This is a genomic window from Brachybacterium sacelli (assembly GCF_017876545.1).
Taxonomy (GTDB): domain Bacteria; phylum Actinomycetota; class Actinomycetes; order Actinomycetales; family Dermabacteraceae; genus Brachybacterium; species Brachybacterium sacelli.
Map to the genome: position 1 here is coordinate 621,775 of NZ_JAGIOD010000002.1, position 457,064 is coordinate 1,078,838.

Below are 457,064 nucleotides of genomic sequence, written 5' to 3' on the forward strand. Positions count from 1 at the left end.
CCGCTGACCTCTCGGTGCACGTCAACGGTGTGCAGGTGTGCCGTGAGGGCGGCGCCCACCGCGACCGCTCCGAGGTCGACATGACCCCCCGCGAGACCGTCATCGAGGTCGACCTCGGGGCCGGCTCGGCGACCGGGGACATCTGGACCAACGACCTCACCCACGACTACGTCGAAGAGAACAGCGCCTACTCCTCATGACCCCGCAGCCCGAGACCCCCGAGATTCCTGAGCCCCCCGTGATCTCCGAGCCGAGCCCGGCCGCCGGCGGCGCCGCGCAGTCGGCGACCGACGACGGCCCGCTGGTCGGCAAGAACCCCCTCGCCCAGCTCGACGCCGCCCGCACCGAGGCACGCGAGAAGTCCGAGGTGCTCATCGAGGCGATGCCCTGGATGCAGCGCTTCCGCGACAGGATCGTGGTGGTCAAGTACGGCGGCAACGCCATGGTGGACGAGGGGCTGCGGCGCCGCTTCGCGGCCGACATGGTCTTCATGCGCCTGGCCGGGATCCACGTCGTCGTCGTCCATGGCGGCGGACCGCAGATCAGCTCGATGCTCGATCGTGTCGGCATCGACTCCACCTTTCAGGGCGGTCTGCGCGTCACCGACGCCGACACCATGGACGTGGTGCGCATGGTCCTGGTCGGGCAGGTGGGCCGCCAGCTCGTCGGCCTCATCAATCATCACGGCCCCTTCGCCGTCGGGATGTCGGGGGAGGACGCGCGACTGTTCACCGCGACCCGGCGCGGCACCGTCGTCGACGGCGAGGACGTCGACCTCGGGCACGTCGGCGCGGTCAGCGGGGTGCGCATCGATGCGATCAGCGACCTGCTCGACAGCGGCCGCATCCCGGTGATCTCCTCGATCGCCCCCGAGGTCGACGCCGCCGGCGACCCCACCGGCGAGGTGCTCAACATCAACGCCGACCTCGCCGCCGCCGCGCTCGCGGAGGGGCTGGACGCCGAGAAGCTCGTGATGCTCACCGATGTCGAGGGCCTGTACCGCGACTGGCCCGACCGCGGCTCGCTGATCCCCGAGATCTCCGCCTCCGATCTGCGCTCCATGCTGCCCACCCTCACGAGCGGGATGATCCCGAAGGCGGAGGCCCTGCTCGGCGCTGTCGACGCCGGCGTGCGCACCGCCGCGATGATCGACGGGCGCATCGAGCACGCGGTGCTGCTGGAGGTCTTCACCACCAAGGGTGTCGGCACGATGGTCAGGAGGGACGACTATGTCTGAGCAGGATCAGAAGAAGCTCCCGGGCGCCGCCCCCGACGCCCCGGTTCACTCCGCAGGTGCCGGCGAGGGCACCGGCGGCCTTGCCGAGCGGTACCGCGAGGCGCTGCTGCCCGTGTTCGGCAGCCCGCAGAGGATCCTCGCCCGCGGCGCCGGAGTGCGGGTCTGGGACACCGACGGCACCGAGTACCTGGACCTGCTGGGCGGCATCGCCGTGAATGCTCTCGGCCACGCACATCCGGCGATCCTCTCGGCGCTGACCAAGCAGGCCGAGACCCTCGGGCACGTCTCCAACTTCTTCGCCACCGCCCCGCAGATCGAGCTCGCCGAGAAGCTGCTGACCCTCGCCGGCGCACCGGCCGGCTCCGGCGTGTTCTTCGCGAACTCCGGGAGCGAGGCGAACGAGGCGGCCTTCAAGATCGCCCGCCGCACCGGACGTCCGCGCATCCTCGCCCTGTCGAACTCCTTCCACGGCCGCACGATGGGCGCCCTGGCGCTGACGTCGAAGGAGGCCTACCGCGCCCCCTTCGAACCCCTGCCCGGCGGGGTCGAGTTCCTCGAGGCGGGCGACGAGCGGGCCCTGGCCGAGGCCCTCGCTCCCGGGGACGTGGCCGCGGTGTTCGCCGAGCCCATCCAGGGCGAGGCGGGGGTACGCCCGCTCGGGGGCGAGTACCTCCGGGCGCTGCGGCGCCTCACCCGCGACCACGGCACGCTGCTGGTGCTCGACGAGGTGCAGACCGGCATGGGCCGCACCGGGCACTGGTTCGCCCACCAGGCGATCGAGGGACTGCAGCCCGACGTCATGACTCTGGCCAAGGGCCTCGGAGGCGGATTCCCGGTCGGTGCCGTCCTCAGCTTCGGCGCCGACGTCCACGACCTCCTGCAGCCCGGTCAGCACGGCACCACCTTCGGCGGCAACCCGCTCGCCGCCGCCGCCGGCCTCGCCGTGATCGGCACCCTGCTCGAGGAAGGCCTGCTCGAGCACGTGCGCACCGTCGGCGCGCAGGTGAGCGCCGACGTGCTCGCGCTCGAGCACCCGCTGATCACCGAGGTGCGCGGGGACGGGCTGCTGCTCGGGATCGGACTGGCCCAGCCGATCGCCAAGCAGGTCGCCGCGGAGGCCCTGGAGGCCGGATTCATCCTCAACGCGCCCGACGAGTCCACCCTGCGACTCGCCCCGCCCCTGATCATCACCTCGGCGGATCTCGACACCTTCGTCGCCGCCCTGCCCGACCTGCTCACGGCCGCCACGGCCGATGGAGAGAACTGACATGCCCCGCCACTTCCTGCGCGACGACGACCTCGCCCCTGCCGAGCAGAAGGAGGTCCTGGCGCTCGCCCTCGAGCTCGCCGGGGACCGCTTCGCCCAGCGCCCCCTCGAGGGCCCGCGCACGGTTGCGATCATGTTCGACAAGTCCTCGACCCGCACCCGCGTCTCCTTCGCGACCGGTGTCGCGGAGCTCGGCGGCAGCCCGCTGGTGATGGAGGCCGGGTCGAGCCAGCTGGGCCGCGGAGAGTCGATCGCCGACACCACCCGGGTGCTCACCCGCATGGTCTCGGCGATCGTGTGGCGCACCTTCGGCCAGGAGCGGATCGAGGAGATGGCGGCGCACGCCACCGTCCCCGTCGTCAACGCCCTGACCGACGAGTTCCACCCCTGCCAGATCCTGGCGGATCTGCAGACCATCGCCCAGCACACCGGGGGACTGGCCGAAGGGGAGGCGGCGCTGGCGGGCCGCTCGATGGCCTATCTCGGGGACGGCGCCAACAACATGGCGCACTCCTATCTGCTCGGCGGCGCGACCGCCGGGATGGACGTGCGCCTCGCCACCCCCGCCACGCACCGGCCCGACCCGGGGATCCTCGCGCGCGCCACGGAGATCGCGGCGTCCACCGGCGGATCCGTCCTGGTCACCGAGGACCCGCGGGAGGCCGTCACGGGTGCCACCGCGGTCCTCACCGACACCTGGGTGTCGATGGGTCAGGAGGGGGAGGACGGCCGCGGGGGAACGACGTTCTCCCCCTACCAGGTCACCGAGGAACTGATGGCGCTCTCCGGGGGGATCTTCCTGCACTGCCTGCCCGCCTACCGGGGCAAGGAGGTAGCCGCCTCCGTGATCGACGGTCCGCGCTCGGTGGTCTGGGACGAGGCCGAGAACCGCCTGCACGCACAGAAGGCGCTGCTCACCTGGCTGCTGACCCGTTCCGGCACCGCAACCGATGCCGGCGACGCCCGCTCCCGCCGGGCCGGGGAGCGACGATGAGCGAGCAGCGCCGGGCCCTCGCGCAGACCAAGACCTCCCGGCAGCAGCGCATCGTCCAGCTGCTCACCCACCAGGAGGTCTCCTCCCAGTCCCAGCTCGCGCAGCTGCTGACCGCCGAGGGGACCGAGGTCACGCAGGCCACCCTCTCTCGCGACCTCGTCGAGCTGCAGGCGGAGAAGGTCCGCGGTTCGGCCGGCAGCCTCGTCTACCGGCTCCCTCCCGAGGGCGGCACGCCGCGACCCGCAGGTCCGCCCGCCGAGAGCGAGCTGCTGGAGGCGCGCCTGCCACGCTTGGCGGAAGGGCTCCTCGTCTCCGCCGAGGCCAGCGGCAACCTCGTCGTCGTGCGGACCCCGCCGGGTGGTGCGCAGTATCTCGCCTCCGCCCTGGACCGATCGGTGATGCCCGACGTGCTGGGTACGATCGCGGGCGACGACACCGTGCTGCTGGTCTCCCGCGATCCCGACGGCGGCGAGCGGCTCGCCGGACGGCTGCTCGAACTGGCCGACGGGCGCCGCGAGACGCCCGAGTGCTCCGAGTCGCCGGATGCCCTGGATGCCCCGGAGGCCCCGGAGCGTCCTGCGGAGCCAGGCCTCGGCGGGACCTCACCCGGCACCTGATCCCACCGACCCGGGCGCAGCCCGCGCCGCGCCCGCCCCGACCTCGCAACGACGTCAGAACCGACCTCTTCTAGGAGCATTACCGTGACCGAACGCATCGTCCTCGCCTACTCCGGCGGCCTCGACACCTCCGTGGCCATCGGCTGGATCCACGACGCCACCGGCGCCGACGTCATCGCCTGCGCGGTGGACGTCGGCCAGGGCGGCGAGGACCTCGAGGTGATCCGCCAGCGCGCCCTGGACTGCGGCGCCGTCGAGGCCTACGTCGCCGACGCCCGCGACGAGTTCGCGCGGGAGTACTGCATGGCCGCCCTGAAGGCCAACTCCCTGTACATGGACGCCTACCCGAACGTCTCGGCGATCTCCCGGCCGGTGATCACCAAGCACCTGGTCAAGGCCGCCAAGAAGTTCGGCGCCACCACCGTCGCCCACGGCTGCACCGGCAAGGGCAACGACCAGGTGCGCTTCGAGGTCTCGATCACCTCGCTCGCCCCGGAGCTGAAGTGCATCGCCCCGGTGCGCGACCTCGCGCTGACCCGCGACAAGGCGATCCAGTACGCCGAGCGCAAGGGCCTGCCGATCGAGACCACGAAGCACAACCCGTTCTCGATCGACCAGAACGTGTGGGGCCGCGCCATCGAGACCGGCTTCCTCGAGGACATCTGGAACGAGCCCACCAAGGACATCTTCAGCTACACCGACGACCCGGCCTTCCCGCCGGTCGCCGACGAGGTCGTCGTCTCCTTCGAGCGCGGCGTCCCGGTCGCGATCGACGGCCGGGCGGTCACCCCGCTGGAGGCCATCCAGGAGATGAACCGCCGCGCCGGCGCCCAGGGCATCGGCCGCATCGACATCGTCGAGGACCGCCTGGTGGGCATCAAGTCCCGCGAGGTCTACGAGGCCCCCGGCGCGATGGCCCTGATCACCGCCCATCAGGAGCTCGAGCGGGTGACCCTCGAGCGCGAGCAGGCGCGCTTCAAGCGCACCGTCGGCGATCGCTGGACCGAGATGGTCTACGACGGCCAGTGGTTCTCCCCGCTGAAGAAGTCCCTGGATGCCTTCATCGAGGACACCCAGCACTACGTCAACGGCGACATCCGGATGACGCTGCACGGCGGCCGCGCGACCGTGACCGGCCGGCGCACGGAGACCGGGCTGTACGACTTCAACCTCGCCACCTACGACGAGGGCGACGCCTTCGACCAGTCCAGCGCCCGCGGCTTCATCGACATCTACGGGCTCGCCGCCAAGCAGGCCGCGGCCCGCGACGTCGCCTTCGGCAACGGCGAGGACCTCACCGCCGGGGACCCCGAGTGAGCACCGCGACCCCGGGCCCCGAGGGCACCTCGGCTCCGTCGGGGGGCAGCGCTGCGCTGTGGGGCGGACGCTTCGGCTCCGGCCCCGCGGCCGCGCTGGCCTCGCTCTCGGTCTCCACCCACTTCGACTGGCGCCTGACCCAGTACGATCTGCGCGGCTCGAAGGCCCACGCGAACGTGCTGCACACCGCCGGACTGCTGAGCGACGACGAGCTGGGCCGCATGCAGGAGGCGCTCGACGTGCTCGTGGCCGACGTCGCCTCGGGCGCCTTCGTCGCGGCCGAGGACGACGAGGACGTGCACACGGCTCTCGAGCGCGGTCTCATCGAGCGCGCCGGCGGCGAGCTCGGCGGCAAGCTCCGTGCCGGACGCTCGCGCAATGACCAGATCGCCACGTTGATCCGGCTGTTCATCCGTGACCAGGCCCGTGCCGTCGGCGACCGGGTCCTCGACCTCGTCGAGGTGCTGCTCGAGCGCGCCCGCGAGGTGCACGGCGTCCCCATGCCGGGCCGCACGCATCTCCAGCACGCCCAGCCGCTGCTGCTGAGCCACCACCTGCTCGCCCACGCCTGGCCGCTGCTGCGGGACGTGGAGCGGCTGCGCGATCTCGACCGCCGCGCGGCGGTCTCCCCGTACGGGTCGGGCGCGCTGGCCGGCTCGAGCCTGGGTCTGGATCCTCAGGCCGTGGCCGCCGAGCTCGGCTTCGACGACTCGGTGTGGAACTCGATCGACGGCACCGCCTCGCGGGACCTGACCGCCGAGTTCTCCTTCGTGCTGGCGATGATCGGCATCGATCTCTCGCGGCTGGCGGAGGAGGTCATCCTGTGGAACACGAAGGAGTTCTCCTTCATCACCCTGGACGACTCCTTCTCCACCGGCTCCTCGATCATGCCGCAGAAGAAGAACCCGGACATCGCCGAGCTCGCCCGCGGCAAGGCGGGCCGGGTGGTCGGGGACCTGGTCGGCCTGCTGACCACCCTCAAGGCCCTGCCGTTGGCGTACAACCGCGATCTGCAGGAGGACAAGGAGCCGGTCTTCGACCAGGTCGACTCGCTCGACCTGGTGCTGCCGGCCTTCACGGGGATGATGGCCACGCTCGTCTTCCACACCGAGCGGATGGCGCAGCTGGCCCCGCAGGGCTTCTCGCTCGCGACCGACATCGCCGACCACCTGGTGCGCCACGGCGTGCCCTTCCGCAGCGCGCACGAGATCTCCGGCGCCTGTGTGAAGGTCGCCGAGGAGCAGGACAAGGAGCTGTGGGACCTCACGGACGACGAGCTCGCCGCGATCTCCGAGCACCTCGATCCCTCGGTGCGCGAGGTGCTCTCGGTCGAGGGCTCCATCGCTTCCCGTGACGCCAAGGGCGGGACCGCCCCGGTACGGGTGGCCGAGCAGGAGCGGGCCGTCGGCGATTCCGTCGCGCAGCTGCGGGCCTTCACCCGGGACCGCTGAGACGCCCGGCACGGGGCGTGACCGCTCCGGCATCGCTGTGCGGTCCGTGAGCCCCGAGGGCGGACCGGGTATCCCGGCGGCGGCCGGCGACCACCAGGAGTCCGCCGGCCGCCGCCGCGGGTCATGGCGCCGTCAGAACCTGCGGGCGAGGATCTGTGACAATGGCGCACGACGCCGCATCTCCGCGTCCACGGTGCCGTGTCCGGACCGGCCGTCGGCCGCCGGCCACCCGCACCCTTCCATCCGGCACGCCGTGCCCCACCGAGAGGAACCGATCGATGCATTCCGTCCTGGACGAGCTCGCCTGGCGAGGACTCGTCGTGCAGACCACCGGGCGCGAGGCGCTCGGCAGCGCTCTGGCGGACGGACCGGTCAGCCTGTATTGCGGCTTCGACCCGACGGCCGCCTCCCTGCACGTCGGCCACCTGACCCAGGTGCTGACGATGCGACGGCTCCAGCTCGCCGGCCACCATCCCTATGCCCTGGTGGGCGGTGCGACCGGGCTGATCGGTGATCCGCGCATGTCCGGGGAGCGCGTCCTGAACGACGTCGAGATCGTCAACGGGTGGGTGGACAGCCTGCGCTCGCAGATCTCCCGCTTCCTCGATCTCGAGGGCGATCACGCAGTGACCATGGTCAACAACCTCGACTGGATCGGGGAGATGAGCGCCCTCGATTTCCTGCGTGACATGGGCAAGCACTTCCGCATGGGCACCATGCTCGGCAAGGAGACCGTGGCCCGGCGGCTCCAGAGCGACGAGGGGATCAGCTACACCGAGTTCAGCTACCAGGTGCTCCAGGGCATCGACTACCTCGAGCTGCATCGGCGGTACGGGGTGAGCCTGCAGTACGGCGGGAACGACCAGTGGGGCAACCTCCTCGCGGGCGTCGACCTGATCCACAAGGTCGAGGGGCACGACGCCCACGCCCTGACCACCCCACTGGTGACCAAGGCCGACGGCAGCAAGTTCGGCAAGAGCGAGGGCGGCGCGATCTGGCTCGACGCCGAGCTCACCAGCCCCTACGCCTTCCACCAGTTCTGGCTCAACGCGGCCGATGCGGACGTCGTGAAGTACCTGCGGTACTTCACCTTCCGCACGCAGGAGGAGATCGCCGAGCTCGAGCAGGCCACGGAGGAGTCCTCGCACCTCCGCACGGCACAGCGCGCCCTGGCCGACGATCTCACCACGCTGGTCCATGGCGAGCAGGCGACGGCCCAGGCCACGGCCGCGGCAGCGGTCCTGTTCGGCCGAGGGGACGTGCGGGCGCTCGATGAGCAGACGGTCCGCTCCCTGGTCCGGGAGCTGCCCGGTGCCGAGCTGACGGCGACCACTGCGCTGGTGGATGCCTTCGTCGCCTCCGGAATCGCGCAGTCCAAAGGCGCTGCGCGCCGAGGTGCCGACGAGGGTGGGCTCTCCGTCAACGGCGAGAAGATCACCGCGGAGGACCTCACTCGGGAGCTGGGGGAGCTCGATGCGCTCCCCGGAGCGCATCTCCTCCTGCGCCGTGGCCGCAAGAACGCCGCGATGGTGCGCCTCGTCGGTTGAGGCACCGTCCCGCAGATCGCCCCGGACTCTCCACGACGGAGGTTCCGGGGCGTTCTGCTTCCGGAGCCGGGCAAGCAAGCCAGGCAAGCACACCGGGCAAGCGGACCAGGGCCGATGGCCGGGCCCGACGACCGGGACCGCCGGCCGGGCGCGAAGACTTCGACCGCGGGCCGGGACCGCCGGCCGGGCCCGACGACCGGGATCACCGACCGCCGAAAGCGACCCGGCACGCGAACCGTGGTCGCCGACCGGGCCCACGCAGCCGGCCGGGACCGCCGGGGAAGCCGCGGACTCGAACTCCCGGCGGCGCAGACCTCCTCGACCGTGACGCCCCTCTCAGACGTGGATCACATCTGCATGAACGAGCGCTTTCCGAGACCCGGAAAAGGCACCATGACCTGCAGACACAGCCCTCACTGAGGGTGAACACCGGGCGAATTCGCCGGTTTGCTCGTGGGCCGGGCGCCGCGTAATGTCCTCTCTTGTCAGCAGCGAGGACGCAGACGCGAGAGGCCGAGAGGCTCCCCTGAGGAGCCGGCGGCCAGCAGCGGATGGGAACGAGATGCTGACCCGGACTCCCGAGCAATGGGGAGGACGGCCGTGGACGGCCCACCGGGATGATCGCCCAGCGATCTGAACGAGATGCGGGACACGGACGGCGGAGTTGGACTTGGCCGCGAAGAACTGCTAGAGTGGTGACTCGCGCCGGGACGACGAAGCACATGAAGTCGTCACCGGGTCACACCGGGCGGCGCATCCGAGCCTCTGACGCAGACCGCGATCGCGGGATGAGAACGATGTGCGCGTGTTGCTTGATATCTCAATAGCGTGTCTGTTTGTTGATGCCATTATTTTGAATGGCAAATTTTAACGGATGATACAGCAGTTTATGCTGGTTGTTTGTTGTTTGCCGGGATTTTTTCTATGTTTTCATGGAGAGTTTGATCCTGGCTCAGGACGAACGCTGGCGGCGTGCTTAACACATGCAAGTCGAACGATGACGACCGGGCTTGCCTGGTCTGATTAGTGGCGAACGGGTGAGTAACACGTGAGTAACCTGCCCCTCACTTCGGGATAACCTCGGGAAATCGAGGCTAATACCGGATACGAGTTTCCGCCGCATGGTGGTTTCTGGAAAGTTTTTCGGTGAGGGATGGACTCGCGGCCTATCAGTTTGTTGGTGAGGTAATGGCTCACCAAGGCGATGACGGGTAGCCGGCCTGAGAGGGCGACCGGCCACACTGGGACTGAGACACGGCCCAGACTCCTACGGGAGGCAGCAGTGGGGAATATTGCACAATGGGCGAAAGCCTGATGCAGCGACGCCGCGTGAGGGATGACGGCCTTCGGGTTGTAAACCTCTTTCAGTAGGGAAGAAGCGAAAGTGACGGTACCTGCAGAAGAAGCGCCGGCTAACTACGTGCCAGCAGCCGCGGTAATACGTAGGGCGCAAGCGTTGTCCGGAATTATTGGGCGTAAAGAGCTTGTAGGTGGCTTGTCGCGTCTGCCGTGAAAACCCGAGGCTCAACCTCGGGCGTGCGGTGGGTACGGGCAGGCTAGAGTGTGGTAGGGGAGACTGGAACTCCTGGTGTAGCGGTGAAATGCGCAGATATCAGGAAGAACACCGATGGCGAAGGCAGGTCTCTGGGCCATTACTGACACTGAGAAGCGAAAGCATGGGTAGCGAACAGGATTAGATACCCTGGTAGTCCATGCCGTAAACGTTGGGCACTAGGTGTGGGGGACATTCCACGTTCTCCGCGCCGTAGCTAACGCATTAAGTGCCCCGCCTGGGGAGTACGGCCGCAAGGCTAAAACTCAAAGGAATTGACGGGGGCCCGCACAAGCGGCGGAGCATGCTGATTAATTCGATGCAACGCGAAGAACCTTACCAAGGCTTGACATGCACTGGACGGCTGCAGAGATGTGGCTTTCTTTGGACTGGTGCACAGGTGGTGCATGGTTGTCGTCAGCTCGTGTCGTGAGATGTTGGGTTAAGTCCCGCAACGAGCGCAACCCTCGTTCCATGTTGCCAGCGCGTTATGGCGGGGACTCATGGGAGACTGCCGGGGTCAACTCGGAGGAAGGTGGGGACGACGTCAAATCATCATGCCCCTTATGTCTTGGGCTTCAAGCATGCTACAATGGTCGGTACAATGGGTTGCGAAGCTGTGAGGTGGAGCGAATCCCAAAAAGCCGGCCTCAGTTCGGATTGGGGTCTGCAACTCGACCCCATGAAGTCGGAGTCGCTAGTAATCGCAGATCAGCAACGCTGCGGTGAATACGTTCCCGGGCCTTGTACACACCGCCCGTCAAGTCACGAAAGTCGGTAACACCCGAAGCCAGTGGCCCATCCTCGTGAGGGAGCTGTCGAAGGTGGGATCGGTGATTGGGACTAAGTCGTAACAAGGTAGCCGTACCGGAAGGTGCGGCTGGATCACCTCCTTTCTAAGGAGCATCACCAGTATTGGTGGCCATCTTCCTGCCCGAGTGTGGTGGGGGTGGTTGCTCACGGGTGGAACATCAACGGATGGGCACTTCACCGGTCATGGCCGGCTCTAGTACGACTCCTTCGGGGTCTGGAACGGGCTGGGGTGGCGGGTTCGAGGTGGAGACACGCTATTGGGTTGTGAGGCTGCACGCGTCTCCTGGGCTTTCGGGTCTGGGGGTGTGTGGCTGGTCCTCCCTCACCATGGATCGCTGGTTGGCGGTGGTGGTGGGTGTGGGGTTGTTTCTTGAGAACTACATAGTGGACGCGAGCATCTTGTAAGCAATTTTTAGATTTTGTGTCTTTGTGTTGTCTAAGTTTTAAAGGGCGCACGGTGGATGCCTTGGCAAGAAGAGCCGACGAAGGACGTGGGAGTCTGCGAAAAGCCTCGGGGAGTTGACAACCGAACTGTGATCCGAGGATGTCCGAATGGGGAAACCCACCGCGAGTCATGTCGCGGTACCCGCCACTGAATGTATAGGTGGTGTGGAGGGAACGCGGGGAAGTGAAACATCTCAGTACCCGCAGGAAGAGAAAACAAAGAGTGATTCCGTGAGTAGTGGCGAGCGAAAGCGGAGGTGGCTAAACCTGGTCTGTGTGATACCCGGCAGGGGTTGCAGGTTGGGGGTTGTGGGACGTGTCTGGTCCGTCTGCCGGCGGATCGGCGTGGACGTGCAGTGGTAGTCGAAGTCGTGGTGAGTGCGATGGCGTAGAGGGTGTGACCCCCGTAGACGAAACTGCTGTACGGCGTGATGCTGTTCCCGAGTAGCACCGGGCCCGTGAAATCCGGTGTGAATCTGCCAGGACCACCTGGTAAGCCTGAATACTACTTCTTGACCGATAGCGGACAAGTACCGTGAGGGAAAGGTGAAAAGCACCCCGGGAGGGGAGTGAAATAGTACCTGAAACCGTGTGCTTACAATCCGTCGGAGCCTTGAGGGGTGACGGCGTGCCTTTTGAAGAATGAGCCTGCGAGTTAGTGGTCGGTGGCGAGGTTAACCCGTGTGGGGTAGCCGTAGCGAAAGCGAGTCTGAACGGGGCGTTCAGTCGCCGGCTCTAGACCCGAAGCGAAGTGATCTATCCATGGGCAGTGTGAAGCGCGGGTAAGACCGCGTGGAGGCGCGAACCCACTTCAGTTGAAAATGGAGGGGATGACCTGTGGATAGGGGTGAAAGGCCAATCAAACTTCGTGATAGCTGGTTCTCCCCGAAATGCATTTAGGTGCAGCGTTGCGTGTTTCGTGTCGGAGGTAGAGCACTGGATAGGCGATGGGCCCCACCGGGTTACTGACCTTAGCCAAACTCCGAATGCCGATACGTGAGAGCGCAGCAGTGAGACTGTGGGGGATAAGCTTCATGGTCGAGAGGGAAACAGCCCAGAACATCAGCTAAGGCCCCTAAGCGTGTGCTAAGTGGAAAAGGATGTGGAGTTGCTGAGACAACCAGGAGGTTGGCTTAGAAGCAGCCACCCTTGAAAGAGTGCGTAATAGCTCACTGGTCAAGTGATTCTGCGCCGACAATTTAGCGGGGCTCAAGCACACCGCCGAAGCTGTGTCACTCCGGACGTATGTGCCGGGGTGGGTAGGGGAGCGTCGTGCAGCCGGTGAAGCCGCGGGGGAACCCAGTGGTGGAGGCTGTACGAGTGAGAATGCAGGCATGAGTAGCGATAGACGGGTGAGAAACCCGTCCGCCGATTGATCAAGGGTTCCAGGGCCAGGTTAATCCGCCCTGGGTTAGTCGGGACCTAAGGCGAGGCCGACAGGCGTAGTCGATGGACATCGGGTTGATATTCCCGAACCGATCGTAGGAGGACCCATACCGAGGCAGCTGATGCTAACCACCCGAGTCGCCTCCTGTCCCTTCGGGGATGGGTCGGTGGTGAGGCTGGGAACCAAGGTTGTAGTAGGTCAGCGCGAGGGATGACGCAGTGAGGTAGCTTCCGCGGACTTAATGGAATAGTCCGTCTAAGCGTGCAGCCCGGCCCCGGGTAATGCTGGGGCCTTGAGGGTCAGACGTGATGGGGATCCCGTAGGGGCGAAGGTGAGTGATCCTGTACTGCCTAGAAAAGTTCCGGCGTGACGAATGCGGTCGCCCGTACCCTAAACCGACTCAGGTGATCAGGTAGAGAATACCGAGGCGTTCGAGAGAATCGTGGTTAAGGAACTCGGCAAAATGCCCCCGTAACTTCGGGAGAAGGGGGGCCCGAGGAGTGAGAGCTCTGAGGGCCGCAGAGACCAGGGAGAAGCGACTGTTTACTAAAAACACAGGTCCGTGCGAAGTCGTAAGACGCTGTATACGGACTGACGCCTGCCCGGTGCTGGAAGGTTAAGAGGACCGGTTAGACCCTTTCGGGGGTCGACGCTGAGAATTTAAGCCCCAGTAAACGGCGGTGGTAACTATAACCATCCTAAGGTAGCGAAATTCCTTGTCGGGTAAGTTCCGACCTGCACGAATGGCGTAACGACTTCTCCACTGTCTCAACCGCGAACTCGGCGAAATTGCATTACGAGTAAAGATGCTCGTTACGCGCAGCAGGACGGAAAGACCCCGGGACCTTTACTATAGTTTGATATTGGTGTTCGGGACGGCTTGTGTAGGATAGGTGGGAGACTGGGAAGCATTCACGCCAGTGAGTGTGGAGTCATTGTTGAAATACCACTCTGGTCGTTCTGGATTCCTAACCTCGGTCCGTGATCCGGATCAGGGACAGTGTCTGATGGGTAGTTTAACTGGGGCGGTTGCCTCCTAAAGAGTAACGGAGGCGCTCAAAGGTTCCCTCAGCCTGGTTGGCAATCAGGTGTTGAGTGTAAGTGCACAAGGGAGCTTGACTGCGAGACAGACATGTCGGGCAGGTGCGAAAGCAGGAACTAGTGATCCGGCACTCCATTGTGGAATGGGTGTCGCTCAACGGATAAAAGGTACCCCGGGGATAACAGGCTGATCTTGCCCAAGAGCTCATATCGACGGCATGGTTTGGCACCTCGATGTCGGCTCGTCGCATCCTGGGGCTGGAGTTGGTCCCAAGGGTTAGGCTGTTCGCCTATTAAAGCGGTACGCGAGCTGGGTTTAGAACGTCGTGAGACAGTTCGGTCCCTATCCGCTGCGCGCGTTGGATATTTGAGAAGTCCTGTCCCTAGTACGAGAGGACCGGGATGGACTGACCTCTGGTGTGCCAGTTGTTCTGCCAAGAGCATGGCTGGTTGGCTACGTCGGGAAGGGATAACCGCTGAAAGCATCTAAGCGGGAAGCCTGCTTCAAGATGAGATATCCATGCACCCTTGTGGTGTGAGAGGCCCCCAGTAGATGACTGGGTTGATAGGCCAGATGTGGAAGCACAGCAATGTGTGGAGCTGACTGGTACTAATGGCCGATGACTTAACAACACTTGTATTGTGTGCTGTGTTCGCGTCCACTGTGTGGTTCTGGAGAAACAACCCCGGGACGCCATCTCGTTTGGGGGTGGTGTTGGTGGGCTGGTTGTGTCTCGTCGTGTTACGGCGGTCATAGCGTCGAGGAAACGCCCGGTTCCATTCCGAACCCGGAAGCTAAGCTCGATTGCGCCGATGGTACTGCACTCGGGAGGGTGTGGGAGAGTAGGACGCCGCCGGACATCTTCCACGGGAGTGGGAGGCAGCTGGAGACCCTGGAGACAGGGTTTCGCGCCTCCCACTCCCCTTTTTCATGCCCTGATGCGGTCGCGTACGGCCGTGAAGTCCCATCGGGAACTAGAGGCTAGTTTGTGGGGCGCTGGCCCTCGTGCGGGAGACTGCTCCTCCCTGCCCCTCGAACCGGCTTGACGTACTGCCCGTCACCCCGGGACCTTCTCGGCGGGCCCTTCAGGTGGCCCGAGGGTAGACTGAGCGGTCGTGTGCGAGGCGGTATCGCCTGTTGCCCCGTACAACGGCGGTGACGCCCTGTCGCCGCCGTCCACGCCAATGTCAGCGCCGGGAGCGGCTCCAAGAGCGCTCCCGTCGAGTCCCAGGAGAGCCATGACGTCCTCGCTGCCGGCCGTCCCCGTCATCGACGAGGATCTGGCGACGCGCATCGCGGCCCGCCTCGAGTTCATCGAGGAGCGCCTGCGCGACTCCGTCGCGACCTCCGACGACATGGCCCGTTGGACCGCTCGTCACCTCATGGACGCCGGCGGCAAGCGCGTCCGACCGATGCTCGTCCTGCTCGCAGCTGCCTTCGGTGACCTCGAGGAGGACACGGTCCTCGATGCCTCGGTCCTCGTGGAACTGACCCACCTGGCGAGTCTCTATCACGATGACGTCATGGACTCCGCCCCGACCCGACGGGGAACCGACAGCGCCCACGCGCTCTGGGGCAACAACGTCGCGATCCTCACCGGGGACTTCCTCTTCGCCCGGGCCAGCGCGCTGAGCGCGCGCATCGGTCCGGAGGCGGTCAGGCTGCACTCGGAGACCTTCGAGCGCCTCTGCCTCGGGCAGTTGCACGAGACCGTCGGCCCTGCCCCGCAGGACGACCCGTTCGAGCACTACATCTCCGTGCTCTCGGACAAGACCGCGTCCTTGCTCGCTCTCGCCGGAGAGCTCGGAGCGGTCCTGGCCAAGGCGCCCGCCGGAACGGGGGACATCATGCGCCGGTACGGCGAGAAGGTGGGCGTGGCCTTCCAGCTCGCCGACGACGTGCTCGACCTCGGCAGTGATGAGGAAACCAGCGGGAAGACTCCCGGTATCGACCTGCGCGAAGGTGTGCCGACGATGCCCACCCTCCTCGTGCGCCGTCGGGCGGCCCAGGAGGGTGACGCCCGCAGTCTCGAGATCGTCGCCCGGCTGGACGGGGATCTCAGCAGTGACGCCGCCCTGGCGGAGCTGGTGGCGCTGTTGCAGGAGGATCCAGCGCTCGAGGACACCCGGGCACTCGCCCAGAGGACCGCGGACGAATCAGTGCAGATCCTCGAGGAACTCCCGGCCGGAGCGGTCCGTGATGCCCTGATCGAGTTCACCCGCACTCTCGTCGAACGCCGGCGGTAGGCGTTCCCCGAGGTCAGCACGGTTTATCCGAGTTGACGGGGTCGGAGCCCGGACGGAGGGCGGAGTCCCGTGGCATAGACGGGTGTCTGCGAGTACCCTGGGACGGTCGTGCGCACGGCAGGGCCGACCCCGGGGGCGCACCCCGACGGGGATTCAGCGGGGTCATGGGGCGCGTGCGCACTGAGAAGAGAGTTCTTTGCGAGGGGTCACCAGCATGTCTGTCACCAGCGGTGTGAAGCGGCGCCGACGACGGCCAACCGTCGTCTCGAGCGCCGTTCTTGCTGTGGTGGCCCTGGTCGTGACCGGCTTCGCGATCCACTACCCGGGCCTGTCGTCCTCGGACGTCGAGGTCTCCGACGGGGGCGTGTGGGTCTCCAGCGCTGACGACCGCCTCATGGGCCGCCTGAACGTCGACGCAGGTGAGCTCGATGCGCGGCTGTCGATGACCGGCGACGACCTGGACATCGTGCAGTCCGGCTACCACGTGATCGAGACGGGGCCGCGGGGGATGACCCCGATCAACACGGCGTCCGTCCAGCGGGGAGGCCTGGTCGAGCTCCCCGAGAACACGGAGGTGAAGCTCGGCGGCGACCGCGTGGCCATTGCGAGCCCCGATGGCAAGGTCTGGATCCTCACGCCGGACGAAGCCGCCGCCTTCAGCGCCAGTGACACCGAGCCCACTTACGAAGCGGGCGGCAAGGCCCCGAAGATCGCCGTGTCCACCGAGGGCACGGTCTTCGTCCTGGACGGTGAGGAGCTGCTGCGCTTCCCCCGCACGGAGGACACCCTCGAGACCGAGCCGGACAAGCCGATCGAGGTCGGCAATGTCAGCACCAAGCCCGAGCAGCTGCAGCTGACGACGGTGGGGGAGAAGCCGGTGATCCTCGACAAGGAGAACCGTCTGCTGCGGGTCGGCACCGACGTCAAGGAGTACAGCCTCGACGAGCACGGCGCCACCGACCTCGATGAGGCCCAGCTGCAGAAGCCCAGCCCCTCCTCGGAGGACTTCGTCGTCGCCACCGAGGACACGCTCTTCGTCGTGCCCTTCTCCGGCGGCGCACCGCAGAAGATCGCGGCCGGCGGCACGGGGAAGCCGGTCGCGCCCGCCCAGGCCAAGGGCTGCGCCTACGGGGCATGGAACCAGTCCGTGAAATACGTGCGCGCCTGCGAGGACAGCGAACCTGTCCAGGAGTCGATCCCGGAGGCGGACAGCGACGCCGACCTCACCTTCCGCGTCAACCATGATCTGGTCGTGCTCAACGACCAGGAGTTCGGTCTGTCCTGGAAGATCGCCGAGAACATGGAAGTCGTCAACGACTGGAACATCACCCAGGACATCCAGACGGACAAGACCAAGGAGAAGGAGAAGGAGACCCTCACCACCACGATCTCCAACACCGCCGCCAAGCGCGAGGAGGAGAATCGGGAACCGACCGCCAACGACGACGAGTTCGGCGTCAGACCCGGCGCGAGCGTGGTGCTCCCGGTGACCCGCAACGACACCGATCCCGACGGGGACGTTCTGTCCGTCGCCCGGGAGGGGAGTCAGCCTGGCATCGGCACGGTGACACCGATCCAAGGTGGCACACAGATGCAGGTGGAGGTGGACGAGGACGCCTCCGGCAGTGCGAGCTTCACCTACAAGGCCGACGACGGGCGCGGCGGCACGGACACGGCCACCGTCTCCCTCGACGTGCGCGACGAAGGCGCGAACAAACCGCCGCAGGCCGTGGAGGACGCGACCACCAAGGTGCAGGTCCGGTCCGGCGAGGACATCAGCTTCAACATCAAGCCGTACTGGGAGGATCCTGACGGCGACGCGTTCTACCTCACCAACGCGAAGGCGGAGCCGGAGGACGTCGTCTCCTTCCAGCCCGACGGCCTGATCACGTTCAACGATGCCGGCATCGAGACCGGCACCAAGCAGATCCAGGTGGAGTTCCGCGACGAGAACGGCGACACCGGTGAGGGCACCGTCGAGGTCGAGGCGGTGACCGACAGCGACCTCGCCCCGATCACCACGGCGGATCACGCCAGCATCGTCACCGGACGGACGACGACGGTCAAACCGCTGGCCAACGATCTGAACCCCAACGGGGGCGAGCTCGAACTGACCAACGTCTCCGAGCCCGAAGGCCTCGAGGTCGACGCGGTCCTGGATGCCGGCACCATCAGGGTGTCCGGCCAGAGCCCCGGCACCTACTACCTGGAGTACACGGTCGCCGCCAGCGGGGCCAGCTCCGCCTCGCTCGGGATCATCCGCGTCGACATCGTCGAGCCCGCCTCGGACGACCTCGCCCCGGTCGCGGTCGACGATCTGGGCACGGTCACCACCGGGACCGACACCCTGATCGACCCGTTGGAGAACGACGTCGACCCCACCGGTGGTGTCCTGGTGGCGAACTCTGTCCAAGTGCCGGAGGACAGCGGCTTGAAGGCGACGGTCGTCGCCCACCACCTGGTGCGGGTGGAGGCCGAGCCCGGGGCCACGGTGTCCGAGGAGCCGGTCCCGTTGACCTACGAGGTCGCGAACTCCTCCGGGAGCACCAAGGGCACGATCCGGGTGATGCTGGCGAACACGGACACCCAGTTCGCCAACCCGATCGCCGTGCCCGATCGCGCCGTGGTGCGCGCCGGGGACATGGTCAGCATCGACGTCACCGAGAACGATGTCTCGCCGACGGACTCCGAGATGCACCTCGGGAAGATACTCGACCAGAGCGAGGCCGACACCGCGGGTCACGTCGAGTCGCACCAGGACCAGGTGCGCTTCCGGGCCGACGACGACGCCAGCGGCGAGGTGACCGTGACGTACCAGGTCGTCGACGAGACAGGGCGCGACGGAGCCGCGAGGGCGACCATCGAGATCGTCCCGCAGGACGCGGCGAACTCGCCGCCCAAACCCGAGAATCTCGAGGCCCGCACGGTCGCGGGCTCCACCGTGCGGATCCCTGTGCCGACCTCCGGCATCGACCCTGACGGGGACTCGGCGATGCTCACCGGCATCACCAGTCCCACGCCGCAGCTGGGTGAGGTCGTCAGCGCCAACGGGGAGTGGATCGAGTACAAGCCGTACGAGGATTCTTCCGGCACGGACAGGTTCCGCTACCAGGTCATGGACCGGTTCGGGGAGGTGGGAACCGCCGAGGTGCTGGTCGGGGTGGCGCAGCCCAATGAGATGAACCAGCCGCCCTATGCGGTCGACGACACCGTGGAGGTGCGGCCCGACCGCGAGATCCAGATCCCGGTGCTGGAGAACGACACCGATCCCGAGGGGTCACCCCTGAGCGTGGTGCGCGGCGACGTCGAGGCGATGACGGACATCGAGATCCCCGATCCCGAGGACGAGCAGATCGAGGGCGTGGTCACCGCGACCACGCCCGCGGAGCCAGGGACCCACTCCCTGCTCTACAGCGCGAGCGACGGCCAGTTGAAGAGCTCTGCCTCGGTGACCATCAAGGTCGATCCCGAGGCGCCGCTGCGCAGCCCGATCGCCCGTGACGACTTCGTCCCCGCGCAGCAGGTGATGGATCCCCAGCGCGAGTACATCGACGTCGACGTGCTCGCCAACGACTCCGATCCCGACGGCAGCACCTCCGACCTCGAGGTCACGCTGGAGGGCGACCCCGAAGGGGCCACCCTGCGCGGTGACGACACCGTGCGCGTGACACCGCAGGAAGAGCAGCAGCGCCTGCGATACGTCGTCGAGGACGTGGACGGTCAGAAGTCCGCCGGGTACATCTGGGTGCCGGGCACCGCCGAGCAGGCCCCGAAGTGGGTGGGCGATCCCATCGAGGTCAAGGCCGGCTCCGAAGCGGAGATCGACCTGTCCGACTCGGACAACGTGCGGCTGCGCCCCGGGGCCGAGGGCGCCCAGATCACCGATCCATCGCTGGTGACGGCTGCGCACACCGACGGCTCCGAGCTGGTCGTGGACGAGACGACGCTGCGGTACCATGCCGCTGACGACTTCACGGGTCGCGACAGCATCTCTGTCGAGGTCACAGACGGCGAGGTCGGTGACCCCGCCGCAGCGACCTCGACCCTGGCCATCCCGGTGGTCGTCACACCGGACGAGAACAATCAGCCGCCGACGCTGCAGGGCGCCGTGCTCGAGGCCGAGCAGGGCGAAGCCCAGGCGAGCGTGGACCTGGCCGCCACGGCCGAGGACCCCGAGGACGACGAACTGAGCTTCGAACTCGGGGACGTCCCCGAGGTCGAAGGGGTCGACGTGCGTCTCGAGGGCTCCCAGGTGATCGCCGAAGCGACTCCGCAAGCACCCAAGGGGACCGTCATGGACGTCCCGGTCTCGGTCAGCGACGGGACCAATCCACCGGTCACCTCGACCGTGGAGGTGACCGTCGTCGCCTCGTCCAAACCCTTGCTGGCCGCCGTGCTCGACACGGCGACGATCGACGCCGGGGACACGCAGCAGGTCGACGTGCTCGCCAACGACTCGAATCCCTTCCCAGGTGGGAAGCGGACCGTCGAGGACGCCAGCGTCATCAACGGCGACGGCGAGGTCGACGTCGAAGGGGACCAGGTCAGGGTGACGCCGGACGAGGACTTCCACGGGATCCTCTCCGTCCAGTACTCCGTCCTGGACGACACCCGTGACCCGGACAGGATGGCGACGGGCGAGATCCACGTGACCGTCCGCGGAACACCCGAGAAGCCGTCTGCGCCCCGCGTCGGTGACGTCGGGGACGGTGTCGTCGAGCTCAACTTCACGGCGGGCGCCGACAACGGCGCCCCGATCTCCGAGTACGAGGTGACCTCGGCCAGCGGTCCCAGCGTTTCCCAGACCTGCCAATCGACCTCGTGCACCATCGAGGGCCTGACGAACGACACCGAGTACACCTTCCAGGTCAAGGCGATCAACGCGGTCGGACCCTCCGACAATTCGGCGCCCTCGGCCGAGGCCCGCCCGGACGTGCGACCGGAGAAGCCGGATCCGCCGTCGGCTGAGCGCGGGGACTCCCAGCTGAACGTGTCCTGGAACGCTCCGGTCAACCGGGGCTCTGCGATCCAGCGCTACGACCTGCAGATGCAGGACACCTCGACCGGGGAGATCCAGACGCAGGAACTCGAGGCGGCCTCCACGAGCACGGTCTGGACGGAGCTCACCAACGGCACCGATTATCGCTTCCGGGTGCGGGCGCACAATCTCGCCGAGAAGCCTTCGGAGTGGTCCGCATGGTCTCGGGCGGAGCATCCTGCCGGCAAGCCGGCAGCTCCCGCCGGTACGGCGACGGCCGAACGGATCAACGATCCGGTGGGCGGCGGCGTCACCGTCTCCTGGCCCGAGATGACCTCGGCGGAGGCCAACGGAGAGCCGATCACGCAGTACATCGTCAAGTCCTCGTCCGGACACACGCAAACGGTCTCCGCCGGCAAGACCTCGGCGACCTTCCGCGGCCTCGATAAGAACTCGAAGCACACCTTCTCCTACCTGGGCGTGAACTCCGTCGGCAAGGGCGGTTCCTCCGGGGCCTCGAACGAGGTGGTGCCATGGGCCGTGCCCTCCGCTCCGACGGGCGTGGAGGCGTCGCTGCCCGGCAAGGACCCGAACGGTCGCGCCAAGGTCTCGTGGGCCAAGGCCGACGGCAACGGCACCTCGATCAAGGACTACGTCATCACCTGGAGCGGCGGAGGGCGCGCGGTCGTCGACGCGTCGAAGACCTCCTACACCGCGACCGGACTGAAGAACGGGAAGTCCTACACCTTCAAGGTGCAGGCGAGGAACCGCTTCAAGGGCGGTGAGAGCGGCCTGTCGAACCCCTCGAACTCGGTGACCCCGTACACGAAACCGGCCAAGCCGACGGTGAACACCTCCTCGGGCAACTGCAAGGGAGCATCGGCGTGCCCGGTGACGCTCAAGGCCGACGCCTCCGGGTCGGACGGCGGCGGCGGGGGCAAGACCCTGCAGGTCAGAGTCGACGGCGGATCCTGGAAGAATGCCGGAGGCACGTCCTACTCGACGACGATCGACGCGAAGTCCGGATCGTCGCACAAGATCGAGGCCCGGGTGAAGAACGGCAAGGGCCTGTACAGCGGTTCGGTGTCGAAGAGCAAGAAGGCCCAGACCTACACGCCGCCGAAGCCGAAGGTCGCCGGCGGGGGCCCGAAGTGGGGTACCAAGGGAGGCGCGAACAATGAATCGGGGTGCACATCGAACCGGTGCACCTTCTTCGATATCTCGTTCGAGAATCTCGAACCCGGCAAGTCGTACCACGTCGTCTACGGCAACGATGGGGATGCCGACTGGGCGAACTACGACATCGTCGCCGAGGCCGACGGCCGGGCGAGCTCCCCGTCGAAGCACTTCTACGGGTATTGGGAAGAGACCGGCAACCCCATGGTGGTCAAGGTCGACGGCAAGGACATCGGACACTATTACGCACCTTGATCGCGACCTCCTTCAGCCGCCGAACGACCACATTTCCTCCTCCTCCGACTGAAAGCAGAGCAGCACCGTGAGCATGACCCCTGAACAGGCCCGCTGGTTCGCCGACACCTTCGACAAACTCGTCCAGAGCGTGGGACAGGCCGTCCTGGGCAAGAACGAGGTGGTCCGCCTGGTGCTGACCGCCATGATGGCTCCCGGCCACGTCCTGCTCGAGGACGCGCCCGGCACCGGGAAGACGTCGCTGGCCCGCTCCATCGCCGCGACCGTGCAGGGCACCAGCACCCGCATCCAGTTCACCCCCGACCTGCTGCCCTCGGACGTCACGGGCGTGACGATCTACGACCAGAACACCAAGGCCTTCGAGTTCCACAAGGGCCCCGTGTTCGCGAACATCGTGCTGGCCGACGAGATCAACCGCGCCTCGCCGAAGACCCAGTCCGCCATGCTCGAGGTCATGGAGGAGGGGCGGGTCACTGTCGACGGCGTGACCCACGAGGTCGGCAACCCCTTCCTGGTGGTCGCCACCCAGAACCCCATCGAGCAGGCCGGCACCTACCGGCTCCCGGAAGCGCAGCTGGACCGCTTCCTCATGAAGACCTCGCTGGGCTACCCGGATCACGCCTCGAGCGTGCAGATCCTCCAGGGGTCCGCGCTGCGCGACCGTTCCAGCCAGCTCAGCCCGCGCATCTCCCTGCAGGCCGTCAACGACATGACCGAGCTGGCCTCGACCGTGCACGTGGACCCGGCCGTCCTCGAGTACGTCTCCCGCCTCATGGAGGAGACCCGCCTGGCCCCCGAGGTGCGCGTCGGCGTGTCCATCCGCGGCGCGCTCGCGCTCATGCGCGCGGTCAAGGTGTGGGCAGCGGTCAACGGTCGCCACTATGTCGTCCCCGACGACGTCAAGCATCTCGTCGAGCCCGTGTGGCTGCACCGCTTCGTGCTCGACCCCGAGGCCGAGTTCGCGGGCACCACCGCCCAGAGCGTCATGGCCAAGATCCTCAGTGAGGTGGCGCCTCCCCAGGCGCGTCAGCAGTCCGCATGAATCCCGAGACGTCCCTCCCCACCGACACCGCCGACGCCAAGGCCGAGGCGAAGAAGCGGCGCGCCGCCGCCAAGGCCGAGAAACGGGCGGAGGCGCGAGGTCGGCGCGGCCGGAGCCAGGACGGCGCGGATGGCTCGCCCGCGGACGGCGAGTCCTCGGCCGACGGGTCGGGTGGGGCCGCCCCGTCGCGCAGGACCGGTCTGGCCGGCTGGAGAGATCGCCTGGTCGGGCTGTGGATGCGGTACGTCCACCCGGTCCTGGACGTGGTCTCGCCGATCGGCTGGTCGGTCCTCGCCGTCGCTGTGACCTGCTGGGTCCTCGGGCTCCTACTGCACCTGACGGAGCTGAACGTCGTCGCCCTGGTGCTCACCGTGCCCCTCGTGGTCGCCGGCCTGTTCGTGCTTGGCAGGTCCAACTACAAGGTCACCCTCGACCTGCAGACGCATCGCGTCGTGGTCGGCACGCGTGCCGTGGGGCGGGTCGAGATCGCCAATCCCACCCAGCGGCCGATCCTGCCCTCTCGTATCGAACTCGCCGTCGGCTCCGCCACTGCCCAGTTCATGGTGCCCCGCCTGGACGCCGACGCCGAGCACGAGGAGCTGTTCGCGGTCCCCACCAAGCGCCGCGCGGTCCTGGTCGTCGGCCCGGTGCGCTCGGTCCGCGACGATCCTCTCTCGCTCATGCGCCGCCAGGTGACGTGGGCGAAGGCGCAGGAGCTCTACGTGCACCCGCGCACCGTGCGCCTCGACGAGGCGGCCAGCGGCTTCCTCCGCGACCTCGAGGGGACCCCCTCCTCGGACCTCTCCAGCTCCGACATCGCCTTCCACGCCCTGCGCGACTATGCGCCCGGCGACGACCGGCGCCATGTCCACTGGCGCACCACCGCCCGCACCGGCAAGCTGATGGTCCGCCAGTTCGAGGAGACCCGCCGCTCCCACGTGGTGGTGGCGCTGGACAACCTGGCTGAGCACTACGCCAGCGACGAGGAGTTCGAGCTCGCCGTGTCCACCGCTGCCTCGATCTCCGCCCAGACCATGCGGGAGGAGAAGGAGCTGACCCCGTTCTCCTTCGACGAGCGCCAACGCACCGGCACGTTCCGCCAGCTGATGGACGACTACACCGTCGCGGAACCTCTCAAGGAGAAGATCTCCTTGCATGAACTGGGCCAGAAGGCCACTGACCTGGCCGCCAACGCCTCCGCGGTGATGATGGTGGTCGGTTCCCACACCACGGCGCGGGAACTGAATTCCGCCGCCAACCAGCTTCCGATCGGGGTGATGGCCGTGGCGATCCGTTGCGTGGACGATGCAGAGGTGAAGCGCTCGGCGATCGGCAGCCTCGACGTGGTCACTCTCGGCTCGCTCGAGACCCTGGCCCGCGCACTGAGGGCGGTGGGACGATGACGTCGCCGAGCACCCGGGCCCAGCGCCCCACCTACTTCTCGAGCGTGCCCAACGGCCGCCGCGCGGTCGACATCGCCGTCCTGGCCGTCCTGTTCCTCCTGGCCCTGCTCGGCTTCCAGACCGTCTACGGCGGGATCCAATATCTCCTGACCGGGATCATGGCGATGGTCTTCGGGATCCTCATCGCCCTGGTCGCGGCCCGCTTCCGTTGGGGGCCGCTGCGGATGACGCCGGCAGTGCTCCTGGTGTACTTCCTGTTCGGCTCGATGTTCGCAGCGCCGACGCGGGCGATCTGGGGCGTCGTGCCGAGCCTCGGCTCTCTGAAGGAGCTGCTGTTCGCACCGGTCACCAGCTGGAAAGCCGCGCTGACCGTCGCCCCGCCGGTCGGCTCCGCCCAGGGCGTGCTGGGGGTCGTCTGGATCGGCGTGCTGGTGCTGACCCTGCTGGGCACGACGGTGGTGCTGCGCACCCGTTTCTACGTACTCGCCTGGCTGTTCCCGATCGCGCTGGTGCTGCTCTCGGTCGTATTCGGCACTACCGACGTGTTCTGGCCGGTGCTGCGCGGCGTGCTGTTCGCGGTCGTCTCCGTGGGGTGGCTGACCTGGCGCTTCGAGGGTGCGCGCCTGGACAGCGCCCAGTCCACGATCATCTCCGACACCGTGCGACCGGGCTCCTGGAAGAACCCGGTGCTGCGGCGGCGCGTGATCGGAGGAGCGGTGATCATGGCGCTGGCCGTCGGCCTCGCCGCCGGCGCCCAGTCGCTGCTCGACCCGCCCGAAGGCACAGTGCGCTACGCCCAGCGCAATCACGTCACCCCGCCTTTCGACCCCCACGACTACGTCTCCCCGCTGACGGAGTTTCGCGGCTATCTCAAGCATCAGCGTGAGGAGGAGCTGTTCACCATCACCGGCGTGGAGGGCGGGTCGAAGGTGCGTCTGGCCACGATGGACCAGTACAACCTGCAGGTCTACGACGTCGCCGGGAGCCGTGACGAGGACAGCGCCTCCGGTGCCTTCCTGCCCACCGCCACCGGGGTGAACTTCCACGAGGCCGGGCCTGACCAGCGCACCTCGACGATCACGGTCGGTGCCTACTCGGGCGTCTGGATGCCCACGCTCGGTGAGCGCACAGATCGGATCGACATCGACGGGATGCCGATAGATCGGGAGGGCGCGACCGCGGAGAACCTCTACCTCAACGAGAAGTCCCAGACCGCGGTGAACTCCTCCGGCGTCCAGCAGGGCGACACCTACGATCTGCGCTATGAGCCGTACACGCCGCTGACGACCGAGGAGATGAAGACGGCGCACTTCGCCGACATCGAGCTGCCACCGAACTCACGGATGGATCAGATGGCCGTGGCCGCGGAGGAATGGGCGGGAACCTCGGACTCCGACTACGAGCGGTTCGGCAACCTGGTGCGGGGCATCAAGGCGGAGGCGTATTACTCGAACGGGCTCGGGGAGGACGCCGCCTCCCTGCCGGGCCACGGGGCGAGCCGTCTGCTGGCGATGCTCGAGCCCATCGGGTTCGACGAGGAGAGGGACGACGCCCAGCCCTTCGGCAAGATCGGTGACGAGGAGCAGTTCGCCGCGCTGACGGCCGTGATGGCCCGGTCGATCGGCATCCCCGCACGGGTGGCGATGGGGTTCCAGGTCCCTGAAGGCCAGGACGGCACCGTCTCCGTCACCGGCGAGGATGTCACCGCCTGGGTCGAGGTGCCCTTCGAGGGACACGGCTGGGTGCGCTTCGACCCGGCGCCCGAGGAGGACGAGGAGCCCACGCAGCCCGAGCCCAAGGAGGTCGAGGAGCCGCTACCGCAGGTAGCGCAGCCGCCGCCCCCGCCCGCCGAGCCGCCGAGCCCGCCGCCGGGCGCGATGAGCGATGACTCCGACGACGACGAGGACGAGAACGACGAGTCGACCTCCTGGGTCGTCTACGCCGCCTACGGGATGCTCCCGATCGTGCTGGTGGTCCTCGCCGCCGTGGCGGTCGTCGTGGCCAAATCGGTCCGGCGTGACCGCCGCCGCACCCGAGGCGGGCTGCCGGACCGCGTCGACGGCGGCTGGCAGGAGATCCTGGACCTGATGACAGACCTCGGGCGCAAGCCCGACCCGATCATGACCAGGGCCGAGACCGCCGCCCGATTGCACGCGGACCTGCCCGAGCTGGGAGCTCTCACCCTTGCCGGTCGCGCCGATCGAGCCGTCTTCGGCCCGGACGACCTGTCCGAACCGGCGGTCGAGGAGTACTGGTCCCACGTCATGACGGCCCGTGATGACATGACGGCCGCGGTGCCGTGGCACCGGAATCTGCGGGCCGCGATCTCCCTGCGCTCCTTCCGCAGCCGGTCCCAGGACCGCCGGGCGGATCAGAAGCGGGTGCGGGCGACCACTCGCGCCCGGGAGAAGGCCCAGCGCCGTGCCGAGGCGATGCGCCGTCGGCGGTCGTCGCTGCGCAGCATGCGGAAGAACAGAGCGAAGAAGTCGTCGAGGAAGGGCCCGTCCTGATGAGCCAGACGCGATACTGCAGCACCTGCGGGACTCTGCTGACCGAAGGGGCCGCGATCTGCGGCGAGTGCGGTGCGCGCTACCAGGCCTCGCCCTACGAGCGCCGCGCCACCGATGCGCCCGGGGCCTGGTCCACGCAGCCGAAGGCCCGCCCCCGTGACCTCGGGAAGCAAGAGGAGGCGCCGGAGGAGGACGAGGGGATCGAACTGATCTCCCGCGAATCGCTGACACCGAAGGAGCCCGGGGCGACGACTTTGCGGTCCCGGGAACAGTACGATCAGGTGATGGTCACTCAGCCACCGATGAACCAGAACGGTCCCGGAGCCTCCTCTGGCCAGCCCAGCGGTCCCGGGTCCCCGGTCTCGGCGCCCGCACCGGCACCGGCCCCCGGCGCCGCGGGACCCGTGACCGGGCCGGGCCGGGACATGGAGCCCCCGCTCGACGGCTGCACGCCGGCTTCGCCGCTCAAGCGCCTGGTGGCGGCGCTGATCGACGGGGTGATCGCGAGCCTGGTCACGATCCCGCTGATGATCGGCATCATCCTGCTGGTGACGCAGGATCCCAGTGCCGTGCTGCCGTACATCCTGATCGGCGTGGGAGTGGCCCTGCCGCTCGCGTACTCGATCCTGATGATCTGGTTGTCCGGCTCCAAGGGATTCACCCTCGGCAAGCTGATCATGGGGCTGCGGATCACGCGGTTCAGCGAGGGCGGGGGCATCGGATTCCTGCGCGCGCTGGGTCGCTGGGTGCTCTACGGGATCATCTCGTGGCTGATGGCGCTGTCGATCTTCATCGACCCGAAGAAGCTGCTGCGCGGCTTCCACGACCGGGCCATCGACTCCGTGGTGGTCGACATCAAGGCCGGCCGAAACCCGTTCTTGCCGCGCCGCGACGACTTCGAGCGTGCGAGCGACGAGCACTACCTGGGTTCCTCCTCGGTGGCCGTGAGCACCCACGAGAACCTCCTGGCCGAGCCGGGCTCGGCGTGGCGCGACGGTTCCGCAGGCTCTTCGACCGGGCAGCCGGCCGAAAGCGGTGCCTGGGGCTCTGACGCACCAGCCGGCGCGAGCCCGTACGCCCCCTCGGCCTCGAGCGGCTCCTCGGCCGCCGACGCGCCGATCAGCGCCTCGCCGTGGTCCTCGGCCCCGCCGGCCCCGGGCCAGGAATCCTCCGCGCCGGCGCCCCACGGTGCCGGCAGCGCCTGGGCACCTCCGCCGGTCGATCCCGCCGCCCAGCCCTCGTGGGACGCGCAGGCACCTGCGCAGGGTCAGCCCGAACAGCAGTGGGGCGAGGGTGCTCCGTCGGCCCAGCCGGAGCAGCAGTGGGGTCAGCAGGCCCCGGCGCCGGCGACGTCATGGGATCAGGGCCAGCAGGCTCCGCCTCCCGCCCCGTCCGCGGGGCAGGGCGACTGGGGCCCGTCATCGGCTTCCCCTCAGCCGCCCGCGCCCTCCTACGGCGAACCTTCCCAGCAGCCCTACCAGGGCCAGGCTCCGCAGCAGCCTGCGCCGTCCTACGGCGATCCGGCCCAGCAGTCGTACCAGGCTCCCGTTCCCGGAGCGGAGTCTGTCGCGGGTACCCCTGCCCCCGCCGTCGGCCCGAGCAGCGCTCCGAACGAGCTCACCGGCGATGCCTGGGGCGAGGTCGACGATTCCGTGGACGAGCAGACGCGTCTGACGGTGCCCGAGGAATCGATCGAGGACCTCGAGCAGACGCGCGTCTCGGCGGTGACGCTGCCGTCCGTCAAGAAGCTGCGTCTGACCGCGGACGACGGTGCCGATCGGATGGTGGACAAGGCCGTGGTGATCGGTCGCAACCCCGCCTCCGACGGCCCGGAGGTGCTGTTCGTGCTCCAGGACGGGACCCGCTCGGTCTCCAAGACTCACCTGCGCATCGACGGCACCGGCGATGACGTCGTCGTCACCGATCTCGGCTCGACGAACGGCTCGACCATCCTGCGCGCCGACGGGTCGCGCGAGAACCTGGTCCCGAACTCGCCGACGGTCCTGCCCACCGGAGCGCAGGTCACGTTGGGTGACCGGACTCTGTCCGTGGAGAGGGAGCAGTGATCGACCGGTCCCTGTCGGATCCTGATGCCCACGGAACGATCCGCGTCGTCTCTGCCTCCGCGACGCACGTCGGGCACGTGCGGGCGACGAATGAGGACAGCATCCTCGAGGCCGCACCGATCTATCTGGTCGCCGACGGCATGGGAGGGCACAACGCCGGCGAGGTGGCCAGTGCCATCGCGGTCGAGGAGTTCGAGAAGCTCACGATCCAGGAGAACGTCACCGTCGAGCAGCTCGGTGAGGCGCTGAGCAGCGCCGCGGACCGGATCGGTGAACTCGGGGGAGAATCCACCCTCGGTGCCGGCACCACCGTCGCCGTGGCCGCCACGATGGTCCTGGACGGCATCGGCTACTGGGTCGTGCTCAATCTCGGCGATTCACGCGTGTACCGCCTCTCGGACGAGATCTTCGAGCAGGTCAGCGTCGATCATTCGGTGGTCCAGGAACTCATGGATCGCGGCGAGCTCACCGTCGAGGAAGCGCGCGTGCACCCGTATCGGCACATGGTGACCCGGGCGCTCGGCGCCGGCCCGGAGTCCGATCCCGACTACTGGCTGATCCCCGCCGAAGTCGGCGACAGGATGCTGATCTGCTCCGACGGGCTCACCGGAGAGGTCGACGACGCCACCATCGAACGCAAGCTCCGCGGCCCCGCCGACGTGCGCACCATCAGCGAGGACCTGGTGCGTCTGGCCCTGGACGGCGGCGGTCGCGACAACGTCAGCGTGGTCGTCGTCGAGGCGGTCGAGGTGATCGGTCTGTCCCTGGCCTCCGAGGACACCGCCGGCAGCAGCGCCGACTCCGCGGACGAGGAGTTCGAGGTCGACGAGGACACCCTGCCTCGGGCGATCACCGAGGGCGGGAGCGGCGGTCGATGAGTGAGGAGACCGAGGCGGTCGGCCCCGCGCCCCTGCTCGGATTCGGCACCTGGACCCAGCAGGGCCCGGCGACGCTGGTCGTGCGCGAGGCGGGCTGGGCGGTCCTGGTCCCCGGGACGCGCAAGGAAGTGATCGAGGCCGCCTGGACGGTGCTCGGGAAGGTCCCTGCCGCCGAGGACCTCCTCGACACGATGGTCGAGGAAGCCGGGCTCGAGAGCGCCGACAAGCTGACCGCGTTCCTGTTCGCCGTCGTCGACGGCACCACCGCCACCGTCGGGGTGAAGGGCAAGACGCCCCTCGCCGTCTACACCGCGGAGGGCGCCCAGCTCGTCGCCGGAACCGATGAGGAGCCTTTCGTCCTTCGGCCCGTCGAGGGCCTGCGCCGCATCGCGTTCGGCGATCTCCCCGCCGAGGAGCCCGTCGGCGCGCCACGGGTCTCCTCGGGTATCGCCCGGGTGCGGGGTTTCGTACAGATGGCCGTCGATCCCGCTGACCTGGACGAGACGGCACGCGCCGCGCTCGCCGAACAGGTCGCGAAGGACGGGAGATCGATCGAGGACCCGGAGGCCAAGAAGCGCCGCGCCGAGAAGCCGGCTCCCGCTCCCCGCCCGTCGACCGGGCCGTCATCGTCGAGCCCATCGTCCTCGAGCTCCGCGGCGTCCAAGCTGGCGACGGCGGGCAGGAAGTCGGGGGAGATGCCCCCTTCGGTCTCCCGCGGCGGGTCCTCCCGTGCCGCGACCCCGGAGCCGGCGTCCGACGGACCCAACATGTTCGACGGCCTGTTCGCGGAGGCGAAGCCCGCGGCCCCGGCCGCCCCCTCCGGCCCCGCGACGGGTGGGGCCGCGTCCCCGACCGCGAGCGAGGGGACCGCCCCCCAGCAAGCTGGGTCGACGGGAGAAGCGGCCGCGGACGGCGGCCAGGACCAGGCGACTGCCGAACCGCCGGCCGCCGCGTCGACGACGACGGCTGCGCCCTCCGCCGTGCCCGCTGCGCCGGCACCGCAGCCTGCCACGGAGGCCGTTCGCACAGAGAGACCCTCCGAGGCACCGTCCGCACCGAAGACGGAGACGCCGCGACGCCGCCTCGTGAGCACCTCGCTGTTCGATCGCAAGCGACGCGGGGAGAAACCGGAGGGCGCGCCATCGGCTGAATCCGCGGCGTCCACTGTCGACGGGCCCGCGCCCGCGGCACGCCCCGAATCGACCACGTCCGACGGACCGACCTCCGCGACCGAACCCACGGCGACGGCTGCCCCGGAGCCGACGAGCACGCCTGCCCCGGACGTCTCCGGCGCAGCAGCCCCGCAGCAGCCGGACTCCACCGCGCCCGCGGAGCCCGGTTCCACCGGTCAGGACGACACCAGCAGCCCGGCCGCCGAGGAGCCCAGCGCTCCGGCCGACGACGCCGGCGACAGCGGCCCTGGTGCGGGAGCGCCCGACTCGGCAGCCGGCGCGGAGACGCCCGTCCCGGAGACCTCGCAGGCATCGGGGCCCGCCGCTGCTGAGCAGCCTGCGGTCCCGGCTACGCCGGCACTCCCCGCAGCAGGATCACCCGCGTCCGCGGCGAGCCCTGTCCCGTCGGCCTCGGTCCCCACCCCTGAACCGCCCGAGGAGGAGGAGTTCGTCTCCTCGGACACGCAGGTCGCCCCGCTCGAGACGGAGTCGGATCCCGATACGGAGGCGGACGACGGAGCACCCGTCACCCAGATCGCCCCTATCGATGACGGCGAGAGCGAGCAGGACGAGCCCGAGGAGCCGATGCGCACCCCGGGCCCGCGTCCCGTCGCCGCTGCCGACCCCTCACCCACCGAGCTCGACAACACCGGTGCCTACGACGACCTGTTCGGCAAGACCGTCTTCCGACGGATCGAGGACGCCGCCGTGCGGCGCGCCGAGGAGGAGGACGAGGGCGGCGAGGCGAGCACCTCCGACGAAGGCTCCGAGGCGCAGCCGGACCCCGAACCAATGCAGGAGGAGCCCGACACGGAGGACTCCGAGGCACCCGCGCCCCCCGAACCGGCATCGTCGTCCGCCGGCGGTGACTTCATCGATTGGGTTCCCGGCGTCGGCCGCCAGGCCCCGGAGATCGCCCAGACCGCGGCGCGCCGGGCCGCGGAGCCGCCACGTCCCGCACCCGCCTACCCGCAGGTCCACATGGCCGACCGGCCACCGGCGCCGCAGCCCGGGTCGCCGGGCGCCCCCGCATCGGCCGGGAGCGCGGACTACGGACAGGTGTCTCCGGGCAGGCCCGACGGCCAGCTGTCCCCGAATCAGCAGTTCTATGGCCAGCAGCCCCATGGCCAGCACCAGCCGAGCGAGCAGCACCCGGGTCAACAGCCCTACGGACAGCAACAGGCTCAGCAGCCCCCTGGTCAGCAACAGGGTCGGCGGTCGCCGGGGGGACAGCCCCACGGTCAGCCGATGACCAGTGGGTACGCCGGTCAGCAGGTCGGTGACCCGGGTCAGGCCGGGCCCACGCCGCAGCACGGCAACGCGCAGCTCGATCCCGCATCGGCGGGGAACCGCCTCGGATACCCGCATGCGCAGCAGCCCGCGGCGCCAGGGAGCCCCTCCCCGCGACCGGGCCAGCAGGTCGGCGGTCAGTTCCCGGGCGCGCAGTCCCCCGGCGCAGGGGCTCCGCCACCCCAGGGCGCCGCCCCGCACCCCGTGGCACCCTTCGGCCCCCCGAGCCACTCGCGGCAGCCGGCCGGTGGCGACCCGCGCGGCAGCGGGCCTCCGGCCACCTCCGCCTCGCCGGCCACCTCCGCCCCGTCGGCCTCCAGCACCGGACAGCCCACCGGCGGCGCGGTGACCCTCTCCGGCCTGGTCTGCCCGAACGGCCACGCGAACTCCCCGGAACGCTCGGCGTGCCGAGCCTGCGGTGCTCCCTTGCAGGGAACGCCGCGCACCGTCGCCCGACCGCCCCTGGGGGCCATCGAGCTCTCCACCGGCGAACGGGTCGTGCTGGACCGCTCCGCGATCATCGGACGTCGGCCCCGTGCCTCCCGCGTCAGCGTGAACGACGTCCCGCAGCTGATCACCGTGCCGAGCCCGCAGCAGGACATCTCCCGCTCCCATCTCGAACTGCGACTGGAGGGATGGCACGTCGTCGCTCTCGACCTGGGCACCACCAACGGCACCACGCTGTACCGCGAGGGCGCCGACCCGCTGCGCCTGCGCTCTCGTGAGGGCGTCGTCCTGCACGACGGGGACCTCCTCGATCTCGGGGACGACGTCCGTCTGCGGATGAGGGAGCGTGCATGAGCAACCGGCCTCCCTCTCCGCCACCGCGCCTGCCCGGTTACGAGTACGAGCAGATGCTGGGCTCGGGCGGCTTCGCGGACGTCTTCCTCTACCGGCAGGCGCGCCCGCAGCGTCGGGTCGCGATCAAGGTCCTGCTCTCGAACGTGCTGGACGAGTCGGTGCGCCGGCAGTTCGACGCCGAGGCGAACGTGATGGCGCAGATGTCGACCCACCCGTCGATCGTCACCATCCATCAGGCGGAGGTCTCCGACGACCACCGGCCGTACATCGTCATGGAGTACTGCCCGCGCCCGAACTACGGGATGCGCTTCCGCAAGGAACGGATCACCGTGGCCGAGGCCCTGCGGGTCGGAGTCCAGATCGCCGGGTCGGTGGAGACCGCCCATCGCGCCGGCATCCTCCACCGTGACATCAAGCCCGCGAACATCCTGGTCACCGATTACAGCAGACCCGCGCTGACCGATTTCGGCATCTCCATCGCCACCGCCAAGGGGCATGACGTCGAGGACTCCCAGGGCATGTCCATCCCCTGGTCGCCCCCGGAGTTCTTCGCCGACCCACCGCGCGCCGACGTGCGCAGCGACGTGTTCTCCCTGGCCGCGACCGTCTATTCGCTGCTCGCCGGGAAGACCCCGTTCGAGCGGCGCGGACAGCGCAACACCGCCTCCGATCTCATCCACCGCATCGCCGCGGAGCCGCTGGAGCCCCTGGACCGTCCCGACGTGCCCCCCGAGCTGAACCGGGTGCTGTCGATCGCGATGGCGAAGGACCCCTCGGGCCGCTACGACACCGCGCTCGCCTTCGGCCGTGGCCTGCAGCAGGTGGAGCTGGCGCTGTCTCTGCCGGTGACCCAGATGGACGTCCTCGACGACCGGGGCACGCCGGCTGCGCACAGCACCGATGACGACGAGATGGACATGCACACCCGGATCCGGAAGGTCGCCACGGTCGACCCGGATTCGGGAACCACCGCGCACGGCGGGCGTCGCCGGCTCGATCCGTTCGACGGTGTGGCCCCGGCGCTCGGTCCCGCCTCGTCCGCCGGATCCGCTCCGGCGAGCTCGGCGTCCTCGTCCCCCGGCGAGTCGACCCAGCTGCGTCCCGCCGGAGCGCCGGTGTCCTCGGGTCCCTCGCCGTTGGCACCGCCGGGTGCCCGGCAGGAGGTGGAGGAGAAGCCGCGGACCCCGGCCTGGCCGTTCGTCGCCCTCGCCGGGGTGGTGATCGTCGTGATCGGTGTGGGCGCGACCCTCGGGGTGCGGTACTTCGTGGCCCCCGAGGACCAGGAGCGGGAGTCGATCTCGATCAACACCCCGGACGACCCGGTCGAGCCGCCGGGGAAGCCGACCGACATCGCGGTCGAGACCGTCGCCCCCGCGAAGGGCGGGGGCGTGACGGCGCGTGCGCGCGTGGAATGGGCGTACCCGCCGGATTTCGAGGACGGAGACCACTTCCGGGTGCACTGGAAGGACATGCCGGAGAACTACGAGAAGTTCGATGCGTGGCACGACGTGTTCGGCCGGAACTCGAAGGTGCTCGAGGTGCCCCCGGGCATCTCGACACCCTGCGTCGAGGTGGTCACCGTCGACGACAACGGCGGCGCGAGCGCTGCAGGGGAGGCCTGCCTGGAGAGCGGCTGACCGGTAGCGTGCACGGAGAGAGGGTCGGGCAGCTCGCCGCGACCTGGTGAGCTGGGACGACAGAGGGGAAGGCAGACGATGGCGTCGACGATTTCGGTCGAGTTCTGCGGTGAGTGGTTTCGTGTCGACGAGGGGGAGGAGCTGACGATCGGGCGCGAGGCCGATCTCAACGTCGACGAGGACAATCCCTTCCTGCACCGTCGTTTCCTCACGATCGTCCAGGTCGAGTCGATGTGGTGGCTGGCCAACATCGGCTCGAGGCTGTCGGCGACGATCACCGACGGCTCCGGATCCATGCAGGCCTGGCTGGCCCCGGGGGCCCGGATCCCGCTGGTCTTCGACGAGACCAAGGTCGTCTTCACCGCGGGGCCGACCACCTACGATCTCGCCGTCCATGCCGACTCCCCGGAGTTCGCCCGCACGGCCGGCCCCGACGACCCGGCGGGGGAGACCACGGTCGGCTCGGTCCAGCTCACCCCGAGCCAGAAGCTGCTGATCCTCGCCCTCGCCGAGCCGATGCTGACCCGAGAGGGTTCGGGGATGAGCTCGGTGCCGACGTCGGCCCAGGCCACCAAGCGGCTCGGCTGGCCGATGACGACGTTCAACCGCAAGCTGGACAACGTCTGCGACAAGCTCGACCGACTCGGGGTGCGGGGGCTGCGCGGCGGCCCCGGCAAGCTGGCCAGCAACCGCCGTGCCCGTCTGGTCGAGCACGCGGTCTTCTCGCGGCTGGTCAGCTCGGAGGACCTGCCGCTGCTGGACCAGTCCCAGGAGGAGGACGACGACTGATCTCGGAGGACGGAGATCGCTCAGGATGGATCAGGACAGATGGAGATCGGCTGAGGAACCGTGAGTCCGGTGTCGAGGACCGACGACTGGACGGACAATGAGGCAACGGGCCGCCCGGACGGGGTGGCACGCGACGGCGGGCGAGGAGCCCGCCAGGGGGAGGACGACGGATGCGCATCAAGCTCACGCTGCGCAGGCCCGAGGACCGGCTGACGGATCTCGAGGTCACGGCAGACGCCACGGCATCAGTGGCCGATGTGGCCAATGCGCTGTACCTGGCCGATCCGCTGCGCGATGACGTCGAGCCCCCCACGGGCCTGACCCTGCAGGTCCAGGACCCGGGTGCAGGCCCGGGCGCCAACGGCGTCCGGTCGGTGGACCGCGAGATCGACCTGATCCAGGCCGGTCTCCGGTCCGGCAGCGTGGTCTCGATCGCGCGCTCCTCGCAGGAGTTCGCCACGCGCTCCGAGTCCCGCGGGGCGGCCGTCGCGCTCATGAGGGTGCTCTCCGGTCCCGAGGCGGGGCGCGAGTTCCCGCTGCCCAGCGGCTCGAGCGTCGTCGGCCGCGAGGGCGATCTCGACATCCGCATCGCCGATCCGATGCTCTCGAAGCGCCACGCCCGCATCAACGTCGGTGACTCGATCGAGATCGTCGACCTCGAATCCTCCAACGGTGTCGTCATCGGCGGGGAGCAGGTCCAGCGTGCCGTGATCGGTCCGGCCGACACCGTCCTGATCGGCCAGACCACCTTCTCCGTGATCGCCCTGCACCGCTTGGGCGGCACGGCGCCGAGCTCCCCGGTGGTCGAGTTCAACCGGTCCCCGCGCGTGGTGCCCCGCTTCCCCTACCGGCCGCTGAAGTCCCCGACGCCGCCGAAGGAGCCGTCCCCGCAGTTCTTCCCGATCTTCATGCTGTTCGCCCCGATCCTCATGGGCGGCCTCATGTTCTCGATCACCCGCAGCCCCTTCTCGCTCATGTTCGTGTTCATGATGCCGATGATGGCCACGGCCGGGTACCTCAACCGCAAGTTCCAGGCGAAGAAGCAGCTCGAGCAGCAGATCCGGAACTTCGAGGACGGCCTGGCCTCCCTCAAGCGGCGGGTCACCGCCGCGCAGGATCTCGAGCGTGCGGTACGCCTGGTCGAGACGCCGTCGGCGGCAGACACGGTCGATGCGGCCTTCCGGCTGGGGCGCCTGCTGTGGACGCACCGGCCCGAGCACAATGCCTTCGCCACCGTGCGTCTCGGCCTCGGGGTGGCGGAGTCCCGGGTGGGCATCGAGATGCCTGCGGAGAACGATGCGATCCCCAAGTATTACGACATGCTCGATGACATGCATGAGGAGTACAAGATGATCGCGGGGGTGCCGATCGCCGCGGAGCTGCGCTCCGCGGGTAACATCGGTGTCGCCGGCGGCGGGGAGGAGGCCGACGGGGTGGCCCGCGGCATCGTCACCCAGATGTTCTCCCTGCACTCGCCGGCGGAGCTGGCGATCGCCGGGATCACCTCGCGCTCCAGCCGCAGCATGTGGGAGTGGCTGAAGTGGCTGCCCCACACCTCCAGCCCGCACTCCCCGCTGCCCGGCGACCACCTCGCCGACACCCCGGGCCGCTGCACCTCGCTGCTCGCGCGGATCGAGGAGCTCATCGAGCAGCGAGCCGGCGATGCCCCGCCCGCTCTGCGCACGCCGATCACACCCGACGTCACCCAGGAGCCGGAGATCCCGCCGGAGCCGGTCACGCCGAACCTCGTGGTGGTGATCGAGGACGACGCCCCCGTCGACCGCGCGCGTCTGGTGCGCATCGCCGAGCGCGGGCCCGACGTCGGCGTGCACGTGATCTGGTGCGCCTCCAACGTCGCCGCCCTTCCCGCCGCGTGCCGCACCTACGTCGCCGTGGAGGAGGCCGTCGAGGGGGCGAGCGCCGGGCACGTGCGCCTGGGGGAGCGGTTCTACCCGGTCGCCGTCGAGACGGTCTCGGTCGAGGTGGCCGCCGGCGTCGCCCGGCACCTGTCCCCTGTGGTCGACGCGGGCGTGCCGATCGACGACGACTCGGACCTGCCCCGCGCGATCTCCTATCTCAAGCTCGGCGGTCTGCAGATCGCCGAGGACCCCAACTACATCATCGAGCGGTGGAAGGAGAACAATTCCCTGACCCCGCGGGACGGCTCGGAGCCGCAGCGCCGCAAGCACGATGCGAACCTGCGCGGCCTGATCGGCCACAACGGCCAGGACTCCTTCCATCTCGACCTGCGCACCAACGGCCCGCACGCGCTGGTGGGCGGCACCACTGGTGCCGGCAAATCGGAGTTCCTCCAGGCCTGGGTGATGGGCATGGCCACGGCCCACAGCCCCGACCGGGTGACCTTCCTGTTCGTCGACTACAAGGGCGGCGCGGCCTTCGCCGACGCGATCGAACTCCCCCACGCGGTCGGTCTGGTCACCGATCTCTCCCAGCACCTGGTGCGCCGCGCCCTGACCTCGCTGCGCGCCGAGCTGCACTACCGCGAGCACCTGCTGAACCGGAAGAAGGCCAAGGACCTGGTCTCGCTGGAGCGCACCGGCGACCCCGAGGCCCCGCCCAGCCTGATCATCATCGTCGACGAGTTCGCGGCGCTGGCCAAGGAGATCCCCGAGTTCGTCGACGGCGTCGTGGACGTCGCCGCCCGTGGTCGGTCCCTGGGGCTGCACCTGATCCTGGCGACCCAGCGGCCCGCCGGCGTCATCAAGGACAACCTGCGCGCGAACACCAATCTGCGCATCGCGCTGCGGATGGCCGACGAGGCGGATTCCAAGGACATCCTCGGCGACAAGATGGCCGCCCATTTCGACCCGGGCATCCCGGGGCGCGCGGCCGCGAAGACCGGGCCGGGACGCATCGCGACGTTCCAGACCGGATACGCGGGCGGCTGGACCACGGACGAGCCCGAGCGGGCCCGCATCGACATCGTCGAGAAGGACTTCGGCACCGGGGAGCAGTGGGACATCCCCGCCCCGCCCACCAAGGAGGTCAAGGACCCCGGGCCCAACGACATCAGCCGCGTGGTCCACACCGTCATCGGTGCGGCGGAGCAGGCCGGGGTCCCCGCCCCGCGCAAGCCGTGGCTGTCCGAGCTCGCCGACGCCTACGACCTCTCGCGCCTGCCCACCCGGCGCACCGACGAGGAGCTGCTGCTCGGCGTCATGGACGTCCCCGAGGACCAGGCTCAGCCCACCATCTCCTACTACCCGGACCGCGACGGGAACATGGCCGTCTACGGCACCGGCGGCTCGGGCAAGTCGACCACGCTGCGCACCATCGCGATCTCCGCGGCCTCGACCGTGCGCGGCGGCCCCGTCCACGTCTACGGCCTGGACTTCGGCGCCTCGGGCCTGACGATGCTCGAGGACCTCCCGCACGTCGGCTCGATCGTCCCCGGCGACGACGAGGAGCGGGTGATCCGCCTGCTGCGCACCCTGCGCGAGCTGATCGACGACCGCGCCCGGGAGTTCGCCAAGGTCCGTGCCGGATCGGTGGCGGAGTACCGCGAGCTCTCCGGCGCGCCGGAGACCCCGCGCATCCTGCTGCTGGTCGACGGCATGGCAGCCTTCCGCGAGGCCTACGACTATTCGAACCTCACCAAGTGGTTCACGGCCTTCGTGCAGATCGCGACCGACGGACGCCAGGTCGGTGTGCACGTGATCGTCACCGGCGACCGTCCCAGCGCGATCCCCACCTCGCTGGGCTCCTCGATCCAGCGACGCCTCATCCACCGCATGTCCAACGTCGACGACTACGCCGGTTTCGGTGAGCCCAAGGACGTGCTGGACGGCAACTCGCCGGCGGGGCGCGCGATCCTGGCCGGGCACGAGATGCAGGTGGCCGTGCACGGCGGCGACGCGAACGTCGCCATCCAGTCGCGGGAGGTGGCCAAGCTCGCCAAGGCCATGCGCCGTGCCGGGGTGCCCGAGGCCCCGGAGATCAGGCGTCTGCCGGAGCGGGTGGAGTTCTCGGAGCTGCGCCCCGTGGTCGAGGGACGGCCCACCCTGGGGCTGGCCGACGAGACACTCGCCGAGATCACCTACGAGCCCCGCGGCGCGTTCATGGTCTCCGGCCCGATGGGGTCGGGCCGCACCACGGCGCTGCTGACCATCGCCTCCGGTCTCAAGAAGATGGAGACCCCGATGCGCCTGGTGCGATTCTCCTCGCGCCGCACCCCGCTGACCGGGCTGCCGGTGTGGGACGTGGAGGGCTCGGATCCCGAGACCGTCCGCGAGCTCGCCGCGCAACTGCGCCAGACCATCGAGTCCGGCGCGGTCGGCGAAGGGCGACTGGCCCTGTTCATCGACGGCGTCGCCGACTTCACCGGCAGCGGCGTGGAGAACGACCTCGACAAGCTGATCCGGGCGAGCACCCGGGAAGGACAGTTCGTGGTCGGCGAGAACGAGTCGGCGTCGTGGTCGCAGGCCTACGTGCTCGCGCAGCCGTTCAAGGCCGGCCGGCGCGGTCTGCTGCTCCAGCCCAGCGACATGGACGGCGATTCGCTGCTGGGGACGAGCTTGGGGAGGATCCGTCGGGCGGACTTCCCGGCCGGTCGCGGATTCCTCATCCACAGCGGGCGCGCAATGAAACTGCAGGTCGCACAGATCACGGGCTGAGGTCTCCGCACCCGCGCCGAGGCGTGCGGGCCCCGGGGATGCCATGCACGGGCGCCACCGTCAGGCCCCGGAGGGAGCGTCGTCCCCATGGGGACTCCTCCCCATGGTCCGTCCCGGCGGTTCGCTCTACAGTGTGGATGTCGAACACGACGGATGGGCCGGTGCACCGGAACAGGGCGCGGGCGCGAGACACCAGGAAGGGGAACCCAGCCGTGAACGCCACGAAGGGTATGAATGTCGAGGAGGTCCGGCGCATGTCGGGCCAGCTGCGCGAGGCCGCCGAGGAGATCACCCGGATCGAGCAGGAGCTCACCTCGGGCCTGGAAGGGGTCGACTGGACCGGGCCCGACGCGGACCGCTTCCGCGGCCAGTGGTCCGGAGAGATGGTTCCCGCCCTGCAGCAGATCATGAACTCCGTCAACGAGCTGGGGGAGTCGGCGGATCGCAACGCCGCCGAGCAGGACGCGGCCTCCACCAACTGAGAATACCCCGCGCAGGTCTCGCGACGGCTCACGGAAGCCCGGACGGATGAACCGTTCGGGCTTCCACCGTCCCTGATATCTTTGTCGCCGTCACCGGTGGGAGGAACGGAGAGTTTTCATGGCCAAGAGCATCTCGTATCCGAGTGCGGACTTCCCCGGTCCGCCTCGGATCTCTGTCGAGGTCCCGGACGACTGGGAGACGTTGACGGTGCCCGGGGTGCAGCTGGCCGTCGCCCAGCCTCGCATCGAGGGGCAGTTCCGTGCGAACGTCGTCGTGACCGTGCAGCGCTTCGGCCCCGACTTCACCCTCGAGGCGGCCAAAGAGGGCCTCGAGCAGCGCAAGGCGGCGCTGCCCGAGCTCGAGGAGCTCGGGACGGGGGACATCGACGTGGAGGGGACCACGTGGATCGCCAGCGAGTACGGCTACACGCAGCCGGGCCGGCCCACCGTCGTGCAGGCCGCCCGGTACACGGTCCTCGACCGCGGTGGCGTGGCCATGGACGTGCTGGAGATCGTCGGCAGCTGCGGCGCGGAATCGGCCGAGGACGAGATCGAGGTGGTCCGCACCATCCAGGACTCGGTGAGCGTCGACCCGACCTGACGACGCCCCCTCGCGCGGCACCTGCCTTCCTCCTCCGGCCCCGGACCTGTCTCAGCAGATCCGGGGCCGTCCGTGTCGGGGCGGGCTGGTCCGCAGGCGGTCGGGACGGGCAGAGGGCGGCGGTACGGGGAGTTCGGTACGGGGAGTTCAGCACGGGGAGTTCTCCCCATCGACCCCCGTGAGGTCCGCGTCTAGGGTTGGGTCATCACCTGGAGGATGGGTGGGGATGATGACAACCACGACATGGAGGACACCATGAAGAAGGGTATGACGCCGGAGGCCGTCGAGCAGATGGGTACTCAGATCACCGAGGCTGGTGAGCAGGCTCGTCAGATCTACACGCAGGTGCAGTCGCGTGTGTCCGAGCTGGATTGGACTGGTGAGGATCGCGATCAGTACGTGAATGAGTTCGAGAGTGAGCTGGGTCAGCTGGTTGATCAGCTGGTGCAGCGGACGACGGAGTTCTCGGATCGTGCGTCGCAGAACGCGAACGCTCAGCGTGAGGCTTCTTCCTGAGTTCTCTCGGGAACTTTCTTCTCTTTCTCTGATTTCAGTTCTGTTTTTTCTTTAAGGGGTATGTGATGGCTTTCAAGGGTATGAATCCGGATGAGGGTCGTGAGGTCGCGACTGCGATCAATGATGCCGGCTCGCAGATTCTCGACGCGATCAACAATGTCACCAGTGCGGTGAACTCGGTCGAGTGGGTCGGTCCGGACTACGACTCGTACCAGGATGACTGGAACTCGTTCGTCTCCGGTCCGGTGTCGAACCTGGTCGATGGGTTCCAGCGTCGTTCGGAGCTGATGAACCAGCACGCTGAGGAGCAGGACACCACCTCGAATCAGCAGTGATCGCCTGACGTGGCGCGTTGAAGGCCCCGTTCCCCCGTTCGGTGGGGGACGGGGCCTTCGCCGTGCCCGGGTCGGTCGCGGTCCGGCCGGTCGTGTCCGAGGTGTTCGGGGTCCGGTCGGCGGGGCCGGGTGCGGTCGCCGCGCCTGCCGGCAGGTGCGGTCGCCGCGCCTGCCGGCGGTCGCCGGAGCGTGCGGGCAAGCCCCGGGCGCTACCGACGATGCTCACGCCCGTGTCGCCGCTGGTGCCTGTCCTCGTCGACCGGGCCTGCCGACCCGGTCCGATCGGTGCGTACGGAGGTGGATGGCAGGGGAGTCCTGCGCCGTCCACAGCCGCTCCCCGCGCCAGAAAAGGCAGCGACCTGCGTGAACACCTGAAAATCGAGGTGGGGAGGACCATGGGGAGTTGTCCCCATGGTCACCGCGAGAAGGCCGGTCTAAGGTTGAGTCATCACCTGGAGGATGGGTGGGGATGATGACAACCACGACATGGAGGACACCATGAAGAAGGGTATGACGCCGGAGGCCGTCGAGCAGATGGGTACTCAGATCACCGAGGCTGGTGAGCAGGCTCGTCAGATCTACACGCAGGTGCAGTCGCGTGTGTCCGAGCTGGATTGGACTGGTGAGGATCGCGATCAGTACGTGAATGAGTTCGAGAGTGAGCTGGGTCAGCTGGTTGATCAGCTGGTGCAGCGGACGACGGAGTTCTCGGATCGTGCGTCGCAGAACGCGAACGCTCAGCGTGAGGCTTCTTCCTGAGTTCTCTCGGGAACTTTCTTCTCTTTCTCTGATTTCAGTTCTGTTTTTTCTTTAAGGGGTATGTGATGGCTTTCAAGGGTATGAATCCGGATGAGGGTCGTGAGGTCGCGACTGCGATCAATGATGCCGGCTCGCAGATTCTCGACGCGATCAACAATGTCACCAGTGCGGTGAACTCGGTCGAGTGGGTCGGTCCGGACTACGACTCGTACCAGGATGACTGGAACTCGTTCGTCTCCGGTCCGGTGTCGAACCTGGTCGATGGGTTCCAGCGTCGTTCGGAGCTGATGAACCAGCACGCTGAGGAGCAGGACACCACCTCGAATCAGCAGTGATCGCTTGACGTGGCGCGTTGAAGGCCCCGTTCCCCCGTTCGGTGGGGGACGGGGCCTTCGCCGTGCCCGGGTCGGTCGCGGTCCGGCCGGTCGTGTCCGAGGTGTTCGGGGTCCGGTCGGCGGGGCCGGGTGCGGTCGCCGCGCCTGCCGGCAGGTGCGGTCGCCGCGCCTGCCGGCGGTCGCCGGAGCGTGCGGGTAGATGCCGGGTGCGGCCCCGGACCCACCGTCGGCCGGGGCGATGTCAGCGGAAGTTGATGTACTGGAGCGCGACGTCGAGGTCCTTCGCCTTCAGCAGTGCGATCACGGACTGCAGATCGTCACGGCTCTTCGAGGAGACCCGCAGCTCGTCGCCCTGGATGCGCGCCTTGACCGACTTCGGGCCCTCATCGCGGATGATCTTGGAGATCTTCTTGGCGTCCTCGGTCGAGATCCCCTCCTTGAGGCCGGCCACCAGGCGCACCTCCTTCCCGGACTGCTTCGGGTCGCCGACCTCCAGCGCCTTCAGCGAGATCCCGCGACGGACGAGCTTGGACTGCAGCACGTCCAGCACCGCGAGCACCCTCTCCTCCGCATTGGCGGTCATCACGATCTCGTCGCCGCCGAGGTTGAGCGACGCTCCGGTGCCGCGGAAGTCGTAGCGCTGGCCCACCTCCTTGACGGCCTGGTTGACGGCGTTGTCGATCTCCTGGCGGTCGAGCTCGCTGACGATGTCGAACGATGAATCTGCCACGGTGCGTCCTTCCCTCCTGCGGTCGCCCTCGCGGGCGACCCGTCCTCGTGGTCCGGCCCGACGGGTCCGGACCCTGTGTCACCGAGCCTGCCGGGCGGGCCCTGAGGACCGCCTCAACAGGCCCTGTGAGCTTCTTCATGCGCCACAGGGGGCCTCTGGGTTAGCGCCGTCGGCGGCACCCCGGTATGCTGTTCCGAGTCCGCTTCCGGCGGCATGCCGACCTCGGTCGGATGCCTGCAGGAGCGAACGACGGCAGGTTACCCGAGCGGCCAAAGGGAGCTGACTGTAAATCAGCTGGCATTGCCTTCGTGGGTTCGAATCCCTCACCTGCCACGGCGGAGAGTCCTTGTGACTCGAAGCACCGGGGCTCACCCCCGAATTGCCTCGCGGCAAGGAGGCGGGTAAGGTTCACCGGGTTGCCCTGATAGCTCAGTCGGTAGAGCATCTCCATGGTAAGGAGAAGGTCAAGGGTTCGATTCCCTTTCAGGGCTCTGATGGATGCGGCGGCCCGGTTTCCTTCGAGATCGGGCCGCTCTCATCGGTCAAGCCGGGGTAGCTCAGACGGTTAGAGCGCACGACTCATAATCGTGAGGTCGCGGGTTCGATCCCCGCCCTCGGTACCACGCCGGTCCTACCGGAGTGCATGTTCCACATCCCCCGAGTACGGGGACCCACGAGGTGCGCCGCCGGGCGCGCCACCCGGACGAAAGAGGCGAACCGTGGCGAGCAAGAGCTCAGACGTGCGTCCCAAGATCACCATGGCTTGTGTCGACTGCAAGGCGCGCAACTACATCACCAAGAAGAACCGTCGCAACACCCCGGATCGGCTCGAGCTGTCCAAGTTCTGCCCGACCTGCGGCAAGCAGACGGCACACCGCGAGACCCGCTGACCGGGTCGCGCACATTCCACCAAAGGCCACGCGGGTACGTCCCGGGTGGCCTTTCGTGCATCCGGAACCCGTCATCGCCCCTCTCCGCCGGTCCCGCGCAGGACGACCCGGGTTCCGCGTCCCTGGTCCCGCGACCGACGATGAGATCATCGCCAGGACAGCAACCGTCGGCCCAGCGGCCCAGTCCCCTCGGGAGAGTTCATGACGACCACCCCTGACCCCGCCTTCGCAGGCCGCACCTACCCGGCCGGCCCCGTGCACACCGTCTCGGCCGCGAAGATCGCCGAGTTCGCCCGTGCCACCGGCGCCGGCTCGCCGCTGCACTCCGACGCGGACGCCGCGCGCGCCGCCGGTCACGCCGACGTGATCGCCCCGCCCACCTTCCTGGTCTCCCTCGCCCAGGCCACCGAAGCCCAGTACATCGAGGACCCCGAGGCCGGGATCGACTTCACCCGCGTCGTCCACGGCCAGGAGTCCTTCACCCTGCACCGGCCCGTCGCCGCCGGTGACCGCCTGGTCCCCAGGCTGAACGTCGAGTCCGTCCGCGCCGCCGGCGGCCACACGATGGTCACCACCCGCGTCGACATGACCGACGAGGCCGGTGCCGAGGTCGCGAGCGTGACGAGCCTGATCGTCGTCCGCGGCGACTGACCCGCGCCCCCGTCCGACCCGTGCCCGCGACCGCACCCCCGTCGACGAGACCCGCCCGCGCCCGCCGCGGCCGCTGACCGGCCCGGCGACCCGACCCCCAGGAGCAGAGATGACTGCCACGCCCGCCACCCCGCCCGGCCCGCTCGACCTCAGCGATCTCAGCGTCGGCCAGGAGCTCGCCCGCACCCGCCACGAGATCAGCCGCGACTCGCTGGTGCGCTATGCCGGGGCCTCCGGCGACTTCAATCCGATCCACTACAACGACATCCTCGCGACCGAGGCCGGGCTGCCCGGCGTCATCGCTCACGGGATGCTCACCATGGGCACAGCGATCACCGGTCTGCTGGAGCGCCTCGGCGACCCGACGCTCGTGCGGGAGTACTCGGTGCGGTTCACCAACCCGATTCCCGTGCCCGCGACCGGCTCCGTGACTCTCGAGGTCATCGCCGTCGTGGGGGCGGTCGACAGCTCGGCCGGGACCGCGCGCGCGGACATCACCGCCGAGGTCGACGGCACCAAGGTCCTCGGCCGTGCCCGTGCCACGATCTCCACGCCCGCCGCCAACTCCGCCGGCACGCCGGCATGAAACTCTCCGACCTCACCACGCTCCGCATCGGCGGCCCCGTCTCCCGTCTCGTCGAGGCCCGCACCGCCGACGAGGTGATCGAGGCGGTCCGCACCGCCGACGAGGCCGGCGAGCCGCTGCTCGTCCTCGGCGGGGGCTCGAACCTGATCGCCTCCGACGAGCCGTTCGAGGGCACCGTCGTGCTGCTGCGGGACCCGGAGGATCCGCCCCTGCTGGACGCCACCTGCGAGGTCGGTGCTTCCGGTGAGCCCGACGGCATCCCCGTCGACCCCGCCGAGCTCACGCCGCTGGACCCCACCTGCGGCGGAGCGATCCTCGAGTACTTCGCCGGCGTGAGCTGGGACCGCGCGGTGCGCTACGCGATCGCCCGCGAGATGGTCGGCATCGAGGCGCTCTCGGGCATCCCCGGCACGGTCGGGGCGACCCCGATCCAGAACGTCGGCGCCTACGGACAGGAGGTCTCCGCGACCATCACCCGCGTGCGGACCTGGGACCGCGAGCGCAGCGCCGTGCGGACCTTCTTCGCCGCCGACTGCGACTTCTCCTACCGCGACAGCGTCTTCAAGCGGACGCGGTACTCCGGGTCGGTGCCCTCGGCCACGGGTCGCTACGTGGTCCTCTCCGTGACCTTCCAGCACACCCTCGGCAGCCTCTCCGCCCCGATCCGCTACGCGCAGCTCGCCGGCCACCTCGGCGTCGAGGTGGGTGAGCGTGCGCCCCTGCAGCAGGTGCGAGAGGCGGTGCTCGCCCTCCGCGCCTCCAAGGGCATGGTGCTCGATGCGGCCGACCACGACACCTGGAGCGCGGGCTCGTTCTTCACCAATCCGATCCTGGAGGCCGAGCGGGCCGCCGCCCTGCCCGAGGGCGCGCCGCGATTCGACGCCGGGGACGGCCGCGTGAAGACCAGCGCGGCGTGGCTGATCAGTCATTCCGGCATCGAGCGCGGTCACGCGGTGGGGGAGCGGGCCGCGGTCTCGAGCAAGCATTCCCTGGCCCTGACCAACAGGGGCGGCGCCACCAGCGACGACCTCGTCTCCCTCGCGCGCGACGTGCAGAGCCGCGTCGAGCAGTCCTTCGGGGTCCATCTGGTCCCGGAACCCGTACGCCTCGGCCTGGAGCTGTGAGCCCGGCCTAGGATGTGGGGGCGGCGCCCGCCGTCGCCCCGCCCGTCACCGCAGGAGGCCCCGTGAACGACCTCGACCGATCCCTCGCCGACATCGACCCGGACATCGCCGGTGTCCTCGATCGTGAGCTCGCCCGCCAGCAGCGCACGCTCGAGATGATCGCGAGCGAGAACTTCGTCCCCCGCGCCGTGCTCCAGGCCCAGGGCTCCGTCCTGACCAACAAGTACGCCGAGGGTTATCCGGGTCGCCGCTACTACGGCGGCTGCGAAGAGGTCGACGTCGCCGAGGAGATCGCGATCCAGCGTGCGAAGGAGCTCTTCGGCGCCGAGCACGCCAACGTCCAGCCCCATTCGGGGGCCACGGCGAACGCCGCGGTCATGCACGCCCTCGCCCGTCCCGGCGACAAGCTGATGGGGCTCTCGCTCGCCCACGGCGGCCACCTCACCCACGGCATGAAGATCAACTTCTCCGGCCGCCTCTACGACATCGTCGCCTACGAGATCGACCCGGCCACCGGGTACATCGACATGGACCGCGTGCGGGAGCAGGCCGTGGCCGAGCAGCCCAAGGTGATCGTCGCCGGCTGGTCCGCCTACTCCCGCCAGCTCGACTTCCCGGCCTTCCGCGCGATCGCCGACGAGGTCGGCGCTGCCCTCTGGGTCGACATGGCGCACTTCGCGGGTCTGGTCGCGGCCGGTCTGCACCCCAGCCCCGTCCCCTACGCGGACGTCGTCTCCACCACCATCCACAAGACCATCGGCGGCCCCCGCTCCGGCATGATCCTGTGCACGCAGGAGTGGGCCAAGAAGATCGATTCCGCCGTGTTCCCGGGCCAGCAGGGCGGCCCGCTCATGCACGTCATCGCCGCCAAGGCCGTGGCCCTGAAGGTCGCCGCCTCCGAGGAGTTCACGGATCGTCAGGTCCGCACCCTCGAGGGTGCGAAGATCATCGCCGACCGGCTCCAGGCGGAGGACACCACGGCGGCAGGCGTCAAGGTCCTCTCCGGCGGCACCGATGTGCACCTCGTGCTCGTGGATCTGACGGGCAGCGAGCTCGACGGTCAGCAGGCCGAGGACCGCCTCCATGAGGTCGGCATCACCGTCAACCGCAACGCGGTCCCCAACGACCCGCGTCCGCCGCGCGTCACCTCCGGTCTGCGCATCGGCACCCCGGCGCTGGCCACCCGTGGCTTCGGCGTGGCCGAGTTCACCGAGGTCGCCGACGTCATCGCCCTGGCCCTGACCGGCGGCGCCGACGTGGAGAGCCTGCGCGCCCGCACGGCGGCCCTCGCCGAGACGAAGCCGTTGTACGCCGACCTCCAGCAGTACTGACGTCCCGGGAGGGCCCGCACCTCTCCGCCGGGCCCTTCCGTCGGTCGTCGCCCACCACCCCACGGACCCACGGACCAAGGAGCGCCATGACGGCACAGATCCTCGACGGCAAGGCCACCGCGAAGGCGATCAAGGAGGAGCTGGCCGGTCGCGTCACGCGGCTCCTCGAGACCGGGCACGAGCGGCCGGGATTGGCCACCGTCCTGGTGGGCGAGGACCCCGGCAGCGCCGCCTATGTGCGCGGCAAGCACCGCGACAGCGAGCAGATCGGCCTGCACTCGATCCAGAAGCACCTCCCGGCCGACGCCTCGCAGGCCGAGGTCGAGGCCCTCGTGGACGAGCTGAACGAGGACCCCGCCTGCACCGGGTACATCGTCCAGCTGCCCCTGCCGGACCAGATCGACACCGATGCGATCCTGGAGCGGATCGACCCGGCCAAGGACGCCGACGGCCTGCATCCGATGAACCTGGGCCGCCTGGTGCTCAACGCCTACACCCCGATCCACACCCCGCTGCCGTGCACCCCACGGGCGGTCATCGAGCTGGTCGAGCGTCACGGCCTGGACTTCCGGGGCAAGGACGTCGTGGTGGTCGGGCGCGGCATCACCGTCGGCCGCTCGATCGGCGCCCTGCTGACCCGTCGGGAGTACAACGCGACCGTCACCCTGTGCCACACCGGCACTGCCGACCTGCCCGCGCAGCTGCGTCGCGCCGACGTGATCGTCGCCGCCGCCGGCAGTGCTCACCTGGTGCGCCCCGAGGACGTCCGGCACGGTGCCGTCGTGCTCGATGTCGGCGTCTCGCGCCGCGAGGACCCCTCCGGCGGCAGGGCGAAGCTCATCGGCGACGTCGACCCGGACGTCGCCGAGGTCGCTTCCTGGCTCAGCCCCAACCCCGGTGGCGTCGGTCCCATGACCCGTGCACTGCTGATGAAGAACGTCGTCGAGGCGGCCGAACGCGCCGCCGGGCAGGTCTGAGGTCGACGCTGACGTCCCGCTCTGGCACGGCTCGGCAGGACCTGGCCATGGGGAGTGCTCCCCATGGCCAGGTCGGTGACCTCCTCCTAGCCTGATCCCGGCACCGTGAACGCACCGGGTCAGCCGGTGGGGGAGAAGGGACGAGGAGTTCATGAGCGGGTTCCTGGGGATGGACACCGAGCAGGTCGACGGGCACGCGGACCTGCTGACCTCGCGAGCTCGTCGCCTGGAGTCCCTGCGCGCAGAGCTGACGGGAGCCGCGACCGCGGTGGTCTGGGTCGGTCCGGATGCCGACGCGTTCCGCGAGCAGGCGTCCTCCGTGATGCGGCAGCTCGCCGAGTGGACAGGCCGCTGCGACAGCTCGTCGTCCGATCTGCTCGGTCACCGTGCTCAGCAGGACCAGGCGTCGGCGGCCGACGGCGGTGCGGGAGGTCTCATCGCCGGTGGTGGCGGGGCGGTGTTCGGCGGGGGTGCGATCAGCGGGGCGATCGCCTTCGGGGGCACCTCCTCGACCGCCGGTGGAGGCCTGCTCAACAGCGTCGGGCCCCGCCTCGGCGCGGCTCTGGGATCGCACGACGACCCGCATGATGACATCGGGCCGATCACGACCGATGACATCAGCCGTCCCGAGAATGCCACGGACCCGACGTCGATCGCCGAGATGATGGACAACCTCGACGCGGTGGGGGAGGCGCAGAAGGAGGATGCGACGACCATCCGCGTCCAGCAGGTCCTCGGCGACGACGGGCAGACCCGCTACATCGTCTACGTCCCGGGCTCCCACGGGGCGATGGAGAACATCATCGGATCGGACGCCACCGGTAATCCGATGGACTGGAACCAGAACCCTGGTGCCCTCGGCGGACAGGAGACGGACTCCTCCCAGGCCGTCATCGCCGCGATGGAGTCAGCGGGGATCCCCCACGGCGCGGATGTCTCCCTCGTCGCTCATTCCCAGGGCGGGATCGTCGCCAACAACCTGGCTGCGGATCCCTCCGTGAACGGTGCTGCGGACGGGTGGAACGTCTCCAACGTCGTGAGTGTGGGCAGCCCGGTCGAGCTCGCCGATGTGCCCTCATCGACCAGCACGATCAACGTCGCGCACGAACCCGTGCACGAGCCGCCCTTGTCGCCGCTGCTCGCGGACGTCGGCGCACCGCTGCGCGGCGGACACCCGATCGGCGACGTCGTACCCACCCTCGACGGCGATCCCCATGATGAGGAGGGCACGCCCCCGAACCGGCATGAGGTCGGTCTCCCCGCGCCGTCGAGCAACCCCGCCGAGAACCACGACGTGCAGAACTACCGCGACAGCATCACCAGCGCCACGGGCGAGAGCCGAGCGGCGATCGAGGCGATGGAGAACAATCCCTCGATGAGCGAGAACCTCCGAGAGGACAACGTCGTCGACACCGTCGACGTCTCCGTGAGCCGGGCGGACGGCACCTTCGAGGAGCAGAAGTCCCTCCCGGAGATCTTCTTGGACAAGGGATTCCACAACCCGACTCCTCTGATCCGGTGAAGCCGGGATTGGCGCCCGACGGCGCGGCGACCAGGGGAATCCGCATGTCCGAGGGACCTGGGATACTCGAGGCATGACTTTCACCCTCGCCACCATCAACGTCAACGGCATCCGTGCCGCCGCTCGCAAGGGCATGGGCGACTGGCTCGCCTCCACCCCTGCGGACGTCGTCACGCTGCAGGAAGTCCGCGCGCCCGAGGAGCTCGTCCCCGGTCTGATCGGCGAGGACTGGTCCACGGCCAGCGAGGTCTCCCGGCTCAAAGGTCGCGCCGGTGTCTCGATCGCCGTGCGCTCGGCCCGCCAGGACGCCGACGTCGAGGGCGTCCGTCACGGCCTGCCCGGGCTCGAGGACGACGCGCACACCGGGCGCTGGATCGAGGTGGACCTCGCCGATCCCTTCGGCGACGGCCACGACCTCACCGTGATCTCCTGCTACATGCACTCGGGCAACACCGAGAAGCCGCAGACCATGGTCGACAAGTACGCCTTCCTCGACACCATGATGGTCCACCTCGAACAGCTGCGGTCCGACGGCCGCCACGTGGTCCTGACCGGCGACATCAACATCGCCCACACCGAGTGGGACATCAAGAACTGGAAGGGCAACCGGAAGACCGCCGGGTTCCTGCCCGAGGAGCGCGCCTACCTGGACCGCCTCACCACCGACGCCGGTTTCATCGACGTCCACCGCGCCGTGCACGGCGACGGCCCCGGTCCGTACACCTGGTGGTCCCAGCGCGGCAAGGCCTTCGACAACGACTCGGGCTGGAGGATCGACTACCAGCTGGCCACGGAGGACCTCGCCGCCCGTGCGACCTCCGCCCAGGTCGATCGCGCCCCCAGCTACGACACCCGCTGGTCCGATCACGCACCGCTGGTGATCACCTACTCCTGACCGGTGCCCGCCCGGGGCGGTGCTACTGTCGTCCTCGTCAGGCGGGTTCCTCGAAGAGCCCTCGCCGGTGCTCTCACAAGGGGCACGAAGCCGCGGGTCGACCTGGGGCGAGACATATACGGACTGCACATCCGCGTTCCGCATACGTCTCGGAAGGACCCCATGTCCATCGTCTCCACCCATGTCGCCCGCACCCTCGCCCAGCACGTCCAGCACGTGTTCGGACTCATGGGCAACGGCAACGCCTACTTCCTCGATGCCCTGCTGCGCGGGACAGATGCCTCCTACACGGCCATCCGCCACGAGGCCGGGGCCGTGGTCGCGGCCGATGCGCATTTCCGCACCTCGGGACGCCTGGCCGCTGCGACGACCACCTACGGCGCCGGTTTCACGAACACGCTGACCGCTCTCGCGGAGGCCGCTCAGGCCCGCGTCCCGCTGGTCCTGGTCGTCGGCGACGAGCCGACCTCGGGCCCACGCCCCTGGGACGTCGATCAGATCGCGTTGAGCTCCGCGGTCGGCGTGCGCACCTACACCGTGGGACGGATCGACGCCGCAGCGGCGACGGTGACCGCGATCGAGCACGCCCTCTCGTACCGGGTGCCCGTGGTCCTCGCGATCCCCTACGACGTCGCCCGGCTGGACATCGGCCCCGTCCCCGAGGTCCCCGGCCCCGGGCGACCCGAGCCGATGGCACCGAGCGCCGACTTCACGCGCGCCGCGATCTCCCACCTTGCCGCGGATCTCTCCGCCGCCGAGCGCCCGCTGCTCCTGGCCGGACGCGGTGCCTGGCTGGCCGATGCCGGCCGGGCCCTCGGCGAGCTCGCCGCCGCGACGGGCGCCGTCACAGCCACCACGGCGCTGGGTCGCGGCATCTTCCCCGAGGACCGCTACGACCTCGGCGTCGCCGGCGGCTTCGGCGCACCCGGAGCCATGGAGCTCGTGCGCGAGGCCGACGTGGCGCTGGTCGTCGGCGCCGATCTCAACCAGTTCACCCTGCGCTTCGGCGAGCTGTTCCACCCCGTCACCACCGTGTGGCAGGTGGACACCGCGCCCGCGGCGACCCACGCCCGGGTGGGCGGATTCGTGCGGGCCGACGCCCGGCTGAGCGTCGAGGCGATCACCCGCGCTCTGTCGCAGAACCGGGATCAGAGCGTGAACCAGGGGGCCACGGTCCCGTGGCGGGAGACCATCGACGCCCCCGGGCTGCGAACCCACGCGGTCGGCCCCGAGCTCGCCGCGGACGGCCGTCTGGACCCGCGGGCCGCCGCCGCCCGCCTCGCCGAGCTGCTGCCCGAGGACCGCGTCGTCGTCTCCGACGGCGGTCACTTCATCGCGTGGGCCAACAAGTACTGGCCGATCACCGACCCTCACCGGATGGCGATGGTCGGGACCGCGTTCCAGTCGATCGGCCTGGGCTGGCCCAGCGTTCCGGGCGCCGCTCGCGCCAATCCCACCTCCACGATCGTGCTGACCACCGGCGACGGGGGAGGGGTCATGGCTTTGGCAGACCTCGAGTCGGCCGTCCGCTCAGCCGCCGGACGCGGTGTCGCGGTGATCTGGAACGACGCCGCCTACGGCGCCGAGGTGAACCTGTACGGGCGGAAGGGCCTGGTGCAAGACCCCATGCTGATCCCCGAGATGGACTTCGCCGCTCTCGGGACGGCGGCCGGGGCCGAGGGGGTCGTGGTGCGTTCCCTCGCGGACCTCGACAGGGTGGCGTCCTGGGCGCGCGAAGCTCCTGAGGATCGTCGCTACCTGGTGCTCGATCTGCGCATCTCCGGCACCGTCATCGCCCCGTACCAGGAAGAGGTCATCCGGGTGAACTCCTGACCCGGCCCCGGCCGAGTAATGCCGCCGGAGGACCGATGATCGAGCGATCATCGGTCCTCCGGCGGCATTACTGCGGAGGCGACGTGGAGCGGGCGCTCAGACGCGGCCGCGGATCACGGCCTGCTTCACCTCGGCGATCGCCTTGGTCACCTGGATGCCTCGCGGGCACGCCTCGGTGCAGTTGAAGGTGGTGCGGCAGCGCCACACCCCCTCCTTGGAGTTCAGGATCTCCAGCCGCTGCTCGCCGGCGTCGTCGCGGGAATCGAAGATGAAGCGGTGGGCGTTGACGATCGCGGCCGGGCCGAAGTACTGGCCGTCGGTCCAGAACACCGGGCAGGACGAGGTGCACGCCGCGCACAGGATGCACTTGGTGGTGTCGTCGAAGCGCTCGCGCTCCTCGGCGGACTGCAGACGCTCCCGGCTCGGCTCCTGTCCCTGGGCGACCAGGAACGGCATGACCTCCTTGTAGGAGTCGAAGAACGGCTCCATGTCGACGATCAGGTCCTTCTCGACCGGCAGGCCCTTGATGGGCTCGACGGTGACGGGCTTGTCGATGTCGAGGTCCTTGAGCAGCGTCTTGCAGGCCAGACGGTTGCGGCCGTTGATCCGCATGGCGTCGGAGCCGCACACGCCGTGGGCGCAGGAGCGGCGGAAGGTCAGCGACCCGTCCAGATGCCACTTGATCTCGTGCATGGCGTCGAGCACACGGTCGGTGCCGTGCATGGTGACGGTGAAGTCCTCCCAGTGGGAGCCCTTGTCGTCCTCCGGGTTGAAGCGCGCGATGCGCAACGTCACCTGGAACGAGGGGATCTCCTCCGCGCTGGACTGCGGGGACTCGGCCTGGGGCTTCTCGGCGACGGCAGTCATCAGAACGTACGCTCCTTCGGCTCGTAGCGGGTGATCACGACGGGTTTGGTGCCCAGACGGACCGTGGTGCCCTCGGAACCCTCCTCACCCTCCAGGGTGCGGTAGGCCATGGTGTGCTCGAGGTAGTTGACGTCATCGCGCTTGTCGTGGTCCTCGCGGAAGTGGCCGCCGCGGGACTCCTTGCGGTGCAGCGCTCCCAGCGTCACGATCTCGGCGAGATCGAGCAGGAACCCGAGCTCGACGGCCTCCATGAGGTCGAGGTTGTACCGCATGCCCTTGTCCTGGATGGCGACGGTCTCGTAGCGCTTCTTGAGCGCCTCGATCTCGGCCAGGGCGATACGGCAGGTCTCGTCGGTGCGGAACACCTGGACATTGGCGTCCATGGTCTCCTGCAGCTCGCGGCGGATGTCGGCGATGCGGTCCTCGGTGGCGGGACGATCGCGAAGGCGCTGCAGCAGCTCGACCGTCGGGGACTCGACTCCCGCCGGAAGGTCGGCCAGTTCCACCCTGGAGGCATGCTCCGCGGCGGCGATGCCCGCGCGTCGGCCGAACACGTTGATGTCCAGCAGCGAGTTGGTGCCCAGGCGGTTGCCGCCGTGCACGGACACGCAGGCGGTCTCGCCGGCGGCGTACAGGCCGGGCACGACGTCGGTCGCGTTGCGCAGCACCTCACCGCGGATGTTGGTGGGGATGCCGCCCATGCCGTAGTGCGCGGTGGGGAACACCGGCACCGGCTCGGTGTACGGCTCCACCCCGAGATAGGTGCGGGCGAACTCGGTGATGTCCGGGAGCTTCGCATCGATGTGCGCCGGCTCCAGGTGGGTGAGGTCCAGCAGGACGTAGTCCTTCTTCGGGCCGCAGCCGCGCCCCTCGCGCACCTCGTTGGCCATCGCGCGGGCGACGACGTCTCGCGGCGCGAGATCCTTGAGCGTGGGGGCGTAGCGCTCCATGAAGCGCTCCATGTCGCTGTTGCGCAGGATCCCGCCCTCGCCGCGGGCGGCCTCCGACAGCAGGATGCCCAGGCCCGCCAGGCCCGTCGGGTGGAACTGGAAGAACTCCATGTCCTCGAGCGGGATCCCCCGGCGGAAGGCCATCGCGGGGCCGTCGCCGGTGAGGGTGTGGGCGTTCGAGGTGGTCTTGAACATCTTGCCGAAACCACCGGAGGCGAACACCACGGACTTCGCACGGAAGACGTGGATCTCGCCGGTGGCCAGCTCGTAGGTGACCACACCGGAGGCGCGCACGCCCTCGTCGGAGCGCGGGTCGCCGGTCATCAGCACGTCGAGCACGTAATACTCGTTGAAGAACTCCACGTTCTGCTTGACGCAGTTCTGGTAGAGGGTCTGCAGGATCATGTGACCGGTGCGGTCGGCCGCGTAGCAGGAGCGGCGCACGGGCGCCTCGCCGTGCTCACGGGTGTGACCGCCGAAGCGGCGCTGGTCGATGCGCCCCTCGGGCGTGCGGTTGAAGGGCAGGCCCATCTTCTCCAGGTCGAGCACCGCGTCGATGGCCTCCTTGGCCATGACCTCCGCGGCGTCCTGGTCGACCAGGTAGTCACCACCCTTGACGGTGTCGTACGTGTGCCACTCCCAGTTGTCGTCCTCGACGTTGGCCAGGGCGGCGCACATCCCGCCCTGGGCCGCGCCCGTGTGGGAGCGCGTGGGGTAGAGCTTGGTGACGACCGCGGTGCGGGCGCGGCCGGAGGATTCCAGCGCCGCGCGCATGCCGGCGCCGCCGGCACCGATGATGACCACGTCGTAGGTATGGGTCTGCATGTCTGGTGACTGCTCCGTTTCGGGGTCGACCGGGAAGGACGTTTCGAGTGGGGCCGAGGCTCCGGTGCTCGCGAGGGACCTCAGCCCTCGCAGAAGGAGGGCAGCAGGCTCGGCTCGGCGCCGACGGGGCACGGATCGAAGGTGAAGATCACGAGCGTGCCCAGGACGATGGTGACGACCACCGCGAAGTACAGCAGACCCTTGAGGGTCAGGCGCAGCTTCGGATTGCGTGCGTAGTCGTTGACGATCGTGCGGACGCCGTTGCCGCCGTGGATCAGACCGAGCCAGAGCATGAGCAGGTCCCAGACCTGCCAGAACGGGGAGGCCCACTTGCCGCCGACGAAGGCGAAGTCGATGCCCTTGACGCCTTCGCCGAGCCACAGGTTCACGAACAGGTGGCCGAAGACGAGGATCACGAGCAGGACGCCGGAGATGCGCATGAAGAGCCACGACAGCATCTCGGAGTTGATGCCCCGCTGGCCGGTGCGGCGGTAGCGGGTGCTGGGGTCAGGGATCGAGGGGGCGGACTGTGCGCTCATGATCACGCTCCGAACATGTGCATGAGGTGGCGGGGGACGAAGCCGAGCATCAGGACCACCCAGAGGACCACGACGCCCCAGAACAGGCCACGCTGCCGGGCGGTGCCCTGGGACCAGAAGTCCACCAGGATGATGCGCAGGCCGTTGAGGGCGTGGAAGAGGATCGCGCCGACCAGGCCGACCTCACCGAGGCCGAACACGATGGTCTTGTAGTGCCCGATCACCTCGTTGTACGCCTCGGGCGAGACCCGCACCAGTGCGGTGTCCAGGACATGCACGAGGAGGAACAGGAAGATGAGCATTCCCGAGATGCGGTGGGCGACCCAGGACCACATGCCCTCGCGACCGCGATAGAGCGTCCCGGATTGGGCTGATGCCACGGAGTTCCTCCAGAAGCGACGGGGTGGCGCCGGAAGCGGGATGCGCCGCCGCAGAGGTGGGGCGCGCGGGCCGCGGGGTGGGCCCGGACGGCCTTCGCGGCGCTCGAGGCGCCTGGCGGGCACCCATTTCACGACACGGCGACATCATCATCGCCCCCGACAGGGGCGGATCCAGCGTAGCACCATGACGTGCACGTTCTGTGCATCTCGCGGCGCCGGCGACCCGCTCGGACGTCTCTGCCGCGGTGCTGTGCGAGGCCCGGATACGCTGGCCATATGCCCCAGGCTCCCTTCGTCCCCGTGATCCCGGCAGGCGGCGCCGGCGCCCGACTGTGGCCGCTCTCACGCCGTGCGCATCCGAAGTTCCTGCTCGACCTCACCGGCTCCGGGGCGTCCCTGCTCCAGCAGACCCTGGCCCGCCTCGGCCCCCTCGCCGACCGGGCCCCGATCGTGGTCACCGGTGTCGAGCACGTCGAGGCGGTCACCGCCCAGGTCCAGTCCCCGGTCGCTGACGCCGTCCCCGCTCCCGGCACCGCCACCTCCGCCGCCACCACCGATCCTCGAGCGAGGATCCTCGCCGAGCCCTCACCGCGCAGCTCCATGCCGGCGATCGCCCTGGCCGCCGCACTCGTGGAGCGGGAGGAGCCCGACGCCGTGATCGGCTCCTTCGCCGCCGACCACCTGATCGGCGACCAGGACGCCTTCGCCGGCGCCGTCACCGCCGCCCGCCGTGCCGCCGAGCTCGGCTATCTGGTCACCCTCGGCATCGAGCCCACGCGCCCGGCGACCGGATTCGGCTACATCGAGCAGGGGGCGGCGAAGACGCTCGCGGGTTCGACCGCCGCCGACAGACGCGGCGCCGAGGCCGCGCTGCGGGCCGTCGGCGCCCGCCCGGTGGCCCGCTTCGTCGAGAAGCCCGACCGTGCGCGGGCCGAGCGGTTCCTGGCCGCGGGGACCTTCTCCTGGAACGCAGGCATCTTCGTGGTCCGGGCCCGCGTGCTGCTCGACGAGCTCGCCGCCCAGATCCCCGGCCTGGCCCGCGGGGTCCGGGACATCGCCGCCGCCCATGGCACGGCCGAATACGACGACGTGCTGGAGAGGACCTGGCCCCGCCTGACCAGCATCGCCATCGACCACGCCCTCGCTGAACCGCTCGCGGCAGCCGGAAAGGTCGCGCTGGTGCCCGCCGACTTCGCCTGGGACGACGTCGGCGACTTCGCCGCGCTCGCCCGCCAGCTGCGGGAGGCACCTGCTGCCGGGACCGGTGCGGGCGGCGGCCCCGCTGCGGGCGACGGCCGCGGCGATGTCCAGGTGCTGGGCGCGGCGGACGTCGGCGCTCTCTCCTCCACGGCGACGGTGTACGGTGCGACCGATCGCCACATCGCCCTGGTCGGGGTGGAGGGCCTCAGCATCGTCGATACCGAGGACGTCCTGCTGGTCCTCGCCGACGAGCGGGCCCAGGAGCTCTCCCGCCTCGTCGCCGGACTCGACGAGCAGGGGCTCGGTCACCTGCGCTGACGCCGGTGTCCCGACCTGCCGCGTGTGACGCTCGCGCGGCGGATCCGACGGGACCGCGAGGAGACGGTCGAGGGGAGCGGACAGGTGGAGCAGACGCAACAGGTGCTGTTGGGGAGCGCGCAGCAGCGGTCGATGCTGGGGCCCGACGGCCTGATCGCACGCACGATCACGGAGACGACGGACCGGATGCGCGAGGTGCGCCGTCATCTCCACCGCCATCCCGAGCTCTCGCATCAGGAGCACTCCACGACGGACTTCGTCCTCGCCCAGCTCGAGGACCTCGGCCTCGCCCCACGACGGCTCGCGCACACCGGCGCGATCTGCGACATCCCCGGATCCGATCCGACGCTCGCCCCGATCGCGCTGCGCGCCGACATGGACGCGCTGGGGATCCCCGAGCTGTCCACCGTCGCCTTCCGCTCCACCGTCGAGGGCGTCTCCCACGCCTGCGGCCACGACGTCCACATGAGCGCGGTGCTCGGCGCCGCCACCGCGCTGGTCCGGGTGGCCGGGGCCGGCGCGCTGCAGCGCGGGGTGCGACTCGTGTTCCAGCCCTCCGAGGAGATGCACCCCTGCGGCGCCCTCGAGCTGATCGGCCAGGGGGTGCTGGACGGGGTGGACTCGATCCTCGCCCTGCACTGCGACCCCGGTGTCGACGTCGGCCACGTCGGGCTGAAGGTCGGCCCGATCACCTCGGCCACCGACCCGGTGCGGATCCAGGTGCGCGGCAACGGCGGGCACACCTCCCGGCCCCACCTCACCCAGGACCTGGTGTACGCGCTGGGCTCCATCGTGACCCAGCTGCCTGCGGCGCTGACCCGACGCATGGACCCGCGCTCCGGGGTGAACCTCACCTGGGGCAGCATCCACGCCGGCTCGGCCTTCAACGCGATCCCCAGCAGCGGCACCCTCGAGGGGACGCTGCGCTGCCTGGACCACGACGCCTGGGACCGCGCCGAAGAGCTGCTGGAGACCGTGCTGGCGGACCTGGTGCGCCCGTGGGACGTCGAGGCGCGGGTGACCCACGACCGCGGCGTGCCCCCGGTCTCCAACGCCGCCTCCAGCGTGGACGTGCTCACCGCCGCGGTGACCAGCGTGCTGGGCCGCGAGTACCTCGATCCGACCGCTCAGTCCCTGGGCGGGGAGGACTTCGCCTGGTACCTCGAGAAGGTGCCCGGCGCCCTGGCGCGGCTCGGCACCCGCACCCCGGGCGGCCGCACCTACGACCTCCACATGGGGGATCTGATGATCGACGAGCGGGCCATCGGCATCGGGGCGTCGGTCCTCGCGAGCGCCTGCGTCCAGCGGGACCTCGTCGCCACCTGAGACCGGCCCCGATCGCCGCGGCGACCCGCCGGTCTCGTATCCGCGTCGATTTCATAACGGTTCATACACAGTGCGTAGGACGGGCTCGTACGGCGTCACCGCGGGGCTATGTTCCTTCCGGAACACGACAGAGCTGTCGCCCGAGACGACGCGGGGCCCGATCGGTCCCGACACTGCTGCGGAGGAACCCGATGAAGAGCATGACGCGCGCGCTCGCCCTGGCCGGGGCCGGCGTCCTCACCCTCGCCGCCTGCGGCACCGCCCCCGAGGAGAGCGCCGGGGGCCGCGGAGCCAGTGACGGCGGCAGCGACTACAAGGCCTGCATGGTCTCCGACGCCGGCGGCTGGGACGACAAGTCCTTCAACGAGTCCAGCCACAACGGTCTGCTGGCCGCCGAGGAGAACCTCGGCATCGAGACGGCCGAGGCCGAGTCGACCAGCTCCTCGGACTTCGCCCCGAACATCAACAACATGGTCACCGAGGGCTGCGACCTCGTCATCACGGTCGGGTTCCTGCTGGCCCCGGCCACCGGCGCCGCCGCCCGGGCCAACGAGGACACCGACTTCGCGATCGTCGACTCCACCGCGCAGGACACCGACGGCAACCCGATCGAGGTCGAGAACGTCAAGCCGATCGAGTTCAACACGGCCGAGGCCGCCTTCCTGGCCGGCTACCTCGCCGCGGGCATGACCGAGACCGGCAAGGTGGCCACCTACGGCGGCGTCAACATCCCGACCGTCACCATCTTCATGGACGGCTACGTCGACGGCGTCGCCTACTACAACGAGACCAAGGACGCCGACGTGCAGGTGCTCGGTTGGAACAAGGAGACCCAGGAGGGCTCCATCGTGGGCACTTTCGAGGACCAGTCCAAGGGCAAGGCGGTCTCCGACGAGTTCTACACCGCCGGCGCGGACATCATCATGCCGGTCGCCGGCCCCGTGGGCGCCGGCACCCTCGCCTCCGCCAAAGAGGGCGAGGACCGCACGGTGATCTGGGTCGACGCCGACGGCTACGAGACCAACTCCAGCGACGAGGCGGCCCAGTCGGTCATCCTCACCTCCGTCATGAAGGAGATGACCACCGCGGTCGAGGACGTCATCACCGGGGCCTCCGAGGACGAGTTCGACGCGACCCCGTACGTCGGCACCCTCGAGAACGGTGGCGTGGGCCTGGCCCCGTTCCACGACTTCGAGAACGACGTCCCCGCCGAGCTGGTCACCGAGCTCGACACGCTCAAGGAGGACATCGTCGCCGGCGAGGTGGTCGTCGAGTCCTCGGCGTCCCCCGAGGGCTCCTGATCCGCTGAGACCCCGAGGCGGTCCCGGCCCCCACCCGGGCGGGGCCGCCTCGTCTGACAGGCCGGCCGACGATCTCGGCCGACGCCGACGGACCACGGAAGCGAGAGACGTGAAGCTCGAACTGCGCGGGATCACGAAGACCTTCGGGACCTTCGTGGCCAACGACGCCATCGACCTCGTCGTCGAACCCGGGGAGATCCACTCCCTGCTGGGGGAGAACGGGGCGGGGAAGTCGACCCTCATGAACGTCCTGTACGGGCTGTACCGCCCCGACGGCGGCGAGATCGTGATCGACGGCTCACCGGTGGTGTTCTCCGACCCCGGCGAGGCGATGGCCGCCGGCATCGGCATGGTCCATCAGCACTTCATGCTGGTGCCCGTGTTCACCGTCGCCGAGAACATGGTGCTCGGCCACGAGCCGACCCGCGGCGGCTTGCTCGACCTCGCGGCGGCGCGCACGCTGGTGCGGGAGATCTCGGCCCGCTTCGGCTTCGACCTCGATCCCGACGCGCTGGTCGAGGACCTCCCGGTGGGGGCGCAGCAGCGGGTGGAGATCATCAAGGCCCTCAGCCGCAGCGCCGAGGTGCTGGTGCTCGACGAGCCCACCGCGGTGCTCACGCCGCAGGAGACCGACGAGCTGATGACGATCATGCGCCAGCTGCGCGACGAGGGCACCTCGATCGTGTTCATCACCCACAAGCTCCGCGAGGTCAAAGCCGTCTCCGACCGCATCACCGTGATCCGCCGCGGCCAGGTCGTGGGCGAGGCGGACCCCTCCACCGACCAGGCCGAGCTGGCCTCCCTCATGGTCGGCCGGCAGGTCTCCCTCGCCCAGGACAAGGCCGAGGCCGCCCCCGGGGAGATCGCCCTGCAGGTCGAGAACCTGCGGGTGACCGACGAGACCGGGGCGCGCACCCTCGACGGGGTCTCCTTCGAGGTGCGACACGGCGAGGTGCTCGCCATCGCCGGTGTGCAGGGCAACGGCCAGACCGAGCTCGCCGAGGCGCTGGTGGGCCTGGAGACCACCGTCCACGGCTCCGCACGGCTCGAGGGGCGCGAGCTCGTCGGCCGCAGCACCAAGCAGGTGCTCGATGCCGGGGTCGGCTTCGTCCCCGAGGACCGCACCCACGACGCCCTGGTGCCCGACTTCTCCGTCGCGGAGAACCTCGTGCTGGACCAGCACGACCGCCCGCCCTTCGGCGCCGGGCTCGCGATGGACCTCGCGGCGATCCGCGAGAACGCCGGGCAGCTCATCGCGGAGTTCGACGTGCGCACGCGGTCGGCGGTGTCCGCTGTCTCCTCGCTCTCCGGCGGCAATCAGCAGAAGGTCGTGATGGCCCGCGCCCTGAACCGGAAGCTCTCCCTGCTGATCGCCTCCCAGCCCACCCGCGGCGTCGACGTCGGCTCCATCGAGTTCCTGCACCGCCGGATCCTCGACGAACGAGATCAGGGAACCCCGGTGATCATCGTGTCCACCGAGCTCGACGAGGTCACCCAGCTCGCCGACCGCATCGCCGTGATGTACGGCGGCAGCATCCTCGGCATCGTCCCCGGCGACGAGGACCGCGACGTGCTGGGGCTGATGATGGCCGGCTACGCGGTCGACGCCGCGCGCCAGGCCGTCGCGGAGGGCGCGCGCACCACCGACTCGCAGCTCGCCGACGAAGGGGAGATCGTATGAGTTCCGTCGTCGCCGACCCCGAGAACAGCGGCTCCGCGCCGGGCGTCGGCTCCAAGGGCACCGACACCCCACCTCCGCCCGAGGAGCACGCCGAGACCCGTCTGAACGCGATGCTGCAGCGGATCGCCCGCGGAGATCCCCTGGTCGTGGTGATGAGCTTCGTGTTCGCCTTCCTGGTGGGCTCCGTGCTCATCATGATCGCCGACGAGGAGGTCCGCACCACCGCCGGCTACTTCGTCGACCGTCCCTCCGATGCGCTCCTGGCGATCTGGCAGTCGGTGACCCAGGCCTACGGGGCCATGTTCCGCGGCGCCGTGTTCGACGGGCCCGGCTTCTCCCAAGTGGCCGAGGACCTGCGGGCCGCGGGAGGCACGGGCACCTACGTGCTCCTGCCGGCACTGGCGACGGGGCTGCGCCCGCTCACCGAGACCCTGACCGTCGCCACCCCGCTGATCGTCGCGGCCGCCGGCATGGCGGTCAGCTTCCGTGCCGGTCTGTTCAACATCGGCGGCACCGGCCAGCTCATCGTCGGGGCCATGGCCGCCGGGTACATCGGCTTCTCCTGGAACCTGCCGATCGTCGTGCACCTGCTGGTGTGCCTGGTCGGCGGCGTGCTCGCCGGCGCCGTGTGGGGCGGCATCGCCGGCTTCCTCAAGGCGCGCTTCGGCGCCAACGAGGTCATCAGCACCATCATGCTGAACTGGATCGCGACCTATCTGCTGTTCTTCGCCCTGAAGACCGCGGCCTTCACCGGGGCCAACCAGTCGCAGCCGACCTCCCCGTCGGTCTCGGACACCGCCGTGCTCCCGCACCTGCTCGGCTCCGGCTTCCGCCTCCACGCCGGGCTCTTCCTCGCGGCGGGCTCCGCCGTGCTGCTGTGGTGGCTGATGAGCCGCTCCACCCTCGGCTTCCAGTTCCGCGCCGTCGGCTCGAACCCGCGCGCAGCCCGGGTCGCCGGGATCTCCCCGGCCCGCACCTCCTTCCTGGTCCTCACCGTCGCCGGCGCCCTGGTGGGCCTGGCCGGGGCGGTCCACGTGCTGGGCACGGAGAAGCGACTGACCGAGGGAGTCGCCGGCAGCATCGGCTTCGACGCCATCACGGTGGCACTGCTGGGCCGCTCCGGGCCGGTCGGGATCGTGCTGGCGGGCCTGCTCTTCGCCGGTCTGTCCACCGGTGGCCGCTTCATGGAGACCAATCAGGGCGTCCCGCTGGATCTCGTCCAGGTCATCCAGGTGCTCGTGGTGCTGTTCATCGCCGCGCCCCCGCTCGTGCGCACGCTGATCGGACTGCGTCGTATCGACCACCCCGGCGCCGGCGCGCGACTGCGAGGAGCGCGTAGGGCGTCCGCCTCGGCCGCGGCGCTCGCCCCGGCTGCGGTGCCCGGCGCCGCCGAGAGCCCGTCGGGTGACGAGGAACCACCGGCAGATGACGGTCCTCGACCGGGACCCGCCGCCGTGTCCCCGACTTCTGAACCCTCGGCCACCGGCCCGGCGCCCGACCCCGCACCGCCCGCCGCCGACCGCGACGATCCGACCGACGCGAAGGGAGACGAGCGATGAGCACCTCGCCCGCCGTCGTCCAGAAGGCCCCAGGGGGCCGCGCGGACAGCGCCGACGTCCGCCCCGACAGCTGGTGGCACCTGCCCGCGACCACCTCGGTGCTCGGTGCCGTGGCGCTCGTGCTCTTCGGCCTGCGCGGGATCCCCGGGGCGGAGTCCGTCTACGCCCTCGCCCGCTCGCGGGACATCAACCCCGGGGGCATCGTCCCGCAGAGCATCACGGTCCCCTCGATGGGTGCCGCGATCGTGCTGTCGATCCTCGCGCTGGCGATCTCGGCCGCGCTGTGGGTGCTGCAGGCCCGCATCGCCCGGCCGCGACCCGCCGTGCGCAACGCACTCCTGGCCGTGTTCGCCCTCACCTGGATCCTCGCCTTCCTGACCTGGGTGATCTCCGAACGGACCCTCGGCGTCGCGACTCTGCTGCAGGGAACCCTCACCCTCGCCGTGCCGCTGGCCTTCGGCGCGCTGTCCGGGGTCCTCTCCGAACGCGCCGGCGTCATCAACATCGCCATCGAGGGCCAGCTGCTGTTCGGCGCCTTCGGCGCGGCGCTGGTCGGCTCGCTGGTCGGCAACGCCTGGATCGGACTGCTCGCCGCTCCCGTCATGGCCCTGGTGATGGGCGCACTGCTGGCGATGTTCGCCGTCGGCTACCGGGTCCAGCAGATCATCGTCGGTGTGGTGCTGAACGTCCTCGCCATCGGCGTGACCTCCTTCTTCTTCGGCACGGTGATGCGGCAGAACCCGGGCATGTTCAACTCGCCGCTGCGCCTGCCCACGCTGCGCATCCCGGTGCTCGCGGACATCCCCGTCGTCGGCCAGGTCCTGTTCGAGCAGAACGTGCTGGTGTACCTGATGTGGATCATCGTCGCCGCGCTGACGGTGGCGCTGTTCCGCACCCGCTGGGGCCTGCGCGTGCGTGCCGTCGGCGAGCACCCGCGCGCGGCCGACACCGTCGGCATCGCCGTGAACCGCACCCGCTGGATCAACGTGATGATGGGCTCCGCGGTCGCGGGACTCGGCGGCGCGACGTTGACCATCGGCACCGGCGTCGCCTTCGGCGAGGAGATGTCCGCTGGCAAGGGATACATCGCGCTCGCCGCGATGATCCTGGGCCGCTATCACCCGATCGGTGCGCTGCTGGCAGCGCTGACCTTCGCTTTCGCGGACTCCCTCCAGCTGCGCCTGGGCACGATGTCCGCCGCCGAGGGCGGCGTCGACATCCCCGGTGACTTCCTGCTGATGCTTCCGTACGTCGTCGCCCTGTTCGCCGTGGCCGGCGTCGTCGGCCGGGTGCGGGTGCCCGCCGCCAACGGCACCCCGTACATCAAGCAATGAGACCATCGGGAGCATGAGCACTACGGACTCAGCAGCCTCCGCCGGCCACGACACCGCCGTCATCGGCCCCGACTTCGAGCAGCTTCTGGCCGCAGCGCGCGAGGTCGCCGAGCGCGCCTACGCGCCCTACTCCCGCTTCCGAGTGGGCGCGGCAGCGCTCACCGCCGACGGCCGCCTGGTGCGCGGCTGCAACGTCGAGAACGCCGGCTACGGCGTCACCCTCTGCGCGGAATGCGGACTCATCAGCGAGCTCGTCGCCGGCGGCGGGGGAGAACTGGCCCGTTTCGTGTGCGTCGGCGGGGACGAGCACCTCGGACGCGACGAACGCGAGGTGGTCATGCCCTGCGGACGCTGCCGCCAGCTGCTCTCCGAGCACGCCGCCGACGACCTCGTCGTCCTCACCCCCGAAGGACCCCTGGCCATGGACGCCGTACTGCCCCAGGCCTTCGGACCCGCCGACCTCCGCCCTTGACCACCCGCGCCCCCGACCGACCACGCCCTCGCGGCCCCGTCCGCGCCGCGGACACCAGGACCGCAGCCACCCCATCGAGACCCCTGAGGAGCCCTCCCATGACCGCAGCACCCTCCGACCCCGTCGAGCCCACCCCCGGCGTCGAACCCTTCGACGCCGTCGACGTCATCCGTGCCAAGCGTGACCACGGCCGCCTCAGCGTCGAGCAGATCGACTGGGTGATCGACGCCTACACCCGCGGCGTGGTCGTCGAGGAGCAGATGTCGGCACTGGCCATGGCGATCTTCCTCAACGGTATGGAGCGGGCGGAGATCGCCCGATGGACGGCCGCCATGATCGCCAGCGGTGAGCGGATGGACTTCCAGGCCTTGTCCAAGCCCACCACCGACAAGCACTCCACCGGCGGTGTGGGCGACAAGATCACCCTCCCGCTGGCCCCGCTCGTGGCCAGCTACGGCGTCGCGGTCCCGCAGCTCTCCGGACGCGGGCTCGGCCACACCGGCGGGACCCTCGACAAGCTCGAGGCGATTCCCGGCTGGCGCGCCGCGCTCACCAACGAGGAGATGATGCGGCAGCTCGACGAGGTCGGCGCCGTGATCTGCGCCGCCGGCTCCGGACTCGCCCCGGCGGACAAGAAGCTCTACGCCCTGCGTGACGTCACCGGCACCGTCGAGGCGATCCCGCTGATCGCCAGCTCGATCATGTCCAAGAAGATCGCCGAGGGCACCGCAGCGCTGACCCTGGATGTCAAGACGGGCGCGGGAGCGTTCATGACCGAGGAGGCCGACGCCCGCGAGCTCGCCCGCACCATGGTCGAGCTCGGCACCGACGCCGGCGTGCGCACCGTCGCGCTGCTGACCGACATGTCGGCGCCGCTGGGGCGCACGGCCGGCAATGCGCTCGAGGTGCGCGAGTCGCTCGAGGTGCTGGCCGGTGGCGGCCCGGCCGACGTCGTCGAGCTCACCTGCGCCCTGGCCCGCGAGATGCTCGAGGCGGCCGGGGTGCGCGAGCCCGACGTGGAGGCCGCGCTCGCCGATGGCCGTGCGATGGACTCCTGGCGCGCGATGATCGCCGCCCAGGGCGGCGAGGTCGATGCCCCGCTGCCGACCGCCGAGCACGTCGAGGAGTTCCGGGCGCAGGAGAGCGGCGTGGTGACCGGCCTGGACGCCATGGGCGTGGGAGTGGCCGCGTGGCGGCTCGGGGCCGGACGCTCCCGGCCCGGCGAGGCCGTGCAGGCCGCCGCCGGCGTGGAGATCACGGCGCACATCGGGGACGAGGTGCGCGCCGGGGACGTCCTGGCGCGCCTGCACACCGACACCCCGGAGCGGGTGGCCAGAGCCCTCGAGGCGATCGACGGATCCTGGAGCCTCGCCGCGCCAGGGACCGCGGTTCCGGAGCGCAGGATCGTGCTGGACCGCCTGGCCTGAGTGCGCGCCGCCGCACGGCAGGCGGCAGGACAGGCGGCTGGGCAGGAAGGGCCGGCGGCCGAGGGGTGTTCCCGCGGGAACGTCCCTCGGCCGCCGGCGTCAGAGCGCGCGCAGCGCCGGGAGGATGTGCTCGACCATCAACGGGGCCAGGCGCGCGCCGGTGCCCGGCTCGTCTACCCGGATCCAGCGGTGGTCGGCCAGCTCGGCCCGCACCGCCAGCGGTTCGGGCAGCTCCGTGCGGCAGGAGAACACCGTCGAGCGCACCAACGTGTCCGGCTCGTTGGCGGCGACGGCCTCGAACTCACCCAGCGGCTCGAGATCCCGGGGGTCGAGGTGTACGCCGATCTCCTCGGCGACCTCGCGCACGGCGGCCTCGAGGGCCGTCTCCCCGGGTTCGAGCTTGCCGCCCACCTGCATGTAGGAGCCCGTCCCGCGCTTGCGCACCGCGAGCACCTCCTCGCCGTGGGGGCCGTGTCGCAGGAAGCTGACGGCCGTGATCCGCAGGACGTCGGGCTCCTGCGCACACGGTCGATGGGTGGTCTCCGCCTCGGTGAGAGCGGCCAGGGAGCGCAGTCGGCGGACCCCGGATCGCAGACCTTCCGGGCGCATCCCCGCGCGGATCCAGGCTGCGACGTCCCCGCGCTGGTCCCGGGCGAGCCCCCAGCCGCGGCGCAGCAGTGTCAGCGGCGGCTTGCGGTGTTCGCGCAGGTCCCGCGCCAGGCGCAGGGTGAACACCACCGGGGTGGGGCGGTGCAGCACGATCGCGTCGGCCAGCAGACCGGCCGCGGCCAGCGGGGCGATCAGCTCGGCGGCGAAGATGCCCTCGGCGATGATGACGGGGGCGTCGCCGGCCTCCAAGCGGGTGGTGCCCGTACGGCGGGAGGCGGAGATCGAGTACTCGGGAACGTCGGCGGCACCGTCGTGGGCGATCGCCGTGAGCGCCTCGAGCGCGGCCCCGACGTTCCAGGAGGCCGGGTCGTCCCAGTCCACGATGCCGAAGCGTCGCGGCAGTCCCGGATCGTCGTGGTCGCGGTAGAACTCGTCCAGACCCAGCACGGGAAGGCCCGAGCGCTGGGACATGAGGCCCTTGCCGCTGCCCGAGGGACCGGCGAGCAGAACGATGCGCCGCGGTGGGCGGGGGCGGGATCCGGGGGCAGTCACGAGCGTCGAGTCTAAGCGGTCCCGGGCACGTCACGCCGCTCAGTAGGGGGTGGCCCGGCCCCTCGTGTCATGCGGCGAGGCCGACGACGCTACGGCAGAGCAGCTCGACGCAGTCCGCCAGACGGAAGCCTGCGCCGCCCGTGGTGGCGGCGATCCGGGCCCCGTCACCGGCGGGCTCGGACGGCGATGAGGGAGCGGGACGGGTTCGCACGTGCTCGAACATCGCGGGCCACCGGGCCTGGACCGGGGTCCCGCTCTCGTCCACGACCCGGAACCTTGGTCCGCCGCGAGCCCGGGGTCGCCGGAGGGGCACGAGACGGAGTCCGCCCTCGTGCACGATCACGTGGTGACGCCGACACACCAGGGCAAGGCCCTCGATGTCCGTGAGCCCGCCCTGCGACCAGGGCGTCACGTGATGGGCATCCAGATTCCTGCTCTGGTGGCAGCCGGGGAAGCAGCAGGTGCCGTCGCGCAGCCTCAGCGCGCGACGCTGGGCACGGGAGGCGAGCCGGCGGGCACGACCGAGATGGAGAATCTCGCCGCCCGCGTCGGTGAGGACGATCGCGACGCGGCCCGTGCAGGCGAGGCGTTCCGCGGTACGGGTCTCGAGCGATCCGCCGCCGACGACGCCGCATCGCTGGGGCGTTCCCGAGGGAACGCGCCCGGCGTCTGCATCGGTGAGATGTTCGGGGTTCGCCGCGGGACCGTCGTGGACCAGGGCCGAGGCGTCGACCTGCACCACGACCAGGTGGCGGTCCTCTCCGGAGCGATCCCCGGGCGCAGCGGCGAGGAACCCCCGGGCGACTTCGTGGACGGCATCGGCGCGGCGCTGGGCGAGGGTGGGGGCAGTGGTCGCGCGGGCGTCCTCGGCGGCAGCGACGTCGGCTTCGGCTTCGGCGAGAGTGTCCTCGCTTGCGGGATGCCCCGCGTGCTCGTCCGCGAGCTCGACCGAGGGCTCGTCAGTTCGCTCGACCGAGGGAACGGCGGTCCCGTCCCGTTGCAGCGCGGTCTCGAGGGCGGTGATCATCTCGGCGCCGGCTTCCGCGGGGAGCACGGCACGGATCTCGACCATTCCGTCCTCCCGGGTGCGCCAGCGGGCCTCGCGCACGGCGTCCTGGCCCAGGCGGCTGCCGTCGATCGCCCGGAACGAGGAGACTGCGCGAGCCAGCTGGGAGGCCGTCGTGCAGCGCGCCAGCTCGACCAGCTGCTCCTCCTCGACGCGGTCGGCGACCCGGGTCATCTCCCGCACCTTCGAGTAGGAGAGCCGACCGGCGCGGAACTCCGCGACCGTGCGCGGCATCGACGGCAGGGCGCGCGCCACCCTCACGTGCTCGCGTGCAGTGCCCGGCGACATCGAGCAGGACCAGGCCAGCCAGTGTGCCGTGGACTTGAGCCCGACGAACCAGCCCACCCCTTCGCGGGCATCGAAGTCGGCGAGCATCAGCAGCAGCTCGCAGGTTGCCTCGGCGAGGTGCGCCGCCTGCCGCTGGATCCGTTCCCCGAGGCTCTCGGCGTCGGCCCGCGCGAGACGCCCGGGACCAGCGGGGGAGGGCATATCGGCGGCGGGGTCGTGGTCGTGGTCGTGGGCGGAGGACGGCGGGACGCGGGACATGACGGCGGCTCCATCTGCAGGGCGATGACGTGCCCACGAGCACAGCAGCCGACTCGAGAGCCGGGAAGGACCGAGTCACGGGATGGGGACGAGCACCCCTTGTGGAGGAAGGACCCTCTGAGCTTCGTGACCCGATCGTCGCCGCGGCGGATGCGGAGTGTCGGGGCACTCTGCCAGGATCGCCCCATGACGACTTCCGACCGCGCTCAGTTCGCCGCCCTCATCGATCACACCCTCCTCAAGCCCGAGGCCACCCGGGACGACGTCACCGCACAGCTGCGCGAGGCCGAGGAGCTGGGCACCTACTCGGTGTGCATCTCCCCCTCGATGCTCCCGGTCCGGACCTCGGTCAAGGTGGCGACGGTCTGCGGCTTCCCCTCCGGCCAGCACGCCCCGGCGATCAAGGCCGCCGAGGCCGCCGATTCCGTGGCCAAGGGGGCCGACGAGGTCGATATGGTCCTCAATGTCGGGCTCGCCCGGGCCGGCGAGTACGCCGCCGTCGAGGACGAGATCCGTGCGGTGCGGGAGACCGCACCGTCGCCGGTCGTCCTGAAGGTGATCATCGAGTCCGCAGCCCTGACCGACGAGCAGATCGTCGCCGTCTGCGAGGCCGCCGAACGCGCCGGGGCCGACTTCGTGAAGACGTCCACCGGTTTCCATCCCGACGGTGGTGCCACCGAGCACGCCGTGCAGCTCATGCGACGCACCGTCGGCGACCGGCTCGGGGTCAAGGCCTCCGGCGGGATCCGCACCCGCGAGGCGGCCGAGGCGATGGTCGCCGCCGGCGCGAGTCGCCTGGGGCTGTCCTCCTCGCGGGCGATCCTCGAGGGCGGCACCGGCACCGGGTACTGACCGGGAGCACGGAGGCCTGAGCCGGGCGCCGCGCTGTTCGGGCCTGGCCGAGCACCTCGCGCAGCTCAGGCCTGGCCGAGCACCTCGCGCAGCTCACCGTTCAGCTGCTCCAGGCGCTCGCCGGATCGGGCCCGGATGCTCGTCATCTCCGCCCGGGACGTTCCCGCGGGAACGTCCTGGACCACCTCGAGATAGCACTTGAGCTTGGGCTCGGTGCCCGAGGGACGGACCACCACCCGGGTGTCGTCGGCGCTGCGCAGGAGCAGGCCCTCGGTCGGCGGCAGTCCGGTGGTCCCGACCGAGCCCTGCGAGAGGTCCTCGGTGGTGGTGACCGCCGAGCCGAGCAGATGGGTCGGCGGGGCGGTGCGCAGCTGTTTCATCATCGCGGGGATCCGTGCGAGGTCCTCGACCCGGATCGACAGCTGGGAGGTCGCGAACAGCCCGTGCACCGCGGCGAGCTCGTCCAGGCGGTCGATCAGCGTCGTGCCCTCCGCTCTCGCGAGGGCGGCCATCTCGGCGACCATGAGCGCGGCGGAGAGCCCGTCCTTGTCACGCACCACCTCGGGCAGCACGCAGTATCCGATCGCCTCCTCGTAACCGTAGACGATGCCCTCGGCCCGGGCGATCCACTTGAAGCCGGTCAGCGTCGTCGCGGGCTCGCGGCCCGCCTGCTGCGCCACCCGGTCCAGCCAGCGACTGGAGACGAGGGAGCGGGCGAGGACCCCGTCGTACCCGTGGTGACGGATCAGGTGATCACCGAGCAAGACGCCCAGCTCGTCGCCCGTCAGCATCCGCCAGTCACCCCGGTGCGCATCGTGCACGGCGGCGGCGCACCGATCGGCATCGGGATCGTTGGCGATCACCACATCGGCCTCGACCGTGCGCGCCAACTCGAGAGCGAGGTCGATCGCGCCCGGCTCCTCCGGATTCGGGAAGGAGACGGTCGGGAAGTCCGGGTCGGGGTCGGCCTGCTTGGCGACCGGGTGCACCTCGGGGAAGCCGGTGCGGTGCAGCGCCGCCAGCGCCGTCTCGGTGCCGACGCCGTGCATCGCGGTGTGCACGATCCGCACGTCCCGCGGCCCCTCCGGATCCGGCAGCGCGCAGATCGCCGCGAGGTAGTCCTCGCGCAGACCCTCGCCCAGCTGATCCCAGCCGCCGGCGGCGACGGGGATCGCGAGAACGGGGCCGACGGCGGCGATGCGGGCGGCGATCTGTCCGTCCGAGGGCGGCACGATCTGCACGCCGCGGCCGTCCTCCTCCGCGGCGCGTCCGCCGAGGTAGACCTTGTAGCCGTTGTCGGCCGGCGGGTTGTGGCTGGCGGTGACGACGATGCCCGCGTCGGCCTCGAGGTGCCGCACCGCGAAGGCCACCAGCGGGGTGGGGCCGAACCGCTCGAGCAGGTGGACGCGGCAGCCCGCCGCGGTGAGGATCGCCGCCGAGGTCTCGGCGAAGTCCTGGGAGCGGTAGCGGGCGTCGTAGCCGATCACGACGGCAGGCGACTCGATCCCGAGGTCGCCGAGCAGGTGGTCGGCGAGTCCCCGTGCGGCGCGGGAGACCACGGCGAGGTTCATCCGGTGCGGACCGGGCCCCATCCGCCCCCGCAGACCGGCCGTGCCGAACTGGAGATCGGCGGAGAAGGCGTCGGTGAGCTCGTCGATCGCCGGGCCGTCCCCGGCGCGGGCCTGCTCGAGCAGGGAGGTCAGCGCCGAGCGGGTCGCCGGATTGGGGTCGTCCGCGATCCAGGCCTCCGCGCGCTCGTGCAGCGTCGGTCCCGGATCCGCGGGGGCGGGGGAGCCTGCGTCCTGGGGAGGCATCACGCGCTCGCCCCACCGGTGATGCGGCGGACGGTCTCGGCGAGCAGGGACGAGATCCGCGGGCCCGCGTCCCGGCCGGCCTCGAGGACCTCCTGGTGGCTGAGGGCCTGTGCGCTGATGCCCGCGGCCCGGTTCGTCACCAGGGAGATGCCCAGCAGGTCCATCCCGGCCTCGCGGGCGGCGATCGCCTCGAGCGCGGTGGACATGCCGACCAGGTGCGCGCCGATCGTCCTGGCCATCTGCACCTCGGCCGGGGTTTCGTACGTCGGCCCCTGGAACTGCATGTACACCCCTTCGTCGAGGCTCGGGTCGACCTCCCGGGCGATGTCCCGCAGCGCCGGGGTGTACAGATCGGTGAGGTCGACGAAGTTCGCGCCCGCCAGCGGGGTGGCGCCGGTGAAGTTGATCTGGTCGGAGATGAGCACCGGCGTGCCGGGCGCCCAGGAGGGGTCGATCCCTCCGCAGCCGTTGGTCAGCACCATGGTCCGGGCGCCGGTCGCGGCGGCGGTGCGCACCCCGTGCACCACGGCGTCGACGCCGGCCCCTTCGTAGAAGTGGGTACGGGCGCCGAGGACCAGGGCGCGGGCCCCGCTGCCCTCGAGGCGGACCGAGCGGAGGGTGCCGACGTGCCCGGCGACCGCCGGGGGCCGGAACCCGGGGACGGTGGTGGCATCGGCCTGCCAGACGGTCTCGCCGAGCAGATCCGCGGCACCGGACCAGCCCGACCCCAGCACCAGGGCGAGGTCGTGGGAGGCGACGCCGCTGGCCTCGGCGATCGCGGCGGCGGCGTCGCGGGCGAGCAGGTACGGGTCGGAGGGGGTCTCAGTCATGGATCGAAGGTAACGCAGGCCGCTGCTTCCACGCCGCAGAAACGGTCCCCGACCTCGGCGCGGTGGGCCACAATGGAGGGCGTGAGCGATCCCAGCACCGCCCTCCCCTCGGACCCCCATCGAGTCACCAGCGCCGGTGGCAGCACGAGGGTCGTGATCGTCGGCGGCGGACCCGGGGGCTACGAGGCCGCGCTGGCCGCCGCCCGTCTCGGCGCGGACACGGTGCTGATCGAGGAGCGGGGCGTCGGGGGCGCTGCCGTGCTCACCGACGTCGTCCCCTCCAAGACCCTCATCGCCACGGCCGACGTGCTCGACGTCGTCGGCACCTCCCAGGAGCTCGGGATCCGTGACGCCGACAGCGGTTCCGCACCCGGTGCCGGGACCCTGGACGTCGACCTCGGTGCCGTCAACGAGCGCGTCCAGCGCCTCGCCGCCGCGCAGTCCGAGGACATCCGCTCCAGCGTCCGCGACGCCGGGGTGCGCATCCTCGAGGGTCGGGGCCGCCTGACCGGACCCTCCGAGGTCGAGGTCCTGGACGCCGACGGCGCGAGGACGGAGAAGCTCGGGGCCGACGTGATCCTGCTGGCCGTGGGGGCCCGGCCCCGGGAGCTGGAGTCCGCTCCCTCCGATGGGGAGCGGATCCTGAGCTGGACCCAGCTCTACGCGCTGGACCGCCTGCCGGAGCACCTGATCGTCGTCGGCTCCGGCGTGACCGGTGCCGAGTTCGCCAGCGCCTACCGGGCGCTGGGCAGCGAGGTCACCCTGGTCTCCTCCCGCGAGAAGGTCCTGCCCGGCACCGACGTCGACGCGGCCGACGTGCTCGAGGACGCCTTCGCCCGTCGCGGCGTGCACGTGCGCTCCCGCTCCCGGGCGGCCTCCGCACGCCGCGAGGGCGACGGGGTCGTGGTGGGCCTCACCTCGGGCGAGGAGATCGCCGGCAGCCACGTGCTGATGGCACTGGGCGGGATCCCGTGGACCGCCGACCTCGGTTTGGAGGAGGTGGGCGTGCGGGTGAAGGACTCGGGCCACATCGACACCGACCGGGTCTCGCGCACCTCCGTGCGCGGCATCTACGCCGCCGGCGACTGCACGGGCGTGTACCCGCTGGCCTCGGTCGCCGCCATGCAAGGGCGCATCGCCATGCACCATGCCCTGGGCGAGGCGGTCTCCCCGCTGATCTCCGCGCAGGTCTCCTCGGCGATCTTCACCAGTCCGGAGATCGCCGTGGTCGGGGTGAGCGAGCAGGACGTGAAGGACGGTGTCGTCGCCGGTGAGGTGCTCACCCTCGCGCTGGACACCAATCCCCGCGCGAAGATGCAGGGGCTGACCGAGGGGTTCGTGAAGCTCGTCGTGCGCCCCGGTTCCCACACCGTGCTCGGCGCGGTGGTGGTCTCCCCGAGGGCGAGCGAGCTGATCCTGCCCTACACCCTCGCCGTCGCCCACCGCCTCACCGCGGACCAGGTCGCCGGGACCTCGACCGTCTACCCCTCGCTGACCGGCTCGCTCGCGGAGGTGGCGCGACGGGCGACGATCACCGTCGCCCGCTGATCCGGCACCAGGGGCCGAGGCCCGTCAGTCCGCGAGCTGGCAGAGCACCGCGCCCGCGGAGACGGTCGCGCCGATCTCGGCGGTCAGGCCCTGGACGACCCCGGAGCGGTGCGCGGTGATCGGCTGCTCCATCTTCATCGCCTCGAGCACCACGAGCAGGTCGCCGTCGGCGACGGTCTGGCCCTCCTCGGCGACGATCTTGACGATGGTGCCCTGCATGGGCGCGGTGACCGCGTTGCCGCCAGCGGCCTTGTCGCCGACCGCGCGATGGCTGCGCTTGCGGCGCTGGCGCACCGACTGCTGCGGTGCGCGCAGCGAAGCGGGAAGGCTGATCTCGACCCGGCGGCCGTCGACCTCGACCACGACCGCCTCGCGGTCCTCGGCCTCCTCGGGCTGAGCCGGCAGCGGGGCGGCCGGGAGATCGCCCGCGAACTCGGTCTCGATCCACCGGGTGTGGACCGCGAAGGGTTCCTCGGGCGAGGCCGGGGCGAACGCAGGATCCTCGACCACGGCGCGGTGGAAGGGCAGCACGGTCGGGACCCCGTCGATGCGGAACTCGGCCAGGGCGCGGCGGGAGCGCTCGAGGGCCTCCTGCCGGGTGGCACCGGTGATCACGAGCTTGGCCAGCATGGAGTCGAAGGCGCCGGAGACCTCGTCACCGGCGCGCACGCCCGACTCGATGCGCACGCCCGGGCCGGAGGGCACGTCGTAGCGCTGGATGCGCCCGGGGGCGGGCATGAAGCCGCGGCCCGGGTCCTCGCCGTTGATGCGGAACTCGAAGGAGTGCCCGCGCACCAGCGGGTCCTCGCTGGAGATGGACTCCCCGGCGGCGATGCGCAGCTGCTCGCGGACCAGGTCCACACCGGCGACCTCCTCGGTCACCGGGTGCTCGACCTGGAGTCGCGTGTTGACCTCGAGGAAGGAGATGGTGCCGTCGGCGCCGACCAGGAACTCGCAGGTGCCGGCGCCGACGTAGCCGGCCTCGCGCAGGATCGCCTTGGAGGAGGAGACCAGCTGCGCGTTCTGCTGGGAGGTGAGGAACGGCGCCGGCGCCTCCTCGACCAGCTTCTGGTGACGACGCTGCAGGGAGCAGTCCCGGGTGGAGACCACCTGGACATTGCCGTGGATGTCCGCGATGCACTGGGTCTCGACGTGCCGGGGCGCATCGAGGTAGCGCTCCACGAAGCACTCGCCGCGCCCGAAGGAGGACACGGCCTCCCGCACGGCCGAGTCGAACAGCTCGCGCACCTCGGACTCCTCGCGGGCGACCTTCAGGCCGCGACCACCGCCGCCGAAGGCGGCCTTGATGGCGATCGGCAGACCGTTGGCGCGGGCGAAGTCGACCACCTCGTCGGAGCTGGCGACCGGGTCCTTGGTGCCCGCGACCAGGGGTGCCCCGGCTTTCTGGGCGATGTGGCGGGCCGAGACCTTGTCCCCGAGCTTCTCGATGGCCGACGGGGGCGGCCCGATCCACGTCAGCCCGGCGTCGATGACGGCCTGCGCGAAGTCGGCGCGCTCGGAGAGGAACCCGTAGCCGGGGTGGATCGCATCCGCCCCGGAGCGGTGGGCGATGTCGAGGATCTTGTCGACGACCAGGTACGAGCTGGCGGCGGTGCTGCCCCCGAGGGCGTAGGCCTCGTCGGCGATCTGCGTGTGCAGCGCGTCGCGGTCGGGGTCGGCGTACACGGCGACCGAGCGGAGCCCGGCGTCCCGGCAGGCTCGTGCGACCCGCACCGCGATCTCTCCACGGTTGGCGATCAGCACCGTGGACAGGGGGCGGGGCTTGGAGGAGCGTGCGGGCATCGGCGAGGGTTCCTTCCGGGAGTCAGCAGAGGCCGAGTCTAGTACCGCGCGGGCTCACGCGGACGCAGGCGGCGGGGTGGTGGCCGCGGAGTCCTCCCCGGTGGCGGAGGACAGTGCGGCATCCCACAGCTCGTGGACGCCCAGACCGACCTCGCCCAGCATCCGGCGCAGCAGCGGCAGCGACAGCCCGACGACGGCGTGCGGGTCACCCTCGACCCCCTCGATGAACGGGCCGGCGAGCCCGTCGAGGGTGAAGGCGCCCGCCACGCCAAGCGGATCACCGGTGGCCACGTAGGCCTCGATCTCCTCGTCGGTCACGTCCGCGAAGGTGACGCGGCAGCTCGCGGTAGCCCCGAAGGTCGCCGCGGTGCCGCCGTCGGCCTCGTCGCGGTCGTCGACCAGCCAGTGCCCGGAGTGCAGGGTGGCGGAGCGCCCTCGCATCGCCCGCCAGCGCTGTGCGGCGCGTGCGGGCGTGTGCGGCTTGCCGATGGATTCGCCGTCGAGCTCGAGCATCGAGTCGCAGCCGAGCACCAGGTAGCCGCCGTCGCTGCGGGCGGTCGCGGCCAGCGCCTTTTCACGGGCCAGCAGCAGCACCTCCTCAGCGGGGGTGAGGGCGTCGTCGAGATCCCCGGAGGCGGTGGCGCGCTCGCGGGCCGCGGCGAGGATCGCCTCCTCGTCGAGATCGACGGGGAGGGTGCCGTGCTCGATGCGAGCCGCGCGCAGGGTGGCGCGGCGACCGGCCGAGGCGGAGGCGAGCAGCAGGAGCGGATCGTGGTCCGGCGGCTCGCCGGGGGCCCCGGTGTCGGCGGTCGCGGCGGGGGAGGTGGCAGTCGGGTGCGTCATGACGGTGCTCCTTCGAGGACGGACAGCGGCAGGCTCCCCGGTTCGAGGGGTCAGCGGTCGGAGAACTGCCAGGCGGTGGACGAGGCGTGGTGGCGCAGCGGGTGGGAGCGCGGATGACTGTGCACGGGATCGCTCCAGGCGCCCGGGCCGTCGACACGCCCCTCGGCGAGGGAGCGCTCCTCGGCCTCCAGCCGGCTGGTGACGCTCATCGCGGAGACCACGACGGCGATCGCCGCCAGCTCGTCGGCGGCGAGACGACCCTGGACCAGGCGGACGTCCGCGCGGGGCACGGTGACCTGGTCGGAGGAGGGGACCGGCCCGGTCACAGCGGGATGTTCCCGTGCTTCTTGGTGGGCAGGGAGTCGCGCTTGGTGCGCAGGGCGCGCAGTGCCCGGGCGATCTCGAGCCGGGTGTCGGCGGGGCGGATCACGCCGTCGATCCAGCCGCGCTCTGCCGCGGTGTACGGGGTCGCGAACTGCTCCTCGTACTCGGTCTCGAGCTTGGCGCGCTCGGCGGCGACGTCCCCGCCGTCCTCCTGCACGGTGCGCAGCTGCTGGCGATGCAGGATGTTGACCGCACCCTGCGAACCCATCACGGCGATCTGCGCGGTCGGCCAGGCGAGGTTGAGGTCGGCGCCGAGCTCCTTGGAGCCCATCACGATGTACGCCCCGCCGTAGGCCTTGCGGGTGATGACCGTGACCAGCGGGACGGTCGCCTCCGCATAGGCGTACAGCAGCTTGGCGCCGCGCCGGATGATGCCGCCGAACTCCTGGTCGGTGCCGGGCAGGAAGCCCGGCACGTCCACGAAGGTCAGCACCGGGATGTTGAAGGCGTCGCACAGGCGCACGAAGCGCGCGGCCTTCTCGGAGGCGTCGATGTCCAGGGTGCCGGCCAGATGCGAGGGCTGGTTGGCGATGATGCCGACGCTGTAGCCCTCGACGCGCCCGAAACCGACCAGGATGCTCTGGGCGAACAATGGCTGGACCTCGAGGAACTCCTCGTCGTCCAGGACGGTGCGCAGCACCGTGAGCATGTCGTAGGGCTGGTTCGGGGAATCCGGGATGAGCGAGTCCAGTGCCGTGTCCTGCGCGGTGGGCGACTCCTCGAAGCGCACCGGGAAGGAGGGCGCCGGGCTCAGGGTGTTGGCCGGCAGGTAGCTCAGGAGGTCCTTGACGTACTCGATGGCCTCGTCCTCGTCCGGGGCCATGTAGTGCGCCACGCCGGAGCGGGAGGAGTGCGTGCGGGCGCCGCCCAGCTCCTCGAAGCCGACGTCCTCGCCGGTCACGGTCCGGATCACGTCGGGTCCCGTGATGAACATGTGCGAGGTCTTCTCGACCATCACGATGAAGTCCGACAGGGCGGGGAGTACACCGCGCCGCCCGCAGCAGGGCCCATGATCATGGAGATCTGCGGGACCACGCCCGAGGAGCGGGTGTTGCGGCGCATGATGCCCGCGAAGGCGGCCAGCGAGGCCACGCCCTCCTGGATGCGGGCGCCGCCGCCGTCGAGCATGCCGATGACCGGCACGCCCGTCGTCAGGGCGAGGTCCTGGATCTTCTGGATCTTGCGGCCGTGGGCCTCCCCGAGGGAGCCGCCGAAGACGGTGAAGTCCTGGGCGTAGACGCACACCTGACGGCCGTCGATGGTGCCGTGCCCGGTGACGATGCCGTCGCCGTCGGGTCGCTTGCGATCGATGCCGTAGGCATGGGCCTGATGGCGGACGAACCGGTCGGTCTCGACGAAGGAGCCGTCGTCCAGCAGGTCGGCGATGCGTTCGCGGGCCGTCTTCTTCCCCCGGGCGTGCTGCTTCTGGACGGCGACCTCGTCGGCCGCGGAGACGACGGCGGCGTCGCGCTCGCGGAGGTCCTCGAGTCGCTGGGCGGTGGTGAGCGGCCGCGGGGCGTCGGTCACGGGACCTCCTGCTGCGGCCCGAGGGGCCGCCATGAATCCGGGGAGATGAACACCGGGATACTACGCTACGACCAGTCGGCGACGCCCGCTGCGGATGCGCTCCGTCGGACATGTCTCCGACCCGGTCGGCACCGCGGGGCCGCCGTCATCAGCACCACAGGAAGGGCGAGGACAGTGGATCGCTCAGAGGCCGTCCCCGATCGCGGGCCGATCCCTGCCCCGGTGATCCATCGGCTCGCGCGCGTGCCCTCGACCCAGGACGAGGCGGCGCGCCGCCTGGCCGCCGGCCAGGAGACGCCCTTCGCGGTGGCCACCGGGGAGCAGACCGCCGGGCGTGGACGACTGGGCCGGAGCTTCGCGAGCCCCGACGGCGGCAACGTCTACCTGACCTATGTCCACCGCACCCGCCTGGCTCCGCAGCGGCGCAGCTGGATCCCGCTGGTCGCCGGGCTCGCCGCACTCGAGGCAGTGACCTCGGCGGTCGGGGACCGGGGCCCGGTGCTGGGACTGAAATGGCCCAACGACCTCCACCTCGAGGACGGCCGCAAGCTCGGCGGGATCCTCGTCGAGGGGCGCGGGAGCGACGCCGTGCTGATCGGTATCGGGCTGAACGTGCGCGGGCCGGTCCGCGGCGCCGACGGGGCCCCGGTGCCGGGAGCGGCCTGGCTGCTCGGGGACGAGGGGATCCGCGCGACCGGCGAGCAGCGCGAGGGAGCGGGGGACCCCGAGGCGATGCGCGCCCGGATCGAGCGGGCCCTGGCCGGCGCGCTCGCCGCCGAGCTGGCGGCGCTGGAATCCACGGAGGGGGACGCGGACGCAGCACGGTCCGCGGACCGTTACACTATGACGTGCCTCACACTCGGGCAGGCGGTGCGGGTCGATCCCCTGGGATCGGCCGGCACGGGCGGAGCACGGTCCTCCTCCCTGCGCGGCATCGCCCGAGCCGTCGATGCGCATGGCCGCCTGGTGGTCGACCTCGACGAGGGCGGCCGCCGGGCCGTGGACGTCGGCGACGTGAGACATGTGAGGCCGGGCGGACCCGCTCGGCCCGCGACGGGTGCCGCTCGCGGCGCCGAACAGGAGGTACACGGCACGTGACGGGCGGCAGCGAAGACCTGGAGCGCAGCATCACCTCGGACGGGTCACCACCGTCGGAGCCCTCGAGCGTCCCCCCGGAGCAGTCACCCGACCTCGTGCAGACCTCGCTCGACGACCAGGAGATCCTCGATCTCAATCGACGCTTCGCCGAGGTGCGGCGCAGTGTCGGGGCGCTGGAGAAGGTGCTGCTGCAGGGCCCGCGGAAGTACTCGCGTCGCGACCTGGCCCAGCGCCAGGACATCCCGGAGCGGCTGGCCTCCGTGTACTGGCGCTCGCTCGGCTTCACCCCGGTGGACGAGGACACCGTGGTGTTCACCGAGGAGGACGCCTACTCGATCGGGGACCTCTCCGCGATCGTCGAGGACGGCGTGCTCTCCGAGCGCGCCTTCGCGAGCATCACCCGTGGCCTGGGCTTCCACATGGGCCGGCTCGCCATGTGGATCACCGAGGCCCTGGTCGACGAGGCCAAGCACGCCGACGGGGCCGACGACGCCGAGGCCCGCCAGCAGATGCTCGACTCGATCCCCGAGCTGCTCGAGACCCTCGAGTCCCAGGTCATGTTCACCTTCCGCCGGCAGCTCGCGGCGTACGCGGCGCGAGCCGGCTCCGAGGTGCTCCACCGCGACACCGACGAGCTGTTCCCGCTGCAGCGGGCCGTGGGCTTCGCCGACCTGGTGCAGTTCACCCGCCTGGCCCAGGACCTCTCCGGTGCCGAGCTCGCCGACGTCGTCGGCCGTTTTGAGGCGGTGGGACGCGATGTGATCTCCGTCGGCGGCGGCCGCGTGGTCAAGACCGTCGGCGACGAGATCATGTTCCTGGCCGACACGCCCGAGGACGGCGCGCAGATCGCCGTCAGCCTCGCCGAGGCCATCACCTCCGACCCCGCCCTGCCCCCGATCCGGGTGGGACTGTCCTGGGGATCGATGTTCTCCCGGTACGGTGACGTCTTCGGGCCCAAGGTCAACCTCGCCGCCCGGATGGAGTCCGTGGCCCGCCCCGGGTCCGTGATGGTCGACGCCGAGACCGCCGCAGCCGTCACCCAGGCGTTGCCGGGGGGCTTCAGCATCACCGAGGGCGAGGACGTGGAGCTCCACGGCATCGGCACGGTGCGGGTGCAGGAGATGCGCCGGGACCGCTCGGCGCCGCTCGACATGGGCCTGTGAGGACGGGGCCCCGCGCCCCGTCGCCCGCTGCGACATAGGATGGAACGCGTGACACGACTGCTACTCGTCGAGGACGACTCGGCCATCGCTGAACCTCTCTCCCGCGCACTGGACCGCGAGGGGTACGACGTCACGCGCGCCTCGCGCGGCATGGACGCGCTCGCGATCGCCGCCGGCGGGGACCCGATCGACGTCGTGATCCTCGATCTCGGCCTGCCTGACCTGGACGGTCTCGAGGTCGCCCGCCGGCTGCGCAAGGGCGGTCTCGAATCGCCGATCCTGATCCTCACCGCCCGGGCCGATGAGGTCGACGCCGTGGTGGGCCTCGATGCCGGCGCCGACGACTACGTGACCAAACCCTTCCGGCTCGGCGAGCTCCAGGCCCGCATCCGCGCCCTGATGCGCCGCACCCAGGTCGTGGAGGAGTCGGGCGACGCCTTCGACGTCAACGGCGTGACCCTCGACGTCTCCGCGCGCCGCGCCTACGTCGACGGCGAGGAGCTGAGCCTGTCGGCCAAGGAGTACGACCTGCTGACCGTGCTGGTGCGCGAGTCGGGCAGCGTCGTCACCCGCGACGACCTCATGCGAGAGGTCTGGGGCGCCGAGTGGTGGGGCTCGACCAAGACCCTCGACATGCACATCTCGTGGCTGCGCCGCAAGCTCGGGGACGACGCCACCAACCCGCGCCGGATCACGACGGTCAGGGGTGTCGGCTTCCGCTTCGAGACCGGCGCGGAGAGCTGACGGGTGCGGCAACGGGTACTGCAGGCCACGATCATCACCGTGGTCCTCGCGGTGCTGCTGCTGGGCATCCCGCTGGGCTGGTCCTGGATGCAGCTGGCGAAGCAGAGGCTCTCCGACGAGGCCAGCGACATCCTCGACGACGTCCGGGTCGCCACCGACGCGCGGCTGAGTGAGGGCAGGCCGTTGGAGGAGGCGCTGCTGCAGCGCATCGTCGACGAGCAGACGGATCTGAACATCGCCATCTCGGTCACCACGCGCGACGGCGACACGATCACGGCGGGCGATCCCCCCGGCGACGACCCGCTCGAGGTCCGCGTCGGCGGCTCCGAGCAGCAGGACATCGTGGTGTCCGTCCCGCAGTCCGATGTGCGCGCGCACACCGCGAGCGACTGGGTGATCATCGTCGTCGCCGGGCTCTCGGCCCTCTCGGTGGGCGCCTCCGTCGCCCTGTGGCAGGCGCAGCGGATCTCGATGCCTTTGGCCCGGCTGAACCGGCGGGCGGAGGAGATGGGCTCCGGCCGTGCCCGCGGACCGTGGAACCCCTCGGGGATCGCCGAGATCGACGACGTCGCCGAGGAGCTGATCCGTTCCGGCGCGATGCTCACCGATCGCCTGGAAGCGGAGAGCCAGCTCGCCTCCAACGCGTCCCACCAGCTGCGCACCCCGCTGACCGCGCTGTCCATGCGGCTGGACGAGATCCTCGCGACCAGCTCCGAAGAGTGGGTGCGCGAGGAGGCGCGGATCTCCCTGGAGCAGATCGACCGCCTCACCGAGGTGGTCCACGACCTCATCAACGCCCCGCGCTCCTCGCAGAACCGCACCCCCGGCGTGGTCGAGCTGCGTTCGGTGCTCACCCAGCAGAGCGAGGAATGGTCACCCGCCTACCGCCGCGCCCATCGTGAGCTGCGCATCCAGGTGCCGAGCAGCGCGGCCGTCTGGGGATCGACCGGCCCGCTCACGCAGGTCGTCGCCACCCTCATCGAGAACGCGCTCATGCACGGCGAGGGTCGCACCACCGTGAAGGTGCGGCGCAACGAGCACTCCACGGTGGTCGAGGTGACCGACGAGGGCGGTGGCATCGACCCCGAGCTCGGCGCGCGGATCTTCGAGCGCTCCATCTCCGGACGCAGCTCCTCGGGCACCGGAGTCGGCCTGGCCCTGGCCCGCACCCTGGTCGAGGACGACGGCGGACGCCTCGAGCTGCTCACCGAGACGCCGGCGACCTTCGGCGTGTTCCTCATCTCCGCCCCCGGCGAGGACGACGCCGATCCGGAGACCGTCGAGGACCCGTCCGGCGAGCAGGACGACGACCTCGAGAACCTCCCGCAGGGGTCCGTGGTCCGGCGCCGCCCGCGCTCGCGGACCTGATCCTCGTACACTGACCGGCGTGTCGAAGCCCCCGCAGCCTCCCGGTCCCTCCGCTCCTCCCGCCGCCGACGCGCCCCACGGGGCTCGCCGGGTCGGCATCATCGGCGCCGGTCAGCTGGCCCGCATGATGCTGGGCCCCGCCATCGAGCTGGGCCTGACCGCTCCCGTGCTCGCCACCTCCCGCGAGGAGAGCGCCGCGGCCGTCGCCGGCCAGGTGCACCTGGGACGTCACGACGACGAGCAGGCAGTGCGCACGCTCGCCGGCGAGGTGGACGTGCTCACCTTCGACCACGAGCACGTGCCCGCCGCGATCCTCGAACCGATCGGCGCCGAGAGCCTGGCCGCCGTGCGACCGGGGCCCGCCGCCCTCGCCCACGCCCAGGACAAGCTGGTCATGCGCGAACGCCTGACCGCGCTGGGCCATCCCTGCCCGCGCTGGTGGCGGGTCGGCAGCCGCGCGGACCTCGCCGAGGCGCTCGAGCGGACCGGGGGCCGCCTGGTGGTCAAGACCCCGCGGGGTGGCTACGACGCCCACGGCGTGCGGGTCCTCGACGCCGCCGACCAGGCCGACGACTGGCTGTCGGAGCACGGCCAGCTGCTCGCCGAGGAGCTGGTCCCCTTCACCCGGGAGCTGTCCGCCCAGGTGGCGCGCCGTCCCGGCGGCGAGGCGGTCGCGTACCCCGTCGTGCAGTCGCTCCAGAAGGACGGCGTCTGCTACGAGGTCGTCGCCCCGGCCCCCGGCCTCGACGAGTCCGCCCAGCAGCGCATCCAGGCCCTGGCCCTCGCGATCGCCGAGGATCTCGAGGTGGTCGGGATGCTCGCCGTCGAGCTGTTCGAGACCGCCGACGGCGAGGTCAGCGTCAACGAGCTCGCGATGCGCCCGCACAACACCGGCCACTGGTCCATGGACGGCGCCGTGACCGGGCAGTTCGAGCAGCATCTGCGCGCCGTGGCCGATCTGCCGTTGGGTGCCACCACCCCCCGGGGCCCGGTCGCGGTGATGGTGAACCTGCTCGGCGGCGCCGCCGAGGACCTCGCCCCGGGCGCCCACGCCGCCCTCGCCGCCGACCCGGAGCTGAAGGTCCACCTGTACGGCAAGTCCGTGCGTCCGGGCCGCAAGATCGGCCATGTCACCCTGGTGGGCGAGGACGCGGGGGACCTGCTCGCGCGCGCCCACCGCGCCGAGCGCCTCATCGTCGACGGCCCCGCCACCGCAGCGCCCGCAGACGGCACGACGAAGGAGACCCGATGACCGAGACCGCGTCCAGCCCCCTGGTGGGCATCGTCATGGGCTCCGACTCCGACCACCCGGTGATGAAGGCGGCGGAGGAGGCACTCGCCGAGTTCGGCATCGAGGCCGAGGTCGACGTCGTCTCCGCCCACCGGATGCCCGAGGACATGATCACCTGGGGCCGCTCCGCCGCCGAGCGCGGCCTGCGCGTCGTCATCGCCGGTGCCGGGGGAGCGGCGCACCTGCCCGGGATGCTCGCCTCCCTCACCCCGCTGCCCGTGATCGGCGTGCCCGTGCCCCTGAAGCACCTCGACGGCATGGACTCCCTGCTCTCGATCGTGCAGATGCCCGCCGGGGTGCCGGTGGCGACCGTCTCGATCGGCGGGGCCCGCAACGCCGGCCTGCTGGCCGCCCGGATCCTGTCCGCCGGAGGCGACGAACAGGCCGAGCGTCTCCGGGAGCGCATGGTCGCCTTCCAGTCCGAGCTGCGGGAGATCGCCGTGCGCAAGGGGGAGACCCTCCGCGCCCAGCGCTGAGATCCCGCCCATGGACCGATCGCCCGCCCGCCCACCGGTCCGGATCGCCTGGCTGGACCTCGCGCGGGCGATCTCGATCCTGCTGGTGGTGCTCTACCACGTGGCGGTCTCGGCGGGCCCCGAGCTGCTCGGCGGCAGCGGGTCGCCGGCGGCCAGGTGGTGGACCGGCGTGAACGTCGCGCTCATCCCGCTGCGGATGCCGCTGTTCTTCCTCGTCGCCGGGGCCCTGGCCACCCGGGCCGTCCAGCGTCCCTGGCGGGCCGTGCTGCGGCCCCGAGTGCTCGATCTGCTGTGGCCGTATCTGCTGTGGTGCCTGCTGTTCGCCGTCACCGGCTGGCCGCGCTACGCCCCCGCCGATCCCCTCGGCTTCCTCGCGGGAGAGGTCACCGGCATGCTGGTGATCGGCTCCCCGTACTGGTTCATCGCCGTGCTGCCGCTGTTCTTCGTCCTCGCTCGGCCAGGACGGCGCCGGCCGGCGGTGACCGTGGCCCTCGCCCTCGCGGCCTATCTCCTGGCCCCCGTCCTGCAGGCGTGGATGGTCACCGCCGGCACGGATCCGGACCTCGCCTACGGGGTCTTCCAGGTCACCGACAACGCCCTGTGGTATCTCCTCGGAGTCGTGCTGCACGGGGCTCTGCTGCGCGCCGGCGATCGGGTGCGTGCCCTCCCGGGCCTCCTCACGGGCACGGCGCTGCTACTCGTCTTCGGCATGCTGGCCGCCGCCGTCCTGCGCAGCGAGGCACCGCTCGCCGTGGTGCGGCTGCTCGAGCTCGCCGCCTCGCTGACGGGGCTGGCCGCTGCCGTCCGCCTGATCCCGCTGCTGGCCCGCCGGGGCGCTCTCGCCCGCCTCGGCGCCCATCTCGGCAGCCGCACCCTGGTGATCTACCTCGTCCACCCCGTCCTGCTCAACGTCGGTGTCGTGCTGTGGATGCGCGTGGGCGCCGACGACCTCATCACGACCGTCGCCCGGGAGCTGCTCCTGATCCCCGTCCTCGCGGCGCTCGCCGTGCTCGGCTCCCTCGCCCTCGACCGGGCCCTCGCGCGGTGGGGGCCCGGCTGGTTGCTCGCGGCGCCGGGAGCCGGACGCTCCCGCCGGGAGATGCCACCCCGTGGGGCGGCGTCCGGCCCGCCGGTGGGGGCCGGCCCGTCGGCAGGGCGGTCCGATCGACCCGGTCCCTCGCGGTATCGTCGCAGTCATGAGTGAGACACCCGCTTACCGGGTCGCCCCCGGTGCCGACATCTCGGAGGACGCGACCATCGGGGACGGGAGCTCGATCTGGCATCTCGCCCAGGTGAGGGAGGGGGCCCACCTCGGCACGAACTGCATCGTCGGCCGTGGAGCGTACATCGGCAGCGGTGTGCGCATGGGCGACGGCTGCAAGATCCAGAACCACGCGCTGGTCTACGAGCCCGCCGAGCTCGCCGACGGCGTCTTCGTCGGCCCCGCGGCGGTCTTCACCAACGACCACTTCCCGCGTGCGGTCAATCCCGACCTCACCCCCAAGTCGCCCTCCGACTGGGACGCCGTCGGCGTGACCTGCGAGACCGGCGCCTCGATCGGTGCCCGCGCGGTCTGCGTGGCACCGCTGAGGATCGGCGCCTGGGCGATGGTCGCCGCCGGGGCCACGGTGGTCAAGGACGTACCCCCGCACGCCCTCGTGGCAGGGGTCCCCGCCCGTCGCCTGGCCTGGGTGGGCCGCTCCGGCGAGAAGCTGGTCCCCGCGTCCGACGGCACCGACGCCTGGGTGTGTCCCGCCACCGGCGAGTGGTACATCCCCGACGACTCCACCGGCGGGCTCCTGCTCGCCTCCTCCCCGCTGGCCGGCGCCCCGCGCCCGGCCGAGCTCACCGACCCCGACGAACAGGATGGAACGTCCGCATGAACAGTGAACGAACGATGATCCCTCCGGCGAAGCCGATCATCGGGCAGGACGAGCGGGACGCGGTCGATCGCGTGCTGGCCTCGGGGATGGTGGCGCAGGGCCCGGAGGTCGCGGCCTTCGAGCAGGAGTTCTCGGCGGCCCTGGCGGGCGGCCGGGAGGTGGTCGCCGTCAACTCGGGCACCTCCGGGCAGCACCTGGGGATGCTGGGGCTGGGCCTGGGGGCCGGCGGCGAGGTGATCGTGCCCTCGTTCACCTTCGCGGCGACGGCGAACTCGGTGGCGGTGTGCGGAGGCACGCCGGTGTTCGTGGACGTGGACCCGGAGACCTTCACGGTCGATCCCGCGGCGATCGAGGCCGCGATCACCGAGCGTACGGTCGGGATCCAGCCGGTGCATCTGTACGGGCATCCGGCAGAGATGGACCGGATCTGTGCGATCGCCGAGGCGCATGGGCTGTGGGTGTTCGAGGACGCGGCGCAGGCGCACGGGGCGTCCTGGCAGGGCTCGCCGGTGGGCACCTTCGGCGACGGGGCGATGTACTCGCTGTACCCGACGAAGAACATGACCTCCGGCGAGGGCGGCATGGTCGCCTGCGGCACGGCGGAGCTGGCGCGGCAGGTGCGGTTGCTGCGGAACCAGGGGATGGAGACGCAGTACGCGAACGAGGTCGCGGGCTACAACAACCGCATGACCGACATCCACGCGGCGATCGGCCGGGTCCAGCTCGGCAAGCTGCCGGCCTGGACCACGACCCGGCAGCAGAACGCGGCCTACTTCGACGCGCACCTGCGCGGCGTGGTGGCGCCCGTGGTGCGGGAGGCCGCGAGCCACGTGTACCACCAGTACACGGTGCGGATCGAAGGCGCCTCGGCGGCGGAGCGGGACGCCTTCGCGACCGCACTGCGCGAGGAGCACCAGGTGGGATGCGGCGTGTACTACCCGACGCCGGTGCACCGCCTGGCGACGTTCCGGGTGGAGCGGGACCTGCCGGTCACCGAGATGCTGGCCCGCGAGGTGCTGTCGCTGCCGGTGCATCCGAGCATCTCCGCGGAGGACAGGGAGCGGATCGTGGAGGCTGTGAACACCGTGGCGAGAGCGGGGGCGTGAGCGTGACGAGGACTCTGCGGGCCGGACTGATCGGTCTGGGCATGATGGGCCGCCATCACGCCCGCAATCTGCAGGCGCTCGAGGGCGTCGAGCTGGTGGCGGTGGCCGATGCCCACGGCGACCCCCACGGGGCGGCGCCCGGCTTTGACGTGCTGCCGGACGTCGAGGCGCTGATCGCTGCGGGAATCGACTACGCGGTGGTGGCGGTGCCCACCCAGTTCCACCGGAACGTGGCGCTGACCCTGGCCGGCGCCGGGGTGCACTGCATCGTCGAGAAGCCGCTGGCCTTCGACATCAGCGAGGCCGAGGAGATCACCGCCGCCTTCGAGCGGGCCGGCCTGGTCGGCGCGGTGGGCTACATCGAGCGCTACAACCCGGCGCTGCAGGAGATGCGGCGGCGCATCGCCGACGGTCAGCTCGGTGAGATCTACCAGATCGTCACCCGTCGGCAGGGCGGCTTCCCGGCGCGGATCGCCGACGTCGGCGTGGTCAAGGACCTCGCCACCCACGATCTCGACCTCACCGCCTGGGTCGCGCAGTCGCAGTTCGCCGACGTGGCCGCGACCTCGACCCGACGCAGCGGCCGCAGCGACGAGGACATGGTCTCGATCACCGGTCGACTCGAGGACGGGACCATCACCAACCACCTGGTGAACTGGCTGTCCCCCTTCAAGGAGCGCGTCACCGTGGTGACCGGGGAGAAGGGCGCCCTGGTCGGGGACACCGTCAACGCTGATCTCACCTTCCACGCCAACGCCCAGGCAACCACCAACCTGTGGGAGTCCATGGCCTCGTTCCGCGGCGTCAGTGAGGGCGACTCCATCACCTACTCGCTCCAGCGCAAGGAGCCATTGGCCACCGAGCACGAGGCGTTCCGCGACGCGATCCTCGGCGACAGCTCGAACATCGTCACCATGCGCGAGGGCCTGCACACCGTCCGCACCGTGGAGGGAGTCCTCCAGTCCGCCCGGGACCGCAGCGTCGTCCACCTCGACGGACCCGCCACCGGTGGCTGACCTCTGGCCGCTGCTCGATCGCGCGGTCCGCGCGGGATCGCGGTTCGCGCGTCGCCTGCCCGGCACGGTCGGAGGAATGGGGATCTACTTCTCGGCGCGGCACCGCCTGGCCGCCGACCCCGAGCGCACCGACTGGCGCGAGGACGTCGACGCGCTGCTCGCGCGCGCCGACCGCAGTCTGGCCCGCGGCCGGATCGCGGCCGGGCTGCGCTGGTACGACAAGGCCCTGCGCATCAGCTACGACCCCTCCCTGCACCAGGCCGGCAGCTCGCCGCTGGCGGCCGACCCGGTCACCTTCCTGCGGGCGCTGCGGGACTGCGCGACCGGGACGATCATGCTGCGTTCCGCCGTGCCCGCGGCCAGCGTCCCCGAGCGACCCGCGCCCCGGCCCGACGGCGACCGCACCCACCTGCTCGTCATCGCCCAGGAGAACTGGACCTTCATCCGGCCGCTGCTGGACGCCCTGCGTGCGACGGGGCGGTTCGAGATCCGCGAGATCGAGGTCGACGCGCTGCCGGACGCCGGCTTCCCGGACCGTGACCGGATCCTGCGCGGCCGCTACGACCTCGTGACGACCGGGGTGCGGATGCCGACCCCGCCCGGGGTGGCCGACGGGTACGACTGGGCCGACGTGGTGCTGGTCGAGTGGAGCCACCACGTGCTGACCTGGGTGACGCTGCTGGACCGGGCGCCGCGGGCCCTGATGGCCCGATTCCACCGCTTCGAGGCGTTCACCCCCTTCGCGCTGTTGCACGACCACGCCCGCCTCGACCGGTTGCTGTACGTCGCGCCGCCGGTGTGGAACCTGGCCCGGGCCGCCGCCCCCGGGTTCGCCGACGTGCAGGCCGTGCAGGTGGGGAACCTGCTCGCGCGCGGTCTCGGCCCGGCTCCCGGCGAGGAGCGGGACCGGCACCTGCTGGTGCAGGTCGGCTGGCGGCGCGAGGTCAAGGACGTGCTGTTCACCCTCGAGGTCCTCACCCGGCTGCGCACCCACGATCCGCGCTACCGCCTGCGCCTCATCGGGCCCGGCCTGGCCGCCCCCACGGCCGCCGAGAGCTCCTACCATCGCCGGGTGCGCGCCCGCCTGGCCGCGCTCGGCCCCGAGGTGGTCGAGCAGCTCGGCCGGCGCGAGGACGTTCCCGCCCTGCTCGCCGAGTCCGGGCTGATCATCTCCTCCTCCCGCCACGAGGGGACCCATGAATCGATCATGGAGGGGCTGGCCGCCGGGTGCCCGGCCGTCATCCGCGACTGGCCCGACGCCGCGGACTACGGGGGACCGGGGACGTTGTACGGCAGCGACTGGGTGGTGACGGACGTCGAGGCCGCTGTGCAGAGGGTGCTCGAGGTCACCGCCGCCGAGCGCTACCCGGCGGCCGCCCGGGAGGCCCGGGAGTTCGCGCTCGCGCACCGGGACCCGGAGACCGTGGTCGCCGCGTACGAGCGGGCGCTGAGCGCGGACCCCGCCGCCGCATGAGGGAACCCGTCCCTGCCGCCGGAGGGGGAGAGCGCCGATGAACTGGCTCCTGCCCGTGCTCGGCGCCTGGGCCCTGCTCGCCGTTCCCGGCCTGGTGCTGCTGTGGGCCGTCGGGGCACGGGTGAGCCTGCGGTGGGGAGTCGCGCCCGTCCTCACCGTCCTGCTCGTCGTGCTGCTGGGTGCCGTGTTCCACCTGCTGCGCATCCCCTGGGGCCTGGGGGCCGTGCTGCTCGGGGTCGCGGTCATCTGCTCGCTCGCCCTGCTGCTTCGACGCCGCCTCGACCGGAGCACCGGGCCGGGCCGACGCGGCACGACCGCGGCCGCCGCGGAGGACGCCGAGGTGGGCGGGGGCGAGGTCGCACCTCGTCTCCGGGTCCTCGACCTCGGTCCGGACGGCCCGCCCTGGGCCGGCGCGGCGGTCACCGCCGTCGCGGTGCTCGGCGGGATGCTGGTCGTCGCCGCCGCGTCCCGGCGGATGGGCGGGATCTCGACGCTGAACGGCAGCTACGACTCCTTCTTCCACCTCTCGGCGATCGCGACCATCCGCGACGGCGGCGACGCCTTCCTCACCACCGCCCTGGAGGAGATCTACGGCAGCGCGACCTACTATCCCGTGGTCTTCGACTCCCTTGCCGCGCTGCTGCCGCTGGACGCCGTGAGCGCGGCGAACGCCCTGATGCTCGCGCTGCTGGCCGCCCTGCCCTCGGCCGTCGCGGCGCTGGTCGCGACTCTCGCCCCCCGCGGACGCACCGCGGGGGTGCTGGCGGCGCTGGCGGCCCTCGCCTCCACCCTGTTCCTGAGCGCCCCCGCCATGGCGCTGGTCATGGGGCTGTGGCCGGTCGTGCTCGGGGTTCTCTGCCTGCCCCTCGCGATCGCCTCCGCGATCCGCCTGGTCGACCGTCGCCACGGATCGCTCACTGTCCCGAGCGCCGCCGGTCACGGCGCCGTCTTGCTCGGCACCGCTCTCGCCCACCCCTCGATGCTGTTCTCTGTCGCGGTCGTGGCAGGGCTCCTGATCCTGGTCAGCGGCCTGCACCGGATCCGCGACGGCCAGCGCCGGCGAGGGCTGGTCCAGGTGGCCCTCGCCCTGACCGCGGCGGCGGCGTTCGTCATCGTCTCCGGGACGCTCCTCGGCGGCATGCATCTGACGCGGCCCAGCGCGCAGGGACCGGGAGAGGTGCTGGGGGAGATCCTCGTCGACTCCCCGCGCATCCCGGCGATCGCCGCACCGTTCTGGCCTCTCGCGATGATCTGGCTGCTGGCGGTGCTCGGGACGATCGCCGCTCTGCGGGGACGCGAGGTGGTCGGGACCACGGCCGCCCTCGGCGTGCTCGCCGCGATCGTGCTGGGTGTGTCCACCCAGATCGACCATCCGCTCACGATCGCCCTGGTCAATCCCTGGTACGGGGCCCGAGAGCGGATAGCGCCGCTGATGATGTGCCTGCTGCTGGTGCTGATGGCCCGTGGCATGGCGGCCCTGATCGGGGCCGGCGGGGGACGGGCGCGCTCCCTGCTCGCTCCGGCGGCGGTGGCGCTCGTGCTGGTCACCGTCCTCGCCGGGACGCTCGTCCCCGGGAGGTGGCCGCTGATGGGCTCGCTCGCCTACACCGCCTACGGTCTGCAGCTGTCCCCCTACGTCACGCCCGCGGAGCGCGCGTTCATCGAGCGCACCGCCGCCGAGCTGCCCGCGGACGCGGTGGTCCTCGCCGATCCCCTGGACGGGGCTCCGCTGTACTGGTCCGTGGGCGGAGCGGAGACCGTGTTCCCCACCCTGTCGCGGCCGCTGACCCCGGACACCGCCCTGATCGCGCGCTACGCCCCGCGGGTCGATGATCCGTCGGCGGATTCTCACGACCGGATCTGCGCGGCGGTGGAGCGGGTGGGGCCGACGCACCTGTACCGCGACACCTCGGAGCACTCGGGGGAGCGGATGAACCCGGAGGTCTCGGCCCGGTGGAGTGGCGTCCACGACATCCCCCCGCACCGGCTGACCCTCCTCGCGCAGGATGGACCGTACGCTCTGTACGAGCTGGATCTCGCATGCTGAGCCGAGCCCTCGCCGCGCATCCGCCGGGGGACCGCCTCGGCGGACGAGGACCGACGACCGAGGAGAACACCACGTGAAGCAGACCATCCGGATCGTCCGACGCACCCTGTCGGTGCTGCCCCGGGACTCCCGGCGCTTCCTGGTGACCTTCGGCGCCGTCATGAGCGTGCTGGCGCTGCTGGACGTCGTCGCCCTCGGCGCGATCGCGCTGGTGATCCCGGCCCTCATGAGCCCGGGCACCGCCGTGACCATCCCGGTGCTCGGCTGGCGGCTGCAGAGCTTCGAGGAGATGATGGTCCTGGTCGCGGCCTTCGTCGGACTGATCATCGTCAAGAGCTTCCTGAACCTGCTCACGATCCGCATCGCCACCCAGCGCTTCGCGCAGCACGAGGTCGCGATCGGCCAGAGGCTCCTGCGCTCCTACCTGTCCGCCTCGTGGGTGGACCGCACCTCGAAGTCGACCCAGGAGATCATCCGGATGGTCGACTCCGGGGTCGCCGCCGTGGTGGCGAACGTGCTCATGCCCTCCATGACGGTGGTCGCGGAGTTCGCCACCATCTCCGTGATGAGCATCGGCCTGCTGATCCTGGACTGGAAGATCGCCCTGGCCACCTTCGCCTACCTGGGCCTCATCGCCCTGATCCTCTCGCGCGTGATCACCCCCCGGGCGGTGACCAACGGCGCCAGCAACCGTGACAACTCGATCCAGGTGGTGCGGCTGCTCGGCGAGGTCCTCGCCTCCCTCAAGGAACTGACGCTCAAGGGCAACGAGGGCGAGGTCACCGACATCGTCGCCGAGCGCCGCGCGAAGGCCTCCCGCACCCGGGCCTTCGCCCAGTACTACAACCAGATGCCCCGCTTCGTCCTGGACGCCGGGATGGTCGGCGGCTTCGTGGTGGTCGGTGGCGTCGGCTACCTCTCCGGCCTGCCGGACGACGGCGCCACCTCCGCGATGACCTCGGTCGCGCTCTTCGCCGTGGCCGGCTTCCGCCTGGTGCCCTCCCTGACCCGGTTCCAGTCCACGCAGAACCGCATCCTCACCAACGCCGCCTTCGCCGACTACATCATCGACGACATCGAGTTCGCCCGCGAGGCCGTCGAGCGCAAGGACCGGCCGGACACCGGCACCCTCGAGCGAGGGCTGCACGACATCGTCCTCGAGGACGTCACCTTCACCTATCCCGGCCGGGACGAGGCCGCGGTCGACGCCGTCTCGCTGCGCATCCCGGCCGGTTCCTCCGTCGCCGTCGTCGGCACCTCCGGGGCCGGCAAGTCGACCCTGGTGGACCTGCTGCTGGGCCTGCTCACCCCGAGCAGCGGCCGCATCCTGATCGGCGGGACCGACATGACCACCGTGCTGCGCCAGTGGCGCTCCTCGGTCGGGTACGTGCCCCAGGAGGTCGCGCTGTTCGACGTCTCCGTCGGCGAGAACGTCGCCCTGACCTGGGACCCGGAGCAGGTCGACGAGGAACGGGTGCGCACCGCCCTGGCCCGCGCGCAGATGCTCGAGGTGATCGAGGCCCGCCCCGACGGCATCCACGGCCGTCTCGGGGAGCGCGGCATGACGCTCTCGGGCGGGCAGCGCCAGCGCATGGGCATCGCCCGCGGGATGTACGCCGAGCCCACCGTGCTGGTGCTCGACGAGGCCACCAGCGCCCTGGACACCAAGACCGAGGCCGCGGTGACCGGATCGATCCAGGATCTCGGCGTCGACGTCACCACCATCACCATCGCGCACCGCCTGGCCACCATCCAGCACTGCGACGTGGTGTTCTACATGTCCGAGGGGCAGGTCGCCGCCTCCGGGACCTTCGACGAGGTGGTCGCCGCCGTGCCGGCCTTCGCCGAGCAGGCCGCCCTCGCCGGGCTCTCCCGCGGCGGCGTGCTGGAGGGGGAGGAGAAATGACCTCCCTGCTCATCGTGTCCTTCTCCACGCTGACCCGGGACCCGCGGGTCCAGCGCCAGATCGATCTGCTGGCCCCGGGGTACGAGGTGACCACGGTCGGCTTCGGCCCGCGACCGCACCCCGAGGTCACCCACGTCGAGCTCCCCTCCGGGACCCGGGCCTGGCCGAGCAGCAGGCAGTACCTGCTGACCGGTCGCTACCGTCGCGCGTACTGGGACATGAGCGCCGTGCGCGCCGCCCGCGAGGCCCTCGCCGACCGGGTCGGGGCCGTGGACATCGTGCTGGCCAACGACGTGAACACCGTGCCGCTCGCGCTCTGGCTCGCCCCCCGTCTCGGCGTGCACGCCGACTTGCACGAGTACGCGCCGCGGGAGAAGGAGCACGTGCTCACCTGGCGCTGGTTCATCGCGCCCTATCAGCGGTGGATCTGCCGCATCTGCCTGCCTGAGGTCGCCTCGGTCACCACCGTGTCCCCGGGGCTCGCCGCCGAGTACACGGCCCGTTTCGGTCTCGACGTGGAGGTCGTGACCAACGCGTCGGCCTACGAGGAGCGCACCCCCCGTCCCACCGGGGAGAGGATCCACCTGCTGCACACCGGCGTGGCCCGGGCGAACCGCCGTCTGGAGTCGATGATCGACGCCCTGCGGGAGGCCCCGGCGTCCTTCACGCTCGATCTCCTCCTGGTGCCCAGCGAGCCCGGGTACATCGAGGCCCTGCGCGAGCGGGCGGCGGACCTGCCCGCGGTGACGTTCCGCGACCCGGTGCCGTACACGGAGCTGGTCTCGACGGTCGCCGAGTACGACCTGTCGATCGTGGTCTTCCCCGCCACCACCTTCAACCTGGAGCACAGCCTGCCCAACAAGCTCTTCGAGGCCGTGCAGGCCCGCACCGCCGTGCTGGTGGGGCCGTCGCCGGACATGGCCGACCTGGTGCGCGAGCACGGCCTCGGGCAGGTGCTCACCGGCGCCGATGCGGGATCGCTGCGCGCGGCGCTGCAGTCGTTGACCCCCGCGGACGTCGATCGGTACAAGCAGGCCGCCGACGCCGCCGCGCGGGAGCTCTCGGCCGAGCACCAGGTCGACACCTGGCAGCGGGCGATCAGGGCGATCGCCGCGCGAGGCTGAGCGGGGCTCAGCGGACCGGGGGCGGGCCGGGGCCCGGCGCCGTCAGGACGCCAGGGCAGCCCGCAGCCGGGGGAGGTGGCGCACCGCCAGGGAGGCCACCATGAAACGCAGCGGCGCCTCCCGGTCCAGCAGGGACGCGGCGCCACGGGTCAGGATCGTGGCCGGGCGGCCGTGCCGCCTGCGGCCCTGGGCCCTGCGCACCAGGATCCGGGCCTCGAGCGCGGGGTCGAGGCAGGCGTCGACCAGGTCGCGGTCCGCCCGCGACAGCGGCGCCAGGCAGCCCGGGGCGCGCAGGATCACCTCTGCGGTGATCTCGGCCAGGTCGGCCCGCTCCTGCGGCGTCCAGATCGCGACGTCCTCGCGGTAGAAGACGGCACCGAAGACGTGGATGCGCAGCAGCTTCACCCCGACAGCGCGCCGGGCGGCGGCGGGAAGCCGCGCGAACCAGTCCGCCTCCAGCAGATCGGGGAAGAAGCCCAGCTGCTCGCGCATAGGACGGACCACATAGGTCACGCGGTCCCCGGCGTCCTCCCCGATCACGTACGGCGGGCCGAAGCGGTCGTAGGCGGTGGCCTGGGTGGCCATCAGAGCGGTGACCATCCCGACGTCGCCGCCGATCCGTGCCCCCTCGACGAGATACCTCCCGGTGGATTCCAGCATCTCGCGCCGCATCAGTCCCAGCGGCGCGGACCGGTAGCTGAGCCGGTCCGCGACCAGGTCGACGAGCCCTCCGCGGCGCATGCGGACCGCCGGTGTGGGCACGCCGGCGGAGTCCTCGCCGAGCGCGAGACGGGTGATGACGAAGTCCGCGCCGGTGCGCTCCTGGACGGCGAGCCACGAGGCCACGGCCCCCGGGGCCAGGGTGTCGTCCGAGCCCATGATCGCCACGAAGCCGGCCTGGCTGGCGCGCATCCCCGCGTTGAACGGTCCCGAGGCGGAGCGGTGCTCGTCGTGGTGCTCGAGGAACCGCACCTGCCCACGATGCTCCGGCCGGACCGCCTCGGCGATCTCCGCCGCAGGCCGGTTGTGGCAGACGACGGTGACCTCGGCGCTCTCCCCGTTGCCCTCGAGCACCGAGGCGACCGCGCGGCCGACGGGGCGAGTGGGCGTGTGGCAGGCGATGATGACGTCGACGGGCCTCATCCGTGGCTCCCGGCGCGCGCGGGGAGCTGCGCGTACTGGGTGCTGTAGCCGCGGCCGACCGTCGCTGCGGAGAAGCGGTCCCCGATGGTGTCGGCGATGGACCGGGCGGACAGCTCACGGGTGCGGGCGTCGACGGCCAGGATCGCCTCGACGTAGGCCGCGGCGTCCTGGACGTCCACCAGCGCGCCGACCTCTGGCCGGACGTACTCGCCCTGGCCCCCGGTGGCCCCGAGGACCACGGGGCGCCCGGCGACGAGGGCCTCGGCCGCCGCGACGAAGAAGTTGTCGGCCCGGGTGGGGCCGAAGAAGAGATCGGCGCGCGCGAGAGCTTCCCGCACCCCGTCGCCGTCGACCGTGCCGGGCAGGGACAGGCGCTCGGCGACCCCCAGTTCGGCGGCGCGGTGGAGGGTCTCCTCCCGCAGGGGACCGTCGCCGAGCCACTCGAGACGGGCGTCGATCCCGCGTTCGGCGAGCTGGGCGAGCACGTCCACGGCCAGCAGCGGGTCTTTGCGGGGGACGAGACCGCCGGTGGAGACCAGGCGCAGGGCGCCGTCGCTGCGCGCGCGACGTGGTGCCACCGGCCCCGGCTCGACGATGCAGGGGACGATGTCGGTGGGGCGGCGCCCGCGCACCGCACGGATCGGCCGGGCGAGGAACTCGCACACCGCCGTCACCCGGTCCGGCCGCGCCAGAACGCGCGCGAGCACCGGCAGGGCGGCGCGCGCCGGAGCAGGCAGCGTCGCGGGAGTGGTCAGCGCCGACCAGTGCTCGGTGTGCAGCCACGGGGCGGCAGGACGACGCAGCATCAGCGGCAGCAGCGCGGAGAACGCCATCGAGTGCACGACGTCGGCGCCCTCCAGCGCCCCGCGCAGCTGCCGGGCCGCGGCGGCGATCCGGTCGGGTCGGCGCGGATCCATCGGGATCCGCAGCACGTCCAGGCCCTCGTGGACCAGGCGCCGGGTGCCGTCGTCGTCGGCCGGCGGCACGAGATGGACCAGCCGCACCTCGTGATCAGCGGCGATGGACAGCGCGTCCCGCACCACGAAGGACCCGCGCGACGGAGCGACGGCGGTCGGGAACCACGTCGTCACGAGTGTGACCCTCATCGGGCGGACCCCCTCGTGCGCAGCACCCGGTGGTAGAGCTCGAGCATCTGCTCCGTCTCGTGCTCCCAGGTGAGCTGCGGGGCCACGGCCCGGGCGCGCTCGCGATAGCTCTCGGGGTCCTCCAGGACGGCCGCCAGCGCCTCCGCGAGATCCTGGGGACTGGAGCCCTGGAACACCTCACCGACCCCGAGCTCCTCGACGACCTGGCGCATGTCGGGCAGGTCGGCCGCGGCGATCGGCAGCCCGGCGCGGATCGACTCGAAGAGCTTGTTGGGCAGCGCGTAGCGGTACGAGAGGCAGATCGGCCGCACGTGGACCACAGCGACGTCGCCGTCGGCCAGCGAGCGGGAGACGTCATCGGGTGCGACGGCCCCCACCAGGTGGACCCGGGAGGCGACCCCCTGGGCCTCGGCCTCGGCCCGCACCAGCTCCAGCGCGGCCTGCTCCCCGTAGCCGAGCAGCACGAAGTGCACGTCCTCGCTCAGGTGGGGGAGCGCGGCGATCGTCTCCTCGATGCCGCGGGCCGTGGTGATCCGACCTCCGTAGGCGATGACGCGGTCCGCGTCGGTCAGCCCCGCGCGATGGCGCAGCACCCCGGTGGAGCGGGACGGCGGGGCGTCGGCGACGGGGACATTGCGCACGAGGGTCGGCTCCTCGGCGAGACGATAGGTGTCGCGCAGCCACGCGGCGATCGACGGCGAGACGGTGATCACGCCGTCCGCCCGGCGGATGCCGATCGACTCGGTCACGATCTCGAGCAGCGGGGCGAGCCAGCGGTCCGAGCGCACGTTGCGGTGGCGCCACAGCTCGTGGGAGTCGTAGACGATGCCGACGTCGCCGCGTGAGAGCGCCCGGATGAGCAGGGCCGGGACCAGGGTGTTGCCGTCGTTGGCGTGGACCACGTCGGGGGCGGAGCGCAGGCCCGCCGCCGTGGCGTTCTTCCAGTAGGTGCCGAGCGCGACGGTGCGGTAGGCGCGCTCGCCGACCCCGCGCAGCGAGCGCAGCAGGCGCGACTTCACACCCGCCAGCGGCGTGGACGGATGCCGGAGCGCCTGCGCCGGCGAAGGGGCGGGGGGCCGGTCGCCGGCGGTGCCCGCCCCGCTGATCAGCCGGCGCCAATGCGGGGCGAGGCCCGGCAGGATCCGCTCGATCGCGAACTCCGGAACGCGCTCGAGGTGCAGCCGCTCGCCCAGGGCGGTGACGCCGGCGTCCCGCCCAAGCTCACGGCGCTCGACAGCGATGATCCGTACTTCGAAGCCCTCCTCGCGCAGCGAGGCGGACTCCTTGAGCACTCGTGAGTCGTTGGCGGCGTCGTTGTACACCAGCACAGCGATCCGTGGGGCCGCCGCACGCCGTCCTGACGTCATCCAAAGTCCATTCCCGAGCGTGTCGCGGGAGATCCCGCGCGCCCGTTCTCGACGGTGTCGTGATGTGCCGTCCGGTGCCGGCGGGTGACTATTGTGGTCACCGCTCACCATACCGTCGACCCGGTCGGCCCCGCCGCGGACCGACCGGTGCCGAGAGGAAGAGATCCGTCCATGAAGATCCTGTCCGTCGTGGGCGCCCGCCCGCAGTTCGTCAAGCTCGCCGCGATCGCCGATGCGGCCGCGCAGCGCGACGACGTCGAGCACGTGATCGTCCACACCGGACAGCACTACGACGCCGCGATGAGCGACGTCTTCTTCGCCGATCTGCGCATCCCCGCCCCGGACGTGAACCTCGCCGTCGGCTCCGGCACCCACGGCCGCCAGACCGGGGCGATGCTCACCGGGATGGACGAGGTGCTCGCGGAGCACCGGCCGGACTGGACCCTGGTCTACGGCGACACCAACTCCACCCTCGCCGGCACCCTCTCCGCGGTGAAGATGCACCTGCGGGTCGCCCATCTCGAGGCGGGGCTGCGCTCCTTCAACCGCCGCATGCCCGAGGAGCACAACCGAGTGCTCACCGATCACGCCGCCGACCTCCTGCTGGCTCCCACCGAGGTGGCACGAGGCCACCTCGCCGCCGAGGGCCTGGCGGAACGGACCCTGGTCACCGGTGACGTCATGACCGACGTCTGCCTGCGCGTGGCCGAGTCCGTGCGGGGCACCGAGCCGGCGCTGCCGGAGGGCATCGACCACTCGGCGCCCTTCGCGGTCGCGACCATCCACCGCGCCGACAACACCGACGACCCCGACCGTCTGCGGGCGATCGTCACGGCTCTGCAGGGCCTGGACGTGCCGCTGGCGCTGTTCGCCCACCCCCGCCTGGTCGCCGCCGCGGAGGCGGCGGGCATCGAGCTGGCCGGCGGCGCCGTCCACGTCGGCGAGCCCGTCGCCTATCCCGACCTGGTCGGCGCCGTGCAGCGCGCGAGCGCCGTGGTTACCGACTCCGGGGGACTGCAGAAGGAGGCCTACCTGCTGGGCACGCCCTGCTCCACGATCCGCACCGAGACCGAATGGGTCGAGACCCTCGAGGACGACTGGAACCGCCTGGTGAGCGACCCGCAGGAGCTGGGCGTCGCCGTGAGCAGGCCGCAGCCGACGGCCGAGCGAGCACCGCACTACGGTGACGGCCGCGCAGCCGCCCGCAGCGTCGACGCCCTGCGCGAGCGCGCCTGATGCCCCGCTCGCGCACCGCCCGTCGCCGTCCCGGACGGCCGCCGCACGTCGTCGTCGCCACCCGCCTGTACACCCCGGAGCCGGTCGCGGCCGCGTTCCGCCAGGAGGCCCTGGTCATCGCACTCGAACGGGCGGGGGCCGAGGTCACTGTCCTGACCACCGCCGCCCCCGGCGCCGGAACGGTCCGCTCTCGATCGCGGAAGGTCTCCCGCTGGCCGGTCAAGCGCGACCACCAGGGGCAGGTGCGCGGGTACCTCTCCTACCTGAGCTTCGACCTCCCGCTCGCGCTGCGGCTGCTGCTCCAGCGCCCCATGGACGCCCTCGTGCTCGAGCCGCCGCCGACCACGGGACTGGTCGGCATGGTCGCCGCCGCCATCCGGCGGGTGCCGTACACCTTCTACGCCGCCGACGTCTGGTCCGACGCGACCGACAGCGTCGACGGCGTGCCCACTCTGGTGCGCTCGGCGGTGCGCCGGGCGGAGACCATCGTGTGGAAGCGCGCCGCCCACGTGCTGACCATCTCGCCGGGGGTCCAGCACCGTCTCGAGGAACTCGTGGGACCACGACCGACCCTGACCATGGTCGGCAACGGCATCGACACCGGGACCTTCACCCCCGCGGGCGAGGACGGCGGGGAGGCGGGACCCTACTTCGTCTACGCCGGCACCGTCTCCGAGTGGCAGGGCGCCGAGGTCTTCGTCGACGCCTTCGCCCGGGTCCGGGCCGCCCACCCCGAGGCGCGCCTGCTGTTTTTCTCCGAGGGGTCGGGCCGCGACGAGCTCGAGGCGCGCGTGCGCGAGCACGGTCTCGAGGGCATCGAGTTCCGGGACAAGATCCCGCCGGCGCAGGTCGCCGCGCACCTGCGCGGCGCCGTGGCGGGCCTGTCCTCGATCACCCCCGGGCAGGGCTACGAGTTCGCCCTGCCCACGAAGATCTACGCCGCCACCGCGACCGGCACCCCCGTGATCCATGCGGGGGCGGGCGCCGCCCATGACCGCATCCGCGACAACCACCTGGGGTGGGCATGCGACCACGAGGTCGGGGAGGTGGCCGGGGCCATGGACTGTGCCCTGCGCGGCGAGGACCGGCCCTCGCGGGAGCACCTGCGCTCCTGGACGCTGGAGAACGCCTCCTTGGCCGGCTGTGCGGCGCAGGCGGCCGCGCAGGTGATGGGGGACCTGCACCGCTGAGGTCGACGCGCTGGGCCGCTCACAGGATCGCGCGCAGCCCGGGGAGCTTCTTGCCGAGGAGGGTGACGGCGAAGGCCGCGAGCGCGACCAGCGCGATCAACCCGCACACGGAGAGGACGGAATCCTCGCGCCACCCCAGCTCGCGCAGGGCCACGAGGATCGCGAAGTGCACCAGGAACACGCCGAAGGTGGCGTCGCCGGCGGTGCGCAGCAGCCGCTCCGCTCGCGGGCGGGCGGTCCAGTCGCGCCCCAGTCCCATCAGCGCGATCACCAGTGCCAGGGACAGCAGCATCACCGTCGGCGCCACGTAGGTGGGCAGCAGGACCTGGCCGGGCGGGGTGTCCGTGGTCCGGGACAGGTACGCCCACACGGTCGCCACCGCCGCCGCCGGCGCCGTCACCAGCAGCAGCGCCAGCGCCCCTCGCCGGCCCACCGGAGCCGTCCACGCCGCGCGTCCCAGCACGTAGTAGCCGATGAACGGCAGGAAATAGGTCAGGATCCCCATCTCCAGCGGCACCAGCGGCTCCCGGAGGAGCCCCGCCGACAGCGTCGGGACCGCCATGACGACGAGGGCCCAGCCGGCCGCCACGCCGCCGCAGATCCACGCCCGGCGCCCGGAGTCGCCGATGTAGGCGGCGATCACCGGGGTGATCACGGTCAGCCCGAGGATCAGCGGCAGGAAGTACAGGTGGGGGTAGGAGGAAGCGGTCAGCAGGTCCGCGGCCTCCTGGCGCCACTCCAACGGCTCGCCGGCCAGTCCGAGCCCCATCACCACGACGTAGAAGGCGGTCCACACGATGGTGGCCGGCACCAGTCGGCGCAGCCGTCGGCCCAGGAACCGGGCCGAGCCGTGGCGCATCGCCGCGGGGGCGAGGTTCAGCGCCCCCGAGATCATGATGAAGGCGGGCACTGTCGTGGCCAGCAGCGAGCGCAGAGCGTACATCGCGACGCCGGAGCCGGGGTCGAGGTGGTCGGCGATCACGTGCACGCAGACCACCCCGAGCACCGCGACGATCCGGATCACGTCCAGCAGCGGGGAGTACCGACGCGGCCGTGGTGCGGGGTCAGGCGGGGTCATAGCTCCCGTCTCCCGGGTCACAGTCGATCTCGATCATGCGGGAATGGCCCGTCTCGAACAGCACCGTGCCCAGGTCCGCGCCGGCGAAGTTGACCGAGTCGGAGGTCTTGTGCCGGTTGTACGGCATCAGCTCCTGATAGACGTAGGCGATCCCGTTCTCCTCCAGCAGACGGCAGTCCGCGGGATTCGTCGCGGCGTTCTCGGTGGCGTAGATCAGGTCGCGGTCGAGGTCCGTGTAGGCCATCCCGGCCACCGGCAGCCGCACGTCCTGCCCGAACAGCGCGTACAGATGCGCCGCTCCGGAGAACGGGCTGGCCAGCACGGTGCCGTCGGGATCCATCTGCGGCACGTGCTGCTCGAACAGGGCGCGCTCGTCGGCCTGCAGGAAGCGGCCGCGCCCCGGATAGTCCGCGGCGAGATTCTTGGCGGCATTGTCCGTGCGGGCGGGGATCGAGGCCAGGGTCGCGAGGACGGCGGCGACCACCAGCACGGCCGTCACCGCCGAGGGGCCCCGCCGGCTCGGTCGGTCCTCGCGGCGCCGGCCCAACAGGCGGGCCCAGACCTGCAGGCCCGGCACCACCAGCACGGCTGACAGCATTGCCAGCGGCATCGAGACCCGGTCCTGGCCGCGGTAGTACAGGGCAGACAGGTTCAGCGGCGAGTCCAGCGCCGCATCGAGGTAGATCACCGCGATCACCAGCCAGGCGACCGCCGCCCAGCGCTGCGGAGCCGAGCGGAAGGAGGCGACCAGCCCTGGCCACCACAGCACGGCGATCACCACGCCCAGGGCCATCGGCCACACCGTGTGCAGCCCCAGCAGCACCTCCCCGAGGGCGAGCCACCACGACACCTCGAGGCCCCCGTTGAACCCGGTCACGTCCGAGCCCAGCGGCGTGTACGACAGCAGCGCGACCGGCAGCAGGGCGAGCACGGGCACCGCGATCAGGGCGGGGCGGCGCCGCCACCACGGCAGCGCGGTCACGGCGGTCAGCACCGCCAGCAGGATCAGGGCCGTGACCGCGACGTTCGGGTGCGTGAGCCCCAGCCCCGCGCCCGCGGAGCCGATGACGAGCACGGCCGCGATCGCCGGGCGCGCGGTCGTGCCCGGCAGCAGCGCGGTCCATAGGGCGGACGCGGCGGCCAGCGCCCCCGGCAGCGCGGCGAAGGCGCTGAGGTTCGGGACGGGGGAGAGGTGGATCCAGAGGTCCAGCGGCGTCGCCGGGATCACGGCCGCGGTGACGGCGGCGGCGAAGGGCGCCCACGGCACCTCGGCGAACAGGGTGCGGGCCAGCAGCGCGATGCCGAGGATCCAGGGGGTCACGGCCAGGGCCAGCACGGTCGCGTTCAGCAAGGTGGCGGTGGGGACGCCGGGGACCAGGGCCGCCAGAGCATGGAACGCCGCCGGGTAGAACGTCGGATCGCCCTCGGTGTTCGAGACCGCCCCGACCTGGAGGCTCGAGGCGATACCGGTCTCCCGGATCCGCTGCAGCGCCGAGAGGTGGTATAGCGTGTCCCAGCGCTCGAGCACGGCGTCGGGGCGGCCGGCCTGCACGGCGATGGGGGCGATGGCGATGGCGACGGCTCCGCCGATCCAGGCGGCCCCGCCGGGCACGGCGCGCCGCGGCGACAGAGGACCGTCGAGCACGGTCGAGGGCAGTGACACACCCAGACGGCGCAGCCCGTAGGCGACGGCGACGAGCAGCGCGGCACCGAGCAGGAAGGGCAGCAGGGACCAGGGGATCCCGACCAGCGCGGCGAGGATCGCGCTGATGCCGGCGATCGCGGCGGCCAGCGCCGGGCCCAGCGCGAGGGACAGCAGGTGCGAACCGCCGAGCATCCGGACGGCGGCGTACCCGGGCAGGTACGCCGCCGCCAGGACGACGAGGATCGCCAGGACGAGGGCGGCCAGCGCGGTCATCCGTCCCGACGGCCCAGAGCCGCGGCGCGGTACTCGGCGGGAGGCGGCGCCTCGTCGAGCGCGAGCCGCCGCGCGAGGTAGGTGGTGCGCTTCTCGGCCGCTTTGGTGCGGGCCTCCTGCAGGGCGAGGAAGCCCAGCAGCACCAGCACCGTCGCGTACAGCAGCAGATCGGCCCCACGGCCGACGCCCACGAGATTCGCCACTCGGGTCAGCACGCTCGGGAACAGCACGGTCACCACCGCGAACATCGCGAAGGCGATGATCAGCAGACGGCGCACGGCGAGCTGCTTGGCCCCCCGCTTGGCGAACAGCCACCCGATGATCGCCACGATGCCCAGCACCAGCAGCAGCTGGATGATGAAGGTGCGGCTGCCGACCCCGAGGTCGGGCCCGAGGGCGTGGATCAGCTCGTGCTCACCCATCGGCTCAGGCCTCCTCGGCCTGCTGATGGGTGGAGGCGGAGCCGTCGCCGAGGACGAGGCGGGGGGTGCCGGCCCAGTTGCCGGCGGTGGTGATGTTGCGGCCGTCGATGAGGAGCTTGAGACCGGGCACGTCGCCGGCGGCGAGCTCGGCGTACTCGGGATGGTTGGTCTGGACGATCACCAGGTCGGCGGCCTCGCCCAGGTGGTACGGGGCCCAGCCGTAGCCGGCCAGTTCCTCGTCGTCGTAGTAGGTGTCGTGGACCGCGACCTCGGCGCCGTGCTCACGCAGCGCCTCGACCACGGGGAACACCCCCGAGAACGCGGTCTCCTTCACCCCGGTGCGGTAGGAGGCGCCGAGGACCACGGCCTTCAGACCGGTCAGGTCGCCGAGCAGGTTCGCGGCCCGCTCCACCAGGCGCGCGGGCACCGAGGCGTTCAGGGTGCGGGCGGTGCGGACCGTCTCCGCGCGGGGATCGGTCGAGAGATACAGGCGCGGGTAGACCGGGATGCAGTGCCCGCCGACGGCGATGCCGGGCTGGTGGATGTGGGAGTAGGGCTGGGAGTTGGAGGCCTCGATCACCTTGTACACGTCGATCCCGTTGTCCTGTGCGAACAGCGCGAATTCGTTGGCCAGGCCGATGTTGACGTCCCGGTAGGTGGTCTCGGCCAGCTTGGCCAGCTCGGAGGCCTCCGGAGAGCCCAGGTCCCACACCCCGTTGGGGCGCTTCAGATCCGGGCGCTCGTCGAAGGTCAGCGCCGACTCGTAGAAGGCGCGGGCCCGGGCCGTGCCCTCTTCGGACAGTGCCCCGATCAGCTTGGGGTACTTGCGCAGGTCCTCGAACACGCGCCCGGTCAGCACCCGTTCGGGGGAGAACACCGCGAAGAAGTCCTCCGACTCCTTCAGGGAGGAGATCTCCTCGATCATCGGGGTGAAACGCCCCCGCAGCGTGCCCACCGGCAGGGTCGTCTCGTAGGAGACCAGGGTGCCGGGGGTGATGTGCTCGGCGAGCGATCTGGTGGCCGCATCCATCCACGCGAAGTCCGGTTCCCAGGTGGCGTCGTCCACGAACAGGGGCACCACGATCACGATCGCGTCCGCGCCCGGGATCGCCTCGGCGTACTCCGTGGTGGCGCGCAGCCTCCCGCTCGGCACCAGCTCGGTGAGCTTGTCCTGGAGATGGGCCTCGCCGGGGAACGGCTCGGTGGCCTGATTGATCAGCTCCACCTGGCGCGGATTCACGTCGACCCCGATCACCTCATGGCCCGCGTCCGCGAACTGCACTGCCAGTGGCAGACCGATCTTCCCCAGGGCGACGACAGCAGTCTTCACAGCGAACTTCCTCCTCGTCAGACGCCGCATCCGGCGTCGTGTGCGCGATGATGACCACCAGTGGCGGCCCACCGTGACAGGGTATCCTCATCGGCGGCTGACGAGCGTCGCCCCGCGCCGCTCGGAGGCCGCCCCGGCACCCCGCGGCGGACACCCCAGAAGGAGAGCCCATGAGCACCCCCGAGCCCGTGAGCGACCCGGACGCGGAGGCGGCGTCCCCCGGAGCCGAGAACACCTGGTTCGTGGTCCCCCTGTTCAACGAGGGGCCGGTCGTCGGGGAGGTCATCCGCGCGCTGCGCCGGCGTTATCCGCTGGTGGTCTGCGTGGACGACGGCAGCATGGACGACTCGGCGATGATCGCCGAGGAGGCCGGTGCCGCGGTCGTGCGCCACCCCTACAACATGGGCCAGGGCGCCGCGCTGAAGACCGGCATCGACTACGCGCTGCGCGACCCGGACATGCGCCAGGTCGTGACCTTCGACTCCGATGGCCAGCACCAGGTCGACGACGCCGCCTCGATGATCGCGCTGCGCGACGACGAGGGGGTGGACATCGTCCTGGGCTCGCGCTTCCTCGACGCGCGCACCAAGCCCGGGCTGCTCAAGCGGGCCGTGCTGCGCGGCGCGGTCTGGTACTCGAACCTCACCAGCGGGGTGAAGCTCTCCGACGCCCACAACGGACTGCGGGTCCTCGGCCGCGAGGCCTGCCGGAAGATCGCCATCGAGCAGAACCGGATGGCGCACGCCTCGGAGATCGTCGAGGAGATCGGCCGTCACCGCCTCACCGTGCGGGAGCACCCGGTGCACATCCTGTACACCGACTACTCCCGCTCCAAGGGTCAGTCGATGCTGAACTCGGTGAACATCGTCATCGACATGCTGTTCCGCTGACCGATCCGCCGCCCTGGACGTTCCCGCGGGAACGTCCGCAGATGTCATCGACAGTTCTCACGCTCGTCACCCGGCGCTCTCCCCGGTGACGTCCTCGAGGTGCTCCGCGAGCTGCGGATGACCGCCGTGGTGCGCCCATCCTGCCGCGGTGGCGTGGTGGGTCGTATCGAGGAGGGACGGATCCGCGCCCAGCTCCAGAAGCAGATCGACCACTGTCGTCTCACCACGCACCGCCGCCTCGTGCAGCGCCGTCGTGCCCCGGAGCGCGTCGACGTCGAAGCCGAGGTCGACGCTCAGGAGCACCGCCTCGGGGCGGCTCCGGGCCGCCGCGCGCGCCACCAGGTCGCCGTGGTGACGCCGGCACTCCCGCAGGAGTGCGGCGTCGCCCGCCGCGAGCATCGCCGCCGGACGATCCGCGGACAGGACCGCGCCGACGAGGCGCTCCTGCGGCCCGACGGGGGAGATGTCGGCGCCGGCGCTCTCCCGCATCGCCGCCACCTCGTCGTTGCCGTGCAGCACGGCGCCCTCATAGGGGGAGCGCCCGCGGTACAGGGGGTGGGCGCTCGCCCGGTCCGGGTCGGTGCCCCGCCGCAGCAGCAGGTCCGCGCGGCGGGGCAGGCCCTGCTCCGCCGCGTGCTGCAGCGCGTCGGCGGCGATCTGCTCGGGGGCGGGATGACGACTGCCCAGACGGCGTCGCCACGGTCCGCCGTCCCCGCGACCGAGCCCGTGATCCAGCAGCAGCTCGAGGAAGTCGGTGTCGTCCCGGGCCGTCGCGTCACCGGCACCCCGGTTGTAGATCGTCTGGTTGTCGTTCGCCTCCGCGCCGGCGGCGAGCAGGACCTCGGCGAGGGCCAGGCCCGCGGGGTGCGAGGCGGATCGCTGCTCTCCACCCCCGAACACCCCGGTGAGGGCGGTGAAGGGGGAGGGGAGCCCGTCCCAGAGGAATCCTGCGTCGGGATCGGCGCCGTGGTGCAGCAGCAGCTTCGCCACGGCGAGATGATCCCCGCTGCCCGGGGGAAGGTGCCTCGGATCCACGCGGGCATAGGTGAGATACAGCAGGGGCGGCCAGGAAAAGGGTCCTCCCTCCCGGGAGGCGGCCGATGGATCCACCGCCAGGAACTCGCGCGCGGCTGACGGGTCCCCGAACGCCGCCGCGGCGAACAGGGAGTGACGAGGGGCCCGGGGATGCTCCTCGAGGGCACGGGCGGCCCGCTCGTGATCGACGCAGCGGTCGGTCGCATCGTGGAAGGCGACGAGTCGCAGCAGTTCGTCCGGCCCGGTGCCGGCGGCGACACCCTGCGGGCTGCGGCTGAGGCGACGGGCCTCGTCGAGGTGACGGCGCAGGGCGGGCCAGCTGGGCAGACCGTGGAGGCGGGCCACGCTCAGCTGCGCGTCCGCGAGCGGGAATCCGTGCGCTTCCGGGGTGTCGGCGCGGATCCCGTGAGCGCGTGGGTGATGCTCGCGCACGAGGGAGATCGCCTCGTCGTCCCCGGCGCGGACGAGGTCCCGCAGGGTCTTCGCGCGGCGCTTGAGCCGCTCGAGGTCAGGATGGTCCGGCAGGGGTTCGATCGGCACGGTGGCCTCCACTCCGAGCCCGCGGTCCGCAGCGTCGGGCGGGAGAGGAGACGGGTGTCCTCCTGCTCGTCCCCGGACGGGGCTGGGCCCCTTCCCGCGAACGGGCGGCGCGTCCGGAGCGCCGTGACCCACCCTACATCCGCTCCCGGGGTCGTTGCCGAGCCGCTCCGGATCGTCCGGTCAGCCTTCGTCGCCGCTCGCAGGGTCGGCCGAGCCGTCCTCGATGGAGCCGAAGAAGTCGGCGATGTCCTGGTCGTCCGTGAGGATCGCGACCCCGGAGTTCTCGGTCTGGAACTCCGGATCCTCGACCGGCATGGTCATGGTGCCATTGCCCATCGCGCTGCGCGCCGTCAGGGCCATGCGGGTGACGTCGATGATCCCGGTGCCCTCGCTGGTGACCAGTGAATCGGAGCCGGCGCCGGCCAGCTTCACGTGCCGCACCGGGTTCAGCAGGACCGACGGTGAGGTCACCCGCTCCATGAGGGACTCGATGAACTGCTGCTGACGCTGCTGGCGTCCGATGTCCGCGGTCGGGTCGAAGTATCGGGCGCGCACGAAGGCCAGCGCCTGCTCGCCGCCGACGTCGTGACAGCCCTCGGTCATCGACAGCCCGGACTTCTCGTCGTCGACGTCCTGGTCGATGCACAGGTTCACATGGCCGACCGCGTCGACCATGCCGGAGACGCCGTCGAAGCCGATCTCCACGTAGTGGTCCACCGCCAGCCCGGTGAAGTCCTCGACGGTCTCGACCAGCAGCGGGGCACCGCCGAAGGAGTAGGCGGCGTTGAGCTTGTACCCGCCGTAGCCGGGGATGTCGACGAGGGTGTCGCGGGGGAGGGAGACCATGTAGCTGTTCCCGCCCGGCGCCTTGTGCAGGAGCATGATCGTGTCGGTGCGCGCACCCTCGGTGCCGTCGTCGCCGACCGAGTCCCCGCCGCGGCGGTCGGATCCGGCGATGAGATAGGTGGTGCCGGGCGTGTTCTCCGCCTCCGACAGGGCATCGACGTGCTCGATGCGGCTGTCGGCCCACAGCACCAGACCCGCACCCCAGCCCACCACGATCACCAGGACCAGGACCAGGAGCGTCGCCCCCAACCGCACGGGCCGGGGGATCCGGGAGCGGCGGCGTGGCCGGCGACCGGGATCAGGGGGCGGGCCGGCCGGACCGCCGGGGCCCCACCCTCCGCCGTATCCTCCGTAGCCGTCGTCGGCGCCGTATCCGGCGTTCTGCCCGCGGGCGACGGGACGCTGCTCGGAGACGGGCAGCGGACGGGTGGGAGCGGGGCCCGCAGCCCCGGTGGGTCGTCCTGGGGACGCGCCCGGCACGGGGCGGGCGCTGCCTCCGGCGCGCGCTCGATGACCGGCAGGACGACGGGGCCCTCCCGGCCGCGGGGAGCGCGGCGGCAGGTGATCGCTCACAGCTGTCTCCTTCCCGGCCACAGGGTCCGGAGGTGGGTACGGCGAACGACAGAGTAGTCCCCCGAGAGGTCCGCGCGTGGTGCGGCGCGGCACACTCCCTCCCTCCTGCGTAGAACCTCCCGCGAACCTTCACACCTCGTCCAGCGCCGGTCAGCGTCCTGCCATCGGGCCCTCCGTACACTGGGAGGCGAGCCGCCGAGGCGGCCACGACCATCCGCAGGAGACGCCGTGACCCATTCCGCACCCGCAGGCGGTTCGACGCCGCAGCCCGGGACCGCTCACCCCGATGCCGACTCGGCGCGAGTCGTCGCCGTGGTCGTGACCTACAACCGCGAGGACCTGCTGCGCGAGTGCCTCGACGCCCTCGAGGCCCAGGAGCGCCGGCCCGACGCCGTGGTCGTGATCGACAACGCCTCCAGCGATGCCAGCGGCGAGATCGCCGACGTGCATCAGATCGGGGCCGATGTCGTCCACCTGCACCGCAACGTCGGGGGAGCGGGAGGTTTCGCGACCGGCGTGGCGCGCGCCCTGGTCCGGCACGACGCCGACTGGGTGTGGCTGATGGACGACGACACCATCCCGCGGCCCGGGGCGCTCGCCGCGCTGGTGCGCACCCTCGAGAACTCGCCGGTGCGCCTGAGCGTGCTCAGCTCGCGGGCGGTGTGGACCGACGGCCGCGACCACCCCATGAACACCCAGCGCATCCGGCTCGGCGCGAGCGCCGCGGAGAAGCGGGACGCCGCCCAGGCCGGCGGCCGGCCCATCCGTACCGCCAGCTACGTCTCCGCCCTGCTGAACGGTCAGGACGTGCGGCGGCTCGGACTGCCCTACGCGGACTACTTCATCTGGTCCGACGACTTCGAGCACACCGGTCGTCTGCTGCGCCACGGTCGCGGACTGCAGGTGCCCGCCTCCGTGGTCGAGCACCGCACGGTCGCCTTCAGCAATGCGCAGACCAGCCCCGGATCCCGCTTCTACTTCGACGTGCGCAACCGCCTGTGGGCGCTGCTGCGGACGACGTCCTTCAGCCCGCTGGAGCGGCTCCTGTACGGCGGTCGGACCGTGCTCGGCTGGGCCGGGCAGCTGGCGCGCCATCGCGGCAGCCTGCTGGGCATCGGGGTGCGGGGGCTGCTCGCGGCGCTGCGCCGGGGGCCGCGTCCCTCACCCACCGTGCTCGCGTCCGAGGGAGAGGCCGCGGCAGACGTGCGCGCGATCGAGCGGGCGGCCGGACGGTGAACGCCCCGCGGTCCGCGCCTGGGACGGAGAGCCCTGCCGCGCCGTTCGTCGTGCTCATGCCCCTGTGGAAGCGTGACCTCCCCGAGCGGGTCGAGGCGGCGATCGCCTCCGCCACCCTCGAGCAGCAGCTGCCTCCCGACCTGCTGATCCTCACCGTCGACGGCCCGGTCACCGCCGAGCTGGACGCCCTGATCGCTCGCGTGGAGGACGGCGACTTCGGCCCGGCCCGGGTGCTGCGTCACCGCAGTCATCGGGGTGTGGCCTCCGCGTTGCAGGACGGTCTGGAGGCCTCGCCCCACGAGCTGGTCGCCCGGGCCGATGCCGACGACCTCTGCCGGCCCGAGCGCTTCGCCCTGCAGATCCCGGCCATGAGCGGTCCTCCCGCCCTGGACCTGATGGGCGGCGCGATGCGAGAGTTCAGCGATCACGTCGCGCCCGGGGACGGACCGCGACGCACCCGTCCGCTCGTGCACGACGAGATCGTCGCGTACCTCCCTCACCACAGTCCCTTCCACCACCCCACCATCGTGCTGCGCCGCTCCGTGGCCCTCGCCGTGGGCGGCTACCGCGACCTCCCGCTGCTGGAGGACTACTGGCTCTGGGAGCGGATGATGCTCGGCGGAGCCCGGATGGGGAACCTCGCCGAGGTGGTCGTCGACTACCGCGTGGACGACGAGCTGTTCGCCCGACGCGGCGGCTGGCGACTTTTCGCGAGCGACGTGCGGCTGCAGCGCCACATGGTGCTGGACCGGGTCACCAGTCCGGGTCTGTTCCTGCGCAATCTCGCCCTGCGGGGCATCTACCGTCTCGCACCGGGGTGGCTGCGACGGTTCGGATACCGCACGTTCATCGAGAAGACGGCGTGAGCACCGCCACACCTGCAGGTCCACCACCATCCTGTAACCAGGAGTTTCCTTTGCTCCGCTACGGTGATCGAGTCCCCGGCGGACTCTCCGCACGCATCGAAAGGACCCTCTGTGTCGACTCCTGACCTCCTGATCGTGGGCTCCGGCCTGTTCGGCCTGACCATCGCCGAGCGCGCGGTCGCCGAGCACGGCGCGAAGGTGACCCTCATCGATCGGCGTCCCCACCTCGGCGGCAATGCGTACTCGGAGGCGGATCCGGTCACCGGGATCGAGGTCCACAAGTACGGTGCGCACCTGTTCCACACCTCGAACCCGCGGGTCTGGGAGTACGTGAACGGATTCACCGACTTCACCGGCTACCGGCACACGGTGTACACGACCCACCAGGGCGTGGTGTACCCGATGCCGATCAATCTCGGCACCGTCAACCAGTTCTTCCGCGCTGCCTACACCCCCGACGAGGCCCGGGCGCTGATCACCGAGCAGGCCGGGGAGCTGGCCGGCACCGATCCGGAGAACCTCGACGAGAAGGGCATCTCCCTGATCGGGCGTCCGCTGTACGAGGCGTTCATCAAGAACTACACGGGCAAGCAGTGGCAGACCGACCCCAAGGAGCTGCCCGCCTCGATCATCTCCCGGCTCCCGGTGCGCTACACGTACAACAACCGGTACTTCAACGACACCCACGAGGGCCTGCCGACGCAGGGGTACACCGCGTGGCTGGAGCGGATGGCGGACAATCCGAACATCGAGGTCCAGCTCGAGACCGACTACTTCGACGCCTCGCAGCCGCTGAACAAGGACGCCGTGCGCGGGAACATCCCCGTGGTCTACACCGGTCCCATCGACCGGTACTTCGACTACCAGCAGGGTGAGCTGGGGTGGCGCACCATCGACCTGGAGACCGAGCACCTCGAGGTGGGCGACTTCCAGGGCACCTCGGTGATGAACTACGCCGACGCCGAGGTCCCCTACACCCGGATCATCGAGCCCCGCCACTTCCATCCCGAGCGGGACTATCCCACCGACCGCACGGTGATCCAGCGCGAGTACTCCCGTTTCGCGGAGTCCGGTGACGAGCCGTACTACCCCATCAACTCCGGTTCCGACCGCGAGACCCTGCTGGCCTACCGCGAGCTCGCCGACGCCGAGCCGAGGACCCTCTTCGGCGGCCGCCTGGGCACCTACCAGTACCTCGACATGCACATGGCGATCGGCTCCGCCCTGTCCATGGCGGACAACAAGCTGCCCGACCTGCTGCGGGCGTGAGCCGACCGCCCCGGTCGCGCATCGGCCGGGACATCCGAGAAGGGCCGACGAGGAGCATCATGAACGCCATCCCTGCCGCATCCGGCGGCACCGACGAGACCCCCGAGGTCCCGCCGCAGCGTCTGCTGCAGCGCCTGATCATGCCCCTGGAGGCCTCCCCGGACATCATCCCTCTGTACATCGAGGCGGAGGACGCCCGCTCCGGCGTCTCCGGCGGCGCCTTCGGGCTGGGCGGCCCGGACCGCACGGCCGAGGGGGGCGCCGCGGACACCCCGCGCCCCGCCTCCCATGTCCATGTGGACGCCACCGAGCTCGACGACCGCTACGCGGTGCGGATCCCGGCACGCTCCATGCGGTCCTTCGGCACCTACTTCAACGCCTTCCCGGCCAGCTACTGGCGACGCTGGACCCCGGTGCGCTCGATCCGTCTGAGCATCCGCACGGCAGGCAGCGGTCAGCTGGTCGTCATGCGCTCCACGGCGCGCGGGACGCTGCAGCGCCAGATGTCGCGCACCGTCGCGGGCGGTGCGACCGAGCACGTCTTCGACCTCCCCCTGAACGCCTTCGGCGACGGCGGCTGGTACTGGTTCGACGCCTACGCGGGGGACGAGGAGCTCACGATCCTGGGGGCCCGGTGGACGGCGGACGCCGACCTCGCCCGCACCGAGGGCAGCTTCTCGATCTCGATGACGACCATGAACAAGGTCCCCTACTGCCTCGACAACATCCGTGCCGTCGCGACGGACCCGGATCTTCGCGCGCTGCTGGACGTCATGTACGTGATCGACCAGGGCTCGGACCGGCTGCGGGACCACACGAACGAGCTCGCCGCGCTGCAGGAGGAGCTGGCCGGTCAGCTGCGGATCATCGAGCAGGGCAACATCGGCGGCAGCGGCGGCTTCTCCCGCGGCATGTACGAGGCCGCCACCGCCGGGGCCTCGACCTACGTGATGAACTGCGACGACGACATCGTCATCGAACCGGAGTCGCTGATCCGGATGACGACCTTCGCGGACTTCGCCACCCGGCCCACGATCGTCGGCGCCCACATGTTCGACCTCAACAACCGCTCCGTGCTGCACACCTTCGGCGAGGTCGTGGACCCGTGGCGGATCCAGCCCTCGCTGCCGGATCCCGCGGCGGTGCTGGGCCACGACTTCTCCCTCTCGCCGCTGCGCTCGACCCCGTGGCTGCACCGCCGCGCGGACGTGGACTACAACGGCTGGTGGAGCTGCCTGATCCCGACCGAGACGGTGCGCGCGATCGGCCTGAGCCTGCCGGTGTTCATCAAATGGGACGACGCCGAGTACGGCCTGCGCGCGAAGAAGGCCGGATATCCGACCGTGTCGCTCCCGGGCGCGGGCGTGTGGCACATGAGCTGGGTCGACAAGGACGACCTGGTGGGATGGCAGGCGTACTTCCATGAGCGCAACCGGATCATCACCGCGCTGCTGCACTCCCCGTACGAGCGCGGCGGCCGGGTGGTCAAGGAGTCCCAGTTCATGGACGTCAAGCACCTGATCTCCATGCAGTACTACACCGAGGCCGGGCGACTGATGGCCCAGCGGGACGTGCTCGACGGGCCGGAGGCGCTGCACCCGTCGATCGGTACCAAGCTGCCGCAGATCCGGTCGATGGCCGGCGACTTCGACGACGCCTCCGCGAAGAAGGATCCAGACCACTACCCGCCCGTCCACATCGACAAGCCGCCCCGCAAGGGCCGGCCATTCACCGAGCCGGCCCGGACGATGCTCCCGGCCTGGACCGTGAAGGTCCTGGCCAAGCAGCTGGTGAAGCCGCCGAAGGCCCGCTCCGAGGAGAATCCGCAGGCCGCGATCCCGCACATCGACGCGAAGTGGTGGCGGCTGTCGGCCTACGACAGTGCGCTGGTCTCCAATGCGGAGGGCACACAGGTCTCCTGGTACAAGCGGGACCCGCGTCAGGTCCGTTCGATGCTGGCCGGCGCGATCGGCGCGCACGTGGAGCTCCACCGCCGGTGGCCGGAGCTCCAGCGCGCCTACCGGCAGGCCGCCCAGCACATCACCTCCTTCGAGGCGTGGGAGCGGACCTTCGCCGAGAACCCCGCCCCGGTGCGCGACCGCGACCGGGAGGAGTCCGCTCCCGCCACGGGCGGCACAGGGACCGGGGACGCGACGGCGTGACCGCGGCAGGCCAGCACCCCACGGCGTCCTCGCCCTCCCGCGCCGAGCAGGCGCAGGGGTGGCGGGCACCGGGACAGGACGCCGGGTGGCTGAACCCGCTCCACGAGCGCTTCCTGCTCAAGCTCCTGGTGCGCAAGGAGCTCCGGGTGCGATATCGCGGCAGCGTGCTCGGCATGCTGTGGAGCTACGTGAAGCCCGCGGTGCAGTTCATCGTCTTCTACATCGCCCTCGGCGTCTTCCTGGAGCTGAACAAGGGCACCCCGGCCTACGCGGTGTACCTGTTCAGCGGCATCGTCGTGATCAACCTATTCGGAGAGGTGTTCGGCAATGCCACCCGGTCGATCACCGGGAACGCCCCGCTGGTCTCGAAGATCTATCTGCCCAGCCAGCTGTTCCCCTGGTCCAGCATGATCGTGGCACTGGTGCACTTCGTGCCCCAGCTGCTGGTGCTCGTGGTGGGGGCGCTCCTGTTCGGCTGGCTGCCCTCGCCCACCGCGCTGGTCGCCTTCGGGCTCGGCATGGTCATCCTGCTGGTGTTCACCATGGGACTGGGGATGCTCACGGCGGCGTTGAACGCCGCCTTCCGGGACGTCGAGAACTTCGTGGACCTGATCGTCATGGTCGCCACCTGGCTGTCCCCGGTGCTGTACCGGATCACGATGGTGCAGGAGTCGATCGGCGGGACGTTCTGGTGGTGGGCGTACCAGCTGAACCCGCTGACGATCGTCGTGGAGCTGTTCCATGTCGCCTTCTGGCGGTACACGCCGGAGGTGGTGGAAGGGGTGGGGCTCGACCCGACTCTGACGGCTCCCGGTGAGCCCTTCGGCCTGTGGTGGGCCGGACTGCTGATCGCGGGGGCGACCTTCGTGCTCGGCACGATCGTGTTCGAGCACTCCAAGCGGCGCTTCGCGCAGGAACTGTGAGGTCAGCGCCATGATGAGTCCGAATCCGCAGGATGTTCCCGTCTCCGCCGCGGTCCCCACCGAGGTGGAGATGGTGCGCGTCCAGCACGTGACCAAGCAGTTCTCCCGGCGGCATGACCACTCCCTGAAGGAGCTGGTGTTCTCGGCGCTGCAGCGCAAGAAGCTCGCCGACACCTTCCTGGCGTTGGACGACGTGGACCTCACGGTGCACGCGGGGGAGACGGTGGGGCTGATCGGCTTCAACGGCTCGGGGAAGTCCACCCTGCTCAAGACGATCTCCGGGGTGCTGTTCCCGGATCGCGGTCGGGTGATGCTGCGCGGACGGGTGGCGGGGCTGATCGAGGTCGGTGCCGGGTTCCACCCCGATCTGTCGGGGCGCGAGAACGTCTTCCTCAACGGGGCGATCCTCGGCATGGGCCGGGAGCAGATCCAGGAGAGGTTCGAGGAGATCGTCGCCTTCAGCGAGATCGAGGAGTTCATCGACACCGAGGTGAAGTACTACAGCTCGGGGATGTTCCTGCGGCTCGCCTTCTCGGTGGCGGTGCACACCGACCCGGACATCTTCCTGGTCGACGAGATCCTCTCGGTGGGCGACGAGCCCTTCCAGCGCAAGTGCCTGGAGCGGATCCGTGAGCTCCAGGAGGCCGGGCGCACCATGGTCGTGGTCTCCCACGAGCTGGAGATGCTCGAGAAGCTGTGCACGCGCATCGTCGTGCTGCGGCGGGGCGGCATCGTCTTCGACGGGGACCCGAGCCAGGCCGTCGCCACCCTGCGCGCGGACTGAGCCGCACGGCGTGGCGGGCGCTGCCTGAGCGCCACGCCCTGATCGCTCCGGGTCCCTCGTCCCGCTCAGGCGTCCTCGGCGGGCGTGGTCACGCCCTCCTCCCGTGCCCGCTGGGCGCTCACCTCAGCGGCGGGGCCGACGAACCCTCCGCCGGCCAGCAGCGCTGCGAGCACCGCGGGTGCGGCGGCCAGCCCGTCGTCCGCGACCAGGAGCCGCGGCGGCGTCCCGGTGGCGGCAGGTGCTTCCGGCGCGGGGCCGCTCCAGGCGGGCAGATCGAGGCCCAGCCGGTCCGGGCTCGAGCGCACCTCCGCCACCCAGTCATGGGCCAGGGCGGGCAGCGGGCCGTCGAAACGGGGCGCGAGCGAGACCGCGCCGAGGGCCAGCACCTCGTCGGCGTCGGCGGCGAGCGGGGTATCCGGGCGGTCGGTCGCCACCACCCGGGGGTCCGGGTCATCGGCGTCGCGCTCGGGCTCCGCGTCCCGGTCCAGGAGCGTCACCTCCGCGCCGAGCGACCACGCGGCCAGCGCCAGCACCAGACGCTTCCAGTGCGCGGGGAGGTCGAGGACCACCGTGTCCTCGGGGTCGAGGGCGATCTCGTCGTGCAGATGGCCGATGGACTTGATCACCCAGTTCGCCAGCACGTGCCCGGACAGCTCGATGCGCGCGGCCTCCCCGTACCAGGCCAGGGCGGGGCGGGGCCCGCTGCGTTCGAGCGCCGTGAGCAGCTGGGTGGACGTCTCGGGGCTCATCGGGGGTCCTCCGGGGTCTCGGGGCGGGTGATCTCGACGTGCACGGGTGGCAGCTCCTCGGCCAGGGCCTCCGCGCAGAGCGCGGTGCGGATCCGTTCCGCGAGCTCGCCGGCCGCGATCCAGTCGGTGGGGGCGCTCCCGGCGGGAGTGACCTCGAGGCGGGTGGCGCCTGGGACCTCCGGCAGGCGGCGGCCGCCCGCCGGTGGAGCGGTCCCGTCCGATCGGTCGGTGCCCGGTGCGTCCGTCCCGGTGTCGGTCGGGACCAGGCGCGCCGTGGCGCCCCGGGGAGGATCCCCGTCCCGCGGGAGCGCGGCCACTGCGAGCGCGCGGGCGATCCGTTCCTGCGCGGGTTCGGGGGACATCCGCGCGATCGGCTCCTGGGCGGGGGAGAGGCCCAGGGCGACCCACACCGATTCCAGACTGGGCCGGCGGAACCAGTCGTCGCCGCCGGTGCGTGAGAGTTCCCGGGCAGGGACGTCGGCCGAAGTTGCCTCCGCCACTCCGCGCACGAGCGCCGCGGGCACCCCGTTCGCCTTGCCCTTGACGAGGTCGGCGGCGGCGGCGAGCTCGTCGGCCAGCGCCCGGACCGTGACCGTCAGCGGGCGGCCGTCGGCGTCGACGCCCCCGCGGAGATCCTGCAGGGAGGCGACGCCGGCGGCGCCGAGGGCGATGTCGCCCACCCCCACGCGCCAGATCCGGGAGGAGGTGTCCGTGAGCAGCACGCCGAGGTGCAGGCCCAGCAGCTCGGCCAGGGCGTCCCGCAGGTGCCGGGCGCTGGCGTCGGGGTCCTCGGGCAGCAGCAGGGGGCCGTCGGGGGCGTTCGAGGAGTCCACGCCGGCGGCCGCCATCACCGGTCCGGAGGCGATCTGCACCACCGAGGTGACCACGCGGGTGTGGCGTCGGCGGGCGACCGTGCGCACCGCCGCGGCCTCGACCGCGGCCTCCCGCTCCTCGGGCGCGACCCGCAGTCCGGCCGCCTTCGAGACGACCTTCGTCGAGAGGCACAGCACGTCGCCGTCGCGCGCCCCGAGGTCGCGCAGGGCGGGGGCGAGCACGGCCGCCAGGTCGTCCCCCTCGCGGATCTCCGGGATCCCGCGGACGGGGAGGATCTCGACCGCTCCGGAGGGCGGAGGGGAGGACGGCGCCGGCCTCGCGGACGGTGCGACCTGCGGACGCTGCGTCGGGGTCACGGGGGCCTCCCAGGTCTGTGATTCGGGCGGTCGGAGGGGCCCGGCGCGCCGAGCGCGCTTGACGCCCCATAACTACACGGGTGTATTTTAGGGCCGCAACAGGCCTTCGGTGGTCACTCAGCAGTGGAAGGAGAGGTGGCGATGGACGACGAACTTGTCAAGGATGACGCACGCGCGGAACTGTCCCTGATCGACCTCGCCGGGCAGGACGCCGACGATACCGGCATGTCGTGGCAGGACGTCGAGGAGATCGACGACGTCGAGATGTCGTGGCAGGAGCGCGCCCTCTGCGCGCAGACCGACCCGGAGGCATTCTTCCCGGAGAAGGGCGGCTCCACGCGCGAGGCGAAGAAGGTGTGCGTCTCCTGCGAGGTGCGCGCCGAATGCCTCGAGTACGCCCTCGAGAACGATGAGCGCTTCGGGATCTGGGGCGGACTGTCGGAGCGTGAGCGTCGCAAGCTCAAGCGCCGGGCGGTCTGACGACGTCACTCGGTGAGCGACCGTCACATCACAGCTGTCGTCCTGCTGAGCGGGTCGACCACCGAGCGCTCCCATCGCGCGACCTTCGAGGCCCTGGCCGGGCAGACCCGGCCCGCTGATCACCTGCTGGTCATCGCGCCCACCGACCTCCCTGACGCCGTCCTGGTCGCCCTCGACGAGCAGCTCGGCGACGGCACCGTCGACGACGTGCTGATGACCGCGGGGACCGTCGGTCGCACCGGTGTCGTGCGCGAGGCCCTCGACCACCTCTCCCGCGCCCACGCCCCGGCCCCCGAGAACGGCGACGACCTCGAGGACGAGGACGACGAGACCGGCCGCGGGGACGCTCGCAGTGGACGCCGCGCCCGGGCGGTCGACAGCGCCGCCGTCGAGCGGCACCGCACGCAGCAGGCCGAGGACCTCGCCCGCATCCCGCAGCGTCTGCGCGAGGACCGCTCCCGACCCGGGCGTCGCGCCGGTCTGCTCGCGGGAGCGGACGACGAGAGCTGGCTGTGGTTCGTCGTCGACGGCTCCACCCCGGCGCGGGACGCCCTGGAGCAGCAGCTCGCGATGCTCGTGGAATCGCCCACCACCGGAGTGGTCGGCGCCAAGCGGGTCCGCCGCAGCGATCCCGGCCCGCCCCGGGAGGATCCCGGGGCGGAGGAGCAGGAGGAGGACCTCACCGCCGAGGGAGCCGACGTGCTCGTCGACGTCGGCCTCACCCTCACCCACGCCGGACGCATCATCACCGGCGTCGATCCCGGCGAGATCGATCAGGGGCAGGCCGACTGGCGCCAGGACGTCCTCGCCGTCGCCCTGCCCGGGATGCTGATCCGGGAGCAGACGCTGCGCGAGGTGGGAGGCCTCGACCCCGACCTTCCCGCCCCCTGGGCGGAGATCGACCTGTGCCGGCGGGTCTGGCGCTCGGGTGAACGGGTCGCGGTCCAGTCCGCCGCCCGCATGCTGTTCCCGCAGCCCACCCGGCCCCGCCTCGAGCGCCTGCGCGAGCAGGGCACCGGCCGGATGCTGGTGCAGCTCAAGCACCGGTCACTGCTGATGGCGCTGGGTCTTCTCCTGCTGCTGCCCCTGATCACGCTCGCCCGCATGGCCGGGGCCGTCGCCGCCTCGCAGCCGCGCCGGGCCGGGATGGAGCTGCGGGCGTGGGCCGCGGCGATGACCCGGGTGGGCAGGGTGCTCGGCCGCGGCCGTCGGGACCGGCGCCGGGCACGGGTGCCCGGAGGGCGGCTGGCCCCGCTGTACCTGCCCCGCGGCGAGGGGGCGCGCCGCCGTCTCGACGACGTCTGGACCCGCGTGTTCGCCGATGACGACCGCCGCCGGCGAATCCGCCGCACCACCTGGGGGATCGCAGGAACCCACCACGGCGTCGACGATGCCGACTACGGCCGCCATGTGGTGTGGAGCGTCGTGGTCGCGCTGGCCGCGACCGTCCTGGGCATGACCGCACTGCGCGGCGTCTTCGGCCGGGGCGAGCTGAGCGGGCCCGGCCTGCGCGCGCTGCCGGAGAACTCGGCCGCCGCCTGGGAGGCCGCATGGTCGACGTGGATCCCGGGCGGGCTGGGCGAGCGCGGCCCGGGCGACCCGCTGCTGCGCCTGCTGGGCCATCTGCCGATCACCGGCTCCGCCCTCGTCGAGGCCGTCGTCCTCGCCGTCGTCCCGGTGAGCGCGCTCGCGGCCTGGTGGGCCGCCGGGGCGATCACCCGCGCCGTCGGCGCCCGCCTGGTGCTCGCGACCGTCTGGGCGCTGGCGCCGCCCCTGCTCGCCGCCCTTACCGTCGGCGCCTGGCCGCTGCTGCTCGTCCACGCGCTGCTGCCGCTGCTCGCCCTCGCCGTCGGACGCGCCGTCGGCCTTCCGCACAAGGCATCCCAGGCCAGCATCTCCGCGGCCGCCGCCGGGGGGCTCCTGCTGCTGGTCGTCGGCGCGGTCCAGCCCGCACTCGTGTTGCTGGCCGTGCTCGCCCTGGCCCTGATCGCGCTGTCGGCGCCGGGCCGCCGTCTGCGTCTGCTGTGGGTCCTGCTGCCCTCGCTCGCCCTGCACGCCCCCTACCTCCCCGTCTACCTGGGCCACCCCGAGACGCTGCTGGCTGTCAGCGGTGTCCCGGCCCGGGCCGGCACGGCCACCACGACCGATCTGCTCTCGCTGTGGCCCGTCGCGCCCGGCCTCCAGGATCAGCTCACGCCGCTGCTGGGGTCGACCGGTGCACTGCTGCTGCCCATGCTCCCGGTGGCCCCCGTCGTGCTCGGCGCGATCCTCGCCCCGCTGCTGGCGGGCGACGCCGGTCGCGCCGGACGTTTCAGCGTGCTGGTGGCGGCCGCGGGATTGATGACCGTGCTGCTGACCCGCGGGATCCCGGTCGCCGTGGCCGGCGACCAGCTGGCCCCCGCCCCGCTGAACGCCCTGCTCAGCGCGACGCTGCTGGCCCTGTCCGTCGGCGCCGCCGCGAGCTTCGACGCCCTCGCCCGGCGCGAGCGGGGCGACGGTCGCGGTCGGCGCCTGCTCACCGGCGTGATCGGCACCCTGGTGGCCGCCGTCTGCGTCGTGACCGTCGTCGGCTGGACCCTGCTGCTGCCCGGCCAGCTCCGCATCGACCGCGTCGAGGGCAGTGAGGTCCCTGCGGCCGCCGCCGACCAGGGCCGCACCGACGCCCGCTCCCGCGTGCTCGTGCTGGAGCAGCGCGAGGACGGCTCCGTCGATGCCCATCTCGTGGTCCACGGCGGGGACTCCGCGAGCCAGCACGCGTCCATCGCCGACGCCCGCGCCGTGGACAGCGCGAGCAGCGGGACGGCGATCGACGAGGACCCCGCCGACGCCGCCCTGCGTCAGGCCGTGGCCCGGATGCTGTCCTCCGGCGCGGATCCGACCGAGGAGGGCGATCAGGCCACGGCGGGCCTCGCCATCGCCTACGTCGTCGTCGAGGGCGAACCGAGCGAGCACTCGGAACTCGTGTCCACCCTCGACACCTCCACGCTTCTCGAGAAGGTCACCGAGGGCAGCCGCGGCGGCATGTGGCGCGTGATCGACTCGGCGCCGCGCGCCGTCGTCCTCGGCGGCGACGAGCCCGTGGCCCTGTCCAGCGGGATCATCGGCGCCACGGGGGAGATCCCCGCCGCCGACGCGGAGCGCACCGTGCTGCTGTCCGAGCGACAGGACAGCCAGTGGCGGGCGACCTTGGAGGGCACCGAGCTCGAACCGGTCACCGTCGACGACTGGGCTCAGGGCTTCACCGTCCCGGCCGGGGAGAGCGGGCAGATCGACATCCATCGCGAGCAGCCCGCCCGGCTCCTGTGGCAGATCCTGCTGTACGCGACCATCGCCCTGACCGTGCTGATCTCGATCCCCTGGCGCGTGCGCAGCCGGGTCGCGGAGGAGATGTATGGCTGAGAACGACCCCGGCCCCCTGGAGGACCCCGCCGATCTGCGCGCCCCGCGCCGCGGACGGGCGCGTCCGGTGCTGGCCGTCGCCGCCCTGATCCCGCTGGCCGCCGCCGTCGGTGCCGTGACCGTGTCACCCGCTCCCGAGACCGTCCCGGTCACCCGCGCCGAGACGCAGTCGCAGCCCGGGGCGAGCACCCTGCGCTGCCCCGGACCGATGCAGGTCCCCGAGGACCTGTTCACCGAGGGCGCCGATGACGAGCTCGCACTGAGCCCGCCCAGCGAGACGATCGGCCTCAGCTCCATGGCGCTGGAGACGGACTCCTCGCTGCTGTTCGGGACCGTGAGCGGTTCCGAGACGCTGCAGGAAGCGGACGGCAGCGCACGCGCTCCCTCGCTGACCACCCTGGGGGCCGACGGGAGCACCCTCGAGGACGCCGCCGCGACCTCGAAGCTGGGTGCGGGCGTCCAGGTGCTCCCGGGGGTCGAGGAGGCCGCCTCGGTGCGAGCGGCCACCGCCGAGGGCTCGCGCCCCGTCGCCGACGCCGTCCAGTCCAGCACTACCACCAGCGGCGACTTCCGCTCGCTGGCCCTGACCCGCTGCGAGGAGCCCACCACCGACGCCTCCTTCCTCGGCGTCTCGACCGACACCGGCGACAGCTCCGCCCTCGTCCTGCGCAACCCCACACAGCGCCCGGCGACCGCCTCGGTCCAGATCTGGACCGAGGACGGCCCGGCCCCGATGGAGGGCCGCAGCCAGGTGGTCGTCGCGCCGGGCACGGAGGAGCGGGTTCTGCTGGAATCGGTGGCCGGGGGCCAGGACGCCGTCGGGGTGCGCGCCTCGGTGCTCGGTGCGCCCCTGGCGATGCACGTCCAGACCACCGAGCGCAACGGGCTCACCCCCGGCGGCGCCGAGGTCCTCCAGCCGCTGCCGCCCGCCTCCCTCGAGCAGGTGCTGCCGGGGGTCGAGGCCACGGGCACGTCGCCGACCGTGGTGCTGGCCAACCCCCAGGGGGCCGACACCACGGCGAGCATCGAGGTCACCGGAGCGGACGGACCCGTCGACGACGCCTCCCTCGAAGACGTCGAGATACCCGCCGGGGCCGTGGTCCCGGTGCCGTTGGAGTCAGTGACCGAGGGGACCTACTCGGTCGCGGTCCGCTCCCAGGACCCGGTGCTCGCGGTCGCCCGCTCCACGGCGGCCGGCGAGGACCTGCCGGGCGACACGGTCGGCACCCCCGTCGACTTCGCCCTGACCTCCCCGGCGCCCGCCCTGAGCACGAGCGGCCTGCTGGCGCTGCCGCAGGAGGGCGGGGTCGGTGCGCTGACCCTGGCCGCCACCGACGATGCGAGCGTGACCGTGGTGCCGATCGGGTCGGACGGCACCGCCGGCTCCCCGGTCGAGGCCGATCTCGCAGCGGGCACCTCGAGCGTCATCCCCTGGCAGGAGCTGGCGATCGACGGCACGCGCACCCGGGCCGTCACGGTGGTGCCGAGCGTTCCCGGCGCCGTGCACGCCGGATGGATGCAGCGTGAGAGCGACGGGAGCGGGGGAGACCTCATCTCCTCCCTGCCGGTGCCGTCCGCGCAGCTGAGCACCGACGCCCTGACGGTGCGGCTGCAGGACTGATCGACGAACTGCGGGGCGGGAGCCGTGGGCGAGGGACGAGCCGGCTGCGGACGGCGCGCGGGAGGAGACCAGTCGATGAAGACCGGGACTGATCGACGAGCTGCGGGGCGGGAGCCGTGGGCGAGGGACGAGCCGGCTGCGGACGGCGCGCGGGAGGAGATCAGTCGATGAAGACCAGGACTGATCGACGAACTGCGGGGCGTACGGTCACTCGCCCCAGGCGTCGGGGTCTACGTCCTCCGGCGGAACGTTCAGCAGCGAGCCGATCTGCTCCGCCAGCACCTGGCGCACCAGCGTCTCCAGCTCCTGCTCGCCGAGGCAGCGGGTCTGGACCGGGCGACGGTAGATGATCACCCGCGCGGGATGCTCCCGCGACGGGGGCAGTCCGCGTCCCAGCAGCACGGTCGCGTCCTCCCACGGGGCGGGATCCGTCGGCGGGACCTCCTCGACCAGCACCTGCAGATGCGCCAGCCGGCGGGGGAACCGCTCGGTGAGCGCGGCCCCCGCCTCGGCGACCGTGTCGTCGAACTGCTCCCGGCGCGTGCGGTACCCGGGAAGATGGGGCGGGATGAGATCCCAGCGCCGGCCGCGTCCGCGCCGATCACGGCGCCGCGGCCCCGGGTGCGGACCCGGGGTCCCCGGGCGGAGCGGCTCGACATCCATGGGGCAACCCTAGCGCTCGTGACGGTGTCCTGCCCGGTCAGGGCGCGTCGTCGACGTCGCACCGTGCGCCCTGCGTACACTGCTGGACGTGCCAGCTCGTGAATGCTCCAGAACCGCCTGCTCGCGACCGGCCGTGAGCTCCTTGACCTTCGTGTACGAGGACTCGACGGCCGTGCTGGGGCCCTTGTCGCGCAGCAGCGAGCCACATGCCTACGATCTGTGCGGGGAGCACGCGACCCGGATGACGGCGCCCCGCGGGTGGGAGCTGCTGCGCGTGCCCGGCGGCGGCGAGGTCAGTGACGATCTGGTCGCCCTCGCCGATGCCGTGCGCCCTCGGCCGGAGCCCACGACGGAGACGACGATGGATCCTTCCGCGGGGCCCGCGCCCACAGCAGGCGCGCCGCGTCGGCCCTCCGACCGGGACGAGAATCCCGGCCGTCACCTCCACGTCATCAGGAGCGCGAATGACTGATGCGTCGGGCCCTCCTCCGGCCGCGCCCGTGGACCTCACGGCGATCGTCACCACCAACGACGTGCGCGGCGTCGCCGGCGAGCAGTTGACCGTCGAGGTCGCCCGCGCCCTCGGCGCCGCCTTCGCGGATCAGCTGGAAGCCCCCGCGCTGATCGTCGCTCATGACATGCGCCTCAGCTCCCCGGAGCTGGCCCGCGCCGTGATCGAGGGGGCGGTGCGTCGCGGGGCGATCGTCGCCGACGCCGGGCTGTCCTCGACCGACCAGCTCTACTGCGCCTCAGGCCTCCACCAGGCGGCCGGGGCGATGGTCACCGCCTCCCACAACCCTGCCGAGGACAACGGTCTCAAGCTGTGCCTTCCGGGCGCCCGGCCGATCGGCCGCGACACCGGACTCGAGGAGATCCGCCGCGGCGCCGAGGCGTATCTGGCGGCCGGGGAGATCCCCGCGCACGACGAGGGGGAGGGCCGTGCGGAGCCCCTGGAGACCCTGCCGGACTACGTCCGGACCCTCCGCGAGCTGGTGGCCGTGCCCGCGCGGCGCCGGCTGCGGGTGGTGGTCGATGCTGCCAACGCGATGGCCGGGCACACTGCGCCCGCGGTCCTGGGAACCCTCGAGCACCTCGACCTCATCCCGCTCCACTTCGAGCTCGACGGGACCTTCCCTCATCACCGGGCCGATCCGCTGGATCGTGCGACCCTCCGCGAACTGCAGGGCACGGTGGTGGCCGAGCACGCCGACCTCGGGCTGGCCTTCGACGGGGACGCCGACCGCTGCGTGGTGCTCGACGAGACCGGCGCCCCGGTCCCGCCCTCGGCCGTCACCGCCCTCATCGCCCGGGGCGAGGTGACCCGCGCCCGCGCCGCCGGCCAGGAACGTCCCGCCGTGGTCGCGAACCTGGTCTCCTCCCGCCACGTCGCCGAGACGGTGCGCGAGGCCGGCGGGGAGCCGGTGCGCTCCCCGGTCGGCCACTCCCTGATCAAGACGCTGATGGCCGAGCACGACGCCGTCTTCGGAGGCGAGCACTCGGCGCACTACTACTTCCGGGACTTCTTCTACGCCGACTCCGGCATGCTCGCCGCTCTGCACGTGCTGGCGGCACTCGCGGGGACCGACGGGCCGGCCTCCGCGCTGATCGCCGAGCACGACCCCTATTCCTCCAGCGGTGAGATCAACTCGCGGGTCCGTGAGGCGGATGCCGCGCGGGAGCGGGTGCGGGAGCACGTGGCCCAGCTGCCCGGAGCGCGCACGGACGATCTCGACGGGCTGACCGTCGAGCACTGGGACGAGGAGATCCGACCCGAGGAGCGCTGGTGGTTCTCGCTGCGCTCGTCGAACACCGAGCCGCTGCTGCGGCTGAACGTCGAGGCGGAGCGGGAGACCACGATGATCCGGATCCGGGACGAGATCCTCGCCATCGTGCAGGACGAGGACCTCGCGGGGGCCGCTGCCGAGGCGCCCGGGTCGGGTTCCGCGGGCGACGAGGCGACCGACGAGGTCACCGAGCCGCTCGAGGAGGCCGTGCCGACCGCGGCCTCCAGCGGTGCCGAGGTGCCCAGCTGGGTGCGCTCACGGCTGCGCTGCCCCGACTGCGGCGGTGAACTGCGCGACGTGGATGCGGCACTGCAGTGCGCCGAATGCCGCCGTCGGTACCCGATCGAGGGCGGCATCCCGGTGCTCATCGCCGGGCGGCAGTACCCGCCCGGGACCTGAGACAGCTCGAGCGCCTCAGGCGCTGAAGGGTACGGCGCGGACCTCTGCCGAGAGCTCCTGCTGGCGGTCCTGGGCCCGCCGCAGCCGTGTCTCGTCCCGCTGGGAACGCTCGGCCACCACCGCGGCCAGGAACTCCTCGGGGTCCGTGCCGGGCGGCGGAGCAGGGGCGACGTGGCCCAGGGTGCGATGCAGCAGGTCCCGGGAGATCTGCCGCCGGGAGGCGGGATGGATCGCCCCCGCGCGGGGCAGGAACGAGCGGATGTCCTGCCTCAGCGCCAGCGGGAGCCTCCCGACGTCCGCGGTGGCGGCCCAGGCGCTGAGCGCCTCCGGCACCGTGACCCGCTCGGGCTCCGGGTCGCGCATGCGCTCCTGGATCACCACGGTGCCCGCCAGCAGATCCCCGACACGGCGAGAGCGACGGTCGATGACGGAGCAGGCCAGCGCGAGCGACCCCGCCGTCGACCAGATCTCCAGCATCGCCATCACCGCGCGGATCAGGCTCTGGCGCACGTGCACGGGGCCGCCGTCGTCCCGCACCACCCGGGTGCCCATCGCCAGGCGGCCCACCGATCGACCGCCCAGCAGCAGCTCGCACAGCACCGGATAGCCGACGTAGGCAGCCACCGACATGGTCAGCACCCCGGCGGCCACCAGACCGTCGTCGAGGTCCGCGCGGGCCGCGGCGAAGGCGACCCCGACGGTGCCCAGCACGAGGATCCCCATCTGCAGCGCCCCGTCGATCACCGCGGCGAGCATGCGGGCGGCGAAGGAGGCCGTGCGCAGATCCAGCAGCACGGCGTCCCCCGTGATCACGGCCTCGCGATCGATACCGGCCGGGGTGGCCGTCGAGGTGCCCGTCGTCGTCATGGCCCCATCCTGACACCACCGCGCGGCGGAGGTCAGCATCGAGCGTCGGCTTCCGACCGGGCCGGCTCCGACTTTCGTCGGCGGTCCCGGCGAGGGCGGCGTCCTACGCTGACGGTGTGGACACCGACGCCTTCATCGCCGTGCACCGACCGCAGTGGGAGCGGCTCGGGACCCTGACCCGCACCCGGAACCTCGACGCGGGCGGGATCGACGAGCTGATCTCCCTGTACCAGGAGACCTCCACCCACCTGTCCACGGTGCGGTCGACGAACCCGGATCCGGCGCTGACGGCGCACCTGTCGCTGCTGGTCCATCGCGCACGGCTGCGGATCACCGGTGCCCGCACCCCGCTGTGGAAGCACGCCCGGACCTTCCTGTGGGAGGACTTGCCCGCAGCCCTGTACGCCGCCCGCTGGACGGTGGCGCTCGCCGGGGGGATCTTCCTGCTCGCGACCGTCGTGTCCGGCCTGTACTTCGGACTCGACCCTGTGGCGCGGGGGCTGGTGCTGCCCGAGGCAGCACAGCGATCCCTCGCCCAGCGCGACTTCGTCTCCTACTACTTCGAGGGCGAGGCCTCGGGCTTCGCCGCGCAGGTGTGGACGAACAACGCCTGGATCACCGTCCAGGCCGTTGTGTTCGGGGCGACCGGGATCTGGCCGGTGATCATGCTGCTGCAGAACGGGCTGAACATCGGCCTGTCCGCCGGCGTGATGGGCGCCTATGGCGGCCTGGACACCCTCTTCGTCTACCTGCTGCCCCACGGGCTGCTCGAGATCACCGCCGTGCTGGTCGGCGCCGGGGCTGGGCTGCGCACTTTCTGGGCCTGGGTGCGCCCGGGACCGTTGCCGCGGCTGTGGGCGCTGTCCCGAGCTGCCCGGGCCCTGGTCACCGTCGCGATCGGTCTGGTGCCGGTGCTGCTGATCTCCGGATTCATCGAGGCCTTCGTGACTCCGAGCTCGCTTCCCCCCGCCGTGCGCATCGCGATCGGTGCGATCGCCTGGATCGCATTCCTGGTGTTCATGCTCGGACGCGGTCGCCAGGTGCACCGTCAGGGCGTCACCGGCGACCTCTCCGAGGAGATGGTCGGCGACAGCGTCGCGACCGCCGGCTGATACGCAGGGAGCCTCGGCACGCGGCCTCACAGCGCGGACCGGGGCGTCGCCGGATCCGGCGCTGTGCAGGGATGTCCTGTCGACCATGCCGCGGTCGACCGCGTCGCACGACGCCTCGTCGACGCACAGGCGCGGCTCAGAGGCGGCCGGCGGCCTTGAGAGCCAGGTAGGCGTCCGCGAGGGCCTGCGGCGCCCGCTCCGGCGGGGCGTCGACGACGTGCGCCCCGACCCGCTCCAGCGCACGGGAGACCCCGCCGCGCTCGGTGCGGGCCTGCTCGGCGGCGGCCGCCCTGTACACCGTCTCCAGATCCCCTCGGCCCGCGGCGAGCTGCTCGAGCGCGGGATCGGCGACGGAGGCCACCACCAGCGGATGGTCCTTCGCGACGCGGGCCGCGACCGGCAGCAGCCCGGTGTGGATCGCCGAGGGCTCGACCGGGGTCAGCAGCACCACCAGGGAGCCGCGGCGGGAACGTTCGGAGATCGAGGCGGCAGCCCGCTCCCAGTCGGTCTCCACCAGCGCGGGGTGCACGGCCGCTGTGGCGGTCACCATGTCGTGGAGCACCGTGGTGCGCGTGCGGCCGAGCACCGAGACGTGCGGGATGCGGTCGATGCACAGCAGGTCCACGCGGTCGCCGGCCTGTCCGGCCAGCGCGGTCAGCAGCAGCGCCGCATCGAAGGCGGCATCCAGCCGGGTCGAGTCACCGAGCCGGCCGGCGGACGTGCGTGAGGTGTCCACGACGATCAGCACGTGCCGGTCCCGCTCCGGTCTCCAGGTGCGCACTACGACGCTGCGGCGACGAGCGGTCGCACGCCAGTCGATCGAGCGCACGTCGTCACCGTCGACGAAGTCCCGCAGCGAGTCGAACTCGGTGCCCTGGCCCCGCTGATGGATGGCGGCGAGCCCTTCGATCTCCCGCAGCCGCTGCACTCGCGAGGGCAGGTGGCGCCGTGAACCGAAGGGGTGGAGGGCGAGCAGGCGGCCGGGGGCCCCGGCCCGGGCGGTGCGGCGGGCGAGTCCGAGCGGACCGCGCGAGGCGATCAGCAGGACCCTTGAGCGATGCTCCCCGCGTCGGGTCGGGGTGAAGGACTGCGGGACCGCGCGCCGCTCCAGCGCAGGGATGCGCAGTGCGGACCGCTGCTGCGCCAGTCCGGCGGTGGGGTTCCAGGCGTCGCGCACCTCGAGGGCGGCGGCCCGGCCCGTGGGGTTGGTCAGCAGCAGCCGCCCGGTGACCTCGTTGCCCAGCCGCACCTGGATCGGTGCCTCGCGGCGCACCCGGATCGCGCGTGGGCTCGGGGCGGCGAAGGCGTCGGCGAGGACCACCAGCGCCCACACCACGAACAGGGCCAGCAGCACCCACCAGGACGGCCACAGCACGATCACCGGCAGGGCGAGCAGCGCGACCAGGGCCGCGCGGGGGGTCAGCGAGATTCTCATCCGGTCATGCCTCAGCGGGGCACCGGCACGGAGGCGAGGGTCGCGGCCAGCACGGACTCGACCTGCGTGCCCTCGAGCTCCGACTCGGTGGTCAGGCGCACCCGGTGCGAGAGGGTGGCCGGGGCCATCATCTTGACGTCGTCGGGGGTGATGAAGTCCCGCCCGGACAGGTACGCCCAGGCGCGAGAGGTGCGCAGCAGGGCGATCGCGCCGCGGGGCGAGACGCCCAGGGACAGGCTGGGGGAGCGGCGCGTGGACCGGCACACGTCGACGATGTACTGCACCACCGGGTCCTCGGCGACGACCCGCGAGACGTCCTGCTGGGCTCGGTGCAGGGAGGGGACGTCCACCACGGGCCCCAGGCCCATGGCGGAGAGGTCCGTGGTGTCGAAGCCGTCGGCGTGGCGGCGCAGCACGTCGACCTCGACCTCCCGGTCGGGCAGCGGCATGACCGCCTTGAGCAGGAAGCGGTCCAGCTGCGCCTCCGGCAGGGTGTAGGTGCCGTCGAACTCGATGGGGTTCTGGGTGGCGATCACCAGGAACGGGTCGGGCAGGGGCCGGCTCGCACCGTCGACCGTGACCTGGCGTTCCTCCATCGCCTCCAACAGCGCGGACTGGGTCTTGGGCGGGGTCCGGTTGATCTCGTCGGCCAGCAGCAGGTTCGTGAACACCGGGCCCTCGCGGAAGACCAGGTCGCTGGTGGTGTTGTCGTAGATCAGGGAGCCGGTGATGTCGCCGGGCATCATGTCGGGCGTGAACTGCACGCGGCGCATCCGGACGTCCAGCGCGGCGGCGAGCGAGCGCACCAGCAACGTCTTGGCCACTCCCGGCACACCTTCGAGCAGCACGTGACCGCGGCACAGGAGGGCCACGACGTGGCTGGTCACAGCAGCATCCTGACCGACGACGCCCTTGTGGATCTCCGTCGAGAGGCTCTGCAGGTCGGTCCGGGTGTCCTGGTCGACCTCGGGGGCGGTGCCGGTCGCCGGTGCGCTCGTCGGGACCGGGCCCGGCAACGGGTCGGGACCGGCCCCGGCGGGGCCGAAGGGCTCCGGGGTGGGGGCACCGGGGGTGGTGTCGGTCATCGGTCGATCTCCTTCTCGAGACGGTCTAGGTCCTGGGCGAGTCGCACGAGGTCCTGGTCGCTGGTGACAGGGGTGGGGCCGAGCAGCTCGCGCAGCTGCTCCGGGGAGCGGTCCACGTGCGGCGCGAGTGCGGCCAGCAGTCCGTCGAGGGCGGATTCGCGGCGCAGGCCGAGGCGGTCCGCGAGTCGGGTCGCAGCGGCGGAGCGCAGCGAGGAGGCGGCCGCGTCGCGAGAGTCGGACTGCTGCATCAGCCGCGAACGGCCGAGCACCAGCTCCTGTGGACGCACGGTGACCGGGAGCGGTTCGACGACGACGGGGCCGAAGCGACGACCGACGGCGAGCAGGGTGATCACGGCGACGGTGAGCAGCCACAGCGCGAGCGGCCCGGCCCAGTCCGGAAGGTAGCCCAGGAGCGTCTGCCCGGCGGTTCCCATCGGGTCGCCGGGGGAGGGCACGTACCAGGTCAGTTCACCGGTGCTGCCGAGGGCGTTGAGCGCGAGGGCCGAGTTGTCGGCCTCCCCGATGCCGTCATTGGTCAGCAGGTCCGCGCTGCCCAGCACGAGGAGGCCGTCGGCCGCGGCGACCAGGGAGCCCTCGCCGGAGCGGAAGCAGCCGTGCGCCTCCGGCGAGGTGCGGTAGAGGGTGGAGGGCCCGTTCAGCCCGTCCTCCTGGTCCGGCACGTGCAGGGCGCGGGCCCCGTGGGCGAGGTCCCCGCAGGCGGGACCGGCGGGCAGGTCGCTCGGGGAGCTGATCGACCCGGCGGGACTGATCTGCTCGGTGACGTACGACAGGGTGACGAAGTCGGGCTGGACCAGCACCAGGTGGCCGTCACCGGCCTCCCGGGCGTCGGCCAGGGTCGTGAGCTGTTCGGCCGACAGCGAGCTCGGCGCGGTCACCAGCACCGTGCCGCCTCCCTGCAGCGCCTCGGCGGCATCGTCGGTGTGGCGGTCCTCCTGGACCTCGACGTCGAGGTCCTCGAGCACCTGCACGACGGCCTTGGATCCCTGGCCGGTGGGGGCGTCGGGCTCGAGCGGACCGTCGCGGTAGAAGCCGCGGGCGATCGAGGCCAGCACGGCGGCGAGCACCGCGAGGGTGACCAGCACGACCAGCCAGGGGCGCCGGCGGTCCTCCGTGGGGGTGCCGGACGCGGTCGCGCGGCCGTCCCGGGCACCCGTCGCGGCGAGGTCCGGGGCGGCCGTCGCGGTGGTGCGGGCGGAGACGGAGGGGCTCGACAGGCTCATGGACGGCCTCCGGTGTGGGCGTCGTCGCTCCCGTCGGCGGTCGGGGAGGCCCCCTCGACGTCCCGGGAGGCTCCTGCGGAGTCGGCCGCGGTGAGATCAGGTGCCGCATCGGCGACGTACTCGGCCAGCCGTAGCAGGTCGTCGGCCTGCTTCTCGGTGGCCGGGCGGTGGGAGTAGGCGGCGGTGTCGAAGGCATCGGCCCCGCGCAGCAGCCTGCCTCGCAGGTCCGGATAGGCGCGCGCGGCACGGTCGGCGGCCTCGTGCGCCGTCATCCCGACGGAGACGTCGAGCAGGGTGCGCACCTCGAGGTCCCGGACCAGGGCGCGCAGGGCCAGCACGGTGCCGTCGTCGGGCCGTCCGCCCACGATCGCCTCGCGGGAGGCGGTCCGCAGCTCGGAGGCGGTCAGGACGGGATCGGCGTCGAGCTCGGCCGCGACCGCGAGGGACGGGTTGCGGCGGATCAGGCCGGTGCGTCGCAGCACCAGGAAGGCCGCCGCGAGCAGGACCAGGACCAGCGCCACCGCGACCACCGCCTGGGTGGTCGAGGAGCCATCGATCCCGTCGACCAGGTCGACGAGCCATTGCTCGATGGTCCCGAGCAGCCATTCCACGAACCCGGGGGAGTCGTCGTACTCGGACTTCGACAGCTCCTCCAGCAGGCGCGAGCGCGCCTCGTCGGGGTCCACGGGCGGAGGACCGGCGGTGATCATCGTCCGCCGTTCCCCTCGGCGTCCCAGTTCTCCCGCGCCTGCCGCGTCAGCTCGACGTCCCAGGCTTCGTGGCGCATCCGGTTGTCGGCGTAGACGGCCGCGAACCCGGCGGAGAGGAACGGTGCCAGCAGCACCGTCGCCAGGTAGGTGCCGAGCATCGTGATCACGGTGAGCACCATGATGCCCAGCACCATGGCCTGCATCGAGCTGGCCAGCAGGATCACGAAGTACGCGACGCCGGCGACGAAGACGAACACGCCGGAGACCACCTGGGTGGCGAAGCTGTAGATGACGTAGAGCAGCACGCTGATGCCAAGGACCCGCCACAGCCTGCGGCCGGCCGTCATGCGGAAGGAGCGGGCGATCGAGCCGAGCACTCCGGAATCCTCGATGACCAGGGCGGGAATCGCCAGGATCGTGCGGGCCCAGATCCAGACGTAGGCGAGCACCCCGATCCCGATGCCGACGAGGAGCGCGCCGATGGTGAGCACCGTCGGCTCCTGGAGCAGGATCAGCGGCAGGGCGCCGAGTGCGGCGGGGATCCCGAGCGCCACCAGGCTGAGCAGGCCGATCAGGACGCTGATCGCGATCGCGGGCAGCGCGAGCTGCCGGGTGCGCGTCCGCATCTGCGCGCCGGTCACCGGCCGGCCGGTGGCCTCTCCGATGGCGACGGCGGTCAGGGCCACGGTGACCAGCGAGGCCGCCAGCATCGTGATCACCCCGGTGATCATCGAGGAGCCGACGGTGATCAGCACATCGGAGGCCGAGAACGTTCCGCCCATGGCGGGGGCATCGGGATTCTCCATCAGGGCCTGCATGTCGCCCATCATCGGGATCATCCCGGCACCGTTCGTGAGGGTGAGGAACACGAAGGCGACCCCGTAGACCGCGGCGGCGAGGGAGAGCACCGTCCTCGCCCGCACCCGGTAGATGCGCAGGGCGGCGCCGAGCACCTCTCCCAGGCCGAGGGGGCGCAGGGGGAACAGCGGCAGGGACTGCACCAGTTCACGTCGGGGCCCGCCGGACGGGCCGGGGGCGCCGGGTCCGGGATGCGGCGCCGCGCCGTCCGCCGGCAGCTCGGAGGGGGGCAGATCGGTGCTCTCGTGCGATCCCGGTGCGGTCCAGCCCGTGCTCATCCGTCCTCCTGCTGCAGTGCGTTCCCGTCCTGAGCGCGACCGTGGCCGACCAGGAGCGGAGCGATGTCCTGCAGCACAACCTACGGACCCCGGGGCCGTGGACCGATCCGACGAACGTCGATGACCGCGCGTCTTCCGGACACCCCCGCCCGGGGCGGATGCCCAGGGACCTTCCGTCGCGGTGGCACAATGACCTCCATGACGACGCCTTCACGGATCCTCGTGGTTGATGACGACCAGGCGATCGCCGAGATGGTCGGCATCGTGCTGCGTGGCAAGGGCTACGAGGTCGCGACCTCCTCCGACGGTGCCTCCGCGCTGGAGACCTTCCCGCGCCTGCGCCCCGATCTGGTCCTGCTCGACCTCATGCTCCCCGGCATGGACGGCATCGAGGTGTGCCGTCGGCTGCGCCGGGAGTCCGGGGTCCCGATCCTCATGCTCACCGCCCGCACCGACACCGCCGATGTCGTCGAAGGTCTCGAGGCGGGGGCCGACGACTACCTGACCAAGCCCTTCGAGCCGGAGGAGCTGGTGGCCCGGATCAAGGCGCGGGTGCGGCGGGTCGACCCGCCCACGACGGAGCAGCTGACCATCGGCGACCTGGTCATCGACGTCGACGGCCACGAGGTGCGCCGCGGCGACGAGCTGATCTCCCTGACCCCGCTCGAGTTCGACCTGCTCACGCAGCTGGCGCGCAAGCCCTGGCAGGTGTTCACCCGCGACGTGCTGCTGCGCGACGTGTGGGGCTACCGCCACAGCGCGGACACCCGACTGGTCAACGTGCATGTCCAGCGGCTGCGCTCGAAGATCGAGCACGATCCGGAGAATCCCGGCATCGTCGTGACCGTCCGCGGCGTCGGCTATCGCGCCGGAGGCGCATCCTGAGCACGTCGGAACGCCCGTGAGCACCTCAGGACCCGGCCCGGAACCGGAGTCCCGCGTCGCGCTGGTCACCCAGGCCGTCGACCCGCGCGGCTGGCCGCTCGCCCTGCGCGTCGTGCTGGTGACCACGCTGCTGTCGATCGTCTCCATGCTCGCCGTCGGCGCGTATCTGTCCTCCGTCATCGCCGACGGTCTGTACGAGCAGCGGCGGGACCGGGTGCTCGAGGAGACGGTCGAGGTGCGCCGGGAGCTCACCGACTCCCTGACCCAGCTCTCCGGCGCCACCAGCACCCAGCAGCAGGACGCGGTCAACGCCTTCGTCCAGTCCGCGGGCGGACGCGGTGGCGGGGACCGGCGGGAGGTCGCCCTGGTGCCGGTCGAGACCACCGGGACGGTGTTCCCGGTCGCCTCCTCCGACCGCACCCTCTTCGAGGAGGTCGACGGCGGGTTCTCCGACGCGGTGGCCGACGATCCCGATGCCGTCTCCTGGCGCTCCATCGGCCGGGAGGACGCCCAGGGGGAGACGCAGCCCGCATTGCTGATCGGCACCCGCGTGATGGTGCCGGGCGTCGGCTCCTACGACCTCTACCTCGTCTACTCCCTGCAGGAGGAGCAGGACACCCTGGCCTTCGTCCAGCGGGTGATCCTCGGGGGCGGTGGTGTCCTCCTGGCTCTGATCGTGGGCATCGCGATCGTGGTCGCCCGTCTGGTGACCACGCCGCTCAAGCGCGCCGCCCATGCCGCGGAGCGCATGGCCGGCGGCGACCTCGACAGCCGCGTCGAGGTGGCCGGGGCGGACGAGCTGGCCCGGGTGGGCGATTCCTTCAACGACATGGCGCGCAGCCTCGCCCAGAAGGTCGACGACCTCACCGAGCTCTCCCGCCTCCAACAGCGGTTCGTCTCCGACGTCTCCCACGAGCTGCGCACCCCGCTGACCACGATCCGCATGGCCTCCTCCGTGCTCGAAGCTCGACGCCCCCAGCTCCCTGACGATCTGCAGCGCACCACCGAGCTGCTCGCCGCGCAGGTCGAGCGCTTCGAGGTGCTGCTCGGCGACCTGCTGGAGATCTCGCGCTTCGACGCCGGGGCCGCCGAGCTCGAGGCGCACCGCGAGGACCTCGACGCGCTCGTGGTCCGGTCCGTCGACGACGTGCGGCCCCTGGCCGGGGCGCGGGGCTGCCTACTGGACGTCCACCTCGCCGGTCACGGGATGGACGCCGTGGTCGACGCCCGGCGCGTCGACCGGATCCTGCGGAACCTGCTGACCAACGCCATCGAGCACGGGGCCGGCAGCCCGGTGCTGGTCCAGACCGCCGCCAGCGACGACGCGGTGGCAGTCGTCGTGCAGGACCACGGGCACGGCATCTCCCCGGAGGCCGCCGGGCGGGTCTTCGACCGCTTCTGGCGCGCCGACCCGTCCCGCGCCCGCACCCTCGGCGGCACCGGACTGGGGCTGTCGATCTCCGCCGAGGACGCCCGGCTGCACACCGGGTGGCTGCAGGCCTGGGGCCAGGAGGGCCGGGGAGCGGTGTTCCGCCTGACCCTGCCGCGCCGGCCCGGCAGCCCTTTCTCCCGCTCGCCCCTGCGCCTCGAGCGCAGCTTCGACCGGGATGCGAACGGCAGCTACTCGGTGACCACGACCGGGGAGATCCCGATCGGGCCCGGGCTGCTGCCCGATCTCTCCGATCCCTCCGATCCCTCCGGGGGTCCGGATCAGGATCCGCCGATCCCGGGAGGACGCCGATGATCCCCGCCCGTCGTACCGTCCTGCGCGCGGCCGGGGCCGCCACCGTGCTCGGCCTGGGCTCCGCCTGCGCGCGCATCCCCACCACGTCCCCGATCGACAGCCGCCCGCTGAGCGGACGCGCCCAGCCCGGCGCCCCCTATGTGCAGGCGCTGCCGCCCCCGGACGACGCCACCGCGCAGGACGTCGTCGCCGGCTTCGTCCAGGCCGGCGTCGGCTCCGAGGAGAACTTCGCCGTCGCCCGCTCCTACCTCACGCCCGAGAAACGGGACGACTGGGACCCGACGGCGGCCATCACCATCTACTCCAGCAGCCAGGAGCTCCAGGTCCAGGAGGTCAGCGACACGGAGATGGTGCTGGTCCTCCAGGTGATCGCCCTCGTGGACCCGGACGGCGTCCGCGACCTGCTGGCCGGGCCCGTGAACCGGGAGCTGGACGTGAGGATGGAACTGGTCGAGGACCAGTGGAGGATCAGCGAGGTGGACGACGGGATCTTCCTGTCCGAGGCGGCCTTCGAGACCCTCTACGCCCCTGCCCGGCTCTACTTCCTCGATGCCCGCGGGATCCACCTGGTGCCCGATCACCGCTGGTTCTCGCTGCAGCGCGGCGACTCGGAGGTGCTCGAGGCCCTCACGGCCGGCCCCGCAGCCTTCCTCCAGGGCGCCGTCCACAGCGAGGTGCCCGACACCTCGGGGGTCACCGATGCCCAGGTCTCCACGGGCGCCGACGGCACTCCCGAGATCACCGTGCCCACCGCGGTCGCGGGACTGTCCGGCGGGTCCCGCACCGCGGCGCTCGCCCAGCTCGAGTCCTCGCTGCGCTCGCTGCGCACCCTGTCGGGGATCCGCCTGGTGCGTGACGGTCAGGAGTACACCCCCGACGAGGAGTCCGGGGTCGACCGGGCGCTGCCGGGGCACCGTCCGATCGCAGCGGGCCCCACCGGCATCATCTCGCTGGCCGATCCCAGCACCGACGCCCCGGCCCGCCAGCTGGTCCCGGCGCTCGCGGATCGGCCGCTCACCTCTCCCGTGATCGCCCAGGACGGCGTCCTCGCCGCGGCGCTCGCCGACGGCGCCTCGACCGTGCTGGTGGCCTCCTCCGACGATTCGGTGCCCCTGCGCGAGGCGGCGACCGGTGGTGTGTTCGTCGCGCCCCGGATCGATGACGCCGGATTCGTGTGGACCTCCACCCGACGCAGTGCCGGGGTGCTGCTCGCGCTCTCCGGCACCCGGCCGCAGGACGACGCGAAGGTCGATGCGGCCTGGCTGAAGGAGCGGGAGGTGCTGGCATTGGACGTGGCGGCCGATGCCACCCGGATGGTCGTGCTCTCCGCGGACTCCGCCGGGTCCCGACTCGACCTGTGCGCGGTGGTCCGGGACGGGGACGGCGTGCCGGTGTCCTTGACCGAGCCCGTGCAGGTGCGCACCTTCCTCGCGGAGGTCACCCAGGTCAGCTGGTACGACGAGGTGGCCGTCATCGTGCTCGGGGCGGACCCCGGCACCGGTGAGCTGCGGGCCCAGGTGGTCGACTTCGCCACCGGGCGGGAGCCGCTGCCCGCACTGCGCGAGGACGCCGACCGCCTCGCGGGCACCGTGGTGGGCGAGTCGATCTGGGCGGGGACCACCGACGGGGCGCTGCTGCGCAGCGACGGCAGCGGGTGGACCACGGTGGATCTCGACGCGCACGACCCCTGGTTCTACTGAGCCGGCCGGCGGGAGGAACGCTCCTCCCCACTCCCGGTCCGTCCACATCCCGCGCCCGCGCCGTGCTCGGCGCGCCGGAAGGCGATGGGATCGCCTCATGGACGAGACACGGACGGGCCTGCTGCCCCTGGCCCGTGAGATCGTCGCGCAGACCTGCTCCCTGGTGGCGCCGCGACGGTGCCCGTGCGGGCAGGAGGGAGCCTGGCTGTGCCCACGCTGCACGGCGATGCTCGCTGCCCGCCCGGTGCGCGTCGAGACCTGCTGCGACGCCCTGCAGGAGCTGACCGCCGCCCGGATCAGGCAGGAGAGCGCAGGCGGGGTGGTCCTGCCTGCCGGGGTGGATCACACCCCGGTGCTGCCGGTGCTGGCCCTGGGCGAGTACACCGGTCCGCTGCAGCATCTCGTGCTCGCCTGGAAGAACGGCGGGATGCTGCACCTCGGCGCTCGCCTCGCCCCCGCCCTCGCCCCCGGGGTGAGGACGCTGGCCGTCGCCGGCGGGGTGCGCCGCCCGCTGCTGGTGCCGGTCCCGTCCCGCCGCAGCGCCCGGCTGCGCCGCGGGGAGGACCACACCGCCGAGCTGGCGCGAGCCCTGGCCCGCACCGGTGCCGGTCGCGCGCTGCCGCTGCGGGCGGTGCCCACCACCGCACAGGAGGGTCGGGGATCGCGCCAGCGACGTACCCGGAGGATCCACCTGGCCGGCAGCGCCGCCCGCAGGGCCGGACGCGAGAGGGCGCAGGTGGTGATCCTCGACGATGTCGTCACCACCGGAGCGACCCTGCGCGGCATGCACGACGCGCTCACCCAGGCCGGGATGCAGGTGCTCGGCGCGGTCGTGGTCGCCTCGGCCCGGGTTCCCGCCCCGGATACCGCGGGAAATCTGGATTCACAGTGACCGTCGGCCAGGACTCGTGGAGCAAAACGTGGCATGCTGGTGCGACTCGTCACACCCGACGGGTCCCCCTCTCATCAGGAGGTGCCAGCCCCAGCCGACGAGCCACTGCGGCCGGGCTCAGAGCGGCCGCATCCGGATAGGAGGAGAACACCTCATGGAGATCAATGTCGTCGGACGCCACATGGACGTCCCGGACCGATTCCGTCGCCACCTGACCGACAAGCTCGACAAGGTCACCCAGTTCGCGCCCGCCGCGCTGCGCGTGGACGTGGAGGTCTCTCAGGAGAAGAACCCCAGGCAGGCCGAGCTCAGCGACCGCGTCGAGCTCACCGTGCACGACAACGGTTCCGTGATCCGCTCGGAAGCCAGGGCCGACGATCTCTTCGGTGCCCTGGACATCGCCTACGGGAAACTGCTCGAACGCCTCCGTCGCGCCCGGGACCGCCGCAAGGACCGCCATCGCGGCCGCGACCGCTCCCACCAGGGGCCCGGAGCCAGCGTGCGCACCATGCCCGCCGACCAGGACCTGCCCGCAGCCCTCCAGGAGACCCCGCCGGAGACCGCTGTCCCGTCGCAGGCCGCCGAGACCTCAGAGACGTCAGAGACGGATCTCGCCGAGGCCGGCAGCCCGGTCGTGATCCGCCAGAAGAAGCATCGGGCCACCCCGATGGGCATCGACGACGCCCTCTACCAGATGGAGCTCGTCGGCCACGACTTCTTCCTCTTCGTCGACGCGGAGTCCGGCAATCCCAAGGTCGTCTACCGGCGCAAGGGCTGGAACTACGGCGTGATCGAACTCGACGCGGAGCTCCAGTCGTCCTGATCCCTTCCGACACCACCCGGGCGGGAGGTGCGCGACGGCGCCCTCCCGCCCGACGCTGTCCGGCCACCCCGCCCCGCACCCGAGGAGAGAAGCTCCGGTGACCGACACCCTCAGCTGGACCCAGGCCCGGCGGATCGCGCTGCGCGCCCAGGGGATGGGGCGCGCCCGCCGCACGGACGTCCCCGGGCCCGCCGCCAGCCGTCGCGCCCTGCGTCGCACCCTCGAGCACACGCACCTGCTGCAGATCGACTCGGTCAGTGTGTTCGAACGTGCCCACCACCTGCCGGTGTTCACTCGGACCGGAAGCTGGGACCCGGCGGTGCTGGACCGGCTCTCCCGCCCGGGGCCCGGTCGCCTGGTGCGCGAGGCGCTCGCGCACGAGGCCACCTACGCCACCCACGAGGTCCATGCGCTGCTGGACTTCCGTCGCCGCGCCGCGGCCCGCCGCGACTGGGGCCAGGTACGCGTCGCCGCCACCTCCTCCCCGCAGCTGTTCACCCGGATCTTCGAGACGCTCGAGGAGCTCGGCCCGTCCAGTGCCGCCGCCATCTCCCGCCATCTCGGGGACACGGAACGCGGGGAGGGATGGGGATGGCGTCGCACCCGCAGCCAGTGGGCCGTGGAATACCTCTTCCGCTCCGGCGCCCTCGACTGCGTCGGCCGCAGCCCCCAGTTCGAACGGCTCTACGTCGCCACCGAGGACGCCCCGCCGCAGCTCGAGGTTCCCGCGGGCCCCGGTGCGCAGGACGACTCCGAGGGAGCCGAGGACGACCCCGCCCGGGCCGGGTCCATCCGGGCACTGATGGCGCTCGCGGCCCGATCCCTGGGCATCGCCGAGGTCACCTCACTGGCCGATTACTTCCGGGTGCCGGTGCGCGATGCCCGCGAGGCCGCCGGGCATCTCGAGGCCACCGGTGAGGTGCGTCGGGTCCGGGTCGGCCACCCGTCCGGAGCCCGAGAGATGCTGCTGCACCGCGACGCCCCGAAGCCGACCCCGCTGCGCGCCTCCGCCCTGGTCAGTCCCTTCGATCCGCTCGTGTTCCACCGCCCGCGCCTGTCGCGCCTGTTCGACGTCGAGTACCGCATCGGCATCTACACGCCGGAGGACCGACGCAGCACCGGCTACTACTCACTGCTGTTCCTGCACGGAGACGTCTTCCCCGCCCTGGTCGACCTGAAGGCCGACCGGGCACGCGGGGTGCTCGAGGTGCGCGGCACCTTCCGGGAGGAACTCCCGCACCTGCCCGCTCGGCAGCGTCCCGCCGACGTGGCCGTGCTCGAGGCGCTCGTGACCGAGCTGCGACGGGCCGCGAGCTGGCAGGGCCTCGATCGCGTGGAGGTGCGCACGGGGCCGCGCACCGGCGATCTCGCGGAGCCTCTCGCCGCCCTGCTCGCGGCCCCGCCGAGCGGCGCCTGGGTCGAGAACGCACGGTCCGGAACACCCCGCGCGGCGGAGCGAACAGGGTGACGATGCGCGCACGTCGTCACCACTGCGTGATGTGACGATTACGATGGGTCAGGCATCAACCGTCCGTGAGGACGCACCCACGAGATTACGGGAGCACGAGTGGTCAACCTCTTCGACAAGATCCTGCGCGCCGGCGAAGGCCGTGAGGTCCGACGGCTCGAGGTCATCGCCCGCAAGGTGGGGGAGACCGAGGACGTCTTCACCGAACTCAGCGACGAGGAGCTGCGGGAGGAGACGACCCACTTCAAGGAGCGCTTGGAGGAGGGGGAGTCCCTCGACGACATCATGGTGGAGGCGTTCGCCGCGGTCCGCGAGGCCGCGCACCGCACGCTGGGCCAGCGTCCCTACGACGTGCAGGTCATGGGCGGGGCGGCGCTGCACCGCGGACGCATCGCCGAGATGAAGACCGGTGAGGGCAAGACCCTGGTCGCGACGCTGCCGGCGTACCTCAACGCTCTCTCGGGCAAGGGCGTCCACATCGTCACCGTCAACGACTACCTCGCCGGCTACCAGAGCGACCTGATGGGCCGCGTCTTCCGCGCCCTCGGCTTGACCACCGGTGTCATCAAGTCCGGGATGACGCCGGCCGAGCGCCGCGAGCAGTACGGTGCGGACATCACCTACGGCACGAACAACGAGTTCGGCTTCGACTACCTGCGCGACAACATGAGCCTCGCGCCGGAAGAGCGCGTCCAGCGCGGACACAGCTTCGCGATCGTCGACGAGGTCGACTCGATCCTCATCGACGAGGCCCGCACCCCGCTGATCATCTCCGGCCCCGGCTCGGGTGACGCCAACAAGTGGTTCAGCGAGTTCGCGAAGGTGGTCAAGCTCCTGCGCCGTGACCGCGACTACGAGGTCGAGGAGAAGAAGCGCACCGTCGGCGTGCTCGAGACAGGCATCGACAAGGTCGAGGACCACCTGGGCATCGACAACCTCTACGAGTCGCTGAACACCCCGCTGATCGGGTTCCTCAACAACGCCATCAAGGCCAAGGAGCTGTTCAAGCGGGACAAGGACTACGTGGTCCTCAACGGCGAGGTCATGATCGTCGACGAGCACACCGGTCGCATCCTGGCCGGTCGCCGCTACAACGAGGGCATGCACCAGGCCATCGAGGCCAAGGAGGGGGTGAAGATCAAGGCGGAGAACCAGACCCTCGCCACGATCACCCTCCAGAACTACTTCAAGCTCTACGACAAGCTCTCGGGCATGACCGGCACGGCCGAGACCGAGGCCGCCGAGTTCATGAACACGTACTCGCTGGGCGTGGTCCAGATCCCCACCCACAAATCGATGATCCGCACCGACGAGGCCGACCGCATCTACCGCACCGAGAAGGCGAAGTTCGATGCGGTCGTCGAGGACATCGTCGAGCGTCACGACCGCGGCCAGCCGGTGCTCGTGGGCACCACCAGCGTCGAGAAGTCCGAGTACCTCGCCAAGCTGCTGACCGCGCAGGGCGTCGACCACGAGGTCCTCAACGCCAAGAACCACGCCGGTGAGGCCGCGATCATCGCGATGGCCGGGGCGAAGGGCGCCGTCACCGTGGCCACCAACATGGCCGGCCGCGGTACCGACATCATGCTCGGGGGCAACGTCGAGTTCATGGCCCATGCCGCGCTCGAGGCCCGTGGACTGGACCCCGAGGAGGACCCGGAGGCCTATGAGACCGCGTGGGACGAGGAGCTGAAGAAGGCCAAGGAGTCCGTCGGCGAGCAGCACGACGAGGTCGTCGAGCTCGGCGGCCTGTACGTGCTGGGCACCGAGCGCCATGAGTCCCGGCGCATCGACAACCAGCTGCGCGGCCGCTCCGGCCGTCAGGGCGACCCCGGTGAGTCGCGCTTCTACCTTTCCCTGCAGGACGACCTGATGCGCCTGTTCAACTCGGGCGCCGCAGAGTCGCTGCTGGCCCGCGGCGGCGTCGACGAGTCGATTCCGCTGACCGGTCGCATGGTCTCCGGCGCCATCGAGCGCGCCCAGAACTCGATCGAGTCCCGCAACGCCGAGATCCGCAAGAACGTCCTGAAGTACGACGACGTCCTGACCAAGCAGCGCAAGAAGCTGTACCAGGAGCGGTCTCAGATCCTCGAGGGCGAGGATCTCGATTCCCACGTCGACCGTTTCATCGACGAGGTGATCGGCGGGACCGTCGATGCGCACACCAAGGGCAAGAACCCCGAGGACTTCGACCTCGAGGAGCTGTGGGGTGCGCTGCGCCCGGCCTACCCGGTCTCGGTCACCGCCGATGAGCTCATCGAGGACGTCGGCGGCAAGGAGAACCTCGGCTCGGACGTGCTGCGCCGGGAGATCCTCGGCGATGCGCAGGTGGCGTACGAGAAGCGTGAGGAGGAGCTCGGTGACGAAGGCCTCCACCAGCTGCAGCGCCGGGTGCTGCTGTCGGTGATGGACCGTCGCTGGCGTGAGCACCTCTACGAAATGGACTACCTCAAGGAGGGCATCGGTCTGCGCGCGATGGCCCAGCGCGACCCGCTCATCGAGTACGAGCGCGAGGGCCACCTGATGTTCAACGACATGATCGCGGGCATCAAGGAGGACGTCGTCGGCTACCTCTACAACCTCGAGGTGCAGGTCGAGAAGACCGAGCCTGTGGTGCCCCAGGCCGTCAGCGACCTGCTGCGCAGCACCACGGCCATGGGCAAGGCCGCCGCCGCGGCCGCGAAGAACACCGCCGGGTCCGAAGAGCAGGGGGAGGACACCTCTGCGCCGGAGGAGACCGAGGACGACGAGCAGTCCCCGCTCGTCTCCGCGGCGACGCGGGATGAGCGGAACTCGGCCGAGGTCGCCGCGGCCGATGGGTCGACGGACTCCGAGACCTCGGACGCCTCGCAGGAGCCGGAGAGCACCGAGGGATCGGCCGTCGACACTGCCGCGCGTTCAGAGGCCCTGGCAGGGGAGAACCGGGTCGTGCTCACGGCCCGGGGGCTCGACGACGGGCCGAACACTCGACAGCTGCGGTACACCTCCGCCGAGGGCGACGGCGTCCAGGACGAGTCGACGCTCTCGCGGGCACAGCGCCGTCGTCGTGCCCGTCAGGGTGACTCCGCCGGATCGTCAGCGTCCGACACCCCGCAGGACAAGCCCGAAGGGGCGCCGACGGGGTCGAACCGGGCCGCGCGTCGTGCCCGCAGCCGCCGTCGGGGCTGAGTCAGCCGATCTCCAGGACCGTCACCCGCCAGCCGGAGTGGCGCAGCTCCCACCGCATCGCCAGGAAGCGGGCGCGGTCGGGTTCGCGCAGCACGCAGCTCGCCTCGACCGTGTGCTCGTTGACCACACAGGTGCGCACACCGGTGACCAGCAGACGCTGGGGCGGGGCATAACCGGTGGTCGCCCGCAGACGACGGGTCAGCGCCGCGCGCCGGGACAGCAGCTGGCCGACCTCGGGCGTCACGATCCGTGACAGGGCGTTCTCCGGTCGCATGTCGCGCACGATCTCCACGGCGCGACGAGCCACCGGGGCGACCATCCGCTCGACCCCGCGCGGGTCGTCGAGGGACAGGTTCTCGGGGACGTCGCCGGCCGGTGCCGGACGCTGGTCGGTAGTGGTCATCACTGCTCCTGAGGGGAAAGGGATGCGGGCACGGTCAGCTCCTGCCCGGGCTCGAGATGGTCGGGATCCGGTCCGACGAGGTCGTGATTGGCCTCGTGGAGCTCTGGCCAGGCCAGCGCTAGCTCGGACGGGTCGTCCGGGGCAGGACCGAGCAGCTCGTCGGTGATGCTCCAGAGGGTGTCCCCGTCGTGCACCACGACGGTGCGCGGGGGCGTCGGGGTCGCGGAGTCGCCGGCGGAGGACGACGGTGGATCCGCCGGAGACGGCTGCGCATCGTGCGTTCCAGGGGGCGTGGATCCCTCGACCGCGGGCTGTTCGCCCCAGCCCAGGGGAGGCAGCTGCGGCGAGGCCCCGCCCTCGTCCGAACTCGAGGCGGGGGCCTCGGCGACGGGCCGGGGGTCAGGATCCGAGGGTCCTGCGGGGACGAGCTGTGAGGACACCGGGGTCTCCGGCGGCGTGGCTGCGCCGCCCGGGTCGGTGCCGGAGCTGGCCGCGGTGGCCGGGACCAGCACGAGCCCGGTCGCTGTGGTGGCGACGGCCGCGCCGAGGGCCACGCGCCGCGCCACCTGGGGTGCGAGCACCCGCAGAGTGAGCAGCACGGCGGTGCCGGTGCGACTCGCGGGCCCGACCAGAAGGGCCAGGGCGGCCAGCGACCAGATCAGAGCCAGGTATCCGCAGAGCACGACCCCCAGACCGGCGATCCCCACCAGCACCGCAGCGATCAGGGCGTCCTCGCCCTCGCCGCGGGACGCCGCCGGCCACAGGGCGGCCAGGACGCTCGCCATGACCAGCATCCCGCCTCCTGCGAACACCGCGCTCAGTGCGGCGGGCACCGGGCGTGCCGCCGCTGTGGTCTTGTCGTCGACCCCCATGGGTTCCCCTGTCGTCGCGTGACACTGTCTGCTCATATCGTGGCGTTTGATGCAGTTTGATGTCGTTCGATCGGCTGTAGAGAAAAGTAGTGTGCGGTGGCCCACAACGCAAGTGCGCGGACCACGGGTGTGGATGAGCAGCGGCGGGGGAGGAATAATGCGAGCGCCGCGGCGAGCACGAGGGGAAGTGCGCGGCCGCCGCCCGATGTGCCGGACCAGGCGCGGCGGAGGGACCGCCGGCCTAGAGTGACGCCATGCGATTCGACCGGATCTTCGAGGACCTGGAGGGGCGCTTCGCGCACCACGAGCGCGAGGAGATGCGCGCCGTCTCCGAGGATCTCGCCCGCGCCGAGCGTGCACAGCTCTCCCTGGCTGACCGACTGCGCGGTGCGGGCGGCAGCTCGCTCACGCTCCACCTCGGCCCGTCACTGCGCCTCGAGGGAGTCGTCGACGACGTCGGCGAGGAGTGGGTCGCGCTCCAGGAGGAGGGTGGCGGTCGCCGGACCGTGGTCCCGCTCGCGGCGATCGCCCTCGTCGACGGGCTTTCCTCGCGGGCACGACCGGCGGAGGAGTCACTGCGCTCACCGCTGGGTCTGGGATCGGTGCTGCGAGCGATCGCGCGTGATCGCGGCGTCGTACGCCTGGAGACGACTGCGGGCGGCATCATGGGCCGGCTCGCCGCCGTCGGGGTCGATGCCGTGGACGTGCACTCCCTGCCCACGGGCGAGAGCGGCACGGTCCCGGGCTCCGCACGGATCACCGTGGCGACGGCCTCGTTGCTCGCAGTGCGTCCCCGTTAGGACGGTGCCGCGCACCCCGTCCCGTCGATCACGGCGGAGACCGCGGGGGAGAGCGGCACGCGAAGCCGGATGCGCGAGAACGGCCTGATCAGCGCTTGCCGTCCGTCTTCTGGCGATCCTGCTCGCGCTCCTCCTCGAGGATGTGCGCCGTCGCCGCGTAGCTGCGCTCGATGTAGGACTCGATCTCGGAGACCTCGACCCTCCACTGGCCGCGCCCTCCGACCTTGATGGCGCGCAGCTCACCGGACCGGACCAGGGCATATGCCTGCGACGCCGAGATCGACAGCATCTCGGCGACATCGGACAAGGGGACGAAGCGAGGCGTCATCGACAATCCTTTCCGGCCGGACCTCTCCGACTGCATCGTGGACAGTCTCCCATTGTCGTGACCACAGCCGAAGCAAGGATGTGGACGACGCATCCCGGGACGGGGACGGGCACGGTTGTCCACAATCGAGCCGATACGCCCACGCGGGATGCTCGGCGTCCCGTAATCTCCCGGGAGGGACCGGCCGTGGGGGTCGGGCACGAGGGCAGGAGGGTGACGTGGCGGGGACCGCACCGGTGATGAGGCTGCGCCGACCACGATGGAAGGACCCCCGGCTGATCGTCGGCATCGTCCTGGTGGTGGCCAGCGTGCTGATGGGGGCTCTTCTGATCTCCCGCCTGGCTGCGACCACTCCGGTCCTCATCGCGAAGAGTCCCATCGTCCCGGGCGACGAGATCGATCCCGGTGACCTGGCGACCGTGGAGATGCGTCTGGGAGAGCAGGAGGGTCTCTACGTCGGTGCCCTCGGGATGATCCCGGAGGGGGCCGTCGCCACTCGTGCGATCCAGGTGGGCGAGCTGCTGCCGCTGTCCGCCGTCGGCCAGGCCGCCGACGTCCCGCTGCGACCGATCGTGATCCCCGTGGCCACCACCGTCGCAGAGTCCGTGCAGCCCGGGGCGAAAGTGGAGCTCTGGCACACCGGTCCGGCCCCCGAGGAGGGCGGAGGCGGGGAGGCGGAGCTGCTGGTCTCCGACGGCATCGTCCGCCACATCGACGAAGGCAGCTCGCTGGGGATGCGCTCCATGTCCGTCGAGGTGCTGGTGCCCCGGAACGATCTCTCCGCGGTCCTCCAGGTGCTCGCCCAGGAGGAGCGGCTCGACGTGATCGGCGTGCCCGGAGCGTACGGGGTCACCCCGTGATCGACATCGTCCTGTGCGCCTCCGGCGCCGACGAGGTGCGCATCGTCCACGACCTCGCCCAGGACCGGAGCCGGACCGCCCGCGTGGTGCGTCGCTGCGCCGACCTCGCCGAGACCCTGGCCGTGACCGCGGCAGGCATCGGGGACGTCGTCCTGATCGACGTCTCCGTACGCGGGCTGGGACGCGAGCCGCTCGCCCAGATGATGCGCGAGGCCGCGGTGGTGGGGCTGCGCACCGAGGACGGTCCCGAGCAGACCTCCCTGGGACTGCGGCGCGTCCTGCCCGCCGGCTCGTCGATCGAGGAGATCCTCGGGGCGATCTCCACCGCGGTCGCCTCCGACGACGAGGATGCCGCGGCTTGGGTGCAGGAGCCCGCCGCCGTCGCGGAGGATCCGGGGCGTCTCGTCGCGGTGTGGGGCCCGGGCGGCGCCCCCGGCCGCTCGACGATCGCGATGAACCTCGCTGCCGAGGCGGCCCTCGCGGGGCAGGAGACCGTCCTGGTGGACGCCGACACCTACGGGCCCTCGCAGAGCCAGATGCTCGGAGTGCTCGACGAGACCCCGGGCCTGGTCGCCGCCTGCCGGGCGCACGACCGTGACACCCTTGACGAGGACACCCTCGAATCGCTCCTCCCCCTCGCTCAGCCCCGGCTGCGGCTGCTCAGCGGGATCGGCGTTCCGGCGCGGTGGGCGGAGGTGCGGCGCACCTCGATGGACGGTGTCTGGCAGGCGCTCTCGCGACGGGGCGGGCTCACCGTCGCCGACGTCGGACCAGTGCTCGAGGAGGACGAGGAGCTCAGCTACGACACGGCTGCACCCCAGCGCAACGCGGCTGCGATCAGCGCCCTCGAGAACGCCGACGCCGTTCTCGCCGTGGTCGGAGCGGACCCGGTGAGCATCACGCGCCTGCTGCGCGACCACTCCCGGCTCGAGGAGCTCGGCGTCGGTCCGCTGCACGTCGTGATCAACCGGGTCGGGGCTCCCGTGCCCGGGGACAAGGTGCGCGATCTGATCGCTTCCCGGATCCCGGTGTCCTCGCTCCACGTGCTGCCTGATGACCCGGTCGCCTGCCGGACCGCGACTTGGGACGGTGCGCTCCTGGCGGAGTCCGCGCCACGCTCGGTGCTGCGCAAGGGGCTGCGGGAGATTGCCCGGTCTCCGATGCTGTTCGGGCAGTCCGAACCTGCTCCCGCGCCGGGGGAGGCGGGGCACCCGGCTGAGGTCCCCGGGTGAGAAGATGGCGGTCATGAGGATCTACCTGCCCCTGACCACCGAGGACCGAGCCGCCCTGGAGTCCTCCGCACCGGGCCTGGAGCTCGCTGCGGGACGTGCGGTCTGGGGCGTGCACGCCGAGGCACGGGCCGACCGTTCCGAGGAGGACGAGGAGGACCTCGAGTACGACGCGCTGCAGGACGCCGCGCACATCTCCCTCCTCGCCGGCCCCGCCGACCGCCGAGCACTCGTCATCGCGGCCGACGTCCTGGACGCCGCCCTCGAGATCGCAGGGGACAACGGAGGTGCTTTCGGGCTGGTCACCGGTGGGGCAACGCGGGCCCGGGTCGCCAGCTTCCACGTGACCGAGCTCGATGCGGCAGCGGCCGCGGCCGACGACACCGATCCCGCACTGCTGTGGTTCGACGCCTCCGAGGGCCCCGACGCCCTGACCTACGTCGACGGAGTCACCGAGACCTGATCACGGATCGGTGACCGGCTCCACCCGGCGATCAGTCGTCGGAGCGGTCCGCGTAGGTCGCGGCCGACTTCTCCTCAGCGCGCAGCACCTTGGAGACGTAGGGGACCGCGGCCTTCTCGAGGCGAGGGCCCAGCAGCGGGACCTTCGCCAGCAGATCGCCCTCGATGTCGACGGTGCTGGTCAGCTCCCCGGTGGGAGCGAGACGCAGAGATCCCTTCATCCCCGCCGGGGTTCCGGCGACCTCGAGCTCCATGGTGCCGTTGCGGCTGCCGTCGGGCTCGGGCGCGGACCACGACTGCTCCTCCTTGATCGTCACGGAGGAGCCCACGAAGCGACGGGCGATGTCCGGGACCTTGTCCGTGGGCATCATGAGTTCGGTCCGCACGGTGAAGGCACCGGTCGGGTCGCCGTCGACCTGGGAGGACGCGTTGGTCGCTCCCAGCGTCTCCCGGCGGATCGCTGTGTACTCCTCGGTGGCGTACATCGTGGCGGCGGTGCGCGCCGACAACGGCAGGGTCAACGTCTCGCGGAGCTTCATCCTCGTCCTTCCCGGGGGATCGGTCGGTCACAGCCTACGGCAGGGGCCGCGGCGGTCAGGTCGCGACCACCCCGGGACCTCGCACTATCCTGGGCGCATGCCGAGCCTGTCCAAGTTCCTCGCCGAGAACCGCGCCCTGACCGAGAAGGAGGCCGACTGGCTCCAGCACCTCGTCGGGGACTGGAACCTCGTCTCCGATCTGCTCCGATCGGACCTGGTGCTGTGGATCCAGAGCGCGGAGGGCCCGCGGGCCGTGGCCCACTGCCGGCCCGCCACCGGTTCCACCGTTTACTACGAGGACCCCGTGGGCACTCTCCTCGAGGCCGACACGGATTCCGAGATCCCCGCCCTGCTCGAGGGGGCCGAGCCCCTGTGCGAGCCGGCGACCATCGAGCGTGAGGGCCGGGAGGCGACCGGACTGCTGGTCCCGGTGCGCAAGGACGGGCGCACGCTGGGAGTCCTGGCGGCCGAGAGACCGGTCAGCGAAGGGGGCCGCTCGACCAACGAGATCCGCCAGCACGAGCTCGGCCTGCGCGTGCTGCGCATGCTCCAGTCCGGTGCCTTCCCGATAGAGGGCGCTCCCATCCCGCCCCGGCGCGGTGCCCCGCGGGTCGGCGACGGCGTGGTCGAGCTCGACGGCAGCGGGGTGGTCCAGTGGGCCTCGCCGAACGCGCTGTCCGCCTTCCACCGCTTCGGCATCGAGGGGGACATGGAGGGGATCACGCTGGCCGAGCTGTCCACGGACGTGCTGCAGTCGCGCAGCCCTGTGGACGAGTCCCTGCCACTGGTGCTCATGGGCCGCGCCGCCTGGCGCTCCGACATGCAGGCCCGCGGGGGGACCCTGTCGCTGCGGGCGGTTCCGCTGACCGAGAAGGGCCAGCGCACCGGGGCCATCATCCTGGTGCGCGACGTGACGGAGCTGCGTCGTCGGGAGCGGGAGCTGATCACCAAGGATGCGACCATCCGCGAGGTCCATCACCGGGTCAAGAACAATCTGCAGACCGTGGCGGCGCTGCTGCGCATGCAGTCACGGCGCATGAAGTCCGACGAAGCGCGCGACGCGCTCAGCGAAGCGATGCGCCGGGTCTCGACCATCGCGCTGGTGCACGAGTCTCTGCTGCAGGGCTCCGAGGAAGCCGTCCATTTCGATGAGGTGATCGACCGCTGCCTGCGTCTGGCCGTCGATGCGGCCAGTGCCACCGTGCATCGGGCCGGAGCGCCTCGGCTCACCGAGTCGCAGGTGGAGGTGCGGACCGAGAAGCACGGGCGGGTCGGGTCGATCCGGGCGGAGGAGGCGACGCCGCTGGCGCTGGTGGTCACGGAGCTGGCCACGAACGCGGTCGAGCACGGGCTCTCGGAGACCGGTGGCACGCTGATGGTCCGCAGCGAGCGGATCGGCTCGCACCTGGTCATCAACATCGAGGATGACGGCGAGGGGATGGGGGCGGCGAAGCCCACCGGTCTCGGCACGAACATCGCGCTCACCCTCGTCCAGGGTCAGCTGGGTGGAACCCTGACCTGGCAGGATCGCCCCGAAGGGGGGACCCGGGCGGTGGTCGACGTGTACCTGGATCCGCTCACGCTCTGAGCGGGACCGCTCGCGGCGGGACGACCGTGAGGTCATCGGTGACGCGTGTCCTCCCCGCCCGGGCGGGGTCCTGCGGCGCGGTGGAGAGAGCCGCAGGACGAGGGGTCAGCTGGCGCGGCGAGCGCGCGCGTTGCGGCGCTTGAGAGAGCGGCGCTCGTCCTCGGAGAGTCCACCCCAGACGCCGGAGTCCTGTCCGGACTCGAGGGCGAACTTCAGGCAGGCCGTCATGACGTCGCATTTCTGGCACACCGCCTTCGCCTCCTGGATCTGGGTGATCGCCGGTCCGGTGTTCCCGATGGGGAAGAACAGCTCGGGATCATGGTTGAGGCACTCGGCACGGTGGCGCCAGTCCATCGTCACTCTCTCTTTCCAGGACGCCACACCCCACCCCGTGGGGCGTGGCGCGGCGAGGGTCGCTCCAGATGGGGCGTTCTCGGGTCTCCGGCTCGTCGACTCGGATCCGGGGGGCGGCGAAGCTGCCGCGGATCTCGGCGTCGGGGGCGAGCCGACCTCCATTCTCTGGGCCGGTCGCGGCCTCGACAAGAGGCTGTGTAGGCGACCTGGGTGGCACTTCCCACATGCTCGGACATCGGCGTGATGCCCGGCACGAAGGCGTTGAAAAAGGCCGTCAGGAGTGCTGCGACCCCGAGGAGGACCGGGTGGGAAGGGCCCCGCCGGCGGGGAAGGAGGGGTCGCGTCGGCGAAGAATCGTAGGGAATCGACGGGAATCGACGGGAAAGGCAGGACCCGGTCGGCCGATACAGTCGTCCCATGCCCACCGATCCCCATGCCGCCGGATCCGGCGCCTCCCGCGGTGCCGCCTCCGGCCCCACCGGCGGCCCCGGTGCCGGCCCGCGGACCCGCCCGACCGTCGCCGCCCTGCTCGGGGTGGAGACCCTCATGCTGGCGGCCGCCGCCACCTACTGCTTCCTGATGGTCGCTGCGGGGGACCTGCACGCCAAGCTCGGCACGGGGCTGGGGATCTTCCTGCTCGTCTTCGCGCTCGGCACCGCGCTGGCAGCCCGCTCGATCCTCGTCTCCGGACGGTTCGGCCTCGGCTACGGCATCACCTGGCAGCTCTTCCAGGCGCTGGTCGGCGCGAGCATGCTGCGCGGAGCCCTGTACTGGCAAGGGGCTCTCGCCCTCGTCCTCGCGATCGTCCTGTTCGTGCTGCTGCTGGGACTGGTGCGCTCCACCCCGCTGCCGGGCGAGAAGGAGTAAGCCCCTCCGGCCCGATCCGACGGACGAAGGGCCCTGCCCCGGAGCGTTCCGGGACAGGGCCCTCGCCGTCGGTTCCGCCGAGCGGTCCCGGTCAGGCCGTCATGGCCTCACTCCCCACCGGCCAGCGCGGCCGCCGGCGCGGTACGGGCGGCGGCCCGTCCCGGCAGCACCGAGGCGATGCCGCCGGCGAGGACCGCCAGCAGCAGCACCAGACCGACCTGGCCCCAGGGGATGGTGATCGAGACCGGGAAGCTCGAGCCCAGCAGGGCATTGATCCCGAGCATCCCGTAGACGCTGCCGATCACGATCCCGAGCACCGCGCCGACCAGGGCCAGCAGGATGCCCTCCCAGCCCAGCATGGCGCGCATCTGGCGACGCGTGGTGCCCAGAGCCCGCAGCAGGGCGTTCTCCGAGGTGCGCTCGATGACTCCCAGGCTGAGGGTGTTCGCCACCCCCACCAGCGCCACCACCACGGCCACCGCGAGCAGGCCGATGACGATGCCCAGCAGGATGTTCAGGATCTGCCCGTACATCTCGCGCTCGGCGCCGCCGGCGTCGGTGCTGACATCGGACCAGCCCTCGGTGGTGGTCTGCTCGTTCACGGCATCGACGAGCGAGTACGCCTCGACCTCCGCCCGTTCGGTCGTGCCCTGATCGGCGAAGTCGCCGAGGAGCACCGGGGTGCTGGCCCCACCGACCAGCTGCTCGAGGGTGGCGGGGCTGACCAGCGACATCGCCAGATTGGCGTCGACCTGGACGCGCAGTTCGTGCGTGGCGCCGTCGGCTCCTTCGACCTGCAGCGTCTCCCCGTCGGCGACGCCGAACTGCTCGGCCCTCTCGTACCCCACCAGCACCACGCCGTCCTCCAGGTCATCGGCCATCGCGGGTCGGTGCGAGGTGTCGCGCACCGCCTCGGGGGAGGCACCGTACAGCGTCATCGGTTCGTCGGCACCGACCTCGATGTCCCCGCGGGCCGCGGGGTGGACCGTGTCCATGCCGTCGATCGCGGTGATCTGCTCGGCGGCGTCCTTCGGCATCTCCTCGGCGCTGACGACCAGGTCGATCGGTCGTCGGGAGTCGAGCTCGGAGGTGAGAGTGGACTCCGCCGTGCGTGCTCCGACAGCCATCATCGTCATCAGCGTGGTGCCGATGAGCAGGGCCGCGATGGTGGCCGCGCTGCGGCGGGGATTGCGGGCGACGTTGGCGCTGGCGACCTTCGCCGGCAGCCCGCCGACGCGGTTCATGAGGCTGCCGATCAGAGAGGACAGCGGACGGGTGAGCACGATCAGCACCAGCAGCACCCCGGTGAAGCTGAGCACGCCGCCGGCCATCGCCAGCACGACGCCCAGAGACGCCACGCCCTGCATCGACAGCAGCGTGCCACCGACCAGGGCGAGGACGCCGAGGACGATCGCGGCGATGCCGAGCACGCCCCGGGCGCCGAGCCCGTGCCGCTGCGACGGCGGTTCGGGACGCAGCGCCTGCAGCGGGGCGACCCGGGTGGCGGAGCGCATGGGGGCGAGGCTCGCGACCAGGGTGATCACCACGCCGGCGATCACCGGCAGCAGCACCGACCACAGGCTCACGGGCACGAGCATGAGACCGTCGAGCCAGCCCAGGCCGTCGGCCCCGGCGAGGGCGGCCTGGACCACCAGGTGCCCGCCCACCAGGCCGACGACGGCGCCGAGCACCCCGACCAGGAGGGATTCGCGCAGGACCACGCGGCGCACCTGGCTGCGGGTGGCTCCGAGCGTGCGCAGCAGCGCGAGGGAGCGGGTGCGCTGGGCGATGGTGACCGCGAAGGTGTTGGCGATGACCACAGCACTGGTGAACAGGGCGATCACCACGAACACGGCGAGCATCAGCCCCAGGGCTGCGGAGCCCTCCATGAGATCGGAGGTCGCCTCCTGCACGGCATCATCGACGGTGCGCACCGTGAGGTCATCGGTGCTCGCGCTCTCGGCGACCGCGGCGGGGTCGGTGCCCTCGGGAACCGATGCCAACCACGTGTCGGTGAGCGTGCCCTCGTCCGGGCCCAGCAGCGCGGCGGCGTTGACCTCCGAGATCAACACCCGCGGGGTGCCGCCGAAGACGGATCCCTCCGCGGTGGGGGCGAGACCGGTGACGGTGAAGCTGTGCTCCTTCCCGTCGGGGGAGAAGTCCGCGGGCAGGGTGACGGTGTCCCCGACGGACACGTCCAGCGACTCGGCGGCCCCGGTGTCGAGCACCACCTCGTCGGATGCAGCGGGCAGCTCGCCCTCGGTGAGGGACTCCTCCGCGCCGGCGTCGGGCGGGAGCATGGCCGCGGACAGGAACGATCCGCTCTCCGAGCCCCCGGAGGTCAGCTGTACGAAGTTGGACAGCAGCGGCCAGGTCTCCTCGGTGCCCTCGACCTCGGGGGCCGCCACGGGCTGCTCGGAGGACCACTGCTCGTCGCTCAGGGGCCGACTGATCTCGAGATCGGCCCCGTCGTAGCTCTGGGACGCCTGGGAGGCCAGCGAGGCCTGCATGAGATTGCCGGCCAGCACCATGATGGCGACGAAGGCGCAGGACAGCGCGATGGTGAGAACGGCCGCGAAGTGGCGGCGCACGGGAGTGAGCTTCAGGGGGGTGCGGCGCGCCATCAGTACTGCCCCCGCAGGTCCTCGTCGGCCGCGATGTGGCCGTCGGCCAGGGAGACGATCCGGTCCGCGCGCTCGGCGGCATCCCGCTCGTGAGTGACCATGACGACGGTCTGGCCGAACTCGTCGACCGACAGTCGCAGGAAGTCCAGCACCTCCTCGGTGGTGTGGGAGTCGAGGTTGCCGGTGGGTTCGTCGGCGAAGACGACCGCGGGGGAGGTGACCAGGGCGCGGGCGATGGCGACGCGCTGGACCTGTCCGCCCGAGAGCTGCGAGGGCAGGTGGGCGAGCCGGTCGGTCAGACCGAAGGCGGAGGTGATGGTGTCCAGCCAGGCGCGGTCCACCCGCTTGCCGGCGAGCTCGAGCGGGAGCAGGATGTTCTGCTCGGCGCTGAGCATCGGAAGCAGGTTGAAGGATTGGAACACGAAGCCGACGCGCTCACGACGCAGCCGGGTCAGGGCGTCGTCGTTCAGAGCGGTGATCTCGGTGCCGTCGATGCGGATCGAGCCGCGAGAGACGACGTCGAGCCCGGCCAGCGTATGCAGGAGGGTGGACTTGCCGGAGCCGGAGGGGCCCATGATCGCGGTGAACGCACCGCGGGCGATGTCGAGGTCCACCGCATCCAGTGCGGTGACGGTCCCGGCTCCGGTGCCGTAGGTGCGGGTGACGCCGCGGGCGACGATGGCGGGGGAGGTGCCCTCCGGGGAGGTGGAGGGAGCGGGAAGTGGCTGGGCAGTCATCGTGATCCTTCTGCGCGAGGTCTTCGGTCATCCACGATGGTGCCGCGCCACGAACCACCGGGGCGTCCGTCCTCGGTCGTGACCGGCGAGGATCCGCGCGACCGGAGGATGGGGAGGGGTCATACCAGGGTCTGACGACGCGGCGGGCTCAGCCGGTGCTCGTGGGACTGGTCTCCTGCCGACTCGTTCCTCGTCAGCACGTCGATCAGTCGGTGCCAGGGGCGACCAGGCCGGTCTCGAAGGCGATGATGACCGCCTGCACACGGTCGCGCGCGCCGAGCTTGGCGAGCACCCGCCCCACGTGCGTCTTGACGGTGGCCTCGGCGACGAACAGCTCGGCCCCGATCTCCTGGTTCGAGCAGCCGCGGCCCATCAGCGTGAGCACCTCCCGTTCACGCTCGGTGAGGGACGCGAGGGAGGAGGCGTCCTTCTCCTGCGGCTCGGGGGTCGCGACGACGCGTGCGAGCAGACGGCGGGTGGCCGACGGGGCGATCACGGCGTCACCGCGGTGCACGGTGCGGATCGCGCCGAGCAGATCCTCCGGCTGGGCGTCCTTGAGCAGGAAGCCGCTGGCTCCGGCACGGATCGCGGAGACGACGTACTCGTCGATGTCGAAGGTGGTCAGCACGACGATCTTCGGGGCACGGCCTTCGGGCGACTGCTCGAGGATCCGCAGCGTCGCCTCGATGCCGTCCATCCGCGGCATTCGCACATCCATGAGCACCACGTCGACGGTGCGGGCGCGCAGGTCCTCGACCGCGGCGGCACCGTCGGCCGCTTGCACGACGACCTCCATGTCGTCCTGCGAGTCGATCACCATCGCGAATCCTGCGCGCACCAGCGGCTGGTCGTCGACGAGGGCGATGCGCAGGGGGCGGTCGAGCGGATCGGTCATCGGGGGTCTCCTCCGGGTCGGGGCGGGTGGGGCGTGGGAGCAAGTGGGGCCGCCACGGCATCGGGCAGGCCGGGTGCCAGCTGGCCGGGTGCCGGCTGCCCGCCGCGGCCGGTGCCGTCCAGCGGGACGACGGCCCGCACCCGGTAGCCACGGCTGGGCAGCGGTCCGGCCTGCAGGGTCCCGCCGAACACGGACATCCTCTCGTGCATCCCGGTCAGGCCGTGGCCCTGCCCGTCGGAGGCGGGGTCGGTGCCCTGCCCGTCGTCGAGGATCTCTATCTCGAGCTGCTGGGCGGTGCGCCGGATGCGGACCGCCGCGGAGGCCCCGGGGCCGGCGTGCTTGAGGACGTTGGTCAGCGATTCCTGGACCAGGCGGAACAGGGACATGCCGAGGGCCTGGGGCAGGTCCTCCAGAGCGCCGTCGACCTCGAGGTCCACCTCGAGGCCGGCAGCGCGCACGCGCTCGGTCAGATCGTGCAGCATCGCCGGTCCGGGCTGGGGCCCGAAGCTGGTCTCGTCCTCCTGGCGCAGCACACCCAGCAGCGAGCGCATGTCGGCCAGCGCAGCGCGTCCGGTCTCGCCGATGGTGCCCAGCACGTCGGTCGCCTTCTCGGGGTGCTGGGAGGCGATGAAGCGACCGCCGTCGGCCTGGGCGATGATCACGGAGAGGGAATGGGCGACGACGTCGTGCATCTCCCGTGCGATGCGGGCGCGCTCGTCCGCCACCGCGAGGGCGGTGCGCTGCTCGCGCTCGCGGACGGCCTGCTCGGCGCGGTCCTGGGTCAGGGCGAGCTGGCGCACCCGGGCGCGCTGCAGGTTGGCCAGCGCCCAGACCGCCACGATCGTGATCGTGCCGATGGTGACCAGCCCGGCGAAGGCCAGCGCGGCCTGCAGCGGACCGCCGTACTCCGTGACGTAGGAGACGAACGCCCAGTAGCCGGCCTGGCAGAGGACTCCCAGGAAGCCGGCGCCCATGCCGACCCAGGCCACGGCGCGCCCCCCGTAGGCGACGGCGCAGAACATCGCGTAGAACGTCATGGCGTCGCCGAGCACGACGGGCTGGTTCACCAGCAGGTGGGCCACGGCGAGGGCGCCGATGACGATCACCCCGAGCAGTGGGCGCACCCGGCAGATCGCCGCGGCCGCGATCATCGGGACGGAGAAGAGGGTCCACCAGTTGAAGGACGCGGTCCCCACGGAGAACAGCAGCACCACGAACGCGCCGGAGCCGAAGGCGATCAGGTCGACGGTGCCGGGGTTCTCGATGATCCAGCGGAACGGGTCGATGCGGCGGCCGCGCCTCGAGGGCGCGTCCGTGCTCTCGGGGGAACCGTCCGTCATGGTCACGAGGGTACGGGGGCGGGGCAGTCCGGGGCGTCAGACCGCGGTCGGATCCCGGGCCGACGCCGGGCGGACGGGCGTGGCACGGGCCGGACCGGGCAGGAGCCGTTCAGAGCAGCCTCTGCGGCGTATCGAGCAGCTCGGGTCCGTCGTTGCCGACCTTCCCCACCGCCGGGTCCACCTCGCGCAGCGCGAGGGTCGAGTCCTCGAGCAGGTGGGTGTCCTCGAGGATCCAGGCCTGGGCGGCGTGGCGGTCGTCCATCGTGGTGTCCAGCCAGGCGTCGACCTGGCCGCGGCGCAGCATCACCGGGGTGCGGTCGTGGATCTCGGCGAGCTCGCCGGTGGCCGCGCGGGTGATGATCGTGGCGCTGAGCAGGTAGCGGCCGTCCGCTCCGGCGGCCGGGCCTTCGTGACCGCCGGGCCCCTTCCACCAGGAGACCAGGGCCGCCATGTACAGCGGGGAACCGTCGGCCGGGGCGATGTAGTAGGGCTGCTTGCGCTTGCCGGCGCCGTCGCGCACCCACTCGTAGTACCCGTCCATGGGGACGATCGCACGGTATCGGCCGAGGCTCCCGCGGAAGCTGTTGCGCTCGGCGAGCGTCTCCCGGCGGGCGTTGAAGGTGCGCGAGGAGAAGGTCTCGTCCTGCGCGAACGGCGGCAGCAGCCCCCAACGGGCCACCCGCAGGGCTCGCAGCACCTCTCCGGTGGCCGGATCGACCGATTCGGTGACGACGTGGATCGGTGCGGTGGGCGGGATGTTCCAGCGACTGCGCAGATGCGGATCGCTGAGATCGACCGCATCGAGGTCGTCGACCAGCGGCTCGATCTCCTGGAAGAAGGCGAATCGGCCGCACATGTCAGTTCCCGTCCGTGCGGTCGCGGTCCGTCGGCGAGCGCTCGTCGTCCGCAGTGCCCTCGGCGTGCCCGGCGTTCTCGGTGTCGTCGGCGTCCTCGGCGGCGCCGACCGTGGGAACCCCGCGGCGCGGGGTGAGACGGGCGTCCTCGCCGGTGTAGGCCTCGGCGTCGCGGTGGAGGTTCCGCAGGCGGATGTCCCGGCCCTCGTCGACGATGCTCTCGTGCTTGGCCTCCGCCTTCTCGGCGCCCTTGGACTCGCGCATCGGCAGGTCATGGCTGTCCTCCGCGGGCTTGCCGGACTCCAGCTCGCGGGCGCGCTCGAACTCGGCGTCGACCTCCGCACCGAGGATGATCACGATGTTCATCACCCACAGGGCGAACAGCACCGCCATGATGCCGCCGATGGCCCCGTAGCTGGAGTAGCCGGCGACGGTGCCCATGTAGATCGACAGCGCCACCGCGGCGACGGCGATGCCGATGATCGCGAAGACGCCACCGGGGGAGATGATCCGGAAGGGCTTGTCGACGTTCGGGGCGCCCCAGTACAACAGCGAGATCAGCGCGAAGGCGAGCACCAGGATCACCGGCCATTTCGCCCAGGTCCAGATCGGCAGGAACGACTCGGTGAGGAACATCAGCGTGCCCTCGGCGCCGATCCGTGAGGCGATCGGGCCCAGCAGACCGTCCACGAGCGATTGGTTCAGCAGCACCGAGACCAGCACCAGCAGGATGCCGAGGATCATCGCTACCGTCAGGCCCAGCATCGACAGGGTCAGGCGGATCGGACCGCGGCCCTCGGGGACTTCGTAGATCTGGTTCGCGACCCGCCCGTAGGCCTTGATGTAGGCGGAGGCGGACCACAGGGCCGTCGCGATACCGATGATCAGGGCGATGGTGCCGCCGGTCGCCGAGCCCATGAGCGAGTCGAGAGTCGACTTCACCGCGTCCCCGGCCGCGAGGTCTGACCCGCTCGAGGCGGACTCGATGCCCTTCGTGATCAGCTCGGAGATCTCATCCTTGATCGGAGCCAGCAGCAGCGTGGCCAGCGAGAACAGTGCCAGCAGCGTCGGCGCGACCGACAGCACCATGTAGTAGGTCAGCTTCGCCGCCTGATCGGTGCCGCCGTCGCGCGTGAACTCCGCGAGCACGCGCTTGGCCGTGTACAACACCGTGCCGCCGCTCAGGCGGGGAGACCGGGATGCGGGGGAATCGGCCATGAGGAGGACTCCTGGGGTGAGGCTGGCTCGCGGACTGAGTCGCGGACTGATGTGTGGTCATCCTGCCATGGGAGAACCCGGGGAGAGTTGTCCACAATTACTGACATCTGCCCACGGCAGGGGCCCGGTTCGCCATACAGTGACCGGCGAGAGTGCTCCGCATCGGAGCGCACGACCGGAAAGGACCGGTCGGTCGGGGGTCGGGAGGGGACCGGATGGACACCGCCACCATCATCGAGGCCGAGTCGCGGGAGCTGATCCGTCGGCGCGGGCTCGACGTGCATGCCGATCAGCTCGAGCCGCTGATCCGTGAAGTCGTCTCCGACTACGACCGGCGCTCCTCCTCCGGCGAGGTCCCGGTCCTCCATGACGGCGAGACGGCCGTGGCCGAGGTGGCGGCCCGCATCGGCGGCTTCGGGCCGCTCCAGGAGATGCTGGATGATCCCATGGTCGAGGAGATATGGCTGAACTCGCCGTCGCAGGTGTTCTGCGCACGCAACGGGCGCAGCGAACTGACCACGATCGTCCTCAATGACGCCGAGGTCCGCGGGATCGTCGAGCGGATGCTGGTGAGCTCGGGACGTCGCCTGGACATGAGCACACCCTTCGTCGACGCACTGCTGCCCGACGGATCGCGACTGCACGTGGTGATCCCGAGCGTGACGCGTACGCACTGGGCGATCAACATCCGCAAGTTCGTGGCCAAGGCCTACGACCTGTACGGTCTGGTCGCCTTGGGCTCCCTCACACCGCAGGCCGCCGACTTCCTCGATGCGGCGATCGCCTCGGGCCTCAATGTCGTCACCAGCGGCGCGACCGGTGCCGGGAAGACGACCTTCTTGCGTTGTCTCGCGCAGTCGATCGGAGCCCGAGAACGGGTGGTCACCATCGAGGAGGTGTTCGAGCTCGGCCTCGGTCTGCGCGACGTGGTCGCCATGCAGACCCGACAGGCGAACCTCGAAGGTGCCGGCGAGATCTCCATGCGCCGCCTGGTGAAAGAGGCGCTGCGGATGCGACCCAGCCGGATCATCGTCGGCGAGGTCCGCGAGGCCGAGTCGCTGGACATGCTCATCGCACTCAACAGCGGCCTGCCCGGCCTCGCCTCGATCCACGCCAACTCGGCCCGCGACGCCGTCACCAAGCTGTGCACCCTGCCCCTGCTGGCCGGGGAGAACGTCTCCAGCCGGTTCGTCGTCCCCACGGTCGCCAGCTCCATCGACCTCGTCGTCCATCTCGACATGCTGGCCGACGGCCGGCGGCGGGTGCGGGAGATCGTCGGGCTCAGCGGGCGGGTGGAGGACGAAGTCATCGAGATCTCGGACCTGTACTCCCTCCGAGGTGAGCGACTCGTGCGAGGAGACGGGCATCCGCCGCACCCGGAGCGTTTCGCCCGTTCCGGCCATGACCTGACCGCGCTGCTGGGCGGTGTGGACGCGGCATGAGCGACGGCGCGTTCCTGGGCCTCCTCGCCGGGCTGGGTCTGCTGTCGATCTGGTGGTCGCTGTGGGAGCAGGAGGGTCAGGCGCCCCGCCGCGGACGGGTCGGTCGTGCCATGGACCGGCTGCGCGACGACCTGGTCACCGTGGGCCTCACCTCGGTCCCGCCGGAGGCGGTGCCAGCTCTCAGTGCAGGGCTCGGCCTGGTCGTCGCGGCAGTGCTCTGGGCGACCTCCAGCGCTGTCGTACCGTCCCTGGCGATCGGGGCGGTCTCCACGGCACTGCCCGTGGTGTTCCTGCGCTCCGCCGCCCGCCGCCGGACTACCGCGCTGCGGGAGGTCTGGCCGGAGGCCGTCGACCACATCAACTCCGCGATCCGTGCCGGCCTCTCACTTCCGGAGGCACTGGTCCAGCTCGGCCGAAAGGGCCCCGAGGAGCTACGACCGGCCTTCCACGAGTTCTCCCTCGATTACCAGGCCAGCGGAGATTTCGCAGCCTGTCTGGATCGACTGAAGGTGCGCCTGGCGGATCCGGTGGGCGATCGGATCGTCGAGGCGCTGCGGATCACTCGCGATGTCGGCGGCACCGATCTCGGGGGCCTGCTGCGAACTCTCGCCTCCTTCCTGAGAGAGGACGCCCGGACCCGTGCGGAGCTCGAGGCGCGCCAGTCCTGGACGGTCAACGCGGCACGGCTCGCCCTGGCCGCACCGTGGCTGGTGCTGGCGCTGATGTCGACCAGGCCCCAGGCCGCCCAGGCCTACGACTCCTCGCTCGGAATGGCGATGATCCTCATCGGCGCCGTGGTCTCCCTGATCGCCTACCGGGTCATGCTGCTGATCGCGCGCCTGCCGCAGGACGAGCGGGTGTTGCGATGATCGACTCCAGAACGCTCGTGGTCGGCGCCTTCCTGGGGCTGCTGCTCGGCATCGGGCTCGCGCTCCTGGCGGGGCTGCTTCCCTGGTTGCGCCGCCGCGACCTGGACGCTCGCATCGACCCCTATCTGCGGCGCTCACGGTCCGCCTCCCTCTTCAGTGCCCCGGCGGCGACGAGTCGTGCTCGGGTGGTCGCCGAGAATCTCCTGGGCCCGGTGGCCCAGCGCGCCCTGGGCGTCCTCGAGCGTCTCACCGGGGGCGCCGACCAGCTCGAACGCCGTCTCCGGCTGTCCGGTCGACGCTCCTCCACGGACTCCTTCCGCATCGAGCAGGTCATCTTCGGTGGGGTGGGACTGGTCGCCGGCGTCGCCATCGCGCTGCTCGCCGTCGGCACTCGCGGCGCGAGTCCGCTGCTGGGGCTGCTCATCGTCCTCCTCGGCGTGCTCTCGGGCGTGTTGCTGAGGGACTATCTGCTGGGCGTGGAGATCGCTCGCCGCGCCTCGCGCATGGCCCGCGAGTTCCCTACCGTCGCCGATCTGCTCGCGCTGGCCGTCGCGGCGGGGGAGAGCCCGATCGCTGCGATGGAGCGGGTGGCCCGCACCTCCTCGGGTGCGCTGCCCGACGAGTTCGCCGCCACCGTCGCCGACATCCGGTCCGGCACCAGCGTCGCCCAGGCGCTGGCCTCCCTCGGGTCGCGCACCCCACTGCAGTCGCTGGGACGGTTCGGCGAAGGCGTCTCCGTCGCGATCGAACGAGGCACGCCCCTGGCCGATGTGCTGCGGGCACAAGCCCAGGACGCCCGCGAATCCTCCAAGCGCGACCTCATGGAGACGGCCGGACGTCGCGAGATCTACATGCTCATGCCCGTGGTCTTCTTCGTGATGCCGCTGGTGATCGTCTTCGCGATCTTCCCCGGCCTCGCCGTCCTGGAGATCTCCGTCTGACCGCCGCACGACCGCTCCAGCGTCCGCCCGACCACCCGACCATCCACCGACCAGCCATCCCACCGCGCAGGTCCGACCACATGTCCCGCACCATCCGCAGTTCCCCATGCCGGGTATCCAGCCCGGTCCAACCGCCGAGGAGGCCGACATGACTGTTCACCGCACCCGACTGCACCGCTCGTCCCGCCGCGTCGTCGCCGCAGTGCCCACCACCGACGTCGCCATGCGATCCGGGCTCGCCACACGCCTGATCGAGCGCCTGAGCTCCGAGCGCGGGGACGTGCCCGGCTGGGTCCTGATCACGTTGATGACCGCAGGAATCGTGGTCGCCCTCTGGGCCGTCGCCTCGGACCAGATCGTCCAGATCTTCGAGAACGCCATGGCGCCGTTCCTCGGCGGCAGCCTCTGAGCGAGCCCTGTGCCGACGCCCCCGCCGCCGTGAGAATCGCGCGCCCTCCCCAGCCGGACCTGTCCCCGCCCCGAGCACCGGAAGCCACCGCGGGACGCGGACCGTCCCTGCGGGCACGACTGCGTCGCGACGAAGGCTCCGCCGTGGTCGAGTTCCCGATGGTCGCCGCACTGATCGTGCTGATCGCCCTCGGGGTGATGCAGGCGGCACTCATCGTCCACACCCGCAACACCCTGATCGACGCGGCGGTGCAGGGAGCTCACCATGCCTCGCTGATCGGTGCGACACCCGAGGACGGGGCGGAGCGTGCCGAGCGACTGATCGGCGACCGCTTCGGCGACTCGTTCCAGGTCGAGGCGAGTGCCGCCGAAAGTTCCGAGGGCACCATCCGGGTGGAGGTGCGTGCCACGCTCCCGCTCGTCGGCCTGTTCGGCCCGTCCGGATCCCTCGCCGTCGAAGGCCGTGCCATCGACGAGGAGACCTGGTGAAGCGGGGGACGGGCGCGGTGCAGGCCGGACCGGCCGCCTGCGCCCAGGTCGCCTCCGCCGATACCCGCGGGACTCGCGTGGGGCCTCGCCATCGGCGCAGCCCGATCCCGGCATCGGGCGGGCCGGCCGCCGAGGATGGCAACACCATCGTCGAGTTCGTCGTGCTCGCCGCCGCCCTGCTCATTCCCGCTCTGTACCTGGTCCTGACCCTGGGGTCGGTCCAGGCTGCGGTGTTCGCGGCGGACACCATCGCCCGCGACGCCGCCCGGATCCACGCCGTCGAGCCCGATCCGGATCACGCGACGATGCGCGCCCGGCAGCACACCGCGATGATCCTCGAGGACTACCGTCTGGAGGCCTCGGAGGTGGTGCGGATCAGCTGCAGCGAGGACCCGTGCTCGAGCCCGGGCGGCACCGTCAGCGCCCGCGTCCGGATCCCCGTGCCGGTGCCCGGCCTCGGGCCGATCCTGGGGGAGACCGGGCCCGTCGCCGTCGGCGCCTCCCACGCCGTGCAGGTCGACCAGTACCGCGCCGTCCCAGGAGGGGCGCGATGAGCGTGCGCGGACCGGCACGCCCGCGGCATCACCGTGCCCTCCACACCCTGCGTGCCCGTCTGCGCGAGTCTCGCGGATCGATCACCATCCTCACCACCGGCGTGCTGGTGGTGATCCTCATGGTGATCGGCGTCGGCACCGCCATCACCGGGGTCCACCTCGAACGCACCGCGCTGCAGCACGCCGCCGACAGCGCCGCGCTGGCCGCCTCGCAGGCCGTCGACCCCGCCCGCATCTACGTCGACGACGGCGGCGCCGCGATCCACCCCGGCTCCGCCCGCCGCTCCGCCGAGGACCATCTGCGCAGCTACCCGCTGGAGAGCCCCCGCACCGAGGGCCTCCGCGTCGCCGACGTCACCGTGGACGCCGAGGGCACCGTCAGCGTGGTCCTGACCGCGCGGACCCACCCACCCCTGGCAGGATGGTTCACACGGAGGACGAGCACGTCCATTCCCCTGACCGTCGAAGGAGAGGCCAGAGCCCGATGACCGTGACCCTCACCGCGCTGCTCGCACCCGACAAGTTCAAGGGCACGCTCAGCGCCGCCGAGGTCGCCCGGGCGCTGCGGACCGGCATCTCGCGGACCGCCCCACAGGTCCAGGTGCTCTCGTGCCCCATCGCCGACGGCGGGGACGGCACGGTCGACGCCGCGCTCGCCGCCGGCTCGCAGCCCCGCACCAGCACCGTCACCGGTCCCACCGGTCGGCCCCGCACGGTGCAGTGGGCGCTGGCGGGGGAGGTGGCGGTCGTGGAACTCGCCGAGGTCGTCGGCCTGAGGGCCCTGCCCGGAGGCGACCTCGCGCCCCGCACCGCCTCCACCCGCGGGCTCGGCGAGCTGATCCTCGCCGCGACCCGGGCAGGGGCTCGCACCGTCGTCGTCGGGCTCGGCGGCAGCGCCTCCACGGACGCCGGCGCCGGACTGCTCCAAGGGCTCGGGGCCCGCCTGCTCACCGCCGACGGCACCGACATCGGCCCCGGCATCGATGGGCTCACCACCCTCGCCGCCGTCGACCTCGCTCCCGCCCGGGCCGCTCTCGCGGGCGTGGACCTGGTGGCCGCGAACGACGTCACCAACCCTCTGCTCGGCGACGACGGAGCAGCCGCCGTGTACGGGCCCCAGAAGGGCCTGGCCGCCGCGGAGATCGAGCAGGCCGACACCGCGCTCGCCGCGGCCGCCGCCCTGCTGGACCCCACCGGGAGCCATCGCGACCTCCCGGGGGCCGGCGCGGCCGGCGGCACCGGATTCGGCCTGTTCCTGCTCGGCGCCGCGCAGCGCTCCGGCGCCGATGCCGTGTTCGAGCTGATCGGCATCGAGGTCCAGCTCGAGCGGGCCGACGTGGTGATCACGGGGGAGGGAAAGCTCGACGAGCAGACCCTGCAGGGCAAGGGCCCGGCCGAGATCGCCCGCCGCGCCCGCGAGCGCGGGCTGACGGTGGCCGCCGTGGCCGGTGCCATCACGCTCGATCAAGAGACGCTGCGGGGAGCGGGCATCGACCGCAGCTGGGACCTCGTCTCCCGCGCCGGCTCCGCCGAGGAGGCGATCGCGCTCTCCGCGACGTGGCTGCTCGAGGTGGGCGAGGACCTCGGCCGCTGGCTCGCGGCCGGCGTCGGCCCGCACGGCGGCCCCGGGTCCGCCGCGGGAGATCCCGGGGTCGCCGAGGAGGATCCCGCCACCGCCTGAGGCGCCATGTGGCGCCCGGGAACCAGGGTGGCCCGTCGGAACGGTCAGGACACCTGCCGTAGACTCTCTCCTCGTGGCTTCCATCGACTTCTCCGCAGAGATCCCCCGTCTTCGTTCGACCCTGTCGTCGATCGAGCAGGTGACGGACATCGAGGCGCTCGACGCCAAGATCGCCGACCTCGAGAAGCAGGCCTCGGCCCAGGACCTCTGGGACGACGTCGAGAACGCCCAGAAGGTCTCCGCCGCCCTCTCGCACGCGCAGTCCGAGCGTCGACGCATCAGCGAGCTCGAGCGGCGCATCGAGGACCTCGAGGTGATGGTCGAGCTCGCCGCCGAGGAGGACGACCCCGACACCCTCGCCGAGGCCGAGCGCGAACTGGTCTCGATCCACAAGACCCTCGACGAGCTCGAGGTGAGGACCCTGCTGGCGGGCGAGTACGACGAGCGCAGTGCCGTGGTCACCATCCGCGCCGGAGCCGGCGGCATCGATGCCGCGGACTTCGCCGAGATGCTGATGCGCATGTACCTGCGCTGGGCCGAGCGGCACGGCTACGCGACGAAGGTCATGGACACCTCCTACGCCGAGGAGGCCGGGCTGAAGTCGGTGACCTTCGAGGTCTCCACCCCCTTCGCCTACGGGACGCTGTCCGTCGAGGGCGGCACCCACCGTCTGGTGCGCATCAGCCCCTTCGACAACCAGGGCCGGCGCCAGACTTCCTTCGCCGCCGTCGAGGTGATCCCGCTGATCGAGTCCACCGACTCCATCGAGATCCCCGAGAACGACCTCAAGGTCGATGTCTTCCGCTCCTCCGGCCCCGGCGGCCAGTCCGTGAACACCACGGACTCGGCGGTGCGCATGACCCACCTCCCCACCGGCACCGTCGTCTCCATGCAGGATGAGAAGTCCCAGATCCAGAACCGCGCCGCGGCGCTGCGCGTCATGCAGTCGCGGCTGCTGCTGTTGAAGAAGGCCGAGGAGGCCGCCGAGCGCAAGGAGCTGGCCGGCGACGTCAAGGCCAGCTGGGGAGACCAGATGCGCTCCTACGTCCTGAACCCGTACCAGATGGTCAAGGACCTGCGCACCGAGTACCAGGAGGGCAACCCCTCCTCGGTCTTCGACGGCGAGATCGACGCCTTCATCGACGCCGGGATCCGCTGGCGCGCCGCGGAGAGCAAGTCCGAGAGCTGATCGGCATGCCGCCGGCGTGACCAGCGGCACCTGATCTTGACCAGGCCTTGACCTGAACGGTGCGCCCGTCTGCGGCGATTCGTGCCTCAGCGCCCCTACGCTGGAACGGCACGACTTCCCCGACGTGAACAGGCTCCCGTGATCCGTTTCGACAACGTCACCAAGACGTACATGCGAGGCCAGCACCCCGCGGTGGAGAATCTCGACATCGAGTTCACCCGCGGGGAATTCGTGTTCCTCGTCGGCGCCTCGGGCTCGGGGAAGTCGACCATGATGCGCATGGTGCTCAAGGAGACCGGCCCCACCCGCGGCACCGTGTACGTGGCAGGCAAGGACCTCTCGCGCATCCCGTCGTGGAAGGTGCCTGCGCTGCGCCGCGACATCGGCATGGTGTTCCAGGACTTCCGCCTGCTGCCCTCGAAGACCGCGTACCAGAACATCGAGTTCGCCCTGGCCGTGATCGGCACCCCCCGCAAGGTGGTGCGCCGACTCGTGCCCGAGATGCTCGAGATGGTGGGCCTGGAGGACAAGGGCAAGCGACTCCCGCACGAGCTCTCCGGTGGTGAGCAGCAGCGCGTGGCCATCGCCCGCGCCTACGTCAACCGCCCCTCGATCCTGCTGGCCGACGAACCCACCGGCAACCTCGACCCCTCCACCGCCGAGGGGATCCTCGACCTGCTGGGGGAGATCAACGAGCGCGGCACCACCGTCGTGATGGCCACCCACGACCATTCCGCGGTGGACCGCATGCGCCGCCGGGTCGTCGAGATGGTCGGCGGCCAGGTGGTCCGTGACCAGGAGGGTGGCCGCTACGAGTCCGAGACCCCCGTCAGCGTGATCTCCGGGAACCTGCCCGACGACTCCGCCCACCGCGAGGAGCACCCGCTCGACGCCGCCGAGTACCGCGAGCCCGCCGAGCGCACCGAGCGCACCGAGCCGGAGGACGACTCCGCCGCCGACGTCCTCGAGGAGGAGCTGATCGACGAGCGCGACGCCCGGCTCGAGCGGGATGAGGCCGCCTTCGACGAAGAGGACGAGGACGAGGAGGACCGGCGATGAGGGCGCGCTACATCCTCGGCGAGATCCTCACCGGCCTGTGGCGCAACATCGCCATGGTCATCTCCGTGGTCATCGTCACCGCGGTCTCGCTGACCTTCGTGGGCACCGGGCTGCTGATGCAGAAGCAGATCATGGACATGAAGGACACCCTGGTCGAGCAGTCCCAGGTGACGATCTACCTGTGCTCCCCGCACTCCACCTCCGCCTCCTGCGCGGGCGGGGCGGCCACCGACGCCCAGATCGAGTCCGTGGAGCAGGCACTCGAGGGCGACGTGCTCTCGCCCTACATCGCCTCCTACGAGCAGCGCTCCCAGGAGGAGGCGCTCGGGATCTACCAGGAGCAGTTCGCGGGGGAGGGGTTCGTCTCGAACTTCACCGCCGAGGACATGCCCGTCTCCTTCCACATCACGCTGAAGAACGCCGACGACTCCGCGGCGGTGGTCGAGTTCTTCCAGGGACGGGACGGCGTCGATGAGGTCACCGACCTGCTCAGCGCCTTCGCCCCGTTCATCGACGTCCTGAACCAGTCCACCCTGTTCGCCCTCGGACTGGCCGTGCTGATGCTGATCGCGGCGCTGCTGCTCGTCGCCACCACGATCCGCATGTCGGTCGCGAACCGGCGCCGTGAGATAGCGATCATGCGCCTGGTCGGCGCCTCGAACCTCTTCATCCGGCTCCCGTTCCTGCTGGAGGGGGCGGTCGCCGCGATCATCGGCGGGATCATCTCCTCCGGAATGCTGTGGGTGGGGTTGCACTACATCGTCCAGGGCTGGCTCGCCCCGACCCTCGGTGAGCAGCTCATCACCGTCGGCGTCGCCGACCTGGTCTGGGCCGCCCCGGTGCTCATCGCCCTGGGCGCGGTGCTGTCGATCGCCTCCTCCGTGGTCTCCCTCAACCGTTATCTGAAGGTGTGAGCATGTCCCAGAACGTCCTCGTCCTGCGCCGTCCGCTGACCTTCCTCGCCACCGCCATGCTCGTGCTCACGCCCGCCCTGGCGGGCCCGACGTCCCCGGCCTCCGCGGAAGGGAACAAGGACGACAAGGTCGCCGAGAAGGCGGCGGTCGACCAGAAGCTCGAGGACGTCCGTATCTCGTTGGGCGGGGTCAACGACGATCTCGCGGACACCTACATGGCGCTGGCCGAGACCGAGCTGCTGATCCCGCAGGCGCAGCAGGACCTCGAGGACGCCCAGGCCGAGCTGGCGGCCGCCCAGGCGGAGAACGACCGGATCGGGGACCGGCTCACGGCCGCGGAGGCCGAGGAGGACGACCTCACCGGTGAGGTCGAGACCGGTCAGGTGGAGGTCGACCGCAGTGACGAGGAGCTCGCCGAGGTCGCGTTGGACGCCTACAAGGGTGGAGGGATGCCGAACCCCTCCTCCGTCTACGTCGGCGGCCAGGGCCCGCAGGAGACCGTCGACCGGTCGATGAACTACCGCCTCACGATGGCCTCCCAGGGCAGCAGGCTGGACTCCTTGCGCGCTGACCAGGCGGTCACCGAGAACTCCGCGGACCGGCTCACGGCGGTGCGCGAGGAGATCGACGATCTCAAGGTGGAAGCGGAAGAGGCCGTCGCCCGCACCACCGCGGCCGAGGACGCCGCGACCGAGGCGAAGTCCGAGCTCGACTCCCTGTACGCCACCCAGCAGAGCCAGCGCGAGGACCTCGAGGCCAAGAAGACCCAGTACGAGGACGACCAGTCCTCCCTGGAGAACCGCAGCTCCACCCTCGATGAGGAGATCGCCGAGCTCGCCCGCCAGGAGCGCGAGCGCGAGGAGCGCGCCCGCCAGCAGCAGGCCGAGGCCGACGACGGTGGCAGCGGCGGATCGGCGAACACCGGCGGCGGCTGGACCTACCCGGTCGACTCCCGCATGAACTCGAACTACGGCTGGCGGTACCACCCGATCTACAACACCCGGAAGCTGCACGCAGGCGTCGATTTCCCGGTGGGCTGCGGGACTCCGGTGGGTGCCACCCATTCCGGCCGCGTCATCGCGCACGCCTACAACAGCGGTGCCGGCAAGAAGATGATCCTCAGCCACGGCATCCACGACGGGAAGCTGGTCACCAGCTCGTACCACCACCTCCAGAGCTATGGACCGCCGGTGGGCACGCAGGTCTCCGCCGGGGACACCGTCGGCCAGGTCGGCACCTCGGGCTCCTCGACGGGCTGCCACCTGCACTTCGAGATCCAGGAGGACGGCAACTCCGTCAACCCGACGAACTATCTGTGAGAGCTGTGCTCGCGACGGGCAGGAGGTCGAGGCCGCCGGCCACCGCGAGGCACGACCCGGCAGGGTCGGACGGACCATATTCGCTCGCCTCCCGCGGTGACCACCGCGTAAACTGGATCATCCGGTCGCGGCAGCAGCCCGACCGCGGAGCGCACAGCAGATCGGCTGCGGAACGGAGGGACCCCATGTCGGCGAAGAAGGGCTCGGCCAAGAAGGCCGCCACGGACAGCGGTCCCGAGAAGCGGCTCATCGCCTCGAACAAGCGCGCGTACCACGACTTCTTCATCGACGCGACGTGGGAGGCGGGCATCGTGCTCACCGGTACCGAGGTCAAGTCGTTGCGCGATCGTGGTGCCTCGCTGGTCGACGGCTACTGCTACGTCGAAGGCGGCGAGGTGTGGATGGACGCCGTCCACATCGCGCCGTACGTGAAGGGCACCTGGACCAACCACACCACGCGGCGCAAGCGCAAGCTGCTGCTGCACAAGCTGGAGATCGCGAAGCTCGCCAGCAAATCCCGGGAGAAGGGCTTCACGATCGTGCCGCTGGAGCTGTACTTCCTGGGCTCGCACGCGAAGGTCGTCATCGGCCTGGCCCGTGGCAAGAAGGAGTGGGACAAGCGCCAGACCCTGCGCGAGAAGCAGGACCTGCGCGAGGCGCAGCGCGCCATCCGTCAGCGCGAGCTGGTCTGAGCCCCGTCCCCGTCTCGCCGCTCCGCGGCCCCGTCGGCGGCCTCCCTGTCCGGCCGCTCCAGGCGGGAGACCGTCTGTCGGCTCGAGGCCAGCATCTCCTCCTCGACCGTCCCGAGCATCTCCCGCATGGTCAGCGCGCGGCGCGCGTCCTCGAGGGCGCGCCGGCGCAGCCGGCCCGCGGAGCGCGGCCGGCAGGCACGTCCTTCGGCGAGCGAGTGCTCGAAGCGGCTCTTCGCCCGGTGCTGGAACACGGCGGCGAGCACGGACAGGGACGACGGGGACGTCGGATCCTCCAGCCCCGTCTCCTCCGCGGCGAGGTCGAACTGCTCCTCGGCCGGGAGGAACGCTCCCTGCCACTGCAGCACGTGCGCGTAGCGGGTGCGACGCACCGCACGCACGAGGGCCGGCAGCATCGGGTCCTCGAGGGAGCGTCGCCCGGCGACCGCGGCCTCGTCCAGGCGGCCCAGCATCCTCAGGTGGGCGACAGTGCGCGGATCCTGTGGGTTCTCGGCGCACCAGGCTGTCAGGGCGTCGGGATCCTGCACGGATTCGCGCAGCGTCTCGTCGTCGACGGTGACCTGCACTCCCGCGGCGGTGAATCCGACTGTTCCTGCCATGGAGCCATCATGGCGCGCCGCCGTGGCGCGGTCCAGCATCGCCGGCTTCGCCGTGAGCTGAGGGATACTCGCTTCAGATCCTCGGCGGGGCGCGCTAGACTGGGGGTACGCCGAACGGGCTCGCCCGTTCCTCGTGGATGTTTGACAACACAACAGTGAGTGCACGGACGGCCCTGAGAGGTCGTCGAGTTCTGTGCTGCAGACCCACGCCAGGGGCCGATCGGTTTCGACGGTAGTTGTCCAGCGAGGGGAAGCGGGCCGAGAACCCAGAGTCATCTCGTTAATGTCCTCTGGAAACCAATAAGTGCCGAACCCAAGCGCACTGACTTCGCTCTCGCTGCCTGATCAGCGTTAGCAGTCTGGAACCCCGGGGGTGCTCCTGACCCGGATCGTTCCATCATCTAAGGAGCCACTGCTGCCGACCCTCGTCATCGGGGTCGGATGAACACCTCAGAGTGACTGAGTCCGTCGGCGACGTGTTCGTACGAGCGTCGGGACTGAGAAAACGTCATTACGGACTGCGCCCGGAGAAGCCCTCGCTCCGCACTATCGGACGCGGGTTCGATTCCCGCCGGCTCCACCGGTGCACTCACGATGAAAGGCCCCCTCACCTGCGCTGATGCGCCGGGGAGGGGGCTTTTCTCATGTCTCGTGCCGTTCCCGGTCGACGACCGGGCCGCGACACTCTCGGCTCGCGCTGCCGGGACGAGTGTGCCCCTGCCCTCATCCGGACTTCCGCTGTCCACCATGGCGAGCGTGGCACACTCGGTCGGATGCGCGAGACGTCCCCTCCTGCCGCTCCGCGCCGCCGTGTCGAGGTGGTCGACTACCTCCGGTTCGTGGCGGCACTGTCGGTCGTGGCTTTCCACTACCTGTACAACGGGATCAAGAACGGCAAGGTCCAGGGCATCACCCACGAGCCCGTGATCGCGCTCGCCCAGTACGGCTACCTGGGCGTGAACCTGTTCTTCATGATCAGCGGCTTCGTCATCACGCAGTCCGTGCGGGGGAAGACCGCCCGCCAGTTCGCGGTCGGGCGGGCACTGCGTCTGTACCCCGCATTCTGGATCGCAGTGCTGATCACCAGCGGATTCGCACTGGTCCTCGGTGGGGAGAGGATGGGGGTCGATCCGTACCAGGTGCTGGTCAACCTCACGATGATCCCCACGCTGCTGGGGCAGCCTTTCGTGGATGGTGTCTACTGGACGCTGCTGTACGAGCTCTCGTTCTACGCGGCCGTGTTCCTCCTCGTGCTGCTGCGCCAGAACGATCGGGTGGCCGCGCTGATGCCGGGATGGGCGATCGTCATGGGTGTCGTCTCCCAGCTCGACCCGCACCTCGCCGCGAACACTCCGTTCCTCGGCGGGTACTTCGGGTACTTCGCCGCGGGTGCGGTCATCGCGGCGATCGCGGATTCCGGGTGGAGCCTCTACCGGGCCGCCGGACTCGTCGCCGCGTACGTGACGGTCCTCCCGTACCACGACCCGGTGCTCTCCGCGCTCACGACCGTCCTGTTCGCGGTGATGCTCGTGACGCTGGTCCCGGCGGTCCGCGGCTGGCGCCTGCCCGGCTCGGCGACCGCCGGCGCCCTGACGTATCCGCTGTACCTGGTCCACGCCCACATCGGCTACATGCTGCTGACACGGTTCGCGACGGAGGAGAACAAGTGGATCGTGTACCCGGTGACCGTCGCCTTCGTGCTCTCCCTGGCCTACCTGCTGCACGTCACCGTCGAGAAGAACCCACGGACGCGACGCTTCTGGAAGCGTCTCCTGGACGGCACCGTCGGAGCGCTCACCGGTCTCGTGCAGTCGGCGATCGATCTCGTGCTCTCGCGCATTCCGGGCGGCCGGGTCGATGACTCGCGGCCCGCCGACGGCGCGACGGTGACTCGCTGACGCGGAGAACGTCGCTGGCGCGTGGAACAGACAGCGCGCCCGGGACTCATCCCCCGGGGTTCACTCCTCGGAGGTGCTCGCCCCGAGCAGTTCGCGGACCCGGTGGGAGACCTTGTGGAACGCGGGAGCCTCCAGGGAGGCGGCGTAGTCGCGCTCGGCCGGCAGCGACACGTCCTGGATCTCGACGATCCTGCCCGGGCGGGGGCTCATCACGACCACGCGTTGTGCGAGGTAGACCGCCTCGGCGACGGAGTGGGTGACCAGCATGATGGTCGTGCCCGTCTCGCGCCAGATCTGGTGGAGCTCGACGTTCATCCGTTCCCGCGTCAGAGCGTCGAGGGCTCCGAAGGGCTCGTCCATGAGCAGGATCTCGGGCTCGTGGAGCAGGGCGCGGCACAGAGCCACCCGCTGCTGCATGCCGCCGGAGAGCTCGTGGGGCCACGAGCGTTCGAATCCCGTCAGTCCCGTCATCTCGATGAGGTGATCGCAGCGTTCGCGGGCGGCGCCCAGCGGCAGTCCGCGCATCTCGGCCTGCAGCATGATGTTCTGGCGCACGTTGCGCCACTCCAGCAGGGCGGGGCGCTGGAACACGAAGCCGATGTCCTGACGGGGCCCCGAGATCGGGTCCCCGTTGATCTCGACCGTGCCCGAGGAGTAGTCGCCGAGCCCGGAGACCACCTTCAGCAAGGTGGACTTCCCGCAGCCGGACGGGCCGACGATGGTGATGAACTCGCCGTGCTCGACCTCGAGGTTCGCCCCGGACAGGGCGGTCACGGTGCCACGCTGCGAGCTGAAGGTGACGGAGGTGTCCCGGACGGATACGGCGGGGTTCGCCCGGGGTGCGGGCTCGGGGCGTTCTCGGGCGATGGTTCCTGTGCTCATGGGAGGGTCCTTGTCTACGTGTGATCCTGGGGCGGGAGCCGTGGGGTGTCCGAGTCCCTCAGCTCGCGGGGGTGAAGCCCGTATCGGCATAGGTGTCGATGTCGCCGTCGCTGCCGATCATCTCGGCCTGCGCCAGTACCTCGATGGTGGTGGCCCAGTCCTCGGCGGCGTTGCGACCAGGCACCTCTCCCGAGCTGTGGGCGGCGTCGAGGAGCTCGACCGTCCCCTGCCACTGCTGCAGGAGGACGTTCTCCTCGGCGATCTGCGGATCCTTGCCGGCCATCGAGGCGACGGCGGCCTCGGGGGCTTCCCTGGCGGCGGCGAAGGCCTCCGAGGTGGCATCGAGCATGGCCTGCACGATCTCGCGGTCCGCCGCGATCTGCGCCCCGGAGGTGATCAGGCCGTTGCTGAAGAAGTTCAGGCCGACGTCGGCATAGCTGATCGCGGCCATCTCCTTCCCGCTCTGCTGGGCGATGATCGGGCTCTGGTCGTGGGCGAAACCGATCAGGGCGTCGACCTGTCCGGTGATCAGGGCCGAGTTCTTCCCGGCGGGATCGATGTTCTGCACGGTGAGCTGCTCGGGGTCGAGCCCGGCTGCCTCGAGGAAGAGGGGGAACGTCGTGGTGGGGGCGTCGCCGGCGGAGGTGGCGATCGTCAGCCCCACCAGGTCCTCCGCGCTCGTGATGCCCGCGTCGGCGAAGTACTGCACGGCCGACGGCGTGGTCTGCAGGAACACCCCGATGGACCTCACGTCCACGCCGTTGTCGATGTTGCCCAGCACGACGGGGGTGTCGGCCCAGCCGAAGTTCACCTCCTGGGCGCCGACGGCCTGGGTGGTCTTGGCCGCGCCCTGCCCCGGTTCGATGCTGAGATCGATCCCGTGCTGCTCGAAGATCCCTTCCTGGACCCCGTAGTAGAAGGGGGCGTGCTCACCGTAGGGGTACCAGTTCAGCATGAACCGGACGGTGACGGTCCCGCTGCCCGCCATCGTGACCGTGCGGTTCCCGCAGGAGGCCAGGGCCAGCGGGCCCAGGAGGGCTGCGCCCAGCGCGGAGCGTCGGGTGACGCCGTATCCGATCTTCATCGGTCTCGATCTCCGTTCAGGACCGGGGGACCACGGGCGAGTCGCCGTCGACTCTTCGCGAGGCGTGCCAGGGGATTAGGAGGTGCTCCGCGATCTGGATGACCGCGAACAGCAGGATGCCGATCGCGGACATCACGATCAGTGCACCGAAGAGCGTGGCGGTGTCCATGTTCCCGTTGGCGCGGAGGATCACGTAGCCGAGCCCCTCGTTCCCACCGACGAACTCTCCGACGACCGCTCCGGTCACGGCCAGGGTCGCGGCCACCTTCATGCCGGAGAGCAGCTGCGGCAGCGAGGCGGGGAACTGGATCTTGCGGAAGGTCTTGAAGGGGCCGGCCCCCATCGTCTTGGCCAGGTCGAGGATCTCAGGATCCACCGACTTCAGACCGGCCAGCCCGGAGATCACGATGGGGAAGAACGCCATCAGGACCGCGACCGTGACCTTGGGTGACATGCCGAAGCCGAGCCAGACGACGAACAGCGGGGCGATGGCGATCTTCGGGATCACCTGTGCGACGAGGATGATCGGGTAGACGGTCATCTGCAGGTTCCTCGAGCGCACCATGAGGACCGCTATCAGCTCGCCCAGGACCACGGCGATGACGAATCCGAGGATCGTCTCGTAGGTGGTGATCCACGTGTGCTGGAGGAAGTACGGGGAGAACTCGACCAGATTCCCGAAGGTGTCGCCCGGGCTGGGAAGGATGTACGGCTGGACCCAGCCTCGCGCGGTGACCAGCCACCATGCGACGACCGTCACGGCGACGACGACGAGAGCCCGCCAGCTGCTCCGCCAGATCTGCCGGACCCTCGAACGGGAGGCCGGGGCACGGCGCGCCGGGGAGGGCGGCGATGTGCGCGATGACTTCGTCGCCGGGACCACATGCGTCATGGGAATCCTCCACGCCTTTGGGGAAACGCTTTCCATTCAACGTAGGTCATGCTCGTCCGCTTCGTCAAATCGGTCCGGGGCGTCACAGAAGGACTGTCGTTCCTGGCTGGAGCCACGGATCGTCACCTCTCCGGGACCTCGGGTGGACGTCGACGAAGAGCGTCCATCCCTCGAGTCCGCGCCGCGTCGCCGAGGGCGGGGCAGCCCGCAGCCCGGATGTCCTCCCCGTCCCCCATGTCATCTAGAGTCGGACATCGATGTCCGACCCGAGAAAGGACCTCTGGTGATGCAGCGTCTCTTCGTCTACGGCACCCTCGTTCCCGGGCGCCCCAATGAGCACGTGCCCAGCGAGGTCGACGGACGAGGGGAACGCGGCTCGGTCCGCGGGTACTTGCGGGAGCACGGCTGGGGCGCGACGCTGGGGTACCCGGCCATCGTGTTGGCCGAGGACGGCCAGGAGGTCTCCGGCATGGTGCTGAGCTCCGAGGATCTCGCCGAGCACTGGGGCCGCCTCGACGACTTCGAGGGGGAGGGCTATGCACGGGTCGATGCCACTGTGCGCCTGGCCGATGGTACCGACGTGCAGGCTCAGATCTACCAGGCCGTCGACACGACCATGCCCGCGCAGAGCTGAGCACGTCCGGGACGAGGCGTGGACGCTGAGCCCGTGGCCGAGCTCGCCGCGGTTCCCGTGCGTTTCGACGTAGACGTGTCGGGTGGCCGACGGGAGGTGGTCAGCCGGTGATGAGGGATTCGTAGCCGAGGGAGACGAGGTGCTCCCGGGACATCGCGAGGGCGTCGAAGATGTCCCGGCCATAGGTCTGGTCCTGCTCGATCAGCAGGTGGCGGGCACCGGAGGCGAGACCCTGGTCGATGACGGGCTTCCAGTCCAGCGTCCCCTCCCCGACCTCGGCGAACTGCACGATGTCGCGCGCCCAGAAATCCGCGAAGGCCGTGCGGTCTCCGGCGGCGGAGGCCTCGAGCACCTCGGTGGGCGGCAGGATGATCCGGAAGTCCTTGAGGTGGACCAGGTCCAGCACGCCCGCGAAGTCGGCCAGGGTCCGTTCGGGATCGCGGCCGCCGCGCTGGACCCAGTGGCAGTCGATCTCGTAGCGCAGGTGCGGGGCCTTCTCGCGCAGCTGGTCCAGCAGCGTGACTCCGCCGAGCTTGGCGAACTCCACGTGGTGGTTGTGATAGCTCAGGGAGATCCCCTCCTGCGCGAGCCGGCGGGCGTACTCGTCGGCCTCCCGGGCGAAGGCGTCGAAGGACTCCTGCGAAGCCATGGCGCTCAGCGGCATCATGCCGATGCGGATCAGATCGGTGCCCAGGCGCCGAGCGTGCTCGACGTGCAGGTCGAAGTGCTGCTGAAGGGTCAGGTCGTCGCTGTCGGGCGCGGCCGAGGTCTTGGCGGAGATCGCGGCGAACTCGATGCCGAGGCTCTCGCGGGCCGACTCCATCGCGGCCACGTTCTGCTCCGTCATCGGGATCTGCGAGACCTCCACGACCTGGAACCCCGTGTCCCTCACTCGCTGGAGGACCGGGATGACGCCCTCCTGGGCGACGTGCTCCTTGAGCATCATGAGCTGGATGCCGATACGTGCCACGCGAACCTCCTGTGTCGGTCCGGGCCTCCTCGCCCGGGGCCGGCGAGCTCCGCCGCCCGCTCGTCACGCTATCGAGGTCCCCCAGGGCGCCGGCCGGTTTGCCGGGGGTTGCCGTCCACGCGGAGCCCGGCCGAGACGTTCCCGCGGGAACGTCCTCGCGCGGGACGAGGGACCGGGTCCGCCTCGTCCCCTGGAGTCATCGGGCGCGTCGGGACCGGAGCCGAGGTCTCAGAGCGCGGCGACCCAGGCCTCCATTCCGGCCCCGTCCGGGATCGCGGTGAGTCCGTACCAGAGGGTGAGGATCTCCAGCCAGTGCACCTCGTCCGCGCTCAGGGGCTGCACCGACTCGTACCCCTCCCGCAGCGCTGCACGGGCCGGCCGCGGCGTCGGGCCCCAGCCGGTGAACCGGGTGGCGAGGTAGACCGAGGCTCGGGCGAGGTCGTCGACCCGGTGGGCCGGCTCGATCCCGTCGAAGTCGAGCACCCCGACCACCGCGGAATCCCGCACCAGGATGTTCGCGGCTCGGTAGTCGTGGTGGACGAGCTGCTGCTCCCGCTCGAGCGGGGGAGCGCCGGCCAGCATTCGCGCCAGGCGGCGTGAGTCCTCCGGGGCCAGTCCGCGGTCGACGACGGCGAGCCAGTGTCCGGGGCCCTGCGCCGGGTCCCCGGACTGTGCGGGGCGGGAGGGTGCCCCGGCGTCGGGGAGGTGCCCGACGCTGCGCAGCGCGGTATGCAACGCCGCCAGCGTGCTCCCGGCGGAGCGGACCGCGTCGAGGTCGGCGACGTCCAGCCAGTGGCCGGTCACCTCGGGGAGGACAGCGGCCGACAGCGGTCCCAGCGGCCCGTCGAGCGTGACCCGGACGCGTCCGTCCTGGGCCGGCAGGGGCGCGGCCACCGGCACTCCGTGCTCGGCCACGTGATGCAGCACCCGGGTGGAGGATTCGAGGGCGGGGAACCGCTCCTGCGCCCGCGACCATTTCAGCACGAGATCACCGCGATCAGTGCTCACCCAGATGATCGCGTTCTGGTCGCTGATGACCAGACGCGGGCAGGAGAAGACGGAGAGGGCCCAGGTTCGCTCGAGGGCGTCGCCCACCCACGCGGTGGCGGCGCCGAGACCGTCGAATCCGAAGCGTTCCCGCAGGGCGTCGCCAGGATCCGCCGACTCCCACAGCATCGACAGATCCAGGGGCAGCATCGGCCCACCCCCGCGGTGCCCCAGCTCACCGCACCGCTCGGGCCGTGCGGCCGTCACGGGTGGGCCCGCCGCTCCGCCGTACCGAGCCTGCGGATCGCGGCCGCTGTGGTCGTCGGTGTGCGCTCGGCGTTCGTGACCTGCTGCTCGCCCGCGCGCAGCGGGCACTTGCGCTGCTTCGCGGCGAGGTCGGCCACGGCATCGATCTGCGAGGCCGGGGCGCCGCGGAGGTCATCACTGGCCAGCAGCGGTGGGGCGCCGCGGGCACGGGCCCCGACGCGCTCGCGCAGCGTCGCGTCGTCGGCATCGAGCCGGACCATGGTCATTACTCCGGTCTCCGGTGCCCCGAGGAGCTCGGTGACATCGACCTCGAGCGGGGCCACGACCAGGAGCTCCCGGGCCCCGGCCGCCCGGAGCACGGTCCGGAGCGCGACCAGGATGCGCAGCGCGAGGGCGTGATGCCGCAGGGGACGGCCGGGAGCGGTGTCCTGCCCGGTTGCGCCGGTGGCGAAGGCGAGCTGAGCGAGGTCGAGGAAGGCCGTGCGGGTCCGCTGGGACCAGGCGTCCGCGGCGAGGGCCCAGCCGACGCTCGACGCCCCCGCGCAGCGCGGCCCCGTCAGCCACAGGATCGGTGGCATGTGGCCCGGCGGGGTGGTGGGTCGAAGAGGCGAGTGGTTCTCGGCGCGGGGATCGGCGGTCGAGCGCGCCGCCTCCTCGGGCTGGTCGATCCGCTCGAGAACCCTCTCGACGGCCTGCGTGATCGTGAGCTCGCCGATCCCGAGCCGCTCCCAGTCCGGATGCAGCCGGGCCGACTCCGCGGTCCCGGCCGCGACGACCTCGGCCACCTGCTCCTCGTCCCATCCCCGCACGGCCAGCCGCTCCCGCAGGACGGCCGGGGCGGCATCACACCACAGGGACCGGACCGTGATGCCGGCGATCGCCGGGGGAGCGTCGTCCGGGGAGGCGACGCCCGAGACGACGAGCTGCTCGACCCCGGCAGCGCGGTGCTCGCGAGCCACGGCCCGCAGAGCACGCTCCTTGAGCGCCACCCGGTCCGCATCGTCTGCAGGTGGTGGGTAGAGCATGCCCAGCTGGTCGATGTCCACGTACCCGGTCGGACGGCCCGCGGCGGCGGATCGGGAGGCGAGGGCCCAGGCGATCGTCGACTTCCCGACCCCGGGCGGCCCGGCGAGGCGCAGCAGCTGCATGAGCTGACCGTAAGGCGTGATGACCCGTCACGGCCAGGTCTTCTCTCCTCGTCGGAGCGCGGCCTTCGGGATCAGCCCTGCACGGCGTCGCGGGAGGAGACGAACGCCGCGACCGCGGCCTCGACGTCGGCCTCCGTGTGCGCGGCGGAGAGCTGCACCCGGATGCGGGCCTTACCCTGCGGGACCACGGGGTAGGAGAACGCGGTGACGAACACGCCGCGGTCGAGCATCGCATCGGCGATCCGCGCGGCCAGAGCGGCGTCCCCGAACATCACCGGCACGATCGCGTGCTCGCCGTCCAGCAGGTCGAAGCCCTCCTCGCTCATCCGGCGGCGGAACAGCTCCGCGTTGCGGAGCAGGGTGGCGCGCAGCTCGGCGCTGCCGCCGACCAGCTCGAGCGCGGCCAGGGTGGCGGCCACGATCGAGGGCGCGAGGGAGTTGGAGAACAGGTAGGGGCGGCCCTTCTGGCGCAGCATCGCGACGATCTCGGAGCGTCCGGAGACGTAGCCGCCGCTGGCGCCGCCGAGGGCCTTGCCGAAGGTCCCGGTGTAGATGTCCACCCGCTCGGAGACCCCGAAGTGCTCCGGGGTGCCCGCGCCGCTACCGCCCATGAAGCCGACCGCGTGGGAATCGTCGACCATCACCAGCGCGCCGTACTCGTCGGCCAGATCGCAGATCCCCGGCAGCGGGGCGAGGTAGCCGTCCATGGAGAACACGCCGTCGGTGACGATGATCGTGCGGCGCGCCCCGGCGCCGTCGGCCTGCGCTCGGGTGGCCTCGAGCTGGGCCCGCAGATCGGTCAGGTCGGCGTTGCGGTACCGGTAGCGGACCGCCTTGGACAGACGGATGCCGTCGATCAGGGAGGCGTGGTTCAGCTCGTCGGAGATGATCGCGTCGTCCTTGCCGAACAGCGGCTCGAACACCGCACCGTTGGCGTCGAAGCACGAGGAGAACAGGATCGTCTCCTCGGTGCCGAGGAAGGCCGAGACCGCCTCTTCCAGCTGCAGGTGCAGATCCTGGGTGCCGCAGATGAACCGCACGGAGGCCATCCCGAACCCGCGGGTCTCCAGGGCCTTCGTCGCCGCGGCCACGAGGTCGGGATGGTCGGCCAGGCCGAGGTAGTTGTTGGCGCAGAAGTTCAGGACCTCGGCGCCCTCGCGGCCCAGCTGACCGGCGATGATGCGATTGCTCTGCGGGGTCGAGATCATCCGCTCGTGTTTGAAGGTGCCGGCCTGCTCGATCGCGGCGAGCTCGGCGGTCAGCTGGTCCTTGAGGTCCGTGTACACGGGAGTCCTTCCGTCTGGGTCCGGGTGGGGAGAGAACTGGGGTGGTCCGGGTGGGGAGAGAGCCGGCCGGTCCGGGGTGGGCGGGGCGCGTCGGGCCGACGGCCTCAGCCGATGCTCTCCCAGTCCAGCAGTACCTTGCCGCCGTCGCCGGTCCGGGCGATCTCGTAGCCGCGCGCGAAGTCCGCCGCGGGGATCACGTCGGTGACCGTGCGGGTGACCTTCGCGCGCAGGTCGGGTGAGCTGGTGAGCATCGCCGACATCGCGTTCCAGGTCTCGTACATCTCGCGGCCGTAGATGCCCTGCAGGGTGAGCATCCGGGTGACGACCATCGTCCAGTCGATCTCGAACTGCTGCGAGGGCAGGCCCAGCAGCGAGATCTTGCCACCATGGTTCATGTTCTCGATCAGCTCCTGCAGCGCCCGGGGCTGGCCGGAGATCTCCAGGCCCACGTCGAAGCCCTCGCGCATCCCGAGCTCGGCCTGCGCGGTGCGCACCCGGGTGGAGGAGACGTCGATGGTGGCGTCCGCCCCGCTCTCGGCCGCCATCTCCAGCCGGTGCGGGGCGACGTCGGTGATGGCGATGTACCGGGCCCCGGCATGACGGGCCACCGCCACGGCCATCTGCCCGATCGGACCGGCCCCCGTGATCAGCACGTCCTCGCCGACGATCGAGAACTTCAGCGTGGTGTGGACGGCATTGCCGAAGGGATCGAACAGGGCGCCGAGCTCGGGAGTGATCAGGTCCGTGTCGCCGTCGTGCTCGTGGACCCACACGTTGAAGTGAGGGATCACGACGTACTCGGCGAACGCCCCGTCGCGCTGGACGCCGACCGACCGGGTGCGGATGCACATCTGCTTGCGCCCCGCTCGGCAGTTGCGGCAGGTCCCGCACACCACATGGCCCTCACCGGAGACACGATCGCCGACCTGCACGTCGGTGACGTCGACCCCGACCTCCACGACCTCTCCGTAGAACTCGTGACCGGGGGTGAACGGCACCGTGTCGCACATCGCCCGGGCCGAGTCGTCCCAGGCCAGGATGTGCAGGTCGGTGCCGCAGATCCCGGCGCGCAGCACCCGGATCTTCACGTCCAGCGGGCCGGTCCCCGGCTCCGGCAGGTCCACCAGGCTCAGCCCGGGCCCGGGCTCCGTCTTACGCAGCGCACGCATCATCGCGGCAGCGATCCTCCTCGGTGTCGTCGGCCCGCCGGTGCGGACCCGCCCCCGATGGTAGACGGATCCGGGGCGCGGCTCCGCCGTCCTCGGTCGTGGCCGACGGAATTGCACGGGACCCGATGCGGTCCGGCCCCGTAGAGTGGGCGCGTCATGACCACGCCCTCCACGACCCCCGACCTGCGCCTGTCCTATCCCGCCGAGCTGCCCGTCTCCGGGCGCCGCGAGGACATCATGGAGGCGATCGACAAGAACCAGGTGGTCGTGATCGCCGGCGCCACCGGCTCCGGCAAGACCACCCAGATCCCCAAGATGCTGCTCGAGCTCGGGTACGGGGCCGGCGGTCGACTGATCGGCCACACGCAGCCCCGCCGGATCGCGGCCCGCTCGGTCGCCCAGCGGATCGCCGGCGAGCTCGGTCAGAAGCTGGGGGAGGGGGCCGTCGGCTTCCAGGTCCGCTTCACCAAGCAGACCGCCCGCGGCACTCGGCTGAAACTCATGACCGACGGCATCCTGCTCGCCGAGATCGCCCGCGACCGGCTGCTGAAGCGCTATGACGCGATCATCATCGACGAGGCCCACGAGCGCTCGCTGAACATCGACGTGATCCTCGGCTACCTGCGCCAGATCCTCCCGCAGCGCCCCGACCTGAAGATCATCATCACCTCGGCCACCATCGACCCCGAGCGCTTCGCCGAGCACTTCTCCTCCAGCTCACCCGCGGGAGAGCGTGAGCCCGCCCCGATCATCGAGGTCACCGGACGCACCTACCCGGTGGACATCCGCTACCGGCCGCTCGTGCTGGAGGCCGAGGTCGACGAGGACGACGATCTCGAGGACATCCACTCCGTCGAGCGCGACCTCACCCAGGCCATCATCGACTCCGTCGACGAGCTGGCCGCCGAGGGCCCCGGGGACATGCTGGTCTTCCTGCCCGGGGAGCGCGAGATCCGAGAGATCTCCGAGGCCCTCACCGCCCACCTGGACCGCGGCACGAAGGGCCGGGCAGCGCTGCCGGTCGAGGTGCTGCCACTGTTCGGCCGGCTCTCCGCCCAGGACCAGCAGAAGATCTTCTCCCCGCCGCCCGCGGGCACCTACCGGCGGATCATCCTGTCCACCAACGTCGCCGAGACCTCGCTGACGGTCCCGGGGATCACCTTCATCATCGACTCCGGGCTCGCCCGCATCTCCCGCTACTCCCAGCGCACCAAGGTCCAGCGCCTCCCCATCGAGCCGATCTCGCAGGCCAGCGCGAACCAGCGCTCCGGCCGCAGCGGCCGCACCGCGCCGGGCATCGCGATCCGCCTGTACTCCGAGGAGGACTTCGAGGCCCGCCCGGAGTTCACCGAGCCCGAGATCCTGCGCACCTCGCTGGCCTCCGTCGTGCTGCTGATGACGAGCCTGGGCCTGGGTGACGTGGAGTCCTTCCCGTTCGTGGAACCGCCGGCCTCCCGCGCCATCACCGACGGCGTACGTCTGCTCGACGAGCTCGGCGCCCTCGAGGACGCGCCGCGCGCACCGGGAGGCCGGCGCCTCACCCGCGTCGGCCGCACCCTGGCCCGCTTCCCCTTGGACCCGCGGATGGCGCGGATGCTCATCGAGGCCCACCGGCTCGGTGCCCTGCGCGAGGTGCTGATCATCGTCGCCGCCCTGTCCATCCAGGACCCGCGCGAGAGGCCGCTGGGCCAGGAGCAGCAGGCCAAGGAGAAGCACAAGCGCTTCGAGGACCCGACCAGTGATTTCCTCGCCTTCCTGAACCTGTGGAACCACCTCCAGGAGCGGCGCAAGGCGCTGTCGTCCTCCGCGTTCCGCCGCGAGGTGCGCGCCGAGCACCTGCACTACCTGCGCATCCGTGAGTGGTGGGACCTGCACGCCCAGCTGCGGGACATGGCCAAGGACGCGGACCTCTCCCGCAACGACAACGATGCCTCCCCGCAGGCTATCCATCAGGCGCTGCTGGCCGGTCTGCTCTCGCACGTCGGTCTGGTCGACGATCGCACCCGCGAGTACTCCGGCGCGCGCGGGGCCCGCTTCGCCCTGTGGCCCGGCTCGGCGCTGGCCAAGAAACGCCCCGACTACGCGATGGTCGCCGAGCTGGTCGAGACCTCCCGGCTCTGGGGCCGCACCGCCGCCCGCATCGATCCGGCGTGGGCGGAGGAGACCGGCGCCCACGTCGTCAAGCGCTCCTACTCCGCCCCGCACTGGTCCTCGAAGCGGGCGAGCGCCATGGCCCACGAGAAGGTCACCCTCTACGGCGTACCGCTCGTCGCCGACCGAGTCGTCGGTTACGGACGCATCGACCCCGTCGCCGCCCGGGACATCTTCCTCCAGAACGCGCTCATCGAAGGGGACTGGCGCACCCGCCACCACTTCTTCCGCGACAACCGTGCGCTGATCGCCCAGCTCGAGGAGCTCGAGGCGAAGACGCGGCGCCGGGACCTGCTGATCTCCGACGAGCAGCTGTTCGCCTACTACGACGAGCGGATCCCGAAGGACGTCGTCTCCGGCGCGCATTTCGACTCCTGGTGGAAGAAGCAGCGCCACGAGACCCCGGACCTGCTCACCCTCACCGAGCAGGACCTGCTGGCCGCCGACGAGGACGCCCGCGAGGCGATCCTGGCCGATTTCCCCGACACCTGGGTCCAGGGCGACATCACCCTGCCGCTGAGCTACGCCTTCGGCGAGGTCGGGGCGCAGGGAGCCGACGGCGTGACCGCCACCATCCCGCTGGCGGTGCTGAACCGTGTGCAGCCCCGCGGCTTCGACTGGTTGGTGCCCGGGATGCGGGAGGAGCTGGTGACCGAGCTGATCCGCTCGCTGCCCAAATCCGTCCGGCGCCATCTCGTCCCTGCCCCCGAGCGGGCGAAGACCGTCGCTGCCACCCTGCATGATGACGACCCCGACGCGGGCGAGTCGTTCCTCGAGGCCGCCGCCGACGAACTGGTCGCGCTGCCGGGAGTGCCCGACGACCTGCCTCTGTACGGCCCCGAGTTCGACCTGTCCAAGCTGCCCGCGCACCTGCGGATGCACTTCCGGGTGGTGGACGACACGGGCCGGCAGATCGGCACCGGGGACGACCTCGAGGAGCTCGCGGGGCGGCTCAAGGCGCGCGTGGACGCCTCGGTCTCCACCGGGGCCGATGAACTGGCCGGTCGCGACCTGCAGTCCTTCCCCGACCAGGGCGTGCCGGGCGTCCACGAGTCCACCGTCGGCGGACTGAAGGTCACCGGCTACCCCGCACTGGTCGCGCGCCGCGGGCAGGACGGACAGCTCCAGCGGGTCGACCTCGCCGTCCTCGCCACCGCCGATGAACAGACCCTCGCCCACCGCGACGGCGTGATCGCCCTCCTGGACCGGGAGCTCGACGCCGACCTCGCGGCGGTGCTGAACGCGCTGCCCAACCCCACCAAGCTCGCCGTCGCGGGCTCGGACTACGCCTCGACCGCCGCCCTGCTGGCCGACGCCTCCCGTGCCGCCACGATCCACCTGGCCGGTGAGGCGCAGGTGCGCAGCCGCGCCGAGTACGATGCGTTGCTCTCGACGGTGCGCAGCCGGCACGACGCGCTCGCCGCGCAGGCCGTCAAGGAGGCCGCGGCGGCGCTCGCCGTCGACGCCAAGCTCCACAAGGAGCTCTCCCGCGTGCCCTCGCTGTCCGTGCTCTCCCATCTCACCCAGATCCGCGAGCATGCCGCGTCGCTGCTCGGGAACGGGTTCATCTCCCGCACGGGCCTCGAGCACCTGCCGGATCTGCGCCGCTACCTCGAGGCCGACGTGATCCGGCTGGAGAAGCTGCCGGAGAACCCCCGCCGCGACGAGCAGCTGGCCTGGCAGATCGGCGACCTCGAGCAGTACTGGGCCGGTGCGAGGGCGAAGCTGTCGGCCCGCCGGCGCGCCGGGGGCGACGTCCGCGAGATCGACTGGATGCTCCAGGAGCTGCGCGTGAGCCTGTTCGCCCAGACACTGGGAACGAAGCAGACCGTCTCCGACAAGCGCATCCGCAAGGCGATCGCCGCGCTGAGCTGACGGCACCGGGCCCGCCACCGGGTGAACTGCGCCATCGAGGGGTCTGCCGAGAGTGTCCTGCGGCACGGGTCCGGTGTCCCGGCGGTCACCTTGCAGAACTTTTACATTCAGCTACTGGCCGTCGTGGTGGCACGGTCTGCCTCTGCACCCCGCGGGCGGGGACGACGCGACGACCGGCGATGACGCGGTCACCGAGCAGGCATCCGTTCCGGAGAGTTCCGGTCATGATCGCCAAAAGTCTCCGCCGGTGCGGCGTCCGGCCGTCCGACCGGGGCCTTCACACGCCGTGATCACCTCGTTACGTTGGCACGGCCCGGAGCACCCGGGCGACACCTTGGCTCCCGGAACTCCGAAGGATTCTCTGTATGACCAGCGCGCTGACCTCTCCTCTGTCCCGACGCATGCTCTTCGCCACCGGCGTCCTCGGCCTCGCCGCCGCGACCTCGGCCGCGACGACCGCACCCGCCTCCGCCGCGGAGGAGGAGTGGACCGAGGAGTTCATGACCCGCCCGGAGACCCGGGAGGGCTTCGCGGTCGATGCCATGGACGACTGGCAGGTCGAGAACGCGAAGTTCATCATCGCCGTGACCACGGGCCACGGGCTGGGTGAAGAGGCCGCGACGGTCGCCCTGATCACCGCGATCGTCGAGTCCTGGCTGTACAACTACGAGCCCGCCGTGGACGCCGACTCCGGCGGCCTGTTCCAGCAGCGCCCCTCGACGGGCTGGGGCACCTACGACGACGTGCGCCACAAGCAGCTCGCGATCGACGCCTTCCTCGGCGTCAGCACGCACTCCCTCGCGCCCGGCCTCCTCCAGGCCGCCCCCGACTTCGCGCAGTGGGAGCCCGGGACCGTCGCCCAGCTGGTGCAGGGCTCCGCGCACCCCGAGCGCTACGGCCAGCAGGTCCCCGCCGCCCGGACCCTCTGGGAGCGCTACGCCGACGACGTCGAGCCGTACACCGCCTGAGCCCTCCGCGACCTCCGTCGGGCGCGGGGATGCCCCGGGCGTCCGACGTCTTCGGGCCCCCCGGTGCGCCGCGTACCCATAGGGCCTCCGGCATCGTTAGGCTGAGCCCCATGTCACCGCTGCCATCCGTGAGCTACTCCATCACGATCCGACTCGAGTTCGCGGCGCGATCCGCCGCCGTCAGCGACATCACCGGCCGCATCGAGAGACACGGAGGCACCGTCACCGCTCTCGACGTGTCCGCCTCCGGGCCGGAGCGGATGCGCGCCGACATCACCGTCCTCACCGCCGGGCACGACCACGCCATGGAGGTCGTCGAGGACCTCAAGACCCTCGAGGGCGTCGAGCTCGGCAAGGTCTCCGACCGCACCTTCCTCGCGCACCTCGGCGGCAAGCTGAAGATCGAGTCGAAGGTCCCCATCCGCCACCGTGACGACCTCTCGATGGTCTACACCCCCGGTGTGGCCCGCGTGGTCAAGGCGATCTCCGAGAATCCCGACGACGCCCGCCGGCTGACCATCAAGCGCAACACCGTCGCGGTCGTCTCCGACGGCAGCGCGATCCTGGGCCTGGGAGACCTCGGCCCGCTCGCCGCGATGCCCGTGATGGAGGGCAAGGCCGCGCTGTTCAAGCGCTTCGCCGACATCGACGCCTTCCCCCTCTGCCTGGACGCGCATTCGGTCGACGACATCGTCTCCCACGTCAAGGCCATCGCCCCCGCCTTCGCCGGCATCAACCTCGAGGACATCTCCGCCCCGCGCTGCTTCGAGATCGAGGACCGCCTGCGCGCGGAGCTGGACATCCCCGTCTTCCACGACGACCAGCACGGCACCGCGATCGTCGTGGTGGGCGCCCTGCGCAACGCCCTGCGCGTGGTGGAGAAGGACATCGCCTCCGCCCGCATCGTGCTCTCCGGGGCGGGAGCGGCCGGCACCGCGATCCTGCGCCTGCTGCGCGCCGCCGGCGCCCGGGACGTGGTGGTCACCGACATCGACGGCATCGTCCACGAGGGACGCGAGCAGCTCGAAGGCCGCCTGCCCTGGATCGCGGAGGTCACCAACCCCCGCGAGCTGACCGGAACCCTCCACGACGCGATCGAGGGCGCGGACGTCTTCATCGGAGTCAGCGCCGGGAACATCCTCACCGCCCAGGACGTCACCACCATGGCCGATCGTGCCGTCGTGTTCGCGATGGCCAATCCGACCCCGGAGATCGATCCCGCCGAGGCGGCCCAGCACGCCGAGGTCGTCGCCACCGGGCGCAGCGACTTCGCCAACCAGATCAACAACGTGCTGGCCTTCCCGGGCGTCTTCCGCGGGCTGCTCGACGCCCACGCCACCCGGGTCAGCGACCGCATGCTGCTGGCCGCGGCGAACGCCCTGGCCGACGTCGTCGCCTCCGAGGAGCTCAACCCCACCTACATCGTCCCCAGCGTCTTCCACGAGGGTGTGACCAAGGCAGTGGCCAGTGCGGTCGAGCAGGTCGCCCGTGAGGAGGCCGGGACGGTCGACACCATCACCGGGGCCATGCCGGCGGTCTACGCCGACGAGATCACCCTGGAGGGCTGACCCCGCACGAGCGGACCTCACGGGGGCGTGCACGGACACCGTGCACGCCCCCGTCGTGCGTCCAGGGTGAGACGAGGCGACCGAATTTCGTATGTGGGTTACTTAATCTGGTCTGGATGTGTAGCGTACCTACATGTCGTCCCTGTCACATCAGTCCTGCGATCCCGGCAGGCTCGGCGCCGAGCAGGCTGCACCCGGCGGGGCCGGAGAGCCCCGCCCCCTCCCTGACGTCTCCCGCCGTGCCCTGATGCTCGGCGGCATCGGCGCAGCAGGTGCGACACTGGCCGGCTGCGGAGCCGCCGCTTCCGAGCAGGAGCCCCCGGTGCGGATCAAGGCCGCGGACACCACCCTCTTCCAGCCCAACTTCAACCCCTACTCGGGGCAGGCCCTGCAGGGCGCGAGCGGGCTCATCTACGAGCCCATGCAGGTGATCACCGCGATGGACGTCGAGAACCCCGAGCAGTGGCTGGCCTCCGCGTTCACCTGGAACGAGGACGGCACCGTGCTCACCGCGACGCTGCGGGAGGACGTGAGATGGACCGACGGCGAGGTGTTCGACGCCGAGGACGTCGTGTTCACCTTCCTGATGATGAGGGACTTCCCGGCGGCCAACACGGCCGCGCTGCCGCTCCTCGACGCCGTCGCCGTGGACGAGTTCACCGTGGAGATCTCCTTCGAGTCCACCACCTTCGCCCAGGAGCCCACCATCGGCGAGCTCCCCATCGTCCCGGAGCACGTCTTCTCCGCCTTCGAGGACCCCTCGGCGGAGCAGGTCGAGGATCCGGTGGGCACCGGCCCGTACGCGCTCGAACGGTTCTCCGACCAGCTCTACACCTTCGTGCGCAACGACGAGCACTGGATGGCCGAGGAGTTCGCCCCGAGGACGCTCGCCTGGCCCTCCTACACCAGCCAGACCATGGCGACCGCGATGCAGGCGGGCGACATCGACTGGGCAGGGGACTTCATCGCCAACATCGACCAGATCTTCGTGCAGCACGACCCGGAGCATCGCGGGCACTGGTATCCCGGCAACGGCATCTTCAACCTCACCTTCAACCTCGAGAAGGAGCTCTGGCAGGACCTGGAGCTGCGGCGCGGCATCAGCCTGGCGATCGACCGTCAGGAGCTCTCGGACATCGCCATGCTCGGGTACGTCGACGTGCCCCACCCCACCGCGCTGCCCCGACCGACCTTCGAGGAGTTCATCTCCGAGGATCTGCGTGACCAGGAGTTCGTCTTCGACCCGGACGAGGCCGAGCGGGTGCTCGATGCGGCCGGCTACGCGCGCGGAGCCGACGGGGTGCGGGTCGCGCCCGACGGGACCCCGCTGTCCTTCGCGCTGCAGATCCCGTCGGACTACAACGACTGGGTCATCGCGACCCAGGTGCTCGACGAGCAGCTGCGCCGGGTCGGGATCCAGTTCACGCCGCGGGGCGTGTCCTTCGAGTCCTGGACCGAGAGCCGGGACATGGGGACCTTCGACGTCACCCTGTCGATCGTCGCGGCCGGCCTGGGCCCCTGGTTCATGTACCGCTCGATGCTCTCCTCCGAGCATGCGCCGGAGGACGACGGCCGCGTGTTCGCGAATTTCCAGCGGTGGTACGACGAGGAGACCGACGAACTGCTTAGCGCCTTCGCGGAGACGGAGGAGGAGACCGAGCGGGCCCGCGCGATCGACGGTCTGCAGCGGATCGTGGTCGACGAGCTCCCGGCGGTCCCGATCATCACCGCCCCGAACTGGTTCAACTACAACACCGAGGTCTGGACCGGGTTCCCCTCGGAGGAGAACCCCTACGCCCTGGGCTCGCCCGTGAACGCCGCCGACCGGATGATCATCCTGCGGCGACTGTCCAGGACCGACGGCTGACGGAGGCCGCCCCCATGAGATTCCTGCTGCGAAAGCTCGGCCTCTACGCGTTCATCGCGTGGGCCGCGCTCACACTCAACTTCCTGATCCCGCGTCTGATGCCCGGTGATCCGGTGAGCATCCTGATCGCCGGGTCCAAGGGTCAGATCGATGCGGAGGCCCGAGACGCGATCGCGGCGCAGTTCGGTCTCTCCGACGACCCCCTACCTCTCCAGTACGTCCACTACCTGGGCGATCTCCTCCACCTCGACCTGGGCGTCTCGCTCAGCCAGTACCCGGTCCCGGTGATGGACATCATCGGCCAGTCCCTGCCCTGGACGGTCGGCCTGGTGGGCGTCTCGACCGTGATCGGCTTCGTGCTGGGCACCGGGCTCGGTGTGATCCTTGCCTGGCGCCGCGGCACCTGGTCCGACCACGTGCTGCCGGGGCTGACCTTCCTCAACGCCATCCCGTACTTCTGGATGGCGCTGATCCTGGTGATGCTGCTGTCCGTGACGGTCAGCATCTTCCCCGCGGGCGGCGGGTACGACCGGTCGATCTTCCCCGAGCCCACGGCGCAGTTCGCCGGATCGGTGCTCTACCACGCGGCACTGCCCGCCCTGACGATCGTGATCGGCTCCTTCGCCGGTTGGGTGCTGCAGATGCGGAACATGACGGTGACGATCCTGGGCGAGGACTACGTCTCGATGGCGGAGGCCAAGGGTCTGCCCCCGCGGACGGTCCTGTTCGGGTACGCCGCGCGCAACGCGATCCTGCCCAGCGTCACGGGCTTCGCCCTCGCCCTCGGCGCCGTGGTGGGCGGATCGATGCTCACAGAGGTGATCTTCAACTATCCCGGGCTCGGCTACGCCCTCTTCCAGGCGGTCAGCGCCCAGGACTTCCCCCTCATGCAGGGACTGTTCCTGATCATCTCCCTGGCGGTGATCGCGGCGAACCTGATCGCCGACATCGCCTACGTGTTCCTCGATCCCCGAACCCGACAGGGAGCCTGAGCCGTGAAGATCTCCTCGCTCGTCCCGCGCAGCGGAAAGGTCCGTGCCGGGACCCTCATCGTCCTGGTGTTCCTCGTCATCGCCGTGGTCGGCCCGCTGGTGGCGACCCACGACCCCCGGGCCACCTCCTTCGACATGCTCCGGCCCCCGTCGGGCGGGTACTGGCTGGGGACCACCCAGTCCGGGCAGGACGTCTTCGCCCAGTTCGTCCACGGCGCCCGCGTCTCGCTGCTGGTGGGCCTGCTGGCCGGCGTGATCTCCCAGCTGTTCTCCGTCGTGGTGGGCCTGCTGGGAGGCTACCTGCGCGGGGTCGCCGACGACCTGCTCTACATCCTCACCGCCGTGTTCCTGGTCATCCCCGGGATGCCGCTGCTGATCGTGCTGACCGGATACCTGCCCTCCCGCGGCATGTTCTCGATCGCCGTGGTCATCGCGATCACGTCCTGGGCGGGCGCGGCGCGCGTGATCCGGGCCCAGACCCTCTCTCTGCGCAATCGCGACTTCGTCGAGGCGGCCCGAGCCACCGGCGAGAGCCGCCTGCGGATCATGTTCTACGAGGTGCTGCCGAACATGCTCCCGCTGGTGGCCTCCGGCTTCCTGTTCTCGGTGATCGGGGGCATCCTCGCCGAGGCCGGCCTCGCCTTCCTGGGACTGGGGTCGCTGACCACGACCAGCTGGGGCTCCATGCTGTACTTCGCCCAGAACTCGCAGGCGCTGCTGGCAGGCGCCTGGTGGTGGTTCGTGCCGCCGGGCCTGGCGATCGCCGTGATCGGTGCCGGACTCGCCCTGATCAACTTCGGGATCGACGAGTACTCGAACCCGCGTCTGCGCACGGGGTCGGCGGTGACCAAGGGCGGAGGGGGCCGCGCCGCCGGAGGCGATGCGACCACGGCGAATGCCCAGGTCTCCGGGATCAGGTCGGGCACACCGACGGCGCCGGGCGGTGCCACCTCGGCCACCGCGGAGCATGTGGCGCTCACCGAGGAGCGCTCGGCGCACGAGGATCCGGAGCCGGCCCCGCGGATCCAGCCCTCGCCGATGCCGGGCTCGGCGATCATCGAGGTCGACTCCCTGCGGGTGGACTACCCGACGGCCTACGGCACGGTGCACGCGGTCCAGGACGTCTCGCTCACGCTGCGCCGCGGGGAGATCCTGGGGCTGGCCGGGGAATCCGGCTCCGGTAAATCCACCCTGACCAACGCCATCACCCGGCTGCTGCGGCCGCCGGCGGAGCTCGTCGGAGGGTCGATCACCTACCGGGCGGAGGACGGCGCCCCCACCGATCTGCTGCACCTGGAGGACCGTGAGCTGCGGGCTCTGCGATGGAACGAGATCGCGGTGGTGTTCCAGAGCGCGATGAACGCTTTGAACCCGGTCACCTCCATCCACGCCCAGTTCGACGACGTGATCCGGGTGCACCGACCGGGTCTGCCGCCCGCGCGGCGCACCGAGATCGCCACGGAGCACCTCGAGCGGGTGGGGATCGACGCGGACCGCATCGACGCCTACCCCCACGAGCTCTCTGGCGGCATGAAGCAGCGGGTGGCGATCGCGATCGCCCTGGTGCTGGAGCCCGACGTGATCTTCATGGACGAGCCGACCACCGCCTTGGACCTGCTGGTCCAGCGCGACGTGCTCGACCAGATCGTGCGCCTGCGGGAGGAGTACGGCTTCGCGATCGTGTTCACCACGCACGACCTCGCGCTGCTGCTGGAGATCTCCGACTCCGTCGCCGTGATGCGCCACGGCCGCCTCGTCGAGTACGGCCCGGCCGTCGACCTCTACCGGGACCCGCAGCACCCGTACACGAAGAACCTGCTGTCCTCGCTCGCAGATCTGGGGAGCCTCGCATGACCACCACCGATACCGGCACCGACGCGGGTGGACGGGCCGGCGCCCGCGTCGTCCTCGAGGGCCGCAACCTCATCAAGGAGTACCCCGTCGGCGCCCGCAGCGGCCTGCTGCGCCGCCAGCGGACGATGCGCGCCGTCGACGACGTCTCGATCGCGCTCGCCCAGGGGCGGGTCACCGCCCTGGTGGGCCAGAGCGGGTCAGGGAAGTCGACCCTCGGGCGGATGCTGGCGCGACTCATCCCGGCCACGGAGGGACAGATATTGCTGGACGGTCGCGAGGTGCCGACGCAAGGCAGCGCCGGCCACCGGGAGTACGTGGGCGACGTGCAGCTGATCCTGCAGGACCCCTTCGCCTCGCTCAATCCGCTGCGCCGGGCCGCCTACACACTGGGCCGGGCGGTGCGGATCCACCAGGAGGTGCGCGGGGAGGCAGCGGTCCAGGAGCGCTGCGTGCAGCTGCTCGAACGGGTCGGGCTCACCCCGGCAAAGCGGTACCTGGACCGGTTCCCGCACGAGCTCTCCGGCGGGGAGCGACAGCGTGTGTCCTTCGCCCGGGCGCTCGCCGCCTCGCCCACGGTGCTGATCGCCGACGAGCCCGTCTCGATGCTCGACGTGACGATCCGGAAGGAGATGCTCGATCTGATCGACTCCCTGCGCCGCGACGAGGACCTCGCCGTCCTGTACATCACCCATGATCTCGGGAGCGCTCGCCGCTATTCGGACGACGTGATGGTCATGCACCACGGCCGGGTCGTCGAGGCGGGGGAGAGCAGATCGGTGATCGACGACCCGCAGCACGAGTACACCAAACGCCTGCTGGCCGCTGCGCCGAACCCTGCCGCCCGGCCGACGCAAGGACCGTGAGTCACGTCAGGTCGGACCCGGGAGCCCTCACCGTCCCCGCACGGAAAGCGGGGACGGCAGCCAGGACGAGTCAAGTATCCGGGGCCTCTCCCGGCGTGCTGCAGCGGCACTCACGGGACTCGGGAGCCGGAGGTCATTCCATGGTGTGTGGTGGGAACCGGATCACCTGAAGGGTCGACACGGCTCATGAATCCACCGGCGACGTCGTCGTCAGCGGGCCGCTGCGTCGCGTGCACAGCCAGACGATCGCGGCGAAGAGGACGAAGGCGATAGCGCTCGGGACCAGGAGCTCGGGCGTGACGGCTCCGGGCGAACGGTCGAACCGTTCGGTGAGGTCGGCGTGCAGGACGACCCAGAACATGATGGTCACGACGTTGTAGGCGGCGTGGATGACCCCAGCGATCTCGACACCGCCGCTGCGCCACGTGGCGATCGCGGCGGCAACGGACAACACGACGTAGAACACGTTCCACCAGGGGTCGGTCGCTGTGTGGATGACGGCGAACACCGCAGAGGAGACGGCGATTCCCAGAACGAGAGACGCCCATCGGCCGTGCACCCAGCTTCCCGCGATGCGGAAGATGAGGCCGCGCACTCCGTACTCTTCGCCGGCTGACTGCAGCGGTATCAGCAGGACGACCGCCACGAAGAACAAGACGAGTTCCGTGGTGCTCCATTGGCTCGTAGCGCCCGGCTGGAGGAGCTCGGTGGTAGCGAGTGCGAGGACGCTGATCGGAAGCACGACGAGCAGGGCGCGCCCGAAGACGGCGAAGCGGAAGCGCGAGACGACCGAATGCAACGACGCGCCAGGAACCCCGTAGAGCCATCGTTGGATCAGCATGCTCCAGGGAATGACCAGCGCGGCGGGGATAAGGGTAGACGCGAAAATGATCGGCGACAGTCCCGTCGGGGTCCCGTTCGGAAGGATGAGCGCGTCGAGCCAGATGCCGAGGTAGAAGAACACTTGGATGCCGCCGAACATTCCTCCGAGCACCAGGACGATCGCGAGTATGCCCCGCCCGATCCGCCGTTTTTCTCCGGCGAGCACTCTATGGTATTCCACGCCCTCCGGGATCGTTTTGGGGGCGCGGACGCCGGGTATCGCTGTCGTCATGGGATTCCTTCCAGATCGAATGCTCGGTGTTCGGCCGGCGGCTCACCGTCCATCAACCGGGGGGAAGAGAAGCCGATGCCTTACTCCGGCGATCCGGCCAGGCTCGGCGGAGAACGACACGTCGTGGACCGCCATCGAGCTTCGGCAGGGTTCCGTGAGTCCAGTTGCGGTGATCGTGTTTCCTATATTCGCCCGGTATGCATGTGCTCGAATCAGCGCATGGTCTCGTCGCGCTCCAACTTTGGGTGGTGTCGCTCGAGCGCACAGAGGAGCGGTGCCGTCTCGACCCGGCCGTCTACGGCGCCACCAGCTCTCCCAGATCCCCAGATGGCCATAGGGGACCGGGTCGCGTTGCGTTGCTGCTGCCTGCGACGGGCGTCCACGCTCGGGTCGGGGCACCTCCTGGCGCCGACGGCGCGGCAACCGGGCCGCGTCCCAGGCTGCCGGCCGCTGGCGCCGACCGCAGTACGGCACGCTCGTGGCTCTCCCGGCAGGAGGTCGGGCGCAGCAGGTGCTCAGGCGAAGGCGATCCGGGCCAGCTCCCGTCGGGAGCGGTCGACCGTGAACCAGGTCCGGCGGGGGTGGACCCGATTGGTCAGCAGCGTGGCGACGGTGCCGGTGGTGGGATCGGCGAGCACCGAGGTCCCGGTGAATCCGGGGTGGCCGACGACGCGGGGCAGCAGGACGCCGGGCGCGGACTCCTGACCCACTCGCAGACCCAGGCCCTGCCGCCAGGGCGCGTCGGTGCTCACCCCGGGCAGCTGGTCGGTCGTCATCAGCGTGCGCACCGCGTCTGAGAGCGTCGGTCCTGGTGCCCGGCCGGCCAGGACACGCCCGATCGCGAGAGCGTCCTCGAGGGTGGCGAACAGGCCCGCGTTGCCGGAACCGCCCAGGGACCAGGCCGTCTCGTCGTGCGTCGCACCGCGCACCAGTCCGCGGGGTGGATCCTCCTGGTACTCGGTGGCCGCCGCCCGCTGTGCCTGGGGCGGGGCAGGCGCCCAGCCCGCGGTCATGGCGCCGGCGGGATCCAGCACCCGCACCCGGGCGAGCTCGGGCAGGGGAGTGTCTGTGAGCCCCTCGAGCAGCGCGCCCAGCAGGATGAAACCGATGCACGAGTAGGCGTGCACGCTGCCCGGTGCGGCCTCGAGATGCGCGCGGGAGACGGCCGCCAGGCGCGCCTCGCGATCACCGGCGAGACGCCACAGCGGCATGACGGGCGGCAGCCCGGCAGTGTGGGTGAGCAGGTGCCGCGCCGTGATCGCGGGATGCGGGGAGGGCAGGTACTCCCGGATCGGAGCTTCCGGATCGAGCAGCCCGTCGTCGATGAGGGTCCCGGCCGTCAGCGCGGTGACCACTTTGGTCACCGAGGCCATGTCGAACAGCGTGTTCCCCTCCACGGGCGTGACCTCCGGGGAGGCCTCCTCCAGCAGGGACCCGTCGCCCGCGAACAGGGCCGTCGACCCGGCCACCGCCTGCGCGGTGCCGTCGAGGCGGTCCACGGCGGCGACGGCCCCGGCGGCGCCCTCGATTTCCGCTCCATGGGCGGGGGCGGACGCCGCGGCGCGGGTGAGGGCGCCGACCAGTTCCTGGAGACGGTCCTGGTCGTCCGGGCTGGCGGTCATGATGCGCTGCTCCTGGTGGGCGTCGACGAGGGGCGCAGAGACGTCACCGAGACGTCCCGGACCCGGTGGGCTGCAACCACGACGCGGACCGCGTTCAGCGCGGGGTCACGGCGCCCGTGGGGGCCCCGTCAGGCTCGGTGGATGCAGGCGCGGTGCCCGCGGTGCCCACGGGCGGGATCTCGGCCTCCTCGATCTCGGGCGCAGGCCGCTCGGCGCGCTCGCGGCGGAGACGCTCGCCGAGCCACAGCCCGACCCCCAGGGCGATGCCGATGACGTCGACGAGCACGTCGGCGCCCTCGGCGCCCCGCTCGGGCAGCAGAACCAGCTGGATCAGCTCGATCAGCAGGGCGTGGGCGAAGGCGACCAGCACGACCCATCCCATGGGGAACCGCCGACGGGGAGCCAGCAGGCGACCGGCCGCCCAGACGGTCAGGGCGAACACCACGAAGTGGACGACCTTGTCGAGCCCCGGGGCCCCGGCCCCGGGGACTCCGCTCGGGATCGACGGCAGGTAGAAGCCGATGTTCGCCACCAGGGCGAGCACCAGTGCTCCCGCACGCCACGGCAGTGAGCCCCCGGCGCGACGGATCTCGTGCGGGAGGCGATGGAGGTACTCGACGACAGCGTCCATGACCGCATTGTTCCAGCGGTCGCGACTGACCGCGGGGAGGCGGGGCGCTAGGCTCGGAGCAACGCCAACGATCGAGGGAGCAAGCCATGTCCTCCACGTCCGACCCGTCCCGGATGGACCCGTACAGCGATGAACCGGGCGGTACCGCGGTGCTGGACCGCCAGCTGCAGGAGCAGGAGCAGGAGACCGACGACGGCGACCACGACCGGTTCGCCCACTACGTGCGCAAGGACAAGATCACCCAGGCGGCCCTCGGCGGCACGCCCGTGATCGCGCTGTGCGGCAAGGTGTGGGTGCCCGGGCGTGATCCCGAGAAGTATCCCGTCTGCCCCGAGTGCAAGGAGATCTTCGAGGGGCTGCGCGAACCGCAGGACGGGGGCGGCGACTCCGGCGGCTCGGGCGGTTCGGGCGGGTCCGGACGCGGAGGCGGCTTCCGCGGCTTCTTCGGCGGGCGTCGCTGACCGCACTCCCCGACCCCGGCTGCCCCGACCCCGGCTGCGGCGACTTCCTCACATCGGGGCCGTCGGCGGGTCGTCGGACGGCGGCGGTACGGTTGAGCACGCTGTGAATACGACTCCCTCCCTGTTCTCCACGAGCGATCCGCGCCAGCCCTCCGAGGCCGCCGCCCGGTCGCTGCCGGTGGCCTACCCCGAACGTGCCGCCTGGGGCACCGTCCCCAAGCTGCGCGCCTGGCAGGCCGAGGCACTCGAGCTGTACCGCGACCGCGCCCCGAGGGATTTCCTCGCGGTGGCCACGCCCGGCGCGGGCAAGACCACCTTCGCCCTGCAGATCGCCGCTGGATTGCTCTCCGAGGGCACGGTCCGGCGGGTCACGGTCGTGGCCCCGACCGAGCACCTCAAGACGCAGTGGGCGGACTCGGCCGCGCGCGTCGGCATCTCGTTGGACCCGAACTTCACCAACTCCCAGGGTGCCCACGGCTCGCACTACCAGGGGGTGGCGGTCACCTATGCCCAAGTGGGGATGCACCCGGCGCTGCATCGCGCCCGCACCGAGGCCGAGCGCACCCTGGTGATCCTCGACGAGATCCACCACGCCGGCGATTCCCTGACCTGGGGTGACGGTGTTCGCGACGCCTTCGACACCGCGACCCGACGGCTCTCGCTGACCGGCACCCCGTTCCGTTCCGACTCCTCGCAGATCCCCTTCGTCGTCTACGAGGAGGACGGTGAGGGCTTCTCCCGCTCGAAGGCCGACTACACCTACGGTTACGGCGAGGCGCTGCGCGACCACGTCGTGCGGCCGGTGCTGTTCATGACCTACTCGGGCCGGATGCACTGGCGCACCAAGACCGGCGACGAGGTCTCCGCGCAGCTCGGGGCGCTGGAGACCAAGGACATCACCCAGCAGGCCTGGCGCACCGCCCTGGACCCGCAGGGCGAATGGATGCAGTCGGTGCTCTCGGCCGCGGACCGGCGCCTGACCGAGGTGCGACGCCACGTCCCCGATGCCGGTGGGCTGGTGATCGCCACCGATCAGAAGGCCGCCCGCGCCTACGCGGCGACGCTCCAGGAGATCTGCGGGCAGGCGCCCACCGTCGTGCTCTCCGACGACGCCGGGGCCGGCAAGCGCATCGAGGGCTTCTCGGCCTCCGACGACCGCTGGATGGTCGCCGTGCGCATGGTCTCCGAGGGGGTGGACGTGCCGCGTCTCGCGGTCGGGGTGTACGCCACCTCCACGGCGACCCCGATGTTCTTCGCGCAGGCCGTCGGCCGTTTCGTGCGCTCGCGCACCCGCGGGGAGACCGCGAGCGTGTTCCTGCCGACGGTCCCGGTCCTCATGGCCCACGCCGCGGAGCTCGAGGCCGAGCGCGACCACGTGCTGGACCTGCGGCCCCCGGAGGGTGACGAGGAGACCGGGCTCGACGAGGGCCTGCTCGAGGAGGCCAACCGCACGGAGCAGGCCAGCGACCAGCTCGAGATGACCTTCGAGGCGCTCGAGTCCGAGGCGTCCTTCGACCGGGTCCTGTTCGATGGCGGCGAGTACGGCGCCGGCGGCACGATCGGCAGCGAGGACGAGCAGGAGTTCCTGGGTATCCCCGGGTTGCTGGACGCCGAGCAGATGCGCACCGTCCTCCAGCAGCAGCAGGCCCAGCAGCAGGCGCGCCGCCAGAAGGGCGGGGCCGCCGAGGTGCCCACCACTCCGGGCGTCGTGGACCACCGGCAGCTGATGGAGCTGCGCAAGGAGCTCAGCACCCTGGTCTCGGCCTGGGCCAAGAAGTCGGGCACGCCCCACGGTTCGGTCCACAACACCCTGCGCAGTCGCAGCGGCGGCCCGGCGGTGGCCCAGGCCAGCGCCGAGCAGATCCAGGAGCGCATCGGCATCGTGCGCGGCTGGTTCGTCGGGCGTCGCTGAGGCCCGTCGAGCTGGCCGTCCGCGTCGAACTCGCCTCAGCGCGGGAAGGATGGGTCGACAACTGGCGCTATGGCATGCGCACTGGCTATATCGCCAGAGCGCATGCCATAGCGCCAGTTCTCGACAAGTCCCACCTCTCCGCGTGCGCGGCCCAGCCTTCCGCGTGCGCGGTCCGTGACCCTTCCGCCCGGTAGCGTCGCGCGCTGGGCGCGGAATCAGCGCAGGACGCGGGCGGCCTCGACGCCGTCCGTGAGGGTCGGGATCGCGATCGGACCGTCGGGGCCCTCCTCGGGATCCAGCCCCAGTTCCCCGACCGAGGCCGCGTGCCGTGCCCGGGCCGCTTCCACCCGCTGCGGGGGCCGGTGTTCCTCCACCGGTTCGCCGCCGAGGATCATCGGCACCTGCAGCGGGCGCAGGGTCGTGCGGGCCCAGTCGGAGGAGGCCTCGGCCGAGATCAGCTCGGCGGTCAGCTCCCGCTCGAACTCCGCGACCTCCTCCTCCCCGGGCAACACGAGCTCCGCGCGCGCCGTCCCGCCCACCAGCAGGCGGTAGGCGCTCTTCCCGGCACCGAGCGTGGACTTGCCCTCCGACCGTTTGCCCACCGGGTGCATCTGCCCGTCGGCGCCCTCGCGCTCGACCAGCTTGTACACGAACCCGGGTGCGGGGTGGCCGCCACCGGTGACCAGGCGGGTGCCGATCCCATAGCCGTCCAGCGGCGCCGTGGCGAGCTCGTCGACGCTGTACTCGTCCAGATCACCGGTCGCGGTGACGCGGGTGTCGGTTGCGCCGAGGGAGTCCAGCAGCGCGCGCACCCGGTGGGCCTGTTCCCCCAGATCCCCGGAGTCGAGACGCACCGCGCCCAGCTCGGTGCCGGCCAGCCGGACCGCGGTGCGCACGGCGGTCTCGACATCGTAGGTGTCCACCAGCATCGTGGTGCCGGTGCCCTGGGAGTCGAGCTGGGCGCGGAAGGCCTCCTCCTCGCTGTCGAACAGCAGGGTGAAGGCATGCGCGGCGGTGCCGGCCACGGGGACCCGGTAGTGGGCGCCCGCGGCGAGGTTCGAGGTGGAGGCGAAGCCGACGATGAAGGCGGCACGGGCGGCGGCGATCGCAGCGTCCTCATGGATGCGGCGCCCACCCATCTCGATGCAGGGACGTCCGCGAGCGGCCGTGATCATGCGCGAGCCGGCCGAGGCGACCCCGCTGTCGTGATTGAGGATCGAGAGCACCACCGTCTCCAGCATCACGGCGTCCTCGAAGGTGCCCTCCACGCGCAGCACGGGCGAGTTCGGGAAGTACAGCTCGCCCTCCTCGTAGCCGTGCACGTCGCCGGTGAAGCGGTATGCCGAGAGGTGCTCGAGCGTCGCCTCGTCGAGCACTCCGGTCCTGCGCAGATAGCGCAGATCGGCCTCGTCGAACTGGAAGTCGGCGATCGCCTCGAGCACGCGGGCGGTACCGGCCAGCGCCCCGTAGCGACGTCCCTCGGGGAGGGACCGGGTGAACACCTCGAAGACGCAGCGGCGCGAGGCGGTGCCGGCCTGGCGGGCACCGTGCAGCATCGTCAGCTCGTAGAGGTCAGTGAGCAGGGCAGAAGTCACAGTGTCCACCGTAATGCGTGGCGGGACGGCTGATGGTCGGGCGCGCCCCGTAGACTCGTCCGCGCCGCATCCCGGCGACCAGCGGACGGATCGGGAGGCGGCGTGACACAGGAGGAGCACGAATGCCGGTGGAGCTGCGGCGGGGCGAGCCCGGGACGGGCTCGCTGACCGATCCCTCCGGGAAAGTCGCGCTGGATGTCGAGACCGACGGTCCGTGGTGCGCCGTGGTCTGGAACGACCCCGTGAACCTCATGAGCTACGTCGTGTTCGTCTTCCGCCAGTACTTCGGCTACTCCCGGCTCGTCGCCGAGCAACTGATGACACAGGTCCACGAGGAGGGCCGAGCGATCGTCTCGCGCGGCTCCCGGGAACGGGTCGAGACCGATGTGCAGGCCATGCACTCCTTCGGCCTGCGCGCGACCCTGGAGAGAGCGGGAGAGGACTGATGGCCCACGCGTTCCGCCGTCGTCCCGACGGCAGCCTGGCCTGCCGGCTGGACGGCGAGGAGAAGTCGATCATCGCGCAGGTCTCCCAGGAGACCTCCGACCTGATCCGGGCCGACCTCGGGATCGATGCGGATCCCGATCTGCTGCGCCACGCCGCCGACAGCGAGGATCCGCTGCGCCGGCTGGAGGCCGAGTTCGCCGGGCGCGATGCCCGTGAACCGGCGGACTCCGCCGTCAAGCGTCTGTTCCCGGCCGCTTCCGAGGACCCGACTCTCGCCGGCGAGTTCCGCCGGTTCGGGCAGCAGGACCTCGCCGACGGCAAGCTCGAGGACCTCCGCACCGTCATGTCGATCCTCGATGCGACAGGCCACGGCCACAGTGAGGTCGTCGTCGATGACGCGCAGGCACTGGTCCTGCTGCGCGCCCTGAACGACGTGCGGATCGTGCTCGCCGATCGCCTCGACCTCCGGCGGGACGGCGACTTCGACACCGTGAGGATGCTCCAGCAGATCGGCGAACGTGTCGAGGGAGCGACGGATCCCGACGACGAGCAGGTCGGTTCCGACATCGTCATCGCCGTCTACGAGCTGCTGTCCTGGCTCCAGGAAAGCCTGCTGCGGGCAATGGACTGAGCGACGAACTGCGAGGCAGGAGGGGTCGGTGAGGGACGAGCCGGCACCGTAGGTCGAGCGGGAGGAGTGAGGTCGGTTCGGTGGGGACTGAGCGACGAACTGTGAGGCAGGAGGGGTCGGTGAGGGACGAGCCGGCCGCGACGGCGATAGTTGATCGTGTGATCGGACTGTGAAACGGCACGCAGTGAGCGTGCCGTCACTGTCCTCGGCGAGGATCGACATTAGCCTTGCGGGGATGAACAACGCGCCGATCGGGATCTTCGACTCCGGGGTGGGCGGGCTCACCGTCGCCCGGGCCATCCTCGACCAGCTGCCGCAGGAGGAGCTGGTCTACATCGGCGACACCGCGCACGGTCCCTACGGGCCCCGGTCGATCGCCGAGGTGCGGTCGCTGACCCTGGACATCATGGACGACCTGGTCGAGCACGGGGTCAAGATGCTCGTCATCGCCTGCAACACCGCCTCGGCCGCGGTGCTCCGCGACGCGCGCGAGCGGTACGAGGTCCCGGTCGTCGAGGTCATCCAGCCGGCCGTGCGCCGCGCCGTCGCCTCGACCCGCAATCGCCGGGTGGGCGTGATCGCGACCCAGGGAACCGTCACCTCCCGGGCCTACGAGGACGCCTTCGCCGCGGCCCCCGATCTGGACATCGTCACGCAGGCGTGCCCCCGCTTCGTCGAGTTCGTCGAGCACGGCGTGATCACGGGTGAGGAGGTGATCGACGTGGCCGAGAAGTACCTGGCGCCCGTGCGCGAGGCCGGCGTGGACACCTTGGTGCTCGGATGCACCCACTACCCGATGCTCGCCGGACCCATCAGCTACGTCATGGGACCGGAGGTCTCCCTCGTCTCCTCCGCCGAGGAGACCGCACTGGACGTCTACCGGCTGCTGCGCGGCGCCTCGCTGCTGCGCGAGTCGGAGCGCTCGCCGCGGCACGTGTTCGCCCAGACCGCGGAGGGTGAGGGCAGCGAGTCCTTCGTGCGCCTCTCGCGCCGGTTCCTGGGGCCGATGCTCGATGTGACCGCGAGCCTGCCGGTGGTGACGGCATGAGGATCCACGTCATCGGCTGCAGCGGCAGCTTCGCCGGGCCCCGCGGCGCGGCCTCCGGTTACCTCCTCGAGCACGAGGACGAGTCCGGACGTACCTGGCGGGTGCTCATGGACCTCGGCTCCGGGGCGTTCGGGCCGCTGCAGTCCGTCATCGACCCCGCCGACCTCGACGCCGTGATCGTCTCCCACCTGCACCCTGACCACTACCTCGATCTCACCGGTCTAGAGGTGTTCTGGGCGTACCACCAGCGTGACGATCTGCCGCAGCTGCCCATCCACGCCCCGCGGCCGCTGCCGGAACGGCTCTCCGCGGTGCTGGGCCGGTCCGGCAACATCCCCGCCGGTGTCGACTGCGAACCCTTCGACCACCACGTGCTCGAGGATCGCCGGCGCTTCTCGATCGGTCCCTTCGACATCCTGGTGCGCGAGGTCCTGCACCCCGTGGAGGCCTACGGGTTCCGCATCACCGCGGGCGACACCGTGCTCACCTATTCCGGGGACACCGACACCTGCGCGGCCCTGGACGAGCTCGCCGCGGATGCCGATCTGTTCCTGTGCGAGGCGGGCTACATAGAGGGTCGCGACGACCGCTTCAGCGGCGTGCACCTCACCGGTCTGCGCGCCGGGCAGGCGGCCGTCGCGTCCCGGGCCCGTCGGGTCGTGCTCACCCACATCGCCGCCTGGACGGACCCGGAGGTCCCCCTGGCCGAGGCCCGCAGCGTCTACGACGGACCGCTCGAGCTCGCCGCGCCGGGGGCGGTGTACGAGCTGGACAGGGCCGACCGCGCCGCGTGACCGGTCCGGCGTCCCGCCCTGCCGGGACACGGAGGGCGGGCCGCCCGGGGCTCGACGGGGGATCCCGGTGCCCGGCGCCCCAGGACCAGCGGCTATCCTCGGTCCGTACGCCTGAGCGACACGGAGGAGAACCCGCTCGATGAGCACCCCTGCACCCACCCCCATCGGCGACCGCGTCGACGGCCGCACCCCCGACCGGCTGCGCGAGGTCCGCATCACCCGCGACTGGCTCGACCACGCCGAAGGCAGCGCCCTGATCGAGTTCGGCCGCACCCGCGTGCTGTGCGCGGCCAGCTTCACCGAGGGGGTCCCGCGGTGGAAGAAGGGCTCCGGCTCGGGCTGGGTGACCGCCGAGTACGCGATGCTGCCCCGGGCGACGAACACCCGCGGCGCCCGCGAGAGCGTCAAGGGGAAGATCGGCGGCCGCACCCACGAGATCTCGCGTCTGATCGGCCGCTCGCTGCGCGCGATCATCGACCTCGGCGCACTGGGTGAGAACACCATCCAGCTGGACTGCGACGTGCTGCAGGCCGACGGCGGCACCCGCACCGCCGCGATCACCGGTGCCTACGTGGCGCTGGCCGACGCGATCACCTGGGGCAAGAAGCACACCGCCGTCCCGGCCGCCCGGGAGGTCCTCACCGATTCCGTCAGCGCCATCAGCGTCGGCATCGTGGAGGGCCGGCCGCTGCTGGATCTCGAGTACCGCGAGGACGTCGAGGCCGAGACCGACATGAACGTCGTGGTCACCGGTTCCGGCTCCTTCGTCGAGGTGCAGGGCACCGCCGAGGGCGCTCCCTTCGACCGTGCGGAGCTGGGCTCCCTGCTGGACCTCGCCACCGCCGGCTGCGAGCAGCTCTCGGCGATCCAGCGCGACGTCCTCGCCGCGCAGCGATGACCGGGTCGGGCACGACGGTCACGGCCGGTGCGAGGGTCATCCTGGCCTCGCACAACCAGGGAAAGCTCCGTGAGCTGCAGCGGATCCTGGCCGCCGCGGTGCCCGGGCTCGAGGAGGGCGCGATCATCTCGTCGGCCGGCCTGGAGCTGCCCGATGTGCTCGAGGACGCCGTCAGCTTCGAGGGCAACGCCCTGCTCAAGGCGCACTCCGCCGCTGCGGCGACGGGGCTGCTCGCCGTGGCCGACGACTCCGGACTCGCCGTCGACGTGCTCGGCGGCAGCCCCGGGATCTTCTCGGCGCGCTGGAGCGGTCGCCACGGGGACGATGAGGCCAACAACGACCTGCTGCTCGCGCAGCTGTCCGACGTCCCCGACGAGCACCGGGGCGCGCGCTTCGTGTGCGCGGCGGCGCTGGTGGCGCCGGACGGCTCTGAGGTGGTTGAGCGCGGTGAGATGCCGGGCCGGTTGCTGCGGGAGCGCCACGGCGAGGGCGGTTTCGGCTACGACCCGCTGTTCCTGCCCGAGGGGGAGGATCGCACCTCTGCCGAGCTCACCCCTGCGCAGAAGGATGCGATCTCGCACCGCGGGACGGCGTTCCGCGCGATCGCCGGCCACGTGGCACGGCTGCTGTCCTGAGGCACAGCGGCCGAGTCGGGACGCGATGACGTCCCCACCTGGCGCCTGAGCGAGGACGCCCCTGACCCGCGCGGGTCAGGGGCGCCGTCGTCGGCCGGGAGCACTGGGCGCGCGTCAGGCGGCGCCGACGTGCGCGAGGGCCCGGCGCACCAGGAGGTCGCGGCCGCCGTTCATCTCGTCCAGCGGTGAGGAGTCGCCGAGCAGCTCGTCGGTGCCGAACCAGGACAGCTCCAGCGCGTCCTCCTGCGGGGCGGTCTCGCCGTCGATGGGCACGATGTAGGCCATCGAGATCGCGTGCTGGCGCGGATCGTGGAACGGCGAGATGCCCGGGGTGGGGAAGTACTCGGCGACCGTGAACGGCACGGGGGAGACCGGGATCCTCGGCATCGCCATCGGGCCGAGATCCTTCTCGATGTGCCGGGCGACGGCCTCGCGGATCGTCTCGTGGATCATGAGGCGCCCGGAGACGATCGCGCGCACGATCTGCCCGTCCCCCGAGGCACGCAGCAGCAGACCGACCTCGACCACGGACCCGTCCACGTCGGTGCGCACCGGCACCACGTCCACGTAGGGGATCGGCAGCCGACGGCGGAGCAGATCGATGTGTTCGGGATCGAACCAGGCGCCCTCGGCGTCCACGGCGGTACGGCTGCTCATCGGAGTCCTCCTTCGGGGGAATCGGTGCTCGCGACGACCGGATGGGCCGGAGTCGCGGCCGGGGCGAGCGCGGCCTTCTCGAGCACGAAACGGGGGTTCTGCGCGCGGGAGGCGACCCGCACCGCGTGCTCGATCTCCTGACCGGCGATCATCCGCACCTGCCAGGTCGTGCCCTCGAGCTCCAGCAGGGAGAGGGTCGCGTTCGGGATCGAGGGCAGGGGCCGCTCGGCGACCCCGGAGAGGATGAATCTGATCAGGGTGCCGTGCGCGACGACCAGCACCTTCTGGTCGCGGTACTGCTCCTCGAGGGCCTCCAATGCGTCGTAACCGCGATCCGCCACGACCTGGTGGTCCTCGCGACCGGGGAAGGAACGCTCGGGGTAGCGCTGCTCCATCTCCTCGACGGGCCTGCCCTCGGCTGCGCCCCAGTCGATCTCCACCAGACGGGCATCCGTCCCACCGAAGTCGATGGCGTGGTCCTCGGCGATGATCCGAGCGGTCTGCTCGGCGCGCTTCAGCGGTGAGGAGACGACCACGTCCCAGTCCACCGGCGGGAGCTGGTCGAAGGCGCGGTGCGCCTGCTCGATCCCGGTGTCGTTCAGCGGGATGTCCGAGGACCCCTGGAAGAGGTTCTGCAGGTTGTAGTCCGTCTGCCCATGGCGGACGAGGCCGAACAGAGTCACGGGCGGTCCCTTCTCGAGGTGGTGCCGGCACGAGCCGGCCGCTGCCGGATGCCCCCGCACCAGGGTAGAGGACCCGCGTTGGTCCGGACGCGGACCGGGTGCGCGGCGAGGGGTGGGGAGCTCGCCGGGGAGGGGTCGGCAGGTGGTCCCTTCGGACGGGAGATGGGGGTCCCGGCTGGTGGATGTACTCAGAGGGACTCCCATCAGCTCCACAGGCTGTCTACCGTCAACGGTGGATGGCAGCGCCGCGCGAGCCGGACCGGACTCGACGACCAACCGATGCGGCGTCGCCGGCCCGGACACAGTCGTTCCGCGATCAACCGGCTGTTGTCCGGACTCGTAAGGCGTCATCGGAAGGACGATCATGAGCACCATCGCGATCATCGGAGCCGGCCCCGGGCTCGGCCAGGCCACCGCCGGCCGTTTCGGCCGCGAGGGGTTCGCCGTCGCGCTGATCTCGCGTCGCCAGGCCCACGTCGACGAGCTGGCCGCCGAGCTGGCCGACGAGGGCATCACGGTCCGCGGCTACGCGGCGGACGTCCGTGATCTGCGGGCGCTGCGCTCGGCGCTCGACACCGCGGCGTCCGACCTGGGCCCGATCGAGGTCCTGCAATACAGCCCGGCCCCCGCAGCGGAGTTCATGAAGCCGGTGCTCGAGGCGACGGCCGAGGACCTTGCCGGCCCCGTCGAGCAGTCGGTGTACGGGCCTGTCACCGCCGTGCAGCGCGTCCTGCCCGGCATGCGTGAGGTGGGCCGGGGCACGATCCTGTTCATCAACGGGTCCAGCGCCGTGAGTCCGAGCGGCGGCGTGGCGGGAACCTCCATCGCCTTCGCCGGGGAGAGCGCCTACGGCCAGATGCTGCACGACGCGCTGGCGCCCGAAGCCATCCACGTCGCGCAGCTGATCATCCCGCGTGGCATCGGCGGTGGCGAGCCCGACCACGAGCCCGCCGCCCTCGCCGAACGCATCTGGTCCCTCCACCGTGACCGCTGCGCGTTCCGGACCTTCGTCGGCGAAGAGACGGCACAGGGATAACATCGCTCGGCTGACGTGGCACATGACGTTGCTCGCCTCTGTCGTCGCCGTGACGGCGTCGGCAGTCTGCACAGATATCCCCGGAAGCGCTCTTCGGGGCGGCCGAGCGAGACGGCGGCGTGTTTCATTCCCGCGGGGCAAGCTCGTACGACGCGACCTTCACCTCCCGGCCCCGACGACGACCGCGTTCTGCTCATCGACCCCACAACCCACCCAGAGGAGGGACGCCCGTGTCGCGCATACTGATCACCGGGTCCACCGACGGCGTCGGCCGGGCCACGGCCGCGTCGCTGCAGGTCGACGGCCACGACATCGTCGTCCACGCCCGCCACGACCAGAGGCTCTCCGCCGTCGAGGAGCTGATCGCTCGCGGCGCGCGCAGCGTCGTCGGCGACCTCGCTGACCCCGACGAGCTGCAGGGCATCGCCGAGCAGGCGAACGGACTGGGACCGTTCGACGCCGTCATCCACAACGCCGGGATCATCGATGGACCGGCGCTCTTGCCGGTCAACGCCGTTGCGCCGTACGTGCTCACTGCGCTTATTCCGGCGTCACGGCTGGTCTACCTCAGCAGCAGCATGCACCGTGGCGGTCATGCCGACCTCGCCGGCGCCGACTGGTCCGGCGCACGGAATTCGGTCTCCTACTCCGACAGCAAGCTGTTCGCCACGACGCTCATGGCCGCCATCGCCCGGCGCTGGCCGAACGTGCGCACGCACGCGGTCGATCCCAGCTGGGTACCCACGAAGATGGGCGGCCCGTCGGCGAGCGACGACCTCGCGCTCGGCCACGTCACCCAGGCCTGGCTCGCCACCAGCGACGATCCCGAGGCCCTGGTCTCCGGTCGCTACTGGCACCACCGGCGGATCGAGGAGCCCCACGCCGCTGTGCACGACGAGCGGTTCCAGGACGAGCTGGTCGCGTCTCTGGCGGAGCACACCGGCGTCGACCTCCCGTTCACCTGACCCCGACCCGGACCACCCACGAAGAAGGAGCATCACTCATGACCGTCTCATATGACTTCACAGGAAAGACTGCGTTCGTCACCGGCGGCAGCGCCGGCATGGGAGCCGCCACCGTCCGCGCGTTCGCCGACGCCGGAGCGGCTGTCGCCATCGTCGACCTCGACGGGGACGCCGCCGAGCAGTTCGCCGCGCAGCTGAACGACGAAGGCCACCGGGCGCTGGCCATCGCCTGCGACGTCTCGGACGAGGGCCAGGTCGCCGCCGCGGTCGACGCGGCCGTCGAGGCGTTCGGCAGCCTGGACATGGCATTCAACAATGCCGGGATCATGCTCCCGCCCATCGACTCCGCCGACGAGACCGAGGACGCTTTCGACAAGATCGTCGACGTCAACCTCCGCGGCGTGTGGGGATCGATGAAGCACGAGCTGAAGCAGATGCGCGAGCAGGGCTCGGGCGCGATCGTGAACTGCTCATCGCTGGGCGGCCTCGTCGGCGGCGACGGCCGGAGCAGTTACCACGCCACGAAGCACGGGGTGCTCGGGGCGACCAAGAGCGTCGCCCTGCAGTACGGACAGCGGGGCGTGCGCGTGAACGCCGTCTGCCCGGGCACGATCGCCACGCCGATGGTCGAGCGTATGACGTCCGGCGGCGAGCTCGACCCCGACGGTGCTCTCGCCGCGATCCCGATGGGCCGGCTCGGCCGCCCAGAGGAGATCGCCGCGGCCGTTCTGTGGTTGTGCAGCGATGCCGCCAGCTATGTCACCGGCGTGGCCCTGCCCGTCGACGGCGCGCACACCGCCCAGTAGCCGATCCGAGACGAAGGAATTCATCACGAGGAAGAAGACCTTCGCACTGGCTACGGGGGTGATCACCGCAGCGCTGCCGGCCGGATGCAGCGCAGACCCTGGCACGAAGGAGACCGCTTCCTCGTCGCCGAACCAGAACGCCGAGCAACGCCGCTCACCCGAGAAGGCACTCCTCAGTTCCCGCTCACGCTTGGCGAACGTGGATGAACGCGCACGCGCGGTTCAGCGTCCCCGATCGGGTCGTCCCGCCGACGCGGAACCGAACGCGGCACGAAAGCCGGTGGATCTGGCGACTGCCCCCAGTTTCACTCCGGACGCGAAACGACTGCACCCCCTGCAGCGGAGCGACGTGAACGGTGCCGACCAATTGTTCTGTCGCATGACGCCATTCGGGAGTAGTCTGTCGCGGTCGCCTCGCAGTGTCATCGAAGCCCATAGCGAGACGACCCCTGGGAAGGGACGCCCTCATCCTTCTACGGCGGGATCAGGGCATCTGCCACCGGCAGCCTGCCCGGTCATGGGATCAACGACGACACGGCCGGACACGAAGAAGCGCCCCGACTCTCCCGTTCTGGAAGGGTGGGGGCGTTTTCTTGCGTTCACGACTGACCAGAGCCATCCTCAGCTTTTCCACAAACGACGGCGGTCTCAATCTGTCAACGCATCGGCGCACACGTGATTCGCCTGTAGGTGTCGTGCACTGGGGAGTCACGGCAGCAGACGCTTCGCCCGGCCCTACGCGGTGCGCGCGGAGTCGAGTCGAATATGCCGGGGAGGACGGGGGCGGTACTGGTCTGGGCTCGCAGCGATAAGGCAATCGAGAAGCGGAAACCGCCGGCACCATTTCAGCAGCCGTGCGATAGGTGGTGTCCCCACTTTGGTGATTACGATGACCGCTATGGTGGCAAGCAACGCCCCGGCCAGCACGTCATGGAAGTAGTGCACGCCCACAGCAACGCGGCTGAATCCGATAAGTCCTGCGAGGGGCAGGGCGAGGATGCCAAGGCGTGGATTCATGGCCAGCACGGCAAGGGCGATGGCGACAGAGATCGTGGCGTGGTTGCTGGGCCAGGACCAATCGGTTGCCTCGGGGCACGCCGCAATCGTGGTGACGGTGAAGTTGTAGCAGGGCCTTAGTTCGCTGAACAGGACCTTGATGACTTCGCTGGACACGTAGGCCGCTATGACCCCGAACCCTGCGGCGACACCTCGCGCTAGGTGCGTCATTCCTCTTTTGCGCGCACTCAGAGCAGCTACGGCGAAGAGAGTGATCAGGCCAAGAATTCCGTACTCCGAGACCGACGAGAAGAAGCTCTGCACCGGTCCTGGCAGTTGGTTGGACCACGCGACGGTGCCGCGGTAGGTCATCCCTCGTACGAGGAGTAGCGCCAGGACGGCAAGTAAGCCAACAGCAGCCACCCCGGCAATGATGAGGCGTGGTGAGAGGCGAGCGGCACGGGAGATCATGACAGTAATTCAGTCAGCAGAGAGGCAGGGGCGCATCCACCCCGAGACGGACCCGAGTTGCGGGGTATCCGTCTCAGGGTGGACCGGTTGAGACTCACCTCGTCAGTTGAGGAAGGATTGGCTGGGCGCTGTTGCGAGGAGTTCCTGGCTGGTCTTCCATCCCAGGACACGCCGAGGTCGGCCGTTGATCTTTCCTGCGATGACGTCAAGCTCGGCCTGTGTCAAGTGAGAGAAGTCCGCCTGCTTTGGGAGGTACTGGCGCAGGAGCCGGTTGGTGTTTTCGTTCGAGCCGCGCTGCCAGGGCGAGCGAGGGTCGCAGAAGTAGACGCGAATGCCGAGCTCATGGGCGATACTCTTGTGCTCGGACATTTCTCGCCCGCGGTCCCACGTGAGCGACTGCAACAGCCACGGCGGAAGCTCCCGGAGGTTGCGGATCAGAGCGTCACGCACCTCCGTGCCTTTGATCCCTTGTAGCTTCACTAAGCGAACTGCACGCGTGGAGCGCTCGACCAGCGTCGCAACAGCGCTGGGCCGCCGACCCATGACGAGATCCCCTTCCCAGTGCCCGATCTCAACCCGAGTCTCGATCCGCGCCGGGCGATCATGAATCGAGACCATGCTCCTCAATCGGCCACGCCCGTGTCCGGTGCGTCGCGACTGGCGCGATGTGCGGAGCCGACGGCCGGAACGCAGGTGAACGCTCATCTCGGAAGGAAGGGCCGGGCATGTGGCGGTGTAGAGGCTCCGATAGATCGCCTCGTGGGAGATCCGCATCTTCGGGTCGTTCAAAAAGGCCCGTCGTAGCCACGCCGCGATCTGCTCAGGAGACCAGTCCTCGTGCAGCTTCTCCCTCACAACGCCGCGCAGCTCCTCGTTCGCATCGAGCTTGGTGAGCTTGGGGCGCTGCGCGAGCTGCCAAGCGTGCTCATCTGCCATGGCAGCTCTGTACTGGTCACGGCCGCCGTTGCGGGAGATCTCTCGCGAGATCGAGGAGTCTGACCGACCGAGTCGAGCAGCGATCGTTCGAGCGGAATCACCGGCGGCGAGTCCTCGGGAGATCTCCTCCCTCTCCGCCAGTGACAAACGCAGAGCAGCGCGACGGCGCTGCGCTGGGCGGATCCCACCCGACTTCGCCAGGTGTCTGCGTACCGCCTCACGGCTGCAGTGCACCGATCGGGCGATCACGCGAATCGGCTCGCCTGCACGCCATCGCTCCCACACGGCATCCTGCACTTCGATTTCCAACGCCATCCCTGCCAGCTCCTCTCCCGTCCATGCGCACACTCCCATCATGTGCGATGCGTTGATGGGTTGAGACCGCCACCGTTTCTGGCACGCGACTGTTCGACTTCCTGCTGCTGCTCGTCGGGCCCGCACTCGAGTAGATGTTCCTTCCGCCCGGCACCCGGGGTGCTGCTACGGTCGGCGGCATGCCTGAGCAAAGCGACGCAGAGGTCGTCAGACAGAACAGCAAGTACTGGGAACTTCTTGCCCCGCACCGGCGCGGCGAGCCTGTCGACTTCTTCCGGGAAGGTGGAAGCGCCTTGACCGAGGCTGAGCTGGCCGCGATCGGTGACGTACAGGGGCGACGGGTACTCCAACTCGCGGGGTCGATCGGCGACGAAGGCCTGACGTTTGCTCAACGCGGAGCAGATGTGACTGTCGTGGACATCGCGCCCTCGCACCTCGAGACTGGGCGCGCGAAGGCATCGGCACTGGGGTTGTCGGTGGACTTCATCGAGCAAGACATGATGAGCCTGGACCCCGACATCACCGGGTTCGACATCGTCTACATCTCGAGCGGCGGCATCTGCTGGGCACCGAACCTCTCGGACTGGGCGGCTCTAGTCGCCGACCGTCTAAACGACGGTGGGCTGTTGGTCGTCCAGGAACATCACCCGCTGTGGGAAGTTCTGACTGTGCGAGGGCTGGGTGAGCTGTCCGTCACCGGCGACTACTTCAACGCAGGCTGGGACGGATACGACGATCAGTCGAAAGCGCCGCAGGTGACCCGGGTGCTAGGTGTGCCCGATGCTCCGCATCGCAGCTACGTCTGGAGCGTCGGCAGCCTGACGAGCGCACTCGTGACTGCCGGGTTCACGATCCGCTCCTTGCAGGAATTCCCCGAGCTCGACATGTATTCAGGCCTGGGCGAGCGCGCCTCTTCGATCCCAGCCACCTACCTGCTGGCGGCCACCCGTTAGGGACCGTTTACGGCACAGTCGGGGTGGGTGACGATTGGACCCATGGATCTCGCCCTTAAGGAACTGCTGGCTCGCGAGCCCTTGACCCACAGGCTGCCCGCACAGGCGCCCCGCGACACCATCGCGGATCTTCTCGACCCGGAGTTCCGCGAGGTCGGTGCCTCCGGAGAGGTCTACGACCGAGGTCTCGTGATCGACGTAGTTGAGGAGAGATACCGAGACGGGACGGATCCTGATGACAGTAGGTGGCGCCTGCAAGACCCATCGATCCGCCAGCTCGGAGAGGACCTATACCTCCTCACCTACACCCTGGAGTTCGACGGGTGCGTCTCCCGAAGAGTCACGCTCTGGCGGCTGCAGACTCCGGTGTGGCGCGCTCTTTACCACCAAGGCACCCGCTGCTCATCGCGCGATGCCGTCTGAGCTGATATCGACTGTTTACGGCCCAGCACCTGTGAGGTCAGGAACCATCGCCCATCGAGCTGAGGGCTCACCGATACTGGATGGATGGAGCCATGCCGACTCAACATTATGGGCGCCAGCGGCGCGGGAGCCACGACCTTGGGGCGTGCGATCGCTAACTCGTGGTCCGTCCCGCACGCCGACAGCGACGACTACTACTGGTTGCCGACCGACCCCGCTTTCACCACTCCGCGGGCTGTCCCCGAGCGGATCAATCTCATGAACCAGATCTTCACCTCCCGAGTGGCGTGGGTCCTATCAGGAGCGATGACGAGCTGGGGGGAATCCATCGTCTCCCTCTGCGACGCAACGGTCTTCCTGACCGTCGATCCGCAAGAGCGCATGCGTCGGCTGGAGGCCCGCGAGGAACTGCGCCGTGATGTAGAGGGCTTGAACGAGGATGCTTCACAGGATTTCCTGGAGTGGGCCGCGGGTTATGACGACCCCTCGTTCAAGAGTCGAAGCCTCCGATCCCAGGAAGCGTGGCTCGGACACCTGCCGACACCGATCCTCCGGCTCGACTCCTCACAATCCGTCGAGGAGCTGTGTCGTCGGGTGCTCGCCTGGGATCCAGGCATCTCATCAGACCGTTAAACCTACTGTTACATATCCTTCCAGGCCGCCCTATGGGCACGCGAGATCAGATGTCATCTATCGGTGCGGCAGTCCCTTCACCTCGATCTGCTTCGAGGGGTGGTCGATGCAGGTCCTCGAACACTCGTCCACGGCGACAGTCACCTCGGGAATGTGGTCCGATCGTCGTTGGGCCAGCCCCTTCTGGTGGATTGGCAGTCCGCACGTATCGGCACCTCCGCGGGCGACATCGCCTTCGCCCTCACGCGAGCAGCCGCTGAGACAGGCGCGGTCCCCCGGGACCGGGTCATAGGTGCTTATAGCGCGGCTGCGGGCGTCGAACCTGACCCCACCCGTCGCGCTGTCACAGCGCAACAGCTATTGACGCTCGTCGAGCAGTATCCGGAGTTCGCCGACTTCCTCGGCACGCGAGATATCGACCGGCTTCGCCGGACCTTCGATCTTCTCCTCAGCGAGTGGGCAGACCAGGGGTAACTCAACGTCGCACGCACCGGTGCCCATAGGGAACCATCGATCCTGCGGGCAGCACTCAGCTTGCGAATCAGCAGCGGGTAGCGATGCGATGGACTCGCGCGTCCCCAACATCCATCGTCTGGCTAACGGCCATTCTGTCGAGACACCAACGCAGGTGCCAGTGAGGCTCCCGGTCCGCATTCGCATACCCCTCGTCGAGGAGGTAGTCCGTCGCGGGCCCGGTCGAGCGGAACTCCAGCTCCCCGTCGGGTGTCTCTACGACGAACTCCATCTCCGCGCTCATTCGCGAGATCCTAAGCCCGCCCGCTGTCCATGTCGCCACCTAAGTCGCAGGGGCCGGGATTCGGGCAGGCCCAGCCGTGGCGGGTGCGGATCAGCGCCGTGGTCATGCTGGCTCCACGTCGCCGCATTCGTCGACCCCTCACGGGCTGATGCCAGAACACCGGGGCGACTCCGTCCCGCACCAGCACGTCACGCCATTCCATGGAATTCACGTGCAGAAACCGTCGTGCTCGAGCCGCCTGCCATCGGCCATGCCGCCAAGAGTGGGGAGGGGTCTGTCATGTCGACCTCAGTGGGCCGTGCCTCTTGCGTGTCCGATCCGGGCTCAAGGTACGTACCGAGGACGTATCGCCCCAGTTCAGGATCGTATGGATGGGTGCGCGAGAAGGGACTCGAACCCTCATGCCCTAGGGCACTGGAACCTAAATCCAGCGCGTCTGCCAGTTCCGCCACTCGCGCGCCCGCACAGCCTATCCGCCCTGCTGGGATGCTCCGGGTAGGCTCGTCCCTCGGTGGCGCGATGCACCCCGCCCGTTCCGGGCGGCGAGAGCATCTGCCCCGCCTCCTCGACACCGAAACCGGCCCGACATCACAGGAGACCTCCATGAGCGCCCTCGCAGGCAAGACCGCCGTCATCACTGGATCCTCGCGCGGGGTCGGCGCCGCCACCGCGAAGCGGCTCGCCGAGCAGGGCGCGAACGTCGTCATCAACTACCGCCAGAAGGCACCCCGGGCGAACAAGGTCGTCGCCGAGATCGAGGCGGCCGGCGGCCGCGCCGTCGCCGTCGGCGCGGATCTCACTGACGCCGAGGGCCTGAGCACTCTCATGCAGACGGCCGTGGACACCTTCGGAAGCCTCGACCTGCTGGTCCTGAACGCCTCCGGCGGGATGGAGGCCGACCTCGGCGAGGACTACGCGATGCGTCTGAACCGCGACGCGCAGTCCGAGGCCCTCAGCGCGGGGCTCGAGCATCTGACCACCGGCGGGCGCGTCGTGTTCGTGACCAGCCACCAGGCCCACTTCATCGAGGATGTCGAGACCATGCCCGAGTACGAGCAGGTCGCGCGCTCCAAGCGGGCCGGAGAGGAGGCGCTGACCGCACGGATCGGCGAGATGTCCGAGAAGGGCGTCTCCTTCGTCGTCGTCTCCGGCGACATGATCGAGGGCACCGTGACCGCCACACTGCTCAACCGGGCCCGCCCCGGTGCGCTCGAGGAGCGCCGCGAGGCCGCCGGCAAGCTCTACTCCGTCGACGAGTTCGGTGCCGAGGTCGCGGCCATGGCCAGCGCCGACGTCGAGACCGGCCACATCGAACTGGTCGGCGGCGCCGACGACTTCCTCGCCCGCACCCAGGCCTGAACGGGCCGGACCGCCCGTTCGGTCCCGTCCCGGAGAACCGGGTCGATTCCGGACGGACGGCCTGCTCGCGATACGATCGGCGCAAGCAAGCCCTGACGACCCCCGGAGGCAGTGGTGGCCAAGAAGAAGAGCCTGGACGATATGCGCGACGAGGCGTACCGCCGGCAGGACAACCTGGCGTCGGACATCGACGAGCTGGTCGACCGTGTGAACCCCAAGAATGCGGTGACCCGTTGGAAGAACGAGATCGTCGGCTCGGCGAAGGGTTTTTCCGACGCCGGTGACGACAAGACCGCCCCGACGCTCCCGGTAGCGATCGCAGGCGGCGTCATCGGCGTGGTCCTCCTCGGCGCAGGAGTCGCGGCCGCGATCGCCCTGTCCGGAGGAGATGAGAAGGACTGTTCCGCGGCGGAGAAGGACAAGGCCAGAACCAAGGCCAAGGCCGCCGCGGCGAAGGCGAAGCAGAAGGCCCGCAGCGAGACCGCATGATCCGACGCGGGGACCTGCCCGTACAGCACAAGCCTCTCGGCGCCGGTCGCCTCCCGCGACCGGCGCCGAACGCTGCCTGACCCGCGCCCTCCCGGCGGGGGACTCGGCCTCTAGACCTCGCCGTCCAGGTACAGCCATTCCCCGTCCTCCCGCACGAAGCGCGAGAGCTCGTGCTGCTGCTGTCTGCCCTGCGGGGTGCGGGAGATCGCCACGAACTCCACGGTCCCCGCATCATCGAAGGGACCGCCGCCGCTGGTCGCGCGGACGTCGAGGCGCAGCCAGCGCGTCCCGTCCGCCAGCGAGTCCGCGAGGTCGTCGCGGTCGGGCCGTTCGCGGGGATGCCAGGTCCTCAGCAGGTGCTCGACGTCCCCGACGGCGAAGGCCGTGTATCGCGATCTCATGAGTGCTTCCGCGGTGGCCGCGCGACGCTCCTGGCGCAGCACCGGACCGCAGCAGGCGCCGTAGGTGTCGCCGCGCCCGCAGGGGCAGCGGGAGGCGTCCGGCGGGGGAGTGGATGCGGTGCTCATGCTCCGAGTATGCCCGGTCCGCGGCCGCGGGTTCCTGCTCGGCGGCAGGCAGCGACCCCAGGGCGGTCTGCTCGATGACAGGATCGGGGCATGACCGGAGATACTCGTTCCGCGCCCGGATCCGACCAGGAGCGCACGCAGCTGCCGGCCGGCTTCCGACTGAGGCACGAGCCGCCGACGAACGCGGAGTACGTGCGATTGCGCGCGATCTCGGGGCTCAGCCCTCGTACCCCCGAGCAGGCTGCGGGTGCACTCTCCTCGAGCTGGGCGTGGACGATCGTGCGCTCCGCCGACGGGGGCCTGGCGGCGATGGGACGTGTGATCGGGGACGGCACCTGGTACTTCCATCTCGCCGATGTGGCCACCGACCCCGCGCAGCAGCGTCGAGGTCTCGGCCGGGCGGTGATGGAGGACCTCATCGCGTGCATCGATGCCGCAGCACCACCGGATCCGTACGTCACCCTGCTCGCGGATCCGCCGGGCCAGCACCTCTACCGGTCGCTGGGATTCGTGGACTCCGCCCCGAGCCTGGGGATGCGGCTGCCCCGCTGACGGAGCGGCGGTGGGGATTCGGCGGAATCCGACCCATCGGGGTCAGCGCCGGGACCAGCCCGGGGTGGACGGGCCCACCGTCGGCCGCCAGCCGGTCTCGGACATGAACCGCACCGAGGAGACCCGCAGCGAGCGGCGCTGGGTGTCGAGCCGGGTGCCGACGATGGCCTGGGTGAGCTCCGGGTAGAACTTGGCGGGGGCCCCGACCCCGGCCTCCATGGCCAGATCCTTCGCCCAGCGGGCCTTGGTGATCGGCTCGCCGCCGACGTTGTAGAAGCCGCTGTCCGCGCGCAGGGCTGCCACGAAGGCGCGGCCCGCATCCGAGTGGTGCAGCAGCGTCACGTAGTTCTCGGGCTTGCCCAGCAGGATCGGGTCGCCCTCCCGGGTGGCCTTCAGGGCATGGGTGGTGTGGGGATCGCGGCCGAACAGCTGGCCCAGGCGCAGGATCACGGAGCTGCGTCCGGCGGAGGCGAAGTCCACTGCGGCACGCATCTCGGCGACACGGGGCCGGAACGCCTGGTTGTGCACGCTCAGTCGCTGGTCCTCCCCGATCCACTCGGACCCGTTGTCCGGGTACAGGTAGATGGTGGACTCCTGGATCAGCCGGCGCACGCCGGCCTCGGCCGCGGCCCCCGCGATCGCGACGGAGGCCTCGAGATGGAGCTTGTCGTCCTCGCGCCAGGCGAGGGGGCGCAGACCCGACATGCCGACCGGCACGTGGGCGAGGGCGTTGATGACGACGTCGTAGCCGCGGAAGGCACGAGCGAGGTCGGAGGGGTCGAAGACATCGGCCACCACGGCGCCGCCGCCGCGGCCCTCGATGATCGGTATCCCGGAATCGCGTCGGGTGATGCCTGTGACCTCGTGCCCTGCGGCCACGAGCGCCTCGACGGCTTCCTGGCCCAGCACACCTGTGGCACCGGTGACGGCGATCCTCACGCTGACCTCCTTCGCCGACGATCCGTGGACCCTCGCGCATCGACCTTCCTGGGAGGTCGAGTCTATGTGATGACCACCGGTCCCATCTCAGGGACCGCCGAGGAGGCAGGTGCTGTCGGCTCGCTCACACGGGGCCTTCACGAGTTGGCCTGGCGGCGCGGGGAGAGTAAAGTTCTTTCCTGTTCGGCGCCATTAGCTCAGTTGGTTAGAGCAGCTGACTCTTAATCAGCGGGTCCGGGGTTCGAATCCCTGATGGCGCACCACGAGAAGCCCCTCGGCCAGTCGGCCGAGGGGCTTCGTCGTGGTTGTGGTACTTCAGGTGGCGATCTCGCGCGGAGGGGCCGCAGCGGCGAGTGACCTGCCGACTGTCGTGCCCCACATGGTGGGGAACTCGGTCGGGAAGATGCGAAGAGAGTCTGCCTCTCCGAGGCGAGCGCTCGTCGCGACGAGTGAACCTCGGCCCGACGGTACGCCCTCCACGAAGATCCGGGGCGGCTGCTCTCCACGCTTCTCCTGGGCGAGAGCAAGATGGAGTCGATCCGAGAGGTAGGAGACATCCGCCGGAGCGAAGTGCGAAGCGATGCGCTCTGCGTATGCGTGAATGGTTGCCCCGGAGTGGGTGTCGAGCCCGAACTGGCCGGCGGTCTGCATGACCAGGGCGTGGATCCATTCCAGAACGGCGCCGTTGGATACAGCCGTCACCCGCAGGGTGTCCGCCGTTCCGTGAATGTCTCCCGTCTCGAAGAGTGCAAAGAGCGCATCCCCCAAGAGGTCGTTCCGGGTCGTCGATGACAACGAGAGGTGCACGTCTGACATGCCTCGAATCGCCGCGGAGTGCACGCCTCCCGCGACGGATGTGCGCTGACCGGCCGCGTAACCGATGCCGAATGACTGACCGAACATGCTGAACTGGTGCATCAGCGCGCCGCGGGCCTCGCCGGCGGTCTTCTCATCGAAGTGTCGCTCGACCTCAAGCACACGGCGTGGGTCCAGACGGATCACGGCGTCGGAAGTGTAGGCATGCGATGACGGTCTGGTCAGCAACTGCTCGGCGTGAGAGGCCAGCGCTTCTGCCGTCGCCCAGTCTTCACGATTGATCCTGCGCGCTTTGAACTCACCGACCAGGCCGACGATGGTCAGGACCACACCCGTGATCCAGAGCAAGGTGGTCAGGAGTAGGACGGTGACAAATCCTCCCACCTTGCCCCCAGCGGTGTCGGCGAACACCAGAGGAAGTGCGAGAAGACCGAGCGTAACGACCAGAAGGAACGGCCCGATGATCAGGGAATTGCGATGCAACTGATGGCGCGCTCGGCCGCACATGCTCGGCGATTTGCTCATGAGCTCACCATAGAGGCCATGCAGGGCGAATCTGTCCGCACTGTGAATCTCAGGGCACTCCTGGTCCCAGCGCTCGATGGGCACGTGCCTGTCTAACCGCTGAAGGCCCTGGTCGTCCTCGTCTTCGTAGGGCCCGCAGAGAGTTGAATCCGATCAGCGGTAGCGCTGCACGGCCTCCGCGGCGTTCTCGGCCAGCTCCCGGATCTCCTCGTGCTCGGTGTGGGCGAGCACCTCCGCGAAGGTGCCCTGCGCCAGGATCCGGCCCTGCCCCAGGAAGGCGACCTGCGGGCACAGGCGCTGCAGCAGTTCGAGGTCGTGGGAAGCGATCAGCACCGCGATCCCGAGGCGCTGGATGATCTGCCTCAGGGCCGCGGAGATCTCCCCGCGCATCCCCGGGTCCACGGCGGTCAGCGGCTCGTCCAGCACGAGGATCTCCGGGCGGGTCGCCAGTGCCGTGGCGAGCGCGACCCGCTGCGTCTCCCCGCCGGAGAGGGTGCGCATGCGGCGCGTCAGGTACTGCTCGCCGAGGCCCACGGTCTCGAGCATCTCGGTGGGGGAGACGGCGTGGGTGCGTCCGCCCTTGCGGGCCTCCTTCGCGGCCAGCTCGAGCCGGGAGGCGACGGTCTCCCGGGGGTCGGCGATGGTCATCGCGTACTGGGAGACGAAGCGCACCGCCGCGCGGAAAGCGCGGCGATCCTTGCCGCGCAGCCGGCGCACGCTGCGCCCGTCGAGAGTGACCTGGCCTGCGCTCGGCGAGAGCTCGCCGCGCAGCACCTGGATCAGCGTCGTCTTGCCCGCGCCGGAGGGGCCGAGCAGCCCGATCGGCGCGTCGCCGGCGCGCAGCGACAGGTCCACCCCGGTCAGGACCGGTTCGCCGGGGTATCCGGCGTGGAGGGCGGTGGCGGTCAGGGTGGTCGACGCAGGCATCGGGCTCTTCTCTCGCGGGACGGGGTCGCAGTGCACAGTAGCGGGGCGGGCTGGGGCCGGACTGCATCGGAGCGGGTCGGCGCAGAGCACAAGGTCCCGGGGAGGGATCTGTCAGCGGTGGAGGATGGGGCCGTTCGCACCCGATCCGTCCCGGAGGTCCCGATGACCGTCGTCAAGATCAACCGCCTCGCCGTGCCAGCAGGTCATCAGGCCGAGCTCGAGAAGCGCTTCGCCGCTCGCAAGCACTCCGTCGACTCCACCCCCGGCTTCGAGGGATTCGAGCTGCTGCGCCCGACCGGCGGCGAGGACCACTACTTCGTGGTCACGCGCTGGGCCGACGACTCCAGCTTCCAGGCCTGGGCCGCCCAGCGCGCCCCGCGCGATCCGAGCACCACGGTCTCGAAGGCCGAGGGGATCCTGGAGTTCGAGGTCGTCGAGCTGGACTGATCACTCGCCCGCGGCAGGTGCCGTTCGGCCCGGCCGTTCCGCCCCACCAGCCGAACGGTCGAGGCGGTTCCCTCCTGCGCGGCCGCGGCCTACGGTGAACGAACCGGAACCGGCCGGTGGGCAGAGCCGGCACGCTCGAGGGACGGAGATGATCGCGGTGGTCGCCCTGCGGACCCCTCGCAGCATCCTCCTCGTCCTCGCGATGATGCTCGTCCTCGTCACCGCGGGATGCCAAGGGCACTTCCCGGCGGATTCGCAGGGCACCCTGGACCGGGCGCGCGACGGCGTGCTCCGCGTCGGCATCAGCGAGAACGACCCCTTCACCGAAGTCGCCCCTGACGGATCCGTCAGCGGCAGCGAGGTCGACCTGATCCGGGAGTACGCTGCGAGCATCGACGCGGAGGTGGACTGGCAGCCGGGCGGGGAGAACGCCCTGGCCGCCTCGATGAAGGCCGGGGACCTCGATGTGGTCATCGGTGGTCTCGCCTCCGACGCCCCCTGGACCTCGAAGATCGCCCTCACCCGCCCGTACACGAGCACCACCGGCCCGGAAGGGAAGACGGTGAAGATCGTGATGGGGGTGACGCCGGGGGAGAACGCGCTGCTGGTGGATCTCGAGCGCTTCCTCGCCGAGGAGGCCGGTGACCTATGAGCGACGAGAAGGGGGAAGGTGGCGAGGAGGCGACCGGCTCGGGCCACGACGCCCTGGGCGAGCAGCAGCGCGCAGTGCTGCGCCGCGCGATCCGTCTGGAGTGGATCACCCTCGGGTGGATGTCGGCCACCGTCGCCCTGGTCGCCTTGGTCGCCGGTCAGTCCCAGGCGATGCGCGCGGCGTGGGCCGAGGACGTGCTCTCGCTGCTCCCGCCGATCGCCTTCCTGGTCGCCTCCCGACGCATCCGCAAGCGGCCCGACCGTCACCATCCCTACGGTCACCACCGTTCGATCGGCGTCGCCCATCTCGTCGCGGCGATCGCGCTGATCACGATGGGCGGCTACCTGTCCATCGACTCGGTGATAGGGCTCGTGGAGGTCGAGCGACCGCCCATCGGGCTGACCGTGATCGCCGGGCAGGCGATCTGGGCTGGCTGGTTGATGGTCGCTGTCATGGTGGTCACCAGCATCGGTCCCGTGATCCTCGGCTACAAGAAGCTGAAGCTCTCCGAGCAGCTGCACGACAAGGTGCTGTTCGCGGACGCAGACATGAGCAAGGCCGATTGGAGCACCGCGGTCGCCACGATCGCCGGCGTGCTCGGGATCGGACTGGGCCTGTGGTGGGCGGACGCCGTGGCCGCTCTCGTGGTCGCCGTCTCGATCCTGCGCGACGGAGTGAAGAACCTGCGCGGCTCGATCGCGGGACTCACCGACGTGGAGGCCCGCACGTACGACGACGCCGAGCCGCACCCTCTGACGCTCGAGATCGAACAGCGCGCCGCCGAGACACCGTGGGTGCGCGACGTCGCTGCACGGGTCCGCGACGAGGGGCACGTCTTCCACGCCGAGGTCTTCGTCGTCCCCCACCCCGGATCGGCGCCGACGACCGAGGACTTCGCAGAGCTCCGCGACCGGGTCGATGAATTGGACTGGAAGGTCCACGACATCGTGATCGCCCCCGTCGACGAGCTCCCCGGGATGCAGACCTTTCGGTCGACCCTGAGGACGTGAGCGGGCGGGAACCCTACGGTGGAAGAACGCCGCACGGGACCACCCACGGGAGGCGCGACCATGAGAGCAGTGACCTGGCAGGGCATCGAGAAGGTGAGCGTCCAGGACGTCCCCGATCCGATCCTGCAGCAGCCCACCGACGCGGTGATCCGGGTGACCTCGACCGCCATCTGCGGCTCCGACCTCCACCTGTACGAGGTGCTCGGGCCGTTCATGACCCGCGGTGACGTCATCGGCCACGAGCCGATGGGCATCGTCGAGGAGGTCGGCTCGGAGGTCGCCCACGTGCAACCCGGCGATCGCGTCGTCGTCCCCTTCACCATCTCCTGCGGCAGCTGCACGATGTGCACCCAGGCGCTGCCCTCCCAGTGCGAGACCACGCAGGTGACCGAGTACGGGTCCGGTGCCGCGCTGCTGGGCTACTCGAAGCTCTACGGTCAGGTGCCCGGCGGGCAGGCCGAATACCTGCGGGTGCCGCACGCCGACTACGGGCTGATGAAGGTCGGCTCCCGGCTGCCGGATGAGAACTACCTCTTCCTCAGCGACATCCTCCCCACCGCGTGGCAGGCCGTGGTGTACGCCGGCGTCCCCACGCACCGGACCCTCGCGGTGATCGGCCTCGGTCCCGTCGGGCAGCTCAGCGCCCGCATCGGGCGGCACCTGGGCGCTCGCGTCCTCGCGATCGACCCCGTGCCCGAACGCCGAGAGATGGCCGAGCGGCACGGGATCGAGGTCTTCGATCTCGCCGAGGACACCGTCGGGGAGATCCGTGAGCGCACGCAGGGCCGGGGCCCGGACGCCGTGGTCGACGCCGTCGGGATGGAAGCCGAGGGCAGCCCCGTCGCCGGGCTCGCGCAGTCACTTGCGGGCAGGCTGCCCGATGCGGTCGCCCGGCCGCTCATGGAGCACGCCGGGGTGGACCGGCTCGCCGCCCTGCACACCGCCATCGACCTGGTCCGCCGCGGCGGCACGGTCTCCCTCTCCGGCGTCTACGGCGGGGCGGCCAGTCCCATGCCGCTGCTGACCATGTTCGACAAGCAGCTCCAGCTGCGGATGGGCCAGTGCAACGTGCGCACCTGGACCGACGACCTGCCGCCGCTGGTCGAGGATCCCGCCGACCCGCTCGGCGTCGGTGATCTCGTCACCCATCGCCTGTCCCTCGAGGAGGCCGGCGTCGGCTACGACATCTTCCAGAAGAAGCACGACGGCTGCATCAAGGTCGTCCTCGACCCGACCATCGCCCCTGCCCCGACCGACTGACCGTGGGCCGTCCCTGTCCATCGCCCGCGGCAGGCCCCACCCGATCACCCCGAGGAGAGAATCCATGGCATCCGTCGACCAGCTCGCCTTCGTCGATCCCGTCACCCGCTTCCCCGACATCACTCCGCCGAAGCAGCACCAGAGCGAACCCGGCCTCGACGCCGAGCTCATCCCCGGCACCGATCGTGGCGAGGACTCCTACCGCGGCACCGGACGCCTCGAGGGTCGCCGGGCACTGATCACCGGTGCCGACTCGGGGATCGGCGCGGCCGTCGCGATCGCCTTCGCCCGCGAGGGCGCCGACGTCGCGATGAACTACCTCCCGCAGGAACAGGAGGACGCCGAGCACGTGGCCGAGGTGATCGAACGGTCCGGGCGCACGGCGGTCCTGTTGCCCGGGGACCTCGCCGACGCCGACCTCTGCCGCCAGCTCGTCGACGACGCGGCCGCGCAGCTCGGGGGCCTGGACGCCCTGGTGAACAACGCCGGACGCCAGATCGCCGTCGAGAGTCTCGAGGAGCTCGAGGACGCGCAGTGGACCTCCACCTACGAGGTGAACATCCACGCCATGTATCGGATCACCAAGGCGGCGCTGAAGCACCTCCCGTCCGGCTCCACGATCGTCAACACCACCTCGATCCAGGCCTACGAGCCCTCCACCACCCTCATCGACTACGCCTCCACCAAGGCGGCGATCAACAACTTCTCCAAGGGGATCGCCCAGCAGCTCGCCCCGCGGGGGATCCGCGTGAACGCCGTGGCCCCCGGCCCGATCTGGACCCCACTGCAGGTCTCGGACGGCCAACCGAAGGAGGCGCTGCCCGACTTCGGCAAGAACACCCCGCTGGGCCGCGCCGGCCAGCCCACGGAGCTCGCCCCGGCCTACGTCTTCCTCACCTCGCCCGAGTCGAGCTACGTGCTCGGAACGACCCTGCACGTCAACGGAGGCAGCCCGACACCGTGAGCCCACGAACCCACGACGCCGTGCTGCTGATCGACCTGCAGGAGGCGTTCTTCCAGAGCCCGTCCCTGGCCGAGGCACGCGCCGAGGTGGTCGCCGCCGTCGAGACCCTGACGGCGGCGGCCCATCGCAGCGGCGTGCCGATCTTCCTGATCTCCACCGAGCACAGCCGCGACCGATCGACCTGGACGCTCTCCATGCTCGATGACGACCAGGGCTTCCTCTTCCACGGTGAACCCGGGACCGAGGTCATCGAGGAGCTCGACACCGAAGACATGACCCGGATCGAGAAGACCCGCGACAGCGCCTGGTTCGGGACCGATCTGCTGCTGCGCCTGCACAACCTCGGCGTGCGCCAGGTGGTGATGGCGGGCGTGTCCACCCATGCCTGCATCGCCCAGACCGCCCGGGACGCGTACGCGAACAACGTGCGCGCCACGATCGCCGAGGACGCGGTGGCCGACGAACGACCTGAGCACAAGCGCACCGTGCTGGACCTGCTGGTGACGGACCGCCAGGCCGAGCTCGCCGACTCCGCCGAGATCCTGCGGCGCTGGCAGGGCTGAGGGCACCAGGGCTTCCATCCGTCGGGGCCTGGTGCTTCGATGGGGCAATGAGCATCGATGCCCTCGGAATCATCCGCGAGGAAGCGGATCTCCTCGCCGCCGCCCTCACCGCCACCGACCCCGAGCAGAAGGTCCCCACCTGCCCGGACTGGACGGCCACCGATCTGCTGTGGCACTTCACCGAGGTCCACGAGTTCTGGGGCGGCATCCTCGCCCAGGGGGTCACCGACGAGGAGGCGGCCCAGAAGGTCGAGGAGTCCGCGGCGCCACGGCCCGAGCGCCTCGATGAGCTGCTGGAGCGCCGCGCCGCAGCGACCGAGGCGCTGGTCGCCCAGCTCGAGGCCCGCGACGACGAGGAGCCTGCCTGGTTCTGGTACTCGGCGGAGCAGTCCGTGGGGGTCATCCGGCGCATGCAGGTCCATGAGGCGACCATCCACCGCGTCGATGCCGAGCTCGCGGCCGGCCGCACGGTCACCTCGATCCCGCCGCAGGTCGCCCACGACGGGCTCGACCACGTGCTGCAGGTCATGTGGCCGGCGGTCTCCGAGTGGATCCCCCAGTGGGCCGAGACCAGGCCCGTCGCCCTCGTCGAGATCACCGCCGACGCCGGCCTGCCTCGCCGGCTGCTGATCAGCCGCTGGTCCGGGACGCGCCCGCGCGACGGCCAGGAGTTCGACGCGCCCGTCGGCCGGCTCGTCGCGGACGGAGAGACGACCGAGAACCTCCCGCGGGCCGCGGCGTCCGGTTCACCGTTCGCCCTGGACGTGTGGGCCTGGGGGAGAGGGCTGGCCCTCGAGCACGCCTCCGGACAGAGCGAGAAAGTGGAGGTGATCGGTGACGACGAGGCCGTCGTACAGATGGAGGCACTGATCGGCGAGGGGCACGACTGACGCGCGCGAGATCCTCACCCCCGCAGGCGCGACGCCGGGGGAGTTGACCGCTCCGGGCCGCTGTGGACGGAGCCGTCGGCCCCCGGCGGTGCGGGCGCCCTCGCCCGCAGCAGGCCGCCGCCCAGGTGCAACAGCGAGGCCACCACGAGGAAGGACAGCAGCATCACCGCCGTGGTGAGCAGGACCTGCGGCCACGAGGAGACCGTCGGATCCAGGAAGTCGTAGGGATACCAGCCCGTGACCGCCCCTCGCGCCCAGGTGAGTACGAGGAAGGCGAGAGGGTACAGCTGCCAGAGCAGGATCCGTCGCGGGGAGGCGGCCCGGGTCCGGGGTGTCAGCAGCCAGTCGGCGACCGCGACCACCGGGGCCAGACGATGCAGCACGATCCCGGTCCACCCGATGTCCCACCGCAGCAGCTCCTGCGGCGGCGCGATCACCAGGGCGTAGATGATCCCGGTCATCGCCAGGTAGAAGACGACCGCGCCGCGCACGTCCTCCCTCCATGGCGGCCGTCGAGGCACGAGCGCGGAGCCCGCGGTCACGAGGACCACGAACATCAGGGTGGACTGATTGGTGAAGTAGGAGACGTTCTGGGCGAGCAGGCCCACCTGCACCGACTCGACCGCATCTGTGACCAGGGCGGCGAGCACGGCCAGGGCGACCAGCACCCGGGTCGTGCGCGCCGCGACGCTCACGACCCCTGGGGCCAGGAGTCGCGCACGTCGGCCCCGCCCTCGACCACGTGCTCGGCTGCGCCGGGCAGATCGGTCCAGGAGTCCTGCGGGCGATACCCCAGCTCGAGGGTGGTGTTGGTCAGGGACCAGCGGCGATTGGGGTTGTCCGAGATCGCGTAGTACAGGCCGAAGCGCACCTCGGCCTCGATGGCGCAGCGCACCACCCGGGTGCAGTCGGCCGGGCTCAGCCACATGGCCCGCAGGACGTCCTCCTGCGCCGCGAGGGGATCCTCCGAGACCCATCCGATGCGCAGCGCGATGACGTCCAGGCCGTACTGGTCGTGGTAGAAGCGTCCGAGGGACTCCCCGAAGATCTTGGAGACGCCGTAGAGGGAATCGCCGCGGGGGATCTGGTCGGGATAGACGGGCCACTGCTCGAAGCGGTCGTACATGCCCATCGCGTGGTTCGAGGAGGCGAGCACCACCCGCCGCGCTCCCGCCTCGCGGGCGGCCTCGAGCACGTTGCGCTGGCCGACGATGTTGGCTTCCAGCACCGCGTCCCAGCCGGATTCGGGGGAAGCGGCCCCGGCCAGGTGGACCACGGTGTCGACGCCGTCCATGAGCGCGAGCACCTGGTCGTACTCGCCCAGCTCCGCGAACCTCAGCTCGAGGCCGGGCGGGGCCTTGTCCGCGCTGCGTCCGTGGAGGACGAGGTCGTACTCCTCGCGCAGTGACTCGGCCAGGCGGGAGCCGACGCCGCCCGTCGCCCCGGTGATCAGCACACGCTTCGTCGAGTTGCTCATGGGGCCATTATGGGCGCCCACCTCGCCCCGGGCGACCGGATCGACCGGTCGATCCGGCCGTCCACAAGGCGACCAGCAGGATGCGCAGGGCGGTCAGGTCGGACAGCACGGTCGGGGCCGGCGCCCCGAGGTCACGACGTGGACGACGCCTCGTCGCGGCGGTGGTCGTCGACGTCGGGCATCGGGCGGATCTCCGAGCGCATCCGCTCCATCCGCGCGTCGAGGTCTGCTGCGACCTGCGCGGCGTCGTCGAGCTCCTCGCGCAGATGCGCGGGCAGGTTCCGGCGGTACTTGTAACTGAGCTTGTGCTCGGTGCTGGCCCAGAAGTCCATCGCGATGGTGCGCAGCTGCAGCTCGACCGGGACGTGCTCGGTGTGCTCGGACAGGAACACCGGCACCTGCACGATCAGGTGCAGGGACCGGTACCCGTTGGGCTTCGGGGCGGCGATGTAGTCCTTGGTCATGAGCACCTCGAGATCCGGCTGACGGCTCAGCATGTTCGCGATCCAGTACACATCCGAGACGAAGCTGCAGGTGATGCGCACTCCGGCGATGTCGTGGACCCGCTCGCGGATGGCTGGGATCGTCATGTCACCGCCGGTGCGCACCGCCTTCTCGACGAGGCTCTCGGTGGACTTCAGCCGCGAGCGCACGTGCTCGATGGGGGAGTAGTCGTGGATCTGCTCGAACTCCTGGCGCAGGGTGTTGACCTTGGTCTGCACCTCGTCGATGCCGAACTGGTAGTACATCCGCAGCCGGACGAACTCCTCGTGGACCTGCTTCATCTGAGCGGCGAGATGCTCATGATCGACCCCTGGACGGGTCAGCTGCTCCTGCTGCGCGCGCACGAGTGAGCGCATCCGTTCCGAGGTGTCGGCCTGGACCGAGTCGTCATCATCCATCAGGTGGTGCCCTTCGAGGAGAGATCCGAACCCCTGACGATGCCAGATCCGGCTGAGGGCGCGCGGAACGTCCCCGCGGACTCGGGGGCGGAGGCTCCCCACGACGGTGGCTCGCCCCGACTCTCCGGCAGGGCACGGGTTCTCTGCGCGAGACGCCCCCGTGCACCGTGTCGGTGCTCAGGCGGCGGCTCGCCAGCGGGCCACGGCCTCCAGATCGTTGAAGGTGTACACGTGCGGGCCGGCCAGGGCGAGGCCCGACTCCTCCTGCCCCCGGGCGAGCTCCGCCAGCAGCGCATCGGGGTCCCACTCCCCGGGGCCGACGAGCCGTCGCATCCCGGAGCCTCGGCCGCTGAGCATTCGCAGCGACCTGCCGACCCCGACCTTGGCCCCGATCCGCAGCAGCCGGGCGGTGCCCACCGGGGCCGCGATCCCGGGGCGGATCGGGAGCGTGATGCCGGCTTCACGGAGGCTTCGCACCCACTGAAGCAGCGGCGGCGCCTCGAAGCACATCTGGGTGACGAGATAGGAGGCGTGCTCGGCCTTCGCGCGCACCAGGCGGATCGCCTCCTGCTCGTCGACGAACGGGTGTCCCTCGGGATGCGCGCCCATCCCGAGAGTGATGCCGGGGGCCGCGGCGGCGAGGTCCTCGAGAAGGCCCAGCGAACCGGTGTAGTCCCCGGCGGGCCGAGTCGCGTCCCCGGCGATGACGAACACCTCGTGCACCCCGGCTGCGGCGAGCTGTTCGAGCAGGTCCGTCGCTTCGTGCCGGTCGCGGATCTGGCGCGCCGCGAGATGGGGGATCGCGGTGAAGCCCGCCGCCGCCAGCTCGCCCGCCACCGCGATCGTCGCTGCCAGGCCCTGCGCCGGCGAGGCGGTCACGGTCACGCGCGCCCCCGGCGGGAGGTGGCCTTCGACCCGGTCCGTGATCCCCTTCAGCGGGATGACCTCGAACTGTGCCTCAGTTGCTCCCGCCGGGGGATCACGATCGGCCGCGGAGGTCACCTCACCCTCCCGCGGCGCCCGTCGCGGCCGAGGGGCCGGCCGCCGCCAGGGCGGTCACGTCCCCCTTGGGCTGTTCCTTGGTCGGGTCGATGAAGGGCTTGGGGACGACCACGGCCTCGACGAGCTCCTCACCCGAGGGCAGCAGGGTGCCGGGGCGCTCGCCCGTGTCGACCGAGAAGGTCGTGCCCACCGCGGAGAGGTCGGCCTCCACCAGGGCCAGGCCGATGTTCTTCTCCAGCCGCGGGGACCAGCAGGCCGAGGTGACCTGACCGACCACGCCGCCGTCGTAGTGGACGGGGAAGGGGTCGATCATCGACCCGTCGTTGTAGGTGCCCAGCCGCGCCCCGCCGATCTCGAGACCGACCAGCTTGCGGCGCGGACCCTCCGCCTTGACCCGGCGCAGGGCCTCCTTGCCGATGAAGTCGGCCTCCTGGTCCAGATCCACCATCCAGTCGTAGCCCATGCCGACCTCGAAGGGATTGGTGTCGAACGTGATGTCGGCGCCGTGGGCGAGCATGCCGCCCTCGATCCGGCGGATGTGGCACGGTCCGATGACCTTCATCCCGTGGGCCTGCCCGGCCTCCCACACCAGCTCCCAGAGCCTCGCGGCGTTCTGGGAGGCGTTGTGGACGTAGATCTCGTAGCCGATCTCGCCGGTGTACCCCGTGCGCGAGACGGTCACGTCGATCCCGTCGATTGTGTAGTCGTGCAGGTAGTAGTAGCGGATGTCCGCCACCGAGTCGCCGAGCAGGTCGCGCATCACGGCGTAGGACTTGGGGCCCTGGACCTGCACGGGGCCGACGTCGACCTCGCGGATGTCGACGTCCATACCGGCGTGAGTGGCGACGCCGCGCGCCCACAGCAGGATGTCGCTGTCGGCGAGCGAGAGCCAGAAGCGGTTCTCCTCCAGCCGCAGCAGGATCGGGTCGTTGAGGATCCCGCCGTGCTGGTCGGTGAGGAAGACGTACTTGCACTGGCCGACCTTGCACTTGCTCAGATCGCGGGTGACCAGCAGATTGGTGAAGTCGAAGGCATCCGGTCCGGAGATCTGGATCTGCCGCTCGACGCCGACGTCCCAGAGGGTGACACCCTCCAGCAGCGCCCAGTACTCGGCGATCGGGTCGCCGTAGTGCCGGGGGTGATAGGTGTGGTTGTACACGCTGTACATCTGCACGCCGTGACGCCGGGAGGCGTAGAAGAACGGCGATTTGCGGATGCGCGGGTAGAGCAGAACGTGGGGATTCTGGTTCACGGTCATCGTGGCCTCCAACGTCGTGTCCGTACTCCACTCTCGCACCTGTGCGCGTATTACGCAATGGGATGCGTAATACGCAAACACCGAGAAGAGGGGCGTAGCATCGGAGGATGGTCACGAACGGATCGGTGCAATCGGTGGACAGAGCCGCGCGGGTGATGGAGATCCTCGCCCGCGACGGCACGGCGGGCGTCGGCGAGGTCGCCCGGGAGCTGGAGGTCCACGGCTCCACCGCATCCCGTCTGATCGGGGCGCTGGAAGCCCACGACCTCGTCGCGCGGGACGGCGCCACCGGCAGGGTGAGGCTCGGGATGGGGGTGCTGCGCCTGGCGGCGGCCACCCGGTCGGGACTGGACATGACTGCCCAGGCGGGGCCGGTCTGCGACGCGCTCGCCGAGGAGCTGGGCGAGACCGTCAACGTCGCCGTCCTGCGTGACGGCGCGGCCGTGAACGTCTATCAGGCGCAGGGCACCCGGACGGTCGCTCTGCACAACTGGGTGGGGAACCGGACGGTCCTGCACGCCACCTCGAGCGGGAAGATGCTCATGGCCCACCTGGCGGAGGCGGAGCTCGACGCCGTGCTCGAGACGCCGCGGGAACGGTTCACCGACGCCACCGTCACGGATGCCGACGCGCTGCGCCGTCTGTTCGACGAGTCCCGGGAGCGGGGCTGGGCCGAGGCGGTCGAGGAGTTCGAGCAGGGACTCAACGCCGTGGCCGCCCCGATCCGCGGGCCGGAGGGGCGCGTCGTCGCCGCGGTGTCGGTCGCGGGGCCGGCCTACCGGCTCGGACCCGAGGAGCTCCCGGTGGCTGCCGAGGTGCTGATCCGGGCGGCCGAAGAGATCTCGCGCCGACTCGGGCACCGCGCCGAGATCGCCCTCTGAGCGGACGGCCCGGCGGCGAGGCCGACCCCCTGGGTGAGGGCCGCGGGTCTCAGCCCTTCATCCGCAGGTCCTGCGGATCGAAGGCGGGGGTGCGTCCCGTGGTCAGCACCGTCACGGGGTGCGGCCGGCCGAGGTACTCCACCGACAGCCTCGTGCCCTCGGCCGCGAGCTGCGGGGGCAGGTAGGCCATCACGAGGTAGGAGCCCAGCGACGGGGCCGGGCCGGCCGACGTGACGTAGGAGCGTCGGCCCTTCGCATCGAGGATCGGTTCGCCCTCCGTGGTCAGGACCGGTTCGCCGCCGGTCATGCAGCGCGGCGCGTCCGCGTCGGCTCCGTCGGTGGCCGGCTCGACCGTCAGCGTGCACAGCAGCGCCGCCGGATCCGCGGCTCGGGCGGCGAGGTAGGCCTGCTTGCCGACGAAGCCGGGCGTCTTGACCTTCGGCAGCGCGAGGTCGGCCTCGACCGGGTCGTACTCGGCGGTGAGCTCGGCACCCATCAGGCGGTAGCCCTTCTCGAGCCGGCCCGTGGTGCCGTAGACCCCGATGCCGGCGGCGATCAGGCCCAGGTCCTGGCCGCTGCCCCAGAGCACGTCCCACACGCGCAGGCCGTGCTCGGTGGGCACGTGGATCTCCCAGCCGAGCTCGCCGACGTAGGAGATCCGCAGCAGTGAGGCGGGCACGGAGCCCAGCTGCACGTCCTGGGCGGAACCGAAACCGAAGGCCTCGTGCGAGAGGTCGTGTTCGGTGACCCGTTCCAGCAGATCGCGGGCGCGTGGCCCCCAGACGCCGAGGGTGGAGACGGCGGAGCTCGCATCGGTCAGCTGGACCGAGCCGTCCCCGGGCAGGTGAGCGCGGAACCAGGCCAGGTCCCGGGCGCCCTCCGCGCCGCCGGTGATGACCCGGAAGTCCTCCGCCCCGCGGCGCACGATCGTGAGGTCCGAGCGGAAGGTGCCCACCGGCGTCAGCAGCGGTGTGTAGACCACGCGGCCGACGCGCACGTCGATGCGAGCCATCGCCAGCTGCTCGAGGTAGGCCACTGCTCCGGGCCCGTGCACGTCGAAGACGGCGAAGGCGCCCAGATCGATCATCGCGACCCGGTCGCGCATCGCCAGGTGCTCGGCCTCGATGATCGGTGACCACCAGCGACGGTCCCATTCGGCCGGACGCTCGGTCAGGCGCGAGCCGTACTCCTGGAGCAGATCGGCGTTGGACTCGTACCACTGCGGCCGCTCCCAGCCGGCCGCCTCGAAGTACTGCGCCCCCAGCGCCTCGGTGCGGGGGTGGAAGGGACTCGTGCGCAGCGGGCGGTCCGAGAGCCACTGCTCGCGCGGGTGGGTGATCCCGTAGACCTTGGGGAACCCCTCGGCGGCACGTGCCCGCACGTGGGAAGGGCTGCGCAGGGCGGGATGGAAACGGGCGATGTCGGAGCCGTGCGGGTCGATCTCGCTGGCCCCGTCGGTGATCAGCTCGGCGAGCATGCGCCCGACCCCGGCGGCCTCCTTGATCCAGACGGCGGCGGCGGACCACAGCCCGCCCACCTCCGGCATCTCGCCGACCACGGCATTGCCGTCGGGCGTCAGCGAGAGCAGACCGTTCAGCGCCTCCTTGCGCGGCGGCTCCGGATCGGTGAGCAGCTCCGGGAACATCTGCCGGGCCTGCTGCATCTGCAGCGCGAAGTCGTCCTCGGTGAAGGGGAAGCTGGTCGGTGTCGACTGCCCGGGATGGTTCCCCACCGGCGGGATCTCGTCGGGATGGTGCAGCAGCGGCCGGTGCGCGTAGGAACCGATCTCCAGATCGGGGCCGCGCTGGCGCTCGTACATCAGGCAGTCCATGTCGCGCAGCAGCGGGAAGCTGATCCACTCCTCGGTGCGTTCCAGCTGCGGGATGGGGCCGACGTCGATCATCTGGTGCACTGCCGGCGTCAGGGGGATCGTCGCACCGGCCAGGGCCGCGACCCGAGGGCTCCATACGCCGCAGGCGACGACGACGATCTCCGCCTCGATCTCCCCGGCGTCGGTGCGCACACGGCGGATCCGCCCGTCCTCGACCACGAGGTCGAGCACCTCGGTCTCTGGGCAGGTGGTCAGTGCCCCGGCCTCCTCGGCCCGTCGGCGCATCAGCTCCCCTGCGCGGATCGGGTCGACGATCGCCCCCGTGGGTGTGTGGAATCCGCCGATCAGCAGGCTCGCGTCGCAGTACGGGACGAGCTGCTGGATCTCGGCGGGCGAGAGCAGATGCGCCTCCACGCCGAAAGCCTTCGCGGAGCTCATCCGTCGCGTCAGCTCCTGCATCCGCTCCGGGCTGCGGGCGACCTCGATGCCGCCGCACTGCGAGAGCACCCCGAGTTCCTCGTACTGCCGCAGGGAGTCCACCGTGAGATCGGTGATCTCCTTGGAGTGGTCGACGGGGAAGACGAAGTTCGAGGCGTGGCCCGTCGAACCGCCCGGGTCCGGCAGGGGACCCTTGTCGATCTGGACGATGCTGCGCCATCCCAGATCGGCCAGGTGGCTGACGGCGGCATTGCCGACCACCCCGGCTCCGATGACGACGATGTCTGCACGATCCGGCAACTGTGCCATGGCATCCTCCCGAGCTCACCGTGGGCCACCTCACGGTATCCCCGCGCGGCGCGTTTGACCATGGGTAGACCAGGCGCGGTCCGAGCCGGCGCCGGGCGGGGGCCGGCCCTGGCCCGCCACCAGGGCATGATCAGATCCGCGGATGTCGTCGCTCGATCGCCGTGCGGTGATCTCGCGCTCGGCGCATCGGGCCGACTGCGAGATCCGTGCAGGAGCACTGACGCGGTGAGGGAGACTGCATCCCCGCACGACGCACGAGGCGAGTACCCACGCAGAAAGTCCTGAGCCGCGGCATCGTCTGTCGACGATGCCGCGGCTCAGGACGTCGGGGTGATCGACGGGATTTGAACCCGCGACCGCCTGGACCACAACCAGGAGCTCTACCAACTGAGCTACGACCACCATGTGCGGATCGCGACCCGCAACGAGAGACAACCATACCGTCTCCGCTCGCTGTTCTCGCCTCGGCAGCGGTCGGTGAGGGTGTGATACGCGTTGCATCTGTCACCGCACGCGGACGAGGGTGGAGACTGGGGGCATGATCGCCGCTTTCTCCCTCCAGCCCACCGGTGAGCCCTCCGACCCCGCGCTCGTGCGCACGCTCGAGGACGGCGCGGATGCCGCCAGCGTCCACGACGCGGTCGCCGCCGCCGTGCGCATCGTGCGCGAGTCCGGCCTGCCCACCCGCACCTCCTCGATGTTCACCGAGGTCGAGGGGGAGTGGGATCAGGTCATGGACGTCGTCAAGCGCGCGACGGCCGAAGCGGGGCGCTACGGCTCGCGCGTCTCCCTCGTGCTCAAGGCGGACCTCCGACCCGGCCACAGCGGGGAGCTCGACGGCAAGGTCGAGCGGCTCGAGGCCGCCGTCGACCGCCTCGAGGACTGATCCCACCGACCGGGCGGACCGGCTCTCGGGGACCGCGCGGCGAGGGCGTTCCGCCCTTCGGGCTCAGAGGTCCTGGTCGAGCAGCCCGTCGCGCAGTGCCGCCGCCAGGGTCGGAGTCACCGGCAGGCGCGGGATGAGCGTCGCCTGGAAGGCGTGGTAGATGTCCGGCTTGCCCGGCCAGGTCACGCCCTGCGGCTCGTTGTCGGCGTCGAGCTCGTGGAACCAGGAGCCGGTCCCGGGGTCCAACAGGTAGGTGGAGATGTACTCCCACCACTGCTCGTAGCGTTCGGCCCACACCCGCTCCCCGGTCACCTGGTGCATCACTGCGGCCGCACCGACGGCCTCGGCGGCGACCCAGTGCATGCGCTCACGCGCCACGGGGGTGCCGTCCCAGTCCACGGTGTAGGCGAAGCCGGGTGCACCGTCGGCCCCGAAGGTGGCCGCGGCCTTCTCCATCAGCGCGGTGGCCGCCTCGAGCATCCACTCCGGGGCCTCGCCCTCGACCGAGATCAGCGCGGCCCGGCCGTGCAGCACCAGGCGCGCCCACTCGATCCAGTGCCCGATCGTGGCGCCGTAGGGGCGGAACGGGTGAGTGGGCTCGTCGCGGTTGTACTCCAGCAGCGGGTTCCAGTCGGTGTCGAAGTGCTCGGGAAGGGCCCAATCGTTGCCGCGGGCGAACTCGTCGATCGCGCGGGTCATGATCCCCACCGCGCGATCGAGCCAGCGGCGCTGCCCGGTCACGTCGGCGGCGGCCAGCAGCGCTTCGACCGTGTGCATGTTGGCGTTGATCCCGCGATACTCCTCGCAGGTGGAGAAGGCGCGATCGAAGGTGTCGACGCTCATGCCGGCGTCCTCGTCGAAGAACTTCTCATCCAGCACCGTCAATGCCTCTTCGAGCAGCTCCGCGGCTCCCGGTCGGCCCGCGGCGAGCGCCGAGGAGGCGGCGAGCACCACGAAGGCGTGCGCGTAGGCCTGCTTCGAGTCGTCGACCGGCTGGCCCGCCGCGACCGAGGCGAACCAGCCGCCGTGCTCCTGATCGAGGAACACCCCGCGCAGCGAGGCGATGCCGTGATCGGCGAAGCGGCCGAAGTCCGGACGTCCCAGCAGGTGGCCGAGCGCGAAGCTGTGCGTCATCCGGCAGGTGATCCACAGCTCCGAGGGGCGTGAGAGATCCGGGGCGCCGTTCTCGTCGAGCCAGGCGAAGCCGCCATCGGCCCGGACGGACTCGGAGCCGAACACGAGCAGCTCGTCCCCCTCGCCCTCGAGCCAGCGGCGGTGTGAGGCGCGATCGAGCCAGGGCACGTGCGGAGCCGGGGCCGGGGTGCTGCCCACGGGCGTCGCCTCCGGGGCGAGCTCGAAGGTGCGCGAGGCAGCCTGCGCCTGGGCGGTGGTGGGCCCGGGCTCGGTGACCAGCAGCACCTCGCGGTAGTACTTCAGCTCCTGGATGGACTCCTGGATGTCGGCCAGCGCACGGTGGCCGCCGTGCTTGGCGGGGATGTTGTAGTACACCCGCGGGAACCAGCGCTTGGCGAGCTCCTTGAGGCTGGAGACGTCGATGGTGCGGTAGGACAGCCAGCTCGCGAACTCGGGGACGTCGCGGTCCAGGAACACCCGGTCGGTGCCCACGCTGTTGCCCGCGAGGGGGGCCTTTCCCGGCTCGGGGCAGAACTCGCGCACGTAGGCCAGGCACTGCTCCTGCGCCTGCTCGAGGGTCATGCCCCCGTCGAGCTCCTCGAGGAGGCCGGAGACGGTGTGCATGTTGACCACGAAGGGGTCCATGCCCTCCAGCGACTCCGCCGGCGGCTTGATGACGACGTCGACACCGTCACCCAGGATGTTCAGATCGGCGTCGGTCACGAGCACGGCGATCTCGACGAGCGCGTCACGCTGTTTGTCGAGGCCGGTCATCTCGCAGTCGACCCAGATGATGCGGTCGTTGAGGGCGCGGGAGGAGCTGGAAGTCACCGGACCACAGTATCGCGGGAACACGGCCACGGTTCCGGAGCTCGCTCGTGGCGGCCGAGGGCGCTGGTGCTGAGTTGTGTCGGGATCTCAGCCAGTTCCGGGCAGAAAGTGGCTGAGATCGGAGCAATCGCGCGCGAGCGCTCGTGGTTACCATGGGGTCATCTGGGTTCGTCGAGGAGCCCGGGGGAGGAGTCGCCGTGAACTTGTACCTCCGTCTGCTCGTCGTCATGATCAGGGTGCGATTCCGAAGTCGCCTGAGCATGTGGGACACCTCCCGCGTCCGCTTCCGCGTGAATCCCCTCGACCTCGATGTGCAGCGCCACATGAACAACGGTCGCTACCTCACGCTGATGGACCTCGGCCGGATGGACCTCATGATCCGTTCCGGCTTCTGGAAGCGGGTGACCGGGAAGGGCTGGTATCCCGTGATCGCCGGGCAGTCGATCACCTACCGCCGCTCGCTGACGTTGGGGCAGCGCTTCGACCTCTCGTCGCGGGTGATCGGGCACGACGACCGCTGGATCTACATGGAGCAGGTCTTCCGCGTCGGCGACGTGGTCCATGCCGACGCCATCATCCGGGCCCGCTTTCTGCGGCGCACGGGCGGCTCGGTGGACATCCCGGAGGTGCTGGACCTCGCCGGCCCGATCCCGGAGAGTCTGCGGGTGCCCGACTGGATCCTCGACTGGAACGAGTCCTCCTCCCAGCACAGCCGAGGACTCTGAGCACGCACCGGGACCGGGCGCGGCCCTCGCGACGAGACCGCGCGCCCGGTAGGTTATGAGGATCATCCGTCGGCCCGCCGTCGATCGAGAGGCCCCATGACCTCGCCGTCCGCCCCCGAGACTCCGGACCCGTCTGCGAAGCCCGGCACCGGCCACGGCCTACCGGAGCCCGCCGAGGCGGAGGCGCATGCCGCGGGCTTCGGTCTGCGCCCGCCCCGGGATCACGTCGATTCCCGGTGTCGCGCCTGGTGGGCGACCCAGACCGCGCTGTGGGCCGCCCTTCCCGTCCTCGTGCTCGCCCTGCTCGGTCTCCTCATCGAACCGGCTCGCTGGTGGCTGCTGGGGGCGGCGCTGGTGCTGCTCGTGCTCGCCGTGCCCCTCGCCCTGGTGGTGCCCCGGGTGCGGTGGCGCATCCACCGTTGGGAGGCGACCGATGACGCGCTCTACAGCCGTACCGGACTGTTGTGGGAGGAGTGGCGCGCGGCGCCCCTGTCCCGCATCCAGACCGTCGACATGGACCGCGGGCCGCTGCAGCGTTCCTTCGGCCTGGCCACCATCTCGGTGTCCACGGCCTCGGCGCGCGGCGCCGTGCGCATCAGCGCGCTCGACGCGGAGCTGGCGACGGAGCTGGTGCAGCGGTTCACCCATCTGACGGAGGCCGACGACGAGGACGCGACATGAGTGCGTCGGCCCCGATCCCGGCACCTGACGTCCCTCCCGCCTCCGAGCAGCCCTGGCAGCGCCTGGACGTGCGCACGATCCTGGCGTCCGTCCTCGTCCTCGCCGCCGTGCTGCTCGGGATCGGCGTGGTGGTGGCGATCGGCATGCTGCTGCTCGGCGTCGGCCCGGGTTGGGTGCTGCTCTGGGTCGGCGGCGGCGTCACGGTGCTCAGCGCGCTCGTCGCCCTGGTCGAATGGATCCGCCTGCGAACCACCACCTACCGGCTCGACGGCACCCGCATCGAACGGCGCGTGCGCTTCCTCGGCAGCTCCCGCACCTCGCTGGCGCGCGACCGGATCCGCAACGTCGAGCTGTCCGCCGACCTGTTCCAGCGTCGCCTCGGCATCGCGGAGGTCAAGCTCGCGACCGCCGACGGGGGCGGGGAGCGCTTCCACCTCCAGGCGCTCGACCGCGCCGTCGCCGACGCACTCCGGATCGAGCTGCTGGGGGAGCGGGCCACCGCCGAGACCGGCACCCTGGCCACGATCGACTGGGGGTGGCTGAGATATGCGCCGGTGTCGCTGACCACCGGCGCGATCGGTGTGGCCGCCTACGGCGCCGTGTTCCAGGTCTTCGACTGGTTCGCCGCGGTGCCCGCGCTGATCGCCTGGATCGCGCAGACCTTCGGTGCATTCCCCCTGATCCTGCTGATCCCGGCGCTGATCCTGGGAGCGGTGGTCCTCGGGGCCGTGGCCACGCTCGCGCTCTATGTCGAGGGCTGGTGGGGCTACCGGCTCGGACGTCACCGGGACGCCTCCCTCGACCTGCACCGCGGCCTGCTCGTCAGCCGCTCCACCGTGTTCGACGGGGACCGGCTGCGAGGGCTCACGCTGCACGAGCCGCTCGGGCTGCGGCGCGTCGGCGGGGCCCGGCTCGACGTCATCGCGGTGGGAGTGAAGGCCCCCGAGGGGGACCAGAAGAACGCACAGTCCCCGGCGCTGGTGCCCGCCTCCCCGCGAGCCGTCGGCGCGGGCGTGGCGGCGACGGTGCTCGGTGCCGCACTGCCGGAGGAGCTGAGCTCCCATCCGCCGGCGGCCCGGCGCAAGAGGTTCCTGCGCGCCGGGATGCTCACCGCGGCCGGCACCGTCCCGGCCGTGATCCCTGCGCTCCTCCGCCCCTCGCTGTGGTGGATCCCGGTCCTCACCGTCCTGGTGCTGGCCGCGCTCACCGCGGTGCTCGCCCTCGACAACGCCCGCGGGCTCGGCCACCTGGTCACCGAGCGCCATGTCGTGCTGCGCAAGGGCTCCCTCTTCCGCCGCACGGATGTGATGGACCGGGAGGGGGTGCTCGGTTGGAACCTCACCCGCAGCCCGTTCCAGCGGCGCTCCGGGCTGGGCACGGTGGTCGCGACCTCCGCGGGCGGCAGCGGCGCCTTCCACCTGCCCGATGTCGCGGCGGAGCAGGCGCGCGAGGTGATGGGCAGCGCAGGAAGGGTCTGGGAGCATCTGCAGGTCGGCGCACCCGCAGCAGGAGACGTCAGCGCCGGGGCGGGGCGACGTCCGCCCTCCGCCGGTCCCGGCGACGCAGCTCCTCGAGACCGCTGATCACGAGCAGGAGCACCACCACGCCGAGCAGGATCCACTGCTCGAACAGCCCGGCGAGGACGCCGGTGATCACCAGGGCGACGAGATAGACGACGGTCATCACCTGCGCGGAGACTCCCAGCAGTCGTGCCCCGAACCTGCCTCGCAGCAGCCGCAGCGCCAGTAGCACGGCGATGGCGCCGATCGTGAGGAGCTTCAGCATCAAGCGGACGGCTCCTCACGACGGGGACGGCGTGCACCTCGCGGGGTGGTTCTCAAACCCGCGCAAGCCGCTCGTGACGTTGATTCGCCGGGTTCTGCGGGGATCGCGGCGCTCGGCGTCGCGTCCTGAGCGTCAGCCTGTCGAGGATGTACGTGGCCCGGTGGCGAAGAATTCACCCCGGGCTCAAACCCGTTTGAGTGTCTCGAATCGGGCTGCGCTGGCCGAGGAGTACGCCAAGGATGTGCCTGTTGATGAGCTGGTACGGCGGTTCGGGATACATCGCACGACGGTGCACCGGCTCGCTTCTCAGGCGGGCATCTCGGTGCGCCGCCGCGGTCTGGATGAGCCCGGGCGCCAGAAGGCTGCGCGATTGTACGAACAGGGCATGACGCTCGAAGAGGTCGCGGCCGAACTGGCGATCGGCGACGAGACGGTGCGTTCTGCGGTCGTGGCCTGTGGGGGAACGATCCGCCCGCGCGGTCGCCGTCCCGCCAGGGTCTGACGGGCCTGTAGCTCACCTCGCTGTCAGGGACAGTCGAGGCCGAGGATGGTCGTCGCGCTGCTGAATCAGCCCAGCTACGGCGCCAACCTGCCAAAGTGTCATCTGCGGTTGACATTCCAAGGTGTGTCAACGTACGTTGACTATACGACGAGGGAGGAGGGACGGGTTGAGATGGGTGAGCAGCAAATGAGCGCGTTGGTTGTCCAGTCGGGCGATGACGACCCGTTGCGGGCGCTTGCGGCGGTGGCCGAACTGCATGGCGAGGTCAACCGCGCTGAGGCGGTGGTGGTGCGTCGGGCAAGGATGAGCGGTGCGTCCTGGGCACAGATCGCTCGCGTGCTGGGCGTGAGCCGGCAGGCGGTCCACAAGAAGTACGGTGGAACGCGGTTCAGCCGTGGCTGACAGTAAGACTTCCACGCCGAAGGCGAGCCTGCGCGACCTGTTCTCCTACTTGCGTGAACACCGCGGGGTGCTGGCCATCGTGCTGGTCATCTCGCTGGTGGGTGCCGCACTGAACCTGGCGCAGCCGCTGATGGTCAACCAAGTCATCGCGGCCGTGGGCGACGGACGAGACCTCAGCGGCCCGGTGGCGGTGCTGGTGGGACTCGTCGTGGGCGCGGGGCTGGTGGACGCCGCACAGCAGTTCTTGCTGGGGCGCACCGCCGAGGGAGTGGTGTTCTGCGCGCGCCGCCAGCTACTGGGACGCATGCTCCGGTTACCGATCCGCGAGTATGACGCCCGCCGCACCGGCGACCTGGTCTCCCGGGTGGGATCGGACACCACCATGGTGCGCGAGGCGCTGACGGGCGGGCTCGTCGAGGCACTGAGCGGCGTGTTGGTCTTTGTCGGGGCGCTGGTCGCGATGGCACTGCTGGACCTGACCCTGCTGGGCATCACGCTGGCCGTCATCTTGGTCGCCGTGGTCAGCGTCGTAGCCGTCAGTGCCCGTATCCAGGCGCTGACCCTTGCTTCACAGGAGGCCATAGGCCGAGTCGCGGCCGGGGTCGAGCGAGCACTGTCGGGTGTGCGCACCATCCGAGCCGCCGGAGCCACCGAGCGGGAGGAAGGCAAGCTTGTCTCCGATGCGCAGGCCGCCTACAGCCTCGGCGTGCGGATAGTGCGCATCAGTGCCGTGCTATGGCCGGTGAGCGGGCTGGCCGTCCAGGGCGCCTTCCTGGCGGTGCTGGGTGTCGGCGGGTACCGGGTCGCCGCAGGCACGTTGTCGGTGGCGGACCTGGTGACCTTCATCCTCTTCCTGTTCATGATGCTCATGCCGCTGGCCACTGCGTTCAGTGCGGTCATCACGGTGCGCACCGCCCTGGGCGCCCTTGCTCGCATCAAGGAGGTCCTCGATCTGCCGACCGAGGAGGACGGTGAGGCCGCACTACGTAGCCGGCCCGCTGATGAAAGGCCCAACCCTGAGCCAGCGATGGTCACCTTCGAGGGTGTCTCCTTCGCCTACCGGCAGCATGAGCCCGTCTTGGAAGATGTGAGCTTCGCCGTCCCACGTGGGTCAACGACCGCGATCGTCGGCCCATCAGGGGCGGGCAAGTCGACCCTGATGGCCCTGATCGAGCGCTTCTATGAGCCGGACCAAGGAACGGTCCGCCTGGACGGGATCGATATGCGGACCCTGGCCCGGTCCGAGCTGCGCGACCGGATCGGCTACGTCGAACAGGATGCCCCCGTGCTGGCCGGCACCATCAAGGACAACCTTCTTCTATCCGCACCGGACACGGACGAGACACGCTGTCGGCAGGTGCTCGCCGACGTCAACCTGCTGGATCGCATCGAGCAGCATGCCGACGACTTGGACGCCGTGGTCGGGGACGACGGCGTGGGCCTGTCCGGCGGAGAACGCCAACGCCTGGCGATCGCCCGCGCACTGATCGGTGGTGCGCCGTTGCTTCTGCTCGATGAGCCGACCGCCAGTCTCGATGGGCGGAACGAGCGCGCGATGCACCAGGCCATCCGCTCGGCCGCCGCCGGGCGAACCGTGCTGATCGTCGCTCACCGGCTGGCCACCGTGGCCGACGCCGACCAGATCGTTGTTCTCGACGCCGGCCGGGTCACCGCCACCGGTACCCACACTGAACTTCTAAACAGCAGCGAGCTGTACCGCGACCTTGCCCACCATCAACTACTCGCTGCCCGGCCGGCAAACAATGAGAGCGAGCTGGGTACTTCCTCTGATATCTCCCGATGACCGAGTGCTGGAAGGGCGTCGGGGCGTTCTCAGCCCAGGGCGCTGCGGCAGGTGGGTCACTGGACGTATCCGGCCACCCTCGCCAACTCGGACACGTCCCTTTCGGGTGCATCGTTGGCCTCTCGTGCGACGGCTCGTCGCTGTCGCCGGCGTGCATCGGCTTCACCGATGCGGGCTCGGATGAGCCAGACGATGCTGGCGGGTCCCAGCCAGAGCATCTTGAACCCGGACCACACCGTCAGAAGTACGAACAGGTGGAGCCACCCCGGCGCACCTTGATCGATCAGCCCGACGAGCCACACGGCAACGGCGAAGTATGGGATCGCCAGCAGCATCGCTACCGGTCCCCACTTCATGCCGCGTCTGGTGCGGATCGCGTCAACGAGGATGTTGGTCGGCATGTAGCAGCGCCCGAAGTTTCGGATTCGGATGCTTACCGCTAGCAGAAAGCGAAACATGATCGGCTCCTCTCAATCGCACGTTTCTCCTGAGGAGGCAGTGCGCTGAGAAGGGTCCGAAGCCGGACCGACCGCGTACGGCCGAGTGGTGAGAAGTAACCTGCCTCACTTTCACGATACGCCCCATCTCGGACATCAGAAAGGGCTCACAGTCGCGGGCCGATCCGGTCGCGTCCAACCGGGCGCCGCCCCGGCCCGTCCTGCCGGGGCCGGGTGATGGCTTGGGCGCGCCCGAGGGCAGCATCGGCACGGGCATAATCGATCTTCTGCGCCGCGGTCTCCGGTTCGGGGCCGAGGGGATGGCTGCCGGTGATCTGGTAGCGGTCGCGGTAGCCGGCCACGACCCTCGCTTCGCGACGCCAGGCCTGCGCTTCCTTCTCACCTTCGGGCACATCGCCGAGCCGGGAAGTCCAGGGCTCATGGTCTGTGAGGGCGGTCTCCAGAACAGCGGTGACTCGTTGCTCGATGAGCTGGTGACGTTCATCGAGGGCGTGGCGCATCTCAGCGGTCATCGGGCCTCGCGCTGCGGGGACAAGCCCGGCGATCAGCCGCGGCGCCTTCCGGGTGCGGCCGGACCCGGCGGGACGTGCGGTGGCGCGGGCGACGCGGTGGTGCAGGACGGAAGCGATGTCATCTGCGTCATCGAACCCCCGTGCTGCGATCAGACGCGGGAGCAGACGGTCCATATCGTGGTGATTGGCCTCGGCCCGGCGCAGTTCGGCGGTGAGCGCTCCGAACGCCTCCGAGTCCATAGCGGCGTCGGCCTGACTCTCGGTGAGACCCGAGGCACGGATCAATGTCGCCCAGCGGTCGCGTTGGGCTGCGGCAGCGATGGTCTCGTACTCGGCCGCGAGCTGAGCGACCGAGCCCCACTGCTCGTGTTCAACGGTGATGGTCTCGTGGGCGGACAGTTCCGCGCCGACGCGCTGGAGGACGCCGTAGAGCACGCTCCGGGCGGTGGCGTCGGGGTTGTCACCGGGGTGCGGCTCAGTGTGGGCGTCGTCGGCTCGATCGAGGACCACATAGGCCCGGTTGGAGTGCTTGCCGCGGGTCATGGCGACATAGAAGTTCTCCCGTGTGGTGGTCGGCTCCACCAGCACATGCGCGGTGTCGACCGTGACTCCCTGAGCGCGGTGTGCGGTGACCGCATACCCAAGATCGACATGCTCGGCCACGTACGACGCCGGCAGCAGGATAGACCCGCCGAATCTGCGGCCGGTGGGACGGATCGTGACCGAGCCATCGTCGCGCACGTCTTTGATAGTCCAGGTGTCGCCGTTGCGGACCCAATCCTTGCCGTTGCGCAGGCGCCGGTCGTTGCGGCGGGTGATGACCGTGTCCCCGGCCCCGGCGGTGGTGCCGTCGTTCAGCTCGACCTCGCGGCCGGGTGTGAGGGTGCCGTCGAGGATCAGGTCCGCGCGGGCACGGGTGTTGAGGGCGGTCACGTCGTCGCGGGTTTCGGCGATCAGCACTGACACTGCCCCGGCGTTCCGGTCGGCGCGCCAGGCGCCGTAAGCGGCATCGGCCATCACCTCGGCGTCGCCCTCGTGGATACGATCGTAGTCGAGGTAGGTGTCGATCACCTCAGTACGTCCATGCCGTAGCCCAAGGGATGCGATCTTCTCCCAGGCGTTCGTGAAGCGGTGGACATCGACCAACTCGGGCGCATCGTCGCGGTCGTTGACGAGCAGCCCGAATGCGCCACCGGCATCCACGGACTGGAGTTGGGCGAAGTCACCAACCAGCAGCACCTTCGCACCGGCCTGCTCCGCAAGGTGCGTGATCCGGTCCAGGGACAGGGTGCCTGCCAGGGATGCTTCGTCGATGATGACGAGCTGCCCCGCCTTGAACGTCGTGCCGTGCACGAGGTGGTTGGTCCACCATTTCGCCGTGTTCTCCGTCGCGATGTCAAGGTCATCAGCGAGGACCTGCGCTGCCACTGCGGAGGGGGCCAGCCCGACCACGGACCCGGAACCGTGTTCCGTCTCCCACATCCTCCGCAACGCCCACGTAGCCGTGGTCTTGCCCGCACCGGCCGGGCCGACGAGCACGTCGAGCACCCGCCCGGAGACGGCGATCTTCATCAAGGCCTCGGCCTGGTCCTCGCCGAGCATTCGTCCCTCGGCATCGGCGCGGGAGGTGATCGTTTCCACCGTGCCGACCGGGACCGCTGGTGCGGTGATGGTGCGGGATCGGTCGAGCAGCCGGTCCTCGGCCGCGAGCAACAGCTCGGAGGAGAACACGGTGGAGTGCTTGGGCCGGAACACACTGGTGCCGTCAACGCGCCGGAACGCTGCCGGGCTCGTGGCGAGGTCGGGCGGAGTGAGACGCAGCGACGCGTTCTCGGCGGCATCGGCGACCATGCCGACGATCGCCTCCCGGTCCTGCATGGAGGCGAAGCGCCAGCCCATCGTCTGCCGGGACGCCTCCGCCGTCAGGTTCCAACGGCGCCAGGTCGAACGCTTCTCACCGACGACCTCGACCACCGCGGCCCCGAGTTCGGCCACCACGCCGAGTGGGACGTCGTCGGCTCGCAGCAGTAAGGGCGTCTCGTTGTCAGTGACCACGCGTGCCCATGTCGTGGCGTCCTGACCGAGTACACCGGTGGCACGGGTGCGCCACCGCTCCGTGAGGTCCGCCAGCGACCGGACCTCCTTGTCGGGGCGTGTGGACAGAGTGGCCTGGGCGCGCAGCTTCATGATCGTCGCCGGTGAGGGCCGCCGCCCGCGCTTGTCGACGTACTCGGCGATGAGACGGTCGGTCTCGCTGTCGATGTGCCGGGCGCGAGTGGAAAACTCCTGAACCAGCTCTTCCGGCACACCGGTGATCGCCCACGCCGGGTTCCGGTCCCGGCCCATGTCACGGGCCTCCCATTCGACACCGAAGGCGCGGGTCATGTGATCGGCGAACACCGCCTCGTGCAACTCCGAGAGCGCGACCACGGCGGCGTGCATCGGCCGCCCATCCAAACTCCGCCACTTCCCATCCAAGACGGTCTGTACCTTGTTGGAGATCACGACGTGGGTGTGCAGGTGGGGGTCGCCGGCACGGGAGTCGAAGTGATCGAACGCAGTGGCTACCAGCCCAGTGACATCGACCTGCGCCACAGCTCCGTCGCCGGCGGTTGCGCCGGTACGGGTGGCTGCAACCTCGCGCTCCATGAACGCAACCATCTCCGCAACAGCACGATGATGCGCCTCACCGATCAACGCCTGCGTCCCGGCATCAGAGACCGCCCACAGTGCCGACGCGGACTTCGGAATCGAGAAAGTGAAGTCGAACCCCGCAACTGCCCGCCGCGTCCCACGCTCACTCTCCTCAGCCTCGATCTGCGCGACCGCCTCACCTTTCGCACCAGGACTCATCGCCGGGTCGAGGCCAGCCACGCGGGCTTCGATCCGCTCGGCCGGGGACTTGTAGGCCGGGAACGCCAGACCGAGCGGGTCGCCGGTGAGCGGGTCACGACCCATACCCATCAAGAGCTGAAGCTGGGCCTCCGACACCCGATCACCCACGGCAAGTCGGCCCGTGCCGAGGGAGGCCACCCCCGACCCAAGCCACTGGCCTGGCGGCGTGCCCGCCTCGGCGTAGTACCTCGTCAGCGGTGTCGAGAGTGAACGGTCACCATCGGCCGCAGCGACCGTGCGCAACAGGTACTTGTAGCCGTCGCCAGCCGACATAACCCGCATCGAGACCGTCATGCCGGTCAGGTGCGCACGGGTGGCGTTCGGGGTGGTCAACCCGAATGAGTCCATGCACCGTTCTCTAAAACCGCTCGGGGGTCAGTCATCTTGGATAGACGACGGTGTTCCTGGTCCGTGGTGTCGAAGCAGACGGCGGGTGAGTAGGGCGCCGGCGAAGACGGTGGCCGTGATGACGATCATGACGACGAGGTAGCCGGTGTCGAACGCAGCGTGCGCGGCCTCATGCAATTCGGGTGTGCCCTCGGGAAGTGCGAGGGCAGTGGTGAGGCTGTCTCTGGCCGCGTCGGGCGCACTCGGCGGGAGGCGGATCGTTGCGCTGTAAACCAGACCGATCAGGGTGCCGATGACGGCGACAGCGGTAAGGTTGCCGAACTCCCAGGAGACTTCTTCAATCGAGGCGGCCATGCCGGCTTGTCGGGAGCGTGCGTTGCCAACGATGGCGGTGGAGGCGACCGCAATGACCGCGCCGAGCCCCAACCCACTGATGACCAGCCCGGTCACGAGCGCGAGCAGAGAGGCCGCGAATGTCATCACGCTGAGGGTCAGCCCGAGTCCGGCGAGGGCGAGACCGCCGGAAATCAGGAGGCGTAGCCCGGAGCGGTGCAGGATCACGCCACCCAGCAAAGCGGTGGGAACAGAGCCGAGCATGATAGCGCTGACCACGAGCCCGGACTCGATGGGGCTGAACTGGACCACCAGTTGGAGGCGTTGGACGGTGACAAGCTGAACACCGCCGATGGCGAACATGGTGACAGCCGCCGCGATCACCCCGGCGGTGAAGGCCTTGTTGGTGAAGATGGTGAAGTCCAGGAGCGGATGGGGCAGGCGACGTTGACGACGCGCGAAGAGTGTGAGCGCGACGGCTGAGACCATCACCGCGACAGCGATGAGCGACCATGCAGGACCGGGGTCGGCGAACTCCTTGATCGCCACGACCATGGCGATGAGCCCGGTCATCGCCTGGATCGATGAGGTCAGGTCCCAGCGCTTGGCCGGATCGGGATCGTTGCTGGGCCGGATGAGCGCGGTGGCCGTCAGCGCGGCGACAACGATGGGGACGTTGATCAGGAACACCGCGCCCCACCAGAACGCCTGCAACAGAACACCGCCGACGATAGGGCCAAGGGCTGCGCCAACGATCGACACGGTGCCCCACACAGCGATGGCGATGTTGCGTTCTCGTTCGACGTGGAAGGTCACGCGGATCAGTGCCAAGGTCGCCGGCATCATGGTTGCTGCGCCGACCGCCAGGAGGGCCCGCGCAGCGATCAGCACTCCGGCCGTGGGTGCGAAAGTCGCCACCAGGGAGGCGGCGCCGAAGATGACCAGACCGGTGTGGAACATCCGCACGTGGCCGACCCGGTCACCGAGCGTGCCAGCCCCAAGCAGAAGCCCGGCCATGACGACTGGATAGGCGTTGACGATCCACAGGCTCGCCGACCCGTCGGCGCCGAGTTCACGGGTCAGGGTGGGCAGCGCGGTGTAGAGGACGGAGTTGTCCAAGGCGATCAGCAACAGGGCGCTGCTGACGGCAGCAAGCAGAGACCATCGTCTCCTACGCGACATGACCACGGTTGTCGCTCCTTTCGCTCCAGATGCGAGCGTCCCGTCGTCCCGGCTGTTCTGGGCCGGCACGCCGGGGGCGGTCGACCGTCCCCGCGGCCCCCGGGCCGACGGCACACCAGATCACCTAAATCGAGACGTCGCGGCCCGCGTCGAAGCCGGCGACGATGTAGACGGCAGTGAGAAGCGCCAGGACCACCATGCCCGCGGACCATTCGTGGGTGAGGTCGTGCAGCAGACCGACTGCGACCGGCCCGATGGCGCAGAGAAGGAACCCTGCCGTTTGGGCCATTGCAGTGAGCCGTGCGGCCGCCGCGGTGCCCGACGAACGCAGCAATGGCAACGCGTACCCGAGTGTGGTCCCGCCACCGAGCCCCACTCCGAGCAGGACTGCCCAGGTCAGTGCCGCCGCCGGGACCACGAGGAACCCAACGATCCCGACCGCGAGCAGGAGACCCGTAAAGACCGTGAGCCAGGTCTGTCGCCGGGTCCGGTTGGCCGCGATCCCGACAACCAGCGCGGCCGGGATCGCGGCGATGTTGACGACCGCCAGTACCGCGCCGGCCGCGGCGGGGTCACGTCCAGTCTCATCGACCAGCATGGTCGGCAACCAGGCGGACACAGCGTAAAATATGAGTGCCGGGATCGCGAACACCAGCGTGACCGCCCACGCCGTGCGATGCCGCCAGGGGGAAGCGGCGGTCGCAGGGCCGGGCGTGACCCCGCTGGGAGAACGGTGCCGGTGGCCCCCCGACGAGATCCGGGCGCGGAAAACCCAGACGGCCAGCGCGACCAGGGGCACCACCACCCACAGCGTGATCGTCGACCGCCAGTCCAGCCCGGTCCCTCGCTGCAGGGGAACGGTCAGCCCGGCGCCCAGCGCGGCGCCGAAGTACAGGCCGAGGCTGTAGAGACCAGTCAGCGAACCCGAACTGCCGGAGTGGTCGCGTTTGATCAGCGGCGGGATCAGGACATTGCCCGCCGTGATCGCCACACCGAGGACCACCGTCCCGGCCAGGAGCCCGACCTGGTCGGGCACCAGTCGGAGCCCGAACCCGGCGACCATCACCACGAGCGAGACGAGCACGGCGCTCGTCAGCCCGAACCGCCGCCCGAAGCGGACGACGGCCGCGGGCAGCAGCGCGAAGCACAGGACGGGGATCGAGACCAGCAGGCTCGCCGCGCCGCTGCCGACCCCTTCGTCACGCTGTACCTGGTCCAGCACGGGGGACACGGCGGTGATCGGCAGCCGGAGGTTGACCGCGACCAAGAACACGCATAGCGCGCCGAACCACAAGGCGGGCGCGGCGGTCGGTTGCGCCCGGTTCATGCCGCAATCCGGGTGGGTGCGAGACGGGCGCGGCGATACTCGCTGGGGGTGGTGCCGAAGTAGCGACGGAAGTGTCGGGCGGCGTGGCCGCGGCTGTTCCATCCGACCTGCCGGGCTGCGGTCGTGATCGGCAGATTGGTGGTGCGCAACAGGTGGGCGAATCGGCGAGCGCGCACCAGGCCCAGATAGGTGATCGGTGTCAGCTCGTAGCTGGCGGCAAAGACTCGTGTGAGCTGGGAGAGCGACAGGTGCACCGACCGTGCGAGTTCGGCAAGTGACCATGGCCTGGCCGGGTCGCTTTCCAGCAGGTACGCCGCTTGCCGCGCCGGCTCGCGAAGCACCACAGGGCGTCGCGACAATCCCGGAACGTGCGCCGCCACCGGTGCCCAGGGCCCATGCTTATCCGGGCCACTATGGTCCTCGATGAGGATGTCGAGTAGTCCTGAAACGAGCGCTTGCCGCCGGTAGAATCGCGTGGTCGCGCTCTGGTGACTCAGCGACACCAGCTCGTCGAGCCAGGGTTCGATGTTCACCGCGCCGGGGTGCAGGGACCGAATGATCACAGAGCTGTCGGGGCAGGCTGATTCTCGTGTCCAGGGGCAGACGGCTCCAGGGCGGTGCCAGGTCATGAGGTCTGCGAAGTAGTCACGCTGGAGGTAGACCGTGCTCATCGCGGTCACGTCCTCGGGCTCGATACCGCAGAGCACGCCCGGTCCCGTGAAAATGGCGTGGCCGGCCCGTACGTGCTCGCTCCCGTCGGTGCTGAGGAGCCATGCGGTGCCCTCACGGACGAATCCGAGGCGGCACCAGTCGTAGGCCTCCGGCTCGCGTCGCCGACGGTAGACAGTGGTCTCAGCGAACACTGGTCCGCCCGCGCAGGTGAGGAGTCGCCACGGTCCGGTGTCGTCTGGGGCGAGCATGTCGATCCGTGTAGTCGAGTCAGCATCACGGCCAGGGTCCCCTCAGGGCGCCGAGTCGGTGGCGTCGAGCAGGTCGTCGAGGACACGAAGGAACCAGCGGCGATCAGTGTGGGTGTGGGCGCTGGCCAGCAGTCGCCATGTCGGGTTCCCGTTCGCGTCGTCGAGCACCGCGTCGAAGGGTCCGTAGGCATTATCGATGAACGCCAGTCGAACGTGATGCCCGGCGACGGTGATGTCCTCGTGTTCGGCGGGATGGGATTCGGGCTCGATCGCCCTCGGCAGGTGCTCAAGGTTCAGGGTGTGAAGGCGCAGTTCTCGCCCACGGTCGGGTCCGCCGCTGTAGAGGTGCTCCGAGGCCACGGGGCTGTGGCCGTGATGGGTGGTTGTCGACTCTAGGACCAGATCACTGAGCCGGTGCGGGACCGCGGATGGGCCGAACGGAGCGTGCCCGTCCTGGATCGGGCGCCAGGTGAGGTTGGCAGTGTCTTCCTGGCGGAGGTTCCACAAGCCTAGGGGCACGGCGATCACCGAGGCCTCGGGGCGGCGCGCCCAGTAGCTCAGCGCGGCGAACGGGGTGGCTGCGATCGCGGTGGCCGCTTCCGAGTCGGCTGGGCGCAGTGAGCGGTAGAGATCGGTGATCTCCTCGCGGGTGAAGGTGCCGTCGAGGACCGACAGCTCGATCATGGTCCTCGCGATCCTCGCCGAAGCGCCCTGGTGGCCCATGTAGTCGATGCCATGCCAGACCAGATGGTGCTCATCGAGGCGCTCGGCGCTGGTGCGGCTCTCCCACAGCGCCGGGTGGTCGAGTGCCGGGAACGCCCAGTCGTAGAGGAACTGCTTGACCCGCAGCCGACGGCCGTCGCCGCGGACCTCGAAGCGGAACGCCGCCGGATTGTTCGCACTCCACGGCGTCCTTCCGGCCATCGAGTCACCCACCCGTCCCGGTGGCGCCTCGCGACGCAAAGACTGCTCACCCAGATGTGTGCCCGCAGGGAGCCGGTCTGGGGTGAACACCACGAAGTTCGCCCACGGCTGTGCCTCGGCCGCACTCAGCGCCGCGGGCGTCGCGTCCAGGTCAGCCGGGTCATCCAGAACCCGATGCGTCCACTGCCGATCCGTCATCGTTCGTCTCCTCTCTCAGGCCACGTCCACCGGTATGCGCGCGGCCCGTACTCACCACTGTACCCTATTAGTACCCACTGGAGACTAATGTTGATGAGAGAATGATCCTGTGACAGAGGAACCACTAGCGCGTGGCCCCGGGCGCCCGGCCCAGCTTTCGGTCGAGGCGATTGTCGGCGCCGCGCTGGAGTCCAGGGCGAACGATTTGACCGTGCGAGGTCTGGCCCGGCGCCTCGAAGTGACCCACAAGGCCCTGTACCGCTGGGTCGGCGACCGCGATGGCCTGCTCGACCTGATCAGTGATCACCTCCTCGACCAAGTCCTCGCCCGGATCGCCGATGCCCCCACCGCCGACTGGCGCGCCTGGCTGGCCAACTTCGGGCGGCTCCTGCGAGCCGAGTTCCTTCCGGTCGCCGACGCCGAGGTGCTCGCACAGTTCCCCCGCGAGACGAGCACCTACCAGGAACTGCAACACCGGGCCGAAGCCGTGATGGGCAGCCACAAGCTGACCCTAGAACAGGCGCGAGATTCCTTCTCCGTCGTCCTATTCACCGTGTGGGGCTGGATCGCCGCCGAGAAGCTCTGCGCCGAGCAACCCGACCACGAAAGAATCTTCGCCGCCATGCTCGACGCGCTCACCCGAGGCCTGCCCACACCACCAAGCCACTGACACCTCTCCCGTGAGCACCAGCGATACGCTGAGCAAGAGCAGACAAGATGCAGCCATCGTTGCCCCCCGCGGGTTGCCTGCCTCGGCGTAGTACCTCGTCAGTGTTGTCGAGAGTGACCGGTCACCATCGGCCGCAGCGACCGTGCGGCAGTCCCGTACTTGTAGCCGTCGCTAGCCGACATGACCCGCATCGAGACCGTCACCGCTGCCTCGTTCGTGACAGTCAGGTGAGCGCCCGACGACCGATCCAAGCGCGCTCGGAGCCAGGCAGCCTCGACACCGACGCCAACCTTGATTGACAGCGCCAACCTCGACCTGCAAGAGGCGTGGCAGCTCAGAAAGGGGTCCTGAGGAACCGGTGTTTGGCTGACTGTTCTGCGGGCAACGATGGGTGGTTCGGTATCGGCGTAGCAGGCGTCGATGTGGCTGTGGTGCACCTGGCAGGTGATCAGCCCGGTGATGGATTCCTGAGTGGTCCGGGAGCCGGGGGCGACCGAACTGCCGGAGCCTCCATGCGCGACAACACCTCTTCAGCCGGCGACCGTCCGTTACAGATCGGGTCGCTGTTCTCCGGGTACGGAGGCCTCGACCTCACCGTCGAGCACGTCTTCAACGCCGAGACCATCTGGTTCTCCGAGATCAACGAACCCGTCGCCCGCGTCTTCTCCCACCACAGGCCCCACGCCACCAACCTCGGTGACATCGCCACGGTCGACTGGAGCCATGTACCTCCGGTGGACATCCTCTGCGCGAGCTTCCCTTGCCAGGACGTCTCGACCGTCGGCAAACAGGCCGGCCTCGCGCCTGGCGCCCTCTCGGGCCTGTGGTTGCACATGGCCAACGCGATCGACGCACTGCAACCTGAGCTCGTCGTGATCGAGAACGTCCGCGGGGTGCTGTCCGACCCCGCCGTCCGATATCAGACGCAAGGCGAACACGATGCGCAACGGAACCCCGACACCGCAACCTCGGATGGCGATGCGACCGCAACCCTTCGCGACGTGGAACCCGACTCGTGGCATTTGGGCGACCAGTCAGCCCGACCTCGCAGGGCGCTTCGCGCCGTGGCTGGCAATCTGGCCGACCTGCGGTGAAACAGTCAATGGATCGGCCTACCAGCTTCCCTTGTCGGCGCTCCTCACCACTGCTTCCGCATCTTCATCCTCGCCCAGCACGTTCTTCCGGACTCCGCTGGCTTCGGACTCATCCCGCGGCGGGGAGACCCTGGATCGAGTGAAAGCGAGACGAGGCACGATCGCGCTGTCGCACCAGATCATCGACCTGGCCCTCAACGGACCGCATGGCTCACCGAACAGGGCGGACGAACGACGACCCTGTGGTCACTGATCGCGACACTGTTCGACGCTGGGGACGCTACGCCGACGCCACCGCCATGGGCGCATATCACGGGCAGGCCAACACCCGCCCCGGCGCTTATGAACGACGCAGCCGGACCTCGACCCGCGCCGACCCGCGCCCGAGTTCGTTGAATGGTTGATTGGACTGCCGACTGGGTGAATCACGGATGCAGAGCACGAACTGACGTCGAATCAGCAGCTCACCGCTCTTGGCAACGGGGTACTCCCGCTACAGGCGATCACCGCGCTCCACGCTGAGATCGGGGTCCCCCCCTCCGCGTAGTAGCGCCTCAACGGTGTTGAGGGCGACCGGTTGCCATCGGCGGCCGCGACGATCTTGACGGGTTTCTCGCTAAACTCACTGAGAAGAATCGTCGAACCGTCATGGACAAAAGGAGCTTCACGCAGTCATAGGCAATGGGGGTATGGACTGCCGTAGTCCTGGCGAGAGGGGCGATCTCCGGGATGGCAAGACCACCATCCCGGAGAACGGCCCGTCTGGCGAGGGCATGCAGGCGATCAGTCGCGGGTGCTGGAACCCTGAAGCCATGAACACCCCCAAGGAACCAGCTGGACAAGACCGTCAGAAGCCCATGCCACCCATCCCTGCGCTTGGGTCGGCCGCTGGGTCCGCGCTGTCCTGCTGCTTGTCGGCGATGACCGCCTCGGTGGTCAGGAACAGTGCCGCGATCGAAGCCGCGTTCTCCAGTGCTGAGCGAGTCACCTTGACAGGGTCGACGATGCCGGCGCCGATCAGGTCCTTGTACTCACCGGTCCGGGCGTCAAGCCCCTCCCCGATCGGCAAGTTGCGCACGGTGTTGACGACCACCCCACCTTCGAGGCCGGCATTGACCGCGATCTGCCGGAGGGGTGCATCGAGGGCAACCCCCAGGATCGCTGCGCCGGTTTCCTCATCGGGGTCGTCCACGCCGAGCCCTTCGATCGCCTCCCACACGCCTGCTTGGACGAGGGCCACGCCGCCACCGGCGACGATGCCCTCTTCGACAGCTGCCTTGGCGTTGCGCACAGCATCCTCGATGCGGTGCTTGCGCTCGTTCAGCTCCACCTCCGTGGCTGCTCCGGCCTTGATAACGGCGACGCCGCCGGCGAGCTTGGCAAGGCGTTCCTGGAGCTTCTCACGGTCGTAGTCCGAATCTGTGTTCTCGATCTCGGCCTTGATCTGGGCGACCCGGGCGGTGATCTGCTCTTGGGAGCCGCCACCCTCGACGATGGTCGTCTCATCCTTGGAGGTGATGACCTTGCGCGCGGTGCCCAGCAGGGAGAGGTCGGCGTTCTCAAGCGACAGGCCGACCTCCTCGCTGATGACCTCTCCACCAGTGAGGATGGCGATGTCGTCGAGCATGGCCTTGCGGCGGTCACCGAATCCCGGTGCCTTGATGGCGACCGACTGCAAACTGCCGCGCATCTTGTTGACCACGAGCGTGGCGAGCGCCTCCCCATCGATGTCCTCGGCGATGAGCGCGAGCGGCTTGCCCGACTGCATCACCTTCTCCAGGACTGGGACGAGGTCCTTCACCGAGCTGATCTTGTTGTTGACGATGAGGACGTACGGATCATCGAGCACCGTCTCCTGGCGCTCGGGGTCGGTGACGAAATAGCCCGACAGGTGGCCCTTGTCGAAACGCATGCCCTCTGTCAGTTCAAGCTCCAGGCCAAAGGTGTTTGACTCCTCGACCGTGATAACACCCTCCTTGCCCACCTTGTCCATCGCCTCGGCGATGAGCTCACCGATCTCGTGCTCACCGGCCGAGATCGACGCCGATGCCGCGATCTGGCCCCGGGTCTCCACCGGCCGCGCGGTATCGAGCAACTGACGACTCACCGCAGCAGCGGCCTTCTCGATGCCCTTCTTCAGCGCCATCGGGTTCGACCCCGCAACAACGTTGCGTAGACCTTCTCGAACCAGCGCCTGCGCCAAGACCGTGGCCGTCGTGGTGCCATCACCGGCGATGTCATCGGTCTTTTTCGCAACCTCCTTGACCAGCTCGGCACCGATCCGCTCCCACGGATCTTCGAGCTCGACCTCTCGGGCGATCGATACACCGTCATTGGTAATGGTGGGGGCGCCCCACTTCTTGTTCAACACGACATTGCGACCACGCGGCCCCAATGTCACCTTGACCACGTCAGCGAGGGTGTTCATCCCTCGCTCCATGCCCCGGCGGGCTTCCTCATCGAACGCGATTACCTTCCCCATAACTGCAAATCCTCTCCTCGAACAAAGTCGGCCGGACGGGACGCCTGCGACGGACGACCAGCCACAGGACGACTGCTCTCACTTCGTCCGGATTAGCACTCGATGCTCACGAGTGCTAGTCCTACTGTGCAGGACTAAGGTGGCGATCCGCAAACGTTGTCCCTACGCTGTAGGACTATGAGTCCCAAGAAGGCAGCCACCGGACCCGTCCTGCCTGGAGCGGTATGGCTGCGCAAACGCCCACCACGACGCGGACAACACGGCCTGACCCGCGAGCGCATCGCTTCCGAGGTTGTGGCTCAACTCGACCGTGCCGGTCTCGATGGACTGAACCTGCGCGCGGTTGCCGCCGCGCTCGATGTGCACCCCACAACCCTGTACTGGCATGTGGCAGTGCGCGACGATCTCCTGGACCTCGCCATTGACGCCGTATTCACCGAGCTACCGCTACCGGATCGTCCCGCCGAGGACTGGGTCGATGAGATACGCACATTCATGCACGACCTGCGCATGGCCCTGCTGGCTCACCCGTGGTCCGGAGCCCTTGCCAGCAGCCGCCCGCTTTTAGGCCCCGAGGCCCTTGCGCGCTCGGAGTTCGTCTACGCCGCTCTGGCACGAGCGGGATTTGCCGATGACGAACTCGCAGCAGCGGCAGCAGCCGTGACCAACCTCGTGATCGGGTCCGTTGCAGCCGAAGCATCGTGGCAAGACGGCGACGAGTTGACCGCACGTCGAGCAGTCCAGGAACACCTTCAAACCAACGCGCACGTCTATCCCGTGATGGCGGAACTCTCCTTTGAGACTAGCGCCTGGGCCGCGCAGTTTGCGCACAGCGCAGAGTTCCTCCTCGCTGGCCTCGCTGAGAAGGCACGTCGTTGAATCCAGAATGACCCGTTGCCAGCGAGAATCTGACCAGTCATCGGGAACCCACCACAGAAACGACAACCGTCAGCAGGGCGGCTGAAGGCGAGGCATCCGGTCGCCGACTGTTCGCCACGACCTCACCCGCGCCCAGCAGATCACTGCCTGAAGCGCCCCAGATTATCTGCCTGCACAAGCTGCGGAAACGCTGCGGTTTCTGTGGCTGCCTCCTTGAAGACGTGGGATGCCTTAAAACGTGGCGAGAGGTAGGTCGAGGCCGAGTGTTCTCTTACGTGCCTCGGTAGCTCAATCCGTCCAGGAGGTAGCGCACCGCAAGATCGAACTGGGAATCCCAGTCGCCGAGGAAGCCTGACAGGTGGGCGGCGAGTGACGGGTACAACTCATGCTCGTCCGCGATGCGTTGCTGGAGGGCATCGCGACTATCTGCCTCGGCCTGTTGGGCCCAGGCGGCTTGGGTGGACGCACTGGCAATGACGAGATTCGATACCGCCGCCGCTGCCGCAGATAGCTCGCTTCCTTCAAATCCCGCACGGTCGAGAGCGGCATAGACGGCCTCGGAGCGTGCCAGCGCCTGCGGGCCTGCCAGTGGCCGGGTGCCGGCAAGAGCGGCCGCCCAAGGATGGCGCAGCAACATTGCCCGCAACTGGCGCATGTAGGCCAGGACGAGGTCTTTCCACTCCTCTTCGCGGTGATCTGCCGGGAGTTCGATCTCGGCGAAGACCTCATCGAGTGCGAGGTCGACGACGTCACCTTTGGTCGCGACATGCCAGTACAGGCTTGTTGCGTGCACATCGAGATCGCCGGCGATCTTACGCAAGCTCAGCCCCTCGATGCCGTCGCGATCAAGCCGGTCAACGGCCGCCGCAACGATGCGTTCGCGGTTCAACGCTGGGGCCTTGCGGCGCTGCTGCGGCTCACGGAACCACACGGAGCCAGGTACCTCGTCATTCCGTTTCGCCACCATGGGTCATACCCTATCCCTGTCAGTTACTCCTACGCTGTAGGATTGACTCATGACTGCTGGACAAGACATCCCGAACACTGTGCAGATCGACCCTCGACGCTGGGTCATCCTCGCGGCGGTCTGCGCCGCGCTGACGGCGATCATCGTGGACAACACCATCCTCAACGTCGCGGTACCCACCATCGAGCACGCCTTGGGCGCTACCCCGGCCGAGCTGCAAGCGATCATCAATGCCTACGTCGTTGTCTTCGCCGGCCTCCTCGTCGCAGCCGGGCTCGTCGCAGACCGATACGGACGCCGACGAGCTGTAACCATCGGTCTGACGATCTTGACCCTGGCATCGGTGGCAGCGGCCTTCGCGCCGTCGGCCGGTTGGTTGATCACCGCCCGCACGATCATGGGCGTCGGAGCCGCGCTGGTCATGCCAGGCACGCTGGCAATCCTCATGCACACCTTCGCGCCCCATGAGCGTGTCAAGGCGTTCGCGGTCTGGTCAGCGGTCGGCTCAGCTGCCATGGCGATAGGCCCGCTTCTGGGTGGGCTCATGGTCGAGCGCTTCGGGTGGCCAGGAGTCTTCGTAATCAGCGCCGCACTCTCGGCCACAGCGATCGTTCTGATCGCTTGGCTGGTCCCCGAGTCCCGCGACCCACATCACCGCACCATCGACGTGCCTGGTTCCATCGCGATCACTGTGGCGATAGCTTCGATCGTCTCGTCCATCATCCTGGCACCCGATTACGGCATCGCCGCGCCGATCGTGATCGCGGGCTTCGTGCTTACGATTGCCGCCTCGGCGTTGTTCTGGGTCCGTCAGCGCAGAGCCACATCGCCGATGATCGAGATGAGCCTGTACCGGAATCGGCAGTTCGCCGGTGCCAGTCTCGCGGTCGCAGTTTTGGCCATAGGCACCGGCAGCGTGCTTTTCGTCCTGACGCAGCACCTCCAGTATGTGCTGAACTACACGCCGCTCCAGGCAGGTCTGGCGATCGCCCCGCTTGCGGTTGGCGTGGTCAGTGCCTCCTACGTCGGCGCGCGCCTGCCTGACCGGATCGGCTATCGCCGGTCCATCGTGACGGGCTTCGTCGTGACCGCTATCGGATTCCTCGTCCTCGCCACGCTCACTCCCGCCACCCCGTATGCAGTCATCGCTACCGGCCTGCTGCTTGCCGGCATCGGATCAGGGCTCGCTTCACCATCGGTCCACACCGTCGTCCTGGGAGCCGTACCCCCGGGCCGGGCTGGCATGGGATCAGCACTCAACGACACCCATCAGCAACTGGGCATCGCTCTCGGAGTCGCAATCGTCGGCAGCGCCGTCGCCACCGGCTACCGCAATTTCGCACCTGCGAGCCTAAACGCCGAAGCCGGATCGTCCCTCGGCGGGACACTCAGCGAACTCTCCGATAACGAAGACGGACTCATCGACGCGGCCTACCTCGCATTTACCCAAGCCCAAAGCATTGGCATGCTCATCTGCGCGGTGTTCGCCATCGCTGGTGCCGCCGTCGCTTGGCGCGCACTGGTAGCAGACCACCACCGCCGGGACCGGTCATGAGCCAACGCTGGCGCTATTTCGATTGGCGGCTTCGTCAGGTTGACCTTCCGCCAAAAGCATGAGGACGAATGGGCGGAGTTTCGCCCCGTTCTTGCACAAACGCGATCGATCCGCAGCACACTCAGACCGGTTGCCTACGACTGCGTAAAGCTGATCTTCGTTCGCGCAGGGTCGGCGATCCTGCTCAGCGAGTTCGGTGAGCAGCCTGTGACCGTGGGTGACGTCGTCACGCTCGGTGCGAACACGCTGTGCGGAAGTGAACCCGACGGATTCATCACGGCCACCACGCTTTACCTGGATCGTGGCTACGTCATCGATCAGGTGTTCTGGCAGCACGCCGCGTGGCTGGCCGATCGGCTGGATGCCCAGGGCTTCGCCGATGAGCTGTACTCCGAGCCTGCACAGATACTTCAACTGGGTGAGGACCGCGCCGGGATGCTCATGCCCTGGCTGGACGAGATGGTCGCGCTCAGCATCGATGGGCCGTCGCCCGACCGGTTCTACCGGATGCAGGCGCTGCTGTTCGCGGTGCTGGATGTGATCACGCCCTATGTCAAGACGACTCCAGTACGACGGACACAGTCCCAGCGGATAGCGACTTGGCTCGGCTTGCCCCACCACCGCCGGTTCGCGCCCTTGCGGACCGAAGTCCGTGAGGCCGTTGAACTCCTCCGCAGCGCGCCAGCACAGCAGTGGACACTGCATGAGCTTGCAGCCGCCGTGCATCTATCGCCGTCCCAGCTCGGCCGGGTCTTCGTCGACGCCTACGGGAAAACACCGATGACATACCTGGCGACACTGCGCGCCCAAGAGTTGGCGCGTCTGCTGCGCGAGACTGATCTGCCGATCGAGGTCGCAATGCGTGAGGTCGGGTGGCAGAGCCGGGGCCACGCCGCCCGGATGTTCCGCCAGTGTGTCGGAGCGAGCCCGACGCGCTACCGCCAGCTCATCCGGCAGAAGGCCGAAAGTTGATGGCTCGGTTCACATTTGCGCAACTGCGATACACGTATCCGCATCATCGACCGTTGTCGCATGGGGCTGCCGCACGAACAGGTGACAGTTGTGGTGTCAGGCCGCGAGGCTCACGGCCGGGTTCATGATGGTCTCGTATTCGATGGGGGTCAATCGGCCCAGGCGAGCCTGTCGGCGACGGCGGTGATAGGTCCTCTCGATCCAGGTGATGATCGCGATCCGCAACTCCTCTCGAGTCCGCCAGCGCTTGCGGTCCAGGACGTTCTTCTGAAGTAGCGAGAAGAACGATTCCATCGCGGCGTTGTCGCCGGCAGCACCGACTTGGCCCATCGATCCGATGAGGTGATGACGGTTCAGGGCGTGCACGAACTTCCGGGACCTGAACTGGGATCCCCTGTCCGAATGCACGATGCAACCGGCGGTGTCACGACGCCTGGATACTGCGTTGTCCAGGGCGTTCGCCGCGAGACGGGCCTTCATCCGGTCGCTGATCGAGTAGCCCACGATCCGGCCGGAGAACACGTCCTTGATGGCGCAGAGGTAGAGCTTGCCCTCGTCGGTCCAGTGCTCGGTGATGTCGGTGAGCCACAGTTCGTTGGCGTCATCGGCGGAGAAGTCCCGCTTCACAAGGTCGTCATGGACCGGCGGACCGGGGCGCTTTCCGTTCTTGCCGCGCTTCTTCCCGAACACGGACCACCACTGGTTGTCGCGGCAGATCTTCCACGCGGTCCGCTCACACATCACCTCTCCGGCCTCGGCGGCTTCTCCGACGAGGAACCGGTAGCCGAACTCAGGATCGTCGCGGTGGGCGTCCAACAGGGCGTTGGCTCGGTAGGCCTCGACGAGCTCGGCCCTGGTGATCTGCTGCTTCCGCCAGCGGTAGTAGGGCTGGCGGGAGAGCTTCAGGACCCGCAGGGACACCGCGACGGGGATGCCGTCAGCGGCGAGCTCGCTCACGAGCGGGTAGAACCTTTTCCCGGCAGGTTCGCCTGGGACAGGTAGGCGGCTGCGCGGCGCAGGACCTCGTTCTCCTGCTCCAGCAACCGGTTCCGGCGGCGGAGCTCGCGCAGTTCCGTCGAGTCCTCACGAGTCTTGCCGGGAGTTGCCGTCGTCGATGTCGGCTTGGCGGATCCATTTGTGGAGCGTCATCTCGTGGACGCCGAAGTCCTTCGCGATCTGCGCGATCGTGATGCCGTCCTCACGGGACCGGGCCACGCGCACGACATCTTCGCGGAACTCCTGGGGGTAGGGAGCGGGCATGGTGCACATCCTTCCAGGCCGCCCAACGGGCAAGCCAGATCAGATGTCACCTATCCGTGCGGCAGTCCCCATCGTGGTGGGTCGCGGGCTGGTAGTCCGGTAGGGACTCGTCGGGTTCATTGCCGCACCTGACGGTCACATTGTCCGTCTTCGTGTTGGTGCTCCCGGCGCACCTGATGAACACCGAGCCCGATCGGCCCGGTGCTCATGGTATCGGGAGGAGACAGCGACGATGACGAAGACACGGGAGCAAACTCAGGCAGCGAGAGAAGCCAAGCTCGACGAGCTGCACGAACGCCTGACCGGCGCGGTCGAAACGCTCGTCTCCGGCGACGACTGGCGGCGGGCGCTCGCGTTCGCCGCACGGTTCAGAGCGAGATCATTCTCGAACTCGATTCTGATCTGGGCGCAGCACCAGGCCGCCTACGAGGCCGGCCGGGTTCCGGAGCCGATGCCGTCGTATGTGGCGGGGTATCGGCAGTGGCAGGCGCTGGGGCGGCAGGTGCAGAAGGGTCAGCCGGGGTACATGATCGTCGCCCCGGTCACCGGCCGGTTCGCCTCATCGAACCCGGCCGATGCCGAATCCTGGCGGCGCCTCGGGAAGGGCGAGAAGCCCCTTCCCGGTGAGGTGGTGCGGTCGAAGATGATCGCGGCTCGCCCAGCCTACGTCTGGGACGCCTCCCAGACCTCTGGTGACCTTCTCCCTGAGGCGCCGGCACCGAAGCTGCTCGAAGGCGACTCCCCGGCAGGACTCTGGGACGGCCTGGCCGAGCTGGTCGAGGAGCGCGGGTTCGAGGTGGTGCGGGTGCCGCACGAAGGGATGATCCACGGCGCCAACGGGATGACCGACTACGCCGCGAAGACGGTGGCGGTGCGCCAGAACATGGACACCGCCGCCCAGGCGAAGACCCTTGCCCACGAACTCGGTCACGTCCTCATGCACGGCCCCGACCAGGAGGACGCGCGCCTGCATCGCGGGATCGGGGAGGTCGAGGCCGAGTCGGTCGCGTTGATGATCGGCGCCGCCCACCGCATGGACACGAGCGGCTACACGATCCCCTACGTCTCGACGTGGGCGGCCAGGGTGGATGGCAAGGAGCCGGTCGAGATCGTCAAGGCCACCGGTGAGCGGGTCCGTAAGACCGCTCTGGCGGTCCTCGATCAGCTCGACACCGACCAGGTCGCCGATGGCACCCCGCCGGGCCTCGACCGAGAGACCTTGCAGCGCGACCGGCCAGCACGCGAGAGGTCGGCGTCGGAGCGGTCGACGCCGGGGCAGCGGGTGGAGCCGTTGCCTGAGCCGAGTGCGCGGCCCGCCGGCGCGTCGGCAGCGGCGGCGGTGCAGGGACGGCGGCTGTGATGGCCACCGTCGGTGCCGTCGCGAGTGTGCTGACACGAATGGACGGCGGGTCGCCGTTGTCTGCTGCTGCTCGTGAGCTGGCTAGTGCGGGGGTGCCGGTGTTCCCGTGCTTTCCGGGCGGGAAGCGCCCGCTCACCGAGCACGGCTTCCACCACAACACCACCGACCCCGGCCAGGTGGAGGCGTGGTGGCGGCAGCATCCGGACGCGAACATCGGCGTCCCTACCGGCGCCGCCTCGGGAGTCGTGGTGATCGATGTCGATGTCCACGGCCCCGTGGACGGGTTCGGCGCCTTCGAGCACGCGCATCGTGCGGGGCTCGTGTCGGGGTGGCAGTTCGTCGTGAGCACGCCGTCGGGTGGAATGCACGCCTACTACCCGGCAACACTGGGCGAGGCTCAGCGGTCGTGGCAGGCGGCCAGTGCCGGGATCGACTTCCGCGGCGACGGCGGTTACATCCTCGTCCCAACCTCGGTGGTGGTCAGCAACGGTGCGGCTGCTGGCTACCGGGTGCGGCGGATCAACACCGGGCCTTCCTCGATGTTGGATTCGGACCGGTTGCGGGACTTCCTCGACCCCCGCCCCACACCTCGCGGGCCGGCGAGTCCCGATGTGGCCCGGGAGCAGGATGTGTCGCGGTTGGCGGTGTGGGTCGCTTCCCGAGGCGAAGGGGAACGCAACCGGGGCCTGTTCTGGGCGGCGTGCCGCCTCGCTGAGAACGACGTCCCGGCCTCCGATGCCCTGGATGTGCTGTCGGCGGCTGCTTCCGATGCGGGATTGGTTGAGCGCGAGATCACCGCAACCATCCGCTCCGCGTACCGCACCGCCCACCCCCGCACGCGGGACTCATCGTCACCGGTGCAGGGCTCATCGCCGCCGGCAGTTGACGGGTGGTTCGCCAGAGACACCACACGCCGGTCGCCGTCGAGGGTGCGGGAGCTGTGATGACCACGCGCGTTCTCGACAGGCAGACGGGCAGGCGCTGGGCTGTGGTCACGGCCGTGGCGGGGACGGTCTTCATCGCCGCCGGCGCCTTCTGGCTCAGTTTCACGGCGCTGGCCGATCTGGCCGCCCGGTCCGGGGTCGGTGCGGGGCAGGCGTGGGCGTGGCCCCTGATTGTCGACGGGATCATCGTGGTCGCCACCGTTGCCGTCGTGGCGCTGGCCGGGCAGCGGTCGGCGTGGTATCCGTGGGCCCTTTTGATCGGCGGCGCCACGGTCTCGGTGACCGCGAACGCCCTGCACGCCGTGGTCGCCGCCGATGCCAATGTCCCTGGTGTGCTGGCCGCTGCGGTGGCTGCGGTGCCTCCGGTGGTGCTGTTGGCGATCACGCACCTGACCGTCATCCTCACTCGACCCATTGCCGAGGAGCACATGCCCCGCGAACAGGCGCCTGGCGTGCAGGCACCAGGGCACCTGGCCGCCGTTGCTGAGGAGCCAGGGCGCGTCGAAATCACGGCACCAAGGCCGGCGGACGGCAACGCACCACGACCAGCGTCCTCGTTGGGGAGCGGTCGTCGCCCGCATCAGGTCACCGCTGGGCCGGGCCGGCGCGAGCGCGCGGAGAAGCTGCGTCAGCGGGGCTGGTCGAACAACAGGATCGCCCGCGAATTGGGCGTTCATCCCTCCACAGTGGGCAGATGGTTCGCCGCCGCGCACCTTCTCAATGACCCCGGAGACACGGATGCCGAGGAGGCGACGAACCCATGAACCTCGACCACGACGAGCAGCAGCACGAACCCCGCGAGCGGCAGCCGGAGCCCGACCGCACGGCCGCGGAGCCTGTCGAGAAGACCGAGACACCCGAGGCGGTGCAGGCCGCGAGGGTCGCCCGCCACGGCGACGACACTGTGAACGCGCGTCAGCGCGTGGGTCGGCGGGCGCGGGGTGTGGAGTGGGTGCGGCCCACGGACCTGCTCGCCCGCCACGGCGCCGCGCTGGCGGGTCGCGGTGTCGACTTCGAGGTCGAGCTGGCCCGCCGCACGCGCACCGGGATGACCTCGCGTCTGCGGGGGCTCGGGGATCGGACGCGCCGGTTGCCGCCGCTGTCGGCCTTCGGACGCAGCCAGACGGCTCCGGCCGGTCCGTCGCGGCCTGGGGTCGGGATGAGCTGAGCAGGTGAGCCGGTCATGAGCACCACCGAGGCACGCAGCGCGAACGTCGCTTGTGGGGACGGCGTGCGCACCTGCCTGTCAGGAGGTGCCCAACCATGACCGAGAACACGCACACCACCACCGACAATACGACCGAGAGCGGCGAGAACTTCATAACCAGCGAGGGCCTACGCGCACTGCTGCACCGGCTCCACGCCGCCGGGCCGGGTGCATGGGAGCACGACCCCACCGCCGCGGAACTGATGGCCTTCACCGCGGAGAAGTACGCGCCCCTGGCGCGAAAACACGGGTTGGACCCGTGGGAGGCCGCCAGCGCGGCGTTCGACGTGATGCGCACCACAGCGGCCCGCACCGCGGTCGATCCGTGGGCAGTGGTCACGCACGCGGTGCGGATCACCTGCGTGTTCGAAGAACGCGCCCAAGGCCTGTTGTGCTCGGTCCACCAAGCACGGCGTCCGCATGTCTCGGCGTTCCACGACCCTGAACGCTTCTCGGATCGGGACAACCCATTGACGGACTACCATCCGGCGTTCCAGGTCACCGGCGACGCCCCGACCACGCACGACGAGGGCGAAGGTTCGTCGTTGTCGGCGCATGCCTGCACCTTGGCCGGTTCGGCGGTCGAGGACGCCATCGCGCTGTTCGCCCTGCTGGGCTGGCCGCCAGTCACGGCGCGGGCGGGGGTCGAGCATGTATGCGGTGCGCTGACCAAGACCGGGACTCGCCAGGCGACCTATGAGGCGCTGCGGCGCGACAAGCACGCCCGCGCGCTGCTCGACATCCCGCGCGCCTCGTGGACGGTCCTATTGAAGGCGCTGCTGGGCAACCCCCATCCCGCCTACGCCGCCACTACGGCCGGGCGGGGTGTGCTGCTGCGGCTGCTGATCGGCGAGTCCCTGTCGGTGCTGCTGCGCGACGACGACCTCATCCTCGCCATCTCCCTCGCAGCACCCCGCGCCAGCAGTGGACACCGCGGAGGTGATGAGCCGTGAGCACACCAGCGGGTTACATCGAACTGGAACGCAACATCGCCTCAATCCAGGTTGGGCGCCGGCACCGCACCGAGCTGGGCGACATCGACGAACTCGCCGCCTCCATAGACCGCGACGGCCTCCTCCAACCCATCACCACCACCCCAGACGGCGTGCTCGTCTGTGGTGCGCGCCGGTTGGCAGCGATCAAGGCGCTCGGCTGGAAGACAGTCAACGTGTGGGTCCGCTCGGGCATCTCCGATCGGCTCGGGTACCTCCTCGCCGAGCAGGACGACAACGTCCTGCACAAGCCACTGACCCAGACCGAGGGGGCTGCTCTGTATCGGGAATTGAAAGCGCTCATGGCCGAGGACGCCGCCGGTCGGCAGGCTTCGGCCCGGTTCAGCGCGGAGAATCAGCCGGGAAGTGACGATGGTGCAAATTTTGCACCACCGTCAAACGGAGCACCCGGGAAGAGCCGTGAGCAGGCGGCGGCCATGATCCCCGGCGGTGCGTCCCACACCACCCTGGACAAGATCGGCTACCTCCAGAAGATCGCCGACGACCCCACACAGCCCGCCGACCTGCGCGAACAAGTGACCGCTGAGCTGGAGCGCATCGACGGCGGCGCCCCGGTGCATCCGATCTATGAAACGGTGCACGCCGCGGTCACCGCGGCCCAGCAGCAGGAGCGCGAGGCCGACCTCCATCAGCTCGCCGCCGAGGCCCTCGCGCGCGCCAAGAACGCGAAAGCGAAGAAGCACACACCCCGACCCAAACCAGTAACCGACGACGGCGGTGAGCCGGTGCGGTATCCAATTCGGGCGTTCGTGCTGACCTGGACCGAACTGACCGAATGGTGGACTCACTACGACATCAACCAGCTCGCCGCCGAACTCACCGACGAGCAAATCGAATCCTTCCTGGCGGCCGCTGAGGGTACGACCCGGTTCGCTGAAGAGCTGCGCGCCGCCCGCTCCCGGCAAGCCAACGGCGATGAGCACGTACCTGCGCGAGGACACCTGCGCGCCCTCTGAACCCCGACCCGGGGCTCGGGTGTCGGCGGTGCACCTACCAGCCATGAAGACTCCCGACCTCACTAACTCTCGTTCCCGCCACCGTCTGATCGCTGTGCTCGCCGCTGCCGTGGCGGTCCTCGTGCTGACCGGGATCGGCGTCTACGGCCTCATCACCGGAACACCCACCCACGACCCAGGCAGCGACGGCGGGACCGAGCCCGAGCCAGTCGTCACCGCACCGAGCGATCCGGTCCCGACTACGACACCACGCCTGCCGACCGTGGCCGCCTCAGACGACCCGGAGACCTTCGCCCGCAACGTCGCGACCGCGCTGTTCGCCTGGGACACCGCCTCCGGGTTCATGCCCTTGGACTACACCTCGGTTATCCTCACCGTCGGCGATCCCTCGGGGGCCGAGCAGGCGGGGCTCGCCTCCGACATCGCCACCTACCTGCCGAACCGGGAGGCGTGGGTAGAGCTGCGCCATTACGCCACCGCCCAGCACCTGGCCATCGACGACGCCTACGTTCCCGACGCGTGGGATACGGCAGTCGAGCAGGCGCAGCCGGGCCAGCTCGCGCCGGGCACTGTGGCGTACACGATCGAGGGCACCCGCCACCGCGAAGGGCTCTGGAACGACGAACCGGTGAGGTCCGAGCACGCGGTGGCGTTCACGGTGTTCATCGTTTGCGGCCCGAGTTATGACACCTGCCACCTGCTGCGGTTGTCCGAACTCGACAACCCCCTCCGATAGGCGGGGTGATCGCTCGTGCTGAAGAAACTCGCCATTACCGCCCTCGCCTTGGTGTTCCTGGCGCCGTCGCTCGCGTTGGTCGGCGTCGGGGTGGTGATGAACCCCGCCGTCACCACCTCCTGCACCGTGGCAGGCACCAACGTCACGGTCGGCGACGTCCCCGACGAGCTGGAGGTCACCACCGCGAACGGCGAGACCTTCACGCTGAACAACACCCAGCTCACGCACGCGGCGACAATCATCGAGACCGGCACCGGCATCGACGGCATCACCCGCGACGGGCTGGTGATCGCCCTGATGGCCGCGCTCACCGAATCCACCCTGCGGATGCTGTCCAACACCTCGACCTACCCCGAGTCAGCCGACTTCCCCAACGACGGCGACGGCTCCGACAACGACAGCCTCGGCCTGTTCCAGATGCGTCCCCAGTCCGGGTGGGGCACGGTCGCCAACCTCATGGACCCCGTCTACCAGGCTCGGGCGTTCTTCGGCGGACCCGACGGCCCGAACCACCCCTCACCGCGCGGACTGTTGGACATTCCCGGGTGGGAGGACATGGACAAAAGCGAGGCCGCCCAAGCCGTCGAAGTCTCCGCCCATCCGGACCGCTACCGGAATTACGAGCCCGTCGCCGAGACCATCCTGACCACCCTCACGAGCACCACCACGACAGCCAACGCCGTCAATGCGGGGACGTCGACCGGCGACACCGTGACTCCAGCGGCGACGGTGGCGGAGTCCTCGCGCGTAGTGTTCCCGCTGCCGGAAGCCACGTGGGTGCTCACCAGCGAGTTCGGTCCGCGGGTCCACCCAATCACCGGCGAAGAGTCGGTCCACACCGGCACGGACTTCGCCGCCCCCGACGGCACCCCGATTCTCGCGGTGGCTGATGGCACCGTCACCGTCGCCGAGTTCTCCGGCGGCTACGGCGGCCTTGTCGTCATCGAACACACCATCGCCGGGCAGACGGTCGCGACGGCCTATGGGCACATGTGGGAGACCGGCATCCACGTCCAACCTGGCGACACCGTGACCGCGGGCCAGCACATCGGTGATGTCGGCTCCTCCGGCAACAGCACGGGGCCGCATCTGCACTTCGAGGTCCGACCCGGCGGCACCAACGGCGAGCACACCGACCCAGCTGCCTGGCTCAATGCGCATGATGCAGCCGACCTGCCCGAACCCGCCACCTACGCCCCGGCCGGCTGCGACACCGGCACCGAGACTCCCGGCGGCGCGCCCGATCCGGTCGACGGTGACCCTGACCGGATGGTCGATGACCCCACCAGCGACGGGCAGATCACCGCCCGCCTCCTGCACCTCTACACCCAGGGCAACGCCACCTTCCCCGACTCCTCCTGGGCCTGCTACTCACCGCGACCCGGCACGGTCTCCGAACACCCCTTGGGCCGCGCCTGCGATCTAACGTTCGGCAACGCCATCGGCCAACGCCCCACACCAGCGCAACTCGAAGCCGGGTGGCAGGTCACGAACTGGATGAAAGACCACGCCGACGCCCTCGGCGTCGACTACCTGATCTGGCAAGACAAGATCTGGTCCCTCGCACGCGACGACGAAGGATGGCGCGACTACACCCGCGGGACGGATATCACGACCAAGCACATCGACCACCTGCACGTCACCGTCCGGTCCGGGAGCTGAGCGGCATGGATGTGTTCCCCGACTTCGAGGGCCTGAGCGGGATCGGTGACCTACGCGAGGTCATCGGTGCACTGCTGACCTTCGTGCTCATCACCGCGGTACTGATGCTCATCGTCTGCGCCATCATCTGGGCCATCGCCGCCGCGAACGGCAACCATGCTGCCGCCACCAAGGCACGTATCGGCGCCTGGACCGCCCTCGGCGCCGCGGTCCTGGCCGGCGGCGGAGTGGCGTGGATGAACTGGCTCATCGACCTCGGCCAGCAACTCTGACCTCCGCACTCACCCTCGAACCCGTGGCGTCCGCTGCGTCGTGGGGCGGACGGTGCACCTGACCGACGAACCCATCCGCGTTCCCCGCCTCTCGGGCGGGTCCGGTCGTCAGGAGACCCACCGTGTTCGATCTCATCACCGTCCTGCCAGCACTCATGCCGATGGACATCAACATCGACCCCAACAGCGACGGCCTGCCCGGCATCGCCCAACTGCGCACCATCGTCGGCGCCGTCATGACCATCGGCCTCATCCTGTCCGTCCTGGCCCTGATCATCTCGGCGATCGTGTGGGGCTTCGGCGCCAACTCCTCCAACCCCCACCTCGCGGGCCGGGGCAAGGTCGGCGTCCTCGTCTCCTGCGGCGCGGCAGTGATCTGCGGCGCGTCCGTCACGTTGATCAACTTCTTCTGGGACGTCGGCCAGCAGGTCTGACCCACCCACCAACTCGATCTGAGGAGTGATTGCGGTGGGTGTGTGCGACGTCCCCATCATCTCGTCCGTCTGCGACACCGCCGGCGAAGCCGCCGCGTCCCTGGTCGCGGCGCCGTTCGACTGGCTCGCCCAAGCCATGGGCGCCGCGGCCGGCTGGTTGTTCGAGGCCGTCTGGTCCGTCTTCGACACCACCACCCTCGTAGACGTCACCCGTGAGGAGTACGTGGCGGTCTACAACATCCTGTTCGGCATCGCGGTCTTCGTGATGCTGATCTTCTTCTGCCTCCAGCTCATCACCGGACTCATCCGCCGCGACCCCACCGCCCTGTCCCGCGCCGCACTTGGCTTGGCGAAGTCCGTGCTCGGCTCGTTCGTCGTCATCACCCTGACCGCGCTGCTGTTGGAGATCGTCGATCAACTCTGCATCGGGATCATCCAGGCCGCCGGGGAGACCACCGAGTCCATGGGCGACAAGATCACCCTGCTCGCCGCCGGGCTGGTCGGAATCAACATCGCCGCACCGGGCGTGGGGGCGATCATCACGATTTTCCTCGCCGGCCTCGCCATCGCCGCAGCCGCCATCGTCTGGCTCTCCCTCCTCGTCCGCAAAGCCCTGCTGCTGGTCGCGATCGTGCTCGCACCGCTCGCGTTCTCCGGAGCCTCGTGGGATGCCACGCGGGGCTGGATCGGCAAGTGGGCCATGTTCGTCATCGCGCTGATCTGTTCGAAGTTGGTCCTGGTCGTTATGTTCCTGGTCGCCATCACGCAGGTGTCTGCGCCGATCGATGGGGACCTGTCCTCGGTCAGTGACCCGATCGCCGGGATCGTGCTCATGGCGATGGCCGCCTTCGCGCCTTACCTCACGTACAAGTTCCTGTCGTTCGTCGGCTTCGACATGTACCACGCCATCGGGTCCGAGCAGGACGCCAAGAACGCCCTCAACCGGCCCGTCCCCACGCCGACCAAGCCGGCCGGCGACGGACCGAAGAAAGTCCTCGACAGCGGTGGTGAGGGCAGCAAGACCGGTGGCGGCGGTGGCGGCGGAGGTGGGGGTGAGAAGAATCCGCCCCAGCCGAAGAACCCCGCATCCCAGGCCTCTGAGAGCACCGCAGGAGCAGGCAGAGGTAAAGCTGCCGCTGGGGCTGGAGGAGGCAAAGCCGCCGCAGGCGGGTCCGTGGGAGCTGGCGCGAGCGGCGGAGCAGGGGCAAGCGCCGGTGCGGGCGCGGCGGCCGGTCCCGCCGCGGCGGCAGTTGTGGCAGCGAAAGTCGCCAAGGACGCCGCCACCGCCGGACCCAAGGCCGGCAAAGCCCTCGGCGGCCAAGGCGAGACCGCCACGGACTCCGCCGCTCAGACCGGAAGCACGCCACCGCCAGCGGCGCAGAAACCGCAGCCGTCCACTTCTGCACCGAAGACCCCGTCCTCGGGGCCGTCGCAGCCGACTCCGCGTCCGCCGAAGCAGCCGCCGCCGGCGCCCAAGCCGACCGGGAAGGAGTGAGCGGTCGTGTCTACAACGAAGAACGAACGCACAGTGTCGTCGGAGCTGGTGCCGGTCAAATTCTCCCGCCTCACCCGCCGCGGCATCCTGTTGGGATTGTCGCTGGCCCAGCTCATCACCCTGGCTATCGGCATCCTTGCGATCGTCGGCGCTCTCTACGCCGGCGGCGGCATCCTGCTGGCCTACACCGCACCCGTCTGGGTGCCCGCCGCCGCCCTGACCTGGATACCCATCGCCGGGCGCCCAGCAGTGGAGTGGCTGCCGGTCGCGTTCTGGTGGCTCTGGCGCACCACCGGCGGGCAGCTCCTGTACCGGCGGCGGATCGTGACACCACGCCCGGCCGGGACCCTCGCGCTGCCCGGCGACATGTCCCGGCTCCGCGAGTACACCGACCCAGAAACGAACGCCGGGATGATCCACGACCCTCACCAGCAGACGTTGACGGTGGTGTGTGAGGTGTCGCATCCGGCGTTCGTGCTGCTCGACCCGGGTGAGCAGGAACGCCGGGTCACCTCCTGGGGCCGCGTCCTGGCCACCGTATGCCGATCCGGGCGCATCGCCACCCTCCAAGTACTGGAGCGCACGCTGCCGGATTCCGGGACCGGGCTCGCCGAGTGGTGGGCGACCCACGGCACCGACGATGACTCCTGGGCCTCCACCACCTACGCCGAACTCATCGAGCGGGCCGGCCCGGCCGGGGAACGCCACGCGACCACGCTGTCCCTGAGCTTGGACATAAAGAACGCCGCCCGGCAGATCAGGACCGCCGGCAGTGGCATTCGCGGCGGCGCCGCCGTCCTCCGACAAGAGATGAGCACGCTGGTCGCCGCCCTGCGCTCAGCCGACCTGACCCCATCGGGGTGGCTGACCCCAGGGCAGATCGCGGTCATCCTCCGCGGTGCGTACGACCCGGCCATCGCCGCGACCTTGGCGCGCCACGGCGAACTCGGGCAGAACCTCGCCACCGCCGGCCCCGTCGCCGTCAACGAATCCTGGACGAGGCTACGCACCGACTCGGCCCACCACGCGGTGCTGTGGGTCTCCGAGTGGCCGCGCTCGATGGTCTACCCCGGCTTCCTATCCCCGGTACTGCTCTCCACCGGCATCCAGCGAAGCTTCTCGCTGATCTGCACCCCGATGCGCTCCGACCAAGCCGCCCGGGACATCCGCAAGAAGAAGGTTGAGAACATCTCCAACCATGCCCAACGGGCGAAAATCGGGCAGATCGAAGACGCCGCTCAAACGGCCGAGTACCAGGACGTGCTCCAGCAGGAGGCCGATCTGACCGCCGGCCACGGCGTGCTGCGCTACACCGGTCTCATTAGCGTCTCCGCCCCGACGGTCGAGGAGCTGGACGCGGCCGTGGCGGCGCTCGAGCAGGCCGCGATCCAAGCCTCATGTGAGACCCGGCTGCTGGTCGGGCAGCAGGCCGCCGCCTTCACTGCCGCCGCGTTGCCGCTGTGCCGCCGCATCTGACGGGACGCCTGTGCCAGTCGTGTGGCCGGGCCGGTGCACCTGACCAGCGACCCCGGACGTCGGGGCTCCCGCTCTTCGTCATTGGAGGCAGCTCATGCCCACGTTCCACGACCCACTCTCCGATGCCGCCGAAGCATCCGAAGCGCTGCGCGGCCTGGCCCACGCCAGCCGGGTCTTCGACAGCCCGGCCGACACCTACACGGTCTTCGGGGAACTCGCTTCCGGTGTCCGTTCGCTGCGGCAGGTGCTCGACCAGCTCGCTACCACACACCTGGCCCATCAGGACCGCGCGTTCGATGACAACGGCAACCACGCGGCGGGGGCGGCCGATGCCCTGTCCGCCGCTGACGAGCTGCACCAGGCCGGCAACCTCCTGGACCAAGCGTATGACCGACTCGATGCGGCGTTCTCCCATTCGGGGCGAATCGCCTGGCACCCCGAACCCACCCTGTCGGAGTCCCTCGAACACCAGGGAGCAACCGAGAAGCCCGTCTCGCGGCGATGGATCAGCGTCGTGTTCCTCCAAGGCCATGAGGCCGACGACGTGCTGGACCTGATCGACCGCGACGGCCCCGACGCGGCAATCGAGCACCTTGAGGCCTTCGACTACGGGGATGAGACGACCGACGCCGCCCTGGAGAACGGGTACGTCTACGACGAACCCCCAACCGACGCACTCGACCGGGTCGTGACCGAGGGCGACTACACCCTCACCTACAACCCGGCGATGGGGCACGTCAGCCTCCTGCGCTCCCATACTGTCTCGCCCGATCCGGCGCTGGACGACGCCGACGTGATGCCCGCGCGCGAGGCCATCGCCGGCATCGGTGCCCTCGACCCGAGCGCACGCGCCACCACTGCGGGGACGGCGCCGGCGCGGCGCACGTCGGCGGTGGCGGAGAAAGATTGGTTCGCCGGCCCGGCCCGGTCGACCACATCTGCGGGGCGGGGGCTGTCCCTGTGAGCCGCCAGGAGCCAGAGCGCCTGCACACCTCTGTTCTGGTCGCCCCAGCGAAGGAGCGCCGCCGACTGCGCAAGCAACGTCGCGAGGCGGCCGCGAAGCTCCAGGCCGAGCAACACCGCGCCGAGACGGCGACAGCGAAAGCCAAAGCGGAGGCAGAGAGCGCCGAACGCCGCGCAACGACCTACCTGCCCGCGGCTGGGGAGCCCAGCCCGGCGGCCCTGCGCACCCCGGGCCGGTTCCGGCTTCCACGACATCAGGACACGTCGGCGACCCTTGCCGGGGCATACCCCTTCGTCGCCGAAGGCGGCCTCGGCGCCGACGGGGTATTCGTCGGCCAAGACCTCTACTCCGGAGGGTCGTTCGTCTATGACCCGTGGGTGCTCTATGCCCGCGGGATCATCACCGCCCCCAACGTCGTGCTCGCCGGGATCGTGGGCTCCGGCAAATCGTCCCTGGCGAAGTCCCTCTACACCCGCAGCCTCCCGTTCGGGCGGCGTGTGTATGTGCCTGGTGATCCCAAGGGCGAGCACACCGCCGTCGCTGAAGCGGTCGGCGGGCGGGCGATCGTCCTCGGGCACGGCCTCAACACCAGGCTCAACCCCCTCGATGAGGGACACCGGCCCTCCGGATTCTCGGATGAGCAGTGGGCCACCACGGTCGCCTCCCGGCGCCGTGACCTCATCGGGGCACTGGCCGAGACCGTGCTGGGACGGGGGTTGACGCCGTTGGAGCACACCGCGATCGACCTGGCCCTCACGCAGACAGTGCAGGAGAACACGGTGCCGATCCTGCCGATGGTCGTCGACCGCATCCTCATGCCCAACGCCGACGCCGATGACGGCAGGTTGGCCGAGGACGGCCGGCTCGTCGGCCACGCCCTGCGCCGCCTGGTGGCCGGTGACCTCGCGGGCCTATTCGACGGACCCTCGACCGTGGCGTTCGATCCCGCCCTGCCGATGATCTCGCTCGACCTGTCCCGCGTGACGGAAAACGCCACGCTCATGTCGGTGTTGATGACGTGCTCGTCGGCGTGGATGGAATCGGCCCTGCTGGACCCGGCCGGTGGGCAACGCTGGGTGATCTACGACGAAGCCTGGCGGCTGATGTCCCACCCTGCCCTGCTGCGCCGGATGGATGCGCACTGGCGGCTGGCGCGGCATTACGGGATCGCGAACATGCTGATCTTCCACAAGCTCTCCGACCTCGACAACGTCGGCGACGCCGGCTCCGCCATGCGCTCCCTGGCCAACAGCCTCCTAGCCAATGCCGAGACCCGAATCGTCTACCGGCAAGAATCCGATCAGCTCGGACCCACCGCCCACGCGCTGGGCCTCACCGGCACCGAGCAGACGCTCCTCCCGAGCTTGAGTGTCGGACAAGGGCTCTGGCGGATCAAGGACAGGGCCTTCGTGACCCAGCACCAGCTGCATCCCGCTGAGCTGGAACTGTTCGACACCAGTTCGCGACTCACCTCGGGAGTGACGGGATGAACCGCAAACAGTCCCGGCGCGCCACCTGGCAGGAATCCGCAGAGACCCCGGTCGTGCTGACACACATCATCATCAACGTGGCCGAGACCGGCGCGCTGGACGTCACCGTCGACGGTGCCCAGTACCCGCCGCCGCAGGAAGGCATCGACTGGACTCGTAGCACCTTCGGGGCCCTGCTGGATGCCATCACCGTCGAACGCACGATCGCCGTGCGCGTCGAGATCCACGAGACCGACGGGAGCGTCTTCACCGACATCATCCGCGCACGCCGCCGCACCACACCCCCGCCGCCCAAGACCGATCCCACGGGCCAACGGGGCAGGCGCAGCAAGAAGGCGCGAGAGCCCAGACTGGTCGAGGTCACCGCGGACGGGTTCGTGCCCGGTGAGGACGTAGCCGTCGCGGCCATCGTCTCCCACACCGATGCCACCGGCACCGGCGCTGCGCGGACTCTCCTCGACAAAGGTCAACTTGCATCGGTGCTGCGTGACGGCATGGGCGAGGTCGTGTTGTTCGGCCGGGTCTCTGGTACCACGCATGTTCGGCGGCTGCCGTGAGCGCGCCGCAACAGCGGCAGAGCGGGAACATGGGCGATGAGCTGACCAACGCCGCCCTCATCGGACTGGTCGGCATCTTCGGCATAGCGCTCATCCTCCGCGCCGCAGGCAGTGTGGCGGCGTTCCTCACCGGCGCACCCCAACCCGAAGCGGGGCCAGCATCGGGGCTCGGGGTGCTGTTCAACCCCGGCAACCCCGCCACCGCCCTCGACAGCGACGGGCTGAACTCCGTCGCGTACTGGATCACCACCGTGGTGATGCTCGCCGGCCTCGTCGCCGCCGGGGTATGGACGTGGGTCCGGCTGCATCGTCGCGCTCGGAAGGTCGAGACCGACCCGCGCCGGCTCGCCGGAACCGCCACCAACCATGACGTGGCACAGACCGCCTCGGGCAAGGCGCTGTTACGCCGGGCCGGGACGCTGCGGCCCTCTTTGAACGACCCCGACCCACGGGATGTCGGCTACCGGATCGGCACCTCGAAGAGCCGTGAGGTGTGGGCGAGCGTGGAGGACTCAATCCTGCTGATCGGCCCGCCCCGCTCCGGCAAGGGCCTGCACATCGTGATCCCAGCGATCCTCGATGCACCCGGCGCCGTCGTCACCACCAGCACCCGCCCGGACAACCTCACCGCGACCCTACGCACCCGGCAGCGCATCGGCCCGGTGGCGGTGTTCGACCCGCAACACCTCGCCGCAGGCATCCCCGCCGGGATGCGGTGGTCCCCGGTACGCGGCTGCGAGAGCCCGTTGACGGCGATGATCCGCGCCACCGGACTGGCCGCGACCACCGGCCTATCCGCTGGTGGTGTGGAGTCCGGCGGATTCTGGGAAGGCAAGACCCGCACCGCTCTCCAAGCCCTCCTGCACGCCGCCGCCCTGGACCACCGGCCACCCGCCGAGCTGTTCCGGTGGACACTCGACCCCACGGCGGCAGCCGAGGCCGTCGCGATCCTCACCAACAGCACTCAGGCTGCCACGGGATGGGCGGACTCGCTCGGGGCGATGATCGACTCCGACCCCAAGACGAGGGATTCCATTTGGCAGGGCGTCGCCCTGGCCCTCGGAGCACTGGCTGATCCCCGCGTCCTCGACGCCGTGTCTCCGGGACCGGGTGAGGGCTTCGACCCCGAACGCTTCATCTCCGAGCGAGGCACGCTCTACCTGCTCGCTACCGGAGCCGGCGCCGGCGCCTCCGCCGCACTCGTGGCCGCGTTCGTCGAAGACCTCATCGAGACCGCTCGTCGAATCGCTGCCCGCTCACCCGGTGCCCGTCTCGACCCGCCACTGCTACTCGCACTGGACGAGATCGGCAACCTCTCACCCTTGCCGTCGTTGCCGACACTCATGGCCGAGGGGGGCGGCACCGGCATCACCACCCTGCCCGTCCTCCAGTCCCTCGCCCAGGCGCGGGACAAGTGGAATGACAACGCCGCCGGTGCGATCTGGGACGCCTCCATCGTCAAGGTCATCCTCGGGGGCGCCTCCAACAGCCGTGATCTTCAAGACCTGTCCACGCTGATCGGGGAACGCGACGAATACACCGACAGCGTGACACTTGGCGACCACGGCACCCGCTCTAACCAACGCTCCGTCCGCCGCGTCCCGATCCTGCCGCCGGACCGGATCAGAACCCTGCCCTTCGGCACCGGCGTCACCCTCCTGCGCTCCGCGCCACCGATCGTGACCGATCTGCGGGCGTGGCCATCTCGGCCCGATGCTGCCCAGTTGAAGACCGACCGGGCTGGGATCGAAGCGCTTCTGCGCCAGTCCTGAGCGCTGCGCGGCGACGTGTGCACCTACCTGTCCCAGCAGTCACCATCCGGTGGCTGCGCGAGCAGGAGCATTTGCGATGAGTACCGAATCAACGACCGGCCTGGAACTCAAAGACAGCATGTACGGGTTCGTGGCCTCCAAGCCACAGCTCACCTATACCGAGAACGGCGACCCCCGCCTGTACTTCAAGGCCGGCCAACGCCACCGTCACTACGACCCCGAGGCTGGCTGGGAGAACCTGCCGAGCACCTTCCACGACGTGGTCGCGTTCAAGGGCGCCGCCCAGTTCGGCATCCAGAACCTGCGCGAGAAGGACCGGTTCATCGCCCAGGGCTCGCTTCGTGATTACACCAACAAGCACACCGGGGAGCGCGAGGAGCAGTTCGAGGCCACCCGGTTCCTGCCCGTGGCAGCACGGCCGAAGAACACCGCCGGTCGCGCCCCGCGCAGGGCCGTCGAGCGCGAGGCCCAGAGCCAGGACACCGCCAGCCAAGAGGCATCACAGGTCGAACAGACCCAGCGGCGGGTGCCGCAGTTCCAGTCCGCCGGCTCGTCGCGGCACCAGCACGCCGCGCCTCAGATGGGCCTGTGACCGCAAAGGAGACATGATCATGGACGAGCACACGTCCGACGAGGACCTCCACGACACCGACGAGACGGTGGAGGCTGGTGAAGTGCCCGGCGTCGAGGACGCCGATGTGCCAGCCGTGCCGCATCCGGTCAACTGGAACCTGCTGAGTTCCGATGACCTGGAAGCCGAGCTGCTCGCGCTGAACGAATGGGTCACCTGGCTGCGCACGACCTATGGGCTGCCGGCCTCGGTGATCCCGCCGTTCTGGCATCGCCACGACGAACTGCGCTGGGAGCTGTCCGCACTGCATTTGCACTGGCTGGGCGCCTACGACCCCGAGCAGAACGCTTCGGCTCCGATTGGCTGGCACCGCGATTTCGCCGACGCCCGCCAGCGACTACGTGACTGGGTGGCCGCCTCCGGCACCCGCCTGGATCGCGACCGGCCCACCCGGCAGACCGTCTGGCCCGGCGAACAGCCCACCGAGCCGATCGAGGACACCACCATTGCCGACCGCGATGGCGACTTCGTGCAGTACGTCCTCGATGAGGTCGCCGCTCGCCGCGAAGCCGAGGACGCGTTCTTCGCCGGCATCGACCTGGACACCGGAGAGCTGACATGACCACCCAACCCCAGGGCAGTCCGCCGGAGCGGATGCGCGACTACCGCATCGAGGCCGAGCTGCGAGCCAGCCCGGACCTGCACAAACTCGCCCAGGTCTTCATCGGCATGGCTCAATCCCGCGCCCGCCACGAGCACCAGACCACCACCTGCCAGGAGCGCCCTCCTGAACAATCTGGTGGCCAGGGCGTAGAATCGTAGCTGTACGCATGCCAGCGGCCGCCCGTGAGGGTGCCGTGGTGTGGCGTCTTGTTCATTAGCCCTCGTGGCCTACCCAGCCCGTCCGCACAGGGCGGCACGGGTCGTGTTTATTTCCTACGTCGCACCGCACGAGCAGTCCCGCGCTTCTCGTGTTGGCCCCACCTGTTGGGGAAGGAAACACGACCCATGACCACCACACAGCCTCCGACCGCGGCGGCTCTGGAGCAGATCGGTGAGACCACCACACTGGCGGTCTCCTACCTGCGCGTCTCGACCAAGGAACAGGCCTCCAAGGGCGGCCAGGATGAAGGCTTCTCCATCCCCGCTCAGCGCGAGGCGAACCGGCGCAAGGCCCAAGAGGTCAACGCGGTCATCGTCGAGGAGTTCGTCGACGCAGGCGAGTCCGCCCGCCAAGCCGACCGGCCCGCGCTGATGCAGATGATCGAGTACGTCAAGACCCACCCGGTCGCCTACTGCATCGTCCACAAGGTGGATCGGCTCGCCCGCAACCGCGCCGACGACGTAGCCATCCACCTGGCTCTCAAAGAAGCAGGCGTCCTGCTGGTCTCTGCCACCGAGAACATCGATGAGACCCCGTCGGGAATGCTGCTGCACGGGATCATGTCCACCATCGCGGAGTTCTACTCCCGCAACCTCGCCAACGAGGTCTCCAAGGGCATGAACCAGAAAGCCGTCACCGGCGGCACCAACGGTAAGGCCCCGATGGGCTACCTCAACGTCACGAAGCGCGACGAACTCGGCCGCGAGGCCCGCACCATCGAGGTCGACCCGCAGCGCGGCCCGATCATCCGGTGGGCCTTCGAGGCCTACGCGACCGGCAACTACTCGGTCGCGACACTGCGCGATGAACTCATCGACCGGGGACTGGCTACGGTGCCGACCCCCAAACGGCCCACCAAGGCCCCAGCCTTGTCCTCGATCCACCGGTTGCTAGCCAGCCCGTACTACAAGGGCAACGTGCAGTTCAAAGGCGCGACCTACAACGGTCTGCACGAACCCCTGGTCGCACCCGAGGTCTGGTACCGGGTCCAGACTGTGCTGACCGCCCACCAGGCGTCCGGGGAGAAGACCCAAGCCCACGAGCACTACCTCAAAGGCACCGTGTTCTGCGGTACGTGTGGGTCACGGCTGATCCTGTCCCACGCCAAGAGCCGAAGCGGAGTCATCTACCCGTACTTCATCTGCGCCGGCCGACACTCCAAGCGCACCAACTGCGACCGCAAGTCCATGTTCGTCCCCGACGTGGAGGCCGCCGTCGAGGACTACTACCGCCGCGTGCAGATACCCGAACACATTGTCACCGCTCTGCGAGAGCTGATCACCAGTGAGTTCGACCGGCTATTCGCCACCGCCAAGACCGAACGCAAGGCACAGATCGCCGAACGTGACCGCCTCTACGACGAGCGAACCAAGCTGCTCCAAGCCCACTACGCCGGAGCGGTGCCGCTGGACCTGCTCAAGACCGAGCAGGACCGCATCGCCCGGCAGGTCGCCTTCCTCGACTCGCGCATCGAGGCCAGCGAGATCGAGTACGACCAGGCCCGCGCCCACCTCGATGACTGCCTGGCCCTGGCAGGCAACGCCCACGCGATCTACATGAGCATCGACTACTCGCTGCGCCGCATCGCCAACCAAGCCTTCTTCGAACGCCTCACCGTCACCGACGACGACGCCATCGTCGCCGAACCAGGAGTGCCGTTCGACACCCTGTTCAATCCCGAAGTCCAGGCCACCGCCCTCGCCCGCCAGGAGGGAGGCGGAAACGGGGCAGATCAAACCGGGAACGTCGCTGGTTTGAACAACGACGCTCTGGTGCCCCCACCGGGACTCGAACCCGGGACCCTCCGATTAAAAGTCGGTGGCTCTGGCCGCTGAGCTATGGAGGCAAGGCTCCCCACCGAGGAGTCGAACCTCGATCTCCGGGACCAAAACCCGGGGTCACTGCCGTTGGACGAGCGGGGATCGGCCGGCACGGGGCGTCTCGCGGCACACACCCAGGCATGAGCACTTCAGAGCCACAGCGTCGTCCCCGTACCACCGCCCATCGCGTGCACGGGCGGAGGAGAGCGCCGAGATCGCAGAGAACAGGCAACTGGCGACACGACGTGTATATCGCCGTGATCGGCGCCGCGGCCGCCTCCGGGTTCGAGCTTCTCAGCGAGGTCGCGATGCGGCTGCTTGGACTCGAGTGACGCTGGTCGGCCCCGGCCTGGTCGCTCCGGCGGGGCTCGAACCCGCGACCTTCCCCTTATGAGGGGGCTGCGCTACCTGGTGCGCCACGGAGCAATGGAGTATGCACCCCACGAATGTGGGCATGTGGTTCAAGTGCCCGCCCCGGGAGTCGAACCCGAACGCCTTGCGGCACCGAAGCTTGAGGTCGGCGCGTCTACCAGTTCCGCCAGGCGGGCAGATCCCGGACCATCTGAGACGACAGCCCGGGATCGGTTGCGGGAACCCCCGGGTCACAAACCCTGCCGGGCTGAGCCTTCCTCGCGTGCGATCCACGGAACTCGGAATCGACGAAAGGTGGACCCATCCCACAGGAGGCCCTCCCCGCGAATCCGCGCGTCACCGAAGGGTGGCGGCGTGGGCAGGTCTCCCGTCGCCCGTCCCGCAACGTCGAAAACGGTCGCGAGGTGGAGGGTGGCCGCAGTCCCCATGAGGATGCGGACGCCGATGCGCTCCAGCATTCCTTTCGGCGCGCCGGAGGGCCGCAGTTGCTGTGCTCGCAGCACCACCCCGGTGTGGGGATCCTCCATGAGGTCGAACAGGTGAGCCAGCCAGCCAGCGCGACCGGGATCCGGCAGCACCTCGTCAGGGTCGGCGTCACCACCACTCCGGGTGGGCACGACGTGCTCGAGGATGCTGTCGAAGATGACAAGCCTGGGCCGTCGGGCGGAACCCGGCTCGATCGAGCGGACGAACGCGACCACCTCCGCGTGCGTCGGCGACTGGGACGACGCATCACGCAGCTGCTTGACCCTGCTGTGGCCACGGCGGGCGATCCCCGCGTACTCGCCAGGAGTCTTCGGGTCTACGATCGACAGGTTGAAGCCCTGATCAAGCGCGGAAGCAGCGATCATGCGGCACGCGACCGTGGCTCCGCTTCCGGCGCTCCCTGCGACCAGGGCGTTGCGCAGCGGCACGAACATTGCAGGCAGATCCCTGTCGACGTCCCGTCCCACGGTGACGGTGGATGACGCCCATCTGGCCTTGAGAGAGCGCTGGAGCAGATCCATGCGCTTCCCGTGCCCTGGGGCTGGGGCTCCGAGGATCATCGGGCCCATGTCCTCGGTGCCGAGGTCTTCGGGGGACTGTAGAAGCATCGACGACCTCAGCTTCTCGAGATCCTGTTTGTGCCAAGCGTCCTCGCGCAGCCTCCGGGCGGCATCCTCGATGACCTTCGCACCGACACCACCGCGCAGCTCGTGCCACTCGTCGAGTATCACGTACGCCTGGTCGTCCAACGACTTCTGCTGCTCCTCGAGGTGTGCCTTGGCTGTTGCGCTGTCCACGATCCTTCCGCGGACCGCGGTTCGCAGCGGGTCGAGCTTCTCCGGCTGAGGGTTGGCATCGAGGCCTGCTGTCCCGCTCTCGTCCAGGGCGAAGAACCGGCGCATCTCTTCGTTCTTCCAGGCCGGGTCCTTGGGGTCCCACTCGATGATCGGGTCCATCCCGAATGCTGCGCGGGATTCGATGCGCTCGCGCATCTCTTTGAGCTGGGTGACGAAGCGCAGCGCTTCGGTGTACTTGACGCCTTCGTGGCGATCCATGACCGCACGGGCGTGCTTCTTGTCGGATGTCGACGGCATGGCATTCCTGCTTCCTGGCGGTCGTCCCGTGCCCGGATCCGCCGAAGCTGGACACGGGTCCCTCTCGTCGAGCGCACCCCTGCGGGTCTTGTCCTCGTCGCTCGCGCCGCACGGGGGCTGCGAGCTCGGAGAGCGGCAGGCTCGTCCGCCGCACTCCCTATAGTGGGCGCCGAGCGGGTCTCGTGGGACGAGGTGAGTACCCCCAGCCGGATTCGAACCGGCGCGACGGGTGTGAAAAACCCGGATCCTGGGCCGCTAGACGATGGGGGCTAAGACGCGACCGAGGCGCCGGTCTCGTGGCGGAGGCGTGGCTCGAACCCGCGACCTCCTGGTCATGAGCCAGGCGAGCTACCGGCTGCTCCACTCCGCGAGTGCACGAGGCTGGGCTTGAACCAGCGACCTCGGTCTTATCAGGACCGCGCTCTGACCTGCTGAGCTACACGTGCGAGGGTAGGATTCACGGCCTGTGCCGCGGGCTCCCACGAGGCCCCTATCCCCATCCCAAGGGAAGCGGAGGGCGAGGGGATTGAACCCCCGCGGGACTCCCGCCCCGGCTGCCGCTTTCGAAACGGACGCATTACCGCTCTGCCAGCCCTCCTGAGCGCGATCACGGCTCGCACGGGCCGCTTCCAGCGTCGGAGTAGCAGGGCTCGAACCTGCGACCTCCCGCTCCCAAAGCGGGCGCTCTTCCACCTGAGCTACACCCCGTGATGCCCATCGATCTGACCGTGGTCCACGGCCTCTCCTCGGTTGGACTTGCTGCGTCGTCGCGGGTGGCGTCGAACCACCGACCTTTCCCGTGTCAGGGGAACGCTCTACCGCTGAGCTACGCGACGTGGTGGCGCACCTCGGACGCGGCCCCGAGGTATCGGTACGCCCGCCGGCGCCCGGATTTCCTGACCGCCGCTGGCGACAACGGCGCCGGTTACCGCACGCGGGAACCAGCTCGGTGCCACCCGGCCGCTTCCTCGTGCCGTCACTTGCCCCGAGCTCCCCTGGGAGGGATCGAACCTCCGACCTTGCGGGTAACAACCGCCTGCTCGTGCCGCTGAGCTACAGGGGATCAGGATCATCGGGCAGTGCCGTCTGCTGCGTCGCCCGGTGAGGATCATGCGAGGAAGGCTTTGGGGGTCCCGTCTTCGTCCTGGAGGGGAGGGAGCCGCGACTTACCCGCCGTCGCCAGTCCAGCCCCCAGGAATCGCCCGTCCTGCTGGCTGGCGCGGATCCGGGCCGCGGGGTCACTCTCGATCGGACCCCACAGGTCATCGAGCTTGAACGTCACCGGGGTGCCGTCTCCTCGGAAGCCGATGAGGATCACTGATTCCGTCGAGCTCACCTGACACCGTTTGTCGGTCTCGTTCGACACCATGCCTGGCGGCGACAAGATAGATGTCGATGAGCGGTGACACCACTGGTGGCTGGGGGTCGACCAGGAAGTCCAACGGGCGCAGCTCGGGCTTGACGCGTAGGATTTCTCCTACGTAAAGTGTGGGCATGGCTATCAACACCGTGAAGACCGTGACCGTGTTCGTCTCCGACCAGGACCGCGCCCGCGACTTCTACGTCGACGCGCTCGGGCTGGAGGTGACGGCCGACCAGACCTTCGGCGAGAACCGTTGGCTTGAGGTCGGTGCCCAGAGCGGCACCACCCTGGTGCTGCACAAGCCGTTCCCCGGGATGAGCGCTGGCGGCGGGCAGGGCATTCTGTTCGCCAGCTCAGACCTGGACGCCGATGTCGAACGGTTGCAGGAAGCTGGTGTGGTCGTCGACGGTCCGAACGAGATGCCGTGGGGTCGGCAGGCCACCTTCTCGGACCCTGACGGCAACGGCTACATCCTGCAGGGCTGAGGTCGTCCAGTTTGCCTCGACGTCTCAAGAACGGCCCGCTGGACGAGGTGTTCGGCGCGCTCGCCAACCCCACTCGTCGGGACATCCTCGACGCGCTCCTCGGCGGTGACCACACCGCCGGGGAACTCGCCGGGAAGTTCGACATGTCTCGTCCGAGCGTCTCCGAACATCTCCGTGCATTGCGCGAGTCCGGACTCGTGGAGGAGCGCCAGGAGGGTCGTCACCGCTACTACCGCGTCACGGGCGAGCCGATGGTCGAGCTGATCGACTGGCTCACTCCCTACGAGCGCTTCTGGCGCAACCGGATGACCGCGCTCGGCGGTGTTCTCGACGAAATGGACGACGATGACCACGCATGAAGACCTGACCCGGATCGAAGTCGACCAGTACTTCCCGCACACGCCCTCTAAACTGTGGCGGGCCCTGACGACGCCGGAGCTGATGGCGCAGTGGCTCATGCCCAACGATTTCGAACCCGTCGTGGGTCACCGGTTCACCTTCTGGGCACGCCCCGTCGCGCAGACCGGATTCTCCGGACGGATCACGTGTGAGGTGCTCGACCTGCTGCCCCAGAAGATGCTTCGGATCAGCTGGGCAGACGCCCAACAGCCCGAGTGGATGGCGACCACCGTCACCTGGACGCTGCAGCCCGAAGGGAAGGGCACCCGCCTGTTCCTCGAACACGCCGGCTTCGACCCCGACGACCCCACACAGCAACTCGCCCGGAAGTTCATGAACGGCGGCTGGCGCAGCCACGTCCTGCGCCGAATGAGCGAACTGCTCCAGCACCTCCACTGATCCACTTGACCCATCATCCTGCCCGTCCTCTGGGGGCAGAACCGAATCCACCAACTGTGGCTGGCACCGCCAGCGACAACACGACGAAAGGCCATGTCATGGCGCGCACGATCGCGGAGAAACTTCAGATCAAGCCCGGCACCGAGCTGCTGCTCGGCCCCTCCTCGCCCGACCAGCGAGCACTGCTCGATCCCCTCCCTGAACACGTCACCGTCGTCGACGGGATCGACCGCGACACCATCGGGGTCGCGGTGATGTTTGCCCAAAGCCGTGACGAACTGGAAACGCTGCTCGACGATGTGTTCCCGCTGCTGTCGACGCCGAAGGCCGTTTGGATCGGATACCCGAAGGGCAACAAGGCCGACATCAATCGCGACAGCATCTGGAAGCGCGCCGAGGAATCAGGCTGGACCCTCAACGGCAATATCTCGCTCTCCGACACCTGGTCGTCGGTCCGTCTCAAGCCCGCGAACTGACCGCGGGTACGCGAGCGGCGACATGACGACAGGACAGTCAACTCAGACTCCGAACACCGACGTCGCGGTCCAGGCGCTCGGCCTGCAGATCGAGTACCCGGAGCGCACCGTGATGAGGGACCTGAATCTGAGCGCTCCCGCGGGACGGGTCACAGCGGTCCTGGGACGCAACGGCGCTGGGAAAACCACCCTGGTGCGAGCAATCGCGACCCTCCAGCCCTACCGGGCCGGATCGCTCCGCGTTCTCGGGCACGAGGTGAAGGACGAAGCCCAGACGGTTCGGGGGATTGTCGGCCTGGCGGGACAGCACGCCGCCGTTGTCGCCGAGCTGACTGGCGTCGAGAACCTACGCATGGTTGCCCGCCTCTACGGTCTCTCACCGCGCGAGGCCCGCCAGGCCGCTGCAGGGGTGATCGACGGGTTCGCGTTGAGCGAGTTCGTCGACCGACGCGTTTCCACCTACTCCGGCGGTCAACGCCGCCGCCTCGACCTGGCCGCGACATTCGTGAACAGGCCATCGCTGTTGCTGCTCGACGAGCCGACCACCGGGCTGGACCCCCACAGCCGCAACAGCCTCTGGGAGACCATCCGATCCCTACCTCTGAACGGCACATCGGTGCTGCTGACCACCCAGTACTTGGAGGAGGCACAGCGTCTCGCTGACGAAGTGGTAATCATCGACGAGGGCCGCGTCATCCAGGCCGGAACTCCGAACCAACTTCGTCGCACGATGGCCAGCACCACGCTGAGTCTTGTCACCCACGCACCGCTGTCCAGCGACCAGGCCAAGGCGCTGGCGGAACGGCTGCGCGGCGAGATCCGCGACCTCGGAGACAACGAGCTGACGGTGACCGGCCAATTCGACCTCGACGCCGCGCATCGCGCGGTGACCGAGCAGGGGATCCTCGACATCACCGAGTTCTCCGTGTCGCCGCCGACGCTCGACGACGTCTTCCTCTCTATGACCGGAAGCGAGGCAAGCCCATGACCGCCACTATCCACACGACAGTGACCCCGATTCCGTCAGCGGGCCTAGCTGCCACCAGCGCCACGATCGGGTCGAAGACTCTGAAGGTGTTCCTTCGCGACCCGCAGGCCGTGTTCCCCACCCTGTTGCAGGGCGTTCTCTTCCTGCTCGTGTTCCGCTACGTCTTCGCCGGCGCAATCGATTCCGCTCCGCTGACATACGTCGACTACATGACGCCCGGCATCATCACCACCACACTGCTGTTCGGATCGTCCCAGGCCGCGGTCACCGTCGCCAAGGAACGCTCCGCCGGGTTCTCCGACCGCGTCCTGTCAATGCCGGTGGCTCGCGCCGGGATCACACTGGGACGGCTCGCCGCCCAGTCGACGATCGTGGTGGCCGCAGCACTCACCACCCTCCTCGCGGCCTTCGTCACCGGCTTCAAACCCCACGCAGGCGTACGCGAACTCGTCTTGGCGTTGGCGATGCTGGTGCTCTATTCGGTTGCGTTCGCCGCGCTGTTCCTCGCGCTCGGGTCAGCGGCCTCCAGCCCGGAGGCCGCCCAGGGGCTGGCGTTCATCGCGATTCCGCTCACCTTCATCTCCAGCGCGATCGTCCCCACCGCGTCGATGCCAGGCTGGCTGGCAGCGGTCGCCGACTTCCAGCCGCTCACTCCGATGATCGACGCACTGCGTGGCCTCACCCAGTCCGACCTGATCGGCGTCGACCAAACCTCGCTGATGGCCGCCCTCGCTTGGTCGGCCGGGATCCTGCTGGTTTCGGTGATCATGGCGGTCCGTCTCGCGTCGCGGACCAAGGCGCTCAACTAACCGCATCCCCCTGCGGACACCGACGTCATGGCGCGTGAAGCACGAACGCCCCGTGTCGACCTCTATGCAGCAATTCGACGTGATGCCAAGGAGGGCCTGTCGAAACGGGCACTGCAACGCAAGCACGGAGTCGGGTACCGCACAGTAGCGGCAGCCTTGGCCTCGGCATGGCCCAAGGAGCCCAAGCCGCCACCGAAGAGGGGGTCGCGGCTCGACCCCTACCGGTCAGTGATCGACGGCTGGCTCCGCGATGACCTGGACGCGCCGAGGAAGCAGCGACATACCGCAAAGCGCATCTTCGGCCGGCTCCTCGACGAGCACGACGCCATTGGAGTGGTGTCGTACGGGATGGTGCGTGACTACGTCGCGACCCGTCGCCGCGAGATCCGTATCGAAACCGGGCGGGAGCCCGTCACCACGTTCATCCCGCAGACCCACCTGCCCGGCCGCGAGGGCGAGGTTGACTTCGGCGAGGTCGTCGTACGGCTGCGCGGAAAGCTGGTGACCTGCACGCTGTTCAGCCTGCGACTGTCCTACTCTGGGAAGGCCGTCCACAGGATCAGCGCCTCGGCCGGGCAGGAGGCGTTCTTCGAAGGCCACGTACACGCCTTCCGTGTCCTGGGCGGGGTGCCGACCGGGAAGATCCGTTACGACAACCTGAAAGCCGCCGTCGCGTCCGTGATCGGGTTCTCCCGTCAGCGGGTCGAGGCGGATCGGTGGACCGCGTTCCGCTCCCACTACGGGATCGAGGCGTTCTACTGCCAGCCAGGGATCACCGGCGCGCACGAGAAGGGCGGCGTCGAGGGCGACATCGGCTGGTTTCGCCGCAACCACCTCGTCCCCATCCCAGAAGCCGACTCCATCGAGCAGCTCAACGCCATGCTCGACGCCTGGGACCGCAGCGACGAGCAACGCAGGATCGCCTCACGCGCGCACACCATCGGCGAGCACTTCGCAGCCGAGCAACCACTCCTCGCTGCGCTCCCGACCGAGCCGTTCGAGACCGGCCGATGGTTCACCCCGCGGGTCGACAGGTTCGCTCAGGTGAGCGTCCGGATGAACAAGTACTCCGCGCCAGCCCGCTACGTCGGTCGCCAAATCAGGGTCCTGCTACATGCCAGCGAGCTGGTCGTCTACGACGGCCACAAGGAGGTGGCGCGCCACGAGCGGCTGATGACCAAGGGCGGTGTCCAGCTCGACCTGGACCACTACCTCGAGGTCCTCCTCCGCAAACCCGGAGCGCTCCCCGGAGCCACCGCCCTCGAGCAAGCCCGGAAGACCGGCCGGTTCACCCCAATACATGACGAGTGGTGGGCCGCGGCCTGCAAGACCCATGGCGATGCCGAGGGCACCCGCGCCCTGATCGAGGTCCTGCTCCTGCACCGACACCTCGCGCACGAGCATGTCGTCGCCGGGCTAACCGCCGCCCTGCGAGCCGGTGGGCACACAGCCGACGTCGTCGCGCTCGAAGCGCGTAAGGCCGAAGACCAAACCCGCGACAACAGCGGCGCGCCCGACTCCGCGGTCTCCCCTCGAAGCGACCCCACCGTGATCGCCTCGCTCACCGAACGGCGACTACGCAAGCCCTTGCCCGTCGATACCCGCCCGCCGCCGACCGTCGACCAGTACGACCAGCTGCTACGACGCCGATCTCGCGCCCAGGAGTGAAGGAGCCCCCATGACCCGCCGCCGAGGCATGACTGAAGAAGCCGCCGATGCTTCCATCGACCAGGCGTGCCGCATGCTGCGGCTGCCGACCATCCGACAAGGCTTTGCCGACGGCGCAGACCGGGCGGCGGCCGAGCAGATGTCCTACCGCGGGTTCCTCGCAGAGCTCCTCCTGGCCGAGTGCGACGACCGGGCTCTCCGCCGCTCCGAGCGACGGATCAAGGCCGCGAAGTTCCCCCGAGAGAAGTCCCTGCGGGCCTTTGAATTCGACGCCAACCCCAACATCGACCCCGCCACCATCCACACCCTCGCCAAGTGCGACTGGGTCAAGAAGGGCCAACCCCTTTGCCTCATCGGCGACTCCGGTACCGGCAAGTCCCACCTGCTCTTCGCACTCGGCACCGAGGCCACCATGGCCGGCTATCGGGTCAAGTACACCCTCGCCACGAAGCTCGCCAACGAGCTCGTCGAGGCCGCCGACGAGAAGACCCTGTCGAAAACAATCGCCCGCTACGGACGCGTCGACCTGCTATGCGTCGACGAGCTCGGCTACATGCAGCTCGACCGACGAGGTGCCGAACTATTGTTCCAGGTCCTCACCGAACGCGAGGAGAAGGCATCTGTCGCGATCGCGTCCAACGAGTCCTTCTCCGGGTGGACCAAGACGTTCACCGAACCGCGGCTCTGCGCCGCCATCGTCGACCGCCTCACCTTCGGCGGCACCATCATCGAAACCGGGACAGACTCCTACCGACTCGCCCACACCAACCGGCGACTCGCCCAGCAGTAACACGGGTCGCGAAGTGGTGTCGAACGAAGCCGACACTCCTACCCCATTCGGTGCCCAGGTGGTGTCGAGCGAGACCGACAAACGGTGTCAGGCGAAACCGTCATAGCCAGCTGCACGCTCCATCGTGCTGCCGAGGCGAGCCAGCGCCGTCGCGCAGGCATCAAGCCGGGGTGCTTCCAGGCCCGCGCGAGCACGGGCCTACGCCACCGGGGAGCGACTCCGTGCCCCGTCGGGCGTGGTGGCGGTCCGGGAACGATCCGGGCACCGAGCGACCACGACCGGTTTCGAACCGGCTACCTCCGCCGTGACAGGGCGGTGCTCTGACCAACTGAGCTACGCGGCCATACATAGCGCTCATTACGCGATGCAGGCCTCTTCGGCCTGATGCGGTCGTCCTTGTTGCGCTGCTTGCCCTGCGCCGATCTCAGGCCCACAACGCCGAGGTGTCCCTCGACGGCGGAGTCTCGAGCGCAAGGATGACTGAACCCGTCAAGCGGATGTCTCCACGCGTCCACGCGAGTGGTAGGCAACCACCTACGTCCTGCGCCCGTGCCGTCCGTACGCGACGGTGGAACGCCGAGGGTGTTCGACGGGGATCGAACCCGCGACCTCCCGGATCACAACCGGGGGCTCCACCTGTTGAGCTACGAACACCAGGTCCAGCACCAGGTAGTGCCGGATCGTCGGAGTGGCAGGGCTCGAACCTGCGACCTCGAGGTCCCGAACCCCGCGCGCTCCCTACTGCGCCACACTCCGCGAGCCGGAGCGCGGCGGACACCACTACTCCAACAGCCCTGTCCACGGCGGCAACCACCACCGCGCCAACCCCGTTCAAGGAGGCGGTACGGGCCAGGGAGCCCGCTGCCGGCGACGTGTCCGCATCGCCGACCAGGCGCGCCGGGCGGGGATCGAACCCGCGACTTCCTGCTCCGGAGGCAGGCGCTCTGTCCGCTGAGCTACCAGCGCAACACCGCCTAGGTCCCGAACGACCCGGCGGCACGACGTTGATCGACGGGACGCTCCCGTCCAGGGGGTCGAGGCGAGGTCCCACCCGGCCACCTCGGAGACTCCGTCTCCTACGCCCGCTGTCCCCGCGTTCGGAACGGGGACGGACGTCGCGTGGTCCCGGACGGGATCGAACCGCCGCACCCTGGGCTTCAACCAGGTGCTCTGCCGACTGAGCTACAAGACCATCGACGGTGCCGCGTCAGGGCGGACGCCGAGTACCGCATGCCGGGATCGAACCGGCGATCTCCACCGTGAGAGGGTGGCGAGTTGACCGACTACTCCAATGCGGCTAGATCCGGCCAGCGCCGGATACGTGGAGGAACGGGGAATCGAACCCCGGACATCCTGCTTGCAAGGCAGGTGCTCTACCGACTGAGCTACACCCCCGGAATGCCCGTTCCGGCTCTCGCCGCGGTGGGTCTGTCCGTCGCGCGCCAGGAGGGACTCGAACCCCCGCCACCCGGTTCCGTAGACCGGTGCTCTTCCGCTGAGCTACAAGCGCATCATGCGCGTCACCCGCGCATCTGGTCGTTGATCGCGGCACGCCGCTTCGCGCCCCGGTCCCGGCGACGCTTCGTGCGCCGGTCACCATGAACCCCGGCGGCGCCGGAGCGCGCCCGCTCGATCATGGAGCGGTGCAGGTCCGGGTTCTCGTGCCGGTGTGGATTCTTCGCCACGCTCTTCGCCATGCGTGTGCTCCTTCCTGATCGTGTCGGATCCCATCGAGCGGATGACCGGGATCGAACCGGCGACCTGCACCATGGCAAGGTGCCGCGCTACCTGCTGCGCTACATCCGCAAGGGCGGCAGTGCCCACCAGGACGCGCCCATCGCGCTTCGAGGAATCGAACCCCGCCCGCCGCGCTAGTCCGCTACTCCTTGGAGCACGCCTCCAGTTGGAAGCCGATGGGACGGTGCCGCGGATTCGTACTCCGTCCGCGGTCGCGGATCGTGCCTCGTCGAGGATTCGAACCCCGGGCCTGCCGATTAAGAGTCGGAAGCTCTGCCGCTGAGCTAACGAGGCGTGGTCGTCGCCGGACTCGAACCGGAGACCTCCTCGGTGTGAACGAGGCGCTCTGACCAACTGAGCTAGACGACCGCGGGCCACCCCACCGCAACGCAGTCAGGTGTGCCCATCGCCGTGACGTGGCGAGACCGGCATGCTCGACGTCGCCCCCTGTGCGCACAAGAGGCCGTGCCGTTCTGGATGTCCCGCATGCGGGGACCCGTGAGAGCGGAGGGATTCGAACCCCCTGACCCGAAGGACCTGGATTACAGCCAGGCGCGATTCGCCATCTTCGCAGCGCTCCCGTGCACCCCGCCGCTTCACCACGTCGACCGGGCGGCCTCGGTTCGGTCGACCGGGACGATCCGGCCCTACCGCACTGTGTACGGCGGGGCCAGCTGCGCGACGGGCGGCGTGGTGCCGCGCTGGGTCGCGCATGGAATGTCTCTGTGAAGTTCTCAAGTACCCGGCGCACTCGGCCTTGTGGCCCGGCGCTGACTGCCCACCCAGTGGGCGGGCGTTACTTCTCGTGGGACGGGCCCGTCGAGGAGTAGTGGTGGATCGACCCGTGAGTGGGTCTCGGCTGACGAGGGAGGTGGAGCTCAGCGGCTCGAAATCGCGAGTAGGGGTCGCTGATACGCGGCCTGCGCGGCGTGCTTGCCGCCTCTCGGATTGCTCTCCGGTTGGTCGCCAAGACCCGGGCATGAGAAGGAGCGCCGCCACGACGAGGTCGCGGTGCGCGTGGTGGACGCCAGCGAGAGCTTCATGACTGCCTCCTTCCGATCCGGTCCTTGAGAACGTTCGCGCCCACTGTAGAGACGGGCACGGACAGACGCCACAGCTTTCCGTGGCACCAGAGGTAGTGGGCGGGGGGTGCCCAACCTGTCGCGAAAGGCATCACCGCAGGCCAGCGCGGCGGATTCGGACGAAAACGCCGCTCACAGTCGGTCCTTCTGCGCATCGAGATCCCCAACGAAGGGAGCGTTACTCGGACGTATCGCCCCGGACAGTCGCGCCGCATCGGTCGCTAGGTGTACTGACCGGGGACGTTGATCAATCGTGAGAAGGGCGGCTGGCCTCCGCAGGCGGTGTGTGGTCGGTGCTGGTTGTACTCGTGGAGCCAGTCGGGGAGGGCATCGCGGCGTTCGTTCTCGCTCGTGTAGCAGCGCGCATACGCCCAGCCGTCGGCCATGGTGCGGTGGAATCGCTCGACCTTGCCGTTGGTCTGTGGGCGGTATGGCCGCGTTCGCTTCGGAGTGATCGATAGAGCCTCGCACGTGTCTCGCCACAGGTGAGAACGGTACGCACCACCGTTATCGGACAAGATGCGCTCAATAGCGACCCCTCGGTCGGCGAACCACTCGACCGCTCGATGCAGGACTCCGACGGCGGTGACAGCGGATTCGTCGTTGTGAACCTCGGTGTAGGCGACGCGCGAGTGGTCATCGATGATGGTGTGCACGAACGCATACCCGAGCTTGGGGTTGCGCCACTTGTTCTTCGGCTTGCCGGGAGTGACGGCACGATTCCTCGATCCTTGACGTCGCCCGACGTATCGCCAGCCTCCACCGTCGGGGATGTTCCCGAGCTTCTTGACGTCCACGTGCACGAGCGAGCCAGGGTGGTCGTGTTCGTATCGGCGGATCGGCTCGCCGGTGGCACGGTCGACGTAGGAAAGTCGATTCATGCGCGCGGTCGTGAGGATGCGGTGGACCGTGGCCGGGGCGATGCCGAGTCGGGCTGCGAGCTGAACAGGCCCTTCCCTCAGGCGCATTCGTAGGCTCACGCACCGTTTTGTCGTCTTCTTGCTCGTCTTGTTCGGCGAAGACTTCGGCCGTGACGACCGGTCCTGCATCGGCTCGCCAGCAAGGTAGCGGTCGACCCACCGCTTCACGGTTGGCCACGACACCTGGAAGCGGGCAGCGACTTCGCTGATCGGCCATCCTTCCTCGATGACGAGGCGTGCGACTCGTAGACGATGACGTGGGGTCAGCGCGGCATTGCGATGACTCAAAGTGGCTCCTGAGATAGATCGGTGGCCGGCCGCGTTTGCGACCGGCCACCGGATGATGGAGTTGGAGTAGAGATCTCTACTCGGCGCCTTGCGCTGCATGGAAGGTGAGTGCTGGCTCGAGCCAGGACTCGAGCCCAGGTCCCTGGAGTGCGGCCTGCTCGACGCTGATCCAGCCGTCGCCCATGGGGCGGTCTGCGCCCATGAGCGCAGGGTGAGCACCAGGGCGGGCGAGTAGGTCTTCCGCGTCAGTGGGGTCGATGCGTAGCAGGAGTGTCCCTTCCCGACGGGCGGCGACGACCATCCGGTCCTCGACCATGAACGACACTCCCCCGAACATCGACACCTCACGAGGGTTGCGAGCTCTTAGCGCGTCACGAACTCGCTCGACCAGGTCCTTCTGTGCTGTCATCGTCCACCCTTCTCGATGTACTCGGGGCCGCTGTAGTGAAGGTTCAAGGACGCGATGCGTCCGCCGTCGAAGGTGAAGAACTCCGCGAAGGTCATGGGACCGCCGGGCATGGTCGCCGTGTAGAGCACGGCGGAGCCGTTAGGGCCGTGCACGTCGTGGATGATCTCGATCTGCTTGACCGTCGCAATGAAACCGGCAACCCCGCCCAGGAAGCCATCGGTGGCGTCGGGGAGGTGTCCAGCGAGGGAGCCCGTGAAGTCGAGGTGGTCACCCAGCAGAGGCCGTAGGTCAGCCCCATCCTGGTAACTGTCGATGCCGGACTCGAGGATCCGGTAGTAGTCCTTGAGGGTCTGAGGTGCGGCAGAAGACAGGGTGGCGGGCATGGCTCTCCTTGGTGTGAGAATGGTGCTTGATACTTTCAAGCAGGCACTTGATAAAGTCAAGGGGGTTCAGGTGAAGTCCTACGGACAGCTCTGCTCGATCGCTCGCGCCCTGGATGTCGTCGGTGACCGGTGGACTCTCCTGATCGTGCGTGAGCTGCTGATCGGGGGCGCATTGCGCTTTGGCGAAGTCCAGCGCGGCCTGCCTGGCATCGCGACGAACCTGCTCACCCAGCGTCTGCGGGACCTCGAGACCAACGGTGTCGTCGCCCGCGAGCCCGCCCCAGGAACCCCGGGCACGCCAACGTATCGGCTTACCGAGCGTGGCCGGGCCCTGGACGGAGTGCTGCGCGAGCTTCTGAAGTGGGGTGCACCGACGGTTCCAGACGCGCCGAGTGATGCGATCTTCCAGACGCACTGGCTCAGCCAACCGGCACGCTTCCTCCTCGCGGATCACAGACCGGACGAGCCACCGATCGTGATCCGGTTCGGCACCTTCGACGACGGCTTCGACCTCACCGCCGCCGACGGGACCATCACGGTGGGCCCTTGCCAGCGCGATGTCAGCCCCCTGGCGGGTGTTACAGGCCCCGGGCCGGCACTGGTTGCCCTCCTGCAAGGCGCAATGCCTCTGCCCGCCGCTATCGCGCAGGGCGTGGATGTCACCGGCGATGCCGCGGCCCTGACGCGAGTTCTACCAGCGCTGCGAGCGTCGACTAACGTCCCCGGTCAGTACAGCTAGGACCGCAACAGTGTCTGCGAACTTCCCGATGGGTCCATCCCACTGAGAGGCGAACTCCGAGTTCCCTATCAGGCATCCGGTGCGGATGTGCGAGCGGACCAGGAACTCCTCGACTTCGCCGAGCTTGGGCGGAGTCCCAGAGTCGAGCCGCTTCTTCACGACATCGATCGCTCCACCCTCCCACGCCTGATCCGTGATGGCAGCCTTCAGGCGCGACGCGTCGAACGGATCGGGGTCGAAACGCCAAGGGTGGTGAGACCCATGGTTCTCGACCAGCAGCGCGACGATGCCACTGCGGATGGCGGTCGTGGGGTCCTCTCGGCGATACGAGATCTCGTCGAGGACGCGCCTGCCCGACTTCGACGCGGACTGCCCGACGTAGAGGCAGTTCCCCTCGGGGTCCGTGATCGCGTACAGATTGCATTCCTTCGCGAGAGCGGGGACGAGCGGGATCCCCGCCGCCTCCGCGGTCTTGATGAGCTCGTCGACGGTCATGAGCTTGACCATGGTTCTCCTCCTGGCTGTGTCTTCGAGACCGCGGTGTTGCGGCCTCTCTTTGAAACTAGCCCGAAGGGTCTGCGTTACCGGATCCACTCCTCGTGCAGCTCTTCGTTGCTGCGTTCGATCCAGCGACACAGCTGGTAGGACTCGAATCGCTCGCCGTCACTGCCGTGGCGAGCCGAGGCCGGCGTGACCTTGTCGAGCTCGTCGAGGGCGGCGCCGGCGGAGCAGTGGCCGTACTCGGACAGGCGCTTCATCTGGTCACTGCTCTCGGCGAGGTGGCCGGCGTACCTGCGCACGTTCAGGTCGGTGGGCATCTCGACCTCGGCCTCATCGCGGAACTGGGCGGACGCCGCGATGTCGTTGTCGAGGTCGACGGCGGTTCGTTGACCATCGATCAGTGCCGCGGAACCGTACAGGGTCGGGGCGTTCACCATGGCGGTGTCCTCCATCCGCTCCCGGAAGATCCGCCCGAGGTGCTCGTGCCCGAACGTGCCGGCGTCCGCCTCATTGGCGAAGGTGACCGGCCCCTTCTCGTCGTTCCACGCCCGGTCGTGCATCTGCTCCTCGGTGCTCATGCCGTCCTGGCGGTACTCCCAGCTCAGGTGCGGACGCTCGGCGTCGTAGCTGATGTCGGCGTCGGGGTACCGCTCGCGCAGGATCTGGTCGAGGACGACGGTGCCGCGATGGATCCGCTCGGACTCCTCGGTGGTCATGTCGGCGTCGTCCAGATCGGACAGGCCCATGAGATCGGTGTCGGGGACGTCCAGGCCGACCTCGGCGACCGCCTGTCCGGATCCCTCGTCGTGCCAGGCGCTGAAGTCGGCATCGAACCCCTCGAGGCCGAAGTCCTGGATTCCGGCGGAGTCGCGGTCATCGAGGATCGGCCTCTCGAAGCCGGGCGAGTGGGGGAGCGCGTCGATGATCTCCTGGTCGGTGGCGATGGGGACATCGGCCTCGGAGCGGCCGACCGGGGCGAACTGCCCGCCGTTGCCGCTCATGCCGACTTCGTTCCTGCGCTTGCTGGCCATGTCAGAACTCCTTCGGGGTGCAGCGGTAGGTGTAGGCGTGATCGGTGGCCCGCTGGATGCCGTCCAGCTCGGGGTCCTCGTGAGCGTCAGGGGTGAGGCCGGCAACGATTGCCTCGTCGCGATCGGCGTCCAACCAAGCGAGGTACTCACGCTCGTTCTGGATCTCCGGTTCCTCGTACCAGTCCATCTGCTGCCCGCCAGCGTCGTAGAACACCGGGTAGGCGGATAGCAGCGACGAGGTCTCAGGGTCATCGTCGCCGGGGAACGCGACATAGGTCGCTCCGTTGCGTTCCCCGAGATCACGCAGCCCATTGATGGCTTCCCGTGCTTCGTCCTCGGCGGCGGTTCGGTACAGCTCGAACGTGACACGGGCGCGAGTGCGAGCAGGTGATTCGCGCACCGAGCGGGAGGACTCGACGAGGTCGTCCATTGCAGCGTTGATTCTGCGTCCAGCAGTCTCCCTCTTGGCCGCGTCCCAGACGCCCCGTTCCGCATCGAGGCTCCACATCCCAGCGAGCGGGTGGTTGTCGAAAGCTCGGTCGATGGCATCGACGTCGTTGCCCATGGGAGTGATCGACACGCTGTAGACCACGTCGTCCCAGGGCTGGATATCGTGGTGCACGTCCTCGATGTGCGCGTCGGCTTCCGGGTGGTTGAGGTTGATCTGCCGGCACAGCAGATCAGGATCGATCCCGGCCTCTTCGAAGGAATCGGTGATGACCCGGCTCTTGCCCGAGACGCGCAGCTCGCCGTCGGACAGTCGGGTTGCCTTGAGGTCGAACACGTCGTGCAGCTGGCGGACACGATCGAGACCCTCGGGCAGGGCGACTTCGCGGGAAGGGGAGTCCTCGGGGACCGCCACGTCGGCGTCGGCGCGGACAACGGTCCCGAACTCGCCGCGATTGCCCCGCTCTCCGGTGTCCCGCTTGCGAACCTTCGGTGCCGTGCTGGTCATCGCACATCCCTTCTCTCGTCGGCTCCCCATCACTTGGTGAAGTGGGCGGGCTTCAGTCGGCGCGGGACGCGGACCGTCCGTCGATCCACTCCACGTGGTCGTAGAAACGACGGTTGAAGTAGTCGACCTGCGAGTTGGAGGTGTCGCGGTTGTAGGAGTTCACGACCCGCTCAATGCGCTCACGCACGATCGAGTCCGAGGGCTTCTCCAGCGCCACCTCTTCGAGCTCGCCGAATACCCACTGGCGGCCGCGGAAATGCGGGTTGTGGCCCTCGGGCGGCTGGATGAAGACGGCTCTTCCCAGATGAGGGTGTAGGTCGGCCGGGCGCGTCGGTCCGCAGATAGACGTCGAGGTCTCCCGACGATGGAGGTTCCTACGCCATCCATCCGAAAGACCTCGACGTGACCGACGCTACCCCGCCGGCCGGCCTCGGCCGCCCTGACCTGACCGCCTTCGCGTCTCATCCCAGTCGACCCTGATCGAGTCTGCTGACCCCCTCGACGAGAACGCAGCGACATCACAGCCACCCAACCCCGACCGGCCGGGAAGCCGGGACACGTCACATGACCTGTGCTGCGGGCGTGTCGAGTGGGTCGTCCAGGGGCGACGCAGGAGCGTCGACGCGACGTGCTGAGAGGTGGTTCCAACCGGGCGCTAGGACACCGGCTACAGGCATGGCGATAGGTCAGGAACGGCGTCGCTCCCTGCGCAGGAGGGAGCGCAGAGTCTCGGCGTTCGCGTAGCCGACCCGTAGCGCGATCTCGGCGGAGGTGAAGTCCGTGGTTGCTGAGAGGTGCCGAGCTCGTTCGATGCGAAGCCGTTGGACGAAGCCGAGCGGAGTGAGGTTGAGCGCCGCACGGACTCGTCGTTCGAGGGTGCGCCGGCTGGTGCCGAGCGACTGCGCGACGAAGGCGACGTTGAACGGTTCGTCCAGGCGGGCGCGCACGAAGCGTTCGAACTCGACGACGATCGGGTCCTCGTGCCGGAGATGTTCGTAGGCGACGAAGGCCGCCTGCGACGGACGCTCGTCGATGATGAGAAGCTTGGCGACATGTTGGGCCAGGTCGGGGCTGATCGATCGCACGAGTGAGAGCGCGAGGTCGATGTGGGCGAACGCGGCGCCGGCGGTGACGAGGTTCCCGTCGACCACGACCATGGTGTCGAGATCGAGGGCGACGGTCGGATAGCGCTTCCGGAACTCCGGCCCCAGGAACCAGCTGGTCGTCGCCCTCCGATGATGCATCCGTCCGGTCTCGGCGACAGCGAACACGCCGGTGCACGCCGCGGCGATCCGGGTGGTCGCCTCGTCGAGGCGCCCGAGCGAGGCGATGACCGAACGAGCATCTCGGCTCTGGAGAACGTCGTTGGTAGCGGCGGCCGTAAGGGTTCCAAGCGCAGGGACGACGACCACGTCGAACTCTCCGGACTCCGACAGCGGGTGGTCCACCGACAGGGTCATCGATGCCGTCGTGGTCACTCGCCGTTTCGGTCCGAGGATGGCGAGTTCGATCGGGTCGATCCGCGGGTCGACATCGCCGCGGGCTCCGTCGGCCACCCGCACGATGTCGATGATCGACGCGATAGCCGAACCGAGGCAGCCGTCGATCGCGATCAGTCCGATACGCATGACGTAAACAATAGCAATACTGCCGTATACGCCACTCCCCACCGGCCCTCGCTCGTCATACGCTGAACTCGTCCCACGAAGAACCCCGACGTCAAGGAGAGTCCCTCATGTCCACACCCGCATCACTTCCGTATGCCTTCGTCGCCAAGATCGTCGCGGCCGATGGACAGCACGACGCGGTCGCCGATCTGCTCGCCGGCGCTGTCGCACTCGCCAACGAAGAAGTAGGAACGATTGTCTGGTTCGCGGTCAGGACCCACGCCGACACCTTCTGGATCTTCGATGCATTCCCCGACGAAGCCGCTCGCGACGCCCACGCCAACGGCGCCATCGTCGCAGCCCTGATGGCCAACCAGCACCTCCTCGGCGCAGCACCCGAGATCCTGGCGGCCGACGTCCTCGCGTCCAAGCTCCCGTAGTCCGCCAACGCACGAGACGATCGCGCCCCGCCGAGCCGTCGGACCCGACCGCCTCGACACCCGCACCACGTTGACGATCCCCGACGGGCCGATCACGAGGGGGGCCAGGCAACACCAGGCGCAAGCCTGGAGCGGCACTGGTTCACCGGTGGTCATCGAGAGAGCCAGCGCGGTTCCATGGCAGCGCAACTGTGTCAACTTGCCCTCCGTCCCGCTAGGCGCCGTGGGCGGGTCTTGGTTGCGATCCGTTGCCGTGACGGGAGACGCGTTGCGCGTCGCAGCGATGACGGGTCGTTGGCGTTCCGGGGCGTTGCGTTCGTGCGCGTCGCCCGTGCGGCATGGAACATCTCGCTGCGCACACAACGATCGCTGCGCCGACGCACCGTTGACACCTCGCACGTCCAGGTCGCGACACAACGCCACGCCGCGTTGCCGAGCGGAGCGAGGCCTATCGGCACACGGACAGGATGCCGGCCGCGAGCGCTCAGCCGGCGAGGGGTCCGTCGCAGAGGAGAGCGACGTCGGTGTCGGGCAGAGCCGTGAGGCCAGCGCATCGCGCGACCACCAGAACCGAACCGCCCCTGCCCTGCGTTTCCGCAGGTCATGGGCTGTTCGCCAGAGCCGCCTGTCGGAATTGAACCGACGACCTAATCACGTCGGCTTTGCGTCTATCGCTTGATGCGCCCACTGGGCGAACGAGCTGCTGACCTGCGCAAACGCCGAGAGTGGGGGCGCCGCCATCCGGTGGTGACCGACGACGACCGACCAGTACCGACCGTTTCACCGGAGCTTGCGGCGGCGTCGAAGCCGAGCAAGCTCCATTCTTTTAGCTCACCGCGCCCTCCTCCTAGCCGGTCCCGTCGTCGTCGAAGACGTTTCAGGGGTCTTCTCAGATGACGGTGTAGGTCGGCCGGGCGCGTCGGTCCGCAGATAGACGTCGAGGTCTCCCGACGACGGAGGTTCCTACGCCATCCATCCGAAAGACCTCGACGTGTCCGACGCTACCCCGCCGGCCGGCTTCGGCCGCCCTGACCTGACCGCCTTCGCTCGACTCGACGGCCTCGGTCTGAGCGTGACCGGGCAACGACTTGAACCGGATCGTGCGGTCCTCGTGTGCCGCGTGGTGGAACCAGATCAGTGGTGCCGACGGTGCGGCAGCGAAGGCGCTGCTCGTGACACCGTGATCCGGCGGTTGGCCCACGAGCCGCTGGGCTGGCGACCGACCGTGCTGGAAGTTGTAGTGCGCCGCTACCGCTGTGCCGACTGCGGACACGTGTGGCGCCAAGACACCAGCGCCGCGGCGGAGCCACGCGCGAAGCTCTCGCGCACCGGGCTGCGGTGGGCGCTGGAAGGGATCGTGGTCGCACACCTCACCGTCGCCCGTGTCGCCGAGGGACTCGGGGTCGCGTGGGACACCGCCAACAACGCGGTCCTGGCTGAAGGCAAGCGGCTGCTGATCAACGACCCCACGCGGTTCGAGGGCGTGAAGGTCATTGGCGTCGATGAGCACGTCTGGCGCCACAGCAGGCGTGGCGATAAGTACGTCACCGTGATCATCGACCTCACCCCGGTCCGCGATGGCGCCGGCCCAGCAAGGCTGCTGGACATGGTCGAGGGCCGGTCGACGGCGGCGTTCAAGACCTGGCTCGCCGACCGCGACGACGCCTTCCGTGACGCGGTCGAGGTGGTCGCGATGGACGGCTTCACCGGGTTCAAGACCGCCGCTGCAGAGGAGATCCCGGACGCGGTCACGGTGATGGATCCCTTCCACGTCGTGCGCTTGGCCGGTGACGCCCTCGACAGGCGCCGGCGCCGGGTCCAACTCGCGATCCACGGGCACCGTGGGTTCAGGGACGACCCGCTCTACAAGTCGCGGCGCACGCTGCACACCGGCGCGGACCTGCTCACCGACAAGCAGAGCGACAGGCTACGCGCGCTGTTCGTTGATGACGCTCACGTCGAGGTCGAGGCGACCTGGGGTGTCTACCAGCGCATGATCGCCGCCTATCGCCACGAGGACCGGCAACGTGGCCGCGAGCTCATGGAGAAGCTGATCACCGACCTCAGCGCCGGCGTCCCCAAGGTGCTCACCGAGCTCACCACCCTGGGCCGGACCCTGAAGAAGCGAGCCGCTGACGTGCTCGCCTACTTCGAACGACCCGGCACCAGCAACGGGCCGACCGAGGCGCTCAACGGACGGCTCGAACACCTGCGCGGCTCCGCACTCGGGTTCCGCAACCTGACCAACTACATCGCCCGAAGCCTGCTCGAGACCGGCGGCTTCAGACCCCAACTTCTACACCCCCGATTGGGATGAGCCATGAAGACGTTGATGGATTGATGGGAGGCGCTGCTGCCCGCCTGGTTCACCCGCACCGAGTACTCAGCCGGGACGTAGCCCTCCTTTCGGGCACGCTGCAGGTCGGAGCGAATCTCCTTGGTCAGCGCCGCACCGTAGAGGCCTTCGGTGGCCTCGTAGTTCGAACCGAAGGTCCCTGCGTATATCGATCCGCCGTCGTCGGTCTCGCCCCCGCCGGTGAAGTCCCGGAGGCGTTCGGCCCCCTTCAGGCGCCCGGCCGTGTCCGCCTCCTGCAAGATGACCTCTCCCAGAAGCTTGCGGCGCGCGGGGTCGTCCTCACGCATGAACTCATCCCGCAGGGCATCCGCGGAGTCAGCTCTGTCGGCGTGCTTCACTCCGACCATGACCTGCATCAGGCGCAGGCGGGCGAGACCTCCGGGATGGGGCGCACCCGGCTCCCACGGTTCCTCGCGCTGCTGGATTTGGTCGTTGCGATGAGCGAGTTCCGTCGCCTCGTCGACGAGTTCACGGCGCTGGTGGGGCGCGAGGGTGCACCGGCCGATCAGCACGTCGGACACCAGCTCGGAGGTCGCCACTCGCTGGGGCGAAAGCTTCTCCCCACAGGCGCCGTAAGCTCCCGCCTCGGCTGACTCGATATACGTTCGGGCCCGATCAACGTCCTCGTCCTCGTGGATACGGGCCACAGCTAGGGCATGCTCGAGCTCCATGACCTGGCCGAGATCGATGCCACTGTGCTCTTCCACCGCTCTCAGCAGACGCATCTCCCGCTCAGACTCGGTCTCCGCGAAGTCCTCCACCTGCGATGGCTGGGGAAGCACACTCACCGTCGCCTCGGAGCGATTGATCGTGCCGAACTCGCCTCCATTGCCCTGCTCGCCGGTGTCCTTCTTCCTCGTCCGCAGCGTGCTGCGGCGCATGGGTACGACCTTGCCCACGGGGCCCTCCAGTGTCGACGGGATGCTCACCGGGGGAAGTGGGCGGGGCGCGCGGCCGCAGTCACCGGTCCTGGACCACGGGAAGACGCAGGCCGGCGTCGACGACGTTCGTGCTGCCGTCGGAGTAGACGACGCGGAGCCGGATCGAGGGGACCAGTCGCGGCGACGGCACCCACACGGTGCTGCCGCCGACGGGGATGCACCGCAGTCGCGACCCTTGTCGGGAGGTCTCGACGTGCGCGTTCGGAGGCAGGGGTTTCCCGCCGTCGACAGTGACAGCGGCAACGCCACCCGGGGTGCTGCTGGCCAGCTCCACTTCGCACCAGGGGTCGAGCTCGTGCTGCTCCGCCTCCGGGGTCACGGCACCCTGGACATCCAACTCGGCGATCGCGAAGCGGGTGCTCCCCGTCGAGGTGCGAACTTCAACGGTGACCGACCAGAGCCCCGCGCGGACGTGCCTCGGGGGAGTCACGGTGAGCGTGCCGTCGGGACTCAGATGCACCCAGCCCGGGGTGCCAGGCACAAGAGCGGGACGGTCGCCCGCTGCGAGCGTCGAACCGGGGACAACGGCGGCGGTGCCGGCACGCACCGTCGTGCGGGGGTAGTCGAGGGTCGGCACGAACGAAGACTCCAGGGATGAAGGGGCTGCGCTGGGCGCGATCGTCACGGGGCGGGAGCGGCCACGATGATGTCGAGCGGAACCTCCGCCTTACAGGAGACGGACACGAGCCCGGCCTCGAGGTCCTCCAGGAGGTCCCGGCACCAGCGGTCTGCAGCCGGTGCCCCGTGCAGGTCACCGGGCACCGGGCACCGGGTCCTCGCCTCAAGGTCGACGATGAGATGGCGGTCCAGGCCCCCGACGCGGTAGTCGCAGATCAGGAAGCGGTCGCTGCGGCAACGCACATACGTCCGGATGGGTCCCCGCGCCAGCCGCAGCCCGTGGAAGTGCAGTTCGTCGCCGGGTCCCGGGCTGGGAGTCGTGATGTTCTCGTCCATGCCCGGGACAGTGGGCGGCGACAGCCTGGGCGTGCGATCAGTGACGTCGACCAGAGACACGCCCGGCCCAATGCATCACCCCTTCACCGAAAATCCCTTATGTATAAGGCCATTTGCGTTGCGAGCGTTCGCAACGGTACCTGTGCGCGAACGAAGGCGATCGCGTTCGAGCTACCGTTTGGGAGTAACCACCGAAACGAAGGAGAACCGATGGTCTCGACAACTCGCGAATCCGTTCATATCATCATCTCGACCCTGATGGTCCTCTCCGGAGCTACCGTCGTTCTCGGTCAAAGACAGGCATGGACTGCAGCCCGGGTGGCCGGTACCGACGACTTGCTGCTGACGACTACCGGAGGGGTCCTGCTGATTGCAATGGGAATCGGAGCGTTCCTGGGGTCTCTCGACGGCTTGCCCACCAGAAGCGTGGTGGCGTTCGGTGCTCTCGGATATTCCATTGGACTCCTGGTCGCGTTGCTGGTCGCAACGCTGATCACCCAGTCTTGGGAGCCGCTGATCGGCTTCGTGGCCTCTGCAGCGCTCCTCGCGATCATCGTGCGCGCCGCCCAGGAGCGCGAGGACTGACGATGATCACTGAGACGACGCCGTTGTCACCGTCGGTCAGAGCATGCAGCTGACGCAGCCCTCGACCTCGGTGCCCTCGATCGCCATCTGGCGCAGGCGGATGTAGTAGAGCGTCTTGATGCCCTTGCGCCAGGCGTAGATCTGCGCCTTGTTGATGTCGCGCGTGGAGGCGGTGTCCGGGAAGAACAGCGTCAACGACAGGCCCTGGTCCACGTGCTGCGTGGCCTCGGCGTAGGTGTCGACGATCTTCTCGTAGCCGATCTCGTACGCGTCCTCGTAGTACTCGAGGTTGTCGTTGGTCATGTACGGCGCGGGGTAGTAGACCCGGCCGATCTTGCCTTCCTTGCGGATCTCGATCTTGGAGACGATCGGGTGGATCGAGCTGGTCGAGTGGTTGATGTAGGAGATCGACCCGGTCGGCGGCACCGCCTGCAGGTAGGCGTTGTACATGCCGTGGGCCATGACGTCCTCGCGCAGCTGCTTCCAGTCCTCCTGGGTGGGCAGGTGCACGCTGGAGTCGGCGAACAGGCCGCGGACCTTCTCGGTGCGGGGCTCCCACACCCGGTCGGTGTACTTGTCGAAGTACTCGCCGGTGCCGTACGTCGAGTCGGCGAAGTCGTAGAAGGCCTCGCCGCGCTCCTTGGCGAGCTTGTTCGACGCCTTGATAGCGTTGAACGTGACCGCGTAGAAGTACATGTTCGTGAAGTCCAGGCCCTCCTCGGAGCCGTAGAAGATCGACTCCCGCGCCAGGTAGCCGTGGAGGTTCATCTGCCCCAGGCCGATCGCGTGGGACTTGCGGTTGCCCTCGGCGATGGTCGGCACCGACTCGATGTCCGAGTGGTCCGAGACGGAGGTCAGCCCGCGGATCGCGGTCTCGATGGTCCGCGAGAAGTCCGCGGAGTCCATCGTCTTGGCGATGTTCAGCGACCCGAGGTTGCAGGAGATGTCGCGACCGAGCTCGTCGTAGGTGAGATCGACGTTCATGGACGACGGGGTCGAGACCTGCAGGATCTCGGAGCACAGGTTCGAGTGGGTGACCTTGCCGGGGATCGGGTTCGCCCGGTTCACGGTGTCCTCGAACATGATGTACGGGTAGCCGGACTCGAACTGGATCTCCGCCAGGATCTGGAAGAAGTCACGCGCCTTGATCTTCTTCTTGGAGATGTTCGGGTTGTCGACCATCTCGCGGTAGTGGTCGGAGACGTTCACCTCGGCGAACGGCTTGCCGTACTCGCGCTCCACGTCGTACGGCGAGAACAGGTACATCGGCTCGTTCTTCTTCGCGAGCTCGAAGGTGATGTCGGGGATGACCACGCCGAGGGAGAGGGTCTTGATACGGATCTTCTCGTCCGCGTTCTCGCGCTTGGTGTCCAGGAACCGCAGGATGTCCGGGTGGTGGGCGTTGAGGTACACCGCCCCGGCGCCCTGACGGGCCCCCAGCTGGTTCGCGTAGGAGAAGGAGTCCTCCAGCAGCTTCATCACGGGGATGACGCCGCTGGACTGGTTCTCGATGTGCTTGATCGGCGCACCGTACTCGCGCACGTTGCTCAGCAGCAGCGCAACGCCGCCACCGCGCTTGGACAGCTGCAGCGCGGAGTTGATGGAGCGGCCGATCGACTCCATGTTGTCCTCGATGCGCAGCAGGAAGCAGCTCACGAGCTCACCGCGCTGGGCCTTGCCGGCATTGAGGAAGGTGGGAGTGGCCGGCTGGAAGCGGCCGTCGAGGATCTCGTCGACGAGGTTGCGGGCGAGCTGCTCGTCACCCTCGGCGAGCGTGAGGGCCACCATCACCACGCGGTCCTCGAAGCGCTCCAGGTACCGCTTGCCGTCGAACGTCTTCAGCGTGTACGAGGTGTAGTACTTGAACGCGCCGAGGAACGTTGGGAAGCGGAACTTCTTCGCGAAGGCCTGCTCCGACAGCGACTCGATGAACGAGAAGTCGTACTGCTCGAGCACCTCGGGCTCGTAGTACTTGTTCTCGACCAGGTAGTCGAGCTTCTCCCTCAGCGAGTGGAAGAACACGGTGTTGGGGTTCACGTGCTGCAGGAAGTACTCGCGCGCCGCGAGACGATCCTTGTCGAACTGGATCTTGCCGTCCGCTCCGTAGAGGTTCAGCATCGCGTTCAGAGCGTGATAGTCCGGTGCGGCGGGACGTCGGGTCGCGTGGTCCTCGAAGGTGTCGATAACGGTCATGCTGCTGCTCCTTCATGCTCGTTGGCGGGGTGCTCTGTCCAGAACCGGTCCAGGCCGGTGCGGACCGTGGCGACATCGCGGGGCGTGCCGAGCAGGTCGACGCGGTACAGGTGCGGGACGCGGCACTTCGAGGAGATCACGTCGCCGGCCAGACAGTAGGCCGCCCCGAAGATGGTGTTGCCCGCACCGATCACACCGCGGATGAGATCGCGGTTTCGCTGGTCATTGAGGAACGTGATGACCTGCTTCGGCACAGCGCCACGACCATTGCCGCCGCCATAGGTCTGGGTGATCAGCACGAACGGCCGCTGGGCCACCAGTGCAGGGCCCCCTCGCCGTAGGGGGATGCGACCAGCTTGCGGACCGAGCTTGCCGAAGAACCGCCACGCCGTATCCGAGGCAGACGAGAAGAACACCAGGTCCGACCAGGTAGACGTCTCGCTCACAGCACTCATGCCCCGGGGAGTGGGCGGGGCCGGGACCTCGCGGGACGGCGGATGGCAGGATGGGGCACGAAGCTGGCGGAGGCCAGAGGAGGGGCACATGAGCGGGAAGAAGGCGAAGCAAGCGCGACGGGCGGCCGTCCAGGGGTCATCGGGACCGGCAGAGCCTGAAAGGTCACTACCTCCGGGGCCTCAACTCCGGATCATCACCGAGCCGCAAGCGCTGTGGTCGATCGACGCCGCAGCGGCCGCACTCATCACCGACTACACCCCTCCCATGGACATGGCGAGGTACCGAGAAGAGCGCCGGAGGGACCTCGACGATCTGTTCGTGGGCGATCCACGGCCAACGCCTAGGCAGTTCGCTGTCGCCGCTGTGAACGACGCCGGGGATGGGCTGTATGGCGCTGCCACTCTCGAGCCGTTCCTCGGGGATGAACTCATCGCCCAGGATCGCCAAGCCGCACGCAACGTGGCCATTCTCCACCGCATCATCGGCTCGTTGTTCGTCGTCCCCGATGCACGTGGCAACGGCATCGGAGGCGCCCTGCTGGACGCGGCCAGTCTCGCTGTCGTCCAGGACCAAGGGCGCTACACGGAGGGGTTCGTCGATGATCGGGACGGCAGCGCCGGGTTCTACCGGCGTGCCGGCGCCTACGTCGGTGGACACAACGAGCCGTTACCGCCCCGGCCACCGATCTACCTCAAGACCAAGCACTATCCCGGCAAGGACGGGCACTGGTTCTCCGTTGACGGCTGGGCGCGCCACCACGACATGGTGCTCTGCAGCAGATGTGAGAGGGCCCTTGATTTCCATCCCGAGGATGGAGGGATGCTGCACTGTCCCCGATGCCAAGGGCCCTGGGCCCCGCGATGAAGGAGCCTGCGTAATGAGCATGGCCAGCTACGCCGAGGAGGCGTTCGACCCCGTGGTGCTAAATCTCAGCGGCGCAAGCGACTACTACTTCGTCACCAGCGCCCTGGAGGTGTTCAACACCGGCGCCGAGGGAGAGATCGCCGACGAGTTCCAGGAATGTCTCGACTCCACGAGCATGTGGAGCACACGTGAGCTTCGGCAGGACCACGTCGACCGTGCCAAGCGGATGCCCACGGACGTCGATTGGCAGGCCAATGCGAACAGCGAAGCTGTAGTCCGGATCGGCCGACACCTGGGCGCTTCCCGCTACGCCCGCTGCAGCAGCTGGTTGTAGGACCAACCGTCTCGACCCAGCCCGCGCATGTACTTCGCGAGCAGCTTGACCGTTGCTTCCTCGATCTCGGTCTGAGGACCCTCCCATGCCGTCGGCTGGATGACGAGGTGATGGGTTGAGGACTCCCGTGGGAACTGTGGCGGCCTGCCGGAAAATATGTCCTCGGTCGCGGTTGCCCCGCGAAGTTGAGTCAGGTGCACCCCGACCTGCCACTGCCCCTGATACCCCCGAGTCGTGGAGATCTCCCGGAGCGCCTCGAGGAACTGAGCGCTGAACTGGACCATGGTCCCCGTCAGGGCCACGAGCTGCGAGTTGCCGGACCTGTCCTCGAATACGCGCGTGGCGCCACCGCTCGCGGCGGTGACCGTGAAGTCCTCGTGCACGCTGATCCGGGCTTCGCGGTGCTCGTATTCCTGTCGGACCTTGTCATACCCGGTACGCAGGCCCACGCCGTCAGGATCGTTCCCCGCGTAGGTGCACCCGCGAAGCAAAAGGGTTCCGCCGCGCCGACCGTTCTCCAGGTTCACAAGGATTGAGACGAGTCCGTCCCGCTCGATCGGCTCCGAAGGTACGGGCGAACACGGCTCGGCGAGAAAGAACGCATGGCCGTGACCGGTGGGGGACCCTTCAACCATCTGGTCTATCGGGTCGTTCTGTGCGAGCGCTCCCAGACGCTCGACGAAGCCGTGGGTGCGCTGGTCTCGCGCGAGGATGAGGGTACGCACCTCGGGATCGGCGAGCACTCGCTTCCCGTCTGCCGAGCGCCCGTAGTACCGCTCGTCCACCATGTGCGGCGCGAGGGGAGAAGGAGGTACCGAGACGACGAGGAGGTTCCTCCCCTCGGGGCCCTCAATGACGTCGGAGATGATTGGGACCAGCGGTGGTGAGGCCTTGGTGGCGGCCACCTGCGAGATCCGATCTCGCATGCCGTCCGTGTCGCACCCCACGACCTCGTAGGTCTTGTCGCGCACCCCGAAAATGAGGACCCCGCCGTGCACGCTCAGGGAGGAGAGGTCCTTCGCCAGTTCGGTGTTTGGCCCCTTCCCGCGCGGCCCGAGTTGCTCCTTGAGCTCGCACCACTGGTTCTCCTCGAGCAGGCCCCCTTCAGCTGCGGCGGTCACCCCGTCCCAGGTGTCGAGCGTGGTGAGCGGACGACCGGGACCGAGGTAGTGCTTCATCGGATTGTCCTTCTACTCGTTGAATCGTCAGTGGTGCTCATTCGTCTGCAGTCAGCTCGGCGTAGCGCTCAAACAGAATTCTCTGACGCTCCTGCTCCGAGGTGCATGTGCGTCGGGCACCGAATGCCCTGTCGACCGCGGTGTCTAACGTGCGGTGAGCCTTGAGCAGAGCAGGATCCATAGCCAACGGCGCGTAGTGCTGGGCGAGCGACCGCTCCGGATGCAGCGCACGCGCCCCGAGCACGCTCTGCCCTCCAGCGATGATCTGGTCACGGAGTTTTTCGGAAGTATCAGGAAGAGGCAAATTGTTCCATACGATCGAGCTCGAAAGCGAGGGGTCGGACTTGAGGCGACCTCCCACGGTCTTGAGCCAAACAATGAACATCGACGAGGAAATGAGGCCGAAAGCAAATTCCTGATCGTCAACCAAGGTAAAAAGCTTCATCGATGCGATCGTGGTCTCAGGAAGGAAGGTTGAGGTTACGAATAGCCTTGCTTCCGCAAATGTTTGTGGGACTGCTAGGTAGGGCTCTAATGGTTGTCGCATCTCGCCAAAGAGATGAGGCGAGGCTGCGAGTTTATTGGTCGCTGCACGGCTAGATTCGTTTCGCTTCAGGCGAACGAACTCGAGACGCGAACGAAGGATGCTAGAGTTCCTTACGTCGATAGGTTCGAGATGGTCCATCCAGAGGCACCATCGGTCGATTCCATTGATCACCTCGTCGCCCCCAAGGTACGGGCGCAGGTATCTTGATGCAGCGGGGTCCATAGAAACTTCATCCAGTGCGTCTTCGGTCACCTGCAGGCCATCCCAATCGATCGCGGTGCTACCTGCGTTGATTGCCGGCAGAGCGCCGGAGAGCGTCTGCCGCCTGGGGGTGATAGAGATCAGCGGCCCGTCAAACAAGTATCCATTTAGCTGACTAACGTATCGCGGCACGGGGGCACCCTTGGGTGATGCGTACTCGAAGAGGGTTGCGCCCTTCCTTGAGCCTTTACTGAATCCAACGATCACGCAATGAACCGCGGCAGCCTTCGGCGACTCGGACGTCCACGCGAACGTTTTGTGTGCAAAAGCTATTCGCCAGTCCGCACGGAACAGCGGGTCGAACACCATTCCAACAGATTCACCCTGTGTGATGGAGTTAGTTGCGACGAATGCGAACTGCCCCGCGCCTGGGCTTGCGGCGAAGTAGTCGGCCGCCTTTGAGAGCCATCCTGTCACGTAATCCCGATGCCCAACTTTGTGGGTTTGGCATGCAATGCGCAGATCGTCACCCTGGCTACTGGTTCTCTCTTTGTGGCCAACAAAAGGAGGGTTCCCCATTAAGTAAACGTCCGGGGAGGGCGGGAGAACGTCGGCCCAGCTTGTGCGCAGCGCGTTGGCAACAACAATCTGAGCGGAATCCTGCAGTGGAAGCATGGGCACCGCATAGCCGAGGGTGAGGTTCACGGCCTGATTGGCCTGATGCTCAACGAGGAACATCGCAGTGCGCGCGATCGTCGCCGGCCACTCCTCGAGCTCGATGCCGTGGAACTGCGAGAGCTTCACGTGCACACGGGACTCGGCATCCAAGGACAACTGTGCGCGCTTGGGGTCGAGTTCTTGAAGGCGCTCGTGGATGCGCAGTTCGAGAGCGCGTAGCTCGCGGTAGGCGATGATTAGGAAGTTCCCACAGCCGCACGCCGGGTCGAAGAACCGCAGAGTGCCGAGGTGTTGGAGGAGTTTCTCGAGCTCGCGCTTCTTTGCGCGGGATTTCTCGAAGCGCTCCTCCAGTTCGTCGAGGAACAGTGGCCGGATAACCTTCAGGATGTTGGTCTCAGTCGTGTAGTGCTCGCCGAGCTCGCGGCGGGCCTTCTTGTCCTTCACCGCCTGGAACAGTGAGCCGAAGATGGCGGGGGAGATGCTGGACCAGTTGAAGTAGGCCGCCTGTAGCAGCGTCTCGCGGGCGGCGCGGTCGAAGTAGGGGATGTCGACTGCCTCCCCGAAAACGCTGCCATTGACATAGGGGAAGGCCATGATCAGGTCGTCTGCGCGACCGTATCGCTTGTCCTCTGGGCGGTTGAGCGCCTGGTAGAGCGTGGTCAACTGGGCGCCGAGGTCGGACCCGTCTTCACTGGTGCGCTCCTCGATGTACCGGGAGAACAGGTCTCTCTCCCACAACCCCGAGTCGTCGGCGTAGAGACAGAACAGGGTGCGGATCAGGAAGATCGATGCCTGGTGGTCGTCGTAGCCGGTGGCCTCGAGGTGCTCCCAGAGCTTGGCCATCAGTTGGGCGGCCCTGATCGAGGCTGACTCCTGCTCGCTGGACCCGAACTTTGCGCGCCGGTAGCCGGCCAGGAACATGAGGTCCTCGACGTGTGCCGGCAGCTGCTCGAGGGCGAACTCGATGGTGGCCGGATCGTCGCGCTCAGCGGTCAGATCCAGGAGGCGGAATCGGCGGAAGTCGCTGGTGATGATGTGGTCGGGCCGTTCGTTGTCGGTGAGCGACTCCATGTAGTCCAGCGCCTGCTGTTCGGCCCTGATTAGATCCTCTCCGGCGGACTTCATCTCGATCAGGGCCGTACCCGAGATCAGTGCGTCAATGTAGCCACGCTGACCTGTCGATGCGCGTTTGGCTCGCTGTTCGTAGACCGCGGCGGTGGTCCTCGTGATCCCGAAGACCTGCAGCAGGTCACGGACGAACGACTGTGCCTCGCCTCGCTCATAGCCCTCAGCGTCCCGCCAGTCGGCGACGAATGTTCCGGCGCGAGAGCGGATGTCGGACAGCACCAGCGGCTTCTGCTTCATGGCTACATCTTCGCAGTGCGGCAGACATGTGAGACGAGAGTAGGCCGGTCCGGCTGCAACGATACGGACACACTGCCTCACCGGTGAGAGCGCTACTGCTGCCGGACCCCGGCACGAGGGCACGCTCGTGTGCCGTTCCGTTCGCTGAACGTCGCAACTGGGGACGTGAGCGGGTCGGGTCCGTGTCAGAAATCGAAGTCGGCAGCGGGGTCCGACTCTCCGTCGGAGGAGGGGTCTGCCGTGTCCGCCTCGGTGTCGGCCTCGGGTGAAGCCTTCGTCGTGGACTTCTCGGGGCTGGCGGGCTCTGCGCTCGGCCCCTCGGCGTTCTCCTGGGCGTCCTTGTCGCCGAGATCTCGGCGGATCAGCCCGATCACGGCGTCGAGGCGCTCCATCTGCTCCTCGAGCTCTTCGCGCTGGACGACGAGGCGGTCCAGGCGCATGCGGGAGGCTTCCTCCTTGCCCTCGGCCGCGGAGGTGCCTGCGACAATCCGGGTGTTGCACGGGTAGGCCACGCGAGCGGTCTCTTCGCTGTATCCCCAGTCCTCGCCACCTGAGGTCGACCCCTCGAGCGCGTCGAGGCGCAGCCGGGTGCACTCCTGGCAGATGACGTCGACGTCATAGCCGTTCTCGTGGGTGATGAGCGTGGGCCCGTGCAGTTTTCGCACGGACTCGATCAGCGAAGCCATGGCCCCTCCTGGTGATGGATGTCTGCTGTCTGTAGTGGGCGGAGCCCGACTACGGCGGGACGTTCACGCCGCAGTGCTGGACCAGCTGTCGATGACCGTGGCGGCGATCGCGACCCCCACGTACAGGCTCATCGCGCTGCACAGAACCCACTCCCGGGTGCTGCCGGCATTGCCGAGAATCGGCAGCGCGACGTTTCCATCCGGGTGCCACAAGCTGCTCGCGTTCCTCGTCCGCTTCGGCCGCACTACCAGCGGCCAGGTGGGGAAAGGGATCCCGTCAGTGGTCATGAAGTCCCCGGCCAGGTGCACGAGAACACCCAGCGCGATGGAAGCCGGAAGCCACATAGTCGTTTCGGGAGCGAAGGCCGCCACTACGACCCCACTGGCCAGTCCGATCACCCAGGGCAGCAGGGCGCCGGTGACGACCTTGAGCGCACGGGTGGCGAATGCGCACATCACGGCCACCACGAGCACGGCACCCATTTGCACCTCGCCGAGCACCGGAGCTTGCCACCGCCAGTCGAGCCTCGCGACGAGAGCGGCCAGAAGCGTGAAAGCCGCGACGGCGAGAAGCGTGTGGGTAGCTCCTCGATGTCCGGCCACGGACCCGACGGCAGAGGTCAACAGCTTGGACGCTCCGCCGGCGGAGCGGGAGATCGTCGCGCCCGGATGGTCGATGTCCGGCAGTAGTGCTGCCCCGGTGGTGACCACGGCGCCCGCCAGCACTTCCGTGGCGGTCAGATCCAGGACCCCGATGCCGGTGGATCGTCCAGCGACCTGGGCAGAGCCTGCCAGTGCCAGCCATGCGGCGGTGCCGCTGATGGCGTGGTGTCCGCCCATCATGATGATCGTCCTCCTCGCGCTCGGCAGACTGCGGGTCTCGATCAGCAGTGGGCGAGACGGATCGCCCGCGGGACTGCTCAGCGGTGCGAGGGGCCGGCGTGGAGCTTCCCGGCGCGCAGCAGCTCCAGCCGGTGCTGCAGGAGCCGTTCGAGCTCTTCCTCGGTGCGCCGCTCGGACAGGTGCGTCCAGTGATCCTTGGATGGGCGAAGCTTGGGGATGATCGGCAGGCCGATCAGCTCGGCGCCCTCGTCCGGCTCTTCCGTGCATTCAGCGGCGCTGCGGCATCGACGGCATGGCCACACCTCCGGGACCGCAGCCTGGGGGTGCAGGGCGGCCGTGGTCGTGATCTCGCACTGACCACACAGGTACTCCACCGTGCGAGGCGCCAGCGGCACGACTCGGTCGGGGTTCTCGGACGACGTCGAACGGCGCGGTATCGTGCCGACGAGCATGGCGGCCGGCATCAGGAGACCACCAGATCGTCGTGCTCGAGGACCTCGATGAGGCCCAGACCCTGCAGGGAGTCCAGCATCGCGACGTCGTCGCCGGGATCGATCCAGGCGACATTGCCCACCGGTCGGTCCTTCTCCGTGTACGGGGCGAACAGCGAGGTCACCAGCACCAGCGGGACGCGGTGCTGCCAGCGCACCCCCGGGTCGACCGTCTCGCGCTCGGCGAGCAGGACAGTCCAGACCTCCTCGTCCGTGGAGGGCCCGAGGTCCTCGTTCTGGACGGCGGCCGCGATGATGGACTCCTGCACCGCGGTCGCGAGGACGATGGCCTGCTCCAGGCGCATGAGGAACAGAAGTTCGCGGTCCTGCTCCTCCGGGTACTCCTGCCCGATGACGGCGGCCAGCAATTCGTCGTTGCGATCAGCGCGAACCTCGCGGTTGCCGATGCGGATGGAGAACTGTCCCTCGTCGCGATCGACGGCGGCAACGTCGGTGTGTCCGGTGCTCCAGGTGCTCATGAAAGCTTCCTTGGTCGGTGGGTTGTAGGGCATGCACCGTCACCAGTGGGCGGGGGATCATGAACCGGGCATGAAGAACGGGGAGCGGCCGCCGAGAACCACTCCCCGTCCTGCAGGGCTGCCCTACACCCCTGCGCTGGTGACAGTGGGCGGGGGACCCGAAACTCTCAGCTCACGCGCCGGCCTTCTTCGCCGCCCTGGCCGCGGCCGCGGCCCCCTTCAGCTCCGTGCCGTCGTCGGAGTAGACCCGGTCGGATTCTGCTTTCGGTGCCCGGCGGCCGTTCCAGGGGTCATCGTCAGGCAGCCGCTGCGGAGCCTCGTCGAAGGACTCACCTCCGGTGTACTTCGCGATCTGCGCCTGCGACGGGCTGGGGGAGCCGCACGTCGGGGCTTCGAGCGACGCTAGGCGGTGCTCGTACTCCCGGAAGTCCGCGTAGAAGCTCTTGAACACGCCTGGCTCTGATTCGGTCTCGAACACCCCGACCCCGAGGCGGGCGCCCTTGTCGTTGGCGACGTTCTCTGGGATCCGGGGGACCATAGTGGGGTCGTTCAGCGCGAGGCGGCGATTGCCGTCGGTGGGTTTGGCCCCGAGCAGGATCTTGTTCTGCAGGTTCGTGCGCAGGTCCGGGGTGATGCCGGTGTTCGATGAGGCGACCTGGGTGGACAGCAGGAGCTTGATCCCGACGAAGCGCAGCTCGGCGGCGGTCTTCTTGATGAACCTCTTCAGGCGCGCCTTGTCGGAGTTGATCTGCTCCGCCTCGAGTCGGATCGGGTCGTCCTTGGCGAGCTTGGGGACCTCCTCGGGCATAAGCAGTCCCGTGAGCTCATCGACCACGGCGAAAATCGGCGGGAACTGCTCGGTCGGTGGCAGCTCGGATACCTTCACGACGCTGTGGCGCTCGAGCACTTCGGCGCGACGCTGACCTTCGTCGTAGATCAAACCCATGGTCGTTACCGATGCCTCGAGGCTGTCGCAGCCCCAGAACCCCGGGGCACAGAACCTCTTGGCCCACAGGAAGTCGACCTTCTTCGCGGGGACGTCGACGATGGCCAGCTGCATGCCGCGGGTGACGGCGCCGTAGATCGCGGCGTTGATGGTGACCGTCTTGCCGGCACCGGAGACACCGTTGACGGCGGTGTGCGGCCCGGCCTCCAGGTCGAGGGTGAACCGCTCGCGGGGAGTATCGGCGCGCTCGGGCAGGATATCGCCGAGCGGAAGCTGGGCCCATCCGTCAGGATCGGCGAACCGGTCGGGGATGGTCTCCTCGAAGGGATACGAGATCGCGGCGGGGAAAGTCGGCGGCTCGGCCGGGATGACCTGCGCAGTCAAAGCCTTGGGGTCCGCGTCGACGTACCAGCCCGGGCGTCCGACGACGTTCTCGGCGACCTCGGTGAGCTTTTCGTCGTGCTTGGAGGGCATGTAGGACCTCGGCAGCTGGAGGACGAACCCGCCTCCGCGACGTCGGGCAGCCTGCACATCCCAGGGCTTCACAGACAGCGCGTTGGCGACGGCGCTCCGGCAGCGGATGACCTCCTCGGGAAGCTGCTCAAGCACGGCATTGCTCAGATGCGGCTCGAAGCGGGTCATCGTGTAGCCGGGGTGCTGGTTCTCCAGCCGTGCGGCCTCGCGGTCACCATCGGAGGGTTTCGCGCCGGTGCGCAGGCTCGCGACCAGGCGTGTGCTGCCCTTCTCGGCGACCACTTCGGTAACGGCGCGGGTGCGCTCGAAGGTGACCACCTGGGTGCCCGGGTCGAAGCCGACGACCTTGAACCCGGTTCCGGCCTCGTCACTGACCTTCTTCTCGACCGCGGCCACGTGGGCGTCGTTGTGCGGGTCGAAGCCCGGGACCTTGTGACGGGTTCGCTGGACATGCGCACTGGCGGTGGAGCTCACGCATCCTCCTTCGGGGCGTCGGTGAGAGCGTCCTCGGAGAAGCTGTTGCCGACTTCGACGAGGACGGGCTCATAGGCGAGCCAGAGCCCCTGGGCGATCTCGGACAACTGCGGGATGGCCTCGTCGACCAGGCGCGGCCCGTCGGCGCCGGCGCGATCGCACTGCTGCTGCAGGTGGCCCAGCAGTGCGGAGACCTCGGGCTCGGAGGTGAAGCGGGTGCGGGCGATTCGCACCAGCGAGCTCACCGCTCGGGCAGGGTCGGTGGTCCCGAGCGGGGTGAGGTCACCGGACTCGACCAGGTCGCACAGCGCCACGGTGTCCACAGCGGACAGCGCCATTGACGCCTTGTCGAACGAATCCACCAGGGCGAGGGCGGCGATGGTTGCCCAGTCGGAATCCTCCGCGTCCTCCGGGACGAACACGCCAGAGATGTCTACGGCGTCGAGGTCCTCGTCGTCGGCGCCGGCCCACCAGGCCCGGATCCGCTCCTGGGTCGCGGGGTCGTCGGCGTCGAGATCGTACAGGGCGAGCACGTCGAGCCAGCCGGCGGTCTCGATGTCGTACAGGCCGCTGCCCCACATCTCGAAGGCGACGCGCAGAGCCCAGGCGTCGTCGCTCTCGGTGGTGGTGGTCCCGGTGCCGGTGTCGACCTCGTACCGTTCGCGCAGTGTCTCGGGCAGCCACATGAACGGGTAGCGCAGGGCGTCCGGATGCACGCCCGGGGTTCCGCGCAGCGGCTGTCCGTCGACGTAGCGCGGCAGCGGGAAGGACACCGCGGGGGAGGTGAGGATCCGTTCGTCCTCCAGCCCGAGGATGTCTCGTGCCATGCCGATCCGCAGCACCTGGGGGACGGTCCTCTCGGGCAGGGTGAGGCTCTCTCCGGGCTGCAGCAGATATCGGGCTCGTCGGGTATGCATCGTGGTCCTCCGGGATCGGGTATCCGTACACCCAGCCCATATGCGAAGGCCGCTGCCGATTCCGGAGCGTGCATGGTGGCGATGTGGTTCCCACCTTCGCCCGCCGGGGGAGGACCGCAGGTCATGGACGGTTCTTGGGCGTCTTCGACGGGCTGCCCCACCCTGGCCCGTACGCGCTCCACCCATCGAACCTGCAGGTCAGGTCTCGAATACCCCCATCCCTTACACACCACACCAATCTCATATAGAGAAAGTGGTGTGTGTATTAAGGGGATCTGTTCACGCATCCCCAATACGTGTCCTGTTGCCCGGTGGGATGCAGGGGATGAGGGTATTCCCGGCCCGACCAGCACGAACACTGCTCCCTTCGCGTCGGGATCGCGGGGAACAGGGGTGGAGCAGCGGGAATAGCGCCGCATCCAGTCCCGGCTCCGCATTGGGCCGGGGCCCGCGTCCCGCGACAGTCAGCACCCGCCCACTACCTCCTGAGCACGGGAACACGTCACGAAAGGGGTCGCGGTGAGCAGCGCCGGATTCGTCCACCTCCACACTCACTCGGAGTACTCGGACTTCGATGGCCTCTCCTCCGTGAAGCGACTCGTGACCACCGCCGCAGACGATGACCAGCCTGCGATCGCCATCACCGACCACGGCCGCCTCGCCTCCCTGGCTGTCCTCCGATCCGCCTGCCAGGACGTCGGCAACGTCAAACCGATCCCCGGCATCGAGGCATACATCGTCGTCTCCGGAACCCGGCACGACCCCGGCACGATCCAGGTTGCCGCCGACTCCGACGACTTCGACGCTGAGGGCTCCTCCTCCAACGGCACCCAGGCCCGCACCAAGACCAAGAAGTACGAGCACCTCACCGTGCTGGCCACCACCCGCCGTGGCCTGCTGAACCTCATCGAGATGTCCAACGTCTCGCAGGAGACCAAGAGCGGGACGCACCCATTGATCGACTACGACCTCCTCGCCCAGTACGCCGAGGGGCTCGTGGTGCTCACCGGTTGCGTCGGCGGCCCCGTCGCCGGGCCCCTCTCACGCATCACGGGGGACGAGCCCGATTCCGACGCCGCGGAGCTCGCTCGCGCCCAGCAGAACCTCGACAGGCTCATCGCCGCTGTCGGCCACGACAACGTCTACGTCGAACTCGCCGACCATGGACAGCGGGCTCAGTCAGGCGCTCTGCCCAAGCTCTACGACATCGCCCGCGCCTACGACCTTCCCGTCGTGGTCGCCAACGACTCGCACTACGTCGACGAGCACGAGCAGCAGGTTCACGAGGCGCACATGGCGCTCGGGCAGAAGCGCACCGTCAGTAGCGATAAGCGCTATCGCTTCAATGGCCACGGGCATCACTTCCGCACCGAGGCCGAGATCCGCGCCGTCCACGCCGAAGACGAGACCTGGCAGCGGGGCTGCGACGAGACCGTGCGCATCGCAGACCGCGTCGAGGAGGACATCTTCCCCGACGCCCGTCTGCGCGTGCCGCGGTTCCCGATCCCCACACGGTTCATCAATCGCCTCGAGGACGGCACCGCCAAGCGCTACGCCGTGCCGTCCACCGCCGCCGAAGGCACCGACCCCGTGACGTTCTCCTACTTCATGCACAGCGTCCACTCCGGCGCCGTCGCCCGCTGGGGAGATGACCTGCCCACCGAGGTCTCCTCGCGCATCAAGTTCGAGCTGTCGGTCATCTGCCGCCTTGGCGTCATGGACTACTTCCTGCTGGTCGCCGACCTCATCGCCTGGGCTCGCTCCGACTGGGCCGCCCAGGACTGGGTCGCCCGCCACGACACCGGCCACGCCCCGGACGAGGACGAGCGCGCACGCAAGCAGCCCATCAACGTCGGCCCCGGCCGCGGCTCCGCGCCCGGATCGGCCATCTCATACTGCCTGCAGATCGTCGGTGTCGACGCGATCGACAACGGTCTGCTGTTCGAGCGATTCCTGGACCTGCTGCGCACCGAGATGCCCGACATCGACGTCGACTTCGAGGTCGAGCGCCGCGCCGAGGTTATCGAGTACCTCTCGGTCCGCTACGGCCACGACAACGTGTGCCGCCTGGGAATGCACGGCACCAACAAGACCAAGCGCGCCATCGACAGCGCCGGACGCTTCCTCGAGATCCCCGTCAGCACCGTCACCGAGATCAAGAAGATGCTGCCCGAGGACTCCGACGATCTGCGGCTGCTGATGAGCGAAGTCGCCCCCGACACGTCGTCCCTGAGCTCGAAGGACGCCGACTCGGCCCTCCACAAGCACTCCTCAGGGCAGGCCCTGCGCCGCCACCTCGATGAGGACGCCGACGAGATGGTCCGCTCGATGATGGAGTACGCCGCCACCCTCGAAGGGGTCGTCGTCAGCCCCGGCAAGCACGCCTGCGGCGTCGTCGTCTCCGACGAGAACCTCATGCCCCTGGTGCCGATGCGCCTGGATAAGGGGGAGTGGGTCACCGAGTGGGACGGTCCTGCCATCGCCGACTTCGGCCTGCTGAAGATGGACGTGCTCGGTCTGCGCAACCTCGACATCGCCAAGGCCGCGCAGACCAACGCCATCGCCGAGCACGGCGAGATCGACTTCGACCTCACGGACCTGCGACTGGACGGACCTCGCGCAGACGCCACCTGGGACCTCCTCGGGCGAGGAGACTCCACCGGCATCTTCCAGCTGGAATCCGGTGGCATGCGCGAACTGCTGACCACCGCGCACCCACACTCGCTGGATGACCTCTCCGCCCTCATCGCCGCCTACCGCCCCGGACCCATGAGCGCCGGGATGCACACCGAATGGGCCGAGCGCGCCGGAGGCCAGGCGCCTGTCTCCTACGGCTCCCTCACGCGCGACCCCGCTGAGCAGGAGGTCATCTCCTCGGTGCTGGGGGAGTCTCAGGGCGTGATCCTGTTCCAGGAGCAGATGATGCGCCTGGGCAAGATCGTCGGGAAGTTCGACGCCGCCCAGGCGAACAACCTCCGCCGAGCGATCTCCAAGAAGAAGCAGGACCTGATCGACTCCCTCAAGGCCGACTTCATCGCCGGAGCGCAGACCGAGGGTGTCGGCGAGGACGGGAAGACCCCGATCCCCGCGTTCTCGGCCGAGACCGCGGAGCGTCTGTGGACCGCCTTCGAAGGCTCCGGCGCCTACGCCTTCAACAAGTCCCACACCACCGCGTACGGGGTGATCGCCTACCAGACCGCCTACCTCAAGGCGAACTGGCCGGCAGAGTTCGGAGCGGCCGTGCTGCGCTTCACCGAGTCCGGCAAGGAGAAGGCGCACCTGCGAGTGGCCACCATCCGATCCCTGCGCGCCGAGGGAATCGAGGTGATGGCCCCGGACATCAACGCCTCCGACGAGTTCACGATCGCCCGGGACGGGAAGGTCTGGATTGGTCTCGGAGAGATCAAGGGCGTCGGTGCGATCGCCTCCGAGATCGTCGCCGAGCGCACCCGCAACGGCCCGTTTTCGTCCATGGCAGAGATCGCGACGCGCGTGGTCGTACCCGCCACGGAGGGTGGGAAGAAGAAGTCGGTCAGCAGCGCTCAGCTGGCCGCCCTCGCGCAGGCTGGGGCCTTCGACTCCCTCGGGCACGGCTTCCGTCTCGGCCACGTGATCGCCTCTCGCGCAGTGAGCAAGGACCCCCACGTGCGGATCCCGCAGATGGAGTACTCCGTGCTGGAGAAGGCCGCACGGCAGCGTGCGGTGATCCTCGCCGTCACCGGGGACCACCCCACCAGGACCCTGTCCCGCCAGGTCGCCGCCCTGTACGAACGCCGGCCTGAGGACGACGCGGCGCCCAAGCCACCACGCGGCCTGCACAAACTGCCCAGCGAGGACGGCGCCCGCATTCACACCGGCGGGATCGTCTCGGCCTTCTCCGAGCGGATGACCCGTAAGGGCTCGTGGATGGTCACGCTGGAGCTGGAGAACTCCCACACCTCGATCCAGTGCGTCGGGTTCGCCGACGTCCACGCCGATCTCAAGGAGGTGGGGATGCCCGAGGTCGGCGATCTCGTCGAGATCCGCGGCACGGTGCGGGTCCGAGAGGTCGAGCGGGAGGTCACCGACGAGGCGACCGGCGAGACGACCACGGAGTCGAGGACGGAGCGTTCGATCTACCTCTCGGGCCTCGAGTACATGGCGGTGGACGACCCGGACCGCGACGCCGAGGGGGATGCCGTACTGGCCGTGGGGCGGATGCTGTCCGACGGAGTCGCGGACCCCGAACCGGTCGCTACCCCACCCCAGGACCCGCCGGCGACCCCCACCCGGGAGGACGTTGAGGCCAATGACGAGGAGGACTTTGCTCCAATGCAGTCCCCGGCGGACACCAGCGACGCTGAGACTCCGGCGAATCCGCGCTCGAGCGACGAGAGGACTGCGGACCCGAGCCAAGGTCCGGCGCCGATGGAGCGACCCAGTGGTCGACCCCGTGCGTCGGTACCTCCCTCGGCGGAGCCTGCTGACGGGGGCGCAGAGATCCCGGTAGTTCAAGCCAGCCCGGAATGGTCTCGACTGCGTGAGGTCCTGAAGCTGGCGACCGATGAGAATTTCGAACTGGCGCGGCCGCGCCGCAACGCCTCCACCGGAGCCGACGTCGGGTCGTTTCTGCGGGTTGAAGCCGAACGGGGCGCCGTGCTGGTGCCTGTGACGGTCCAGCGGCGGCTGTCGGATCTGGCCGCTGCTGGGCGGCTGCCGGCGATCGTGTCGACACCCAAACTGCGGTGCGTCGTGATCGATGCCCGCTCATGGCGCGAGCAGCTGCGAGTGATGACCGATGCGATCAACTCTGGCGCCATCGATCCGGTCGCGACCTCGGTCGACGCTGCTGATCCGCGAGTCCCTCGTACGTCGTGACCGGCGCCGGTCCCTTCTGTCCTGTGGGAGGGCGACCCCGCCCACTACAGGGATATGCGGGAGAAGCCCGCCGCGGCCCCCGGGTCGCAGCCATGTGGCAGAGCACCAGCGATGTCACGGATACGAAAGAGGAGTTCACATGGCTCTCGACAACACCTTCACGGTCCGCGGTCAGCTCACGGCCGAACCCGAGCTGAGGCACACCAAGACGAACATTCCCGTCGCCTCGTTCACCATCGCGCACAACGACCGAACCTTCGACAAGGAGAGCGGGGAGTGGGTCGACGGTGATCCCACCTTCGTCCGCTGTTCGTACTGGCGCGAGGCCGGTGAGAACTTCGCGGAGTCCCACGAGAAGGGCGACCGCGTGATCGCCTTCGGCTCGCTCAAGCAGAACGACTTCACCGACAAGGACGGCAACGACCGATCGAATCTCGAACTTCGGGTCGAGGAGGCCGGTCCGTCCAACAAGTACGCGACCACCACCACCACTCGTCGCAAGGGCAACGGCAACAAGTCCTCCGCCCCCAAGTCGAAGGCCAAGGCGAACGCCGGTGCCTCCAGCAAGGCCGAGTCGAGCTCCGAGGACGCCGACGACGACTTCGACTTCTGATCCGGACTCGGAACCCTCGGCCGCCGGTGCACCTGAGTGATGCGCCGGCGGCCGTTCCGATCCGACACCACCGAGGAGGCGACGAACGTGACTGGTCGTAGGCGGGGAGTCCGGCTCCATCGCACTCCGTGGGGGACCGCTGCCTGGTTCCTGGCGTCTCCTGCGAGCATCGCGGCCCTCATTCTCGTGGCGCTGGCCGTGCTCATCACCGCACTGGCGACCACCAAGCCTTGGGAGGCGCTGGTCGAAGAACGCACCGTGTACGTCCCGGTGCCAGTGATCGTGACCGTCGAACCCGACGAGAGCGACCATCCCGACGCGCCGACTCCCACAGTCCCGGAGACGCCATGAGTATCGAGCAGACACTGTCTCTACTGGCCTTCCTCGCGGGGGCAGTACTGGAACACCCGTGGGCACTGATGCCCCTGGTTCTTGCCGTACTCGTGGGCATCGTGGTGACCTCGCCCGCTGGCGGTGCGTGCGAATCCCGGGATCCACGACGGGCATTCACGTCCGCGGAGCGCCAGGAAGCTTTCAGCCGGGCAGGCCTGCGATGCGAGCACAAACCCCTGCTGTGGTCGCGCTGCACGAACACCCCGACCCAGGGTGACCACATCTACCCGTGGGCGCGTGGAGGCCGTACCGCCATGAGCAACCAGCAGGCACTGTGCGCTTTCCACAACAGCCGCAAATCGGGGACCGTGCCCACGCGGATGTACATCTACCGGCTGCAGCTTCGGCGGCGGCGCTACTTCCCCGAGGAGGCATCCCCACAGGTCGAATGGCGCTCAGGAGCCGCGCTGTAGGCCCTGCCGGCCCACCCTGCTCTCCCGTGCCGGGCGGTTACTCGTCGTTGCCGTTGCTCTTGTTCGCGGGCGTCTTCTCGACGCTCTTAACGACGAACTTCCCGTTGTCGTCCCGGGTGATGGTGGCAGTCAGCGACCAGGGCCCGTTGTACGAGGGATCGTAGGGATCCACCCAGGTGCCGCCGTAGGTGAGCGTGATCGGCCCGCCGACTTCGGTGCTGTAGGACTGCGAGAGGATCTCGATCTTCATCGCATAGTCACCGTCGCGCGACAGCGGGGGAGTGACACCCGTGGGCTCGAGCATCAGCTCGCCGAGCCGAGCCTTCCGATTCTTCTGGCTCTCGTCCGGATCGAAAGTGAGCACCTGAGTGATGACGCCGGTGCGAGTCTCGCTCATCAGGTCCCCACGCTTCTGCGCGGTGATCGGCGAGACGAGGTCAGCAGCCGGACCCGGCTCCTCTTCCTCGCCGAGCATGTGCGGGGACCAGTCGAACGAATGGACCTGGTAGTTGATCCCGTTGTCCGCCTCACTGCCACCTTCAGCCGGCTCGGCCGGGCGGGCGACGGTGATCGTGTACGCCTGTACCTGCTGCCCGTCGTAGGAGCCGGAGACGGTGAAGGCGTACCGCTCGTAGGTCTCATCGACGGAGTGATCGACCTGTTCGATGGTCGGATCGGTGACCTCATCGAGTAGCGAGGCGTCGACGCCCTTCAGCGAGGCGAGGAACGTGGGGTCGGCGATGTTCTCGACCTTGCCCGGGTAGGCCTCCACGAAGGCGAGGGCGACCTGTTCCGGGTCGGTGAGATCCCCGGTCACTTCGGGGGCATCCGCAGCGTCGGTCGGGGTGGGATCCTCGGTGGAGGTCTGCTCGCCTCCGCCGTCGGAAGGCATCACCGCCACGCCAGTGCTCTCCTCCTCGGGGCTGTCGCCGCCGCGGCCGAAGGCGAACCACAGCGCTCCGGCCAGCACGGCGATGACGACAACGGCGATCAGGATCGCCCGCCGGATCGTCGTGGACATGTGCACTCACCCCTTGTAGACGTCGATGTTCCGGTCGCGGTGAAGACCGGATGGGAGGAACTCGATATGCCAGAACTCCTGGTCATGAATGTACATGCCGTGCTTCAGGCCCAGTGCTCGGATGCTTTTCCACCGCTCGAGCTCAGTCCCCGTCCCGGGGTAGGAGCAGGCTCCCTCCGGGGTCTGGGTGGAGCCGCAGTTGTTGCGCGAGTAGGAGGTCGAGAATCCGCCGATGTCGAAGGCCATCCCGAACTCGTGGTTCGACCACCCCGGTCGTGCGGCCCCTCCGGGCGAGCTGGCGTAGAGCGCCTGCTGCTTGGCGTGTGACCGGAAGGAGGAGGTGATGGTGAGGTCGAGTCCCTCCTTCTCCGCCTCTGCCCAGAAGGAGACGAACGCGGGAGCGATCGTCGCGTTCATGACGATCGGTCGGACGTTGGCGTCCGTGACCCCCTCGAGCGCGCACAGCCGGATCGCCTTGCCCTGCCCCTTGTAGTAGGCGGTGGTCGTGCCCTCGTCGGTGGTCCCAGCGGGGCAGGAGAGCGAGGCTGACGGCTTGATCAGCGCCGCGATGTTGACGCACCCCTCCTTCCCTTCGGGACACGGCTTGACCGAACCGGTGCCGGACCCTGGGGCGATGGAGGAACCGGAGCACCCCGCGGTGGTGGAGGATGCGACGGTGTCTGCGACGTCTGCCGGCGCGAGCGGTTCGGTCTCCGGGGCGGGGTCCTGCGTGTCCGTGGAGTCGACGACTTCGTTGCTCTCGGTGCCGCCGGAGTCCGGAGTGGGGGAGCCGGCGTACTGCTCGTAGAACGCCTCGGCGTAGCTGATGCGCTTGTCGATGGCCACGATGCCGGCGCGTTCGTACTTCTCCTCGAACGATCGGGTCGCCTCTTCGACCGTGGTCGTGCTCTTGAGGTGGGCCCCGGCAGCCTGCTCGTTGGTCTGCAGTTCGGTGATGATGTACCGCAGCTGGAACAGCACCATCGCATCGACGTCGTCCTCGGTCATAGATCCGGGGAGCTGGTCGATGTTTGGGGCGGCGATGTAGAAGCGTTCCCCGAGCTTGTCGATGACGGCATCGCGGACGCTGGCATGGCGGTCTGCAGTCCACTGCACCAGACCCCAACCCGAGCTGACATTGGGGACGCCGGCGCCACCCTGTGCGATGAAGGGGTTGAACCCGCTCTCGCGCTCGATGTTGCCCATGACGCCGGCGGTCTGCTCTTCGGTGTACCCCGCGCCGCGGAGGTAGTTCCAGGCCTTCTCCTCGATGTCCGACCCGACCACTGCGTCGGGCCCGCTCGCTCCGGGCGCCGAGCTCTCGGTGCAGGTCTGAGAGAGGATCTCCGCCTGGCTGATGGGCGGAATGATCGCACCCAGCATGATGGCCGACAGGCTGGCGACGACCACCATCTGCAGCACCAGTGCGCCGATGCCCAGGGCGGCGACGGTCATCAGCACGTAGCGGAATGCCTTGGTCTGAGCCAGCCCGGTGACCGCCGATCCGGCCACCCCGGCTACCGGCGCCCCGATTCCGGTCGATACTACTGCCGCTGTGGTCAGCGCGCCGGCGCCCGAGGCCGCGACGTCCTGGGCTCCCCCCATGAGGTCGCCGTGACGAGCCTTCTGGGCTCCGCGCAGTGCGCTGACGGCCATGTCCGAGCCGGTGGCCTTCTTGACCCCGGTCTCGGCGCCCTTCTTCGCGAGAGCCTTCCCGGCGCTCGCGGCGGATGCGGCCGGCCCTCCGTCGGCGCCGGATCCGAGATCTCCAGAGCCAGGGCTGTCCAGTGCGTCGCCCTCGGGCGTGCTCGAATCCCCGGTGTCCTCACCGGGGGACTGGTGCTCATCGGCCATGCGTGACCTCCTCGCTCACCCCAGTGGGCGGGGAGGACCAGAACCTGAGATTACAGACCGCCGCGTACGACTGGCGGGGCGTCGAACCCGAAGTCGAAACCGTCCTCATCAAACGGACCCGACTCGTCGGCCTCGTCGTGCAGGGCCACGTCGGCGGCTGACTGGGCCGGCTCATCGTCCGCAGTGACCATGCGAAGGTGCGCGCCGGAGCCGGTCGTGACCTCCGCGATCAGATCCAGATACGTGTCCCCGACCTCGGACTCCACATCCAGCCCGTCCACGTCCACGAGCACCTCGGCCACCGGCTCGGACTCGACCATCTCCTGTAGCGCCTCGACCAGGTCCCACGGGGCCGTGCCCTCATAGAGCTCGGACAGCCTCACGCTACGGGCCCCGACCGCGTCAGGATCGTCGATCTCCGGGGGCTCTTGGATATCCACGACTTCTGAGCCCGGTTCTGGGGCGGCCGGGGCGGTGTCGCTGTCGGGCAGCAGCGATCCGAGATCGAGGTCGCCGAGCTCGAGGTCGATGTCCTCGACGATCGGCTCCGGGTCGACGACCGACTCCTCAACCACGTCGACGAAGTCCTCCAAGGGGGTCACGACGAACCGTGGGTCGGTGGGATCCAGCAGCATTTCGGCAGCCGGAGTCTCCACCCCTTCCTCGAGGAGATGATCCTTCAGCGTCGCGTTCTCCTCGTACCAGACCTGCATGATCTCCGGATGCGGCGCGGTCAAAGGTTCGAACAGGCCCCGGCCCACGCGCGGCTCAGCGATCGTGTCGGCCTCGAGAGGGTTGCGGAACGCGCTCATCCGGTCGCCCTGGGTCATGTTGCCCAACCCCATCCGCGCCAGGTTCACCTTGATGTCCTCCGCACCGGACATCTTGTTCAAGGTGTCCTGCTTCAGCTTCTGCGTGCCCAGGATCAGGTGGATGCCGACGAATCGGGCCTCGCGGGCGATCCTGCCGACGATGTTGCCCACGATTGCGCGAGCGTCATTCTCTGCCTCCGCCTCCAGGCGGGCGTGGTCGGCCGCAGGGTCATCAGACTTCGACGGCACCGATGACTTTCCGATCAGCGACGTGAACTCGTCGACGATCACCACGATGTGCCGCGGCCGGGCCTCCTCGGGCAGCTTGTCAATGTTCACCACGTCGTACTGACCGTTCAGCGCCTTGCGCCGATCGAGCTCGCCGCGCAGGGCCTTCATGGTCGAAGCGGCCTGGAACACGTCTGCGGCGAACGGAGCGATCGTCCAGTCCTTGGCGAAGAGGAAGTCACGGCCACCCTTGGTCGGGTCGATGATGACGGGTTCGAAGCCGCGGCGGATGAGGTCGAACAGCATGGTGCTGATGGCTGCGGACTTGCCGGATCCGGTACCGCCGAGGACCAGCAGATGGGGGTTCTCGAGCGGGTCGAAGACCGTCTGCTCGCCGAGCGCGTTCACGCCAAAGGCGGCCGGCGTGTCCGGGAGGTTGTCGAAGGGGATGCCGACGCGCTCGGGCAGGGGGTCGTGCTCGGCCATGAACAGGCGCACCGAGGAGGCGCCGTGTCGGCGCGCATCGAGGAACTCGACGTTCAGGTTGGAGCGGAGCTTCTCCCTGTTGCCCTTGACCTTCGCGAAGTCGACACCGGAGGGGAGGTCGAAGTCGAGCACCTCCACCTGCGGGTTGGACTCCAGTGCCTCCATCTTCGTCAGCTCCGGAACGGCGCCGGAGAGGTTCGTGATGTTGGAGTCGACGAAGGCCTGGTCGAAGTCGACGCGCCGGACCTGGACGTCGGCGCCGCGGCGCAGCTTCGCGCCCGGGCCCGGGTCGCCGATGTACAAGGTCACCTGCCCGTCGCCGGCGCTCTGGATCCGCATCCACGGGCACGTCAGCTGCGACCGGATCGCATCGGCCTTCTTGCGCACGTCGACGAGGGTGGTGCCGCCGTGCAGGCGGATGGTGACCTTCCAGGCGTGCTTGGAGCTCGCAGGCAGCGTCAGCGCTTCCGCGTCGACGACTTCCGGCTTGGGCAGCTTCACGCCGGCGGCGCGGAAAGCCGAGTTGATCTGGTGGGCGAGCACCCATGCCGAGGCACTGGTGGACACCGGACCGGCCTGTTCGGCAGGGGAGACGTCCTGAGGGGTGGTGGGGACCGGCTGAGTGGACCAGCGCACGACGAAGAGGTGCGGGTGCCTGGATCCCGGGCCTTCCTTCTCGCTCGGCCAGCCGACCATGGAAACCATCTGCGCCCCGGTGATCGAGGTCCGCATCCCCTTCTCGAGGTCCTTCCCCCGCGGGTCGATGTAGGTCTCCCCGGCGTCGAGCCCCGTCTTGGTAGCGAAAAGCTGCTCATGCAGCACCAGCCCCTCGCGGGCGAACCGCTGGGGCAGCTCGGCGTCGCGGGTCACCTCGAAGCGCGTCGTCGGAGGCTGGGCACCCTGGGGGAGGGTCTGCTCCCACCGCTTCTCCCACTCGATCTCCGCCTGGACATTGCGGACCGACTGCAGATCGATCCCCGACTCCTCGGTGTAACGGGCCCCGTCGGACAGCGGGTCGCCGATCAAGAGGAAGCCCTCGCGTCGCTCGACGACAGCGTCTACCTCGACGGACTCGTCATCGATCACGGTCGAGCACTCCGCGGCGATTCCGAGGTACTCGGACTGGATGGTCTGCCACGGCGGGGTAGGTATTCCCGGCATCGCCCAGGTCGTCTTCCAGATGGCAAGCGGCGAGTCATCCGGCGTGACCAGAGGCGACTTCGGGGCACCGCGCAGCCATCGCCACACCCCCTGGAACGGGGAGGTGCCGACGGATTCGAGCGGCTCTTCCAGCGAGGACTCGAGCTCGGCGACCTCCTCCTCGTGCCCCTCCCCGAGCTTCTCGATCTGCTTGCGCACCCGTCGCTCGCGCTTCTCGGCCAGTTCTCCGAGACGGGGGTCGATCTTCGCCGGGAGGTCCGCGACCTGGGATGCCTCCACGAGCACCATCCGGTTCACCCCGATCGCGTCCATCGCGCGCGCCATCACGGATTCCAGGGCGAGATCACGCGAGACGTCATCGAGATCAGGATCCAACAGGTTGGGGAAGGCCCCTTCGGGCCACTGCACGATGCGGGCGCGCAACTGGTGAGCCGTGCCCGGCACCGGCTGCCCGGCGGCATCCAGATTGGGACTGCCCAGCACGTCGATCCGCGTGGACGCATCCCCGTAAGCGGCGGAGATCATCTCGGCACGGCCCTGTAGTCCCGCGGCCATCAGCTTCGGGGGTGCATCGACCACATCGACGATTGCGCCGCACGGAGTCCTCATGCGGTCGACCAGTTGCGGGGCGCCCTCCTTGGAGGTGAAGACCTCCGCGAACTTCCCTTCCCAGTCTCTCTCGGCCTCCTTCAGACTGCGCCAGCGGCGCAGGCGGATCCGCGACAGGGGCGGACCGACGGCGAGGTTGAGGGCCCGAACAGCCCCGCCGGCCATACCGATCCATCGCCAGGCGGCTACCTCCTGTCCCAGCTGTTCCAGCCCCCAGCCGACGGCCCATGCAGCGGCGACGGCCAGGAATGGGGCAGCGAGCAGCGCAGGCCGCGCCTTCGAGGACCACATCTGGCGCAGCGGCCTGATGCCAACCGTGACCTCCGGCTGGGACGCGAACCGCTGCAGGAGCGTGGAGATGGCGGTAAGCACATGGTGGGCCAGCAGGCCGGAACTGGCAGCTACCTGCCAGGGCATCTCGACCACCGGCGCATCCCAGCCCACCACAGACCCGACCGCTGCGAGCGTCATGGTGGGCACGTGCCCGGACAGCGGCAGAGACGCCACCAGTGCCCCCGCGGCCGCCGAGACGAAGAACGTCTTGCGCGGCGGAACGCCCGGCCACAGCGACCGCCATCCCCACCGATTGCCCAGCAGCAAACTGTTGCGGATGTCCAGCCAGATCCGATGCTGGAAGACCAGCACCTCCTCGCGCGAGGTCGCAGGGGTCTCCTTCGGGCCGGTCAGCATCGGCGCCGGATGGCACCAAGCCGTCACGAGCACGCCGGCGAAGGCCACCCACCCCGCAGGCAGGCCGACCACCAGCGTGGCACCGGCGGCCACCACCGTCAGCACCAGCAGAGTGCCGGTGAAATTCGGGGAGGGCTTGTTGTACTTCTGGGACATGGGTTCCTTCTCAGCTGGAGCGGAGCAGGGGGAATAGCGCCGCGGTCAGATCCGGGTCGGTGGGCTCATCGGGGACCCGAGAGCGCACTCGGCGGGGAAGCGCAGCGGAGGGGATCGCATCGGCACCGGGGATATGCAGGAAGGAAACGTTGACTCGTCCATCGCGGGACGCCTCGATCGAGACGACGGGACGGCGCACGAGGGCGCGGGGGATGTGGGCGCTGAGGCGCTGCTGGATCATCGGCATAGTGCGACGGTCGGCGTGCTCGACCTTCGTCAACCAGCGGAACGAGGTGTCGTCCAGGGTCCAGTAGAAGCCCGGCTTCCAGCGTTTGGCGTCGATGATCAGCAGGACTCGTCCGCCGGTGACGATGTGGTCGATATTGGCCTCGATCCCGCGGGCGGGGACGTTTAGGTCGTGCCAGACGTCGCGCTGAGTTTCCACCGCGATGCGATCGAGGACGCGGCCCGTGCTCTCTTCGCCCTCGCGGCCGGTCTTCGCGGCATCGGTACCGAGGTCCTCGACGGACCCGCCGGCGACTCCGTAGACGGTGCCGCTCACGTGAACAGTCCGACCAGGATCGAGATGCCGACGATCACGAGCAGGATGCACAGCCCGATCTTCACTGCGGTGCCGCTGAGCGCTTCGGCGAGGTCGTCGGAGTCCTTCTCGTACTTCGGTCCGCGCCCCAGTTCCATCGTGTCCGCCTCTCGCAGGGATTGCTGTCGCTACGACCAGTGGGCGGGGAGCTGCTGTGGCGGGACGGGGAGAAAAACGGGCCGATAGCAAAGTTGCACCTGGCAGAATCCAGGGATGAGCAACTACCGCAGGATCGTCGAACCTGCCACCCGCGCAATTGACGCCCTAAGGGCAGAGATCTCAGCCGATCTCGACGAGGAGGCCGGAGGGATCGGCTGGTGGAACGGCCACATCGGCTGGAAGGACTCCGCGCAGCTTGGCGAGTACCTGCTCTCCTCCTGCACCGGCGTCTCGGATTCGCTGGTGAAGGCGGCCCTAGTCGTCGAGGAGCACCGGAAAACAGAGTTCAGCCTCAACCACGATCGGGCCGCCCGTGCGCGCAAACTGGCTGAGCGGCCCAGCAGTCGAGATGAGCGAATTGCGACGTTGGCCAGCTCGAACGATGGAGAGACACGCCGCGAGGAGCTCCAAGACATCTGGGTCGAGCAAACCCTAGTGAGCCTCGCACAGGCGCTTGATCGACTCGCAGCGGTTGTCCTCGTCGTCGCTGGCGTGAAGGTTGACGTCCTCCGAACCGACTGGGGAAAATTGTCCGAGCTCGCTGAGAAGGCGCCTCGGAGCGGGCAGCACCAAGGTGTCCGTCAAGGCGTCTTCGCGGATACCGGGACCCTGGGGCGAGGTCGCCAGAATGCACTTCTCGAGATCGTTACTGCTTCTCGTGACCACGGGCCGCAAGACTGGCTCAGCTGGCTGCTCAAGTCGAGAAATACGTACGTGCACCGAGCTCCCCGGATGAACTTCCAGGTCATGATCACGGAGAAGAAGAGGCCAGCAGGGACGATCAGGCCGCTACACGCCCAGCCAGACTGGGCGGACACCGAAGCCATGATCGGGGCATCGAAGCAGGGACTTGAGGCCATGTTCCTGGAGTCCACACCGCAGGAGGTCCTCGATGGCCTTCGGGACTCGGTGTGTTCGCTTGCCGCCGCCGTCTCCGAGGAGGCTCGGCTCCTGTGGATCGCTCGACGCGCCGACCCCTCGCTCATCATTCAGCACGGGGGCACCTGGCGGCCCTTGGATAGGGCGTCGGTTCTCAAGTTCCCCGGATACGGCCCAGCCGCACCGACGGAATTCGGTGAGATCGCCTTCAACCCGTCCGGCGTGAGACGGCTCCGGGCCGCTCGCCTCATGGACGACCAGGTGCACTTGTGGGGTCGCTGATCCCTGACTGCTCGGTCCGACCTCAGTCTTCTGGTTCCGGCTTGGGCGCCGCCCGGGGATGGTCGAGGGTGACGTGCTCACCGTCTTCGATACGGGATTCGGGAAGAACCAGGATCTCGGGATCGATCGTGGCTCCGTGGCCGATGGTGCTGTGGTAGCCGACCAGAGCCCCTTCTCCGAGGGTGACGTTCTCACCCACCGCCGTGCGACTGCCGATCGAGGACCGGTCGCCGAGCACCGAGCCTTCACCGACCGAGGTGTACCCAGAGAGGTTGGAGTGCTTGCCTACGCGAACGCCGGCTGCGACCTCTGAATCCTGATTGACGTACGAATACGAACCGATCTTCGCTCCATCAGCTATGCGTGCCCGCGACGAGACGCTGGCTTCCGTTCCGATCTGTACGTCCTTGCCGACGCGCGCGTCGCCGGCGACCCCCGCATGGGAACCAACCTGGGTTCCCTGCTCGATCTGTGCTCCCCCTCCGGCGGAGGAGTGGTGACCCATTTTCACGTCATCGTGGATCTTCACGTCCCCTTGGATCCACACCATGTTCCGGATGGTCGCCGACGGGCTGATCGTTGCGGAGTCGTCGATCTTGGCCGAGCGGTGGATCGTCCCGCCTGCGGCGGAGATGCTCGCCGTGTCCACGTGGACGTCGGCCTCCGCCCTGGCGATCGAGCCGAATTCGCCCCGGTTGCCCCTCTCGCCGGTGTCCTTCTTGCGTTTGGTGGTCATGGCGTCCTCCCTAGGTTGGCTTCACCACGGGTAAGTGGGCGGCTGCGGGCCGCGAAGTTGATGGATGACCAGGTCCACGAATGGGAACACGAGCCCACCGACGGCTGAGGTCACCTATCCGGCCGCCGGCCTCAGGCCCTCAGCGTGTGCGGCCGTACTGCTTCCGCAGCCAGCCGCCCTGGGATCCGAACGCGAGCTCCTCGCGTGATGCGGTGAGGCCGTCGAACGTCTGGTCGTCGCGTCGCACCTCCCCGGGGGCGATGTCGGAGGTGATGTGGCCCCAGACCACGGCGCCGTCACCGATCTTGACGCCGTCATCAACCCTCGCACCGGATCCGATCACGACGTCGTCACCGGCCTGGACGTCCTCGCCGAGGTGTGCACCGTCGACAAGGCAGCTGCGCGAGCCGACGGTGGAGCGCTTCCCGACCTGGCTGTGTGCGCCGACCGTCGAATCGTCGCCGACGGAAGCGTCCTGGTGGACGGAGCCGAGGAAGTCGACGGTGCTGCGATCTCCGATCCGCGCTCCCGCACCCACCCAGCTCTTCGTGGAGAGGCGGGATTGGTCCCCAACGCGGGCGTTCACCGCAACCAAGCTGTTACGGCCGATGTCAGATCCCTGTCCGACCCGTGCGCCGCTCTCGATGAACGCACTCGTCTCGATGGTTGTCCTGGAGCCGATCTCTGCGCTTCGGTCGACGAACGGCGCACGGTTGGGCAGGGGAGAGGTCTTCACCGTGATGCCGCGGTCCGCGAGGGATGCGAGCCCCTCGGCGGAGTAGTAAGCCTTCGCGGGGAACGGATGCTCCCGCCCGCCGGCAGCTGACGGGACGGTCACGTCGGCCTCGCCGCGGCGCGTGGCGCCGAACTGGCCGCCGTTGCCCTGCTCGCCGGTGTGCTTCTTGCGCTTGATGGTCATGGCGTCCTCTCATCGGTGGCTCACCCAGTGAAGTGGGCGGGGTGCCATGCTTACCGGTATAGAGTCAGCTTTTCCGGATCGGGCTCCTTGGGATGTACTCCGCCGAAGAGGGCACTGCCCTCCCCACATCCTTTGAGGATCCTCCCCGGGCGGATTGGAAGAGGGTCCTCTGAAGCGCGGATGACCTGCTCCCGGTCCGAGAGATGGCTCGCGACCTCGGTCCGGTCGAGGGGTCAGATCTGCACGAGGTGGCGCCATTTCCGGCCGGCCACCGACTGGGTGAACCCCGGACCGGTCATCCGATCCGGCACGCGCGGGCCCGACAGAGCCTCGATGTCGCCGGCGCCGGACCGATCAACCAGGTATCGGTCGGTACGTGGCACGGTCCCGGTGCGCAACCAGTACGGGGTACCGGCCAGTATCCGCGCATTCTCCGCGACCGCCTCGCCAGCGCCCGCTTCGCCTTCGCGATAGGTCATCTCCTCCTCGTCAAGCATCCGCACCGACCGCCAGCCCTCCGGGTCACCGCCGCTGCCGCGAGCGAGGAACGAGGCCGACAGCTCAAGGAAGTCGCCGGACGCCTCGTGGGGGCCGGGGAACCAGCTCTGCCAGGGCACCATGCCGAGGCGCGTGGCAGTGCGGTTCAGCGCGGTGCCGGGGTAGTCCCGCACCGCCTCACGGATGGCGGCCTGGATCTCCGAGCGGGTCGTGTTCTTCGCTGCAGCGCTGGTTGCCTGCGAGGGCGTGGACACGTCGACCACAAGCACTGCCAGTGGCAGTTCATAGGTGGGGTGGCGCTGGAGGATCTGGGCCCACTTGGTGATCTTCCGGCGGAACGCCTCGCCGACCGAAGCGGTGGTCTCGATCGCGATCACGAGCCCATCATGGCGCACGATGCCGGCGTCGGCCTTGCGCCCCAGATCTGCCTGCGCGGTCTCCAGCCCGGAGGAGGCGAGCAGCGCCGGCAGCGCCATCTGCTTCTCTCCGAGCACCGTCGCGACGTCGCAGAACTCCGCGGCCCGCAGCGCCAGCTCGGTGGTGAGCACGTTGTGCCGGTCGAAGCGGTGTTCACTGTCCCAGCTCTGACCGCCGGTGATAGCCACATGCTCGGCGAAGGTGAGGGACTTGCGGTACCGGGCATAGGCCTCGACCTGGTCTCCCACGGTCCACATGCTCATCCGCTGGCTCGCCGGCGCCAGACGGTTCGTCCCCGCCGAGACGTACCCGTGGGCGAGTAGTCCTGCGCTGAACGGCGCGGCCAGGGACGCCGGGTACGACGTGCCCATGACGGGTGACCCGGTGATGCAGGCGAGCTGCTCGCGGGTGACGGTTCGCCAGGCGGCTACCGATCCGAGGGCGCCGAGGATCGAGGCGCGGTGGCGGTTGGTGCGCATCCGCGCCAGTGCCTCGGACGGGTCGAGCACGTAGCGCGACGGGATGCCCGACCAGCGCCTGTGGTTCGCCGACGCGCGACGATGCTGAGAAGCACTGACCCACCCGTCCGAGGTGCCGGTGGCGAACGTCCCCTCCCAGTACGGGTCCGCTCGCTGAGAAGCGCGGTGAGGCTCCGCCTCGATACGCCCAGGCATCGACTCCAGGGGTCGACTGTCCACGACTTCTCAGTCCTCCTGGGTGGGTGGGTAGACCACGGAGCGGAACGCGTCGCGGTCGTCCTCGAAGGGGTGGACCTTCGCGGTGAGCACGTTCTGGCGCTGCTGATCCAGAACGGTGCGCACGAGAGTCATGTAGCGGGGAAGGTCCATCACCTCCTTGGTGTGGACCACCTCGAAGCCCTCGGTCGCGCCGCCGCTGAAGTCGCGGGCGATCTGCGCGGCGACGTTCTCGTTCTCCTGCGCGTAGGAGACGACGGTCGACAGGGAGAACATCGTGCGCCGCACGTCCTCGACCAGCTGCTCCGGTTCCTGCGTCGCGTAGATGGGGATGACGCCGAATGCGCGCCCCTGCATGCGGGTCCATTCGATGACATCGGGCGAGTTCCGCGCGACGCGGGCGAGCTCGTCGCAGATGATCGCGACGTAGCGACCCCGCTCTTCCCACCCGGCGCACACGTCCTGGATTGCCTCCTTCAGGGAGTACAGGATCATGCCGCTGAGCGCGTCGCCGACGGTGGCCGGCAGGCGCAGGTTGTCGCGACTAGCACCGGTCAGGGTCGAGGTGGCGCCGGAGTTGATCACCACCCGCAGATGGCGGCGAAGGATCTCCTCGATGGTGGTGACGCGCCCGTCGCTGCGCCACCAGTGCGGGGCGAGCATCAGCACCTCCACCTTCGAGGAAGGAGCCTTCTGGAGAGCGGCGCGGCTGGCTGACTTCACCGATGCTCCGTACAGCTCGGAGAGACCGCCGACCGCGATCTCCAGCTGCTCGACATCACCCTCGTATCGTCCCTTCTTGACGTCGGAGAGGCGTCGACGGATCGTCTCTGCGAGGTGCTGGCCGAACTCATCGCCGTAGGCGCCGAGCAGCGCGTGCGCGATCGCCATCGGGGTCGCCACCGGGGCTGGCGACGGGGCTTCCTCCGGGTGGGTCTCGATCGCTTCGGTGAGCACACGGGCCGGTGCGCCGAGCGCGGTGGTGAACACCCCGCGCAGCGTCTTGGCCGAGGCCGCCCCGATGGAGTCGCTGCCCCAGTGGTAGATCATCTTCTCCACGAGCTTCGCGGCGCTGTCCCGGGTATCGGAGCCGTCGGAGAACATGTCGATCCGGGCGCCGTCCGGGTCGGCCAGGTCGAACACGTGGACCTTCTTCGAACCGAGCGTTCGGGCCCACGCCTGGTACTCCGCGGCGTCCTTGCCGGACTTCGACTCGAAGGCGAAGATCGCCCCGCGGTCACCGAGCTTGGACTGCGCCTGCTCGGGGGACTCCGCTTCCTGCTCGAGCAGCGGCTGCTGGTCCATCATGAGGAACGCGAACAGCGACCGCAGCAGATACGACTTGCCCGAGCGCGGCTTGCCGAACACGGCGATCCCGGCCCACAGGTCACTGGCGGACAGGCGCACCATCCGGCCGATCGCATCAAGTCCGATCACGGGTCCGATCCGACGCAGCAAGGGAGCCGGTGCGTGTCGGTCGCCGGTCTCCGAGGTGCCTGAGGCGGATCCCGATGCGGGGGCGAGTGCACCGACCGGCAGGAGTGCACCGAGCTTGAAGGAGCCGCGGTTCAACGGGTAGTCGCCCGGCTCCTTCTCCTGCCGCTTGGCACCGCCACTGGGGAGGAAGTTCTCGGCCGACTCCGCCAATCCCTGGTCGTTGCTCTGTGTCGGTGGCCGGGTGCGCAGTGCCCACCGCCGGCGGGGGAGTGGGAAGCGTCCGTCGCGGAAACGCCGCTCGTACCGCAGACCCCAGGCGACGTAAGCGAGCAGCGCGAGCACGGGGAGGAAGGCGGCGAGCATGACCGCGGTGGAGACCGTTCCGACGAGAGCCGGAGGGAGAACAGCGGCAAGGGTGGGTGCGAGCAGGCGCAGCCCGATACCCGCCCCGAGGAACAGGAGGGACGTGGCCAGGAACTGTGCGATCACCCAGGGGCGAGGGAAGCGGACGCTGCGGGTCTCGAGGTCGAAGCCGTGCATGTCGCCGGCGACCTGACGCAAGAGCGAGTCGACGCCCGAGCGGGAGGTGGAGGCTGCCGCGACGTGGGCGATGACGCCGTTGGGTTCCAGCGAATGGTGAGTCCCGCCGACGATGCGGCCCTTGATCCAGCGGTCCCAGAGCCGGTCCTCGTGCAAGATCAGTCCGCGGCGCGGGGCGCGCATCGTGATCGCCACCCAGGAGCCGACGGGCATGTCCGCCAGGGAAGCGGCCATCGAGAAGGGGTCCCGGCCGGCCTGGGTGGTGGATGAGCGGGTGCCGCCGGGACGGTAGAACAGGTGGCGGACTTCATCGGCGCGGTCCAGTTCCGGCAGCTCATCCACGTAGGACAGTCGCCCGGTGACCGCGTGGGCCGCGGACATGGCGGCCTTGTTCATGCTGTCGGTGTCGGGGGTGACGAGGTAGTTCTCCAGTCCCTCGTCGGTCATCACGGCGAGGAACGTGGCGGCGGTGCGGGGGCTGAGCGAGGAGGCGAAGGAACGCATGCGGGTGGCGACCAGCTCGGGGCTGTTCTGCCCGCCCGAGGCTCGCTTCACCCGGCGGATCACGATGTGTCGACTCATGCCCCTCCATATGCGAAGGAGACGGCGCGGGGCGCCCCGAGAATCTGTCTCGCGCATCGACCAGCGAATCTCAGATTACGGACCAGGGCTGACCTCGAAAATCTTCCGCCCGCGCCCAGACGCCGTCCCCGCCCTGAACGCGCTGAGTCCACGAAGCGGCTTCGCCGCGGAAATCGTGGAGCGTCCAGTCGTATGACCTCGTCCTTGTATCGACCCGTGTATCCCCTGGCTTCGCCGAACGGGGAGGTCGATCCAGCGTTCCTTGTGAGGTCATTCGATCCGTCGGGGACGAACGCTCCGCGTCCGCTCGTGCTGCGCACTCGTCACGGGCTCCGCCCGTTCACGGTCCGCTGCGCGAACCGTTGCGCTGCGCGCATCCCGCTACGCGGACGAATCGTTCACGCAGTGCGTTCACGAGTCGTCGCTACACGGGGCGTGTGCTTGTGCTGCGCACTCGCAACGCAGAGCGTCCCGCAGGGCGGAACGCCCGCGCACCGCGCCCACACCGCGCAGCGGTGCACGCCTACGCCGAGAATGCATCCGAGATCCGATACGTCCACGCGACGCACAACGCTTCGCACCCCGTGAAGTGGGCGGGAGCGCATCGACCCCGCGACGACGAGACGAAACGTCACGACCAGCATCGACGTACGACGTGCGGATCCACGAATGTGGGAATGATGCACGAGACGACGATCCGCGCACCGAGAAGTGGGCATGTGGGAACCCGGGAACCCGCACCGAACCGCGCAGGGGAGCATGCACGAGCTGCGCCGCGCGCAGCGCAGAGTTGGCGTGATGGTTGCGTACCGAGAGCACCGTCCAGTGGGCGCAGTGGTTGCGTCACGAGCCCAGCGCACCGAGACCGCGAAGACCACGAACCGACAACGAGACGACCCGCAGGGGCGCAGCCCCAGGGAGCGAACCGACCGGACCGGACAGGGAGCACCGAGAAGGACGAGCGCCTGCGCGAGGACGACGACGGGGCGAGTCGGTCGGGGAGGGAGAGTGAGCGACCTCTTGTTATAGCGATTCGGCCCGGTTCTGCTCGTCGGATCGGCGGCCTGGGGTAGCGGCTCGGGCTGTCGCCCACGCCCAGTCGCCTCGCTGTAGCTCGGCGGGATCGGGTCGGGACCCGCTGTCGGGACTGGCGCGTCTACTGCCACATCCGCTTGGTTGCCTCGAGGCAGAAGTGGAACGCGCTGAGGGCTGCTCCGAGGTCGGTGACGAAGTCGCCGCCTGCGCCCGACTGCCAGCCGAACCCGTGGGCGGTTCCGCTCGAGGTGTGCCAGACCCAGGTGAGGTGATCACGCAGTGCGCCGGGGTCGACCGAGTCGTCCGCTGCGGCGGCTTCGGTGCCGATCAGGTCGGCGACGGTGCGGATGAGGGAGTGGTCGCCGGGTGGGCGCGCGGTGTTCACGGTGGCGATCTTGCGTCGGAATTCGGCGACGTCATCCGGGTCCCACTTCAGGCCCGGGAGGTTCGTGACCTTGCCGATGTCCGTGATGGCGCGTTCGAGGCTCCTGGCTTCCATCCCGACGACGTTCGCCGCGTGCGTCTCGCGTTCTTGCGGCGTAGTGGGTAGGGCGACGTGGCCGAGCCGGCCGGCTCCCATCAAGAGGGTACGCAGCATGCCACGAAGCGAGGTCAGCGTGAACACGTTGGACTGGATCGAGTGGCGCACGTGTGCTGCCGATTCCAGGGCAGACATCGTGGCCGCACGCAGGGACTGTTCCAAGCTCACCGGGGCATCGACGAAGGAGGTTTCGAGGCGGGCGATCTCGCTCGACGCTCCGGGCGGGGCCGCGATCCAGCCGTGCGTCCCGGGGCGTTCCAGGTGATCGATCTGCCTCAGGGATCGGTGGAGGTGACGATGCGAGGCGGGTGTGTCGAGACCGAGGCTGTACATGAGGGAAGGGTATGACCCAGGCGGCGCTGCTCGGGTCGATGGATAATCGCGGTTCAGTGAGCTCCTGCCTCGCGATGTTTCCCGGTCGTCGTGTCGAGGTCGCACCCGACGCGGACGTGTTCTAGTCCTCCCAGATCTCGCCGAAGGCTGTTTTCCCGCATCGCGCGGAAGGTGAGCCAGGGGGTCGTGGTCTTGGCGGTGCCGGGCTGCGCGGCCTTGCTCTGCAGCAGCATGCGGGAGGCCGCGGAATACGTGAGCACTCCGAGGTGGGGGTTGGCCTTGGCGAGCTCCTCCGAGAACGCGACAAGCTCATGCGCAGCCTGGAAGAGGGTCAGGTCCCGTGATTCGATGCGGTAGACCAGGCGGATCGCCTCGTTGGTCAGCGACCGGGATCCCCCGGATGCTCTGGCGTCGGCTTCATCCATGGTTCCTTGCCCTCTCAAGACCCGTGCGGCTATCGCCACTGTAGTGGGCGCGAGGCCGGCGCCACGGGACAAACTCAGGCAGGTCCTCGGTTCAGAGCCATGGCTTGCCGATGAGGTCGAGCATGTTGGCATCCCGGATCGCGCGACGCTCAGCGTTGCCGGCCGCTTGCGCCTGCGTCATGCCGTTTGCCCGAACTGCCTGCGCGATGTCGAGCCGTTCCATGTTCGATGTCGGTTCCGCGAAGAACCGCCCGTCAGACAGATAGCTCTTCGTCAGCTCTTTGCTCGTGCCAAGCTGCTCGGCGATCTCAGCCCGGCTCAGCCCGTTCGCCTGCAGCTCGAGGGCACGGCGGCACACTGCAAGGCGCTCATGCATCCTGTCTCTTGTGTAGTCGTTCAGCCCAGCTTCCGAGCGGATCGTGACGCCGTGCTCCTTCGCCACCTTGTCGACGGTGTACGCCGAGACGCCGAGCTCTGCGGTGATCTCGCGGCGCGTCCGGCCATCGTTGATGAGCCGGAGAATCTTCTCGCCATGGACGCGTTGCTCGGGAGGCTCTCGCTTGGCGCTGGTGTCGACGCCGGCGTTCCTCAGTGTTTTCGCGATGGTGGAGGAGGACACGCCCAGCTCGCGCGCGATGTCGGCCTGCCGCCACCCCTCCTTGAACAGCGAGACGGTTCGTCGGTTGCGCTGTTCACGTGCTCGGGCCGCTGCCGCATCGGCCTCGAGCCTTTTCTGATGGAGGAAATGGTCGACACCGGGCGGGATGGCGTGCACCCTCGGCAGGTAGGGGATGCCGGCGGTCGGCGCGAGGTGTCGCAGCTCGATCATCGCAGCGAGGGTCTCCTCGGTCAGGTGGAACCTGTCTCGCGCAATCTGTGCGCGTACGTCGTCGTCTAGCGCGTCCCACAACGGCGCGAGCAGCTCAAGATAGGAGTCGTCGTCGGGGAAGAGCTTCTCGAACTCCTCGAACGTCGGCAGTGCGACGAAAGCGCTAGCGATCAACGCCTCCAAGTACCGGTCGTAGTCGCAGCGATACTGCAGTGGCACGAACACCCCGTCTCCTTGGCCATTGAGCGCAGCGACGTAGGGATGGGCGTAGTAGGCGTATCTGGCGGAGGCGTAGCCCAGGCGTATCCCATCGAGGTCGACGGCAAGGGCATGATCGTCGGCTGGATTGAACGGTTCGGGGACCAGCTCTCCCCACACCTCGTGCCACGTGCCGGGCGCATGAAACAAGAGGGCCGGGTCGTGGAACTTGGTGCCACGCACGCCCATCCATGACAGTGGCCGCTCACTGAAATCCCGGCGATCTCCGATCGAGATGGACCGAGCAGTCTCCCAGCTGGACATTCGCCTCTCACCTGTCGGCCGGACGTACTCGTCGGCCGTGCGCTTGTGCACCGCGGCGCGCATTTCCCGAAGGCGATCATCCATCATCGCGCGACTCGGGCATGGGTCATCCGGCGCCGTCCGGCGGGGGAGTCTGCAAACCGCTTCGAGCGGCAGTAGGGGGTCACGGCCGAATAGTAGCCACGACTTCGGACATCCGGGGGCGGTGAAGTGGGCGTAGCCGGCGAATGCCAACGGAGCCAGGTCCGAGGCGGTCGCGCGACTACCATTGAGATGAGTGATCGAGAGGGACATGAGACGACCGTAGGAGTTGACGCTAGTGGCAAGGGCAAGTCTTCTGGAAGACAAGCGACTGCTCCGCGTCGGCGAACTAGCGGCGCATACCGGCGCGAGCCCGCGGATGCTGCGGTACTACGAGAACCAAGGCCTCATCGAAGCGGCACGCTCCTCATCGGGGCAACGTCTCTTCGATCCCGCCGTTGCAGACCAGGTCCGTTACATCAGGATGCTGCTGGCAGCGGGGCTGCCCACTCGCGCGATCAGCGAACTGCTCGGCTGCATTCACGACCCCGGCCGTTTGGAACCCTGTGCTGTGCCTCTGCTCGTCGACCATCTACACGCCTACGATTCTCAAATTGCGGATCTCGTCAGCACCAGAGAGACGCTCCAAGGTCTCATCGACTCCTCAACCGATGGCACAGGGCAGCGCCGCAAGTTCTCATCCCAGTGAATCCGTTCTCTCAACGGTCATCGGGGGCAGGCTGCGCTCATACGCAGTCGGCTTCTCCGTCAAGAAAACGACGGGCCTGAGAAGCCGCTACTCTGGGCAGGAAGAACCCCGCGCGGGCGTGAAAGTAGTCCGGTCTTGATTGGCTGTTTCAGTGTACTTCGCGGGGCGAAGGCTCCGCCCGTCGTCCATGCGATACGACGGGCGGAGCCCAGGGTGACGTCGTGGACACGGCTGCGCTCAGTTTGCCGCCTGCGTCTTGGAGTCGAGCTTTGGGCTGTCGGCGAGTTTGAGCCAGATGACTCCGGCGATGATCACTGCGAGCCAGAATGCCTTGATCCAGGTCAGGGTCTCATCGAAGAACACCGGCCCGAGTACGGCGGCGCCGATGGTGCCGATGCCGGCCCAGACGGCGTAGCCGATGCCGACGTCGATCTTTTTCAGCGCGACGCTGAGGAAGAACAGCGTAAATAGGAAGAATACGACCGCAATGGCCGACCAGAGCGGGTTGGTGAACCCGGCGCTGCCGTTGACGCTGAGGGCGTAGCCGACCTCGAAGCCGCCGGCGATCAGCAGCGCGATCCACGCCCCTCCCTTCTTCTCGGTCTGGACGGGGGCGGCAGTGGTGGTTGTTGTAGTCATACGGGTTTCCTTTCAAGAATGTGCGGGCCGGGATTCAGGCGGTGCCTGCGAGGTTGAGACCGACGACGCCGCCGATCACGACGACGATGCCGAGGAACTTCTTCCAGGTGAGCTTCTGGGAGAGGAAGAGCGCGCCGACGATGACGATCCCGACGCCAGCGAGCGAGGTCCAGAGGGCGTAGCCGACGCCGACATCGAACGTCAGGAGGGCGAGGCTGAGGAAGAAGGTGGCGATCGCGCCGCTGATGAGGGTGGCGATTGTCCACCAGAGGTGCTTGAATCCGTTGGCCTTGCCAGCCGAGATGCCGACGGCGACCTCGAAGACGACGGCAACGGCGAGGTAGAGCCAGCTCATGATGATGTTCCTTTCGATACGGCGCCCGGCCCCGCGACTGCGTGACCGGAAAGATGCAAGTGGAGGTAGTGGGTGAATGGGTCGGTGCCGCGAGGAACCGGTAGTGGCCGGAACAGCTCGGCACGCTTGGCGTCGGTGATGCCGAGCGCGGGATAGCTCGATCGATAGTCGAAGCCGAAGTCTGCGACCTCGTCCCGGTTGACGGCCACATCAATGGTGTCGATGCCGTGGTCGATCGCGTACTGATAGCACAGGCCGCACGGCTCGCCGGTCGCCAGCAGGATGCAGCCGGCGAGGGTGTCGAGGCCGTGCCGGGTCATGGCGTCGCGCATGGCGACGACCTCGGCGTGCGACATCGGGTCTCCGGTCTCGGCCACCCGGTTCACGCCGAACCCGGACATCGCCTCACCCGCGGCGTTCACCACGACGCCGACGAACGGGAGCCCTCCCGCGTCGACATGCTCGGCGCAGGCATCCACCGCCTGCACCATCACCGACGTGAGCCCGGCAGCGTCGGCGCTCACGACTGCCCCAGGGCGGAGGCGGCCTTACGCTCGGTGAGGTCGTCGATGACCTTCTTCAGCCGGGTCGCGGACGGCACCCCGAGCAGCACCTGACCCTCGACCACGATGCCGGGCACCGAGTCGATCCCGACCGTGTTCACCGCGTAGGCCTGATCGGCGCGCTGCCGCTGACGGCGCTCGTCGCTGTTCAGTGCCTCCTCGACCTCGGCTCGGTCGAGGCCGACTGAGGTGGCCACGTCGACCATGACCTCGTTGAGGCCGATGTTGCGATCCTGCTGGAAGAACGCGGAGAACATCGCCTCCGTGTACACCTCAGCAAGACCGCGCTCCTGCGCGAGCTGGAGCACCATGAACGCTTTCTCGGTACGTGGCTGCGGCGAGATCGAGGGCAGCGTCATCGGCACGCCAACGCGGTCGGACATCGGATACACCGACTGTTTCCACACACGCGGCAGGTACTCGTCCTCCGGCCTGAGCGTGGGCACCGAGTCGGGGCGCAGTTCGAACGGGCGGATCGTCACCTCCACATCCCGGTCGCGCTTCAGCTCCTCGATCGCCGGCTCCACCAGGAAGCAGAACGGGCAGACGTAGTCCACGAACACGTCGATCTGGGTCGTCATAGGGATCATCCTCTCTCGTATAGGTGTGTGTACATGCACTAAATGGGGTAAAGAAATACGCTCACAGCATGGTGCCGTGAGCGTCACAGGGTTACGAGTGCGCCCACCTCCTTGATCGCTCCGGCGATGGCGCCGGCGTCGAGGTGGGGGAAGTGCTTCGCAGGGTTGCTCAGCAGGTCATGCACGCGCGCCTCGTAGGGGTCGCGGACTTCGCGCAGCAGTGCCTCGCCCGGCTCGTCGATCACGGCGTAGACGCCCCGGCCGTCGTCCTGGCACACGTCGCGACGTGCAAGACCCTTGGCTTCCAGCCGGCTCACCAGTCGCGTGGTCGAGGTCGAGGTCAGCCCGACACGCTGCGCGAGAACAGCGATGCGCAGCTCCTTGTCAGAGGCCTGGCTCAGCAAGGTCAGGGCACGGTATTCGGTGAGCCCGGTCCGGTAAGTGTCTGCCAGCCATTTGTCCAGGCTCGCATCCACGGCCGAGGCGAACGCCGCCACCCGCGACCAGGACTGGCTCGCGCCACTCGTGAGAGCGGAGCCGGAGACCTGTAGGTGTGTGTGCATGCATCTACTGTACCAAATCGCCTTGCCGTGTCAAACGCCATCACCATAGATGGTGTGGATGCGGTGCCGTAGCGCCATATAGAGGAAAGCGCACCGTAGGGACGCGAAAGTAGTTGCGTCTAGATCGGCTTGATTCCAGGTTTCATCACTCTACTCGCCACCTGTCGGCCCTCTCGACATCGCTGTGCTGGGCGGCGCGGTGGCTGGCACTACGGGCGGGGGCAAACCCTGCCTGCTGGAGCGCGAAACTGAGCCCAGTGATCGACTCGACTTGAGTCGCACGACCCAATCGTGCGAGAATCATCGCACGAACAATGTGCGACTATTTTCGAACGATTGGATCCGATGGTGCCCCCACGCAGCTACGAACACCCTGACCCTGACGAGATCGTGATCCCGCGCGTGCTATTCGCCCTCAGTGAGCCATTGCGGCTGAACATGGTGCGGATGCTCGCCGAGCGGGGTGAGGTGGACAGTATCGATCTCGGCCCCGACCTGCCACGCTCCACCCTCACCCATCACACCAGCCTGCTGCGTGAGTCGGGCGTGGTGTTCGTCCGCGGCGAGGGACGCAAGTGCATGATCAAGCTGCGTACCGACGATCTTGAGCAGCGGTTTCCCGGCCTGTTGAACACGGTGCTCTCTAGCTACGAACACGCCGTGTCTGAGACTGAGGATGAGGACGAGGCATGATCCGCAAGGTTTGGCCCTTGGTGGTCGCCGCGGTCGCGCTCGGGATCGACGCCTACGTCCTGGCAGGGATCTTGCCGCAGATCGCGGACTCTCTGGCGACCACGGTGGCAATGATTGGCCTGGGCGTCACCGCATTCACCGCCGCCTACGCGGTCGCCGGGCCGTTGTTGTCCGGGCGGCTCGCTCGGGGTAGCACCGCGCGAGCACTCCTGCTTGCGCTTGGCGTGTTCAACCTCGGCAACCTGATCACCACGATTGCACCAGGTGTTGAGGTGTTCCTCGCCGCACGAGTGATCGCCGGCGCGGGGGCAGGCATCCTCACCGCGGTTGCGACCGCCACTGCTGCCGCGATGGTCTCCGACCAGGAGCGTGGTCGTGCGATGGCCATGGTGACGTTCGGGCTCTCCACCGGCACCGTCGCAGGTGTGCCACTCGGGATGCTCATCGGCCAGAGCGCCGGTTGGCGCTGGACGATGGGGCTCGTCGTCCTCATCGGGGTGCTAAGCATGGCTGCACTCGCCGTGCGTGCCCGCACGCTCCCGCGACTCGACGCAGCGGCCAGCGAACCCGCATTCCGGGTACTGCGAGTCGGCAAGACCAGCGTCGGCATCGTCGCAGCGTTCCTACTCGGAGTGGCGAGTCTGGGCCTTTACACGTATCTGCTCCCCATGGCCGAATCAGTAGGCCTGGCTGATTGGGGCTTCGCGCTCGTGTGGGCGTGGGGCATCGGCGGGGTCACCGGCTCAACGCTCGTCGGCAAGAGGCCGGATTCCCTGGGCTCTCACACGCTCGGCTGAGCGTCCCGCCATGTTGCCTCCTCGCCCACTGGACCCATGACGCCGGAGAAGCCGGCGCATCGGGAAGGAGCAAGCGATGACGACCACCAGCGTCAGCACGGCCCCGGTGGCCGCGCGACCGTCACGAGGCGCAGCGACCTACGGGCAAGTCCGCACCGATGCGATCGACGTCAGCCTCGACGGCGCCTTCGCTGGCGACCAGATCCCGCCGGGGCACTTCGGCATCGTGGTGAGGAACCACGGAGGGGTCCAGACCTACTACTTCCGGGGATCCTTCGGCGATCTCAACGCGCAGATCGTCGCGCGCACGCAACACGCGAGCGGCCAGACCCGGCACTACATCGGCGGCAGCATCGACGGCGGTTCGCTCGTTCCGATGGCCCGCGCGGTCGCCGCCTGAACCATGTCGGAGGCGGGTTCACCGCCGGTCGCAGCGAGGGCCACTTTCGTGTCCGACCGATTTCGAATTGCGTCACTGGGCTCGGCACTGGGCGCCGAGCCGCACAACTGTGAAGGCATAGAACAAAGGAGCCCCGCCATGGCCGACCGTGCACCCCGCCGAACGCCGTCCCTCACCGTCCCGCGCCTCCCCTACGACTGGATGAGCTCGTCCCTGGACCAGATCCACGAGCAGGAGTTTCCAACCGACCAGGAGGGCCAGATCTACGATCGGTACCTGCACGAGACAGGCTACGAGGGATACCTCGTAGATCCCCGAAGTGGGGGCCTCCTGTCCTATGAGGAGGCTGACCTCGGAGCCCTCTCGTCCAGCGTCAGCGTTCTGGCCACCACCGCCGACTCGATCACGTTCGATCTCACGTACCACGACTGGACCACCACCGATCAGCCACTGGAGTACCGCACCTACAGCATCAAGAACTGCCTGCTGCTACCGCAGGAGCTCGCCCACTTCATGCAACAGGTCCGCAGCCAGTGCGACGCCAGGTACACCGTGCCGCTGCCCGGCAGTGGATACACCTTGCTCGGTTATGGGCACCAGGACTGAGCCGCCGCATCCACCCGCGTGGATGCGGGCACGCCTAGGCGACGTAGGACGTCGTGGGGTCCGTCCCGGCGCTTCGCGGCACTTCCCGTCTCGAGGTAGCGACTGGGGCGAACGCTGACGAAGCTCTCGGTCCGGCGGCACACAGCTCGCTACGGGAAGCAGAGGAAAGCGAGAACGGGTGCCGTTCTGCAGCGAGTCGCGAGCGGTGGGGCCTGATGAGCGTGTTTGCAAGCTCGAGGAGCCTCACCGCGTCTAGGGAAGTTAGCGCGGGATGCGCGTCCTGCGAGCATCGCCAGTCGCCCACTGGGTCGGTGAAGGCACCGACGCAAGGAGGGACCGACGATGACCACCCACCTGAAGATCACCACCGTCTTCAAAGGCGAGCGCACGGAGACTCGGGGGAGCGACTGGCCGGGCTGGGACCTGGAGGCCGCGGCGTCGGTGATGCGCGCGCAGCACCGGGTGGACGGTGGAGGACTGGTCTACGACCTCCCGGTGGGCGGCAGACATCGCGAGGCCGGGATCGTGCGCGTAGTCCACGAGTGGTCCGACTCGGAGCGCGTCGTTGATGACGCATCGGTGGCCGTCTCGTGAGCGCCATCGAGGTCGACTCTGGAATCCAGGTTCTGGCGACGTCCGTCGTCACGATGCCGCGCCTATCGGGATCGCGAGAGACCGCGCGGTGCCTCGCGGCCGGTGGTCCAATCGACGCGGCGCTCATCGACTGCTCGGCGATGGAGGCATCGTCGCTGTCGGTGGCGCAGGAGCTGATCCACCAGCTCGTCGATCTCCGCGGCGCACGGTGGGTCCAACTGATCGAACCCACGGCCTTCTGGAGTGGACGAGTGCGGAGCCAGATGGAGCAGCGTGGCATGCCCGATACGTTGAGCATCGTCCCGCGCACGTTCCCCGAGCGCTGGAGCCTGGCGGCGAGCTGACCTCGGTCCCCGGATTCTGGGCTATGGACAGAGCTACAGGGGCCGCCCGATCCGGAGGCAGGCTGCTCGGCTACCTTCGGGTTCGCCTCGACGTGGTCCGGCTCGGGTGGGGGTCTGGTCGAAGGTCGTGGCAGCTGAGGAGCCAGTGGACCCAGGTGGGGCCTCGTCCGAGTGCATGGGAGAGGGCGGCCATCGGAACGCCGTCATCGACCAGCGCACGGCATGCCTCAGCCAGGACTCGCCCTTCCTCCCCACGGACGTGGCGCGCTCCTGCGCGGGCACGGGGTGCTTGCGGGCAGGCCTCGTACAGTCCGCGGATCTCTGCGAGCTCGTCGTCGGTGGGCGCGCGCCGGCGGGACAGGCGGGGGTATCGGGTCGCGGGGGCGCGCTGGGCGGCCTCGAGAGCGGTCCGGATGGCCTGGCGTGAGCACTCGAGTGCTCGAGCGATCTGATCGAGAGTCTGTCCGTCCTTGCGGCGCCTGAGGACCTCGTCGACGTCGGCGACCGGCTGCTGGCCCCAGCGGCGGTAGGTGATGTCGTGGCGGGCAGTGGTGAGGCGACGGACGTGACCGCCGGTGATGCCGTAGCTCGCGCCGATCTGCTCCCAGCCCTCTCCAGCTTCGTAGCGCGCGGCAGCGTCCCCGGCGATCTGGTCTCGCTGGGCGGGGGTCAGATTCATATCAGGCTCTCCACCGTTCGGATTCGGATCCCCGTCCGGCGTGCGCGGACTGGGGTTTGTCAGGGCGTACTGTGCCAGCCCACGGCTCCGGGGTCTTCGAGCCGGAGCTAGGCCGAGAGACTGTGCGCTCGGTGCCCCGTGGGCAATTGTTGGGGGTCAGCGGGCCTGGCTCGCGGCGACGAGAGCGGCGCGGGCGATGTCGGTGCAGACTCGTCGACATTCGCTGCACTCGTCGAACTGCTCGGGTTCGTGGTACCCGCTGTGGCAGGTCCAACCCGCTGTGTTGAGCACCCGTGCGGCAGCTTCGAGTTTGGCGACAGGGGGCTTCTGAGCGGTAGCAGGAAAGTCAATCATCGTCACCCTCCGCCCAGGTCTTCTCGAACGCGCCTGCCGTATCGAGGGCGTCCATGACCTCGCTGAGGGACCAACCAATGCTATGCCGCTCTAGCACCTCGAGCAGGTCCTGGTGCAGGTTGTTCATCGCTGCTCCTTGTCGGTGAAGCTCAACGTTACAGGCGCTCATCAGGGCGGCGTGGGCGAGGTCCCAGTCCTCGTCGGTGGTGTCGCGGCCGAGGAGACGGGCGATCCCATCAGCGGCAGCCTCGAGTCGTGCGTCTGCTCCTGTGGTGGTGGTGAACTTGTCGGCCATGGCTCCTCCTGTGGTCATCGCTAACGCAGTGGGCGGATATCTGTCACCACGGGACGGCTCGGCGTGAAGACGCGGCGTTGATGGGGGCGGACCCCGCTGCTCCACCCCCGTTCCCCGCGATCCCGACGCGAAGCGAGCAGTGTTCGTGCTGGTCGGACCGTGAATACCCTCATTCCCTACATCCCACCGGGCAATAGGACACGTATAGGGGATGTGTGAACAGATCCCCTTAACACACACACCACTTTCTCTATAAGAGATAGGTGTGGTGTGTAAGGGATGGGGGTATCTGGGGCCTGACCCGCAGGTTCGATGGGTGGAGCGCGTACGGGCCGGGGTGGGGCGACCCGTCGAAGATGCCCAAGAACCGTCCATGGCCTGCACGGATGCCCTAGTTCGCGATGGGTGGGGGAGTGTCGGGATCCGCCGGCGAGCCGCCCCGTCCCGCGGAGAGGCTCTCCCGCCCACTTCCAGTTCGTGACGGGAGGGGCCCGTCGGTGAGGAGCAGGTTCCGATGCGAACGATCCACCGTGACGTCTCCGCCGTCTCCAGGACCCTTGGCATCGGCCGGGCCGACCTGGCAGGCACCCGCAACGCCCAGGGAGAGATCGCCCTGTTCCTCGTCACCGGGGGAGCCCCGATCGCTCCGTTGACGATTCCCGTCAGGGCCTTCGGTCTCGCCATGGGGGATGACTGCATCGCCGTGCGTGACTACGGCGAGCACCGGGGACTGTCCCGGATCCTCGAGGCCGCTGGCATCGCGCAGATGGTCTCGCACGACCACGCCGGCGGCACCCTGGTGGCCGTCATGTGCGTTGCCGGATGCCTGCTGGCGAAGATCCCTGCAGCCCAGCGGCCCGAGCTCACGGCGGCCGCGTGAGCACCGACCTGACGAGCACGGGCATACCCCAGGAGCTCTCGCCCGCGAACGGAGCGGTGCTCGTCGCGAGGACGGCCGCCGCCTCGGCGCTCGGACTGCTGATCACCCACCAGATCACCGGCCACGGCACGTTCCAGGCTCTGGTGATGCTCGTCGGCGCGACGATTGCCGCCACGCCGGTCCTGCTGTGGGAGTGGGTTGCGATCGGGCGGCTGCCGGTACCCGAGGAGGAACCGCTGTCCGACCCGCGACAGGTCGCGATCCCTCCCGACGTCATCCGCGGGACCACGGCCGAGACGACATTCCCTCCGCTGGCGGCAACGCGCCCAGACCACGAGGTCCTCGAGCGATTGCGTCAGCTGCGCGTGCTGTGCCGTCAATCCACCGCCGGCGACGCCGAGCTCTACGCGGTCTCCCGCGTCCGGCAACTGGCCCTGGCGCCGGTCCGTGAGGCGTGCAGGCGACGTCGTCGACGTCAGCGGCTTCTCGAGGTCATCCCCGTCGTCGCAGTCACAGCGACGGCCTTCCTTGCGCCGCTGCTCATCGGCTCCTCGCCATGGCTGCTCGCGGTGGCGATTGCGTTGCCTGTTGTCGCGGTGACGGTCCTCGGCGCGTTCCGCGTGCAGCTGCCCGGGCCCCGAGATGCCGCCCGCGATGCTGCCGGGTACAGCGCGTTCACTGAGCTGGGATGTGTTGGCGCGAACCGGGTCGGCCAGGACGTGTTCGGAGGCGCGGAGAAGTTCGGGATCGCGGGGGAGCGCCGCACCGCCGAGCTGCTGGGGACCTGGCTCTCGGGGATGAGCCGCGTGGGGGTCTTTCACTCCCTGCGCTTCCCGGAATCTTCCCGAGCGGACATCGACCACGTAGTGGTGATCGGCCGCGAACTGTTCGTCATCGACTCCAAGGCATGGAAGGGAGGGGAGTACCGACGAGGGGCCGACGACGTGATCATCGCCCCGGACGGCAGCGTGCGGCCCTCCTCGATGCCGGCGGCGGCCGTCCTTCTTGGCCGGGCAGGCTGGGGTGACGTCCGGGTTGTCACGGTCATCCACGCCACCAGCGGAGAAGTGTCGGTGACCTCGAGCGACGATGCGGGCCACATGGTTCTGACCCCGGTCGAGCTGGTTCAGGTGCTGCTCGAAGCCCGCGATCGAACGAGCCGAGCTCCATGGGGCACCGGGGACGCCGAGATGTTCGACAGTCACACCGCGCAGCTGACGGCGACGCTCGTCGCAGCGCCCGCTAGGGAAAGTACGGACCGCGTCCTGCTCACGGAGTGAAAGCTGCTGGGCGCAGCGTTCGTCAGCGCGATCGGGCAGAGGTGTCCCGCCACGGACTGGCCCCGCCCACTGTCCCGGATGAGCAACTACCAGCGGGAGGGCACCGTGACGGGCATCGTGCGCAAGAGGGACACCGGCGAGAAAGGCAACCAGGGCGAGTTCGGGACGATCGTTCGCGGGGACGCTGAGGTGCACGTCGCCTCGCACCCCGGAACGGACGACCCCACGGGAACGGCCCTGGTCGAACGGTTCGGTTTCGATGTGCGTACCGCCGATCCTGTCAACTTCGACGAGCACGCGGCGACAACTGCCAAGGAACTGGCAAGGGCCCACTCGCGCCTGAGGTTCCATCTCGATGTGCTGCATCGCGCCGTCGGCGACCGCAGGAAGCCCGGCGCCACCTGGGGCAAGAGCGACCAGCAGATCCTCGAGGCAGCACGTGAGTGGGTAACCCTCGCCGATGGTGGTGGCGCGTCCGAGGCAACTGGGGCACGGGTGCGGACACCCTTGCACGATGCGGAGGCGTCCCAGGAGGAGGTCGAGCGTGCCCGGGAGCAGACCGACGGCCTGGAAGAGGCGTTCCGGATCCGGGGCGGCTGGAACCGCGCCTTCCTCGTGGCCAACGCGAACGGCCATGTGCACTCGAGCATGGGCTGCTCGACGTGCCGACCTTCGACTCAGTACGCGTGGATGACCGGGTACTCCGGCGCCGACGAGGACTCGATCGTGAAGGACGCTGGACACCGCGCCTGCACCACCTGCTACCCATCGGCTCCCGTGGGGGATGCCGGTTCCTTGCCGACGAAGATGTTCACCCCGGACGAGGTCGCCGCGCAGAAGGCTCGCGAGAAGAAGGAGGCTTTCGCGAAGCTGACCCCGGCCGAGAAGCGTGCCCGCAAGCGCGAGGAGAAGCTGGCCGCCGCCGTGTCGAAGAACGGCAAGCCGCTGCGGTTCGAGGAGGACCTCGGCAATGTTGGTGTGATGCGCGAGGTCATCTCCACCGAGAAGGATGCCGAAGGTGCCTGGCAGAGGGGTCTGGGTGATGCCATCAACCTCAAGGCGACCGCGGCCGAGGTGCTACCGGAGTTCGAGGGCGTACGACGCGACGAGGATGCCCGTGCAGCGTGGCGTGCACGGATGCGCCCGGAGATCGCCCGCACTCTCGCCGAGAAGCACGGCACGACGTCACTCGAGGAGAAGCAGCGCCTGGATGAACTCACCCGGTCCTACTTCGCCGAGAAGGTCCCGCGCCTGGCCGAGGCGTTCGAGGCCGACGGGGATGAGAACTACCTCGAGAACTGAGCGATCCGCGGTCGCCGTCGCACGACATGGGGTCCTGCGAAAGTAGATGGTCGCCCACTGGAGGAAGCATGAGCTCGCGCACCAAGACATCCCGTCTCTACCGCCTCTGGTCCCTCGCCGTTCTGGCCGCGGCCATTACGGCCATGGTGTGGTTCGCGACGGGCCACCGAACCGAGCTGCGCCAGATCTTCGAGACGCTTCGAGACGGACTGCCGATCACCACCCAGGCTGAAGCAGCGGGGCAGAGCGCCTGGCTGGACAGTGGGCCAACGACGATCGATCCGCAGGAGCTGGCCAGCTTGGACATCGAGGAACAGGACCGCTCCGACGACGACTATGAGCGCGACGAGTTCGGCTCCAGCTGGCTCGATGTCGATGAAAATTCTTGCGACACTCGCAACGATATTCTCGCCCGTGACCTTGTGGACGTCACCTATGAGGACGGGGCCGATTGCGAGATCGCCGATGGCACGCTGCATGACCCGTACACCGGCACAACGATCGAGGGGAACCTGAGCGAGGATGTCGAGATCGACCACATCGTCTCGCTCGGGGATGCCTGGTACTCCGGCGCCGAACAGTGGAGCGACGAGAAGCGCGAGCGGTTCGCCAACGATCCGTCGAACTTGGTGGCGGTCGATGGACCGGCGAACACGTCCAAGAGTGATGACTCGATCTCCGAGTGGTATCCGCACTGGGACGCCCCCGGCGACACCGTCGAGTGCCGGTACGCCGCGGCGTACGTGCACGTGCTGGCCGAGTACGACCTCTCGGTGACCCGCGACGACTACACGCTGCTCAAGCAGCTCGAGGCCAACTGCAAGGAGCTGGCGTAGGCCCTCGCCGGGTTCCGATTCGGTCCCGTGGGTGCATATCGAGGTGGCGCACCGCCCACTGGCACGAGTGAAGTCCGATCACTACCGAGGAGATCCATCATGCGCGACGGCGCTTTCCGCATCCTCTACCTGCTTCTGCACGCCGGGTTTCTGGCTCTGTACGCCTATGCCCTGAGCCTGACCGTGAGCCTTCCTGAGGTGTTCCCCTCCTCCTCGCCGCCGTTCTACCTCGCGCTCTCCGGGGCCGTCGTCCTCATGGTGGGAGCTCGGGCACTCATCCGCGATGTTCCCGAGCTCGAGGGTCCCCTCGGAGCGCTAGGCGAGCGGGTGATGTATCCGCTGAAGATGGTTCTCCTTGGCGGCATTCCGCTACTGGTGATGCCGGATCCCACTGCAGCCAAAGTGTTTGGAATCGCCGCTGCGTCGGTAGTCCTGGTGGCAGACCTGTGGCTCCGCCTGCATGACACCACGACATGCATCGTCACCAGGTGGAGTCCCCGCCAGCACGGGCGACCGGACTTCGGGTGGAACCTCCGCTGGAGTGCATCTCATCTCCTGCCCACTGTGGCGACGTGGTTGATGATGGCCATAGCCTGCGCGGGCCCGGCGGTCGGTCTCTCCCTCAGCGGGATCCTCGTGGTCCTCGTGGTCTCCCTGGGGGTGTCGCTGATGCGTATTGCAGGGGCGCGACGATCCGCCCTTCGCGCCGCAGAGGCCTACTGATTCGTCGCGAAGTCGATCCCAGGGCCGCGGCGCGCCCGTACGCGCTGGTCAGGGCGAGCTGTAAGGGCCCGAGGCGACCTGAATCTGCTCAGGCGCGTCAGGGCTGAGCACGGAGGGATGACCTGGGCGGACCCCGCCCACTTCCCCCGGGGAGGCGTGATCACGATGAAGAGGAGCGAACAATGACAGAGCCTACGGCGAAGCTGCGGAAGAAGGATACTGGGGAGACCGGCAACGGCGGGCAGTTCGGGGCCATGTCCAGGTCGGAGGCTTCCGTCGAGGTGATGCCTCCGGCCGGGGGAGACGACTTCGAGCAGCGGTACCGCGACAAGGTCACGGAGAGCAATGCCGCGTTCGCGAAGTACGAGACGCTCAGCGTCGAGGCGAACGGATTGGTCATCGACGAGATGAGCCGACGCGCATCCGAGAACGCCCCGGAAGCCGCCATCGCCATCGGCATCGCTTCGGAGCCGGACTACGATCCCCCGGAGCGCCCCGAGGACAGCCTGCGAGGCTTGCGCTGGATCCACGCCGACGGCAGTGTCCACGCGATCGACGACGACCTCGCCGACACGTACGACCAGGAGTGGTCCACCGTGGACCGCAGCATGATCCCGTACAACGAACACTTCGGCCTCATCGAACGAGGCGACAGTGGATTGCCTGACGCGGAGCTGGCCACCGAGGACGTCGAGTTCCTCATCCCGATCCGCGGCCGCGAACACGGCATGGACGAGCCCAGCTCGTGGCAATGACGCTCCTCGTCCTGTGACGGCCCTGCTACGCCCACTGGCTACGCGATCGACGGCGCGCGGAAGGATGGCACAGGCATGAGCTGGAGACGCAGGATCCATCCCGACGGCTACGGGTTCTTCGCCGATCCAGATGGCGCCCTCACGCTCATCGCGGCATCTTTCGCGGCATTTCTGGTCCTGGACCTCGTCAGCTTCGCCCGGGTTGTCCCGGAGGTCTTTCTCCTGTACCTCGGGTCCGAGGGGTTCCTCGGCTTCGTCGGCTTGGTGGTGACGTTCTCGTGCTGCTCCGGCGTCATGGGTTCGTCGATCATCCGTATGTGGGCTCCGGTGGACTTCGAGCAGACGGCACGTTTCCACGGATGGGTGGCCATGGCCGGCGCCGTCCTCATGGTCGAGCTGCACATCGTGGTCGGCTGGCCGATGCAAGCCCTCATCCCGGACCCGGTCCACGCGATCGGGGCCCGGATGCTGTGTGTCGTAGCCACCCTGGTCGGTTTCGCCCGAGCGGTGCGAAGCGTGACGGTTCCTCGTGAGACATGGGCAACGACGAAAGCGGCGCAGCTGAGGCGTGAGCGTTCCTGACGCGGCGGTCCCGCGAAAGAACGTTCCCGCCCACTTCCCCTCGTGAGTCCGTCACGAGAGAAGAGGGAGCACTCATGGCCGCGACGAAGGCGCCGAAGATCCGCAAGCGCGACACCGGGGAGGCTGGCAACAAGGGTGAGTTCGGTTCTGTCTCGCGCGGTGAGGCCGAGCTAGACGTGGCGACGCCCCAGACCAGCCTCGAGGCAAGCATCGGCGAGGATGTCTCAATCGATCCGAGCGCCCAGGTCGGGGATCGCGTGCAGATCGGTGACGATGCCGTCATCGGCGCCGACGTCACGATCGGCCCGGATGTGAGCATCGGACAGGGCACTGCGATCGCGGACGGGTCCACCATCGGCGCCGGCAGCGTGATCGAGAAGGACGCGCGCCTCGCTGAAGCCGTGGCTCTCGGGGACGGGGTGATCCTGCGCGACGGGGTGACCCTGCAGTCGCGATGCTTCCTCGACACCGGGACCGTGGTCGGGGAGGAGGCTAGCGTCGGGGAGGAAACGCGTATCGGGCGCGACACGCAGATCGAGCCGTACACCCGCATCGGTGCCCAGGCGACCATCGACCAGTCCGTCGCGATCGGCGAGAGCTCCACCCTGAAGGACCGGTCAACCATCCGCCATTCGGCGCAGATCGGCGAGCAGGTCACCATCGGTACCGGCTCCGAGATCCACGCCGAGTCCTCGATCTCCGACGGCGCGACTGTCGGCACCCGCAGCCGCCTGGAGGGGACCTTCGGTCGAGAGCTCGAGGTCGGATCCCGCACGCGGCTGCTGGGCGGCGCCACCTGGGGTGACTCCATCGAGGTCGGCGACGGGGTGAAGATCGAGGCCGACCAGCGGTCACGGTTCGCTGACGACACCTGCATCGGCGACAAGGTGACGATCACCAATGCGATCATCACGGGCGAGTTGTCCGCGGGAGAGGGGGTGAAGATCAGCGGCGGCACTCGGCCCTGCGAATTGGACGGGGCCATCGCGATCGGCCCGGCCACCTCCCTGACGGGCGTTGTCGACGTCCAGGACGGAGTCGAGATCGGTGAGGAGACCCGTATCGAGGGGCCGTCCGGCCGCTACGAGGAGGAGGTCTCCACGCAGATCGACGCCGGGTGTGAAGTGCTCGACCGCGCAGTGCTGCACCCTGGGGTGCGGCTGGGGGAAGGGTCGATCATCGGGGACGCATCCGAGCTCGGGCCCAGTGTCGTGGCCGGCGCACGGACCGAAGTCGGCAACAGCGTCACCGTCGGGGACTTCTCGCGTCTGAACGGGTCGGTGATCAGCGACGGCGCCCGGGTCGGCCATGGAGTCGAAGCCGGTCACGCGGCCGACGTAGGGGAGCGCGCCGTCATCCAGGACAACGCGGTTATCGATGCCTACGCCCGCGTCGAGGACGACGGCTATGTCACCCGCGGGGATGTCGTGCGAGAGGCCGCGACCATGCGCTGACGAAGGACGGCTCGGGACGCACTGTTCACTCGCGCTCCTGTGACCTGCACGGATGACGGAGTGGGATCCTGTTCGCGAGCGGCACGGTGTGGGCATGACTCACTACATCGAACTCCTGACCTTCCAGCTCCGCCACATCGAGACTCGCCGCATCGTCTCGTGCTTCATCACGATCTCCTCGGCGCTCCTCGGGCTCGCCGTCCTTCTCGTGCCCCTGTCCGGGCGCTTCGCCGGCATCGCCCTCGCCGTCTCCGCGATCTCGGTGGTGATCGTCTTCGGCGCCGAGTACGACCACGGCCGCGGACTCCGCCGTGCAGATCGGTTCGATCTCCGGTACCCCATCGGGAACCTGCTGTCCGCCGGCAGCGGGCCCTTCGCCAAGATTCTGGGCCCGATCGGCATCGATCTCGGGATCCCCGATGCCGCCGTGCCCTTCGCGCTGATCGCCGCTCAGTGCCTCTCCCACGGCGCCGGAATCCTCATCGCCGCACTGACGATGCGCGACGACCTGCGTAGCGCGATGGAACAGAGCGACGCCGGCATCCGATGACCGGGTGGTGGGCGGACCGGACGTCCTACTGGAGCCCCGGTCCGCCCACTGGAGCGACATGAGCACCACGACGCAGCACACGGCCATCCGAGCGACGCCCCTGTCGGTGCCGCCTCGACGAGCCGACACACTGTTCGGGCACACACCGTCCGTCGCATCGGAACTGGCGACCTGTGACCGTTGCCCGACGGCGAAGGCGAAGGTCAAGGCGGTCTACGCCGACGGCCCCATCTACCTCTGCGGCCACCACGCCAGAGAGTCGTGGGGCGCGCTCGAGCGCACCGCGCTTCGCATCCGCGCCGACATCCCCAGCGGGGCCTTCTACCTACCGATGGCTCCCCGCTGAGCCACGAGACCCATGAGAAAGCGCCGAGATGGCCAACCCGACCAAACCGCCGACCGGATGGCTGCAATACCTCCTTGCTAAGGTCGCCTCGACATGGGACGTGTGGTGCCTCCAGGGTGATCAACGTGAACATCTGCGCGCTCCCGAGGAACCTGCCGGTATGCCTTGGCTAGGGCTCCGATGAGCTCTAGGTCCTCTCGACGCGTACTTCGAGCCGGCAGAGCCTGCGAGAGCGTGGGCGCCATGGCGTCCTCAGAGACATCGCCGCGACGCAAGGCTGATACAACGGAACCAAGGTCATGGCAGTCCTCGGCGTCGAGGCGAAGAGTGCAGATCGCGTCGGAGATCTCCACGTATGCCCGTTGTAGGCGTGCAGGCGTGGGCAGGTGTTGCACCGGGAGGTGGACGTCGTGTGGCGAGAGCTCGATCATGCGACTCCACAGCGGCTTCAGCTGGGCAAGCTGGAGGCGGGCAGAGAGTTCCTCGTGGAGGCGCTCGCCTATGGCGAGTAGCACTGCTCCGGAGACACAGACCCCTAGCGCTACGGGCGAGAATGCAAGGATGCTTTCTTTGTTGGACGTCACCCCTAGGTTCAATTGGATGATCAGGATCGAATTTATCGCAATGAACCCGGTCAGGCCGGTCGCCACCATGGCGAGGGCGAACGTGCTAATAGGTCTCCGGTTGAAATCCTTGGGAATGCGGCGGATGCTTGACCTCACCCCCTGGGCGAGCCCCCAAATGGCATGCGCCGGGAATATGATCAGGTTCACCACGGAAGAAAAGTCATGTTGGCCGGGTTGGGTGGCGATTGCATCCTCCGGCCGATCGTTCAGGGTGGTCGCCCAAGCAGCTAGCAGTAGCAATGAGACCAGTCCAGCGCGGATCGCTACTCGACGCAAGGCGACGTTGTCGACCTGCTCGGATCTAAGTGTCAGGAAAATAATCTCGAGTGCGCCGATAAGGACGCTTGCGGCAATATGCCAAACTAGACTGCCGACATTCCATAGGTGTGCAGTGAACGGCATTGTGCCGTAGGCGACACCGCCGATTCCGACTGCAAATAGTGAAACTACGATAGCTCGCTGGGTTAAAGTCACCGTTTCGTCGCGAAGGCGCCATTGCCTTTCTACCCCAAGAACTGTGGAGCATAGGGCAGCTACGATGTAAGCCCAGTCCGCCGTCATGCCTCACCACCAGAGGTTATCGTAGTAGGTGTGGCCACCTCTCATTACTCTGCGGCGCAGTTCGGTAGAGATGTACGTCGCCACAGTCTCTGCGTCTGCCTCCGACGTGTGGTCATATGCGTTTCGAGCAGCCACAACTGACTTGGCAAGCCCGGCATCCAGGCCCTTCAAGAGGCCCGATTCAAGCAGGTCTGAGCTGAGCGAGTCGCTGTGGTCGTGCCCGAGCAGTGTGTGGGCGACCTCGTGGCACACGATCGCACAGAGTCTCTCCGGGGAAGCGCCTTCGGAGACGACGACGTAGTCCGCCTGGTCGGTCGAGATCAGCAACCCGGAGACCGACGACATCAAGGGAGCGACGAGCAGGGTCATGGTCCTGCGCCGCGCCTTCGATAGTGCGGCCAGCAGATCCTCTGCGTCCCCACTCGGCGGCATCATGGTTTCGGCAGTGCGGAGTGCTTCGCGCACCTGCCGCGAGTTCCTGCCCCGACGGAGCATGGCTGGTTCCTAACGCGTCTCGGTGGTCCTTCGTACAGCGTTCACGATAGCGTTCCGTGCTTGCTTGCCCTCCGGTGTGGGCAGCAAGGGGTATACATGCAAGTGCCCATCCTGCTCGTAATAGTCGACGTCCCCGCCAGCTGTTATCGCGTTCCGGACGAAAATGCGAGTATCGGGATTGAGGAGGTCTCGAGTCCCGCTGAATACGAGAATCTTGCCAGCTCCTCGCGTGTTGCCCAGGAACGGGTTGAGGATCGGATCATTGCCGTTCTCTCCGATCCACATCTCGGTCAAGAGTAGTTGACCCTTCTTTACAAGCCACGGGTCCAATGGCTGGATTTCATCCATCTCGGGATTCTGCATGCGCATATCGAGTGCCGGGGCGATCAGAACCGTGAGGTCAGCCGGTCGGCCCCGCTCTTTGAGCAGGAAGCTCGTGGACATCGCTATAGTGCCTCCTGCGGAGTCCCCCATCAGCACCAGTGGCCCCTCTACTCGCTCACTGATGCGCGACACTATCGGAACTACGGTCTCCGCAGTCCCTCCAGCCTGCACCAGTGGGTATGCGGGCAGGATCACCTTCACCGATGCCTCTGCTGCGATCTGCTGGACGAGCTTCCAGTGCTGAGAAACCGCCTCGTTCATCCAGCCGCCGCCGTGTAGGTACACCACGGTTCCATGTGCCTCGGCGCCTGTTGGAGAGACAGTGAACACGCGCCAGCCGTGCTCGGCGCTCTCGCTGATTGAGACGTCCTTTTGGGGTTGCCTCGGGGGATCAGATGGCTCAGGGTTGCGAACTCGGTAGTCCAGATAGCTTTGCACCCGGTCGCGAGTGCGATGGTTCTTGTTCGAGCGGCGCAGCCGCATAATGCCTGGCATGAGACGGCCCATCAGGCTTAGCCGAGATGATGTATCAAGCATTCGTGTCTTCCTGTTCGCCACTCGTGTCGAGGCCTTCCATGCGTCGAATCTGGTCAAGCAACGACAGCACTGGGCCGAGGCTCTCCGTAGACACCCCGTGTGCACGCATCATGATCTGCTGCACCCCGGTGTCACGCATCGCAACGAGTGCCTGCAGTGACTCCTGAATCTCCGCAGACACCGATTCGTCGACGAAGTAGTCCAGCGGCACCTGAAAGATCTCGGCGAGCCCCGCGAGGAGCCGGAACGAGGGGTTTCCACGCCGGCCTGTCCGCAAAGCTCGGATGTGGTTCGGGGTGACCTGGATGTTCTGCTGTTGCAGTTCCTTTGCGACGGATGCGGAGGAGTGGAGCTCGGAATCGTGACTGCTGCGTGGAACCGTGCGAAATAGCAGGTCGAGGCGCTCCGCCAGGTTCGGAAGGTCATCCGGGTGCGGCGCATCGGGTTGCGACTCGTTCGACATCCGTGACTCCTACTCTCCGATCCCGGCCACTAGGGCGCGCCCCTAGACGCGAGTTACGTCGTGCCGACCGTACCGCAGGCGAACCCCGGGTGCAATCTGTAGATGCGACCTGGGCGGGTCGTCGCATCCATGGGTTGCGATCTGTAGATGCGTGTGTGAGGGTTGGGCCGCACCTACAGACACGCCCTAGGGTCGTCTTTCTTGGCCCACCGGACTACCGCGCAGCCCAAGGCAGGGCTGCCGGCATCGAGCATCAGGCCCTCTTGCGAGGAGACTCAATGACGACCCACGACACCGGACACACCTGCGCCGTGACCTGCAGTCGCGAGCACCCCGCCGTCGTCAACACGACCTGGCGCTCCGAAGAGGTGAACCCTGCGCAACGCCGCTCGGGGAGAGCATCGATGCACGGTCACCCCACAGTAGTTCCCACCACACCAGAGTGGAGGGCCGGCTGATGGCCCTGGACCTCAAACCTTCCCCCACGTCCCTTCGGACGAAGCATCATCGGGCGTGTGAGTGTGATCGTGACACGGTGGATTCGCCGTGGAAGGCGGAGATGTGCCAGATCCTCCACAGCCACGATGATGTCCAGGCACGAGCTCTGCTCGACGAGTTCCTCCTCCAGCACGAGGTCGAGATCTCCCGGGTCATCAAGCGCGCCCAGAGGATCGCCCACCTCGACTACAAGGACAAAGAGACCGCGTTCTCCTACTTCGGCCAGGCCCTCATGCAGATGATCCAGAACCGCTGGCGCGCCAAGAACGCCGCCACCGGCACCAGCCAGGTCTTCAACTGAAGCGCCCTGGGTTCCGTTCCGATCCTGATACGAGGAGGATTGGAACATGCCGAGCAAGTACCCACAGTCGTTCCGCGACCGTGCCATGCGCATGGTCGTGGACCGTATGGAGGCCGATGAAGGCCTGACGCAGTATCAGGCGATCAAGGAGATCGCGCCGAAGCTGAACATCTCGACGGAGTCGCTGCGGCGCTGGATCGAGCAGTCTCAGATCGACGCAGGGGCCAAAACTGGGCTCTCGAGCGAGGCCCAGGCCGAGATTCGCCGGCTCAAGCGTGAGAACGCGGAGCTGCGCAGGGCGAACGAGATCCTGAAGTCAGCGTCAGCGTTTTTCGCCGCGGAGCTCGACCGCCCCTCGACGAGATGATCGCCTACATCGATATGTATCGCGATCAGTTCGGGGTCGAGCTCATCTGCCGCACCCTCGCGGCGACCGAGGGTGGATTCATCACTTCACGCGGCTACCGCGCCGCGAAGACTCGACCGGCAAGCGACCGTGACCTGCGCGATCGCGTGCTTATCGAAGAGATCAGGCGCATCCATGCCGAGAACTACGGGGTCTATGGGGCGCGGAAGATCTGGCACGCGATGCGGCGTGAGGGCTGGGACATCGGTCGTGATCAGTGCGCTCGGCTGATGCGCAAAGCCGGGTTGCACGGTGTGATCCGCGGGCGGACGCCCCGCACCACGCAGCCCTCGCCGCTGCCCGATGGACGGCCGGATCTCGTGGAGAGGAACTTCGAGGCTCCCGCACCGAACCGGCTCTGGGTCGCAGACATCACCTACGTCCGCACGACCAGCGGATTCTGCTACACGGCTTTCGTGATCGATGCGTTCTCCCGCCGGATCGCGGGCTGGGCAACAAGGGCGACGATGCGGACAGAGGACCTCCCGCTCGAGGCCCTCGAACACGCTTTGATCGCAGCAAAAGACCAGGCCATCGGGGGTTTGATCCACCACAGCGACCGTGGCAGTCAGTACGTCAGCGTTCGATACACCGAGCACCTGGCCGAAGCGGGCATCGCTGCCTCTGTCGGCTCCCGCGGCGACAGCTATGACAATGCCCTGGCAGAGACGGTCAACGGGCTCTACAAAGCCGAGCTCATCCACGCCCGGCCCGCTTGGCCGTCGGTCACCGAGGTCGAATTCGCGACGATGAACTGGGTCCACTGGTGGAACCACCAGCGGCTCCACCAGGCCCTGGACTACTCGACTCCGATCGAGGTCGAGAAGGCCTACGCTCAGACCCGGGAGCCCTCAACGGCCCCCACATAGAAGCCGGAACGGAACCCAGGGCGCTTCAAACTACTCCCACAACCTCCCCACCATCCTCGAGAAGGAGACCCGCTACTGGATCCGCGAGGACCGCAGCCGCGGATTGCTCAACGGCACCGCCGGCGTCCCCGGCGACACCGCCCGAGACCGCCGAGGACGAGCCCTGGCCAAGTCCCGCCAGCTGTTCGAGCTCGAGCACCAGCACAGCCCCACCGACCCCGAACTGGTCCAGTTCCACAACGCCCGCATGCGAGCCACCCGCAAGGACGCCTCCCGGCAGTCGGTACTGGTGACCGAGAAGAGTCTGCGGACCCTGAAGGCCGTGCCCCTTCCAGAGGCGGACACCGCCGTCGAACCGCGCCTGATCACCCAGGACGAGCCCGACATCACCCTCCACGAACGCCGCCAACGCCTCGCCGCCGTCATCACCCAATGCGAACAACAAGACGAAGAGAGGCGCCAATCCCGCCGCCGCACACCCACCCGCGAACCCGTACTCATGACCGACGTCGCACACGCCTACTTCGCCCACCATGCCGAAGGGCATTTCCCTACGCGAGGCGAGATTGCCGAGCAGCTTGGCATCACAGGGTCGGCAGCTCGACGCGAGCTCGGCGCCCGGCTGAACGATGTGCTCGGCGTGACCCGCGAGGCATTCGCTGACTACCGCGACGCCAGCTGACGATGGCGGCCCTGCAGGCCGATCGGCGCGATCCACTCGGGGCAGGAGACCTACGTTGCCGAGTCCGTAGTTCGCAGTCGCTGCCCGGTCATTCGAGAACCTTGCCGCCTGACGGCACGGCACGGAGTGCTACGGCTTCCACCAGGATCTTCGCGACCAGTAGCGGCCACTCCGCCATGGCCCCTTTCCACATGCCAGAGCTCGTGGATGCTCTCGCGGGCACGCAATGCCACGAATGTCCCGCCGGATAGTTCGCCCGCCCACTCTCTGGGCGTCGCCGCACTCCGCGGCCCAGTGGCACGAGGGGAGCAGGTCCATGGCCGTCGAGAACCGCGAACGGGCATCCCGCATGGACATGCGGACCCCCTGCTGCCGAGCGCGTTCCCACATCGACTACGTCTACGAGGGGCGACCGTACATGGAGGAGCAGGTCGTCGAGTCCTTTGGCTGCGGAGGCGCGGGCTGCGACAACTCCTGGTACGCGGACGGCACCGCGTCGATGATCCGCGCCACCGTCGCCGACGAGACCGGGCATCGCGAGTCGTTCTTCTTCGAGGAGGGGGAGGCCTGATGCCCGCCGTCCACTTCACCTCCGACACGCACTTTCTCCAGCGCCTGATGGCGCGGGAGCGCGGCTATGCCCCCGGCGCGGGCTCCACCCGAGACGTCACCGGGGAGCAGGTCGTCGCGCATGACGAGGCGATCATCGCGATCTGGAACCGGCACGTGCAGCCGGAGGACATCGTGTGGCACCTGGGCGATCTTGCGCTGGTTGCTCCACGGCGCCTGGCGGGGATTGTTCCGCGGCTGAATGGGCGCATTCGCCTGGTCCTGGGCAACCACGACCGTGCGCACCCTCTGTTCGGCGAGAAATCCATCGGTGCACTGCGGGAGACGCTCGGCTTGGGCATCGAGTGGGCCGGCACCTTCGCGACCGTGAAGATCGCACCGACGAAAGAGCTCGCGCGTCGCAACGGCCCCGTGCCACACCGTGTGGCCCTGTCCCACTTCCCCTACACGGCAGATCGCACCGACGACCCGCGGGAGACGCAGTGGCGTCTGCGCGATGAGGGTGCGGTGCTGCTGCACGGCCACACTCACGCGGCATCGGCGACAGGGGCTCCGCGGCAGATCCATGTCGGATGGGATGCGTGGCGGCGCCCGGTAGCCGCGCACGAGCTCTCCCACATCATCGAGGCCGACGTAGCTATCGGCTCCTGAGGGCTCCGTCGCGCAGTTGCATTCCATGTCCCGCCGCGGGGCCCGCACGCCCACTGAACAAGTGAGCAGACACGGCGCAGTCACAGAAGCAGACTATGAGCACCCTTGCCGGCCTCAGCCAGCAGATCACCGACCACCCCGACGACGCGCTGGCCGTGCTCGATGCCGTCGAGACCGCGCTCCGTTCCGAGGGCTTCAACCCGCCCGCCGTCACGGTCGTCCCCGCGCACGAGGACGACGAAGGCGAGTGGATCGAGACCGCGGTCCTCAACCCGCGCACCGGTGAGGAGGACTCCCTCGTCGTCGTCGACGTCTCTCAGCGCTTCACCTCCGCCGAAGCCATCGACTTCGACGCGGACACCCGGATCCTCCATCTCGATTACGACGACCTCGCCGACCACGACGGCCTGCTGTACGTCACCGAGTCCGACACTCTTCCCGTCTCTCTCCCGGAGGGCTGGCGCGAGGTCTGAGCCTGCGCGGGCGAACCGAGCTCTGAGCGCTCTTCCTGATCGGCCGCGTGCACGTGTCACACCAGCAGCGACATCGACTCCAGTGCCCGCTGACGGAACAGGGCGTTCTCTTTGTCGAGATCCCGGCCGGCGTCCTGCCCGATGGCGTCGATGACCTGCGTCAGGGATCCGAAGGTTACCCCATGGGCGGTCGTGTCGGCCGGCGGTTCGTTGGAGAGCTTCGTCGGCACGATGTACCCATGGGCACGACCCGCGCGACCGAGGCGTGCAGCAAGGGCCTTGACCTCGTCGCGCACGACGTTGCGGTGCACACTCCGGTCGCTGACGATCTCTGGGCCAGCGATCTCGAGGCCGTCTCCTCCGAGAGGAGGGATCGCGACCAGGTGAATCGAGCGGCCCACGATGACTGCGACCTGCGATCGCACAGCGGACCCGCCCGGACGCGGAGTCACCCGGTCCGGCAGGAGGATGACCCGTACGCCTGCGCGGTGGCCGAAGGCACCCTTCAAGGCGCCGAGCAAGCGGTCGATATCGGGGTGGCGATCGCCGAGGTTCGTTGCCCCGACCTGGGTGATGAACGACGTGTCGATGATGCCGGCGCCGCGGCGGCGCCCCGAGCGGGCCAATGCCATGCCGAAGGACAGGTAGGTCGTGGACACGCTGGCGCCGAAGCACAGACCGGCGCCGATCGTCGGCAGTGGTGTCCCGGCGTCGAGGTAGATCACTCCGGCTGCGAAAAGCGCGATGACCAGGGAGAGGAACAGACCCCATCGAGTCGTGATCACTCGAGTGACCGTGAGCGCGGACCAGGCCAGATGAGCTCCGGCACCGGCCGCGAGGGCCAGCGGAACGGACAACGCCTCGATACGGGCCAGGGGAAGGCCGAGGGTGGATGCGGCAGCCGCGCCTGCCACGGCCCATGCCACGAAGGCGAGGATCGACAGGAGCTTGCGGCCGATTCCCGCGGAGGCCGATGTCCCTGTGGACGCCTCGGCGCTCTCAGCCGCGAGGTGCCAGTCCCATGCGGTTGGATTCACGTCCATCATCGAGAACCCGAGAGCATCTGGGCTGGGTGAGAACACGCGCGATCGCTTCGCCTTCGGGGGTCGCGTACTGGAAGCGGGGGAGGGGTCGGGTCGCACAGCACCGGACTGGGCCAGGGTGCGATCGTAGGCGGCCCGCTTGGAGGCGTTGGACAGGACGTTGTACGCGGAGCTCACGCGCTTGGCGAGCTCGTCGTCGCCGCCGCCGGCGTCGGCGTGCAGCGCCCGCATCTGGGCGCGGAACGCGGCAGCGATCTCGACCCGCGTGGCGTCCTGGTCGACGCCCAGGGTCTCGTAATGGCTGATCGCCATGCCCGCCCTCCTGATCGGTTGTTCCTGTTCTCCCAACCAGTGGGCGCGAGGGCGCTGTCGCGGGCCGGTCAGGCGGCCTCCAACAGGTTGAGGCAGTCGTGGAGCATGCACCGGGCGATGTTCTCGGCGTCGTCGTCGCCCCGGGTTCTCGCCAATAGCACTATTGACCACATGGCGCACACCATCGTGCAACCGGGGACCAGTCCTGGCGAGACGTGTCGGAGGCGGTGTCGGGCTTCCTCTGCCAAGAGGTCGCGGATCGACAGCAGATCCTTGGTGGAGACAGCTTCGACAAGAGCAGGCATTTCCGGGCCTTCCGCTGGGGTGCGCTCACCCAGGACAGTGGGCGGGATGCCTCTGCGGCGGGACATTCTGCAACCTCGTGACCAGTAATGATGGTGTCTGAATGATTGCCTCGGCTAGAATTGTCGCGTCGCTGGCGGATGGGGCCATGACTGGGTGTGACAAGACCCCGGGAAGCATTCTTCTCGGGGTCTTGTTCTATGCGCCGCATGCTTCGGTCAGCAGATTCGCGTGATGCTCATGCAGTGGTGATCCAGGTGCGAGCGGCCATCGGTGACCTCCCGTGGTCCTCGTGTCGGTGCGGGTCAGGCTGCCACGGCTGGGGACTCCGCGATCCGGTCGGCGACGAGCCCGGTGGTGCCAGCCGGTGCACTGGGGTGCTCGGCGAGGAATCGCAGGGTCTCGGCGGAGGCGCGGGGAGCGGAGGCGGCGTGGTAAATCGCGTTGCGGTCCGTCAGACGGCGCGCGATGCGGTCGACGAACTCTGTGGTGAGGTCGGTTCGCCTGGTGACCGGGTACGTCATCCACCGCTCGTCGCGCTCGACCAAGTACTCCAGAGTGTGCTCGGTGGTGGCGGGATTGTGGGCGATCTTGCGCAGCACCTCGGAGGTGACGCCGGAGCGAGCGAGTCCGTCGAGGACTTCTGTGTCGTCGCTGAACGCTGCGGCCCTGAGCACCAGGCGGATGGTTCGGGGGCTCTCGAGCAGTTGGGGGTCTGCGTACTCGGCGAGATCGGTCATGGTGGTTCCCTCCGTGAGTTCCAGCGGTTGCGGACACCGAGGAAGTGGGCGGAGGGGTCGCCTCATAGGACCCCCGGGAATGTGGGGATGTGTGCCTGTGGAATACCTGGTCAGGAGCGCCGTAGGTCCAGTTCGAGGGTCTTCTCCAGCGTCGAGATGGCGTTGCGGAGACTCCGGTGGTCTGACGGCGTGGACGGGAGGGAGCTGCGTCGTCCCTGGTAGGTGACGTCGATGTGGCCGCCGCCAGTGCGTTCGACAGTGGCTCCGCGGGCGGCCAAAAGAGTCGTGAGCTCGCGCAGGGTCGTCGGGTAGCGCGTGCCAATTCCGCCGCTGTGCTTGGGGGACGGGCGACGGTCGTGACTCGGACGAGTCTCTCGTGCTCGGGTCGAGGTCATCGCCGACATGACGGCCTGGTCGTTCAGTCCGATCGCCGCTGCGTACTCGCCGCGCACGACCACGGCCGCCTTGCCAGTTTGGTCGATCCACTCATCGTCGGGATGCTCGATCGCCTCGATGAGGTCCTGCTTGGTCAATCCGAGCCTCTTCATGTACGGCAGGGCGGAGGAGAGCACGTACAGGCTGTCAGCATCCACCGGAGTGTCCTCTATGGGGTCTCCACTGTCCGTGGAGAACACGGGCGCAGCCGCCGATGGCGTGGAGCTCGGAATGCTCGGAGGCGCGGGCCGCGGCCCATCTGCCTTGGAGGGCGCCTTCTCCTCTTGGCCAACGAGGAAGAGAAGCGTTCGGAGTTGCTGGACATCGGCGGGCGACAGGTCGAGCTCGATCGTGGCAGTGTCGAGGTCGATGGCGAGAGTCATGCTGGAGTCGTCACGGCGGAGGGAGAAGCGTCCGGGCTCTGCCCGCGTGGTCCCTGGTGCGGTGTCGGCCATATCGAATCCTCTCGTGGGCGTGGATGCACGCCCCGCGTGTCAGGGTCGGTCCGCCGAACCGGTGCCGTTCATGTCCCCGAAGGCATCGTGCGCGGCGTGCTCGCGCAGGTGGTCGCCGGTGTAGGGGATTGTGAAGCGGACGAGGCCGTGGCCTGCCGGTTCGATGATCCCGTCACGGATGAGTCGTCGTCGGTACTCGCCGGCGTACTGCGGGATGACCCCCAAGCGTTCGGCGATCACTCCGGTGCGGGACGGGCCGTCGTCCTGCGCCATGGCGAGCAGGTACGTGCGATCCACGGGTGACAGCGGGCGCAGGGCGGGCGTGTGGACGTGTCGTCCGAGTCGACGGCGTGCCGCGTCGATGCCGGCTGCGACGGCCTCCACGGTGACGGGGCCGCCGTCCTTCTGGTTGCGTACGGAGTGATAGCCGACGAGCTGGATCATGAACGGGTAGCCCTCGATGGCGTCAGCTGCGCGGTCCAGCGCCTGGGCATCGATCTCGCGGCCGCCGTCGGCGATCGTCTGTGCGAGCGCGGTGCGCACGTCAGGGCGGTTGACGCGGCCGATGTAGTGGTGGTCGGCCCGACGGAGGAAGGTCGTTCCCTCGTGGTCGAGGAGCTCCTCGATCGGGGTGGACAGGCCGGCGGCCGCGAAGGCGAACGGTCGCGTTTCTCGTCGGGCGTACTGGACGATCTCCCCGAGCTTGCGCAGCTCCTCGACATCGGCTGCCTGGATCTCATCGATGGTGAGGACCAGTCCGCGACCTTGCGGGGCGAGGGCGCTGGTGAGCTCGGTGATCTGGGAGCGGAGGGTGGATTCGGCCGGGTAGTGGTCGGTCCAGGAGCCACCGGCTCCGACCGGGCCGATCTCCAGGTCGGCCGACTCGAGCTGCATCGATGGTCTGCCGGAGTGCTGCTGGAGGAGGCGAGGGAGGTGGTCGCGCGTGAGTCGGCCCAGGAGCCCGGAGCTGGAGCTTTCGGTGATGACCAGCCATCCGTCGGTCTCGGCTGCGTGCCGGTAGGCGTCCAGCAGCACTGTCTTGCCCATGCCTCGCTGCCCGGACAGGAGTACGGTCAGCCCTGAGGGATCCATTGGGTCTCCGAAGGCGTCCTCGAACTCGTCGATCAGCTCGTCGCGGCCCACCAGGTGGTGAGGGAAGGATCCGAAGGAGGGGCGGAAGAGGTTCGACGACATGCGCTAAGTATAAAGGAACCAGGCCAGATAAAAAAGTATCAAAAGGCCCCTGGGGCTATGGGCGCGTCACCGAGGTAGGGGTTCGATCAGGCTGGGATCACTGCGGTCGAGCGTGCGGACGTTGTTGACCTGCCGGTCCACGGGGCGAGTGACCAGCTGGCCGGCGATCGCGGTCGAGACGTCTTCGAGGAGCCCCAGCAGCGGCTCTTTCTGGTCCTTCTCGAGCTTCCCGGGAGCGAGCCACTCCTCGAGTGCGTCGTCGGTCAGGAAGACCGGCATCCGGTCGTGGACCTCGCCGCCGGCGTCCCGCGCCTCACGGGTGACGATGGTGAAGGTGATGTCCCAGCTCTCGCCGTCTTCAGCCTTGCGGGCTGCGGTGAGGCCGGCGGCATGCAGCAGGCCCCCATTGGGGTGGTGGATGAAGTACGGGTCCTTACCGTCGTCAGCAGCGACCCATTCGTAGTAGCCAGTCATCGGTACGACGGCGCGACCGCTCGAGAATGGTCCGCGGAACATCCCGTTCGTCGCGATCGTCTCCAGGCGTGCGTTGATCGGTCTCGGGCCCTTGTCCTTCGCCCACGAGGGGTGCAGTCCCCATCGTGCGAGCTCGAGAACGCGGTGCATCTCGCCGTCGTCGTCGACGAACTCGCGCACTACCGGGGCCTTCGTGCGCGGGGCGATGCTGTAGGTCGGCTCCCACTCGGCCGCCCTGTCATCGCTCGTGGCGGTGTAGGCGTGCAGCAAGCCGGCGCCGTCGTATGACAGTGTGAAGCGTCCGCAAATGGTGGCCACCCCCTCGTTGGGATCTCCACCTAGTATGCCTCGTCGCGCAATGGGCGCCGGGTCCGCACTCGATGCCACGATCGACGCACCGCCAGTCGGAGCGGGATGGTCGAGCGCCGCTGAGCCCGGCGCGCTCGCACTGGATCCGGGGCTATCGAGACCAAGTAGTCGAGTGAAGCGGCGACCTTCGCGGAGCTGGTCAGAGCGTAGAACGGGGTGATGGCGTACTCCGGGTACACCTTGGAGTATTGGGTCGAGAACAGCCACCCGCTCAATGGCGGTTCGAGCGCCCACGGAGTGGGAATGTCGCCGGTCAGGCGTCCTGTAATACCCGGGCGGAACGAGCCGGTCCACCGCAGGTCCTCCAGGATTCCCATGCGGCCGAGCAGTCGCATGTGCTCGAGGTACTCTCGTGGACTGCTCACCTCATCGCCGCGACTGGGCCAGGTCCGGTTGTCGGCGTAGGACGCGCGCAGGTAGGGAAGATCCAGCGCCTTCGCAACGTGGACCCGGTGTCGTCCGTCCAGTGACACTGCGTACGTGGGGCCGTTCGGGCCATCGAAGCGGCGCAAGGAGACGACTCCTATGTGGTCGATCCATTGTCGCGTAGATCCATCCAGCAGCCCGTGGAGGATTTTGGGGAAGGACTCCGGGTGGTTGTTGACCTCGCCCCACCGTGCTTCGAAGCCGCCTTGGGTGATCTGGTGGACTGGGACCCACGCGGTGATGTGGCGGTGGTCGGGCGCGGACGCGTAGAACGTGACGTCCGTGTCCACTCGAGCGGGTCGCTGGGCAGCGTTCAGCTCCCGCCAACGGTTCTCGAGCCAGTCCTGGACGCTGAGCCCGGAGGCATGGACCTCGCGCCGGCGTGCGGATGCGACCCGACGCAGCTCCGTGTACGCCGGGTCGTCAGATGGCCCCTGATCCGATCTCACGGGGCGAGCGGCAGGACCGCACCACCTGTGCCGACGCGAGCTCGGCGACCGAGCCACCGGGATTCGCCGACAGCCTTGCTGGGCCGAGTGGAGAGGTCGTTCAGGCGTCGCTCGATGTTGACGGAGATGGAACGGGCGGCGATCTCGCGGCCGCGGCGGTCAGTGCGCAGCGCCACCGGGTCGCCCATCGAGTCGAGCCGGCCGGTGGCGATGACGAACCCGCGCACGCTGACCAACACCTCGCGTCCGCGATAAGCCGCAGGCAGCCGGTGTGGTCCCTCCACGGCACGGGAGAGCTGTGCGTCGCTCATGTCCACGACCCGTTGCATGGAGGGGTCGATGTCCAGGCGGATCACGAGGTGTCCAGGGTCGTCAGCGGGCTTGGCGGCGACCTCGCCGCTGGTGGCCAGGGATCGGACGGCGCCGAGGTCGAGCGTGGGGACGAGTCCGTGGTCGACGAGATGGGCCAGGGACGAGCGGTCGATGCCCGCGATGCGTGCGGCGAGGGCGACCGGGACCTGCTCCTCGAGGTCGGGCTTCGTGCTGCGAACGATCGGCATAGCTTGATCATGCCATGCCACCAACGTTCTAGCGAGCATCGCTCAGTTTTCGCGGTACGCTGAAGATTTGTGTGGAGCGCGTTCAGTGCCCACAGGTACGTCTACAGCGATCACCGACGACAGTGGGGAGCACGAGCTTAGCTGGGGTTATGTCGTCCATTGTCCGATAACCGCCATTATCGGACATAAGAGCGTCCGATGGTTTTGTGCGACTATGCGATCGGAGCGCTAATCCGGACTGACGCCGAAGTTCAATGGATTGGGCAGAGGTGGAGTGATGCGTAGTGCGTGCCCAGCGGGCACGTTCTGGGATCCGGCCACCTTGCCGCCCCTTCCTGCGGTGCAGACGCTGGTCGCTCAAGTTCGTGCGCGCACCTGGCGGCTCGGGCGCGCTACGGTGAGGTCGGCGTTGACTCGGTGGTCCACACGGTGTCCACGTCGATAAGCCATCGCCCCCGAGCTCGATGGACCGAGATCGGGGGCGAGTAGCGAAGTGGAGAGGTCCGGCCGTTACCCGGGCCCTCTTACGAGATCCGTCAAGGAGGACCAACGCGATGTCAGGCCCACGTTACTGGGGCTACAACTGCATGGGCAAGCACAGCAATGCGACGGTGTCGCGCAAGGACCATGCGGCTGAGGCCGACTCCAGAGGATACGCGGATGTGTTCGAGGGTCGGGAAGGTCTGGCCCGATGACGCGGCGCAAGACAGCTCCTGGCGACTTCACCAAGATCACTTACTACGTGCGAACAGATCGAGGGGCGTGGCAGTCAGCAGATCCCTCTGATTCCAGCCTCTCGCGCGCAAAGCGCGGTCGGCAGTGGCGCGCCCGCACCCGGATGGGTCTAGCCGATGGGACCACGACAAAGCTCTCCCGTTCGGCTACGACGCCCGCTGCGGCCCTGGCCGCGCTCGAGCTCGTGATCGCCGCTGAACGTCGCAGAACCTCCGGTCCAGAAGCGTCGGTGCCTACACTCGGCGAACTCGTCGATTGGGCTGTGGTTCGAATCGACGAAGGGCGGGATCCGAGCATCAAATCCTCGAACTCGCAGAGAACCTACCTCGGGATTGCATATCGATGGGCTGGCTACTCGCCGTCTGCGGCTGGCGACGATGAGGGTAGAAGGTCACATATCCGGCGGACACGTGAGTACACGTCGCCGATCTATGGGGTCGCAATCGATCGCCTGACTCCGGCCGACCTCGCTGACGAGGTGGAGCGTGTCGAGAACGCCGGCGGTGCCGGGTCTCTCCCGCAGCTGCGTGCAATCTGGCGCAAGGCCATGGCCCGAGGGATCGCACGGCGACACATCAACTCCGACCCCGCAGCTGGGCTCAAACTCCCCAGCCGCAACGCCACACGGGGGAAACGGGTGTACAGCAACGGTTCGACGCGGCCTCGAGACAACTCGCTCGCAGGTGAGCATCTTGCCGAGCTGAGACTCGCCGTGAGGAAGCCGTCGCCGCGGCAGCGCCTCGACGTGTCCGACCTGATCGTCCTCGGCAGTTACACGGGGCTTCGGATCGCAGAAGCAAACTCCCTGCGATGGGTGGACGTTTACCTTGCGGACGAGGACTCGTATCTGAGCGTCCAGGGCCAGGTGTTCGGCTCCGGCGCTGATCGGAAGTGGGAGCCAAAGCTCAAGACGGAATCGAGCCAACGGACCGTCCCGCTGCCCCCTGCCGCTGCAGACCTTCTGCGGTTCCGTCAGGCAAATGCGCTCAAGACCCGCTTGGACGGCTCGGCCACCGGCCCGGGAAGCGACTTCGTGTTCCCGGCCCAGATGGGTGGTGTCCCCGACCTCGCGACCGCGTCGAAGGCGGTGCGCAGGACTCTGGACAGGGCCGGCTTTCCGTGGGTGACGTTCCATACCCTTCGGCGGACTGTGGAGCGCCAGCTGATGGACGCCGGAGTGGACGCCCGCGTGATCATGGCCGTCATGGGTCACGACCCGGCCACCTCATGGTCTGCGTACGTTGACCGCAACGTCGATGTGAGCGCAGTGGCAGGCATTATCCGTTGACGCCTCATGTATCTTTTCTCGCTCTTAACTCGCCCCTCGCCGGTACCGGATGTACCTAATCGGGCGAAAGACCAGGTCAGGTGCCCCCAGCAGGACTCGAACCTGCAACCTACGGATTAGAAGGCCGTTGCTCTATCCATTGAGCTATGGGGGCTGACGGCCCCAGAGTCTACCGAGGATCCGCGGCGGCTCCGGACCGGGTACGGGAACCTCAGCGCCCGTGGAAGCGCAGGCTCTTCGGGGACCGGGAGAACCCGGCGCGCTGCAGAGCCTCGACGGCCCGCCGCATCGCCGCGGACTGCTCCGCCTCCGGCGTGGTCAGGGCGAGGCCGTCGAGCCTTTCGAGGGAGACCCGGCCGAGCCGACCCGCCCCCGCGGCCTCGGCCAGCACGCCGGCGATCTCGTCCTCGACCTCGCGCTCCTCGGGCGACCACCACAGCAGTGATCGTCCGCCCGATTCGAGGTAGGCGGCCGCTCGTCCGCGGAACAGCACGACGTGGGCGCCGGCGCGTCGCTGCGGCCTGCTGCCGCCACCGGCCTCCGGCCACGGCAGGACCGCTCCGAAGGGCGAGGCCGGGTCGATCGCGGAGAGCACCACGGGCCGGTCCGGGGACGGAGCAGTCCGCAGCCGGTCGACGGCGGCGGTCTGGGCGAACTGAGCGGCACCGAGCCCCTCGACGAAGTAGCCGCGCCGCACCGCGCCGGAATCCTCGAGATCGGCGAGCTCACGGAACACGGAGGACCAGCCGCCCGGTACGCCCTCGCTCGCCACGGCACCCCGCGTGAGCAGACCGTGGCGGTCCACCAGCAGGGCGACGCGTGCCGCGCGGCGGGCCGACGGATCCACTGCGGGCACCCGCACGGCGCTCCACCGGCCGAGGGCCGCCGGGCCGGTGAGGGAAGCCAGGGCAGAGTCGTCGGTCTCTGCACGCAGCAGCGAGGCCGACAGCCGCGCCGCGCCGCGCCGGCCGCGCCGGGCCGCCGAGGAACCGGGGCGCCGAGGCGCGGGGGAGGAGCGCGCGGAGGTGCCGCGACCGGGAAGGGCGGCGAGGGAGTCGGGGGTCGCGAGCCCGGCCAGGGCCAGCTCCTCGAGGGCGTCGGCGACCTGGGGCAGCGGGAGGGTGCGCTCCTCGCCGCGGCGTCGTCGCACCGCAGCGGCCAGGTCCGACAGCCGCACCTGCCCCACGGCGTCCTCGAGCGCCTCGAGCACCTGGCTCGGCAGTGAGTCCTCCGCGAGGCTCGCCCGGGCCGCCTCCACGGCGTCGCGGTCGAGACCGAGGGCCAGGGCGTCAGCCAGGTGCAGGCGCACCAGCGGTTCGGCCGACCCACTGCGGCGCGCGGTCGCCAGCACCTCCCCGCGGCCCAGCGCCTCCTCGAGCTGATGGGAGGCCGACGGGCCCAGGCGCACGGGCAGCAGGTCCTCGCGCCACACCTCCAGCGGCGCCTCGAGCCCGGTGAGCTGGTCGACGACGTCGGCCAGCGCCTCCGCCGCCTCCGAGGGATCCTCGGCATCGGCCCCGCCGTGCACCCCCGGCGTCGCGCCGATCCCGTGCCAGTCCACGGTGAAGGCGGTGAAGGTCTCCGGACTCACCGGGGCGATGTCCTGCCGGGCGGCGGCGAGCGAGACCCGGCGGATGCGGCGCAGTATCCCGGCGTCGACCCATTCCTCGCTCTCGCGACCGGGCAAAAAGGCGCCCTTGGCGAGTACCCGACGCGCCGAGAGCTCCGCGAGCGCGCCGCGAGCCGTCGCCGGAGGCACCGGCAGGTCCTCGAGCAGTTCCTCGACGGTGAAGGGGCCGCGGGACCGGGCCCAGCGGGCCACCACCTGCTCGGCGGCGTCCGGCACCTGCTCCAGGACCTCCGGGGCGAGCGTCGCCTCCGCGCCGTGGGGCAGCACCTGGGCCCCGGCGGCGTCACGCCACAGTCCTGTCTCCTCGACCAGCGCGAGATGCTCCTCGTCGTGCCAGCGCAGGGGCATCACCCGGCCGGAGTCCGTGAGCTGATCGATCGCCGTGCGCGCAGCCAGCGGGTCCACCGCCCCCTCGGTCCGCTCGAAACGCGCCAGCACCTGGGCGGGGCTCAGCGGACCCAGTCGCCGCAGGGCGTCGGCGAGGTCCTCGGCGCCGCGGATCGCGCGCTCCGGACTCAGCAGCTGCGCATCCGCGCACACCTGCGCGATCGCCTCCGGCATCAGCAGCTCCCGCAGCGACACGGTCCCCAGCAGCTCCGCGAGCACCGACTGGTCCAGGGTCAGCGCCGCGGTGCGCCGCTCGGCCAGCGGCGCGTCGGCGTCGTAGAGGAACTGCCCCTCGTACCCGAACATGACCGCACGCGCGATGGGGCTGGGCTGGTCGACGTCGACCTCGAGGACCTCGACCCGTCCCGCCTCGAGATCCTCGAAGAAGCGGGTCAGGGCGGGCAGGTCGTACTCGTCCAGCAGGCATTCACGGGCAGCCTCGAGCATCATCGGGAAGTCCGCATGGTCCCGGGCGGCATCCAGCAGGGTCGCGGACCGCTGGCGCTGCTGCCACAGCGGAGCCCGTGAGGTGGGTACGCGGCGGGGCAGCAGCAGTGCCCGCGCGGAGCACTCCCGGAAACGCGCCGCGAACAGGGCGGAGGAGCCCACCAGGTGCTGGACTGTCTGCTCGATGACCTCGGAGGAGAACAGCACCAGCCGGGCCGTCGGCGCGGCGGCTCCCTGCGGCAGGCGCAGCACGATGCCGTCGTCGGAGGCCACGACCTGCACCTGCGAGGCGCCCGACTCCTGCAGCCGGTCGCTGATCGCGAGCGCCCACGGCGCGGTCACCCGCCTTCCCAGGGCGCAGTGCACCACGATCCGCCAGTCCCCGAGGTCGTCGACGAAGCGTTCGAGAACCAGTCTCGAGGCGCTCGGCACCACACCCGCGGACTGCTCCTGCCGCTCGAGCAGCAGATGCACCTGCGCGCGGGCGTCATCGTCCAGGCCGAGCTCCAGCAGCCCGCGCTCCCGCTGCGGCAGATCCTGGCCGGCGATCTCCTCCAGGTACTCCCCGATGGCCCGGCCCAGGGTCGCCGGACGCATCGCCCCGTCGCCGTGCCAGAAGGGGATCCGCCCGGAGAACCCCGGTGCGGGGGAGACGGTCACCCGCTCATGGGTGATCTCCTCGACCCGCCAGCTGGAGGTGCCCAGGGTGATCACGTCGCCGCGCCGCGACTCGTAGACCATCTCCTCGTCGAGCTCGCCGACCCGTCGGGCCTGCTCCTGACCGGCGGCCAGGAACACCGGGAACAGCCCCCGGTCCGGGATGGTGCCGGCGTTGGTGACCACCAGGCGCTGCACGCCGGGTCGCGCGGTGAGCACGCCGCGAGGTCGGTCGTGGACCAGCCGTGGGCGCAGCTCCGAGAAGGCGGTCGACGGGTACCGCCCGCTGAGCATGTCCAGCACGGCGTCGAAGGCGCTGCGGGGGAGGTCCGCATAGGGCGCGGCGGAGCGCACCACCTCGAGCCAGCGTTCGACATCGAGCTCGTCGAGAGCCGCGGCCGACAGGGTGTGCTGGGCCAGCACGTCCAGCGCGTTGCGCGGCACCTCGAGCGGTTCGAGACGGCCCGCGCGCGCCTCGCGCACCATCAGGGCGCTGTGGACGACGTCCAGCGGGTGCAGCGGGTGCAGCCGTCCGCGCGAGACGTCCCCGACCCCGTGCCCGGCCCGGCCCACGCGCTGCAGCAGGGAGGCGACGGCGAAGGGGGAGGAGACCTGCACGACGCAGTCCACCGCCCCCATGTCGATCCCCAGCTCGAGGGTCGAGGTCGCCACCACGCACCGCAGCTCCCCGGCCTTGAGCAGGTCCTCGGTCTGCTTCCGCGCCTCCTTGGACATGGAGCCGTGATGGACCCGGGCGATCTCGTGCCCCGGGAGCTCGGCCTCGCCGTCTCCGTCGGCCCTGGCGTCCCCCTCGGCTCCCGCTCCGGTCACGTCGCTCGCCGCCGTGAGGTCCTCCGTCGCGGGGCAGAGCCGGCGGTGCAGCGCGTTCAGCCGGTCGGTGAGCCGCTCCGCCTGCCGCCGGGAGTTCGAGAACACGATGGTCGAACGGTGCGCCTCGACCTCGGCGAGCACCGCGCGCTCCACGTGCGGCCAGAGGGTGCCCTCCACGTCCTCCTCGTCGATCGCGTCCGGTGGTGGAACGACGTCGTCCATGTCGGGCACCGGCACGGTCACCCCGAGGTCCCAGCGCTTCGACCCCTCCGGGGCGACCACCCGGGCAGCGTTCCCGGCGGGGGAGAGGAACCGGGCGACCTCCGCGGCGGGCTCCACGGTCGCCGACAACCCCAGGCGCTGCGGGCGGCGGCGCACGGGACCCGGGCCGGCCCGGGTGATCAGCGCGTCCAGTCGCGCCAGCGAGAGCGCCAGGTGCACGCCGCGCTTGCTGCCTGCGAGGGCGTGGACCTCGTCGAGGATCACCGTCCTGACGTCGAGCAGGGTCTCGCGCGCGGCCGAGGTCAGCATGAGGAACAGCGACTCGGGGGTGGTGATGAGGATGTCGGGTGGATGGGCGATCAGGCGGCGCCGCTCGGAGGGGGTGGTGTCGCCGGAGCGCACGCCCACCCGCACCGGCGTGATCTCGGCGCTGTGGGCCGCGGCCCGTTCGGCGATCCCGGTCAGGGGCCGACGGAGGTTCCGTTCGACGTCGACCCCGAGCGCCTTCATGGGGGAGACGTACAGGACCCGCGTGCGCTCGGTGGGCACGTGCTCCTCCGTGCGGGCGAACATCAGGTCGTCCAGTGCCCGCAGGAAGGCCGCGAGCGTCTTGCCCGAGCCGGTCGGTGCGATCACCAGGGCGTCCTCGCCTCCGGCCACCGCCTCCCACGCCCCCAGCTGGACCGGTGTGGGGGAGCCCAGCTCACCCGCGAACCAGTCCCGGGTCGCCGGGTGCAGGCTCTCCGGCAGCGCGGGAGCGGGCGGTGTGCTCACGCGGCCATTGTCCCGCGACCGGACGACGAACGGGGCGGATCGGGAAGAAGACCGGGAAGCAACTCGGCAGCACCGGCCCATGCCATGCGCGCCGAAAGGTGGAAGGATGGAGACGTTGCGCTCCGCGGACGGAGCGCGCGAGTACGACCGAACGTCTATCGAAAGGGACTGCCATGGCGGACTACACGCTTCCGGATCTCGACTACGACTACGGGGCGCTCGATCCTTCGATCTCCGGGAAGATCATGGAGCTGCATCACTCCAAGCACCATGCGACCTATGTCAAGGGTGCGAACACGGCGCTGGAGAAGCTGGCGGCGGCCCGGGAGGCCGGTGATTTCGCCACGGTGAACCAGTTCTCGAAGGATCTGGCGTTCAACCTCGGTGGGCACACGAACCACTCGATCTTCTGGAAGAACCTCTCGCCGGAGGGTGGGGACAAGCCCACCGGTGAGCTGGCGCAGGCGATCGATGAGTTCTTCGGGTCCTTCGATGCGTTCCGCGATCACTTCACGGCGGCGGCGCTGGGTATCCAGGGTTCGGGCTGGGCGATCCTGGCGTACGAGCCGATCGGTGGCAAGCTCGTGATCGAGCAGTTCTACGATCAGCAGAACGGTGTCCCGGTGGCCACGGTGCCGCTGTTCCAGCTGGACATGTGGGAGCACGCGTTCTATCTCGATTACCAGAACGTGAAGGCGGACTACGTCAAGGCGATCTGGAACATCGTGAACTGGGCCGACGTCCAGAAGCGGTTCGAGACCGCTCGCGCGACCGGCTCCTCGCTGGTCATCCCCCAGGCCTGATCCGATCCGGGCCGGTCCCACCGACCGGCACCGATCCCGAGGGCGCTGCCTGATCAACGTCTCGTCGATGCAGCGGCCGGTCCCCGTCACGGGGGCCGGCCGCTGCGCGTACGCGTCGCCCCGCGCGGATCCTTCCTCCACAGGGGCCGCTCGTCCACAGGATCGCCGGGGGCCTGGTTCCGACACCTGTCCCTGAGGACGCTGAGGACCCTCGGCACCGAGCCGAGGCCGGGACGGAACCCGGCACCTCAGGAAGGACCACACCATGCGCGACATCCACACCACCCTGATGGGCAACGCGACGGCCGATCCCACCCCGCGCGTCCAGGAGAGCGGCGACGACACCGCCCACGTCCGGATCGCCGTCACCGGGCGCTACTACGACTCCTCGAAGGGCGACTTCACCGACCGCAAGACGGAGTTCATCACCGTCTACACCCGGCGGGCGCTGGCCCGCCATCTCGTGGCGTCAGTGAAGAAGGGCCAGCCCCTGGTGGTCACCGGGCGGCTCGGCAGCAGCGAATGGACCACGGATGAGGGCGTCCAGCGGTACAGCCTGACCCTGCAGGCCGAGGCCATCGGCCACGACCTCAGCTTCGGCACCAGCACTTTCACGCGTCCCATGAAGTCCGAGGACGCCCCCAACCTCGATCCCGACAGCGGGGAGGTGCTCCCGGAGACGCCCCAGGAGACTGATTCGGCACTCACCGAGGAGTCGGTCGAGGACCCCGACCTGGCACCGGCGTTCTGAGGTCGCTCAGTCGGCGGGCCGCAGCGTCTGCAGCAGGGCTGCGGAAATGTCGGGCAGCAGCGCGGCGCCGAGGACGTACCCGTGCTCGGCGCCGCGGTGCACGGCTGACCAGGTGGTGCCGTCGGTGTGCGCGGCCACCACCACACGCAGCGCGCGCCCCTCCGGCAGCTCCTCAGCGCCCTCCTCAGCGCGCACGGACCACGCGGTCGGTGCGAGTTCGCAGGCGATCGCGCCACCGGCCGCCAGGTCCGGCCACTGAACGGTCGCCAGCGCGGAGAGCGGGTCCTCACCGCGGGCGTCCTGGGACCCGTCGTCGAGGTCGATCGGGGTCAGCTGCAGATCATCGGGGGCATCCTCGCCCGCGCCGTCGGCGCCGAGCAGCGCCGCCAGCGAGGGGGAGGCGGCCGTCAGCTCTGCGCTGCGGGCCAGCGCGAAGAGCCGGGGCGCGGCCAGCGGCCCGTCCTCGACGTGCCGGGCCACCTCGAGCACCGCGGCGGCGAGAGCGGCGGTGGGTGCGTCGAGCGGGTCCGTGTCGGGAGTTGTCATCGGATCGAGAGGTTCCTCGCAGGTTGACCTGACAGAATGGTGGGGTCGCCGTGCTGGGCACGGCGGCACCACACTGTACCCGGAGACCGGTGCGCCTCTGCGAGGCCGCAGCGACGCCAGCGTCCCCGACACCGAGGCACCGAGGTTTTCCGTGAGTTTCTCCGCCCCCTTCGGCGACACACCCCGGCCGCGCCCGCGTCCGGCCCCCGACGCCAGCGCATCGACACCTCGGAGGATCTCGCCGCTGGGCATCTCCGCGATCGTGGTCGTGGCCCTGGTCATCCTGCTGGTCATCGCCTCCGAGGTGTGGACGAAGTACCTGTGGATGGATCAGCTCGAGTTCACCGACGTGCTCACGACCCGGTGGATCACGCAGGCGGTCCTGTTCTTCATCGGGTTCGTGCTCTTCGCGATCCCGCTGTTCTTCAGCCTGCGCATCGCCTACGTCAAACGCCCCATCTATCCGCCGGTCACGCGCGAGCAGGAGGCCCTCGAGCAGTTCCGGACCGCGGTGGACCCGCTGCGCCGGGGCCTGACCATCGCGGCGCCGCTGATCATCGGGGCCTTCGGGGGGCTGGCGGCCTCGCGCCGGTGGCAGGACGTGCAGCTGTTCATGCATCCGCAGTCCTTCGGGGAGACCGACCCGATCTTCCACAACGACGTCGGTTTCTACGTGTTCACCCTGCCGGTGATCGATCTGGTCGTCTCCTTCGGTCAGTTCGTGATGCTGGTGGCGATCGTCGGTGCCCTCATCGGCCACTTCATCTACGGCGGTGTCGCCTGGGGCCAGGAGAGCGGGCTGGAGGTCACGCGCTCGGCACGGCGTCATCTCGGGGTGCTGGCCGCGATCTACGTGCTGCTGCTGGGCGCCGGCCACTGGTTCCAGCGCTTCGACATGCTGGTCAACCAGCACGAGCGCTTCCACGGCGCTTCCTACACGGACGTCCACGCGATCCTTCCCGCCCAGACGATCCTCGCGATCTCCGCGATCGTGGTGGCGGCCTTGTTCGTGCTGTGGATCTTCCGCTCCGACTGGCGCATCCCCGCGATCGGCGCCGGGCTGATGATCCTGTCGACGCTGGCCGTCGGGAACCTCTACCCCTGGGCGATCCAGCAGTTCCAGGTCCAGCCCAACGAGCGCACCCTCGAGCAGCCGTACATCCAGCGCAACATCGACGCCACCCGCGCCGCCTTCAACATCGACGACGTCGAGGAGGTCTCCTACACGGCGAGCACCGACGCCGAGCCGGGTGCGCTGCGGGAGGACGCCTCGACCACTGCGCAGATCCGTTTGATGGATCCCAACATCATCTCGCCCACCTTCGAGCAGCGTGAGGCGAACCGCCGCTACTGGGGCTTCGACGACGTGCTCAGCGTGGACCGCTACGAGATCGACGGCGAGCTGCAGGACACCGTGCTCGGCGTGCGCGAGCTGCGCCCTGACAAGTTCGAGCTCGACACGCGCTCCTGGGTCGACCAGCACATCATCTACACCCACGGCTACGGCACGGCCGCCGCGTACGGCAACCAGCGCAATGCGGACGGCGAGCCGAGCTTCCTGCAGTCCGGCGTCCCGGGCGAGGGCGCCTTCGGCGACTACGAGGAGCGGGTGTACTTCGGCCGTCACTCCCCGGACTACTCGATCGTCGGTGCCCCGGAAGGGCATGAGCCCGAGGAGTTCGACTACCAGTCCGGCACCGACGGCGAGAACGGTGGGGAGCAGGTCAACAACACCTTCCAAGGTGACGGCGGCCCCTCCGTCGGCGGCTTCCTCAACCAGCTGCTGTACTCGATCAAGTTCCGTGACCCGAACATCCTCATCTCCGACTATCTCAATGAGGAGTCGCAGATCCTCTACGACCGCGATCCGCAGGACCGCGTGCGCGAGGTCGCCCCGTTCCTGTCGCTGGACTCCCAGATGTACCCGGCGGTCGTCGACGACGAGCTGGTGTGGGTCGTCGACGGGTACACCACCACCGACGCCTACCCGTACTCGCGCACCGCCGACCTCGATTCCTCGATCAACGACTCCCAGACCGATCCCGGGGAGTCCGCACAGAATCGCGAGCGCTCGGCGAACTACATGCGCAATGCCGTCAAGGCCACGGTCGACGCCTCCGACGGCTCCGTGGAGCTCTATTCCTGGGACACCGAGGACCCGATCCTGAAGTCCTGGGAAGAGGTGTTCCCGGACGCGCTGAAGCCCGCCAGCGAGATCAGCGGGGAACTCATGAGCCACCTGCGCTACCCGGCGGACTACTTCAAGGTCCAGCGCGAGTTGCTGGGCACGTACCACGTCACCGAGGCGGACGACTTCTTCGGCGCCCAGGACTTCTGGCAGGTCCCGCCGGACCCGACGCAGCCGGCACCGACCAATGCCGACGGCAGCACGGGCGAGCAGGCCGCGCAGCCGCCGATGTATCTGACCATGCAGATGCCCGGCACCCAGGACCCGCGATTCACGCTCTCCTCGAGCTTCATCCCGGCCCAGGGGCAGAACGTGCTGACCGGCTATCTGGCCGTCGACTCCGAGACCGGGAACGCCGAGGGCAATCCGGCCGACAGCTTCGGTGACATGAAGCTGCTGGTGCTGCCTCCCACCAACCCGGTCAACGGCCCGGGGCAGGTGCAGGCGACGTTCAACTCCGAACCGAACGTCTCCCAGGCGCTGAATCTGCTGCAGTCGGGCAACTCCGAGGTGATCAACGGCAATCTGCTGACCCTGCCCGTCGGCGGCGGTCTGCTGTACGTCCAGCCCGTCTACCTGCAGTCCTCCGCCTCCGGCGGCGGCACGCAGTATCCGCTGCTGCAGATGGTGCTGGTCTCCTTCGGCGAGAAGATCGGCTTCGCCCCGACGCTCGACGAGGCCCTCGACCTGGTCTTCGGCGGCGACTCGGGGGCGAGCGCCGGCGACGCCTCGGTCTCGGATCCCGACGGTGCCTCCGGCGCGGTCGACGCGGAGACCGGTGAGGGCACGGTCGAGACGCCCGAGGGGGAGGGGGACGCCTCCGGCGGCGACGAGTCGGCCGAGGGCGAGGCCCCGGCCGGGGATGCCGGCTCCGCCCAGGAGCGGCTCGACCAGGCGCTCGCAGACATGGACGCCGCGGTAGCCGATTCCGACGAGGCGATGGCCGCCGGGGACTGGGCCGCCTACGGCGAGGCACAGGACAGGGTCGCCGACGCCCTGAGCCGCGCCGTCGCTGCCAACCAGGAGCTCGAGGGCACCGGCACCCCGGCGCCCTCGGACGGAGGCGGGGGCTGATCCCTGCCGTGGCCTGAGCCCTGCACGAGGACGCCCGATCTCCCCGGTCACCGACCGTGGGAGGTCGGGCGTCCTGCTGTCCACGCAGGTGAACGGCGTATGGACGTGGCGTGGCGCACGTTCGGGGGGTTTCGGTTGGACGCGGCACGACCAGGGCCGTAAAGTAGTGCATGTCGCCGCGGGGTGGAGCAGTTCGGTAGCTCGCCGGGCTCATAACCCGGAGGTCGTAGGTTCAAATCCTGCCCCCGCTACGAGAAGAAGACCCCTGGTCAGTGGAAACACTGACCAGGGGTTTCTTGCATTGCGGGTGCGAGAGGCCAGTGAATCCTTGTCAATCCGGCGCCCGTGGGGCAGGATCGTCGTTCACCTCACCTGCACCAGGGACGTCCCTCCGGGACGCCGCCGTGGACACCCACTCGCAGCCGGGACGCCACGATCACGATGACGCTCGGTGCGAGGCCCGATCAAGGAGGCTCCGGCACGCCGGCGCCGCCGCGCGTCGGTCGGGCGGCACGGCTGCCGTCCCTGTTCCGTGACTCTCCTCAGGAGTCCTCGTGCCCACCGGCGACACCCCGTCCCCCTCCCCGTCGACCACCTCGCTCGCCGGAAACCGGCTGGGTGTGGCCTCCGTCGTCTTCTTCATCGTCACCGCCGCCACGCCGATGACCGTCGTCGCCGGGGTGGTGACGACGGGATTCGCCATGACCGGCCTCATCGGGATCCCTGTCGGCTTCCTCGTCATCGGCGCCGTTCTGATGCTGTTCTCGATCGGCTACGTGAGGATGGCCCGGTACGTGACCAACGCCGGCGCGTTCTACGCCTACATCGCTCGCGGCATCGGCCGACCCGTCGGAGTCGGCGGGGCCTGGATCGCGCTGCTCGGGTACAACGCCCTGCAGGTGGGGCTGTACGGGCTGCTGGGCTCCTCGGCCGCCCCGCTGCTGGAGCGGTGGACGGGCGTCCTCGTGCCGTGGTGGGGCATCGCCCTGCTGGTCTGGGCCCTCGTGGCGCTGCTCGGGCAGCAGGCGGTCGACGTCAACGGCAGGTTCCTGGCGATCCTGCTGGTCGCTGAGGTCGCCATCATCCTCGTCCTCAGCGTCTCCAACCTGCTGCATCCTGCCGACGGCCTGATCAGCGTCGAGGCGCTGTCTCCCGCGGGGCTGGTCGGTCCCGGCTCCGGGGCGATCCTCGGACTCGCCGTGCTCGGCTTCATCGGCTTCGAGGCGGCGACCGTCTACGCGGAGGAGAGCCGTGACCCGCTCCGGACCGTCCCCCGCGCCACGTACCTCTCCGTCGCGGCCCTCGCGCTCCTGTACACCCTGGCGTCCTGGGCGATGACCGTCGCCACGGGAACGGACGACATCGTGGCGGTCTCCCGCGAGCAGGGTGTCGAGGTGCTGTTCTCACTGGCGGGTGCCCAGTTGGGGGCCACTGTCGCGAACCTCGCCCAGATCCTGCTGATCACCAGCATCGTCGCGGCCGCAGTCTCCTTCCACAACACGGTGGCCCGCTACATGTTCTCGCTCGGCCGCGACGGTGCCCTGCCCTCCGTGCTGGGGCGCACCTCCTCGCGGTCCTCGGCACCGCGTGCGGCGTCCGCGGTGCAGAGCACGATCGGGCTTCTCGTCATCGTCCTCTTCGCCGTCACCGGCCTGGACCCGCAGGTCCGGCTCTTCTTCTACGGCGGAACCTCGGGCGGGCTGGGTGTTCTGATCCTCCTGGTGATCACCGCGCTGGCGATCGTGCGGTTCTTCGCCCGCGGCACGTTCACGGAGGGGATCTGGTCCACCCGTGTCGCCCCGGTCGCCGCCGTCGTGGTCCTGGTCCTCGTGCTCAGCGCGGCGCTGGTCAACTTCGACGGTCTGCTCGGCACCCCGCCGGGCTCGGTGCTGCCGTGGCTGATCCCCACGATCTACGGGGTGGTCGGCCTGGCGGGTATCGGCTGGGGCCTGGTCCTGGCCAGGAAGCGGCCACAGGTGTACGCCGCCGTGGGGGCCGGACCCGAGGCCGCACCTCGCGCGGACCGGGACGGAGCACGTGCTGCCGGGCCCCGGGTGCAACGATGAACGACGTGGGGATCGCCCGGGTGAAGAACGGCGAGGTGGAGGCCGAGGACGTCGCGCGCCTCATAGCGACCGCGTTCAATGCGCTGGACGTGGCGGTGTGGCTCGTCCCCGATCCTGGTGAGCGGCTCGAGGCGATGAGCTCCCAGTTCGCGATCCTGGTCGCCCACGCGCTCGAGCACGGCCGACTCGACATGACCACGGACGGGCACGGCGTGGCGGTCTGGTTCGATCTCACCGTGCCGCTGCCCGAGCCGCCCCGATACGCGCAGCGCCTGCGCCGGGCCTGCGGTGCCCACATCGCGCACTTCGAGATGCTCGACGAGGCATTCGCACGGCACCATCCGGAGGCCCCGCATCATCATCTGGCCTTCCTCGCCGTCCGTGCCGGTCACCAGGGGCGCGGCCGCGGCACGGCACTGCTCGAGCATCACCATCGCGTGCTCGACGAGGAGGGCGTCCCGGGCTATCTCGAGGCCTCCAGTCACGCGAATCGGGAGCTGTACGCACGGCTCGGCTATACCGAGCTCGGCTCCCCGTTGACGTTGCCGGAGGGACCGCACATGTGGCCGATGTGGCGTCCGCCGGCGGGATGAGGGGCGAGCTCCCCACAGCGCTCTCCCGCCGATGCGGTGGTGGGAGGCTCCGGCGGGTACTCCGTGTCCGGGCCGTACGGCTCCCGTGCTCTGGCAGGATTGCCGCATGACGACGCCCTACCTCCCTGCGCCCCGGACACTGCTGTTCATCGGGGACTCGATCACCGACTGCTCTCGCACCGAGGACCCCGACTCCCTGGGCTACGGCTATGTGCGCCTGCTGGCAGAGCACTTCGCCGCCCACGAGCCCACCGCTCGCGTGGTCAATCGCGGGATCGGCGGGAACAAGGTCGACGATCTCGTCGCGCGCTTCAGCCCGGACTGTCTCGACCACGATCCCCAGGTGGTCACGATCTTCGTCGGGGTCAACGATGCCTGGCACCGCTACGTCCTGGGTGAGGACCAGCAGGTCACGCCGGAGGCCTTCGAGAAGGGCTACCGCTTCCTGCTGGACCAGCTCTCCGCCACGCGGCCGTCGGCCCCGGTGCTGCTGGTCCTCCCGTTCGCCGTCGATGTCAGCGAGGACATCGCCCGCATCCACGAGGACCTCGATGAGAAGGTCCGCATCATCCGCGACCTCGCCCGGGAGTTCCAGCACCCGGTGGTCGACCTCGAGAAGGTCGTGGAGAGCGCCTGGACGGTGGGGCACACCCCGGAGTCCCTCGCAGCGGACGGGGTGCATCCGACCATCGCCGGGCACCGCCTGATCGCCGATGCCTGGCTGGCGGCCTTCGCCGGAGTGGATCCTGCCCGCAGCTGACCCGACGCGCGGGAGGCGATCGGCCACCCTTCGTCGAGGAGACCGGCGAGGTCGCGGTTCGTTCAGCGCAGCGGCGGCGTCACGTCCAGGGACAGGAACCCGCGACGGAAGGTGCGTGCATCGACCACCAGCAGCCGCCCCGGCCGGGTGGGATTGCGCAGGTGCACGTGCCCGCCGGCCGGATCGGCGCCCACCACGGCGAACACGTGCGAGGGCGGCAGCGGACCGTGCGCGGTGGCGACCAGAGAACTGAAGGGATGGGTCGAGGCGGTGAGCGCGCGACCCTCCCGGCGCCACTGGGCTATCCGCGCCGCCGACGGCAGTCGCAGCAGCGTGCGCACGCGCAGACCCAGCAGCAGCTCGAGCCCGAAGCGGGCGAAGCCGCGCTGCAGTGCGCCGTAGCCGCCGGCGACGTGCGCGGCGATCGCCTTCTCGAGCACGCCGACCCACCCGGGACCCGCCCCGTCACGGCGGGCGCCGACGAAGGCGCCGGACTCCGCGACCGGGAGGTGCCGATCCACCCTGATCGGTGAGCTCACGGCCGGCAGGTGCACGGTGACCGTGCCGTCATCCTGCGCGGACAGCAGGTTCGTCAGCCGCTCCGGGGCGGTCTCATGGATCGCGAGCATCGGGGCGATCACCCAGCAGTCCCCGAGACGACCCTGTCGAGGTCGCAGGAGCTGCGGCCCGGTCAGCGGCCCGGTGTCGAGCCGCCACCCGGTGGCGCCCGGCCCGGGGGAGACGAGCTCGCGGATCGGCGGCGCGGAGGAGGAAGCGGCGGTGGGCCCGGCGGAATCGCCATGCGGCCCGGGACCCTCGGGCGGTGCCCCGGCCATCGCCTCGCGCGCCCGTCCCGGTGGGGCGAGCGCGCGGAGCCGGCGACGCCAGGTCCGCACCCGGGGCCGCCGCGCGGTGGTCATCGGCGCAGCAACGGGCGGGGCAGGCGGCGGTCGATCAGTGGGCCTCGGCAGGGACGATCTTCTGCCCGGTGCGCTCCATGACCTCGTGGAACCAGGGCTGGGTGATGTCGAAGGCCTTGTGGCCGGCGATGCGCTCGAACTCGATGGCCCGCAGCACGCCGGCGTTGCCCTCGTCGTGGCCGATGACGCCCGCGCCGCCCTCGAGAGCGACCTGCACGGCGAGGTCGGTCATCGACTTGATCAGGCGCAGGTCCTGTGCATTGGCCTTCGCGGAGCGCGAGAAGTAGCCGGACTTCTGGACCATGGACTTCTCGGCACCGAGCTTGGCGGAGAACTGGTCGGCGAACCACTGGCCGGGATTGATCTTGTCGATCTTCACGTGACCGAAGGGGTCCTTCTCCGGCTCCTCGCCGCGGGCCTGCATCTCGGCGATGATCTCCGGGATGCCGGCGCCCTCGGACAGGAAGATGTTCACGCAGCCCACCTCATCCATGACCGCCTTGAGGCGCTCGACCTCGCCGTCGATGTCCAGGGCCAGCTCCGGCAGGAACACGGCGTGGACGTCCCAGCGCTCGGGGGTGTGGCCGATCCCGGGCAGCCACTGCTGCCGGGCGTGCCACTGCTGGTAGTACTCGGCGGCCTGCGCGGTGAGGTACCCGCAGGCGCGACCCATGATCTCGTGGATGATCAGCATGCGCGGGTTCGAGCCGTGCTCGGCGATGATGTTCTGGGCGAAGACGCTGGTCTGCTCGGCGGCGCTCTGGGCGCCGAGGGACTGGCGGATCGGCACGATGTCATTGTCGATCGTCTTGGGCAGACCGACGACCTGCAGGTCGTAATCGTTCTCGTGGAGGTACTTCGCCAGATCGGCCGCGGTGGTGTTGGTGTCGTCGCCGCCGATGGTGTGCAGGACGTCGACACCGTCCGCGACCAGCTTGTTCGCCGCGACCTCGAGCGCGTCCTCACCCTCGGCGATCAGTCCGCGGCCGACGAGATCCTTGGTGTTGGTGAGCTTCACCCGGGAATTGCCGATGGGGGAGCCGCCGTACTCGTGCAGCACCCCGGCGTGGGCGCGGACCTCGTCGTCGACCACGATCTTCTCACCGGAGAGCAGACCCCAGTAGCCGTGCTTGTACGCGATGATCTCGACGTCCGGGACCAGCTCCGTGTAGCGCTCGATCAGCCCGCCGACGGCGGAGGAGAGGCACGGGGCGTAGCCCCCGGCGGTGAGCAGTGCGACGCGCTTGACGGTCATGAGGCGAATCCTCCGAGGGTCCGGGTACGGGCGCGCGGGACGGACTGGTCCAGCCGCGCGGGGTCACCTCATGGTATCCGCCCGCCGCTGGGTGGGTGACGGCGGCGCTCAGGTGGCCGACAGGCCGCTCAGGCCTCCCGCGGGGTGAGAGCCTCGAGGATCTCCTCGTGCAGCAGACCGTTGGTGGCCACGGCGCTGCCGCCGAAGGGCCCCTCCTCGCCGCTCAGCGAGGTGAAGCGGCCGCCGGCCTCGGTGACGATGGGCACCAGCGCGGCCATGTCGTGCAGCGCCAGCTCGGGCTCGCAGGCCGCGTCCACGGCGCCCTCGGCCACCAGCATGTAGGACCAGAAGTCGCCGTAGGCCCGGGTGCGCCAGAAACGCTGCATGAGGTTCAGCATCTGGGGGAGCCGGTCGTGGTCCGCCCAGCCGTGCAGCGAGGAATAGGACAGCGAGGCCTCCTCGAGGGTGTCGATGTGGGAGACCGCGAGACGGGAGGCGTTGTTGATGCGCGAGCCGGTCCAGGAGCCGACGCCGTGGCCGCCCCACCACCGCCGCGACAGGGAGGGGGCGGAGACCAGGCCGACGACGGGACGGCCATCCTCGACGAGGCCGATGAGCGTGCCCCACACCGGCACGCCGCGCACGAAGTTGCTGGTGCCGTCGATCGGGTCGATCACCCATTGGCGCGGGGAGGCGCCCGTGGTCCCGAACTCCTCGCCGATCACCTGGTCGCGCGAGCGGGAGCGGGCCAGCTGCGAGCGCACGATCTTCTCGGCGGCGGTGTCGGCGTCGGTGACCTCGGTCAGGTCGGGCTTCGTGGAGACCTCGAGGTCCTGCGCCTTGAAGCGGGACATGGTCAGCTGGTCCACGGCGTCGGCGAGCACGTGGGCGAGGCGCAGATCATCGGCATAGCGGCTGGACATGCGCCCCACCCTAGAGCGGCCGGAGCCCGCGGGCGGGCAGCGACGCGGGCACGGGCCGATCCCGTGCGCTCACAGGTCCCAGGGGTCGTTCCGGCGCAGCGTGACGGCGAGTCGGCGGTAGGACGCCAGTCGGGCCGGTCCCGCGCTGCCGGCCTCCCCGGCCTCCACCAGCGCGTCCAGCGCGCAGTCGGGGGCGTCCTCGAGATGGGTGCATCCGCGGGGGCAGGACTCGGCGAGGGCGGCCAGGTCGGTGAACGCCTCGAGCAGCGCGTCGGGGTCGACATGACCCAATCCGAACGACCGCACCCCGGGGGTGTCGATGACCCAGCCGTCGTCGTCGGGCAGTCGCATCGCCAGGGCCGAGGAGGAGGTGTGGCGGCCGCGGCCGGTGACGTCGTTGACCACACCGATGGCACGGTCGGTGCCCGGCACCAGCGCATTCAACAGGGTGGACTTGCCGACCCCGGAGTGTCCGATCAGGACGCTGACACGTCCCGCCAGACGGGCACGCAGCTCCTCGAGCCCCACCACGCCGCCGTCGGACGCCGCGGCGGTGACGACGTGGTCGAGGCCGAGGGGGGCATAGGTGCGTAGGAACTCCTCGGGGGAGCGCAGATCCGCCTTGGTCAGCACCAGCAGGGTGTCGACGCCGGCGACGTAGGCGGCCACCAGGCAGCGGTCGATCATGCCGCCGCGCGGCTCCGGGTCCGCCACGGCGGTGACCATCACCATGAGGTCGACGTTGGCGACCAGCGGCCGTTCGGTGGCGTCGTCGTCGTCGGCGCTGCGGCGCAGGAACGAGCTGCGCTCCCGGACCCGGACGATCCGCGCGAGCGATCCGTCGCGGCCGGAGGTGTCGCCCACCAGCCCCACCAGGTCGCCGGGGACCACGGGGGAGCGGCCCAGCTCCCGCGCGCGCATCGCGATGACGGTGTGCTCCTCCTCGGCGCCGGGGGCGACCACGGTGCGCCAGCGGCCGCGATCGACCGCCACCACGCGCGCCGTGATCGCGTCCTCGTGCGTGGGGCGGTCCTTCGTCCGCGGTCGGGAGCCGCGGCGGCTGGGTCGGACGCGGACGTCGGACTCGTCGTAGTCGCGGGCCGACCGTCTCACGCGTCGCCGTCCGCCAGGGGCTCGGCGTGCAGCATGGACAGCCACATGCCGACGAAGTCGGGCAGGGTCTTCTCGGTGGTGCCGATGTTGACCACGCGCAGGTCCGGCACCCGCAGCCCGATGACGGCCGCGGCCGTGGCCAGGCGATGGTCCTCGTAGGTCTCGAAGACCTCTCCCTGCAGCGGGCCGGGATGGATCTCCAGACCGTCCTCGTGCTCGACGGTGCGTGCCCCGATCTTTGTCAGCTCCGTGGCCAGGGCCTTGAGTCGATCCGTCTCGTGGCCGCGGAGGTGAGCGACCCCGCGCAGCCGGGAGGGGGAATCGGCCAGCGCCGCGAGCGCCGCGATCGTCGGCGTCAGCTCACCGACGGCCGAGAGATCGGCGTCGATCCCGTGCAGCTCGCCGGTCCCGCGCACGCACACGGCCCGGTCCTCGCGCCAGACCTCGCCGCCCATGCGGGCCAGCAGCTCCCGGTAGGCGTCACCGGGCTGGGTGGTCGTCCCGGGCCAGTCGTCCACGGCGATGGTGCCGCCGGTGGCCATGGCGGCCGCCAGGAACGGCCCCGCATTGGAGAGATCGGGCTCGATGACCATGCGCACCGCGGAGATGGTGCCGCGGCGCACCGTCCAGCTGTGACGGCCGTCCTCGGCGACGTGATGGGCGCCCTCGATCCCGACCTGGCGCAGGGTGGCCAGCGTCATCTCGATGTGGGGCAGCGAGGGGAGAGCGGCGCCGGTGTGGACGAGCTCGAGGTCGGTGTCGCCGCGGGCCGCCACCAGCAGGGCGTTGGAGACGAACTGGCTGGAGGCGGAGGCGTCGATCTCGACCCGGCCGCCGCTGAGGCGACCGGTCCCGTGCACCGTGAGGGGGAGGTGGCCCGCCTCTCCGTGCTCGGTGACCTCGACACCCTGGCGGCGCAGGACCTCGATCACGGGCCCCATGGGCCGGGCGAGCGCGGCGTCGTCCCCGGTGAAGCGCACGTCACCGTGGTGCAGTGCCGCGAGCACCGGCACGAAGCGCATCACGGTGCCGGCCAGACCGGTGTGGATCTCGATCGGCTCCGCGGGGAGCTCCGTCGGCGGCGGGAGCGGGGTGACGCGCAGCGAGTCCTCGTGCACCTCCAGCGAGGCGCCGAGACGTTCGAGCGCGTCCCGCATCAGGCGCGTGTCGCGCGAGACCAGGGCTCCGCGCAGCTCGGAGGGCTCGTCCGCGGCGGCGGCGAGCAGCATCCATCGGGCGGTCAGGGACTTCGAGCCCGGAACTCGCACCAGAGCGTCGACGGGTCCGTCGGCGACCGGTGCGGTCCACAGCACCTCGGAGACCACCGGGCCTCAACCTGCCTTCGCGGCGATCTGCTTCTGCGCGGTGCCGGCGGCGCCCTTGGCCTTCTTCCCGAGCTGCTCGGACTTCTTCTCCAGCTCCCGCTGCTTGGCGGCGGCCTTCTTCTGGCTGCGCTCGACGAACTGGTTCACCTGGTAGCCGAGCGAGGGCTTGCCGTCGTGGTCGACCACGGCCAGCAGCACGCCGCCGAGGAGGCCGGCGTCGGTGAGGATGGCGCGGATCTCCTGCGCGCGCTCCTCGCCGCGCAGCTCCCACACCTTCTTCCGGCCGGCCCAGCCGACGGAGGTCGTCAGCAGCAGGGTCGCGGCGGCGGCGCGGGGATAGCGATTGGTCGCGTACAGCACACCGGCCCCGGCGGCGACGGCGCCCGAGGCACGGATGATGGTGCGCGCGTCGAGGAATCCGGGAGCGGAGGACTTCGAGAGCGTGGAGTCGACCGCCTCGAAGGCCTCGGGGTAGACATCGATCTCGCGCTCGGGGCGCAGAACGGTGCGCACACCTTCGACGACGAAGGGAGCGGCGAGCAGGGGACGAGCGATGCGGCGGACCAGGGCCATGGTGTCCTCACGTTCTTGACGGGTGCGAGAAGTCGGGTGCTGCCGTGTACGGCAGGTCACCGGCGCCCAGACTACCGCGCAGGGAACAACCGGGCCGCACGGGACGTTGCATGGGACGGATCCGGTTCGCCACCGGCCCGTCGTGGAGCGTCACGGACGGGACCGCTCGGCGGGACGGACCGACTGATCGGTCGAGCCAGCACGGACGGAGGACGGATGACCACAGCGGTGCGCACACGCTCCGTCGGGAGTGTGCCTGGCGTAGGTTGGAGGGCGATGACGCAGACAGATCCCGCCCCGAGCCCCGAGGGCCTCCCGGACCAGGGGGCCGACGGCGCCGAGGACTTCGACTTCGAGTCCGAGGCCCTGTCCCACCTGGACTCCCTCTATGGCGGTGCCCTCCGGATGACCCGCAATCCGCATGATGCGGAGGACCTGGTGCAGGAGACCTTCATGAAGGCCTTCCGCGCCCGGGACCGCTTCACGCCCGGCACCAACATGCGAGCGTGGCTGTACCGGATCATGACCAACAGTTACATCACCACCTACCGCCAGAAGCAGCGCCGCCCCAAGGAGGCCTGGAGCGACACCGTCGAGGACTGGCAGCTCGCGGAGGTCGGCTCGCACACCAGCAGCGGACTGCGCTCGGCGGAGACCGAGGCGCTGGACCATCTGCCGGACTCCGCGGTCAAGGACGCCCTCAGCGATCTGCGGGAGGACTACCGCATGGCGGTCTACCTCGCCGATGTCGAGGGCTTCGCCTACAAGGAGATCGCCGAGATCATGGACACGCCCATCGGCACCGTGATGTCACGGCTGCACCGGGGACGCCGCCAGCTGCGTGAGAAGCTCTCCAACTACGCCTACCGCAGCGGCTTCCTGCGCGCGGACCCGGCGGCCGCGACCGCCGAGGGAGCCGACCCCACGACCAGCGAGACCCGATCGACGGACCGGGAGGAGGAACGATGAGCCAGGACGAGAACACCGAGCGCGATCCACGCTTCGGACTCGAGGAGGCGCTCGACGGCGAGCTCCCCCGCGAGACCGTGGAGCGGATGCAGCGCCATACCGCGGACTGCCCGGAGTGCGCCGAGGAATGGGAGCGGGTCCGCCGCATCAAGGAGCTGGTGCGCCGCAGCTGCGCGGACCGGGCACCGTCGGGCCTGCGCGAGCGCATCGCGGTGCAGTACCGCAGCGTCTCCGTCACCCGCACCACCGACGCCGACGGATCCACCAGCGTGCGCATCTCCTCCCGCAGCACACGGCGGGAGCTCCCCGGCACCTGAGCCACCAGATCCGCTCCGGACGCGAAAGAGGGCCTCTCCCGTCGGGGAGGGGCCCTCGCTCACGTCACGGCCTGCGACCTCATGGTCAGCTGTTGGGGCGCTTGCCGTGATTCGCGCCGTTCTTACGGCGAGCCTTGCGCTTGCGTCCTCGCTTGCTCATCACGATCTCCTTCCTTCGCCCGGATGACCTGATGATTGTGCCACAGGGGTCGCTGCGCGGCGCCGTCGTCCGAGCCCGCTCGGGTGCGCTGAGGTGGACGTCACGCGGTGCCCGGCGAAGAGGCCGGGAGCCGGGGTCAGGACGAGGTGCCCAGCCAGGTTCCGAAACCGCCGTGCAGCACCAACCAGGCCATCAGGCCGTAGCCGGTCTGTCCCGGGTGGTCGCCGGGCGAGCGGCTGACGTCGGACTCCCATTGCTCGTGGCCGATCAGGCCGCCGACGGTGTCGACGTAGGGGATCCGTCGCCGCGAGCAGACGTCCTCGAACGCCCCGGACAGCTCACGGGCGCCCTGGGTGGTTCCCGGGTCCCGGCTCGGCGGGGGCCCGACGACGAACGCCGGGATGCGCAGACGCTCGAGGCCGTCGAGGACCTTGGCGAGATTGAGGCGGGAGCGGGCCAGGGAGATCCCGGCGTCGAGGTCGGCCCGGCCCATGGCCAGGACGACTCGATGGTCGATGCTGCCATCGGCCTGAGCGGTGCGGTCCATGCGACGCTCCACCTCGTCGTCCCAGCGCTCGGCGAGGGACGCGGAGGTCTCCCCGGGCAGGGCCGAGGCGAACACGTCGACCCGGCTGGCGGCACCCTGCTCGCTGGCCACGGCTCGTCCGAGCCATCCCAGCGCACGGGCGTCGCCGATCCCGGCGAGGAGCTCGTCGCCGAGCGCGATGATCCGGATCCGGGGTGACGGATCCGGGGCGGACGATGTGGACACAGTCTGCACCGGGACCTCCTGGGCCTGGGACGGGGACGTCAACTGTATCGGCGCCGGAGGGTCGGGGCGAACCCGCGGCCCTCCGGGGCCGATCAGGACTCGAAGGCGCGGGTGAGCAGGTCCTCCTGCTCGGCCTTGTGGGTGGCGTTCGAACCGGTCGCCGGAGCGGCCGAGGCGGGGCGGGCGATGACCTTCAGGGTGCGCCCGACCTCGACCGCGAAGTTCAGGGCCATGAAGCCCCAGGCGCCCTGGTTCTGCGGCTCCTCCTGCACCCAGGTGAGGGATGCCTCCGGGTAGGCCTCCAGCGCGTCGGTGAGCTCGGCGGTGGGCAGCGGGTACAGCTGCTCCAGGCGCACGATGGCGGTGTTCTCGCTCCCGAGCTCCTGCCGCCGGGCGACCAGGTCCCAGTAGATCTTGCCGGAGGCCAGGACCACGCTCGTGACCTTTGCGGGGTCCACGGTGGAGTCCTGGATGACCGGCTCGAAGGTGCCCTCGGTGAAGGCCTCGACCGGGCTGATCGCGGCCTTGTTGCGCAGCATCGACTTCGGCGTGAAGACGATCAGCGGCTTCTTCGGCTCGGTCAGCGTCTGCTTGCGCAGCAGGTGGAAGTAGCTGGCCGGGGTCGAGGGCACCGCCACCCGCATGTTCTCCTCCGCGCACAGCTGCAGGAAGCGTTCGATGCGGGCGGAGGAGTGGTCCGGGCCCATGCCCTCGTAGCCGTGGGGGAGCAGCAGCACCACGGAGGAGTTCTGGCCCCACTTCTGCTCGGAGGCGGAGATGAACTCGTCGATGATCGTCTGCGCACCGTTGACGAAGTCGCCGAACTGCGCCTCCCAGAGCACGAGCGACTCGGGGTTCTCCACCGAGTATCCGTACTCGAAGCCCAGCGCCGCGAACTCCGAGAGGGAGGAGTCGTAGACGTTGAAGCGGGCCTGGTCCTCGGACAGGTACGACAGCGGGGTCCAGGTGTCGCCGTTCTCGTGGTCGATCAGCACGCTGTGACGCTGCACGAAGGTGCCGCGTCGCGTGTCCTGGCCGGTCAGGCGCACCCGGCGCCCCTCCATGAGCACGGAGCCGAAGGCGAGCAGCTCGCCGTAGGCCCAGTCCACACCGCCCTGGGTCGACATCTGCTGACGCCGCTTGAGGACGCCGGCGAGCTTCGGATGGACGGTGAAGGAGCTCGGGACGGCCCCGTGGGCCTCGCCGATGCGCTCGAGCACCCCGGTGCCGACGGCGGTGTCCGTCGCGGCGCGGCGGGCGGCCGGCGGGCGCTGGGAGGAGGGCAGGTCGAGGCCCTGGACGCTCGAGGTGGGATCGGCCTCGGAGGCATCTGCCCGGGTGGCGGCGAAGGCCTCGTCCAGGTGCTCCTGGAAGTTGCGCACCAGCGCCTCGGTCTCGTCCTCGGTGAGGTCGCCGCGCTGGATGAGGGTCTCCATGTACTGCTTGCGGGTGCTGGGCAGGTTCTCGATCAGCCGGTACATCTGCGGCTGCGTCATCCACGGGTCATCGCCCTCGTTGTGCCCGCGGCGGCGGTAGCACTGCATGTCGATGACCACGTCGCGGTGGAACTTCTGGCGGTAGCGGAAGGCGATCTCGGCGACCCGGACGCAGGCCTCGGGGTCGTCCCCGTTGACGTGGAAGATCGGCAGCTGCGTCGACTTGGCGACGTCGGTGGAGTAGAAGGACGAGCGCGAGGAGTCCGGCAGCGTCGTGAAGCCGATCTGGTTGTTGATGATCACGTGGACCGTGCCGCCGGTGCGGTACCCGCGCAGCTCCGAGAGGTTCAGCGTCTCGGTGACCACGCCCTGGCCCGCGAAGGCCGCATCGCCGTGGACGAGCACCGGCAGCACCGGGAAGTCCTCGGGCCGCTCGAGACGGTCCTGCTTGGCGCGGGTGATGCCCTCGAGGACCGGGTTCACGGCCTCGAGGTGGGAGGGGTTCGCCGCGAGGTAGACCTTGGTGGACTCTCCGTCGTGGGAGGTGTAGTTCCCCTCGGTGCCCAGGTGGTACTTCACGTCGCCCGAGCCGAGGTTGGAGCCGTAGTTGCCCTCGAACTCCTGGAAGATCTGGGCGTAGCTCTTGCCGGCCAGGTTCGAGAGCACGTTCAGCCGCCCGCGGTGGGACATGCCGATGCAGACCTCGTCGACCCCGTCGTGCGCGGCGCCGTGGAGCACGGCGTCGAGCATCGGGATGACCGACTCGCCGCCCTCGAGGGAGAAGCGCTTCTGGCCGACGAACTTCGTCTGCAGGAAGGTCTCGAACGCCTCCGCGGCGTTGAGGCGATCCATGATGTGGGTGTGCTCGACCTTGTCGAAGGGGCGGCGCGGTGTCTCCATCTGGTCCTGGAGCCAGTCCCTCTCCTCGGGGTCGGAGATGTGCATGTACTCCACACCGATGGTGCGGCAGTACGCGTCGCGCAGCACCCCGAGGATGTCGCGCAGCGTCATCTCGTCCTTGCCGCCCAGTCCTCGGGTGGGGAAGATGCGGTCGAGGTCCCAGAGGGTCAGGCCGTAGGTCTCGACGTCGAGATCGGGATGGGTGCGCACCCGGTACTGCAGGGGGTCGGTGTCCGCCATCAGGTGGCCGCGCACGCGGTAGGCATGGATGAGGTCCATGACCCGGGCGAGGCGCTCGGACTTCGAGTCCTTGAAGGGGTTGTCCGGCACCCAGCGGATCGGCTGGTAGGGCAGGCGCAGCGCCGCGAAGATGCGGTCGTAGAAGCCGTCCTTGCCCAGGAGCTTGTCACCGACGGCCTTGAGGAACTCGCCGGAGGCGGCACCCTGGATGATCCGGTGGTCGTAGGTCGAGGTCAGGGTCATGACCTTCGAGACGGCCAGGTCCGCGAGCGTCGCCGGGCTCGCCCCCTGGAACTGCGCGGGGTAGTCCATCGCGCCGACGCCGACGATGACGCCCTGGCCCTGCATGAGGCGGGGGATGGAATGGACGGTGCCGATGCCGCCGGGGTTGGTCAGCGACACGGTGGTGCCGGAGAAGTCGTCCATCGTGAGCTTGCCGGCGCGAGCCTTCTTCACGACCTCCTCGTAGGCCCGCCAGAAGCCGAGGAAGTCGAAGCGCTGGGCGCCCTTGATGTTCGGGACCACCAGCCCGCGCGAGCCGTCGGGCCGGGGCATGTCGATGGCGAGGCCGAAGTTGATGTCCTCACGCTTGAGCAGGAGCGGCTTGCCCTTCTCATCGACGTCGAAGCCGTTGTTCATGTCGGTGATCTCGCCGATCGCCTCGATCATCGCCCAGCCGATCAGGTGGGTGAAGGACACCTTGCCGGCGCGATTGCGCTTGAGGTGGTTGTTGATGACGACACGGTTGTCGAACAGCAGCTTCACGGGCACGTCGCGCACCGAGGTGGCGGTGGGGACGTTCAGGGACTCGTCCATGTTCCGCACCACGGCCGCCGCGGGTCCGCGCAGCTTGACGGGCTCGGGCTCGGTGAGCTCGACGGCCGGGATCTGCGAGGTGATCGTGGGGATCTTGGCCGGCCTGTCGGAGGTGGTCGATACGGCGGGCTTGGTCGGTTCGGCCTTCGCGGACTCGTCGTTCACGGGAGCGGGTTCCTTCGTGCGCTGAGAGGGTGCCGCGTCGGGGGCGGCCTGAGGAGAGGACGCCGCGGGGGTGGGGGCGTCCGAGGGGGCGGGTGCCGAGGCGGTGTCGGCGGGAGCGGTGGTGTCGCCGGCGGGAGCGGCGGATCCGCCGCGGTCGTCGGAGGACTGCGCGGCGGTCTTCTGCGGGGGCTCCTCCGGCTGCGCCGTCGCAGCGGTGGAGGTGCCCTGGGCGGGCTCCTCGGCAGCAGAATCCGGGCTCGTCACCTCGGCGTGGGAGGAGAAGTACTCCGCCCAGCTGGGGTCGACGCTCGAGGGATCCTGGTGCCACTGCTCGCGGAGCGCGTCCACGAGCCATTGATTGGGGCCGAACTCCGAGGTCCCGGAGCCCTGTGTCTGCTGTGACACTCTGAGATCGCCAGCCTTCTCACAGTCGAGTGGTACGGATGTCCCCAGCCTAACGGAGCAGACCCTGCGGAACGCCCCGGACAGCGCGTCCGACGGTGATTGTCGGCACGGTGGTGTGGGACATCACGTCGAGGTCGCGGCATCGGGCAGGACGACGCGGATGAGGGAGGAGCGTCCGTCGGGGGCGCGATCGGTGCGGGGGTCGTCGAGCACCTCGATGGTCCCCCCGTGCAGACCCACTGCCCAGCGGGCGATCGCCAGACCCAGGCCGGTGCCCCCGGAGCTGTCCGCGTAGCCGCCGCGCTGGAAGCGTTCGAACACGCGGGAGCGGTCCTCGCGGGCGATGCCGGGTCCCTCGTCGTCCACGTCGATCCACACCCCCTCGCCGTCGGCGGTGCGCGCGGCCCGGACATGGATCCGCCCTTCCACGGGGGAGTGGCGGGCCGCGTTCTCGAGCAGGTTGTGGATCACCTGGTGGATCCGCGCGGCGTCAGCGGTGACCGTCAGGTCGGGCGGCTCCACGTCGATGATCCAGCGCACGTCGCGCCCTCCGGCGGCGAGCGCGGCCGCGTCGACCACCTCGTGGAGGAAGGGGGTCAGCTCGATGGACTCGAGGTCCAGCTCGACCACGCCGGCATCGAGCCGGGACAGGTCCAGCAGGTGGTTCACCAGCAGGGAGAGGCGCTCGGTCTCCGCCAGGGCCACCTCGAGCGCCGCCGGATCGGGATCGGTCACCCCGTCGACCAGGTTCTCGAGCTGGGCCCGCAGGCCGGCGACGGGGGTGCGCAGCTCGTGCGACACGTTCGCGACCAGGTCCCGGCGCATCTGATCGGTCTGCTCGAGCTCGGAGGCCATGGTCGAGAAGGCCGCCGCCAGCTGGCCCACCTCGTCCCGGCTGGTGGCGCGGGTGCGCTGGGTGTAGTCCCCGCGGGCCATGGCCTGGGCGGCACCGGTCATCTCGCGCAGCGGTGAGGTCATGCCGCGCGCCAGCAGCTGGGTGAACACCAGCGCGATCAGGACGACGAGCGGGATCGCCAGCAGCGGCTCGACCCCCGCCCGGATGCTCACCTGCGTCAGCAGCGCGGCGACCGACACCACGGCACCGACCAGGATCCCGAGCTTGACCTTGAAGGAGCGGAAGCGATCCAGGGGGCGCACGTCCAGGCGGTCAGGGACCCGACGCCGCGCGGTGTGCGGAGCGGGCGGGGCCTCGGGAGCAGGCGGCAGCTCGCTCACGAGTCGGTCGTGGGCTCGTTCGGCGTGGGCAGGGAGGAGATGTCCAGCGGCGGGACCTGGCCGTCGTGGTCCACCTGGTCTCCCTGGACCCCGGTGGCGTCCTCGTCCGGGATCTCCAGCGCGTACCCGACGCCGTGGACGGTGCGCACCAGATCGGCCCCGAGCTTGCGGCGCAGCGCCTTGACATGGGAATCGACCGTGCGGGTGCCGGTGGCGTCGATCCAGTCCCAGACGTCGGCGAGGAGCTGTTCGCGGGTCAGCACGGTGCCGGGAGCGTTGGCCAGGCACAGCAGCAGGTCGAACTCGGTGGGGGTCAGATGCGCGGGCACGCCGGCGCGCATGACTCGCCGCCCGGCCCGGTCGATGATCAGGTCCCCGAACTGCAGGGCGACGTTCTGCTCGGTCTCCGAGGGGGCGGAGGGGCCGGCTCGGCGCACTCGCCGCAGCAGCGCCTTGAGGCGGGCCGCGAGCTCGCGCATGGAGAAGGGCTTGGTCATGTAGTCGTCGGCGCCGACGCCGAGGCCGACCAGCATGTCCGTCTCGTCGTCCCGCGCGGTGAGCATGAGAACGGGGACCGGCTCATCGGCCTGGATCCGGCGGCAGACCTCGAGTCCGTCGAAGCCGGGGAGCATGACGTCGAGGACCACGGCATCGGGCCGCACCTCGGCGACGGTGCGCACGCCGGAGGGTCCGTCGAGGGCGGTGGTGACCTCCCAGCCCTCCGCGGTGAGCCGGTCGGCGATGGCGCGGGTGATCGTCGGCTCGTCCTCGATCACCACGACGCGCACGGGCGTGGATGAAGCTGCCTGGTCCGGGGTCGACATGGCGCCACTGTAGACCGCCGCGCCTGCGTCCGAGCTGATCCGTGCTGCTCCGGGCACGGATCCGCGTGCTCGTGACGTGATCGCGATCCCACGGCGAACACGCGCGGGTGCTCCGACGCACTCACGGTGGGCTCGGTCGTCAAGAGCGGGCCACACTTCGCGCCGACTTGGCAAAAACTTGGCAATGACCCCGGTGACCTGCTCGTCCTCCGGGGTGACCCGCCCGTAGATTGTGGCGGGTTGTTCGGCGACGCGTCCTTCCCCCTGTCCGGCGTCGCGAGATCACGGACAGTACGGAAACGCAGTCGACGTGGAAGCAGGTCGAGAACGTGGCGAATCATCGCGCCGACGGACGCGCCTCGGTGCGCACGCTCCGGGCCAACCCGGGCTCGCACCGCGACGGAGCCCTCCCGGCCAGTGCGGTGAAGGTCGGCGTGCTGGGGGTCCTCGCGACCGCCACGATCGCTGCCCCTCTGGCCGCCGCCGCGGCCGGGATCGACGATAACGCCGCCCCCGCTGACGTCGCCGCCGCGCAACGACTGCAGGCCGATACCGCCGCGCAGAGCAACGAGCCGGCCACCGCTCCCGTCGCGCTCCCCGAGGCGGAATCCGCTGCGAGCGTCACCCCGGCCTCCTCGCAGACCCGCGACGCGGACCAGGACGCCTCCCGGTCCGAGGAGCGCACGTCCCCGACGAGCGCGGAGAAGAAGGCCGAGGCGGAGAAGGCCGCCGAGGCCACCGGCATCGAGGTCGAGGCCCCCGAGCCGGAGCCCACCGAGGCCGCCGCCTCCGGAGCGAGCGCCCCCGCCAGCAGCGGCGGCTACATCGATCCCGTCAACGGCCCCATCACCTCCGGATTCGGCGGCCGCATGCATCCCGTGCTCGGCTACTTCAAGGGCCATGACGGCGTGGACTTCGGTGCCTCCTGCGGCACCCCGGTCAAGGCCGCCAAGGCCGGCACCGTCGTCGCCGTCGAGTTCCACCACGCCTCCGGCAACCGGGTCAAGATCGACCACGGCAACGGCGTCGTCACCGGCTACTACCACCTGCAGGGCTTCAACACCTCGGTCGGTGCGACCGTCGAGCAGGGCGAGACCGTCGGCTACGTCGGCTCGACCGGCCGCTCCACCGGCTGCCACCTCCACTTCGCGAAGATGGACGAGGCCGGCACCTACTCCGACCCGATGTCGCTGCTGCGGTGAGGAACCCCGCCGTCCCGGTCGTCCTCGGGGTCGAGTCCTCCTGCGACGAGACCGGCTTCGGCATCGTCTCCGAGGGGATGCTCCTCGGGCAGGGGCTGGCCTCCAGCGCCGCCCAGCACGCCGAGTTCGGGGGAGTGGTCCCCGAGATCGCCGCCCGGGCCCATCTCGAGGCCGCCGTGCCCACCCTGCGGATCGCCCTCGCCGACGCCGGGGTCGAGGCCGGTGACATCACCCATGTCGCTGCCACCTCCGGCCCGGGGCTGGCAACCGCCGTCCATGTCGGCCTCGCCGCGGCCAAGTCCGTGGCCTGGGCACTGGACGTGCCGCTGTACGGCGTCCACCATCTCGCCGGGCACGCCGCCGCGGACACCCTCGAGCACGGCCCGCTGCCGGAGCGCAGCATCGTCCTCATCGTCTCGGGCGGTCACACCTCGATCCTCGCGGTCGGCGACCTGGTGCGCGACCCCATCGAGCATCTCGGTGACACCCTCGACGACGCCGCGGGCGAGGCCTTCGACAAGGTCTCCCGCCTGCTGGGTCTCGGCTACCCCGGTGGGCCCGCCATCTCCCGGGCGGCGGTGGACGGCGACCCGGGTGCCTTCACCTTCCCGCGGGCGCTGCTGCGCCCCGGTGACGCCCCGTTCACCTTCTCCTTCTCCGGGCTGAAGACGGCCGTGGCACGCACCGTCGAGAAGCTCGAGCGCGCCGGGGACCCGGTGCCCGTGGCGGACATCGCCGCCTCCTTCGAGCAGGCCGTGGTCGACGTGCTGGTGACCAAGGCGCTGCGCGCCGTGCGCGAACAGGACCTGGACACGCTGGTCATCGTCGGCGGCGTCGCCGCCAATGCCCGACTGCGCGCGGTCGCCCAGGAACGCTGCGATGCCGCCGGCATCGCGCTGCGGATCCCGCCCCCGCGGCTGTGCACCGACAACGGCGCCATGATCGCCGCCGTCGGTGACCTGCTGGTGCGCGGCGGCGCCGACCCCAGCGGACTGCGCATCGCGGCGGATCCCTCGGCGGTCCTCCACGGCGCCCAGCTGCCCCTGCCACGGTGAGGTCCGCCTCACACCAGGCCGCCGCCCTGGCCCCGATGCCGCCCGCACCCCGAACCTGTTGCTAGACTTCCGAGGTCGGCCCGCGTAGCTCAGTGGATAGAGCGTCTGCCTCCGGAGCAGAAGGTCGTAGGTTCGAATCCTGTCGCGGGCACCGAAAGACTCCCCGGTCAGAGGCTATAGAGGCCACTGGCCGGGGAGCCTGCTGTTTGGCCCGGTACGCAACGGGTACGCAAGGACCGTAGAATCCGCTCATGGGATCTGACGGTGGGGGAGCTGGCATCCAGTGGGCAGACACGCTGGTGAATGCAGGCGCGACCTTCTTCGCCGCGGTGCTGGCGGCTGGAGTCGCTGTCTGGCTCGCGCGGTCAGAGCGGAAGCACGCTAGGGCTCAACGAGTCGATGACGATCGCAAGCAACTTCGGATTCAGGCCTTCCTGCGACAGGAGAAGCTGCGATGGCAGATGCGGGTCTTGGTCCTCGACGAGCTGGGGAAGCTTGTCGAAGCCACCAGGGAACTTGAAATGGCGGCGTCCACCAACGACCCGGGTCGTGTCCGATTCAGCATCACCGCGATGTTCAACGTGGCCTACCAGCTCCGACCCTTTGACGAAGGTGCCTACGAAAAGGTGATGGCGCTAACTGACAGCTTCCCGGAACCGGGACTCGAAGGACGCAGAGAACTGATCCTTGAGTGGGCATCCGACGCCGAGATGGAGCTGTCGGCGATGCACTCGGCGTTCTCGCTTTCCTGGTACGCCAGCGAGGCAGGTGTCGAGATTCCGGACGAGATGTACGAAGAGGACGATCCCCAGGCCACCACCGCCAGCGACGAGTCGAGCGCCGAAGAGAGCGACGCCAAGTCGTCCTCGTAGAGGTGGCCGTAGCGGTTCAGCGTCATGTCGGCGGTGGCGTGGCCGAGCATGTGCTGTAGCGCCTTGATGTTCGCCCCGGCGCTGATTGCCAGCGAAGCGGCGGTGTGCCGCAGGTCGTAGACCCACATGTGGTTCGGCACGCCTTCGGTGGCCCGGACTGCTGGCCCGAACTTGCGCTGGGCGAAGTTCCGCTCGCGAAGTACGCCGCCGCGCACCGCCGCGAAGACGAGGTCTCCGGGCTCCTTCCCGGCCACCTGACGGCGAAGCATCGCCTCGAGGGTGGCCGGGATCGGCACCCAGCGCGTGCGCCCGGTCTTGGTGGTCCCGTCGTCGACCTTTCGGGGCTGCCGCACGAACAGGTGACAGTTGTGGTGTCAGGCCGCGAGGCTCACGGCCGGGTTCATGATGGTCTCGTATTCGATGGGGGTCAATCGGCCCAGGCGAGCCTGTCGGCGACGGCGGTGATAGGTCCTCTCGATCCAGGTGATGATCGCGATCCGCAACTCCTCTCGAGTCCGCCAGCGCTTGCGGTCCAGGACGTTCTTCTGAAGTAGCGAGAAGAACGATTCCATCGCGGCGTTGTCGCCGGCAGCACCGACTTGGCCCATCGATCCGATGAGGTGATGACGGTTCAGGGCGTGCACGAACTTCCGGGACCTGAACTGGGATCCCCTGTCCGAATGCACGATGCAACCGGCGGTGTCACGACGCCTGGATACTGCGTTGTCCAGGGCGTTCGCCGCGAGACGGGCCTTCATCCGGTCGCTGATCGAGTAGCCCACGATCCGGCCGGAGAACACGTCCTTGATGGCGCAGAGGTAGAGCTTGCCCTCGTCGGTCCAGTGCTCGGTGATGTCGGTGAGCCACAGTTCGTTGGCGTCATCGGCGGAGAAGTCCCGCTTCACAAGGTCGTCATGGACCGGCGGACCGGGGCGCTTTCCGTTCTTGCCGCGCTTCTTCCCGAACACGGACCACCACTGGTTGTCGCGGCAGATCTTCCACGCGGTCCGCTCACACATCACCTCTCCGGCCTCGGCGGCTTCTCCGACGAGGAACCGGTAGCCGAACTCAGGATCGTCGCGGTGGGCGTCCAACAGGGCGTTGGCTCGGTAGGCCTCGACGAGCTCGGCCCTGGTGATCTGCTGCTTCCGCCAGCGGTAGTAGGGCTGGCGGGAGAGCTTCAGGACCCGCAGGGACACCGCGACGGGGATGCCGTCAGCGGCGAGCTCGCTCACGAGCGGGTAGAACCTTTTCCCGGCAGGTTCGCCTGGGACAGGTAGGCGGCTGCGCGGCGCAGGACCTCGTTCTCCTGCTCCAGCAACCGGTTCCGGCGGCGGAGCTCGCGCAGTTCCGTCGAGTCCTCACGAGTCTTGCCGGGAGTTGCCGTCGTCGATGTCGGCTTGGCGGATCCATTTGTGGAGCGTCATCTCGTGGACGCCGAAGTCCTTCGCGATCTGCGCGATCGTGATGCCGTCCTCACGGGACCGGGCCACGCGCACGACATCTTCGCGGAACTCCTGAGGGTAGGGAGCGGGAATGGTGCACATCCTTCCAGGCCGCCCAACGGGCAAGCCAGATCAGATGTCACCTATCCGTGCGGCAGTCCCATCTCGCAACTTCGTCAACGGCATGACGAGACTCGATCGGGCGGCGAGCATCGCGTCGAGGGCGTCAGTCTTGCTTCGGGCTCGTGCACGACGCGGGGTCGGTGCCTCGACGACTCGGTACCCCGCTTGTTGCAGCACGTCGCTGAGAACTGCCCCGTAGGAGCCAGTTCCTTCCGCGGCGATCAGCACATCGTCGAGGTCGCCTTCGGTTCGGCGTGAGATCCAGTCTCGTGCGCGTCGCAGCCCTGCAGGGCTGGTCGGGAAGACGTTCTGATCGATGAGACCGCCGTTCGGGGCCTTGATGATCGCGTAGGAGTGGGTTGCGGCGTGGGTGTCGACTCCGACGACATATCGGTAGAAGTCCCCTACGGTGGCAGGCAGACTGTTCATGACGATGTTCCTCTCGAATCGCTGGGACGGGACGTCGTTGCCGGCGTCGGCCCAGGATGAGAGTCACTACGAGGCGGGCCTGTAATGAGCCACGCCGCCGGGATCGTGATTCCGGCGGTGGACATGCTTCTGATCAAGCCATCGTGGTGGGCCAGGGCTGGCGCCGGCACCCGGCCCCCGCCGGACAGATCCCGGGAATGACACCCCGTAGGGGTCAGCCGATTCAGGAGTCACGACGGGCGCCGGGCTACCAGCACCAACCCTGCCAGCCAGCCCCGGGCCGGCCACCACGAACACTTACAGCCGATTCAGTGGCAGTCTCGCGGTTAAAAGTGCCGCCGGGCGGTGCCGCAGTCCCGCATACATCGCCGCCCGGCAGCACCGGATCACCTCTCAGACGCGAGTGAGGCCCTCAGATCTGAGTAGCACCGGTGGCAACGGAGGTTGCTCCAATCTCCACTGCCCCTTCGATCACGTCGAGCACAACGGCGGATCCTGCGGGGGTGTTAAATCTCGTGCACAGAGCGGTGTCGTCCACGTAGAGCGTCGCGATGTCCTCGTCGAGGACCAGCTGCAGCCGGTGCTCCTGCCCGTCGGTGAGGTCCGGCAGTGGCCGCTCGAGGCCGCGATTGTCGAGCTGCCCCCAGGGCCAGTTGGGGCGCTTGTCGAACTCGAGGCGATGCTCGTCGACGACCATCGAGAACTGGTAGCCGACGTCGGTCGCGGTGTCCTCGCCGAAGCGCAGGTTGACCTCCCGGGTGCCTGGAGCAATCTTCAGCGTCGTCTCGAGCAGACACGGCTGCGGCACAGACTCGCCGAGAACCCGCTGGGCCAGGCCGTCGCTCCGCGAAAGCGTGAAGGGCTCGACCGTGGTCACAGTGGAGGCGGCGAGGTGCTCGCGTACCGCGTCGGGCATCTTCACTCCCAGTGTGCCGTCCTCGCGCACCACGATCTGGTGGACGACGAGGGTGCCACCCCATTGCCAGGTCCTGGTGTCGTCGTCATCCCAGCGGGTGGCGACCCAGCCGACGAGGTAGCGGTTCTCGCCATCGGAGACCGAGCGCGCCGCGTAGTACGGACGGCCATCGAAGGCATCGTCCTCGGGCGCCTCCCACGGCCCATAGAGGGAGCGGGAGCGACGGTAGATCGTCTTGGACTTATCGCTGTACTCGGTAACCAGGTGGTACCACCAGTCACCCTCGCGGAACACATCGGGCATCTCATGCATGGTGAACAGACCCGGAGCCCAGAAATCGCCCTGGAACTCCCAGTTCTCGTGGTCGGTCGAGGTGAAGTAGACCGTCGAGCCGCTCAGCTGCGTCTTGGGGCCGGCTTTGCGGGTACCGAGGATCATGACCCACTGGCCGGCGTCCTCGTCGTAGATGACCCACGGATCGCGCCAGTCGTCGGGGTCGTACCCCTCCTGCGGTGCGACCAGCGACTTGTCGGTCTTGCGCCAGTGGATCAGGTCGTCGCTCTCGGCGATCATGAGGACCTGGGAGGGCTTGCCCTCCGCGGCGAAGTGGTCGCGGTTGAAGCCGGTGTACATGGCGTAGAACGTCCCGTCGGCCTCGAAGACGGAGCCGGCGTAGATGAACTGGTCTTGGTCGTGCTCTCCGCCGCGAACGATCGCCTCGCCGAGGTCCTCGTACTCGACGAAGTCGGTGGTGCGGGCGAGGGCCCAGCCGAAAGGCTCGCAGTCCGGGAGCGGGCCGGGGTCGCGGCCGTCGCGCTGATGGAAGAGATAGAACGCGCCGTCGTGGAAGAACGGCATGCAGTCTCCGAACCAGGTGCCGGGGTGCTGGTAGTGGATGTCGGGCATGATGCGGATCAGTCCTTTGATCTTGTGGATTGGCATCGGGCTGGAGCCGCAGCTCCGGTGCGGGTCCGGCGCGTGCGCCGGCCCGGGTCAGATCCGCGTGCCGCCGAGGCTGGAGGCGAACACGCGCTGGAAGGCGAGGAAGACGACCACGGTGGGTAGGGAGACGAGTAGCGCTCCGGCGAGGACGACGGGTGGGCCGACCGTGCCGTAGTTGCTCTGCAGGCCCGCAAGCGCCGCCATGACGGGGCGGATCTGCTCGCTGTAGCTGAGGGTGATGCCGAACAGGAGCTCGTTCCACACCCACACGAACTGGAAGATGAACGCGGCGGCGAGGGCCGACCTGCTCAGGGGTAGGTGGAACCGGGTGAACACGCGCCACCAGTTCGCGCCGTCTAGCTGCGCCGCCTCGGCGACCTCCGGGGGGATGGTGAGCATGTGGTTGCGCATGATGAAGAAGGAGAAGGGGATGCATGTGGCGACGTAGATCAGCAGCAGTCCCATCCCCGTGTCGTAGAGCCCGCTCTCGGCGTAACCGGTGAACAGCGGTCGCAAAAAGGCCTGCGCGGGGAACAGGGAACCGGCGTAGATCAGCCAGAACCAGAAGATTCTCCGGCCTCCGGGGATCGCGGTGACCGCGAACCCGGCGAAGGCCGCCACGAGAACGGCGAGGCACCCGGCGACCACGGCGTACGCGAAGCTGTTGAGCATCGACGGGCCGAGCTGCGCGGCCTCCCAGGCTGCGGCCATGTTCTCGAAGATGGCCACGCCGCCGGGGAACCAGCGGACGTCTCCGGTGTATGCATCGTTGGGGGTGAAGGCGTTGACGACGATCAGGTAGGTGGGCAGGAACCAGATCAGCGCGAGCAGGACGACGATGAGGGATCGAAGGGTCTTCACGGGATGCTCCTCAGTGCGTGCGCAGCTGCTTGCGCAGGTAGGCGACGGAGACGGCAACGACGATGATGGTCAGGACCACGGCGATGGCGGCTCCTGAACCGGGGCGCTGGAGGACGAAGCTCTGCCAGTACATCGACACCGCCAGGGTCTCGGTGGCGCGGCCCGGCCCGCCGTTGGTGAGCACCCAGATCAGGTCGAAGGACTTCAGGCCGTTGGCGAGGCTGATGCCCATCACGACCGCGGTCGAGGTGCGCAGCTGCGGCACGACGACCAGCCGGAACCGACGGATCCCATCGACGCCGTCGAGCGCGGCGGCCTCGATGGTCTCCCGCGGAATGCCCTGGAGACCGACCAGGTAGAGGATCACGGCCACCCCAGTGGCCTGCCACGAGTTGGCGATGATCAAAGCGATGGTGTTACCGGGCCAGTTCAGCAGCCAGGACTGGGCGAGGGCGTCGAGGCCGATCCCACGCAGCAGGGAGTTCAGGGCGCCGGTGTCCTGGAGGACGAAGTTCCACACGACGGCCACGGCGGTCCCCGAGAGTGCGTAGGGAAGGACGATCGCGAGGCGGGCGTACTTGCCCCATGACACAGAGTTGGTCAGGGCGGCGATCGCGAGCCCGAGACCTACAGGAATCACGACGGTGCCCACCAGCCAGAACAGGGTGTTGATGCTCGAGCGGACGATCACCGGGTCGGTGACCAGGCGAGCGTAGCTCGAGAGGCCCGCGAAAGAGGGGTCCACTACGGCGTCGTCGAGGAAGCTGCGTCCGACGGTAAGGGCGAAAGGGAGCAGCGCGAGCAGCCCCACCAGGACGACAGCCGGGGTGAGGAACAGCAGGCGCGGCCGGCCGCGGACGAGGCGGTCACGGCGGCGCTGGGCAGAGAGAACGCCGCGCCGGTCGGTCACGGAACTCATCGGGTTGCCTCCTGCCAATAGGACCATTCGGACTCGGCCTTGCGCTGAAGAGACTCGAGAACGCCTCGGGGGTCAGAGGGGTCGGCCATGAACCCGCCGAGATCCTGCGTCACTCCCACCACCAACGGCGGCGGCGAGTTCTCCCAGTAGCGGTTGACGACGTCAAGGTTCTGGTCCCGGATAGTGCTCTGGAGACGCTGGCTCACGGGGTCGGACCAAGTGACCTGCTGGTTCGCACTGGAACCATTGAGGAAGGCGGACCAGGGCTCCTGAACCTCCGGGGCGAGCCAGGAGGCCAGCGCTTCGGTCGCCTCGGCACGATGCCGGGAGCGCTCCGGAACCACGAGCCCTGCGATCTCCGTGACCACGGTCGGGGAGGAAGCATGCACGGCTGGAAGCAGGAACGCGTCGAATCCGGTCCCGGACTCCATGCCTGCGAGCTCCATTGACTGGGTGCTCCAGCTGACAGGGGTGGGCTGCATGCCGATGCGGCCGGAGGCGAGCATCGAGGGAAAGTTGTCGCTGACCGAGTCCGCGCTCGTATGTAGCCCGTCTCGGATCATCTGCTGCCACAGCTCCATGAGTCCCATCGCCTGGTCGTCCAAGAACGAAGCCTCGTTCTGACACAGCGCGCGGTACCAATCGGCGTCATTGGCAGCAGCCAGCATGCTGAACCAGTTCGCCACGGGCCAGATGTTCATCTGAGTTGTCCCGATGGGAGTTACATCTGCAGCTTTGAGAGCTTGGCATACGTCGAGGAACTCACCCCAGGTTGCCGGAGGCTCAAGACCAAGCTCTTCGAACACCTTCACGTTGTAGAACATGACGTAGTAGCCCTGAATGAGCGGCATCCCAAAGGTGCCGCCGTCGAACGTGAAGTCTTGGCGCATTTCATCATCGAGCCACCCGGCGTCGACAGAGGCCTCCCACGCTGAGCTCAGTTCAGCGAGGGCCCCGGTGCGGGCGAGATCGCGCATCCGATACCCGCTGCCCCATTTGACGAGGTCGGGAGGATCTTGTGTCTGCAACAGCGACCGAATGACCTGCTCATACGAGGATGCATTCGGGATCGTCTGGGGAGATAATCCCCACCCCATCCTCTCTCGCAACACATCCCCGGCTGCCAGGTACCCCGGCTCCCACGATGCGGCATCGTTGAAAAACTGCAGATCGCCCGTCTCGACAGCATCTGTCGTGCTGCTGCACGCGGTAGCGGTCCCAGCTAGTCCCAGGGCGCTGACGGCGGCTAAGAAGCGGCGTCGTCGCATGCTTCCTCACTCTCCTCGATGGGTCGACGTCACCACGAAGCACCTGTGCCGTGTCCATGACATCCTTGTCTCGAGTCTCCGGCTGCAAGGCGGCTTCGCCTAGATGCCCTCTGGGGTGATCACCCTCTTGGAGTGCACTTTTGGCCTCAATGTCCCTGGCCGGACTGCCTGACATCGTTGACATAGTTTGCCGTCCCTCGCTCGCGGGGAAGCAGCACTGGGAGGTCGCTCATGACCCGTACTCGGCCGGCCACCATCCGCGATGTCGCCCATCGCGCAGGCGTAAGCACGAAGACTGTCTCGCGAGTCATCAACCGCGAGAGCTACGTCGCCGAGAGCACCAGAACACGGGTGCTCAGGGCCATCGAGGCACTTTCGTATCGCCCGAACCCTGCTGCGCAAAACCTGCGGCGAACCACTTCTAGGTCAATCGCCGTAGTTGTCGAGGACATTTCCGAGCCGTTTGCTGCCGAGGTCACTCTCGCGGTGGAGCACGCTGTTGACGAGGGCACGACCGTGATCGTCTCGTCAAGCATGGGAGATCCCCGACGCGAGGCGACCATCCTCGCAACACTCGCTGCACGCCAAGTCGATGGAATCATCCTTGCCCCTACTCAGGCGCCGAGGCCGCGGCTCCTTCACCGGATGGGACGTACCGCCGTGGTCTGCGTGGATCGCCCCGTGCCGGGTGAGCCGACCGATGCGGTGTTATCGGATAACGCGCGAGGGATGCAGGAGGCTGTCGAAACGCTGCTGGAGCAAGGCCATCAACGTGTTGCCTATATGGGTGACTCCTCTCGAGTGTTTACTCAGGTTGAGCGATTGCGCGGATACCGCGCGGCTCTTGAAAGTCGCTCTATCGATCTTGATCCCGCTCTGATCTACGAGCACCGGCCTGACGTTGAGCGCACACGTCGCCATCTGGCATGGCTCACGAAGCTTCCGGACCCTCCAACCGCCATAGTCTCTGGAAACTCGTTGACCACATTGGCTATGATCCGCGCCGACTTTAATGCCGGGCTCGACTGCTTCATCGGCTTCGATGACTTTCCTCTTGCCGACTTTGTCTGCGGTGGCGTCAGTGTGGTCGCGCAGGACGCCGCCGCTCTCGGGGGCGAGGCGACCCGGACCCTCCTGCGTCGCATAGCGAACGATGCAGCGCCCTTGAAGACCTCGCGCCTCGCGACCCAACTCGTCCTGCGGTGACGAGCTGCGCCGGCACGAGTCCACCGAAGCTGACGCTGCACGACGGACCCGATGCTGACGACAGAGCTTGACACTGTTGCGTCAACCGTTTGACGACTCTAGCGTCCCGGATCAATCGATTGACACCGGGTGACGAGACGCGAGGAGGGAGTCGTGATGGTGCGGATGCGGGATATTGCCGACCGGCTCGGCATCTCAGTGTCGACGGTCTCTCTCGCGCTGAACCACAAGGACAAGGGGAGGGTGAACCCGCCCCTGGCTGAGAAGATCCGCGTGACGGCGAACCGGATGGGCTACCGGCCCAATCCCCATGCGGTGGGTCTGAAGCTCAACAAGAGCCATGCGATCGCCTTGATCTGCTACACGGGACCTGATGATCCGTTCCTCTCCGGCCTGACAGGCGGGGCACAGGCTGCGGCAGCTGAGGCCGGGTACATCCTCATCACGATCCCCGTCACAGACGCCCCCGGTGCGGAGGAAAGTGCGATCCAGACCGCGCTGCAGCGCGACGTCGACGGGATCGTGTTCGCTGCCGACTACTACCGCCGACGGGACATCCCCACGGTCCCGGACACCACCCCGTTCCTGTTTCTCGACTGCATCAGCACGGGGTCGAACCCCGTTGTCACCGAAGTCATCGCGGACGAAGCCCAGGGCTCCTTCGACGCCACATCGCATCTGATCTCTGCAGGCCACACACATGTCGGATACGTCGGCGTCGATGACGACCGGTACATCGCTCGGCACCTGCGCGAGAAGGGCTTCCGCGATGCTGTGCGGGAACACCTCGGGGACGAGGCAACGCCGCTGATCATCAACGCGGCGGATCCCTCCATTTCTGCGGGAGAAGCGGTAGCCGCTTCGCTCTTCTCCCGCCCGGTGGCAGAACGACCCACGGCGCTGTTCTGCTTCTCGGATCGCACCGCGTTCGGAGTCGCACAGGCGGCCCGACGGCACGGCCTGTCGCTTCCGGAGGACCTCAGCATCGTCGGTTTCGACAACGTCGAGTACACCTCCGAATTCTTCACCCCACGCCTAACCACCGTCGAGCTACCTCACCAACGCATGAGCTCCGAGGCAGTACGACAACTTGTCCACCTCATAGAGAACCCCCGCTGCGAACCGCACCGCCTCAAAGTTCCCTGTCCACTCATCCACCGCGACTCCGTCAACCCCCACCACAGCTGAAACCGCTCTCCTTCGAAAGGTAAGAACGATGACGTTCACACGACGCCAGACTCTCGGTGCCCTCGGCGCCGCCGCTGCTCTCCCCGCGATGACCATGGGCTTGTCCGCCTGCGGGTCGTCCGCAGAAGGGGACGGCACATCTCTCAAGGTCCTCCAGTACGAGGATCCCACCTCCGCTCAGGGCCAGGGCTGGAAGCGCGCCCTGGAGATCTTCAAGGAACAGCACCCCGACGTCACCGTCGACTTCCAGCAGACCAGCTTCGATGCGGTTCGCCAGAACGCCAAGATCACCCTGTCCGGCAACGAGGTCCCCGACGTCATCGAGTTCAACAAGGGCAACGCAGACGGCGGCCAGCTCGCCGCGCAGGGCCTGCTCACCGACCTCACCGAAACCGTGACCGCACGCGGATGGGACGCCAAGGTCAGCGACTCGATGAGCTCCTTCGCCCTGTACGAGGACGGCATGGCCGGCTCCGGCTCCTGGTTCGGGATCCCGAATATCGGCGAGTACGTCACGCTGTTCTATAACCAGGACCTCTTCGACCAGCACGGCATCACCCCTGACATCAGCGACCTCGAAGGCCTCGAAGCAGCGATGGACACCCTGCTGGCTGCGGGCATCACCCCTATCGCAAGCTCCGCTGCCACCAGCCAGGGCTTCAACCAGATGTGGATCTGGTACTCCCTGGTCTCCGCGATCGCCGCCCGCGATGAAATCGACGACTTCATGTTCGTGAAGGGCCCTGTCGATTTTTCCGCCAACCCCTGGGCCGAGGGAACGGAGCGCTTCCAATCCTGGATCGACCGAGGGTACGTGGGTACCGATATCGCCGGTCTGAACTTCGAGCAAGCCACCGTCAACTTCCTCAGCGGCAACGCCGCAATGGTGGTGTGGAACCACGGAGTGTTCCACCGCGCTGTGGCCGAGGCCGATTTCAACTGGGGCTGGATGACGTTCCCCGGCGCGAACCTCGTCATGGGCTCCTCCGGGCACCTCTGGGGCGTTCCGGAGCGCGCCAAGAACAAGGAACTCGCCTACGAGTTCATCGACATCACGCTGTCCGACGAGGTGCAGAACGTCATCGGAGAGCTCGGTGGGCTGCCCATCGCAGGTGACCCCGCAGCGATCACCGATGAGCGCACCCGCGACTACACCGAAGGGTTCGTGGAGCTGATGGACGGCAACGCGCTGTCGTACTACCCGGACTACCCGGTCATCGGCTTCATCCAGGAGCATATGCAGGCCATGTCCAATGGCAACGAGACCGCGCAGGAGTACCTCGATGCGCTGCAGTCCTTCTACGACGAAGGCACCCAGCAGTGACAGCGTCCACTCACCCAGTCACCCGCCCCGCGACGCGACCGAAGACCAGTCCCCGCCGCGCATCCGGTCACCGGGAGACCTACTGGCCCTACCTTCTGCCGATGGCGATCGGGTTCGTCGTCATCGTGCTCGTCCCGCTCGGCGCGAACGTCGCAATCAGTCTGTTCGACTGGCGCGGCGGCGCCGCCGACATGGAATGGGTAGGCCTGGGCAACTACGCCGAGCTACTCCAGGACGAGAACTTCTGGATGTCGTTCAAGAACTCGTTGCTCATGATCGTCGCGATCGTCGTGGTCCCCACCATCCTCGGCCTGATCATTGCTTCGCTCCTGTTCAACCTGATCGCGCCCCGCTACGGAAGCCGGATCGCGAGCTTCCTGCGCGGTAGCTTCTACCTCCCCCAGATCCTCCCGATCGCAGTTGCCGGCTTCATCTGGAGCTGGGTCATGAACACCGACGCCGGCGCGGTCAACTCGTTCCTCAAGACGCTCGGCATCGCGAATCCGCCCGACTGGCTCGGAGACCCGGAGATCGCGATCGTCACCGTCATGCTCATGATGGTGTGGCTGCAGATCGGATACCCGCTGGTCATCTTCATGGCAGCGCTCGGCCGTGTAGACCCCTCGCTGTATGAAGCCGCGGATCTCGACGGCGCCTCCTGGTTCCAGCAACTCCGGCGCATCACCATTCCCGAGATCCGGCCAGAGATCTTCATCGTGTCGCTCACCGCGACCGTTGCGGCGCTGAAGGTCTTCGCACCGATCCTGATCCTCACCGGAGGCGGCCCCGAGGGATCGACCGTCGTCCCGTCCTACTACGCCTACCGGAACTTCTTCGAGCTCTCGCAAGTCGGCTACGGCTCCGCGATCGCCACGGTCATGGCCGCTGTGATCCTCGTCGTCGCCCTGGTGATGCTCTGGTTCCAGAGGAGGACCGAGAATGCCTGACACACTCACCACCGCGCCAAACATCCCGGTGGGCTCACGGCCGCCCCGCAAACGCGGACTGAACATCCGTCTGCGCCCGGCCTCACTTCTGACGCTCGTGCTGTCCTGTGTCGGTGCTCTGATCGTCCTCGCTCCGTTCCTGCTGGTGCTGCTGAACGCCTTCAAGAGCCCTGCGGACTACTCCACCAACGGCCCTTTGGCATGGCCCGAGCGCCTCGACCTCGGTCCAGTGCGCAGCTACCTCGAGATCATCGACTTCCCCCGGGCGCTGACGAACTCCATCGTCATCTCCGTGCTGGTAGCCGTCATCGGTGTGCTGTTCTCGGTGCTCGCGGCGTACGCCATCGGCGTCGGCCGCATCCGAATGCGCACGGGCATCCTTGCCATCTTGCTGCTGGCGACGATGATCCCGCAGGAAGCACTGGTCTACCCGCTGTTCTACATCGCCCAGGCGACAGGAACGCTGAACACCATCTGGTCAGTGACCATCATCTTCATCGTCCTGCAGGGAGCGTTCGGCACCTATCTCCTCTCCGGTGTGCTCGGCACCTTCCCGAAGGAGCTTCTCGAAGCAGCCCGTATGGACGGTGCTGGGCGTTGGCGCATCCTGTGGACCGTGGTCGTGCCAATCATCCGGCCGACCCTGTCGGTCCTCATGGTCTTCTTCTTCATCTGGACGTGGAACGAGTTCTACATCCCAGTCGTCCTGCTCAACGACCAGAGCGCACAGACGATCCCCATCGCCCTGGCCACCCTGCGCGGCCAGCACACCGTGGACATGACGGTCGTCAACGCCGGCTCGTTCCTGTCCCTGATCCCCACCATCCTCTTCTTCCTCATCTTCCAGAGGACCCTGAGCAACGGCGTCACTGCCGGTGCCGTGAAGTAACCAAGGAGTCTCGTTGTTCGACATCTTCACCCCCTCCCGCATGCAGCGTGGCATCACGAGCCGCACCTTCAATGCCGAGAATCCCCAGGGGCGAAAGGGAGCCGCGGCACAGGCAGCCTCCCGCCTCGGAACCGGGCGGAAGGGATCGCCCGCAGTCGATCTGCAGCCCGGACAGGAGCTGGTCCTCGCCGATGTCGAGGGGCCGGGGATCATCCGTCACCTGTGGATCACGTGCAACGCGATCACCGAGGCGAACCCCTTCGTCTATCGCAACCTGGTACTGAAGATGTACTGGGATGATGCGACCGAACCGTCGGTCGTTGCACCGCTCGGAGACTTCTTCTGCTGCGGTGGCGCCGTCTCCAGCAGGGTCGAGTCGCTGCCGATCGTCGTCGCTCCGAACTCGGGATTCAACGCGTTCATCGCCATGCCGTTCCGGACCAGGGCTCGCATCGTCATCGAGAGCCAGCACCCCGACACGGTGAAGGGCTTCTTCTACCAGGTCGACTGCACCATCGGAGACGAGGTCAGCGACGACATGGGCTACTTCCACGCCCAGTGGCGACGCTCCAACGGCGACGCCGGCAAAGGCAACGACCACGTCGTGCTCGACACAGTGCGGGGTCGCGGCGTGTACCTGGGCTCGTTCTTCTCCGTCACGTCCCTCGAGCGGTACTGGTGGGGAGAGGGGGAGATCAAGTTCTTCACAGATGGTGACCAGCAGTGGCCCTCGCTGACCAGCACCGGCCTCGAGGACTACGTCGGCGGCTCGTGGGCCTTCCAGGACGGTCTCCAGAAGGACCCCGAGCCCGTTCCCGGCACATACTCCAGTCACTCCTTCGGCTTCACGCGCGTCGCCACGAAGGAGACCACCAAGTTCTCCAACTACGAGCGGGCCATGCCGCCGCAGTTCGACATGTACCGCTGGCACATGCTCGACCCGATCCACTTCGCCGAAGACCTGCGCGTCACCCAGCAGATGATCGGCGATTGGGACAACGGGCTCTTCGAGCGCAACGACGATATCGCCAGCGTCGCCTACTGGTACCTCGATCACCCGACCGGTGTCGACGGGCAGATCGGCACTGCCGAGGACCGCAGACCACGCTGACCGGCCGGGGGCCAGCGGTTGCAATGAGCCCTGGCCCCCGGTCACCGCAGTACGCCCGTCGCACGGGATGTGCTGTGTCTCCACGAAGCCCCGGCCTCTCGGGGAACATCAGCGCGACCCCACCGGAAAGGTCCCCCTTTGAAACACGCTGAGGAACACGCGAGAACGCCCACCGTCGTGGTAATCGGTGAATCGCTCGTCGACATCCTGGATGGCCCGCTGGGGAATCGCACCTGCCATCCTGGTGGGAGTCCACTGAACGTGGCTGTCGGCCTAGGTGTTGCGGGTCATGACGTTGTAGTCACGGAGCGGGGATGAAGGAACGGGTCCCTGACCGGCACGATGGGTGGTGCTGAAGCCATTCACCTGCTGGAAGAGACCCGTTCCATGACCCACCGTAATTCGCCGCTGACCCCTGCCGGAAGACTCCGCCTGGTCGAGCGTGTCGAAGATGATGGTCGACCCATCGCCCACGTCGCCGCCGAGGCTGGAGTCGCCCGCTCGACTCTGACGAAGTGGATCCACCGCTACCGCGATGACGGCACCGACGCTCTCCAGGACCGCTCCAGCGCTCCTACCCGCCGGCCCTCGCGGCTACCGATCGAGGTCCTCGAGCTCATCGATTCCTGGAGACGGGACCGCAAGTGGTCCGCCCGCCGCATCGCCCTCGAGCTCACCGCCCGCGGGCATCATTACTGCGTCCGCACCATCGGCCGCTGGCTGGAACGACTCGGAATCTCTCGCCGCCGTGACCTCGACCCGACCGGAGAGAACAACCGCGAGACCGGGAAGATCATCGCCCGTTTCCCGGGGCACATGCTCCACCTGGACGTGAAGAAGGTCGGGCAGATCCCAGACGGCGGCGGCTGGCGCCTCCACGGCCGAGGCAGCACCCGAGCACGCCATCAGCGCGTGGGCTACACCTACCTGCACTCCGCGATCGACGGCTACTCCCGCCTCGCCTACACCGAAGCCCTCGAGAACGAGACCGCGGCAACCACCATCGCCTTCTTCGCCCGGGCCAGGGCCTTCTTCGCCGCTCACGGGATCAATCGCCTGGTCCGGGTGGTCACCGACAACGGTTCCAACTACCGCGCGAAGACGTTCGTTCGCACCGTCACTGCGCACGCGTCGCGGCACCAGCGGACCCGGCCCTACACGCCCCGGCATAACGGGAAAGTCGAGCGCTACCAGCGGATCCTCGCCGAGGAATGCCTCTACGCACACGCCTTCTACTCCGAGGATGAGCGGCGCGAAGCGATCACCATCTGGGTTCACCATTACAACTACCATCGGCCGCACACCGCCTGCGCTGATCAGCCCCCGGCCACCCGCGTCCACGAACGTGTCGACAACGTCATGACCTCATACACCTAGGCCGACTCGACGTCTCGACAGAACTGGCCACGCGTATCGGCGATGACCCGCACGGTGAGCTGATCCGGAGGCACCTGGCCGATGCGGGCGTCAGCTTGCAGGCCGGGAGCTGGGGAGCTGACCGGACGGCAACTGCCCACGCAAGCATCGGGGCTGACGGCTCCGCGACTTACGAATTCGACATCGACTGGGACCTCCGCGAGGTGCACTTCGATGTCCCGCGTGTGGTCCACACCGGATCGCTCGCGACGCTCCTAGAACCGGGAGCGTCGAGAACCGAAGAGGCGCTACGCCGGCTTCCCGCCAGCACACTCATCACTTTCGACCCCAACATCAGGCCCGCGCTGGCGACATCGCGCGAGGCTACCCGAACGCGGGTCGAGAACTTCGCTGCTCTCGCCCAAATCGTGAAGATGAGCGAGGAAGATGCTGCCTGGCTCTACCCCGACATGGAACCCCGTACTATCGCGGAAATACACGCGGCGCTCGGAGTCCAGCTATTCGTGCTCACCCGTGCGGAAAACGGGTGCATGGTCGCATCACACAGCGCGCTGAGGCACCTGCCGGCCGAGCCTGCGACGGTCGTCGACACCATCGGCGCGGGAGACGCTTTCATGTCCGGCTTGATCTATGAAGCCATCCGCTCCGGCGCCGCCAGGCAGCTGACCGTGAACGAATCCGAGGAGGGACTCCTCGATGTCTGCGTACAGACCGCCCTTCGAAGCGCAGCGATCACCGTCTCCCGCCCTGGAGCAAACCCGCCGAATCGCCACGATCTGAACGGGTAGGCAGACTCGTGTCGGATCGATGCTCTCACCCGAGAACTCGCTCCCAGTCGCGGCGGTGCGCCCGGGCGGGCTCACGTGTGTCCTAAGTCGGCTAAGAACCCACTGACGGTGTCCGTCTGGGGTATACCTCAGCGGCGCACCCAGAACGCGAGAGCGCGACGTCGCCACGGCTACGAGTAGGGTCCCCGCCGGAGATTTCGAGACAGATCGTTCTATCGTGTAGCGCCGACCACCTCAACATGAAATCCGGAGGGCCTGTTCCTTGGCCTACCGAGCACCTTTGGCACGAAATGCGATCACCGCTGTGGTCGGATCGGCCGGAGAATAACTCTCAACCGAACGATGCTGGCCCCCAGTAACAGGGAGGGACTGCTCCACTCCTACGTAGCTACAAAGCAGGACCGCGTGGGGGAGTGGGAGCCGGTCTACAGCATCGCCCCGCGCACCAAGGCGACGGTGGTGCGCGAGTTCGTCGATGACGGTGAGGTTAAGCGGAGTCTCGAGCTCGCGCTGTGAGGGGTGCATCCCGCGTGGGCGAAGGCTCAGGGGTCTCGCCCGATCAACGCGCGCATGGAGACGGTCGCGACCAACGGCATGTTCCGCAGCCCGTTCTCGAATGGCTGCGCCGTCGTGCTCATGACGGGCTACTAGGAGTAGGTCGAGGCCGGTGATGGCGGCAAGGACCTCTTCTTCGTCCACCACCCCGATGGGACGCTGCTGCACGGCGCCGGTCTCACCGCTGCCCACAGGGCTGAGGGCGGCGACGACTGGGACGTCACCTTCAACATCGTCACGTGCGAGGCGCGGTACGCCGGCGGCGAACTACACGACCACATGCCCGTCTTCGTCACCGAGGACACCGTCGCCGACTGGCTTTCTCTCGGGAAGTTCGAGCCCGAACAGATGGACCCAGATCGGTGCAGGTTTCCGCTTGATGGGTACCGTAGAACCCATGGGCACAGGAGCGCAGATCGCGGCCGCCGCGGCGCTCGGCGGAATCATGGGCGGCACGAGAGGTTATAGGGCGGGTCGCGCCGTCACTGCCAGGTGGGAGCCGATCCTCCTCACGGACACGATGCTCCTGGCGGACGGGCAGGGGATGCCCGCCATCGAGGAGCCCAAGCGCACCAGGCCCCGCTATCTGGCATGGCTGATCGGTCTGAGCATCGGCGTCGTACCCGGCGTAGTGCTGGGCCTACTCGGCGCGTGGCTTGTCATCGCCGCTACCCCGAATCCCACCGGGGCGGAGCGAGTCTTTGGGCTCCTGGTAGGCGGTGGCCTGGGACTCGCTGCAGGTCTGGCGATCGGGCTGCTCCTAGCCATCATCGCGGATCTCATCTGGCAGAGGACGTTCGAGGCGCGCTTGCACTGGGCCGTGTGGAACCGGCGTGAAAACCTCAGATCGTCGGTCGCGAGGGGGCTTGTCAGCCCATCTGAGGCCATCGAGCAGATCCAGTCTGACCTGGCAGGCTAACGCGAGAAGCGCCCCGAACCCACAGTTCGGGGCACCTCTTCGGTCGGAGTCAGGCTGGGATGAGCAGTGGGTCGTCGGCGCGGGTGACCCCGTGATGCGCGCCGGTCAGCGCTCGGAGCATCAGCGCTGTGAGGAGGGAGCCGGCCTCGGCGCCGTCCCGGAGGAGTCGCGCCAGCGCCGCGTGGTCGTGCTCGTCGAGAGGAAGGTCGATAGTAGTGGCCCACGGTCCAGCCATCGGAGCCGAGTCCCCACTCACGAGGCGAGCACCTGCGTCGCGGACCTCATCCTCGAGATGGATGAGCGCGGCGATCACCTCGCTGCGGTCCTCCCAGTCGTCCAGGGCCGCGTCGAAGGCGTCGAGGACATCGACGCGGACGTCAGCGGTGATCGTGTGCATGAGGCCTCCAGAAGTAGCGGTGATGGTGGTGTCGTGCCCGCGCATGAGGGCATGGATGATGGCGGCGTCGTCCGTCATGACCGGCTCGCCGGCGCTGACCACCGGCCAGTGCAGCTCGGTGCGGCGATGTCGCACCTCAGCGATGAGCAGTGCGGTCACGACGCCGTCGATGGTCTCCCCGGCGCGCAGGGACTCCCGCAGCATCCGCGCGGGAGCATCCGCCAAGTGCAGCGTGACCGTCACCAGGGGCCCGGTCATCGCGCAGTCAACGGCCTCGTCGGCACTGGTGTCCGAGCCGCTGAATCGCTTTCGCGCGGACGCCTCCCAGTAGGCGATGTCCTCGACAACCTCGACGAGAGACTCGGTGCTATGCAGCTCCTGAGTGATGGCATCGAGAACGTCGGCTCGGATCGAAAGGTCCATGATCACTCCATTTGTCGATGGCAGCCTGCTAAAGTGAGAAGCGCTGCAATACTCGCTGAGCATTGCAGTGACCGCCACCGTAGCAGTACTCAGTGAGGATTGAAATGGGTAAGCGCGAGATCATCTTCGACACCCTCCGCTCGCGCATCGCCGCAGAACACGAGCCGGACGCACACCTGGGCTCCTTGCAGGCCATCTGCAAGGAGTTCGGCGTGTCTACTGGGACTGCCGTCGCGGCCATGGCCGACCTCCAGGCTGCGGGGTACGTCTACAGCACTCAGCGCGGCGGGTACTTCATGGCGCAGACACTCCCAAGTGCAAAACCTGCTGACGAGCAGCGCGCTGTTGTCGCGGCGCTACGTGATGAAGCGCGGCGACTCCAAGAGATGGCCGACCGTCTCGACCGTACGCTACAGATGTGATGTCATATCAGCATGCGTTCGTGGGGAGAATGGGCCGCTGACCAGGCCCCCAGTGGTGCTTTGCGGTACGCAGCGGGTACGCAACAGGTCCATAGACAGCCTGCTTGGAGTGAGGTGGGCCAACGCAACCAACGCCGTCTACCAGGGCCTTCGTACAGCAGGGCAGGTAGAGGGACTGAGCTCGTCTGCCTCCGGAGCAGAAGGTCGTAGGTTCGAATCCTGTCGCGGGCACCGGATACACCCCGGTCGACGGTCCTGGAGACCATCGGCCGGGGTGTTCTCGTCAGGGCGAGGCGCCCTCCTCAGCTCTCCCGGCGCAGCTCCGCCAGTCTCGCCAGGACCGCGACGACCTCGTCGGTGCCGGCCACACGGTGGCTGGCGGCCGTGTCACCGTCGCCGACCTTGATCCCCATGTCCGCCTGCTCGAGTCGGCCGAAGACGGTCTCGTCGGTGACGTCATCGCCCAGGTACAGCCAGGCGTCGGCCGCGCTGGCCCGGGCGAGGGTCTCGATCGCCGCGCCCTTGGAGGTGTGCACCACCGAGAACTCGACGACCTCCTTGCCCGGCGTCACCGTCACCTCGGGCAGCGTGACCGCGTACTCGAGCGCGGACTCCGTCGCGTTGTGCGAGCCGCGTCCGCGCGCGTTACGGGTGTGCAGCACCGCGGCCGACGGCTTGAGCTCGACCTCGACACCGGGATGGGCCCGGGCGATCCGCCGCAGGTTCTCGGTGATCGAGGCGAGCAGCTCGTCCTTCTCAGGGGTCATCGACAGCGCCGCCGAGTCGAGCACCTCGGCCTGCATCCACGGCGGGAGCGCCCCGACCTCGGCGCCGTGGGAGCCCACCAGGACCACCGAGCTGGGCATCCGGGCGTGCGAATCCAGATCTCCCAGCGCTCGGCCGGAGATCAGGGCGACCGCCACCCCGGGCATCTCGGAGAGCTCGCGCAGGGTGGCCAGGGCGGTCGGATCGGGCGCCACGGCGTCACGGTCGGCGACGATCGGTGCGAGCACCCCGTCGAAGTCCGTGGCGATCAGGATCCGCGGGGTCCGCGCGAACGTGCGCAGTGAGGCGTCGAGGTCCTCCGGGGCCGTGATGTCCTCGCCGCTGAGCCGCACCGTCGGCTTGGGGCCCCGATCGGGAGCCCCCGAGTGCTCGAGGCGCTGCAGGAAATCGTGGGCCCAGGCCTGGACGTCGTTCTCCATCACCTGATGGCGCAAGGACCGCATCGCCTCCTCCTGCTCCTCGTCGGTCAGCGCCAGCGCGCGGAGGATCGCGGCCTTGAGCTCGTCGATGTCGTGCGGATTGACCATCACCGCGGCCCGCAGCTCGTCGGCCGCGCCGGCGAACTCGCTGAGCACGAGCACCCCGCGCAGATCGGGCCGGGAGGCCACGTATTCCTTCGCCACCAGGTTCATGCCGTCGCGCAACGCCGTCACGAGCACCACGTCGGCCGCCATGAACAGCGCGGTCATGTCCCGCCGGTCGAAGGAGCGGTGCTGGTAGGAGACGGCAGCACGCCCGATGGAGGAGTGGTCGCCGTTGATCCGGCCGACGATCAGCTCGACCTCGTCACGCAGCTGTTGGTATGCCTCGACCCGTTCCCGGGACGGCGTGGCGACCTGGATCATGACGGTCTCCCGGGGGTCGATCGACCCGTCGCCGAGCAGCTCCCCCCAGGCCTTGAGGCGGTGGCGGATGCCCTTGGTGTAGTCGAGCCGGTCCACACCGAGGACGACATGCTGCGGATTCCCGAGATCGCGGCGCAGCTGCATGGCGCGTTCGCGCAGCTCGGGCTCCTCGGTGAGGGCGGAGACCGCGGTCGAGTCGATGGAGATCGGGAAGGTCTGGGCGACCACCTCGCGGACCGGGGCCGCTCCCAGGCCGGGCACGGAGATCGTCTGTCCGTCGACGTGGTAGCCCAGCAGCTTGCGCACCGCGGCCAGGAAGTTCTGCGCGTCGCTCTCGCGCTGGAAGCCGACGAGGTCCGCTCCCAGCAGTCCGCGCAGGATCTGATTGCGCTTGGGCAGCTGGGAGAACAGCTCGACGGAGGGGAAGGGGATGTGGTTGAAGAAGCCGATGCGCACATCGGCCCGGTCCTCCCGGATCATCCGCGGGACCAGCTGCAGCTGGTAGTCGTGCACCCAGATGGTGCCGCCCTCGCTCGCGGTCGGGGCGGCGGTGCGGGCGAACCGGCGGTTGGCGGTCACGTACGAGTCCCACCAGGTGCGGTGGAACACCGGGGCGACGATGACGTCGTGGTAGAGCGGCCACAGCGTGGCGTTGGAGTAGCCCTCGTAGTAGCGCTCGATCTCCTCCTGGTCGAGCCGGACCGGGTACAGGCTCATCCCGTCGGCCTCGAAGGGGGCGGGTTGCTGGCCGGGGGTGCCGGCCCATCCGACCCAGGCCCCGGAGTCGACGGTGCGCATCACCGACTCCATGGCGGTGACGAGACCGCCGGGGCTGGTGACCCACTCGGTCGCGCCGTCGGGAAGGGTACGGGAGTCCACCGGCAGCCGGTTCGCCACCACGACCAGGTCGTGACCGGGGCGGGCGGGATCGTCGACGGGATGGGAGACGGAAGAGGGCACGAGAACTCCTTGACGACGGTCGTGCGGGGCGACGGACGGGAGCGGCGCTCGAGCCGGGCGGACCCGCGCCACGGCTCCCGTGACTGTTCCCCAGGACGGCCCAGACTACCAAGTGCGATCGGTCACTCCCTGGGTGTCGGCGGTCCACGACCTGCCCCCACCAGCGCGTCTGACCTGTGGTGATGACGGCCGACCGCTCGGCAGGACGCGCGAGGCCCGGCCGCGGAGCGGACACCGCTGTGTCCCCGGTGCGCCGCCGTCTAGGGTCATGGGGCGTCGGCGCGCCCCACCCTCTCCGGGCGGTCGTCCTCGCGCCCTTCCCGCCGTACCCCACCCCAGGAGCAGACATGCGCGCCCATGAGGCCGGAGCCCTTCACGGCAACGACGCCGCCCCGACCTGGCTCCCGTATCCCGCCGACGTCAACATGTTGATACCCGGCCTGTGGTCCTCGACCACGCGTCGCGACGCCGACGGCGCGGTCGAGATCGGCGGTGTGGGGGTCCACCGCCTCGCGCAGGAGGTCGGCACCCCTGCCTTCGTGCTGGACGAGGACGACTTCCGCGCTCGCGCCCGGTCCTTCCGCGACGCCTTCGCCGAGGCGTTCCGTCCCCATGCCGGGGCGGACGTGTATTACGCCGGCAAGGCGTTCCTGTGCGGTGCGGTCGCGCGCTGGGTGGACGAGGACGGACTGGGCCTGGACGTGTGCACCGGAGGGGAGCTCGCCGTGGCGCTGCGCGCCGGCTTCCCGCCCGAGCGGATCGCCCTGCACGGCAACAACAAGTCCGACGCCGAGATTCGCCGCGCCCTCACCGCCGGGGTCGGCCGCCTGGTGATCGATTCCCTCGAGGAGATCGACCAGGTCGAGTCCCTCGCCGCTGAGCTCGGCGTGACCGCCTCCGTGATGCTGCGCGTGACCACCGGCGTCGAGGCGCACACCCACGAATTCATCGCGACCGCGCACGAGGATCAGAAATTCGGGCTCTCCCTCTCCGGCGACGTCGCTCTCGAGGGGGTGCGACGGGTCCTCGCGGCCCCGCACCTGGACCTGGCGGGACTGCACTCCCACATCGGTTCGCAGATCTTCGACACCGGCGGCTTCGAGGTCGCGGCCCGCCGTGTGCTCGACCTGGTCGCCCAGGTCAGGGACGAGCTCGGCCACAGGATCGAGCAGCTCGACCTGGGCGGCGGCTTCGGCGTCATGTACAACACCCAGCACACCCCGGCGACGCCCGAGGCCCTCGCCAGCGGTATCGCCGCCATCGTCGAGAAGCAGTGCCACGAGCTCGAGCTCGAGGTCCCGCACGTCTCCTTCGAGCCCGGCCGCGCGATCGCGGGCCCCTCGACGCAGACCCTGTACTCCGTCGGCTCCGTCAAGGACGTGCGGCTGGGCGGCCCCCATCACCGCGTCTACGTCTCGGTGGACGGCGGCATGAGCGACAACATCCGCACCGCCCTGTACGACGCGGACTACTCGTGCCTGCTGACCGGCCGGGTCTCCGACGCCGCTCCCGAGGTGGTGCGCGTGGTCGGCAAGCACTGCGAGAGCGGGGACATCGTGGTCAAGGACGAGTACCTGCCCGCCGACGTCCGGCGCGGGGACCTCGTCTCCGTGCCCGTCACCGGGGCCTACTGCTACTCGCTGGCCTCCAACTACAACCACGTCCCGCGCCCTCCGGTGGTCTCGGTCAAGGACGGCGAGATCCGCACCCTGATCCGCCGGGAGACGGAGGAGGACCTGCTGGGCCTGGACCTGGGGTGAGAGCGCCGCGGGCGCCGAGTACGCCCGGTGCCCGCGGCGAGGTCCTCTCGGACCCGCCGCTCACCCTCGTCGCAAACGTTCATGGACGGTCACGGACGGGACCTGCCCTCGGATACAGTGCGAGGGCCCGACCTGCCATCCCGTCGGACCGTGTGGAAGGACCATCTCGCACATGTCACTGACCTCTCCCGGCACCCCGCCGCCCCCGCAGCCCCCGGCGCTGCGTGTCGCCGTCCTCGGGGCCGGCACCGTCGGCACCGAGGTGCTGCGCCTCATCGCCCAGCAGCGTGGGGACCTCGCCCACCGCATCGGCGCCGACCTCGAGGTGGTCGGCATCGCGGTGCGGGACCTGACCCGGGACCGCGGTGAGCACGCCGGCGCCGAGCTGCTCACCGAGGACGCCTCGGAGCTGGTGCGGACGGCGGATCTCGTCATCGAGGTGATGGGCGGGATCGAACCGGCCCGCTCCCTGCTGCTGGACGCCATGGCGCACGGCGCGAGCGTCGTCACCGCGAACAAGGCCCTGCTCGCGCAGGACGGCGCCTCCCTGTACGAGGCCGCCGACATCCACGGCGTGGACCTCTACTTCGAGGCCGCGGTCGCCGGCGCGATCCCGCTGGTCAGGCCCGTGCGGGAGTCGCTCGCCGGAGATCGCATCCAGCGGGTCCTGGGAATCGTCAACGGCACCACCAACTACGTCCTCGATGCCATGACCCGCACCGGGGCGAGCTTCGACGCGGCCCTGGCCTCGGCGCAGGAGCTCGGTTTCGCCGAGGCCGATCCCACGGCCGATGTGCAGGGGCACGACGCCGCGGCGAAGGCCTCGATCCTGGCCTCCCTCGCGTTCCATTCACGGGTGCGGCTCTCGGACGTGCACTGCGAGGGAATCACCGAGGTCTCCCCGCTGGACATCGCCGCCGCTGCTCGCATGGGCCGCACCATCAAGCTGCTCTCGATCGTCGAGCGCGTCCAGGACGATCTGGGGGAGCGGATCTCCGCCCGCGTCTATCCGGCGCTGCTGCCCGACGAGCATCCGCTGGCCTCCGTCTCCGAGGCCTACAACGCCGTCTTCATCGAGGCCGACGCCGCCGGCTCGCTGATGTTCTACGGGCAGGGCGCCGGCGGAGCACCGACGGCCTCCGCGATCCTCGGCGACGTGGTCTCAGCCGCTCGTCAGCGCGTGCGCGGCGGCGTCGGGCCGCGCGAGTCGCGATACGCGGAGCTGGAGCAGGTTCCGCTGGACGACCTGCGCAACGCCTTCTACGTCTCGCTCACGGTCCAGGACCGTCCCGGCGTGCTCGCCGAGATCGCCGGCACCCTCTCGGGGAACGGGATCTCCATCTCGACGATCCACCAGGAGCTGCTCGAGAAGCCCGAGGGAGAGGGCGAGCAGGCCCTCGCCCACATCGGGATCAGCACGCACCGGGCGCTGGAGTCGGCGATGACCGCCTCGCTGGACCTGTTCTCCTCGACCTCCACGGTGCTCAGCATCGATTCCGTCCTGCGCATCGAAGGAGTCTGAAACCATGGCACACCAGTGGCGCGGCGTCCTCGCCGAGTACCGCGAGCAGCTGCCCTTCGCCGAGGGCGACACCCTGCTCAGCCTCGGGGAGGGCGGGACCCCGCTCGTCCCCGCCCCCGCCCTGTCCGCGCGCGTCGGAGCCGAGGTCCACGTCAAGGTCGAGGGCCAGAACCCGACCGGCTCCTTCAAGGACCGCGGCATGGTCTCGGCCATGTCGCGTGCCCTGAACGACGGGGCCACCGCGGTGGTCTGCGCCTCGACGGGCAACACCAGCGCCTCGGCCGCCGCCTATGCGACCGCCGCCGGACTGACCTGCGCGGTCCTGCTGCCGCAGGGCAAGATCGCCGCCGGAAAGCTCGCTCAGGCCGTCGTCCACGGCGCCCAGCTGATCCAGGTCGAGGGGAACTTCGACGACTGCCTCGAGATCGCCCGCAAGCTCGACGCCGAGCACCCGGTCGAGCTGGTGAACTCGCTGAACCCCTACCGCCTGCAGGGCCAGAAGACCGCGGCCTTCGAGGTGAGCGACGCCCTGGGCAGGGCCCCGGACATCCACGTCCTGCCCGTCGGCAACGCCGGCAACATCTCTGCCTACTGGATGGGCTACCGCGAGTACCACGAGGCGGGACTGACCGATTCGCTGCCGGCCATGTGGGGGTTCCAGGCCGCCGGCGCCGCGCCCTTCGTCGCCGGCCACCCGATCAGCGATCCCGAGACGGTCGCGACCGCGATCCGCATCGGTGCCCCGGCCTCCTGGAGCCTCGCCGTCGAAGCCCGCGACGGCTCCGGCGGTCTCATCGATGCCGTGTCCGACCAGCAGATCCTCGATGCCCAGCGGCTGCTCGCCGCCGAGGTCGGCGTCTTCGTCGAGCCCGCCTCCGCCGCCGGGGTGGCCGGCCTCCTGCAGCAGTCCGAGCGCGGGCAGGTCCCGGCCGGGGCCACCATCGCGGTCACGGTGACCGGCAACGGGCTCAAGGACATCGACACCGCCCTGTCCCAGCGCGACCTCACGCCCACCGTGATCCCGATCGACATCGCCGCCGCCGCGGAGGTCATCGGCCTGTGAGGATCCAGCACACGCACGTCTCCGTGCGGGTCCCGGCGACCTCCGCGAACCTCGGGCCCGGTTTCGACACGCTCGGGCTCGCGCTCGAGCTGTGCGACGACCTCGAGCTCGAGGCCACCACCGGCGGCGTCGAGGTGCTCGCCGAGGGAGAGGGCGCCGAGACGGTGCCGGCGGGGGAGGAGCACCTGGTGGTGCGCGCCCTGCGCCGCGGACTCGACCACGCCGGCGCGCCCCAGGTGGGGGTGCGCCTGCGCACCGTGAATCGGATCCCGCACGGCCGGGGGCTCGGCTCGAGCGCAGCCGCGACGGTCGCCGGTCTGCTGCTCGCCCGTGGCCTGCTCTCCGAGCCGGGGGCGCTCGACGACGCCGACGTGCTGCAGCTGGCGTGCGAGTTCGAGGGTCACCCCGACAACGCCGCTCCCGCCCTGCTGGGCGGAGTGGTGCTGTCCTGGATGAACGCGGGCCGGGCCCGTGCGGTGCCGCTCGCCCATGCCCCCGCGGTGCTCGATCCGCTGGTGCTGCTGCCCTCGAGCACCCTGTCCACCGACCGCGCCCGGGGACTGCTGCCGAGCGAGGTCCCGCATGCCGACGCCGTGTTCAACGCTTCCCGCGCCGGGTTGCTGGTGCATGCACTCTCCGCGGATCCCGAGCTGCTGATGGAGGCCACCGAGGATCGGCTGCACCAGGACCACCGCGCACCGGGCATGCCGCAGAGCGTGGAGCTGATGCGGGTGCTGCGCCAGGAGGGGCATGCCGCGGTGATCTCGGGAGCCGGCCCCTCCGTGCTCGTGCTCGCGGGACGGCGGGCGGAGGTGGCACCGCTCGTGCGCCGCGTGGTCGCCGACCCCGCGACGTGGCGGATCGCGCAGGTGGCGCTGCGGGAGTCCGGCAGTGCCCCTGTGGTAGGTTGAGCATGCGTCCAGGCGGCATCGTCCGATGGCGAGCACTGCAGCAGTTCGTGCGTGCAGTGTTCCGTGTCCCGATGCATCTCCCTGATCAGCGTCCCGCATGACCCTGCGCTCCGCGCACGTCGTGCCGAGCAGGCCCGTGCAGAGACGCCGACGCACCCCGAAGCACACCAGCAGGTCGACCACCGGTGCCCTGCACCGTGTCGACACCTCTGCTCGGACGAGCCGTTGTTGCACCTGGACCTTCGTCCCCTTGCCCCGCAGCGGCACCCCAGACCAGAACTGAATCGGCAACGACCGGTTCGACAGGAAGGAACCCGGGTGAACGACACCACCTCCGGCGCGGATCTCGCGGCCAAGAAGCTCCCCGAGCTGCAGGCCATCGCGGCCGGGCTCGGCATCAAGGGCGCGCGCCGTCTGCGCAAGGGCGAGCTGATCGAAGCGATCCGCGGGGGCGGCTCGCCCTCGGCCTCCGCCTCCTCCGGCGCCCCGCAGCAGCGCAGCGCCCGTACCTCCGCGGCCGCTCCCCGCGAGGACGCGGCGCCGGCGGCGTCCGCACCGCCGGCCCCCGTCGAGGAGCCGGCTCCGCAGGCCGACGCCGAGGGCGCCTCCTCGCGCGGACGGTCCCGCTCTCGCAGCCGAGACCAGCGTGACCAGGGCGAGGAGAACGCCCCGGAGCTCGGCATCGAGCTGCCCGACCGCGGCGACGGCGGTCGTGAGGACGCGGACCGCTCGCGAGATGCCCGTCGCGACGAGTCCCGTCGTGACGACCCGCGCCGCGACGAGTCCGGTCGTGACGGCTCCCGTCGTGACGACTCGCGCCGTCAGGAGGACGGCCGTGAGGACCGTCGTGGGAACCAGCAGGGCGGGAATCAGGGCGGCGGGAACCAGCGTCGTCGCCTCGAGGACATCGAGCTGCCCGACCGCTCGGGCGAGGACGACGAGGACCAGGACCGCTCGGGCGACCGCGATGACGACCGTCGGGGCCGCTCCCGCAATCGCAACCGCTCCCGTGATCGCAAGCGTCGCGGACGTGGCGGACAGAACGATCAGGGTGGCCAGCAGGGCGGCAACCAGGGAGGCCAGCAGGGCGGTACCCAGGGCAACCAGGGCACTCGGAATGATCAGCAGGACGATTCCGGGGTGCGTGACGGCGACGAGCTGATGGCGATCGCCGGCATCCTGGACATCCGTGACAACAACGCCTACGTCCGCACCACCGGATACCTGCCCGGCCCCAGCGACGTCTTCGTCACCATGAACCAGGTCAAGCGCCACGGCCTGCGTAAGGGTGACGCCATCACCGGCCAGGTGAAGGCCCCGCGCGAGGGCGAGGAGCACCGCGTCGAGCAGCCGCAGCAGCACGGCGGCGGCCGTAACCGCCGCGGCAAGGGCGGTGGCGGTGGCAACCAGGGCAAGTACGCCGCGCTGGTGCAGGTCGACTCCGTCAACGGCATGCCGATGGAGCGGGTGCGCTCGCGCGTCGACTTCGGCAAGCTCACCCCGCTGTACCCGGACGAGCGCCTGCGCCTGGAGACCGCTCCGAACGCTGTCGCCCCCCGGGTGATCGACCTCGTGTCGCCGATCGGCAAGGGTCAGCGCGGTCTGATCGTCTCGCCCCCGAAGGCCGGTAAGACGATCATCATGCAGCAGATCGCCAATGCGATCACCACGAACAACCCCGAGGTCCACCTCATGGTGGTGCTGGTCGATGAGCGGCCCGAAGAGGTCACCGACATGCAGCGCACGGTCAAGGGCGAGGTCATCGCCTCGACCTTCGACCGCCCGGCCTCCGACCACACGATCGTGGCCGAGCTCGCGATCGAGCGTGCCAAGCGCCTGGTGGAGATGGGCCGCGACGTGGTCGTGCTGCTGGATTCCCTGACCCGCCTCTCGCGCGCCTACAACCTCGCCGCACCGGCCTCCGGCCGTATCCTCTCCGGCGGTGTGGACGCCTCGGCGCTGTACCCGCCCAAGCGGTTCTTCGGCGCGGCCCGCAACATCGAGCACGGCGGTTCGCTGACCATCCTCGCCTCCGCCCTGGTGGAGACCGGGTCGAAGATGGACGAGGTCATCTTCGAGGAGTTCAAGGGCACCGGCAACATGGAACTGCGCCTGGCCCGCAGCCTCGCGGAGAAGCGCATCTTCCCGGCCGTGGACGTCAACGCCTCGAGCACCCGCCGCGAGGAGGAGCTCATGGGCAAGGACGAGCTGGCCATCATGTGGAAGCTCCGCCGCGTGCTCGGCTCGCTCGAGCAGCAGCAGGCTCTCGAACTCCTTCTGGAGCGCACCAAGAAGACCCAGTCGAACACCGAGTTCCTCATGACGGTCCAGAAGAACACCCCGAGCGTGAACGGTCGCAACAGCGACTGAGCGCACTGCGCACGACGACGGGGCGTCTCCCAGCAGGGAGGCGCCCCGTCGTCGTGCGGGCCGGATCAGCTCAGATTTCTCGGGTCGATCTCCTGCCGCTCGTGCCTCGCAACACGGCGCAGCATGTCGATCACCCTTTGATGGCGCCGGCGGCGATGTTCGCGATGAAGTGTCGTGAACCGATGATGAACACGCCGATCAGCGGTACCACGCTGATCAGGGCACCCGCCATCACCATCCCGTAGTCAGTCAGGTACAGCGAGTTGAGGTTCTGCAGCGAGGTCTGCAGGGTCTGCCGCTGCGGGTCGACCAGCACGATGAGCGGCCAGACGTAGTCGTTCCACGCGGTGATGAAGGTGAAGATGCCCAGGAACGCGAGGCCGCCGCGCAGCAGCGGCACCCCGACCCGCCAGTAGGTCGTGAAGAAGCCGGCACCGTCGATGCGGGCGGACTCGATGAGCTCATCGGGGACCGATCCCGCGGCGATCTGACGCAGCAGGAAGATCCCGAAGGCGTTGGCCGCGCCGGGGACGATGAGCGCCTGCAGTGTGCCGACCCATCCCAGCTCGGACATCAGGATGAAGCTCGGCACCAGGGAGAGGCTGCCGGGCACCAGCATCGTGGCGATGAGCAGGATGAACAGCGGCTTCTTCCCGGGGAAGTTGAACTTCGCGAAGGCGAACGCCGCCAGGGAGTCGAAGAACATCACCAGCACCGCGCACGAGGTGGAGACGATGATCGTGTTCACCAGCGCCTGCAGGAGATCGACGCTCTGGACGACGGTGCGCACGTTCTCCACGAAGCTGCTGCCGAAGGTCAGCTTCGGCGGGTAGCCGAAGATCTCCGCGGTGGTCGAGGTGGACATGACGATCAGCCAATAGAACGGGAAGATCGACAGGATCACGCCGATGATCACGCACAGGTGGGGCACCGCGCGGGCCAGACGTCCGCGGGCGACGTAGTGCCGGCTCGGCGGCCTGCTGCCCCCGGAGCCGGATCCGGCGCCGGAGGTCGGATCGATACCGGCCGTCGCGTCGCCGCCGGGACGGGGAACAGGTGAGAGGGCGGTCATCGGCGTGCCTCCTTCGTCCGTGAGCTGCGCCGCGGCGCGTCGTCCCCGCGCCCGGAGACCAGGCGCCAGTTGATGATCGAGAAGACAGCGGCGATGAGGAACAGGGCCCAGGCGATCGCGGAACCGTACCCGAAGTCGAACTGGGTGAAGGCCTGGTTGTACTGGTAGAGCACGATGGTCATCCCGGCCTCGCCGGCGCCGCCGCTGTCGCCGAGCAGCACCTGCGGCTCGGTGAACAGGCTGAGCCCGCCGATGGTCGAGGTGATCACCGTGAACAGGATGATCGGTCGCATCATGGGTATCGTGACCCGGAAGAACACCTGCCACAGGCTCGCGCCGTCGACCTTCGCCGCGTCATAGAGGTCCGTCGGGATCGACTGCAGACCGGCGAGATAGATGATCGCGTTGTAGCCGGTGAAGCGCCAGATCACCATGATCGCTATGGTCACCTTGATCCCCCACGGGCTGGAGAGCCAGGGGACGGAATCGAGGCCCACTGCGGTGAGGGCGGAGTTGATCAGGCCGAAGGTGTCCGAGAAGACCGAGCCGAACACGATCGCCATCGCCACCATGGAGGTGACGTTGGGAAGGAAGAACGCGACCCGGTAGAACTTCGTGAAGCGGATGTTCTGATGCAGCAGGAACGCGATCACCATCGCCAGGAAGAGCATCGGGATCGTGGACAGGAACCAGATGATGAAGGTGTTCCCGACGGCGTTCCAGAAGCGTCCGTCGGAGAGCAGGAACTGGTACTGGGCGAGCCCGACGAAGGACATGTCGCCCATCCCGTCCCAATCCGTGAAGGACAGCACAATGGAGAACAGGATGGGGAACAGCCCGAATACGGCGAACAGCAGGTAGAAGGGCGAGATCGCCACGTACAGCGGCAGAGCGCGACGCAGGGTGCGCCTCCGTCGGGCGCGCGGGTTGTGCGGGTCGCGCGGATCCTGCGGGGCGACGCCGGATCGGACCGGGGCGGCCGTGGTCATGACTCCACTCCTCGCTTGGTGAGCACCTTCTCCGCCTGGGTGAGGGCGTCCTCCCAGGCCGCTTCCGGATCCTTGCCCGAGGTCTCGACGTTGGTGATCTCGAGGGTGAAGGTGCCGCTGATGACGGTCTCCCAGGTGCTGATGAACGACGTGGGGACGGATTCGGCGGCGGTGGAGAAGAACTCCAGCGGATCCTGGCCCCCGTAGAACTCCCCGGAATAGTCGAGCTGGTCGAAGGAGGCGGGGGTCGAGGGGAACAGCTGCACGTCCTCGTAGGCGGCGGCCTGGTTCGCGGGCGAGGTGATCCAGGTGAGGAAGGCGATCGCAGCCTCGGGATCCTTGCAGGTGTGGGGGAGCGCGGCGAAGGAGCCGCCGTTGTTGCCGGGGCGGACCGGCTGGGAGGCGAGACGCCAGGCACCGGCGGTGTCGGGTGCGGACTCCTCGAGCACCTGGGCCTACCAGGCCGCGCCGATGTTCCCTGCGGTGCGACCGCTGGCCCAGGCCGCGTTCTGATCGGTGGTGCGGTCACGGGGGATCTTCGCCGTGACGCCCGCCCGTATGGCGGCGACGGCGGTGTCCCAGGCCTGGCGGACCGCGCTGTCGGGCTTCGAGTAGAGCGCTGTGTCGTCGGTGTCGAAGTAGCGCTCCGGGCTCGCGTTCAGGAATCCCTCGTAGACGGTCTGCGCATCGTTGACCAGGAAGGAGTCGGCGGCCTCCCTGAGCTCCGCGCCGAGCGCGACCCAGTCGTGCCAGGTGGTGATCGCCGCCGAGACCTCCTCGGGAGTGTTCGGCAGTCCGGCCCGTTCGAAGACGTCCTGCCGGTAGAAGAAGCCGGTCGGCCCGATGTCCAGCGGGAAGAAGCAGAACCGGCCCGATGGGGTGGTACCCAGGTCCCACTTCCAGGCGTAGAAGTCCTCCTCGACGGCGCCGGCGCCCAGCTCCTCCAGGTCGAGGAAGAGATCCTCGTTGGTGAAGTACAGGGCGTTGTTGGAGTTGATGTAGGTGATGTCGGGGATGTACGCGTTGCCGGCCAGACTGGTGCGCAGCTTGGTGTCGAAGGTCGTCCCGATGACGTCGGCGCGCAGGTGGCGGTCGGTGCTCGGGATCTGCTCGGAGGCCTGCTGCAGGAGCGCCGGGCTGGCGGAGCGATCCCAGTACCACAGGACCAGCTCCTCCGGGTCCTCGGAGATGCTCGGATCGGAGCCGCACCCGGCGAGCCCCAGCGGCAGCAGACCGGCTCCGAGCAGCAGGGACCGCCGGGACGGACGGGCCGGCGGTGGAGTACTTCGGTGTGGACGACGTGCGAGCGCTGCGCTCATACGCACCCTCCTCGTTGAGTGGCGGACTAGACCCGTGAACGTTCACGAGTGACGCAGATCATGTCAGCGCGATACATTCCCGTCAACGGTCGGTCTCCCGCGAGGACCGAGAGCGTGCGCTCCGGTCGAGAGGGATATGCGCTTGTGGGGCGAGGTCGATCGGGATAACGTGGAGGCTCGTGAACGTTCACGCCCCTGTCTCACACGATCTCGAAGGACGACGACGCCTCCATGAGCACCACCTCCTCCTCGTTCCGCTGGGCCGTTCTCGGCCCCGGCTCCATCGCCCGCCGCTTCGCCTCGCAGCTGCCGGATTCCCAGGACGGCGTCCTGGTCGCGGTGGGCAGCTCCTCCCCCGAGCGCGCCGCGGCGTTCGCCGAGGAGTTCCCCCTCTCCGGCCCCGCGCTGCTCGGCAGCTATGACGAGGTGCTCGGCTCCGACGAGGTCGACGCCGTCTACATCTCGACCGTCCACACTGCTCACGCCCGGCTCGCCGCCGCCGCCCTCGAGGCCGGGAAGCATGTCCTCTGCGAGAAGCCGCTGACCCCGAACGCCGGCACCACCATGGCGCTGACGGACCTCGCCCAGCGCAGCGGGAAGGTCCTGCTCGAGGCCTACATGTACCGTTTCCATCCGCAGACGGTGCGGGTGCTGGAGCTGGTGGGTGAGGGAGCCATCGGCGAGGTCACCCACGTCGATGCGTCCTTCGCCTTCGACACCGGCGGTCGCAGTGGGCGCCTGTTCGACACGGCGACCGCGGGCGGCGGCATCCTCGACGTCGGCTGCTACCCGATGTCCTTCGCGCGCTTCGTCGCAGGAGCGGCCCAGGGGAGCACCTGCGCCGATCCGATCGAGGTGCGCGGCAGCGGCACCCTGGGAGCGACCGGGGTCGACGAATGGGCCACCGCCGAGGTCACCCTGCCCGGAGGAATCACCGCGAGCCTGCGCACCGGCGTGCGACTGGCTGATCCGCAGTCCGCCACCATCACCGGCACGCGCGGTGTGATCCGCCTGGCCGACCCGTGGGGTCTCGGTCCGGAGCAGGTCATCGAGCTCGACGTGGTCGGCGAGGAGCGTCGCCGTCTCGAGATCCCCGCCGCCTCCGCCTATGCGCTCGAGGCCGACGCCCTGGCCCTCGCCGCGCGCGAGGGTGGCGTCGTCCCCGAGCTCACCGGCGAGAACTCCCTCGGACAGGCGCGCGCCCTGGACCAGTGGCGCGAGCAGATCGGTCTGCGCTACCCCTTCGAGGCCGACGACGCGGACATTCCCACCCTGACCGGGGAACCCCTCGCCGCCGGCAGCGTCCAGCTCGGACCGGCCATGGCCTACGGCACGCTCCCGGGACTCGACAAGAAGGTCTCGCGCCTGGTGATGGGCTGCGACAACCAGATGAACCTGGCGCACGCCTCGGCGATCTTCGACGCCTTCTACGAGATCGGCGGCACCACGTTCGACACCGCCTACATCTACGGCGGCGGATACGTCGAGAAGCTGTTCGGCACCTGGGTCCAGAACCGCGGAGTGCGCGAGGACGTCGTCGTCATCACCAAGGGCGCCCACACCCCGCACTGCGATCCGGAGTCGATCACGCGCCAGCTCGAGGAGTCCCTGGAGCGACAGGGCACCGAGTACGCGGACCTGTACATGATGCACCGCGACAACCCGGACGTCCCGGTCGGCGAGTTCGTCGACGTCATGGACGAGCACCTGCGAGCGGGCCGCATCAGCGCCTACGGCGGGTCGAACTGGACGCCCGCACGGGTGGACGAGGCCAATGAGTACGCCCGCGCGAACGGTCGCACCGGCTTCACGATCCTCTCCAACCACTTCGGCCTCGCCGAGGCGCTCGACGTGCCGTGGGCCGGCTGCGTCCACGCCACCGACCCCGACTCCAAGGCGTGGCTCGAGGAGCGCGGGCTCGCGCTGTTGCCGTGGTCCTCGCAGGCCCGCGGCTTCTTCACCGGCCGCGCCCACCCCGAGGACCGCTCGGACGCGGAGCTCGTGCGGTGCTACTACAGCGACGAGAACTTCGAGCGCCTGGCCAGGGCCCGCGCCCTTGGTGAGGAGCACGGTGTCCCCGCGACCGCGATCGCGCTGGCCTTCGTGCTGCATCAGAAGTTCCCGACCTTCCCCCTGTTCGGGCCGCGCAGCATCGCCGAGATGCGCTCCTCGACGCTGGGCCTGGGAGTCACGCTGACCGAGAGCGACCTCGCCTGGCTGGACCTCAAGGCCGAGACCCGGTGAGTTCCCAGGGGCGCCGGTCGACGATCATCGACGTCGCGGCGCGGGCCGGGGTCTCCCGACAGACGGTCTCGCGCGCGATGAACGACATGTCCGGCATCAGCACCGCCACCCGCGAGCGGGTGCTCGAGGCGGCCCGCGAGCTGAGCTACCGCCCCTCCCGCTTCGGACGCGGACTGGTCGAACAAGGGCCGATCACCCTCGGGCTCGTGGTGATGGACCTGTCCAACGCGTACTTCGCGGAGCTCGGGGCCGCGGTGGTCAGGGCCTGCGCCCCGTACGGCTGGAACGTGGTGCTCGCCGAGGCGGACAACGCACCGCATCCCGAACAGGTCGCCGGACCGTTGGCCCGGCGGGTCGACGCGATCGTCGGCTACGGCGTGCAGACAGCCGGTATCCGGGGCACCGGAGGCATGCCCGTGGTTGCGCTGGGCGATTCCACGGAGCAGATCGATGCGGTCGGTGTCGTCGAGCTGGCCATCGCCGAGGCCATGAGCGACCTCACGGAGCACCTGCGGGCCGCCGGTGTCGCCCGGCCCGTCGTGCTCGACCTGGCCGGTGAGACGCCCAGCCCCCGGGCGGTGGCGCTGGCCGGGGCCCTCGCTCCGCTGGCGGCGGACGGCGAGGTGCCGATCCACGGGGTCGACGGCCGTACCGGACATCGTGAGGTGCTCGAGACGCTCCTCGAGAACGGCGCCGACGCGATCGTCGCGTTCAACGACGAGCTCGCGGTGCGTGTGCTGCGTGCGCTCCGGCTGCTCGGCGTCGACGTGCCGGGGCAGGTCCGCCTGGTCGGCGTGGACGGACTGGAGATCGCCTCTCTCGTCACCCCGGAGCTGACCACGCTGAGCGTGGACATCGAGGCGATCGCCCGGGAGACGGTCGCACTGGTGGCCCAGATGCTCGAGGAGGAGGCCCCGCTGAGCGGCCGGGGCGCGCACCGCGTCGTGCCCTACCGGCTCGAGGTCCGCGCCTCGACCTGAGTGGCGCGCGATGTTGCGCACGCAGCACCCGGATCCCTCGCCTGTGAGGCAGGGGTCGTGGCAGACTATGACGTCGGTTCTGGTTCACGGCGCCCGCCGGGCGCCGACCCAGCGACCCCGAGAAGGAGAGACATGAAGGCTGAGATCCACCCCCAGTACGTCGAGACCCAGGTGACCTGCACCTGTGGCAACTCGTTCACCACGCGCAGCACGAAGGGCGACGGCAACATCAAGGCCGAGGTCTGCTCCGCGTGCCACCCGTTCTACACCGGCAAGCAGAAGATCCTCGACACCGGCGGCCGCGTGGCCCGCTTCGAGGCCCGCTACGGCAAGAAGAGCTCCTGATCCCCGAGCGCTGGGAGATCGGGCCGATGGCCCGCGCCTGATCGACGCAGTCTCCGACGCCGGTGCGCGCCCCAGGGCGTGCACCGGCGTCGTCGCATGCGCAGCCGGAGTCGAGCGGAGGACCGGGATGGAACCACGTCGCGAGGATCGCCTCGCCCCACTGCGGCGCGAGCACGCCCGTCTCCAGGACGCCCTGGCCGATCCCGCGCTCCACGACGACCCCGCGCGAGCCCGGCGCGCGGGGCGCCGCTACGCGGAGCTCGAGTCCGTGCTGGGCGCTGCCGCCCAGGTCGAATCGACGGCCGACGACCTCGGGACCGCCCGTGAACTGGCAGAGCTGGGGGAGGGGGACGACGAGCTCGCGGCCGAGACCGAGCAGCTCGCCGCTCGCCTGGAGACCGAGCAGGACCGCCTCGAGGACCTCCTCGCCCCGCGCGACCCCGACGATTCGCGCGATGTGATCCTCGAGATCAAGGCCGGTGCGGGCGGTGAGGAATCCGCCCTGTTCGCCGCCGAGATGCTGCGCATGTACCGCTCCTACGCGGAGCACCGGGGATGGCGCGTCGAGGTGCTCACCTCCGCCGAGTCCGAGCTGGGCGGTCTGAAGGACGTCACCGTCGCCGTCAGCGCCCGCTCCGGCACCGCCCCCGCCGACGGTGTCTACGCCCATCTCAAGCACGAGGCCGGGGTGCACCGCGTCCAACGGGTGCCGGTCACGGAGTCCGCCGGCCGGATCCACACCTCCGCCGTGGGGGTGCTGGTGCTGCCCGAGGCGGACGAGGCCGACGAGGGCGAGCTGCTGGCCGAGGCCATGGCCCCGGCGAACCTCCGCATCGACGTGTTCCGCTCCAGCGGCCCCGGCGGCCAGAGCGTGAACACCACCGACTCCGCGGTGCGCATCACCCATCTGCCCACCGGCCTCGTGGTCTCCTGCCAGGACCAGAAGAGCCAGCTCCAGAATCGCGAGCAGGCCCTGCGGATCCTGCGCACGCGCCTGCTGGACGCGCGACGGCTCGAGCAGGAGCAGCAGTCCTCGGCGGCGCGCCGCTCCCAGGTCCGCACGGTCGACCGCAGCGAGCGCATCCGCACCTACAACTTCCCCGAGTCGCGCGTGGCCGACCACCGCACGGGGTACAAGGCCGGCAATCTCTCCCACGTCCTCGCCGGGGATCTCGAGGACCTCATCGCCTCCTCCCGCGAGGCCGAGCGGGCCGCCCGTCTGGCCGAGGCCCAGCGCTCCGTCGACGAGGACGACCTCCCGTGAGCGCCACCGCGACCCGCGACCTGCTGCGGGAGGCCCTCGCCGAGACCACCCAGCGGCTCGGCCGGGCCGGCGTCGCCTCCCCGAGCGTCGATGCGCGCGCACTGATCGCCGCGGCCGCCGGCACCGCGCGCCCGCTGGTCCTGCTCGATGATCTGCCCGCGGACTTCGCCGAGCAGCTCGAGGGGCTCACGGCGCGCCGCGAGCGACGCGAACCGCTCCAGCTGATCCTGGGCAGGGCCCCCTTCCGACGCCTGATGCTGCACGTGCGCGAGGGCGTGTTCATCCCCCGGCCGGAGACCGAGCTCGCCCTGGACCTGCTGCGCCAGCATTCCACCGGACCGCTCGAGCACCTCGTGGACCTGTGCACGGGCAGCGGCGCCCTGGCCGCCTCCGCTCTCGACGAGATCCCCACCGCCCGGGTGCTGGCCGTCGAGATCGACCCCGCGGCCGCTGACCTCGCCGCGGAGAACCTGGAGGCCGCCGGGCCGGGCCGCGGTCGCGTGCTGTGCGCGGATCTGACCTCCGATCCCCGGGATGCGGTGTTGGCCGAGCTCGAGGCGGCGGCCCCGGTCGACGCGATCGTGTCCAACCCGCCATACATCCCGCCCCTGGCCGTCCCCCGGGACGCCGAGGTGCTCGACCACGACCCCCATCGCGCCCTCTTCGGCGGCGGTGCCGACGGGCTCGAGGTGCCCCGCGCCGTGATCTCCTGGGCCGCGCGTCTGCTGCGGCCGGGAGGAGTGCTGATCATGGAGCATGCCGACGTCCAGGGCCCCGCCGCCCGGGACGCCGCCTCCCGCATCGGCGGCTTCGACCGCCTGAACACCGCCCCCGACCTGACCGGCCGTGACCGCTTCCTGGTGGCACGCCGCGCCGGGACCCGACCCCTGGAAGTGAGAGACTGACCCGGTGAGCGTCCACGACACCCAGAATCCCGAATCCCGCGAGAAAGCTCTCGTGGCGGCGACGCAGGCCGTCCGCGACGGCAAGCTGATCGTGCTGCCGACCGACACCGTCTACGGCATCGGTGCCGACGCCTTCACCCCGGACGCCGTGGCCGACCTGCTCGAGGCCAAGGGCCGCGGCCGCGACGTCCCGCCGCCGGTGCTGGTCGGCGATCACGCCGTGCTGCTCGCTCTCGCCGTCGACGTCCCCGACTACGTCGAGCCTCTCGCCGAGGAGTTCTGGCCCGGCCCGCTCACCCTGATCCTCACCGCGCAGCCCTCCCTGTCCTGGGACCTGGGGGAGACCGGCGGCACCGTCGCGCTGCGCATGCCCGATGACGAGATCGCCCTGGAGCTGCTGCGCCGCACCGGACCGCTCGCCGTCTCCAGCGCGAACCGCCATGGGAAGTCCGCCGCGCTCACCGTGCTGGACGCCGCCACGCAGCTCGGTGACTCCGTGGAGGAGTACCTCGACGGCGGCACCGCCCGCATCGGCACCGGTTCCACCATCATCGACACCACCGTCACGCCCGCCGAGATCGTCCGCGACGGCACGCTCAGCGCGGAGGAGATCATCGCGGTCGTCGGCGACATCTTCTCCGCCCCGGAGCCCGAGGAGCCGGAGGAGCCCTCGGAGGCCGCGGAGACGGAGAGCTCCGGGGAGGACGACGGGGCCGCGACGGCGGAGGGCACCGAGACGGCGCGGGCCGCCGACGAGGCCGAGGGCGCGACCTCGAGCTCCGCCGGCAACGCCGCGGCCTCCGAGCAGAGCGCTCGGGACGCCGACGAGACCGCCCTGGAGCCCGAGGCGCCGGCCGCGGAGCACGGGGGAGTGCTGGACCTCCCCTCCGAGCCGGACCTCGTCGAGCTCTCCTCCACGCCCACCGAGGAGGACGCCGCCGCACCCGCACCGGTCCCGACGGATGAGGACGGGCCCGGACGGGGGAGCTCCGCCGGGTGAGGATCTATCTCTTCATCCTGCTGGTCTCCGCGGCCGTGACGTACCTGATCACTCCCGCCGTGAGGCTGCTGGCCCGGCGCGCCGGAGCGATGACCGCGGTGCGGGACCGGGACGTGCACGATGCGGTGACCCCGCGTCTCGGCGGCCTGGCGATGCTCGCCGGCGTGATCGCCGCGATGCTCATCGCCAGCAACGTCCCCTTCCTCGAGGGGCTCTTCCGCGACACCCGCCAACCGTGGGCGATCCTCGCGGCCGCCACCCTGGTGTGCCTGCTCGGCGCGGCCGACGACAAGTGGGACCTGGATTGGATGACCAAGCTCGCGGGGCAGGTGCTGGCCGCCATGCTGCTGGCCTGGCAGGGAGTGAGCCTGGTGTCCCTGCCGATCGGCGGGGTCACGATCCTCTCCGAGCGCTCCGCGCTCATCCTCACCGTGCTGGTGGTGGTGGTCAGCATGAACGCCGTCAACTTCGTCGACGGGCTCGACGGGCTCGCGGCCGGGGTGATGGCCATCGGCGGCTCCGCGTTCTTCCTGTACGCCTACACGCTCACCCGCAATGTCTCGACCACGGACTACTCCTCACTGGCCGCCCTGCTGACCGCCGTGCTGATCGGAGCTTGTGCGGGCTTCCTGCCGCACAACATGACCCGGGCCCGCATCTTCATGGGGGACTCCGGGTCGATGCTGCTCGGGCTGCTCCTGGCCGCCAGCACCATCGCCGTCACCGGCCAGGTCGACCCCGGCCGACTCTCGGGCGCGGACATCTTCGGGCAGTTCCTGCCGATCCTGCTGCCCATCGGCGTGATGGTGATCCCCTTCCTCGACTTCGCACTCGCCGTGGTGCGGCGGATCGGTTCGGGCAAGTCTCCCTTCCACGCCGACAAGGCCCATCTGCACCACCGGCTGCTGCGACTGGGCCACTCCAAGCGCACGGCGGTGCTGATCATGTACACGTGGACGGTCGTGGTCTCCGTGGGGCTGCTGCTGCCGCTGACGCTGAGCGCCCGCTCCGTGCTGATCTTCTGGGTGTGCGGGCTCCTGTTCGCCCTCCTGCTGACCTTCGACCCGTTGAGATGGCGTCCCAGGCGCCATCGGAAGGACTCCGATGTCCCCTCGACCTGACAGTGCCGCCCCGACCGACGCCGACCGGCCCCGACGCCGTGCAGTGGGCGACCGCGCGATGCAGCGGGCCACGCTGACCGCGCTCGTCGTCGGCATCGTGCTCGATGCGCTCGTGATCGTGCTCGCGGCGACCATCGGGGATCCGCCGGCCCTGACCGGCGCGCTGATCGGCACCGGCCTCACGCTCGTGATCGTGCTGCCGACGCTCGCCATCGCCTTCGCGGGAAAGCACCTGACCCCGGTGACGATGGCCGCGACCGTGCTCGGCAGCTGGGCCGTCAAGATGCTGATTGTGATCCTCGTCCTGATCGCCGTGCGGGACCTGGCGTCGGTCTCGACCCGATGGATCGGGCTGGCACTGCTGGTCGGCGCGGTCTCGGCCGTGTTCGTGGAGGCCGTGCTGCTGGCCAGGTCCCGTCAACCGCTCCAGGTGGACCCCCCGGAGGGCCCCTCGGACGACCGGTCGGGATCATGACTCTCTGTTATGCTTCCAGAGGTGCTCGACCGCTGATCACGGTGCAATACCGCAGTGAGTGCGACCACTGATCGACCACCCGGAACGCCCAGGCGTCGCCTATCGCCGTACGTACGGTGGCCGCACCCGGAATGGTCGCGATCGAGTTGACAGCTATGGCTGACGCCGCTGCGTCTGGCCACACGACCACGGGAGATCGAGCTGAACACCGCAGACCTCAGCCCCACGCTGTACGCCGAGGGCGATTCGCTCTTCCACATCCCGACGCTGGCGGAGTTCTTCCCGCCCCCGATCCTGTTCGCCGGGACGCCGTTCGAGTTCAACCGCGTCCAGCTGGTCCGACTCATCGTGCTCGCCGTCGTGCTGATCGTGATGTGCGTGATCGCCTCCCGCGCCAAGCTGGTGCCCGGCAAGGCGCAGAGCATCGTCGAGATGATCATCGAGTTCGTGCACACCACGATCATCCAGAACACCCTCGGGATCCGCGAGGGCCGGCGCTTCGCCCCCTTCCTGGTCACGTTGTTCTTCCTCATCCTCACGATGAATCTCGCGGGAGTGGTCCCTGGCCTCAACCTCGCCGGCACCTCCGTCATCGGGCTCCCGCTGCTGGCGGCCCTGTGGACCTTCGCGGTGTACGTCATCTTCGGCGTGAAGAAGCACGGCTTCCTCGGCTACATCAAGCACGAGACCATGCCCCCCGGCGTCCCCAAGCCCATCTACATCCTGCTGGTCCCGATCGAGTTCCTGCAGGTCGTGCTGATCCGCTGGGCCTCGCTGACCATCCGACTCCTGGCCAACATGGTGGCCGGCCACATCATGATCGTCGTCTTCGTCGGCATCACCCAGGGACTCCTGCTGTCCGGCACTTGGCTGATCGCGGTCTCGCCCTTCTCCGGAGCGCTCGCCATCGGCATCTACGGCTTCGAGATCTTCGTCGCCGGCCTGCAGGCCTTCATCTTCACCATGCTCGCCGCGGTCTACATCCAGATGGCCACCTCGGACGAGCACTGAGCCCCGCACCACACCTCCCCGCAAGACCCTGTCTGCCGTCCGCCCGGTCGGCACAACGAAAGGAAACACCCCGTGGACCCGATGATCCTCTCTGAACTCAACGGCAACGTCGCGTCGATCGGCTACGGCCTCGCCGCGATCGGCCCTGGCATCGGCATCGGCATCATCGTCGGCAAGACCGCCGAGGCCACCGCCCGCCAGCCCGAGCTGCGCGGTGCCCTGCAGTCGACCATGTTCATCGGTATCGCCTTCACCGAGATCCTGACGCTGCTCGCCATCGTCACCGGCCTCATCTTCGGCGGAACGGCCTGAGGCACCCCTGATGCTCAACGCCGAACAGGAAGTCCCAGGCTACAAACTCCTGCTGCCTGAGACGTCGGAGATCGTCTGGACGCTGATCTTCCTCGTCATCTTCGCCGTGGTCTTCATGAAGTTCATCCTGCCGCGGCTGAACGCCGTGCTCGACGAGCGCTCCGAGAAGATCGAGGGCGGGCTGAAGAAGGCCGAGGAGGTCCAGCAGCAGGCCGACGACCTCCGCGCCACCCAGGAGCAGGAGCTCGCCGCCGCCCGCCAGGAGGCCGCCGGCATCCGCGAGAAGGCGCGCCAGGACGGTACCCGCATCGTGGAGGAGGCCAAGGCCCGCGCCGAGGCCGAGTCCGAGCGCGTCCTCGTCGCCGGCCGTCAGCAGCTGACCGCAGAGCGCCAGACGGCCTCCGCCCAGCTGCACCACGAGGTCGGATCGCTCGCCAGTGATCTCGCCTCGAAGATCGTCGGGGAGTCCCTCACCGACGACGAGCGCTCCCGCCGTGTGATCGACCGGTTCCTGGACGACCTCGAGTCGAACCAGACCGCCACCCGATAAGGACCAGTGATGCGAGGAACCTCCTCCACCTCGTTCGCCGAGGTCGCCCAGCAGGCTCGTTCCGTCTTCCAGGCGGGCGGCCCCACGCTGGAGGACACCGCGGACGATTTGTTCGCGATCGCGGACGCGATCGACTCCAGCAATCAGCTCGTGCGTCTGCTCAGCGACTCCGGTCGCGACGCCGAGACGAAGGAGACG

405 protein-coding genes, 31 tRNA genes, 3 rRNA genes, 1 other RNA gene, 7 pseudogenes and 1 other annotated feature (2 of these 448 only partly in view) are annotated in these 457,064 nt (G+C 69.3%); of the genes and pseudogenes, 259 read left to right on the forward strand and 188 right to left on the reverse strand.

The features are described 5' to 3' along the window. The 28 genes from argJ to JOF43_RS17185 form a co-directional block, all read left to right on the forward strand. Positions 1-200: the end of a bifunctional glutamate N-acetyltransferase/amino-acid acetyltransferase ArgJ gene (argJ, locus tag JOF43_RS17050; protein ID WP_209904220.1), read on the forward strand. The gene continues 970 nt to the left of window position 1, outside the view; only the last 200 of its 1,170 coding nucleotides appear in the window; the start codon falls outside the window, past its left edge; its stop codon occupies positions 198-200. Next, positions 197-1,237: an acetylglutamate kinase gene (argB, locus tag JOF43_RS17055; RefSeq protein ID WP_209904222.1), complete on the forward strand. Its 1,041-nt coding sequence runs from the start codon at positions 197-199 to the stop codon at positions 1,235-1,237. The genes argJ and argB overlap by 4 nt, the downstream gene beginning before the upstream one ends. Further along, positions 1,230-2,504 (forward strand): acetylornithine transaminase, encoded by a 1,275-nt coding sequence (locus JOF43_RS17060; protein ID WP_209904223.1) that lies wholly within the window; start codon positions 1,230-1,232, stop codon positions 2,502-2,504. Before argB ends, JOF43_RS17060 begins: the two co-directional genes overlap by 8 nt. Before the next feature lies 1 nt (position 2,505). Then, the gene (gene argF, locus JOF43_RS17065; protein ID WP_209904225.1) at positions 2,506-3,498 is read left to right on the forward strand and encodes an ornithine carbamoyltransferase; all 993 of its coding nucleotides are present in this window, start codon (positions 2,506-2,508) and stop codon (positions 3,496-3,498) included. Beyond that, on the forward strand, positions 3,495-4,115 hold the full coding sequence (locus tag JOF43_RS17070; RefSeq protein WP_245354592.1) for an arginine repressor: 621 nt from the start codon (positions 3,495-3,497) through the stop codon (positions 4,113-4,115). Before argF ends, JOF43_RS17070 begins: the two co-directional genes overlap by 4 nt. Positions 4,116-4,199: 84 nt before the next feature. Next, complete coding sequence (locus tag JOF43_RS17075; RefSeq protein WP_209904227.1) at positions 4,200-5,432, forward strand: argininosuccinate synthase; 1,233 nt, start codon at positions 4,200-4,202, stop codon at positions 5,430-5,432. Beyond that, complete coding sequence (gene argH / locus JOF43_RS17080) at positions 5,429-6,883, forward strand: argininosuccinate lyase (protein ID WP_209904229.1); 1,455 nt, start codon at positions 5,429-5,431, stop codon at positions 6,881-6,883. The genes JOF43_RS17075 and argH overlap by 4 nt, the downstream gene beginning before the upstream one ends. A 278-nt stretch (positions 6,884-7,161) precedes the next feature. Further along, positions 7,162-8,430, forward strand: a complete 1,269-nt coding sequence (gene tyrS, locus JOF43_RS17085) for a tyrosine--tRNA ligase (protein ID WP_209904230.1) — start codon at positions 7,162-7,164, stop codon at positions 8,428-8,430. Positions 8,431-9,359: 929 nt separating this feature from the next. After that, positions 9,360-10,878, forward strand: a 16S ribosomal RNA gene (locus tag JOF43_RS17090). A gap of 350 nt (positions 10,879-11,228) precedes the next feature. After that, positions 11,229-14,300, forward strand: a 23S ribosomal RNA gene (locus JOF43_RS17095). A gap of 110 nt (positions 14,301-14,410) precedes the next feature. Further along, a 5S ribosomal RNA gene (gene rrf, locus JOF43_RS17100) occupies positions 14,411-14,527 on the forward strand. Together the 16S, 23S and 5S rRNA genes form the textbook arrangement of a ribosomal RNA operon. Positions 14,528-14,906: 379 nt before the next feature. Continuing rightward, positions 14,907-15,914, forward strand: a complete 1,008-nt coding sequence (locus JOF43_RS17105; RefSeq protein ID WP_209904232.1) for a polyprenyl synthetase family protein — start codon at positions 14,907-14,909, stop codon at positions 15,912-15,914. Between the two features lie 214 nt (positions 15,915-16,128). Further along, the gene (locus JOF43_RS17110; protein ID WP_209904234.1) at positions 16,129-22,323 is read left to right on the forward strand and encodes an Ig-like domain-containing protein; all 6,195 of its coding nucleotides are present in this window, start codon (positions 16,129-16,131) and stop codon (positions 22,321-22,323) included. Between the two features lie 67 nt (positions 22,324-22,390). After that, positions 22,391-23,365 carry an AAA family ATPase gene (locus JOF43_RS17115; RefSeq protein ID WP_209904237.1) on the forward strand — a complete coding sequence of 325 codons (975 nt, stop codon included), beginning with the start codon at positions 22,391-22,393 and terminating at the stop codon, positions 23,363-23,365. Continuing rightward, entirely contained in the window at positions 23,362-24,768 is a 1,407-nt protein-coding gene (locus tag JOF43_RS17120; protein ID WP_209904238.1) for a DUF58 domain-containing protein, read from the forward strand. The genes JOF43_RS17115 and JOF43_RS17120 overlap by 4 nt, the downstream gene beginning before the upstream one ends. Further along, positions 24,765-27,278, forward strand: a complete 2,514-nt coding sequence (locus JOF43_RS17125; protein ID WP_209904240.1) for a transglutaminase domain-containing protein — start codon at positions 24,765-24,767, stop codon at positions 27,276-27,278. The genes JOF43_RS17120 and JOF43_RS17125 overlap by 4 nt, the downstream gene beginning before the upstream one ends. Continuing rightward, on the forward strand, positions 27,278-29,344 hold the full coding sequence (locus JOF43_RS17130) for an RDD family protein (protein WP_209904242.1): 2,067 nt from the start codon (positions 27,278-27,280) through the stop codon (positions 29,342-29,344). The genes JOF43_RS17125 and JOF43_RS17130 overlap by 1 nt, the downstream gene beginning before the upstream one ends. Then, the gene (locus JOF43_RS17135) at positions 29,341-30,222 is read left to right on the forward strand and encodes a PP2C family protein-serine/threonine phosphatase (protein WP_209904244.1); all 882 of its coding nucleotides are present in this window, start codon (positions 29,341-29,343) and stop codon (positions 30,220-30,222) included. Before JOF43_RS17130 ends, JOF43_RS17135 begins: the two co-directional genes overlap by 4 nt. Continuing rightward, positions 30,219-33,485 carry an FHA domain-containing protein gene (locus JOF43_RS17140; protein WP_209904245.1) on the forward strand — a complete coding sequence of 1,089 codons (3,267 nt, stop codon included), beginning with the start codon at positions 30,219-30,221 and terminating at the stop codon, positions 33,483-33,485. The genes JOF43_RS17135 and JOF43_RS17140 overlap by 4 nt, the downstream gene beginning before the upstream one ends. Then, positions 33,482-35,122 carry a serine/threonine-protein kinase gene (locus JOF43_RS17145; RefSeq protein ID WP_209904247.1) on the forward strand — a complete coding sequence of 547 codons (1,641 nt, stop codon included), beginning with the start codon at positions 33,482-33,484 and terminating at the stop codon, positions 35,120-35,122. The genes JOF43_RS17140 and JOF43_RS17145 overlap by 4 nt, the downstream gene beginning before the upstream one ends. 78 nt (positions 35,123-35,200) lie before the next feature. Continuing rightward, on the forward strand, positions 35,201-35,911 hold the full coding sequence (locus JOF43_RS17150) for an FHA domain-containing protein (protein WP_209904249.1): 711 nt from the start codon (positions 35,201-35,203) through the stop codon (positions 35,909-35,911). A 170-nt stretch (positions 35,912-36,081) separates the two neighbouring features. Next, complete coding sequence (locus JOF43_RS17155) at positions 36,082-40,545, forward strand: type VII secretion EssC family protein (RefSeq protein WP_209904250.1); 4,464 nt, start codon at positions 36,082-36,084, stop codon at positions 40,543-40,545. 212 nt (positions 40,546-40,757) lie between these two features. Next, complete coding sequence (locus JOF43_RS17160; protein WP_342592222.1) at positions 40,758-41,027, forward strand: WXG100 family type VII secretion target; 270 nt, start codon at positions 40,758-40,760, stop codon at positions 41,025-41,027. 118 nt (positions 41,028-41,145) lie between these two features. Next, positions 41,146-41,628 carry a hypothetical protein gene (locus tag JOF43_RS17165; RefSeq protein ID WP_209904252.1) on the forward strand — a complete coding sequence of 161 codons (483 nt, stop codon included), beginning with the start codon at positions 41,146-41,148 and terminating at the stop codon, positions 41,626-41,628. A 255-nt stretch (positions 41,629-41,883) separates the two neighbouring features. Beyond that, entirely contained in the window at positions 41,884-42,144 is a 261-nt protein-coding gene (locus tag JOF43_RS17170) for a hypothetical protein (RefSeq protein WP_245354594.1), read from the forward strand. 65 nt (positions 42,145-42,209) lie between these two features. Then, positions 42,210-42,479, forward strand: coding sequence for a hypothetical protein (locus JOF43_RS17175; protein ID WP_245354595.1), 270 nt, complete (start codon positions 42,210-42,212; stop codon positions 42,477-42,479). Between the two features lie 498 nt (positions 42,480-42,977). Next, positions 42,978-43,238: a hypothetical protein gene (locus JOF43_RS17180; RefSeq protein ID WP_245354594.1), complete on the forward strand. Its 261-nt coding sequence runs from the start codon at positions 42,978-42,980 to the stop codon at positions 43,236-43,238. A 65-nt stretch (positions 43,239-43,303) separates the two neighbouring features. Further along, positions 43,304-43,573 carry a hypothetical protein gene (locus JOF43_RS17185; RefSeq protein ID WP_245354595.1) on the forward strand — a complete coding sequence of 90 codons (270 nt, stop codon included), beginning with the start codon at positions 43,304-43,306 and terminating at the stop codon, positions 43,571-43,573. A gap of 241 nt (positions 43,574-43,814) precedes the next feature. Here JOF43_RS17185 and JOF43_RS17190 read toward each other — a convergent pair whose 3' ends face one another. Beyond that, positions 43,815-44,303, reverse strand: a complete 489-nt coding sequence (locus JOF43_RS17190) for a YajQ family cyclic di-GMP-binding protein (protein ID WP_209904256.1) — start codon at positions 44,301-44,303, stop codon at positions 43,815-43,817. 251 nt (positions 44,304-44,554) lie between these two features. Between JOF43_RS17190 and JOF43_RS17195 the strand changes: the two genes are divergently transcribed. From JOF43_RS17195 to JOF43_RS17250, 12 genes are all read left to right on the forward strand, one after another. Further along, positions 44,555-44,636 (forward strand) — tRNA-Tyr (locus JOF43_RS17195). An 85-nt stretch (positions 44,637-44,721) separates the two neighbouring features. Continuing rightward, a tRNA-Thr gene (locus JOF43_RS17200) sits at positions 44,722-44,794 on the forward strand. Between the two features lie 55 nt (positions 44,795-44,849). Then, positions 44,850-44,926: transfer RNA gene (locus JOF43_RS17205), tRNA-Met, on the forward strand. Between the two features lie 96 nt (positions 44,927-45,022). Further along, positions 45,023-45,193, forward strand: coding sequence for a 50S ribosomal protein L33 (rpmG, locus tag JOF43_RS17210; protein ID WP_029360274.1), 171 nt, complete (start codon positions 45,023-45,025; stop codon positions 45,191-45,193). A gap of 201 nt (positions 45,194-45,394) precedes the next feature. Further along, entirely contained in the window at positions 45,395-45,844 is a 450-nt protein-coding gene (locus tag JOF43_RS17215; protein ID WP_209904258.1) for an FAS1-like dehydratase domain-containing protein, read from the forward strand. A 109-nt stretch (positions 45,845-45,953) separates the two neighbouring features. Further along, on the forward strand, positions 45,954-46,430 hold the full coding sequence (locus tag JOF43_RS17220; protein WP_209904260.1) for a MaoC/PaaZ C-terminal domain-containing protein: 477 nt from the start codon (positions 45,954-45,956) through the stop codon (positions 46,428-46,430). After that, positions 46,427-47,554: a UDP-N-acetylmuramate dehydrogenase gene (locus tag JOF43_RS17225; protein WP_209904262.1), complete on the forward strand. Its 1,128-nt coding sequence runs from the start codon at positions 46,427-46,429 to the stop codon at positions 47,552-47,554. The genes JOF43_RS17220 and JOF43_RS17225 overlap by 4 nt, the downstream gene beginning before the upstream one ends. 62 nt (positions 47,555-47,616) lie before the next feature. After that, positions 47,617-48,885 carry a serine hydroxymethyltransferase gene (gene glyA, locus JOF43_RS17230; protein ID WP_209904264.1) on the forward strand — a complete coding sequence of 423 codons (1,269 nt, stop codon included), beginning with the start codon at positions 47,617-47,619 and terminating at the stop codon, positions 48,883-48,885. Between the two features lie 86 nt (positions 48,886-48,971). Further along, positions 48,972-49,862 (forward strand): bifunctional methylenetetrahydrofolate dehydrogenase/methenyltetrahydrofolate cyclohydrolase, encoded by an 891-nt coding sequence (locus JOF43_RS17235; RefSeq protein ID WP_209904266.1) that lies wholly within the window; start codon positions 48,972-48,974, stop codon positions 49,860-49,862. Between the two features lie 151 nt (positions 49,863-50,013). Beyond that, positions 50,014-51,384 (forward strand): lipase family protein, encoded by a 1,371-nt coding sequence (locus tag JOF43_RS17240; RefSeq protein WP_209904268.1) that lies wholly within the window; start codon positions 50,014-50,016, stop codon positions 51,382-51,384. Between the two features lie 73 nt (positions 51,385-51,457). Further along, on the forward strand, positions 51,458-52,279 hold the full coding sequence (locus JOF43_RS17245) for an exodeoxyribonuclease III (protein WP_209904269.1): 822 nt from the start codon (positions 51,458-51,460) through the stop codon (positions 52,277-52,279). A 162-nt stretch (positions 52,280-52,441) separates the two neighbouring features. Then, positions 52,442-54,112 (forward strand): thiamine pyrophosphate-binding protein, encoded by a 1,671-nt coding sequence (locus JOF43_RS17250; RefSeq protein WP_209904271.1) that lies wholly within the window; start codon positions 52,442-52,444, stop codon positions 54,110-54,112. A gap of 96 nt (positions 54,113-54,208) precedes the next feature. Here JOF43_RS17250 and JOF43_RS17255 read toward each other — a convergent pair whose 3' ends face one another. From JOF43_RS17255 to sdhC, 4 genes are all read right to left on the reverse strand, one after another. Then, positions 54,209-54,979: a succinate dehydrogenase iron-sulfur subunit gene (locus JOF43_RS17255; protein WP_209904273.1), complete on the reverse strand. Its 771-nt coding sequence runs from the start codon at positions 54,977-54,979 to the stop codon at positions 54,209-54,211. Continuing rightward, the gene (gene sdhA / locus JOF43_RS17260) at positions 54,979-56,754 is read right to left on the reverse strand and encodes a succinate dehydrogenase flavoprotein subunit (protein WP_209904274.1); all 1,776 of its coding nucleotides are present in this window, start codon (positions 56,752-56,754) and stop codon (positions 54,979-54,981) included. Before sdhA ends, JOF43_RS17255 begins: the two co-directional genes overlap by 1 nt. 80 nt (positions 56,755-56,834) lie before the next feature. Further along, positions 56,835-57,293 (reverse strand): succinate dehydrogenase, hydrophobic membrane anchor protein, encoded by a 459-nt coding sequence (gene sdhD, locus JOF43_RS17265; protein WP_209904276.1) that lies wholly within the window; start codon positions 57,291-57,293, stop codon positions 56,835-56,837. 2 nt (positions 57,294-57,295) lie between these two features. Next, positions 57,296-57,673: a succinate dehydrogenase, cytochrome b556 subunit gene (gene sdhC / locus JOF43_RS17270; protein WP_209904278.1), complete on the reverse strand. Its 378-nt coding sequence runs from the start codon at positions 57,671-57,673 to the stop codon at positions 57,296-57,298. A 276-nt stretch (positions 57,674-57,949) separates the two neighbouring features. On the opposite strand from sdhC, the gene JOF43_RS17275 reads away from it, so the two are divergent. The 8 genes from JOF43_RS17275 (at position 57,950) to JOF43_RS17310 (ending at position 68,291) form a co-directional block, all read left to right on the forward strand. Further along, positions 57,950-59,191 carry a mannose-1-phosphate guanylyltransferase gene (locus JOF43_RS17275; RefSeq protein WP_209904280.1) on the forward strand — a complete coding sequence of 414 codons (1,242 nt, stop codon included), beginning with the start codon at positions 57,950-57,952 and terminating at the stop codon, positions 59,189-59,191. Between the two features lie 84 nt (positions 59,192-59,275). Next, the gene (locus JOF43_RS17280) at positions 59,276-60,517 is read left to right on the forward strand and encodes a M20 family metallopeptidase (RefSeq protein ID WP_342592223.1); all 1,242 of its coding nucleotides are present in this window, start codon (positions 59,276-59,278) and stop codon (positions 60,515-60,517) included. Between the two features lie 191 nt (positions 60,518-60,708). Beyond that, positions 60,709-61,818: a BMP family lipoprotein gene (locus JOF43_RS17285; protein ID WP_209904282.1), complete on the forward strand. Its 1,110-nt coding sequence runs from the start codon at positions 60,709-60,711 to the stop codon at positions 61,816-61,818. A gap of 109 nt (positions 61,819-61,927) precedes the next feature. Further along, complete coding sequence (locus JOF43_RS17290) at positions 61,928-63,499, forward strand: ABC transporter ATP-binding protein (protein WP_209904284.1); 1,572 nt, start codon at positions 61,928-61,930, stop codon at positions 63,497-63,499. Beyond that, a complete protein-coding gene (locus JOF43_RS17295) occupies positions 63,496-65,058 on the forward strand; it encodes an ABC transporter permease (protein ID WP_245354597.1) in 1,563 nt (520 codons plus the stop codon). The genes JOF43_RS17290 and JOF43_RS17295 overlap by 4 nt, the downstream gene beginning before the upstream one ends. Then, a complete protein-coding gene (locus JOF43_RS17300) occupies positions 65,055-66,392 on the forward strand; it encodes an ABC transporter permease (protein ID WP_209904285.1) in 1,338 nt (445 codons plus the stop codon). Before JOF43_RS17295 ends, JOF43_RS17300 begins: the two co-directional genes overlap by 4 nt. 13 nt (positions 66,393-66,405) lie before the next feature. Beyond that, on the forward strand, positions 66,406-66,864 hold the full coding sequence (locus JOF43_RS17305) for a cytidine deaminase (protein WP_209904287.1): 459 nt from the start codon (positions 66,406-66,408) through the stop codon (positions 66,862-66,864). A 98-nt stretch (positions 66,865-66,962) separates the two neighbouring features. Next, complete coding sequence (locus JOF43_RS17310; protein ID WP_209904289.1) at positions 66,963-68,291, forward strand: thymidine phosphorylase; 1,329 nt, start codon at positions 66,963-66,965, stop codon at positions 68,289-68,291. Positions 68,292-68,390: 99 nt separating this feature from the next. On the opposite strand, the gene JOF43_RS17315 is transcribed toward JOF43_RS17310, so the two are convergent. Together JOF43_RS17315 and JOF43_RS17320 are read right to left on the reverse strand one after the other, a co-directional pair. After that, entirely contained in the window at positions 68,391-69,452 is a 1,062-nt protein-coding gene (locus JOF43_RS17315; protein ID WP_342592224.1) for an NUDIX domain-containing protein, read from the reverse strand. 67 nt (positions 69,453-69,519) lie between these two features. Further along, positions 69,520-71,064, reverse strand: coding sequence for an HNH endonuclease signature motif containing protein (locus JOF43_RS17320; RefSeq protein ID WP_209904291.1), 1,545 nt, complete (start codon positions 71,062-71,064; stop codon positions 69,520-69,522). A gap of 186 nt (positions 71,065-71,250) precedes the next feature. Here JOF43_RS17320 and deoC point away from each other — a divergent pair, with 186 nt between their 5' ends. After that, positions 71,251-71,916 carry a deoxyribose-phosphate aldolase gene (deoC, locus tag JOF43_RS17325; RefSeq protein WP_209904293.1) on the forward strand — a complete coding sequence of 222 codons (666 nt, stop codon included), beginning with the start codon at positions 71,251-71,253 and terminating at the stop codon, positions 71,914-71,916. Between the two features lie 65 nt (positions 71,917-71,981). Here the strand turns inward: deoC and JOF43_RS17330 are convergent, their stop codons facing one another. Together JOF43_RS17330 and JOF43_RS17335 are read right to left on the reverse strand one after the other, a co-directional pair. Beyond that, the gene (locus tag JOF43_RS17330) at positions 71,982-73,730 is read right to left on the reverse strand and encodes a phospho-sugar mutase (RefSeq protein WP_209904295.1); all 1,749 of its coding nucleotides are present in this window, start codon (positions 73,728-73,730) and stop codon (positions 71,982-71,984) included. After that, positions 73,730-74,560, reverse strand: coding sequence for a purine-nucleoside phosphorylase (locus JOF43_RS17335; RefSeq protein WP_209904297.1), 831 nt, complete (start codon positions 74,558-74,560; stop codon positions 73,730-73,732). Before JOF43_RS17335 ends, JOF43_RS17330 begins: the two co-directional genes overlap by 1 nt. Before the next feature lie 81 nt (positions 74,561-74,641). Here JOF43_RS17335 and JOF43_RS17340 point away from each other — a divergent pair, with 81 nt between their 5' ends. Continuing rightward, complete coding sequence (locus JOF43_RS17340) at positions 74,642-76,108, forward strand: NAD(P)H-quinone dehydrogenase (RefSeq protein WP_342592225.1); 1,467 nt, start codon at positions 74,642-74,644, stop codon at positions 76,106-76,108. A 24-nt stretch (positions 76,109-76,132) separates the two neighbouring features. On the opposite strand, the gene JOF43_RS17345 is transcribed toward JOF43_RS17340, so the two are convergent. The 4 genes and pseudogenes from JOF43_RS17345 to JOF43_RS17360 all read right to left on the reverse strand — a co-directional run bounded on the left by JOF43_RS17345 (position 76,133) and on the right by JOF43_RS17360 (position 80,698). Beyond that, complete coding sequence (locus JOF43_RS17345; RefSeq protein WP_245354598.1) at positions 76,133-77,911, reverse strand: acetyl/propionyl/methylcrotonyl-CoA carboxylase subunit alpha; 1,779 nt, start codon at positions 77,909-77,911, stop codon at positions 76,133-76,135. Positions 77,912-77,965: 54 nt separating this feature from the next. Then, the gene (locus tag JOF43_RS17350; protein WP_209904301.1) at positions 77,966-78,754 is read right to left on the reverse strand and encodes a Maf family protein; all 789 of its coding nucleotides are present in this window, start codon (positions 78,752-78,754) and stop codon (positions 77,966-77,968) included. Positions 78,755-78,804: 50 nt separating this feature from the next. After that, positions 78,805-79,080: a hypothetical protein gene (locus JOF43_RS17355; protein ID WP_209904303.1), complete on the reverse strand. Its 276-nt coding sequence runs from the start codon at positions 79,078-79,080 to the stop codon at positions 78,805-78,807. Then, a pseudogene (locus tag JOF43_RS17360) lies at positions 79,077-80,698 on the reverse strand (acyl-CoA carboxylase subunit beta). Before JOF43_RS17360 ends, JOF43_RS17355 begins: the two are co-directional and overlap by 4 nt. Before the next feature lie 141 nt (positions 80,699-80,839). On the opposite strand from JOF43_RS17360, the gene JOF43_RS17365 reads away from it, so the two are divergent. From JOF43_RS17365 to JOF43_RS17430, 14 genes are all read left to right on the forward strand, one after another. Next, on the forward strand, positions 80,840-81,763 hold the full coding sequence (locus JOF43_RS17365; RefSeq protein ID WP_343926919.1) for a biotin--[acetyl-CoA-carboxylase] ligase: 924 nt from the start codon (positions 80,840-80,842) through the stop codon (positions 81,761-81,763). Further along, entirely contained in the window at positions 81,760-82,926 is a 1,167-nt protein-coding gene (locus tag JOF43_RS17370; protein ID WP_209904306.1) for an adenylate/guanylate cyclase domain-containing protein, read from the forward strand. The genes JOF43_RS17365 and JOF43_RS17370 overlap by 4 nt, the downstream gene beginning before the upstream one ends. A gap of 48 nt (positions 82,927-82,974) precedes the next feature. Then, the gene (locus JOF43_RS17375; protein ID WP_209904308.1) at positions 82,975-83,670 is read left to right on the forward strand and encodes a response regulator transcription factor; all 696 of its coding nucleotides are present in this window, start codon (positions 82,975-82,977) and stop codon (positions 83,668-83,670) included. A 3-nt stretch (positions 83,671-83,673) separates the two neighbouring features. After that, positions 83,674-85,038 (forward strand): ATP-binding protein, encoded by a 1,365-nt coding sequence (locus JOF43_RS17380; protein ID WP_209904310.1) that lies wholly within the window; start codon positions 83,674-83,676, stop codon positions 85,036-85,038. Between the two features lie 124 nt (positions 85,039-85,162). After that, positions 85,163-86,290 (forward strand): 5-(carboxyamino)imidazole ribonucleotide synthase, encoded by a 1,128-nt coding sequence (locus JOF43_RS17385; protein WP_245354769.1) that lies wholly within the window; start codon positions 85,163-85,165, stop codon positions 86,288-86,290. Then, positions 86,287-86,805, forward strand: a complete 519-nt coding sequence (gene purE, locus JOF43_RS17390) for a 5-(carboxyamino)imidazole ribonucleotide mutase (RefSeq protein WP_209904314.1) — start codon at positions 86,287-86,289, stop codon at positions 86,803-86,805. The genes JOF43_RS17385 and purE overlap by 4 nt, the downstream gene beginning before the upstream one ends. Positions 86,806-86,815: 10 nt before the next feature. Then, positions 86,816-88,009 carry an acyltransferase family protein gene (locus tag JOF43_RS17395; RefSeq protein ID WP_209904316.1) on the forward strand — a complete coding sequence of 398 codons (1,194 nt, stop codon included), beginning with the start codon at positions 86,816-86,818 and terminating at the stop codon, positions 88,007-88,009. Beyond that, positions 88,002-88,688, forward strand: a complete 687-nt coding sequence (locus JOF43_RS17400) for an acyltransferase (protein ID WP_209904317.1) — start codon at positions 88,002-88,004, stop codon at positions 88,686-88,688. The genes JOF43_RS17395 and JOF43_RS17400 overlap by 8 nt, the downstream gene beginning before the upstream one ends. Next, the gene (locus tag JOF43_RS17405; RefSeq protein WP_209904318.1) at positions 88,685-89,794 is read left to right on the forward strand and encodes a DegT/DnrJ/EryC1/StrS family aminotransferase; all 1,110 of its coding nucleotides are present in this window, start codon (positions 88,685-88,687) and stop codon (positions 89,792-89,794) included. Before JOF43_RS17400 ends, JOF43_RS17405 begins: the two co-directional genes overlap by 4 nt. Positions 89,795-89,796: 2 nt before the next feature. Next, on the forward strand, positions 89,797-90,810 hold the full coding sequence (locus JOF43_RS17410; RefSeq protein ID WP_209905377.1) for a Gfo/Idh/MocA family protein: 1,014 nt from the start codon (positions 89,797-89,799) through the stop codon (positions 90,808-90,810). Beyond that, positions 90,803-92,284, forward strand: coding sequence for a glycosyltransferase (locus tag JOF43_RS23200; RefSeq protein ID WP_209904319.1), 1,482 nt, complete (start codon positions 90,803-90,805; stop codon positions 92,282-92,284). Before JOF43_RS17410 ends, JOF43_RS23200 begins: the two co-directional genes overlap by 8 nt. Before the next feature lie 37 nt (positions 92,285-92,321). Further along, positions 92,322-94,331, forward strand: a complete 2,010-nt coding sequence (locus JOF43_RS17420) for a DUF6541 family protein (protein WP_209904320.1) — start codon at positions 92,322-92,324, stop codon at positions 94,329-94,331. Positions 94,332-94,404: 73 nt separating this feature from the next. Further along, on the forward strand, positions 94,405-96,237 hold the full coding sequence (locus JOF43_RS17425; protein WP_209904321.1) for an ABC transporter ATP-binding protein: 1,833 nt from the start codon (positions 94,405-94,407) through the stop codon (positions 96,235-96,237). Next, positions 96,234-97,361 carry a glycosyltransferase gene (locus JOF43_RS17430; RefSeq protein ID WP_209904322.1) on the forward strand — a complete coding sequence of 376 codons (1,128 nt, stop codon included), beginning with the start codon at positions 96,234-96,236 and terminating at the stop codon, positions 97,359-97,361. Before JOF43_RS17425 ends, JOF43_RS17430 begins: the two co-directional genes overlap by 4 nt. 42 nt (positions 97,362-97,403) lie before the next feature. Here JOF43_RS17430 and JOF43_RS17435 read toward each other — a convergent pair whose 3' ends face one another. The 3 genes from JOF43_RS17435 to JOF43_RS17445 are packed head-to-tail and all read right to left on the reverse strand — an operon-like array spanning position 97,404 to position 100,977. Continuing rightward, positions 97,404-98,504: a glycosyltransferase gene (locus JOF43_RS17435; protein WP_209904323.1), complete on the reverse strand. Its 1,101-nt coding sequence runs from the start codon at positions 98,502-98,504 to the stop codon at positions 97,404-97,406. Beyond that, entirely contained in the window at positions 98,501-99,610 is a 1,110-nt protein-coding gene (locus JOF43_RS17440; protein WP_209904324.1) for a glycosyltransferase family 4 protein, read from the reverse strand. Before JOF43_RS17440 ends, JOF43_RS17435 begins: the two co-directional genes overlap by 4 nt. After that, a complete protein-coding gene (locus JOF43_RS17445) occupies positions 99,607-100,977 on the reverse strand; it encodes a glycosyltransferase (protein ID WP_209904325.1) in 1,371 nt (456 codons plus the stop codon). The genes JOF43_RS17440 and JOF43_RS17445 overlap by 4 nt, the downstream gene beginning before the upstream one ends. A 171-nt stretch (positions 100,978-101,148) precedes the next feature. On the opposite strand from JOF43_RS17445, the gene wecB reads away from it, so the two are divergent. Then, positions 101,149-102,213 carry a non-hydrolyzing UDP-N-acetylglucosamine 2-epimerase gene (gene wecB, locus JOF43_RS17450; RefSeq protein ID WP_209904326.1) on the forward strand — a complete coding sequence of 355 codons (1,065 nt, stop codon included), beginning with the start codon at positions 101,149-101,151 and terminating at the stop codon, positions 102,211-102,213. Next, complete coding sequence (locus JOF43_RS17455; protein WP_209904327.1) at positions 102,213-103,403, forward strand: glycosyltransferase; 1,191 nt, start codon at positions 102,213-102,215, stop codon at positions 103,401-103,403. Before wecB ends, JOF43_RS17455 begins: the two co-directional genes overlap by 1 nt. A 19-nt stretch (positions 103,404-103,422) precedes the next feature. On the opposite strand, the gene JOF43_RS17460 is transcribed toward JOF43_RS17455, so the two are convergent. The 4 genes from JOF43_RS17460 to JOF43_RS17475 are packed head-to-tail and all read right to left on the reverse strand — an operon-like array spanning position 103,423 to position 108,151. Further along, entirely contained in the window at positions 103,423-104,481 is a 1,059-nt protein-coding gene (locus JOF43_RS17460) for an acyltransferase (RefSeq protein WP_209904328.1), read from the reverse strand. Continuing rightward, the gene (locus JOF43_RS17465) at positions 104,468-106,399 is read right to left on the reverse strand and encodes a DUF6541 family protein (RefSeq protein WP_209904329.1); all 1,932 of its coding nucleotides are present in this window, start codon (positions 106,397-106,399) and stop codon (positions 104,468-104,470) included. Before JOF43_RS17465 ends, JOF43_RS17460 begins: the two co-directional genes overlap by 14 nt. Beyond that, positions 106,396-106,821 carry a DUF2304 domain-containing protein gene (locus JOF43_RS17470; RefSeq protein WP_209904330.1) on the reverse strand — a complete coding sequence of 142 codons (426 nt, stop codon included), beginning with the start codon at positions 106,819-106,821 and terminating at the stop codon, positions 106,396-106,398. Before JOF43_RS17470 ends, JOF43_RS17465 begins: the two co-directional genes overlap by 4 nt. Positions 106,822-106,825: 4 nt before the next feature. Continuing rightward, positions 106,826-108,151: a nucleotide sugar dehydrogenase gene (locus tag JOF43_RS17475; protein ID WP_209904331.1), complete on the reverse strand. Its 1,326-nt coding sequence runs from the start codon at positions 108,149-108,151 to the stop codon at positions 106,826-106,828. A gap of 170 nt (positions 108,152-108,321) precedes the next feature. Between JOF43_RS17475 and JOF43_RS17480 the strand changes: the two genes are divergently transcribed. Beyond that, positions 108,322-109,041 (forward strand): glycosyltransferase family 2 protein, encoded by a 720-nt coding sequence (locus JOF43_RS17480; RefSeq protein WP_209904332.1) that lies wholly within the window; start codon positions 108,322-108,324, stop codon positions 109,039-109,041. A gap of 66 nt (positions 109,042-109,107) precedes the next feature. Here the strand turns inward: JOF43_RS17480 and JOF43_RS23205 are convergent, their stop codons facing one another. Both JOF43_RS23205 and JOF43_RS17490 read right to left on the reverse strand, forming a co-directional pair. Beyond that, complete coding sequence (locus JOF43_RS23205; protein ID WP_209904333.1) at positions 109,108-110,616, reverse strand: hypothetical protein; 1,509 nt, start codon at positions 110,614-110,616, stop codon at positions 109,108-109,110. A 180-nt stretch (positions 110,617-110,796) separates the two neighbouring features. Further along, complete coding sequence (locus JOF43_RS17490; protein ID WP_342592226.1) at positions 110,797-112,035, reverse strand: LCP family protein; 1,239 nt, start codon at positions 112,033-112,035, stop codon at positions 110,797-110,799. 228 nt (positions 112,036-112,263) lie between these two features. On the opposite strand from JOF43_RS17490, the gene JOF43_RS17495 reads away from it, so the two are divergent. The 6 genes from JOF43_RS17495 (at position 112,264) to JOF43_RS17520 (ending at position 119,275) form a co-directional block, all read left to right on the forward strand. Then, positions 112,264-113,271: a glycosyltransferase family 2 protein gene (locus tag JOF43_RS17495; protein ID WP_209904334.1), complete on the forward strand. Its 1,008-nt coding sequence runs from the start codon at positions 112,264-112,266 to the stop codon at positions 113,269-113,271. A gap of 56 nt (positions 113,272-113,327) precedes the next feature. Next, positions 113,328-114,137, forward strand: coding sequence for a glycosyltransferase (locus tag JOF43_RS17500; protein WP_209904335.1), 810 nt, complete (start codon positions 113,328-113,330; stop codon positions 114,135-114,137). Positions 114,138-114,248: 111 nt separating this feature from the next. After that, a complete protein-coding gene (gene glf, locus JOF43_RS17505; RefSeq protein WP_209904336.1) occupies positions 114,249-115,406 on the forward strand; it encodes a UDP-galactopyranose mutase in 1,158 nt (385 codons plus the stop codon). A 59-nt stretch (positions 115,407-115,465) separates the two neighbouring features. Next, positions 115,466-117,568, forward strand: a complete 2,103-nt coding sequence (locus tag JOF43_RS17510; protein ID WP_209904337.1) for a glycosyltransferase — start codon at positions 115,466-115,468, stop codon at positions 117,566-117,568. Continuing rightward, positions 117,565-118,491: an ABC transporter permease gene (locus tag JOF43_RS17515; RefSeq protein WP_209904338.1), complete on the forward strand. Its 927-nt coding sequence runs from the start codon at positions 117,565-117,567 to the stop codon at positions 118,489-118,491. The genes JOF43_RS17510 and JOF43_RS17515 overlap by 4 nt, the downstream gene beginning before the upstream one ends. A 13-nt stretch (positions 118,492-118,504) precedes the next feature. Next, on the forward strand, positions 118,505-119,275 hold the full coding sequence (locus JOF43_RS17520; RefSeq protein WP_209905379.1) for an ABC transporter ATP-binding protein: 771 nt from the start codon (positions 118,505-118,507) through the stop codon (positions 119,273-119,275). A gap of 65 nt (positions 119,276-119,340) precedes the next feature. On the opposite strand, the gene JOF43_RS17525 is transcribed toward JOF43_RS17520, so the two are convergent. Next, complete coding sequence (locus JOF43_RS17525; RefSeq protein ID WP_209904339.1) at positions 119,341-120,024, reverse strand: TIGR03089 family protein; 684 nt, start codon at positions 120,022-120,024, stop codon at positions 119,341-119,343. Continuing rightward, positions 120,021-121,214 (reverse strand): coenzyme F420-0:L-glutamate ligase, encoded by a 1,194-nt coding sequence (cofE, locus tag JOF43_RS17530; protein ID WP_209904340.1) that lies wholly within the window; start codon positions 121,212-121,214, stop codon positions 120,021-120,023. The genes JOF43_RS17525 and cofE overlap by 4 nt, the downstream gene beginning before the upstream one ends. 225 nt (positions 121,215-121,439) lie before the next feature. On the opposite strand from cofE, the gene JOF43_RS23045 reads away from it, so the two are divergent. The 3 genes from JOF43_RS23045 to JOF43_RS17545 are packed head-to-tail and all read left to right on the forward strand — an operon-like array spanning position 121,440 to position 126,714. Further along, positions 121,440-121,694 (forward strand): WhiB family transcriptional regulator, encoded by a 255-nt coding sequence (locus tag JOF43_RS23045; protein ID WP_377783823.1) that lies wholly within the window; start codon positions 121,440-121,442, stop codon positions 121,692-121,694. 12 nt (positions 121,695-121,706) lie between these two features. Then, entirely contained in the window at positions 121,707-125,093 is a 3,387-nt protein-coding gene (locus JOF43_RS17540; protein WP_209904341.1) for a hypothetical protein, read from the forward strand. Next, positions 125,086-126,714 carry a DUF5719 family protein gene (locus tag JOF43_RS17545; protein ID WP_245354600.1) on the forward strand — a complete coding sequence of 543 codons (1,629 nt, stop codon included), beginning with the start codon at positions 125,086-125,088 and terminating at the stop codon, positions 126,712-126,714. Before JOF43_RS17540 ends, JOF43_RS17545 begins: the two co-directional genes overlap by 8 nt. A 207-nt stretch (positions 126,715-126,921) precedes the next feature. On the opposite strand, the gene JOF43_RS17550 is transcribed toward JOF43_RS17545, so the two are convergent. Then, positions 126,922-127,377: a metallopeptidase family protein gene (locus JOF43_RS17550; RefSeq protein WP_209904342.1), complete on the reverse strand. Its 456-nt coding sequence runs from the start codon at positions 127,375-127,377 to the stop codon at positions 126,922-126,924. A 133-nt stretch (positions 127,378-127,510) separates the two neighbouring features. On the opposite strand from JOF43_RS17550, the gene JOF43_RS17555 reads away from it, so the two are divergent. Continuing rightward, complete coding sequence (locus JOF43_RS17555) at positions 127,511-127,849, forward strand: DUF3499 domain-containing protein (RefSeq protein WP_377784677.1); 339 nt, start codon at positions 127,511-127,513, stop codon at positions 127,847-127,849. Beyond that, complete coding sequence (locus JOF43_RS17560; protein ID WP_209904343.1) at positions 127,842-129,560, forward strand: Trm112 family protein; 1,719 nt, start codon at positions 127,842-127,844, stop codon at positions 129,558-129,560. The genes JOF43_RS17555 and JOF43_RS17560 overlap by 8 nt, the downstream gene beginning before the upstream one ends. Positions 129,561-129,575: 15 nt before the next feature. Here the strand turns inward: JOF43_RS17560 and JOF43_RS17565 are convergent, their stop codons facing one another. Next, entirely contained in the window at positions 129,576-130,427 is an 852-nt protein-coding gene (locus JOF43_RS17565; RefSeq protein WP_209904344.1) for an RDD family protein, read from the reverse strand. Between the two features lie 116 nt (positions 130,428-130,543). Between JOF43_RS17565 and JOF43_RS17570 the strand changes: the two genes are divergently transcribed. Beyond that, positions 130,544-131,539 carry a stage II sporulation protein M gene (locus JOF43_RS17570; protein ID WP_209904345.1) on the forward strand — a complete coding sequence of 332 codons (996 nt, stop codon included), beginning with the start codon at positions 130,544-130,546 and terminating at the stop codon, positions 131,537-131,539. A 136-nt stretch (positions 131,540-131,675) separates the two neighbouring features. On the opposite strand, the gene JOF43_RS17575 is transcribed toward JOF43_RS17570, so the two are convergent. Genes JOF43_RS17575 through JOF43_RS17595 form a run of 5 tightly spaced genes read right to left on the reverse strand, consistent with a single transcriptional unit; the run spans position 131,676 to position 137,146 of the window. Then, positions 131,676-132,974: a DUF58 domain-containing protein gene (locus JOF43_RS17575; protein WP_209904346.1), complete on the reverse strand. Its 1,299-nt coding sequence runs from the start codon at positions 132,972-132,974 to the stop codon at positions 131,676-131,678. Positions 132,975-132,985: 11 nt separating this feature from the next. Next, entirely contained in the window at positions 132,986-134,059 is a 1,074-nt protein-coding gene (locus JOF43_RS17580; RefSeq protein WP_209904347.1) for an AAA family ATPase, read from the reverse strand. Beyond that, the gene (locus JOF43_RS17585; RefSeq protein WP_209904348.1) at positions 134,056-135,300 is read right to left on the reverse strand and encodes a DUF4350 domain-containing protein; all 1,245 of its coding nucleotides are present in this window, start codon (positions 135,298-135,300) and stop codon (positions 134,056-134,058) included. The genes JOF43_RS17580 and JOF43_RS17585 overlap by 4 nt, the downstream gene beginning before the upstream one ends. Beyond that, positions 135,297-136,010, reverse strand: coding sequence for a DUF4129 domain-containing protein (locus JOF43_RS17590; RefSeq protein ID WP_209904349.1), 714 nt, complete (start codon positions 136,008-136,010; stop codon positions 135,297-135,299). The genes JOF43_RS17585 and JOF43_RS17590 overlap by 4 nt, the downstream gene beginning before the upstream one ends. Next, complete coding sequence (locus JOF43_RS17595) at positions 136,007-137,146, reverse strand: glycerophosphodiester phosphodiesterase (RefSeq protein ID WP_209904350.1); 1,140 nt, start codon at positions 137,144-137,146, stop codon at positions 136,007-136,009. The genes JOF43_RS17590 and JOF43_RS17595 overlap by 4 nt, the downstream gene beginning before the upstream one ends. 189 nt (positions 137,147-137,335) lie before the next feature. Between JOF43_RS17595 and mtrA the strand changes: the two genes are divergently transcribed. The 7 genes from mtrA (at position 137,336) to secA (ending at position 147,826) form a co-directional block, all read left to right on the forward strand. Next, positions 137,336-138,031 carry an MtrAB system response regulator MtrA gene (mtrA, locus tag JOF43_RS17600; RefSeq protein ID WP_281065135.1) on the forward strand — a complete coding sequence of 232 codons (696 nt, stop codon included), beginning with the start codon at positions 137,336-137,338 and terminating at the stop codon, positions 138,029-138,031. 16 nt (positions 138,032-138,047) lie between these two features. Next, entirely contained in the window at positions 138,048-139,775 is a 1,728-nt protein-coding gene (gene mtrB / locus JOF43_RS17605; RefSeq protein ID WP_342592228.1) for an MtrAB system histidine kinase MtrB, read from the forward strand. After that, positions 139,772-141,475, forward strand: a complete 1,704-nt coding sequence (locus JOF43_RS17610) for an LpqB family beta-propeller domain-containing protein (protein WP_209904352.1) — start codon at positions 139,772-139,774, stop codon at positions 141,473-141,475. The genes mtrB and JOF43_RS17610 overlap by 4 nt, the downstream gene beginning before the upstream one ends. A gap of 97 nt (positions 141,476-141,572) precedes the next feature. Further along, positions 141,573-142,367: a ComF family protein gene (locus JOF43_RS17615; protein WP_245354601.1), complete on the forward strand. Its 795-nt coding sequence runs from the start codon at positions 141,573-141,575 to the stop codon at positions 142,365-142,367. Positions 142,368-142,521: 154 nt separating this feature from the next. Then, the gene (hpf, locus tag JOF43_RS17620; protein WP_209904353.1) at positions 142,522-143,190 is read left to right on the forward strand and encodes a ribosome hibernation-promoting factor, HPF/YfiA family; all 669 of its coding nucleotides are present in this window, start codon (positions 142,522-142,524) and stop codon (positions 143,188-143,190) included. Between the two features lie 97 nt (positions 143,191-143,287). Further along, positions 143,288-144,658: a winged helix-turn-helix domain-containing protein gene (locus JOF43_RS17625; protein WP_209904354.1), complete on the forward strand. Its 1,371-nt coding sequence runs from the start codon at positions 143,288-143,290 to the stop codon at positions 144,656-144,658. 99 nt (positions 144,659-144,757) lie between these two features. Then, positions 144,758-147,826, forward strand: a complete 3,069-nt coding sequence (secA, locus tag JOF43_RS17630; protein WP_209904355.1) for a preprotein translocase subunit SecA — start codon at positions 144,758-144,760, stop codon at positions 147,824-147,826. A 1-nt stretch (position 147,827) separates the two neighbouring features. On the opposite strand, the gene JOF43_RS17635 is transcribed toward secA, so the two are convergent. Both JOF43_RS17635 and JOF43_RS17640 read right to left on the reverse strand, forming a co-directional pair. After that, positions 147,828-148,229 (reverse strand): Rv3235 family protein, encoded by a 402-nt coding sequence (locus JOF43_RS17635; RefSeq protein ID WP_209904356.1) that lies wholly within the window; start codon positions 148,227-148,229, stop codon positions 147,828-147,830. Beyond that, complete coding sequence (locus JOF43_RS17640) at positions 148,229-149,101, reverse strand: LysM peptidoglycan-binding domain-containing protein (RefSeq protein ID WP_209904357.1); 873 nt, start codon at positions 149,099-149,101, stop codon at positions 148,229-148,231. The genes JOF43_RS17635 and JOF43_RS17640 overlap by 1 nt, the downstream gene beginning before the upstream one ends. 254 nt (positions 149,102-149,355) lie before the next feature. On the opposite strand from JOF43_RS17640, the gene JOF43_RS17645 reads away from it, so the two are divergent. After that, positions 149,356-149,901 (forward strand): hypothetical protein, encoded by a 546-nt coding sequence (locus JOF43_RS17645; RefSeq protein WP_209904358.1) that lies wholly within the window; start codon positions 149,356-149,358, stop codon positions 149,899-149,901. Positions 149,902-149,989: 88 nt separating this feature from the next. On the opposite strand, the gene JOF43_RS17650 is transcribed toward JOF43_RS17645, so the two are convergent. Continuing rightward, positions 149,990-150,229 carry a helix-turn-helix transcriptional regulator gene (locus JOF43_RS17650; protein WP_209904359.1) on the reverse strand — a complete coding sequence of 80 codons (240 nt, stop codon included), beginning with the start codon at positions 150,227-150,229 and terminating at the stop codon, positions 149,990-149,992. Between the two features lie 218 nt (positions 150,230-150,447). Here JOF43_RS17650 and JOF43_RS17655 point away from each other — a divergent pair, with 218 nt between their 5' ends. The 3 genes from JOF43_RS17655 to JOF43_RS17665 are packed head-to-tail and all read left to right on the forward strand — an operon-like array spanning position 150,448 to position 152,781. Next, positions 150,448-151,089, forward strand: a complete 642-nt coding sequence (locus JOF43_RS17655; RefSeq protein WP_209904360.1) for an SAF domain-containing protein — start codon at positions 150,448-150,450, stop codon at positions 151,087-151,089. Next, positions 151,086-152,321: a CpaE/TadZ family protein gene (locus tag JOF43_RS17660; protein ID WP_209904361.1), complete on the forward strand. Its 1,236-nt coding sequence runs from the start codon at positions 151,086-151,088 to the stop codon at positions 152,319-152,321. Before JOF43_RS17655 ends, JOF43_RS17660 begins: the two co-directional genes overlap by 4 nt. Positions 152,322-152,334: 13 nt before the next feature. After that, positions 152,335-152,781 (forward strand): DUF6912 family protein, encoded by a 447-nt coding sequence (locus tag JOF43_RS17665; protein ID WP_209904362.1) that lies wholly within the window; start codon positions 152,335-152,337, stop codon positions 152,779-152,781. A 31-nt stretch (positions 152,782-152,812) separates the two neighbouring features. Here the strand turns inward: JOF43_RS17665 and JOF43_RS17670 are convergent, their stop codons facing one another. Further along, complete coding sequence (locus JOF43_RS17670; protein WP_209904363.1) at positions 152,813-153,319, reverse strand: DUF2505 domain-containing protein; 507 nt, start codon at positions 153,317-153,319, stop codon at positions 152,813-152,815. Between the two features lie 97 nt (positions 153,320-153,416). Here JOF43_RS17670 and JOF43_RS17675 point away from each other — a divergent pair, with 97 nt between their 5' ends. Beyond that, the gene (locus JOF43_RS17675; RefSeq protein ID WP_209904364.1) at positions 153,417-154,907 is read left to right on the forward strand and encodes a sensor histidine kinase; all 1,491 of its coding nucleotides are present in this window, start codon (positions 153,417-153,419) and stop codon (positions 154,905-154,907) included. A 105-nt stretch (positions 154,908-155,012) separates the two neighbouring features. Here the strand turns inward: JOF43_RS17675 and JOF43_RS17680 are convergent, their stop codons facing one another. Then, the gene (locus tag JOF43_RS17680) at positions 155,013-155,261 is read right to left on the reverse strand and encodes a WhiB family transcriptional regulator (RefSeq protein ID WP_010549779.1); all 249 of its coding nucleotides are present in this window, start codon (positions 155,259-155,261) and stop codon (positions 155,013-155,015) included. Between the two features lie 417 nt (positions 155,262-155,678). Between JOF43_RS17680 and JOF43_RS17685 the strand changes: the two genes are divergently transcribed. Then, positions 155,679-156,128: a hypothetical protein gene (locus JOF43_RS17685; RefSeq protein ID WP_245354602.1), complete on the forward strand. Its 450-nt coding sequence runs from the start codon at positions 155,679-155,681 to the stop codon at positions 156,126-156,128. Positions 156,129-156,235: 107 nt separating this feature from the next. Here JOF43_RS17685 and JOF43_RS17690 read toward each other — a convergent pair whose 3' ends face one another. The 6 genes from JOF43_RS17690 to JOF43_RS17715 all read right to left on the reverse strand — a co-directional run bounded on the left by JOF43_RS17690 (position 156,236) and on the right by JOF43_RS17715 (position 163,796). Further along, a complete protein-coding gene (locus JOF43_RS17690) occupies positions 156,236-158,752 on the reverse strand; it encodes an ABC transporter permease (RefSeq protein WP_209904365.1) in 2,517 nt (838 codons plus the stop codon). Continuing rightward, entirely contained in the window at positions 158,752-159,489 is a 738-nt protein-coding gene (locus JOF43_RS17695; protein ID WP_209904366.1) for an ABC transporter ATP-binding protein, read from the reverse strand. Before JOF43_RS17695 ends, JOF43_RS17690 begins: the two co-directional genes overlap by 1 nt. A gap of 205 nt (positions 159,490-159,694) precedes the next feature. Further along, entirely contained in the window at positions 159,695-160,384 is a 690-nt protein-coding gene (locus tag JOF43_RS17700) for a response regulator (protein WP_209904367.1), read from the reverse strand. Continuing rightward, on the reverse strand, positions 160,381-161,724 hold the full coding sequence (locus tag JOF43_RS17705) for a sensor histidine kinase (RefSeq protein WP_209904368.1): 1,344 nt from the start codon (positions 161,722-161,724) through the stop codon (positions 160,381-160,383). Before JOF43_RS17705 ends, JOF43_RS17700 begins: the two co-directional genes overlap by 4 nt. Positions 161,725-161,833: 109 nt before the next feature. Beyond that, a complete protein-coding gene (locus tag JOF43_RS17710; protein WP_209904369.1) occupies positions 161,834-162,580 on the reverse strand; it encodes an SOS response-associated peptidase in 747 nt (248 codons plus the stop codon). 1 nt (position 162,581) lies between these two features. Continuing rightward, entirely contained in the window at positions 162,582-163,796 is a 1,215-nt protein-coding gene (locus JOF43_RS17715) for a YihY/virulence factor BrkB family protein (RefSeq protein ID WP_209904370.1), read from the reverse strand. Positions 163,797-164,011: 215 nt separating this feature from the next. On the opposite strand from JOF43_RS17715, the gene JOF43_RS17720 reads away from it, so the two are divergent. The 13 genes from JOF43_RS17720 (at position 164,012) to smpB (ending at position 175,353) form a co-directional block, all read left to right on the forward strand. After that, the gene (locus JOF43_RS17720; protein WP_209904371.1) at positions 164,012-165,238 is read left to right on the forward strand and encodes a TadA family conjugal transfer-associated ATPase; all 1,227 of its coding nucleotides are present in this window, start codon (positions 164,012-164,014) and stop codon (positions 165,236-165,238) included. Next, entirely contained in the window at positions 165,235-166,107 is an 873-nt protein-coding gene (locus JOF43_RS17725; RefSeq protein WP_209904372.1) for a type II secretion system F family protein, read from the forward strand. The genes JOF43_RS17720 and JOF43_RS17725 overlap by 4 nt, the downstream gene beginning before the upstream one ends. Further along, on the forward strand, positions 166,104-167,048 hold the full coding sequence (locus tag JOF43_RS17730) for a type II secretion system F family protein (RefSeq protein ID WP_209904373.1): 945 nt from the start codon (positions 166,104-166,106) through the stop codon (positions 167,046-167,048). The genes JOF43_RS17725 and JOF43_RS17730 overlap by 4 nt, the downstream gene beginning before the upstream one ends. Before the next feature lie 148 nt (positions 167,049-167,196). After that, complete coding sequence (locus tag JOF43_RS17735) at positions 167,197-167,457, forward strand: hypothetical protein (protein WP_209904374.1); 261 nt, start codon at positions 167,197-167,199, stop codon at positions 167,455-167,457. Positions 167,458-167,600: 143 nt separating this feature from the next. Further along, a complete protein-coding gene (locus JOF43_RS17740) occupies positions 167,601-167,945 on the forward strand; it encodes a TadE family protein (RefSeq protein WP_209904375.1) in 345 nt (114 codons plus the stop codon). Then, positions 167,942-168,499, forward strand: a complete 558-nt coding sequence (locus tag JOF43_RS17745) for a hypothetical protein (RefSeq protein ID WP_245354603.1) — start codon at positions 167,942-167,944, stop codon at positions 168,497-168,499. Before JOF43_RS17740 ends, JOF43_RS17745 begins: the two co-directional genes overlap by 4 nt. Further along, complete coding sequence (locus JOF43_RS17750; RefSeq protein WP_209904376.1) at positions 168,496-168,987, forward strand: pilus assembly protein TadG-related protein; 492 nt, start codon at positions 168,496-168,498, stop codon at positions 168,985-168,987. Before JOF43_RS17745 ends, JOF43_RS17750 begins: the two co-directional genes overlap by 4 nt. Continuing rightward, positions 168,984-170,180 (forward strand): glycerate kinase family protein, encoded by a 1,197-nt coding sequence (locus JOF43_RS17755; protein WP_209904377.1) that lies wholly within the window; start codon positions 168,984-168,986, stop codon positions 170,178-170,180. Before JOF43_RS17750 ends, JOF43_RS17755 begins: the two co-directional genes overlap by 4 nt. Positions 170,181-170,253: 73 nt before the next feature. After that, positions 170,254-171,369: a peptide chain release factor 2 gene (gene prfB / locus JOF43_RS17760; RefSeq protein WP_209904378.1), complete on the forward strand. Its 1,116-nt coding sequence runs from the start codon at positions 170,254-170,256 to the stop codon at positions 171,367-171,369. 138 nt (positions 171,370-171,507) lie between these two features. Beyond that, the gene (gene ftsE / locus JOF43_RS17765; protein ID WP_209904379.1) at positions 171,508-172,428 is read left to right on the forward strand and encodes a cell division ATP-binding protein FtsE; all 921 of its coding nucleotides are present in this window, start codon (positions 171,508-171,510) and stop codon (positions 172,426-172,428) included. Further along, on the forward strand, positions 172,425-173,342 hold the full coding sequence (gene ftsX / locus JOF43_RS17770) for a permease-like cell division protein FtsX (RefSeq protein ID WP_209904380.1): 918 nt from the start codon (positions 172,425-172,427) through the stop codon (positions 173,340-173,342). The genes ftsE and ftsX overlap by 4 nt, the downstream gene beginning before the upstream one ends. A 2-nt stretch (positions 173,343-173,344) precedes the next feature. Next, positions 173,345-174,661 carry a murein hydrolase activator EnvC family protein gene (locus JOF43_RS17775; RefSeq protein WP_209904381.1) on the forward strand — a complete coding sequence of 439 codons (1,317 nt, stop codon included), beginning with the start codon at positions 173,345-173,347 and terminating at the stop codon, positions 174,659-174,661. Between the two features lie 185 nt (positions 174,662-174,846). Continuing rightward, positions 174,847-175,353 carry an SsrA-binding protein SmpB gene (smpB, locus tag JOF43_RS17780; RefSeq protein WP_209904382.1) on the forward strand — a complete coding sequence of 169 codons (507 nt, stop codon included), beginning with the start codon at positions 174,847-174,849 and terminating at the stop codon, positions 175,351-175,353. Here the strand turns inward: smpB and JOF43_RS17785 are convergent. After that, positions 175,335-175,970 (reverse strand): hypothetical protein, encoded by a 636-nt coding sequence (locus JOF43_RS17785; RefSeq protein WP_209904383.1) that lies wholly within the window; start codon positions 175,968-175,970, stop codon positions 175,335-175,337. The two genes, smpB and JOF43_RS17785, sit on opposite strands and share 19 nt — an antisense overlap. 212 nt (positions 175,971-176,182) lie before the next feature. Here JOF43_RS17785 and ssrA point away from each other — a divergent pair. Then, positions 176,183-176,553: a transfer-messenger RNA gene (ssrA, locus tag JOF43_RS17790) on the forward strand. 190 nt (positions 176,554-176,743) lie between these two features. Next, positions 176,744-177,868, forward strand: coding sequence for an acyltransferase family protein (locus JOF43_RS17795; RefSeq protein ID WP_209904384.1), 1,125 nt, complete (start codon positions 176,744-176,746; stop codon positions 177,866-177,868). Positions 177,869-177,928: 60 nt separating this feature from the next. On the opposite strand, the gene JOF43_RS17800 is transcribed toward JOF43_RS17795, so the two are convergent. Genes JOF43_RS17800 through JOF43_RS17810 form a run of 3 tightly spaced genes read right to left on the reverse strand, consistent with a single transcriptional unit; the run spans position 177,929 to position 180,726 of the window. Further along, positions 177,929-178,750: an ABC transporter ATP-binding protein gene (locus tag JOF43_RS17800; RefSeq protein ID WP_209904385.1), complete on the reverse strand. Its 822-nt coding sequence runs from the start codon at positions 178,748-178,750 to the stop codon at positions 177,929-177,931. A gap of 58 nt (positions 178,751-178,808) precedes the next feature. Next, positions 178,809-179,834 carry an ABC transporter substrate-binding protein gene (locus JOF43_RS17805; RefSeq protein ID WP_209904386.1) on the reverse strand — a complete coding sequence of 342 codons (1,026 nt, stop codon included), beginning with the start codon at positions 179,832-179,834 and terminating at the stop codon, positions 178,809-178,811. A gap of 16 nt (positions 179,835-179,850) precedes the next feature. Next, complete coding sequence (locus tag JOF43_RS17810; RefSeq protein ID WP_209904387.1) at positions 179,851-180,726, reverse strand: ABC transporter permease; 876 nt, start codon at positions 180,724-180,726, stop codon at positions 179,851-179,853. 286 nt (positions 180,727-181,012) lie between these two features. Between JOF43_RS17810 and JOF43_RS17815 the strand changes: the two genes are divergently transcribed. Continuing rightward, positions 181,013-181,360, forward strand: a complete 348-nt coding sequence (locus JOF43_RS17815) for a gamma-glutamylcyclotransferase family protein (protein WP_245354790.1) — start codon at positions 181,013-181,015, stop codon at positions 181,358-181,360. A gap of 100 nt (positions 181,361-181,460) precedes the next feature. On the opposite strand, the gene JOF43_RS17820 is transcribed toward JOF43_RS17815, so the two are convergent. From JOF43_RS17820 to tdh, 5 genes are all read right to left on the reverse strand, one after another. Further along, positions 181,461-182,330, reverse strand: coding sequence for a sugar phosphate isomerase/epimerase family protein (locus JOF43_RS17820; protein ID WP_209904389.1), 870 nt, complete (start codon positions 182,328-182,330; stop codon positions 181,461-181,463). Between the two features lie 228 nt (positions 182,331-182,558). Continuing rightward, a complete protein-coding gene (locus JOF43_RS17825; RefSeq protein WP_209904390.1) occupies positions 182,559-183,527 on the reverse strand; it encodes a phosphotransferase enzyme family protein in 969 nt (322 codons plus the stop codon). Between the two features lie 53 nt (positions 183,528-183,580). After that, positions 183,581-184,732, reverse strand: a complete 1,152-nt coding sequence (locus tag JOF43_RS17830) for a P-loop nucleotide/nucleoside kinase family protein (RefSeq protein ID WP_209904391.1) — start codon at positions 184,730-184,732, stop codon at positions 183,581-183,583. Positions 184,733-184,803: 71 nt separating this feature from the next. After that, a complete protein-coding gene (locus JOF43_RS17835; RefSeq protein ID WP_209904392.1) occupies positions 184,804-186,018 on the reverse strand; it encodes a glycine C-acetyltransferase in 1,215 nt (404 codons plus the stop codon). 104 nt (positions 186,019-186,122) lie between these two features. Next, positions 186,123-187,187: an L-threonine 3-dehydrogenase gene (gene tdh, locus JOF43_RS17840; protein ID WP_209905385.1), complete on the reverse strand. Its 1,065-nt coding sequence runs from the start codon at positions 187,185-187,187 to the stop codon at positions 186,123-186,125. Positions 187,188-187,343: 156 nt separating this feature from the next. Here tdh and hrpA point away from each other — a divergent pair, with 156 nt between their 5' ends. From hrpA to JOF43_RS17875, 7 genes are all read left to right on the forward strand, one after another. After that, entirely contained in the window at positions 187,344-191,213 is a 3,870-nt protein-coding gene (gene hrpA / locus JOF43_RS17845; protein ID WP_209904393.1) for an ATP-dependent RNA helicase HrpA, read from the forward strand. Positions 191,214-191,578: 365 nt separating this feature from the next. Continuing rightward, positions 191,579-192,181 (forward strand): hypothetical protein, encoded by a 603-nt coding sequence (locus tag JOF43_RS17850; protein WP_209904394.1) that lies wholly within the window; start codon positions 191,579-191,581, stop codon positions 192,179-192,181. A 110-nt stretch (positions 192,182-192,291) separates the two neighbouring features. After that, positions 192,292-193,749: an NAD-dependent malic enzyme gene (locus JOF43_RS17855; RefSeq protein ID WP_209904395.1), complete on the forward strand. Its 1,458-nt coding sequence runs from the start codon at positions 192,292-192,294 to the stop codon at positions 193,747-193,749. 133 nt (positions 193,750-193,882) lie between these two features. Continuing rightward, complete coding sequence (locus JOF43_RS17860; RefSeq protein WP_209904396.1) at positions 193,883-195,616, forward strand: ABC transporter substrate-binding protein; 1,734 nt, start codon at positions 193,883-193,885, stop codon at positions 195,614-195,616. A 14-nt stretch (positions 195,617-195,630) separates the two neighbouring features. After that, the gene (locus tag JOF43_RS17865; protein ID WP_209904397.1) at positions 195,631-196,608 is read left to right on the forward strand and encodes an ABC transporter permease; all 978 of its coding nucleotides are present in this window, start codon (positions 195,631-195,633) and stop codon (positions 196,606-196,608) included. Between the two features lie 3 nt (positions 196,609-196,611). Next, positions 196,612-198,462 carry a dipeptide/oligopeptide/nickel ABC transporter permease/ATP-binding protein gene (locus JOF43_RS17870; RefSeq protein ID WP_209904398.1) on the forward strand — a complete coding sequence of 617 codons (1,851 nt, stop codon included), beginning with the start codon at positions 196,612-196,614 and terminating at the stop codon, positions 198,460-198,462. Further along, positions 198,459-199,325, forward strand: a complete 867-nt coding sequence (locus JOF43_RS17875; protein WP_209904399.1) for an ABC transporter ATP-binding protein — start codon at positions 198,459-198,461, stop codon at positions 199,323-199,325. The genes JOF43_RS17870 and JOF43_RS17875 overlap by 4 nt, the downstream gene beginning before the upstream one ends. Before the next feature lie 184 nt (positions 199,326-199,509). On the opposite strand, the gene JOF43_RS17880 is transcribed toward JOF43_RS17875, so the two are convergent. The 3 genes from JOF43_RS17880 to JOF43_RS17890 all read right to left on the reverse strand — a co-directional run bounded on the left by JOF43_RS17880 (position 199,510) and on the right by JOF43_RS17890 (position 202,692). Beyond that, on the reverse strand, positions 199,510-200,439 hold the full coding sequence (locus JOF43_RS17880) for a CPBP family intramembrane glutamic endopeptidase (protein WP_209904400.1): 930 nt from the start codon (positions 200,437-200,439) through the stop codon (positions 199,510-199,512). A gap of 515 nt (positions 200,440-200,954) precedes the next feature. Continuing rightward, positions 200,955-202,061, reverse strand: coding sequence for a serine hydrolase domain-containing protein (locus JOF43_RS17885; protein WP_209904401.1), 1,107 nt, complete (start codon positions 202,059-202,061; stop codon positions 200,955-200,957). A 94-nt stretch (positions 202,062-202,155) separates the two neighbouring features. After that, positions 202,156-202,692 carry a VanZ family protein gene (locus JOF43_RS17890; protein WP_209904402.1) on the reverse strand — a complete coding sequence of 179 codons (537 nt, stop codon included), beginning with the start codon at positions 202,690-202,692 and terminating at the stop codon, positions 202,156-202,158. An 86-nt stretch (positions 202,693-202,778) separates the two neighbouring features. Between JOF43_RS17890 and JOF43_RS17895 the strand changes: the two genes are divergently transcribed. Beyond that, complete coding sequence (locus tag JOF43_RS17895; RefSeq protein WP_209904403.1) at positions 202,779-203,153, forward strand: DUF3039 domain-containing protein; 375 nt, start codon at positions 202,779-202,781, stop codon at positions 203,151-203,153. A gap of 103 nt (positions 203,154-203,256) precedes the next feature. Then, positions 203,257-205,065, forward strand: a complete 1,809-nt coding sequence (locus JOF43_RS17900; RefSeq protein ID WP_209904404.1) for a DEAD/DEAH box helicase — start codon at positions 203,257-203,259, stop codon at positions 205,063-205,065. Between the two features lie 215 nt (positions 205,066-205,280). Here JOF43_RS17900 and JOF43_RS17905 read toward each other — a convergent pair whose 3' ends face one another. Continuing rightward, positions 205,281-206,660, reverse strand: coding sequence for a nicotinate phosphoribosyltransferase (locus JOF43_RS17905; protein ID WP_209904405.1), 1,380 nt, complete (start codon positions 206,658-206,660; stop codon positions 205,281-205,283). A gap of 122 nt (positions 206,661-206,782) precedes the next feature. Here JOF43_RS17905 and clpS point away from each other — a divergent pair, with 122 nt between their 5' ends. From clpS to rdgB, 6 genes are all read left to right on the forward strand, one after another. Then, entirely contained in the window at positions 206,783-207,106 is a 324-nt protein-coding gene (gene clpS, locus JOF43_RS17910; RefSeq protein ID WP_209904406.1) for an ATP-dependent Clp protease adapter ClpS, read from the forward strand. Next, complete coding sequence (locus JOF43_RS17915; protein ID WP_209904407.1) at positions 207,106-207,738, forward strand: DUF2017 family protein; 633 nt, start codon at positions 207,106-207,108, stop codon at positions 207,736-207,738. The genes clpS and JOF43_RS17915 overlap by 1 nt, the downstream gene beginning before the upstream one ends. Positions 207,739-207,973: 235 nt before the next feature. Continuing rightward, positions 207,974-208,786: a glutamate racemase gene (gene murI / locus JOF43_RS17920; RefSeq protein ID WP_209904408.1), complete on the forward strand. Its 813-nt coding sequence runs from the start codon at positions 207,974-207,976 to the stop codon at positions 208,784-208,786. Further along, complete coding sequence (locus tag JOF43_RS17925; protein WP_209904409.1) at positions 208,783-209,580, forward strand: MBL fold metallo-hydrolase; 798 nt, start codon at positions 208,783-208,785, stop codon at positions 209,578-209,580. The genes murI and JOF43_RS17925 overlap by 4 nt, the downstream gene beginning before the upstream one ends. A gap of 139 nt (positions 209,581-209,719) precedes the next feature. Further along, complete coding sequence (gene rph / locus JOF43_RS17930; RefSeq protein WP_209904410.1) at positions 209,720-210,478, forward strand: ribonuclease PH; 759 nt, start codon at positions 209,720-209,722, stop codon at positions 210,476-210,478. Next, positions 210,475-211,113 (forward strand): RdgB/HAM1 family non-canonical purine NTP pyrophosphatase, encoded by a 639-nt coding sequence (rdgB, locus tag JOF43_RS17935; protein ID WP_209904411.1) that lies wholly within the window; start codon positions 210,475-210,477, stop codon positions 211,111-211,113. Before rph ends, rdgB begins: the two co-directional genes overlap by 4 nt. A gap of 114 nt (positions 211,114-211,227) precedes the next feature. On the opposite strand, the gene JOF43_RS17940 is transcribed toward rdgB, so the two are convergent. Further along, positions 211,228-211,770 carry an NUDIX hydrolase family protein gene (locus JOF43_RS17940; RefSeq protein WP_209904412.1) on the reverse strand — a complete coding sequence of 181 codons (543 nt, stop codon included), beginning with the start codon at positions 211,768-211,770 and terminating at the stop codon, positions 211,228-211,230. Beyond that, positions 211,767-212,453: a histidine phosphatase family protein gene (locus JOF43_RS17945; protein WP_209904413.1), complete on the reverse strand. Its 687-nt coding sequence runs from the start codon at positions 212,451-212,453 to the stop codon at positions 211,767-211,769. The genes JOF43_RS17940 and JOF43_RS17945 overlap by 4 nt, the downstream gene beginning before the upstream one ends. Positions 212,454-212,817: 364 nt before the next feature. Here JOF43_RS17945 and JOF43_RS17950 point away from each other — a divergent pair, with 364 nt between their 5' ends. The 3 genes from JOF43_RS17950 to JOF43_RS17960 all read left to right on the forward strand — a co-directional run bounded on the left by JOF43_RS17950 (position 212,818) and on the right by JOF43_RS17960 (position 215,260). Next, positions 212,818-213,489, forward strand: a complete 672-nt coding sequence (locus JOF43_RS17950; RefSeq protein WP_209904414.1) for an SDR family NAD(P)-dependent oxidoreductase — start codon at positions 212,818-212,820, stop codon at positions 213,487-213,489. A gap of 230 nt (positions 213,490-213,719) precedes the next feature. Then, positions 213,720-214,454 (forward strand): SDR family NAD(P)-dependent oxidoreductase, encoded by a 735-nt coding sequence (locus tag JOF43_RS17955; RefSeq protein WP_209904415.1) that lies wholly within the window; start codon positions 213,720-213,722, stop codon positions 214,452-214,454. A 38-nt stretch (positions 214,455-214,492) separates the two neighbouring features. Beyond that, positions 214,493-215,260 carry a glucose 1-dehydrogenase gene (locus JOF43_RS17960; protein WP_209904416.1) on the forward strand — a complete coding sequence of 256 codons (768 nt, stop codon included), beginning with the start codon at positions 214,493-214,495 and terminating at the stop codon, positions 215,258-215,260. 735 nt (positions 215,261-215,995) lie between these two features. Here the strand turns inward: JOF43_RS17960 and JOF43_RS17965 are convergent. Both JOF43_RS17965 and JOF43_RS17970 read right to left on the reverse strand, forming a co-directional pair. Next, positions 215,996-216,727, reverse strand: a complete 732-nt coding sequence (locus JOF43_RS17965; protein WP_209898571.1) for a phosphatase PAP2 family protein — start codon at positions 216,725-216,727, stop codon at positions 215,996-215,998. Between the two features lie 102 nt (positions 216,728-216,829). Continuing rightward, on the reverse strand, positions 216,830-217,978 hold the full coding sequence (locus JOF43_RS17970) for an IS30 family transposase (protein ID WP_209904417.1): 1,149 nt from the start codon (positions 217,976-217,978) through the stop codon (positions 216,830-216,832). Positions 217,979-218,157: 179 nt separating this feature from the next. Here JOF43_RS17970 and JOF43_RS17975 point away from each other — a divergent pair, with 179 nt between their 5' ends. The 4 genes from JOF43_RS17975 to JOF43_RS23300 all read left to right on the forward strand — a co-directional run bounded on the left by JOF43_RS17975 (position 218,158) and on the right by JOF43_RS23300 (position 220,461). Further along, positions 218,158-218,931, forward strand: a complete 774-nt coding sequence (locus tag JOF43_RS17975) for a class I SAM-dependent methyltransferase (RefSeq protein ID WP_209904418.1) — start codon at positions 218,158-218,160, stop codon at positions 218,929-218,931. 42 nt (positions 218,932-218,973) lie between these two features. Further along, positions 218,974-219,354 (forward strand): DUF4440 domain-containing protein, encoded by a 381-nt coding sequence (locus JOF43_RS17980; protein ID WP_209904419.1) that lies wholly within the window; start codon positions 218,974-218,976, stop codon positions 219,352-219,354. A gap of 258 nt (positions 219,355-219,612) precedes the next feature. Next, complete coding sequence (locus JOF43_RS17985) at positions 219,613-219,987, forward strand: P-loop NTPase family protein (protein WP_245354604.1); 375 nt, start codon at positions 219,613-219,615, stop codon at positions 219,985-219,987. 12 nt (positions 219,988-219,999) lie between these two features. Continuing rightward, a complete protein-coding gene (locus tag JOF43_RS23300) occupies positions 220,000-220,461 on the forward strand; it encodes a phosphotransferase family protein (protein ID WP_377783830.1) in 462 nt (153 codons plus the stop codon). Positions 220,462-220,528: 67 nt separating this feature from the next. On the opposite strand, the gene JOF43_RS17995 is transcribed toward JOF43_RS23300, so the two are convergent. Further along, on the reverse strand, positions 220,529-220,744 hold the full coding sequence (locus JOF43_RS17995) for a hypothetical protein (RefSeq protein ID WP_209904422.1): 216 nt from the start codon (positions 220,742-220,744) through the stop codon (positions 220,529-220,531). Positions 220,745-221,120: 376 nt separating this feature from the next. Then, positions 221,121-221,202 (reverse strand) — tRNA-Leu (locus tag JOF43_RS18000). A gap of 145 nt (positions 221,203-221,347) precedes the next feature. Between JOF43_RS18000 and JOF43_RS18005 the strand changes: the two genes are divergently transcribed. Together JOF43_RS18005 and JOF43_RS18010 are read left to right on the forward strand one after the other, a co-directional pair. After that, complete coding sequence (locus JOF43_RS18005) at positions 221,348-222,103, forward strand: SDR family oxidoreductase (RefSeq protein ID WP_209904423.1); 756 nt, start codon at positions 221,348-221,350, stop codon at positions 222,101-222,103. A gap of 114 nt (positions 222,104-222,217) precedes the next feature. After that, positions 222,218-222,592 (forward strand): hypothetical protein, encoded by a 375-nt coding sequence (locus tag JOF43_RS18010; RefSeq protein WP_245354605.1) that lies wholly within the window; start codon positions 222,218-222,220, stop codon positions 222,590-222,592. Between the two features lie 110 nt (positions 222,593-222,702). Here JOF43_RS18010 and JOF43_RS18015 read toward each other — a convergent pair whose 3' ends face one another. Then, the gene (locus tag JOF43_RS18015) at positions 222,703-223,119 is read right to left on the reverse strand and encodes a YchJ family protein (RefSeq protein ID WP_209904424.1); all 417 of its coding nucleotides are present in this window, start codon (positions 223,117-223,119) and stop codon (positions 222,703-222,705) included. A gap of 90 nt (positions 223,120-223,209) precedes the next feature. Here JOF43_RS18015 and JOF43_RS18020 point away from each other — a divergent pair, with 90 nt between their 5' ends. Further along, complete coding sequence (locus JOF43_RS18020) at positions 223,210-223,671, forward strand: GNAT family N-acetyltransferase (protein ID WP_209904425.1); 462 nt, start codon at positions 223,210-223,212, stop codon at positions 223,669-223,671. Between the two features lie 42 nt (positions 223,672-223,713). On the opposite strand, the gene JOF43_RS18025 is transcribed toward JOF43_RS18020, so the two are convergent. Further along, positions 223,714-224,610 carry an NAD-dependent epimerase/dehydratase family protein gene (locus JOF43_RS18025; protein WP_209904426.1) on the reverse strand — a complete coding sequence of 299 codons (897 nt, stop codon included), beginning with the start codon at positions 224,608-224,610 and terminating at the stop codon, positions 223,714-223,716. 186 nt (positions 224,611-224,796) lie between these two features. On the opposite strand from JOF43_RS18025, the gene JOF43_RS18030 reads away from it, so the two are divergent. Beyond that, positions 224,797-224,873 (forward strand) — tRNA-Lys (locus JOF43_RS18030). Positions 224,874-224,925: 52 nt separating this feature from the next. Here the strand turns inward: JOF43_RS18030 and JOF43_RS18035 are convergent. Further along, the gene (locus JOF43_RS18035; RefSeq protein WP_209904427.1) at positions 224,926-225,951 is read right to left on the reverse strand and encodes a hypothetical protein; all 1,026 of its coding nucleotides are present in this window, start codon (positions 225,949-225,951) and stop codon (positions 224,926-224,928) included. 153 nt (positions 225,952-226,104) lie between these two features. Next, on the reverse strand, positions 226,105-226,878 hold the full coding sequence (locus JOF43_RS18040) for an ABC transporter ATP-binding protein (protein ID WP_209904428.1): 774 nt from the start codon (positions 226,876-226,878) through the stop codon (positions 226,105-226,107). Between the two features lie 162 nt (positions 226,879-227,040). Here JOF43_RS18040 and JOF43_RS18045 point away from each other — a divergent pair, with 162 nt between their 5' ends. The 7 genes from JOF43_RS18045 (at position 227,041) to JOF43_RS18075 (ending at position 232,664) form a co-directional block, all read left to right on the forward strand. After that, complete coding sequence (locus JOF43_RS18045; protein WP_209904429.1) at positions 227,041-227,325, forward strand: antibiotic biosynthesis monooxygenase family protein; 285 nt, start codon at positions 227,041-227,043, stop codon at positions 227,323-227,325. Between the two features lie 148 nt (positions 227,326-227,473). Continuing rightward, positions 227,474-227,977 (forward strand): transporter substrate-binding domain-containing protein, encoded by a 504-nt coding sequence (locus tag JOF43_RS18050; RefSeq protein ID WP_209904430.1) that lies wholly within the window; start codon positions 227,474-227,476, stop codon positions 227,975-227,977. After that, positions 227,974-228,987 (forward strand): cation efflux transmembrane domain-containing protein, encoded by a 1,014-nt coding sequence (locus tag JOF43_RS18055; protein ID WP_209904431.1) that lies wholly within the window; start codon positions 227,974-227,976, stop codon positions 228,985-228,987. The genes JOF43_RS18050 and JOF43_RS18055 overlap by 4 nt, the downstream gene beginning before the upstream one ends. A 60-nt stretch (positions 228,988-229,047) precedes the next feature. Then, positions 229,048-230,247 carry an alcohol dehydrogenase catalytic domain-containing protein gene (locus tag JOF43_RS18060; protein WP_209904432.1) on the forward strand — a complete coding sequence of 400 codons (1,200 nt, stop codon included), beginning with the start codon at positions 229,048-229,050 and terminating at the stop codon, positions 230,245-230,247. A gap of 64 nt (positions 230,248-230,311) precedes the next feature. After that, positions 230,312-231,211 carry an SDR family oxidoreductase gene (locus JOF43_RS18065; protein WP_209904433.1) on the forward strand — a complete coding sequence of 300 codons (900 nt, stop codon included), beginning with the start codon at positions 230,312-230,314 and terminating at the stop codon, positions 231,209-231,211. Beyond that, the gene (locus JOF43_RS18070; RefSeq protein WP_209904434.1) at positions 231,208-231,774 is read left to right on the forward strand and encodes a cysteine hydrolase family protein; all 567 of its coding nucleotides are present in this window, start codon (positions 231,208-231,210) and stop codon (positions 231,772-231,774) included. The genes JOF43_RS18065 and JOF43_RS18070 overlap by 4 nt, the downstream gene beginning before the upstream one ends. Positions 231,775-231,821: 47 nt before the next feature. Beyond that, on the forward strand, positions 231,822-232,664 hold the full coding sequence (locus tag JOF43_RS18075; RefSeq protein ID WP_209904435.1) for a maleylpyruvate isomerase family mycothiol-dependent enzyme: 843 nt from the start codon (positions 231,822-231,824) through the stop codon (positions 232,662-232,664). Positions 232,665-232,678: 14 nt separating this feature from the next. Here JOF43_RS18075 and JOF43_RS18080 read toward each other — a convergent pair whose 3' ends face one another. The 5 genes from JOF43_RS18080 to JOF43_RS18100 form a co-directional block, all read right to left on the reverse strand. Further along, complete coding sequence (locus JOF43_RS18080; RefSeq protein ID WP_209904436.1) at positions 232,679-233,359, reverse strand: Pr6Pr family membrane protein; 681 nt, start codon at positions 233,357-233,359, stop codon at positions 232,679-232,681. Beyond that, positions 233,356-234,141, reverse strand: coding sequence for an NAD-dependent epimerase/dehydratase family protein (locus JOF43_RS18085; RefSeq protein ID WP_209904437.1), 786 nt, complete (start codon positions 234,139-234,141; stop codon positions 233,356-233,358). Before JOF43_RS18085 ends, JOF43_RS18080 begins: the two co-directional genes overlap by 4 nt. A gap of 131 nt (positions 234,142-234,272) precedes the next feature. Further along, positions 234,273-235,043 (reverse strand): GTP pyrophosphokinase, encoded by a 771-nt coding sequence (locus tag JOF43_RS18090; RefSeq protein ID WP_209904438.1) that lies wholly within the window; start codon positions 235,041-235,043, stop codon positions 234,273-234,275. Between the two features lie 177 nt (positions 235,044-235,220). Beyond that, positions 235,221-236,045, reverse strand: a complete 825-nt coding sequence (locus JOF43_RS18095) for a methylenetetrahydrofolate reductase (protein WP_209904439.1) — start codon at positions 236,043-236,045, stop codon at positions 235,221-235,223. A gap of 1 nt (position 236,046) precedes the next feature. Then, the gene (locus JOF43_RS18100) at positions 236,047-237,303 is read right to left on the reverse strand and encodes a glycine cleavage T C-terminal barrel domain-containing protein (protein WP_209904440.1); all 1,257 of its coding nucleotides are present in this window, start codon (positions 237,301-237,303) and stop codon (positions 236,047-236,049) included. 107 nt (positions 237,304-237,410) lie between these two features. On the opposite strand from JOF43_RS18100, the gene JOF43_RS18105 reads away from it, so the two are divergent. Then, positions 237,411-238,184 (forward strand): IclR family transcriptional regulator, encoded by a 774-nt coding sequence (locus JOF43_RS18105; RefSeq protein WP_209904441.1) that lies wholly within the window; start codon positions 237,411-237,413, stop codon positions 238,182-238,184. A gap of 49 nt (positions 238,185-238,233) precedes the next feature. Here the strand turns inward: JOF43_RS18105 and JOF43_RS18110 are convergent, their stop codons facing one another. Then, entirely contained in the window at positions 238,234-240,762 is a 2,529-nt protein-coding gene (locus JOF43_RS18110) for a GcvT family protein (RefSeq protein WP_209904442.1), read from the reverse strand. Positions 240,763-241,091: 329 nt separating this feature from the next. Continuing rightward, positions 241,092-241,164 (reverse strand) — tRNA-His (locus JOF43_RS18115). 136 nt (positions 241,165-241,300) lie between these two features. On the opposite strand from JOF43_RS18115, the gene JOF43_RS18120 reads away from it, so the two are divergent. Further along, positions 241,301-241,648 (forward strand): thiamine-binding protein, encoded by a 348-nt coding sequence (locus JOF43_RS18120; protein WP_209904443.1) that lies wholly within the window; start codon positions 241,301-241,303, stop codon positions 241,646-241,648. Between the two features lie 63 nt (positions 241,649-241,711). Here JOF43_RS18120 and orn read toward each other — a convergent pair whose 3' ends face one another. Further along, entirely contained in the window at positions 241,712-243,613 is a 1,902-nt protein-coding gene (gene orn / locus JOF43_RS23210) for an oligoribonuclease (protein ID WP_209904444.1), read from the reverse strand. A 197-nt stretch (positions 243,614-243,810) separates the two neighbouring features. On the opposite strand from orn, the gene JOF43_RS18130 reads away from it, so the two are divergent. From JOF43_RS18130 to JOF43_RS18140, 3 genes are all read left to right on the forward strand, one after another. Next, positions 243,811-244,338 carry an acyl-CoA thioesterase gene (locus JOF43_RS18130; RefSeq protein WP_209904445.1) on the forward strand — a complete coding sequence of 176 codons (528 nt, stop codon included), beginning with the start codon at positions 243,811-243,813 and terminating at the stop codon, positions 244,336-244,338. 96 nt (positions 244,339-244,434) lie between these two features. Further along, on the forward strand, positions 244,435-245,019 hold the full coding sequence (locus JOF43_RS18135) for a PH domain-containing protein (protein WP_209904446.1): 585 nt from the start codon (positions 244,435-244,437) through the stop codon (positions 245,017-245,019). After that, the gene (locus JOF43_RS18140; protein ID WP_209904447.1) at positions 245,016-246,602 is read left to right on the forward strand and encodes a PH domain-containing protein; all 1,587 of its coding nucleotides are present in this window, start codon (positions 245,016-245,018) and stop codon (positions 246,600-246,602) included. The genes JOF43_RS18135 and JOF43_RS18140 overlap by 4 nt, the downstream gene beginning before the upstream one ends. Here the strand turns inward: JOF43_RS18140 and JOF43_RS18145 are convergent. Next, complete coding sequence (locus tag JOF43_RS18145; protein WP_245354606.1) at positions 246,535-246,804, reverse strand: hypothetical protein; 270 nt, start codon at positions 246,802-246,804, stop codon at positions 246,535-246,537. The genes JOF43_RS18140 and JOF43_RS18145 overlap by 68 nt on opposite strands. A 160-nt stretch (positions 246,805-246,964) precedes the next feature. On the opposite strand from JOF43_RS18145, the gene JOF43_RS18150 reads away from it, so the two are divergent. The 3 genes from JOF43_RS18150 to JOF43_RS18160 all read left to right on the forward strand — a co-directional run bounded on the left by JOF43_RS18150 (position 246,965) and on the right by JOF43_RS18160 (position 249,512). Continuing rightward, positions 246,965-247,306, forward strand: a complete 342-nt coding sequence (locus JOF43_RS18150) for a helix-turn-helix domain-containing protein (RefSeq protein ID WP_342592229.1) — start codon at positions 246,965-246,967, stop codon at positions 247,304-247,306. A gap of 171 nt (positions 247,307-247,477) precedes the next feature. Beyond that, complete coding sequence (locus JOF43_RS18155) at positions 247,478-247,708, forward strand: hypothetical protein (RefSeq protein WP_245354607.1); 231 nt, start codon at positions 247,478-247,480, stop codon at positions 247,706-247,708. Continuing rightward, positions 247,701-249,512, forward strand: a complete 1,812-nt coding sequence (locus JOF43_RS18160; protein WP_209904449.1) for an ABC transporter ATP-binding protein — start codon at positions 247,701-247,703, stop codon at positions 249,510-249,512. The genes JOF43_RS18155 and JOF43_RS18160 overlap by 8 nt, the downstream gene beginning before the upstream one ends. Positions 249,513-249,568: 56 nt before the next feature. Here the strand turns inward: JOF43_RS18160 and JOF43_RS18165 are convergent, their stop codons facing one another. From JOF43_RS18165 to JOF43_RS18190, 6 genes are all read right to left on the reverse strand, one after another. Continuing rightward, positions 249,569-249,970 carry a hypothetical protein gene (locus JOF43_RS18165; protein WP_209904450.1) on the reverse strand — a complete coding sequence of 134 codons (402 nt, stop codon included), beginning with the start codon at positions 249,968-249,970 and terminating at the stop codon, positions 249,569-249,571. 146 nt (positions 249,971-250,116) lie between these two features. After that, positions 250,117-253,671: a MobF family relaxase gene (mobF, locus tag JOF43_RS18170; RefSeq protein WP_209905388.1), complete on the reverse strand. Its 3,555-nt coding sequence runs from the start codon at positions 253,669-253,671 to the stop codon at positions 250,117-250,119. An 81-nt stretch (positions 253,672-253,752) separates the two neighbouring features. Continuing rightward, positions 253,753-255,240 carry an MFS transporter gene (locus JOF43_RS18175; RefSeq protein WP_209905389.1) on the reverse strand — a complete coding sequence of 496 codons (1,488 nt, stop codon included), beginning with the start codon at positions 255,238-255,240 and terminating at the stop codon, positions 253,753-253,755. A gap of 124 nt (positions 255,241-255,364) precedes the next feature. Further along, positions 255,365-256,567 carry an MFS transporter gene (locus JOF43_RS18180; protein ID WP_209904451.1) on the reverse strand — a complete coding sequence of 401 codons (1,203 nt, stop codon included), beginning with the start codon at positions 256,565-256,567 and terminating at the stop codon, positions 255,365-255,367. Next, a complete protein-coding gene (locus JOF43_RS18185) occupies positions 256,564-257,487 on the reverse strand; it encodes a helix-turn-helix transcriptional regulator (RefSeq protein WP_209904452.1) in 924 nt (307 codons plus the stop codon). Before JOF43_RS18185 ends, JOF43_RS18180 begins: the two co-directional genes overlap by 4 nt. A gap of 42 nt (positions 257,488-257,529) precedes the next feature. Further along, the gene (locus JOF43_RS18190; protein ID WP_209904453.1) at positions 257,530-258,609 is read right to left on the reverse strand and encodes a hypothetical protein; all 1,080 of its coding nucleotides are present in this window, start codon (positions 258,607-258,609) and stop codon (positions 257,530-257,532) included. A gap of 109 nt (positions 258,610-258,718) precedes the next feature. On the opposite strand from JOF43_RS18190, the gene JOF43_RS18195 reads away from it, so the two are divergent. Then, positions 258,719-259,279: a TetR/AcrR family transcriptional regulator gene (locus JOF43_RS18195; RefSeq protein ID WP_209904454.1), complete on the forward strand. Its 561-nt coding sequence runs from the start codon at positions 258,719-258,721 to the stop codon at positions 259,277-259,279. A gap of 512 nt (positions 259,280-259,791) precedes the next feature. Beyond that, complete coding sequence (locus tag JOF43_RS18200; protein WP_209904455.1) at positions 259,792-260,373, forward strand: DNA cytosine methyltransferase; 582 nt, start codon at positions 259,792-259,794, stop codon at positions 260,371-260,373. Positions 260,374-261,220: 847 nt separating this feature from the next. On the opposite strand, the gene groL is transcribed toward JOF43_RS18200, so the two are convergent. Then, positions 261,221-262,855: a chaperonin GroEL gene (gene groL / locus JOF43_RS18205; protein ID WP_209904456.1), complete on the reverse strand. Its 1,635-nt coding sequence runs from the start codon at positions 262,853-262,855 to the stop codon at positions 261,221-261,223. 177 nt (positions 262,856-263,032) lie between these two features. Here groL and JOF43_RS18210 point away from each other — a divergent pair, with 177 nt between their 5' ends. After that, complete coding sequence (locus JOF43_RS18210; RefSeq protein WP_209904457.1) at positions 263,033-263,734, forward strand: TetR/AcrR family transcriptional regulator; 702 nt, start codon at positions 263,033-263,035, stop codon at positions 263,732-263,734. A gap of 271 nt (positions 263,735-264,005) precedes the next feature. Here the strand turns inward: JOF43_RS18210 and JOF43_RS18215 are convergent, their stop codons facing one another. Next, positions 264,006-264,701: a TetR/AcrR family transcriptional regulator C-terminal domain-containing protein gene (locus JOF43_RS18215; protein WP_209904458.1), complete on the reverse strand. Its 696-nt coding sequence runs from the start codon at positions 264,699-264,701 to the stop codon at positions 264,006-264,008. Positions 264,702-264,750: 49 nt separating this feature from the next. On the opposite strand from JOF43_RS18215, the gene JOF43_RS18220 reads away from it, so the two are divergent. Together JOF43_RS18220 and JOF43_RS18225 are read left to right on the forward strand one after the other, a co-directional pair. Then, positions 264,751-266,256 (forward strand): MFS transporter, encoded by a 1,506-nt coding sequence (locus JOF43_RS18220; protein ID WP_209904459.1) that lies wholly within the window; start codon positions 264,751-264,753, stop codon positions 266,254-266,256. 39 nt (positions 266,257-266,295) lie between these two features. Beyond that, entirely contained in the window at positions 266,296-267,228 is a 933-nt protein-coding gene (locus JOF43_RS18225; protein ID WP_209904460.1) for a helix-turn-helix domain-containing protein, read from the forward strand. A gap of 96 nt (positions 267,229-267,324) precedes the next feature. Here the strand turns inward: JOF43_RS18225 and JOF43_RS18230 are convergent. Continuing rightward, positions 267,325-268,488 (reverse strand): annotated as a pseudogene (locus JOF43_RS18230) (IS3 family transposase). 232 nt (positions 268,489-268,720) lie between these two features. On the opposite strand from JOF43_RS18230, the gene JOF43_RS18235 reads away from it, so the two are divergent. The 20 genes and pseudogenes from JOF43_RS18235 to JOF43_RS22760 all read left to right on the forward strand — a co-directional run. Continuing rightward, on the forward strand, positions 268,721-269,848 hold the full coding sequence (locus JOF43_RS18235; protein ID WP_209904461.1) for an ArdC-like ssDNA-binding domain-containing protein: 1,128 nt from the start codon (positions 268,721-268,723) through the stop codon (positions 269,846-269,848). Then, complete coding sequence (locus JOF43_RS18240; protein ID WP_209904462.1) at positions 269,845-270,792, forward strand: bifunctional DNA primase/polymerase; 948 nt, start codon at positions 269,845-269,847, stop codon at positions 270,790-270,792. The genes JOF43_RS18235 and JOF43_RS18240 overlap by 4 nt, the downstream gene beginning before the upstream one ends. After that, the gene (locus tag JOF43_RS18245) at positions 270,792-271,556 is read left to right on the forward strand and encodes a DUF2637 domain-containing protein (RefSeq protein WP_209904463.1); all 765 of its coding nucleotides are present in this window, start codon (positions 270,792-270,794) and stop codon (positions 271,554-271,556) included. Before JOF43_RS18240 ends, JOF43_RS18245 begins: the two co-directional genes overlap by 1 nt. Next, complete coding sequence (locus JOF43_RS18250; RefSeq protein WP_209904464.1) at positions 271,553-271,960, forward strand: hypothetical protein; 408 nt, start codon at positions 271,553-271,555, stop codon at positions 271,958-271,960. Before JOF43_RS18245 ends, JOF43_RS18250 begins: the two co-directional genes overlap by 4 nt. 95 nt (positions 271,961-272,055) lie before the next feature. After that, positions 272,056-272,952 carry a hypothetical protein gene (locus JOF43_RS18255; RefSeq protein WP_209904465.1) on the forward strand — a complete coding sequence of 299 codons (897 nt, stop codon included), beginning with the start codon at positions 272,056-272,058 and terminating at the stop codon, positions 272,950-272,952. Continuing rightward, a complete protein-coding gene (locus tag JOF43_RS18260) occupies positions 272,949-273,968 on the forward strand; it encodes a ParB N-terminal domain-containing protein (protein ID WP_209904466.1) in 1,020 nt (339 codons plus the stop codon). The genes JOF43_RS18255 and JOF43_RS18260 overlap by 4 nt, the downstream gene beginning before the upstream one ends. 43 nt (positions 273,969-274,011) lie before the next feature. Further along, positions 274,012-274,704 carry a hypothetical protein gene (locus JOF43_RS18265; RefSeq protein ID WP_209904467.1) on the forward strand — a complete coding sequence of 231 codons (693 nt, stop codon included), beginning with the start codon at positions 274,012-274,014 and terminating at the stop codon, positions 274,702-274,704. A 15-nt stretch (positions 274,705-274,719) separates the two neighbouring features. Further along, a complete protein-coding gene (locus JOF43_RS18270; protein WP_209904468.1) occupies positions 274,720-276,366 on the forward strand; it encodes a M23 family metallopeptidase in 1,647 nt (548 codons plus the stop codon). A gap of 5 nt (positions 276,367-276,371) precedes the next feature. After that, a complete protein-coding gene (locus JOF43_RS18275; protein ID WP_209904469.1) occupies positions 276,372-276,638 on the forward strand; it encodes a DUF6112 family protein in 267 nt (88 codons plus the stop codon). A gap of 122 nt (positions 276,639-276,760) precedes the next feature. Then, positions 276,761-277,072 (forward strand): DUF6112 family protein, encoded by a 312-nt coding sequence (locus JOF43_RS18280; RefSeq protein WP_209904470.1) that lies wholly within the window; start codon positions 276,761-276,763, stop codon positions 277,070-277,072. 34 nt (positions 277,073-277,106) lie between these two features. Continuing rightward, the gene (locus JOF43_RS18285; protein WP_209904471.1) at positions 277,107-278,567 is read left to right on the forward strand and encodes a conjugal transfer protein TrbL; all 1,461 of its coding nucleotides are present in this window, start codon (positions 277,107-277,109) and stop codon (positions 278,565-278,567) included. A 6-nt stretch (positions 278,568-278,573) separates the two neighbouring features. Further along, complete coding sequence (locus JOF43_RS18290) at positions 278,574-280,043, forward strand: SCO6880 family protein (RefSeq protein WP_209904472.1); 1,470 nt, start codon at positions 278,574-278,576, stop codon at positions 280,041-280,043. 94 nt (positions 280,044-280,137) lie between these two features. After that, a complete protein-coding gene (locus tag JOF43_RS18295; RefSeq protein WP_209904473.1) occupies positions 280,138-281,007 on the forward strand; it encodes a hypothetical protein in 870 nt (289 codons plus the stop codon). After that, a complete protein-coding gene (locus JOF43_RS18300) occupies positions 281,004-282,497 on the forward strand; it encodes an ATP-binding protein (protein WP_209904474.1) in 1,494 nt (497 codons plus the stop codon). The genes JOF43_RS18295 and JOF43_RS18300 overlap by 4 nt, the downstream gene beginning before the upstream one ends. After that, the gene (locus tag JOF43_RS18305) at positions 282,494-283,054 is read left to right on the forward strand and encodes a hypothetical protein (protein ID WP_209904475.1); all 561 of its coding nucleotides are present in this window, start codon (positions 282,494-282,496) and stop codon (positions 283,052-283,054) included. The genes JOF43_RS18300 and JOF43_RS18305 overlap by 4 nt, the downstream gene beginning before the upstream one ends. Then, a complete protein-coding gene (locus JOF43_RS18310) occupies positions 283,051-284,826 on the forward strand; it encodes a TraM recognition domain-containing protein (protein ID WP_209904476.1) in 1,776 nt (591 codons plus the stop codon). The genes JOF43_RS18305 and JOF43_RS18310 overlap by 4 nt, the downstream gene beginning before the upstream one ends. 76 nt (positions 284,827-284,902) lie before the next feature. Continuing rightward, entirely contained in the window at positions 284,903-285,418 is a 516-nt protein-coding gene (locus JOF43_RS18315; protein WP_209904478.1) for a single-stranded DNA-binding protein, read from the forward strand. 19 nt (positions 285,419-285,437) lie between these two features. Then, positions 285,438-286,019 (forward strand): hypothetical protein, encoded by a 582-nt coding sequence (locus JOF43_RS18320; RefSeq protein ID WP_209904480.1) that lies wholly within the window; start codon positions 285,438-285,440, stop codon positions 286,017-286,019. Next, entirely contained in the window at positions 286,016-286,219 is a 204-nt protein-coding gene (locus JOF43_RS18325; RefSeq protein ID WP_209904482.1) for a hypothetical protein, read from the forward strand. The genes JOF43_RS18320 and JOF43_RS18325 overlap by 4 nt, the downstream gene beginning before the upstream one ends. Before the next feature lie 186 nt (positions 286,220-286,405). Then, a pseudogene (locus tag JOF43_RS22760) lies at positions 286,406-287,500 on the forward strand (recombinase family protein); the annotation flags it as partial. Positions 287,501-287,578: 78 nt separating this feature from the next. On the opposite strand, the gene JOF43_RS22765 reads toward JOF43_RS22760, so the two are convergent. From JOF43_RS22765 to JOF43_RS18390, 13 genes are all read right to left on the reverse strand, one after another. After that, positions 287,579-288,016, reverse strand: coding sequence for a hypothetical protein (locus JOF43_RS22765; protein ID WP_245354609.1), 438 nt, complete (start codon positions 288,014-288,016; stop codon positions 287,579-287,581). Between the two features lie 34 nt (positions 288,017-288,050). Next, positions 288,051-288,126: transfer RNA gene (locus JOF43_RS18335), tRNA-Lys, on the reverse strand. Positions 288,127-288,450: 324 nt separating this feature from the next. Further along, a tRNA-Met gene (locus tag JOF43_RS18340) sits at positions 288,451-288,526 on the reverse strand. A 40-nt stretch (positions 288,527-288,566) separates the two neighbouring features. Next, positions 288,567-288,648: transfer RNA gene (locus tag JOF43_RS18345), tRNA-Leu, on the reverse strand. Between the two features lie 54 nt (positions 288,649-288,702). Then, positions 288,703-290,052 (reverse strand): ATP-binding protein, encoded by a 1,350-nt coding sequence (locus JOF43_RS18350; protein WP_209904484.1) that lies wholly within the window; start codon positions 290,050-290,052, stop codon positions 288,703-288,705. A 197-nt stretch (positions 290,053-290,249) separates the two neighbouring features. Then, positions 290,250-290,322, reverse strand: a tRNA-Glu gene (locus tag JOF43_RS18355). A 27-nt stretch (positions 290,323-290,349) separates the two neighbouring features. Then, a tRNA-Met gene (locus tag JOF43_RS18360) sits at positions 290,350-290,422 on the reverse strand. A gap of 2 nt (positions 290,423-290,424) precedes the next feature. Beyond that, positions 290,425-290,498: transfer RNA gene (locus JOF43_RS18365), tRNA-Ile, on the reverse strand. A 65-nt stretch (positions 290,499-290,563) separates the two neighbouring features. Further along, positions 290,564-290,650 (reverse strand) — tRNA-Ser (locus JOF43_RS18370). Positions 290,651-290,687: 37 nt separating this feature from the next. After that, a tRNA-Pro gene (locus tag JOF43_RS18375) sits at positions 290,688-290,760 on the reverse strand. 56 nt (positions 290,761-290,816) lie between these two features. Next, positions 290,817-290,888, reverse strand: a tRNA-Val gene (locus JOF43_RS18380). A 154-nt stretch (positions 290,889-291,042) separates the two neighbouring features. Continuing rightward, positions 291,043-291,115: transfer RNA gene (locus tag JOF43_RS18385), tRNA-Asn, on the reverse strand. Positions 291,116-291,160: 45 nt separating this feature from the next. Next, the gene (locus JOF43_RS18390) at positions 291,161-291,388 is read right to left on the reverse strand and encodes a hypothetical protein (RefSeq protein WP_209904486.1); all 228 of its coding nucleotides are present in this window, start codon (positions 291,386-291,388) and stop codon (positions 291,161-291,163) included. A gap of 158 nt (positions 291,389-291,546) precedes the next feature. On the opposite strand from JOF43_RS18390, the gene JOF43_RS18395 reads away from it, so the two are divergent. The 8 genes from JOF43_RS18395 to istB are packed head-to-tail and all read left to right on the forward strand — an operon-like array spanning position 291,547 to position 297,429. Next, the gene (locus JOF43_RS18395) at positions 291,547-291,900 is read left to right on the forward strand and encodes a VOC family protein (RefSeq protein ID WP_158032985.1); all 354 of its coding nucleotides are present in this window, start codon (positions 291,547-291,549) and stop codon (positions 291,898-291,900) included. An 11-nt stretch (positions 291,901-291,911) separates the two neighbouring features. After that, positions 291,912-292,259, forward strand: a complete 348-nt coding sequence (locus JOF43_RS18400; RefSeq protein ID WP_209904488.1) for an ArsR/SmtB family transcription factor — start codon at positions 291,912-291,914, stop codon at positions 292,257-292,259. Then, positions 292,246-292,698, forward strand: a complete 453-nt coding sequence (locus JOF43_RS18405) for an SRPBCC family protein (RefSeq protein WP_209904490.1) — start codon at positions 292,246-292,248, stop codon at positions 292,696-292,698. The genes JOF43_RS18400 and JOF43_RS18405 overlap by 14 nt, the downstream gene beginning before the upstream one ends. Before the next feature lie 56 nt (positions 292,699-292,754). Continuing rightward, positions 292,755-293,174, forward strand: a complete 420-nt coding sequence (locus JOF43_RS18410; protein WP_342592230.1) for a DUF3052 domain-containing protein — start codon at positions 292,755-292,757, stop codon at positions 293,172-293,174. Positions 293,175-293,196: 22 nt separating this feature from the next. Further along, positions 293,197-294,162 (forward strand): ATP-binding cassette domain-containing protein, encoded by a 966-nt coding sequence (locus JOF43_RS18415; RefSeq protein ID WP_158032982.1) that lies wholly within the window; start codon positions 293,197-293,199, stop codon positions 294,160-294,162. Next, complete coding sequence (locus tag JOF43_RS18420; RefSeq protein ID WP_209904492.1) at positions 294,159-294,971, forward strand: ABC transporter permease; 813 nt, start codon at positions 294,159-294,161, stop codon at positions 294,969-294,971. The genes JOF43_RS18415 and JOF43_RS18420 overlap by 4 nt, the downstream gene beginning before the upstream one ends. A 27-nt stretch (positions 294,972-294,998) precedes the next feature. Beyond that, on the forward strand, positions 294,999-296,639 hold the full coding sequence (gene istA / locus JOF43_RS18425; RefSeq protein WP_209904493.1) for an IS21 family transposase: 1,641 nt from the start codon (positions 294,999-295,001) through the stop codon (positions 296,637-296,639). Positions 296,640-296,649: 10 nt separating this feature from the next. Next, complete coding sequence (istB, locus tag JOF43_RS18430; protein ID WP_209904495.1) at positions 296,650-297,429, forward strand: IS21-like element helper ATPase IstB; 780 nt, start codon at positions 296,650-296,652, stop codon at positions 297,427-297,429. Positions 297,430-297,698: 269 nt separating this feature from the next. On the opposite strand, the gene JOF43_RS18435 is transcribed toward istB, so the two are convergent. The 17 genes from JOF43_RS18435 to JOF43_RS18515 form a co-directional block, all read right to left on the reverse strand. Next, positions 297,699-297,772, reverse strand: a tRNA-Asp gene (locus JOF43_RS18435). 238 nt (positions 297,773-298,010) lie between these two features. Then, a tRNA-His gene (locus JOF43_RS18440) sits at positions 298,011-298,083 on the reverse strand. A gap of 29 nt (positions 298,084-298,112) precedes the next feature. After that, a tRNA-Pro gene (locus JOF43_RS18445) sits at positions 298,113-298,185 on the reverse strand. Positions 298,186-298,322: 137 nt separating this feature from the next. Further along, a tRNA-Arg gene (locus tag JOF43_RS18450) sits at positions 298,323-298,395 on the reverse strand. Positions 298,396-298,549: 154 nt separating this feature from the next. Beyond that, positions 298,550-298,621, reverse strand: a tRNA-Phe gene (locus JOF43_RS18455). 32 nt (positions 298,622-298,653) lie between these two features. Next, positions 298,654-298,727: transfer RNA gene (locus tag JOF43_RS18460), tRNA-Glu, on the reverse strand. Between the two features lie 24 nt (positions 298,728-298,751). After that, positions 298,752-298,824, reverse strand: a tRNA-Ala gene (locus JOF43_RS18465). 43 nt (positions 298,825-298,867) lie between these two features. Further along, a tRNA-Arg gene (locus JOF43_RS18470) sits at positions 298,868-298,939 on the reverse strand. Between the two features lie 10 nt (positions 298,940-298,949). Further along, on the reverse strand, positions 298,950-299,126 hold the full coding sequence (locus tag JOF43_RS18475) for a hypothetical protein (protein ID WP_209904497.1): 177 nt from the start codon (positions 299,124-299,126) through the stop codon (positions 298,950-298,952). A 36-nt stretch (positions 299,127-299,162) separates the two neighbouring features. Further along, a tRNA-Gly gene (locus JOF43_RS18480) sits at positions 299,163-299,235 on the reverse strand. 153 nt (positions 299,236-299,388) lie between these two features. Further along, positions 299,389-299,460: transfer RNA gene (locus tag JOF43_RS18485), tRNA-Lys, on the reverse strand. 1 nt (position 299,461) lies between these two features. Continuing rightward, a tRNA-Val gene (locus tag JOF43_RS18490) sits at positions 299,462-299,535 on the reverse strand. Between the two features lie 130 nt (positions 299,536-299,665). Continuing rightward, a tRNA-Tyr gene (locus JOF43_RS18495) sits at positions 299,666-299,747 on the reverse strand. Positions 299,748-300,044: 297 nt separating this feature from the next. Further along, a complete protein-coding gene (locus JOF43_RS18500) occupies positions 300,045-300,209 on the reverse strand; it encodes a hypothetical protein (protein ID WP_209904499.1) in 165 nt (54 codons plus the stop codon). Positions 300,210-300,469: 260 nt separating this feature from the next. Next, the gene (locus tag JOF43_RS18505) at positions 300,470-301,456 is read right to left on the reverse strand and encodes an IS481 family transposase (protein WP_209905391.1); all 987 of its coding nucleotides are present in this window, start codon (positions 301,454-301,456) and stop codon (positions 300,470-300,472) included. Between the two features lie 76 nt (positions 301,457-301,532). Further along, entirely contained in the window at positions 301,533-301,865 is a 333-nt protein-coding gene (locus tag JOF43_RS18510; RefSeq protein ID WP_209904501.1) for a TfoX/Sxy family protein, read from the reverse strand. Then, positions 301,862-302,248, reverse strand: a complete 387-nt coding sequence (locus JOF43_RS18515) for a hypothetical protein (RefSeq protein ID WP_166813949.1) — start codon at positions 302,246-302,248, stop codon at positions 301,862-301,864. Before JOF43_RS18515 ends, JOF43_RS18510 begins: the two co-directional genes overlap by 4 nt. Between JOF43_RS18515 and JOF43_RS18520 the strand changes: the two genes are divergently transcribed. Next, a complete protein-coding gene (locus tag JOF43_RS18520) occupies positions 302,247-302,987 on the forward strand; it encodes a winged helix-turn-helix transcriptional regulator (RefSeq protein WP_245354610.1) in 741 nt (246 codons plus the stop codon). The genes JOF43_RS18515 and JOF43_RS18520 overlap by 2 nt on opposite strands. Here JOF43_RS18520 and JOF43_RS18525 read toward each other — a convergent pair. The 5 genes from JOF43_RS18525 to JOF43_RS18540 form a co-directional block, all read right to left on the reverse strand. Further along, positions 302,940-303,494 carry a hypothetical protein gene (locus JOF43_RS18525; RefSeq protein ID WP_209904502.1) on the reverse strand — a complete coding sequence of 185 codons (555 nt, stop codon included), beginning with the start codon at positions 303,492-303,494 and terminating at the stop codon, positions 302,940-302,942. The two genes, JOF43_RS18520 and JOF43_RS18525, sit on opposite strands and share 48 nt — an antisense overlap. A gap of 74 nt (positions 303,495-303,568) precedes the next feature. Next, a complete protein-coding gene (locus JOF43_RS18530) occupies positions 303,569-304,519 on the reverse strand; it encodes a hypothetical protein (protein ID WP_209904504.1) in 951 nt (316 codons plus the stop codon). Between the two features lies 1 nt (position 304,520). Further along, entirely contained in the window at positions 304,521-305,474 is a 954-nt protein-coding gene (locus tag JOF43_RS18535) for a hypothetical protein (protein WP_209904506.1), read from the reverse strand. Positions 305,475-305,526: 52 nt separating this feature from the next. Then, the gene (locus JOF43_RS23060) at positions 305,527-305,661 is read right to left on the reverse strand and encodes a hypothetical protein (protein WP_281065139.1); all 135 of its coding nucleotides are present in this window, start codon (positions 305,659-305,661) and stop codon (positions 305,527-305,529) included. A 499-nt stretch (positions 305,662-306,160) separates the two neighbouring features. Beyond that, complete coding sequence (locus tag JOF43_RS18540; protein ID WP_209904507.1) at positions 306,161-307,102, reverse strand: GlxA family transcriptional regulator; 942 nt, start codon at positions 307,100-307,102, stop codon at positions 306,161-306,163. A 107-nt stretch (positions 307,103-307,209) separates the two neighbouring features. Here JOF43_RS18540 and JOF43_RS18545 point away from each other — a divergent pair, with 107 nt between their 5' ends. After that, a complete protein-coding gene (locus JOF43_RS18545) occupies positions 307,210-307,521 on the forward strand; it encodes a putative quinol monooxygenase (RefSeq protein ID WP_033107114.1) in 312 nt (103 codons plus the stop codon). Positions 307,522-308,512: 991 nt separating this feature from the next. Then, positions 308,513-309,838 (forward strand): ISL3-like element ISPfr2 family transposase, encoded by a 1,326-nt coding sequence (locus JOF43_RS18550; protein WP_209904509.1) that lies wholly within the window; start codon positions 308,513-308,515, stop codon positions 309,836-309,838. On the opposite strand, the gene JOF43_RS18555 is transcribed toward JOF43_RS18550, so the two are convergent. From JOF43_RS18555 to JOF43_RS18565, 3 genes are all read right to left on the reverse strand, one after another. After that, positions 309,769-310,638: a hypothetical protein gene (locus JOF43_RS18555; RefSeq protein WP_209904511.1), complete on the reverse strand. Its 870-nt coding sequence runs from the start codon at positions 310,636-310,638 to the stop codon at positions 309,769-309,771. The genes JOF43_RS18550 and JOF43_RS18555 overlap by 70 nt on opposite strands. Positions 310,639-310,837: 199 nt before the next feature. After that, positions 310,838-311,395 carry a hypothetical protein gene (locus JOF43_RS18560; protein ID WP_209904513.1) on the reverse strand — a complete coding sequence of 186 codons (558 nt, stop codon included), beginning with the start codon at positions 311,393-311,395 and terminating at the stop codon, positions 310,838-310,840. Positions 311,396-311,439: 44 nt separating this feature from the next. After that, positions 311,440-311,772: a hypothetical protein gene (locus JOF43_RS18565; RefSeq protein ID WP_209904515.1), complete on the reverse strand. Its 333-nt coding sequence runs from the start codon at positions 311,770-311,772 to the stop codon at positions 311,440-311,442. Positions 311,773-311,982: 210 nt separating this feature from the next. Here JOF43_RS18565 and JOF43_RS18570 point away from each other — a divergent pair, with 210 nt between their 5' ends. Beyond that, complete coding sequence (locus tag JOF43_RS18570; RefSeq protein WP_209904517.1) at positions 311,983-312,357, forward strand: hypothetical protein; 375 nt, start codon at positions 311,983-311,985, stop codon at positions 312,355-312,357. Positions 312,358-312,393: 36 nt separating this feature from the next. On the opposite strand, the gene nrdE is transcribed toward JOF43_RS18570, so the two are convergent. Both nrdE and nrdI read right to left on the reverse strand, forming a co-directional pair. Further along, positions 312,394-314,550: a class 1b ribonucleoside-diphosphate reductase subunit alpha gene (nrdE, locus tag JOF43_RS18575; RefSeq protein ID WP_209904519.1), complete on the reverse strand. Its 2,157-nt coding sequence runs from the start codon at positions 314,548-314,550 to the stop codon at positions 312,394-312,396. After that, on the reverse strand, positions 314,547-315,005 hold the full coding sequence (gene nrdI, locus JOF43_RS18580; RefSeq protein WP_209904521.1) for a class Ib ribonucleoside-diphosphate reductase assembly flavoprotein NrdI: 459 nt from the start codon (positions 315,003-315,005) through the stop codon (positions 314,547-314,549). The genes nrdE and nrdI overlap by 4 nt, the downstream gene beginning before the upstream one ends. On the opposite strand from nrdI, the gene JOF43_RS18585 reads away from it, so the two are divergent. Together JOF43_RS18585 and JOF43_RS18590 are read left to right on the forward strand one after the other, a co-directional pair. Further along, complete coding sequence (locus JOF43_RS18585; protein ID WP_245354611.1) at positions 314,920-315,870, forward strand: GNAT family N-acetyltransferase; 951 nt, start codon at positions 314,920-314,922, stop codon at positions 315,868-315,870. The genes nrdI and JOF43_RS18585 overlap by 86 nt on opposite strands. A gap of 13 nt (positions 315,871-315,883) precedes the next feature. Continuing rightward, positions 315,884-316,204 carry a hypothetical protein gene (locus JOF43_RS18590; protein ID WP_209904525.1) on the forward strand — a complete coding sequence of 107 codons (321 nt, stop codon included), beginning with the start codon at positions 315,884-315,886 and terminating at the stop codon, positions 316,202-316,204. Here JOF43_RS18590 and JOF43_RS18595 read toward each other — a convergent pair. The 8 genes from JOF43_RS18595 to JOF43_RS18630 form a co-directional block, all read right to left on the reverse strand. Then, positions 316,177-317,382 (reverse strand): AlbA family DNA-binding domain-containing protein, encoded by a 1,206-nt coding sequence (locus JOF43_RS18595; RefSeq protein ID WP_209904527.1) that lies wholly within the window; start codon positions 317,380-317,382, stop codon positions 316,177-316,179. The genes JOF43_RS18590 and JOF43_RS18595 overlap by 28 nt on opposite strands. A gap of 37 nt (positions 317,383-317,419) precedes the next feature. Continuing rightward, positions 317,420-320,173, reverse strand: a complete 2,754-nt coding sequence (locus tag JOF43_RS18600; protein ID WP_209904529.1) for a class I SAM-dependent DNA methyltransferase — start codon at positions 320,171-320,173, stop codon at positions 317,420-317,422. 185 nt (positions 320,174-320,358) lie between these two features. Beyond that, on the reverse strand, positions 320,359-320,859 hold the full coding sequence (locus JOF43_RS18605; RefSeq protein WP_209904531.1) for a hypothetical protein: 501 nt from the start codon (positions 320,857-320,859) through the stop codon (positions 320,359-320,361). Positions 320,860-320,922: 63 nt separating this feature from the next. Next, entirely contained in the window at positions 320,923-321,702 is a 780-nt protein-coding gene (locus tag JOF43_RS18610; RefSeq protein ID WP_209904533.1) for a metal-dependent hydrolase, read from the reverse strand. Between the two features lie 77 nt (positions 321,703-321,779). Next, positions 321,780-322,166 carry an RNA polymerase-binding protein RbpA gene (locus tag JOF43_RS18615; protein ID WP_209904535.1) on the reverse strand — a complete coding sequence of 129 codons (387 nt, stop codon included), beginning with the start codon at positions 322,164-322,166 and terminating at the stop codon, positions 321,780-321,782. Beyond that, complete coding sequence (locus JOF43_RS18620; RefSeq protein WP_209904537.1) at positions 322,166-322,672, reverse strand: hypothetical protein; 507 nt, start codon at positions 322,670-322,672, stop codon at positions 322,166-322,168. The genes JOF43_RS18615 and JOF43_RS18620 overlap by 1 nt, the downstream gene beginning before the upstream one ends. Positions 322,673-322,844: 172 nt before the next feature. Further along, positions 322,845-324,566 carry a cell division protein FtsK gene (locus JOF43_RS18625; protein ID WP_209904539.1) on the reverse strand — a complete coding sequence of 574 codons (1,722 nt, stop codon included), beginning with the start codon at positions 324,564-324,566 and terminating at the stop codon, positions 322,845-322,847. Beyond that, positions 324,563-325,483 carry a hypothetical protein gene (locus JOF43_RS18630; RefSeq protein ID WP_209904540.1) on the reverse strand — a complete coding sequence of 307 codons (921 nt, stop codon included), beginning with the start codon at positions 325,481-325,483 and terminating at the stop codon, positions 324,563-324,565. Before JOF43_RS18630 ends, JOF43_RS18625 begins: the two co-directional genes overlap by 4 nt. Positions 325,484-326,002: 519 nt before the next feature. On the opposite strand from JOF43_RS18630, the gene dnaE reads away from it, so the two are divergent. The 4 genes from dnaE (at position 326,003) to JOF43_RS18650 (ending at position 331,759) form a co-directional block, all read left to right on the forward strand. Continuing rightward, positions 326,003-330,340: a DNA polymerase III subunit alpha gene (gene dnaE / locus JOF43_RS18635; RefSeq protein ID WP_209904542.1), complete on the forward strand. Its 4,338-nt coding sequence runs from the start codon at positions 326,003-326,005 to the stop codon at positions 330,338-330,340. A 139-nt stretch (positions 330,341-330,479) separates the two neighbouring features. Further along, positions 330,480-330,953 (forward strand): single-stranded DNA-binding protein, encoded by a 474-nt coding sequence (gene ssb, locus JOF43_RS18640; RefSeq protein WP_209904544.1) that lies wholly within the window; start codon positions 330,480-330,482, stop codon positions 330,951-330,953. An 87-nt stretch (positions 330,954-331,040) separates the two neighbouring features. Continuing rightward, positions 331,041-331,304: a hypothetical protein gene (locus JOF43_RS18645; protein WP_209904546.1), complete on the forward strand. Its 264-nt coding sequence runs from the start codon at positions 331,041-331,043 to the stop codon at positions 331,302-331,304. Next, on the forward strand, positions 331,301-331,759 hold the full coding sequence (locus JOF43_RS18650; protein ID WP_209904548.1) for an HNH endonuclease: 459 nt from the start codon (positions 331,301-331,303) through the stop codon (positions 331,757-331,759). Before JOF43_RS18645 ends, JOF43_RS18650 begins: the two co-directional genes overlap by 4 nt. Positions 331,760-331,796: 37 nt before the next feature. Here JOF43_RS18650 and JOF43_RS18655 read toward each other — a convergent pair whose 3' ends face one another. From JOF43_RS18655 to JOF43_RS18675, 5 genes are read right to left on the reverse strand one after another with little or no spacing between them, the layout of a single operon-like run. Beyond that, a complete protein-coding gene (locus tag JOF43_RS18655; RefSeq protein ID WP_209904550.1) occupies positions 331,797-332,780 on the reverse strand; it encodes a hypothetical protein in 984 nt (327 codons plus the stop codon). Positions 332,781-332,786: 6 nt separating this feature from the next. Further along, the gene (locus JOF43_RS18660) at positions 332,787-334,634 is read right to left on the reverse strand and encodes a phage tail tip lysozyme (RefSeq protein WP_209904552.1); all 1,848 of its coding nucleotides are present in this window, start codon (positions 334,632-334,634) and stop codon (positions 332,787-332,789) included. Between the two features lie 50 nt (positions 334,635-334,684). After that, positions 334,685-338,776, reverse strand: a complete 4,092-nt coding sequence (locus JOF43_RS18665) for an FtsK/SpoIIIE domain-containing protein (RefSeq protein ID WP_209904554.1) — start codon at positions 338,774-338,776, stop codon at positions 334,685-334,687. Positions 338,777-338,786: 10 nt separating this feature from the next. After that, positions 338,787-339,338: a nuclease-related domain-containing protein gene (locus tag JOF43_RS18670; protein ID WP_209904556.1), complete on the reverse strand. Its 552-nt coding sequence runs from the start codon at positions 339,336-339,338 to the stop codon at positions 338,787-338,789. After that, on the reverse strand, positions 339,335-339,475 hold the full coding sequence (locus tag JOF43_RS18675) for a hypothetical protein (RefSeq protein WP_209904558.1): 141 nt from the start codon (positions 339,473-339,475) through the stop codon (positions 339,335-339,337). The genes JOF43_RS18670 and JOF43_RS18675 overlap by 4 nt, the downstream gene beginning before the upstream one ends. A gap of 115 nt (positions 339,476-339,590) precedes the next feature. Between JOF43_RS18675 and JOF43_RS18680 the strand changes: the two genes are divergently transcribed. Further along, the gene (locus JOF43_RS18680) at positions 339,591-340,697 is read left to right on the forward strand and encodes a hypothetical protein (RefSeq protein ID WP_209904560.1); all 1,107 of its coding nucleotides are present in this window, start codon (positions 339,591-339,593) and stop codon (positions 340,695-340,697) included. Positions 340,698-340,719: 22 nt separating this feature from the next. Here the strand turns inward: JOF43_RS18680 and JOF43_RS18685 are convergent, their stop codons facing one another. The 7 genes from JOF43_RS18685 to JOF43_RS18715 form a co-directional block, all read right to left on the reverse strand. Further along, positions 340,720-341,346, reverse strand: a complete 627-nt coding sequence (locus tag JOF43_RS18685) for a hypothetical protein (RefSeq protein ID WP_209904562.1) — start codon at positions 341,344-341,346, stop codon at positions 340,720-340,722. Positions 341,347-341,572: 226 nt separating this feature from the next. Next, a complete protein-coding gene (locus JOF43_RS18690) occupies positions 341,573-342,352 on the reverse strand; it encodes a DapH/DapD/GlmU-related protein (RefSeq protein WP_209904563.1) in 780 nt (259 codons plus the stop codon). 233 nt (positions 342,353-342,585) lie between these two features. Further along, positions 342,586-343,776 (reverse strand): hypothetical protein, encoded by a 1,191-nt coding sequence (locus JOF43_RS18695; protein WP_209904565.1) that lies wholly within the window; start codon positions 343,774-343,776, stop codon positions 342,586-342,588. 195 nt (positions 343,777-343,971) lie between these two features. Then, positions 343,972-346,521 (reverse strand): ATP-binding protein, encoded by a 2,550-nt coding sequence (locus tag JOF43_RS18700; protein WP_209904567.1) that lies wholly within the window; start codon positions 346,519-346,521, stop codon positions 343,972-343,974. A gap of 1,156 nt (positions 346,522-347,677) precedes the next feature. After that, on the reverse strand, positions 347,678-348,430 hold the full coding sequence (locus JOF43_RS18705) for a hypothetical protein (RefSeq protein ID WP_209904569.1): 753 nt from the start codon (positions 348,428-348,430) through the stop codon (positions 347,678-347,680). A gap of 53 nt (positions 348,431-348,483) precedes the next feature. After that, positions 348,484-348,855, reverse strand: coding sequence for a hypothetical protein (locus JOF43_RS18710; protein ID WP_209904570.1), 372 nt, complete (start codon positions 348,853-348,855; stop codon positions 348,484-348,486). Positions 348,856-348,946: 91 nt separating this feature from the next. After that, positions 348,947-350,293 carry a helix-turn-helix domain-containing protein gene (locus JOF43_RS18715; RefSeq protein WP_209904572.1) on the reverse strand — a complete coding sequence of 449 codons (1,347 nt, stop codon included), beginning with the start codon at positions 350,291-350,293 and terminating at the stop codon, positions 348,947-348,949. A 232-nt stretch (positions 350,294-350,525) separates the two neighbouring features. On the opposite strand from JOF43_RS18715, the gene JOF43_RS18720 reads away from it, so the two are divergent. Beyond that, entirely contained in the window at positions 350,526-350,936 is a 411-nt protein-coding gene (locus JOF43_RS18720; protein ID WP_209904574.1) for a MerR family transcriptional regulator, read from the forward strand. A 237-nt stretch (positions 350,937-351,173) separates the two neighbouring features. Here JOF43_RS18720 and JOF43_RS18725 read toward each other — a convergent pair whose 3' ends face one another. The 5 genes from JOF43_RS18725 to JOF43_RS18745 form a co-directional block, all read right to left on the reverse strand. Continuing rightward, the gene (locus JOF43_RS18725) at positions 351,174-351,575 is read right to left on the reverse strand and encodes a DMT family transporter (RefSeq protein WP_209904576.1); all 402 of its coding nucleotides are present in this window, start codon (positions 351,573-351,575) and stop codon (positions 351,174-351,176) included. Positions 351,576-351,609: 34 nt separating this feature from the next. After that, entirely contained in the window at positions 351,610-351,930 is a 321-nt protein-coding gene (locus tag JOF43_RS18730; RefSeq protein ID WP_209904578.1) for a DMT family transporter, read from the reverse strand. Next, a complete protein-coding gene (locus tag JOF43_RS18735; protein ID WP_209904580.1) occupies positions 351,927-352,454 on the reverse strand; it encodes a deaminase in 528 nt (175 codons plus the stop codon). The genes JOF43_RS18730 and JOF43_RS18735 overlap by 4 nt, the downstream gene beginning before the upstream one ends. Beyond that, positions 352,451-353,074, reverse strand: coding sequence for a DsbA family oxidoreductase (locus JOF43_RS18740; protein WP_209904582.1), 624 nt, complete (start codon positions 353,072-353,074; stop codon positions 352,451-352,453). Before JOF43_RS18740 ends, JOF43_RS18735 begins: the two co-directional genes overlap by 4 nt. A gap of 83 nt (positions 353,075-353,157) precedes the next feature. Next, positions 353,158-353,637 (reverse strand): MarR family winged helix-turn-helix transcriptional regulator, encoded by a 480-nt coding sequence (locus tag JOF43_RS18745; RefSeq protein ID WP_209904584.1) that lies wholly within the window; start codon positions 353,635-353,637, stop codon positions 353,158-353,160. Between the two features lie 345 nt (positions 353,638-353,982). Here JOF43_RS18745 and JOF43_RS18750 point away from each other — a divergent pair, with 345 nt between their 5' ends. The 6 genes from JOF43_RS18750 (at position 353,983) to JOF43_RS18775 (ending at position 357,071) form a co-directional block, all read left to right on the forward strand. Continuing rightward, complete coding sequence (locus JOF43_RS18750) at positions 353,983-354,330, forward strand: ArsR/SmtB family transcription factor (protein WP_209904586.1); 348 nt, start codon at positions 353,983-353,985, stop codon at positions 354,328-354,330. Continuing rightward, positions 354,327-355,127 carry an MFS transporter gene (locus JOF43_RS18755; RefSeq protein WP_209904589.1) on the forward strand — a complete coding sequence of 267 codons (801 nt, stop codon included), beginning with the start codon at positions 354,327-354,329 and terminating at the stop codon, positions 355,125-355,127. Before JOF43_RS18750 ends, JOF43_RS18755 begins: the two co-directional genes overlap by 4 nt. 76 nt (positions 355,128-355,203) lie before the next feature. Then, positions 355,204-355,527 carry a hypothetical protein gene (locus tag JOF43_RS18760; RefSeq protein WP_209904590.1) on the forward strand — a complete coding sequence of 108 codons (324 nt, stop codon included), beginning with the start codon at positions 355,204-355,206 and terminating at the stop codon, positions 355,525-355,527. Between the two features lie 138 nt (positions 355,528-355,665). Further along, complete coding sequence (locus tag JOF43_RS18765) at positions 355,666-356,133, forward strand: hypothetical protein (RefSeq protein ID WP_209904593.1); 468 nt, start codon at positions 355,666-355,668, stop codon at positions 356,131-356,133. A 342-nt stretch (positions 356,134-356,475) separates the two neighbouring features. After that, complete coding sequence (locus tag JOF43_RS18770) at positions 356,476-356,727, forward strand: hypothetical protein (RefSeq protein ID WP_209904595.1); 252 nt, start codon at positions 356,476-356,478, stop codon at positions 356,725-356,727. Next, positions 356,724-357,071 carry a hypothetical protein gene (locus tag JOF43_RS18775; protein WP_209904597.1) on the forward strand — a complete coding sequence of 116 codons (348 nt, stop codon included), beginning with the start codon at positions 356,724-356,726 and terminating at the stop codon, positions 357,069-357,071. Before JOF43_RS18770 ends, JOF43_RS18775 begins: the two co-directional genes overlap by 4 nt. Positions 357,072-357,141: 70 nt before the next feature. Here JOF43_RS18775 and JOF43_RS18780 read toward each other — a convergent pair whose 3' ends face one another. Together JOF43_RS18780 and JOF43_RS18785 are read right to left on the reverse strand one after the other, a co-directional pair. Further along, entirely contained in the window at positions 357,142-357,750 is a 609-nt protein-coding gene (locus tag JOF43_RS18780; RefSeq protein ID WP_209904599.1) for a hypothetical protein, read from the reverse strand. Between the two features lie 346 nt (positions 357,751-358,096). After that, positions 358,097-358,399 carry a hypothetical protein gene (locus JOF43_RS18785; protein ID WP_209904601.1) on the reverse strand — a complete coding sequence of 101 codons (303 nt, stop codon included), beginning with the start codon at positions 358,397-358,399 and terminating at the stop codon, positions 358,097-358,099. Between the two features lie 514 nt (positions 358,400-358,913). Here JOF43_RS18785 and JOF43_RS18790 point away from each other — a divergent pair. From JOF43_RS18790 to JOF43_RS18835, 10 genes are all read left to right on the forward strand, one after another. After that, the gene (locus JOF43_RS18790) at positions 358,914-359,279 is read left to right on the forward strand and encodes a hypothetical protein (protein ID WP_209904603.1); all 366 of its coding nucleotides are present in this window, start codon (positions 358,914-358,916) and stop codon (positions 359,277-359,279) included. Beyond that, positions 359,276-360,559: a nuclease-related domain-containing protein gene (locus tag JOF43_RS23065; RefSeq protein WP_209904605.1), complete on the forward strand. Its 1,284-nt coding sequence runs from the start codon at positions 359,276-359,278 to the stop codon at positions 360,557-360,559. Before JOF43_RS18790 ends, JOF43_RS23065 begins: the two co-directional genes overlap by 4 nt. A 78-nt stretch (positions 360,560-360,637) precedes the next feature. Beyond that, positions 360,638-361,861 carry a hypothetical protein gene (locus JOF43_RS18800; RefSeq protein WP_209904607.1) on the forward strand — a complete coding sequence of 408 codons (1,224 nt, stop codon included), beginning with the start codon at positions 360,638-360,640 and terminating at the stop codon, positions 361,859-361,861. A 68-nt stretch (positions 361,862-361,929) separates the two neighbouring features. Beyond that, positions 361,930-362,697 carry an HNH endonuclease family protein gene (locus JOF43_RS18805; protein ID WP_209904608.1) on the forward strand — a complete coding sequence of 256 codons (768 nt, stop codon included), beginning with the start codon at positions 361,930-361,932 and terminating at the stop codon, positions 362,695-362,697. 99 nt (positions 362,698-362,796) lie between these two features. Beyond that, positions 362,797-363,420, forward strand: coding sequence for a hypothetical protein (locus JOF43_RS18810; protein WP_209904610.1), 624 nt, complete (start codon positions 362,797-362,799; stop codon positions 363,418-363,420). A 182-nt stretch (positions 363,421-363,602) separates the two neighbouring features. Continuing rightward, positions 363,603-364,175 carry a hypothetical protein gene (locus JOF43_RS18815; protein ID WP_209904611.1) on the forward strand — a complete coding sequence of 191 codons (573 nt, stop codon included), beginning with the start codon at positions 363,603-363,605 and terminating at the stop codon, positions 364,173-364,175. A gap of 75 nt (positions 364,176-364,250) precedes the next feature. Then, positions 364,251-364,757 carry a hypothetical protein gene (locus JOF43_RS18820; protein ID WP_209904612.1) on the forward strand — a complete coding sequence of 169 codons (507 nt, stop codon included), beginning with the start codon at positions 364,251-364,253 and terminating at the stop codon, positions 364,755-364,757. 74 nt (positions 364,758-364,831) lie between these two features. Beyond that, the gene (locus JOF43_RS18825) at positions 364,832-366,211 is read left to right on the forward strand and encodes a DapH/DapD/GlmU-related protein (protein WP_209904613.1); all 1,380 of its coding nucleotides are present in this window, start codon (positions 364,832-364,834) and stop codon (positions 366,209-366,211) included. Positions 366,212-366,305: 94 nt separating this feature from the next. Further along, positions 366,306-366,761 carry a hypothetical protein gene (locus JOF43_RS18830; protein ID WP_209904614.1) on the forward strand — a complete coding sequence of 152 codons (456 nt, stop codon included), beginning with the start codon at positions 366,306-366,308 and terminating at the stop codon, positions 366,759-366,761. A 58-nt stretch (positions 366,762-366,819) separates the two neighbouring features. Next, on the forward strand, positions 366,820-367,107 hold the full coding sequence (locus JOF43_RS18835; RefSeq protein ID WP_209904615.1) for a DUF7455 domain-containing protein: 288 nt from the start codon (positions 366,820-366,822) through the stop codon (positions 367,105-367,107). Positions 367,108-367,184: 77 nt separating this feature from the next. Here JOF43_RS18835 and JOF43_RS18840 read toward each other — a convergent pair whose 3' ends face one another. The 4 genes from JOF43_RS18840 to JOF43_RS18855 all read right to left on the reverse strand — a co-directional run bounded on the left by JOF43_RS18840 (position 367,185) and on the right by JOF43_RS18855 (position 370,173). After that, complete coding sequence (locus JOF43_RS18840; protein ID WP_209904616.1) at positions 367,185-368,294, reverse strand: DUF6545 domain-containing protein; 1,110 nt, start codon at positions 368,292-368,294, stop codon at positions 367,185-367,187. Between the two features lie 3 nt (positions 368,295-368,297). Then, positions 368,298-368,663: a hypothetical protein gene (locus tag JOF43_RS18845; RefSeq protein WP_209904617.1), complete on the reverse strand. Its 366-nt coding sequence runs from the start codon at positions 368,661-368,663 to the stop codon at positions 368,298-368,300. A gap of 135 nt (positions 368,664-368,798) precedes the next feature. Beyond that, complete coding sequence (locus JOF43_RS18850) at positions 368,799-369,680, reverse strand: alpha/beta hydrolase fold domain-containing protein (RefSeq protein WP_209904618.1); 882 nt, start codon at positions 369,678-369,680, stop codon at positions 368,799-368,801. Between the two features lie 22 nt (positions 369,681-369,702). Continuing rightward, a complete protein-coding gene (locus JOF43_RS18855) occupies positions 369,703-370,173 on the reverse strand; it encodes a helix-turn-helix domain-containing protein (RefSeq protein ID WP_209904619.1) in 471 nt (156 codons plus the stop codon). A gap of 535 nt (positions 370,174-370,708) precedes the next feature. Between JOF43_RS18855 and JOF43_RS18860 the strand changes: the two genes are divergently transcribed. The 6 genes from JOF43_RS18860 (at position 370,709) to JOF43_RS18885 (ending at position 374,623) form a co-directional block, all read left to right on the forward strand. Continuing rightward, positions 370,709-370,972: a hypothetical protein gene (locus tag JOF43_RS18860; protein WP_209904620.1), complete on the forward strand. Its 264-nt coding sequence runs from the start codon at positions 370,709-370,711 to the stop codon at positions 370,970-370,972. A gap of 46 nt (positions 370,973-371,018) precedes the next feature. Continuing rightward, a protein-coding gene (locus tag JOF43_RS18865) for an IS3 family transposase (protein WP_209901451.1) occupies positions 371,019-372,247 on the forward strand; the annotation gives its coding sequence in 2 pieces (ribosomal slippage) (positions 371,019-371,310 and positions 371,310-372,247; 1,230 coding nt in all). Continuing rightward, positions 371,297-371,399: a sequence feature (AL1L pseudoknot), on the forward strand. (Overlaps the previous gene by 103 nt.) Positions 372,248-372,350: 103 nt before the next feature. Next, positions 372,351-372,929 (forward strand): hypothetical protein, encoded by a 579-nt coding sequence (locus JOF43_RS18870; RefSeq protein WP_209904622.1) that lies wholly within the window; start codon positions 372,351-372,353, stop codon positions 372,927-372,929. Positions 372,930-373,245: 316 nt separating this feature from the next. Further along, the gene (locus JOF43_RS18875; protein ID WP_209904624.1) at positions 373,246-373,500 is read left to right on the forward strand and encodes a hypothetical protein; all 255 of its coding nucleotides are present in this window, start codon (positions 373,246-373,248) and stop codon (positions 373,498-373,500) included. After that, entirely contained in the window at positions 373,500-374,150 is a 651-nt protein-coding gene (locus JOF43_RS18880; RefSeq protein WP_209904626.1) for a metallophosphoesterase, read from the forward strand. Before JOF43_RS18875 ends, JOF43_RS18880 begins: the two co-directional genes overlap by 1 nt. Positions 374,151-374,245: 95 nt before the next feature. Further along, positions 374,246-374,623, forward strand: coding sequence for a hypothetical protein (locus JOF43_RS18885; protein WP_209904628.1), 378 nt, complete (start codon positions 374,246-374,248; stop codon positions 374,621-374,623). A 56-nt stretch (positions 374,624-374,679) separates the two neighbouring features. On the opposite strand, the gene JOF43_RS18890 is transcribed toward JOF43_RS18885, so the two are convergent. The 8 genes from JOF43_RS18890 to JOF43_RS18925 form a co-directional block, all read right to left on the reverse strand. Beyond that, positions 374,680-375,978, reverse strand: a complete 1,299-nt coding sequence (locus tag JOF43_RS18890) for a J domain-containing protein (protein WP_209904630.1) — start codon at positions 375,976-375,978, stop codon at positions 374,680-374,682. Positions 375,979-376,046: 68 nt separating this feature from the next. Further along, positions 376,047-376,283 carry a hypothetical protein gene (locus JOF43_RS18895; RefSeq protein ID WP_209904632.1) on the reverse strand — a complete coding sequence of 79 codons (237 nt, stop codon included), beginning with the start codon at positions 376,281-376,283 and terminating at the stop codon, positions 376,047-376,049. A 303-nt stretch (positions 376,284-376,586) separates the two neighbouring features. Further along, positions 376,587-377,021 carry a hypothetical protein gene (locus tag JOF43_RS18900; RefSeq protein ID WP_209904633.1) on the reverse strand — a complete coding sequence of 145 codons (435 nt, stop codon included), beginning with the start codon at positions 377,019-377,021 and terminating at the stop codon, positions 376,587-376,589. A 110-nt stretch (positions 377,022-377,131) separates the two neighbouring features. Next, the gene (locus JOF43_RS18905; protein WP_209904635.1) at positions 377,132-377,614 is read right to left on the reverse strand and encodes a hypothetical protein; all 483 of its coding nucleotides are present in this window, start codon (positions 377,612-377,614) and stop codon (positions 377,132-377,134) included. Between the two features lie 336 nt (positions 377,615-377,950). Beyond that, positions 377,951-379,105, reverse strand: coding sequence for an ATP-binding protein (locus JOF43_RS18910; protein ID WP_209904636.1), 1,155 nt, complete (start codon positions 379,103-379,105; stop codon positions 377,951-377,953). Between the two features lie 66 nt (positions 379,106-379,171). Then, on the reverse strand, positions 379,172-379,897 hold the full coding sequence (locus JOF43_RS18915; protein ID WP_342592231.1) for an SOS response-associated peptidase: 726 nt from the start codon (positions 379,895-379,897) through the stop codon (positions 379,172-379,174). Positions 379,898-379,917: 20 nt separating this feature from the next. After that, positions 379,918-380,823 carry a hypothetical protein gene (locus JOF43_RS18920; protein ID WP_209904638.1) on the reverse strand — a complete coding sequence of 302 codons (906 nt, stop codon included), beginning with the start codon at positions 380,821-380,823 and terminating at the stop codon, positions 379,918-379,920. Then, positions 380,820-381,383, reverse strand: coding sequence for a hypothetical protein (locus JOF43_RS18925; protein WP_209904640.1), 564 nt, complete (start codon positions 381,381-381,383; stop codon positions 380,820-380,822). The genes JOF43_RS18920 and JOF43_RS18925 overlap by 4 nt, the downstream gene beginning before the upstream one ends. A 691-nt stretch (positions 381,384-382,074) precedes the next feature. Between JOF43_RS18925 and JOF43_RS18930 the strand changes: the two genes are divergently transcribed. Further along, positions 382,075-383,406, forward strand: coding sequence for a site-specific integrase (locus JOF43_RS18930; RefSeq protein ID WP_209904642.1), 1,332 nt, complete (start codon positions 382,075-382,077; stop codon positions 383,404-383,406). 81 nt (positions 383,407-383,487) lie between these two features. Here JOF43_RS18930 and JOF43_RS18935 read toward each other — a convergent pair. Together JOF43_RS18935 and JOF43_RS18940 are read right to left on the reverse strand one after the other, a co-directional pair. Beyond that, positions 383,488-383,560 (reverse strand) — tRNA-Arg (locus JOF43_RS18935). 57 nt (positions 383,561-383,617) lie between these two features. Next, a complete protein-coding gene (locus tag JOF43_RS18940) occupies positions 383,618-388,354 on the reverse strand; it encodes a DEAD/DEAH box helicase (protein WP_342592232.1) in 4,737 nt (1,578 codons plus the stop codon). 173 nt (positions 388,355-388,527) lie between these two features. On the opposite strand from JOF43_RS18940, the gene JOF43_RS18945 reads away from it, so the two are divergent. Together JOF43_RS18945 and JOF43_RS18950 are read left to right on the forward strand one after the other, a co-directional pair. Beyond that, on the forward strand, positions 388,528-389,157 hold the full coding sequence (locus JOF43_RS18945; protein WP_209899416.1) for a superoxide dismutase: 630 nt from the start codon (positions 388,528-388,530) through the stop codon (positions 389,155-389,157). A 265-nt stretch (positions 389,158-389,422) separates the two neighbouring features. After that, positions 389,423-389,908, forward strand: coding sequence for a single-stranded DNA-binding protein (locus tag JOF43_RS18950; RefSeq protein WP_209904646.1), 486 nt, complete (start codon positions 389,423-389,425; stop codon positions 389,906-389,908). Positions 389,909-389,914: 6 nt separating this feature from the next. On the opposite strand, the gene JOF43_RS18955 is transcribed toward JOF43_RS18950, so the two are convergent. Continuing rightward, positions 389,915-390,454 carry a PPA1309 family protein gene (locus tag JOF43_RS18955; protein ID WP_209904648.1) on the reverse strand — a complete coding sequence of 180 codons (540 nt, stop codon included), beginning with the start codon at positions 390,452-390,454 and terminating at the stop codon, positions 389,915-389,917. A 151-nt stretch (positions 390,455-390,605) separates the two neighbouring features. On the opposite strand from JOF43_RS18955, the gene JOF43_RS18960 reads away from it, so the two are divergent. The 5 genes from JOF43_RS18960 to JOF43_RS18980 all read left to right on the forward strand — a co-directional run bounded on the left by JOF43_RS18960 (position 390,606) and on the right by JOF43_RS18980 (position 397,135). Further along, on the forward strand, positions 390,606-393,716 hold the full coding sequence (locus JOF43_RS18960; protein WP_209904650.1) for a UPF0182 family membrane protein: 3,111 nt from the start codon (positions 390,606-390,608) through the stop codon (positions 393,714-393,716). 177 nt (positions 393,717-393,893) lie between these two features. Further along, a tRNA-Met gene (locus JOF43_RS18965) sits at positions 393,894-393,967 on the forward strand. A gap of 303 nt (positions 393,968-394,270) precedes the next feature. Next, positions 394,271-395,782, forward strand: a complete 1,512-nt coding sequence (locus JOF43_RS18970; protein ID WP_209904652.1) for an APC family permease — start codon at positions 394,271-394,273, stop codon at positions 395,780-395,782. Next, a complete protein-coding gene (locus JOF43_RS18975) occupies positions 395,779-396,375 on the forward strand; it encodes a GNAT family N-acetyltransferase (protein ID WP_209904654.1) in 597 nt (198 codons plus the stop codon). The genes JOF43_RS18970 and JOF43_RS18975 overlap by 4 nt, the downstream gene beginning before the upstream one ends. A gap of 106 nt (positions 396,376-396,481) precedes the next feature. After that, positions 396,482-397,135, forward strand: coding sequence for an SGNH/GDSL hydrolase family protein (locus tag JOF43_RS18980; RefSeq protein ID WP_209904656.1), 654 nt, complete (start codon positions 396,482-396,484; stop codon positions 397,133-397,135). A gap of 62 nt (positions 397,136-397,197) precedes the next feature. On the opposite strand, the gene JOF43_RS18985 is transcribed toward JOF43_RS18980, so the two are convergent. From JOF43_RS18985 to JOF43_RS19010, 6 genes are all read right to left on the reverse strand, one after another. Next, on the reverse strand, positions 397,198-398,055 hold the full coding sequence (locus tag JOF43_RS18985; protein ID WP_209904658.1) for a C2 family cysteine protease: 858 nt from the start codon (positions 398,053-398,055) through the stop codon (positions 397,198-397,200). Positions 398,056-398,089: 34 nt separating this feature from the next. Continuing rightward, positions 398,090-399,310: a pyrophosphate--fructose-6-phosphate 1-phosphotransferase gene (locus JOF43_RS18990; RefSeq protein WP_209904660.1), complete on the reverse strand. Its 1,221-nt coding sequence runs from the start codon at positions 399,308-399,310 to the stop codon at positions 398,090-398,092. 128 nt (positions 399,311-399,438) lie between these two features. After that, the gene (locus JOF43_RS18995) at positions 399,439-400,233 is read right to left on the reverse strand and encodes an inositol monophosphatase family protein (protein ID WP_209904662.1); all 795 of its coding nucleotides are present in this window, start codon (positions 400,231-400,233) and stop codon (positions 399,439-399,441) included. A gap of 69 nt (positions 400,234-400,302) precedes the next feature. Beyond that, positions 400,303-401,346, reverse strand: coding sequence for a ribosome small subunit-dependent GTPase A (rsgA, locus tag JOF43_RS19000; RefSeq protein WP_209904664.1), 1,044 nt, complete (start codon positions 401,344-401,346; stop codon positions 400,303-400,305). Continuing rightward, positions 401,343-402,671 (reverse strand): 3-phosphoshikimate 1-carboxyvinyltransferase, encoded by a 1,329-nt coding sequence (aroA, locus tag JOF43_RS19005; protein WP_209904666.1) that lies wholly within the window; start codon positions 402,669-402,671, stop codon positions 401,343-401,345. Before aroA ends, rsgA begins: the two co-directional genes overlap by 4 nt. A gap of 6 nt (positions 402,672-402,677) precedes the next feature. After that, positions 402,678-403,244: a hypothetical protein gene (locus tag JOF43_RS19010; protein ID WP_209904667.1), complete on the reverse strand. Its 567-nt coding sequence runs from the start codon at positions 403,242-403,244 to the stop codon at positions 402,678-402,680. A 276-nt stretch (positions 403,245-403,520) separates the two neighbouring features. On the opposite strand from JOF43_RS19010, the gene JOF43_RS19015 reads away from it, so the two are divergent. Then, positions 403,521-404,213: a sigma-70 family RNA polymerase sigma factor gene (locus JOF43_RS19015; protein ID WP_209904669.1), complete on the forward strand. Its 693-nt coding sequence runs from the start codon at positions 403,521-403,523 to the stop codon at positions 404,211-404,213. Beyond that, on the forward strand, positions 404,210-404,530 hold the full coding sequence (rsrA, locus tag JOF43_RS19020; RefSeq protein ID WP_209904671.1) for a mycothiol system anti-sigma-R factor: 321 nt from the start codon (positions 404,210-404,212) through the stop codon (positions 404,528-404,530). The genes JOF43_RS19015 and rsrA overlap by 4 nt, the downstream gene beginning before the upstream one ends. 85 nt (positions 404,531-404,615) lie before the next feature. Here rsrA and JOF43_RS23305 read toward each other — a convergent pair whose 3' ends face one another. The 5 genes from JOF43_RS23305 to JOF43_RS19040 all read right to left on the reverse strand — a co-directional run bounded on the left by JOF43_RS23305 (position 404,616) and on the right by JOF43_RS19040 (position 411,484). Then, positions 404,616-404,690 (reverse strand): 50S ribosomal protein bL37, encoded by a 75-nt coding sequence (locus tag JOF43_RS23305; protein ID WP_369832988.1) that lies wholly within the window; start codon positions 404,688-404,690, stop codon positions 404,616-404,618. Between the two features lie 136 nt (positions 404,691-404,826). Next, complete coding sequence (locus JOF43_RS19025) at positions 404,827-405,471, reverse strand: GDSL-type esterase/lipase family protein (RefSeq protein ID WP_209904673.1); 645 nt, start codon at positions 405,469-405,471, stop codon at positions 404,827-404,829. Between the two features lie 83 nt (positions 405,472-405,554). After that, a complete protein-coding gene (locus JOF43_RS19030; protein WP_209904675.1) occupies positions 405,555-409,424 on the reverse strand; it encodes a multifunctional oxoglutarate decarboxylase/oxoglutarate dehydrogenase thiamine pyrophosphate-binding subunit/dihydrolipoyllysine-residue succinyltransferase subunit in 3,870 nt (1,289 codons plus the stop codon). Positions 409,425-409,547: 123 nt separating this feature from the next. After that, positions 409,548-410,660, reverse strand: coding sequence for a sensor histidine kinase (locus JOF43_RS19035; protein WP_377782465.1), 1,113 nt, complete (start codon positions 410,658-410,660; stop codon positions 409,548-409,550). Further along, the gene (locus JOF43_RS19040) at positions 410,657-411,484 is read right to left on the reverse strand and encodes a response regulator transcription factor (protein WP_209904677.1); all 828 of its coding nucleotides are present in this window, start codon (positions 411,482-411,484) and stop codon (positions 410,657-410,659) included. Before JOF43_RS19040 ends, JOF43_RS19035 begins: the two co-directional genes overlap by 4 nt. Positions 411,485-411,813: 329 nt before the next feature. On the opposite strand from JOF43_RS19040, the gene JOF43_RS23215 reads away from it, so the two are divergent. From JOF43_RS23215 to JOF43_RS22785, 4 genes are all read left to right on the forward strand, one after another. Further along, positions 411,814-412,686: a M23 family metallopeptidase gene (locus JOF43_RS23215; protein ID WP_342592233.1), complete on the forward strand. Its 873-nt coding sequence runs from the start codon at positions 411,814-411,816 to the stop codon at positions 412,684-412,686. Continuing rightward, on the forward strand, positions 412,683-413,741 hold the full coding sequence (gene tsaD / locus JOF43_RS19050) for a tRNA (adenosine(37)-N6)-threonylcarbamoyltransferase complex transferase subunit TsaD (RefSeq protein WP_209904679.1): 1,059 nt from the start codon (positions 412,683-412,685) through the stop codon (positions 413,739-413,741). Before JOF43_RS23215 ends, tsaD begins: the two co-directional genes overlap by 4 nt. 78 nt (positions 413,742-413,819) lie before the next feature. Beyond that, positions 413,820-413,892, forward strand: a tRNA-Arg gene (locus JOF43_RS19055). A 100-nt stretch (positions 413,893-413,992) separates the two neighbouring features. Further along, positions 413,993-414,613 carry a hypothetical protein gene (locus JOF43_RS22785; protein ID WP_245354613.1) on the forward strand — a complete coding sequence of 207 codons (621 nt, stop codon included), beginning with the start codon at positions 413,993-413,995 and terminating at the stop codon, positions 414,611-414,613. A gap of 56 nt (positions 414,614-414,669) precedes the next feature. Here the strand turns inward: JOF43_RS22785 and JOF43_RS23310 are convergent. From JOF43_RS23310 to JOF43_RS19090, 7 genes and pseudogenes are all read right to left on the reverse strand, one after another. Continuing rightward, positions 414,670-414,882: pseudogene (locus tag JOF43_RS23310) on the reverse strand (site-specific integrase); the annotation flags it as partial. 105 nt (positions 414,883-414,987) lie between these two features. Further along, positions 414,988-416,151: pseudogene (locus JOF43_RS19065) on the reverse strand (IS3 family transposase). A gap of 39 nt (positions 416,152-416,190) precedes the next feature. After that, positions 416,191-416,610 (reverse strand): IS110 family transposase, encoded by a 420-nt coding sequence (locus JOF43_RS19070; RefSeq protein ID WP_209904684.1) that lies wholly within the window; start codon positions 416,608-416,610, stop codon positions 416,191-416,193. 412 nt (positions 416,611-417,022) lie between these two features. Continuing rightward, a complete protein-coding gene (locus tag JOF43_RS19075; protein WP_209904686.1) occupies positions 417,023-418,432 on the reverse strand; it encodes a glycoside hydrolase family protein in 1,410 nt (469 codons plus the stop codon). 87 nt (positions 418,433-418,519) lie between these two features. After that, a complete protein-coding gene (locus tag JOF43_RS19080; protein WP_209904688.1) occupies positions 418,520-419,329 on the reverse strand; it encodes a carbohydrate ABC transporter permease in 810 nt (269 codons plus the stop codon). A gap of 10 nt (positions 419,330-419,339) precedes the next feature. After that, positions 419,340-420,248, reverse strand: coding sequence for a carbohydrate ABC transporter permease (locus tag JOF43_RS19085; protein ID WP_209904690.1), 909 nt, complete (start codon positions 420,246-420,248; stop codon positions 419,340-419,342). Next, positions 420,245-421,516, reverse strand: coding sequence for an ABC transporter substrate-binding protein (locus JOF43_RS19090; RefSeq protein ID WP_209904693.1), 1,272 nt, complete (start codon positions 421,514-421,516; stop codon positions 420,245-420,247). Before JOF43_RS19090 ends, JOF43_RS19085 begins: the two co-directional genes overlap by 4 nt. A 231-nt stretch (positions 421,517-421,747) precedes the next feature. Between JOF43_RS19090 and JOF43_RS19095 the strand changes: the two genes are divergently transcribed. From JOF43_RS19095 to JOF43_RS19150, 11 genes and pseudogenes are all read left to right on the forward strand, one after another. Continuing rightward, positions 421,748-422,722, forward strand: a complete 975-nt coding sequence (locus tag JOF43_RS19095; protein ID WP_209904695.1) for a LacI family DNA-binding transcriptional regulator — start codon at positions 421,748-421,750, stop codon at positions 422,720-422,722. 156 nt (positions 422,723-422,878) lie between these two features. Further along, on the forward strand, positions 422,879-423,910 hold the full coding sequence (locus JOF43_RS19100) for a LacI family DNA-binding transcriptional regulator (RefSeq protein ID WP_245354836.1): 1,032 nt from the start codon (positions 422,879-422,881) through the stop codon (positions 423,908-423,910). Positions 423,911-423,938: 28 nt separating this feature from the next. Continuing rightward, entirely contained in the window at positions 423,939-425,234 is a 1,296-nt protein-coding gene (locus JOF43_RS19105) for an ABC transporter substrate-binding protein (protein WP_209904699.1), read from the forward strand. 101 nt (positions 425,235-425,335) lie between these two features. Further along, positions 425,336-426,181 carry a carbohydrate ABC transporter permease gene (locus JOF43_RS19110; protein WP_209904701.1) on the forward strand — a complete coding sequence of 282 codons (846 nt, stop codon included), beginning with the start codon at positions 425,336-425,338 and terminating at the stop codon, positions 426,179-426,181. Then, positions 426,174-427,070, forward strand: a complete 897-nt coding sequence (locus JOF43_RS19115; protein ID WP_209904703.1) for a carbohydrate ABC transporter permease — start codon at positions 426,174-426,176, stop codon at positions 427,068-427,070. Before JOF43_RS19110 ends, JOF43_RS19115 begins: the two co-directional genes overlap by 8 nt. A gap of 13 nt (positions 427,071-427,083) precedes the next feature. Beyond that, on the forward strand, positions 427,084-428,181 hold the full coding sequence (locus JOF43_RS19120; protein WP_245354614.1) for a glycoside hydrolase family 172 protein: 1,098 nt from the start codon (positions 427,084-427,086) through the stop codon (positions 428,179-428,181). A 387-nt stretch (positions 428,182-428,568) separates the two neighbouring features. Then, the gene (locus tag JOF43_RS19125; RefSeq protein ID WP_209904705.1) at positions 428,569-429,558 is read left to right on the forward strand and encodes an IS481 family transposase; all 990 of its coding nucleotides are present in this window, start codon (positions 428,569-428,571) and stop codon (positions 429,556-429,558) included. Between the two features lie 35 nt (positions 429,559-429,593). Further along, positions 429,594-430,346 (forward strand): PfkB family carbohydrate kinase, encoded by a 753-nt coding sequence (locus JOF43_RS19130; protein WP_342592268.1) that lies wholly within the window; start codon positions 429,594-429,596, stop codon positions 430,344-430,346. Between the two features lie 342 nt (positions 430,347-430,688). Then, positions 430,689-430,862 (forward strand): hypothetical protein, encoded by a 174-nt coding sequence (locus tag JOF43_RS19135; protein ID WP_209904707.1) that lies wholly within the window; start codon positions 430,689-430,691, stop codon positions 430,860-430,862. Between the two features lie 3 nt (positions 430,863-430,865). Further along, a pseudogene (locus JOF43_RS23315) lies at positions 430,866-431,369 on the forward strand (SOS response-associated peptidase family protein). After that, positions 431,299-431,820: a hypothetical protein gene (locus JOF43_RS19150; protein WP_209904712.1), complete on the forward strand. Its 522-nt coding sequence runs from the start codon at positions 431,299-431,301 to the stop codon at positions 431,818-431,820. Before JOF43_RS23315 ends, JOF43_RS19150 begins: the two are co-directional and overlap by 71 nt. Positions 431,821-431,869: 49 nt before the next feature. Here JOF43_RS19150 and JOF43_RS19155 read toward each other — a convergent pair whose 3' ends face one another. Next, positions 431,870-432,640, reverse strand: coding sequence for a hypothetical protein (locus tag JOF43_RS19155; protein WP_209904714.1), 771 nt, complete (start codon positions 432,638-432,640; stop codon positions 431,870-431,872). Between the two features lie 104 nt (positions 432,641-432,744). Between JOF43_RS19155 and JOF43_RS19160 the strand changes: the two genes are divergently transcribed. Further along, entirely contained in the window at positions 432,745-433,062 is a 318-nt protein-coding gene (locus JOF43_RS19160) for a GntR family transcriptional regulator (RefSeq protein ID WP_209904716.1), read from the forward strand. Between the two features lie 302 nt (positions 433,063-433,364). Here the strand turns inward: JOF43_RS19160 and JOF43_RS19165 are convergent, their stop codons facing one another. Continuing rightward, positions 433,365-435,653, reverse strand: a complete 2,289-nt coding sequence (locus JOF43_RS19165) for a bifunctional alpha,alpha-trehalose-phosphate synthase (UDP-forming)/trehalose-phosphatase (protein WP_209904718.1) — start codon at positions 435,651-435,653, stop codon at positions 433,365-433,367. 347 nt (positions 435,654-436,000) lie between these two features. Between JOF43_RS19165 and lysA the strand changes: the two genes are divergently transcribed. The 5 genes from lysA (at position 436,001) to rho (ending at position 443,279) form a co-directional block, all read left to right on the forward strand. Further along, positions 436,001-437,413, forward strand: coding sequence for a diaminopimelate decarboxylase (gene lysA, locus JOF43_RS19170; protein ID WP_209904720.1), 1,413 nt, complete (start codon positions 436,001-436,003; stop codon positions 437,411-437,413). A gap of 172 nt (positions 437,414-437,585) precedes the next feature. After that, the gene (locus JOF43_RS19175) at positions 437,586-438,935 is read left to right on the forward strand and encodes a homoserine dehydrogenase (protein ID WP_209904722.1); all 1,350 of its coding nucleotides are present in this window, start codon (positions 437,586-437,588) and stop codon (positions 438,933-438,935) included. 4 nt (positions 438,936-438,939) lie between these two features. Continuing rightward, the gene (thrC, locus tag JOF43_RS19180) at positions 438,940-439,998 is read left to right on the forward strand and encodes a threonine synthase (protein WP_209904724.1); all 1,059 of its coding nucleotides are present in this window, start codon (positions 438,940-438,942) and stop codon (positions 439,996-439,998) included. Next, positions 439,995-440,909 carry a homoserine kinase gene (gene thrB, locus JOF43_RS19185; RefSeq protein ID WP_209904725.1) on the forward strand — a complete coding sequence of 305 codons (915 nt, stop codon included), beginning with the start codon at positions 439,995-439,997 and terminating at the stop codon, positions 440,907-440,909. Before thrC ends, thrB begins: the two co-directional genes overlap by 4 nt. A 318-nt stretch (positions 440,910-441,227) precedes the next feature. Then, positions 441,228-443,279 carry a transcription termination factor Rho gene (gene rho / locus JOF43_RS19190; protein WP_209904727.1) on the forward strand — a complete coding sequence of 684 codons (2,052 nt, stop codon included), beginning with the start codon at positions 441,228-441,230 and terminating at the stop codon, positions 443,277-443,279. A gap of 130 nt (positions 443,280-443,409) precedes the next feature. Here rho and JOF43_RS19195 read toward each other — a convergent pair whose 3' ends face one another. The 3 genes and pseudogenes from JOF43_RS19195 to JOF43_RS19210 form a co-directional block, all read right to left on the reverse strand. Next, entirely contained in the window at positions 443,410-444,351 is a 942-nt protein-coding gene (locus JOF43_RS19195) for a carbohydrate ABC transporter permease (protein WP_209904729.1), read from the reverse strand. Further along, complete coding sequence (locus JOF43_RS19200; protein ID WP_209904731.1) at positions 444,348-445,340, reverse strand: carbohydrate ABC transporter permease; 993 nt, start codon at positions 445,338-445,340, stop codon at positions 444,348-444,350. The genes JOF43_RS19195 and JOF43_RS19200 overlap by 4 nt, the downstream gene beginning before the upstream one ends. Next, positions 445,337-446,659: pseudogene (locus JOF43_RS19210) on the reverse strand (ABC transporter substrate-binding protein). Before JOF43_RS19210 ends, JOF43_RS19200 begins: the two are co-directional and overlap by 4 nt. A 231-nt stretch (positions 446,660-446,890) precedes the next feature. Here JOF43_RS19210 and JOF43_RS19215 point away from each other — a divergent pair. From JOF43_RS19215 to JOF43_RS19270, 12 genes are all read left to right on the forward strand, one after another. Next, positions 446,891-448,903: an aldo/keto reductase gene (locus tag JOF43_RS19215; protein ID WP_209904737.1), complete on the forward strand. Its 2,013-nt coding sequence runs from the start codon at positions 446,891-446,893 to the stop codon at positions 448,901-448,903. Continuing rightward, the gene (locus tag JOF43_RS19220; RefSeq protein WP_209904739.1) at positions 448,900-449,883 is read left to right on the forward strand and encodes a LacI family DNA-binding transcriptional regulator; all 984 of its coding nucleotides are present in this window, start codon (positions 448,900-448,902) and stop codon (positions 449,881-449,883) included. Before JOF43_RS19215 ends, JOF43_RS19220 begins: the two co-directional genes overlap by 4 nt. A gap of 132 nt (positions 449,884-450,015) precedes the next feature. Next, positions 450,016-450,228 (forward strand): 50S ribosomal protein L31, encoded by a 213-nt coding sequence (gene rpmE / locus JOF43_RS19225; RefSeq protein WP_209904741.1) that lies wholly within the window; start codon positions 450,016-450,018, stop codon positions 450,226-450,228. A gap of 127 nt (positions 450,229-450,355) precedes the next feature. Continuing rightward, positions 450,356-451,492 (forward strand): peptide chain release factor 1, encoded by a 1,137-nt coding sequence (prfA, locus tag JOF43_RS19230; protein WP_209904743.1) that lies wholly within the window; start codon positions 450,356-450,358, stop codon positions 451,490-451,492. Further along, positions 451,489-452,397, forward strand: coding sequence for a N5-glutamine methyltransferase family protein (locus tag JOF43_RS19235; RefSeq protein WP_209904746.1), 909 nt, complete (start codon positions 451,489-451,491; stop codon positions 452,395-452,397). The genes prfA and JOF43_RS19235 overlap by 4 nt, the downstream gene beginning before the upstream one ends. Before the next feature lie 4 nt (positions 452,398-452,401). After that, the gene (locus JOF43_RS19240; RefSeq protein ID WP_209904748.1) at positions 452,402-453,397 is read left to right on the forward strand and encodes an L-threonylcarbamoyladenylate synthase; all 996 of its coding nucleotides are present in this window, start codon (positions 452,402-452,404) and stop codon (positions 453,395-453,397) included. Then, entirely contained in the window at positions 453,394-454,518 is a 1,125-nt protein-coding gene (locus JOF43_RS19245) for a glycosyltransferase family 4 protein (protein ID WP_209904749.1), read from the forward strand. The genes JOF43_RS19240 and JOF43_RS19245 overlap by 4 nt, the downstream gene beginning before the upstream one ends. Next, positions 454,502-454,993: a Cg1360 family ATP-synthase-associated protein gene (locus tag JOF43_RS19250; protein ID WP_209904751.1), complete on the forward strand. Its 492-nt coding sequence runs from the start codon at positions 454,502-454,504 to the stop codon at positions 454,991-454,993. The genes JOF43_RS19245 and JOF43_RS19250 overlap by 17 nt, the downstream gene beginning before the upstream one ends. A 258-nt stretch (positions 454,994-455,251) precedes the next feature. Next, entirely contained in the window at positions 455,252-456,004 is a 753-nt protein-coding gene (atpB, locus tag JOF43_RS19255; protein WP_483416393.1) for a F0F1 ATP synthase subunit A, read from the forward strand. 72 nt (positions 456,005-456,076) lie between these two features. Continuing rightward, on the forward strand, positions 456,077-456,316 hold the full coding sequence (gene atpE / locus JOF43_RS19260) for an ATP synthase F0 subunit C (RefSeq protein ID WP_076807282.1): 240 nt from the start codon (positions 456,077-456,079) through the stop codon (positions 456,314-456,316). A gap of 10 nt (positions 456,317-456,326) precedes the next feature. Then, complete coding sequence (locus JOF43_RS19265) at positions 456,327-456,866, forward strand: F0F1 ATP synthase subunit B (protein WP_209904753.1); 540 nt, start codon at positions 456,327-456,329, stop codon at positions 456,864-456,866. A 9-nt stretch (positions 456,867-456,875) separates the two neighbouring features. Continuing rightward, a protein-coding gene (locus tag JOF43_RS19270; protein ID WP_209904755.1) for a F0F1 ATP synthase subunit delta crosses the window boundary here: on the forward strand, positions 456,876-457,064 show its 5' end (the start). 627 nt of this gene lie beyond the right edge of the window; 189 of the gene's 816 nt are visible here — the first part of the coding sequence; its start codon is at positions 456,876-456,878; its stop codon lies off the right edge, out of view.

Excerpts from the sequence above, each read along its gene's own strand:
- argB (WP_209904222.1), top strand. The coding sequence starts at position 197 with ATGACCCCGCAGCCCGAGACCCCCGAGATTCCTGAGCCCCCCGTGATC.
- JOF43_RS17060 (WP_209904223.1), top strand. The coding sequence starts at position 1,230 with ATGTCTGAGCAGGATCAGAAGAAGCTCCCGGGCGCCGCCCCCGACGCC.
- argF (WP_209904225.1), top strand. The coding sequence starts at position 2,506 with ATGCCCCGCCACTTCCTGCGCGACGACGACCTCGCCCCTGCCGAGCAG.
- JOF43_RS17070 (WP_245354592.1), top strand. The coding sequence starts at position 3,495 with ATGAGCGAGCAGCGCCGGGCCCTCGCGCAGACCAAGACCTCCCGGCAG.
- tyrS (WP_209904230.1), top strand. The coding sequence starts at position 7,162 with ATGCATTCCGTCCTGGACGAGCTCGCCTGGCGAGGACTCGTCGTGCAG.
- JOF43_RS17105 (WP_209904232.1), top strand. The coding sequence starts at position 14,907 with ATGACGTCCTCGCTGCCGGCCGTCCCCGTCATCGACGAGGATCTGGCG.
- JOF43_RS17110 (WP_209904234.1), top strand. The coding sequence starts at position 16,129 with ATGTCTGTCACCAGCGGTGTGAAGCGGCGCCGACGACGGCCAACCGTC.
- JOF43_RS17120 (WP_209904238.1), top strand. The coding sequence starts at position 23,362 with ATGAATCCCGAGACGTCCCTCCCCACCGACACCGCCGACGCCAAGGCC.
- JOF43_RS17125 (WP_209904240.1), top strand. The coding sequence starts at position 24,765 with ATGACGTCGCCGAGCACCCGGGCCCAGCGCCCCACCTACTTCTCGAGC.
- JOF43_RS17130 (WP_209904242.1), top strand. The coding sequence starts at position 27,278 with ATGAGCCAGACGCGATACTGCAGCACCTGCGGGACTCTGCTGACCGAA.
- JOF43_RS17140 (WP_209904245.1), top strand. The coding sequence starts at position 30,219 with ATGAGTGAGGAGACCGAGGCGGTCGGCCCCGCGCCCCTGCTCGGATTC.
- JOF43_RS17145 (WP_209904247.1), top strand. The coding sequence starts at position 33,482 with ATGAGCAACCGGCCTCCCTCTCCGCCACCGCGCCTGCCCGGTTACGAG.
- JOF43_RS17150 (WP_209904249.1), top strand. The coding sequence starts at position 35,201 with ATGGCGTCGACGATTTCGGTCGAGTTCTGCGGTGAGTGGTTTCGTGTC.
- JOF43_RS17155 (WP_209904250.1), top strand. The coding sequence starts at position 36,082 with ATGCGCATCAAGCTCACGCTGCGCAGGCCCGAGGACCGGCTGACGGAT.
- JOF43_RS17165 (WP_209904252.1), top strand. The coding sequence starts at position 41,146 with ATGGCCAAGAGCATCTCGTATCCGAGTGCGGACTTCCCCGGTCCGCCT.
- JOF43_RS17170 (WP_245354594.1), top strand. The coding sequence starts at position 41,884 with ATGAAGAAGGGTATGACGCCGGAGGCCGTCGAGCAGATGGGTACTCAG.
- JOF43_RS17175 (WP_245354595.1), top strand. The coding sequence starts at position 42,210 with ATGGCTTTCAAGGGTATGAATCCGGATGAGGGTCGTGAGGTCGCGACT.
- JOF43_RS17180 (WP_245354594.1), top strand. The coding sequence starts at position 42,978 with ATGAAGAAGGGTATGACGCCGGAGGCCGTCGAGCAGATGGGTACTCAG.
- JOF43_RS17185 (WP_245354595.1), top strand. The coding sequence starts at position 43,304 with ATGGCTTTCAAGGGTATGAATCCGGATGAGGGTCGTGAGGTCGCGACT.
- JOF43_RS17215 (WP_209904258.1), top strand. The coding sequence starts at position 45,395 with ATGACGACCACCCCTGACCCCGCCTTCGCAGGCCGCACCTACCCGGCC.
- JOF43_RS17220 (WP_209904260.1), top strand. The coding sequence starts at position 45,954 with ATGACTGCCACGCCCGCCACCCCGCCCGGCCCGCTCGACCTCAGCGAT.
- JOF43_RS17225 (WP_209904262.1), top strand. The coding sequence starts at position 46,427 with ATGAAACTCTCCGACCTCACCACGCTCCGCATCGGCGGCCCCGTCTCC.
- JOF43_RS17235 (WP_209904266.1), top strand. The coding sequence starts at position 48,972 with ATGACGGCACAGATCCTCGACGGCAAGGCCACCGCGAAGGCGATCAAG.
- JOF43_RS17240 (WP_209904268.1), top strand. The coding sequence starts at position 50,014 with ATGAGCGGGTTCCTGGGGATGGACACCGAGCAGGTCGACGGGCACGCG.
- JOF43_RS17245 (WP_209904269.1), top strand. The coding sequence starts at position 51,458 with ATGACTTTCACCCTCGCCACCATCAACGTCAACGGCATCCGTGCCGCC.
- JOF43_RS17250 (WP_209904271.1), top strand. The coding sequence starts at position 52,442 with ATGTCCATCGTCTCCACCCATGTCGCCCGCACCCTCGCCCAGCACGTC.
- JOF43_RS17255 (WP_209904273.1), bottom strand. The coding sequence starts at position 54,979 with ATGACTGCCGTCGCCGAGAAGCCCCAGGCCGAGTCCCCGCAGTCCAGC.
- sdhA (WP_209904274.1), bottom strand. The coding sequence starts at position 56,754 with ATGCAGACCCATACCTACGACGTGGTCATCATCGGTGCCGGCGGCGCC.
- sdhD (WP_209904276.1), bottom strand. The coding sequence starts at position 57,293 with ATGAGCGCACAGTCCGCCCCCTCGATCCCTGACCCCAGCACCCGCTAC.
- JOF43_RS17275 (WP_209904280.1), top strand. The coding sequence starts at position 57,950 with ATGCCCCAGGCTCCCTTCGTCCCCGTGATCCCGGCAGGCGGCGCCGGC.
- JOF43_RS17285 (WP_209904282.1), top strand. The coding sequence starts at position 60,709 with ATGAAGAGCATGACGCGCGCGCTCGCCCTGGCCGGGGCCGGCGTCCTC.
- JOF43_RS17295 (WP_245354597.1), top strand. The coding sequence starts at position 63,496 with ATGAGTTCCGTCGTCGCCGACCCCGAGAACAGCGGCTCCGCGCCGGGC.
- JOF43_RS17300 (WP_209904285.1), top strand. The coding sequence starts at position 65,055 with ATGAGCACCTCGCCCGCCGTCGTCCAGAAGGCCCCAGGGGGCCGCGCG.
- JOF43_RS17305 (WP_209904287.1), top strand. The coding sequence starts at position 66,406 with ATGAGCACTACGGACTCAGCAGCCTCCGCCGGCCACGACACCGCCGTC.
- JOF43_RS17310 (WP_209904289.1), top strand. The coding sequence starts at position 66,963 with ATGACCGCAGCACCCTCCGACCCCGTCGAGCCCACCCCCGGCGTCGAA.
- JOF43_RS17320 (WP_209904291.1), bottom strand. The coding sequence starts at position 71,064 with ATGTCCCGCGTCCCGCCGTCCTCCGCCCACGACCACGACCACGACCCC.
- deoC (WP_209904293.1), top strand. The coding sequence starts at position 71,251 with ATGACGACTTCCGACCGCGCTCAGTTCGCCGCCCTCATCGATCACACC.
- JOF43_RS17330 (WP_209904295.1), bottom strand. The coding sequence starts at position 73,730 with ATGCCTCCCCAGGACGCAGGCTCCCCCGCCCCCGCGGATCCGGGACCG.
- JOF43_RS17335 (WP_209904297.1), bottom strand. The coding sequence starts at position 74,560 with ATGACTGAGACCCCCTCCGACCCGTACCTGCTCGCCCGCGACGCCGCC.
- JOF43_RS17345 (WP_245354598.1), bottom strand. The coding sequence starts at position 77,911 with ATGCCCGCACGCTCCTCCAAGCCCCGCCCCCTGTCCACGGTGCTGATC.
- JOF43_RS17350 (WP_209904301.1), bottom strand. The coding sequence starts at position 78,754 with ATGACGCACCCGACTGCCACCTCCCCCGCCGCGACCGCCGACACCGGG.
- JOF43_RS17385 (WP_245354769.1), top strand. The coding sequence starts at position 85,163 with ATGATGCTGGGCCCCGCCATCGAGCTGGGCCTGACCGCTCCCGTGCTC.
- purE (WP_209904314.1), top strand. The coding sequence starts at position 86,287 with ATGACCGAGACCGCGTCCAGCCCCCTGGTGGGCATCGTCATGGGCTCC.
- JOF43_RS17395 (WP_209904316.1), top strand. The coding sequence starts at position 86,816 with ATGGACCGATCGCCCGCCCGCCCACCGGTCCGGATCGCCTGGCTGGAC.
- JOF43_RS17400 (WP_209904317.1), top strand. The coding sequence starts at position 88,002 with ATGAGTGAGACACCCGCTTACCGGGTCGCCCCCGGTGCCGACATCTCG.
- JOF43_RS17405 (WP_209904318.1), top strand. The coding sequence starts at position 88,685 with ATGAACAGTGAACGAACGATGATCCCTCCGGCGAAGCCGATCATCGGG.
- JOF43_RS17420 (WP_209904320.1), top strand. The coding sequence starts at position 92,322 with ATGAACTGGCTCCTGCCCGTGCTCGGCGCCTGGGCCCTGCTCGCCGTT.
- JOF43_RS17430 (WP_209904322.1), top strand. The coding sequence starts at position 96,234 with ATGACCTCCCTGCTCATCGTGTCCTTCTCCACGCTGACCCGGGACCCG.
- JOF43_RS17435 (WP_209904323.1), bottom strand. The coding sequence starts at position 98,504 with ATGAGGCCCGTCGACGTCATCATCGCCTGCCACACGCCCACTCGCCCC.
- JOF43_RS17440 (WP_209904324.1), bottom strand. The coding sequence starts at position 99,610 with ATGAGGGTCACACTCGTGACGACGTGGTTCCCGACCGCCGTCGCTCCG.
- JOF43_RS17445 (WP_209904325.1), bottom strand. The coding sequence starts at position 100,977 with ATGACGTCAGGACGGCGTGCGGCGGCCCCACGGATCGCTGTGCTGGTG.
- wecB (WP_209904326.1), top strand. The coding sequence starts at position 101,149 with ATGAAGATCCTGTCCGTCGTGGGCGCCCGCCCGCAGTTCGTCAAGCTC.
- JOF43_RS17455 (WP_209904327.1), top strand. The coding sequence starts at position 102,213 with ATGCCCCGCTCGCGCACCGCCCGTCGCCGTCCCGGACGGCCGCCGCAC.
- JOF43_RS17460 (WP_209904328.1), bottom strand. The coding sequence starts at position 104,481 with ATGACCCCGCCTGACCCCGCACCACGGCCGCGTCGGTACTCCCCGCTG.
- JOF43_RS17465 (WP_209904329.1), bottom strand. The coding sequence starts at position 106,399 with ATGACCGCGCTGGCCGCCCTCGTCCTGGCGATCCTCGTCGTCCTGGCG.
- JOF43_RS17470 (WP_209904330.1), bottom strand. The coding sequence starts at position 106,821 with ATGGGTGAGCACGAGCTGATCCACGCCCTCGGGCCCGACCTCGGGGTC.
- JOF43_RS17480 (WP_209904332.1), top strand. The coding sequence starts at position 108,322 with ATGAGCACCCCCGAGCCCGTGAGCGACCCGGACGCGGAGGCGGCGTCC.
- JOF43_RS17500 (WP_209904335.1), top strand. The coding sequence starts at position 113,328 with ATGCCCCTGTGGAAGCGTGACCTCCCCGAGCGGGTCGAGGCGGCGATC.
- JOF43_RS17510 (WP_209904337.1), top strand. The coding sequence starts at position 115,466 with ATGAACGCCATCCCTGCCGCATCCGGCGGCACCGACGAGACCCCCGAG.
- JOF43_RS17520 (WP_209905379.1), top strand. The coding sequence starts at position 118,505 with ATGAGTCCGAATCCGCAGGATGTTCCCGTCTCCGCCGCGGTCCCCACC.
- JOF43_RS17525 (WP_209904339.1), bottom strand. The coding sequence starts at position 120,024 with ATGAGCCCCGAGACGTCCACCCAGCTGCTCACGGCGCTCGAACGCAGC.
- JOF43_RS23045 (WP_377783823.1), top strand. The coding sequence starts at position 121,440 with ATGTCGTGGCAGGACGTCGAGGAGATCGACGACGTCGAGATGTCGTGG.
- JOF43_RS17545 (WP_245354600.1), top strand. The coding sequence starts at position 125,086 with ATGGCTGAGAACGACCCCGGCCCCCTGGAGGACCCCGCCGATCTGCGC.
- JOF43_RS17550 (WP_209904342.1), bottom strand. The coding sequence starts at position 127,377 with ATGGATGTCGAGCCGCTCCGCCCGGGGACCCCGGGTCCGCACCCGGGG.
- JOF43_RS17560 (WP_209904343.1), top strand. The coding sequence starts at position 127,842 with ATGACTGATGCGTCGGGCCCTCCTCCGGCCGCGCCCGTGGACCTCACG.
- JOF43_RS17565 (WP_209904344.1), bottom strand. The coding sequence starts at position 130,427 with ATGACGACGACGGGCACCTCGACGGCCACCCCGGCCGGTATCGATCGC.
- JOF43_RS17575 (WP_209904346.1), bottom strand. The coding sequence starts at position 132,974 with ATGAGAATCTCGCTGACCCCCCGCGCGGCCCTGGTCGCGCTGCTCGCC.
- JOF43_RS17580 (WP_209904347.1), bottom strand. The coding sequence starts at position 134,059 with ATGACCGACACCACCCCCGGTGCCCCCACCCCGGAGCCCTTCGGCCCC.
- JOF43_RS17585 (WP_209904348.1), bottom strand. The coding sequence starts at position 135,300 with ATGAGCCTGTCGAGCCCCTCCGTCTCCGCCCGCACCACCGCGACGGCC.
- JOF43_RS17590 (WP_209904349.1), bottom strand. The coding sequence starts at position 136,010 with ATGATCACCGCCGGTCCTCCGCCCGTGGACCCCGACGAGGCGCGCTCG.
- JOF43_RS17595 (WP_209904350.1), bottom strand. The coding sequence starts at position 137,146 with ATGAGCACGGGCTGGACCGCACCGGGATCGCACGAGAGCACCGATCTG.
- mtrA (WP_281065135.1), top strand. The coding sequence starts at position 137,336 with ATGACCTCCATGACGACGCCTTCACGGATCCTCGTGGTTGATGACGAC.
- JOF43_RS17610 (WP_209904352.1), top strand. The coding sequence starts at position 139,772 with ATGATCCCCGCCCGTCGTACCGTCCTGCGCGCGGCCGGGGCCGCCACC.
- JOF43_RS17615 (WP_245354601.1), top strand. The coding sequence starts at position 141,573 with ATGGACGAGACACGGACGGGCCTGCTGCCCCTGGCCCGTGAGATCGTC.
- hpf (WP_209904353.1), top strand. The coding sequence starts at position 142,522 with ATGGAGATCAATGTCGTCGGACGCCACATGGACGTCCCGGACCGATTC.
- JOF43_RS17635 (WP_209904356.1), bottom strand. The coding sequence starts at position 148,229 with ATGACCACTACCGACCAGCGTCCGGCACCGGCCGGCGACGTCCCCGAG.
- JOF43_RS17640 (WP_209904357.1), bottom strand. The coding sequence starts at position 149,101 with ATGGGGGTCGACGACAAGACCACAGCGGCGGCACGCCCGGTGCCCGCC.
- JOF43_RS17645 (WP_209904358.1), top strand. The coding sequence starts at position 149,356 with ATGCGATTCGACCGGATCTTCGAGGACCTGGAGGGGCGCTTCGCGCAC.
- JOF43_RS17650 (WP_209904359.1), bottom strand. The coding sequence starts at position 150,229 with ATGACGCCTCGCTTCGTCCCCTTGTCCGATGTCGCCGAGATGCTGTCG.
- JOF43_RS17665 (WP_209904362.1), top strand. The coding sequence starts at position 152,335 with ATGAGGATCTACCTGCCCCTGACCACCGAGGACCGAGCCGCCCTGGAG.
- JOF43_RS17670 (WP_209904363.1), bottom strand. The coding sequence starts at position 153,319 with ATGAAGCTCCGCGAGACGTTGACCCTGCCGTTGTCGGCGCGCACCGCC.
- JOF43_RS17675 (WP_209904364.1), top strand. The coding sequence starts at position 153,417 with ATGCCGAGCCTGTCCAAGTTCCTCGCCGAGAACCGCGCCCTGACCGAG.
- JOF43_RS17680 (WP_010549779.1), bottom strand. The coding sequence starts at position 155,261 with ATGGACTGGCGCCACCGTGCCGAGTGCCTCAACCATGATCCCGAGCTG.
- JOF43_RS17685 (WP_245354602.1), top strand. The coding sequence starts at position 155,679 with ATGCCCACCGATCCCCATGCCGCCGGATCCGGCGCCTCCCGCGGTGCC.
- JOF43_RS17690 (WP_209904365.1), bottom strand. The coding sequence starts at position 158,752 with ATGGCGCGCCGCACCCCCCTGAAGCTCACTCCCGTGCGCCGCCACTTC.
- JOF43_RS17695 (WP_209904366.1), bottom strand. The coding sequence starts at position 159,489 with ATGACTGCCCAGCCACTTCCCGCTCCCTCCACCTCCCCGGAGGGCACC.
- JOF43_RS17700 (WP_209904367.1), bottom strand. The coding sequence starts at position 160,384 with ATGACCGATCCGCTCGACCGCCCCCTGCGCATCGCCCTCGTCGACGAC.
- JOF43_RS17705 (WP_209904368.1), bottom strand. The coding sequence starts at position 161,724 with ATGACGGACGGTTCCCCCGAGAGCACGGACGCGCCCTCGAGGCGCGGC.
- JOF43_RS17710 (WP_209904369.1), bottom strand. The coding sequence starts at position 162,580 with ATGTGCGGCCGATTCGCCTTCTTCCAGGAGATCGAGCCGCTGGTCGAC.
- JOF43_RS17715 (WP_209904370.1), bottom strand. The coding sequence starts at position 163,796 with ATGGCCGATTCCCCCGCATCCCGGTCTCCCCGCCTGAGCGGCGGCACG.
- JOF43_RS17720 (WP_209904371.1), top strand. The coding sequence starts at position 164,012 with ATGGACACCGCCACCATCATCGAGGCCGAGTCGCGGGAGCTGATCCGT.
- JOF43_RS17725 (WP_209904372.1), top strand. The coding sequence starts at position 165,235 with ATGAGCGACGGCGCGTTCCTGGGCCTCCTCGCCGGGCTGGGTCTGCTG.
- JOF43_RS17730 (WP_209904373.1), top strand. The coding sequence starts at position 166,104 with ATGATCGACTCCAGAACGCTCGTGGTCGGCGCCTTCCTGGGGCTGCTG.
- JOF43_RS17735 (WP_209904374.1), top strand. The coding sequence starts at position 167,197 with ATGACTGTTCACCGCACCCGACTGCACCGCTCGTCCCGCCGCGTCGTC.
- JOF43_RS17750 (WP_209904376.1), top strand. The coding sequence starts at position 168,496 with ATGAGCGTGCGCGGACCGGCACGCCCGCGGCATCACCGTGCCCTCCAC.
- JOF43_RS17755 (WP_209904377.1), top strand. The coding sequence starts at position 168,984 with ATGACCGTGACCCTCACCGCGCTGCTCGCACCCGACAAGTTCAAGGGC.
- ftsX (WP_209904380.1), top strand. The coding sequence starts at position 172,425 with ATGAGGGCGCGCTACATCCTCGGCGAGATCCTCACCGGCCTGTGGCGC.
- JOF43_RS17775 (WP_209904381.1), top strand. The coding sequence starts at position 173,345 with ATGTCCCAGAACGTCCTCGTCCTGCGCCGTCCGCTGACCTTCCTCGCC.
- smpB (WP_209904382.1), top strand. The coding sequence starts at position 174,847 with ATGTCGGCGAAGAAGGGCTCGGCCAAGAAGGCCGCCACGGACAGCGGT.
- JOF43_RS17785 (WP_209904383.1), bottom strand. The coding sequence starts at position 175,970 with ATGGCAGGAACAGTCGGATTCACCGCCGCGGGAGTGCAGGTCACCGTC.
- JOF43_RS17795 (WP_209904384.1), top strand. The coding sequence starts at position 176,744 with ATGCGCGAGACGTCCCCTCCTGCCGCTCCGCGCCGCCGTGTCGAGGTG.
- JOF43_RS17800 (WP_209904385.1), bottom strand. The coding sequence starts at position 178,750 with ATGAGCACAGGAACCATCGCCCGAGAACGCCCCGAGCCCGCACCCCGG.
- JOF43_RS17805 (WP_209904386.1), bottom strand. The coding sequence starts at position 179,834 with ATGAAGATCGGATACGGCGTCACCCGACGCTCCGCGCTGGGCGCAGCC.
- JOF43_RS17810 (WP_209904387.1), bottom strand. The coding sequence starts at position 180,726 with ATGACGCATGTGGTCCCGGCGACGAAGTCATCGCGCACATCGCCGCCC.
- JOF43_RS17815 (WP_245354790.1), top strand. The coding sequence starts at position 181,013 with ATGCAGCGTCTCTTCGTCTACGGCACCCTCGTTCCCGGGCGCCCCAAT.
- JOF43_RS17825 (WP_209904390.1), bottom strand. The coding sequence starts at position 183,527 with ATGCTGCCCCTGGATCTGTCGATGCTGTGGGAGTCGGCGGATCCTGGC.
- JOF43_RS17830 (WP_209904391.1), bottom strand. The coding sequence starts at position 184,732 with ATGCAGCTGCTGCGCCTCGCCGGGCCGCCCGGGGTCGGGAAGTCGACG.
- tdh (WP_209905385.1), bottom strand. The coding sequence starts at position 187,187 with ATGCGTGCGCTGCGTAAGACGGAGCCCGGGCCCGGGCTGAGCCTGGTG.
- hrpA (WP_209904393.1), top strand. The coding sequence starts at position 187,344 with ATGACCACGCCCTCCACGACCCCCGACCTGCGCCTGTCCTATCCCGCC.
- JOF43_RS17850 (WP_209904394.1), top strand. The coding sequence starts at position 191,579 with ATGACCAGCGCGCTGACCTCTCCTCTGTCCCGACGCATGCTCTTCGCC.
- JOF43_RS17855 (WP_209904395.1), top strand. The coding sequence starts at position 192,292 with ATGTCACCGCTGCCATCCGTGAGCTACTCCATCACGATCCGACTCGAG.
- JOF43_RS17860 (WP_209904396.1), top strand. The coding sequence starts at position 193,883 with ATGTCGTCCCTGTCACATCAGTCCTGCGATCCCGGCAGGCTCGGCGCC.
- JOF43_RS17865 (WP_209904397.1), top strand. The coding sequence starts at position 195,631 with ATGAGATTCCTGCTGCGAAAGCTCGGCCTCTACGCGTTCATCGCGTGG.
- JOF43_RS17875 (WP_209904399.1), top strand. The coding sequence starts at position 198,459 with ATGACCACCACCGATACCGGCACCGACGCGGGTGGACGGGCCGGCGCC.
- JOF43_RS17880 (WP_209904400.1), bottom strand. The coding sequence starts at position 200,439 with ATGACGACAGCGATACCCGGCGTCCGCGCCCCCAAAACGATCCCGGAG.
- JOF43_RS17885 (WP_209904401.1), bottom strand. The coding sequence starts at position 202,061 with ATGACCGCCAGCCCGGACGACCAGGACCGTCTCCAGGAACTGGTCGGC.
- JOF43_RS17890 (WP_209904402.1), bottom strand. The coding sequence starts at position 202,692 with ATGGACGCTGTCGTCGAGTACCTCCATCGCCTCCCGCACGAGATCCGT.
- JOF43_RS17895 (WP_209904403.1), top strand. The coding sequence starts at position 202,779 with ATGTCCTCCACGTCCGACCCGTCCCGGATGGACCCGTACAGCGATGAA.
- clpS (WP_209904406.1), top strand. The coding sequence starts at position 206,783 with ATGCCGGTGGAGCTGCGGCGGGGCGAGCCCGGGACGGGCTCGCTGACC.
- JOF43_RS17915 (WP_209904407.1), top strand. The coding sequence starts at position 207,106 with ATGGCCCACGCGTTCCGCCGTCGTCCCGACGGCAGCCTGGCCTGCCGG.
- murI (WP_209904408.1), top strand. The coding sequence starts at position 207,974 with ATGAACAACGCGCCGATCGGGATCTTCGACTCCGGGGTGGGCGGGCTC.
- JOF43_RS17925 (WP_209904409.1), top strand. The coding sequence starts at position 208,783 with ATGAGGATCCACGTCATCGGCTGCAGCGGCAGCTTCGCCGGGCCCCGC.
- rph (WP_209904410.1), top strand. The coding sequence starts at position 209,720 with ATGAGCACCCCTGCACCCACCCCCATCGGCGACCGCGTCGACGGCCGC.
- rdgB (WP_209904411.1), top strand. The coding sequence starts at position 210,475 with ATGACCGGGTCGGGCACGACGGTCACGGCCGGTGCGAGGGTCATCCTG.
- JOF43_RS17940 (WP_209904412.1), bottom strand. The coding sequence starts at position 211,770 with ATGAGCAGCCGTACCGCCGTGGACGCCGAGGGCGCCTGGTTCGATCCC.
- JOF43_RS17950 (WP_209904414.1), top strand. The coding sequence starts at position 212,818 with ATGAGCACCATCGCGATCATCGGAGCCGGCCCCGGGCTCGGCCAGGCC.
- JOF43_RS17960 (WP_209904416.1), top strand. The coding sequence starts at position 214,493 with ATGACCGTCTCATATGACTTCACAGGAAAGACTGCGTTCGTCACCGGC.
- JOF43_RS17965 (WP_209898571.1), bottom strand. The coding sequence starts at position 216,727 with ATGATCTCCCGTGCCGCTCGCCTCTCACCACGCCTCATCATTGCCGGG.
- JOF43_RS17970 (WP_209904417.1), bottom strand. The coding sequence starts at position 217,978 with ATGGCGTTGGAAATCGAAGTGCAGGATGCCGTGTGGGAGCGATGGCGT.
- JOF43_RS17975 (WP_209904418.1), top strand. The coding sequence starts at position 218,158 with ATGCCTGAGCAAAGCGACGCAGAGGTCGTCAGACAGAACAGCAAGTAC.
- JOF43_RS17980 (WP_209904419.1), top strand. The coding sequence starts at position 218,974 with ATGGATCTCGCCCTTAAGGAACTGCTGGCTCGCGAGCCCTTGACCCAC.
- JOF43_RS17985 (WP_245354604.1), top strand. The coding sequence starts at position 219,613 with ATGAACCAGATCTTCACCTCCCGAGTGGCGTGGGTCCTATCAGGAGCG.
- JOF43_RS17995 (WP_209904422.1), bottom strand. The coding sequence starts at position 220,744 with ATGAGCGCGGAGATGGAGTTCGTCGTAGAGACACCCGACGGGGAGCTG.
- JOF43_RS18005 (WP_209904423.1), top strand. The coding sequence starts at position 221,348 with ATGAGCGCCCTCGCAGGCAAGACCGCCGTCATCACTGGATCCTCGCGC.
- JOF43_RS18015 (WP_209904424.1), bottom strand. The coding sequence starts at position 223,119 with ATGAGCACCGCATCCACTCCCCCGCCGGACGCCTCCCGCTGCCCCTGC.
- JOF43_RS18020 (WP_209904425.1), top strand. The coding sequence starts at position 223,210 with ATGACCGGAGATACTCGTTCCGCGCCCGGATCCGACCAGGAGCGCACG.
- JOF43_RS18035 (WP_209904427.1), bottom strand. The coding sequence starts at position 225,951 with ATGAGCAAATCGCCGAGCATGTGCGGCCGAGCGCGCCATCAGTTGCAT.
- JOF43_RS18040 (WP_209904428.1), bottom strand. The coding sequence starts at position 226,878 with ATGCCTGCGTCGACCACCCTGACCGCCACCGCCCTCCACGCCGGATAC.
- JOF43_RS18045 (WP_209904429.1), top strand. The coding sequence starts at position 227,041 with ATGACCGTCGTCAAGATCAACCGCCTCGCCGTGCCAGCAGGTCATCAG.
- JOF43_RS18050 (WP_209904430.1), top strand. The coding sequence starts at position 227,474 with ATGATCGCGGTGGTCGCCCTGCGGACCCCTCGCAGCATCCTCCTCGTC.
- JOF43_RS18055 (WP_209904431.1), top strand. The coding sequence starts at position 227,974 with ATGAGCGACGAGAAGGGGGAAGGTGGCGAGGAGGCGACCGGCTCGGGC.
- JOF43_RS18060 (WP_209904432.1), top strand. The coding sequence starts at position 229,048 with ATGAGAGCAGTGACCTGGCAGGGCATCGAGAAGGTGAGCGTCCAGGAC.
- JOF43_RS18065 (WP_209904433.1), top strand. The coding sequence starts at position 230,312 with ATGGCATCCGTCGACCAGCTCGCCTTCGTCGATCCCGTCACCCGCTTC.
- JOF43_RS18075 (WP_209904435.1), top strand. The coding sequence starts at position 231,822 with ATGAGCATCGATGCCCTCGGAATCATCCGCGAGGAAGCGGATCTCCTC.
- JOF43_RS18085 (WP_209904437.1), bottom strand. The coding sequence starts at position 234,141 with ATGAGCAACTCGACGAAGCGTGTGCTGATCACCGGGGCGACGGGCGGC.
- JOF43_RS18090 (WP_209904438.1), bottom strand. The coding sequence starts at position 235,043 with ATGGATGATGACGACTCGGTCCAGGCCGACACCTCGGAACGGATGCGC.
- JOF43_RS18100 (WP_209904440.1), bottom strand. The coding sequence starts at position 237,303 with ATGACCGTGAACCAGAATCCCCACGTTCTGCTCTACCCGCGCATCCGC.
- JOF43_RS18105 (WP_209904441.1), top strand. The coding sequence starts at position 237,411 with ATGGTCACGAACGGATCGGTGCAATCGGTGGACAGAGCCGCGCGGGTG.
- JOF43_RS18110 (WP_209904442.1), bottom strand. The coding sequence starts at position 240,762 with ATGGCACAGTTGCCGGATCGTGCAGACATCGTCGTCATCGGAGCCGGG.
- JOF43_RS18120 (WP_209904443.1), top strand. The coding sequence starts at position 241,301 with ATGATCGCCGCTTTCTCCCTCCAGCCCACCGGTGAGCCCTCCGACCCC.
- JOF43_RS18135 (WP_209904446.1), top strand. The coding sequence starts at position 244,435 with ATGACCTCGCCGTCCGCCCCCGAGACTCCGGACCCGTCTGCGAAGCCC.
- JOF43_RS18140 (WP_209904447.1), top strand. The coding sequence starts at position 245,016 with ATGAGTGCGTCGGCCCCGATCCCGGCACCTGACGTCCCTCCCGCCTCC.
- JOF43_RS18145 (WP_245354606.1), bottom strand. The coding sequence starts at position 246,804 with ATGCTGAAGCTCCTCACGATCGGCGCCATCGCCGTGCTACTGGCGCTG.
- JOF43_RS18155 (WP_245354607.1), top strand. The coding sequence starts at position 247,478 with ATGGGTGAGCAGCAAATGAGCGCGTTGGTTGTCCAGTCGGGCGATGAC.
- JOF43_RS18165 (WP_209904450.1), bottom strand. The coding sequence starts at position 249,970 with ATGTTTCGCTTTCTGCTAGCGGTAAGCATCCGAATCCGAAACTTCGGG.
- mobF (WP_209905388.1), bottom strand. The coding sequence starts at position 253,671 with ATGACGGTCTCGATGCGGGTTATGTCGGCTGGCGACGGCTACAAGTAC.
- JOF43_RS18175 (WP_209905389.1), bottom strand. The coding sequence starts at position 255,240 with ATGTCGCGTAGGAGACGATGGTCTCTGCTTGCTGCCGTCAGCAGCGCC.
- JOF43_RS18180 (WP_209904451.1), bottom strand. The coding sequence starts at position 256,567 with ATGAACCGGGCGCAACCGACCGCCGCGCCCGCCTTGTGGTTCGGCGCG.
- JOF43_RS18185 (WP_209904452.1), bottom strand. The coding sequence starts at position 257,487 with ATGCTCGCCCCAGACGACACCGGACCGTGGCGACTCCTCACCTGCGCG.
- JOF43_RS18190 (WP_209904453.1), bottom strand. The coding sequence starts at position 258,609 with ATGACGGATCGGCAGTGGACGCATCGGGTTCTGGATGACCCGGCTGAC.
- JOF43_RS18200 (WP_209904455.1), top strand. The coding sequence starts at position 259,792 with ATGCGCGACAACACCTCTTCAGCCGGCGACCGTCCGTTACAGATCGGG.
- groL (WP_209904456.1), bottom strand. The coding sequence starts at position 262,855 with ATGGGGAAGGTAATCGCGTTCGATGAGGAAGCCCGCCGGGGCATGGAG.
- JOF43_RS18210 (WP_209904457.1), top strand. The coding sequence starts at position 263,033 with ATGAGTCCCAAGAAGGCAGCCACCGGACCCGTCCTGCCTGGAGCGGTA.
- JOF43_RS18215 (WP_209904458.1), bottom strand. The coding sequence starts at position 264,701 with ATGGTGGCGAAACGGAATGACGAGGTACCTGGCTCCGTGTGGTTCCGT.
- JOF43_RS18220 (WP_209904459.1), top strand. The coding sequence starts at position 264,751 with ATGACTGCTGGACAAGACATCCCGAACACTGTGCAGATCGACCCTCGA.
- JOF43_RS18235 (WP_209904461.1), top strand. The coding sequence starts at position 268,721 with ATGACGAAGACACGGGAGCAAACTCAGGCAGCGAGAGAAGCCAAGCTC.
- JOF43_RS18245 (WP_209904463.1), top strand. The coding sequence starts at position 270,792 with ATGACCACGCGCGTTCTCGACAGGCAGACGGGCAGGCGCTGGGCTGTG.
- JOF43_RS18250 (WP_209904464.1), top strand. The coding sequence starts at position 271,553 with ATGAACCTCGACCACGACGAGCAGCAGCACGAACCCCGCGAGCGGCAG.
- JOF43_RS18255 (WP_209904465.1), top strand. The coding sequence starts at position 272,056 with ATGACCGAGAACACGCACACCACCACCGACAATACGACCGAGAGCGGC.
- JOF43_RS18265 (WP_209904467.1), top strand. The coding sequence starts at position 274,012 with ATGAAGACTCCCGACCTCACTAACTCTCGTTCCCGCCACCGTCTGATC.
- JOF43_RS18275 (WP_209904469.1), top strand. The coding sequence starts at position 276,372 with ATGGATGTGTTCCCCGACTTCGAGGGCCTGAGCGGGATCGGTGACCTA.
- JOF43_RS18295 (WP_209904473.1), top strand. The coding sequence starts at position 280,138 with ATGCCCACGTTCCACGACCCACTCTCCGATGCCGCCGAAGCATCCGAA.
- JOF43_RS18305 (WP_209904475.1), top strand. The coding sequence starts at position 282,494 with ATGAACCGCAAACAGTCCCGGCGCGCCACCTGGCAGGAATCCGCAGAG.
- JOF43_RS18315 (WP_209904478.1), top strand. The coding sequence starts at position 284,903 with ATGAGTACCGAATCAACGACCGGCCTGGAACTCAAAGACAGCATGTAC.
- JOF43_RS18320 (WP_209904480.1), top strand. The coding sequence starts at position 285,438 with ATGGACGAGCACACGTCCGACGAGGACCTCCACGACACCGACGAGACG.
- JOF43_RS18325 (WP_209904482.1), top strand. The coding sequence starts at position 286,016 with ATGACCACCCAACCCCAGGGCAGTCCGCCGGAGCGGATGCGCGACTAC.
- JOF43_RS18350 (WP_209904484.1), bottom strand. The coding sequence starts at position 290,052 with ATGCCGTCGACATCCGACAAGAAGCACGCCCGTGCGGTCATGGATCGC.
- JOF43_RS18395 (WP_158032985.1), top strand. The coding sequence starts at position 291,547 with ATGGCTATCAACACCGTGAAGACCGTGACCGTGTTCGTCTCCGACCAG.
- JOF43_RS18405 (WP_209904490.1), top strand. The coding sequence starts at position 292,246 with ATGACCACGCATGAAGACCTGACCCGGATCGAAGTCGACCAGTACTTC.
- JOF43_RS18415 (WP_158032982.1), top strand. The coding sequence starts at position 293,197 with ATGACGACAGGACAGTCAACTCAGACTCCGAACACCGACGTCGCGGTC.
- JOF43_RS18420 (WP_209904492.1), top strand. The coding sequence starts at position 294,159 with ATGACCGCCACTATCCACACGACAGTGACCCCGATTCCGTCAGCGGGC.
- istA (WP_209904493.1), top strand. The coding sequence starts at position 294,999 with ATGGCGCGTGAAGCACGAACGCCCCGTGTCGACCTCTATGCAGCAATT.
- istB (WP_209904495.1), top strand. The coding sequence starts at position 296,650 with ATGACCCGCCGCCGAGGCATGACTGAAGAAGCCGCCGATGCTTCCATC.
- JOF43_RS18475 (WP_209904497.1), bottom strand. The coding sequence starts at position 299,126 with ATGGCGAAGAGCGTGGCGAAGAATCCACACCGGCACGAGAACCCGGAC.
- JOF43_RS18500 (WP_209904499.1), bottom strand. The coding sequence starts at position 300,209 with ATGAAGCTCTCGCTGGCGTCCACCACGCGCACCGCGACCTCGTCGTGG.
- JOF43_RS18510 (WP_209904501.1), bottom strand. The coding sequence starts at position 301,865 with ATGACAGCACAGAAGGACCTGGTCGAGCGAGTTCGTGACGCGCTAAGA.
- JOF43_RS18520 (WP_245354610.1), top strand. The coding sequence starts at position 302,247 with ATGGCTCTCCTTGGTGTGAGAATGGTGCTTGATACTTTCAAGCAGGCA.
- JOF43_RS18515 (WP_166813949.1), bottom strand. The coding sequence starts at position 302,248 with ATGCCCGCCACCCTGTCTTCTGCCGCACCTCAGACCCTCAAGGACTAC.
- JOF43_RS18525 (WP_209904502.1), bottom strand. The coding sequence starts at position 303,494 with ATGGTCAAGCTCATGACCGTCGACGAGCTCATCAAGACCGCGGAGGCG.
- JOF43_RS18530 (WP_209904504.1), bottom strand. The coding sequence starts at position 304,519 with ATGGCCAGCAAGCGCAGGAACGAAGTCGGCATGAGCGGCAACGGCGGG.
- JOF43_RS18535 (WP_209904506.1), bottom strand. The coding sequence starts at position 305,474 with ATGACCAGCACGGCACCGAAGGTTCGCAAGCGGGACACCGGAGAGCGG.
- JOF43_RS18540 (WP_209904507.1), bottom strand. The coding sequence starts at position 307,102 with ATGCGTATCGGACTGATCGCGATCGACGGCTGCCTCGGTTCGGCTATC.
- JOF43_RS18545 (WP_033107114.1), top strand. The coding sequence starts at position 307,210 with ATGTCCACACCCGCATCACTTCCGTATGCCTTCGTCGCCAAGATCGTC.
- JOF43_RS18565 (WP_209904515.1), bottom strand. The coding sequence starts at position 311,772 with ATGGACGAGAACATCACGACTCCCAGCCCGGGACCCGGCGACGAACTG.
- JOF43_RS18570 (WP_209904517.1), top strand. The coding sequence starts at position 311,983 with ATGGTCTCGACAACTCGCGAATCCGTTCATATCATCATCTCGACCCTG.
- nrdE (WP_209904519.1), bottom strand. The coding sequence starts at position 314,550 with ATGACCGTTATCGACACCTTCGAGGACCACGCGACCCGACGTCCCGCC.
- nrdI (WP_209904521.1), bottom strand. The coding sequence starts at position 315,005 with ATGAGTGCTGTGAGCGAGACGTCTACCTGGTCGGACCTGGTGTTCTTC.
- JOF43_RS18590 (WP_209904525.1), top strand. The coding sequence starts at position 315,884 with ATGAGCATGGCCAGCTACGCCGAGGAGGCGTTCGACCCCGTGGTGCTA.
- JOF43_RS18595 (WP_209904527.1), bottom strand. The coding sequence starts at position 317,382 with ATGAAGCACTACCTCGGTCCCGGTCGTCCGCTCACCACGCTCGACACC.
- JOF43_RS18600 (WP_209904529.1), bottom strand. The coding sequence starts at position 320,173 with ATGAAGCAGAAGCCGCTGGTGCTGTCCGACATCCGCTCTCGCGCCGGA.
- JOF43_RS18605 (WP_209904531.1), bottom strand. The coding sequence starts at position 320,859 with ATGGCTTCGCTGATCGAGTCCGTGCGAAAACTGCACGGGCCCACGCTC.
- JOF43_RS18610 (WP_209904533.1), bottom strand. The coding sequence starts at position 321,702 with ATGATGGGCGGACACCACGCCATCAGCGGCACCGCCGCATGGCTGGCA.
- JOF43_RS18615 (WP_209904535.1), bottom strand. The coding sequence starts at position 322,166 with ATGCCGGCCGCCATGCTCGTCGGCACGATACCGCGCCGTTCGACGTCG.
- JOF43_RS18620 (WP_209904537.1), bottom strand. The coding sequence starts at position 322,672 with ATGAGCACCTGGAGCACCGGACACACCGACGTTGCCGCCGTCGATCGC.
- JOF43_RS18630 (WP_209904540.1), bottom strand. The coding sequence starts at position 325,483 with ATGCATACCCGACGAGCCCGATATCTGCTGCAGCCCGGAGAGAGCCTC.
- ssb (WP_209904544.1), top strand. The coding sequence starts at position 330,480 with ATGGCTCTCGACAACACCTTCACGGTCCGCGGTCAGCTCACGGCCGAA.
- JOF43_RS18650 (WP_209904548.1), top strand. The coding sequence starts at position 331,301 with ATGAGTATCGAGCAGACACTGTCTCTACTGGCCTTCCTCGCGGGGGCA.
- JOF43_RS18655 (WP_209904550.1), bottom strand. The coding sequence starts at position 332,780 with ATGTCCACGACGATCCGGCGGGCGATCCTGATCGCCGTTGTCGTCATC.
- JOF43_RS18660 (WP_209904552.1), bottom strand. The coding sequence starts at position 334,634 with ATGGCCGATGAGCACCAGTCCCCCGGTGAGGACACCGGGGATTCGAGC.
- JOF43_RS18665 (WP_209904554.1), bottom strand. The coding sequence starts at position 338,776 with ATGTCCCAGAAGTACAACAAGCCCTCCCCGAATTTCACCGGCACTCTG.
- JOF43_RS18675 (WP_209904558.1), bottom strand. The coding sequence starts at position 339,475 with ATGGAACTGGGGCGCGGACCGAAGTACGAGAAGGACTCCGACGACCTC.
- JOF43_RS18680 (WP_209904560.1), top strand. The coding sequence starts at position 339,591 with ATGAGCAACTACCGCAGGATCGTCGAACCTGCCACCCGCGCAATTGAC.
- JOF43_RS18690 (WP_209904563.1), bottom strand. The coding sequence starts at position 342,352 with ATGACCATCAAGCGCAAGAAGCACACCGGCGAGCAGGGCAACGGCGGC.
- JOF43_RS18700 (WP_209904567.1), bottom strand. The coding sequence starts at position 346,521 with ATGAGTCGACACATCGTGATCCGCCGGGTGAAGCGAGCCTCGGGCGGG.
- JOF43_RS18705 (WP_209904569.1), bottom strand. The coding sequence starts at position 348,430 with ATGTACAGCCTCGGTCTCGACACACCCGCCTCGCATCGTCACCTCCAC.
- JOF43_RS18710 (WP_209904570.1), bottom strand. The coding sequence starts at position 348,855 with ATGGATGAAGCCGACGCCAGAGCATCCGGGGGATCCCGGTCGCTGACC.
- JOF43_RS18715 (WP_209904572.1), bottom strand. The coding sequence starts at position 350,293 with ATGATGGATGATCGCCTTCGGGAAATGCGCGCCGCGGTGCACAAGCGC.
- JOF43_RS18725 (WP_209904576.1), bottom strand. The coding sequence starts at position 351,575 with ATGACTACAACAACCACCACTGCCGCCCCCGTCCAGACCGAGAAGAAG.
- JOF43_RS18730 (WP_209904578.1), bottom strand. The coding sequence starts at position 351,930 with ATGAGCTGGCTCTACCTCGCCGTTGCCGTCGTCTTCGAGGTCGCCGTC.
- JOF43_RS18740 (WP_209904582.1), bottom strand. The coding sequence starts at position 353,074 with ATGACGACCCAGATCGACGTGTTCGTGGACTACGTCTGCCCGTTCTGC.
- JOF43_RS18745 (WP_209904584.1), bottom strand. The coding sequence starts at position 353,637 with ATGCACACACACCTACAGGTCTCCGGCTCCGCTCTCACGAGTGGCGCG.
- JOF43_RS18750 (WP_209904586.1), top strand. The coding sequence starts at position 353,983 with ATGGTGCCCCCACGCAGCTACGAACACCCTGACCCTGACGAGATCGTG.
- JOF43_RS18755 (WP_209904589.1), top strand. The coding sequence starts at position 354,327 with ATGATCCGCAAGGTTTGGCCCTTGGTGGTCGCCGCGGTCGCGCTCGGG.
- JOF43_RS18760 (WP_209904590.1), top strand. The coding sequence starts at position 355,204 with ATGACGACCACCAGCGTCAGCACGGCCCCGGTGGCCGCGCGACCGTCA.
- JOF43_RS18765 (WP_209904593.1), top strand. The coding sequence starts at position 355,666 with ATGGCCGACCGTGCACCCCGCCGAACGCCGTCCCTCACCGTCCCGCGC.
- JOF43_RS18770 (WP_209904595.1), top strand. The coding sequence starts at position 356,476 with ATGACCACCCACCTGAAGATCACCACCGTCTTCAAAGGCGAGCGCACG.
- JOF43_RS18780 (WP_209904599.1), bottom strand. The coding sequence starts at position 357,750 with ATGAATCTGACCCCCGCCCAGCGAGACCAGATCGCCGGGGACGCTGCC.
- JOF43_RS18785 (WP_209904601.1), bottom strand. The coding sequence starts at position 358,399 with ATGGCCGACAAGTTCACCACCACCACAGGAGCAGACGCACGACTCGAG.
- JOF43_RS18790 (WP_209904603.1), top strand. The coding sequence starts at position 358,914 with ATGCGAACGATCCACCGTGACGTCTCCGCCGTCTCCAGGACCCTTGGC.
- JOF43_RS18800 (WP_209904607.1), top strand. The coding sequence starts at position 360,638 with ATGAGCAACTACCAGCGGGAGGGCACCGTGACGGGCATCGTGCGCAAG.
- JOF43_RS18805 (WP_209904608.1), top strand. The coding sequence starts at position 361,930 with ATGAGCTCGCGCACCAAGACATCCCGTCTCTACCGCCTCTGGTCCCTC.
- JOF43_RS18810 (WP_209904610.1), top strand. The coding sequence starts at position 362,797 with ATGCGCGACGGCGCTTTCCGCATCCTCTACCTGCTTCTGCACGCCGGG.
- JOF43_RS18815 (WP_209904611.1), top strand. The coding sequence starts at position 363,603 with ATGACAGAGCCTACGGCGAAGCTGCGGAAGAAGGATACTGGGGAGACC.
- JOF43_RS18820 (WP_209904612.1), top strand. The coding sequence starts at position 364,251 with ATGAGCTGGAGACGCAGGATCCATCCCGACGGCTACGGGTTCTTCGCC.
- JOF43_RS18825 (WP_209904613.1), top strand. The coding sequence starts at position 364,832 with ATGGCCGCGACGAAGGCGCCGAAGATCCGCAAGCGCGACACCGGGGAG.
- JOF43_RS18830 (WP_209904614.1), top strand. The coding sequence starts at position 366,306 with ATGACTCACTACATCGAACTCCTGACCTTCCAGCTCCGCCACATCGAG.
- JOF43_RS18835 (WP_209904615.1), top strand. The coding sequence starts at position 366,820 with ATGAGCACCACGACGCAGCACACGGCCATCCGAGCGACGCCCCTGTCG.
- JOF43_RS18840 (WP_209904616.1), bottom strand. The coding sequence starts at position 368,294 with ATGACGGCGGACTGGGCTTACATCGTAGCTGCCCTATGCTCCACAGTT.
- JOF43_RS18845 (WP_209904617.1), bottom strand. The coding sequence starts at position 368,663 with ATGACCCTGCTCGTCGCTCCCTTGATGTCGTCGGTCTCCGGGTTGCTG.
- JOF43_RS18850 (WP_209904618.1), bottom strand. The coding sequence starts at position 369,680 with ATGGGCCGTCTCATGCCAGGCATTATGCGGCTGCGCCGCTCGAACAAG.
- JOF43_RS18855 (WP_209904619.1), bottom strand. The coding sequence starts at position 370,173 with ATGTCGAACGAGTCGCAACCCGATGCGCCGCACCCGGATGACCTTCCG.
- JOF43_RS18875 (WP_209904624.1), top strand. The coding sequence starts at position 373,246 with ATGGCCGTCGAGAACCGCGAACGGGCATCCCGCATGGACATGCGGACC.
- JOF43_RS18880 (WP_209904626.1), top strand. The coding sequence starts at position 373,500 with ATGCCCGCCGTCCACTTCACCTCCGACACGCACTTTCTCCAGCGCCTG.
- JOF43_RS18885 (WP_209904628.1), top strand. The coding sequence starts at position 374,246 with ATGAGCACCCTTGCCGGCCTCAGCCAGCAGATCACCGACCACCCCGAC.
- JOF43_RS18890 (WP_209904630.1), bottom strand. The coding sequence starts at position 375,978 with ATGGCGATCAGCCATTACGAGACCCTGGGCGTCGACCAGGACGCCACG.
- JOF43_RS18895 (WP_209904632.1), bottom strand. The coding sequence starts at position 376,283 with ATGCCTGCTCTTGTCGAAGCTGTCTCCACCAAGGATCTGCTGTCGATC.
- JOF43_RS18900 (WP_209904633.1), bottom strand. The coding sequence starts at position 377,021 with ATGACCGATCTCGCCGAGTACGCAGACCCCCAACTGCTCGAGAGCCCC.
- JOF43_RS18910 (WP_209904636.1), bottom strand. The coding sequence starts at position 379,105 with ATGTCGTCGAACCTCTTCCGCCCCTCCTTCGGATCCTTCCCTCACCAC.
- JOF43_RS18925 (WP_209904640.1), bottom strand. The coding sequence starts at position 381,383 with ATGCCGATCGTTCGCAGCACGAAGCCCGACCTCGAGGAGCAGGTCCCG.
- JOF43_RS18930 (WP_209904642.1), top strand. The coding sequence starts at position 382,075 with ATGACGCGGCGCAAGACAGCTCCTGGCGACTTCACCAAGATCACTTAC.
- JOF43_RS18945 (WP_209899416.1), top strand. The coding sequence starts at position 388,528 with ATGGCGGACTACACGCTTCCGGATCTCGACTACGACTACGGGGCGCTC.
- JOF43_RS18950 (WP_209904646.1), top strand. The coding sequence starts at position 389,423 with ATGCGCGACATCCACACCACCCTGATGGGCAACGCGACGGCCGATCCC.
- JOF43_RS18955 (WP_209904648.1), bottom strand. The coding sequence starts at position 390,454 with ATGACAACTCCCGACACGGACCCGCTCGACGCACCCACCGCCGCTCTC.
- JOF43_RS18975 (WP_209904654.1), top strand. The coding sequence starts at position 395,779 with ATGAACGACGTGGGGATCGCCCGGGTGAAGAACGGCGAGGTGGAGGCC.
- JOF43_RS18980 (WP_209904656.1), top strand. The coding sequence starts at position 396,482 with ATGACGACGCCCTACCTCCCTGCGCCCCGGACACTGCTGTTCATCGGG.
- JOF43_RS18985 (WP_209904658.1), bottom strand. The coding sequence starts at position 398,055 with ATGACCACCGCGCGGCGGCCCCGGGTGCGGACCTGGCGTCGCCGGCTC.
- JOF43_RS18990 (WP_209904660.1), bottom strand. The coding sequence starts at position 399,310 with ATGACCGTCAAGCGCGTCGCACTGCTCACCGCCGGGGGCTACGCCCCG.
- JOF43_RS18995 (WP_209904662.1), bottom strand. The coding sequence starts at position 400,233 with ATGTCCAGCCGCTATGCCGATGATCTGCGCCTCGCCCACGTGCTCGCC.
- JOF43_RS19010 (WP_209904667.1), bottom strand. The coding sequence starts at position 403,244 with ATGGCCCTGGTCCGCCGCATCGCTCGTCCCCTGCTCGCCGCTCCCTTC.
- JOF43_RS19015 (WP_209904669.1), top strand. The coding sequence starts at position 403,521 with ATGACGCAGACAGATCCCGCCCCGAGCCCCGAGGGCCTCCCGGACCAG.
- rsrA (WP_209904671.1), top strand. The coding sequence starts at position 404,210 with ATGAGCCAGGACGAGAACACCGAGCGCGATCCACGCTTCGGACTCGAG.
- JOF43_RS19040 (WP_209904677.1), bottom strand. The coding sequence starts at position 411,484 with ATGTCGACCCCGGACCAGGCAGCTTCATCCACGCCCGTGCGCGTCGTG.
- JOF43_RS22785 (WP_245354613.1), top strand. The coding sequence starts at position 413,993 with ATGGGATCTGACGGTGGGGGAGCTGGCATCCAGTGGGCAGACACGCTG.
- JOF43_RS19070 (WP_209904684.1), bottom strand. The coding sequence starts at position 416,610 with ATGAACAGTCTGCCTGCCACCGTAGGGGACTTCTACCGATATGTCGTC.
- JOF43_RS19075 (WP_209904686.1), bottom strand. The coding sequence starts at position 418,432 with ATGCCCGACATCCACTACCAGCACCCCGGCACCTGGTTCGGAGACTGC.
- JOF43_RS19085 (WP_209904690.1), bottom strand. The coding sequence starts at position 420,248 with ATGAGTTCCGTGACCGACCGGCGCGGCGTTCTCTCTGCCCAGCGCCGC.
- JOF43_RS19090 (WP_209904693.1), bottom strand. The coding sequence starts at position 421,516 with ATGCGACGACGCCGCTTCTTAGCCGCCGTCAGCGCCCTGGGACTAGCT.
- JOF43_RS19095 (WP_209904695.1), top strand. The coding sequence starts at position 421,748 with ATGACCCGTACTCGGCCGGCCACCATCCGCGATGTCGCCCATCGCGCA.
- JOF43_RS19100 (WP_245354836.1), top strand. The coding sequence starts at position 422,879 with ATGGTGCGGATGCGGGATATTGCCGACCGGCTCGGCATCTCAGTGTCG.
- JOF43_RS19105 (WP_209904699.1), top strand. The coding sequence starts at position 423,939 with ATGACGTTCACACGACGCCAGACTCTCGGTGCCCTCGGCGCCGCCGCT.
- JOF43_RS19110 (WP_209904701.1), top strand. The coding sequence starts at position 425,336 with ATGGCGATCGGGTTCGTCGTCATCGTGCTCGTCCCGCTCGGCGCGAAC.
- JOF43_RS19115 (WP_209904703.1), top strand. The coding sequence starts at position 426,174 with ATGCCTGACACACTCACCACCGCGCCAAACATCCCGGTGGGCTCACGG.
- JOF43_RS19125 (WP_209904705.1), top strand. The coding sequence starts at position 428,569 with ATGACCCACCGTAATTCGCCGCTGACCCCTGCCGGAAGACTCCGCCTG.
- JOF43_RS19135 (WP_209904707.1), top strand. The coding sequence starts at position 430,689 with ATGCTGGCCCCCAGTAACAGGGAGGGACTGCTCCACTCCTACGTAGCT.
- JOF43_RS19150 (WP_209904712.1), top strand. The coding sequence starts at position 431,299 with ATGGGCACAGGAGCGCAGATCGCGGCCGCCGCGGCGCTCGGCGGAATC.
- JOF43_RS19155 (WP_209904714.1), bottom strand. The coding sequence starts at position 432,640 with ATGGACCTTTCGATCCGAGCCGACGTTCTCGATGCCATCACTCAGGAG.
- JOF43_RS19160 (WP_209904716.1), top strand. The coding sequence starts at position 432,745 with ATGGGTAAGCGCGAGATCATCTTCGACACCCTCCGCTCGCGCATCGCC.
- lysA (WP_209904720.1), top strand. The coding sequence starts at position 436,001 with ATGCGCGCCCATGAGGCCGGAGCCCTTCACGGCAACGACGCCGCCCCG.
- JOF43_RS19175 (WP_209904722.1), top strand. The coding sequence starts at position 437,586 with ATGTCACTGACCTCTCCCGGCACCCCGCCGCCCCCGCAGCCCCCGGCG.
- thrC (WP_209904724.1), top strand. The coding sequence starts at position 438,940 with ATGGCACACCAGTGGCGCGGCGTCCTCGCCGAGTACCGCGAGCAGCTG.
- JOF43_RS19195 (WP_209904729.1), bottom strand. The coding sequence starts at position 444,351 with ATGACCGCCCTCTCACCTGTTCCCCGTCCCGGCGGCGACGCGACGGCC.
- JOF43_RS19200 (WP_209904731.1), bottom strand. The coding sequence starts at position 445,340 with ATGACCACGGCCGCCCCGGTCCGATCCGGCGTCGCCCCGCAGGATCCG.
- JOF43_RS19215 (WP_209904737.1), top strand. The coding sequence starts at position 446,891 with ATGAGCACCACCTCCTCCTCGTTCCGCTGGGCCGTTCTCGGCCCCGGC.
- rpmE (WP_209904741.1), top strand. The coding sequence starts at position 450,016 with ATGAAGGCTGAGATCCACCCCCAGTACGTCGAGACCCAGGTGACCTGC.
- prfA (WP_209904743.1), top strand. The coding sequence starts at position 450,356 with ATGGAACCACGTCGCGAGGATCGCCTCGCCCCACTGCGGCGCGAGCAC.
- JOF43_RS19250 (WP_209904751.1), top strand. The coding sequence starts at position 454,502 with ATGTCCCCTCGACCTGACAGTGCCGCCCCGACCGACGCCGACCGGCCC.
- JOF43_RS19265 (WP_209904753.1), top strand. The coding sequence starts at position 456,327 with ATGCTCAACGCCGAACAGGAAGTCCCAGGCTACAAACTCCTGCTGCCT.